This window comes from Bartonella sp. B10834G3 (assembly GCF_016102505.1).
Lineage (GTDB): Bacteria > Pseudomonadota > Alphaproteobacteria > Rhizobiales > Rhizobiaceae > Bartonella > Bartonella choladocola.
This window is the reverse complement of record NZ_JACFOM010000001.1, coordinates 461,372-922,744: the sequence shown is the minus strand read 5'-3', so window position 1 is coordinate 922,744 and position 461,373 is coordinate 461,372. Positions and strand designations below refer to the sequence as shown.

Here is a 461,373-nt window from a genome sequence, read left to right as displayed (position 1 = left end):
ATTGATAAAAATGGCGTTTCGGTCGATCGTCACTAGTATTCAGATAAAACAATATTTAAAGAATAATAACAGCTAAAAGCGACGTGTTTTTCAATCGGCATTCATCTTATAATTGCATTGTTGTTCACGTCCCGATCCCGATTGAGATATAATCCCGATCGGGGTATATATATAGCCCGGTTCGGGTAACGATACTATTCTCCGAAAAGAGAAGTATGGTCGTTTAAAAAAGTTTTTTAAAAGGCGGAATTATTCAACGAAATTTTGTAATTACTCGAACTGCAATTTCAGAAAGAAGTAATAGAAATGTTAAGTTACATTTTTTCTATTAAAGGTTTTATTCTTTCACTGGATGGACTTCTGCTTTCGTTTCTGTTTGGAGCTGTGCTCGCCTATTTTACCAATATCAGTCTGAAGACGCTTTATCGCATCCCCTATATGTTTATACTTGCCTTTGCGTTTTTGGGCTATGTTTTATTAACTTATGCAATCAATTTGCTAGTGTTCAGATTAATTGGCACATTGCCACTGGCATTTCTGGTTTTGCTTGCAGCTATCCCGCCATTTCTGTTTGGTTATATCGCCATGTACCTTTCTGTTTCCCGTGCGCGGGACGGATTCGGTAAAAAAGGCGCTGCCTGGCTCCTGGTCATACCACTTCTCAATCTCGGCTTATTCATTGTCACGTTAGATGATGATCCGGAAGACCGCGACGAAAAGCCGATAAACCGGAACCCGATTGAAACACCGGCTTTTATGAATGGTGCAACCGGTGTCATCGTCGCAACAATTATTTTCGTATTGAGTTTTACTGGCGGAATGATGTTAGTGACTTATCCGAGCATCATCCAAATTCCCGAATTACTATTCATGGGAACCCGCTAACGGACTGAAGTTTTTGGGTCAATGTACACCAAAGCGGCGAATCGTTTTATCAGTGTTTCAAAGGGCAGCTTGATAGGCCGAATATTTTATAAAGCGGACAAAAACCGATAATTGCAGTGATAAGCGGAATAAGGCCGATTAAACAAAACCAGCGCGCGCCACTATCAAGAATGAAAATAAGAGAAAGCAGAACAACACCGATAATAATACGGATAATGCGATCAACGCTACCAAGATTTTGTTTCATCCAAGGAGCCTTTCCAATTTATTTCTGTTTTGGATTTAGTCCTGCATAAGGGAAAAAACAATCCTTTAGCCGGCAATTCGGGGTCTTTCACCTTGGCACATGGGACGAAAAGCACCTGATGATCGGTATTTTTGTTGTTTTTGAGAAATCTTTTAACGACGTAACTTTCCAAATTCAGGTTAGATTTGGAGATGACAAAAGGCAATAAAAAGCTCCGGAAGATTCATTCCGGAGCTTTTGTAAAATATGGATAAAAATGCTTATTTGCGATCACGTGCAGCAAGGGTGCGAAGGCGCAGAGCATTCAATTTGATGAAGCCTGCAGCATCTTTCTGGTCATAGGCGCCGTGGTCATCTTCAAATGTAACGAGTGAACTCGAATAAAGCGATTTGTCACTCTTGCGACCTTCAATAATGACATTGCCCTTATAGAGTTTCAGCTTGACTTCCCCTTCAACATTTTCCTGCGACAGATCTATTGCAGCCTGCAACATTTTGCGTTCGGGAGAAAACCAGAAGCCGTTGTAAATCAACTCTGCATAACGCGGCATCAACTCGTCTTTCAAATGAGCTGCACCGCGATCAAGCGTGATCGATTCAATTGCGCGGTGGGCTGCAAGCAGGATTGTACCGCCCGGCGTTTCATAAACACCACGTGATTTCATACCGACAAAGCGGTTTTCAACCAGATCAACACGGCCGATACCGTTATCGTGACCATATTTATTGAGTTCGGTCAGCAAAGTTGCCGGCGACATTTGTTTGCCATTGATTGAAACGGCGTCGCCATTCTTGAAGCCGATGGTGATAATCGTCGGTTTATCAGGTGCGGTTTCAGGCGAGACAGTGCGTAAATGCACATATTCGGGAGCCGGAAGTGACGGGTCTTCCAACACTTTACCTTCTGAAGACGAGTGCAGCAAATTCGCATCAACCGAAAATGGTGCTTCACCCTGTTTATCTTTGGTCACAGGAATCTGGTGTTTTTGTGCAAAATCCAGAAGCTCTGTACGGCTCTTGAAATTCCAGTCCCGCCATGGAGCAATGATTTTTATATCAGGGTTCAAAGCATAAGCCGATAATTCAAAACGAACCTGATCGTTGCCCTTACCTGTCGCACCGTGGGCAATAGCATCGGCACCGGTTTTTTCGGCAATTTCAATCAGATGTTTTGAAATGAGCGGGCGGGCAATTGATGTTCCAAGAAGGTAGACACCTTCATAAACCGCATTGGCGCGAAACATCGGAAATACGAAATCGCGAACAAATTCTTCGCGCAAATCTTCCATAAAAATCTGTTTGGCACCGAGCATTTCGGCTTTGCGGCGTGCCGGCTCAAGCTCTTCGCCCTGCCCCAGATCGGCTGTGAAGGTGATAACTTCAGCACCGAGTTCGGTTTGCAACCATTTCAATATGATTGAAGTATCAAGGCCGCCTGAATAGGCCAGTACAACTTTTTTAACGTCTTTCCACTTTTCCATTTTTTCTGTCCGATAATTAATGGCCCCAATTGATTGACCCGATTGAATTGATATGAGCTGTTTTATCAGGAGATAGCAACCATGCAAGCAATCAAAAATTTTTTCTTACATAAAACTTATAAAAACAGATTGAAATGGTTTGATAAAACAATAAGACAAAGATGATTAACGAGAGATCATGACCATGTCTTTCTTGCCTGACGCCCATGTGTTTTTGGAATTTGCCGGTGCAGCAATCATTTTGACGCTCATTCCGGGTCCCGATATGGCGCTTTTTGTCGGCCGTGCCATATCGCAGGGAAAAGCGGCAGGCCTTGCTTGCATTGCCGGTTGTACAACCGGCATTATCATTCAGGTTTTTGCGGTCTCTGTCGGCCTATCGGCGTTGATAATAGCCTCGCCAATGGCCTTTTTTATCCTCAAAGTGGCCGGTTCCGTCTATCTCTTATGGCTTGCGCTACAAGCGCTTTTGAACCGGTCGAATTTTTTGGTCGACGGAAAAAAGCAGAAGAAGCTCAGTGTGAGACGGAATTACCTTACGGGTCTTGCGATCAATCTTCTAAATCCGAAAGTGCTTCTTTTTAATTTGACCTTTTTGCCGCAATTTGTTGATGCGCTCGACCCGCATGCGCCCGGAAAGATATTTTTTCTCGGAGCTTCTTTCATTCCCATCTCCCTTCCCTTCACGGTTTCGATGGTATTGGCTGCCGACAAATTTGCCAAAGCCTTAAAAGAAAACCCGCATTTTGTAAGAATACTTGACTTTTTAATGGCCGGAATTTTTACAGCTTTTGCTGTCCGTCTGATCGTGACCGAAGTTAAATAAATATCGACTTCATCCCGTCGGGAAAAATGGCTATAAATTTGAAAATTGCAAAAATTTGTATTCGGAAAAACGGTTAAAAACTTTATAAAGTCCGATTTTTCATAAAAGCCGGTCATCCGGATTTTCCGGTCTTGAAAGTTTCCGAAAGTTTCCGAAAATTTCTTTCAAACGAGAGGATAAAGAAATGAGTGATTTCATATTTACTCCCCCTGCAATTGTCGGCATTCCGATCAAAGGGAGCAGTAAATGTTTTCCGGTTCACAGAATTTATTGCGTTGGTCGCAATTATGCAAATCATGCGATAGAAATGGGTCATGACCCGTCAAAGGAAGCGCCGTTCTTTTTCCAGAAAAATCCCGATAATCTGGTATTTGACGGTGTTTTCCCCTATCCGCCGAAAAGTCATGATGTTGAACATGAGATAGAGCTTGTTGTTGCTCTTCAAAAAGGTGGACAAAATCTGACAACGAAAGAGGCAGACGATTGCGTATTCGGTTTTGCTGTCGGCCTTGATATGACGCGACGTGATTTGCAGGCCGAACTTAAAAAAGCGGGGCGCTCATGGGAAACCGCAAAGGCTTTTGAACATTCGGCTCCCTGTTCTCATTTGATTGAAAAATCACAAACCAAAGACATGAACGAAGGTTCGATAACCCTTTCGGTGAACGGTAAAGGTCGCCAGTCGGGCAATCTGAACGAGATGATCTGGAAAATTCCTGAAATGATTGCCTATTTGTCGCAATTATTCGTGTTGCGGGCGGGAGATATTATCATGACGGGAACGCCGGCGGGCGTGGGGCCGGTGCAAAAAGGTGATGAATTGGTAGGCCATATTGATGGACTGGATGATCTGGTGGTGAAGGTTGTCTGAGGTGATAAGGTTTTCACACGCACATCGCCACACGCACATCCCAAAAAGTGTGAAACGGTTTTTGGATAAGATGTGCGTGCACTTAAAAGCGACATCCCAAAAAGTGTGAAACGGTTTTTGGACAAGATGTGCGTGCACTTAAAAGCGACATCCCGAAAAGTGTGAAACGGTTTTTGGACAAGATGTGTGTGCACTTTAAAAGCGACATCCCAAAAAGTGTGAAACGGTTTTTGGATAAGATGTGTGTGCACTTTAAAAGCGACATCCCAAAAAGTGTGAAACGGTTTTTGGATAAGATGTGCGTGCACTTTAAAAGCGACATCCCGAAAAGTGTGAAACGGTTTTTGGACAAGATGTGTGTGCACTTTAAAAGCGACATCCCAAAAAGTGTGAAACGGTTTTTGGATAAGATGTGCGTGCACTTTAAAAGCGACATCCCAAAAAGTGTGAAACGGTTTTTGGACAAGATGTGCGTGCACTTTAAAGCGACATCCCAAAAAGTGTGAAACGGTTTTTGGATAAGATGTGTGTGCACTTTAAAAGCGACATCCCAAAAAGTGTGAAACGGTTTTTGGACAAGATGTGCGTAAATTTTTTCCCGAAACCGCTTGAAAGCCTATCAATTTCTCCACGGGATAAAACCGGTGAAAGCAATTTCAATTCCGGTTATGTGGGTAAACATGTCAATCTTTGACTTTTTCGCCAGGGTAAGCACCCCAAAGTTGATCCTGAGCTACATAGCCACGCGTATGGTTTATGTTGAGCTCGCACCATTTTCCGTCGCATTTATGAATAGTGCCAATGACACCGGGTTCAAGTTCGGCAGCAAGCGGTGCGTTTTCACTCGGTTCCTGACGCATGGGGGCAAGTTTGGATTTATCTTTTTGCCAAGGCGTTATCATGGCTGTGCGATGACCCGATAAAAGGGACTGGTAGACCCAACCTTCATCACCATCCGAGTCGCGAATTTTCCGCCATTGATCGTATTCCTGCGTGATTTCCACAGGCAATCCTTGTTTTTGATAAGAAAACACAACCGTATAATTGCGTCCGGGACCAACGCGCACATTGACCCGTGCCGGTTTGATAGAAACAAAACGCGGCAATGGTAAACCGCTAGGCCCCACATTGGCGGGAGTTTCCTGAGTGGTTTCTTCCTGTGCACAGCTTACAGCGGAAAGAGATAATGTAGAAAAGACCGTCAACGCGGAATAGACGAGCATTTTCGCGATGGTTGAAAAACGGAACTTGTCGAAACTGTCCACTGTGCATGCCTTTCTTCTCATATGTTCTTTGATTTCTTTTCTGCTATAACAGATCAGACTCAAGACAGTCTGATGATCCTATGGCACATCGGTGGTTAAAGAGGTCTCAACATTCGGGCAAAACACTGGAAATATTTCGAGGATTTCTATGCAGGGGAAAAAATTACCATTGGTCATTTTGACACGCAAACTTCCGGATCAGGTTGAAAAGCGTATGTGCGAGCTTTTTGATACAGAAGTCGTCAAACAGGATCGGCCAATGTCTCGACAAGAGCTGGTTGCTGCGGTCAAACGCGCGGATGTTCTGGTTCCGACCATTTCTGATGTTATTGACAAGGACCTTATCGATCAGGCAGGAAATAATCTTAAAATGATTGCCAATTTTGGCAACGGTGTTGATAATATCGACATTAATGCGGCGACCGGCCGCGGCATTCTTGTGACCAACACCCCGAATGTTCAAACAGAAGATACAGCCGATATGGCAATGGCGCTTATACTGGCAGTGCCACGTCGCCTTGTCGAGGGAGCCAATGTGCTGAGTGAAAACGGCGTCTGGCCGGGTTGGTCTCCTGACTGGATGTTGGGACGACGTATCTACGGAAAAAAGCTCGGCATTATTGGTCTCGGTCGTATAGGCACAGCCGTTGCACGCCGAGCCAAAGCGTTCGGTCTTTCGATCCACTATCATAATCGCTCCCGCGTGAGCGAAAAAATCGAAGAACAACTTGAAGCGACCTATTGGGCCGATCTCGATGAAATGTTGAAAACAATGGATATTGTTTCGATCAATTGCCCGCTTACCGAAATGACCTATCATCTCCTTTCGGAAGAAAGGCTCGCTTCAATGCAAGATACAGCCTATATCGTCAACACAGCCCGTGGCGAAATTATTGATGAAAATGCACTTGCGCGGCAGATTGAAAGTGGCAAACTTGCAGGTGCAGGACTTGATGTATTTGAAAAAGAACCGGCCTTCAGTCCGGCTTTGGCAAAATTGGCGCATCTGGGCAAAGTTGTGCTTTTACCGCATATGGCATCTGCAACAGTTGAAAGCCGGATCAATATGGGTGAAAAAGTTATCATCAATATCAAAGCTTTTATCGATCATCACCGTCCACCTGATCGTATCATACCCGAAAAATTGCGTAGCTGATTCTTTCACGGAAATTCTTTTGCCTTTGTCAAAAGCGGTGTGGATAGCTGTTTACAGCGCTCCAATAGCGCCGTTCTGATTGAGGAAACCGATTTCTGTCGGGCAATTTCACGTGCTTACATTGTTGGCGGTAATCCGTTTTTTAAGATGTCGGCTTTTTTGCCGTTCATTTGAAATTATCCATTGATAAAGTTTTGCAGAAAAATATCTTCAAGCAGAAGAAAAAAGAGGAAAGCGAAGCTAACAGGCGACTTTCCAAATTATTCTTGCAGCTTTTTGTCGCCTAACAGGCCAAGACTTTAACCGCGAACCAATAACAATCGATCCGAACTGTTTTTTGAAGCCGGATGATGGACTTATGAATATCAAACCCGCAGGGGTTCAAATTTCAAAGCCTGTTTGTTGCAATTTTTTTTCTTCAGAGCATTTTAAGCCGGAAAGTTCCGGAAAAAGCTCAACGTGTGGGAATAGGCGTTTTACCGCTATAGTCATAAAAACCGCGGCCGCTTTTGCGCCCCAACCAGCCGGCTTCGACATATTTTATCAATAACGGGCAAGGGCGATATTTCGTGTCGGACAATCCCTGATGCAAAACATGCATAATAGCAAGACAGACATCGAGTCCGATAAAATCGGCAAGTTCCAATGGCCCCATCGGATGATTTGCACCGAGTTTCAAAGCTGTATCAATAGCATTGACATCCCCCACGCCCTCATAAAGAGCGTAAATTGCCTCGTTAATCATCGGCACCAAGACACGATTGACGATAAAGGCCGGAAAGTCTTCAGTAACGGTAAAAGTTTTTCCGATTGAAGTGACAAAATCGCAGATTGTCGAGTAGGTCTCTTCGCTTGTTGCAATGCCGCGCACCACTTCAACAAGCTTCATTTGTGGCACCGGATTCATAAAATGCGTGCCAATGAATTTTTCCGGACGGTTTGTGGTTGCAGCAAGACGGGTGATGGAAATGGTAGAGGTATTGGTCGCAAGAATTGTTGAAGGTGAAAGGTTCTCGCACAGTCCGATAAAAATATCCCGCTTTATATTTTCATCTTCGCTGGCAGCTTCAATGATAAGATCGGCTCCCTTCAATTCATCCAGAGTCAGTCGGGTTGAAAGCCTTTTGATTGTGTCAAGGCGGCTTTGCTCATTCATTTTTCCGGCTTTGACCAGATGGGCAAGATTGAATTTTATAGTTGAAATTGCTTTTTCAACCTGTTCGGCAGAAATATCGTAAAGAAGAACCTCGAAACCGGCAGTCGCAACAGTTTGGGCAATTCCTCCACCCATTTGCCCTGCTCCGACAATAGCGACCGTCTTTATCATGCGCGTGCTCCTCCTCTAGCGATTCTTTCCCGGTACCCATAATACATCATTTTTGCCACAATCATTAGCATAACGGGCAGCGACAAACAGAAAATCCGAAAGCCGGTTGATATAGCCTAGAACATCTTTATTGACATTTTCTTGCTCGCTCAATGCGACAATGATGCGTTCGGCACGTCTTGCAACAGTGCGGGCAAGGTGTAGATAGGCTGATGCTTTGGATCCGCCGGGCAGAACAAATGATTTCAAGGGCGAGAGTTTTTCATTCAATCTGTCGATTTCATCTTCAAGCCGTTTTGTCTGGGTAGAAAGAACGCGTAAATCGCCTTTATTTTCGCTTTGTTCAGGGGTTGCAAGATCAGCTCCAAGATCGAAAAGATCATTTTGTATTTCTTCGAGCATTTTGTCGAGATCGCTTACGGTTTCAAGACGGGCAAGGCCTATTGTTGCATTGGTTTCATCTATCGAACCATAAGCGTCAACGCGTAAATCGGCTTTCGAGCGTCTGGGACCATTAACAAGACCGGTTGTACCATCATCACCGGTACGCGTGTAGATTTTATTGATTTTGACCATTTTTTAAGTTCCTTGAGAAGCCATTTTCTATTTGAAAATATAGATAGCTTTTGTCGTCCCAATGTCCATGAAACTTATGTGACGTTATCAAATGACGGGAAAACATTGAAATGCTCATTGTAATGCTTGTATAGATTGCGTTCTCAATTAAAATAATTTTATACGGTAGTCTGTGCGTTTTGCCCGTTAGGTGCGGGTTCATTAACGGGAAAGACATTGATTTGACGCTGAGACCCTTACGCTTTTGTTGGCGCATTTTATATAACGCTGTCAGCCACTATTTCCGTGATTCTGGCAGCGCTTTTGCCAGTCATATAGCTTTGTCCGGTTTGATGGCGCTGTTTCCTTTTCTGATTTTTGCAACATCGCTTGCAAGTTTTATCGGAGCACGTGCCTATACCCAGCAAAGCGTGAATGCGCTTTTGAAAATGTTGCCGGATGCTATCGCAGGCCCGATTGTCAAGGAAGTCGTCAATGTCATGACCATTCAGCGCGGTGGTCTGTTGACAATATCGGTCATCGGAACAGCCTATTTTGCCTCAAATGGTGTGGAAGCATTGCGAACAGCGCTCAATCGTGCCTATCGCGTGGTTGATAGACGCAGTCTCTTTTTCTGCCGGTTTCAAAGCCTGTTTTTTGTGATTGTCGGCACGATCGGCCTGATGGTTATCAGTTTTCTTCTGGTTCTGGCACCGCTTGTCATCAATATCCTTCAACATGATTATCCGGTGATTGCCCAATATGTCGGCACAATCCGCATCTGGCGTTATGCCATTGCGGTGGTTGTTTTGTTGATTAGCCTGCTGATTGCCCATAAATGGCTTCCTGCCGGAAAGCGGAAACTGGCCGATATTTTGCCCGGAATCGGTGTAACCATGGTGGTGTGGGTTGTGGCTTCCATGCTATTTGCACAATATCTGGCGACATTTGCCAATTATGTTTCCACTTATGCAGGGCTTGCCTCGATCATGGTGGCAATCATCTTTCTTTATATGCTGAGTGCCATTTTTATTCTCGGTGGAGAAATCAACGCAGCCATTATGTTTTATCGTAACCGCCAGCAACAGCCTGGCCAATTGGTGCGCGCGATAGAACAGAACAAGGAAAAAGAAGAAGGGCTCAAACAGCAAAACAATGACGGACAAACCGATAATAAAGTTGTTTCTTGATGGCGATGCCTGCCCTGTGAAAGCAGAAGCCTATCGTGTAGCCGAACGTTATCATATCAAAACGTTTATCGTCTCGAACAGCTTCATGAGAATACCGAACGAGGATTTTCTTGAAGCTGTTATTGTCGACAAAGGGCTCAACAAGGCAGATGACTGGATTGCAGAACAGGCCGACGAGGCCAGTATTGTTGTTACCAATGATGTGCCATTGGCCGATCGTGTGGTCAAAAAGGGTGGAGTGGCTATTTCCCCGTCCGGTCGGCTCTTTGACGCGGCCACAATAGGCGCGGCATTGGCCACCCGTAATCTCTTTGAAAATTTGCGGGAAAGTGGTGTCGTAACCGGTGGCCCGCGCCCGTTTTCCGGCCGTGACCGCTCGGCATTTCTTGGCGCGCTTGATTTGGCTGTGCAACGCAAAAAACGTCAAGGCTATGAGACCGATTTTACCAAAAACCGGCTTTGACCGGTTTCCAACCGGCAATTTCATATACTGATTATTGTGTTCGGTGCTGTTTTGGATGGAAAACCGGTAATCAGTCTTTTTTATCGGCTTCCATTGCCGCTTTCATCAGTTTTTCCGAATCGGCATTGCTCCACGGTGCCGAACCGTTATAAGAGCCGAGCAAACACCCATTTTTATCGATCAACATGGTAATGGGAAGTCCCACAGCCAAGCCCTGTTTGCGCACTTCATTAAAAACATCCATGGATTGGTCACGATAGAAAACAATATTGTCGGCTTTTATGCTTTTCAAAAAGTCTTTCACTTTTTCGTCGCTTGCTGTTTTATCAATATTGATGGCCATGACATCGAATGAATCACTGTGAATGGAACGTTTGAGATTGGCAAGTTCAGGCATTTCGGTGCGGCAGGGTACACACCAGCTTGCCCAGAGGTTGACAAGTAGGGTTTTGCCGGAAAATTCGGCCAATGTGTGATCTTTACCGGCTTCATCTTTGAAGGCGAGTTTGCGCGCATCATAAGGTTCGTCTGAAAAACGCATATTTTTGAAAAAACCGTTTGCCGATTGTTTAATCATATCAATTTTTCCGGCATTTCCGGTGCAGGGGGAAGCGGCTTCGGCATGGGCAACAGAAATCAGCGAAGGAAAAGAGTAAACTTGGTTGTCAGACCCCATCATTATCGCGTATATGCTCAGGGCACCAAGTGTAGTTTTGGCAATGATTTTCCGGAATGTTCCGGAAAATTTTGCTTTTTCTAGAATTCTTGCAACCATTTTTTCTTCCTTTCGATGGGGGCTAACATATATGAACAACAGTGGATCAAGCAACCAGATGTGGGGTGGTCGTTTTGCCTCAGGACCGGCGGCCATTATGGAAGAGATTAACGCTTCGATCGGTTTTGATAAAAAACTCTATAAAGAAGATATTAAAGGTTCGTCGGCACACGCCGCTATGTTGGCAGCTCAAGGTATTATATCGGCTGCCGATTATGACGAGATCGAAAAAGGCTTGAAAACCATTCTCGCCGAAATCGAGAGCGGCAAATTTGTCTTTTCGCGCAAACTTGAAGATATTCATATGAATATTGAAGCCCGCCTAGCCGAATTGATTGGTTCGGCTGCCGGAAGGCTTCACACGGCCCGTTCGAGAAACGATCAGGTCGCTTTGGATTTCCGGCTCTGGGTCAGGGAAGAAACCGATAAAACAATACAGTCTATCAGACATCTGATTGAAACATTGCTTGGTCGTGCCGATCAGGAAGTTGAAACACTTATGCCGGGCTTTACGCATTTGCAGGTTGCCCAGCCGATTACTCTTGGCCATCATTTAATGGCCTATGTTGAAATGTTCGGCCGCGATTTGTCGCGTATGCATGATGCACGTGAAAGGATGAACGAATCACCTTTGGGAGCAGCCGCCCTTGCCGGTACGAGCTTTCCCACCGATCGTTTCATGACTGCAAAGGCTTTGGGTTTCAGGGAGCCGACAAGAAATTCGATCGACAGTGTGTCCGACCGTGATTTTGCACTCGAATTTTTAAGTGCAACCGCCATATGCGCCACCCATCTTTCGCGCCTTGCCGAAGAGATTGTTATCTGGTCAACGGCACAATTCAACTTTATCCATTTGCCTGATTCTTTTTCGACCGGTTCATCCATTATGCCACAAAAGAAAAATCCGGATGCGGCAGAACTTGTTCGCGCAAAGACCGGACGGATCAACGGGTCACTGATTGCTTTGTTGACCATTATGAAAGGTCTGCCGCTTGCCTATTCAAAAGATATGCAGGAAGACAAAGAACAGGTTTTTGATGCCGCCCAATCGTTGGAACTATCGCTTGCTGCAATGGCAGGTATGATTGGCGATCTCGAGATCAACCGCGACGTTATGAAAAAAGCTGCCGGTTCGGGTTATTCGACTGCAACCGATCTTGCTGACTGGCTTGTTAGAAAATTGGGTCTGCCATTTCGTGAAGCGCATCATATTACCGGTCACGCGGTCGCTCTGGCAGAAAAGAAAAAATGTAATCTTTCCGATCTTACCTTGGAAGATTTGAAAACTGTTTACCCTGATATTACAGAAGATGTTTTTGATGTCTTGAGTGTTGAAAAGTCGGTTCAAAGTCGCAAAAGTTATGGTGGTACCGCCCCACAAGAAGTGCGTCGCCAAATCGACTATTGGAAAAAACGCCTTGCCAAAGCCTGAATTTGAACGCTACACAAAGAATAGATTGAATAGGAATAGATTTGAAATAGTTCGCAACGAGCATAACGCTTGCTATTTTTGAATGGGACAAGCTTTTTGGAAAGAGACGCGATCATGAAAAAAACTCTGGCCGGTTTGATGATTGTCACAATCTGTGGCGTGGCTTTGGCCGGTTGCGGGCGTAAAGGTCCGCTTGAACCGCCGCCGTCCACGATGATTGAGGACTCTAACGGCAAAATGGTTCAAAAACCGAAAGTAGAAAAACCGTTTATTCTTGATCCATTGATTAAGCAGAGGCACTAAATGCAGCTTTTTCAATATCGTAATGGCTTTCTACATGCAGAAAATGTAGCAATTGCCGATATAGCAAAAAAAATTCCAACCCCGTTTTATTGCTATTCGGCAACAGCCATTGTGAACCAGTTCGAGCAGTATCGTCATGCTTTTGCCGACACCGATGCACTTGTCGCCTTTGCACTGAAAGCCAATTCCAATCAGGCAGTTTTAAGCCTGCTTGCAAAACAAGGCGCCGGTGCAGATGTTGTATCGGGCGGAGAAATGCGACGCGCGCTCAAAGCCGGTATTCCTGCCGACAAGATAGTCTATTCTGGTGTTGGCAAAACCGTTGAAGAAATCGACTTTGCTCTTGGTCATGATATTCATTGTTTCAATGCCGAATCAGAACCGGAATTGCAGCAATTATCCGCGCGTGCTGTTGCACTGGGTAAAAAGGCACGCGTGTCTTTGCGCATCAATCCCAATGTTGATGCCAAAACACATCGAAAAATAGCAACCGGAAAGTCTGAAAACAAATTCGGCATTCCTATTGCAGTAGCACGTGACGTTTACGAACAGGCAGCAAAACTCCCCGGTCTTGATGTCCATGGAGTGGATGTTCACATCGGCAGCCAGATTTGCGATTTGCAGCCCTTTGAGGATGCTTTTTCACTCGTTGCCGATTTTGTTCATGTCCTGCGCGACGAGGGGCACGATATTCGCCATGTTGATGTCGGCGGCGGGCTTGGCATTGTTTTTCGCAATGATAATACGCCTCCACCTTCCCCTGCCGAATATGCAAATGTTGTCAAAAAACATTTTGCGCCTCTTAATGTCGAGATCATTATGGAACCGGGTCGTAATATCATCGGTAATGCGGGCATTCTGGTTACATCCATCATCTATATAAAACATGGAGCCGGAAAAAATTTCGTTATTGTCGATGCCGGGATGAATGATCTTATCCGACCGACATTATATGATGCATGGCACGACATTGTGCCTGTAAAAGAGCCAAAGCAGAGTGATAAGCCGATGATGGCCGATATTGTCGGTCCGGTTTGCGAAACGGGTGACTATATGGGGCTTGGGAGGTTTCTTCCTTCGCCAAAAGCCGGTGACCTGCTGGCGGTCTGTAGCGCAGGGGCTTATGGTGCCGTTATGGCAAGCACCTATAATACACGGCTGTTGGTACCGGAAGTGTTGGTGAGTGATAGTCGTTTTGATATTATTCGCCCGCGTATTTCATATGAAGAGCTGATAGAATTCGATCGTGTCCCTGAATGGGTAGAAAATTCCTGATGTCGAAACGGCCGGTTTTCAGGTAAAATCGGCCGAACATTCTGGCAAAGGGATTCTCCTTTGCCGGTTTCATTGTTATGATATGCAAAATCAACGCGAAGGAAAGAACATAAATTTTGCTCAATCATGAACACCCTTTCCGGTTCCGGTTATCGGCACTTGCCAGAGCAAGAGCTGCCGCTTGGTGTGTTCTGACATTCGAGTGCCTGTGGCCACGTGTCATTACATGCGTTCTCGTCTTGTTGATGTTGCTGTCACTCACATGGTTCGGCCTTTTCAACTATCTTTCCTATTGGCCACATGTGATCGTGCTTTGGGCATTGCTTTTTATAGCAATCGGTTCGCTGCTTTTTATATCCGGTTTCCATTTTCCTTCGCGACACGACATCGACCGCCGGATTGAACAGGCAAGCGGCCTGAAAAACCGGCCACTCGAAACGCTGTATGATAAGCCGGTCAATGATGACAACAATGCTTTTGCCAAAGCTCTTTGGGCCGAACATCAACGCCGTATGGCCGGTGAGCTGCAAAACCTGAAAACAGGCGTTCCCGAAACCGGTATGACTCGGTCTGACCCCCTGGCATTGCGGGCGCTGGTGGTGTTGTTCACAGTAACAGCTTTTGCCTATTCTTCAGGCACGTCAGGCGGAAGGATTGCTGATCTTTTTGATTTTTCGCGGCCGGTCAATTTGTCTAGAATGCGGGTAGATGCCTGGGTTACCCCGCCAGCCTATACCGGTAAAGCACCTCTTTATCTCACCGAAAGCAACCTTCAGGGCGCAAAAATTCCGGAAGGAAGCAAAGTGACTATCCGGTTGGTTGATGGTGGCGACGCAACATTGAAATTGCATGATAAACAAACCGGAAAGACAGAAAATATTGGCGCTCTTGAAGAGCATGATACGACCAAAACCAATAGCCGGACATTCGAGACAATTTTGCTCTCGTCGAGTGAATTGACATTAAAAACCCGCCATTATGAAAAGAACTGGAATTTTGATGTTGTGGTTGATCGTGCACCGACAATCAGACTGACCAAGGAACCGGGGCGCATTCTCAACGGATCGCTGGAACTCAATTATGCACTTGATGATGATTATGGTGTCGAGAAAGCTTACGTAGAAATCACCCCGACATCGTCTGTTAAGGAAACCGGACTTCCTCTTTATGATGCGCCTGATATAAAATTGCTGATTCCGCGTGGCGGAAAAGGGGATGCGCGTACAGTGCAAGATGTCAGTATCCATCCTTGGGCAGGTTCGGAAGTGCATATGACACTGGTTGCAGAAGATGGTGCCGGTCATCAGGGAAGAAGTGAAACCCGAACTATCACATTGCCGCAAAGAAATTTCGGCAATCCGCTTGCGCGAGCCGTGGTTGAACAACGTCGCCTGCTGGCTCTTAATACACTTTCGCGCGATCGGGTTCTTGATATGTTGTCGGCTTTAACGTTGCGGCCGGAAGAAACAATCAATAATTATACCCATTATTTGGCATTGCGTAGCATATGGACACGACTTCGTCTGGCAGAAACCGATGAAGATCTGAAAAATGTAGCCGATTTTATGTGGCAGACAGCCATCGGTATCGAGGGAGACAATGTCAATCAGGCTGAAAAAAACTTGAAAGCAGCCGAAGCGGCATTGCGTGACGCTTTGAGAAATGGCGCTTCGCCTGAAGAAATCGAACGTTTGACAGAGGCTTTGCGTCAGGCGATGAATGACTATATTGCCGCACTTGCCGAACAGCAACAAAACGATGGCCTTGGCCAAAAGCCTTCCGAAAAGGCACAAAATCTTTCACCTGATGAACTTGCCGAAAAACTGAAACAACTTGAAGATACGGCAAAATTGGGCAACCACACAGCCGCTGAACAGCTTTTGAACGAACTTGAGCAACTCATGGATAATCTTCAAGTAAGTCGTGGCGGATCGGGGGAAGAGGGAAGCCAAACAAGCGAAATGCAAAAGCAGCTTGACAAGCTTGGCGATTTGATGCGCAAGCAGCAAGAGACTTTAAACGACACCCATAAACTTGAGGACGAACGCGAGCGCGGAGAAAAGACTCCTGAAGAATATCGAAAAGATCTTGATGATTTGAAAAAACGGCAAGACGAACTCCAGCAGGAATTAAAAAAATTCGATAAGGATTTAACTGATAAAGGCTTGAAATCGGGGCAAGGCCTGAAGGATGCCGAAAATAAAATGGATAAATCCGGTCAAGCCCTTCAGCAGGGAGATGCCGGCGGCTCGGCAGACCAACAGTCAAAAGCATTGGATGCAATGCGTGATGGCGCAAGCAAGCTGATGAAAGAAATGCAGGAAGCCATGAAAAAAAATGGCAATGATGGTAAAAATGGCGATGGGCTTTCAAAAGATCCACTTGGGCGCAAACTCGGCTCGGCAGGCCATCAGACAGAAAAAAATGGTATTCCGCAAGAAAGCGATATGCAACGTGCACGCCGCATCCTCGATGAAATCCGCAAAAAATTAGGTCAATCTGCACTACCCGATAGCGAGAAAGAATATCTCGAACGATTGTTGAAGTTCGATTGATATTGATAATGACGACGTCAATATTCCGGCAGATTGTCTGTCGGCAGTTTGTTTTTTGAATGCCGGAATTGCTGCCGCTTTTACAGGCCGGAGAGTCTGAAACTTTCTTTTGCTCCATCAATAATGGAAATTGCGCCGATAACGAAAATTGGCTCGCTAATGGAAATTGCCTCTTTAGTGCAAATGGCTATATGTCATCTCGGATGTATCGTCTTCCGGCACCCGGTTATCGACATTTATCAGTATAATAAAACCCGTCTTTTGTGTTCATTATTATCAAGTGTAGTATAAGTATTTTTAAATAAATATTAGCCGGATTGTGAAAATTCGGGATTCTTTTCTCGTTTAATAAATCGGAAAAAGGTAGGCTTTTATTCTATTCAAAGCGGCCGGATTAGCGTTGTCGGAGCGCGAAAAATTTTAATTGATAATTGCATAATTATTATAACCTATTGTTATTATTGATATATAATTTTCTCTAACACTTTCTTGGACAGTCTGTTTCTATCCATTGAGTTGAAGCATTTAGCCGGTCACGCAGTTGTTACAAAAAACGAAATAAAATTAGTTTTTTTGTAAGAAATAATGATTTAGATAAATTTTATTCTTTATTCATGGAACTATATTGAATTTAACACGTTATATCGACTGTGAAAAGGAATGAGATATGAAAAAAATTATTGCAGCCTTATGTATTTCTTGTGCTTCTATCGGTTATTCGGCAGCGCAAAATGTAAATCAGAATATCGTTGATAAAGCACAAGGGGCAGCATCGGCTGTTTCTCAAACTTTGTCTGCATCTTCAACGGCTTTGGATAAAGTTAATGAATCCATGATGAAGAATATGTCGGTCAAAATGAGCGGCAATGCTGATGTCGATTTTATCAAAATGATGCTGGCCCACCATAAAGGGGCTGTCGACATGGCGGAAGTCGAATTGCAATACGGCAAGGATCCGGAAGCCAGAAAATTGGCCGAAACAATTATCTCTGCACAGCAAAAAGAAATCACTGAAATGCAGGATTGGCTCAAAAAACACGACAGCCAATAAGTTTTCCAGACATTTTATACATCTTTTTACATGAATAAGCCCGTTGCTGAAGAGGCTTAGTTTCATTGGGGTCGTCTATTCAGCTTTCTCGATCATGAAGGGTAATTATCATGGAAATTGATGACAGCGATTTTTTGTCAAGTTTTGAGACCGATGAAACAGGTTTTTTTGAGGCCGATGAAACGGGTTTGAGTTATCCTCCACGTGTGAGGGAAAGTGGAAGAGAAATCCGTCCGAGACGTGCCCGGACGGCTAATCGCGTTATTTCCACTTCTTCGCCGAACTCATTCATTGCCCATCATGATGGTACTGTTAACGGTCGACGCCGCCTGAAGTCGGCACGGGAAATTTGACTTTCAGATGATTAATCCAGACCTTCAAAAAGCAGGGTAGACAAATATCTTTCTGCAAAATCGGGAATAATGATAACGATGTTCTTTCCCTCGTTTTCCGGACGTTTGCCCACCTCGATAGCGGCAGTCAATGCTGCACCGGCCGAAATACCGACGGGAATTCCTTCCAGATGAGCAAGATCGCGTGAATTCTTGAAAGCATCATCACTTGAAACGGTAATAACTTCGTCAATTATTTCGGTGTTGAGTATCTTCGGTATAAAACCCGCGCCGATGCCTTGGATTTTATGTGGGCCAGGTTGTCCACCCGATAAAACCGGAGAATCTTTCGGTTCTACAGCAACGATTTTAAAATCGGGCTTACGTTTTTTTATCACTTCACCAATTCCGGTAATAGTGCCGCCCGTACCGAAACCGGCTACCAGAAAATCGACATTGCCATTGGTGTCGTTCCAGATTTCCTCGGCTGTGGTCTGACGGTGAATTTCCGGATTTGCCGGATTTTCAAACTGTTGGGGAATAATAGCATCGGGATTTTCGGCGGCCAGCTCTTCGGCTTTGGCTATCGCACCTTTCATTCCTTTTGCGCCTTCGGTCAATACCAGTTCGGCGCCGAGAAACTTCAGCAATTTACGTCTCTCGACAGACATGGTTTCAGGCATTGTCAAAATCAGCTTGTAACCTTTGGCAGCAGCAACAAAAGCAAGCGCAATACCGGTATTGCCGGATGTGGGTTCTATCAGCACTGTTTTGCCGGGTTTAGCTTTTCCTTGTTTTTCCAATGATTCAATCAAAGCCAAACCAATACGATCCTTGACACTTGCCAAAGGATTGAAAAATTCGAGCTTTGCCAGAAGGTTGGCTTTTACGCCTTTATTTTTGGCAAAATGGTCTATGCGGACGAGCGGCGTGTTTCCGATCGTATCCAAAACAGAATTATAAATGATGCCGCGCCCTTTTTTCTCCGAATGTTTATCCGTCATGACCGATCTCCCTGAAGATATTTAAGATGACAAATCCGCAAACCGCCGGAATGGCTGCGGCAATTCTAGATTATCAGGATAAAGCCAAAATTTAGAATGATATAGCTAAAAAATATTGTTCACATCAAAAAAATAAAATTTTTTTCTAATGCGAACATAATTTGTGAAAACGCATACCGAATAAAAAGGAAGTTCGTGCTTGCTGCAAGAACTTCCTCATACTTTCCGGTTCATGAATTGAAGCTATTAATAGCGGCTTGCCTGATCGAGTATTTCAATATCTTCATTGTTCAGATTGATTGTCACTGCTTTCACAAGACTGGAAAGCTGGTCAATCTTGGTAGCGCTGGCAATTGGTGCGGTTACTGCCGGTTTGGCGATAAGCCAGGCAAGGGCAATTTCAGCCTGTTTGGCGTTATGCTTTTCACTGATTGTATCAAGAGCGTCCAAAATCCGCATTCCGCGGGGGTTCAAATATTGTTCAACTCTTGAACCACGTTTATGACCGGCAAGATCTTCTTTCGAGCGATATTTACCGGAAAGGAATCCTGAAGCGAGACTATAATAGGTAATGACTCCGAGCCCATATTTTCGAGCAGTATCGGCAAGCGGCCCCTCGAATGTGTTGCGATCATACAAATTATATTCGGGCTGGAGAGTTTGATAAGAGGGGAGATTGTTATTTTTAGCGACAATCATTGCTTGTTCAAGCTGTTCTGCCGTTATGTTGGAACAGCCAATTGCGCGAATTTTTCCCGCTTTCAGCAATTTGCTATAAGCTTCCAGTGTTTCTTCAAAAGGGGTTTCCGGGTCAAACCAGTGCGATTGATAAAGATCAATAAATTCGACATGCAAACGACGAAGGGAATCCTCGACAGCCTGTTCGATCCAGCGCGCAGAAAGACCTTTGTGTCCGGCGCCCCCCATATCCGAGCCGACTTTGGTGAATATATAGAATTTATCCCGTTTTGAAGGATTTCGTTTCAACCAGTTGCCGATAATGGTTTCGGACTCTCCCCCTTTATTTCCTTCAACCCATGTTGAATAGGCATCGGCTGTATCAATCGCATTAAGTCCGCTTTCCGAAATCGCATCAAGCATTTTAAAGGATTGTTTTTCGTCCAGCGTCCAGCCGAAGACATTGCACCCGAAAACCAGAGGTACAATATTGAAACCGGTATTACCCAAAGCACGATATTTCATGGAGTGTCCTTTCAACGGTTCTCTGTCGGCAAGAAACGTATTGTCTATTGGCAAAAGTGATTGTTCGAGCCTAACCACTTTTCCACTCAGGGGAAAGCGTCTCACAGGGTTTTGATAATTTCATGCTTTTGTCAGATTTTAACCGTAAATTAACGAATATTTTTATTTTGAAGGAAAAGTTTGTTATTGTCATTTTTCGGACAATGCACGAATATCGAATGAATGGATTATAATTCATGGCCAGTTTGAATCGTTTTATATCAGCCAAAACATTATTTCTGCCATGTTTTCTGATGCTTACGGGATGTGCTACCCAAGCGACTGCATGGACTGAAAAAATTACGACCCAGAAGGTGGAATTGCCGACAGAATGTGCCGGTTGGCAAAAAATCAATGTAAAGACGAGAACGCGTTATTATATGATGAAAGACGACCAACGTGCACTTGTTGATATTGATGCACATAATTTGCGGGGAAAAAATCTTGGTTGTTGGGATAGGAATGTGCAGTCCGCACAACCGGTCCAGTCACAGGCGCCGGTTTCTGCAACGGCCGATATACAATGAGAGAATAAGGATCCTATTTGGATATACTGACATTCAGATCCTTTTATCAGACAGCGCTTGGTGAAAAAGTTTTTTCGACCATTACAAACAAGCTCGCCTTAAAAAATTGTGATGTCGCCGGTGAACGGGTTCTGGGACTCGGATATGTAACGCCCTATCTCGAACAATTGAAAGATCGCGCTGAAAGATGTTTTGCTTTCATGCCTGCCCATCAAGGGGCATGTGTCTGGCCATCTGCAGACAAAGTCGCAACCGCATTGGTATTTGAAGAAGATTTGCCGTTATCGGATTCCGCAGTTGACCGCATTATTTTGATTCATTCGCTGGAATTTGCTGAAAATGCACGTGAAATGCTTAGCGAAATGTGGCGTGTGCTTGCTCCGAATGGCCGTATCATTATTGTTGTACCCAACCGGCGGGGCCTCTGGGCGCGCAATGACCATACGCCTTTTGGCAGTGGCCAACCTTATAGCCGCCAACAATTGTTACAATTATTGCATGAAACCAATTTCAGCGTCGTCAAAATCGGTGAAGCACTTTATTTTTCACCTTCCGGTGGTGCTTTGGCACGCGGTTTTTCTGCGGTTTACGAGCCTCTGGCGCGGAGCTTTTTTCCTTATTTTGGCGGTATTATTGTTTGCGAGGCTCAAAAACGCTTATTTCAGGGATTGTTGGTTCATCGTCGCCAGTCACGTCGGGTATTTGTACCGGCTTTATCTCCGCAAATCACCAATCGCAAATCATTTCGTGCTGCCGATATTATACGGAATGATTCAGCCAACTGAGCCATTCGAGTGCGTCACTGCAAAATGGGTTCATTAAAACCGGATTGATTTTGTTTTCCCATATAATCCTCGACTTTTTACGCCGCTACTTTTGTGACATTCGGCAGATTAAAAGCTTGAACTTTTGAAAATCAGGGGCGGCGGCCAAAATGGTCAATAAGCAAAGCCCCGTCGATTTGATAGAAAAAGGCCGTAAACTGTTCGGGGGTGGCTTTTTCAGGGATTATTTTTTCGGGGATTATATAGAGTTCGTTGAAAAGCAAGAGAAGAAATGAACGGGGAAACAAACAGGATAATAGCAACAACTCTGTTCAGTTTTTTTTCAAATCGGTGAGATGGTTGATATTGCTTGCAAGCTCGCGCATACGCTCGCTTACATAGTCATATATATGTTGGGTAATTTCAGGAAATTCACTTATCAGCTTCAGGAATACGATACGATTTATTTTCAGTGTTTTCGTATTGCTTTGCGCTATTGCGGTGAACGGCCGATTGACTTTCGTGATTAAAGCAAGCTCGTTAAGCAGGGCATTTTTGTTGATGATGTCAATTGGCTGGTTGGGTTGGCTATTTTGCCGATAAAGATTGACCGTTCCGGAAAGAACGACATAGGCGCTTTCAGCGGGCTGTCCTTCTGTGAAAATAATCTCTCCGGTGGCAAATTCCTTTCGTTCTGCTCCAAAAATCAACAAACGCAATTGTTCAGTCGTCATTTTGCTGAAAAAATCGAATTTTTCCAATAAAGCAATGTCGTCGGTAATCGCCAACGAAAACTCCCTATTTTTATGAATTGACGATTTATTTCGGCCAATTCATTGCGTCACGTTTCGTAAGTGCCGGTTTTGGCAAATAAAGTTATATGTCTATTTTGCCAAAACGTTACGGATTTAATCTATAGCCACCGCTATCAGTTATCAATATCTGCGCATTTGCGGGATCTTTTTCGATTTTTTGCCGGAGGCGATAAACATGGGTTTCCAACGTATGCGTTGTTACACCCGAATTATATCCCCACACCTCTTCCAGAAGCGTGTCACGGCTTACAACATTGTCACCGGCACGATAGAGGAATTTGATAATGGCAGCTTCTTTTTCAGTTAGCCGTATTTTGCTTCCCTTATCGTCGATAAGCAGCTTTTGCCCCGGTTTGAAAGTGTAAGGCCCCACTTGAAATGTTGCGTCTTCGCTTTGTTCATGTTGGCGCAACTGGGCGCGAATGCGGGCAAGAAGAACTGCAAAACGGAAAGGTTTTGTTACATAATCATTAGCACCGGCTTCAAGGCCGAGAATGGTATCCGAATCGGTATCATGGCCGGTCAACATGATGATAGGTGCACGGAATCCTTCCTGACGCAATTTTTTTACCGCTTCACGCCCGTCGAGATCAGGCAGACCAATATCCATAATAATCAGGTCTACATTCTCGTTTCTGGCGGTTTCGAGACCCTTTGCAGCCGTACTTTCCTGAAGAACATTGAATTCTTCATGCATTTGTAGTTGCTCTACCAGAATAGAGCGCAGATCCTCGTCATCATCTACAATCAAAAGGGTGCGATCGGTCATTTTCAGTCCTTATAAAAAACGCTTTCACGCGTTATGTAATAATTGCAGTCAACAATCACGAAAAACTGAACGTCATGCAAGTGTCTTTCATCAGAAATTCGTTAAAAACACCAAAAATTGTTCCTTTTATCGTTGTGCGCAAGAAATGCGGTACAACAACAAAAGGGATCTTGGCAATTGGTCAATACCGTTTTCCTTGTGCATTGGGAAGAAGCGGGTTCACTGCAAGGAAGCGGGAAGGCGATGGTGCAACGCCTGTTGCTGTTATGCCGATTCTTGGCGGTTTCAGGAAAAGCGGTTTTGTCAGCCTACCACATCATCCGATGAAGCTCCACCGTATAAAACCTTCCGATGGCTGGTGCGATGAGCCATGGGACGCAAATTATAATCGTCCTGTCAGATTGCCTTACAGAAATAGCGCAGAAAAACTCTTTCGTGATGATAAGCTCTACGATATTGCACTGATACCGGATTGGAATATCCGTTGCCGGATACAAAAACGTGGTAGCGCTATTTTTTTTCATCTCGCACACCCTGAATACAAACCGACCGAGGGTTGTATAGCTGTTTCAAAACGCACAATGGAACGGATTTTACCCTTTGTTTCACGTCAAACCAGAATAATGACATTGGGCACATTAACTCGGTCAAAACCGGCCGACCTGTTTAAGAAAAAACATGCGCAGTGTTTGAGAAAAAGCATGCGCGGTAGGGAATAGGTAAGTCCTTTATTCCGTCAGGAAAAACAAAACTGTTTGTTGCGGGAATTTATGAAAGTAAAACTTCCGGATAGGTTCGCTATTTTGTTGTTCGGTTGGAAAACGACAATATGAACAGGGTGGAAACGGTTTGAGCATCTATTTGAACATACCATATACCATTTGAGCACACCAAGTGATCTATTCACGATCGGGGTTTCGTGAACTTCTACTGAATGGTGATCCCCATTGGCTTGTAACCGGAAGAATTTTATAAGGTTGTGGAATGCGATAAGCCTAAAATTCATCGGCTATCCGGCGGTCGACCATTCGGGGGGGCACCGGCATTTTAAATATTTCAACCGCTCTGTTGAAGAAATGCCAATATGTTTCCGGCATTCTTCTTCTATTTTTAAAAATTGGACGAGAATAATTGAGGAAGTCGATAACAGGCGCTTTTCAATTATCAGGAATGATCGGAAATTTTATCGAACATTGAAACAGCGCGATATAAATAATGCTCAGGTCAAACATCCAATCATTGAAACAGATGTTTTCACGTGAAACAAAATATATCACGTGAAATAAAATATAAGTGTCTCTTATAAACGGCTATGTGGACGATTGCAGACGAGCTTCCGCAATCACAACGTTTCGATGGTTACGACCATGAACGACCGGATTATGAAAGGGAGCGTCCGATTTCGAGATATTTATCCCAACGTTCTCTTTTCAATGTCTCTCCATCTTTCCCCGCCATGCCTTTCAAAGCAGCTTCGATCACTTGCCCAGTTGCATCAATGGCTTCTTTTTTATTGCGATGCGCGCCACCCAGAGGTTCGGGAATAATACCGTCGATGATTTTCAGTTTATAAAGATCCTGCGCGGTAATATGCATTGAAGTTGCGGCATCTTTTGCTCGCGTTGCATCACGCCATAATATAGAAGCAGCCCCTTCGGGAGAGATGACAGAATAGATAGCGTGTTCCAGCATATAGACCTTGTTGGCTGCGGCAATAGCAATAGCCCCGCCCGAACCACCTTCGCCAATAATGACAGAAACAACAGGGACTTTTAATCGTAACGTTTCGGCGGTTGACTGTGCGATAGCCTCTGCCTGTCCGCGTTCTTCAGCGCTTACACCCGGATAGGCACCGGCTGTATCAACCAGAGTAATGACCGGAAGCGAGAAACGGTCGGCCAGTTCCATAATTCTTACGGCCTTGCGGTATCCCTCCGGACGGGCCGAACCGAAATTATAGCGTAGCCGTGATTGGGTATCGTACCCCTTTTCCTGTCCGAGATAGGCAATCGCCTGTCCATTGAAACGGGCAAAACCCGCCTGAATGGCTTCATCCTCGCCATATTTGCGGTCACCGGCCAAGGGTGTTACGTCGGTAAAGAGTGCGGCTGAATAATCAAGAAAATGCGGCCTGTCGGGATGACGTGCAACCTGGGCCTTCTGCCAGGGAGTAAGTTTTTTATAAAGATCACGCAAGGCCGTTTGCGAGCGTTCTTCAAGACGGGATATTTCGTCGCCCATGTCGACGCTACCTTTTTCCTGGGCAATTTTTTTCAGTTCAAAGATTTGCCCTTCCAGATCAGCAACCGGCTTTTCGAAATCAAGATAATTATACATCGGCTCCAACTTTTATCGTGTTACTCGGCTTTTATCATACCATTTGACGGCTTATTTCAAGCTTTCACGCTGTCTTATAAATAATATATCATTTTCTTTACTCTGCATGAGAGCGCTCGGCAAGCGGGTGATGCTCATTTACAAGACTTTGCAGCTTTTCTTCCAGAACATGGGTATAGATTTGTGTTGTTGATATATCGGAATGGCCGAGCAACTGTTGAACAACGCGCAAATCTGCACCATGTTGCAACAAATGGCTTGCAAAAGCATGGCGAATAACGTGCGGTGAAATGTTATGGGCGCTGATTCCGGCTTCAACGGCAAGCGCTTTCAATTCGCGTGCGACAAGTTGGCGCGCGATATAGCCCTGATCGGCATGGGCAGGAAAAAGATAGGGACTGGTGCTGCCTGAGGTTTTATCACGTAATTCCAGCCATTGCCTGACGGCTTCTTTGGCTTTTTGCGAAAGTGGCACCAGCCGGTCTTTGGAACCTTTTCCGCGAACCGGCAAAAAATCCGGCGCTCCACGAACAATACGAACCGGCAGGCTCACAAGTTCGCTAATGCGCAAGCCCGTTGCATAAAGCAATTCGACAATTGCATGAAGACGCATAGCCCTTTTATGTTCAACCGGTGATACATCTTCACGTTTGGCATTTGCTTCGGCGAGATCAAGCAGGTTACTAACCTGTTTCTCGCTGATGATTTTCGGCAAATTCGCGCGCTTTTTCGGGGTATCAATGTCGCTTGAAGGATCATCATTGCGCAATCCTTCCGCATAAAGAAATTGGAAAAACTGTCGTAAAGTCGATAAACGCCGTGCTTGCGACGTTGCGGCAAAGCCGTCATGTTGCATAGACGCCAATATTTTGGCGAGCTCATCCCCGCTTGTTTCCAACAGCGTTGTTTTGAACACCGCCAGTTCTTCATTTGCCCAAAAAAGATCACGGCGATAGGCTTCAAGAGTATTTTTTGAAGCACCACGTTCGGCACTCATCATTTCAAGAAAATTGTCGATTGTTGCTGCAAGATTCATTTGTTGCCGCCATTCCTTTGTGCGGGCGAGCCGCCTTCCGACATGTCCGGCTTCTGCTCTTTCCGCTCGCCAGACTCTTGGCTGTGCCGGTTTTCGGATATTGACGAATGATCATCTTTCCCGCTGTCTGTCTGGCTACCCGCTTCATCTTTCGACAACGGTTTGCCATCGGGCATTTGCTGCATATCGGCCTCATTATTTGTCGGCAATTTCTGTTCTGTCGTTGGGGAGATAGACGCACGATCACGCAAATGCAGGTTTTCCGGTTGAATTTCGATTGTTATATCGGTGGTTACCGGTTTTACGAGATAAACAAGCCCGACCATTGCACCGTAAATCAGCGCAACCAATATGACGAGGGCGAGTAACAAACGGGTAAGAGTCGGCATGGCAAGAGAAAATTATCCAAAATCGAAAAGGTTATAAACACTATCATGCCTTATAAAGATTAACAGGGATTGACTTATTCTGCGATAAATGTCGAAACAAAATCATGAAAAGCAGATTTTCAAAAACTGGCCCGATGGCAAAAACAGCGCATCGTCTGATGTCTCATCTGGACGGGCGTTCGCTCGTCCTTGTAGGGCTTATGGGGGCAGGCAAATCAACGATCGGCAAACGTGTGGCCACTATGCTGGAGCTTCCTTTTCATGATGCCGATTACGAGATCGAGCAGGCGGCACGCATGACAATACCCGAATTGTTCGAGTCTTATGGTGAACCGGCTTTTCGTGATCTTGAGAGGCGTGTGATTTTACGGCTGTTGAAAGACGGGCCGATGGTACTTGCTACGGGCGGTGGTGCCTATATGAACGGGGAAACGCGCAGTGCTATTGCCGAAAAGGGTATTTCTATCTGGCTTCATGCGGAGCTTGATGTATTGATGGAACGGGTTTCCCACCGTCAAAACCGCCCTTTGTTAAAAAGACCTGATCCGCGTGCCTTTATGGAAAAACTTATGGCAGAACGTTACCCTGTTTATGCTTTGGCCGACATTCGCATAAACAGCCGGAAGACGCGTCGTGACGTGGTGGCACGCGATGTCGTGCGTTCGGTTGAAAGCTATCTTTCAAAATCCGGAAACAGCAATAAAGGACAGCTTAAAAATGGAAAATCAGACAGTTAAAGTAACCTTGGGGAAACGTAGTTACGATATTCTGATAGGACCCGGTCTGGTTGTCTCGGCAGGCAAGGAAATTGCCAGCCGTTTTCCGGAAAGACGCGTTGTCGTTGTGACGGATGAAAATGTTGCAGCATTGCATCTTGGCATGTTGACACAAAGTTTGCGCGATAGCGGCATTGATGTTGTACCGGTCGTGGTCAAGGCAGGCGAAAAATCGAAGTGCTTTGAAACGCTGGAAAACGTGGTAGATCAAATTCTTGATAATCATCTGGAGCGGGGCGATTTTGTTATAGCCTTCGGCGGTGGTGTGGTGGGCGATCTTGCGGGATTTGCAGCCGGAATTGTGCGCCGCGGCATGAACTTTATCCAGATTCCGACATCACTTCTCGCTCAGGTTGATTCGTCGGTGGGCGGCAAAACCGGTATTGATACGCGGCAAGGAAAGAATCTTGTCGGTGTATTTTATCAGCCAAAACTTGTCATTGCCGATACAGAGATTCTTGATACTCTGCCTGAACGCGAATTCAGAGCCGGTTATGCCGAAGTCGCCAAATATGGCTTAATCAATCAGCCCGACTTTTTTTCATGGCTGGAAAAAAACTGGCGGCAAATTTTTCTGGGAGGACATGAGCGAATCGAAGCTATAGCGCAATCCTGTCGTTCAAAAGCCGAAGTGGTCGCCCATGACGAACATGAGTCGGGCGAGCGTGCATTATTGAATCTGGGGCACACATTTGGACATGCACTGGAAACAGTCACAAATTATGATTCGGCCAGACTTGTGCATGGCGAGGGTGTCGCTATCGGCATGGTTCTTGCGCACCAGTTTTCAAATTACCTCGGCCTTTGTCCGGCCGATGTTGCAACCCGTGTTGAAACCCATTTGAGCACTGTCGGCCTTCCTGTTGCCTTGCAGGATGTTCCCGGTGGTGTGCCGGATGCTGAAACATTGATGAAAATTATTTCGCAAGACAAAAAGGTCGAACACGGTAGCCTGACTTTTATTCTCACACGCGGGTTGGGCCAATCATTCATTGCCAAAAACGTACCGCCGGAAAAAGTATTGGCATTTCTTAAACAAAAACTTGGTGAAAAATGATTGATCGAAGCAGTCATATTGGTTAATGCTTCGACTACGATGAAGTCTGCGTAGCTCAGCAGGATAGAGCACAGGATTCCTGAAATAAATTGGGCGCCTCTAAAGGAAACTTTTGAAGCGGATCTGCTCAAAGTCGGGGAACGCTTCTGGCTTTTTATAGCCATTGCCAATCCCGAACCAAGCCCTCACAAAGGGAAGGTGTAGAGACTGGACGGGCAGCACCTAAAGGCTTTTGCCAATGGTGAAGGGACAGTCCAGACCACAAACGGTCATAGTTTTGACCGGCGGCGAAAGTCGAAGTGGTATGAATCCTGGGGTCGTGGGTTCGAATCCCACCGCGGACACCATCGTATTTTCCTCGAAATGAAATGGTTATTCCAGTGGGTAAAAGCCTGCTGGACCGTAAATTGAGAGGTTTTTTAAATTCGCGAATTTTTGTTTATATCTGATCGTCGGTCAATCCCGAATTTATATCCCGTCGCCGGTTGAAGCGAAAAATGAACGGGAATCAATTTGACCCGCCAACACCGTTCATGCAGATATGGAAGAACGGCGTCGCCCTTTTGCAGCAAGCTTGCAGTTTTTTGCATTTACAGGATCGGGTTTCATTTTTGTATTTCCGTTTGCTCAAGTATTTTGGTCGCAAGAAAACTTGTGAAAGCAAATCCATAAAAATAGATCAACAAATGACGTTTGACAGGTCATTGACCCGTTCGTGCATTCTTCTTTTTAACCCTCGAACTTCGGCAGATAGAGTTATCGAAAATACCGGATGAATTATAAAGCTGTGCCAGCATCCCGTTTGATAAAAAGCATGGCTTTTTATCCGGCTTGTCTTCAAGTTTTGTTACAATGACACATAAGAGTGATAAAGTAATAATAAAATAATATTTAATTTTTTAATGGTTAAAACGATCAGTCAAAATACAGAAAACGCAGCCTATGTTAAAAATGAATAGAAATTACATAGTAATGAATGGTATCTATGATGAATCTCCTATCCGTGTTGAAACCGATAGGTTGATTATCATCTTGAATCCTGTATAACAAAAATTATGAAATACGACTCACCGGCGTTATTTACTAAAAATTAACGTTGTTACAGGAGCGGGTCTTAACGTAAACGTTCTTATGCAGCATGATAGAAAGAGCTAGGTTTTTTGCGTTTCTTGTTTCATATTGCTTAGGTTCAGGCAGGGTAGACTGATGCGTCTTTTTAAAGTTTTACGGTTTTCGATCGCGTTAATCATTGCGGTTGCGAGCGTCTTGTTTTTTACTCTTGCATCAGTTCAGGCGAAATCGAATGCTGTCGAGCTTCCGGCAATTGTGGTTGATGCCAATACCGGAAATGTCCTTTATGCAAATCGCGCGGATGAAATACGGGCACCCGCATCAATTACCAAGGTCATGACGTTATATCTCGTTTTCGATGCAATCCAAAGCGGCCGGTTGAGTTGGAATACCGAAATGCCGGTTTCCAAATATGCTGCGAGCAAACCGAGGATGAAACTGGGCTTGCCTGCCGGTTCCAGAATTTCGGTACGGGATGCAGTCAATGCCATGATTGTTCTTTCGGCCAATGATGCGGCCGTTGTTGCTGCCGAATATCTGGGCGGGAGCGAAGAAAATTTTGCGCGTGTTATGACTTTGAAAGCAAGATCTCTCGGCATGCGGAACACGACTTTCAGAAATGCCAATGGTCTACCTGCACAAGGACATGTATCGACAGCCCGCGATATTGCTTTGATGTCAATTGCCATGCGTGACCATTTCCCGCAATATTATCACCTTTTCAGTCAGCGCGAATTCAGTTATCGCGGTCAGGTTTATAAAGGCCACAACCGTGTTCTTGACAGGATTGACGGTGCAGACGGATTAAAAACCGGTTTTACCGGTCTTGCAGGTTTTACAATTACCACAACTATCGCCAAGGATGGCAAAAAACTGGTTGTTGTGGTGCTTGGCGGTACTTCAGGCCGTCAGCGTGATGATGTCGTTGTATTGCTTGCAAATGCCTATATGGGGAGTGCCAGCCGGTCGACGAAAAAACGTATTTTTGCCCAATGGAACGTAGCCCAATCGGCTTGGCGTGGACAACCACAGCCAAAGAATGTCCAACCGGATACAAACAATGCCGAGATTGTGACAGCTTCTGTTTCCCAACGTGGCAATCGCGCAACCGAACCGGCAAAAACTGTTGTAGAAACACGTTCTACTATTTCTATTCCGGTGAAAAAAACAGTCAAAGTTGAAACCAGCCCGACGACAATGGCTTATGCCGATGATAGCAAAAAGACAGTCACCGACATTCTAAAAAATGAAATGTCGGGAAATTACATTGTTCAGGTGGCCGCGTTACCCGATAAAGGTTCAGCGGAAGGCTTTTTGAAAACAATAAAAAAATCTTTGTCCGATACAAATGTTGCATCGCTCGGCCATGTCGAACCGGCAACTGTTGACGGAAAAAGGGTTTATCGCGTCAGGTTCGGTTCATTCGGAAGCGAAAGTGAAGCAAATGCAGCTTGTGGCAAAATAACAGCACAAGCCTATTCATGTTTTGTTGTTGCGAATTGAAATAGCTTTTTTTGATAGGAAAAGCTGACAACTACACCGGATAATCTTTCCGGAACGCATTCATAATCCTTTTATCGCCGTGAACGTCATTGTTTAAAACATTGGCTGAATTCTGGTAAAAAGACCGAAGCTTCGGGTAAGAACCGGAGATATTTTTATTCAACTGCCAAAATGACGGAATGTGCAAGATTGTCTTTGCCCTTATATTGTTTTGGCACTTGTCTCATGGAGAGAGTTTGAAGGGCAGTTTCTAAATAAATTGAACGTAGCCGGTTATTGTAATGATTGGAAGCCGGTAATCTATTCAGGAATTATGCCCATGCATAATCAACTTCCATCACTGCCATATTTATAAATTGCCAATCACGAAGCCAAATGCTTGCCGGATAATGGATATAGATTCATAGATTGTTTGATAAATATAGCCGGTATGGTTGCACGTTACGGCTCGACCAATTCCCCTTTCAGGAACAATGTTTCTACGCGGTGCAACGAGAATGAAACGATGAAGTTTCCCGAAAGCATTCAGAAAAAAGAAGGCTTGAACTGTTGTAAATTAAAAAAAGGCGGAATTTTACCGCCTTTAATAAAGAGCTGAACAACGGATCGACACTCTAAACCTCGACAGAGGGCTTCCTGACAGCTTTTTTTGTACAGTTATACGGGTTAAAGCGCAAACAGGCTCTAATCCGCTTTCTTGTCATTATGCTCGGCGTTTTCCGTGCTTTTCGTATTGGTTTCTTTCGGCCCACCTTTGGAAACACCGACCATGGCCGGACGTAATACGCGATCTCCGATGACATAACCGGCCTGAACAACTTGTTGTACGGTGTTGTTTGGCACATCGGTATTCGGGATTTCAAACATAGCCTGATGAAAATTCGGGTCGAATTTCTGCCCTTCAGGTTCGATTTTTTTCACGCCATTGCGCTCCAACGCTGCCATCATGGCGCGTTCTGTCATTTCGACGCCTTCTGCCAAAGCATTTAGCCCTGAATCCTTCTCGCGGGCTCCTTCGGGAATCGCCTGCAAGGCGCGGTTGAGATTATCCGAAACCTGAAGCATATCGCGTGCGAAATTGGCAACCGAATAGGACCGTGCATCGGCAACGTCACGGGCAGTGCGGCGGCGCAAATTTTCCATTTCAGCCGCGAGACGCAAAACCTGATCTTTCAGTTCGTCATTTTCTGCCTGCATGGCAGCAACCGGATCAGCCCCTTCATCGGTAACCTGATCTTCCTCGGCTTCGGCTTTCGCTTCTTCCTTGCGCTGTTTCAAGAAATCATCGGCCGCACGTTTCAATGCATCTCTGTCAGCCGGATTCTTTATGTCACGGTTATTGATATCGCTTTCGCCAGACTTCTTTTTTTCCTCAGACATAGGATTCCTACTTCTCGATAATAGTTGTTAAATTCGATATCGAAATTTTAGCGAGAAAAATCAAGAGGCAAACCGTGTAAAACGACAGTCTAAATACGTTCAGCCCCCCGCTTTTAACCGATAATTGGTAGCCGGTTGAAAAATTGTCGGGATTCAAGCTTTTAGCAGGCTTTCGACCTTTTTTCTATTGCTATTGACTGTGCAGGCTCTTAGCAGCTCGCCGGCTCCCTTATCAAGTAGCCGTTCCGCCAGAACCTTGCCCATTTCCTCAACGCCATAAGTACAAGTTGTTGCGTAATCGACAATCTGCTTCAAGCCGTCAACGCCCGTTACGGTGGCTTTCATATAAAGCATTGTGTTTTTCCACGTCGAGCAAACACCCACAGGCAAATTGCATCCGGCATTGAGATATTTCATCAATGAACGTTCGGCGTCGGTTTCGGCACGCGATTTTTTGCATTCAATTGCTTTAAGCAGTCTTAGAATATCGCGGTCGCCTTGACGGCATTCTATACCAAGAGCCCCTTGGGCAACAGCATAGGGGAATATTTGCGGATTGAGACATTCCATACTGTCTTCAAAAAGGCCAAGCCGTTTTAATCCGGCAGCCGCAAGAATTGTTGCGTCAATACCGTTTTTGTCAACCGCACGGCGCAATCTCGGCGGTACATTGCCACGAACCGGCACAATCTCGATATCCGGAAAGAACGATCTGAGCTGGGCAGCACGACGAATGGAGCCGGTGCCGATTTTATGATGATTGCTGCGAATATCATCAAATTTCAAGCCGCAAAGAACGTCACGCGGGTCTTCACGCTTGGGAACCGAAGCCAGAACAAGCCCTTCGGGCTGCACTGTCGGCAAATCTTTCAAAGAATGGACAACAACATCCACTTCCCGATTCAACAACGCCTCTTCACCACTCTTGGTGAAAACACCGACATTGCCTATATCCTGAAAACTCGTGTGCTTATCTTTGTCACCTACACAGCCAAGCAAGACAGTTTCAACTGTTAACGTAGGATCAAGCTCCCGCAAAAGCTTAGCCACACTTTCCGCTTGCACGCGCGCTAACGCACTTTTCCGTGTTCCAAGCCTTATCCGCATAACTCTAAGCCTATTCCGTATATTCCAATAATCGAACTTCACACTCTTTAGAGCGTTTCTAAGAGTATCTAACTCAACTTGCGCATAAAAGAAAGTTCTCTTCGCTTAAATTGTGATTCAGAGTGTCATTTTCAAATTTTAAGGCAATTTTTCCTTAAAATGTCAGGAAAAGAAACAAATAATTCTTTGTTTTGCGCGTTGATTATAACGTTTTTTTGAAGCGATATGTTGCGAGCCGGTGGCAAAAAATCCGGTTATCTTTGTCCATCCCAGAAAATGATTCTGTGTTTTGCGAAACCGACAATCAGATGCATGATAACACCAATAAGTGCCAGAATAACAAGAATGGCGAATTGACCGGCAATGTTGAACTGCTCGTTGAACTGCATAAGCATTTTGCCCAACCCCTTTTGAGCGCCGACAAATTCGGCAACAATCGCGCCAATCAGGGCAAAGATAATGCCAAGGCCGAGACCTGCAAATACAAACGGCAGGGAAGCAGGCAATTTTACTTTCAGCAAAATCTGTATTTCGTTGGCACCGAAAGCCTTGAGCATCTGTATTTCTTCGCGTCCTGCCGATTGTAAACCGGCAATGACATTGATGAGCATCGGGAAAAACGAGATAAGTGCGGCCATAACAATTTTTGATGTGATGCCATAGCCGAACCATTGCAGAAAGATCGGCGCGAGAGCAACCGTCGGTATCGTCTGGAAGGCAATGATATAAGGCAAAAGTGCAAGCTGGAAAACGCGAACTTGCGAAATGGCAATGCCGAGAATTGCCGCAAGCACCAAGCCGCAAATATAGCCGAGCAAAACTTCGACCATTGTAACACCGAGATTATCCCAGAAAAGGCTTGACTGCAGCAGCCGCACAAGCTGGGAAAAAATGCGGCTGGGCGGTGGCAACAGATAGTTCGGAACCTGCCACAGCCACACGGATGTTTCCCAGAAGCCGACAACAAGAATAAAAACAACAACAACAAGCAATGCTTGAAGCGTTTTTTCATTTTTAGACATTGCCAGCCTTTCTGCGGTTTTGCCGATTTCTCAATCACAGGATTTGATGGATATGCAACGGCAGTTCAACAATTCATACTAAAATTTTCAAAATGTTGTCTTATTTGGCCTAAAATTTTTCCGACTTTTTTATCTGTCAATTCCTGAAGTTCGCGCGGGCGGGGCAATTTGACATCGACAATTTCCTCGATATGACCGGGACGCGGGCTCATCACCACCACTTTGTCGGCAAGAAATACCGCTTCGGGAATGGAATGGGTAACAAAAAGCACGGTTTTTTTGCTTTCAAGCCAGATATTTTGCAATTCGCCATTCAAAACTTCGCGGGTCATTGCATCAAGCGCCCCGAATGGCTCATCCATAAGCAGGACTTTCGGGTCACGAATAAGGGCACGGCAGATTCCGGCACGCTGTCGCATTCCGCCTGAAAGCTCGGTCGGCAATTTGTTTTCAAACCCTTTAAGCCCCACTGTTTCCATCAACATCAAAGCACGGTCATAATATTGGTTTTTGTCAAGATGCATCAATTCGACCGGCAAGAGGATGTTTTGCAGGATTGTGCGCCACGGAAGCAGCGTAGGGTCCTGAAAGACAAAGCCTACTTCCGGCGAAGGGCGGGTAACGGCGATGTCATTAAGCATGACTTCGCCGGAAAAATTGTCAACAAGACCGGCAAGGATTTTAAGCAGAGTCGTTTTGCCACAACCGGATGGCCCAACGAGTGCAACAAAAGCACCTTCGGCTATTTCAAGATTGACATCTTTCAACGCATCGATCGTGCCGTCTTTTTTACTTTCATAGCATTTGTGCAATCCCTTGATGGAGATAAGGGGTTTTTTGACAGACGGCATAGACGTTTTCTCGATCTTTCAGGTAAATAACCGTGGGTTTAGACGGATTAATCCTTTTTAACAATTGCCTTGATATCGAAATTGTATATTTCCGGCATCAAGGAATTGTTCCAAACGTCTTTTACATGAAGCAGGCGTTCGGTTGAACCTGTTTGATGCGCAAAAGACAAAACTGCTTGCCAGCGTTCATCAGGAATATCAAGCCATTTTCCCCAACTTGCCGGATCCGGTTTGTCAGCCGGTGTCGAATCAGCAAGTGCTATGGCCATTGCTTCGGCTGTATTTTTGGCATCCTGTCCTGTCGGGTTATCAGCACCCCCCAGTTCCGGAAATTCTTTGAAAGCAAGTTTCAAGGCACTATCGGGATAAAGTTTGGTGTAGATCATGCCTTTATAGGCAGCGCGTGCAAAAGCCGAAAGTTCATGTGGCTTGTCATCGAATATCTTCTGGCTTGTGACCATAGTAACGCTGAAAAGGCGGTTCATTTCTTCAGGGCGTTGCAAGAGATCGAATTCGACACCGTTCTGACGCATAACGGTAAAACTGTCGGAATAACTGTCAACCGCGTCTATATCCTTCGCATTGAGCGCTGCTGCCGCACGTGCACCTGCACCAACGGGGACAATTGTAACGTCACTTTCTTTCAAGCCGGCAATTTTCAAATTCGCCCGTAAATCGGCATAAGAAGCCGAAGCCAGACTGATTACGCCCACCCGTTTTCCTTTAAGATCAGCAATGGATTTTATAGTGGAGCCTTTCGGGACACCGATAAAATAAGGCCATCTAACCGTTATTCCGGCAAATGCTTTTAAAGGCACACCTTTATCAACGGCAGCGGCAATATTGGCAGATGACGCATAGGCAATATCGGCAGAACCGGATGCAACTGCCTGAAGAGCTGCTGTGGAGCCATCCGTATAAAGCAAGGACGGATTGATATTTTCTTCCTGAAAATAGCCGAGTTGTTTGGGAATGGCATAGGTAAATGTTTCTTCCGCCGGCGTTGTTGTGCTGCGGGCGAGTGCCAGAACAAAATGCACTGGTTCGGCAAATCCGGATAGAGTGAAAAATAAAAACGCATTCAGTAGTACAACGGCATGGATGAAAACGGCTTTCATGGGATGCTCTCCTTTGTACTTTCCGTAAAACAAATGCAGCCCATAAAACAGATGTGGCTTGCGGAAAGGGGCGGACAATGACAGGGCCTATCTGGAAAGTATCCCATCTCTAGCCGATAAGTGCAATAGAAGCGGAAGTTTTAATATATTTACCGGCGTTTGATTTACATCTACTTGAGAAGTCGCGAGACAAGTTGGGCAGTATAATCGACCATCGGAACAATACGCGCATAATTCAAACGGGTTGGCCCGATAACGCCGAGAGCGCCAAGAACATGCTGGTTTGAATCGCAATAAGGCGCAACGATAAGAGAGGAGCCGGATAACGAAAACAATTTGTTTTCAGAACCGATAAAAATACGCACGCCTGAACCTTCCTCGGCAAGGTCAAGAAGCTGCATCATGCTTTCACGTGTTTCAAGATCATCAAAAAGATGGCGCAAACGTTCAATATCTTCTGCGGCTTTGACATCTTCAAGAAGGTTGCCGCGCCCACGCACAATAAGCTGGGTTTTGCGCCCCTGATCTTCACCCCCCCAAACCGCAAGCCCCTGATCGACGAGATGTTGCGACAATTCATCAAGAGCTGCCTTGGTTTCATCCTTTTGTCGTGAAATTTCAGCCTTGGCTTCGCTTAAAGTTCGTCCCTGAATATGGGCGTTCAGAAAATTGGTGGCTTCGCTTAATTGCGACAATGTTACCCCTTCGGGCAAATTGACAATACGATTTTCCACATCACCATTTTGGGTTACGAGAACTGCCATGGCGCGTGACGAATCGAGGCGCACAAATTCGATATGTTTGAGTGTTCCTTCGTTTTTCGTCGACAAAACCAGTCCGGCACCACGTGATAAACCGGATAGAATTTGGCTTGCACCGGTCAGGAATTGTTCGACCGATTGGCTATGACCGGCTTCTTCCACCTGTGTTTCTATGGCTTTGCGTTCGTCTTCCGGAAGGTCGCCAACTTCGATAAAAGCGTCGACAAAAAACCTCAAGCCCGATTGTGTCGGCATACGACCGGCAGAAATATGGGGCGAATAGATAAGGCCGAGATGTTCGAGATCGCTCATAATTGTGCGAATGGTCGCCGGAGAAAGGCTTTGTGGCAATTGTCGGGACAGATTGGCCGAACCGACCGGGTCTCCTTCGCTCAAATAGGTTTCGACAATTCGCCTGAAAATATCGCGGGATCTTTCGTCGAGACTTTTCAATTCATCCGGAATGGTGGCGTGTTTCATCATATTCCTTCAATGACAGAATTTCTTTCCTTCTATATAAGTTTTGCCAAACACGGGTCAAATGGTCTAAAGATGCTTCAAACAACGCTTCAGGGAAAGGAATATTTATGCGCCCGTCCAATCGTGCCAGCAACGAGATGCGTGCCGTTTCGTTTGAACGTCATGTGAACAAACATGCCGAAGGGTCATGTCTGGTCAAGTTCGGTGATACCCATGTGTTATGTACAGCAAGCCTTGAAGAACGTGTCCCCAACTGGATGCGCAATTCCGGCAAAGGATGGGTTACCGCCGAATATGGTATGTTGCCCCGTTCGACCGGTGAAAGAATGCGCCGCGAGGCCGCTTCTGGCAAACAGGGTGGGCGCACCATGGAGATCCAGCGTCTCATCGGCCGCTCGTTACGTTCGGTCGTTGATTTGAAAGCCTTGGGCGAAATGCAGATTACGATTGATTGTGATGTTATTCAGGCTGACGGCGGAACCCGCACAGCATCAATCACCGGCGCATGGGTTGCCCTTTATGATTGTCTTGGCTTTATGGAAACGCGCCAGATGGTCTTGCGCAATAAGGTACTGAAAGACCATGTTGCAGCAATTTCCTGCGGTATTTATCAGGGAACACCGGTGCTCGATCTCGATTATGCAGAAGATTCCAATGCCGAAACCGATGCCAATTTCGTGATGACCGGCAAAGGCGGAATTGTTGAAATACAGGGCACTGCAGAAGGCGATCCGTTCAGTGAAGAGCAGTTTTCAACATTGATGTCTCTGGCTAAAAGCGGCATTCATGATTTGATTGAATTGCAGAAGAAAGTGATAGCTTCCTGAAAGGTGATTATCGATGAGAAAGCTTGAAGGGAAAAAACTGGTTGTTGCAACGCATAATTCCGGCAAACTCAGGGAAATAGCCGATCTTATTGGCCCGTTCGGGTTTGAAACCACATCGGCAGGTGAATTGGGACTGGAAGAACCGGAAGAAACCGGCACGAAATTTGAAGAAAACGCCTATATCAAGGCTTTTTTTGCTGCCAAATCGACAGGGCTGCCGGCATTGTCGGACGATTCAGGACTTGAGGCAGACGCTCTTGACAAGGCACCCGGCGTTTATACTGCCGATTGGGCGATAGAACCTGACGGACACCGCGATTTCGACAAAGCGATGAAAAAAGTTGAAGATGCATTGGAAAAGAAAGGTGCAACAACGCCTGATAAACGGCATGGCCGTTTTGTCTCGGTGCTTTGCCTTGCCTGGCCTGATGGACATGCGGAATATTTTCGTGGTGAAATCGAAGGTACTTTGGTCTGGCCGCCGCGTGGCAAAAAGGGTTTCGGTTTTGATCCTATCTTCCAGCCGGAAGGCTATGACAAAACATTCGGTGAAATGACGGCAGAGGAAAAACATGGTTGGAAGCCGGGCGACGAACATGCTTTGTCACACCGCGCACGGGCTTTCAAACAATTTGCCGAAGCGTTACTGGAAAACTGATGGACGAACCTTTCGGTATTTACGTCCATTGGCCGTTTTGTGCCGCCAAATGTCCTTATTGCGACTTCAATTCCTATGTCCGGTTGAAAGGCGTGGATGAAGACCGTTTTGCCAAAGCTTTTGCAAGAGAGATGGCAACAGTGCGTGAATGGACAGGAGCCCATAAGGCAACGACTGTTTTTATCGGCGGTGGTACGCCATCGCTGATGTCGCCAAAAACAGTCGAATCACTGCTGAAAAGCATTGATCGCTATTGGCCGATTGTGGACAATGCCGAAATTACAATGGAGGCCAATCCTTCAAGCGTCGAGGCCGGGCGTTTTCATGGTTATCGTTCAGCCGGTGTCAACCGGCTTTCCTTGGGCGTCCAATCGTTAAACGATGACGAATTGAAGCGCTTGGGGCGCATTCATAATGTCGAACAGGCGCGTTTTGCTATTGGTCTTGCACGCGAGATTTTCCCAAGACTGTCCTTTGACCTTATTTATGCGCGCCCCAACCAGACATTGCATTCGTGGAAACATGAGCTGGAAGAAGCAATTGATCTCGCAGCCGACCATCTTTCGCTTTATCAATTGACCATTGAAGAGGGCACGGGGTTTGACAGGCTCTATAAAGCCGGAAAGCTCAAATTGCCGGAGGCGGATTTGAGTGCCGATCTTTATGATCTCACACAGGAAATAACCGAAAGTCGCGGGCTTCCTGCTTATGAAATATCCAATCATGCAGCCGCCAATGCGCAGTCGCAACACAATCTCATTTATTGGCGCTACCAGCAATATGTCGGTATTGGTCCGGGGGCGCATGGCAGGTTCCTTCCTATTTCAAATGGCGATTTTCCGGATCGGCGATTGGTAACGATCACTGAAAAAATCCCCGAACGCTGGTTGGAACTGGTTGAAAAACAAGGTCACGGTATTGTTGAAGAAGAACATTTGACAAAAAGTGAGCAGGCGGAAGAAATGGTCTTGATGGGTCTGCGCCTCACCGAAGGGCTTGATCTTGCCCGCTACGAGAAACTGGCGATTCAAGGATTGAACCAGAAAAAAGTTGCCGATCTTCAACAACAAGGTCTTGTAGAAATGGTGGGCAATAGCCGCATCCGTGCAACCGGAAAAGGCCGCATGGTGCTGAATTATATTATCAGCGAACTGGCTTGAGCTTTTTTATTCGCTTTTATTCGCGTTATTTATAGCTTGAGGGGCGTGACCGGAGCGGCTTGAAAAATTCAATATTGAATAGGGTTTAACTGGCTTTAACAGGTGATGAAAAATCCCCGATAAAGATCAAGCGAGCTGTGACGTGATGGTTATCAACCCATTTATTATGAAGTGACTATTATGAAATGACGATTATAACCCCCTGTCATATTATAAAATGTTCGCCATTTCAGGCTTCTGTCAGAGTGATACCACTCCCGCCCGATATTACTGTTTTATATGTTTTTCTTCGTTTGATAGAAATGGTGTGGCAGTTGTCTCTTGCACAATTGATAGTGTGAAAAATCCTCTCTGTTAGAAAAAGTTCTTTCAAATCAACAATATCAATTATGTCTATAAAAAGCACAAAATGAACAATAACCGCGCTTTAATTGCGCAAAATACGCATTTTTAAGCTTAATATTGGCATTTACAATTGACGAACTGCGCAAAATACGCAATTAATATCCTTGAAGAGTACGAATTGTCTCGATTTGTGGAGGCAAATTTCAGGGAGTGAATCGAAATGCAAATACCTATAAAACGCGGGATTGAAAAAGTACCTGGAGGAATGATGGTTGTTCCCCTCCTGATTGGTGCAGTGATAGCTACTTTTTTTCCTGAAGCGCCGGGGTTTTTCGGTTCATTCACCGGAGCGCTTTTTAAAGGTTCGTTGCCGATACTGGCAGTTTTTTATGTTTGTATGGGGGCAAGCATCAATTTTAAAGCAGCTCCCTACATTATTAAAAAAGGTGGAACATTATTTATCGTGAAGGTGGGCATAGCCATTCTGGTTGGTGTTATTGCCGGCAGGTTTTTAGGTGAGATGCCAATTACTTCCGGTATTTTTGCGGGCGTTTCGACCTTGGCACTGGTGGCAGCTCTGAACGATACAAATGGCGGTCTTTATATGGCACTGATGGGGCAATACGGACGCCCGCGCGATGTCGGAGCCTATACGATCATGTGTTTGGAGTCAGGACCGTTTCTAACTATGATTACATTAGGAGTGGCGGGGCTTTCTGCCTTCCCATGGCAAGCATTGGTTGGCAGCATTTTACCACTGGTTGTCGGAATGATATTGGGTAATCTCGACAAGGAAATGCGTGAATTTCTTGGTAAAGCCAGCGGTGTGATGATTCCGTTTTTTGCTTTTGCCCTTGGAGGTTCACTTGATCTTTCCAAGGTCTGGCAAGCCGGACTTCTAGGACTTGCCATGGGAGTGGGCGTGGTCATCATTACCGGAATTCCGCTGTTTTTTGCCGACAGGTTAACCGGCGGCACAGGTGTTGCCGGTGTAGCGGCTGCATCCACAGCCGGTAATGCTGCCGCCGTACCGGCAATTGTCGCTTCCGCCAATCCGGCTTATGCAGATGCAGCAATTCCGGCAACAATGCTTGTTGCGGCCTGCGTTGTGGTGACAACAGTATTAGTGCCATTCGTTACAGCCTGGGTTTCTAAAAAATACGGGAGACCGGTAGCAGAAGCCGGAGAAGAAAGCGGTTTGGAATAAGGGAGTGGCATTATGAAAAACTGGCTTATTCTGGCAGATGATCTCACCGGTGCAGCCGATTGTGCAATCGCCTTTTGCCGTCAGGGAGCAACAGCGACCGTCGGCTGGAAGAATGCCTATCCTTCGCTGACAGATCGGGCACAAATATTTTCTTATAATATTGACGGTCGGGAATTGAATGTAAGCGAGAGTGTTCGTCTCCAGCATCAAACATTGGAAAAACTCTGGTCGCCGAAAGCATTCCTGTTTTGTAAGATAGATTCGACATTACGGGGGCAACCGGGAGCTGTCATTGCTGCAACGTCCGATTTTCTGAAACAGCATACAGGGCGTGCCGTGGGCGTTCTGGCACCGGCATTTCCTGCGACAGAGCGTACCACCAGAGGCGGAAAGATTTTTGTCAACAATATCGAGCTGGAAAATACCGAGCTTTGGGCGCGTGACCATACTTATCCGACATCCGATCTAAAGCAGATTCTTCATGATGTCGGTTTGAAAGCTTTTGTTATAGATCTCGAAACCTTAAGGCAAGACGCCAATAGACTGTCTGCCTATATTGAGAATATCGAGCAGCAAAATAGAGATTTCGTTTTTATTTTTGATGCCGAAACGCCCGAAGATCTGCAACAGATTGCCAATGCTTTTTCCAAAGCGGATTCATCACATTTCTTTATAGGAAGTGCAGGTCTTGCGCACGCTTTTGCTGCAAGATGCCCTGCAAGGCCGCGCAACGCCATAATAAATGTGAAAAATGAAGGTGGCATCATGATTGTGGTGGGGTCGTTGGCCAAAGCTTCCCGCCTGAGCGCAAAGAAGCTGTTGGATACCCGTTTGCTGCGGCATTTCCCTGTTGATCCGGATGTTCTCATAGAAGGAGGAGCAGGGATTGCCGGTTTTTCGCACGACGTGGCAGAGGCTTTGCGAAAGGGCGATGATATATTGGTTGAAATTACCGTGGGTAAGAATGTTGATATGTCACTTGGATCGCGGCTTGCTCTCGATCTTGCCGGAGCACTTCAATGTGTGGGGAATGATCTCGCCGGTTTTGCCGCAACCGGTGGTGAAACTGCAACTTATTTGATGGATGCATTAGGAGTGAACGGCATTACTTTGGAAGACGAGATTGAAGCAGGTGTTTGTCTCGGTATAACGCGTGGAAAAATTGTCGTACCAATCGCCACGAAAGCGGGAGCCTTTGGTGATGAAAACAGTCTGGTGAAAATTTTCGACAGACTTTCCGACATAAGGAATAAAGGAAAACTTTGATGAATAAGCCGAAAATCGTAATTACAATGGGTGATCCTTCCGGAATCGGGCCGGAAGTTATTATGAAAGCGCTAAAACATAAAGATGTTTATGATATGTGCTCGCCTGTTGTCATTGGCGATGCATTGCGTCTGGAAGAAGCAGGTAAAATTGTTCACGCTGGCCTTGATGTCCGCTCGATAAACGATGTCGAGGAAGCAAAATGTGAATTTGGCACAGTCGATTGTCTTGATTTGAAATTGTTGAAAGCCAATCATCCATTCGGCGTTGTACTGAAAGAATCCGGCGAGGCCGCTTATCAATATATAAAAAAGGCGGCTGAAATTGTCATGGATAACAAGGCTGATGCTATTTGCACGGCTCCACTTTGCAAGGAAGCATTGCATAATGCAGGACACAACTTTCCCGGACATACAGAACTTCTGGCCCATCTCACCCATACGCCGGAAGTTTCCATGATGCTGGTCTCGCCCAAATTACGAGTCATCCATGTTACGACGCATATCGGCTTGATTGACGCAATTGCGAAGATAGAACCCGGTCTTGTCGAAAGGGTAATTTCACGTGGGCATAATGTTCTTGTCAAGCGTGGCATGAAAAATCCCAAGATTGCTGTTTGTGCAATCAACCCGCATGCCGGAGAAAATGGCCTTTTCGGTTACGGCGAGGAAGAAAAGAAAATCGTTCCTGCTGTCAAGGCTTGTCAGGCAAAAGGCTGGAATGTTGTAGGGCCACTTCCTGCCGATACATTGTTCTATCTCGCCGGTCGGGGTGATTATGATATGGTTGTTGCCATGTATCACGATCAGGGACACATACCGATAAAAGTTCTAGGGCTTGAAAGCGGCGTCAATATTACGGTTGGTCTACCGGTCATTCGTACATCTGTCGATCACGGTACAGCTTTCGATATTGCCGGAAAGGGAATTGCCGACGAGCAATCGATGGTCGAAGCATTGCGGCAGGCTGCCGAACTCGCACCACGAACGGAATAGTGTTTTTGTAGTTTTGTTTCGTGTCATCTGGTATAATAACCGGAATAGACGAACAGCAAGTTCTATTTGAAACGGATAGGACTTATGTTGCAAAATAAAGACGGAGAGTTCAGGAATATATATTCCTGAACTCAAAGTCTTTTTGTTGGAGAACAAAGCTGCTATGACCCGCAAGGAACGACTCACATGCCTCATCCACGCGATCAAGGTCGGCATTGTCAATGTCGAGGCAATGGCAGAAAAATTTGGTGTGTCTGCTTCAACAATCCGGCGTGATTTGCAACAACTTGAAAAAAACGGCCATATTCAGCGAACCTATGGCGGTGCGGTGCTCAGTCAGGCTGTGCCGGAAACGTCTTTTGTCGAGCGTATGGCACGTCATAGCGATAGCAAACATAGTATTGCCAAGAAGGCCAATGAATTGGTTTCCGACGGCGACACCATTCTACTTGACGCCGGTTCGACAGTCTGCGCGTTAGGGCTTTTATTGAAAGAGCGTAAACTTCACATTATTACAAATAACCTTATGCTGGTGCCGCTTTTTGAAGGAAAAACGAATCTGGAACTGACAATAATCGGCGGTAAATGCCGGAATACCAGTATGGGCATTTTCGGCGCTCTTGCGATCAAAAATCTTGAATCATTTACGGCAGACTATTTTTTCACGAGTGCTGACGGTGTCGTTCCGGGGTTGGGCTTATGTGAAGCAAGTCTGGAGCAGACTATTTTAAAAGAAGCAATGATGCAAAGGGCTCGTAACACAGTCGTAATGGCTGATGCTGATAAAATAAATCGGGCAGAACAGCATTGCTGGGCAAAGTGTCCTGCCAAATGGACATTGATTACCGACAAGAAAATGGACGAAGAAGAAAAAAGGTTGTTTTCTATTGCCGGTGCAACCGTTCTTGAGGCAGCCCCCCATTCGGTTTGATAGATAGCCCCCATTCGGTTTGATAGATAGCAAAGCGTTTTTCGTGCTTATTGCTCTTCTAATTCGACCAATGTGCCATCAAAATTTTGCGGGTCAATAAACAATACCGGTTTGCCACGAGCACCCGGTTTCGGGTTCCCGTCACCCAGAATTGTAATTCCCTCTTCTATTAACTGGTCACGCATTTCTAAAATGTTTTCAACTTCAAAACAAATATGATGAAGGCCGCCAGAAGGGTTCTTTTCAAGAAAATCCGCAATTTCCGAATGGTCGCCCAAAGGTGTCATAAGTTCCAGTCTGGTATTGGATAGTTCAACAAAAACAACCTTTACGCCGTATTCCGGCAATTCCTGTACAGTGGTGATATTGCCATTGACCGAGCGATAAAGTTCTGCGGCTTGTTCAAGATCCGGTACGGCGATAGCTACATGATTTAAACGACCAAAGTGACGCACAGATAAAACTCCTTACTATAATGAAACCTCGAATAACCTCTCCGGTTGCTGTGTCTTTAGCCTTCTTCCGGAGAGAAAATCGAGGTATTTGTTGTTGTAACATCTAAAATAAGTTGAAGATTGCAGCAACACTGTTTGTTTCTGAAAGTTGTCCCTGAAAGTTGTTTTTGAAAGTCATCCCCGAAAGTCATCGCTTTGCTATAGTTGTTGCCAACAAAGCGGCAGATTCCGGTTCTGCGGCTTTTGTTCGTTTTATAAGTTTTGCGGGAATAGAATTTCTTTGAAACATAGTTCTATGCAAATTGGTGTTGTTTAGCAGGAACCGGATTTTGGCAAGGTGAATGCCGGTTTTTCGAGCGAGATAGCCGGAAATAGAAATCGAGCGGGATTGCGACATTTCGTTTAAGTTGAATTCATATGGCCGGTTATGGACGAAGTGTCTGCATAATGCATATTTCCGGTCGTTTTATGTAGAGTATCTGATGTTTATTTCTCATTCGGGGCTGTTCCGGATGGACTGCGCTATGTTTTTCCCAGTAAAATAATCTATCCGTTATGACTCTCATGATTTTTAAAAAATTTTAAAGAGCAGATTTTACTGTTTTGTTGATGTTGTAGAGATAACCAATAAAGGTAAAAAAAAAGAAAAGGCGCGCTCTCCCACGCTGCCTTTTCTTTTCCTCCCACATATATCCTATTCATAAAAGACAAAGCTTTTTTTCCTCCGACAATCCAAGGCTAACACAGCGAAAAAAATAATAAAGCTTGATCGTGTGCGAATGCATAAGTTATAAAAATGCAAATTGTAAATTGCGAAATTGTGAAAAAAATGTCTATCGGAAAACTCTATATTGGAAGAAAAGTTCGTAAATTGCGGGAAGACCAGAAATTGACGCAGGCTCATTTTGCCGAGCGCATAGGTATTTCCACTTCATATCTCAATCAGATCGAAAACAATCAAAGGCCTGTATCGGCTGCGGTTCTGCTGTCTTTGGCTGAAAAATTTCATATTGATATTTCTAGTCTTTCTTCGGGTGAGGACGACCGGCTGCTTTCCGCTCTGAGCGAAACTTTAACCGATCCTCTATTCAAGAATCACCGCGCAGCTATGCAGGAATTGCGGCTTATTACACAAAATGCCCCTGGCCTTGCGCGTGCTTTGATTACTTGCCATCAGGCCTATCGTCTGGCTTCCGAACAATTGGCAAGTACAGACGGATGGTTGCAAGCGGGTGGGCTCACAGAAATTTTACCTTATGAAGAGGTGCGCGACTTTTTCCATTTTATGGATAATTATATTGATGACCTCGACCGGAGTGCGGAAGATCTTGCGGGCGAAATCGGTATCGGGGAACGCGATAATCATTCGGCCATTATCGAACGGCTTGAAAAAAAATATCAGGTCAGTGTCAACTGGGGAACTGCTGACGATGGTATGGTACGCCGTTATGATCCGGTGAGCCGTATTTTGACTTTGAATCCTTATATAGCGCCGCAACAACGCACTTTTGAATTGGCTATCCAACTTGCACGATTTGAAGCGGATCCGCTTTGTGATGAAATCATCAAAAAAGCATCTTTCAAATCGGAGGAAGCCAATGAAATATGTCGCATCGGGCTTTACAACTATTTTGCCGGTGCGCTCATTCTTCCCTATAAACCTTTTATGCGTGCAGCCAGTGCGCTTCGTCATGATATAGAATTGCTTGCCGCCCGTTTCAGCGTTTCTTTGGAACAGGTTTGTCACCGGCTTTCAACTTTGCAACGGCCAGGTCTGAAGGGTGTGCCGATTTTCTTTGCGCGCATCGACCGTGCCGGAAATATAACCAAGCGTCATAGTGCTGTGAAATTGCAATTCGGCCGTTATGGCGCGGCCTGTCCGGTATGGAATGCACATCAGGCTTTTGAAACGCCGGGCAACATCATCCGCCAACTTGCCGAAACGCCCGATGGTGTGCGCTATCTTTGTCTGGCTGTTCAGGTAGTGAAAAGAAATGGCGGTTACCATAGTCCGCATCCCCATTATGCCTTGGCATTCGGCTGTGAAATATCGAATGCGTCGCAATTTGTTTATGCCGATGGCCTTAATCTTGATAATAATGCAGCCTATGAACCGATCGGCATTTCGTGCAGGATTTGTCCACGCACGCGGTGTCCGAACAGGGCAGCACCGCCGCTAAAACATCGTTTAACGGTCAATTATAACCAGCGTGATGCCTTGCCATATACATTGGAACAAATTGGCTAGGAAAGCTGCTGCAATCCGAAGTAATCGGCCGTTTGAAAATCCGGTTGATAATGAAAAATCAATCGGACACCGGCGGAGATTCCGGCTGTCCAAATTTTCCTTGAATAGAAAACCGGATTCAAGAATTTGATAATCGAAGACGGTTTTTCACATTTCCCGGATGTCGCATTTCTTTGCTATAAGAGATGAACATATAAAAATGCGCAGACAAGAAACAGGCTGGCGTTGCATACCGGCAAATATTTTAATTTGGGCGAGAATACCACTGTTGGCCGCTATAATTTCGATAAGTTGAAAAATTGTGCGCGATTTTTCTGTTTGATAATCGGGTCTTAAGCAGACGTGTAAAATGATTGATTGTCTCATCCTACGGAATGAGATCTGCTCCGGCCTATAGACTTTAAGCCGGAGCAATCCTGTTGAAAAATCGGAAACCGGTTATTTGTCAACCAATTTCAAACGGCTGTCATCATACCGTTTTCCGGCAACTTTATCGGGGCTGACAATATTTTCAAGCCGCACGCAATCATCTTTTGTGAGTTGAATTTCGGTGGCAGCAACATTGTCTTCCAGATGGCGGATTTTTCTTGCCCCCGGTATCGGCACGATAAAATCGCCACGGCTTAGAACCCATGCCAGTGCAAGCTGTGCAACGGTGGCATTTTTCTCTTTTGCCATTTTTTCCATTTCGGTAATAATCTGCCGATTTTTTTCAAAAGCACCTTCCTGAAAACGCGGCAGCAAACGACGGAAATCGTTAGCGGCCAAGCTTTTGGTTGTAAAATCACTGGCGAAAAAACCGCGTCCCAAGGGACTATACGGGACAAAGCCAATGTTAAGCTCGCGACATGTTGCCAAAATTTCCTTTTCGGGATCGCGTGTCCAGAGCGAATATTCACTTTGGAGTGCACTGATCTGATGAACCTTTGAAGCGCGTCTTAGCGTTTCGCTGTTTGCTTCCGAAAGGCCAAGCGCACGCACTTTGCCTTCTTTGACGAGATCGGCCATGGCACCGACCGTATCTTCAATCGGCACATCCGGATCAACCCGATGCTGATAGAGAAGATCAATGACATCGACGCCCAAACGTTTGAGCGAGGCTTCGGCAACCTCACGCACATGTTCCGGTCGCCCGTCAACACCGGTGGCATCAATGTGGCCATCAGGCTGACGCTCAAGTTTAAAACCGAATTTTGTGGCAATGACCACCTGATCGCGAAATGGTTTTAGCGCTTTACCGACAAGAATTTCATTATTGAAAGGGCCATACATTTCGGCCGTATCAAAAAGGGTAACGCCAAGTTCAACCGCACGATGCAATGTTTTGATCGCCGATTGTTCATCATCGCCGCCATAAGCATGTGTAAAGCCCATGCAACCAAGTCCGATTTCCGAGACAGTCAATGCACCGATTTTGCGTTTCTTCATACTCAATTCCTTTTTGTTATCTTTATGTTTTTACCGCTGTAACGAATCTAGAAGAATTATTACTGTTTGTTTATCCTGTTTAATTTGCTAAATGTGATCGAATAATTAGAACAATAGAAAAAAGTAAAAACCATGGATCGTCAACAGCTTTCCCATTTGTTGATTTTTGAAACAGTCGTTGAAGAAGGTAGTTTTCGCGCCGCCGCAAAAAGGCTGAATATTGCACCTTCTGCCGTATCTTACGCGATTGGAAAATTGGAAGAAAGTTTGGATGTACAGCTTTTTAACCGTACGACTCGCAGTCTGGGATTAAGCCCTGCCGGAAAAGTGCTCATTCGCCAAACGGCTTCCGCTTTGGGAATGATAGAAGACGGTTTTAACGCGGCAAAAGCAACGCATGACAATGTTTCCGGTCTTTTGCGGATCAATACCGGCTATTCGGCAGCAAAATTTCTTATTTCTCCCTATCTTGGAGCATTCGCAGAAGCCTATCCCGATATTGTCCTTGATCTCGTGATTGATAACCGGTTTGTCGACATTGTAAAATCCGGTTATGACGCAGGCATACGCATTCACGAACATGTCGAAAAAGATATGATTGCTGCTAAAATTGGTGGCGATTTAAAAAGCGTTCTTGTCGCGACGCCAAAATATTTTGAAAACCATCCGGTTCCCTGCCACCCTGTCGATTTGAAAAACCATAGAGCAATTTTATATCGTTTCAACGAACAACGCACTTATGTGTGGGAATTCGAGAAAGGCCGGAAAAAATTGACGGTTACTCCTCCCGAACAGCTCGTCGTCAATAGCCATCAATTGGTTATCGACGCAGTGCTTCAGCATACCGGATTGGCTTATATATTTGAAAATTATGTGAAAGACGAGATCAGTCAGGGCAAGCTCGTAAAAGTAATGGAAGATTGGACACCGCCATTTTCGGGGTTTTACATTTATTATCCGCAACAAAAAATGCGCGCAGCTCTTCGTGCTTTTATCGATTTCTTTATTGCCAAAAACCGCTAAGAGAAACCGTTAAGTAAAAACGTTAAGTGAAACGGAAAAACCGGATAGCATTTATAGCCTTCAAGACCAAAATGATCGCCGTTTAAAATCTGTCACAGCCGCAACGTTAGCCTTATTACTCTATTTTTTCGCGGGTGCACCGCCCCTTGTTTATTCGGTTACAGAATTTTCGTTTTTTCCCGCTCGACCAATTTTTAAAGCATGACAAGCAAATTTATCTATTCAGAACCGGCGGGGTAAAAAATTCTGTCCAGTGTTAAATTGTATTGATAGAAAAATACCTCGCATTGCGATAACGTGATGGTAATTACATGTATTAACGGTTTGAGACGGAAAAATTTCTTGATATGAAAATGTCGATTCAAATCTTTCCGTAACTCCGAGGAGGGCGATTTTAATGGATGATTTAACGACCGACGCTGCCGATGTTGCTGAAAGACAGGCTGCGCTGCTTTCTGCAGCTTTGCCTTATATGCAGAAATACGAGAACAAGACAGTTGTGGTCAAATATGGCGGTCATGCTATGGGAGACCCTGAACTGGGTCGTGCTTTTGCCCGCGATATTGCGCTTCTCAAGCAATCCGGTATCAACCCGATCGTGGTTCATGGCGGCGGCCCGCAAATTGCAAAACTCCTTGGAAAAATGGGAATTGAATCGAAGTTTGAAGGTGGACTTCGTGTAACCGACGCCAAAACTGTCGAAGTCGTCGAAATGGTTCTGGCCGGTTCGATCAACAAAGAAATTGTTGCAATGATTAATGCCGAAGGCGAATGGGCTATCGGCCTTTGTGGCAAAGATGGCAATATGGTTTTTGCCGAAAAAGCCCAGAAAAAAGTGATCGATCCCGATTCCAATATTGAGCGTATTCTTGATTTGGGTTTTGTCGGCGAACCGGTGGAAGTTGATCGCACACTTCTTGATCTGCTTGCCCGCTCCGAGATGATACCGGTCATTGCGCCGGTTGCACCGGGTAGGGATGGCAACACTTACAACATCAATGCCGATGTTTTTGCCGGTGCAATTGCCGGTGCGCTAAAAGCCAAGCGTCTGTTGTTCCTGACAGATGTTCCCGGTGTTCTCGACAAAAACGGTGTTCTTTATAAAGAATTGACAGTCAAACAATGTGAAACGCTTATTCATGACGGCACTATATCGGGCGGCATGATACCGAAAGTTGAAACCTGCATACAGGCGATTGATCGTGGTGTTGAAGGCGTTGTTATTCTGAATGGCAAAACGGCCCATTCTGTTTTGCTTGAACTTTTCACCGAACGCGGCGCGGGTACGTTGATTGTGCCATGATGAACGAACAAGCGGTTTCACGGCTAAAAGCCATCAATGTCTGGGTGTTTGATCTGGATGATACGCTTTACCCGCGTAATAGCGGGCTTTGGGCACAGATCGACAAACGTATCAGTGCCTATGTCAAAAAACAGTTGGAACTTGACGATGATGAAGAGGTCAAAAAATTTCGCCAATATTTCAGGCAAACTTATGGCGGCGCTCTACGTGGAATGATCGAAGAATATTTCGTCGATGTAAAAGACTATTTGAGAGATGTTCATAATATCGACTATTCGCCGTTAAAAAAAGATCCGCAGCTTGCCGAAGATATTAAAAGTTTGCCCGGACGAAAATTCATTTTCACAAACGGTGACCGTGCTCACGCTGGCCGTGTTCTGGCACATCGTGGATTGGAAAACTGTTTTGACGGCATTTATGATGTGACATTTACCGATTTTCTGCCCAAGCCTTACCGGCAAGCCTATCACAGATTTTTAGGACATTTTTCAATCGATCCGGAAAAAACGGCAATGTTTGAAGACAATCTTGCCAATCTTTCAACCTGTAAAGAACTCGGCATGACGACAATTCTGGTTGGTCATAACGAGGATAAAGAAATTCCGGCTTTCGTCGATTTTGAAGCTGTTGAACTGGAAACTTTTCTCCATGATCTGGTAGGTCGCCTCAATGGGGCCTGCTGAATGACCGGAGACGGAACGAAGTCGATCTTTCTTCTGACGAGGCAAGAACTTGCCCTGATCGGCATTACCTTCCTTTGGGGAACGACTTTTCTTATCGTCCAGCTCGCTATGCGTTCAAGCGGGCCGCTGTTTTTCGTCGGATTCCGTTTCATTCTTGCCGGTCTGTTTGCCAGTGCCATTTTTTGGCGCAGCCTCAAAAACTTGACAATTCACGAGTTTTTCGCCGGTATCGTTATCGGTTTGCCGATATGCCTCGGCTACGGCTTACAAACAGCCGGATTAAAGACAATTGCAAGCAGTCAGTCGGCGTTTATTACCGCTGTTTATGTGCCTTTGGTCCCTTTGTTACAATGGGCGATTTTGCGCAAAAAACCGGGGCTCACGAGTTTTATCGGCATTGCTTTTGCTTTTATCGGTCTGCTTCTCGTATCCGGTCAGGGATTTCAAGGCTTGGCCTTTTCAAAAGGCGAATTTTTTACTCTTTTATCGGCATTTGCAATTGCTTCGGAAATTGTTCTTATCAGCCTTTTTGCGGGGCGGGTCGATAGTCGGCGTGTTACTGTTGTGCAGCTTTTTATTGCCGGTATTTTTTCTTTTGCTGCAATGCCGTTCAATGGCGAAACTGTTCCTTCATTTTCATGGGGTTGGGTTTTGGCCGGTTCAGGTCTGGCTGCAATGAGTGCGCTGATACAGCTTACGATGAACTGGGCACAAAAATCGGTCTCGCCGACACGCGCCACCATCATCTACACTGGCGAGCCGATATGGGCCGGCCTGATGGGGCGAATCGCAGGCGAGCGTTTAGCCCAATCGGCACTATTTGGTGCGCTGTTGATTATTATCGGCATTCTGGTTTCCGAGTTGAAACCGAAAAAGCCGGAAAATGCAGCGGCAATAGATAAAGCAGGCTGAAAGCATAAAGGCCGGTTTTTCAAAAACTACCCGTATAGTGAGAATGATCTGCTTATAATTGACTGTGTTATTTGCTCGTAGTGGATTATTTGAAATGTGTGTAGCGTCGGCATTTCAAAATTGAACCGACTCTTTTGTTGGCATTGTTTTATGAGCATTGCCGCAGCAAAATGCCCCATAATGACGGGAAGTCACAAAGTCATATTGTGTTTTATCGTTTTCCCGAAATGAAAAACAGCGACAATATTCGAGGTAAAATTCGGGCGACGATTGGAACCACTTCTGTGGAAAGAAAAAGATTTCCATGAACAAGCTTTTTAACGTTCATTTCGGCTTTGCGTTTCTTTGCGTTCCTTGCTAAATCGCATTTCATGACAATAGATCGCGACCATATACGGAATTTTTCCATCGTGGCTCATATCGACCACGGAAAATCAACTTTGGCTGACCGGCTCATCCAGATGACAGGCGGTCTTGCCCAACGTGAAATGAAAGAACAGGTGCTCGATTCCATGGATATCGAGCGCGAACGCGGCATCACCATCAAAGCGCAAACGGTGCGGCTCCATTACAAAGCAAAAAATGGTGAAACCTACATTCTGAATCTGATCGACACACCGGGTCATGTCGACTTTGCTTACGAAGTTTCACGCTCTCTAGCGGCCTGTGAAGGGTCGCTTCTGGTTGTTGACGCGTCTCAAGGTGTGGAAGCACAAACGCTTGCCAATGTCTATCAGGCAATCGACAATAATCATGAACTGGTCGTTGTCCTTAACAAGGTTGATTTGCCCGCCGCCGAACCGGAACGCGTCAAAGAACAGATAGAAGAAGTTATCGGCATAGATGCCAGTGATGCGATTGAAATTTCTGCCAAGACCGGTATGGGAGTCGATCAGGTTCTGGAAGCGATTGTTCATAAATTGCCTGCACCGCGGGAGGGCGATCGCAATAAACCGCTGAAAGCAATGCTGGTCGATAGCTGGTATGATGCCTATCTCGGTGTCATTGTTCTTGTGCGTGTTATCGACGGCGTTTTGAAAAAAGGCCAGACAATTCGCATGATGGGAACCGATGCAAAATATCCGGTCGAGCGTGTCGGTGTTTTCACTCCCAAAATGGCCGCCATTGACGAACTTGGGCCGGGCGAATTGGGTTTTATTACCGCCTCTATCAAGGAAGTGGCCGATACCCGCGTTGGCGATACAATTACCGAAGATCATCGCCCGTGCGACCATGCTTTGCCGGGCTTCAAACCTGCCCAGCCGGTGGTTTTCTGTGGCCTGTTTCCGGTTGATGCCGACGACTTTGCCGATCTTCGTGCGGCGATGGGGAAACTGCGCTTGAATGACGCAAGTTTTTCTTTTGAAATGGAAACGTCCGCAGCTTTGGGCTTCGGTTTCCGGTGCGGTTTTTTAGGGCTTTTGCATCTTGAAATCATTGAAGAAAGGCTCGAACGCGAGTTCAATCTCGACCTTATTGCTACGGCTCCTTCTGTTGTCTACCGCATTAATATGACCGATGGATCAGTCAAAGAGCTGCATAATCCGGCCGACATGCCCGACATTGTGAAGATTGCTTCCATTGAAGAGCCGTGGATACGCGCCACGATTATGTCGCCGGATGAATATCTCGGCGCAATTTTAAAACTTTGTCAGGATCGTCGCGGCGTTCAGGTTGACCTTTCCTATGTCGGCACTCGTGCGATGGTTACCTATGATTTACCGCTAAACGAGGTGGTTTTCGATTTTTATGACCGTCTGAAGTCGATCTCGAAAGGCTACGCATCCTTCGATTATCATGTAACGGACTATCGTGAAGGTGATCTCGTCAAAATGTCTATCCTTGTGAATGGAGAGCCGGTGGATGCACTTTCTGTTCTCGTGCACCGTTCTGCCGCTGAAAAACGTGGCCGGTCAATGTGTGAAAAATTGAAGGAACTCATTCCTCAACACATGTTCCAGATCCCGATACAGGCCGCCATTGGTGGCAAGATTATTGCTCGCGAGAATATCCGCGCTTTGCGTAAAGATGTGACAGCCAAATGTTATGGTGGCGATGTCAGCCGCAAGCGTAAGCTTCTCGAAAAGCAGAAAGAAGGCAAAAAGCGTATGCGCCAATTCGGTAAGGTTGAAATACCGCAAGAGGCGTTTATTCAAGCTTTGAAAATGAACGATTAATCACTTTTTTATGGAATATGACCGTAATAGCCGTTTGTGAGCATTGAACGTTAAACTGCAATGCATGGGGCTGGTTACGTTGAATATCAATTTAAGATCATTAAAAATGATCTGCGTGATTTCAGGTTGAAAAATATTCCGTCTTTTTTGAACACATCGGGTTGAACACACCGGAAATTTCGACAAAGCTGAACTTGATTTGAAAATCTGGCAAAAAAACTGCCGGAAAACTTCCGGAAAGAAAATATGCCGGAAAGAAAACATGCCGGAAAAATGCCCGAAAATGCCGGAAAAATCATTGCAATGGAAAACAATTGACAGACTAATCAACTGCCGCAGTGGAAGGACGTTTTGAATTTGCTAGTGCCAGACTATCCGCTACTATCAGACCTTGAAAAGGAACGTTTGAAAAACGGTTCTTATAAAAAACCACAAAAAGCAACTGATTCGCATTCGAGGGCAAATTAATCGATTTAATTATCAATTTTCCCCGTTTTTGGATCTCCAAACCGGTTGAATCCAAAATAATGCAATCTACACTGCACGTGGAATAAAGGCTTCAATCATAAGATGCTGCGACGAGGGTTATTTCTCGCATTTTATCGCGTTTGGGTGTTGACGCAAAATAATAAGCCGGTTAATAATTTGCCTCATAAATTTCAAAAAAGGTTTTGATATTCGGACCTTAGGGGGCTGATAACCAGTTGGGTTATGTCATTCTTATGACCATGACCCGGCGCAGCAGAGTTACACCCCCGCATACTCTGCTGCACTTATTTGCCTGTAAAAAAACAGGTGCTTGAAATGGAAAACAGGTGAAGAGGCATTATGCTTTTTCACCTGTTTTTTGTTTTGTTTGATTGCGTAGATCGGTATGATTAAATCAACAAAATTTGAACGACTTCGATCAACAATGTAACAGAAACCGGTTTTGACCGGTTTCACTGATGTTTCAGAAAAACAGATTCCGGAGAACCGGTTTTTTAATCGCGCAACAATTCGTTGACAGATGTTTTTGAGCGGGTTTTTTCGTCGACCCGTTTGACAATGACGGCGCAATAAAGATTGGGGCCAGCCTCGCCATTTGGAAGTGGTTTTCCCGGCATGGTTCCTGCAACAACAACGGAATAGGGCGGTACTTCGCCATAGAAAATTTCGCCGGTTGCGCGGTCGACAATTTTTGTCGATTTGCCGATGAAAACGCCCATACCGAGCACGGCTCCCTCACGGACAATACAACCTTCTACAACTTCCGAACGCGCACCGATAAAGCAATTGTCCTCGATGATTGTGGGACCTGCCTGCAACGGCTCCAGAACGCCGCCAATTCCGGCTCCGCCAGAAAGGTGGACGTGTTTACCCACTTGCGCGCAAGAGCCGACAGTAGCCCATGTATCGACCATTGTGCCTTCACCGACATAAGCCCCGATATTGACGAATGACGGCATCAAAACGACGCTTGGAGCAATATAGGCAGACCGTCGCACAATAGCGTTCGGAACCGCGCGGAAACCGGCATTTTCAAAATTGTCGGCGTTCCAGCCGTCGAATTTCGATGGAACTTTATCCCACCACGAAGATTGATCGGGACCACCGGAAATCAGTCCCATGGCATTGAGCCGGAAAGATAACAGAACCGCTTTTTTGAGCCATTGGTGAACTTTCCAGTTGCCGTTATTTTCACGTTCGGCGACGCGCAGTTTTCCCTTGTCGAGAAGGTCGAGCACATGGTCGACCGCCTCGCGTATTTCTCCCTTTGTCAGGATGTTGACTTTTTCGCGTTCATCAAACGCCTTTTCAATGATGGATTCCAGTTGGGACAGATTGGTCATGGCATTAGGTCTCCGTTAAGTAAGTCGAAAGCATCAGCATTTATTCTCTTCGGCCTAATGCAAGAAACAATTGTGGTCAATGAAAAGGAAGATCCTGAATGGCTAATGGCGAAAAAAACGGTTGGACACCTTTTCGGCACTCGAAAGAGGATGCCCGTAAAGTTCATGAAGTTCCCGATACGGCCCAAACGCGTTCACCAGCTTATCGCCTTGCCTATGTCGATGAAGATTTCATGATGCGGCGCGAGTTGCGTGCTGTAAGAATCGGTCTGGAACTGATGAAACCGGAAGTCGGCTTTGTCGAACATGGTATCAAATCGACCGTTGTTCTGTTTGGCGGAGCCCGTATTCCCGAACCCGGTAAAGAAGCCCGATCGGCAAAAAATCCCGAACAAAAGCAAAATCTTGAAAAAGCCTCCCGTTATTATGACGAGGCGCGCAGATTCGCACAACTTTGCTCGCTTTATTCGGCCTCTACCGGCCATCATGAATTTGTCATTATTACCGGCGGTGGTCCCGGTGTGATGGAAGCCGGTAACCGTGGCGCGGACGATGTCGGCGCTCCCAGTATCGGGCTTAATATTGTTTTACCCCATGAACAGGCACCGAATGCCTATGTAACACCTGCCCTCTGTTTTGATTTCCATTATTTTGCGATGCGCAAGATGCATTTTTTGATGCGCGCAAAGGTGATTGCTATTTTTCCGGGTGGCTTCGGCACTCTTGACGAATTGTTTGAAGCGTTAACGCTTATTCAGACGGGTCGAATGAAACGTGTTCCCATATTGATGTTCGGGCGTGAATTCTGGAAAAATGTGCTGAATGTGAAATATCTTGCCGAACAGGGAACAATTTCGCCCGATGACGCGAAATTGATAACTTACGTCGAAAGTGCCGACGAGGGTTGGGACATTATCCGCCAGTTTTACGATTTGAAATAGACCGGTTTTTCAAAACAACGATGGCAAATGAATAACAATGGCGAGCAAATCCGGTTGCATCCGGTTTTTGTTTCATCCGAAAACGTGCCATTTGCATTTTATGTGAGTGGCACAATTGGCAGGGGCGTTTGTCATCATCACGCCGATCGTGACATTTGATGAGCCTGCGCACTTTGCCGTTTTCAAAAGCGGGGCAAATGGGGGGAAAAAGGGGCAAAGGAGTAAAGGAGGGAGATTTTTTCCGCCGGATTTTCCCGCTGATTGCCCGCGATTCAAAGCAAAGCCACAATGTCAAAGCCGGTTAAAAGCTGGAAATTTTGTCCGGTTCGGCATTTCTGACGGTATTCGAGCCTAATGTTCGGTATTTTTGCCGGATGTCCCGCGAAATGTCGGAAGAAGATGAAATGGTGGAAAAAGAACAAGCCATATCCGCCGAACCGGCAAAATAAGAGCCGCATAACCGGCAAAAAAGTTCAGCAAATTTTATGTAGTTTATGCGCCTATCAAGCGGCGGCGATGATGGTTTTTGTTGGCGGGCAAAGGTGCTTGAACCGGTTTTTTTGAATGCCTCGGCGCCGGTTTTAAAGTGGAAACCGAAGCGGGATTTGTCAGGCCAAACGGAATTGGCCGGAATGGTTTTGTTGAACCATGTGAAGGTGGATTAAAAAAGGCGGGTTAAACCCGCCTCGTTTTTTTAAAAAACTGCAATTATTTTCTCGGTGTACCGTCGTCGGATTCACCTTTTTCGTCGTCCTGAATCACAGTTTTATCCAACGGCGAATCTTTCTTTTCACCCGGAACATAGCTGTCTTCGCGCGAACCATCACCATCGTGACGACCGGCTTTGCCACCGTGATCGTGATGGACATTGCCTTCCGGTGCTTTTGCCTTTTGACCTTCTACATAGCTGTCTTCAACCGAACCGTCACCTGAAGCATTACGGGCTTCGGCGGCCAATACCATTGATCCTGCTGCCAATAGGCCAGCCAAAGAGACTGCGAGAATCTTTTTCATTTTAATTTCTCCTGTTTTTGAAGCGTTGATGCTCCATGTCATCACACACTGCTTTTGTTAAAACTCTTTATTTTAGAACCATCAATAAAGAAATGTTCCAAACAGTGCTTTATTCAAGTCACGAAATTGCACGAGGACATTTGCTTTGTGACGCGGTCATAGAAACATAATCGGATTTTATTTGCAAATACAGAACGTTGTTTTTTATCTTGATAAGCTTTGAAAGCAGGATTGGACACGATTATGAACAGCTTTACCGGCTTTTTTGAAAATTTGTGAGCGCCAAAGAAACAATAGTTTTGCCGGAAAAATGCATGATAAATGCCGTTCAATTGCATGAAAAACCTTTAAAAAACCGCTTTATCAAATGAATCTTTTCAACATCTCTTGCACGTCTACAGGGGTGCCCTTATATACGCCTCAACGAGGTTCGTTATGGTTGCCGATTTTTGAGTGGCCATTACGGGCTTTTCATATGATAAGGAGCTGTCTGACAGGAATGCTCGCTAGAGGTCCCGACAGCTTGCTGAATGGAGAGTAGAAATGGCAAAAGTAATCGGTATTGACTTAGGTACGACAAACTCTTGCGTAGCCGTCATGGATGGCAAAAACGCGAAAGTTATCGAAAATTCGGAAGGTGCCCGTACCACACCTTCTATTGTAGCATTTGCAGAGGGTGGCGAACGTCTTGTTGGACAGCCGGCGAAGCGTCAGGCTGTAACCAATCCTGAAGGCACTATTTTTGCGGTCAAGCGTTTGATTGGCCGCCGGTTTGATGACCCGATGGTTACCAAGGACAAAGAACTTGTTCCTTATAAAATCGTCAAAGGGGAAAATGGTGATGCCTGGGTTGAAGTAGAAGGCAAGAAATATTCACCTTCCCAGGTTTCTGCAATGGTCTTGCAGAAAATGAAAGAAACGGCTGAGTCCTATTTGGGCGAAAAAGTCGAGCAGGCGGTTATTACAGTTCCTGCCTATTTTAATGATGCCCAGCGTCAGGCAACCAAGGATGCCGGTAAGATTGCCGGCCTTGATGTTTTGCGTATCATCAACGAGCCTACGGCTGCTGCCTTGGCTTATGGCCTTGACAAGAAAGACGGTAAGACAATTGCTGTTTATGACTTGGGCGGCGGTACATTCGATATTTCGGTTCTCGAAATCGGTGATGGCGTTTTTGAAGTTAAATCGACCAATGGTGATACATTCCTTGGTGGTGAAGACTTTGATATGCGCCTGGTCACCTATCTTGCCGAAGAATTCGAGAAAGAAAACGGCATTGATCTGAGAAAAGACAAATTGGCTTTGCAGCGTTTGAAAGAAGCGTCCGAAAAAGCCAAGATCGAGCTTTCCTCTTCGCAGCAAACGGAAATCAATTTGCCGTTCATTACTGCTGACGCAACCGGTCCTAAACACCTGACCATGAAATTGACCCGTGCAAAATTCGAGTCATTGGTTGAAGATCTGGTTCAACGCACAATCAACCCGTGTAAGGCTGCATTGAAAGATGCCGGTTTGAGCGCTGGCGATATTGATGAAGTCGTGCTCGTTGGCGGTATGACCCGTATGCCGAAGATTCAGGAAATTGTAAAAACCTTCTTTGGCAAGGATCCGCATAAAGGCGTCAACCCGGATGAAGTCGTTGCAATGGGTGCTGCTATTCAGGGTGGCGTTTTGCAAGGCGATGTCAAAGATGTTCTGTTGCTTGATGTTACACCGCTATCTTTGGGTATCGAAACATTGGGTGGCGTGTTCACACGCTTGATCGAACGCAACACAACAATTCCGACCAAGAAGTCGCAAACCTTCTCGACTGCGGAAGACAATCAGAATGCTGTAACCATTCGTGTTTTCCAGGGTGAACGTGAAATGGCGGCTGATAACAAGTTGCTTGCCCAGTTTGACCTTGTCGGTATTCCGCCCGCACCGCGTGGCGTTCCTCAAATCGAAGTTACATTCGATATTGATGCCAACGGTATTGTCAGTGTTTCGGCAAAAGATAAAGGCACAGGAAAAGAACACCAGATCCGCATTCAGGCTTCTGGCGGTTTGAGCGATGCCGATATCGACAAGATGGTCAAGGATGCCGAAGCTCATGCTGCCGATGACAAGAAACGTCGTGAAGGCGTTGAAGCCAAGAATCAGGCAGAGGCTCTTGTTCATACAACCGAGAAATCGCTTGCCGATTATGGTGACAAAGTCTCGGCTGAAGACAAGTCCGCAATTGAAGCTGCAATGGCTGATGTCAAGAAAGCTATCGAATCGGATGATGTTGATAGTCTTCCTGAGAAAACCAAGAAATTGTCCGAAGTCAGCATGAAGCTGGGCGAGGCAATGTATGCTGCTTCAAAAGCACAGGCTGAAGCCGACGCTGCACACGATGCGGCAAAAGAAGAACATAAGGACGATGATGTTGTCGATGCGGATTTTGAAGAGGTCGACGATAACGATAAGAACAATAAGAAATAATTGCTCTTATGTCTCTGTAAATTGAAAAAAAGCCCGACCTTTTAATCAAAAGGGCGGGCTTTGTTATGGAACAACCAATCCGTTCGCAATGGAAACCGGAACTATAATCTGTTTCAAAGAACCAATGACAACAGCCTGAGCGGAAACAAATATGGCAAATGTCGTCTCATCAGTGAACGGCAGAAGAACTGCAGGAATAAGTGATGAAAATTGACTATTATGAAACATTGGGCGTTTCACGGGAATGCGATGAAAAAACGCTCAAATCTGCTTTTCGTAAACTTGCCATGCGTTACCACCCCGACAGGAATCCGGGCGACAAAGAGGCGGAACAGAAATTCAAAGAAATCGGCGAAGCCTACGAGGTTTTAAAAGATCCGCAAAAGCGTGCCGCATATGACCGTTTCGGCCATGCCGCTTTTGAAAATGGTGGTGGCGGTGGTGGAAATCCGTTCGGACGCGGCGGGTTTGCTGCCGGTGGTTTTTCCGATATTTTTGAAGACTTCTTTGGCGAGATGATGGGCGGTGCACGGCGCAAACGCGCTGACGGGCGCGAACGTGGTGCCGATCTCAGCTACAATATGGAAGTCACTCTGGAAGAGGCTTATCACGGTAAAACCGCACAAATCAGAGTGCCGGGTTCTATCACCTGTGATCTTTGTTCGGGAACGGGAGCCAAGAAAGGTTCAAAACCACAACCTTGTGCAACCTGTGGCGGAACAGGAAGGGTTCGTAGCGCTCAAGGTTTCTTCTCGATTGAAAGAACCTGCCCGACATGTCAGGGGCGCGGCGAAACGATCAAGGATCCTTGCCCGAAATGTCATGGACAGGGGCGCATAGAAGAAGAGCGTACATTGACTGTCAATATTCCGGCAGGAATTGAAGATGGAACACGTATCCGTCTCGCAGGGGAAGGAGATGCCGGAAGCCATGGCGGACCGGCAGGCGATCTTTACATTTTCCTGTCTATTAAACCGCATGAATTCTTCCAGCGTGACGGAGCCGATCTTTACTGCCGTGTGCCTATTTCCATGACAACAGCCGCACTCGGAGGCGAGTTTGAAGTTTCCACACTTGATGGCATGAAAACACGTGTCAAAGTACCGGAAGGAACGCAAAATGGCCGGCAATTCCGGTTGAAAGGCAAAGGTATGCCGGTTTTGCGCCAACAGACAACCGGCGATCTTTATATTCAGGTGGCAATTGAAACGCCGCAAAAATTGAGTAAAAGGCAGCGCGAGTTGCTGGAAGAGTTCGACAAATTGTCAGTCGATGAAAATTCGCCGCAGTCACACGGATTTTTTGCCCGTATGAAAGAATTTTTTGAAGGCATTGGCGGCAATAACGCCGATAACAGCAAAAACTGACAAGTTCTCCATAGAAACGTCATGTTATGCATGGCCTTTTATGCATGACCTTTTTGGAAAAAAAGAAAGGCGGAAACATAGTCCGCCTTTTCGGGCTTGTGTTCTGTTATTTGATTATTTGTTCCGTCTTTTTGATTATGGGCGCGAGTTTCATTTCCAATAAAAACCGGATATTGAATATCGGGCAATGCCGTTATTTATTCATTGCTGTTATCGGCAAAGAAAAATTCCAGAAATTTTTCATATATTTCTGTGAGCTGTTCAAGATCTTTAATGGAAACACACTCATCGATCATATGCATGGTTTGCCCGACAAGCCCGAACTCTACAACAGGGCAATAATCTTTGATAAATCTTGCGTCGGATGTTCCGCCAGAGGTTGATAATTCCGGAGTACGGCCTGTCACAGCTTCAATTGCGGCGCTCAAACGACTGACCAGCCGTTCGTTTTTTGTCAAAAATACACCACCCGGACTTACCATCCAGTCAAGCTGGTAACTTGCCGAAGATGCATTGCCATGCTGCAATTTCACTTTAGCCAAACGGTTTTCAATTTCCTGTTTTAGCGTGTCGATATTCCAATTGTCATTATACCGGATGTTGAAACGGATCGTGCTTTGTGCCGGAATAACATTGGTTGTCGGATTGCCCGTATCAATCGCGGTAATTTCAAGATTACTTGGTTGAAAATGACTTGAACCTTCATCAAGGGGTGTATTTTTCAGGGCTTCACACAGCTTGATCGTCAAATAAAGTGGATTGGCAGCACGTTCAGGATAGGCAACATGCCCTTGCTTTCCCTGCACTGTGATAACCCCTGAAAGCGAACCGCGCCGACCCACTTTAATCATATCACCTAAATGGTTCGGGTTTGTCGGTTCGCCAACAATTGTTGCGTCCCACGTTTCGCCTTTGTCGGCTGCCCATTTCAAAAGCTTTATCGTGCCATTAATACCGGGGCCTTCTTCGTCATTTGTTATCAATAGGCTGAGCGAGCCTTCAAGCGGAGTTTTTTCCAAATAACGGGCAACCGCTGCAATAAAACAGGCAATTCCACCTTTCATATCAACGGCACCGCGGCCGTAAAGTTTATCGTCTTTTATCGCACCTTCAAATGGCGGAAAATTCCACGCTTTTTCGTCACCAACCGGTACAACATCGGTATGACCGGCAAAAGCAAGATGCGGCCCGTTCTTGCCGATACGCGCATAAAGATTTTCAATATCGGGTGTGTTTTTATCTGTAAAAATGGGTCGTTCAACAGAAAAACCAAGGCTTTTTGCCCATGTTTGAACTTGCGTTAATACACCGTTTTCATGCGGCGTAACAGATGGACAACGGATAAGTGCCTGCGCCAAAGCTACAGGATCCTTGAGTGTCATCATTGCTATTGTCCTTTGTTTCAAACAGTATCTACAATTATTATTCACCAATTTGATGATAATTAAGAAAATATATTGTTAATATTTTTATCCGGCTGCTAAAGAAATTGCGTGCCCGAATTTCGTCGATCGGGTTAAATTGGTGGGGAAATTATCAAGGGATAACTATTATGGCCGGATTGGTAGATACTCCTGACAATCATAAGGGGAATGTTGCCCTTACACCTGTCGGTAGTAAAACGAAATTGATTGTCGGAGCAGGTGTCGGCAATTTTCTCGAAATGTTCGATTTTACGGTTTATAGTTTTTTTGCCGCTATTATCGGACACGTCTTTTTCAATTCTGAAGATAAGCTGATTTCATTGCTGATATCGGTATCGGTTTTCGGCGTAGGCTTTGTCATGCGTCCATTAGGCAGTATTATTATCGGTGCCTATGCCGATCGCCATGGGCGTAAAGCCGCAATGTTACTGACAATTGTATTGATGGCCATTGGCAGTGCCTTGATAGGATTTGCACCACCTTATGAAGCAATCGGTATTTTTGCACCACTGTTGATTGTTTTGGGGCGTCTCTGTCAAGGATTTTCAGCTGGTGGAGAAGTTGGCGCGGCAACAACGCTTCTTATGGAATCGGCCGAACGTAACAAGCGCGGATTTTTCGTGAGCTGGCAGTTTTTCGGACAAGGCTTGAGTACTTTATCCGGTTCACTGCTCGCCGCCTTATTAATGGGGTGTCTTTCCACGGAAGCCATGGAAAGCTGGGGTTGGCGCGTACCGTTTATCTTTTCACTCCTTATTATTCCTGTCGGGCTTTATATCCGCGCCCATATCAAGGAAACATATAAGGCACCAACTGCTGAAGCACACACAATACATCCGTTCAAAGAGCTTATCAGCCAACATACAAAACAGACGATACTCGGTATTCTTATGGTTTTCCCGTCAACCGTCATGATGTATATTTTGGTGTTTTTTATGCCGAATTATCTGAAAACGGTCACGGAAATCGGAAACTCGCAATCGTTCCTTGTATCGAGTTATGCAAGTGTCATTGTTATCGTTGTAACTGTTTTTGCAGGCTTTTTTTGCGACCGGTTGGAGCGGCGTAAAGGCGCGGCTGTCACAGTTCTGGCGGTCACCTTTATCTCGTCCTATTTTGCATTCCACTTTGTGAAAAATATGCATGTTTTTCTTGCCTTTTACACCGTGGCAATGATTTGTATGGGGTTGATGCTAACTTTATCGGTTCTTTTCATTATAGAAGCATTCGAGAAGAGAATTCGAGCAACTGCAACGGCGGTTATTTATGCTTTCGGTGTTTCAATTTTTGGTGGTACAGCACAGATGATTGTAACATTTCTTCTTAAAATATCCGACCGCAATATTATGGCGCCATTCTGGTATCTTGGCGTTGCTATCGTCGTTGGTATGGCGGCATATCTGGCTTTCGATGAAAAGCGCCACGAGATTTAGAGAATGAGATTTAATGATAGAAAACAGGGGAATTCCGATGAGTAATGAACACCTTTCGCCAAACGCGAAAAAAATTCTTCAAACCATGGCAGCCTATGTGCCGGAAATGGAAGCTGTGCGCCACGATTTGCATGCCCATCCGGAGACAGCTTATGAAGAGCATAGAACGGCAAAAGTTATTGCCGATCTTTTGAAAAAATGGGGTTATGAAGTTACTACAGGCCTTGGCAAGACCGGTGTTGTCGGGCGCTTGAAAGTTGGCGATGGCAAAAAATCCATTGGTTTGCGTGCCGATTTTGATGCTCTGCCGATTACAGAAATGACCAATCTTGAATATTCCAGTTGTCATGAAGGCAAAATGCATGCTTGTGGTCATGACGGCCACACAACCATGTTGTTAACGGCCGCACGCTATTTTGCCGAAACGAAGAATTTCAACGGGACACTCAACCTCATTTTCCAGCCGGCAGAGGAAGGTTTTGCCGGTGCAAAAGCAATGATCGACGATGGCCTTTTTGAAAAATTCCCGTGTGATGCCGTTTTTGGTATGCACAACTGGCCGGGGTCTCCAACCGGCAAAATTTCTGTTAATACAGGGGCATTCATGCCTTCAAGCGACACTGTCAAAATCAAAGTGATTGGCAAGGGCGGACATGGTGCTGTTCCGGATAAGGCAATTGATCCGATAGCAGCAAGTGCTGCGATCATTTCAAGCCTGCAAACGATTGTCTCGCGAAATGTGCCACCGCTTGAAACAGCCGTTGTCACTGTTGGCAGCTTTCATGCAGGATTTGCCGCAAATGTTATTCCCGATAGTGCGGAAATGTTGCTCACTGTCCGTTGCTTTAGTCCGGACGTAAGGGATTTACTGCAATCGCGTATCGAAAGTCTCGCCAAGTTACAGGCGGAAAGTTTTGGTGCAACCGCTGAAGTTGATTATCAACGTTCATATCCTGTGCTCGTCAACCACGAAGCAGAGACGGCATTTGCTGTTGATGTTGCGGCAAAAGTTTTCGGGCGCGACCATGTTGATGACAATATGACGAAACCATCGGGAAGTGAAGACTTTGCCTTTATGTTGGAAAAAGTGCCAGGGTCCTATGTTGTCATCGGAAATGGAGATAGTGCACCTTTGCATAGTCCCAATTACAATTTCAACGATGAGTTGCTGCCTCTTGGTGGTTGTTATTGGGTTTCATTGGCTGAAACATATTTGAAATGACTTTTGAAGGCTACATTCCCGAAAAATGTAGGATATAGGACTTAAATCTATGAAACATATTCGCGAACACATTGAGAAAACCATTGATGAAATGGTGGCAATCCGCCACCAAATTCACGAAAACCCTGAAATGGGCTTTAACGAGCATAAAACCGGCGATAAAGTAGCGAGCCTGCTTGAAAGTTGGGGCTTTGACGTTGTGCGGGGTGTCGGTAAAACCGGCATTGTTGGCACATTGAAAGTCGGTAATGGCAAAAAGGTCATCGGTATCCGTGCCGATATGGACGCCCTTCCGATAGAAGAGGAAACGAATTTGCCTTATGCGAGTAAAAATGCAGGTGTCATGCATGCTTGCGGTCATGACGGGCATACAACCATTCTTCTGACTGCCGCCCGTTATCTTGCCGAAACCAGGAATTTTGATGGCACAGTTCGCGTTATTTTCCAGCCGGCTGAAGAAAGTCTTGGCGGCGGCAAGAAAATGATTGATGACGGATTGTTTGAAAAATTTCCATGCGACCGGATTTACGGCCTGCATAACTGGCCGGGCTTTCCTGCCGGAACATTGCGTTTCACCAAGGGGCCGATGATGGCCTCTGTCGATACCGCTTATATTACAGTTCGCGGTAAAGGTGGTCACGGGGCACGGCCGGAAACAACAATTGATCCGATTGTTGCAGCTTCGTCTATCGTTATGGCCTTGCAAACCATCGTTTCCCGTAATGTCCCACCGCTTGAGGCCGCACTTATCACTGTCGGTATGTTCAAGGGTGGCAGTGTTTCCAATGTCATCCCAGAAGAAGTCAAGATGGAGCTGACGATCCGCGCATTTTCACCGGATGTGAGAAAACTGTTACAGGAACGGATTTGTAAACTCGCCAAATCGCAGGCCGAAAGCTATGGTGCCGAAGCCATTATCAATTATGAACGTGGCTATCCTGTTACCGTGAATGATGCCGAATCGATCGATTTTGCGCTGGACGTCGCAAAACAGATTGTCGGCGACAAAAATGTCGTCGAAAATGCCGAGCCGCTAACTCCGAGTGAAGACTTTTCCTATATGCTGGAGAAAGTTCCGGGTGCTTATATCATTATGGGTAATGGCGACAGTACAGGCCTCCATACTCCCCAATACAATTTCAACGATGATGGTATTGCTGTAGGAGCAACCCTGTGGGGTGCGCTGGTTGAAAAATATCTCGCCAAAGCTTGAAAATTTAAAATTTCAAGTTGCTTTTTTGCAAACCGGATATTCAACAGATATTCGTTGCATCTAGCCGGAAAACCAACTTGTCATCTACTACTTGCCCGTCTGTTTTTTTAAAGCTGCTTACAGGAAACAGGCGGGTTTTCATTCGGAAAGACTATTTTTACGCAATTTATATGCAATTTATATGCAATCGCACCTCGCCAATTCTCTCGAATATCAACCGGCGGGAAACATCGGGTAGCGAGAAAATATATCCGGACAAAAAGAAAATTTGGTTGGTCATTTCTTGATAATCATCTTTTACACCATCCATAATAGGCAGGATTATCAACGGGGACGGGAAAGATGACTGAAAAAACAATCGAAAATTTGATTCTCTCCTATTTGCCGGAAATGACAGCTTTTCGACATACTGTTCATGAAAATCCGGAATTGTCGGGAAAGGAAACGGCAACATCGGCTCGTGTCGGAGAACTTCTCGAACAATATGGTTATAAAGTCACACGTCACGTCGGTGGGAACGGTATTGTCGCGTCATTGAAAAATGGCAATGGGCGAAAGTCCATCGGCATCAGAGCCGATATGGACGCTTTGCCGATAAGGGAAGAAACAAATCTCGAATATGCCAGCAAAAATGAAGGTGTGATGCATGCTTGTGGCCATGACGGGCATACAACGACACTTCTTACAGCCGCGCGCGCTTTAGCCGAAACAAGAAATTTTGATGGAACAGTGCATCTTATTTTTCAACCGGCCGAAGAAATCGGTGCCGGTGCAATGGCTATGATTAAAGACGGATTGTTTGAAAGATTTCCTTGTGATGCGGTTTATGGGCTACATAATTGGCCGGGATTGGAGCAAGGGAAAATCCAATTTACCAAAAATGCAATGATGGCCTCTGTCGATTCCGTAACAATTGTCGTTTATGGAAAGGGTGGTCATGGAGCCCGCCCTGAAACTGCAATCGACCCGATCATTGTAGCGTCTTCAATCGTCATGGCATTGCAAACGATTGTTTCCCGAAATATTCCGCCACTCCAATCAGCCATTATATCGACCGGCTCGATACATGGTGGTGAAGCATTCAATATCATTCCGGATAGTGTGACAATTTCACTAACGGTGCGCAGTTTCTCGGCAGATATTCAAAATCTTGTTGAAGACCGGATCAAAAAAATCGTTGAAGCGCAGGCGCAAAGTTTCGGAGCGCGCGCTTCTGTGCAATATGACCGGCTGGTTCCGGCGCTGGTCAATCATTCTGAATACAGTGATTTTGCTCTCGATGTCGCAAAACAGAGATTGGGAGCTGATAAAATCGTCCAGAATGAAATACCGACCACTGTAAGCGAGGATTTCGCCTTTATGCTACAAGCCCGACCGGGAGCATTTTTCTTTCTCGGCAATGGCGACAGTGCAAGCCTTCATAGCCCTCACTATAATTTTGACGATCGCAATCTGGTGGATGGAGCAATTTTCTGGTGTGCACTTGTGGAAGCAGTTTTAAAACAGAATTAACCAATCGGAAACCATCCTTATGCATTATCGCAAAAGTTGAATATTGGTTGAACGGAAATGATCGGAAATTGAATCCGTTCTGAATTGCAAATTTTTGAAGACGAGTTCAGGTATTTTATGAAAAAATCATGCCCCTCTTTGACTCGCCGCACTTTCCTTGTCGGAAGCGGAACAGCTTTTATCGGGGTCTTGAGTGGCTGCACAAGCAGCGGAATTTTGGGAGATGGTTATAGTAATATGACCACCGGAGCAATCCCGCGCCCCCCGATCGGAATTGATAAAGGTTTTACAACGCCCGACAAAATGTATGCGGCCGTTCATGAAGGTCCTTATACGCTTAGCGCCATACCTTATGATAAAGTTCCAAAGCAATTTCTGCGGCAGATTGTACCCAATCCGACAGGTGAACCACCCGGTACAATTGTTGTGAGCCTGAAAGATCATTTTCTTTATTTCATCCAGCCTGACGGCGATGCTTTGCGCTATGGTGTCGGTATTGGTGCAGCCGGTTTCCAATGGTCGGGGCGTGCCAATGTCCAGTTTAAACGTGAATGGCCGCGCTGGACACCGCCTGCTGAAATGATTGGTCGAAAACCCGAACTTGTCGAATATCGTAATGGTATGGAACCGGGGCCGACCAACCCGCTTGGTGCGCGCGCGCTTTATATTTATCAAAACGGGCGCGATACGGGATATAGAATCCATGGTTCACCGGAATGGTGGTCCATCGGGCAATCAATGTCATCCGGTTGTATCAGGCTGATGAATCAGGATATTATCGACCTCTACAATCGGGTTCCGGTTGGAACACCGATTGTAGTAGGTTAGTCCTCATTATATGGGAGGAGGCGTATAATGAGAAGAAAGGGGTGCCCGACTAGACAAGCGGGGGCAACTCTATCGGGCACCTTGGGGGATACCAGGTTTCGTCCTGGTGCTCACTAAACGAGTGGCCGAATATAAAGTTCCAAAAAATTTTGATTTCATTCAAAAGGGCTTGAAGAATGTTGAAAAAGACTTTCCTTATGACATTTATCCTGGCTGCTCTTTATGGCTTTGCGGCCAATGCACAAGCTTCTTCAGTGCGTAATCAAACCTATATTTGTGAACGTGGTGTGGCGTTGCAGGCGATTTTTATCAAAGATAAAGATGATTCTTATGCGGTTATTTTTGTTGATGGAAAATTGGTAGCAATGCATGAAGATGTCAAAGGGCCGGAAAGGCTTTTTATTGCTGTTGACGATCAGGATAATTATCGTTTCCATATAAAGGGGAACGACGCAAGTCTTACCTATAAAGATAACGACCAGTCAAAGGCAGAAAAAGTCGTTTTACAGTCCTGTCAGGCCGATATAGCGGAGGATTAATGGAAAAACCCGATTTTGAACGAGGTCCTTTCGGAAAGTTGCGGATGAAGGCTGGCGAGCTGTGGCAGGCTTATGTTGGCCATTCCTTTGTTAATCAATTGGCAGCGGGAACATTGGCCGAGAAATGTTTCAGAAAATTTTTGACGCAGGACTATTTGTTTCTGGTTCATTTTTCCCGCGGTTATGCGCTTCTCGCGGCAAAATCGACAAATATTGCAGATATCAGGGAAGCACTTGACGGTCTCAAATCCATTATTGAAGAAATGCCGCTTCATGTCGCTTATGCCAAAAAATGGGGAATTTCCGAACAGGAAATGAGTAGAGCAACCGAGGCATTGGAAACAATTGCCTATACGCGCTATGTTCTCGATGTCGGATATGCCGGCGACCGGCTTGATTTGATGGCCGCTCTATTGCCCTGCGTTGCCGGTTATGCCGAAGTCGGCTTGCGGCTTGCAGGTTCCAAAACCACTGTCTTTAATGGCAATCCCTATTCGGAATGGATTAAAAATTACGAAAGCGAAGAATATATCAAAGGGGTGATAGCCTTTATTGATAGTTTCAACAAGCTTGCGGAAAAATATGAAGGGGAAGTGCGTTTTCAACGTTTGAGCGAAATCTTCAACACGGCTACGCGTCTCGAAACCGAATTCTGGCAAATGGGGCTTGACGCGTAATAATTGACGATCATTCAACCGATCTATTTGAAGTCAATGGCGTGCAAGGCTTGTCCATTGCGTTTCAACCATGCTTTACATTCTTTCGTTCGCGGGCATAATTTTTCGCATAAAGCCCAGAATTTGGAACTGTGATTCATTTCAACAAGGTGGGAAGCCTCATGGGCAACGAGATAGTCGATAACTCCCAAAGGAGCCATCACAATTCGCCATGAAAATGACAAATGCCCGTCAGCAGAACACGACCCCCAACGGCTTCTGGTGTCCTTATAGCGGACGGAAACCGGCTTCCGGCCTACGGTAGCGCAATGCTTTTCGACAAGCGGAGCAATAATATGAGCGGCCTGTTTTTTAAGTGCGTCTCCAATGTGCCTTGGTAAATAACGCTCGTCACCATAGACAATTATTTTTCCACCCTTACCATTATCATCGGCAATGATGGTGACTGTGCCCCGCCCTTCCCGATGTATGATTTCATAGGGATGGCCCAGAATAGGTATAGCAGCACCGGCTTTCAACATCGGAGTATTGCGAGGCGCTGGCAAACGGGAAATGCGGCTTTCTATCCAACCTTTATAACGTTCAATGAAGCTCGTAATCTCGTTTTCCGATGTTTTCGGAGGAACAGTGACGCGAACGCCTTTTCCGCCGGCTTCTATGCGCAATGTCAGCCTTTTTGCGCGCGCAGTTTTCACGATTGTAAGCGGCAAGGAACGGTCTGACAATTGAAGTGTCAATTGCAGCTTTTCCGGTTTCAAATCAGGCGAGCGGGAGAGGCGAGAAAACATGGGCCTTATTTAGGAAATGAAAGCGTTTTTTGAAGAGATTTAATCATATTATAGGAAAATTATTATCACAACGGACTGAAACCATGTCACACCCACCGCAAACATATCGGCGGGTAGAGCCGGATTTCCTAATAAAAGGAAATCCGTTTTATTCTCTTCCGTTTTTGCCTTTTAATCAATTCGTCTAAAATGAAGAACCGGTTTTATTCTTTCCTTGTCATATCGATCAGGCATATTCAACGCGCACCGTTTGCTATCAGCATCTCCAAAGCGTTGAGGATGGCGGCAATATCTTGCGGACGGGAGAGATGGTGTTCGCCATCACGAATCAAAGTGAGTGTAACATTATCGAAAGGCAGATGTTCGACAAGTTCAAGCGTATGCTGATAAGGCACTTCATTGTCGGCCATTCCCTGAATGATATGAACCGGACAATGAATATCGATAAGGCCTTCCATAACCAGATTTTTATCACCGTCATCAAGAAAGATTTTGGTAAAAGGAACCGGTTCCGTCTCGTTTTCATAAGGGACTTCAAAAAAGCCGCGTTCTTCCAGTTCCCGATTTTGTTTGCTTGTCATTTGCGGGCGAACAAGGTCACGGGTGAAATCGGGTGCAGGGGCGAGAAGCAACAAACCGGCAAGCGGAATGTGTTTCTTTGCCAATTCCTGCGCCATGCGAAGCGCTATCCATCCACCCATTGATGAACCTGCTATAATTTGCGGGCCGCGGCAAAATTTTTCAAAAAGCGTCAGGCTTTCCTCTAACCACAAGGAAATGCTTCCCTTATAAAAATCGCCCTCCGATTCGCCAGTGCCCGAATAATCGAAGCGCAAAAACGGATAGCCGTTTTTTTCTGCAAATGCATTCAATGCAACGGCTTTCCCCCCCATCATGTGCGAGCGGTAACCCGGTAGCCACATCAAACCGGGGTGTTTTGTTCCTTCAAGGGCACGTATTGCGAGTTTTTGATGGCCGACAGTTAAAAATTCAAGATCACCATTTTGCATGAAAAACTCCTTACATCGCCGGAACGATAACAAATATTATAGATAGACTTATTTTAGCCGGAAAATCGCGAACATAAACCCTTAATGCCGCTTTAAAGCCAATATTCAATAAAAGCCTAGCATTTCGGTTGTTTTTGAACGTTAATTTGTATATGACGAAAAACAGATGAATTTATTCGACTGAAATAAAATATCCGGTGTGAAATCTTGGGTAAATCAAGTTATCACACAGGTTTTAAAGGATAAATTGTATCTGAACTGGATAATTGAAACTATTATAGGGAGAATCGACCATTCGCCGACCGTTTAAAACAACGCCAACCCCAAAAGATGGGCCGCGTTCCAATCAGGATATCCGCATTCCTCGTATACAACTTATCGATCATGAGGGGCATAATCACGGGGTCGTTCCGACGCAAGATGCTTTAGCAATGGCTGAAGAGGCAGGTCTCGATCTTGTCGAGATTGTTCCAAATGCCGAACCACCGGTTTGCAAAATCATTGATCTTGGAAAGCTGAAATATCAGAACCAGAAAAAGGCATCCGAGGCGCGCAAGAAACAGAAGACCGTGGAAATCAAAGAAATCAAGATGCGGCCGAACATTGATACCCACGATTACGGGGTAAAAATGAAGGCAATCGGAAAATTTCTTGAAGGTGGCGACAAGGTCAAAATTACCCTTCGGTTCCGTGGCCGCGAAATGGCGCACCAGGAATTGGGCATGCAGCTTCTCGAACGTGTAAAATTGGATACAGCCGGTATTTCAAAAGTTGAAGCCGAGCCAAAACTTGAGGGGCGACAGATGATGATGGTTATTGCGCCCAAATAATTTTGTGTATTTTTTAAAAAGCACCGTTGATAACGGTGCTTTTTTATTAACTTTTAGTTGCAAACCCTAATCGGCAAATGAAATAGTAAACATATCGTATTTTGTTTTTATGCTGTTCAAAGCATAGAAGTTGTGTTTCGAGTTTTATACCGCGAAGGGAAACATGTTTTTTTGAAATATAGAAAGCATGGTTATGCGGCAAGAGTAGGGATTATATGTAATGTCAGGATGGCTTAGACGTAAACCGGTGATTGGGCAAACGTCACAAAGGGAACGAAAACTCATTCCGACATTAAGTTGGCCCCATCTTGTCGCGTTAGGTGTCGGTGGAATTGTCGGGACCGGTATTTATACCCTCATCGGTATTGGTGCCGACAGAGCAGGGCCATCCGTGCTGTTATCCTTTGTCATTGCCGGTGTTGTGTGTGCATGTGCCGCTTTTGCCTATGCGGAACTTGCAACTCTTATTCCGCTAGCAGGCGGAGCCTATACCTATTCCTATGCAGCATTAGGCGAGTTGATTGCCTGGATTGTCGGGTGGAGCCTTATTCTTGAATATTCACTTGTGGTCAGCACTGTGGCCGTTGGCTGGTCGGCTTACGCAACAGGATTTTTGCACGGCATCGGCGTTCATTTGCCGTTCTGGCTTTCGGCAGGTTACAACGCAGTAGATCCGGCAACCGGTGTGCACGGGTTTGTCAATCTTCCGGCTGTGTTTATTGTTTTTGTTATTGCCGGCATGTTGATGATTGGTACCAAAGCAAGTGCGACATTGAATTTGTTCCTTGTTGTTATCAAAATAGCAGCTTTGGTACTTTTTATTATTGTCACACTTCCCCATTTCAATCTTGAAAATCTTCATCCCTTCATGCCGAACGGATTTTCCAAAGTCATGTCACCGGATGGTGTAGAACGTGGTGTGATGGCTGCGGCCGCTATTATATTTTTCGCATTTTATGGTTTTGATACAATTGCAACCGCTGCCGAGGAAACCAAACAACCGCGTCGGGATCTTTCTATCGGTATCGTCGGTTCGCTGATTGCGTGTATCATCATTTATGTTCTCGTCGGCCTTGGAGCAGTAGGTGCACTTCATTACACCAGTTTTGCGCATAGTGAAGAACCGCTTGCCCATATTTTGCGTACATTAGGCTCGAACCGCATTGCCGGTCTGATCGGCATTGCGGCTGTTATAGCATTGCCGACAGTGTTACTGGCATTCTTCTATGGCCAGACACGTATATTTTTTGTTATGGGACGCGATGGAACCCTTCCCGGTTTCCTCTCGCGCGTCAACGCAAAAACCGGAACGCCGGTTGCAACGACGCTTTTTACCGCCGTCATTATTGCCGCAATTGCCGGGCTTTTCCGACTTGATGAAATAGCTGCACTTGCCAATGCCGGAACGCTGGTTGCCTTCACTTCTGTTGGCATATGCCTGATTGTTTTACGCAAAACAGCAGCCGATGTTCCCAGAAAATTCAAAACACCTTTGGTCTTTATTGTCGGCCCGCTCAGTGCAATAGGCTGCGTTTATCTGTTTTTCAGCCTTCCATCGAAAACCCAATATTATTTTCTGTTGTGGAACCTTATTGGCATCGTACTCTATTTTTGTTACGGTTTCAGGAAAAGTAACATAGCGCATCACATTTCCGTGAATGACCGCTCTTGATGGCATTTTATGATGAACGTTTTTTTCTGAAATGCGTTTATTTATTATATTATATTCACGAGTGTTGTTCGGACAGAATGTTACATTTAGATAGTTTGCCATGCTGGAGGTATGTTTAAGTGTATAAACCAATAAGTTTCTTTTCAGCTGTTATTGCTTTATGTCTGGCGCCGATGGCTGCGGAAGCGGCTGTATACCAGAAAGTTCCGGGAACAGCGGTCTATATTAGTGTGCCCGACAGCTTTACTCTGACAACCGATTTTAGCGGTTTTATAGACAAAAAGTCCGGTGCATCTATTATCGTTGCAACAATGCCGCCAGCCAGTGACAGTGTGAAAAAGTTATTTAACGACGAAAAAACATTCATATCCGCTATGGATAATCATCATTATTCCATTACTTCACGTTCCCGCACGAAATCGCGTGATGGTAATGCTTTGCTTGTTTATCAGGGAAAGCAAACTGCCGCCAATGGTGTTTTTGATAAATGGTCTTCAATGCTTTTTGCACAGAATGCTTCTTACGTGATTACCGTACAGGCTCCTGAAACAGAACATTTCGCATTGGATGATGCGATGAAGATTTTCGCATCCGTTTCGCTTGCCCGTCATAATGATGAAGGCGATCAATTAAGCGCTCTTCCATTTACTTTTGGTGTTGAACCGCCGTTTGAATTTGTTGGCTCCATTATGAACAGTTCGGCAATGTTGACCATTCCGGCTTATACAAAAGATAGTGCTGAAAGTCCCGATATTGTGGTGACAAAGGGGCTTGAAACGGCTCAGGGTGCTCCTCTCGACAAGGTTGTCGATAATTATCTTAACTCTATCAAAGGGACCGTTAACAATGTCGCAGATCGCAAGACCTCGCACACAAAGTTCGCTGGCCACCCCGGTTTGAGGTTGCAGGCGACAGCAGAGATGAAAGGCGATCCGGTAGATCTTGTTATTTATGCGGCTGTGGGCAATGACGGGCATCCGATTTTCATGCACGCAACCGGCGAGAAGGGAACATTGGCTGCCTATAGCGATGAAATTGAAAAGACAGCCGATAGCATACAACTGAGAAACGACGAGAAGAAGTAACTCTCGACAGTGCCGGAAGTCGAAGGATAACCTTCCGTATCGCTTTTTGAGCTCCGATGAGCGGCTTTTGAGAGCCTGCCGTCGGGGCTATTTTATATTTTTTGGCAAAGCTGTATAAAATCCGGACATTTCAACCATATATCGAATCGCAATGACGGCAATTCGCAATCCGGTTCCCGTTTCAGGTCTAAGAGCTGAGTCGACATAACAACCGGTCGGACATAGGCGCTGGCCCGACATAAGAGCTTGCAGCCTATAAGGGCAGTTTTAAAAATAATGAATCGGCGGATTTTTTTAAAAAGATGTGCACAAAATCAGGTGGCGGCTTTTTGACAGGCAGGAAAAGCCACAGGCGTCCGGCATCTGTGCACTTTTGAGATAATGTACTGATCAAAATGACATAAACGCGTAATATTGCACATAACCGTCGGTTCCATTAAACTTGAAACATATGGCAGAGTGGATGGAATTCTTGCATCTCGATCTTCAACAGGATAGGAACAAGCTACCAGTAGTGCTCGTTGATGATGCTTCTACTTATCTGTTACTAGAGGCAGTCATTTAAAAAGGTTCGGCTATTTATGGCTAAAAAGAAACAGTTATCATCATTTGATAAAAGACTGATTGTTCGTTTGCTGCATGATAATTTCCGCAAACATGCATTCTGGTATATTTGCGCAATCATATCAATGCTCGTCATATCTGCTACGACCGGCGCAAGTGCCTGGATTATGCGTGATGTGGTCAATCACATCATCGAAGCGAATGATTTCAAGGTCATTGCGATGGTTTCGACCGGAGTGGCGGTTATCTTTATTATCAAAGGATTTTCCACTTTTGCGCAGACCTATTTTTTGAGTAAGGCAGGAAACAGTATCGTTGCAGAACAACAGCGCCGTATTTATTCGCGCCTTATGCAACAAGGCGTTGCTTTCTATCAGAATACGTCTTCATCCGATCTGCTTGTGCGTGTAACGCAAAATGCAAATGCTGCTCGCAACATTATCGATACGATTGTAACCACGTTTGTACGTGATCTTTTTTCGGTTATCAGCCTTCTTGCAGTGATGCTCTATCAGAATTTTCTACTCAGCATTGTCGCTTTAGCGGTTGGCCCTATCGCTTTTATCGGGGTCCGTCAGGTTTTGAAGCGCGTTCGCGGGTTAATGGAAAAGGAACTCTCTTCCATTGCTGAAATCATTAAAGTTATGCAGGAAACAACAATCGGCATTCGTGTCATTAAAGCTTTCTCGCTCGAAGAGCTGATGAAACGGCGCATGAATAAGGCGATTACCGATGTCGAAGTACGTTCAAACGGCATTGCCAAGCTGGAAGCTGCAACCAGTCCGATTATGGAAACTCTTGCCGGTATTGCAATTGCTGTTGTTATTTGTTTTTCCGGTTATATGGCGACGCAAAGAGTTGGCGTTCAAGGCGAGCTGATGTCATTTATTGTCGCACTCCTTCTGGCCTATGAACCGGCAAAGCGGGTTGCCAATGTGCGTGTCAAAATCGAATCAGGCATGATCGGTGTGCGTATGATGTTTGAAATTCTCGATCATCCGCTTACCCTTATGGAAAAAGAAAATCCGGTTGATCTTGACCGCTCGAAGGGCGATGTCCGGCTTGAACATGTCGGCTTTTCCTATGTGAAGGATCACATGGTTCTGCATGACATCACTCTTGATATTCCGGCAGGAAAGATGACGGCATTGGTCGGGCCTTCCGGATCGGGTAAATCGACAATGATTAACCTTATCATGCGCCTGTATGATCCGCAGGAAGGCCGCATTCTGATTGATGGTCAGGATATTCGTGATGCCAGTTTCAAATCATTGCGCGAATTGATGTCTTATGTCGGGCAAGATACGTTTCTTTTCCAAGGCACTGTCCGCTATAACATCGGGTTAGGGCGCGAAGGGGCGACCGAAGAAGAAATAGAGGAAGTTGCCAAGCTTGCCAATGCACATGATTTTATTATGGAACTGCCAGATGGTTACGACACCGATGTTGGTGATAATGGCGGCAATCTTTCGGGTGGTCAAAAACAGCGTATTGCTATCGCACGCGCTATGTTGCGCAATAGTGAAATTCTGATACTGGACGAGGCGACAAGTGCTCTCGACTCGGAATCCGAATCGTTAATCAAGGAAGCTTTGGCACGTTTGACCACCAACCGCACAACCATTGTCATAGCCCACAGGCTTTCGACAATTTCGCGTGCCGACAAAATTGTTGTTATGAAAAATGGCAGGATCGTCGAACAGGGAACCCAGCATCAATTGTTGAAGATTGAAGGCGGCCTTTATAAGCACCTCCATGATTTACAGTTCAAAGATCCCGATTTCGACGATATTGATCATTTAGAGGATTCATCACAAGATCAGAAAAAAATTGCCAAATAATTCGGGTTCTTTTGAAATTCCGGTTCTATTTGGCATTGTTCATCTCTATCAGATGCAAAATAATGCGATCACTGATTTGTCAGGTTGAATTGGCTTTCTTTCAAAAATACTCTAAATTGGTAGGGTAGGAGAGCAATTGGCTCCTACCCTAGCCATTTTATAGATGTTTTAAATGTTTCTCGCCAAAGGAAAACCATTATGAAAGCCGTCGGATATTTCGAGAATTTGCCGATTACTGATGATCGGTCCTTGCAGGATTTCGATTTGGAAATGCCGGAAATCGGCGATTACGACCTTCTGGTTGCGGTGAAGGCTGTTTCGGTCAATCCGATTGATGTGAAAACGCGCCAGACCGGTAAACCATTTGACGGTAACCCACGAATTTTAGGGTTTGATGCGTCCGGCATTGTGCAAAAACTTGGTAAAAATGTTACCGGTTTTCACGAGGGAGATGAAGTTTTTTATGCCGGTGCTATCAACCGGCAAGGTTCAAACAGTGAATTTCAAGCTATTGATAGCCGTCTGGTAGCGTTAAAGCCGAAAAGTCTTGATTTCAAGACAGCCGCTGCTATGCCGCTCACATCGCTTACCGCTTACGAAATGTTGTTTGACCGCATTGATATTTTGAAACCGGTTCACAATGGCAAAAATGCCCTTTTGATGATTGCCGGTGCTGGCGGAGTGGGGTCAATAGCCATTCAATTGGCTCGCCAACTCTCCGATGTTGAAATTATTGCAACCGCTTCCCGCCCGCAATCACAGGAATGGGCGTTGAAGATGGGAGCGCATCACGTCATTGACCACACAAAAGATTTTGCTCCACAACTTGAAAAGATCGGCTTCCCCAATCCGTCATTCATTTTTTCGACAGCAAATTCCGACGGTTATTTACCTCAATATGTCAATATTATCGCCCCCGAAGGACGACTTGGTCTTATTGATGGACCGAAAACATTTGATATTAACCCGCTAAAGATGAAAAGCGTTTCGGTTCATTGGGAATCAATGTTTACCCGTTCCATGTTCGTGACAGACGATATTGCGCGCCAAGGACAAATTCTGCATCATGTCGCGCAATTGATCGACGAGAAAAAGCTTGTTCCCACGCTTTCAAAGGTTTTGTCGCCAATCAATGCTGCCAATTTGAGAGAAGCCCACCGTTTGATCGAAACGCACCGCTCGGTCGGCAAACTTGTCGTTGAAGGTTTTTAATCGAATGGCGGGAAAAAACCGCCATTCAAATTTATATTCCGGATTTTATTCAACGAGCCTTCCCAGACGTACTGCCGTGTTACCTTTGCGGGCATGGCGCATTGACGGTTGAACGAGAATGCAATTGTCGTAAGGCGTTTTGATCTCTTCGTCACCATCATAGGCTATGATAGTGCCAGCTTTGCCGATCAGTTGCATGCCTTTAAAATTGTCGGAAAAACGGAAGTTATCTGTTTTGATTGTAACAGCTTCGGTAATATCAACCAGTTTCTGTTGTTGTGGAGCTGTTGGCAGGAGGTAATGTTCAACGGTTTTTCTATCAGCAATACCGGCAACCATCAAAAATCGCGCAGCAACATCGAGAGCTGCGGGGTAGGCCTGTTTTTCAAAATGTTGACCCGATTCAAATAAAATTGCAGCCTTGGGACTTTGCGGATTGCCGAAATCACCGTAATCACGCAGCCGTTTTCCTGCTTTATGGCCTTTGTCCATCACAATATATTCAGGAACACCGACTTGGCGGGCGAGATCTTCCCCTTTTTTAAGGTAACCCCCCATCATGATTGCCGGATCGGATTCATGCATAGAATGAAGATCCAGCAACAGATCAACCTGATCGACAACGGGGCGTAACGCACGCGCCCGACGCAATTCCAGACTGTCACGGGATCCATCAAGGGCTTCTTCGCTCCAGACGCGGTTCATATCTTCGTCAAGAAATCGTGTAGCATCGGGTGCATCGGGAGAAAATGCTTCATAGGCGGCAACATTGGCAAAACCCAAAGTAAGTGTACCACGTTCGGGTTTGAATTTGTCGCGCAAGAGCTTGTCAACAACCAATGCGCCGCTGATTTCGTTGCCATGGATGAGCGACATAATCATAGCGTGTTTACCGGGATGCCCCGACTTGAACTGATAAATATAATCGACCCCGCAATTACCTTGTTTCCACGCCGACAGGTCGGGGAACGGCAATTCGATCGGATATTGTTCGAGATTGGTATTCATGATTTTAACCGAAATCCTTGTTTTTATCTGTCGCTTTATGGCGACGAGCCAATAGGAGGATTGATATCAGGCTCAGAAGAACCGTGGACATGACGTAAAAGCTCGGCGACATGTTGTTATGCGTAGTCTGAATAAGCCAGGTTGCTATCAGCGGTGCAAAACCGCCGAAAATAGTGACGGACAGATTGTAACTGACTGCAAGACCGGTACTTCTCACATTGGTCGGGAAAATCTCGGCAATAAGTGCAGGTATTGCCGCAAGGCCGCACGCCAGAAGAAAACCGACAAAAGCCTGTACCGCAAAGAGTACCGCAGGTGTAGGCATTGCGTTAAGAATATAGAATAGCGGCCAGGATGTAACACCAAGAAATACGAATGAAATAGCGACGATCCGGATACGTCCGAACCGGTCGGAAATCGTGCCGACCATCGGCGAGACGATTAACAGCATAAATCCGGTAATCACTGCTCCGATGAAAGAAAAAGTTTCGGGTAAATGCAATTGTTTGATCGCATAGGTTGGCATGTAAATTTTATGTACGTAATTGAATGCTGTTGCCGCCGCTACAACTCCAATGCAAAGCAGAATATCATGCCAATTATATTTGAAGAGATCGTGTAGAGGCGTATTTTTCGGGCGATTGGATTTGACAGTCTCGAAATCGGCTGTTTCGGCAACACCGCGGCGTATATAAAAGCCGATCGGACCGATTAACAAACCAAAGGCAAAGGCAAGACGCCAACCCCATGAATTAAGCTGTTCGGGAGAAAGAAGAGCAAATAGCAGGGCACTGAAACCGGCTGCAAAAACGGTTGCCAGCCCTTGTGTCGACATCTGGAAACTGGCAAAAAATCCACGTTTGTCAATTCCGGCATGTTCTACCATAAAAGCAACAGACGAACCGAATTCCCCGCCGGTTGAAAATCCTTGTAACATACGCGCTATGATGATGATAAGCGGGGCCAGAATTCCGATGGTTTCATAAGTAGGACAAAAGGTTATCATTGCAGTGCCGATAACCATCAGCGAGATGGAAAGAGACATAGATGCTTTCCGTCCGGCTTTATCGGCATAGCTTCCCAATACGATCGAGCCGAGTGGGCGGGTGATAAATGATATACCGAATGTTCCGACAGCAATCAGCAATGATACGGCACTGTCCTTATTCGGGAAGAATAAATTCCCGATTGTAATCGCAAAATAACCATAGATCAGAATATCATAGAATTCCAATGCATTACCGGCACTTGCGGCAGCAAATTCGCGCCAGTGTTCCTTGATGCTTTGCCGGATTGACCGGTTACCTTCGCTAGCTTGATGCCCCATTTTCCCCCTCGCCGGTTTCAGGTTTTTCGAAAATTCGTCCAAGCCGAATACAGTCAAGACCGCCTTTATATTATTTAAACGGATATTTCACGCAATAAAACGTGTATATGACCGGTTTTTAACAACCAGTTTTATCAATTTCCAAACCGGAATGAGGTAAATATACTTGTGCTTATTTTAAACGGTCGTCGACATAATAAGCCCATATTTTATCAACGATCGGATGGTTTGAAAATTTTTTACGATAAAGAGCAATGTCCCCTGCGGCATAAGCCATGCAAAATTTTCAATTTCCACGATCAGCCCGCTATCTATTGCCGGTTTACATAGTTGATAGGGTAGAAAGGCCATACCAGTAACGGTAGCTTTTAGCCCGACCAAGGAACTGAAAGAGTGGGTTTCATGCACGCCATGCAGATTCGGCTTTTCATCCAAGCTTGCGATATGACGGGCGATAATCGTTTTCAAGGTTGGCGGTAAAAAACAAAAAATGGATCAGGCTGTTCTGTCATTCCGGTCAATATCGGGCTTTCCGTTTTTATCAACAACACTGACGGGGATCAGTGTTTCATGTGCAATTGTCAATCAATTGAACTTCTTCGGATTGGCGCGCAGTCTCGTATGATAACCGGAATAGGCCAATAAAAGATCTATTTCATCATTTGCAAGCAAAAGAATTGCGCTTCTATTACTTCCGGCAATGACACGGGTATGAAAAATACCGGCTTTTTCATTCATTTTTTTATAACATTGCGGAAAAAACGTTATCGATAATGCTACACTTGTCGCTATTCCCGAATCCGGTCGGGCATCATCTTTTTCGCGCGGCCACCCGTTTGAGAAGCTGGTGGATTGTTCCCGATATATCGCCGCTTCCGGCATAATGAGACCGTCGGGTGTCAATTCGACCGGTTTTTCCATTCAACGAGCCGAACTCCCACCCATTCTTCCGGAAGTGTTATGCCTCGCCCGAAAGCCGGACTGGTAATATGACGGCTTTCGGCAGCTTTGGTGAAACCACAGGTGCGGGCGGGTTCAGGAAAATCTGTGAGCCACAACACCGGTATGATAATTTTTTTTCTTTAATCCGGACGGCGATAACAAGTCGGTTGGGCGTGATGAAGCGCTATGCGTGCAATAGCTTGATCTAGGGGTTCTGTTTTCACATCCATTGATGCGCCATTGGCATGAATAAGCGTTCCGGAATCAATCATAATGGCTACATGACCTTTCCAGAAGACGAGATCGCCGCGTTTGAGGCCGTCATCCGGCGAAATATTTTTTCCGATTGTTGCCTGCTGCATATCGGTATCACGCAAGACTGTTCGTCCCGTCATCATCATCGCAAGTTGCACAAGGCCTGAACAATCAATTCCCAAACCACTTTTGCCCCCCCAAAGATAGGGTGTGTGAATGAAAGACTCTGCTATTGTTACATAATCATCTGCCACCGTGGTGACAGGCATGATATGGTTGAAAACAACAAAACCTCCATTATCAAGCCTAGCATAACGGGTGCCGCGTGTTTCGGCCTCTGCAACCACGCTGATGCGGCTTCCCATGGATAAAGGGCTAATCATGGGGCTGCGCAAGTCCGCATCACGATATTGGAAAGTGCGTGGCACGTTCACCCGATGGGTGGGTTGATTACCAATAGAACCGATTTTTGACTGCTCAACGTAACCGACATAGCCATCTTGTTGGGCTTGAACCCAGCAAAAGCCGTTTTTTTCTTCAAAGACTTTTACATTCTCGCCGAAGAGACATTCGCTTTGGCGTTCTGAGAGCGCGTCCGGAATTTTGTAAAGAGCAGCAACAGGTGCGACAATGCGCTTCAAAGAACCGGCCACAAAGCGGGATGCTTCTACTTTGCCACGCAAAGCTTCGTCGGCAAGGTCGGGACGATAAGCATGAAGACGCGGGTCAAGTTTATCCATCAAAGACCTTTCAGAATTGTATAAAGAGCACGAATCCCTTGGGCTTCACCACCAATCGGGAAGGCCGGTTTCTCCGTCGGTGTCCAGCCATAAATATCAAAATGTGCCCAGTTTGCCGCCTGATCGACGAATTTCTGTAAAAACAAAGCAGCCGTAATAGAGCCGGCAAATCCATCCGTTGTTACATTATTGAGATCGGCAATGCGGGAGGCAAGTTTTTTCTGATAAGGTTTCCAGAGTGGCAATTGCCATAACGGATCCTGAATTTCCATTGAAATGCGGGAGATTTTTTGACCGAGATTTTCATTGTTGCAATAAAAGGGCGGGATATCCGGTCCCAATGCGACACGTGCCGCACCGGTCAAGGTTGCCATGTCGAAAAGATAATCCGGTTTTTCCTCGTCGCCAAAGGCGAGCGCATCCGCCAGAATAAGTCGCCCTTCAGCATCGGTATTGCCGATTTCGACAGTCAATCCCTTTCTGCTTTTTAAAACATCTCCGGGCCGAAAAGCATTTCCGGAAATCGAATTTTCAACAGCGGGAACGATAAGTCGCAACCGGATGGGGAGTTTTGCATCCATAATAAGGCGGGCAAGCCCCATGACATTGGCAGCTCCGCCCATATCTTTTTTCATCAATAACATGCCATTTGCTGATTTTATATCGAGGCCACCACTATCGAATGCCACTCCTTTTCCCACCAATGTCACTTTTGGATGGTTCTCGTCTCCCCAGCGGAGGTCGATAATACGCGGGGCTACCGAGCCGGCACGCCCGACGGCGTGAACCATCGGGAAATTCTGTTTGAGAAGATCATCTCCCCAAATACTTGTAACAGTCGCGCCGTAAGTTCTTCCCAATTGGCGTATTGCTTCCTCGATTGTGTCGGGCTCCATGTCATTGGTCGGTGTATTGATGAGATCGCGAACAAGAAATGTTGTTTCAGTAAGACGTTTCAGTTCATCTTTATCAATATTGTCAGGAAGGGTGATTTTAAGTTTTTTATGTGTTTTTGTCTGGAGATAGCGGCGGAATTTATAACTTCCTAACCCAAGTCCCAGAAAAAGATTAAGCGGGTTTTCCGGCAAATTTTCAAAATGCCATTCACCTTCCGGCAATTGTTTGAACAAATTTCCGGTTATAAAGGCATCGCTACCGTCGCCCGCTCCGAGGTAGGCTCTGGAAGCTATCCCGTCATTATCAGGAACCACCAATATGTCACCGCTTTTGCCGGTGAAGTGATTGGCTTTTGCCCACGAGCCTGCAACAGTGTCTTCGGAAGCAAAGGAGAAATCATTTTCTGCGACCAGAATGATCGGGTGGCTGTGTTCGGATTGTTCTGTTGTAAATTCAATCGGGCAAGATGTTATCGGAGCCAATATTCGCGACATAATTCACCTATAATTTTCTAAGCGCAACATATTCCACCAGATGATCGCTACCCTTGTGCAAGATAAGATCGGCACGTGGCCGTGTTGGTAAAATATTTTCTTCAAGATTTTTCAGATTGATTGTGTTCCACAAATTTTCGGCAACCGCCATCGCTTCCTGTTCGGTCATTTTTGAATAACGATGGAAAAATGACTGGGGATTTTGGAAAGCTGTGAGCCGGAAACGGCGGAACCGCTCCATATACCAGTGGCGGATAATTTCGGTTTTTGCGTCAATATAAATAGAAAAATCGAAAAAGTCGGAAACGAATGGCACGGCTTTTCCATCACGCGGCAAATCCCTGACCTGAAGCACGTTAATACCTTCGACAATAAGAATATCCGGCCGGTCGACAACGATCTGCTCGTTTGGCAAAACATCATAGGCCGCGTGGGAGTAAAGCGGTGCTACAACGTCACCCATGCCTGCTTTGATTGCGGAAAGGAAACGTAAAAGTTTGCCGACATCATAGGAATCAGGAAAGCCTTTTCTATCCATCCTGTTTTCTGCTCGTAAAACCGCATTCGGGTAAAGAAAACCGTCTGTTGTTATCAGGTCAACCTTGGGGCTGGATGGCCAACGTTTGAGGAGTTCTTGCAAAATGCGGGCGGTGGTTGATTTACCAACCGCAACCGAACCCGCAATACCTATGATGAACGGTGTTTTAGCTGTGTCTTGTGTGCGCAAGAAACGTTTGCGTTTTTGAAACAGCATCTGGATTGCTTCGACATGGGTCGAAAGCAGGCGGGAAAGGGAAAGATAAATGCGTTGCACTTCATGAAGATCAATCGGATCACCGATGGAACGCAATCGCTTGACCTCGTCAAAGGTCAGGGTCAGTGGCGTATCGGCACGAAAGACAGACCATTCATAGGCAGTAAAAATGCTATAGGGCGAATAACGGCCGAAAACAAAATCACCGAGGTCGCCGGATTGGTGAGTAGGCTCTGGTGTATCAACCATTCTTTCGGGATGCCTTTTCCTCAAGTCCGGATTGAGCTGTGCGCCTTGCAAGTTCTTTGATAACGTCATCAAGCTTTATTCCGCGTATATGCCACATAACCAGCAAATGATAGATCAGGTCGGCGCTCTCGCTGATGAAATGTTTGTCATCTTCATCAATCGAGGCGATAACAGTTTCAACCGCTTCCTCACCCATTTTTTTGGCAGCACGTCCCATTCCCTTTTGTACGAGGCTTGCCGTATAGGAACTGCCATCGTCAACTTTTGCACGTTCGGCAATCGTATGTTCAAGGGTATGCAAACTAAAATCAGTCATTCACCTTCTCCGAATTCATCCAGACGTACCGGAATGCCGGCTTTTGCCATATAATGTTTTGCTTCACCGATACTATAGGTTCCGAAATGGAAAATTGAAGCGGCAAGCACCGCCGTTGCATGTCCGTCACGGATACCGGCAACAAGATGGTCGAGTGTTCCAACGCCGCCTGATGCAATAACAGGAATATCCACTGCATCGGCAAGGGTGCGGGTCAATGTAATATCATAGCCTTCTTTTGTCCCGTCACGGTCCATAGAGGTGAGCAGAATTTCACCGGCACCTTTTTTTTCAACAAGGCGGGCAAATTCGATAGCATCAATACCGGTCGGGTTTCTGCCGCCATGGGTAAAAATTTCCCAACGCCGGTTTTTACCGTTGCCTGCGACCTCTTTGGCATCAATGGCAACCACAATACATTGATTGCCGAATTTGTCGGCGGCTTCGGCAACAAAATCGGGGTTTTTAACAGCGGCTGTGTTTATCGACACCTTGTCGGCACCGGCAAGCAGAAGTTTGCGTATGTCGTTTACAGTGCGCACACCTCCGCCAACCGTGACAGGCATGAAACATTGGTCGGCCGTGCGGGCAACAACATCGAACAATGTTTCGCGATTGTCGCTGCTTGCTGTAATATCGAGAAAACACAATTCATCGGCACCTGCGCTGTCATAGGCTTTTGCAACTTCAACCGGATCACCGGCATCAACGAGATCTACAAAGTTGACTCCTTTGACGACACGTCCGTCTTTAACATCAAGACAAGGAATAATACGCGCTTTGAGTGTCATAATTGCCCACTCTTTCCGGCTTTTTTATTTGCCTCGTCAATCAATGCCAATGCTTCTTTCGCATCAATATGCCCGTCATAAAGAGCGCGTCCCGAAATTGCGCCGTTCAATATGGCAGCTTCGGGTGAACAAAGCCGTTTTATATCCTCCATCGAGGCAAGACCGCCGGAAGCAATAACCGGTATTGTCACAGAACGGGCAAGCTCAAGGGTTGAATTCCAGTTGATACCGGTGAGGATGCCATCGCGATCAATATCGGTATAGATAATGGCGGAAACCCCTGCGCCTTCAAAACGTTTTGCCAGTTCAAGGGCGGAAAGTTCGGACTCTTCAGCCCACCCTTCAACGGCAACTTTGCCGCCGCGGGCATCAATACCAACGGCTATTTTTCCCGGAAAAAGTTTGCAAGCTTCACGAACCAGTTGAGGATTTCTGACAGCAACAGTGCCGAGAATTACGCGGGCGAGCCCCTTTTTCAGCCAGTTTTCGATATGGGCAAGGGTTCTGATACCGCCACCAAGCTGGACAGGATTGGTTGTTGCCTCTAATATTGCATCAACGGCCGAACCGTTGACTGTAACACCTTCAAATGCACCGTTGAGATCAACAACGTGAAGCCATTTGAAACCTTCCGACTGGAAGTGGTGGGCTTGCGCGGCAGGATCGGCACTATAAACCGTTGCCTTGTTCATATCGCCGAGTTTCAGGCGGACACAAAAGCCGTCTTTAAGATCGATTGCAGGATAAAGAATCATGGTTTCCATTCCAGAAAATTGGCAATGAGTTGAAGGCCGAGACGCTGGCTTTTTTCCGGATGGAACTGCGTCCCGAACATATTGTCGCGGATAACTGCTGCTGTGACCGGCCCGCCATAATCGGTTACTGCCAATAATTCATCAGGATTTTGACAATCAAGTTGATAGGAATGGACAAAATAGGCATGAAGCCCCTGTTCACCGGTGCGGATGCCGGAAAATAGTGGGTGGCTCCGTTTCAGTTCGAGGGTGTTCCAGCCGATCTGGGGCACTTTCAAAGCATCGTCTTGAGGCTTTATCAAAGTGACATCACCTTTAATCCAGTTAAGACCGTTGGTGATTGTTTTTTCCATTCCGCAGGAAGCCATGAGCTGCATACCAACGCAAATCCCCATGAAGGGATGGCCGCCCTTCAGCACCCTTTCGTTCAAAGCTTCAACCATTCCCTGAACGGCATCAAGTCCGGTACGACAATCGGCATAGGCACCGACACCTGGCAAAACCACGCGGTCGGCTTTCATAACATCTTCTGCCCGATTGGTGAGGATAATATTTGCGTTTATGCCATGGTCATGGCTTGCGCGCTCGAAAGCTTTTGTGGCCGAGCGTAAATTGCCGGAGCCGTAGTCGATAATTGCGACTTGCATTTTATCAGCCTTTCAAAGTGCCCTTGGTCGAGGGTACAGCGTTTTTCTGGCGCGGGTCTTCCTCGATTGCAGCACGTAAAACACGGGCTACCGATTTGAATGCGGTCTCGGCTATATGGTGGCTATTCAAACCATAATGATTGACAATATGAAGCGTAATTCCGGCGTGCTGGGAAAAAGCCTGAAAAAACTCTCTGACCAATTCGGTATCGAACGAGCCGATTTTTTGTGTCGGAAATTCGACCTTGAAAATAAGAAACGGGCGCCCTGATACATCAATGGCCGCTCTCGTACAGGTTTCATCCATAGCGAGATCAAGCGAAGCATAACGGCGAATGCCGCGCCGCTCCCCCAAAGCCTGTTTGATAGCTTCACCCAATGCGATTCCGCAATCTTCCACTGTGTGATGATCGTCTATATAGGTGTCACCGACAGCCTTGATTTTCATATCGATCAATGAATGGCGGGAAAGTTGTTCCAACATATGATTGAAAAACCCTACGCCGGTATCAATTTCAAATATTCCCGTACCGTCAAGATTGACCGAAACCGAAATATCGGTTTCATTGGTTTTGCGTTTTATAGTTGCTGTGCGCGTCATGTTGTTCCCGTTCCAAGAAGCTTCAAAGGTGCTTCACCCGTTATTATTTTCAAAACCTGACGATGAGCACAAGGCTTAATGAAGCGGTATTATTTATAAGCTTTATCAGCGTCACTTTTGAAGTAAAATATGTTAAATCATTCGTGTAAAATATCCAATTGCTTTCACGTTTTTTTCATTGGCGAACCGCTTTTGTGACTTCAAACGGTTTTTACTGTCTCACCGATTTGCCAGTGACCCCATTCTTTTTCAATTTTCTCTTTATCATGACCGGCTGAAAGAAGAGCCCATAATAACAGCCTCGCTTTTAAGGGGGAAAGCCAACCGCCCATCAGCACGCCGCCTTTCATCAGATCAATTTCCGAGCCTTTATAGCCATAGGTTCTTTCACTCGTTGGCCCGCTATAGGCCCGTGTTGCTACAATAACCGGCAGAGTACCCGCATAATTTTTAATAATGTCGGCTTCCTCGAAACTGACATGGCCTGATCCGAAACCGGCAACGACAACGCCCTGATAAATGCCGCTTGAAAATACGAGTTCAAGATGATCTCCGCCTGAAGAAAGACAGGCTTCGACAAGGGCAACTTTTTTATCAAGCGTTTTCGGCAGGCTTAGCGGTTTTGGTCGTCTATCGATAGAGTGGAAGAATACCGGTTTTGCCTCGACAATCACGCCAAGCGGGCCGACTAAACCTGATTTGAATGTTTCAACTTTAAGCGAATGACTTTTTCTCACAAAATAGGCGGAATGGATTTCGTCATTCATCACCACCATAGCGCCGCGGCCCACGCTTTGTTCATCTATTGCCACGAGTAACGAGGATAAAAGATTGGCCGGCCCGTCGGCACCGGCTGCCATCGGTGCGCGCATAGCACCGGTTATAATGAGCGGCTGGGGTTTTTGCCAATAAAGTGAAAGGAGAAATGCTGATTCTTCAAGTGTATCGGTGCCTTGCGTCAGGATGACAGCTTTTGCACCTTTATCAATCTGGTTATTTGCCCAATCAAGAGCATCAAACAACACTTTGAAGGAGAGTGAACCGCTTGGTAATTTCGCCAATGTTTCGGCATCTATTGTAGCCAATCCCGAAATTCCGGGAACCGATCGGGTGAGTTGTTCTGCCGAAAGTTCAGGCTCCACACCACCGGACTCCCCGGAGACCATGGCAATTGTGCCGCCCAATGCACCTATAGCAACCCTCGGCAATGGCATTTTCTGTTTTCCTTTGAATGTTCATACCGGCCAACCCTTAGCAGGATTTCTTCACACCAACAATGAGCATTCATTGCAAGTCATCATTGAATGGGGGTTCCGGAATGACCGAAGCGTTTTTTAAAAAGTAAGAAGGTTTTTAAAATGTCTTCGTCAATATGGTTGAGTTTTAATGTGCGAGTTCCTAAATATGCACTCTATATAGCCGCTTTTCATTGCTTTTAACGAGGATGGAGCGTGTGGATAAAAGGAGTTTACTTGTGACAGAACATAAGCCCGATACAATGTATGGCACGACCATCATTACAGTGCGCAAAGGCAATAAGGTTGTCATTGCCGGCGATGGACAGGTGACATTAGGGCAGACAATCATGAAGGGTAATGCAAGAAAGGTACGCCGTATTGGCAAGAATGGATCGGTTATTGCCGGTTTTGCCGGTGCAACAGCCGATGCATTTACCTTGCTTGAACGGCTTGAAACCAAGCTTGAACAATATCCCGACCAATTGATGCGCGCCTGTGTTGAACTTGCCAAGGATTGGCGCACCGATCGTTATTTGCGTAAACTGGAAGCAATGATGCTGGTGGCCGATAAAAATGTGACGCTGGCTTTGACAGGGCTTGGCGATGTGCTTGAACCTGAAGATGGCATTATGGCAATCGGTTCGGGCGGCAACTTTGCTCTTTCGGCAGCGCGTGCACTGATCGACACCGATATGGATGCCGAAACAATTGCCCGCAAAGCCATGAAGATCGCTTCCGATATTTGCGTTTACACCAATAGCAATTTTATTGTTGAAACGCTTGATGCCGAATAATGATTGAATGTTTCCATGTCACTTCTTGTCAGTCATGCGTAAAACCTGACAAGACGTGTGAAAGAGAGAGCACTTTTAGATGAGTTCTGTATTTTCCCCCCGCGAAATAGTTTCCGAGCTTGATCGCTTTATTATCGGACAAAAAGATGCCAAGCGTGCTGTTGCTATTGCATTGCGCAACCGGTGGCGGCGGCAACAACTTCAAGGCGAGATGCGCGAAGAAGTAATGCCGAAAAATATTCTGATGATCGGGCCGACCGGTGTCGGCAAGACCGAAATTGCCCGCCGCCTTGCAAAACTGGCAGGGTCTCCTTTTGTCAAGGTTGAAGCCACCAAATTTACAGAGGTCGGCTATGTCGGCCGTGATGTCGAGCAGATTATTCGCGACCTTGTTGAAGTGGCAATCAATCTTGTCCGTGAGAAAAAACGTGAAGAGGTGAAAGCCAAAGCCCACATCAACGCTGAAGAACGTGTTCTGGATGCGCTGGTCGGCAAAACTGCAAGTCCCGCAACCCGCGACAGTTTTCGCAAAAAATTGCGTGAGGGCGAGCTTGATGACAATGAAGTTGAAATAGAGATTGCCGATAACAGCCCGAATAATGCCCCCACCTTCGATATTCCGGGTATGCCGGGCGCGCAAATGGGCATTATGAATTTGTCCGATATTTTCGGTAAAATGGGCGGACGCACGAAGACGCGGAAAACAACGGTCAAAAATGCATTCAAACCATTGATCGAAGACGAGTCCGACAAGCTTCTCGATCAGGACCAGATCGTTCAGGAAGCGCTTCGTTCCACTGAAAATGACGGTATTGTCTTTATCGACGAAATCGACAAGATCGCCGCCCGTGAAGGCGGCCTCGGTGCCGGTGTTTCGCGTGAAGGTGTGCAGCGCGATCTGTTACCTTTAATCGAGGGAACAACAGTTGCCACCAAATATGGTCAGGTTAAAACCGATCATATTCTGTTTATCGCGTCCGGTGCGTTTCACGTATCGAAACCTTCGGATCTGTTGCCGGAACTTCAGGGACGTTTGCCAATCAGGGTCGAGCTTAATGCGCTCACGCGGGAAGATTTTCGCCGCATTCTGACCGAAACGGAAGTCAGTCTTATCAAGCAATATATTGCTTTGATGGCGACCGAAAATGTGACACTCGAAATTACCGATGATGCCATTGATGCTCTCGCCGATATAGCAGTGGATTTGAACTCTACTGTGGAAAATATCGGTGCCCGCCGTCTGCAAACAGTGATGGAACGCGTTCTTGACGAAATTTCTTTCACAGCACCGGATAAATCGGGAACAACCTTCAAGGTTGATGCCGCTTATGTCAAAAAAGCAGTGGGTGACCTTGCCGCCAATGCCGATTTGTCGCGGTTTATTCTGTAGTTTCAAAACTAACAGAGTGCATATAGTCTATCAAAAACAGCCCTTCGGGGCTGTTTTATTTTGGATATAGCGGCCTTTTACGCACTACCGGCCATTTATGACAAATGAAGAAGCGAGATCATTGTCAGGCTTGCGGTCGCCAGAATGATGATGGATATGAAAGCTGTCAGGACAACCCGCGGTCCGGATTTTTTCAAAGCCTTTATATCAACGCCCAGTCCTAAAGCAGCCATTGAAATAACAGTCAGGATTTTTGCCACAAAAGCCATGGTATCGAGTGCCAATTGGGGAATAATATTACAGGAATTGGCAAGCAAAAGAATGACGAAGCCGATAATGAACCACGGCACCATTTTGCCGAATTTGAGTTTGGTGTTGGCGCCGAGGCCGTAAATGAGGCCGATCACAAATATCACCGGCCCAAGCATCAACACACGGACAAGTTTGACAAGTGTCGCTGTCTGGACACTGATAAGTGAAACAGGTGCTGCCGCAGCCAAAACTTGCGGCACAGCATAAACAGTCATACCGGCAAGAACGCCGTATTGTGTAAAGCTTAAGGCCGCTAGCGGGACAGCAAGTGGCAAGACCAGAATAACAACAATACCGAGTGCTGCTGTAAAAGCAATTGATGAAGCCACATCCGAGCCTTCTGCTTTGATGACAGGTGCAACAGCGGCAATCGCCGAATTTCCACAAATCGAATTGCCACAAGCTACAAGCAAGGCGAGACGGGGGCCAAGGCCCAAAAGTCTGCCAATTGCGTAAGTTACGGCAATCACACAGGCCACAATGACGATAATACCGACAAGCAATCCGAAACCGGCAGCGACGACCGCGCTCACACTGATACTTGCCCCCAAGAGCACAACCGCGCATTCAAGAAGAATTTTTGCCGAAAATCCCACCCCTTCAGCATATTGGGATGGAATGCCTTTGATTGTCCGGATGATTGCGCCAATCAGGATGGCAAGAACCAGACTTTCAAGCCAGGCCTCGCCGAAGATGAGTTTTTCAAGCTTTTCCAGAACAATGGCCACAGCCGAAATAACTGCGCATAATATGATGCCCGGTGCAAAACGAAAAAAAATTGCCTGAACTCGGCTTGTCATAGTGAAATATCCTTTTTTAAAATCTGCTAGCGCGGTTTAATCATGTAATCAATTTTCAAATATGTTATGAATTGTTCGATTTGATCGAACATTGGCACGGCAATGATTACATTTGAACAGATGCGGATATTTCTGGCTGTCGCCGAACGCGAGCATTTGACCGAAGCGGCCAAAGCTCTTTTGTTGACACCTTCAGCCGTTTCCAGTGCCATCCACATGATTGAAGAACATTATCAGGTGCGCCTTTTTAATCGCATTGGACGGCGTATCCAGTTGAGTGATGCGGGTTCTGTCTTCGTTGAGGATTGCCGCCACACATTGGCGCAAGTCAAACTTGCCGAAACAACTTTGCGTGAATTTAGCGGGCTTAAACGTGGAGCACTCGGTCTCTATGCGAGCCAGACAATCGCCAATTATTTTTTGCCACCGGTCATTGCAAAGTTTCGCAATTTATATCCGGCAATAACGGTCAAAATGTCGATCGGCAACACCGAACAGGTTGAAAATGCTGTTCTATCAGGCCTAACAGACATCGGTTTTGCTGAAGGAACTATCAAAAATGAAAGCCTTCATCGTCAAAAAGTGGCTGATGACGAATTGTTCATTATTGCCGCAAAAAACCATCCTCTTACAACTAAACCGTCGGTGAAGTTTCAAGATATTTCGACTTTTCCGTGGATTTTGCGTGAAAATGGCTCAGGAACACGGGCAATTTTCGAGCAGGCACTTGCAAACCATGGCTATGACTTCACCGATCTTGAGGTGATGCAGACTTTCCCGTCGAATGAAGCGGTGCTTTCGGCAGTAGCTGCGTCAAATGCTCTGACTGCCATTTCAAAACGTGCGGTTTCGGCTTTGCTTGCCGCAGGGCTTGTTGAAAGGTTGAATTTTTTATCCGTAAAACGTGATTTTTTACTGTTACTCAACCCGCAACGCTTCAAAACCAAAGCAGTTGGTGCTTTTATTGGTTTGCTTGAAAGTTGAGTGGCCAAATTTAGAAGAGCTATAATTCAAATCTACGGGGATAAAACAAAAACACATATTAAATTGCCGGATGGGAATGATGATGAAGAAAACTCTGATGATGCTTTTTTGGGGGTGTTCGTTTTTAACGCTGACAGACGCAGATGCGTCGAAACTCGATGATGTCCTCGACATCAAAACATTACGCGTTTGCACCACCGGCGACTATAAACCTTATAGTTTTTTGAAAACGGATGGTACTTACGAAGGCATCGACATTTCCATGGCGCATTCTTTGGCCAAATCTCTTGGTGTGGTGGTTGAATTTGTGCCGACAAGCTGGAAAACGCTGATGGCCGATTTTCTTGACGATAAATGTGATATTGCAATGGGTGGGATTTCCATTTCGCTTCCCCGCCAACAAAAGGTTTATATGTCTGAACCACTTGGAGTGGACGGTAAAATTCCGTTTGTCCGTTGTGAAGACGCAAGAAAATATAACACGTTAAATGCACTTAACCAAAAGAGTGTTCGCGCAATCGAGCCGGCAGGCGGAACCAATGAGGCATTTGTCAGAAAATATATGCCGAATGCCAAACTCGAACTTTTTCATGACAATACAACAATTTTTAAAAATCTTGTCGACAAAAAAGCCGATGTCATGATTACCGATGCATCCGAAGCACTTTATCAAAAACGGTATTATCCGACTTTATGCGCCGTCAATCCCGATAAGCCTTTGGAGTTTTTCGAGAAGGGCTACATGCTCCCGAAAGGCGACATCAGTTGGAAACTTTATGTCGACCAATGGCTGCATTTGATGCAGAAAAACGGCGAATATAATGCAATCTCCGCCCATTGGCTGAAAGCAGGTGATGTTGGACATCATGATAAAAAACATTCTGGAGCCAAACATGCCAACTAAATTAAGCTTATCTGGCTTAAACAGGGGTAAACTGCAAAAATAAGATACCCCGTTCATTCACCAACACGGTCTCATGTCGTCTGGCGGGTTTTTAAAAAATTTGTCAATAAATCAAGTGCGTTAGCCGTTTTTGGATGCGGCGGATGAGCGAATTTCAAATAACTCTGGAAACAAAAAACGGAAGCATTTTACGACTTCCGTTTTTGAACTTTGGTTTGGTGGCAAAAAACACTTCTGCTTTTCATGCGTATTGTTTCAGCCGATAATTTTTTTGGCAGGAAATAACAAAAATATGCGGGTTTCATTGCTTGCGCGGTCAACAACCACATTGTCGGCAACTTTGGCTCCAACACGCAAGCAATAGCGTAGCATGGGCGGAAGCGAAGAAAATACCTCATCGGGCTTGATTGCTTCTTCTGGCATAATATCCATTGTCACACCATGGGCGGCGCGCAAATGAACCCCTGATTGCGAGCGGCAAAAATGGTAGAGATAGGAAAGTTCCAATGCATGTGCGGCAGGGTAGCGGCTGTTGAATGCCAGACTTCCAATCACGTAATCGACATTCTGGAGAAGGCAGAAGCGGGAAATTGCCTGCCACAAAAGCCCTTGGGCACGATGGGCTTTCGCTTTGTCGAAACATTTAAACGGTGAAATTGTCAAAAAAACCGAGGCATTCCGGCCGCTTTCAACCTCGAAACTGTCGCCGAGGCTTGTCGCTTCAAGATTTTGATTGGCACCTAACACGTTTGTCAGTGTCATGCAGCAGCTTGCAAGAAGATTTTGCGGGTCTTCAATATCATTGACAGTCATCAACCATTGGTCGCCATCATCGGATATATGGCCTTTTGTTGACGCCGGAACTTTTGGCATAAGGTCATGTGATAATCTCCGCAAACGGGCTTCCAAAGAACCGAATGTTGCAAGTACAAGTGTATCGCTCGTATCGCAATTTTGATGATCCGGTTGTTCGAGAACTGTCCTTGCATAAGCTACCATTTCAATGCTCCTATTGAAGCGCTGTCGATCAAAAGCAATCAACAACATGTCATGTTGTCGATTTAGAACTCTCTTGTTGCATGACAATGACGGGAAAGTGATTTTTTCAAGGCAATGCACATTCCGCCCGAAATATAGTAAATAACAAGTAAATGATTATTCTTTTTTATTGTTATCAATCGCTTGCTTATAGTTTTCCGACGAAAAGAAACGGTTTTCATTCTGTCAAAAAAATGGCATCGGGCTTTATCGGGCTCGCAATGTGTCAAAAACGGATATGTCTTTCCGGTCTTTTTTGTCTTTTTGCGTTGCAAACGGATCAATAAAAAATCGAGATTGTCGCGGTTCTGCGGCTTTATAAAATGACCGGTTTAAAAGCGGAATTTTAGCTATTTTATAAAAATTTGAAAAGCGGTCAAAACTAGCCAGCCGACTTGTTGCAAGACCACTTTTTGACAATCGTATATTTTATGAAAATGGAAAAGCTCGTTCATCTGCGCGATGATTATTGAAAAACCTATTTAGTTTTTTGCTTTTCCCGTTTCCAATGGAGCAATTCGTCAACCACTATGAGGACGGCGCCGACCGTTATGAAACTGTCAGCAAGGTTGAAAATGGCAAAGGAGAAAACATCGTCGATATGGAAAGAAATGTAATCAATGACATAATGAAAACGTATGCGGTCTATCAGATTTCCGATGGCTCCACCGATCACCAGCAGGAAGCCAAATCGCGATAGTGATTTTTCCGGACCGGCGTTTTTCCATAACCAGATAACGAAGCAGATAATGCAAAATGTCAATGCGATAAGCCCCCAATCGGAGACGGATGACAACATTGAAAAAGCAATTCCGGGGTTGCGGGCATGATAAAGTGAAAGAAACGGCAAAAGGTCGATTTCTTCCCCGACTGCCAATGTATTGACCACCCAATATTTGATTAATTGGTCAAGCCCGACAGTGATGATAAGCCCCGCTATAAGTGTGATGAGGGATTTTGCCTTCATGAACGAGCCTCGCGTGGATCAAGTGTCAGGTTATGACGGCGGATTTCATAAAGCATGACACCGGTTGCCACAGCAAGATTGAGTGAATCAGCACGTCCTGCCTGCGGAATACGCGCAAGCTGATCGCAGCTATCGGCAAGATTATCCGGCAGGCCTTGTTGCTCGTTGCCCATAAAAAGAATGATAGGCCCCTTGTTATAGTCGATTGTGCGGTAATCGACGGAACCTTTTAAATGTGTACCAATGATTTGACCATGAAATCCGGTGCGCCATTTTAAAAACTCGTCGGCACTTATTTTAAAAAGCGGAAGGGCAAAAATCGACCCCATGGTTGCACGTACAGTCTCAAGCGAATAGGGGTCGGTTGTATCGCCGACAAGGATAAGTCCCTTTGCACCTACTGCATCGGCTGTGCGGATAATGGTTCCAAGATTGCCGGGATCGCGGATGCGGTCAAGTGCAACATAGACATCTTCTCCCTTTGCGTTGAAGGTAGACATGTCACGCCAGCGTTGTTCAAAAACACCAACCACCATTTGCGGATTGTCGCGCCTTGTTACCGATTCCATAACCTTCTGGTTTGCTTCGATGATGAGACCACCGGAAGCTTTTGTGCGGGCTGCCGTTTTTTCAATTAACGGGTTGCCAAGACCGGCTTTGGAAAACAGAAGTGTGCGTATTGTCCAGCCGAGATCAAGAGCATCAATAATAAGCTTCAACCCTTCGGCCATGAAAACGCCTTCACGATCGCGATTTTTTTTAAGCGACAAGGATTTCATATCCTTGATGATCGGATTGGCAAGCGAGGTAATTTCTTTAACCTGACCGTGTTGTTTTTGTGTTGTCATATTAAAAAATCCAGCGACTAAAAAGAGAAGTTGAAAGTGCCCTTTGTGCTTTTTCTTCACGCAAAATAAGTTCACCCGATTCGATGCGCCCGCCAAGGCCGGTAAATTCATCACGCATCAATTCGTGGATTGCGAAAAATGAGGCACGAATAGAATAGGCAGTCAATATCACGGCAATCGGGTTGTCGGATAAAATAGCGCGACATCCTTTGACCATTTCGGGCAAATGATCGAAAAGTTGCCACACCTCGCCATGGGGGCCGCGCCCGTAAGCCGGCGGATCAAGTAAAATAATGTCATAATGTTTGCCGCGGCGCCCTTCGCGTTCGACAAATTTCATCGCATCATCACAGATCCAGCGAATGGGGCGATCTGTCAAATGTGCAACTTCCTGATTTTCTTTGGCCCATAAGATCGCTTTTTTGGACGCGTCGACATGGGTGACTTCGGCTCCCGCTCTTGCCGCAATAAGCGAGGCAAGGCCGGTATAGCCAAAAAGGTTCAATACTTTGACGGGGCGGTTTGCTTTTTTAATAAGCTCTTCCATAAAACGCCAATGGGCATCCTGTTCGGGAAAGACACCGACATGGCGAAATGACGTAAAGCGGCCGAGAAACGGCATTCCGTCCCATGACAATGGCCATGTTTCGCCAAGGGGTTGTTTAGGAAAATTCCAGCGCCCCATGCCTTCTTCATCGGTATTTCCGGTGAAAATCGCATCGACATCCTGCCATTCTTTTTCGCTTGATGCCGGTTGCCACAAAGCTTGTCCTTCGGGGCGAATAATGCGCAAATTGCCGTAACGTTCGAGTTTGAGGCCATTACCACTGTCGATCAATGCGTAATTCTCGTTCGCACTTGTTTCCAGAATAACCGGTAATCTTTCTTCTGGCCTTTTTCCTGACGGGCGAGGTAGGAAGCGGCTTTTGATTTTTGGTGCTTCTCCGCCCCTATTTTCCGGCTGCAATTTTTGATTCTCGCGTCTCGTGTTATCCTGTTCGACGATTTTGCGATAATTGCCTGAATTATTGGCGTGCACAGCTTTCCGTCTTTCAGGCTTGTTTCCTGTCTCAAGAGCCTTTTTCGGAGCATAGGGGGCAGCACCGTTGCGCGGTGTTTTCATTCCCCTTTTCTTGTCTTTCGGGTGTTGTGCTTTCACAAGTCTTGCATTTTCCATAATTAACAGAACGTTCTTTGCTTATAAAACATCTTTTCCAAAAAGGTATATTTTTCTTGCAACATCGCAATCCTGAATGATCCGGTCAATAAACCGTTCAATCATCAAAATGGTCTTTGAATTTTTAAATGGATGACATGGGTTCACTATAATTGACATGGGCTCGCTATAATTTTGTGTTTTGAGCATAATTTTAGGTTTGGATTTTGGTTATAACGCCTCGATATGTCGATTTATGTAAAAGTTGGTCAAAACTTTGAACCAGGAAGGCGGGTGTAAAATAAAAATCTGCGCGAATGTAATCGCCTATGCTGGACGAAAAAATTAAAAGAATAATAATTTTCACATCCATTTATATCCGCGCCGAACCTCTATAGGCGCGTCGGCTTCTTTTAATGCGGAGATTCTATTTCGAGAGCGAATAATTTATGTGAAATAGTGTTCTTCAATGGTGAAGCGGAATCGAAACACGATGCTTTCCATTGTTTTGTAGTTTCAAGAATGCTTGGTAGTTTCAAAAATGCTTGGCAGATTCAAGAATGGTCGGCGATTGTCAATTCGGTCGTTGTCAAATTCGACTTTTTCGACATATCCATTTTAAGCCCTTGCAATTCGGTTTGCGTGTCTTTCAGGGCTTTGCGGAAGCGATGTTGGCTAAACCAGACTGTTATACCACCTATGATAATGCCGATTGCCAGAGCCAGAAACAGCCACACAAACAGCGGAGCGTGATAGACAAGATTGCTATCTGTTGTATCAAACGGGTTAAGGCTTAACGCGACGCTTGTCCGATTGGCAATAATAAAAGCAATCAGGATGATGCCAACCGGTATCAGTATTATCAGACTAACAATCTGTTTCAGATTCATGATTTCACTCGTTGTTCAAGCGGTCACGCAATTCCTTGCCGGTTTTAAAAAACGGTACCCATTTTTCTTCAACCGAGACCGATTCACCCGTACGCGGATTTCGGCCGGAGCGTGCAGGCCGGTTTTTAACCGAAAAAGCCCCGAATCCGCGCAACTCTACCCGTTTTCCCTCGGCCAAAGCGGTAGATATTTCATCAAATACAGAACTCACAATATTTTCAATATCCCGCTGGAAAAGATGAGGGTTACGGTTAGCAATAATCTGCACAAGTTCCGACTTAATCAAAACAGCCTCCAATTTTGATCCGCATAGTGACAATGACCCGCTAAAAAACAACGAATCATAACGATTCGCCGATTTTCAGATCCCGTGACTGGCAGGCATTTTGAATTCCTGTTCAAAAATTTTGCCAGAAGTCCTTTATCATTCACTACAAAATCCAGTTAACGCAATAGTTTATTGTCTGTCTATCGCATTTCGTCAACGTTATTTGATTAAAAAATATTTGTGTTCGGTAAAAAATTTTGAAAAAGGCAGTTTGCCACATTTAACGTTACCTTGTGGGCTTTTGACATTTGATAAAAACAGGCAGTCCAATGAAAAGTTGAATGGAAAGCAGAATTGCTCTAAATATTGAACTGGTATATGGGAACTTCGTCTAGGCGTTTGTTTTTGTAAAACTCAGGAAAAATTCAGAGGTATGATGGACGACGGTTCAGAAATATTTTCACCGAGCTTCAAATCTGATGCTGTTTTTGATGCTGCACGTCGTCATTCAGTGCGTGTCCACATATTGAAATTTTTACTGCCGGTCGTGGCTATTATTATTGCTCTGGTTTTTTCCTGGTTTACATTTTTTGCAACGCCGAGCACGAGCGATCTCGTTGTTTTGAACGGAGATCAGGGCAGTGGCGGGCAATTGACGATGACCGACCCCAAGCTTGAAGGCTATACTTCGGCCAACAAACCCTATTCGCTCAAAGCCGACAAGGCCATTCAGGATCCGCACCATCCCGGTATGATCGAACTGCAACGGATTATTGCGACACTCCCCTTGGGCGAACGTGGCGAAGCCGCTGTCAATGCGGTGGGCGCGTTCTATGACAATGTCAATGGTCGCCTGCAATTCGATAAACCTTTTGAAGTAAAAACAAATGATGGAATGGTCGCAAAGCTTGATGCTGCCGATGTCAACCTGGCGACAAGTCAATTAAGCACAGACAAGCCGGTTGATATTCGTCGTGGCGGGCAACATTTGAAAGCGAACGGTTTACAAATTCGTGATAATGGGCAAGTGTTGTTTTTTAATCGTGGTGTCAGTCTTGTCATTGACAACGCAAATGCGCAATAAAATGAGGGGCACTTGCCATTTTAAAAATGTGCGGTGTTTCGTTTATTCGAGGATTGTAAAATGAAGCCTTTAAAGCAATATTTTTCTAAGCTTGGTGCAGTGACGGCAACAGGATTGGCTTTCATGAGCCTCGGACAAATGCCTTTATGGGCTCAACAGACAAATTTCGGGGTTAATCTTTCGGGCGGGAAAGAACCGGTTGAACTCAACGCCGATAATCTGGAAATGCGTGACAAAGACGGTGTCGCAATTTTTACCGGCAATGTTTCTGTTGTGCAGGGCGACCGGATTTTGCGCACGTCCAAATTGATTGTGCATTACGCCAAAGCACCTGACGATGCCAATAAAGACAAGTCCGCAACAGCAAGCGACACTTCCGATCAGGGCAAAGGGGATGCTGCCACCAAAACAGCCGCCGCCGGTGCCGGTGGCCTTGGCTCGACGGGTGTTGAAAAAATGGAAGCATCCGGCAAAGTCTATATCAAAACAGCCACACAGGTCGCGACCGGCGATGAAGGTATTTTCGATGGCAAATCGAAATTGATGGTTTTGACAGGAAAACGCGTCATTTTGGCAGATGGTGATAATGTAGCAACCGGTTGTAAATTGACGGCCCATATGGATACAGGCAAAGCTTTTCTCGAAAGCTGTAAATCGGCGGGGCAAAATGGTCGTGTATCGATCATTATGAATCGCAACGAACAAAACGGAAAATGAGCGTTTTATGTCACAAAGTGATTCGCAAATGGCTTTTGAAGAAATAGCCTATGAAGATGGTTCGGGTAAAAGCCTCAAAGAACGCCTCAAAGGAACGTTGGTTGCTCGCGATTTGACGAAAACCTACCGCGGGCGTCAGGTTGTAAAAGGTGTATCTTTCGGTGTGCGCGCCGGAGAAATTGTCGGCATTCTGGGCCCCAACGGAGCCGGCAAAACGACTTGTTTCTACATGGTGACAGGACTTGTCGAAGTGGATGGCGGAAGCATTGAAATCGACGGTTTTGATGTCACCGATATGCCGATGTACAGGCGTTCCCGTTTGGGTATTGGTTATTTGCCGCAAGAAGCCTCTATTTTCCGTGGTCTTTCAGTGGAAGATAATATCAAAGCGGTTTTGGAAGTGGTCGAAAAAGACCGCAAAAAACGCGCGGAAGAACTTGATGCGCTGCTTGATGAATTCAAGATTGCGCATTTGCGCAAAAGCCCGTCATTGGCTCTTTCCGGAGGCGAAAGAAGGCGTTTGGAAATTGCGCGTGCGCTTGCTTCGCGTCCGAACTTCATGCTGCTCGATGAACCTTTTGCAGGTATCGACCCGATTGCGATAGCCGACATTCAACAATTGGTACGGCACTTGAAAAGCCGCGGCATCGGCGTTCTGGTGACCGACCATAATGTTCGTGAAACACTGGGGCTTGTCGATCGTGCCTATATTATCCATGATGGTCAGGTTCTCACCCATGGCCAGCCGGATGATATTGTCACCAATGCGGATGTGCGCAGGCTTTATCTCGGCGATCAATTTTCTCTCTGAGTTCTTCGTGTTTGCCTGAATTATGTTTGATGACAAGAATGGCTGAAAGCGCTTGTCATTAAAAAAATTATGGCGTGCAGCAAGGCTTGTCTTTCCTGATGGCGACAGATTTTCCAACAGGCGGGGTTTGGATAAGACATGCCAAAGCCTTCCTGAGGCTGTCGCCGGCACTATTTATTTTTTTCGGCAATTAATAGCGCAAGGTGAAAATGCACGGAACTTTTGAAAATATGTTCCAATGTGCTTTGTAATGGGCGCGCGGGGATGTTTTTGCATTATCAGCTATAAGCGGCAGGTGCTAAAAAAACACGCTAACACTGTAAAACACATAGATCGTGGTAAAGCGGCTGTCCTTTGCACATGATAAACAACCGAACAAAAACCGGTTGGTGGCGATGAACCGCTCTTTCATAATCAAATTCTGACATGTGCCTATGCTTGCACATGCTTTCCGGATGCGAGCCAAAACAGAATAGTTGTTTTTCATGCTGAAAAATCCGCATGGCAATGTTTTATTTCCGGTTACGGGGGGCAGTGTGCCAATCGAGAAAAGAAAGCGGGAAATAGCAAGCAGGAAATAAAAAACGCGAAATGGAGGAATGAAATATCAAAAAACGGCGGGTGATTATTGATAAATCAATCCGGTTTGACCGGATCGTCAAATAAAATCCGTTTGTTGGTTTTCTCTTGTCGGAAACAACGACACAACGAATTGAATGTTCATTCATTGATTTCATTTGACGAACACATCGCACATGACGAACACATCGCACACCGGTGAAAAAATATAAAAATTGTTGAAATGCACAAGCCGAAACGCAGCTTTTGATTTTTTATCATTTTTTAGTTGACAAGCAAGGATCATACCATTTTCGTTGAAGGATAGATTTTTACGAAAATTATCCGACCGAAGTTAAACATGTCGGTTCGTTTGCGTGATGTTCATTTACCGTTTCGCGCGGGGTCCATTGGGGAGGATTAAGGTTTATGGCGCTGTCACCATCGTTCGAGTTACGCCAATCGCAGTCGCTGGTGATGACACCCCAGTTGATGCAATCCATCAAACTTTTGCAGATGACTGCCGGTGAATTGGAACAATTCATCGAGGAAGCGTTGGAAAAAAATCCGTTGCTTGAACGCTTGGCAGTTGATGACAATAATGGCGGCAATTTAGATGATGTGGGCGCCAAAGAAGGCGAATTTCAAGATTTTTCCGGTGTCGCGCAAATGCCGGAAGAAAAAATTGTCGAAGACGGGCAGCCATACGAAACATTTGATCCTGAAACACTCTCCAACATGTTTGATGGCGCCGACGAGGTCGGTATTTCACAAAGCCCGACATTTGACGGGAACCAAAAAGACGGTTATTCCTCTGAATGGACGGGTGCTTCCGCGAAAGCTTTACCAATCGAAGATTTCAATTTTATCGAGTCGATTGCCGAAAAGCCGAATTTACAGGATTTTGTTGCCGAGCAGATTGCTTTTGCCTTCAAAGATAAAAATGAACACGACATTGCCTGTTATCTCGCTTGCGATCTGGATGACGCGGGATATTTTACCGGTTCAATTCAAAAAGTAGCCGAAGAATTTTCGGTAGCCGAAACATTGGTTTCAAATATTTTGAAACGCCTTCAACAATTCGACCCGCCGGGAATATTTGCAACCTCGCTTTGTGAATGTCTTTCATTGCAGCTTGAGCGACAAAATCGCATGGATCCGGCAATCGGAATTGTGCTTCAAAATCTTCCGCTTCTGGCAAGGCGGGACTTTGTAATGCTTTCCAGGCTTTCCGGTCTCGATGAAAGTGAAGTTTCGGATATTTTAAAAGAGATTCGCGGTCTCGATCCGAAACCCGGCACCGCCTATAATACATCGACAGCAGTGCCTGTCATACCGGATGTGATTATTTCAAAACGGCCGAATGGAGAATTTTTCGTCGAACTGAATCCTGCGGTTTTACCAAAGCTTGTTATTCATCGGGATTATGCTGTCAAAATAGGTAAAGACAGTGTTGACCGCAGTTTCATCAATAGCTGTGTCCAGAATGCCAATTGGTTGATAAAGGCGCTCGATCAGCGGGAAAGAACATTGATTACTGTGAGTGCCGAGATTGTTCGCCATCAGCAGGAATTTTTGCGGCGCGGCATTTCTTTTTTAAAACCCCTCACACTTGCGACAATCGCCGAAGCGGTTCACATGCACGAATCGACAATAAGTCGTGTAACAGCAAATAAATATGTGGCAACGCCGCGCGGCATTTTCGAGATGCGCAGTTTCTTTTCGGCTGCTTTGCAATCGACCGAAGGAGGCGAGCAATACGCAGCCGATGCTGTTCGCCATCGTATTCGCGAGCTGATAGACAATGAAAACGTCGATCATGTTCTTTCCGATGATACACTTGTTCAATTGCTCAAAAAAGAAAATATAGTTCTCGCCCGACGAACTGTCGCTAAATATAGAGAAGTAATGAATATATCTTCCTCGGTGTTACGCAGAAGAGAAAAAAAGGCAAAACTTGGAACAATTCCAGAATGAGTTTGTCGATTGACTTGTTGTTGATAAATGACTAGAAGCCCGCCCAGAAAATGCGGTTTTCCTGTCTTTTCAGGAAAAGGGCGTGCTTTGAGTTGCTTCCTCTCGAAGATGTCGTTAAACTGCAAAAATCACGAATTATGAACGAGGTTTATAATGAGCTTGCGCATTTCAGGAAAGCACATGGATATTGGTGAAGCTTTCCGTACGCGGATTGAAGACCGTATCAATGATGCGATTTCAAAATATTTCGCCGGCGGCGTTACCGGACATGTTACCGTTGTCAAATCGGGTTCACGTTTTTCGGCGGAATGCGTATTGCATTTAAGCTCCGGAGCAGTGTTGCAAACAACCGGTCAGGCACAAGACCCGCAAGCCGCTTTCGATGCGGCAGCAGAACGGTTGGAGACACGTCTTCGTCGTTATAAAAGGCGTTTGAAATCCCGCAGCAACAAGCAGAATGATAATGCCGCTTTTGCCGAATTTGCATACCACATTATGGAACCGGTGCCCGATGAAGACGAGGGCTTGCCGGAAGATTATGCGCCGACAATTGTTGCCGAGACATCCATGACATTGCGCGATATGTCTGTTGCCAATGCTGTTGTCGAACTTGATTTGATGGATAACCCTGTTCTGGTGTTCCGCAATGCAGCCGATGGAAAAATCAATATTGTTTATCGGCGTGCAGACGGCAATATCGGTTGGATCGACCCGTCATCCATCACCAATAAAGCTTGAATCGGGGAAAAACCTTTTCCTTAACGGTTTTACAACTACGATAAAAAGGGAATCATCCACACCCTTTCATTCTCCGGGCATGATTGTCAGCTTGAGAGAGGATTCGGGATGGAAAAAGGAAACCACATGGATCTCAGTGATTTGATAGCACCTGAAGCGGTTATTCCTGCACTTAAGGCAAATTCCAAAAAACAGGTTTTGCAAATTATGGCAGAAAAAGTCGCTTCTTTGACGGGGCTCGATGCACACACGGTGCTTGAAACGATTCTCCAGCGGGAGAAGCTTGGTTCCACCGGCGTTGGCAATGGCATTGCTATTCCACATGGCAAACTTAATAATGTCGACCGTATTATCGGGGTTTTTGCCCGTCTTGAAACACCGGTCGACTTCGAGGCACTTGATGACGAGCCGGTTGATCTTGTTTTTCTGCTTCTGGCACCTGAAAGTGCCGGTGCCGATCATTTAAAAGCACTTTCGCGCATTGCCCGCGTTTTGCGTGATAGTGATATGGTGCAAAAATTGCGCAATACACATGATGCGGCAGCCATTCATACGTTTCTCACCCAGCATCCGGCTGCGTCGAATGCTGCTTGAGATCGCGTTGATTGCTTGAGATATTCTATATGCCCGGAATCAATACCGATTGCGGGCATTTATTTTTTTGGTGAGGTAGCTTAGCTTTCAAGAGTTGACCGGCAACAAGACCACTGATAGGCTTTTATGACCGGATTTAAGTTGATATGTCCGGTAAATTTCAATGGCAGGACAAAATAATGACCTCTTTGGCCCATCAGAATGATGACCGCTTTCGCGAGCAGGGTATAGCCGCGCCGCTTACTTTTCTCATCATGTTTGTTATCTTTATTTATGGCGCCTTGTTGGTCGGTCTGCTTGGTCTGTCGAACTGGATTATCCACGCTTGGAACCTGACATTTTTCATCAATCTGGGAAAATTCGGGGTATTTCTTCTGGCTATTATCATACCGGCTTTATGGGCGGTTCTCGTAGCTATATGCGCCAGCATTCCTTATTACATTTTGCGCTCGCGCGGGTCTTATCTTATGGCGTCGAAGGTCGCAACAATCATTGTTTTTGCGATGTTTCATATTTTTGCCTTGCCGTGGATTTTGTGGCCGATGGTGCGTCGTGCTTCGCCGAAATTGCGCCGTAAGCACATTGAAAAATTGCGCCAAATGGTAAGAGACGGCAAAATGAAAGACCGGCTTGCAGAACGCCACCGGCGTTTGTTGTTTCGAGGATACCATTTTTCCTGATCCGATTTTATAGGTTGTTTAGCATCCCGGCTCTACAGAGCATGAAGAGCAAAATAATGCCTTCAATAGAAAATCAAAACTACAATTGACCCGATATAAAATATTGTCTTGGGAAGCCTTGGGAAGCGGGTGAAGGGAACATGCTTTGCGCCAGGAACGCAAGACTTGAATAAAGCCCATTAAATTAATGGATAATAATTGAAAACCGGCGATAGGAAATTTTCCGGACTTGGGAAATTGAAAAACCGGGCTTGCAAAATTTGCTACCCGGTTAACAAGACTGATGCGGTAAAATTATTTTAGCGTGGTCGAATTATTGATGTCTCAGAGCTGCCAAAGTGCGACGGTTATACCGACGCGGTGTGATGCACCAGTAAACCCCGCCGGAAACGAGCGATGCAACGAGATTGATGACAGTCTCTCCGAAAGATAGCGCCATTCCACTCAACCAGAGCGAGATGAAATAAAGAATAGCGGCAATGACGGCTGACAATAAATAATAGTGCATTTTGTAGAAATGGCGGTGTTCGCCATAAATAATCGCTGCAATAAAGACAATACCCACAATCATGAAATGCGGCGGAATATCATAAAGCGGATTATTCGGTGACAATAAATCATGTAATGTTATGTCATGTTCGAGTAACAAAACAGTCAAGCCGATTTGTACAATCATAAATGCCGCTTCGGCAAAAATACAACCGACCAAAATCCATGTAATGTGGAATGCTGTAATACTTTTCATGTCACTTCCTATTCGAGCCACCATTTTCAGTCGCCGTGTCCGGCAATCATCATGGCTTCAAGTTTTAACCGTTCCGACTTTCTTAAACGTTCCGATTGTGATTTGAGTTGCCCGCATGCAGCAAGAATATCACGTCCGCGCGGTGTTCTAATCGGTGAAGCATAGCCAGCCTGATTGATTAAATCGGCAAACCGTTCGATTTGTTCCCAATCCGAACACTGGTAATTGCTTCCCGGCCAGGGATTGAAAGGAATAAGGTTGATTTTAGCCGGTATACCTTTCAGAAGCTTGATTAACCGTTTGGCATCGTCGAGGCTGTCATTGACATCTTTGAGCATGACATATTCAAACGTTATCCGTTTTGCATTTGATAGCCCCGGATAAGCGCGGCAGGCATCAAGCAATTCCGCCAAAGGATATTTTTTATTGATGGGAACCAATATATCGCGCAACTCGTCGCGAACTGCGTGAAGCGATATGGCAAGCATAACGCCGATTTCTTCACCGGTTTTGAAAATTCCCGGAACAACGCCGGATGTTGACAATGTGATACGGCGTTTTGAAAGTGACAGCCCTTCACCATCCGAAGCAATCAACAATGCCTGTTTGACCGCTTCAAAGTTATAAAGCGGTTCGCCCATTCCCATCATGACGATGTTGGTGATTTTGCGCCCCTCTGCCGGTACAATAGCGCCATCTGGCGTGTCTTTATCAGGAAAATCGCCGAGCCGGTCGCGGGCGATCAGCAATTGTCCAAGAATTTCTTCCGCCGTGAGATTGCGAACCAGCTTTTGGGTTCCGGTGTGACAGAACGAACATGTGAGCGTACATCCCACTTGCGAGGACATGCACAAAGTACCGCGCCCCTCTTCGGGGATATAGACCATTTCAACCTCGACGGGTTTTCCGGCTCCACGGGAAGGAAAGCGCAACAACCATTTGCGAGTTCCGTCGTTGGATATTTGTTCTTCGACAATTTCCGGACGCGCGATGGAAAAATGCTTTTTCATTTTTTCCCGCATATCCTTGGAAATATTGAACATATCGTCGAAATTGGAAACACCGCGCACATAAAGCCAATGCCAAAGCTGGCTCACACGCATACGCGTCTGACGTTCCGGAACGCCTATTTCTTGTAAAGCACTAGCCATTTCAGCGCGCGACAGACCGATCAGGGATGCTTTTGTTTCATCCATTTTTGCCGGACGCAAAAGTGATGCCGCGCCAATAGGTTTAAGATCGTAGGATACGCTCATACTTTCAAATGCTCTGAATAAAGTTCTGCCATGCGCATTTAGCACAAAAGCAAACAAACGTCACCACACTTATGCTCCATAAAAAACACTGCAACATGGTATTATTATGTTGCAGTGCCTGAAATTGATGAAAAACAAAAAGTTTTATTTATTTACATTTCTGTGCAGCATTCAGGGCTGCCGTAATTCCTTTCAGGGAATAGGTGTAGCTCGTATTTGTTCCACGTTGGGAAACAGCTTTGACAGAAAGATTGGAGCCATTTTTCATAGCTGCAACAAGCTGGCTTTCGGTTGCCGGCGAAGCTGCCCATGCCGATGAATCCTTGGTAAAGAATTCAAAATTCTTGCCGTCAACAGAAACGGTAACTTTATCCTTCAAGGCATAACCCGCCATGAATTGGGGTTCATATGTAACCGGATTACCGGCACGTTTGCTGACGAGGAAATAATTGTCGCCATGGTTGACCGATTTTGGTTCCGCAGTGATCGGGGCGGAAAGCACATAACATACTGTGTTGTTTCCGGATTTATAGGAATAGGCACCCCATGCATCGAATTGGTTGATGCGTGTTGGTGTTTGTGCCGAAGCAGTTCCGGCAATAGCCATAATCATGACAGACGCAGCAACAAAAGTTTTTCCAAACATCGTATACTCAGCTCACTTTTAATTTTCTATTGGCAAAGCCATGTGGCTTCAAACCGGCGATTTTCAAAAACCGGCATATCATTCTTGCAACATGCCGACAGTTGTTACATGCAATTTTGACTAGTTTATGGTTACCAAAAGGTGAAGTTTCGCGTAAAAATATCAATTTCTGCGGAAAAACTATTTTTTTGGCGTTTCAATCGGGTTTTTTTCCAATATTTTGCGGGCTGCCTGATAATGCGCGTCGGTAATGTGGGCGCGCACTGCGGAAATCGCAATTGTAAGGACTGCAATATCATCCGTGAAGCCGATAACGGCCAACATATCGGGGATAAGATCGAAAGGCATCACAAAATAGGCGAGTGCTGCAAGAAGAATGCCGCGTACACGTGTCGGTGTTTGAGGGTCGAATGCACAATAATAACTGGCAACAACATCTTCCATAAAAGGAATGTGGCCAGCCGCTTTGCGAACTGTTTTCCAGAAAGTCGCCCGTACTTTTGCAGCGCGGCTTTTTTGCGTTTCTTCTGATTCGGGCTTCAGAATTTTATCAATTGTTTTTTTATCCATCTTAAAATCCCATAAGGAAAAATGTTCTCAAAGCACGCCCCGTTAACAATGATAGAAGTAGGAAGGACGCATAATTTTACAAGTTTCCCGTTTCAGGAATCCTTTTTACGGGATATTCAGGAATTGACTTGTCAAAAGATATTTCAAAATTGAAGAGAGGAATTTCTTTTGTAAAATTCGGCGCTTGACTCTCATTTATATTCGATTCAATAATAGAACAAAACAAGAACATTGTGTGAGTCTTTTATGCCGGATATAGCCCAATTACGCCGCCTCATTGCCCGCATTGAAGGAAAGCCTGTCGCTTTTTCTACAGATGGCAAGAGGAAGGGCAAAGAAAAGCCTGTTCTTCCTGAAGGCTATTTTAATCTCGGTCACGAAACAGCCGATTTTATGGCCGGCCCATTTCCCTCTTATGCCTTGCATGAAGTTATTTCAGGGCCAGCCGCCATGAATAGTGCAACCGGTTTTTCTCTCGGTCTTCTCAAACGTAATGAAAAGGCGAATTGCCCTTTCATCTGGCTGGAAGAAGAAAGCACAGAAATAGAATATGGCATTCCTTATCCGGTCGGTATTTCTGCTTTCGGGCTTGATCCGGCGCGATTTATTCTGGTGCGTTGTCCGAAAGCCGAAGATGTATTGAAAGCGGCTGATGATGCATTGGCAACGTCCAGAGTGGGCGGTTTGTTGTTAAGCCTTTCGGGGGCTTGTCGGGCGCTTGATTTTACAGCCACCCGACGTTTGCATCTGGCAGCAGAAAAAGCACATTCGCCGGTTGTTCTGGTGCTTGGCAAAGAAGCATTGAAAAACAGCAACGCTGCCACACGTTGGCAAATCAAATCAGCTCCTTCTGAAAGTTCGGGTGCAAAAGCACCGGGGCTAACAAATTATGATGTCACGCTTTTGCGAAATAGAACCGGATATACCGGACATTGGTTGATGCAATGGAACATCCATGACCAGATTTTTACAAACCCCCAAGAAATACGGCACACACGGCCGGCTCTATTTGGCACTCGCTTTTCCTCGCCTGCCAATAGACCGTCTGAAGACGGTTTTGCCGCCTGAAAAAGCACCGGATTTCACAAAACCTTTTGCAATTGTTGGCCGTTCTGTTCACGGACTTAGGCTTGTTTGTGTCAATGAGGCGGCTATACATGCCGGCCTTTATCCGGGGCTTTCTCTGGTTCATGCACGCAGCCTTTGTGAAAGAATAGAAACAGTCAATGAAGCGGAAGAGGCCGACAAGGACTATCTTCAATATCTCGCCCGAAATGCCGGACGGTTCACCCCTCTTGTAGCCTATAGCCTTCCCTTTGGTTTGATACTCGATGTAACAGGCTGCGATCATCTTTTCGGGGGGCCACAAAAAATGCTCGAAAAAGTGACCGCTTATTATAAGGGGCTGGGGCTTGAGACACTCTCTGCACTGACAATAACACCGGCAGCCGCACGGGCTTTTGCCCGTTTTGGTGTCAACCGTTTTGTCACAAAAGAAGATTTTGTTTTAACATTGGATCGGCTGAAATTACCGGCACTTGAAGCAAAGCCGGATGTCCAGATGGCACTTCGCCGTGCCGGATTTTATTGTTTGAAAGATATTCAGGCGGTTTCACCAAAAGCTTTGGCTGCACGCTTTGGCGAAGTTTTGCCTGCCCGCCTTGATGCGCTTTATGGAAAAAGACAGGAACCGCTTTCATTCATAAACCCGCCTCCATCCCTTTATTTGTCATTACGTTTGGAAGAGCCGTTGATTGATGTAACAATGGTTGAAAAACAGTTTTTTGTTCTGGCAAAAGAGTTTTTCAAGCGTCTGACGAAGCTCGGTCTGGGGTGTCTGATGATAAACATCATCCTTTATCGGGTTGATGGACATATTGACCGGATAGGCATTGAGACCGGTCGCCCTTTGAGCGACCCCGTACAATTCCTGTCGCTTCTTGAGGAACGGCTGAAAAGCTTGAAGACACCGCTTGATGCGGGATATGGCTATGATACTTTGGCTCTTTCGGCAAGTCGTTCCGCTCCCCTTCGCCCCCTTCAGACAGAGCTTGTCAATGACGATCTCGAACCGGCAGAAATCGGGCAACTGGTTGATCGGCTTTCAACCCGTCTGGGGGCAGATCATGTTCTGGTTGCCGGTAGCAAAGAAAGTCATATTCCCGAATATGCAGCTTTTTGGGGGGTAGCGCAGCACCATAAACCGCACACCGAAGCTTTGAAAGCTTTGGATGCACAATTGAAGGCACAAGGATTTTCTCCTCTTCATTCCAATCCGCCAGAACGGCCTATCAGGCTTTTTTGCCCGCCACAGCCTATTGATGTCATTGCCGCTTTGCCGGATGATCCGCCAGCTTCTTTTCGCTGGCGAAGGGTTATCCATAAAATCCGCCTTGCCGAAGGGCCTGAACGTATCAGTGCGGAATGGTGGAAACATTCGGGTCCCGATCGTGATTATTATCGCGTGGAAGATGAAAATGGCGAACGTTTCTGGATATTCCGTTATGGCGAATATCCGAAAACCAAGTGGTTTCTGCATGGATTATTTGCCTGAAATTTTTCAGTTTCCAGAAGTTTTAAAGGCAAGTTTACGCATTATGCGTTGGTTTTTGTTCTCTACCAGAAAGTCCGGTTTTTTGAAAAACTTGTCTTTACGTCGGGCAAAAAAATCTTTCCGCCAAGAAACGACCGGACAAAATAAGGCGTCAACATGTTTGCATTGTCTGTAAGAAGCAATTTTTCGTTTTTAAAAGGCGCTTCCCATCCCGAAGAGCTGGTGGGCGAGGCGGCACGTCTCCACTATGCCGGCATCGGCATTGCCGATGAAAACACATTGGCCGGTGTGGTTCGCGGATTTGCCATGGCACGGGAAGTTTTAAAACTTGACCCTTCATTCCGCTATCTTGTCGGTTGCCGGCTGGTGTTTTCGGATGGAACGCCGGATCTTGTTGTCTATCCACGAGACAGAAAAGCTTATGGCATGTTGTGCCGGATGTTGAGTGAAGGAAAAGCAAAATCCGGCGAAAAAGGAGCCTGCCAATTAAAGTTTGAAGATTTTTTGTTTCGTGCGCGCGGTTTCCAGATCATTGTTACAGATGGCGAAAAACTGGAAGACACGTTGAAAAATTTGCAACAGGTGGCAAAGGGGCAAGTCTTTCTGGGTTTGCCGATGAATTTTACCGGCAAGGATGCCCGCTATGGCGAATATCTGGCAACAATGGCCAAAAACTTTAACGTCGGCCTCATTGCTGCTGCCGATATTCTCTATCACAGTGAAGAAAGGCGCATTTTACAAGATATTCTGACAGCAATCCGCCTTCATAAAACAATTGACGAAGCCGGATTTGTGCTTCAAGCCAATAGCGAAAAATATCTGAAGCCGGTGAAAGAAATAGAACGGCTTTATCGGAATTTTTCCGGAGCAATCAAGACGCAACAGGATTTTGTAGCTCCCATTTCCTTTTCACTTGATGACCTTTCCTATTCCTATCCGGACGAGCCGGTTCCTGCCGGTAAAACGCCCCAATCCTATCTGGAAGAATTGACCTGGAAAGGCATGGCTGAAAGGTTTCCAAAAACAGCTTATGACAGTGTAAAACCACTTCTGGAAAAAGAATTGAAGCTTATCAAGAAGCTTCGCTATGCTCCTTATTTTCTGACTGTTTATGACATTGTCAGTTTTGCAAAATCACAAGGCATTCTTTGTCAGGGGCGCGGTTCGGCCGCTAATTCGGCAGTATGTTTCTGTTTGGGCATTACCAATGTCAATCCGCAACAGATTGATCTGTTGTTTGAACGGTTTATTTCCGAAGAACGTAACGAGCCACCCGATATTGATGTCGATTTCGAGCATGAGCGGCGCGAAGAAGTGATGCAATATATCTATCGCCGTTATGGTCGCCATAGAGCTGCAATTGTTGCAACGGTCATCTGTTATCGCAGTCGCAGTGCCATTCGTGATGTCGGCAAAGCTTTGGGCTTGAGCGAAGATATTATAGGAGCGATTGCCTCGACTGTCTGGGGCACGTCCGGTAAAAAAGTGAGCGATGAAGAGATTGCTCAAAGAGGACTCGACCCGACAAACCGGATGATTGGTCTGACGGTACGTCTTGCTCATGAATTGGTCGGCTTTCCAAGGCATTTGTCACAGCATGTCGGCGGTTTTGTTTTGACTGAGCAAAGGCTTGACGAAACCGTACCGATCGGCCCTGCTGCCATGAAAGACCGCAGCTTCATCGAGTGGGATAAAGATGACATCGACACTGTCAAATTGATGAAGGTCGATATTTTGTCTTTGGGGATGTTGACCTTGATCCGCAAAGCTTTTGATCTTTTGAAACGTCATAAAAATATCAGCCTTGGCTTGCATGATGTGCCGCGGGAAGACGAAAGCGTCTATAAAATGTTGTCGAAAGGCGATTCAATCGGAGTTTTTCAGGTTGAAAGCCGGGCACAAATGAACATGTTGCCGCGATTGAAACCGAAACAATTTTACGATCTGGTCATTGAAGTGGCTATTGTCCGCCCCGGCCCGATACAGGGCGATATGGTGCACCCCTATTTGCGCCGTCGCAACCATATGGAAAAAGTTGTTTATCCCTCACCTTCACCACAATTCGGCCCGCCTGACGAATTGCAACGTGTTCTGGGGAAAACCTTGGGCGTGCCACTTTTTCAGGAACAGGCAATGCGCATTGCCATAGAAGCCGCCAAATTTACTCCCGATGAAGCCAATCTTTTGCGTCGTGCCATGGCAACATTCCGGCGGGTTGGAACCATTCATACCATGCAGGCAAAAATGGTCGAGGGAATGGTCAGGCGAGGTTACAAGCGCGATTTTGCCGAAAATTGTTTCAAGCAGATTGAAGGTTTCGGTGAATATGGTTTTCCTGAAAGCCATGCCGCAAGCTTTGCCCACCTTGTTTATGTTTCGGCTTGGCTCAAATGTCATCATCCGGAAATTTTCGCGACTGCTCTTCTTAATTCCCAACCTATGGGATTTTATGCCCCCGCCCAGATTATTCGGGATGCCCGCAATCACGGTGTCGAGGTTTTGCCAGTCGACGTCAATCATAGCCATTATGACCATTGTCTGGAAAAAAACGGCAATGGTTTTTCTTTGCGATTGGGATTTCGCCAAATCAGCGGTTTTGCCATTGAATGGGGAAAAAGAATCGAACTTCAACAGGCCGAAGGGTCGTTTTCTTCGATTGAAGAATTGCATCGTCGGGTGGTGCTACCAAAACGCGCCTTTGAACTTCTTGCCGATGCCGATTGTTTCTTAAGTATCAATAAAGAGCGGCGCTCGGCTTTATGGGCAGTGCGCCGTTTGCCCGATCATGGAAATTTGCCATTATTTGCGGCAGCACAACAATCCGATCTCGGTGAAGAAGAGCCGCTTATCTTTACGCCGATGAAATTGAGCGAACATGTTATTACCGATTATGAAACAACGCGACTGTCGCTCAAAGCCCATCCGGTCAGTTTTTTGCGAAATGACCTTGTGAAAAAGGGTGTGCTTACCTGTCATGAGGCAATGGAAATTGCAGGTGGATCTTCTGCAACAATAGCCGGTATTGTTACAGTCCGGCAAAAGCCCGGCAGCGCCAAAGGTGTGGTCTTTTTGACAATGGAAGATGAAAGCGGCATTGCCAATATTGTTGTCTGGCCAAAAATAATGTTGCGCTTTCGCCGCGAGGTCATGGGGGGAAAACTCCTATTGATAACAGGTAAAATACAACGCGATTCTTCCGGTGTTACCCATCTTGTTGCCTCCCATATAGAAGATAGAAGTATGGACATTATCAATCTGAGCGAAATTCCCGAACATTTTGCAGCAATTGAAAGCGAACCTGTGGCCCGCCATCCCCGTCAGTTCCGTGCTCTGCCAAAATCCCGCGATTTCCATTAAAACTTTCGTCCAACCCGTCTTCGATAATGCTACTGTCTTTATATCTGCGAAATATCTGCGAAATTTTAATATTTGAGAAATTTCGCTCCTGCTTTTTGCAGGATTGAGAGAAAACCATTGTCATGACTTGAATAGGTGAAAGTCCGTTTATCGGTTAATCTTCAATTCTTCGGTTTTTCATGATGGGATATTGAAGAAAAAAATGTAAGTTTTTTATCATATTAGAAATGAATATTTTATATAAAATTTCAATTTTCTAATTATTATAATTTTAAATAAATTTGTTTTATTTATTTAAAATTTTAATTAACATATATAATTATTGTTATATTTAAGTTATTTTTCATATTGACGTTATTTTTAATTGTAATGAAATTTAATTTTTTAATAATTTTATTATAGGTTAATTATCTTTTCAGGTAAAATCGGAATACCGCAAATTTATATAAATGCGGTTACATAAATCCGGTTTGCCTCAAGCATTGTAGTGCAAATGTTTTGAATTATGGTGCAGGCAATTTTCTGTTTCTGATCGAAACATTCAAAAACTTGCACCGGCACTAAAACCACTTCTTCTCATAAATTTTATTTGTTTTCTGAAAAATTCAGGAAGATTGTTATGATGTTTTAAAACGGATGAATGTGTAGTGGCACAGACCATCATAGTCACAAATGATAGTCTTTTACTTCATCAATATTTCATGCAACATATTCAGTAATATTGGAACATTTCAGAAAATAATTCAGGCAACGGCTGCAAGTCGCTCGTTTCCCAAACGATAGGAAACTGCTTCGGCAAGATGGCGTTTGGTAAGATGCGTCTCACCGTCAAGATCGGCAATCGTACGAGCAACTTTCAGGACACGATGGTAGGCGCGCGCTGAAAGGCGCATTTTTTCGCTTATCGTTTGTAATAATATTGTTGCGGCACTATCAAGAACAGCAACTTTTTCGATCAGATTTGCAGGACAATCGCCGTTGGTGCGGATTTGGGGTATTCCCAGTTCTGCATATCTTTTACTCTGTATATCTCGTGCTTTTCTAACGCGCTCGGCGACAATGCGGCTTGGTTCGGCTTCTGCCGGTTTGATAAGTTCAAGTGCCGATAAGGCCGGCACATCAATACGCAAATCTATGCGGTCGAGTAATGGTCCGGAAATGCGTGCCTGATAATCAAGCTGGCATTTCGGGCCTTTGGCGCAAACATGCCCCGGTTCTCCTGCCATACCACAACGACAAGGGTTCATGGCAGCTACAAGCTGGATACGCGCCGGATAGCTGACATGCCGGTTGGCACGCGCAACAACGCATTCTCCGCTTTCAAGCGGCTGGCGCAAAGAATCGAGAACCTGTGGCGAAAATTCGGGAAACTCGTCGAGAAACAACACACCATTATGGGCAAGTGAAACTTCACCGGGGCGCGCTTTAATGCCACCGCCGACCATAGCGGCCATGGATGCCGAATGGTGGGGCGCACGGAAAGGCCGATGAATGGAAACAGAACCGTTCGTTGTTTCTCCGGCAATCGAGGCAATCAGCGAAACATCAAGAAGTTCACGGGCATCGAGCGGCGGTAAAATGGAAGGTAAACGCTCGGCCAACATGGATTTGCCAGCTCCGGGAGGGCCGACAAACAACAAATTATGGCGTCCGGCAGCGGCAACTTCGAGTGCACGTTTGGCGGCATTTTGCCCCTTTATGTCGGCAAGATCAGGCAAATTATTCTGAACAATATATTGGCGTGGCTGTGGCGGCGAAAGAAATTGCGAACCTTTGAAATGATTGACCAGAGCAAGCAAACTTGAAGGAGCTAAAATGTCGATGTCGGATCCTGCCCAGGCGGCTTCCGGCCCACATTTTTCGGGGCAGATCAGCCCCTTATCGGAAGCGACAGCGGTCATGGCTGCGGGCAAGACACCGCTCACCGGTGCGATAGAACCATCCAGCCCCAATTCACCCATGACAACGTATTTTTGCCCGATTTCAGGGGGTAAAAGCCCCATTCCGACCATAAGCCCGACGGCTATCGGCAGATCATAATGCGAACCTTCTTTGGGTAAATCGGCCGGTGCAAGATTGACAGTAATCCGTTTGATCGGCATGGATAAACCACAGGCATGAAGTGCTGCCTGCACGCGTTCGCGACTTTCTGCAACCGCCTTGTCGGCAAGGCCGACAATCGACATCCCCATTTTACCATTGGCAATCATAACCTGAACATCAACAGGTAAAGCGTCAATGCCGGAAAAGGCAACAGTCGTAATACGTGCAACCATTTGTCTTGTTCTCATGTGAGTTGTATCAAAATGAGACAACCATTATTTTTAGTGAAAATCAAGAACATTTCATGAACAAATAATAAATTTATAGTTGTTTTTATATCCTGTTGAAAATTGACGCTTAACACTTCCTTGACGAAAATGAAGCAAAATCATGTTTGGTTGTGTATGAATAGACAAGAACCTATGGTATCGAAGAAAAAGACATATTTAAAACATCAGGTGATGTTTGTCTGTTGCCGTCGGCAAAAACGTGGAATCGGAACTATGGGGCGCTATATTCGGTGAATAAACGGGTCAATTTCAGAGTTTTGCGATAAAGAGTTAAGTGTTTTGGTAACAACGAGTACAAAGTCGAGGTTGAAGAGGGGAAGCGCTTTTGTCGCTTTCGGAGCCTGTTTTGCACTCGCTTTTTCTTACCCGCAAGCAGCAACTGCTTTTGATCTTTTCGGTATCCATTTATGGGGAAAGAAAGACCAGACCGACAAAAATTCCGACGTTATCGGTGTTCCCAAACATTATAAAGTTAAAGTGACCAATGCTCCGAATGCACCGGAAGCGGGCGTAAAAATTGTCAAGGCAGCGTCTTCACTTGTCGAGGATGAAGATAAAGCTGCCTCCGGTTCTGCAGGACTTTTGGCCAAAGCGCGCGGTGATTACAGGAAAATTCTGGCAGCCCTTTATGCCGATGGTTATTACGGGGGAACAATCAGCATTGCTGTAAATGGCGCAGAAGCAGCCAATATTCGACCAGATACAGAATTGCCCGACCAATCCGACATTGTCATCACAATTGATACCGGACCGCAATATCATTTCGGTGTTGCAAGCGTTCATGATCTCGCGCCAAAAACCGACGACAAAAAAGACAAAGTTCCTCTTCCGGCCGATTCAGGATATGCGTCAGGGGATGTTGCAAAATCGGGTTCGGTCTTCAAGGCGGAACAGCTAGCCATCGAGGGCTGGCGCCAGCAGGGTTACGCCAAGGCTAGCGTAAAAAATCGTGATGTGGTTGCCGATCATGCCAGTCGCACTGTCGATTCCAATATCGAGGTTCTGCCCGGTCAAAAGGCACATTATGGTCCCTTGACAGTTAAAAACGTCAGCGAAAAACCGCGCATGGATTCAGCCTATGTTGCATGGATGACAGGATTAAAAGAGGGGCAGGAATATGACCCCGATGATATTGCCAAGGCCAATAAGCGGCTTGCGCGGCTTGATGTATTTCGTGCTGCCAATGTAAGGGAAGCAGACAAGATCAAGGCTGATGGCAGTTTGCCGCTCAATCTTACGGTGCAAGAACGGCCACTCCATCGTTTCGGCGTTGGCGGCAGCTATTCAACACTTGATGGCGCAGGCCTTGAAGCCTATTGGATGCACAGAGATCTGTTCGGTCATGCGGAACGCTTGCGTTTTGATGCCAAGATTAGCGGCATTGGCGGCAGTCAGGATGATTCGTATAATCCGAAAAATTTCAGTTATCTGTTAGGAACGACTTTCACCCGTCCGGGTATTATTACGCCTGACACCGATTTTGTCGCAAGCCTCAAAGGGCAACGTGAAGTTCTTGATAATTATACAACCACAGGCATTACTGGACAGCTCGGTTTAACGCAAATTTTTAGCGACGAATTATCCGGACGTCTTTATTTCAATGCCGCCCAAACCAAATCGGAAGACGATTATTTCGGCAATCGCGATTTTACAACAGTCGGATTTTTGGGAGGTTTGCTCTATGACAGCCGTGACAACAAATCCAATCCGAAACATGGTCTTTATGGCGAAGCTGTTCTGGAACCGATTTACGAAATTCATTATGGAAACTTTATCGGCAAGATGACATTGGAAGGCCGTTCCTATTTTTCACTTGATGCAAAAGATCGCTATGTCATTGCAACGCGGGCAAAGATCGGTTCGATCACCGGTCCGGAAGCGCGCGAAATCCCCTCCGATATGCTCTTCTTTGCCGGTGGCGGTGGTTCGGTACGTGGCTATGGCTACCGCAATATCGGTATCAGAACCGATACGCACGATACAATTGGTGGCCGTTCACTTGTCGAAGGGTCGGCGGAACTGCGCACAATGGTGACCGATACAATCGGTCTCGTCGGTTTTGTCGATGCCGGTGTTGTGGGGGCTGATTCCACACCGGATTTTTCCGAAAATACCAAAGTCGGTGCCGGTATTGGTGTTCGTTATATGACAGGGCTCGGACCATTGCGTTTTGATGTGGCAGCACCTCTTGATGGTGCGGTCGGTGACCCCGATCTCGGTTTTTATGTTGGCATAGGGCAGGCGTTCTGATGATGAAAAATTTTTCACTTTCAGCTTTTATGACCGCATTGTTCCTGATCTTTGCAGGCTTGACGGCAAGCTTTGCCGAGACTTCTTCACCCGCCGGTCATGATACGGCTGCGGCCGAAAAGTCGTGGGTTTTGTCATTTATTGAAAGCAAGATTTCCTCACCCAACCGGCAAATCCGTTTTGCCGATATTGAAGGGGCTTTGTCGTCGAATGCCACAATCGGCTCGATTACGATTGCCGATCGACAAGGCGTCTGGCTCAAGATCACCAATGCCAAGCTTGACTGGAATCGTTTGGCACTATTACGCGGACAAGTATCTATTAACGAATTGTCAGCCGAAAAAATTGATATTTTCAGAAAACCTTTGCCTGATACTTCGGCACCAAGCCCACAGTCCAAGGGTTTTTCTATACCGGACTTGCCAGTTGCAATAAGCATCAAATCGCTTGATGCAAAGACAGTTGCATTCGGAGAGCCACTATTCAATCTTCCTTCCGAAGTGTCGTTGCAAGGCGGTATAACCCTTGCCGATGGTGATCTCGCAGCCCGACTTGTTATGAAACGTCTGGACAAGCCCGGCAATTTCGACGTGTTGGCCGATATTTCCAACAGCACCAATAAGGCAAAAATCGATATTGAAGTCTCGGAGCCGGAAAACGGCATTGTTGCCAATCTTTTAAAAATAAAAAATCGCCCCTCTGTTGCTTTGATAGCAAAAGGCGAAGGACCGCTTGATAATTTCGAGCTTGGTCTTTCTATGAAAGCCGGTGCCGATCCGGTATTAAATGGCAAATTCAAGCTTCAGGGCACAGAAAGCGGAAAATCGATAAATGTTAACCTGTCGGGGCCAATTGTCCTTTTGATGCCGGACGAATATCGGGCATTTTTCGGGGCAAGGACAGAGCTTGAATTGGCAGCTTTGCTGAAAAAGGACGGCGGTTTTCGCCTTGACAAATTTTCGATCAATGGTGAGGGCGTTCATATAGCGGCAAATGCAGAAACATTGTCGGATGGTTTTTTGCGCCGTTTGGCGGTCAAAGCATCAGTCAAAGCGCAAACAGGTGAGGCAATTATTTTGCCTGTCGCCGGAGGCAAGACACGTGCCGATAATATAGCTCTTAATATTGATTATGGGCGCAATGAAAGCTCAATGTGGAGTGGGCAATTTATCGTCAATAATTTTGCAAACGAAAATTTCATTGCCCATGATATTACTGTTGATATGGGCGGGGATGCCGAAAATCTCGATGATGTGAATAATCGTCATGTCGGGTTGCAGATCAGCGGCGCAATCAACGGCATGGCAACGCCGAAGAGCAAGATTTCGGATGCCTTGGGAAAATTGGTCAATTTGAAAGTCGATGCCGATATTCTCGCCCGTCAGCCGGTGACTATACGCACTGTCAATCTTTCCGCTAACGGGCTCACTTTATGGCTGAAGGGGCAGGTCGAGAAGCTTCAATTCAAGGGAAATCTCGGCATTCAAGCCGATACATTGGAACCTTTGGCAATGTTAAGCGGAAAACCGCTTTCGGGGGCAGCCGATATTGAGGCAAATGGTATCATCGGCCTTGTCGGTGGTTCTTTCGATCTTGACCTTTCCGGAAAAACTGTGGCTTTGAAAACCGGCAATGAGACGCTTGATCGTTTGTTGGCTGGCGATGTAAGACTATCGGGCGGCCTCAAACGCGACGAAACCGGAATTACAACACGCCAATTTCAGCTTGGTAACAACCATATCAAACTTGAAGCCAATGGCAGCTTCTCGAGTGATGAAGCCGATATGGACTATCAGCTTGCGCTTTCCGACCTTAATCTTGTGAATTCCCGTATGCATGGAGCCGTTGAATTGCAGGGTGCTGCCCGTGGTCATAACCGTCTTGTTGCTTTAAGTCTTGGGGCGAAGATAAAAGAAGCAACTTTATCAGGCCAGAAAATGCAGGATACGGCAATTTTTGCCAATGCCGTTCTTGATAACACCTCTCCTGTCGCCACTTATTTGAGCGGTTCTGTAGACGGTACCGGCTTTTTCGGGGGCGAGAAACTCAAGCTAAGCGGAAGTTTTTCCGATAATGACCGGTTCAAAAGTCTGAATAATCTCGACATTCTCGTCGGTGAAACCCATGTGAACGGTAATCTGAAGCAAAATCTTGAAGGACTGATTGACGGCAATATCCATATCGATGCACGCGATATTTCAACATTGAGTGCGCTTTTGCTCACCGACGGTCATGGCAGTATGACGGGTGACTTTAATTTAAGCGAAAGTGAAGGAAAACAGAGCGGTCGTCTGAAAGCCCACGTCGACAAACTGGTTTTTGGTGAAAATCATGTTGAAAGCCTTGATATGAATTTGACGCTCGATGACCCGAAAGGCGCTTTCCGTGTCAATGGTTTTGTCAATGCTTCGGATATTCGTGCTGCCAATTTTGTCGTCAATACGATAAAAGCGACAGCAAAAGATATGGATGGAAAAACCGCTTTCCAGGTTTCTGCGGATGTCCAGAACAATATCAAGGCCGACCTTTCCGGTCTCTTGATCTACCCTCCAGCAAACGGGGATGAAGTGCAAAACGGTCAAGGGGATAATCGGCGGCTGACGATCGCGCTGGATTCTTTGAACGTTACGCAGGATACGGTTCATGCAAAGCTTACAAATCCGGCTTCGGTGATTTTGTTTGACGATAGTTATCGGATTTCGCCTTTGATATTGGATGTCAATGGCGGGAAATTTTCGATTAAAGGCGATGGCGGAGCAAAACTTGATTTAGAGTTGCAAATGGATCATTTGCCCGTTTCACTTGCCAATCTGGTAAAACCGGATATTCGTGCAACCGGTACTTTAACCGGTCAAGCCGATATAAAAGGAACGCCGGATACACCTGATGTTGCCTTTGATATGAAAGGCGAAGGTCTGTCTATCGGCCTTCTTAAAGACAAAAAGATCGCACCATTTGCACTTGATGCCAAAGGGAGAACCAATGGCAAATCGGTCAATGTTGATACAAGAATTTCCGGTTCCGGTCTTGATGTTGAGGCCAGTGGCAAAGTACCGCTGGATGCAGGAAATCTCGATCTTGATATAAGCTTGAAAAACTTGCCCGTTGCTCTGGCAAATGGTTTTGTTGCCAATCAGAATCTTGGTGGAACCGTCTCCGGTCACGCCCACGTCGGCGGACAGTTGAAAGCACCGACGGCAACATTCAATCTTTCAGGCCAAGGCTTGAGAGCCGATCTGTTGGCAAAAAACGGCCTTACGCCAATCAGTTTGAATGCTCAGGCGCGTTATGAAAATAATGTTCTTAATCTTGAACAATTCACTGCAAATGGTGCGCAAGGGCTTAATATGTCGGCAACTGGCCGCATTCCGGTCAAAGGCGACGGCATTGATCTTCATGTCAAGGGTGCTGCTCCCTTGGCAATTGCCAATCAATTCCTTGCCGAACGTGGAACGCAAATTTCCGGCACGGCAAATGTTGATGCGACAATCAGAGGTTCCTTCACAAAACCGGAATTGAATGGTCGTTTTGCTCTTGCAAATGGTACTTTTATTGATCCGCAAAGCAATTTGCGCCTGAACAATATTGTGGTTGATGCCGGTTTGAGTGGCGAACGTATTGTGCTCGATCGTGCCACCGCCTCATCATCTGCTGGCGGCACAATTTCTGCCAATGGTTCTATCTCGACAGATTTTTCTGCCGGAATGCCCGCCGATATGACCGTTCGCCTCAATCACACACGCTATAGCGATGGCGAAATGGTTGTTGCTACCGTTGATGGCTCTTTAACAGTGACGGGTGGGCTTTTAAATAATCCGGTGATTGGTGGTGATCTTACAATCGAAAAGGCTGAAATTACCGTTCCGGATCGTTTCGGTGGAGCAGCTCTGATTGATGTCAAACATAAACATCTTACAAAAGATATTGAAACAACGCTTGAACGCGCAAAAATTGATACCGGTAGACAGAAAGTTGCAACGACGCCCGCAAAACCTTCCGTTGTCCAGTTGAAATTGCATATCCGTGCACCGAACCAGATTTTTGTTCGCGGTATGGGGCTTGATGTCGAATTGGGTGGTGAAATCGGTTTGTTCGGTCCGGTCAATGATATTCATCCTGTCGGCGGTTTCCAGATGTTGCGGGGCCGGTTTGAAATTCTTTCACAACGCCTCACCTTCACAGAAGGAACGGTGACACTCGTTGGCAATCTCAATCCTGAAGTCAATTTTGTTGCGACCACGCAAGGAAGTGACATTACGGTGACGGTAACCGTTAGCGGTACGATCAATGCGCTCAATGTTTCCTTCACTTCGGTTCCTGTTTTGCCTCAGGACGAAGTTCTCGCCCGTTTGATTTTCAACCGTTCGATCAGCGAACTGTCACCATTCCAGATTGCCCAACTTGCGTCTGCTGCTGCTGAACTTGCCGGTGTTACCAACACGTCGCTTCTCGGTTCCTTACGGTCGACTACCGGTCTCGATGATCTTGATGTTGTGACCGATAAACAGGGGAATACCGGTGTTAAAGCCGGTCGCTATATTCGCGATAATATCTATCTCGGTGTCGAAGCCGGTTCGGGTGGCAACACTAAAGGCACAGTCAATCTGGATATTTCCAAAAACTTGAAAGCCAAAGGCGCACTTGGTGCACAAGGCGATTCAAGTGTTGGTGTTTTCTATGAAAAAGATTATTAAAACGAGGAATATTGTTTTTGCCGGAAATGGCCTTCCGGCGTTCGTTTCATCGTCACTCACAACGCGTAAGGAATCATGATGCCCCGACTTTTTGCCGCATTGGAAGTGCCGCATGATGCCGCATTGTCCTTGTCACTGTTGCGTGGCGGTTTACCTGGTGCGCGTTTCATCGAAGTCGAGGACTATCATATTACATTGCGCTTCTTCGGCGATATGAACAACGAGATGGCTGACGAACTCGTTCACGCACTTGATCACATTGAAAGAAAGTCTTTCAATTTGCGCCTCAAAGGCATTGATGTTTTCGGTTCAAAAACACCGCATTCGATTTATGCAAGTGTAGAACCATGTGAGGAACTCTTGCTTTTACAAAGCGACATTGATCGTATTGCCAAAAGACTTGGGCTCAAATCGGATAAAGGAAAATATATTCCTCACGTGACAGTTGCTCGCCTCAAACAGGTGAAGCTTGATGATTTATTGCCCTATCTTTCTTCACATGGCCATTTTGAAACGGGGTATTTTCCGGTTAACCGCTTTGTGATGATGTCTTCACATGAGTCAATTGGCGGAGGGCCTTATATTGTTGAAGAGCATTGGCAGCTCGACCGACAGCCTTCCTCTTTTGAATGAAGAAATTTTATAATTTATCGGAACCGGAACTGAATCTGAAACCGGAACGGCATTGCGGTTTATAAACACGATCGACGCGCGAATGTCGGCCTTGAGTGGCAAGTTCCTACTTTTTGTGCCTTGACAGTTTCGACATCAATTTTGAAACAAATGATGTTTTACGAAGCATTTCCTGTTCAAAGCGTTTTCTGTCGTCAACCGTCAAGATTTGATCGAGAATCTGTTTTCCAAGTTTATTCCTGTCGATCTGTTTGAATTTGTAACAGAGTTCCTGATAGGCAAAGGGGCTCAATGCATTTTTGTAATCATATCCTGTGCGGGATTTTGTCGCTTGCAATTCACGCGCAATTGTCTGCAAAATCTCGACAATTTCACCTTGTCTGTTGCTGGCATTCATAATCGAATTTTTCCGGTTGATACGATAATATATCAATCGTTCCCAGACCACAGAAAGCGTTTTCGCGTTCAATAGCGTGTTGAAATAAAACGGCATATCCTCGAAAATAAGACCTTCAGGAAAACGTGCATTTATTTTTTCGATGAGTGAGCGTTTGGTGATCTTGTTCCATGCGACAACAAATGAATCATAGGAAAAGATTTTTTCAGGCTCAATTTCCTCAAGAGAAAAGGAATGATGTGTTCCTCTGAACTTTTTGAACAATGGAAGTGCGGTCTGGTTGTCTTCCTCGGTGATATTGCCGGTTTGGTCATCAAGATAGGCTGTTTGACAATATACAATATCGCAATCGTATTTTTTTGCCGGTTCATAAAGCTTTTCATATGCATCCCGACGAATTTTATCGTCCGAATCAAGAAAAGCAATGTAATCACCGGTTGCGAGAGGGATTGCCGTGTTTCTTGCCGCACCCAAACCACCATTTTGCTTTCGGATAGCGGTAATTCTTTTATCGCGGGATGCATATTCGGCAATAATCTGACGACTTTCATCAGTACTGCCGTCGTCAACAATAATAATTTCCAAGTCTGTGAAGGATTGTGAGACAACGCTGTCAAGGCATTCACGCAGCCATGGAGCAACGTTATAAACCGGTATAATAACTGATATAGCTGGAGCCATTCTTATTTGCCGTAAAGAGGAATTGTATTAAAAAGATAAACATATTCTCTGTGGCGTGGTTTTCTCACGACAATAAGAGGCAAGCCGAAGATATAATATTTCACACCAAAACTTTTCCTTTTAACGCGATATAACCATTTGGGACAGGATGATGTCACTTGTTGGGGAATACGTCCTTGCTTCAGCTTCTCCAAATAAGTCAGGCGCCCTGTTTTCAGCCATTCCATATCTTCTTCAGTTCGCCAACTTGCTTTCCACCAATGAATACTGAAATTATTTTTTGTAAGGCAGTTATCACTGAATTTTTCGCCATAGCGGAACGGGTAAAATGTTTCTTCCGGGTATATGATTATATCCGATAATCGGGTTATTTTGGAAACGCGACGACTATCAAATGGAGAAAAGTTATAATCCCTCTTCAGGATATATGTCATTATCTCTGGTAACAGATGCCGCGGTCCTTTGAAGATCTCGTTCTTTTCGTAATAATCAAGCATAGATTTTAGAAAAGGGTGGTGTTTCATACCTCCTATAACAGCACCATTTACCTGCGTAGGTGATTGAAAGCCTATAAACAAAGATTCAGATGTCAAAGGATCAAAACTTTTTGACGCAGTGACATCGGTATCAAGATAAATGCCACCATAATCATGCAAAACTTTGAGACGCACATAATCCGAGACATAGGCCCATAATTTGCGGTCATATACGGCTTTCAACCATTGGCATTGTTCAAGTGTTGCTTTAAAATCAAACCACTTGGATTTTTCTTCTCCAATTTTGATGATCTCATAATCGGGCATGGCAAGTTTCCAGGTCTGGATACAGGCATGGACATCAGCCGGCATATCATCACCAAACCAGACGTAAAAAAGACGCTTGGGCAATTGTGATGTTTTTTTCATCATGAACCTTACTTATCGACGGAAAAAATTGATTAGTCGTTTGGCGAAGTTGGTTTTTTGACCCGATATGTCAGCAGCTATTTCCAGAAGATAGTTTTTCTCGGATTCGTTCAAGCCAACAAAGGGCGATTTTATAAATTTGCGGGCCATATCTTTTCTTCCCCATTTGATATGCTGCTCGGCAATTTTTTTCAATGTCGGGGATATATCAAGGCGATAAGGCAGTTTGGATGCGATCGCAAAAATTTTTGCCAGTACGGTCATCCGGTCATCATTGTTGGCTTTCTGTTTGGCAGGAAGAGCGCAAACCGAATTCGGATTATCGCGATTATAAAAATAATATTCATCGGGAACAAAAATCAACTTTTCGGCTCCGTTTAGCGCCTCGAAATTGAAAAGAATGTCTTCGGCAAATCCGTTATAACCTTTCTGCTCAAGAAATGAGATTTCACGGTTCATCAACGAAGAACGTCTGTAGATTTTCCCATGAACTGCGGGAAAAAATATCTGGCATAACAGTTCGTTTTTTTCAACAGGTTCAGTATAAAGAGATTGGTGATAGTCTTCTCTATAGGAACACTTGTCATGATGGACAATCGAATGATTGGTAAAAGCAATATCGGCGTTGTTTCTGTCGCTTGCAGCAACAAGGACGTCTATAAATTTTTCAGAAATCCAATCATCAGAATCCACAAAACAGAGATAATCTCCCGTTGCCAGTCTAATGCCGGTATTTCTGGTTTTTGTTATGCCTTGATTTTTTTGATGAAAAACGCAGATGCGTGAATCTTTTTTAGCATATTGGTCACAAATTTCTCCAGACCGATCCTTACTTCCGTCATCAATTACGATAATTTCCAAATTGGAAAAAGTCTGATTACAAATTGATGCAAGTGTTTTTTCAATGAAATTTTCAACATTGAAAACCGGTACTATGACAGAAACTTTTACCATTTTTCTTATTAATTCCTTAAGTGCCGCGCAAGAAGATATGCGTTATCAGAGCTGTTATCTCAAATAAGCATCATATGTAAACATATTGGCGTAAATGTAGCAAAAATTAGAGTCCATCATCTGTCATGCTATTGTCATGCTATATATTATTGCTTTATTCTGATCGCCGTGCTGGAACGCTTACGAATGATTAACATCAGTTATCGTTAAAAATACTTCTAGACAATTACGATTAAACATGCAACCTTAAGTAGTATTTTGTTAAGAACAAAATTACCCATCTCATGTCCAATCACCAGTTGATTGCTTACCAATGTGCTATGATATATAAGTCGAAGCGAATCAGGAAGGGCCAAAAATTTAGTCAATTTTTCGCATCGTCACATATAAAATAGTAAAAAATCTGTAGCCGCGAATTGCTATAATTAAACATTGCTATAATTAGGCAAAGACGAAATTAACAACCATGAATAGCAAAAAAAATATTCAAAATTCCAGTATTGGTGGCGTTATGGATGTCTCTATTATTTGTGCAACGATAGAACGTCCGGATTTGGTAGAGCGGTTTATTAATTCGGTTAGAAAATTTTATCAGGATATTCCAATTATTATTGGGGATCAAAGTCGAGATCAAAAAAAACTGGAGTCTTTTTACAAAAAAAATAAAGCCCAATGTCTTCGATTGCCCTTTGATTGTGGTGTCGCCTATGCTCGTAATGAGTGTGTAAAGGCTGTAAAAACCAAATTCATACTTTTGTGCGACGACGATTTTGTATTCACTGACGAAACAGATATCAATATTCCGCTTCAAGCGCTGAAAAAATTTCCGGAAATCGGAATTGTCACGGGTGCAGTCATTGACCATCATAAAGCGGGTAGCTCGGTATATTTTCAGAAACGTTATTATGAAAAATTCATTTATCTTGATAAAGAAAGAAAGACATTTTGCTCCGTTCCTATTTCTTATATAAAACCACACATATACGAAACGCCAGGGCATACCTTTTTTCAATGTGACATTGGCCTGAATTTTGCCGTCATGCGTAAAGATATTTTTAAAGACGGTATTGAATGGGATAGTCGCTTCAAATGTAACGGCGAACACGAAGATTTTTACTTGAATTTGAAATATAACAGTCATTGGAAGGTTGCTTACACCCCGGAATTCTATTGCAATCATGAACATTTGAGCAATTCAACTTATGTAAAGTTGCGGGATCGACAGGACGGATGGCTTGAATTCGGAAAGAAATGGGGAATAGAACAGCATCTGGAATTCGGATATGGTTTGCGTAATATGAGTTCTTATTTATCGGGTGACCGGCATAGAGAACTCATAACATCAGCAGAAAGCCTGCCAATTTACAAAGAACGATACATGCGTATATTTCCTAACGGGGATTGTGTTGCAAGTGATGTGATGAATGTCATTTCGGCTGAATATAGCGCCGATGAGCTTGTTTCTTCGATCGGAGTCTCGTACAAGGTACTCATAAAAGATTATCACAAGTTTCAAAATGCAAGATCTACGATTACGTGGAAAATTTTTAGACCGATGATGCGGCTTGAAGGAACTATACGCAAGCTATTAGGGAAAGTTACATCCACATGACTGAATTGGAAAAGAAAGCGACGATCATTATATGCACATGCAATCGTGCACGAAGTTTGAAACGTACATTGGATTCCTTTTTTTCTATTTATAGCCAACCTCTTGTCGAGGTTCTTGTTGTTGATAATAATTCGTCAGACGACACAAAGAATATATGCCTGGGTTATAAATCTCAAGGTGTGAAATATTTGTTCCAACCTGTGGTAGGGTTGTCTCACGCTCGCAATTTCGGTTTGGAACATATGGATCGCGATATCGCCATCTTTGTTGATGACGATGTAACGTTTCGAGGTGGTTGGCTTGAAAATCTTCTTCTTCCGTTCCAGCGAAATGATGTCGGAGTTGTAGGGGGAGAGCTATTGCCTGTTTGGGAAGTACCACGTCCTGATTGGCTTAGCGATCATCGGCTCGGAAATTATTCAGTATGCTTGAATTGGTCCAGTCAGACGAAAGAGATTGAAGGTGACGAGTGGCTTTGCGAGGGCAATATAGCATTTTGGAAGAGTGCTCTGGATGCAGCCGGTCGTTTTCCGGTAAATTTGGGGAGAATTGGTCCTATTCTTCTTTCGGGAGAAGGAGCAGTCGTTGATGTCATCCGTTATAACGGAATGAAAGCGGTTTTCTCCCCTGCTTCTGTCGTTGACCACCATATTTCAAAGGGGCGATTGTCGCCTAAATGGTTGGCTAAACGTATTTTCTGGCAAGGGATAACTCAAGGAGTAGTTGAGGAATATCTGAGACAGAAAATAGATTTTAACGGTATGAATCATGAATGGCGTGATTTGCGGTTGCCGACCGATATGAAAACATGGGCTTCTATATTCAATTCGTTACCGGACTCCAATTTTGAACAGCGACTGAACGAGTTATATGATTTAGGATATGCATTGCAACGCACAGGCTTTATAGACAATTAGGCTTCAAAAAAATAATTTGAAACGGTTGACGTCGGCTCGCTTTGACAATTAGCAAAACTGCATTCCTTATTTTTGTCAAAAATTTACAGCTTTTTTCTATATAAGTAGTTTTTGATATTTGTTAAAAACAGGTATCGAGAGTTAAGCTCAGACAGTGTTTCGAGAAGCCAGAGAGTAATATGTTTCTTAAATGACGGTTGTGGAAAAAATTATTCCTGAACAAAAATATATCAAATTGTTATTGTTCAAGGTGAATTTTCTGCAAATTACGGAAACTATTGAGTTAACATTTCTAGGCAAATTGCTCGGATCTCAATCCGATAAGCAGTCCAAATTTTCAAGAATATCCAATTAGCGTTTTTTGCTTTAAAAAATTATAATCCGATTAATCACGAATTTATACATGTCCTATCTGTTACACAGCTTTTGATTGAAGAACATTTTACGGGATTACGGCGCTATCTAAAAATAAACCAACTTCTATCCGAGATAACTTCTTTGGATAAGAAATTGGAACAGGATGTAATAAATCAACTCCAAAACTCGTATAAGTTTGTTGATAAAAAACTTGACCGCGTTTTAAGTAACGATATCGATAGCGAAAACGAATGCAAGCGTCAGCGTGAAAGGCTGATCGCCTTGATTACAAAAAATCACGATGCGCTGGCTGAATTGATGGATGAAATCACGGCAAAGGCAAATGTTACAGCTTTAAATTTAACAGAAGCATCCATTAAAATAGAAAGTGTTTCAGATAATGTATTTCATAATATATCAAGACTAGAGAGCATAGAAAATAATATAGATAAACTACTAAAGAATAACGAAACACATGACATAAATCAAAAACTTGATAAAATTTTCAATAAAATATCGTCTCTTGATAATGATGTAAATAAAAAAGAATATGTCATCAATGATGACAGAGTGGAGATTATAAAAAACCTTATTAAAGATGAACGTGCCCGCCATATTGTATTAAATATGGAGTTTGAAGGGGCCGATTTATCGCTTCGAATCGACGATTCGGATATTCGTGTGTTCAAGCAGATATTCGTGGATAACGAATATGACAGTTTAAATCTTCCCGAGACTGCAAAAACGATTATCGATTTGGGAGCCAATATTGGCCTCTCCGTGTTTTTTTTCATAAAGAAATTTCCGGATGCGCGCATCGTTGCGGTTGAACCCGATGCTGTCAACTTTTCGATTATGGAGAAAAATCTCGAAAAGTTTTCCAAATCTGTTTCTCTTTTGCAAGCTGCGATTTGGCCAACAGATGGCGAGGTGACACTGGTCACGGAGGATGACAATCATGCTTCACTTGGAGCCTGGGGGGTTCGCACCGAGGCATCAAACGGAAATCCTGCGCTTTCTGTTAAGGCAGTCAGTATTCCCACCATCATGAAACAATATGATATGGATTTTGTTGATATATTGAAAGTTGATATCGAAGGCGCTGAATACGAGCTTTTCGAGAAAAATTATGAAGACTGGATTGATAAAGTTGGTCTCGTTATTATTGAAACACATGATCGCTTCAAACCGAATTCGGAAGCGGTGGTGCGTAAAGCATTGAAAGGTCGCTTTGATGAACTTCCGATGAAGGGCGAAAACCTGTTTTTTAAGAAAAAGTAAAATCGGAACGATAGAATTTCCAGTATTACATCCTTTTGTTAAGTATTATTATTTGTCATGATTTTCATCGCTATTCAATTTGATAACTCGTTTATAAAAAACATGATCGTTAATTAAATATCCTGTTTCATAAATTCGATATGTAAATAAACATCATATATAATATACATTGATGATATAACTGCTATTTTAATTTACTGAACATCACGAATTAATATTATGTTATATTCTATAAACATGTAATATATTTAAAGCACTTTGAATGAATTATAAAACGTATGGGCATTTTTGACTGGAGATATAAAGCAATCTTTATATCGCGGTTGCGCTGCGTTTCGACATCTGCTAAATCACCCGAAGCTAAAAATCTTCAAGGAGTGCATAATGGCTGCCAAAGAATATATTATCAAGGATATCGGCCTTGCCGACTATGGTCGCAGAGAACTCGATATTGCCGAAACTGAAATGCCGGGTCTAATGGCCTGCCGCGAGGAATTCGGCTCCTCTCAACCGTTGCGTGGCGCCCGCATTTCCGGTTCGCTGCACATGACAATCCAGACAGCCGTTCTTATTGAAACTTTAAAAATGATCGGTGCAGATTTGCGCTGGGCTTCATGCAATATTTTTTCAACGCAGGATCATGCTGCCGCAGCAATTGCCGCAGGTGGTACACCTGTTTTTGCGGTCAAGGGCGAAACACTTGAACAATATTGGAGCTATACCGATGCTATTTTCCAATGGCCGGATGGCAAGCCTTCAAATATGATTCTTGATGATGGCGGCGACGCAACAGCTTATATCCTGACCGGTGCTCGCGCCGAAGATGGCGAGGATGTGCTTTCAAAGCCGGAATCAGAAGAAGAGGAAATCTTCTTTGCCCAAATCAAGAAACGCATGAAAGAAACGCCCGGTTTCTTCACCCGTCAACGTGATGCCATCAAAGGTGTGACCGAAGAAACAACGACAGGTGTTCATCGTCTTTACCATTTGCAGGAACAAGGACTCCTTCCGTTCCCGGCAATCAACGTTAATGACAGCGTGACAAAATCCAAATTCGACAACCGTTATGGCTGTAAAGAATCGCTGGTTGACGGTATCCGCCGTGGTACCGATGTAATGATGGCTGGCAAAGTTGCTATTGTTTGCGGCTATGGCGATGTTGGCAAAGGCTGTGCGGCATCCCTTTCTGGCGCGGGTGCACGCGTCAAAGTCACCGAAGTTGATCCGATTTGCGCCTTGCAGGCAGCTATGGACGGCTATGAGGTTGTAACACTTGAAGAAGCCGCTCCGACCGCCGACATTATCATCACGGCAACAGGAAACCGTGACATTGTTCGCCTTGAACATATGCGCGCAGTCAAGGATATGTGCATCATCGGCAATATCGGGCATTTTGATAATGAAATTCAGGTTGCGTCACTGAAAAACCTGAAATGGACAAATATCAAGCCGCAAGTCGACATGATTACATTTCCGGATGGAAAACGCATTATCCTTCTTTCGGAAGGGCGTCTGCTTAATCTTGGCAATGCAACAGGCCATCCTTCTTTTGTTATGTCGGCGTCTTTCACAAACCAGACATTGGCCCAGATCGAATTGTTCACACGTGGCGAGAATTATAAAAATCAGGTCTATGTTCTGCCGAAACATCTTGATGAGAAAGTTGCCCGTTTGCATCTTGATCGTCTTGGCGTCAAACTGACAACACTCTCGGAAGAGCAGGCAGCCTATATCGGCGTTTCGGTTGAAGGTCCGTTCAAGCCCGATCGTTATCGCTATTAAAATAGCTATTGCAGAACGTCGTTCATCTATATTGATTTTAAAGGTCGGGCAAAAATGCCCGGCCTTTGTTTTTTTGAAGATACTTCACCTGAAAAGCATAGACATGTATGGTTAAGGCTGATTCGGCTAGATATGATCGAGAAATCAACTTTGCAGGCAAAAGGTGGATATAAGAGCAAATTATTAACGGGGATTTCGCCGGCTTTGGCTGCTTTATTCTGTTTTCCGGCAATGTCTGTTGCAAGTCACGCTGCCGGTTTCGACGCACTTTCCGATTTTGGCAGTTCAAGCCTTCAAATGGTTGTTTTCGGTGGAATTATTGTCGCCGCAGTCATTATCTGCCTCGGCATTTTTATCCGGCTTTCTTCTGAAAAGCCCAATGACGAGAAAAACGACAAAACCGACTATTTGCAAGAAATTGATAATTATGAATTCTTGCTTACACATAGCGGACAATGTGCAGTTATCTGGAAAACGCCGGTTGCTCACCCGAAAATAATCGGCCATATGGTTGCACTTGATAAAGCGGGGATAAATTCTCAGGACATATTAAGGTTCGGCCAATGGCTTGATGAAAACGAACTGCGCGCTTTAGATGATGCCTTGACCCGTTTGCGGCAGGAGGCACAGCCGTTTACTCTTTATTTGACAACGAAACAAAAAACACTGGTTGAAGCAACCGGTCTTATTGCAGGAACTGCTGCGGTTTTACGTTTTCAGGATCTTTCCGGCCAACAGGAACAGCTTGCCAGGCTTGAAAAGGATGCCGCTTTTACGAAGACGATGCTTGCAATGCGTAATGTTCTTCTTGAAGCGCTCGATGAACCTGTCTGGCTCGTCAATAACGATAAAAGAATTATTTATGCCAATCGTGCATTTGAGAAGGCCAGCGGTTACGACCCCGAAAAAGCTGAGGAAGCTTCATTGTTTAATGAGGCGACACGTAAGAAACTCCTTGAAAATAAACCGCTTTTCAAAGGCCCCGCCTATGCCATTGTCGAAGGCGATCGCAGGCTCCTAGAAGTCACACAAGTGACGTCCGATGATGGTGTTGCAACCTTTGCTCATGATATCAGCGCCATGGAAGAAATGTCGGAAGAAATGAAGCGCATGGCGCGCGGACATTCCGAAACGCTTGACCAGATTTCAACGGCCGTTGCCATTTTTGGTCCCGACCAAAAATTGAAGTTTGCCAATCAGGCTTTCGCAACGCTGTGGCCGTTGGATACGGTTTTTCTGGAAAGCGAACCCAGTCATACCCTGCTTCTTGATCGTTTGCGGGAAGAAGGCATTATTGCTGAAAAGCCCGATTGGAGGGGGTGGAAGGAAGAGCTTTTTTCTGCCTATCGTTCGGGTGAGCCAAGCCAGCAGATCTGGAATTTGCCGGATGGTCGCACGCTCAGGGTTTTGGCAAGTCCTCATCCGCAAGGTGGCGTGACATGGCTTTTTGAAAATCTTACTGAAAAAATAGATCTTGAAAGGCGTTATAACAGCCTCATTGAAATGCAAGGCGAAACGCTGGACCATCTTTCCGAAGGTGTCGCTTTGTTCGGTCCGGACGGGCGTGTGCGCCTTTCCAATCCGGCATTGGCCAAATTATGGTCTTTACCCGCCGAATTGACAGTTGAAGGAACGCATATTTCAAAACTTCAGGCCGAATGCGCGAAAAAGACAACGAGCAATGCATGGGATACATTCGGTGCATTTATCACCGGTTTTAGTGAAAATCGGGATGCCATTTCGGGGCGTATGGATTTAACAAGTGGCGTTATTCTCGATTATGCGTTGGTGCCCTTGCCGAATGCACAGACCATGATGACCTTTGTCAATGTAACAGATACGGTCAATATCACCCGTGCATTGCAAGAAAAGAATGATGCATTGCGCAGTGCCGACGCATTGCGCAGCGAATTTGTTCGTCATGTGTCTTATGAATTGCGCACCCCCCTTACCAATATTATCGGCTTTTCGGATATTTTACAGAACCAGTTATTCGGACCGCTCAATTCCCGCCAGCAAGAATATCTCGAACATATCGCTTCTGAATCGGGTGCGCTTCTTGATATCGTCAATGATATTCTGGACCTTGCTAAACTTGATGCCGGCATTATGGAACTTGATATTAAAGATGTCGATATTGCCGCTTCAATGGCTTTCGCAACAGAACGCACAAAAGAGCGTCTTGGTACCCGTCCGGTACAAATTGAAGAAAAAATTGAAGATGGCCTCACGACGGTTCCGGCAGATCAGGCAAGGCTACGCCAGATTTTTGTCAATGTATTGAGCAATGCCGCCAATTTTGCTCCCGACAATAGTGTTATTACCTTTTCTGCCAAAAAGGATGGAAACGACATTGTCTTTTCTGTTCACGATGACGGAGCAGGAATTCCGGAAGAAATTCTTGATACTGTTTTCAAGCGGTTTTCATCCCATGCCCATCATGGTTCACGTGCCGGAGCAGGGCTTGGTCTTTCGATTGTCAAAAGCTTTGTCGAGCTTCATGGTGGCAGTGTCGCTATAGAAACCGGAAATGCAAAAGGAACAACCGTTTTTTGCCGTTTTCCAGCCAAACGTCGTTCACCCGCAACGTTGCTTCAATCAGAGGAAACAGAATGATTTTCAGTTTATTTCTTGAAAATGAAAAAGCAACCGAACGCTTTGGCGAGGATTTTGCACTAGCTCTTGAGAAGGGTAATCTCGTTACGCTTGAAGGAGATCTCGGAACAGGGAAAACATCGCTTTCCCGTTCTATTGTTCGCACCCTTGCAGATGATGAAGAGATGGATGTTCCAAGTCCTACCTTCACACTTGTTCAAGTTTATGATTTGCCAAAATTCAACCTCACCCATGCCGATCTTTATCGCATTAACGAACCGGAAGAAATTGACGAGCTTGGCTTTGAAGAGGCGCGAGAGGCCGGAGTTGTTCTTGTCGAATGGCCGGAAAAAGCCGAAGGAGAATTGGGAAAAGCAGATTTTGCCATTTTTCTTGAGCATCAGGGAAATGGTCGAAAAATAACGATTGAGGCGGAAGGCCGTGCTGCCGAAAGGCTCGAACGTTCGCTGGAAATAAGAGAATTTTTAAAATCCAGTCAACGGGGAAATTTCAAACGCCGCTATTTTACCGGTGATGCTTCGGCGCGTTCCTACGAGATTATTTATGGCAAGAATGGTCATGAAATTTTGATGAATGCACCTGCAATGGAAATGCCCGAACAAAATGGCCAGTCTTATGGAAAAATTGCCCATCTTGCGACATCGGTCAGCCAGTTTGTCGGCATTGACCGGCTGATTTTGAAAAATGGTTTTATAGCGCCAGAAATTTTAGCGCAAGATTTGGAAAAAGGTTTGCTCATTACCGACGATCTTGGGCGGGACGGCGTGCTTGATGAAGAACGGAAACCAATTGAAAACCGCTATATCGAATCGGGAAAATTGCTTTCTTCATTTCACCAGAAAGAGTGGCCCAAACATCAAAAATTCGATGATCTGACACTTGATATACCGGTTTATGATCGGGGTGTTTTACGGGCAGAAGTTTCCCTTCTTCTTGATTGGTATTTCCCGTACCTTACCGGAACAGAGGTAAGTAAGTCCCTAAAGCAAGAATTCTATCGGCTATGGGAGCCGCTTTTTGAAATTTTTGAAAAGGCAGAACAAAGTTTTGTTATGCGCGATTATCATTCGCCCAATATTATCTGGCGGGAGAATGAACAGGGTTTGAAAAAAATAGGTCTCATTGATTTTCAGGATGGGCAAATTGGCCCGACAGCCTATGATGTTGTATCACTCGCCCAAGATGCGCGTGTTGCTATTAGCCGCCCGCTTGAGGAGCGTATCATCAAAGCCTATTGCGATGAACGCAAAAAGGGTGCTCGTATCTTTGATGAACAACAGTTCAAACTCATCTATGCTATTGCCGGTGCGCAACGCGTTTCCAAAATTCTCGGTATTTTTGTTCGTCTTGACAAGCGTGATGGCAAGCCCGCTTATTTGAAACATTTGCCGCACTGCCGCGATTATTTGAAACGCAATCTTGAACATCCGGCTCTTTCATCATTGCGTCAATTCTATATTGCCTCGAAACTGGTTGAAGAGTGAAAAAATGAAAATAACACATGCTATGGTGCTTGCTGCGGGGCTTGGCACCCGCATGCGGCCATTGACTTTCAAAACACCGAAACCACTGGTAAAAATTGCCGGTCGAAGTCTTTTGAACCGGGCTCTTGATGCCCTTGAAAAAGCCGGTGTCGAGGAAGCGGTGGTTAATGTCCATTATCTTGCCGATTCCATCGAAAGTCATGTCGAAAGCCGTAAAAAACCGCATGTAACCATTTCGGATGAGCGTGCGGAACTTCTCGATTCGGCCGGAGGCGTGGTGAAAGCTTTGCCGCTTTTGGGAGAAAATCCGTTTTTTGTTCTTAACGCCGATACATTCTGGGTCGACCATGGCACACCAACTCTTGAAGCAATGGCAAATCGTTTTGACCCCGATAGAATGGATATGCTGCTTATGACGGTCAAACGCACGCAGGCAGCGGGGCCTGAAAAAGGTGATTTCCTGATTGGTGAAGGGCAAAAACTTGTTCGCGCACCCGCAAATGCACCTGAGGCGGTTATTTATGGTGGTGCACTTATTGTAAATCCGAAAATATTTGCATTTGCAAAAATCGAACCGCAATCGCTCAACCTCTATTTTGACGAAGCGATTGCCCGTGGTCGTCTTTATGGTTTTCTATTGGATGGCAATTGGTATACTGTCGGAACAATTGCAATGATTAGCAAGGTTGAGGAGCTGATGCGCCAAAGGGGGGAAATAGCGTGAAAGACAAGCCGAAGCTGTTTTCGATTTCGAGCGGTGCGCCGTTTTTGCCAACTTTTGTTGATGCACTTCTTTCGGGACGCCTGATTAAAGATTTCGGCAAAGGCGGCAATATCCAGAAAGCTCTGGCAGATACTCTTATTTATGTTCCGACACGGCGTGCCGCGCGTACGCTACGCTCCTGCTTTGTGGAAATGAGCAAGACACATTCAAGCTTTTTGCCGACAATTCGCCCTTTGGGCGATGTTGATGAAGATACGGCTTTTTTCCTTGATAATGGAGCGGCAGCTTTGTCGCTCAATCCGAAAATTGGCGATGTCGAGCGGCTCTTGTTATTGGCGCGCCTTATCCGTCCATGGCGCGAGAATTTGCCTGCCCATGTGCGCTCTCTCTTCGGCAGTGAAGATATTATTATACCGGCCAATACAGCCGATGCGATCTGGCTTGCCGAAGATCTCGCCCGTCTGATGGACGAGGTCGAGACAGAGTCCGCCGATTGGGCAAAACTTGAAGATATCGCCCCCGATATGGTCGCCGAATGGTGGCAGGTGACACTTGATTTTCTGGAAATTGTAACAAAAACCTGGCCTGGTATTCTTGCCGAGCGGCAGAAAATAAATCCGGCAGAATGGCGCAATCAGGCTATTCGTGCGGAAACTGAAAGGCTTTTGCGTAACAAACCGCGTGATCCTGTTATTGTGGCCGGTTCCAATGGCTCGATTCCGGCCATTGCCGATTTGCTGAAAGTGGTAAGCGGATTGGAAAATGGTGCGGTTGTTTTGCCAGGCCTCGACCTTGCCATGGATGATGCCCAATGGGCGGCGCTTGATGAAACGCATGACGACCCCTCCATTTTCGGCCATCCGCAATATAGTTTCAAAAAATTGTTCGACCGCATGAAACTGACAAGAAATGTCGTTGACGAGATCGGGGCGCCTTCGGAAAACAAGAAAAAACGCGCTGCAATTTTATCCGAAGCATTGCGACCGGCTGTGACCACCGACACATGGTCACAATTGAAACGCAATGGTTTTGATGAAATTTTTGCCGATGTCTCTTTGATCGAGGCTGCCAATGAACGTGAAGAGGCTTTGGCGGTCGCGGTTGCGCTAAGGCAGGCGATCGAAGACAAAAAGAAGACGGCCGCACTTGTGACAGGGGACAGAAATCTTGCCCGCCGTGTTGTTGCCGAACTCAAACGTTTTGGCATTGAAGCCAATGATTCCGGTGGCGTTCCTTTAAGTGAAGTTCTACCGGCAACTTTGTTGCGGCTTATTTTACAAACTTTGTTTCAACCCGGCGATCCGGTGGCTTTCCTGTCTCTTCTCAAACACCCATTGACTTCGCTTGGATATGAACGGGGGGTTTTACGAAAAATTGCCGAACGTTTCGAGCTTTTTGCATTAAGGGGGGGAACCGGAAGAATCAATATTGCAACCTGTGAGCAGTTTGTTGAAGAGCGTCTTCTCGCTCTCACAACAGATGAAAACGGGATGAACGATATTGATACCGATATGATCGAGGAAGCAAGAAATCTTGCGTCTTCTCTGGTGAAAGCTGTTCAGCCATTGGTGACATTGATGGCAGAAAGCGAACCGCTGTCGGTGAACGAGGTTGCCCGTGCCACGACTGAAGTTTTGGAAAATTTTGGTGCTAACGAGCAAGGCTCGTTTCACGCGCTTTATGCAGGAGAGGCGGGAAAAGCCATTATATCTTTGCTGCGTGATCTTGTTGCCGATCAATCCGGCCTCACGTTCGACATTTCCGAATGGCCGGCCATTCTTGAAGCTTTGATGGCTGCACGCTCGGTTAGCCCCTCTGCCGGTGGTCATCCCCGTCTTTTTATCTGGGGTGCACTGGAATCGCGTTTGCAAACGGTTGATACAATGGTCATTGGTGGCTTGAATGAAGGCTCGTGGCCGGCGACAGCTCGCAATGACCCGTTCATGTCGCGGCCGATGAAAATGACATTGACACTTGACCCTCCGGAGCGACGGATCGGTTTGGCTGCCCATGATTTTCAGATGGCTATGGGCATGGATAAAGTCATTATGAGCAGGGCATTGAGAGTTGATAATGCCCCTTCTGTGCCGTCGCGCTGGTTACAAAGACTGGAAACAGTTGTGGGCGCTAAAGCGAGCGCCGATATGCGCGCTCATGGCGGAGTTTTTGTCCACTGGGCGCGGGAACTCGATCGTCGCAAAAATGTCGATTTTATTGCGCGCCCATGCCCCACCCCGCCATTGAAACAACGTCCGAAACATTTTTCTGTTACCGAAATTGAAACATTACGCCGCGACCCTTATGCAATCTATGCCAAAAAGGTTTTGCGCCTGAAGCCGCTTGACGACCTTATCCACGATCCGTCGGTTGCCGAGCGTGGCACGCTTTATCATGCAATTGTTGCGGGCTTTTCATTGCTGAAAATTGATCCGGAAAAACCGGATGCACTGCAAAAATTTCTTGAAATTGCGCGTGCCGAATTTGACCGGATGCAGCTTCCACTTGATGTTGAAGCTATTTGGTGGCCACGTTTTGAAATTCTTGCGCCATCAATTATCGCGTGGGAAAAAGGACTTTCTCCGCGTGAGAGATGTGTCGAAATTTCGGCTCGTCCGGTTCATATTGTGCCGGAGGGTGCAACCCTTTCAGGACGTGCCGACCGCATTGATGTGATGAATGGACATTTTGCCGAAATTCTTGATTTCAAAACCGGCTCGACTCCTTCCGTGAAACAGGCTGCAACACTCATGGCACCGCAATTGGCGTTGGAAGCAGCTCTTTTGTCGCGCAATGCTTTTGTTCCGCTTAAAAATATCAAACCGTCCGAACTTGCCTATATCCGTTTGAATGCCCACGGAGAAGTAAAAGAAGAGCGCATCTCTTTATCTGCCAAAAAAACCGCAATCGAACTTTCCGAAGAAGCATGGGCAAGATTGGGTGAACTGGTGGAATATTATCAAAATCCCGCCCATGGCTATTTGTCGCGAGCAATGCCACCTTTGACCACCTATGAAGGTGATTATGACCATTTGGCGCGGGTTCTCGAATGGTCGGCCGGCTCTGATACGGCAGGTGAAGAATGACCAAACGTGAAATTCCAGAAGATGCCATTAAAAATCAGACGGCTGCTTCAAATCCGCAAAGCAGTGCGTGGGTGTCTGCCAATGCCGGTTCCGGCAAAACGCATGTTTTGACGTTTCGGGTTATCAGACTTTTATTAAATGGTACCGAGCCGGCGCGGATTTTATGCCTCACTTATACCAAAGCAGCCGCTGCTGTCATGCAAACGCGCATTTTCCAGACTCTTTCCGGCTGGACAGAGCTTGATGATGACGAATTGACAGAGGTGTTGGTCGCGCTTGAGGGCAGAAAACCCGATACAAAAAGGCTTGATGAAGCGCGCAGACTTTTTGCCCGCGCTCTTGAAACACCGGGCGGGTTAAAAATCCAGACTATCCATGCTTTTTGTGAAGGTCTCCTTCATCAATTTCCTTTGGAAGCCAATATTGCCGGCCATTTCGAGATGATGGACGACCTCAAACGTGACGAGTTTTTAAAAAATGCGCGTCGTGACCTGCTTGAGAAAGCTTATTTGCAAAAAAATAGTTCTCTTCATGACGCTTTGATGCTGGTTTTGAAAACTGTGGGCGAAAGCGGACTTTTTATGCTGTTAGACGAAGCAATCGAAAAACGGCAGGCTTTAAGTCCGTTTCTCGCTCGTGTGAGTGGACCGGATGGCAAGCATATTCTGGAAAAAGCATTACAAATATCTCCGGATGATACGGAAGAAAATCTCACTGATGAAATCCGTAAAACGGCGCTTCATTCGGAAGAGACTATTAAAGCATTCAAAAGTCTCGGCCACTCTTACAGCCAGAATTTCGTTGAAAAATTGGAGCTTGTAGAAAATGCGGATAATAGCGAGAGCATAAAATTCATCGAACTTGCCTATTTTACCAGTGGAAATCCGCGCAAAATAAGCAATCTGGCGTCAAAAAAACTTCTTGCAGCTTTGCCATGGCTCGAAGACGATTTGTTAATGCGTCAGGAAAAGCTCGTTCTCTATCTCGACAAATTGCGACGTGTACGACTGGTACCGCTCAATTTGGCTGCCTTTCAGCTCTGTTACCGGCTTTTGGCGCGTTATGAAAGTTTGAAGAAGGCAGAAGGTTTGCTTGATTTTGATGATTTGATCGAGCGGGCGCTTAATCTGTTAAAACGCGATGGTGCAGGCCAATGGGTACAATATAAACTGGATCGGGGCATTGACCATATTCTGGTTGACGAAGCACAGGATACAAGCCCTTCCCAGTGGCAGATAATCCAGCTTCTTGCACAGGAATTTTTTGTCGGGGAAGGACAAAGAGAGGTCAACCGCACTGTCTTTGCCGTTGGTGATGAAAAACAGTCGATCTATTCTTTCCAAGGGGCAGTGCCGGAAGATTTTGCAACGAATGGTCGCATTATCGAAAGAAAAGCCGAAGCCGTTGGCAAATCTTTCGGCCACATACGTTTGAATTATTCCTTCCGTTCGACAGCCGATGTTTTAAAAAGTGTTGATCGGGTATTTGAAAAACCGGAAAATTATAAAGGTCTTTCAGCCGAAAATATCAAAACCGTGCATGAGCCGGTTCGTCGCAATGACCCCGGTGAAGTGGTGATCTGGGACAATATTGCGCCAATAGATGTGGAAGAACCGGAAGATTGGCGCAAACCTGTCGACCAGCTTCATGCACCGGCTGTTCGCCTTGCCGAAGAGATAGCAACGACGATCAGCCATTGGCTTCATCATCATGAAATGCTTCCTGGTCAGGGAAGAGAAGTCAAAGCCAGTGATATTATGGTGCTGGTGAGAAAACGCGACCAGTTTGTTCCGGCTTTGGCGCGCGCATTGAAAAACCGCAATGTTCCGGTTGCCGGTGCCGACCGCTTGCGTCTGGCAAGCCATATTGCGGTGCGTGATTTAACGGCGCTTGCCCGATTTGTTCTGCAACCGCAGGACGACCTTTCTCTTGCATCTGTTTTGAAAAGCCCGCTTTTCGGACTTGATGAAGATGATCTTTATCGGATCGCTATAAACCGCGAAGGAAGCCTGTTTAATAGCCTTGAGGCCCATAGTGAAGAGAAGCCGGAATTTGCATCTGTTCTGGCTTTACTCAAAAAATATAGAAACCTTGCCGATAAAACGCCTGTCTATGAATTTTATAGTCATATATTAAGCGAAGATCAGGGGCGGGCAAAAATTCTCGCGCGATTGGGTTCGGAAGCAAGCGATGTCCTTGATGCGTTCATGGATTATACCTTATCTATCCAGAAAACCGGTTTGCCAGGGTTGCAGGCTTTTCTGGAAACAATCAAGCTTTCCGATCCGGAAATCAAACGTGAACTCGACCAGAACCGTGAAGAAGTCCGTATTATGACTGTTCATGCGGCAAAGGGGCTTGAAAGTGCCATTGTCTTTCTGGTCGATTCCGGTTCGCGTATCTGGAATGCACAACATGAACCGAAATTCATCGAGATTGACAGTCATGGCAAGAAGAGCTTTTTGTGGCAGCCCGCCAAGGAGTTCAAAACATCATTCGGTGACAATTATATCAATACGTTAAAATTGAAAGCCGAAGAAGAATATAGGCGTCTTCTTTATGTTGGTATGACACGGGCAGAAGACCGCCTTATTATTTGTGGTTATAGGGGAAAGAATGTTGTTGGCGGCACGTGGAGTGAACTTGTCAGCGAAGCGTTGATACCGGTTTCTGAAGAAATTGCCGGCCCTTCACCCGACATCAAGGCATGGCGTTATTGCGTGGATGACAAACGTGCAAGTGTCGAAACAAAAACCGCCGAAGAAGAAAGAGCGGTTCCCGCTTTTCCGCTTCCTTCCTATTTCCATAGCCGTATGGAGCCGGAAACCGATTTGCCTAAGCCGCTTACCCCTTCAGGTGCTTCACTCGATATTGACGAGAATGCACCGGCGGCAAAAAATAATGTTACGATTTCACCGGTTCTGGGAGAAAAACCGGCAAATTCTTCATTTGCTATCGAACGCGGGACAATCATTCACCGGCTTTTGCAGTATTTGCCGCAAATAAAGGAGGAAGACAGGCAAAGGTTAGCCCGTGCCTATCTTGAAAAAGCCGCACCTGAATGGAGCGAGGAACAAAGAAAGGATGCTTTTGAACAGACCTTCAAGGTTATGGATAGTGAAGCACTGCGCCCTTTGTTTACCAAAGAAGCGCGTGCCGAAGTGACTTTGATGGGAACTGTCACAATAAGGGGCAAGAAATACGTCGTTTCCGGCCAAATAGACCGCCTGAACGATGGCGATGACACAATTGTTCTGGGCGATTTCAAAACCGGTCGTGCGCCCAAACGCGAGCAGCAAATTCCTGACAGCTACATGTTGCAAATGGCACTTTACCGAACATTATTGATGAGCATTCACCCGAATAAGACCGTCAGAACATTGCTGATCTATAGTGACGGGCCGAAAGTTTTTGAACTCGACGGCAAAAAACTTGATTTCTTGATGAATAAAGAAAAAAGTAATTTATCCGCAGAATAATGGTTGAAAAAGCTTGCTCTTGACGGAATCGGTCTGGCACGCCAAATTTAGACAAATTGGAATCACAAAGGAAAGATCAATGAGCACTGTAAAAGTCGATACAAGCAATTTTGAAAATGACGTGCTAAAGTCGGCAGAACCTGTTGTTGTAGACTTCTGGGCAGAATGGTGCGGTCCATGTAAAATGATAGCGCCCTCGCTTGAAGAAATTGCTACCGAGTTACAGGGTAAGGTCAAAGTTGCAAAAATCAATATTGACGAAAATCCGGAACTTGCAACGCAATTCGGTGTCCGTTCCATACCGACATTATTATTGTTCAATAATGGGGAAATCGTCTCCAATATGGTGGGTGCTGCTCCCAAAAGCCGTTTGTCAGACTGGATCAAAGACGGTATCCGCTAATTTTTCGATATTTTATATTTTTAAACGACGCTATTCTTGAATGGCGTCGTTTTTATTTGTTCGATTTATCAATTTTCAATCCGGCGTCCGGTGCATAATTTCTCATGCATAAGCGGAAACTTTCCGGAAAACTCAAAATTCCGGAAAATAGCCGATAGAATTTATCCAGTGAGACAAAACGTAGAGAAAAACTGTTTTTTCAAAGTGTAATTGTCGGGAATAGCTATCAATAATAACACTTGAAATTCCGGTTTAACGGTTTCCCGACCTGATTGAAATTCAACTTGATATAAAACTCTGTATAGTCCGTTTTGTAAGTTTTTCTTTGATAAACAGGTGATATAAATCCGGTACCGATTTTTTAGAATTGTTGCAATCATCATGATTGGATCAAGCATATTTGATACATATTGCAAAAAAAATGTAATATTTCTCAATTTTAGAATATGTCCTACTTGCTAGATTGGCGTTATTCTGCCATGACGATAGATCTGTCCAGGGAAACGACAGACTTTTTCTGTTTAACCCAGAAAGGACGGTAACGGTCAATCTTGGGGGGGCGGTTATTCAAGGCGGCGTTTTCGATGAAATATCAATAGAAAATGGGCTTTGCATATTTTCGCGATGAACCGCGACAATCGATCAAAGGTATATTTTTATTGGGATGGGTTAATGATGAATCATATGGAAAATGGCGGTAACATTTCCTCTGAAGACGTTCAAACATTGAAGCGGAATGAAACACGAAGTGACCAGAAGATTGGTGGAATACTGCGTCATTTTCGTAAAAAAAATGGCGTAACACAAATGGAGCTGGCGGCTGTTGCAGGTATTACACCACAGCAAATTCAAAAATATGAAAAAGGATCGGATCGCATTGCCGTTTCACGGCTTATGACGCTTCTTGATTTTCTGGATATAAATTATGAAGAATTTATAAAAGAGATGCGCAATTGCAATTAACACCGATTGCCGGAATTCAAGAGCGATTCTGTGCTTATCTCGATTGAATCCGGTTTTTAGCCTGTTTTTGATATTTGAACAGGCCGGAAACCGGAGAAGAGCGTTATATAACTTGTTTATGTCACCGGATGATAATGTCTCTCATGGTACAACAATCCGGAGTACCGGATTGAAAAACAGCCGGAAAATTCCTTTTATGCAGTCTGGATGTTTCGTGTCTGATAATCTTTAATTGTATAAAACTTGATTTTTGGTGCTCGTTCCGCTTCATAATTGAGCGAAAAATTATTTTCAGCGAGAAATACCGGATCTCCATCAAGATCGGATGCAATAGCATCCCTATGTGTGGCTATGAATTTGTTAAGATCGGCTTTGTCATCAGCCGAAATCCAGCGGCATACAGTAAAGCGTGCCGGTTCAAAACCGACGGGAAGAGAATATTCCACTTTGAGACGCTCGGTCAGAACATCAATTTGTAAAGCGCCGATAACACCGACAATCGACGGCGAACCATCATCAGGCATAAAGAGTTGAACAACACCTTCTTCAGCCATTTGTTGCAGAGCTTCTTTAAGCTTCTTTGCCTTCATCGGGTCACCGAGACGGACACGGCGCAAAATTTCCGGAGCAAAATTCGGAACACCTTTGAAAAGAATGTCTTCGCCTTCTGTCAGCGTATCGCCAATTCGTAATGTTCCATGATTGGGGATTCCCACAACGTCACCGGCATAGGCTTCATCGGCAATCTGGCGGGAGCGGGCAAAGAAAAATTGCGGAGCCGATAAAGTCATGGGTTTTCCGGTACGCACGAGTTTTGCTTTCATGCCGCGGGATAGAATTCCCGAACAAACGCGCAAAAACGCAATGCGATCGCGGTGATTAGGGTCCATATTGGCTTGTATTTTGAAAACAAAACCGGTCATTTTCGGCTCTGTCGCCTCGACAATGCGAGTATCGGCAACTTGCGCACGCGGACTTGGACCATAGGCAACAAGAGCGTCGATAAGATCACGCACACCATAATTCTTCAAAGCAGAACCGAAATAGACCGGTGTCATTTGGCCTTCACGGAACGATTTCAAGTCAAATCTTTTACATGCGTCACGCGCAAGAACAACGCCTTCAACAAAAGCCGCACGATCATGTTCGGGCAGCAATAGAGCTGCTTCTTCAGGCCCGCTGACAGGGCGCGGAGTTTTTTCTTCGTCTTTCTGGCGTACAAGATTGTTATGAAGGTCAAAACTTCCTGCAAAATTTTTGCCCGATCCGATTGGCCATGTTACCGGTGCAGTATCAAGTGCAAGCTTGTCTTCTATTTCGTCCAATATCTCCAATGGGTCGAGTGCCTCCCGATCCATTTTGTTAACGAACGTCACAATCGGAATGTCGCGCATGCGACAGACTTCAAAAAGCTTCAATGTTCTGGGTTCAATACCGCGCGCTCCGTCAAGAACCATGACAGCGCTATCGACAGCCGTCAGTGTACGGTAGGTATCATCGGCAAAGTCTTCGTGCCCCGGTGTATCAAGCAGATTGAATATATGGTCTTCATATTCGAATGTCATAACCGAGGTGACAACCGAAATGCCGCGCTCGCGTTCGATTTTCATCCAGTCGGAACGGGTCTGGATACGGTCTTTCTTGGCCTTGACTTCGCCTGCAAGCTGGATGGCACCACCGAACAATAACAATTTTTCGGTCAAGGTTGTCTTACCGGCATCAGGGTGCGCGATAATAGCAAATGTGCGGCGCCGCGCGACCTCTTGTGCCTCGTTCATAACTCACTCCTGTTACTTCGTTACCTGCACGACCTGTTTGTTTTGATAATCGGCCGGTCGATAATAAAATTCGGCTTCTTTTACCTCTTTTTTTAAAAAAGAGTGAGGAATTTGTGTCCTCTATCTGAAAATTTTCAATTAATTTGCGGCAAGCTTAAAGCTTGTCTTCAAGAATTGTACCGGATTGCTTCAAAATCATCTTGAAAGGGGTGAAAAGCCCTCTTTCAAGATGATTGCCGTGTCCATCTATTCGTTGACAAGTTTTCCGGCGAGCGCGTCAGCAATCAAGGCTCGCGTTTCATCAATGCCATAAAGAGCAATGAAAGAGCCGAAACGCGGTCCCCGTTCCTGACCGATCAGAACTTCATAAAGCATTTGGAAAAATGAAACAGAAACACCTGGCCCCCCGTCAGGGCTTTTTTTGTTGTGGTCCTGATAACGCTCTGTCACGCGGCCAATGTCGAGCAGTGCATTCTGGATTGTGTGGGCATCGGCATCTGCTGGCAAGTGTGCAAGGGTTTGGTCAATTTTTTCCAAAGTTTCGCGTTCGACAGCATCCGGTGCACGGAATTTTTTAGTCGGTTTGACGAAATCATTAAAATAGCGGATGGCAAAACCGACAAGGCTGTCGAGTTCAGGCTGGTTTTCCGGTGTAGCACCCTTGGCGTAACGCGAAATAAAGCCCCATAAGACATCGGCATTCTCGGCATTGGATGCACTGACCAGATTGAGCAACATGGCAAAGGATACGGGTAAATCCACTTCCGGCGGGTTGCCGTTATGCATATGCCAGACAGGATTATTAAGCCGGTCTTTCCAACTTTGCTTCGGGTAGGCAGATAGAAAACTGTAATATTCGTCAACAGCCTTCGGTATAACATCGAAATAAAGCCGCTTGGCGGTTTTTGGCTTCTGGTACATGTAAAGGCCAAGGCTTGAAGTGGGCGCATAAGTGAGCCACTCGTCGATTGTCAGGCCATTGCCTTTCGATTTTGAAATCTTCTGTCCTTTGTCATCCAGAAATAGCTCGTAATTAAAGCCTTCCGGCGGTGTCCCGCCAAGGATACGACAAATTTTTGAAGACAAAGCCACAGAATCAATCAGATCTTTACCAGCCATTTCATAGTCGATGCCCAAAGCCGTCCAGCGCATAGCCCAATCGGCTTTCCATTGGCATTTGACCTTGCCACCGGTGATTTCGGTTTCAATTTTTTCACCGGTCTCCGGTTCGATATAGGTGATCGTGCCTTTTTTCGCGTCATGGGCGATCATCGGGACCTGCAAAACTTTTCCCGAAACAGGAGAGATCGGCAAGAATGGCGAATAGGTCGCACGCCGCTCTTCACCCAATGTCGGAATAATGACAGCCATGATCTTATCGTAATTGGCAAGCATTTTGAGGAGCGTTTCATCAAAACGTCCCGAAGTATAATAATCGGTCGCGCTGGCAAATTCGTAATTGAAGCCGAAACGGTCAAGAAAAGCGCGAAGCCGCGCATTATTGGCGGCGCCGAAAGAGGGATAATCTTTCGTAAACGGGTCGGGAACCTGCGTTAAAGGTTTACCAACATAGGTCTCCATCAATGCACGATTGGGGACATTTTCCGGCACTTTGCGCAATCCGTCCATATCGTCGGAAAAACATAACAATTTGGTTTTGACTTTGTTTTCCGTTAAAACGTGAAAAGCATGACGTACCATTGTCGTGCGCGCAACTTCACCGAAGGTACCGATATGCGGCAAACCGGACGGCCCGTAACCGGTCTCGAACATCACTGTATCAGGGTAGCCTTTTTTTTCGTAACGTTTGACAATTTTGCGTGCCTCCTCGAAAGGCCATGCTCTGGATTGGGCTGCCGCATCAATGACATCCTGATTAAGATTTTCTGCCATGAAATTGTCTGTTGACATGGGGTTTTATCCTGAATTTGAATCGTTTAAGAAAGCTCTATGGCTCAAACGGCTTTTCGTCAATCATCGGAAGAAAAAAACCGGAAAAAACCTCGAAAGAATACGATCAGGGGGAAGATTATGGAAATATTGACTGCGCAAGAAGCATTAATATACATTATGGTCACTACTTCTGCTGCTGACGCAGCGGTGAGCGACAATGAACTGAAATTGATTAGCGAAATTGTTGCGCGTCTTCCGGTATTTAGTGGATTCGACGAGGAGCGGCTTGATGCTTTGGCGGCCGAATGTTGTTCTTATCTCGGCCTTGACGATGGACTTGAAAGAATACTTGAAATGACCGGTGCGGCTCTTTCCGCCAGATTGCGTGACACAGCTTATGCCTTGGCTGTTGAAGTTGCGGCGAGCGATCTTGATGTCAGGCAGGAAGAGTTGATGTTTTTACAAATTTTGCGCGAGCATTTCGAGCTTGAAGATTTGACTGTTGCAGCGATTGAACGTTCGGCGCGTATTCGCTTCAGAAAAGCTTGAGACAGTGTTTTTGGACCGCGATGGAATGCATTCGGTCAATCGTTCAAAACTATATAAATATAAGAATTCATGTTTGAACATGACATTCTGACAGTCCAGTCAAAATCCTGTTTGTTAAAGGGCTGTCTATTGATGTGAAATGGTGGAGAATTACTTCTCGTATGGGGAGTAAATTCCGGGGTCCTGATCGTCTTCCGGATTGGTTGTTATATCCTCATCAAGGGCAGTTTGTCTGAACTGCAATTCCTGATCGTCGAGAAAGTTTTTCAAAGCAATGCTCACACGTGTGGCTGCTTCGCTATTGCTATCAATCATCGCGTCAAGAAAATCCTTTAATGAAATACCGATGAGGTCAAATCCGAGGTCTTTTTCAACGGCCCGAAGATCATAAGTATTTCGGGGAGAATATAGAATTTCTTTCAGATAGGCTGCTGCTTCCTGAATTGGCAAGCCATGCGGTTTTTCAAGGCCGAATTTTTCGGAAAGCAAATAGAGGAGCTTTTCTTCTTCATCCTCGATCTCTTCGGCACTTTTCCGGTTATCCAAAGGTTTGAAGCGATTGGCAACCTGACGTGCGCCATTTTCGGCCTGCGAAGAGGTGCTCGGCGTTACGGCATTGAATGTTTCTGCAAGAGTGTCGGAACTTGAATCACCATCAAGATTCTTTGCACGACGGTTTGTAAGCTCTGTAGCCGCCGCTACAGTGACATAAGTTTGCACAGGAATGGGTGGAATCATGGCAAATCCCTTTCCGGCATTGAAAAATAAAAGATAAACGATTGTAGGAAAGCGTGCAATTGTTTTAAATTTTAATTTTATTGGTATAATTTAAAGTTAAAAATTATAATATTTTTCATTTAAATACATATATTTAAAAGGATAGAATATTTAAAAATCATATAATGGATTTTAGGGATAGAGATATTTTTTAAACTTTTAATTGATAATATTGAATATTATTTATCGTGTTTTATGAGAGAAAATCTCTGAATTTGATAAATCTGCTGACATCATTGCGCTTTTCCCTGTTAAAATCATGGACAAAAATATTTCAACCGGTCGGACACAAAGGAAAATGTGCCCCTGCATGTTGTCGGCAAGAGTTCTGTGATAAACATGTTTTCAAGTTCCAAACGAAGAAAGTATGTTGATTTCTTGTCGGTTTCATGTGTTTGTTTGGCTAAAGGAGAATGAACATGAAGCCAATATTCATCCAGTTGCAATGTGCACCGGGTACAGCTTACGACGTTGCCGATATACTTTATGAGCGCGAGATCGTTTCGGAACTCTATTCCACAAGTGGCGAATTCGAGCTTCTGGCAAAGATCTATATCGAAGAGGGCAAGGATATCGGTAAATTCATCAATGACAACATTCTTGATATACCCGGTATCACGCGGTCTTTGACAACACTGACATTTACTGCATTCTAAATCCGGATTAAACGGAGAATGGGCAAGAAGAGCCGGAGCAGCTTATGCGGTCGGTAAAACTTCATCTTTCGCGGTTTGTGCTGGTTTTTGCGATTACTGTTCAATCAGTCGTGATGGCGCAGGCTGCTTTAATCGGCTTCAATGCTGCCGGAAAATCCTATGGCGGCATAATTTGCTCGGCATCAGGCGCTAGAAAAAGCTTGCCAACAGGACATGCGCCAATGCCGGCTTGTTGTGTCGGCGGGTGCATTCTTTCTGCGGCACTGCAAATATCCCGACCCGATGATAACTTCCTTGAAATATCGGAGCGGTCAAGCGAGCCGATTGGCATTTTATTGGCATTGTCACTTCTTGGACAATATAATTTTTGCCTATATGACGCACGCTCGCCGCCACATAGATTTTCCTGAACAGATTTTATTGGCCGTCGAGCGTTACTTTTTGGTCCACATACAAAACTTCACGTGTAGCGGTCATCCGGAATTTTTTAGTAATCGAATGTTATTCCGAATATCAGGAGTTATTTATGTCATACACTTTTCAAAAATCTTCAAATTCATTCAAGGCAGTCATTGCTTTGATAGCGGCCTCTGTTTGTTACATTTTTTTGAGTTCTTTCAATTGTGCTTTTGCCGACGCATTTAAAATCGGCAATATCGAAATTACCAATGTCTGGGCACGTGCAACTCCCAATGGTGCGAAAGTTGCCGGTGGTTTTTTCACCATTGTCAATCATGGTAAAGAAGCTGATAGGCTGGTGTCTCTATCGTCGGAATTGTCCGATAAAGCACAAATCCATTCCATGGAAATGGCTGATGGTGTCATGAAAATGCGCCATCAGGCGGATGGTGTGGTCATTCCGGCCGGTGGAACAGTCGAATTCAAACCGGGCAGCTTCCATGTTATGTTTATGGATCTCGACAAAACCTTGAACAAGGGTGACGAGTTCAAGGCAAAAATGGTTTTTGAAAAAGCCGGCACTGTCGATGTGGTCTTTACTGTTTCGGGCATTGGTGCACAAGCACCGGATTCAATGCATGCCAATCATGAAGAACATCAGCATTAAAAACTGCTTTTAGAATTAAAATTTTCACGAAAAAATAAAATGCGTGGCGGAATTTTGTCACGCATTTCTGTTGATCGAGATTTTTATTCAAGTTTTTAAAAGTAATCACGAATTTAAAGACATTACCAAGAGAAGTTTTCACGTGAAACGCTTCCATTATAGTCGGGCGGCTACCTTCATAGAGTAAGCTTCAATGATGAGATTTCCATTTTACCCGACAGGTGTAATACGTCGCAAAGTCAGATTGATACGGCCGGGAACTTTCAAAAGTGTAGAAGTTTCAGGATAAATCCGGTCAACACCATGAAACGCAAGACGCATATCGCCGCCGAATATAATAACATCACCGCTATTCAACCGTAAGGAATGGGTTTTTCCGCCTTTGACTGGCGTTCCTACACGAAAGAGACACGTATCGCCCAAAGAAATCGAGATAACAGGTGCGGCAAGTTCACCTTCATCCTTGTCCTGATGCATTCCCATGCGTGCGTCCGGCGAATAAAAGTTGATGAGGCAGGCTTCCGGCGGAGCGGAAAATCCCGATAATTTTTGCCATAACTCTAGGAGTTGTCGGGGAATTTCCGGCCATGGTTTTTGCGTTCGAGGATGTGTTTCCTGATAGCGATAGCCGCGATCTTTGTCGGTAACCCAGCCGAGTTTTCCGCAATTGGTTTGCCTGACACTCATCGGCTTTCCGGTCTTTGGCATTCTGGGAACAAATAATGGCGCTTGCCGGACGATTTCTCTCACTTCGTCAACCAGATTTTCCTGATCGGTGCGATTGAAATAGTTCGGAAAATAATCAAAGCCGTAAAAATCCATCCTTTGAAAATAAACAGACTCTGACGGCTCTTCAAGATGCTGGACATCATTCGCCATGCTCAAGCACCGAAAAGATGAAGTTCCTTCAAGACCGTATATAATGCTATGGACTTTGATGTATCAGCTTGGCTTTTCCGCTTTTTGTGAATAGTTGCAGTTGAGTGGAATTTTTTAAAAAACAGAAAAATTGCAGCGGATAAAGGCTTATATAGTGACGTTTTGTCAGGGAAATTTGACATGAGCAAATGGTGGCCAGGATCGGGTCACTCTGTCAGAGAAACAGATTTATCAATCTTTATTTTTGACAGGCAAACATTATGTCCTGCGGGGAAAACCTGTCTGGAATGGCTGTTCTTGTTTTTCAGCGATAGTTCGTCCAAACTTCATAGATGTCATCCCGAAAACCGCTTCACACTTTTCGGGATAGGTTTTGAGTGCCCGCGCATCTTGTCCGAAAACCGCTTCACACTTTTCGGGATGCGTTTTGGTTACCCGCGCATCTTGTCCGAAAACCGTTTCACACTTTTCGGGATGCGTTTTGGTTACCCGCGCATCTTGTCCGAAAACCGTTTCACACTTTTCGGGATGAGTTTTGAGTGCCCGCGCATCTTATCCGAAAACCGTTTCACACTTTTCGGGATGGGTTTTGGTTACCCGCGCATCTTATCCGAAAACCGTTTCACACTTTTCGGGATGAGTTTTAAGTGCCCGCGCATCTTGTCCGAAAACCGCTTCACACTTTTCGGGATGGGTTTTTAAGTGCCCGCGCATCTTGTCCGAAAACCGCTTCACACTTTTCGGGATGCGCGGGGTATGCGGTGTAATAAAATAATCAGGCCTGATTGAGGTCGGGGATGCGCAGCTTTTGGCCGGGGAAGATTTTTTCAGGCGATTTCAACATAGGCTTGTTTGCCTCGAAAATAATTTTGTTTTTGTCGCCATGACCTTTTCCATAAACTTCTTCAGCAATCTTCCACAAAGTGTCACCCTTTTTCACTTCATAAAAATGCGGTTCTGCCGGTTGTGAACCTGACGATTGTGTGGCAGCAGAGGCTGAAGATGTTTGTGAAGTGCCGGACTGTGTCGTTTGACTGCTTGCCGGTTTTTGGCCGTTTTCTACTTTGAGATTATCGGTATTGACCGATTCAATGCTGTGAAGGTTGCCAACGGCAAGAATGGCCTTTTCAAGTGTTGCCTGATCTTTGACAGCGCCAGTCAGAATTGCTTTGCCGTTCTCGACCGCGACTTTCACGTTCTCTGTTCCAAGATTAAGGCCATCCAAAGCTGTTTTAATGCTTTGTGCGTCAGGGGCTTGTTCCCCAAGGCCAAGTTTTTCGCCAACCGATTTTACGAAATTAAAAAGTCCCATTGCATTCTCCTTTCAAGAAAATGCGCGTCTTGCCCTTTTGAGGCGGAGCGGCACATCGTTAGAGCGGAAGCGTGTGTTCCGGCTTTCATTCAAAAGACATAGAGCAGGAATTTAGATTTCAATCCTTGGTTACTTTTGAACGAGCCTTTTTCACTTCTGAACGAATGCTTTTGGCTTTCAATCTTCGCTCGATCGAACCTTTGGTCGGTTTTGTTTTACGTCGTTTTGGCGGCGGTGGTTCAGCCGCTTTTTTGACGAGCGAAACCAGTCTTTCTCGCGCATCTTGCCGGTTTTTTTCCTGTAAACGGAAACGCGATGCTTCGATGAGAATTTCGCCGTCTTTCGTCGCCTTTTGACCCGCAAGTTTTATGAGACGAGTAAATATATCGTGGGGCAGACCGGCCCGATAGGCGAAAAAGCGTAATTGTACAGCCGTGGCAACCTTGTTGACATTTTGTCCTCCAGGTCCCGAAGCACGAATAAAGCTTTCCGCAATATCGCTTTCGCGTATGCGGATTTTCGCACTGATAAAAAGTTCACCTGTATCGCTTTTCATTTGTGCGATTATAACGTCGAAACGCCAATAAAAAAGCCCGGTAAAAGTAACCGGGCTTTCAATTGATTATTTATTTATTTTTGAACTCAGGCCTTGGGGGCTGCGTTTTTCACATCATCATCAACATGCGGAATGAATTTCTCGAAGTTTTTGATGAACATGCCCGCAAGCTTCTTGACCTGTTCGTCATAAGCGGCTTTGTCTTTCCATGTCGAACGGGGATCAAGAATTGCTGAATCAACTCCGGCAACTGCTTTCGGTACCATAAAACCAAAATTTTCATCTTTGCGGAATTCGACATTTTTAAGCGAACCGTCCAATGCAGCATTCAGCAATGCGCGGGTTGCCTTGATTGGCATACGGCTGCCAACGCCGTAAGGACCACCGGTCCAACCGGTATTGATGAGCCAGCAATCAACATGGTGTTCGGCAATTTTCTTGCGTAACAGATTGCCATAGACAGAAGGATGACGCGGCATGAATGGTGCACCAAAGCATGTCGAGAACGTTGCTTCCGGTTCGGTGACACCTTTTTCGGTCCCTGCAACCTTGGCTGTATAGCCGGACAGGAAGTGGTACATGGCTTGTGCCGGTGTGAGTTTGGCAATCGGCGGGATAACGCCAAAAGCATCGGCTGTCAGCATGATGATGTTTTTCGGCTGTCCACCCTTGCCGGTTTTACTTGCATTATCGACAAAATAGATCGGATAGGCGGCACGTGTATTTTCAGTCAGAGAACCGTCATTGAAATCCGGCTCGCGATCTTTGTCGAGAACGACGTTTTCAAGAATAGTACCGAAACGCTGGGTTGTGGAATAGATAACCGGCTCCGCTTCAGCCGATAGACGGATGACCTTGGCATAACAACCGCCTTCAAAGTTGAAGACGCCATCATTGCCCCAACCATGTTCGTCATCGCCGATCAATGTGCGGCTTGCATCGGCAGAAAGCGTTGTTTTACCGGTTCCCGAAAGCCCGAAGAAAACAGCAGTATCGCCTTTTGGCCCTTCATTGGCTGAAGAGTGCATCGGCATAACGCCTTTTTCAGGCAGAATATAGTTCAATGCGGTGAAGACCGACTTTTTCATTTCGCCGGCATAGGATGTGCCGCCAATCAGAACGATAAGCCGTGTAAGATCACAGGCAATGACTGTCTCGGAACGTGTTCCATGACGCTTCGGATCAGCACGGAAAGACGGCAGATTGATAATCGTCATCTGCGGAACATATGATTCAAGTGCTTTTTTATCCGGACGGATGAGGAGGTTACGGATGAAAACGGCGTGCCAGGCATATTCGGAGGCAACGCGTGCTCTGATCGAGTTTTCATGATCCGCACCGCCGATAAGATCTTCGACAAACAGGTCGCGTCCTTTGGCATGTTCGACAAAATCGGCAAACAACTGGTCAAAATGTTCCTGACTCATCGGTTTGTTGTTGTCCCACCAGATATTGGGTTCGGTTTCTTTTGTGCGAACGATGAACTTGTCTTTTGCTGAACGGCCGGTAAATTGGCCTGTATAGGCAACAAGCGCTCCTTCGGCTGTCAACTTCGCTTCGTTGCGACGAATTGCTTCTTCATAAAGAAAAGGCGGTTTCAAATTGTAGTAAACATTGCCCAAATCTTTAAAACCGAAGCTTTTGAGTGAAGCCTTTGGATTGAATATGCCAGTCTCTTTCATAGTACCTCCGCTATTGCCCTTAAAAGCAACAAATGGCCCACACGATTGTGAGTGTTTCCTCCTAAAATCAGAAAAAATATTAAATATCAAATATTTAATCGATTTAAAAAAATTTAATTTTTTTAAAAGATGCAGTTAATGAAACTTCACCATGTGACCCGCGTTTATCCTGACGTGACAAAGAAAGGCATTTTTCGTTATTGAATCAAAGACTTTCGTGATCTCTGCCACAATTTGTACCACATTTGTTTTGCAAAAGCGTTCAAGACACCCATATAAAGAAAACATATGTGTAAAAATAAACAGCGACGTTTCAAACATTGAATGGAATGTTGCAGCAAAAATAAAACCGCAAGAAAGAGTCGGAAAACTATGAAAGATATTGCAACCACGACACAGACAATTGCACTTGTCGATGACGATCGCAACATTCTGACATCGGTGTCGATAGCCCTCGAATCGGAGGGCTACCGCGTAGAGACCTACACGGATGGTGCTTCTGCCCTTGAAGGTTTGACAGCAAGACCCCCCAATCTTGCAATCTTCGATATCAAGATGCCCCGGATGGACGGTATGGAGCTGTTGCGGCGCTTGCGCCAGAAGTCCGATCTGCCGGTTATTTTTCTCACCTCGAAGGATGACGAGATCGACGAGCTTTTCGGCCTGAAAATGGGGGCGGACGATTTTATCACCAAGCCGTTTTCCCAACGCCTTCTCGTCGAACGTGTCAAGGCGGTTCTAAGACGTGCGGCGGCTCGCGGCGAACCGGTCAAGGCCAATACCCAGGCCGCTACTTCGATCGAACGCGGCGATCTTGTTATGGATCAGGAGCGTCATACTTGCACATGGAAAGGTGAACCGGTTATTTTGACGGTTACCGAATTCCTCATTTTGCAGGCACTTGCACAGCGCCCAGGAGTGGTTAAAAGCCGGGATTCGCTTATGGATGCTGCTTATGACGATCAGGTTTATGTCGACGATCGCACCATTGACAGCCATATCAAAAGGTTGCGTAAAAAATTCAAGCAGGTTGATAACGATTTTGAAATGATTGAAACTCTTTACGGAGTTGGCTACCGGTTTCGTGAGGTATAAAGCCGGTAATGAGATATAACGATTGTCCCGCCGATCAAAACCGGTTTATTTGGTGACTGGCGGGATCGTTACGGTTATTAACAGTCGGCAAAAGCATATGTTCCGTCATATGCCTTTGCTCTGAAAGGTGCGGGCGACCGGATGGTTTCCGAGGAAGCAACAGCGGGTAAAGACGAAAAGGCAGAACAGGTAAAGCGTTCTCACAAGACCTCCCGTTTCGGGCGCTTGCGCAGGCGTGGCCATTATCTTTTCGAGCAACTTCTCTTTTCAAGTCTGACACGTCGTATCGTTATTCTCAACCTTGCAGCACTTTGTGTGCTTGTTGTCGGCATTATGTATCTTAATCAATTCCGTGATGGGTTGATTGATGCAAAAATAGAATCCTTACGCACACAAGGGAAAATTATTGCCGGTGCCATTGCCGCTTCGGCAACGGTTGACACCAATTCTATCCTGATTGATCCGGAAAAGCTGATGGAGTTGCAGGCAGGCGAAAGTATAACGCCGAAAGCGGAATCGACAGAAAATTGGGATTTTCCGATCAATCCGGAACGTGTTGCGCCATTATTGCGCAATGTCATTTCGCCAGAGACAACGCGTGCCCGCATTTATGATAGAGATGCCAACCTGCTTCTTGATTCAATGGTGCTCTATTCGAGCGGTCAGGTTTTAAGTTATAATCTTCCTCCCATTGCAGAAGACAAACCCGGTATTCTGGAGCGGTTCAGAAATTGGCTCACCAATACGATTTATGGAAACGATATTGTTGTCGATAAAGATCAGTTGGGTGGAAATGGCGCGGTCTATCCGGAAGTTGTCAAAGCAATGAACGGAATTCTGGCAACCGCACAACGGCGCAACTCGCAAGGTGAACTGGTTGTTTCCGTTGCTGTACCGGTGCAACGCTATCATTCGGTGGTCGGTGTCTTGTTATTGTCGACAGCGGGATCCGATATTGACAATATTGTAACGGCGGAACGGCTTGCAATTTTCAAGGTTTTTGCGGTTGTTGCGGCTGTGCTTCTCGTTCTCTCGCTTTTCCTTGCATATACGATAGCAAATCCCTTGCGCAAATTGTCGGCGGCGGCTGACCGTGTCCGCCATGGCACCAACAAACGTGTTGAAATTCCGGATTTTTCCGACAGGCAAGATGAAGTCGGGCATCTGTCGACATCAATCCGCGATATGACCGACGCGCTCTACACTCGTATCGAGGCAATCGAACAATTTGCAGCCGATGTCAGCCACGAATTGAAAAATCCGCTCACGTCGCTCAGAAGTGCAGTGGAAACCTTGCCACTTGCAAAAACGCATGAGGCGCGCGAACGGTTGTTCGATATTATCCAGCAGGATGTGCGCCGTCTTGATCGTCTCATTACCGATATTTCTGATGCATCGCGGCTTGATGCGGAACTTGCACGCGAGACATCCGATAAAGTGGATATGGTTGCTTTGCTTGATAATATTGTAAGAGCATCGAGAGAAGTGCGTCGCAACAAGGTTTCGGCAACCATCGAACTCGAAATAAAGCCGCGTAATGGAGGCAAAAAATATATCGTTGCAGGCCATGATCTCCGTTTGGGGCAGGTGGTATCCAATCTGATTGAAAATGCACGTTCTTTTATTCCTCCCGAAAACGGAAAAATAAAACTTGCTATGCATGCCGAAGGTTCAAAACTGGTTTTGACGGTGGAAGATAATGGTCCGGGAATTCGTGCCGAAAAAATCGACCGGATTTTTGAACGCTTTTATACAGATCGTCCGGGTGCCGAGTCATTCGGTAAAAATTCGGGGCTTGGACTTTCGATAAGTCGCCAGATTATTGAAGCGCATAATGGGACTTTGACAGCGGAAAATATCTATTCCGACAAAGACCCTGATAAAAAACTGGGTGCACGTTTTATTATCGTCTTGCCACTCGAAAAATAATAATTCCCTTTTAAAACAAGGAACAGATTGTGTCCGAAAGCGCTGAACATCCCCTCACACTTCATGCAAATTGTCTTATCCTTGGGGAGAAAGGTGTTTTACTTACCGGAGCTTCCGCATCCGGTAAATCGGCACTTACACTGGCTTTGATTGAACGCGCCTCATGGGCGGGGCATAATGGCTGTCTTGTCAGTGATGATTATACGCGATTATTCCCGCAAGACGGAAAGCTTTACGGACAGGTGCCGGAAGAACTTGCCGGTGGCATAGAAATCAGGGGAGCCGGTCTTTATCAAATGCCTTTCCGCAGAGAAACGGCAATTGACTTCATAGTTTTATTATCAAATGATGGCGAGCGCTATCCTTCGGGTAAGACAATAACCTATTGTGGTATAGAACGCCCGCTTTATACTCTTCCGACTTTGGATCGTGCAGATGCGATCACCATTTGTCAGGCGATTGAAGCATTTTGTTTCAAAACAGCTTGGAAGAAATGAATTTAGCCAGTTAAATCATGTTGAAAAACAATATTTTTCTTGCGTGGATAAAGATTTTTCTTGGCAGGGAAGAAAACCCCTGCCACAATAAAGAACTTACTGTTGATTTCCAAGTGACAAAACAGTTGGGGCGCTGGTGACAGGAGCATTGTGAATGATCGGACTCGTGCTTGTAACGCACGGCAGATTGGCTGAAGAATTTTTACATGCGGTCGAGCATGTTGTAGGTCCTCAGGAGAAATTTGCCACCGTGTGTATTGGCCCTGATGATGATATGGATCAACGTCGAAATGATATTGTTGAAGCTGTCGCCTCGGTCGATGGTGGACAAGGTGTCATCATTCTGACTGATATGTTCGGTGGAACGCCTTCCAATCTTGCTATTTCAATCATGCAGGAAGGCAAGATTGAAGTGATTGCCGGTGTCAATTTGCCAATGCTTATCAAACTCACATCAGTGCGCCAATGTAATGATATTGAATTGATCGACGCATTGAAAGCCGCTCAGGATGCCGGAAGAAAATATATCAATGTTCCAAGCATGTTGTTATCGGACGAATAGATAAACAGTTCTGTGCGGGAAAAATGGACATTTCTTTCAAAAGACAATTGGTTATTTCTAACAAACGCGGGCTTCATGCGCGTGCATCGGCAAAGTTTGTCCAGACCGTCGATGCATTTGATGCTGTTGTGGAAGTCGAAAAAGACGGGCAGACAGTCGGCGGCAATTCGATCATGGGGTTAATGATGTTGGCTGCTTCTCAAGGCAGTCATATTGACGTTACAACCCATGGTAAGGAAGCCGTCGAAGTGCTTGATGCACTTGAAAAACTCGTGAATGACAAATTCGGCGAAGAGAGCTGAAAATTTTGGTTCAACGTTTGGAAATCGGGGCATTGATGTAAAATCCGGCGAATGGACATATCGAGGCGGTCGAAACATTTTCATCAGTTCACTTGCTTATGTAAATCGGGTCGAATGCTTATATATTTTGTTTCCTGAATTTATTTCCTGATAGATAAATACATTCACGTAAAAACATTCATTTCAAAAAAACTACTTCGACATTTCTATTCTGCTCCGGTCGTGGCTGGTTCTTTCTGAAAATTTCATTACGCCCCGATCTCCATTTTCCATGTTGGGGGGAAGAGAATTTATCTTTCAGGATGTATTCGGGGTTAATTAAACACAGTCGTGATAACGGGTGACCGTTTGGCAGATTTGCGCAGAAAATTCTCCAACTCTTGTTGGCAAGTGCCGGCAATAGAAGGGGTAAGAATTTTCGGGGTCATTATATTCGTTTGAAGCTTTGGTTACCAATCATGCGGCCTCTTGCATGAAACAGAAAAGGCGGGGAAATTGCTACCAATCAGGCGAATGTGCATTAAATGGAAATCGTTATAAGATAACTTAAAACAGCAATGCGATTTTTAAAAGGTTGACGGATGCTCCTTCATTCAATTGATGTTATCGGCACTTTTGTTTTTGCGTTGAGTGGTACCAGTGCCGGTATCCGGCGAGGTTTCGATTTTTTTGGCGTTTTTGTCGTTGCAATGGCTACCGCTTGCGGTGGCGGAATCATGCGCGATTTGTGTTTGGGGGCAACACCACCTGTCGGACTGACCGATGTCGAATATCTGCTCGCCATTATCGGTGCAGTATTGCTCGGCATTTTTTGTCAGGAACTGATTATGCGTATGGAAAAACCGACTCTCTGGCTTGATGCTTTGGGTCTCGGTTTTTTTGCCGCATTCGGTTCGGACAAAGCCTATCAGATAACCGGCAATATCCAGATAGCAATCATTCTCGGATGTGCGAGTGCTGTAGGAGGGGGGTGTGTACGCGATATTTTGACCGGTCGCACACCGATAATTTTTAGCAAGGAAATTTATGCAAGTGCCGCTATTGTCGGCTCGGCTATTGTTCTTTTAGGGTCGGCAAGGCTTATATCGCCAACCATTGCTATATGGGCAGCAATTGCGGTTTGTACCTTTATCCGCATCATATCAATGCATTATCAGATCAATCTTCCACCGATTACATTGAAAACGCCAAATCGCCCGAAATAGACCGCATGTCGTGGACAGATTCCAACTTGACGTTTGTTGACAGCCGACTTTCCGAAGTCCATCTTTTGATTGGAAAATACGAAAGGAAAATCAGTAATGGAAGAAATCCGTTCAACACGCATTGTGCTCTCGTCCCGTCCGCACGGACTCCCTGTTAAAGACAATTTTGCTTTTGAAACAGTCAAGCTTCCGGAACCGAAGAGTGGCGAAGTGTTGATAAAGGTCATTTATCTGTCACTGGATCCTTATATGCGCCAACGTATGTCGGATGAGCCTTCCTATGATAAGCCGGTTGCTATCGGTGATGTCATGATCGGTGGTACTGTGGGGGAAGTTGTCATTTCCAACCACAAAGATTTCAAGAAAGGCGACAAGGTTCTCTCGGCAAGCGGCTGGCAGAGTTACAGCATAGAAAAAGGTGAAAACTTAAAAAAACTCGACAATTTTGACGCGCCACTATCAACCGCTTTGGGTATTCTTGGTATGCCGGGTTTTACAGCCTATGCCGGAATGCGCAACATCGGTAAACCGAAAAAGGGCGAGACGGTGGTTGTTGCCGCAGCAACCGGAACTGTCGGGTCCATGGTCGGGCAACTCGCGAAAATCGCTGGTGCCAAGGCAGTCGGCATTGCCGGTGGTCCGGAAAAATGTGCTTTTGGCCGTGATGTGTTGGGTTTTGATGTCATGCTCGACCACAAAAGCAGCGATTTTGCCGAACGCCTCGCCAAGGCCTGCCCGGAAGGCATTGACGTTTACTATGAAAATGTCGGCGGAAAGGTGTGGGACGCGGTATTTCCCCTTTTAAATCCTTTTGCCCGTATACCTCTTTGTGGTTTGATCGCCCAATATAACGGCGTCAAGAATGCGAGCCACGATGTTGACCGCTTACCGGAATTGATGAGAACGATTCTTATAAAAAGTTTGCTTGTTCGCGGTTTTATCGAGCGGGAATTCGAGCAGCAAAGACCTGAATTCATTGTTCAGGCACAAGAATGGTTGAAAAAGGGTCACCTTAAATATCGTGAAGATATTACTGAAGGTTTGGAAAACGCACCGGAAGCATTTATCGGCCTTCTTCAGGGTAAAAATTTCGGCAAAGTCATCATCCGCTTATAGTGGCGCTGAAAACTTGATAATGGTGCTGTCAGATAGCACCATTATTCGGGGATTTTTCAAAATCCTTTTGAAGAGCCTTCAATAGAAACCGATCGGGAAATAACGCAGATAAAGTTCGGTGAGTTTTCCTTTGCGCTCCAGTGATTTCAAAGCATAATTCAACGCTTCGGCAAGTTGCGGATTGTTTTTTTGAACCGCAATTCTAAGGCCGCTTTGTAAAAATTGCGGAGCAATATAAGCGCCTCCAACAAATTGGCAGCAATTTTCCGATTGAGGGTCATTCAACCATTGCGAGAATGCCATACCGTCGCCGAATGCAAGATCAATGCTTTTCGCTTTCAAAGCAGCTTGCAGGCTTTCATTATTTACGAATTTTTGCCATTTAACTCCGGGAAAATAGGCAGCAAAAAGTGCTTCGTGAGCGCTCTTTTCCACGATACCGATTTTGTATTTTTTTAAGCTTTTTCCTACCGGTTCGGTAAGACTTACATTTCCGGAGCCAATAAAACGGGCAGGAAAACGCAAATAACTTTGGGTAAAAATCAGGCTTTTGGCTGTTTCAGGTGTTTCGTTCATGCCGGCGATAATGGCTTCCCCCCCATTGTTATTGATATGGGGGATAAGTTCGTCCCAAGGCACAGCCTCTACTTCGCAAACCTGTTCGAGCTTCAATTCCGTGCAAATGGCACGAAAAAGATCAATATTATATCCGGAGAGTCGCCCCGTTTTATCAACAAAATTGAACGGCGGAAAATCGACAGTTGTAAGAAATCTAAGGCGCGGAAGTGTGCCAAGATCAGGGTGATTGAGCCGTTCCTGAGCATCAAAAAAATGTGGCAAGGCCACGCTATCGGCCGCTTCCCCCGTTGTCGAAAACACAACGAGACACAAAAAACCGAACATTGCGGATAATGACTTTTTATGATGCAGCATAGTGATTATCCGCATAACATAAATATTCCGGTATCAATATGAAAAAATAGGCATTGACTGCAACAATGCCTATTCTGTTTCATTCTTCAGATGAGATTTTCACTGGCGTGGCGCAAAAAATCCGGACCGACGCCGATAATTTTTTCATCCTCCGGACCGATTGCCGAAATATTACGATCAGCATAAGGGATAGAGAGAAGAACACGGCGGATCACCGCAAGGCGTGCACGTCTTTTATCGTTGGATTTGACAATTGTCCAAGGAGCCATGGCGGAATGGGTACGTTCTATCATGCGGTCGGCAGCTTTTCCGTATTCATCCCAAAGCGTAATCCCCGCTTCATCCATTTTCGAGAACTTCCAGTGTTTTAGCGGGCTGTGGCGGCGTTCATGGAAACGTTTCAATTGCATTTCCTGCCCGATGTCGAGCCAGATTTTGAAAAATCTTATACCGTCCGAAACAATCAATTTTTCAAAGGTCGGTGCTTCGGCAAGAAATGTTTCAACCTGGGCGGGGCTGGCAAATTTCATCACCGATTCGACACCGGCGCGGTTATACCATGAACGGTCGAATGTGACGAATTCTCCATGTGTCGGAAAATGACGTACGTAACGCTGGAAATACCACTGACCACTTTCGGTTTCGTCGGGTTTTGGCAAAGCGACGTTGCGCGCAGTACGGGGGTTCATATATTGGCGGAGTGTAAAAATTGTACCGCCTTTACCGGCAGCATCACGCCCTTCAAACAGAGCAACCACCCGCTCGCCGGTTTCAAGAAGCCAGGACTGCAATTTGACAAGTTCGATTTGTAAAGCTTGCAGTGTTTCTTCATATTCCTTACGGGGCATTTTTTTGTCGTAAGGATAGTTGCCTGATGTCAAAGCATTTTTTTCAATCCATTCGGGAAGCTTCGGTTCGTTAACATCGAAGACGCGCTTTTTTCCCGCAACTGTTAATTTGATGCCCGCATCATCTTTTTCGTGTTTTGACTGGTCTGTTTTTTTCGATTTCTGAGCCACAATAATTCCCTTATTAATAGACAACCGTTTCCGAACAGAAAGTTGAAAAACAATTATTGAAACCGGTTGGAAGCCTTGTACAAAATAAAAATCCCTCTGAGCGAAATGTGCCGGGCACAAAAAAACACCCAATGGAAGGACTATAAAACTTCATATTCAAAAAAGAAAATGCCTTTTGGTCTTTTTGTTGAAAAATATAGACTGTTTTCACAGATTGCGGTTAAAGTCGCCTGAGGAGGTAAAAACTATACTGGAAATGTTATGTTATTTTCTTGGAAGAAGTGGCTGTTTTTTTCAAAATTGCTTCAAAATAATCGGCTATCGTCGATTGAATGCTATGTGGGTGAGGCGGCTATTTGAAGAAAACTATTTTTGATAAGCGTTCCGGTCAATGAACGATCGGCACCGACAGGTGAAAGATCAGCACCGACATATGATAATTTCGGGAAACCAAATTTTCGAGGCCGCCATTTTCGCTCATAAAAAGAGTTTTTCGCCTGAAAACCGGAGGCTCTTTTTTAAAAAAAATATTGTGACAGGTATTTCTGTTGAACAAACGGAAAATTTTACCGGATTTGATTTTTTTAAAACACATATGATTATCTGGCAATCTTGTAAAAACTGCCTTCTGTTGAAATCAATAATCCACTTTCGTCAGATAAAGGCCGGAAGGTGGAGCAACCATGCCGCAGCGGCTGCGATCTTTGGCATTCAATGCATCTTCAAGGTCATCTGCCGTCCAACGGCCAACGCCCACTTCCATCAAACTTCCGGCAAAAGATCGTATCTGGTTATGAAGGAATGAACGTGCGCTTGCATAAATATGGATTTCATCGCCACTGCGTTTGACATCAAGCTGATCCAGCGTTTTGATCGGACTCTTGGCCTGACATTCGCTTGAACGGAATGTGGTGAAGTCGTGAAGTCCCAGAAGCCGTTTTGCCGCCTCGTCCATTTTTTCCGCATCCAGTTTTTTAGGAAACCACCAGACCCGGTTTGCTTCAAGAACTGCGGGTGCGCGCCGGTTCAAAATGATGAAATGATAATGGCGTTTTCGGGCAGAAAAACGTGCATCGAAATCCTGACTTGCGCTTTCCGACTTTAAAATCGCGACATTTTCCTTGTTTAGCGTCAAATGTGCATTGATGGCATCCCGCACCCTGTCGGGTCTCAAATCTTTTTCAAGATCGACATGGGCAACCTGACCGGTTGCATGAACGCCCGCATCGGTGCGTCCGGCTCCAAAAACGGTTACCTTTTCTCCGGAAAAAGCAAAAACAGCCTCTTCAATGGCGGCTTGAACAGTTCTTAAGCCATCCTGTCTTTGCCACCCGCAATAATTGGTTCCATCATATTCGATTGTTAATTTGAAGCGCGCCATATCAATAAACTTGAGTGACATGAAAGCCATGCAAGAAAGTACCGGCATCCATGGCTTTTCCGCCGGATTTTTGCAAGCGTGTAATTTGTAAACGTCCCTCGCCACAATGGATTGTCAAGGTTTCAGGGTCGACATGGCCGACACCAAGAGAAGAACCATCAACAAGTTTAGCTTTTAATAACTTGACGCGTTCCTTTTTGCCGGAAAATTCCATTTCGCACCAGCTTCCCGGAAAAGGCGAAAGCCCGCATATACGTTTTTGCAGCTCTTTTGCCGGTTTTGACCAGTCAATGCGGGTTTCATCCTTGGTGATTTTTTTGGCATAAGTCGCCCCTTCCGATTTCTGGGGGGTCAATGCGAGATCACCTTGTTCCAGTTTTTCCATGGCTTCAACCATGAGAGGAGCGGCAATTTTTTCCAACTCGTCATAAAGTTCACCTGCAGTCATATCGGGGGCAATGTTGATTGATTTGGAAAGTGCGATAGGGCCGGTATCAAGGCCTTCATCCATTTTCATAATCATCATACCGGTTTTTTTATCACCGGCCATAATTGCGCGCTGGATGGGAGCAGCACCACGCCAACGTGGCAAAAGTGAAGCATGTCCGTTAAAACAGCCAAAGCGCGGCGCTTCAAGAATGGCTTTTGGCAATAAAAGTCCATAAGCCACAACAATTGCCGCATCCAGCTTGAATGACGAAAAACGTTCCTGTTCTTGCCGGTCTTTCAAACTTTTGGGAGTGAGAACCTCAATGCCGAGTTTTTCGGCAGCAGAGGCAACCGGTGTAGGGGTAAGCTCCAATCCGCGTCGGCCTGCCGGACGCGGCGGCTGACTATAGACAGCCACAATCTCGTGGCCTGCTTTATGAAGAGCTTCAAGGACAGGAACCGAAAATTCCGGCGTTCCCATAAAGGCAAGCCGCAAAGACATTACAATCGCGCTCCGCTTTGTGCCTTTTCTTTGGCCAGTTTTTTAAATTTGCGAATGACCATATCACGTTTCAATCTGGATATATGGTCGATAAACAGAACGCCGTTGAGGTGGTCAATTTCGTGCTGCAAACAGGTTGCGAGCAATCCGTCCGCCTCGATTTCATTCTCTTGACCCTCGCGATCAAGATAGCTTACGCGTACACGTTTCGGCCGTTCTACTTCCGCGTAATAATCCGGAATGGAAAGGCAGCCTTCTTCATAAACATTCGGCTCGTCGGAGCGCCACAAAATTTCCGGATTGATGAAGACTTGTGGTGCCTTGGGTTCATCTTTACCGGCAACATCAATCACCAATAAACGTAACGGTTCGCCAATCTGGATTGCTGCCAATCCGATGCCGGGCGCTTCATACATTGTTTCCAACATATCATCGGCCAATTTTTGCAATGGCTTATCGACGCGCTCGACCGGTTTGGAAACCTTGCGCAAAATAGGATCAGGGAGAATAACTAAAGGTTTTATCGACATAAAGAAGAGGTAATCAATCACATTTCATACGTCAATGTGATATTGTTGATTTTCTCAGCCTTTTGATCGCTTTGTGACCGGAAAACCGCTAATCTTGAAAAATGTTTGATTCGACTTCACAACCTTTGCTCACAATTGCAGGTTTTGCTTTTAATCTGATGGATTGCCTGCTTGTGATCCTTGCTGCCATTCTCGTTATTCTGGTTATTACAATTATTGGCGCTAACCGGCGGCGATCGGTTCTTGATACACAGGTTGCAGAACGGGCAAGAGACGCCGAAATCCACATGAACGAGCTTTTGAAAACACAAGCCGAAATGCAAGGACGCATGCAAACAATGGCCGAAATATTCGGCCGCCGTCAGGCCGAACTCAACCAGTCGATTCGTGAACAGTTGACCGGCATGAGCAATAATCTCGGCCAGACAATCAATGCCCAGACAAAATCGACACACGAAAATCTTGCCAGATTACAGGAAAGATTGGCCGTTATTGATACGGCGCAAAACAACATCCAGTCGCTTGCCGGTCAGGTTGTGCAGTTGCAGGCGATTTTGAGTAACAAACAAACCCGCGGAGCATTCGGGCAGGGCAGAATGGAAGCCATTATTTCCGATGCTTTGCCCCCCAATGCCTATGCTTTTCAAGCAACTCTTTCCAATGGCACACGGCCGGATTGTCTGGTTTTTATGCCAAATCATGCCCCGTCATTGGTTATTGACGCAAAATTTCCGCTGGAAGCGTGGAACAATATGCGCGAGGCGCCGACGCCTCAGGAAAAACAGGCTGCCGAACGCCAGTTCCAGACCGATATGGATACGCATATAAAGGCTATTTCCGGAAAATATCTTATTTCCGGAGAAACTCAGGATACAGCCTTCATGTTTGTGCCTTCGGAATCAATCTTTGCAACAATTCATGAAGATTTTGAAGGAATCGTACAAAAGGCCAATCGTGCGCATGTCATTATTGTTTCACCATCTCTTCTAATGTTATCGATTCAGGTGGTACAAGCCATTATGAAAGATGCCCGTATGCGTGAACAAGCGCATTTGATACAAAAACAGGTCGGGAGTTTGATGGAAGAGGTTGTGCGGCTCGATGATCGGGTCACCAAATTGCAAGGTCACTTTAAAAACGCTTGCAAAGATGTCGAGGATATTCTTACGACAACCGGAAAAATCAAAACTCGTGGAGACCGGATTGCACAACTCGATTTGAAAGAGCCGGATAAAACCGATATGCCATCAACAGAGCCGGCTCCGCAACTGGGGTTGGATATTCAAAAATAGCTTTATCTTTCACGGCAGGCTAGCGAGGCAAGCTGTTAGAACTCTATCGACAAAACTGCCGGAGTTTAAAAAAATCAATATAGAGAGATTTCGCCCTGTTCGGCACTGACATATCGACAATGACATATCGCCAGTGACATATCGACAGTGACGCGTATAGCGGCAATATCAAGAGGTCACATTCAAAAGTTGCGGCATAGACAGTGATTATTCTGTGCCGCAACCTTGTATTTTATTCACGAACACCGGTTCTCAGTGTTACCAACGATAGCCAACACCGACTTTACCGGAAATTTCATCACGTTTGCCGGCAACGCCTTTGACACCGGCATTGGCAACCCAGCCCTGCATTCCCTGATTTTGCTCGTATTTGCCACCGACTTCAAAGACGGCACTTGCACCGCTGAAGTCGGGCTTGTCAACGCGATAACTGTCGAGTTTGCCTTCGATCTCGCCATCAAGTTCCTGTTCCCATGCCGCACCGGCATAAAGTTTTGCCTGTTGGGTAACACTATGGTCAACTCTCGCCCCCAGATGTGTGCGGACAGAGCGGGCACTGTCGAAGCCGAGATGTTCATGAGCTTTTGATACAGTAGAGAAATCCTCTATTTCGGTCCACAACAAACGACCATTCAAAGTCAGTTTATTATCGGTCGAAATTTCAAGCTCTTTACCGCCACCGATATGGAAGCCGTAATAGTTGGAACTTTTATCATCAAAGCCGCCATTCACGATGTCACCGCTCTTGAAATCCCGTTTGACACGTCCTGCGCGTCCCGAACCGTCGATAAACCAGCCATTATCCCACGTCTGTTTGGCATAAAGGCCACCACCGGTATAACTGAAATCGCCTTTGCCATGAATTTTTTGATGGTAGGTGTCAAAATCGCCATCGCCGTGTTCGATAAAGACAGTTGCAAGAAGATTGCCTTGATCTTCATGGTAACGGATACCGCCGCCACCCATCAAATGATAACCTTCATTCTTGATATGGCTTCCGGTTTCGACTTTTTGCTTGAAACCGCTGCCTTGCAGGAAAACAACGCCTTCAACAGTCTGACCGAATTTTTTGACATCCATCGGTAGAACATAATCGTCAATCGAAGCAATCTGGTCAGCACCATAGTTTAGAGCGTTGAGTGCTGCCGCGTTGCTCTGGAAATAAGCGTTTGCTTTAGCGCGGTTAATTGTTACCGCACCATAGTCATCGGTATAAATATTACCTTTGCCATCATCTTTTCCGATAAGACTCGGACGGGGGTCATTGTTGCCTTTTCCATCGTTCGGATTGTTGCTATCAGGTTTGTTATTTTGGTTATTCGAGTTTTCGTTATTTGAACCGTTGTTGCCGGAACCGCTATCGGTGTGCTTATCGGTATCATTTTCTTTTCCGGAATTATTATCTTTACCCGAATCACTATTGTTTCCGGATTGGTCACTTAGTCCCGAATTATCCCCCTTACCCGTTTCGTCACCGGTATTTGTAGGAGATGTCGGCCCTTTCAGCGAGGCAATCAGATTTTCTCTCTGTGTGGCAATATCAAAGTTCCAATTTTTTGCACCATTTGAAACTGTCTGTTTTGTCGTTGACGAATTTCCAATAACGTCACCATCAATCAATCTGATCTGGTCACCAGGGTTCAAACGGCGTAAATCGGTGCCGGCAAGTCTGAGCGCAACCGCAGCATTATTGATTGAAACTTTGCCATCGCCTGTCATCTTCAACAAAGAATCGCCATTTTGAATGTTTTCAGGGAGATAGAAAATTAATTTAGGAGCTGAATCGTCTGGATTCGGATCTTTTGAATTTGGATCTTTTGGTTTTGAATCTAAAATCAGATCTTTGTTAATCCAAAATTTTGCAGGTTGAATAACAGCGCTGTCGTCTTCACCTTCGGTGCTTGGGTCCTCTACTTTATTTCCGATTGTCAATGACGAAATAAAATAGTCGCCATTTCCGGTGATAGTTACTTTGCGTCCCATGCCGATTTTCAGATTGCCTAATTTGACACCATCGTTATTATTGCTGGTCCAAGTTTTGGTATTAGCCAGATTGATAATCGCATCGCCTTTTGTCGCGTCAAATTCACCGGTTCTGAATAAAAGTTGTCCATCATTGCGTTCAAGATGTATCGTCGCTTCTTTGTCCGCACCTACGATAATTTTATCCGTCGTAAAACCGACATTACCCCCCCTTGCTTTTTTGATTATCGGAACCACCGGCACGGCCACTCGTCAGGCTTATAGTATTATTGATAGTAATTTTTCTATTGTCACCGGTTAGCGTCGCGTCGCCGCCGTCTCCGCCGATACCCAAAGCACCTGTTGTGTTGTCTTGATCTCGTCCTGGCTCGCCACCGTTACCGGCTTCAAGAATAATACTTTCAACTGTTATATCTTTTGTTAATTCGGCGCTGATTTTGCCGCCTTGTCCGCCTGAACCATCACGTTTTTCATCTTCAAAACCTGTTATAGAAGGGGATACTGAAACGCCTAGCGTGTCCGCCTCTTCCGAAGTCAGACCGTTTTTCCCAGATATGCTGTCAGAGCCGCCTAATCCGCCTTTGCCGCCGTTTGGTTCGGTTCCGGAACTACCGTAATTTGGAGTGTCAGGTTTAGTAGAAGCGATGAGACCACCCGCACCATTGCCACCAAGTCCCGTTAGCGACCCGCCACCACCGCCACCACCGGAAAGATAAACCGATTGTGCCATAACAGGTTGAATAGCTGTCAGGGAAAGAATGCTAATTCCCAAAGTTCCTGCGAGTGCCGTAGCCCCCAAACCATTCGTGTGAACTTTCAGATTGAAGCACTTCATGAGAAATGTCCTTAAATTGAGTAGAATTTTGGGACAATTCTCATTTTCAAGTCTAAATAAATAGTTGCAATGGGCGTCGGTGATGCTCGTTAACGGCGAGAAATCTGGAATTATAGTTAACAAACATCTTAACAATCTGTTAAGACGACCACTATATCCTCGTTAGTTAAAACAGAGGTATTTATCATGAAGCGCATAGTGTTTCTCGTGGCGCTCGTAACGGTGTTGGGTGGTTGCGCATCAAAAGTTCCCACGCACACAAGTAATGTTTGCGCCGTTTTTGACCAAAAGGACGGTTTTTTCAATAATTGGGAAAAATCGGCCAAAAAGGCAGAAAGCCGTTACGGTATACCGATGCCGATTATCATGGCAACGATGAATACCGAATCCGGCTACAAACATAATGCCCGTCCGCCGCGCAAAAAACTGTTCGGCTTTATTCCATGGAAGCGTCGGTCTTCAGCCTATGGATATTCACAAGCTCTTGACGGAACATGGGAGCATTATATCCGTGCGACGGGCAATCGTGGAGCAAAGCGCACCAATTTTGCAGATGCTGCCGATTTTATCGGCTGGTATCATAGTCAAAGTGTAAGACTTAACGGTATCAACCCTAACAATGCTTATGCACTCTATCTCAATTATTATATGGGACATAGTGCTTATGCGCGGACCGGTGGTCGGGCAAGCGGAGCTATTTTGTCGGCGGCGGAGCGGACCGACCAGATGGCACGTCGTTATGACCAGCAATTGCGCCGGTGTGGCCGTCGCTGAAACCACATCTTATATAATAAGACCGATCTTGGTAAACGGCTTTGAAAAATATATGGCGCATGATTCATCGCAATCATGCGCCTTTTGGCATAAAGGCGAGAGAAAAAGACTTCAGAGATTTATTTATATTTTTTCATTTCCAGTTTATGGCGGGCAATTGCAGCATTGCGATATTTATCAAGTTCGTTAATTAATTTATCGCGATTGGTTTCAAGCCGGAAATTGAAGCCGGAAATCATCAATTTCTTTTTCGCTTTATCATAATACGAACCGCCGCGACATTTCGTGTTTTCTTCGGGCAAAAATTTATCGTCGATCAAAAATTCCATGCCGACTGCAATATTCATCGAATTGCTTTTTGAAGAGTTGATCTGGAAATCTGTTATACCGCGCCACGGAACAGGAGTTTTGAAGACTGTGGTTTCCAAACCCTCCGGTGTCAGCACCATATAGGGTATGCGTCGGCGTATCATTGTCCGGATGAGAATGATAAATAATAAAATTGCCAAAGCTCCCAGAATGACCATTGTCATCATTTTGCCTATTTGAAAATTCTGGTAGGCGGTGCCGATCAGGGCTATTCCCAGAACAAGAAATGCAAGCGGTATGAATACACCACCTTCCCATACGGGAATTTGACCATTTGCCTCATTGATGATGGCTTTCAGGCTTTTTTCATCGTTGGGAAGTTTGACATCGCTTATAAGATGGGTTTCTTCGAGTTTTTTATCGGCCATTTTTTTCTCCCGATCTTGAAGCTGAAAATGATGCGATCATTGGTGGACGTTAAATGAAATGTTGCTTTATCATTTTATACGAGGATGAGCATAAGTTTATAAAGCGATCTGTCATTATTTACTATAATTTTATAGGCTGGAGTGATTGATTATCCGGCCGTGTCTTCCGGAATTCATCATAAACGATAGCAGGACGTATAAATTTCCGATTTAAGCACTATATAGATTTCAGACGTTTCACCTAATGACATTGTTATCTGTTTTGAAAAAATGTCATTAGGTCTACCGTGATTTATGAAGATTCATTCCGGTCAGGAAGCGCTGTTAAACAAGTTTCCGACATTACCGGTTTATAGTCTGCCTGCTTATTGTAAGCGGAGAAAATGCAATGGACAAAATTTTACTTATCTGTCAATTCTGCTTTCCGATCTGTGATTCCTTGAATGACTTATAATGCGTGAGACAATCCTATGAATTGGTTCAAAGCGGTGAAAATGTCCGATCACATTGTGCTTGTCGGCATATTATTGATGTTGTTGGGCGACTTCATGTTTGCTGCCAATGATGCCATGGGCAAGTGGCTGGTGGCAACATTTTCGGTGGGACAAGTTCTTTTATTACGCTCGATTGGCGCATTTCTGATTTTAGGGCCGATGCTTACGACCGTCTCGACGGACGATTTGTTCAAACCCAAAAAACCTTTTCTTATTTTTCTGCGTGTAATTTTCGCAACAATGGATACCGGGCTGTTTTACGCAGCCGTGGCTTATTTGCCGTTGGCAGACGTTGTTACGTTTTATATGGCAGGACCCATTTATGTGGCGGCGGTTTCGCACTTTTTCCTGAACGAGCGCATTGGATGGCGGCGTTGTCTTGCGATTTTTGTCGGTTTTATCGGGGTTATTATCGCTCTTCGTCCATCGTCAGCCATGCTTTCATGGCCATCAATTTTTGCGCTTCTCGGCAGTTTCGGTTTTTCGATGGTCATTGTTTTCAGCCGCGTGTTAAAAGATATTTCCGACACGGTGCTTGTTACCTGGCAAACAATAGGCGCTCTTATCGTCGGTCTGGTTCTGACAATCACCCAATGGAGGGAACCGACAATGTTGCAATGGGGTGCTATGGCGCTCCTCGGTATTGTTTCCTGCTGTGGCCATCTTTTAATAGCAAGGTCGTTGAAGCTTGCTCCGGCTTCCGTATTGGCTCCGTTGCAATACACACTTTTGCTTTGGGGCATTATCTTCGGGATTATGTTTTTCAACAATTATCCGGATCGCTATATTATCATCGGAGCAGCTATTATCATTGTTGCGGGGCTGTTTATTTTCCATCGCAAGCAGGTGGTCGATCATAAAATACCGAAAGAAGATATTGCCCGAATCAAACAGTGAACCACATTTATGGTTTGGCAATGAAACGGGAATTTTTCCTACATTGCCAAGAATTAATGAAAGATCGTAGAGTTGCTCGATTTTTACCGTAATTTTGCCTTTTTGTGTGGCCAGATTATTGGTTAAGCAATATGTTTAATAACAGTAATTCTATTACTTGTTCTATAAAAGGGAGTGTAAAATGAAAAAATTACTGCTTGCTTCAGTAGTTGCTTCGTCATTGCTTGCACCTGCTGTCGTTTCTTCTGCTTTGGCAGAACCGACACCACCACCTCCACATGGCCAACATAATCCTAAACCGCCCCATCATCCGAAGGGGCCAGATGATAAAGGGCCAAAAGGACCTGAAAAAGGGCCGGGGCATTTTAAAGGACCACATGCAGGCATGCATATGGCAGAAAAGCTTTCCGCTATGGAAACGGCTGTCGGCATTCGTTCAAACCAGTTGGATGCTTGGCGCAAATACACATCAAGTCTGGTTGATCTTGTAGATGTCACTCCCCCGCCGCCACCCGCACCCGACGCCAAACCGGCTCCCGATGCTGTAAAACCGATTTTTGGCGAACCGATTGCAGACAGAACACTTGATCGCGCTGAAAAAGCCAAGAAATTCAAAGCTGCCGCAGGTGAATTGCGTAAAGTTCTGGATGCTGACCAATTACAGAAACTGGAACGTTATGCTTTGCCTCATCCGGGTCCAAAAGAAGGTCCGGAAGGTCCGAAGGGGCCGGATGCACCGGAACCTCCGGCAGAGCCGCATCCTTGATAAATGGGCTAAACAGATTTTAGTCACAAAGATTGAAGAGGTCAGAAACCCCGCTCGCATGGTCGGGGTTTTTCTTTTTGCTCGTGCTCTCTCATCCTTGATTTTCCAGAAAAACGTTTATTTAAGTTCACACCTTTGTAATAATTTATTAAAACATTTCAGTTTCGGCGCGTGATGCCCTATATTTCAGTCGAAACTACGTTTTGTAACTTTCGTTGTTGAACGGATTTAGCGTTTTAGGAAGGAACGTAAATGATGAAACATCAGAAAACACTCTTGGCATCCTTGGCATTTGCAGCTACAGCGCTTTTATCTTTGCAAACACAAGCCGGTGCAACAGGTCTCGTTTCGGGCACACTCACTTGCGATAGCAAAGGCGGAATCGGGCAGTTTGTAAGCTCTTCAAAAGAGCTTAATTGCGAATTTATCCCGATTAGTGGCCATTCGATCAACGATCATTATGTCGGTCGTATTGAAAATTACGGTCTTGATCTGGGCGTAACAGGCCGCACGAAAATGACCTGGTGGGTTCTTGCAACTTCTCCCAATGCCCATTCCAATGGTTCGTTAGCAGGAAATTATGGTGGCGTCGGCTCAAGCATCAGTCTGGCAGCAGGTGCCGGCAGCCAGCTTCTCGGCTTTGGTCCAGCCAACGGACTTACGCTCCAGCCATTAAGTGTTGATGCACATGAAGGGTTGAACCTTGCTCTTGGCGTATCGAAATTGTCGCTGGCTCCTGCCTATACAGCAGAGCATGCAGTTTATCACCACAAGAAAGCAGTTGCCCATCATAAGAAGGCCAATGTTCATCACAAAAAGGCAAATGCTCATCACAAAAACCGCTGATAGAGGTGAAAGCCTTGCAAATTGCGAAGCGATAACAATATAGGTGCAACGCAGGAAAGGCTATTTCACGCTTTAGAATGTGAATTTTCTTTCATTTTTTAAAGATTTTTCAGCTTTTGATTTCGATTCGGCCGGTGAACTTCACCGGCCGTCTTTTTTTATGATCCATCCTCGCACAAGTTTTGCCGTTTAAAAGAGCATTATAAATGCTGCGAGGTAGATAAAGATGGTCAAACTTGATCTTTATGAAAATGATAATTTTGGAAACCCGATTATTTATGACGATGCGGATTCTTCCGCTATTCATCGTGAAAAGAAAGAAAACGCCGCTTGTTTAACGGCACTCGCTTTTTGCGTACCACTTTTCATGATTGCGGGACTATACGGTTTGTCCGATTTGATTGTTTTTATCAAAACCGGAGTTTTCCATCTGACAACAATGGCCGAGATGTTCATGCTTACACAAGGACCGGTCAATGAAACCGGATGGGTGAGTGAAATACTGGGTAGATTGCCAGTCGCAATCATATTTTTTCTTTTAGGTGTTTTTGTACCGTTTGCAATTCTTGAACTTTTTTTCAAATTGGAAAAATAGGAATTTTGTCAATGTGATGCTGAAGGACAGTTGGCCATAACAAAACGGGCAGATTGTTTAAGCCCCGGCATATCGGAAAACTCGATATTGAAAATGCCGTTCAAAGCATCCGGTGCATTATCTCCTCTCAGAAATGGTGCATCGACATGCCAATCTTGCAACGGATTTTTAGGAAGTTCGACCGTGTAAACCACGCGTCCATCGGATAAATTGGCTTGTAGATTGCTGATATTTACCGGCATTCCCCAGATATTCAATGTCGAGACAGTCTGCTGATATGTCTGGTAATTTTGAGCGCTGTAGCGTGTTGGTGCACTTATTTCCAAAAACATCGTTTTATGACTGTCACAATAAAGCCGTGCCGAAGTTTTTTTGTCATTGCTGGATGCAATCGCAACGAGCGCGTTATTTGTCGGGACGAGTTGCCATTGTCCGATAATGTCCGGTGAAAAATCAATATTATAGTTTTGTATTTCATCGCTTGAAAAAGCATGGGGATTGGCATTGTCCCAATTCAAAAATGCGATCAACGGGTTAAATCCCATTTCCTGGGAATAATCTGCAATATAGGCAATGTCGGCCAGTTGTTGTTGGCGCACACTGACTTCCTGACCCGAAGATGTACCAGCACCGTCAAGTGGCGGGCGATAGGTGCGCAATTCCAATTTTCCATTGCCTACATTTCGTGCCCGCCCGCCGAGAAAGGCCCAAACGCAAGCTTCACGGCAAATTCCTTCAACGCGTTCCGAGGTTGTTTTATTTTCGCTGTTTTCTTTAGCGGCATTGTTGTTATTGTTCTCGTTGTTTCCCGCATTGGCGGCACCATCCCCACTGTGGTTTTCGGCGGCTTTATCCTCAACCGGTTTTACAATCGTTTCGCCGATTGTTGTATCGAAATGATGTTTTCTGATCTCTCTTCCCAAAGCAATTGCCGCCAGAATATCCCCGCCATCGGAATGAAAGGAAACCAACACATCATCAGGGTATGAAAGAGGATCGCCAAGACCGTTATCGTCAAGAAAACGGTTAAAAAGTGCAGGCGTATCGGGAACGATGTTCCCTTCGGCACTGATCCAGCGACATGTCGGACATTGACCATCAGCAATTTTGTGAAGTGTAAAAGCCATGGGTTTTCCCGGCGGCTCGGTCATTGTATTTTGTGTCGCAGATTGATTTTCAGTTGCCTGATTATTCTCGTCCTTCTGATTATTTTCGCTCTTTTGGTCGTTCCCGTTCTTTTGGTTGTTTTCGCTGTTTATTGCTTCGGTTGTGCTTTCGGTGCGCGAGTTTGTCGGCTGGTCATTGTCGGGAACTGCCTGCCCATTGGCGAGCGAGCACAAGGGAAGACAAAAAATGAACGCAGCCACAATAGGTTTCATAAACACCACTCCGCCCGGCAATTTTAATAATCTTGATGAATAACTTGATAATTTGTACCACCGGCAGCGGTGTTCTGCAATGTGCAGCGAGGATGAGAAACACAAGCTTCATCGCCGAATAACCGGAATTATCACCAATTATGAAGTTAAACAGCCATTCATTCCCATTTCTGTGTCTTAACCGGTCAATTTGACCAATCAGTCAATTTCCCCAACCATTTGAATCAAGTCAGGCTGACGGTGGCATTTATCTGACAAGATTTGAAGATAAGGATCTAATGACGAGACGGGATTTTCTTTTTTGCCGGTTTTAAACCGATGCAAGTTTCTAACGATTTCCCGACGTGGTTACAATCTGTTTGCAGAGGCTCAAAACGTAAAATCCGAAGGCCGAACACGGCGCGAGAAGGAGCATGGACCAGTCGATAAAGTTAAAAATAATGCCGAAATTGACGCCAAGATAACTAATCGGCAAAAACAGGCTGCAAAGAGCACAAATGAAAGCTGCAAAAAATACCGAAGTGAAGTTGATTTGTTGCGAGATGAAAGCGATCGCACCGACACAGCCGGAAAACACCAAACCTGCATTGATGTAGGCAAGCGGAAGGCTTGCGGTAAAAAACGAAGCCGGTGGAAGTGAAAAGAGCAATGCGCGCCATAAAATTGTTCCCGATTGCCATACCGGCGGGGCACAGACAAAAAAGATGAAGAATACGAATATAGCAAAAAAGCTTCTGCTACCGTGTTGGAAACGCGGTGAAGGTCGAACGATTGTCTGATAGCGTTTTCCGTTAAATGGTACACCCAGCAAATATAAAAGTCCGCCGCCAATGATCGTGAGACTGATAGCCGTTATAAGATAAACTGCCAAAACATAAAATCCGGTTTCCTGCCAATCGGATTTTGTCACGAAAATACTGTCGGTAATCCAGAAAATCAAAGAAATGGCGATTGTTACAATAAAAAGCCAACGCCATGTGAGCGAGCCTTGAAGGCGTAATCTGCGCACGCCGCAAAAGACAGTAAGGCTTACGAGCATGAGTCCGGCCGTATTGATTTCGCCCGAAACCGACCCGCGTGCTCCAAGATAGCTCAAACTGTCACCCGCCATAATCCATAATGTAATGATGATATAAAGTACGGGGCCATAAATGGCATAAACAATTGCAAGTTTCACCGCATCGACAAGGCGCGGACGTTCCATTTCCTTATAGCGACGGTTAAGGCCACTCGAATTCAGGATGAGCCAGAATACTACACCGGCGAAAAACCAGGCTATCACCCAATAGAAAAATGATTCATTGGAAATGCCGATATTGGCGAGAAGTTCGGGGAAAAATGTCTTCATGGCGCGAATGGAACCGTCGAAAACAAGCGCCATGATTATCGAAGTGATTAAAGAAAAACGCAGAGAAATACTTCCCCAGCTTGCGCTTCTCAAAGCAAGGATGACAGCAATCATACAAGCGGTCATAAAACTTGGAAGATAAATTTGGTAAGGCCTGAAAAAAGCTACGGTTAATGAGAAGCCGAATGTTTTAAACCAGCCACCAAAAAGCAGGAAAAAAAACGACCATGCTGTAGGTAAAATGATAATGGCCGCAACAGCCACAAGCAAAGACTGGAGAATGCGGGCTTGCAAAAAACCGACGGAATGGAATTTTATGTCGGCTTTCTTACCAATCAAGATAAATATCCTTTTTTCTTCTTCCCGTTATCAGAGATGGCACAAGTTTTTCTACCCATTCGAGTTTTCTTTTTGGCAAGGTAACAGGAAAACGGTTTTTACGCGGTTTCCGGAGCCTCCGGTGTTCCAAATATTAGTGTGTCACTTTTGTCCCTGTCGATATGTGGGTTATTATAAATCAATAACGGGTTTCTTATAAAGTATGGGCCGGTTGGCTCAAATCAATCAACAACAGGTTTATCAAGTCTGAAACCGGTTGCAAGAATCCAGCAAACCCAGCCGACAAAGATCCATTGGATAAAGCCATAAGAAAGGTTGCGAAGAATATTTTCACTCGTCATATGCTGCATATAGGGGCGGGACATAATAATGTAGAATATTTCAACGCAAAGACTGACCAGAATTGTACGCCAGATAGCGGACGAAAGAGAAAGACCTAATCCCCGTGAAGGCGGGAGAGAACAAAATACACCACTTAAAAACACCGACGGCATATAATAGGAATATCCGGCCAAAAGTTTCGGGCAGGCATCATCACTAAAAACATCGAAAATTTCGACAAGCAAATTTGAACCGCCTACCCAAGGATGAAGAAGATAAGTTCCTACTATTGTTTGAACGGCCGGTCCCAGCACCAGAAAAATTGTAATAATGCCAAACCCACGCATAGGGTAGCTATAAAGAGTTGATTTATTACGATCTGTCATAACGTTCACAAGTCATTGCTTTGATAAATGACTTTTAAGGTCTCGTTCCGGTGTGTGCAAGCCAATAAATACAATAGGCAAGATAAGCAAACCACACCGGCAAAATTATATAAAGGAATGGTGTGAGCAACACATAGACAAGAATAGAGTCGAGCGGCAACGTAACACGTGCAAGATTAAGATAAAATGCAATCGAAATAGCACCCACCAGATAAATCGCCACGGAATAGGACAGAACAAAAACGATCGGCAGCTTTTTCAACTGGTAAAGATAGACTGCCGGAAAAATTGAAAAAACAGCGGCAAACAAAAGATTTTCAGCAAAGAACAGAGCGAACGCCACAACACCGTTGAAATTTTCCATCATCGCAAGGATGAAACGATCATTGAAAAACCGTGAATATAGAAAATAATTTGTCAAATAGCGACAAACGAATAATCCTATACCCCCGACGAGCGAAAAAATAAGAAAAGCTTTAATTGCCTGACTGCGCAAGACCGATTCCCCCCTGCTTGCATATGTGATGCTCATAAAGTACCTTTCTTATGAACATAAACGAGTAATATATTAAAAGTTGTTAACAACGATTATGCTTTCGTAATTTTTTACAATAAATCTATCAGTTAACGTCAAAACTCTTAATTTTTTTAAATTTAAACTATTTAATTAGATATTTAAAGTTAAAAAGAAATAGATAACGTAAATTTAAATATTTATTGGCAAACCGGTTATAAATATAATTCTTGAAACCTAAATTTTAAATTTTGAACGATAGCGAAAATTTTATAGTTATTGAATTTACGAGAGATAAAATGTGCCAAAAATATTCATTATTAAGTTTGAAAATATAAGGCATAAATTTTTAAAAAATATAAACATATTATTAATAATTTAAAATCGGCAGGTGAGACTGATAATGCCGTTACCGGCATTTTTATGCGCGCATTTTAAAACAAGCGGGTCTTTTAAATAATATATAATTGAAAACGTGTATCAAATACCGGATATATCGGTTTACTTGAGGTGGCAGCTTATCTTTTTAAAATTTCCTCACGAAAAGGAAAATGAAAAGAAACACGAAAAGGAAAATGAAAACGGCTGCTCACCGACCCCGAAGAGAAGGCGATTTTAACTCGTCAACGCTGTTGAATAACACCCGCGCCCGTTCGGGGAATGGCAAATACCCCTTTTATCCGGTGGCTCAGGAAAAGGGATTAGCTCCGCATAGGACAAGTATCATATCCTCATGCGAAGCATTATGATTATTGTAATGTAACGGTTTTCAATTCCTGATCGTTAGCGCCTTCAAGGGCTTTGGCGCGAACATCGGAAAGAATAATGGGTTCACCGCCGGCACCGAACAGTCCCCAAAGAGAAATTCCCGGTGTCATTGGCGGCATATTCGGAAACTTTTTGCTTAATTCATCGGTCCGGATTTTGCGCAGATAAGCGATCTCGCCTTCTCCGAGTAAGGCAAATTCTTGCATAGACAAAGATTTTTCGTTTTTCATTTTGTTCTCCTGTCGCATTACTCGTCTTCAATGGCACTGATCGTAATGCGTTTGACGCGCTTCTCGGGGGCTGGTCGTTCAAGATCTATTGAAAGTAGACCATTTTTAAGCTCTGCGGCTCCCACCTTTATACCATCCGCCAGCACAAACGCCCGCTGGAATTGACGTGAAGCAATACCCCTATGCAGATATTCAAAATCCTCATCGTCGGTTTGCCGCCCGCGGATAATCAATTGATTATCTTCTACTGTTACATCAAGGTCTTCCGGCGTAAAACCGGCAACTGCCAATGTAATTCGCAGCCGTTCGTTTGGTTCCTCACCGGACAAACGCACAATGTTATAAGGAGGATACCCCTCACCCGACTTGCTTAAACGGTCGAGTGTTTTTTCCATTGTTTCAAAGCCTAACAGCAACGGGTTGGAAAATGGTGTCATGCGTGTCATAAGGTAGCCCTCTTTGAAGCGACTATTAAACAGAAAACCCATTTTGGCATTTTCTGTCATTAGCTATTATATGGAAAGTCGAACAACGAACTTCAAGATAGGGGCTTTAAAAGGTTATGACGGGCGCAAGGGCTAGAAACCGGAAAGCGGGAACAGTAAAGGGAAGCGCCTATACGGACGAAGAAATCGAAGAAATTTTTCGCCGGTTTTCGGTTCAGCGACCAAATCCCAGAAGCGATCTTATCTATGAAAGCCCGTTCACTTTGCTTGTGGCAGTGGTTTTGTCTGCACAAGCAACAGACGCAAGTGTAAACAAGGCAACAAAGCCGCTTTTTGCTGTTGCCGATACAGCAGAAAAGATGGAGGCTCTCGGAGAAGACGGCATCGCCCGCTATATCCGCACGATCGGTCTATGGCGGGCAAAAGCCAAAAATGTCTATGCGCTTTCAAAAATATTGAACGAAAAATATGCCGGTAAAGTGCCTGATACCAGAGAAGCTCTAATGGCACTTCCAGGTGTCGGGCGTAAAACGGCAAATGTTGTCCTTAATGTTGCTTTCAACCAGCCGACAATGGCCGTCGACACCCATATTTTCCGGTTTTGTAACCGGACAGAACTGGCACCGGGAAAAACGCCCGAAGAGGTAGAAAAGAAACTTGTCAAAATAATACCCGAAAAATATATGGCTCACGCCCATCATTGGCTGATTTTACATGGTCGTTACATCTGTAAAGCCCGTAAACCGGATTGTGTGCATTGTATTATTGCCGATATTTGCAAGGCGGCCATTAAGACAAGTTCTATTCCCGCACCGCTTGTTGAAGTGAAAGGCAATGGTGCTCCGGTTCCTCTTTAACGGAAAAAGGTTAATCCTGTTTGCGGCAATCCGGATAGACAATGAAATGAAAGACAAAAATTATACTTTGTCGGAATAGCAGGATCGGCACTGTTGGAAAGTCTAGTGAAATGACAGACAGCCCTGATCGGCTATGGGGGTTAACTTTTATAAAAATGTGCGCCCGATTTTCGGCGCACAATTGTTTTTTTTGGGCTTATATAAATGGTCATGACACTTCTAACCAATAATACAGACCAGCTTTATGAAGCTCTGATAAACCGCGATCGCTCCTATGACGGGCATGTTTTTGTCTGCGTAACAACGACAGGTATTTTTTGTCGGCTGTCATGTCCGGCGCGAAAGCCCAAGCGGGAAAATGTCTTTTTCTGTGACAGCGCGGCTGCATGTCTCGAAGAAGGCTATCGGCCTTGCCAGAAATGCCACCCGCTGGAAGCAGGCGGCCACGTTGATCCGCTTTTTCGTCATTTGATGGCAAGACTTGATGAAAATCCCGATCACATATGGTCAGAAGACGATATTGTACGACTGGGATTTGACCCTTCCACTGTGCGGCGCATTTTCAAGCGACGTATAGGCATGACATTTCTGGAATTGGCACGCTTGAAAAGAGCAAGCCGTGGTGCAGCGCTGCTTTCCCACGGTCAACCGGTAATCGAAGCGCAACTTTCCGCCGGTTACGATTCGGGCAGCGGCTTTCGTGAAGCAATTCTCAAGCTCATCGGTCATCCACCAAAAGCCATACAAAACCGCACTCTTTTAAAAGCGGCATGGATTGAAACGCCGATCGGTGAAATGCTTGCCGTCAGTGACCAACATGTCTTGCATCTCTTGGAATTTTTTGACCGCAAGGGGCTGTTGACAGAGCTCAAGAAATTGCAGGCAGTCACCCGCTCGTCTATCAGTTTTGAAAGAACCAGTGTCATCGACAAGGTAGAAGCCGAATTGGGCGATTATTATCAAGGAAAAAGCTGCCATTTTGAAACACCGCTTGCCAAAGTTGCAGGTGGTTTTGCCCCCCTTGTGTGGGAGGCTTTGCGTCAAATACCGGCAGGAGAAACACGCTCTTACAGTGAATTGGCGCGTGCATTGGATAGACCGACAGCAGTGCGGGCGGTGGCACGGGCTAACGGGCAAAACCAGATTGCCATTATTATTCCCTGTCATCGGGTGATCGGGGCGGATGGTACGCTTACCGGTTATGCTGGCGGTTTATGGCGCAAAGACTGGCTTTTACGCCATGAAAAAAAGTATTTTGCATAAAAGTCTGCTTGCTATTTTTGAGGCCGTGTTTTAAGAGAACCCAGTTCAAGCCGTCCGGCAGGGCATGCCGTGACGACTTTTATGCTTGTTCGTACTTTGGTCAGTGCGAACATCAATCACAACAATGGAGAAGCAAAATGCCCAAAATGAAGACCAAATCGGCTGCCAAAAAGCGGTTCAAAATTACCGCTACAGGCAAAATCAAGGCGGCTGCCGCAGGCAAGCAGCATGGCATGATCAAACGTTCCAACCAGTTTTTGCGTGATGCACGTGGCACCATGGTTCTTGGTGCACCCGACGCCAAGAAAATCATCAAAAACTATTTGCCGAACGGCCTTTGAAAGTTAGCTCTTAAGGAGATTATGACATGGCACGCGTAAAACGCGGCGTAACTGCACACGCCAAACACAAAAAAGTTATCAAACTTGCTGAAGGTTTTTACGGACGTCGTAAAAATACAATCCGTACAGCCAAAGCTGCTGTCGACCGTTCACGGCAATACGCCTATCGCGATCGCAAAAATCGCAAGCGCAGTTTCCGCGCATTGTGGATCCAGCGTATCAATGCCGCTGTCCGTCTTGAGGGCTTGACCTATGGCCGTTTCATTGACGGTCTTGCCAAGGCAGGAATCGAGATCGACCGCAAGGTTCTTTCAGATATTGCTATTCATGAGCCTGCAACATTCTCCAAGCTTGTTGCTTCGGCAAAAAAGGCATTGGAATATTTGAAGAAAACCACACCGAATGCTTTTGAAGGCGCCGTCAAGTAAGCCGGTCGCGTTCCTTTAAAAAACAGAACATTCTTTCGGAACCCGCACTGGTTAAAACCGGTTGCGGGTTTTTGTTTTCGAGGCGTTATGAGCGAGATAAATCCTTTGATATCCAAGCCACTGAGCGATTCTGACAAGAAGCTTTTTCAATCTTGTGAGGAAAAGCGCATTGCCAGCGTCATGCGCGAGGGCAAAAAGGTCTGGGTCAAACGGCAGGGAATCGAAAAGCGCCCGTGGGGCAAGCGGCTTCATAGCGGTTTATCGTTTTTATTACCGGCAGCTTTTATGAAATCTTCGCCTTTGCGTGACGCTCTTGGCATGAATGCGCAGGAAATACGCAAAATTGAAAAATTCAGGAAGGCAGGTATCGCGGTTCCCGAAATTCTTGCTGTCGACGGACCTGCTTTAATGATTTCCGATGTCGGCCAAACGGTGCAAAAACGCCTTAATTTTTTGAAAAAGAACGACGTTGACGCACACGAAAAATTATTGGTTCAATGTGGTGAAGCTTTGGGCAAAGTACATCACGCCGGACTTGTCCACGGCAGGCCGCATCCGCGTGATATGTTTATGGCAGGAAACGAGTTGGGGTTTTTCGATTTCGAGGAAGAGCCGGAAGCAGTGATGCCAATTGCCGCAGCTCAGGCGCGTGACGCGTGGTTGTTATTTTTTCAAGTGTCGGCACAATCACTTAAAAAAAACAAAACCGATAATGCGGCTTTCGAGGCGTGGAAAAAACAGGTTTCTCCTGAAACCATGAAACAACTTGAAAAAATTGTCCGGTTTTTTTCTATTTTTATTACTCCGTTAAAGTTGGCCAGGTTTATTTATCTTGGTGGCGATGGCAAACGTATGTTAAGCGCTATGGAGTTTCTTTCTTCCAATTTGAAAAACAGACATCCACTTTAAAGAACAGGCAAAGACATGAACGATATTGATAGTCTGGAAAAAGAAATCTGTGCGGCAATCGACGCTGCACAAGACGAGCAGGCACTGGAAGCAGTGCGTGTCGGTGCACTCGGTAAAAAGGGTAGTGTTTCGGAAAAACTTAAAAGCCTTGGTGGTATGAGCGCAGAAGAGCGCCAGAAAGCCGGACCGGTGATAAACGGTTTGAAAAATCGGGTTTTAGAGCTTCTGGGTGAAAAACGCACGGCACTGAAGCGTGCAGCAACGGAGGCGCGGCTTAAAAACGAAACAGTCGATGTTACATTGCCGGTTCGCCTTTCCCCCGAAGCGCGTGGTCGTATCCATCCTATTTCGCAGGTGATTGACGAGATCACCGCAATTTACGCCGATATGGGCTTTTCTATTGCCGAAGGGCCGGATATCGAAACCGATTATTATAACTTTACCGCACTCAACTTTCCGGAAGGCCATCCCGCCCGCGAAATGCATGATACCTTCTTTTTCAATCCCGACGGGAAAGGCGAAAAGCGGCTTTTGCGCACGCATACATCGCCTGTTCAGGTTCGTACGATGGAAAAGCAAAAACCGCCAATCCGCATTATCATTCCGGGGAAAACCTATCGTATGGATTCGGACGCCACCCATTCGCCGATGTTCCATCAGGTAGAAGGGCTGGTTGTCGATAAAAAGTCGACCATTGCCAATATTATGTGGGTGCATGAAGAATTTTGTAAGGCGTTTTTTGAAGTGCCTTCGTTGAAGATGCGTTTTCGCCCGTCGTTCTTTCCATTCACTGAACCTTCTATGGAAGTCGATATTCAATGTGACCGCTCCGGTACAGAAGTAAAATTCGGCGAGGGCAATGACTGGCTCGAAATATTGGGCTGCGGCATGGTGCACCCGAATGTGTTGAAAAATGTCGGTTTCGATCCTGATGAATATCAGGGCTTTGCCTGGGGAATGGGAATCGACCGTATCGCCATGTTGAAATATGGCATGCCGGATTTGCGGGCATTTTTTGATGCCGATATACGCTGGATCCAACATTACGGTTTCCGTCCGCTTGATGTGCCGACGCTTTTTGGCGGTCTCAGCAATTCATAAACTCACACCCGCGTCTTGCGTTTTGAAAAGAGGTTTTGAACAATGAAATTTACTTTGTCCTGGTTGAAAGATCATCTGGAGACAGACGCATCGCTCGGCGAGATTTGTGACCGGCTTACCGATATAGGCCTTGAGGTTGATAGCGTCGATGACCGCAAAAGCTTTGATGTTTTTGTAATTGCCAAAGTTTTGACAGCCAAAAAACATCCCGATTCAGATCATTTACAGATTTTGACTGTCGACACGGGTCAGGATAAGCCACTTCAGGTGGTTTGTGGTGCACCGAATGCAAAGGCCGGATTGATCGGGGTTTTTGCCCCTCCGGGAGCTTATATTCCGGGGCTTGATGTCACATTGTCGGTTGGAAAAATTCGCGGTGTTGAAAGTTTCGGCATGATGTGTTCGGAACGCGAGCTTGAACTTTCAAATGAACATAACGGTATTATCGAACTCGGCTCCGATGCACCGGTCGGCAAAGCATTTGCGGCCTATTATGGTCTCAACGATCCGCTTATTGATGTCGGCCTCACACCGAACCGGCCGGATTGTACGGGTGTTTATGGCATTGCCCGTGATCTTGCAGCAAGTGGCATTGGCAAATTGAAGCCGCTTGAAGTTCCTTCTATTTCCGGAGAAGGAGAACCGTCGGTAACCGTGTCGCTCGATTTTGGTGATACAGCACCTTTGTGTCTCGGCTTTTCATGGCGGGAAATTCGTGATGTTAACAATGTCCAGTCGCCCAAATGGATGCAACGCCGTCTCACTGCTATCGGGCTGCGTCCAATCAATGCGCTTGTCGACATGACCAATTACATCACGGTCGATCTCGGCCGTCCGCTTCATGTTTTCGATGCCGACAAGGTAAAAGGAAAACTCACTGTCCGTCGTGGGCAAAAGGGAGATAAACTCCTCGCCCTTAACGGCAAAGAATATGATTTGGGGCCGGATAATTGCGTTATTGCCGATGATAATGGCGTCGAATCCATTGGTGGCATAATGGGCGGCGAAGCAACAGGATGCGATGAGAACACGAAAAATGTTATCATTGAATCCGCTTTGTGGGATCCGCGCAATGTTGCGGCAACGGGGCGCTCTCTCGGCATAGTTTCGGATGCGCGTTATCGTTTTGAACGCGGTGTCGATCCGGAATTTATGGAACCGGGACTTGCCTTTGCCACCGAAATGGCCATGAAACTTTGTGGTGGCAAGCCTTCAAAAGCCCATACAATCGGGGCAAAGAGCATTGAACAAAAAATTATCCGCTTCCCGTTTGCCGAAATCAAGCGTTTGACCGGTCTGGAATTAAGCCATGAAGCGGCAACAACCATATTGCAGCACCTCGGCTTTGTTGTGGAAGGCAAAGGTGATGTTGTCACGGTAAAAGTACCAACATGGCGACCCGATATTGATGGCAAGGCCGATCTCGTCGAAGAGGTTATGCGTATCCATGGGCTGAACAATATCAAGCCGGAACCATTGGAAAGGCCGTCTTCTGTAAGCGGGCAAATTCTCACCACAATACAGATCAGGCAGCGTTCCGCACGTCGTGCTCTGGCTTGTCGGGGCTTGATGGAAGCAATCACATGGTCTTTCATTTCGGAAAAACAGGCCAAGGCATTTGGCGGCGGCAAGCCGGAATTGAAGCTATTGAACCCGATTGCTGCCGATATGTCGGATATGCGTCCTTCACTGCTTCCGGGTTTGATTGCAGCTGCCCAGCGCAATGCCGATCGCGGTTTTCCCGATCTCGGCCTATTTGAAATCTCGGCAACCTTTGAAGGCAATACGCCCGAAACACAAAGACGTGTCGCCGGTGGTATCCGCCGTGGTACTTACAAGCTTGATGGTTCAGGCCGTTTTTGGGCCGGTTCTGCCAAACCGGTCGATGTTTTTGATGCCAAGGCCGATGCACTTTGTGTGCTTGACGCTTGCGGGCTTGATGCTTCAAAGGTGCAGATAGAGAAAGGCGCGCCGGAATGGTATCATCCGGGACGTTCGGGCGTTATCAAATTGGGACCGAAGATCATTCTTGGAACCTTTGGCGAATTTCATCCCGATACGCTTGAGGAGCTCGATGTAACAGGACCATTGTGCGGTTTTGAAGTCTATATTGACCGTATTCCCGAACCACGCAAGAAGGCAACCAAAACACGCCCGCCTTTGGTGCTGTCGCCATATCAGATGATACGGCGCGATTTCGCTTTTGTTATGGATAAATCGGTGAACGCCGCCACGGTCATTCGCGCGGCAAGCGGAGCCGATAAAAAGCTTATCCAGTCTGTCGAAGTGTTCGATGTCTTCGAGGGTGCAAGCCTTGGTGAAGACAAAAAGTCGATTGCGATCGAAGTGGCAATCCAGCCCCATGAACGTACGTTGACAGATCAGGATATTGAAGCTCTGGCAAACAAGATTATCGAGAATGTTGCAAAATCGACCGGAGCAACATTGCGCCAATAGTCTTTCCTGATCTCAAGGGTCGGGAGAAGAGTTTTATAAAAAGCTTGAGGGGCAGAGCGGATTTGCCCCTTTATTTTATTTCCGTTCTTTTTTTCCGCAAAGCAGATCTGGCAGGACGAGACCGCTATTTTTGTCTTGAATGGCCTTTCAGCTATAAAAAGTTGTCGCCAGTTTTATTTCACCAAACTATCGGGCGGATGTTTTGTTTTTTCTAAATGATTCCGGATTCTTGATGGAAACACGAAAAAAATGTAACTGCAACAATACTCCCGTTGGTGCGGATTGATTGAAGAGTTGCGGTTTTTCGACTTGTTTGACTTTCATGGCGGCACGCAAAAAAACGAAAAATCACGTGATTGATAATGATCTTTGCCGCCTCAGGAGATCGGGTGAAACTCGCCGGAAAAAGCTTGGGTTTGAAAATTAAGGGCGTATTTGCGAATTTTTTAAAAAGCGGATCGGGCATGAAATCCAGTGAAACTCCGGCTTAATTTTTACCGTATGTGACGAGGAGCATTAAGCGGGATAAAGCGTTAGCTGGCGAAAAATGAAGGTATTTTTATGCCTTTTTTAAAACCTTGCTTGTTTATCCGTTCTTTGCGACACGCGAAAGCCGTTCGATGTTCCCGTTCTTATGTTTTTGATTTCAGAAAAGCCTTGGCAAAAATCAATATCCGATAAATAGCGTATCTCCGGTATTATATTTTGTTTTTTATTTTCAATCAGAAACCGGTTTCCCGAAAACTCTCGACAGAGGGTGTTTTTTTTCGCTTTGCAGTTGACATTTGATTTCTTCCATATTCTATCCTTTAAGGAACGAAAACCATCCTTGTCGAAAGTCGATTAAATGAAAAACGAAAAACACTATGATCTTTTTGTTATAGGTGGTGGCGTCAACGGTTGTGGTGTCGCCCGCGATGCTGTTGGCCGTGGCTATTCCGTCGGTCTGGCAGAAATGAATGACCTTGCGTCGGGCACATCCAGTGCTTCTACCAAGCTTATTCACGGTGGCTTGCGATACCTTGAACAATATGCCTTCCGTCTTGTCAGAGAAGCATTGATGGAACGCGAGGTGATCTGGCATATGGCACCTCATCTTGTTCGTCCTTTGCGCTTTATATTGCCTTATAATAAAGGGTTGCGTCCTGCATGGATGCTGCGTTTGGGCTTATTCATTTACGATCATCTGGGAAGTCGTCATCAGGAGCTTTGGCGCACCAAGGTGCTTGATCTGACCAAAGACTATAGCGAATCCCTGAAACCGGGTTTTGTCAAAGGGTTCGAGTATTCCGATGCCCGCGTTGACGATGCACGTCTGGTTGTTGCCAATGCCCGTCATGCGGCAAGACTTGGTGCGGATATTATGGTGCGCACCGAAGTTGTCTCGCTTAAAGCCGATGGCAAGAAATGGAAAATCGGCCTTAAAAACAAATTGAATGGTGAAGAGTGGACAGTCTCTGCCGACTATCTTGCAAATATGGCGGGGCCATGGATCAATCACGTCTTGCAGGATGCTTTGGGCTTTAAAGGTCACCCGCCGGTTCGTCTCGTTAAAGGGTCGCACATTGTTGTTCCAAAACTTTATCAACATGACCGCGCTTTTATTTTCCAGAACAAGGATGGCCGCATTGTTTTTGCTATTCCCTATCAGGAAGATTTCACGCTGATCGGAACAACCGATTGCGATTATAAAGGCGATCCGGCGAAGGTTCACATCAGCGATGAAGAGATTGATTATATCTGTTCGGCTGCAAGCGAATATTTCACCAAGCCGGTTGTTCGCGACTCCATCGTCTGGGCGTATTCGGGTGTTCGCCCGCTTTATGACGATGGTGCTTCAAAAGCACAGGAAGCAACGCGTGACTATGTTTTGAAAGAAATGCGGGAAAATGATGGTCCGATCATGCTGAATGCATTTGGCGGCAAAATCACCACTTTCCGTAAATTGTCGGAAGACGCTCTCGTCTTTATCGAAAAAGCTTTGGGTAAGCGCAAACCTGCATGGACTGCCGAAGTCAGTCTGCCGGGTGGCGATTTCCCGCATGATTCGCTTTCCGTTATGGAAGCGAGAGTTGCCAGCATTCTTCCCGATCTCGATGCAAAAACCCATCGTCGTCTGGCAAGAAATTATGGCACCGAAGCTCTGGAAATTTTTGACAATGGCAAAAAGGACAAAGGGCAACATTTTGGCCATGGCCTTTACGAGGCCGAGGTTCAATGGATGATGCGTGAAGAATGGGCAAAGGATGTTGACGATGTCTTGTGGCGTCGCTCGAAACTTGGCCTTTATTTTGATGACAAAGAAAAAGAAGCTTTAAGACAATACCTTGAAAAACATAAAACCATCTAAAAGGTTCGCCGTCTATTGAAGTAAAGCTCGTCAGACTGCAAACCAGGGGAGAAAACATGTCTGATATGAATACTTTACGTGATGAATGCGTTGCGGAATTTACCGGCACATTTTTATTTCTGGCTATCGGAATGGGATGTGTGGCAGGATTAAAACTGGCCGGTGCCGCTTACGGACAATGGGAAATCAGCATTATTTGGGGGTTGGCTGTTGCACTTGCAGCCTATCTGACCGGAGGTGTTTCGGGAGCCCACCTCAATCCTTCGGTCACTTTTGCATTGGCTTTCTTTGCAAAATTTCCAAAACAAAAAATATTGCCTTATGTCATTTCGCAATTTCTGGGGGCATTTGTTGCTGCTGCCGTTGTCTATGGACTTTACTATAATCTCTTTACAGCAAAAACACTTGATACAGCCGGTGTTTTTACCACTTTTCCAAATCCTCACATCAGTCTCTTTCAAGCCTTTATGACCGAACTTTTCATCACTGCTGTTCTGGTCGCGGTGATTTTGGGATTAAGTGACGATGGCAACGGTTTACCTCGCGGTGCGCTGGTTGCGTTTCTTGTCGGGGTTCTGGTTGCCGTCATTGGAGGCGCTTTCGGCCCCCTGACGGGTTTTGCAATGAACGCTGCTCGTGATTTCGGCCCGCGACTCTTTGCTTATTTCGCCGGTTGGGACACGAGCGTCATGACGGGAAATAAAGATATACCCTATTTTCTCGTTCCGCTTATTGCACCGGTTATCGGGGGATGTTTAGGGGCTGCTTTCTACACAAAGTTGATCGGCGAACCTCTTGCCCGCAGACAATCAAGATAATTGGCGAGATAATTGGCAAGATAATTGGCGAGATAATTGGCAAGATAATTGGCAAGATAACGGGCAGGACAATTGGCAAGATAATTGGCCATTTTTCCATAGAACAGGGAGGCTTTCATGGCCGAAAAAAAATATATCGTTGCATTGGATCAGGGCACAACAAGTTCGCGCACATTGGTTCTTGACCATGATGCCAACATCGTCAGTGTCGCCCAACGGGAATTTACCCAGATTTACCCTCGCCCCGGCTGGGTCGAACATGACGCACGCGAGATATGGGCAACGCAAAGTTCGACTTTGACAGAAGCTCTGGCAAAATCGGGTATCAGTTCGGACGAGATTGCAGCAATCGGAATTACCAATCAGCGTGAAACAACGGTGGTTTGGGAAAAAGCCACCGGCAAACCGGTTTATAATGCCATTGTCTGGCAGTGCCGGCGTACCACCGATATTTGTGCGAGACTTAAAAAAGAAGGGCTTGAGGATTATATCAAGGAAAATACCGGTCTTGTCATCGACCCTTATTTTTCAGGAACAAAAATCGCCTGGATATTGGAAAATGTAGAAGGCGCACGAGAAAAGGCCGATAAAGGCGAACTGCTTTTTGGCACGATTGATACATGGCTTATATGGAATATGACGCAAGGGCGCGTTCACGTTACCGAATATACCAATGCCTCGCGTACCATGCTCTTCAATATCCATAAACTGGACTGGGACGAAACAATGCTGAAAGCATTGAATATTCCCCGTTCCATGCTGCCGGAAGTCAAAGCATCTTCCGAAATCTACGGACAAACCAACATTGGCGGGCGTGGGGGTACGCGTATTCCGATTGCCGGAGCTGCCGGTGACCAGCAGGCGGCATTGTTCGGTCATATCTGTGTTGAAGAGGGGCAGGCTAAAAACACCTACGGAACCGGTTGTTTTATGTTGATGAACACCGGCAAAAAAGCTGTCAAATCAACCCATGGTCTGGTCACAACATTAAGCTGCGATGCTCAAGGAAAACCGGCTTATGCTTTGGAAGGATCTATTTTTGTGGCAGGTGCTGCAATCCAGTGGCTTCGCGATGAATTGAAGTTTTTTACTGATTCCGAAGATTCAGAATATTTTGCAGAAAAAGTAGGTACGGCCAACGGAGTTTATGTCGTACCGGCATTTACCGGCCTCGGCGCGCCTTATTGGGACCCGTTTGCCCGTGGCGCGATTTTGGGACTGACGCGGGGCGTGAACCGTAATCATATTACCCGTGCAACGCTCGAATCAATTGCTTATCAAACCAAAGATGTTCTCACTGCTATGTTGGCAGATGCACAGACAGACCTGAAAACATTGCGTGTTGATGGCGGTGCTGTCGCCAACAACTTTCTTATGCAGTTCCAATCCGACATTTTGCAAAAGCCGGTCGAACGCCCGCATATATTGGAAGTGACAGCGTTCGGCTCGGCTTATCTTGCCGGTCTAGCGGTCGGCTATTGGTCGAGTCTTGATGAATTGCGCAAAGTTGCAACTGTTGAACGGGTGTTCAAACCTTCCAAAGATGTGGCAAAACAAGAAAAACGTTATGCCGGCTGGCGAAAGGCTGTCGAGCGGGCATGTTCATGGGATTCGGTTTTTGAATGAAAGCCGCAAGCAACAAACAAGGCTAGTCTAAAAAGCTTTTTAAAGAACCCGAACACATAAAAATGGAAGGCACATAGAGAGTTTATGTGCCTTTCAATTATCTATTTGGAAAAGATACTGTAAAACCGGATTGATCGGCTGTTGTCGCTTTACACGTTTACGACAAAGAAACATGAAAACTTGTAATTTCGATCAAGTAACAAATCGCTAAGCGTTTCGCGTTGCCAATTGCTGAAGATATGCCTTTCAGGATGCTCGTACTTTTATAACCTGTTTGAAGTAGCGATTTGAAAACAGTGTATTCCAGTTAAAAAGCCATGTCCTATTTCGCACCGGAGATAAAATTTCAGATAATTCCGGCAGGGATATTTTTACAAATCCTCTACAAGTTTTGAGCACTTGGGACAGTGATAGTTTTACTTCAACCTTACCTTACATTCGGAGCAGCCTTGGTTTTTCTCTGATAGCGGCTATCACTTTGATAGCGATACAAAATTTCAAACTTGAATCGGCTTCAGATTTTCCGAAAATTGTCGCTCTTAAGAATTATTGTTCTGGCAATTCGTATTGTCCGGAGTGGGTTAAAATGTTACGGCTCACGAATTAATTATAGAAAATTCGTTTTAATAAAACTTGTCGGCTAACGAGGAAATTTAGTTCCCAGAAATACTTTATATAGTGGAAAAATTATAAACACATCGAATGAAATCTTAAAAAGAAAGGCACGTAACATAATTACGTGCCTTCCAAAGTTATACAAAGTCTAAATTATCTGCAGCGTGCTTCAAATACCTTGCCGTTACGATCACGATAATGGCAGTAACGAACGTGATTCTTGGTGCGTGAATAGCCGATCAAGCCACCGGCAACAGCACCAATAGCAGCACCAGCGGCAACAGCCTTGCCACCTTTACCGAATGCAGCACCACCCAAAGCACCGAGTGCAGCACCACCAGCGCCCCATTTCGCAACTGTCTTTTCGTTCTGAGTACAAGCTACAGTTGAAAAAGCAAACATCAAAACGATGAATAAAGAACACAATTTTTTCATGGTTTAACTCCAAAACCCTCAATGTGTGTCTATATAGCACAGTCTAAATCGCACCGCTCTAAAAATAGTTAATAGTCTATTAAAAATCGTTGTTTTCATTGCAGATATGCAACAGATGCGACTATTGGAGAGCGACGAGGAGAGAAATACAAAAAAATTGGCGAACAAATTTTTCAACTATAATAATAAAAACAACCTTAAGTTTAAAAATATTTCCTTTGTGAGGAAAAAGATATTTCCTTTGTGAGGAACTTTTAAGAATGGTGTCAGGCTTTATAGCTTAACAGTGCAATGAATGGCGTCAAAATATTCATTAAGAAGAGCAGTTTGTTGAAACAACAGAACACGTGTTATTGAAACGACATAACAAGTATTATTGGAACGACCGAAATCCCGTCATTGAAACGAAATAATTCAGGATGACAGATTGCGAGCAATCTTCAGAGCTTACGCGAATAGAGAATGCAAAATAAAGGGCGCTATTTCAGCAGCGCCCGTTTTATTTGCGAATTTCAAAGAGAAAAATTCCGTCTTCAGATTTTTACATCTTTTTTGTAATTCTTTGTATTTTTGGCAAATTGCCCATGAGGACGGAAGCGCCACAAATAGGAAGGCAAAACAGCTTCCATTGCTCTGGGCTTAATGCCGACACCTTCCAATGTCCGCCCTTCAAGCTTTGCTTCTTCAGAAACAATGCAATCTTTTTTGAGCATTTTGATCTGCTCGGAGGTTGTCACTGTCGGGATCATCGGTATTTTTCCAAGGAGACCGAAAATTCCACCGATAAGGCTTCCAATTCCGAAGGGTACAGAAACCAGCGCTTTTTTACGCATGATAACTTTAAGCATTTCCTCGATAGCGTGACGATAGGTGAGTACTTCTTTGCCGCCCAGTTCATAAATCTTGCCCGTCGGAACATGTCCTTCGATAGAAGCAACAACAAAATCGGCAATATCGCCGACATAAACCGGCTGAAGCTTTGTCTCGCCACCGCCAAACATCGGCAACATCCATGTGAAGCGTGACATATCGGCGAGTTTGTTAAAGAAAGAATCTTCCTGACCGAAAATAACCGAAGGGCGCATAATAATGGCACTCTTATGGGCTTTCTGAACAGCCTGTTCGCCAAGTGCTTTGGTTTTCGGATAGGAAAGGTTGGAATTGATATCGGCATTCAAAGCCGACATGTGAATGAGAGGAATACCGGCACTTGCTGTAAGTTCGGCAACATTTTTTGCACCTTCAACCTGCACATTTTTGTAATTGTTTTTGCCTTGCGCATAAAGAAGGCCGGGTAGAAACACGGCTGCATCGGCATCAATCAGCGCACGTGCGACAGATTCACGATTGCGTACATTGGTTTTGAGCATCTGGGTTTGTCCGACTTCACCCATTTGCAGCATATAATAAGCCACTTCAGGCCGACGCACGGCAATGCGAACGCGATAGCCACGTTTTGTCAATGTCTCGACCACATGGCGACCAACGAAACCTGAACCACCAAAAACGGTAATAAGCTTGGGATGTTGGTAAAGTTCGGTACTGAGCGTCATAGGGTGCACTCCTCAAAAATCGTCAATCTCTGCCTTTGTATGGTTTAACTTGTTTTGTCCTGAACGCAAGTCTTTAGAACTATTCTCTTTAAATGTTGAACGGATTCACGGAATTTTATTGAGGCGGTGTGCCATTTTTCTTCAAAAAATCACCGGCCATATAAAGCGAACCTGCAACAAGAACAGTTCTTCGAGGTGTTGTACCTGCAATTTTTTGGAAAGCGTCTTCAATAGATGAGGTGGTTTGTGCTTTCAAACCGGCTGAACGGACAACTTTAGCCAATTCTTCAGGTGCTACACCGCTATCGCTCGACAGTACCGGCACAGTATAAACTTGGTCGACAAGCCCGTTCAGTTCTTTGAAATAGTGGAAAGAATCCTTCGTATTAATCATACCGGCCACCATCGTCACCGGTCCCGCTCCTTTTTCTTTCCAGTGCCTGATTTCTTGTGCAATGACTTTCGCACCTGCCGGATTATGCCCGCCATCGAGAAAAACTGTCATCGTTTCCGGTAAAGAATCAATCAGTTTGCCGTGGCTGATGCGCTGCATTCGTGCAGGCCAGACAATATTTTGCATAGCTTTGGCAATATGCTGATCGGTCAGTTTGAAACCGGCATGGAGAACAGCTTCAATGGCACTCGCTGCATTGCTAATTTGATGATCACCGCGAAGCGAGGGAAGCGGAAGCTCTATCAAACCGTTTTCATTTTGGAAAACCATATGCCCATGGTCATTATAGGCTTGGAAATCCTGACCATAAACAACAAACGGTGCGTGGCGTTTTTGCGCGATGGTTGTCAAAACGTCGATAGCACCATCGCTTTCCTGCTTGCCGATGACAAGCGGAACCCCTTCTTTGATAATGCCGCCTTTTTCAAAAGCGATTTTTTCAACCGTATTACCGAGTAAAGCAACATGATCGAGCGATATGGGCATAATGAGAGAAACGGCGGGCTTTTTAATGACGTTGGTTGCGTCAAAACGCCCGCCCAGCCCCACTTCAAGAATGACAGCATCAGCCGGATGTTCGGAAAAAAGCAGAAAGGCAACAGCCGTCAATAACTCGAAAACCGTAATCGGTTCATCATGATTGGCTTTTGTTACCCGTTCTATTGCGTCGGCAAGAGTGTCATTATCGACAAATTTGCCACCACCTTTTTCACCCAACCGGTAGCGCTCGTTCCAATGAACAAGATGGGGAGATGTATGGACATGAACACTATATCCGGCACTTTCAAGAAGCGCACGGCAAGTTGCTGCTGCCGACCCTTTTCCATTGGTGCCCGCAATATGGATTATCGGAGGCAATTTCAAATGCGGATTGCCAAGATTTTCCAAGAGCCGCGAGATGCGTTCGAGCGAAAGGTCAAACCCTTTCGGATAGCGCTTGAGAAGGCTATTGATAAGCGTGTCTACCCGATTTTCGGTCATTTTATTTCATTTCAAGCGGCTTTATTACCGTGATGTTTGCCCGCATGATGTTCAGGAGCCGGCAATTTCATCATCAAGCGCAAAAGCTTTGCAATGGTCGACTTCAGTTCAAGTCGTGAGACCACCATATCAACCATACCATGTTTGAGGAGATATTCGGCGCTCTGGAATCCTTCCGGCAGCTTTTCGCGAATGGTTTGCTCGATCACGCGGGGACCGGCAAAACCGATCATCGCACCGGGTTCGGCTATATGAACATCGCCCAGCATAGCATAAGAAGCGGTAACACCACCTGTCGTCGGATTGGTTAAAACAACAATATAAGGAAGCTTTGCATCCTTCATCATTTCAACCGCAACAGTGGTGCGTGGCATTTGCATGAGTGAAAGTGTGCCTTCCTGCATACGGGCGCCGCCAGAGGCCACAAACAGCACCAGAGGCCGTTTTTCCTGAATGGCTGTTTCAAATGCTTTGATAATGGCTTCACCTGCCGCCATACCGAGAGAACCACCCATAAAGGCAAAATCCTGCACAGTGGCTATAATAGGGAGGCCTTCAATAGTGCCACGTGCATTCAGAATATCGTCGTCAACACCGAGTTTCGAGCGATAATCTTTCAAACGGTCAATATAGCGCTTTTCATCGCGGAATTTCAGCGGGTCAATGACAACTTTCGGATTTTCTAAAAGTTCATAGGCGCCATCGTCGAAAAAGCTTTCCAGACGGGCTTTTGCAGGCATACGCATATGATAGCCCGAATTCGGAACGACATATTGGTTTTTTTCGAGATCTTTATGAAATACCATTTCACCGCTAGCGGGGTCTTTGACCCATAAATTTTCTGGCATCTCACGACGACCAAACATCGAGTTGATCTTCGGACGAACATAATTGGTAATCCAGTTCATCTATGTCACCTTATCCTGTTTGTTGGCAAAGCTTCAATTCAGCCTTTTCTGGCTTCCGATACACCTGCACTCAATTGCTTTACAAGGTCGCTTGCCGCTTTTGCCGCATCACCCTTCGGGTGGCCATTTTCATCAAGAGTAGAAGCAATGGCATTGACAATTGCACTTCCGACCACAACACCATCAGCAGCGCGACCGATTTTTGCTGCCTGTTCTCCGGTTTTGATACCGAAACCGACAGCAATCGGCAAAGACGTGTGTTTCTTAATATTTTCCACCGCTTTCGCTACAATATCGGTGTCGGGCAAGGCTTGACCGGTAATGCCCGTCATCGAGACATAATAGACAAAGCCGGAGGTATTTTCCAGTACTTTCGGCAGCCGTTTATCATCGGTTGTCGGCGTTGCCAGACGAATGAAATTGATACCCGCTTTGACGGCAGGCAAGCAAAGTTCATTATCCATTTCGGGTGGCAAATCAACAACAATCAAACCGTCAAGATCGGCTTTTTTGGCGTCGACCAGAAATTGATCCACCCCATGCACATAGATCGGGTTATAATATCCCATCAGCACAATCGGCGTGGTCTGGTCGGTTTTGCGGAATTCACTAACGAGTTTTAAAGTTTTATTGAGTGTCTGTCCGGCCTTCAAAGCGCGGATACCCGCCGCCTGAATCGTCGGGCCATCCGCCATCGGGTCGGAAAAGGGCATTCCAAGCTCGATAATATCGCTACCGGCTTTCGGAAGTGCTTTCATAATTTCAAGTGACGTGTCAAAATCAGGATCACCCGCCATCATATAGGTCACAAGAGCCGGACGATTGTTATTCTTGGCTTTTTGAAATGTTTCTTTGATACGTGTTGTCATAGCCGTTCTCTCAAACTCACATATTCATGCCAAGAAGTGTTCCGACTGTGTGAACATCCTTGTCACCACGGCCGGAAAGATTGACAATGATAATCTGTTCTTTATCCATCTTCGGCGCTTCCTTGATGGCTTGCGCAACCGCGTGCGAGGATTCAAGCGCCGGTATGATGCCTTCAAGGCGCGTCAAAAGCTGGAAGGCTTCCAGTGCTTCTGTATCAAGAATCGGCACATATTCAACGCGGCCTTTGTCTTTGAGCCATGAATGTTCCGGCCCCACGCCCGGATAATCAAGGCCTGCCGAAATCGAATGGCCTTCGAGAATCTGGCCATCGTCATTCTGGATAAGATAGGTACGATTGCCGTGCAAAACCCCCGGACTTCCGGCTGTCATCGAAGCGCAGTGCTCGTTGCCTTTAAGGCCACGGCCGCCGGCTTCAACGCCGATAATTCTGACAGTTTTATCGTCAAGGAAGGGATAAAACAGGCCGATCGAATTTGAACCGCCGCCAACGGCAGCAATCAGCAGATCGGGAAGGCGGCCTTCGCGCTCAAGGATTTGCTCTCTTGCTTCTTTGCCAATGACAGATTGGAAATCCCGAACCATTTCCGGATAGGGGTGCGGGCCTGCAGCCGTGCCGATAAGATAATAGGTGTCGCGGACATTGCTCACCCAATCGCGCAAAGCTTCATTCATGGCGTCTTTCAATGTGCCATTTCCGGCTTTGATCGGATTAACCTTGGCACCTAGAAGTTCCATGCGGAAAACATTGGGTTTTTGCCGCTCGACATCGGTGGCTCCCATATAGACAACACAAGGCAGGCCGAAACGCGCGCATACGGTGGCTGCTGCAACGCCGTGTTGTCCGGCACCGGTTTCGGCAATGATACGGGTTTTGCCCATGCGGCGCGCAAGCAGAATTTGTCCCAGACAATTGTTGATTTTGTGGCTGCCGGTGTGGTTCAGATCTTCCCGTTTCAAATAGATTTTTGCACCGCCAAGATGCTTGCTCAAACGCTCGGCATAATAGAGTTTTGACGGACGGCCCGCATAATTGGTGGAAAGATTTTTCAGTTCGATGTTGAAAGCCGGGTCATCCTTGGCCTCGTTATATGCTTTCTCCAATTCCAGAATAAGCGGCATCAATGTTTCGGCAACAAAACGCCCGCCATAAATACCGAACATCCCCGCTTCATCGGGGCCTGTCTTGAAGGAATTGATTTCAGCCGACTTTTCCACGTCAGTCTCCTTAATTTTCAACGGCTTTTTTGACAGAATCAAAAAAACCTTCAATCAATTTTGTGTCCTTAACACCGGGGGCACTTTCAACGCCACTTGAAACATCAAGAATGTCGGGAGAAGCAATCCTTATCGCTTCTTCCACATTTTGCGCACTCAATCCACCGGAAAGCACGGTTTGACTATCTTCGTCAAGCGACTTTAACAGCGACCAGTCAAAAGACACACCATTACCTCCCGGCAATTGTGAGCCTTTTGGAGCTTTGGCGTCAAATAAAAACATATCGGCTATACCACGATAGGCAGAAACCTGATCGAAATCCGATTGCTCACGGATAGAAAAAGCTTTGATAACGGGTAATCCATAAGTGGTTGCAAGCTGTCTCACGCGTTCGGGTGTTTCGTGGCCATGAAGCTGGAGAATATCCGGTTTGACATGAGAAACAATGTCTGAAAGCAAGCGATCATCGGCATCGACAGTAACAGCAACAAGCTTGACCGGCTTTTTGACAAGCGGGCGCAATAGTTCTGCTTCTTCAATTGAAAGATGACGCGGGCTTTTGGCAAAAAAGATAAAGCCGATATAATGCGCACCATTGTCGATGGCAGCTTTAATTGCTTCAGGTGTTTTCAACCCGCATATTTTTACAAGAGGCTTCATGATCTCTTGTTGTCACAAAAGTCGGATAAAGTCGAGAACATGTTGAAATTGTCCCTGATCTATTGTGACAAAGACTTCTTTTTTATCGACAGGCTTTTATGAAGATAGGTCATCAGTGCCGCAGCAAACAGCGGCGTCAACAAGTTCAGCACCGGCACAGAAACAAAAAGTGCAATGATAAGGCCGCCACAAAATACGTAAAGCGCATTCTGTTTATAGAATTGGCGGGCGTCAAGTTCTGTGCGATGGCGGCAGGCGGCAAATTCAAAATATTCGCGCCCGAACAGATAGCCGTTGATTGCATAAAAAGCGACGAGATTGACGCCGGGGAAGAAATAGAGAATCAAGGCAATGATATTGCCGACAATGCTCAAAGCCAGAAATTTCAGCGAGATGACAAGCGAACGGCCGAGCGACATTGCATGCCCCGCCGGATCGTCGGGATAATCTGTTTTTTCGATGATTTCTGCTGCATCATCCATAAAATAACCGCCGATCAGAGATGTGATTGGCGCAATTAACAGTGCCATTAGCAGAGCAAGCCCCACCGAAAAGACAATGACGGCAACAAATCCGAGCCAGCCTGCCCAATCGGGAAAATCAGGCATATATTGTTGCAGCCACGGCCAAACATAATAAAGGAATAATTCGCGCAAGCTGAACCATAAAATTGCCAATAAAAGCAATGTGACGCCCAATGCTTTCCAAAGCATGGAACGGAATGGCGGTGTGAACAAACGCGAAAAAGCGCGATAGGCTGCATCAAAAATCATGGGGATATAAATAGAAAGCGGTCGAAAAGAAACAAGAGGGACTTTAGCTTTCCTGCCTTTTGTGCTCTGAACTGGTAATGAGCGGAGGATAATAAAATACGGAGAATGAGATGGCACAATATGATGTTTTGACGATTGGTAATGCAATTGTCGACGTAATTGCCCGGACGGACGAAGATTTTCTGGTCAATAACGGTATCATCAAAGGGGCGATGAATTTGATTGATGCAAAACGTGCCGAACTTCTCTATTCACGTATGGGGCAAGCTATCGAAACATCGGGCGGCAGTGCGAGCAATACGGCCGCGGCACTTGCAAATCTCGGTGGAAAGGCCGCTTTTATGGGTAAAGTTGCCGCCGATCATTTGGGGCAGGTCTTTGCCCATGATCTGCGTGGACAAGGTGTTGTTTATGATACGCGGCCTCTGGAAGGTCGTGCGTCGACCGCACGTTGCATGATTTTCAACACACCCGACGGCGAACGCTCCATGAACACCTATCTTGGCGCTTGTGTCGAATTCGGACCTGAAGATGTCGAAGCAACGAAAGTTGCCAATTCCAAAGTGATTTATTTTGAAGGTTATCTGTGGGACCCGCCACGAGCAAAACAGGCTATGCGACTGGCTGCAAAAATAGCCCATGAAAACGGAAGACAGATGGCGATCACGCTTTCTGATTCTTTCTGTGTAGACCGTTATCGGGATGAATTTCTCGAACTTATTCGTACGGGCACGGTCGATATTGTCTTTTCAAACGAATCGGAACTGCTTTCACTTTATGAAACATCGTCATTCGATATGGCAATTACCGCTATTCGTAATGACGTTCGCGGCTTTGCCTGCGTCACACGCAATGCCAAAGGCTCTATCATTACATCGCGGCAAGAAACATTCACGGCCGGTATCTATCCGGTTGAACGGGTTGTCGACCAGACAGGCGCCGGCGACGTTTACGCTGCCGGTTTTCTCTACGGTTATACCAATGATATGTCGTTTATGGATAGCGCACGGCTTGGCGCACTTTGTGCCAGTGCCATTATCCAGCAAACCGGCCCGCGTGCACAATTTTCACTCAGAGATTTTGCAACACAGGCCGGACTGATTCAGGCCGGATAATAAGTATCCGGATAACAATTATATCGACTTTTATTGACCGGCACGCCGTCAGGTGATCGGAAGCGGGCTGAAGGCGCAATCAATTCGAGCTTTCGCCCGCCTCGAATTGTTTTCGGCAATTGTTCATTCCGGCAACCGATTGTGTTCGATCAGCCTTTTCTATTGGTAATCGAAAAAGGGTAGTTTTAAATCTATAAACCGCCAAAACGGATTGGCAACAAAGGTTCCGGTTCAGCCTGAAACATCCGCTTCAGGCTGGAACACATGTTGCCTTGGTGTTATCGGCTTTTGTGAACGTCTATTCCTTAAGCCGGTTGGTAATTGCATTGAACATGAGTGATGTTTCAAGGGGTTCTGCCAAAGGAGATGGTGTGGCTTTATCCCACGATGACCACTGGACAAACACCATATTCTCTTGTTGGTTGACAACCAGCATCTGCCCGAAAATTCCCATACCCCACATTGTTTCGGAATTGCTCAGGCCAAGTTTGGGTGAAACATTATTGGCAGAATCCGGCACAGCATTGTTCCACCATGCATAGCCGTAACTTCCATCCGGATGCCTTTCATTGACCGAATTTTTGGCTTTGCTCCATGTGCGGGCGTCAACAACCCAATGATCGGGCAGGATGGTTTTGCCATCAGGAACAAAACCGTTATAAAGAACAAACTGGCCGAATTTTCCCCAATCTTCCAACGTCGCATTAAAACCATGGGCGCCGCTATCGTGTTTACCTTTTACATAGCTTTGCCATACGCCATCGCTAACCATGCCATACGGTTTCCAGATTTTCTCCTCCAAATATTTCGAGATAGGCATTTTTACAGCCTTTTCCAACGTATCTCCGAGAAGCCATGCACCACCTGATGAATATGCCCAAACTTTTCCCGGTGTTGTCTTTATTCCACGTTTTTTGTTGATGACGAGATCATGAACACAAGAATAGGATTCTTCCAATGCTTCGCATTGGGTGAGTTTGGAAAAGTCGGAATTATCATCCTCATAATTTTCATCCCATTCGACACCCGACGTATGTTGCAACAGTTCCCTCAAGGTCACATTTGCCCACACCGTGCCTTTGACATCGGGGTTGTAGCGGATAATTTTATCATCGAGTGATTTGATTTTTCCTTCTTTGATCGCTACGCCAACAAGAGTGGAAACAACAGATTTTCCAACCGAACGAGAAGTCCATAGGGTTTGGGGCGTATTGCCGTGAGAGTAAAACTCCAGCACGACAACACCATTTTTTATCGCCATCAGCGCAACGACCTTGTTGCGCTCTACATATTCCTGCAAATTGTAAGAATGACCGTCAACCGTATAACTGACGCTCGACATATCGTGTATCTGGCGCGTGAGAGGACGCGGCGTCCCATGTTTGAAGACATCAGCCGGATAAGAGCGGTAGCTATTGCGAAAGCCGATAATCCGATCTCTCGAATTCCATTTTAACATGTCTTTGACATCGGGTAATGTTTCATCAATCGGTGTAGGACATTGTGTCAACTCCGGCACGCCGCACGGGGAGTTGGCATAAGTGTTTGGAATTGCACTTAATCCCGCCAATATAATGCTCAAGCCAAATAATTTTATATTCATCTATTTCAACATCCTTGATCCAATAGTCTATGAAATATTCAAGTTTTAAATACCCTAATACTCTTAAGGACTTAATGATATAATAATCGGAATTAAGTCGTTATGTGAATTTCAAATAGTAATTTATCGGCGCTGAAAGATTAAAAGGCGGTTTATTTGCCAAAAAAGGTTGCGATTTTTTTAGCAATATGTTGTGCAACTTCATCCTTGCTCATTTTCGGCCATGTTTCGACATTTTCCCGGCTCACACATGAAATCCGGTTATAGTCGCCACCCATAATACTTGTACCATCTTTGGCAATGGCAACATCATTAGCTAAAATGAAATCGGCGCCCTTTTTATCAAGTTTCTTGCGGGCATTTTCGATAAGGTCGTTGGTCTCGGCGGCAAAGCCGATAATGAGTTTCGGCCGGTTCGGGGCATGGCCGATAGTGGCAAGAATATCGGGATTTTCGACCATTTTCAATGTCGGGGCAGATTGGCCTGATTGTTTCTTGATTTTTTGCGTGGCACTTTCGGCGCTGCGCCAATCGGCAACAGCCGCAACAAATATAGCGGCATCGGCAGGCAAGGCGCGTTTTACCGCATCGAGCATTTCTATTGCCGTTTCAACATGGATTGTTTCAACACCATCCGGATCCGGAATGCTGACGGGGCCTGAAACGAGCGTTACACGGGCGCCAAAATGGTGAAGTGCGGCGGCAATTGCATGTCCCTGTTTGCCTGAAGAGCGGTTGGCAAGATAACGCACGGGATCTATCGGCTCATGGGTCGGCCCCGACGTAACAATGATATGTTTGCCGGAAAGGGGTTTTTCTCCACAATCAAGCATGGATTCGACAGCCGCAACAATCGCGAGCGGTTCACTCATACGACCGCGTCCTGCCTCACCGCGTTCAGCCATTTCGCCGATTTCCGGCCCGATCGTTCTGACACCATCCGTCATGAGAGTGCTGATATTGCGTTGTGTTGCCGGATGTTTCCACATTTCCGGATTCATCGCCGGCGCAATAAGAATCGGTGAATTGGCCGCAAGAAGAATAGCTCCCGCAAGATCATCGGCAATGCCATTTGCCATTTTTGCAATCCGGTCGGCCGTTGCAGGGGCTACAACAATCAGATCGGCTGATCGGGCGAGCCTGATATGTCCAATATCATGTTCATCCTGGCGTTGAAAAAGATCGGTAAAAACATGGCCGCCTGAAAGGCTGCCCGCAGCAAGCGGCGTTACAAATTCTGTCGCAGCTTTCGTCATCACCACAGTAACATTTGCTCCCCGCTCTTGTAATCGGCGAATGAGATCAAGCGCTTTATAAGCCGCAACTCCGCCGGTTATAATCAAAAGTATCGACTTTGATTTCAATGATTGCATTTCTCTGGCGCTCGCCGCAGATGGAAAGATTTCGGCACTATGACCGGAGATCAATAAAAGCCGTGCTTCTTCTTCCATAGAACGTTTATTTTTTGCAGCGTTGAGACGAAGTTTTTCCTTCGCTTCATCCGGTAAATTGCGAATTGTAATACTGGCCATGGAAAACCTCCCGAACAATCAAAATAAGCAATCAATGCAATCAAAATTTTATCCGGTTTATCCTTTTCAAACAATCACGACAAGTGCATCAACCGGATTTATTTTATTCCTCATTCGTTTTCATGCGTCATTGTTTTTGGGTTTATTATGTGTCGTTAATTATAATATTAAAATGATTTTCAAAATTTTATGAGTGAAGTCTTTTATCTGATATATAAAATTAGCTCTGATCTTGTCTCTTATAATGATGTAATTCAAGAATTCATCCATATGGGGAAAATATATGCGTTGTTTTGTTCCATGGTTGCTTTCATTTTTATTGATATTGATCACGTTGAATGAAGCAACATGGGCTGAAGAGCCGTCTTCGAGCGGGAGCGGTTTTGCGATTACCGATGATGGCTGGATTTTGACCAATGCACACGTTGTTAGAGGATGCCAACGGGTCGAAATCGGCAATACGGGGGAAGCAGTTGACCTTCGCATGGATTCCCATGATGATCTTGCGCTGATAAAAGCATCGGCTGGTGTGCAAACACGGCCATTGGCATTAAGGCATGATGTTATCCGGTTGGGTGAAGATATTATTGCGCTCGGATTTCCACTAAACGGGATTTTATCGGATTCGATCAAAATGACGACCGGCAATGTCAACGCCCTTTCGGGGCTTGAAAATGATGCGCGTTACTTACAAATCTCGACGCCGGTTCAACCGGGAAATTCTGGTGGTCCGGTGATCGACAGATATGGTCATGTTATCGGTATAACCACTGCTGTGTTATCGAAAAACTATGCCGATCAAAACGGATTTATTGCACAAAATGTCAACTTCGCAATCAGAGCAGGCGTTGCGGCACTGTTTATGGAAGCACAAGGTTTTAAAGTCTCTTATGCCGACGATGATAAAGGGGCACCTGTTCCATCCACTGCCGATATTACCGAAAAAACAACGCCTTCGGTTTTTAAAATTTTGTGTTACGCCGCGACGCCGACCATCGAGGCCAATCAGACATTAAAGCAGCCATTGCCTCCCTCCAATCCGCCTACCGGCGTTCAGGGCAATGTTAACCTACCACCCGTTAATCAGCCTACCGTAACGTTCATTAATCAAAATAATTACGATGCCATCGGGTTTGATTACCGTTCTGTAAAACATGTGAGTTTCGATAATTGCTTGCAAATGTGCGAAAATGACGGGCGTTGTCAGGCACTTACCTACCACAAACGTCTTCATGCCTGTATGTTGAAATATGATGTTGTTGCCCTTATTCGCAATAAAGACGCCGCTGCATCCTTTATCTCAAGCAAAAGGAATAGCGTTAAAATAACCGATTTTATGGCGATGAGTAATGTCGATATTACCGGTGGCGATTACTCTTATATAGAACAAACCGATTATTTTACCTGCTTCATAGGATGTGTTTCCGACCAGCGGTGTATTGCTTTTTCGTTCATCCCCAGAAGAAAGCAATGCTGGCTCAAAGATCGTATGGGAACGCCAAGGGCAAAAAAAGGCGTTGAACTCGGCGTAAAATGACAATTTCGGGTTAAGTGTGGACTCTGTTTTATTGATCTCGTGAAAGAGCACAATGCTGCCGCAAAAAGAGAGGCAGTTTTAAACTTTTATAGCGTCTGCCTTGTCTCACTTTAACCGCGATCAACAATATTCAGGATCAAGCGGGAGCTTGTCATGTCGAATTGCGGGAATTTCAGCTCTGTGACATTAAACGCCACCCATTATTTTGGATCAAGCGGGAGGCCGCCAGCCGCAATACGGTTTAAAGCCACATAACAAACTTGTCGGGTTGACCAGATTTTTTATCATCAAACGACAAGCTTATAAGTGATAATCACCATACAAACAGCGATCAAAACCATAGCATAGCGGCCAAAACGGTTTTGTTTTGCCTGCATCAGGGCAAATCTCTTCAGTGTATCATCATCAAGATGAAGGCCATTCTGCGCCATTTTATCAGCACCTTTCTGGATGCGTTCGACGCTTCTGACAAGCTCTGGCGTTCTGCGGGCAAAAGTAAGGAGCGATTGCGCCCCCTCGGTCAAGTCTTTTGCCATGCCGATAGGCCCCAAATTTTTTGTAATCCATTCTTTTACAACCGGTTCGGCGGCTTTCCACATATTGAAATGGGGATTAAGCGAACGGGAAACACCTTCTACAACCACCATGGTTTTTTGTAACAGCAAGAGTTCCGGCCGTGTTTGCATGTCGAAAAGTTCGGTCACTTCAAAAAGCAGGGTCAACAATTTGGCCATCGAAATTGTTTCAGCCGATTGACCGTGGATCGGTTCGCCTATGGCGCGATTGGCCTGTGCAAAGCTTTCCATATTTTGATGGGGAGGCACATAACCGGCTTCAAAGTGCACATTGGCGACACGCCGGTAATCGCGGGTAATAAAGCCATATAAAATTTCGGCAAGAAAACGTTTTTCCTGTTTGCCGAGCCTTCCGGTAATGCCCAAATCGACAGCGACAATACAACCGTCTTTATCAACAAAGAGATTTCCCGGATGCATATCCGCGTGGAAAAAACCGTCTCGCAATGTGTGTTTCAGGAAGGATTGCATGAGCGTGACGGCAAGTGCATCGAGATCGAAACCGGCGGCTTTAAGCCCGTCAATATCCGACATTTTGATGCCGTCAATCCATTCCATGGTCAGAACATCACGTCCTGTGCGCTCCCAATCGACTGCGGGAACACGAAAACCTTTATCATTTCTGGTATTTTCGGCAATTTCAGAGAGTGCCGCCGCCTCAAGGCGTAAATCCATTTCAATTTTAGTGGTTTGTGCAAGCGTGTCGACAACGCTGACCGGTTTTAACCGTCGTGTCGCCGGAACATAGCGTTCCTGCATTTCCGCAGCCAGATAAAATCCCTCAAGATCTTTTGCGAATCTTCGTCTCACGCCGGGGCGGATAACCTTGACCGCAACTTTACGCAGACTCCCGTCAGGATTGCGCACGGTTGCGGGGTGAACTTGCGCCATCGAGGCGGCTGCAATTGCCGGACCGAATTCGACAAAAAGATCATCTATCTTGCGGCCGAGTGAACCTTCGATTTGTGCCACAGCCTGTTCATGCGGAAAGGTATCGACATGATCCTGAAGGCTCGACAGGTCTTTTGCAACTTCCGATCCGACAATATCAGGGCGTGTTGCAAGAAATTGGCCAAGCTTGATATAGGATGGGCCAAGCTTGTTCATTGCCCGCGACATATTTTCGGAGCGGTTGGTTTTTTTACTTCTTTTTCTGGCAAACCAGCCGGCGAAACGATGGAAAAATGCAAGTGTAGCAGGTAATCCATCGCTTGGAAGTGCGCTTAACACACCTTCACGTGCCAGAATGAATCCGACACGCATAAGACGGAAGGATGCGGTAAGTTTCGACATTCAGACCTTCCAGCCAGAGTGCATTGCGGCAATGCCACCGGTCAGATTGCGGTAGCTGACATGTGAAAAACCGGCTGCCCGTATCATTGCAGCAAAATCTTCCTGCTTGGGAAATTTGCGGATAGATTCGATAAGATAACGATAAGATTCTTTGTCACCGGCAATCATTTGCCCAACGCGCGGTATGCCCTGGAACGACCAGATGTCGTAAAGCTTGTCAAGAATCGGCATTTGTACTTCCGAAAATTCCAGACACATAAACCGCCCGCCCGGCTTCAAAACGCGGTAAGCTTCCGACAGTGCTTTGGCAATGTGGGGAACATTACGGATACCGAATGCAATTGTATAAGCATCGAATGTATTATCTTCAAAGGGGAGTTTTTCGGCGTTCGCCTCGACAAAATCGAGATAAGGAAGGAGGCCGTTTTTCTTTGCTCTTTCGCGGCCTACTTCCAGCATGGAACTGTTGATGTCAAGAACGGTTGCATGGGCATGGCGACCGGAAGCTTCGACAATACGAAACGCAATGTCGCCTGTACCACCGGCCACATCGAGAACTTTATACCCGTCGAGATGCGAAGGGTGAAGCCATGCAACAAATGCATCTTTCCACAAACGGTGCATACCTACCGACATGACATCATTCATAATGTCATATTTTTTGGCCACAGAATGGAAAACTCCGTTGACCATCGACTGTTTTTCCGATTCGTCGACTTTCTTGAAACCGAATGTTTCTTCCATCCCGCCTTTTGCGCCGACGCGCTCTGTCTCAGCAGTCATATTTGTGACCTTTCAAATTTATTCCGACTTTTTTCTAACCTAACTTATCCGTTTAGGGAATGGGTTCTGACGAAAAAGTAGGACCAGGGGCGCTTCACCCTTTTCATTCCACATGAATGGTTTTATACGACATATAGAATGCTGTAATGAGGAGAAAAGTCTATGGGTTTAACAATTGTTTCCCACCCTCTTGTCCAACACAAATTGACAATGATGCGTCGCAAAGAAACATCGACTGCCGAGTTTCGCCAACTTGTGCGGGAAACAGCATTTTTGCTCGGCTATGAAGTCACACGTGATCTGGAGCTTGAAACCGTTCACATCGAAACGCCGATGGAAGAGATGGAAGCCCCGATGCTCAAGGGCAAGAAACTTGTTCTTGCCTCGATTTTGAGGGCAGGCGAGGGGTTGCTTTTCGGTATGCTTGATCTTTTGCCTTCTGCGCGCGTTTGTCATATCGGCCTTTATCGCGATCATAATACACTTGAAGCTGTCGAATATTATTTCAAAGCTCCCGAAGATATTTCCGAGCGTCTGGTTATTGTGGTCGATCCGATGCTTGCAACAGGAAATTCTGCTGTCAAAGCCATAGACCAATTGAAAAAACACGGTGCCAAACAGATACGGTTTGTGTGCATATTAAGTGTTGAACAGGGTATCAAACAGTTGCAAACCGCCCATCCCGATGTTGATATTTTTACGGCCTCGGTCGATCGTGCGCTTGATCCGGCATCCTACATTCTTCCCGGCTTGGGCGATGCAGGCGACCGTATGTTTGGCACAAAATAATAACGCATAAAATTATAGCAATTCAGACGGATGAGTTAAAAAAACGGCGTGTCCGGGACATGGATAGAGCGGAATAATTGCTTGTTTTATGTTCTCCAACCGGTGGCATGATTGAATTATCTTTCGCCTTTTCCGATTTTTTCTGCTTTGAAATTTTTGAGGCAAATTTATGGGGAGTGCAAAGCCAGGTGACCGACCTTCTCCTATAAAACCGGATTGGGCATTCGTCACTGGCCGTTTTGTTATCGACCATTTTGTAATTGGAGGTTTTGCGGGGCTTGAAACAAAGGCTGACAAATAAAAGTTGACCGGCCAACGTCCATTTTTCGGGCTTGTTTTTTAAGGATTTATGAAGTGTGGATGAAAGGGAGGGAAAGCGATTGGCCGTTTCCGTTCCCCTTGGTTTTAAACGCGGTTAAGGTCATGCGGTGTTTTGAACAGACAAATTTGCGCTAAAACCGGCAGATGTTTGCAATGTTCATTGATTAAAAATTGCATTTTGACGGATTGGCCGTCCGAAAAACCGGACCTTTGCAACGGAAGCGGATGTCGCTCTTGTATCGAATATAATAAAAACCATATGCATTAAACGGGTAACAGAAACTTTGACGGTTCTCGTGGCTTGGCAGATCAACAATACAAATGGAGGATTACGAGATGATATTGAAGACTGTGCGCATGATTGCACTGGCAGCAGCTACCGCGACGATTGCCCTTTCCGGTTTTGCAAGCTCTGCTTTTGCAGAACAAAATGCACGCATCAGTTGGTCGGCATTGACCACAAAACTGGAGCAAAGCGGCTATAAAATTCACGAACTTGATGAAAAGCATGAAGGCTGGAAAGCGGAAGTTATCGACAAAAACAATCAACGCCTCAAGCTTTATATAGATCGTCAGGGCAATATAACGCGCCAAAAAATCGACCATTGATTATCGTGCGTGAATAGTGTCGGATTTTGTAACCGGTATTACGGATGTGTTCCGGATACCGTTTTTTTTGACGAGATGGATCGCAATATCAATATGGCTTACTTCATAACCTTCGGGTGGAAGAGGGAGCTTTTGCACATCCGGATCGTGACCATAAAGCGCAATGACTTCACCGCTTTCATAGTGAAAAAAACTGCTGTTACGGCAATTTGCCATAAAGAAAGATTTTTGCCCCGAAGACGCAACAGGCCTTACCAGTCCGGCTTTGGTAAAATGATGCAGGGTGTTGTAGATTGTTGCCAGTGAAATATCATTACCGGCACAAACAATATCTTGATGAAGCTTGTTGGCATCTATCAGGTTTGTTTTTCTATCGAGAATATATTTCGCGACAATCAATCTTTGGCGCGTTACACGAAGTCCGCAATTTTCCAATATGTCATAAACGATGTCACGCACCGGACTTTTATTTTTCGTCTTCTCGACGATCGGTCGGATGTGTCGTGTGTAATCCAACATAAACGCTCCTTATCGCCAAAATGTCGGCTTGAAAATGAACAAATCCATTTCTCGTTTTTGCAAATAGTTTGCAGTTGCAATTATTAAGAAGGTCTGTTACGCAATAAAGAAATTGCAAATGATTTGCAATAAGAAAAAACAAGTGAGAGGATTTTTGGAAATGAAGCCTGCTTTTTTGCAACAGGTCGGTCTCAAAACATTCATAGCCGCAATCGCAGTTCTGGCTTTGAGTTTCTTTTCGATTGTGGATGGTCATGCCGCTCAAAAATTCAAGGCGGTAACGACATTTACGGTTATTGCAGATATGGCACAAAATGTTGCCGGTGACGCAGCCGAGGTTCAGTCAATAACCAAGCCGGGGGCAGAAATTCATGAATATCAGCCGACACCGCAAGATTTGATGCGGGCACAAGGAGCCAATCTCATTTTGTGGAATGGATTGAATCTGGAATTATGGTTCGAGAAATTTTTCGATAATATTCACGATGTTCCCGGTGTTGTTGTTTCAACCGGCGTCGAACCTATGAGCATCAATGAAGGGCCATATAACGGTAAACCGAATCCCCATGCATGGATGTCGCCCACATCTGCTTTGATCTATGTCGACAATATCCGCGATGCATTTGTCAAATATGATCCACAGAATGCGGAAACCTACAAGCAAAATGCAGAAATATACAAAGCCAAGATCAGAGCAACGATTGATCCGATCAAGGAAGAACTTTCAGGCTTGCCGGAAGAGCGGCGCTGGTTGGTCACAAGTGAAGGAGCCTTCAGCTATCTTGCCCGTGATTTCAATTTGAAAGAGCTTTATCTGTGGCCGATCAATGCCGATCAGCAAGGCACGCCCCAACAAGTCAAACATGTTATTGATGCCGTGAACAAATATAACATTCCGGTTGTTTTCTCGGAAAGTACAATTTCGGATGCACCGGCCAAACAGGTCGCCCGTGAAACCGGTGCCAGATATGGCGGTGTGCTCTATGTCGACTCGTTGTCCGAGGCTGACGGCGTTGTTCCCACTTACATTGATCTTCTGAAAGTCACAAGCTCCACCATTGCCAAAGGACTAGCCAAATGAACACAGTGGGGATTTCGGCGTCGCACATTACAGTGACCTACCGTAACGGCCATACAGCCCTTCGCGATTCGAGCTTTGAGACGCCGACCGGTTCTATTACGGCATTGGTCGGTATCAACGGTTCCGGCAAGTCGACGCTTTTCAAAGCCATTATGGGATTTGTGCGTTTGTCTCGCGGCAGCATTACTATTTTCAATATGCCGGTGCGCAATGCACTAAAGAAAAATCTTGTCGCTTATGTGCCGCAATCGGAAGATGTCGATTGGAATTTTCCGGTTCTTGTCGAAGATGTTGTCATGATGGGACGTTATGGCCACATGAACTTTTTGCGTCAGCCCAAAGATGTCGATTATGCCGCCGTGACAGATGCATTACAGCGGGTAAATATGCTTTCCTTTCGCAAGCGCCAGATCGGTGAATTGTCCGGTGGGCAAAAAAAGCGCGTTTTTCTTGCGCGCGCTATAGCGCAGGAAGCAAAGGTCATTTTGCTTGATGAACCGTTTACCGGAGTAGATGTCAAAACCGAAGACCAGATTATCGCATTGCTTAAAGAAATGCGCAAAAGCGGTGCGGTTATGCTGGTTTCCACACATAATCTTGGTTCTGTACCCGAATTTTGCGACCGCACCGTTTTGATAAAAGGGACGGTTCTGGGCTATGGGCCGACATCCGAAATTTTCACCGAAGAAAACCTCACCGAGACCTTTGGTGGTGCATTGCGTCACCACATGGTTAAACCTTCGGATATGACCAATGGCGCAGACGTTGTCAGCGATGATGAAAGCCCGCTTATTCTTTATCCCCGACAGAAAAAGTGACTGTGATGATGGACTGGCTTGTCGAACCGTTTTCTTATGATTTCATGATAAATGCAATGTGGGTTTCCGCATTGGTTGGTTGTGTTTGCGCATTCCTGTCGGCATTTTTGATGCTCAAAGGCTGGTCGCTGATCGGCGATGCGCTTTCCCATTCGATTGTGCCCGGTGTTGCGGGAGCCTATATGTTGGGGCTGCCTTTTTCGCTAGGTGCTTTTTTTTCGGGAGGCCTCGCCGCCACCGCCATGTTGTTTTTCAACGAGCGGACGAAATTGAAAGAAGACACCATCATAGGCCTTATTTTTTCGTCCTTTTTTGCGCTCGGATTGTTTATGAAATCATTGAGGCCGATGGCTGTCAGCATCGACACGATTGTACTCGGCAATATTCTGGCGGTGAGCCCCGTAGATATTTTCCAGCTTGCTCTGATCGGCGTTGTCTCGCTCGTTATACTTTTCATTAAATGGAAAGATATGATGGTGACTTTCTTTGACGAAAATCATGCCCGTTCAATCGGAATAAACACCAAGGGATTGAAAATTCTGTTTTTTGCGCTGCTTGCCGCTTCAACAGTTGCGGCCATGCAGACAGTGGGTGCTTTTCTGGTTATCAGTCTTGTCGTCACACCGGGTGCAACCGCTTATCTGATAACCGATCGTTTCCAGCGTTTGATTGTTCTTTCGGTTCTGATCGGCATTCTCACAAGTGTAGTCGGCGTTTATTTAAGTTATCTGATCCACGCCCAGACCGGCGGCGTGATTGTATTGTTGCAGGCACTATTATTTGCTTTGAGTTTTATCTTTGCGCCCAAACACGGTTTCATTGCGGCACGGCTGCGTGCAAGGAAAGTACAATCATGATAGATACGCTTTTGTTTCCCTTCCAATTTCCTTTCATGATCCGGGGAATGCTGATTACAATGATTGTTGGCGTGCCGATGGCAATGCTATCCTGTTTTTTGATTTTGAAAGGTTGGTCGCTTTTGGGGGATGCAATCTCGCACGCCGTTTTTCCGGGTGTCGTCGCCGGTTATATGATGACGCCGGCAGCACTATTTGTTTTGGGGCTTATCCCCTTTATCGGTGCCGAGGCAATCAACCGGTCCGATGTGACCATGGCAATGATGGCCTTCGGTGCATTTCTGGCTGGCATGGTATGTGCGGTTCTCACCGGCTTTTTGGGGGCAAATAGCCGCATCAAGCAAGACACGGTCATGGGGGTTGTGTTTTCTTCAATGTTCGGTTTGGGACTTGTTCTGGCAACCAGTATAGAAAGCGAACTTCATCTCAATCACATTCTGTTTGGCCATTTATTGGGCGTAAACCGGATTGATATTTTTGAAACTCTCTTCATCTCGGTTTTGGTGGCCGTTACCCTTGGTGCAAAATGGCGCGATTTTCTGCTTTTTACGTTTGATCCCATTCAGGCAAAAGCTGTAGGGCTCAATGAACGGTTTTTGCATTATGCTTTATTGACAATGATTTCGCTGACAATCGTTGCGGCATTGAAAGCCGTCGGGATAATATTGGCTATTTCATTGCTCATTGCGCCTGGTGCCATTGCCTATCTTGTAACAAAACGTTTCTCATTGATGATTGTTATCGCGATCGCCATTGCGGTTATAAGCAGCTTTCTCGGCGTTTATTCAAGCGCGTTTATCGGTTCTGATGCGGCATCGACAATTGTATTGATAATGACTGTTCTTTTTATCGTTGCGTTCGGCTTTATATCAATTGCAGCACATATCCGTTCATCAGCAACTTGAGTGTTGACCCCGTTTAATGATAGAAGCTGAGGCGTAATTTGTCACCGAGGCCTAAGCTCTATGAAATGCTATGTGATTAATCTTGATCGCTCTGAAGAGAGGTTAACCCATATAAGAAGCGTATTTACCAAAGAAGGCCTCGATTTTATCCGCGTCAAGGCTGTTGATGGACGTTCTTTGTCTGAAGAGCAATTCGAGGAGCTGACACGCGTTCGCAAATGGCCTAAAAAACTGGCAAGAGCGGAAGTCGGTTGTTTTCTCAGTCATCTCGAATGCTGGCGGTTGATTGCCGAAGGAGATGATCTCTATGGAGCCGTGTTCGAGGATGACATAAAACTCTCGCCCCATGCCCATTTGTTTTTGAAAAACTATGATTGGGTGCCCGAAGGGTGTGACATTGTTAAACTTGATACAGCACGAATCGTTTGTGTTTTAAAAAAATTCGACACCGAACTTGCCGACCATTACAAATTGGGACGACTTGTTAGCAAACATTATTGTTCCGGTGGTTACATCATGTCGAAAGCTTGCGCCAGACGGCTATATGACGAAATCAAACTTGTCACGGCACCGATTGATGAAATCATGTATAATCCGGAATGCGGCGTTTGCCGTTCCCTTAATATCGAGCAGATGTTTCCGGCTATCGCTATCCAGATCGGACTTTCCAGCACGATTCTTGCAGATCGAAAGAGGGTCAAATCTGTTAAACGAGTGAAGCGCCCGATCCCGCAAAGAATACGGCGTGAGTTAAATCGTTTAAAAAAACGGTACGTGAAACCCTGGTTTTTGAAAACATTTCGCGGCTTCTATTGGGGCATTGTCCCGTTTCGTTAATCGTAACTTTTTGAAAACAAAGGTTTTTTAAATGCATATCAGCTATGCATAATTGTGGGTTGTTGTTTGGGGTCTCATGCAATATCTTTCCTCTTGCTGGATTACTCCTCCTCCCAAATCCAGCAAGTTGAATGCAGCACCTCCTCCTCCCATAGCTGCATTCGGAATCAAAGGCTGCGCATCTCCTCCCGCGCGGCCTTTTTCTTTTTCTTGAAAAATATCTGGCAATCTCCAATTCTTGCCACCTGATTACAACACCCGCTATTTCATATTCATCAACCGCCTGATCGTTCACCATTTTGCCGGATGAAAATTCATCATTTTGCCGGATGAAAATTCACCATTTGGCTTAATGATAACCAAGAGCCGAAATGGCAATCTGGAACCTTCGCAACAATTTCCATCAATATCCTGATAAGGATGTTAAGGTCTAAAGGCGTTTTCTCCTAATAAAAACAAGTTTTGTTGAATCACAAATACGAGATCAGCAATAAAAAAATCCTTATGCCGAAAACAACAATTTAAATCCTGAATTGAATATGGGGAATTGTCGACTTTGAAGTTCTCAACCGGTGATTTATTTTTTCATTACTTTTTAAAGTAACTTATAGCCCGTAAACGTGCCTATAGTTCGGTGAACAGCCAATTCATACGGGATTTCTTTTCAGGTTTCTGTGATTAGTCGAGTTATTATAGAATTTCAAAAAGCCTGTTCCGTTAAAGACGTTTATCGGGAAAAACCGGCTGCGATTTCTATGCGGGTATTTTCCGGCTGGAATTTTGATGTAAAAAGTTTTTTAATCGAAATCACGGAAACTGTATAAGGTTAACATTCTGTTAATTATCACGTATTTAATTGGGCTACACGAAGCTGATTCGTTTTAACTGCCTTGATTGAAACAATCTCGATTGAAACAATGAAGAGGGGAATATGCGCGTAAAAACTATTCTGGTTGCTGCCAGCCTTTTGGCTAGTGCAACACTTGCCGGTTGTACAACCACGGGAGGCTCGTCATCGACGCTTGCGGCCTATTCTCAGGTTAATGATGGCGGATTTATTATTCCCGCAATCAAGGCAAACGAGATCAAACCGGAATTTCGCCGGCAGATTGTAGCCTATCCGACAGATGAAAAGCCGGGAACAATTATTATTGATACTGCCAACAAGCACCTTTATTACATCATGCCGGATGGCAAGGCCATGCGTTATGGCATTGGCGTGGGGCGTGACGGATTCCGTTGGACGGGGAATGCAACAATCGGACGCAAGGCGGAATGGCCAGCCTGGGTTCCGCCACAGCGTATGTTGGTACGCCAGCCGGAATTGAAAGAATTTGCCGGTGGAATGAAACCGGGCTTGCAAAACCCGCTTGGTGCGCGTGCGCTCTATCTTTATAAAGATGGCAAGGACAGCATGTTCAGGCTGCATGGCACGCCTGAATGGTGGACGATCGGTACCAATGTTTCATCCGGATGCATCCGCCTTATCAATCAGGATATTATAGATCTTTATAATCGTGCGGAAGTTGGCGCAAAGGTTATCGTAAAATAATCGGGGGTTATCGTAAAATAATCGGGGGTTATCGTAAAATAATCGGGGTTACGCTCGTTAAATAGGGAACAAAGTTTTCCCCTTTATTGAAGCGCGGATTTTTTCCGCGCTTTTTATTTTTCAATATTATTTTTCGGCTACATTATTTTTGGCTTGCTCAAGAAAGGGAAGTTCCCGACTTTTATCACTTGTCGGGTTTTTCAAGTTGATGCAACAGAAAAGACAGATAAAATCCGCTCAATTCTTTCGCTAAATGCCGGTCTCAACGGCATATTCGGGTCATTCAGTTATTCCGGTCATTCATATATTCCGCTCAAGCAATGGTCGAATTATTTTCAATCGTCAGGGGCGGCACGCTCTTTAACGGGATGGCCGCGTCAGGATATAAATCGAAATCACAATCAAAATGCAAATTGTTGCGAGCGCCAGCCATAGAACCGGCTGTGCTATCAACATAAACGAGCAAAATCCTATAGCCATCCCCCCGACGGCCAGAAATTTGATAAAAGGCGATATGACCCCGCGTTCTTCCCATTGCTTGATAGGGGGGCCGAAAATTTTATGATGATGAAGCCAATTGTGAAAACGCGGAGATGACCTTGCGAAACACCAGGATGCGACAAGCAAAAACGGCACCGTCGGCATAATGGGCAAAACAGCTCCGATAATGCCCAGAACGACCATAAGACAGCCTATAACCAGATAAACTATACGCAATGGTGCAGGAGTATTGAACTCTTTCATCGTCTGATATCTACACTTTTTAAAAACTCATAGTTGTACAATAATTTGTCCAAAAATAGGGCAAATAATTGATAATAATGGCAAAAATGCCTTTTCACAGCCATGTGAACAACACAACCATCGGTTAAGAAACCTCATTCGCTTAATCCCCCGAAACTCTAACCAGTTAGCAGGATATGTGTTTTTTGACCGATAAAAAAAGACTTCTATCGTTCCTGACAGCAATTTTTGTTGTCTGTTTTTCCAGTTTTGGTAACGCGGCGCTTAGTCATGGTCATATCAATCATGGTGGGCAATGCGGTGGTGCATCCTGGTATGCATTGCATTCCAAAACAGCTTCAGGCGAAAAGATGAATCCCTTCGCTATGACAGCCGCGCATAAGACATTACCGCTTGGAAGCAAAATCAGAGTGACCAACAAGTTCAATGGAAAATCGATTATTGTGCGTATCAATGATCGCGGCCCATTTATTACCGGTCGGATTCTGGATTTGTCCAAAGGGGCAGCCAGTCAACTCGGTTTTGTCCAAAACGGGTTAACCAATGTTTGTTATGAACGGTTAAGCTGAAAGCAATAGAGAAAAAGGGGAAGCACTGTCTTCCCCTTTTTATTTTGGCATATTATTTGCCAAAATTTTTGAGTGACCGCAAGCCGATTGCAAAACCGATCCAGCCCCATCCCTGAAAGATAAGGTCGATCGACAGAAACAGGCCGAGAACCCAAAGTGTGTTGGCAGGCCAACCGGTTGTGATAACGAGACCGGCAATAGCGGTAATAATACCGGCTGCAATAATCCACCCATGGCCTTTGAGTTCGCGGCTCTGGAAGCCGATAACAACACGGATAACACCGGCTACAACAAGCAGGAAGCCGAGCAGGAATGTAAACACGGCAGCCGCCAGAATTGGCTGGATAAGGCAGACAATGCCACCGAACGTATAAAGAATACCTGCGAGCAGCCAGTAGAAAAAACGTCCCCAGCTTTTAACGCCGAATGCATGAATGAGCTGCACAATACCACCCACCAGCATCATAAGTCCGATATAGATAGCGACAGCTTCTGTTGCGAATGGCAAAGTAAATGCTGCAACAATGCCGACAAGCAGAAGGATAATTCCAAGAACCAAAAACCACCCCCATTTCGCCGATAGCTCGCTTGCACCATCCAGGGGATTCCAATTATTTGAACTCACGACGGTTTTTCCTTTTCAAAATGACTGTTTCAGAAGAATGCGTTTTATGGCATTGCTATTTGACATGGGCAATACCATTTTCGCGTTACCGTTATCATAGAATATAAAAAGAAATAACATAGAAAAAAAGCAGGTTCATCATTATCGCGGTTATCGACCTTTATGAAGACCAATGAAAGTAAAGTAACCAATGCATGTGTTTATTGAAAATTATTGGCCGCATATCCTAGCCTTATTGTCGTTTTTTCTGGGGCTTGGTGCTGCAATCCATGCCACTATGACAAAGCAGGAGGTTCGCACCGCTATCGGGTGGGTTGGTGTCATTATGCTTTCGCCCGTTTTGGGTGCTGTCATCTATGGTATTTTCGGTATCAACCGCATTCATAACAATGTTGTTTATAAACGGCACCGGCACGCCGGCAGCAAAGGTCATGCGCGTGCCGATAAGTATGATTGTTCGGATAGTTATATTCTGAACCGGTTCGGGCGTCTTGCTGCGCCCATGAAAAAACTTGGCGATCATGTAAGCCTTGGCCGGATGACGCGCGGCAATCATTTAACAGTTCTTGATAATGGCGATGAAGCTTATAGTGCTATGTTAAGCGCAATCGGTGCGGCCAAGCGTTGTTTGATTCTCGAATGTTACATTTTTGACCGCGACGATATGGGGGAGCTTTTTGTTGAAGCTTTGTCTGCTGCTGTTCGCCGCGGTGTCGAGGTGCGTGTTCTTATTGATGCGGTCGGTGCGCGCTATTCAATCCCTTCGATTGTCCGTGATTTACGGCGTGAAAAAGTCCCCGTCGCGGTTTTTAACGGCAATATTATTATCGGTTTACGTTTGCCTTATGCCAATTTGCGCACGCACAGAAAAATTCTGGTTGTCGACGGGAGTGTTGCTTTTACTGGCGGTATGAATATCCGTGCCGGTTTTTCACAGACATTCAGCGGTGAAAAAACCGCCGACGATACCCATTTTCGCGTGGAAGGGCCGGCTGTTGCCGATATTTTTTCGGTCGCAGCCAATGATTGGGCTTTTGCCAAAGGGGAAAACCTCGACACCAAAATCTGGGCTATTCCGGCAATCAAGGAAAAATCCGATGAAGGTGTCTGCGTCCGCGTTGTACCAACCGGTCCCGACCGTTTGATCGAAACAAACCAACGCATGTTGATCGGTGCATTCTCGCTTGCAGAAAAGCATATTCGTATCATGACACCCTATCTTTTACCCGACAGGGAATTGATTAGCGCGCTGGTAACAGCCGCCCGTCGCGGTGTCGACGTTGATATTATCGTGCCGGGAAATAACAATTTGAAACTTGTCGACCGGGCCATGCGTGCCCAATTCGATCAGCTTTTGCGTGACGGGTGCCGTATATGGCGTGCAAAAGGGCCTTTCAATCATTCAAAACTCATGGAGATCGACGATCGCTGGAGCTATGTCGGTTCATCCAATCTTGACTCGCGTTCATTAAGATTGAATTTCGAGATTGATATGGAAATATTCGACGAAACACTTGCCCGCTATCTTTCTGAAAAAATACAGCATGAGCAGGAAGATGCGCGTGAAGTCAGAATGGAAGATCTTATAAATCGGCCATTTCTTTCGCGTTTGATTGACAGGGTTATCTGGCTAGGTTCGCCCTATCTTTGATATTTTTCCAAGCTGTCGATTGCGCTGTCGCGACATGGGGCTATTGTCGTTATAAAAGTTCTTTATCTACCGGAAAATCGGCCTCTATTGACGAAAACTAAGTGCCTGAAACTGATGAGCTCGATGTGTTTCGAGCCTCTCGAAACAGGGGAGTGCCGTTTAAACAATCGTTTTCCGGCTTCAACCTGTTTTTCCGGCTTTATAAACGGAATTATTCCGTAAATGTTTCTGTTTCACGTTTCGCCCGTTCCTGGAGCAGTTTGGTTGCTCCCTCAAGGTCGATTTCCGCTTTGATAGGCAAATGGTCGGAAGCAAGCCGTGCAAGCGGCGAGTTATGGATTTCTATATTGGAAACGAGTTCATGCGGATAGGCAAAAACACGGTCGAGCGCCAAAACAGGAAAGCGCGAAGGAAAACTCGGCAATGTTCCCAAGCGCAAATCAAAAAACGGAGCAAGGCTTTTGAGAGACGATGTTCTGCCCAATCTCCATTCGTTCAAATCGCCGATCATGATTGTCGGCATGATTTCACGTTTTTTCAGAATAGACAAAATAAGCTTTGCCTGTTGAATCCTTGAATGGTGCAAGAGACCGAAATGAGCGGCAACAATGCGGATAAGCCCGACTGGCATATCGAGTTCGACGATGAGCGCACCACGCGGTTCAACGCCGGGCAGTTTCAGTTGGACAATATCTTTGACTTTCCCATTGCGCATGAAAAGGGCATTGCCATGCCAACCTAATCCGCGTGGGGACATTGTATTGATTGGTACACGCTCCAAACCGGTTTCCGATTTCAGAAGTTCCGGATCAAGCAAACCTATTCTTTCACCGAAACGCTTGTCAGCTTCCTGAAAAGCCATAATATCGGGATTGAGTTCGGCAACGACATGTACAATCCGCTCCGGATCGAACACATTGTCGACACCGACACATTTATGAATATTGTATGAGCCGACGACCATATCGTAAGTGTCACGATCGGCATCTTTCGGACGGTGTCCATGACGATTGCGGACAGCCTGCAATAATCTTGTCTGGAGGGCTTTTTGACTTAATTGGCTTGGCCAATGGAACTTTTTATTTTTAAGGATGTCCATGATTTTTTCTGAAAGCAGATTTGCCCCGCTCGAAAGCTTTGATTATTATATGAAGTGACAGCTATAAAACTACAAGCTTTGTCGCTTGAAATTGAAGACTATTACCACCTATTTTTTCACCAAAATATGATAAAAGATTTAATTGCCGCGAGACAGGTTGCATAACCATTTAAAATGGGACACCAACGCCTGCAAAAAATGGAAGATAAACACCATGGTTGATATGAGCGACGATCAAGCAATTATAATCGAAGCTTTTTCACAAAACAGTTTCAAAAAACATTCCGGCCCTGTTGCCTTTAACCGTATCGAATTGAATGCGATATTACGTGTCTATGGACAAATGGTGGCTGCCGGCGAATGGCGCGATTACGCGATTGACCATCTGGATGACAAAGCGGTGTTTTCCATTTTTCGCCGAACCGCTGAAATACCGCTTTATCGTGTCGAGAAAAACCCGAAATTGGCGAACCGTCAAGGTGCTTACAGTGTCATTGCAGCAAGCGGATTGATCCTGAAACGCGGCAAGGAACTCCGCAATGTTCTGAAAGTTTTTGACAAGAAGCTCTTCAAAATTGTCTGAGCTTGTCATTGAAGGTGTTGTTGCGGAAAGCAGCACTGATGTTTGCCAATTTTTAAACAGGCGAACAAGGACTTTTTTGAAGAGACGAATAAGAATTCAAGAAAAAGAAAAATCGTTAAAAAGAAAACCCCGTCTTTAAAAAAGACGGGGTTTAAAGAACGGTTTTGTTTGAATTCTTTATGAATTGCGATTCTGTCCGAGGAATTGCAACAGGAAGACAAACATATTGATGAAATCGAGATAGAGTGTCAAAGCACCCATCACAACCTTGCGGCCACGTGTTTCGGCTTCATCACCTTCATAATACATAACTTTGATTGTCTGGGTGTCATAAGCGGTAAGACCGGCAAAAATGAGAACACCGATAATCGAGATGGCAAATTGCAGTGCATTCGACCCCAGAAAAAGATTGACAACCATGGCCAACAGAAGGCCGATCAATCCCATAAACAGGAACGACCCCATACCTGTCAGATCACGCTTTGTCGTATAACCGTAAAGCGACAGGGAACCGAAAGCGGCCGCTGAAATGAAGAATGTTTGTGTAATGCTTGCAGGTGTGTAGCGCAGAATAATGGATGAAAGCGACAATCCTACGAGTGCTGCATAAACAAAAAACAGCATACGTGCCGAACTTGTGCTTAACGACCCGATTTTGAAGCTCAAAAAGAACACTGCAATGAGCGGAGCAAACATCACAACATAAGCAAACGGTGAAGTATAGAAAGTTACACCGAATGATGTCAGATAAACGCCGTTTGGCAACATGTAAGGTGTCGGGTCACTCGATGTTGCAAGTGAAGCGATAACAAATGCTGCAATACCCGTAATAACAAGCCCGATTGCCATTGCATTGTAAACGCCAAGCATATAACTGCGCAGTCCCATGTCGATGGAAGCATCGGCCTGAGTTGCGCTTGTCGGGCGAAAGTTTCTAAAATCAGCCATATAAATAATCCTTTAGCTTGTGTTCCGGACGGTGTCGGGCAAAATGGTTCAAAAAAAGTGATTCCCCCATTCTAATCCCGGGCGCCGCTGGCGGAACCCCAGCATGCCTATCTGATATTATGGGCATTAATTTGAAAAAAAACAAGTCTCGCATCATCCGGAATAGATTACAATTCTTTTAGAAAACGTGACGGTTTTTCACTCAATATATGCCAGGTTCCGATAAGGCCGAAGCCGATGGTCAGAATAAGTGCCGTGCAAATGACGGCAATACCGGAAGTGAATGAAAAATGGATGTTGATTATTTCCATTTTGTATCGGCCAATCAAGGAACCGGCAACTGTTCCGGCAACAAATGCAAATATTGCTGTTGCCAAGCCGACAATTGCATATTCTGCAAAATAGGCTTTAAAGAGCATTTTGCGGGTTGCTCCCAAAGTTTTCAAGATAACGGCATCATGAATGCGCGACTGGTTGGTTGAAGAAAGTATGCCGATCAGGACAAGGATTGCAGCCATAATGGCTATTGTCGAGGATGCACGAATAGCTATGCCGATTTCATCAACTATTTTTCTTGCGTCATCAAGTACCTGATGAACCGGAACCACCGTAATTGAAGGAAAACGGCTGGCGATTTCACGCATTAATCCGGCTTCGTCAACCGGATGATTGCCCCCTTCTTTGAAAGTTGCGAGAAAAACATGTGGCGCACCTTTCAAGGCTTCCGGCGAAAAAATCATGACAAAATTCATGGCGAACGAGTCCCAGTCGACACGACGAAAACTGGTGATGCGGGCGGTTATTTCCCGCCCCGATATATTGACAGTTATCGTATCGCCAAGTTTTAGAAAAAGCCCTTTTGCTTCCCGATTGGAAACCGATACTTCTATGGCTTTGTTACTGTCATTTTTCCACCATTGGCCTTCGGAAAGAACGGTATTTTCGGGCATGGTTTCAGAATAGGTTATATTGCGGTCACCGCGTAAGACCCATTCACTCTCTTCTTTTACTTTTCTGTTCTTTACCGGTTCACCGTTTATTTTTGTAATACGGGCGCGCAATGTCGGCATCATCCTGAAGGTTCCGGAAGGATCATATTGTTTCAGAAAATTTGAAAAATCCTCGGCATCGCTTTTCAGAATATCCATGAAAAAGAAATCGGGCGCTTTTTCAGGAACGGAGCCGGAAAGTTCGGCTCTTAAATTATTATCGATTGTCGAAAGCGTAACAAGCAATGTCAGACCGAGGCCAAGTGCCAGAACAACCGAAGGTGTAATGGAGCGCGGGCGATAAATATTGCCGATAGCAACGCGCAAGATCGTTGAGCGCATATGGGCACATTTGCGTGCAGCAAAAGTAATGGCCGAAGCAACGCCTCTCAATACGAGGAAGACGACGATGACAGCGATGATGAAGATAAAGGCCAATCGTTTGTCAGAAGCGGTTAAAATTGCGAGAGTAGCTGTTACAAGCAATAATATTGCGGTCAACAACCATCCGGATTTGTCGGATTTTTTATCCTCTTCCCCGCCAAAAGGATGAAGGAGCGTTGTTACGGACGTAAAGCGCGAACGCGATAGAGGCAAAATGGCAAAAGCTGCTGTCGTCAACAATGCAAAGATAATTGCAAGTACCAGACTGATCGGTGAAAAATGCGCTTCTCCGAAAAAAGGTAGATATTGGCGAATGATAAGGCTTGCCGCAAAGGGAATGATCGTCGCAAAAACAAGTCCTATTATAATTCCGATCAGCGCGATGAGCATGATTTGTGAAAAATAGATTTCGATAATCAAACGCGAACGTGCACCAAGGGCTTTGAATATGGCAATAACCTTGCGTTTTTTGTCCATATAGGCGTTGACAGAATTTGCAATTCCTACGCCGCCGACAATGAGTGCTGTCAGCCCTATGAGGGTAAGAAAACTTGTAAAACGTTCAATGTTTTTTTGCAAAACCGGAGCGGCATCAACGCGACTGCGGATAGACCAACCATTATCCGAAAACTGTTTTTCATGATTGTGTTGGAGGTCGTGCAGGAAACTGTCGGAGCTATTGTCGAGCGCAATTTTATAGACAAAATTGCGCAAGCTTCCCGGAACCAGCAATCCCGTTTCACGTAAGGCATCAATCGACATGAAAAGCCGTGGGCCAAGCTGGAAACCTTCCGACAAAAGATCGGGTTCTTCGTCGAGAACAGCGCGAATTGTAAAATCACGATCGCCAATTTTAATTTTGTCGCCGATATGAAGTTGAAGCCGCTCCATGAGAAGTTTCTGGGCAACAACACCAAAACCCTGATCGTCTTTTTTGAACAGATCTTCGTTTCCCGCCGGTGGCAAGGTCTTTAACGTACCATAAAGCGGATAGAAGCTGTCGACAGCCTTTATTTCGACCAATGTGCTGTCACTTGTATCGGCGCGTCGTGCCATGGAACGCATAAGAATGCTTTCGGATACTTTGCCATTGGCTTTGAAAAATGCCAATTCCTGTTCGTTTGCTTCGCGCTGGGTCAGGCCGAAACGTATATCACCGGCAAGGATAAGCTGCCCCTGATCGTTAATTTCGCGGGAAATATTTCGCGAAACACCGTCGACACCACCAATGGCTGCAACACCCAATATAATAAGACACAGGAAAATATAAAACCCGTTCAAGCCGCTGCGCATTTCTCGCAAACAAAACCGCCAAGCGAGGCGAAGTTCCTGAAACAGGCTCATACTGCCGCTCCGCTGTCTTTTTCGATCAAACCGTTTCGTACATAAATCTGACGCCCGCATCGCGCGGCAAGGCTTCTGTCATGGGTAACAAGAACGGTTGTCAATCCATGCTCTGCGGCACGTTTGAAAATGAGATCTGCTATGGTTTTACCGGTATCGGTGTCGAGATTGCCGGTGGGTTCGTCGGCAATCAATATGCGGGGATTGGGCGAGAGTGCACGTGCAATGGCAACGCGCTGCTGCTCGCCACCTGATAATGTCGCGGGGTAATGATCGAGACGTTCGCCAAGTCCCACATGTTCAAGTTCCTGTTTTGCAATATCGAAAGCGTCGGCATTTCCCGAAAGTTCAAGCGGAACAGCGGCGTTTTCCCAAGCTGTCATATTTGGAATAAGCTGGAATGATTGAAAAACAATGCCGATATTCTGCCCGCGAAAAAGCGCTGCTTCATCTTCATTCATCTTGTCAATACGCGTATCGGCAATGAATATTTCGCCACTGTCAATTTTCTCTAGCCCTGCAAGCACCATAAGCAATGTTGACTTGCCGGAACCGGATGGGCCAACAATACCGACAGTTTCACCGCGATGTATCTCCAGTGACAGATTCTTTAAAACGTGAACGCGAGAACTACCTTCACCAAGAGTAAGATCAATATTTTTGAGTTCAACCAAAGCTCTTGCCACAAATAACTCCTGTTCTTATGTCACAAACTGATCTAGGATTATAACGATACTTCACGCCGAGGGGTAAAAAATGTTGCGGCCTTTTATTTGTGCATTCATCGGGCTTTTTCTAGGCAGCATTGCGGTTTTTCCTGCATCCGCCCAACAAGCCGGTCAAATTGACGAACCGGCGCGGGAAGACAGTGAAACACCGGTTCTCGATGATGACTTGGCCCCGCCACGCCCTTTCCAGATTGTCGGTTTCGGCGATAGCCTGATGGCAGGTTACAGGCTCCCCGTCGACAAGTCGTTTACTGCTGTCCTTGAAGCAGCATTGCAGGCGAAAAATTACAACATATCGGTAATCAATGCCGGCGTTTCAGGTGATACAACAACCGGTGGCAGAGAGCGCATCGACTGGTCGGTGCCGGATCAGACCGGCCTCGTCATTTTAGAACTCGGTGCCAATGATATGTTGCGCGGCATCGACCCCAAGGTAACCGAGGATAATCTCGATTTTATGTTGTCGCGGCTGAAAGATCGCAAAATCCCCGTCATACTGGTCGGCATGAAAAGTGCCCCCAATTATGGCAAGGACAAAGCCGGACAATTTGAAGCCATCTACCCGCGCCTTGCCGACAAATATCATACGGCTTTCTATCCTTTCTTTTTGGAAGGCGTAGCAGGGCATCAGGATTTGCAGCTTGATGACGGGAAACATCCAAACGACAAAGGCGTTACTGTTATTGTTGAAAAAATGTTGCCGATGATTGAAAAAACGTTGAACGGATTAGGAGTAAACCACCAATAAGCGGGTGGCAGTCAATTTTTGCCGATCACGTTTATTGCGACCATCCGTTCTGGAACCTTGTCGATAAAAAGTTACTAAATAAAACCAATTCCCGTTATACGGGATTTGAAAGGAAAAATCCGAATATCCTGTTATGCCGATTATCAATCTCCATAAAGAACATCCTCTTGACGATGGGCGACAATCCGAAAAAGCTTTAATGGTGCGTCATGGCGTACAAAGGCTTTTTTTGCGGCTTGGCATTCCGGTTTTAAGCGAGTTGCCACTTGCCGACGGAAGGCGCGCCGATCTCGTTGGAATAGGGCGCAAGGGTGAAGTGATTATTGTCGAGATCAAATCATCAATCGGAGATTTGAAGGCAGATCATAAATGGCAGGATTATCGCGCCCATTGTGACAGACTTTATTTCGCAAGCCACGCCGAAGTCCCAATGGAACTGTTTCCGGAAAGTTGCGGGTTTATTCTTGCTGACGGGTTTGACGGCTATATCATGCGCGACGCCCCCGAACACCGTATGTCGGCAGCAACCCGTAAATCGGTCATGTTGCGTTTTTCAAGGGTTGCAGCAAGAAGACTGACGAAAGCCGAGCTTGATGGATTTGATCTTGCTGTTGATAGCGATGAAAAATCCGATTGATTGCGCATTTGACAATAAACCGGAAAGGGCAAGCTTTTCGCGTTTTACTTTTGGCTGCCAATGAGCAATTTCGAGCAAGCGCTACTTCAGAATATGTTATTATTTAACGGCTTGCTATGTCCGGATTGTTGCTCTTGTCACTTTCGTTCGCGTCGCTTTTATTCCGGCCGGAAGAATATCATTTCACCTTGGCGCGCGTTTTGCCAGAATGCGTTGCAAGGTGCGCCGGTGCATGTTCAATCTGCGGGCAGTTTCTGAAACGTTACGATCACACATTTCATAAACGCGCTGGATGTGTTCCCAGCGTACACGATCAGCCGACATGGGGTTTTCCGGAACCGGAGCTTTTTCGCCAGCGTGGCGGGTAAGAGCACCGAATATATCGTCGGCATCGGCAGGTTTCGAGAGATAATCGATTGCACCGAGCTTTACAGCGTTAACCGCCGAAGCAATATTGCCATAGCCGGTCAATACAATCATATGGGTATCAGAACGGCATTTACGAATTTCCTCGATGACATCAAGTCCGTTGCCATCACCCAATTTGAGATCTACCACCGCATAGGCGGGTGGATTATGACGCACATTGGCGATTCCGTCCTGCACTGATTCGGCCATGGTCACACTGAAGCCACGTGCTTCCATGGCACGTGCGAGACGGTGGAGAAACGGCTTGTCATCGTCAACCAGAAGCAATGAAGTATCGGCTCCAATCGCGTCCTGATTATGTGCAGTATCAGTCATGCATTGTCCTTTATCCGGTAGGTCCAAATGTATCGTTTGGCTGTCAACATTAGCCTTGACTGCGACAAAATGTCAAATCGTCTTGGTCTTGGTCAGGCTCTTTCGACTCCATGCCAGATAAACTTCTGCACCATATTCTTTTTTCGGACTATTCCTGAAACGCAAAAGCGCACCGGATCTTTCGAGAAGTGTTTTGGCAATAAACAATCCAAGTCCCAATCCCCCGCCCTGACTGTCGGCATGGCGGCTTGTCGTATAAGGCTCGCCGATGCGATCAAGAATTGACGGGTCATAACCATGGCCATCATCAATAATAGTCAAGGCAACATATTTTTCATTCCATTTATACTGGATAATGATTTTGCTGCGCGCAAAATCGACTGCATTTTCCAAAAGATTGCCGAGACCATACAAAATACCGGGATTGCGTGGAAAAACCGGTTCGTCACCGACCGTTTCGCCCTTTTCGATAATAATGTCGATACCGAATTCACGTAAAGGTTCCGAAACTTCCTGAAGAAGCTCCAGAAGGCTCAAATGTGAAAGATGGTCTTCACCCTGGCTTGAAAGAGTCGTCAAACGTTTCAATATGTTTCTGCAACGTTCTGTCTGGCTTAAAAGAAGACTTAAATCGTCGCCGATTGCAGGATCATCCTTCAATCCGTTGTACATTTCTTTGACAACAAGCTGGATTGTTGCAAGCGGTGTTCCAAGTTCATGCGCTGCGGCGGCAGCCAGACCATCAAGTTCGGACAGGTGTTTTTCATGCTGCATGATGAGTTCCGTGGCGCTGAGCGCATCGGCCAGACTTCTGGTTTCTTCCGCCACTCTGTAACCATAGGCTGTCGTGAAGATGAGGAACGAAACAATTGCCGTCCATATACCGTCGACAAGAAGCCGTGGTGTCTCGATTGTCCGCCCCGGATACCAGGGCAAAGGTTCCGAATAGGTTGAAAGAATGCTGGCAAAAATGATAACCAGAAGATTGAGAAAAATGATATGTTTGCGCGGAAGAGACGTTGCAGATATTACGGCGGGTGCAATTAACAAAACCGAAAACGGATTTTGTAAACCGCCTGTCAAATAAAGCAAAGCCGCATATTGCAGAATATCGACGCCCAGTATTGTAGTTGCAACATTGGATGACAAGCGGTCATTGATGGAATAAAAAAAGGTCAGAAAAATATTGAGCCAGATGGATGCGGCAATCAATATTGTGCATGGAATGATGGGAAACTTAAATCCGAGATAAACAGAAACAAAAGCAATTGTAATTGTCTGGCTGAAAATCGCAAGCCAACGGATACGCACAAGTGTCGTCGAACGCAAACGACGCGAATAGGTGGAGGTGCGTTGAAAAAATTCCTTTTCCATCATTTTACCTTTGCGACGTTACCCGCTTTTTATTCAAGGAAAGTTCGACGGGCTAATCCCGTATGATGTGTTTAAAGCCGATTATTGTCCGGATTTCAACCGGTTCGAGGTTTTGCCCGTCGCGTTGGAGCCGCAGAAAGCGGGTCTTCCGGCCACGGGTGTTTCGGATAACGGCCGCGCATGTCGGCTCTTACATCAGCCCATGAACCACGCCAGAAGCCCGGCAAATCCCGCGTAATCTGTATTGGCCGGTGCGAGGGGGAAAGGAGTTCCAGAACAAGTGGTATATGCCCGTCGGCAATGGCGGGATGCCGGTCGAGTCCGAACAGTTCCTGAACACGTACCGAAAGAAGGGGAGCCTCTCCTTCATAATTGATCGCAATATCAGAGCCGGTCGGTACTGTAAAATGCGTTGGCGCTTTTTTATCTATTTCATTTTGCAGTTGATAAGGCACAAGCGAAACAAGACCGTTATAAATGCTATTGTCTCTTATTCTATCAAGCTGCGGTTCACCTGTCAGGAAGGGTAAAAGCCAGTCATCGAGCTTCTCTAAAAGTTCTTTATCCGACATATCGGGCCACGGTTCTCCAAGCCCTTGATGCAACCACTGAAGCCGTTGTCTTAAAGCAATGGTCTTTTTTGTCCACGGGAGAATGTTCAGCCCATAACGGCGGATAGCCATAATAACAGCCTGATCGGCTTTTTCACCTTTCGGCAGCGGAAGTGTTTTTTCACCAAGAACAACCGCCCCGATTTTTTGAATTTCTCGCGCACGCAAGGAATGCGATTGCGCGTCAAAAGAAATTTCTGTGCGGCCTTCTATCTTGGCGTTCAAAACAGTGCGGATTGTTTCTTCGTCGATTTTTGCGGCTGTAATGATACGCGCCTCTTCGGCTTTTCCCATCATATCGGCAACCACGAGATAATCTGTTTTGAAAAACGGCGATAATTCGTCGGCGACTACGCCTCTTCCATTGGCTGTTAAAAAGCGCCCGTTATTGCCTCTTGCTTTGCCAACACGGTCAGGCCAAGCAAAAAGCAGAAGCCGTCCCGCCTGGTCGGCGGAAAGGAGGGGTAAATTATCAATATCATCACTGCTATCAGGATATTGTTGTTTGACAAGACGCTTGACCAGTAAACGCGCTTTTTTTGCTCTGTCCGATTTGTCTATACGGAATTTTTCAATTCTGCGTTCAATATCATCGTCGTTGCCGCCAAGTCCGCGCTCTGTCAAAATAACTGCAATTTCGCTTGCCAAATGCATTTCTTCAATGGTTTTTGTTTTGATAAGCATGGCGGATAAGCGTACCGGCAAGGCGGTTTTGCGCATTTTTTCGCCTATGGCGGTGATGCGTCCATTTTCATCAATGGCATCGAGTTTTTTTAACAGTTCGCGTGCTTCATTCAATTGCGGTTTTGACGGCGGGTCAAGAAAAACAAGTTGCGATATATCGGTGATGCCAAAGGCTGCGCTATCAAGCAAAAGGCCGGAAAGATCGGCGGTCAATATTTCAGGGGTTTGATAATCGGGAAGTGAAGATGTTTGCCCTTCATGCCAAAGACGCACGGCAATGCCATGCGAAGTTCTTCCGGCGCGGCCGGCGCGCTGGTCAACGGACGCACGCGAAGCGCGAACCGTTTCCAGCCTTGTTATTCCGGTTGCAGGCTCAAAAAGCGGAACCCGCGAAAGCCCGCTATCAATAACAACGCCGACGCCCTCGATTGTCAGCGAGCTTTCGGCAATGGAGGTTGCAAGAACAATTTTACGCTTGCCCCGTTCCGCCGGTTTGATTGCCAAATCCTGTTCTTTACTATCCATTGCACCGTAAAGAGGAGCAATAATGGTATTTTTATCAACCATATCGGCAAGCAAACGTGCAGTTTTGTTTATTTCCCTTTGTCCGGGCAAAAAGGCCAGAATATTTTCCGGTTGTGACGACAACCAGTGATAGATGGTTTTTGCCATAGATTCTTCGAGATTGTCCCCGACCTTTCGGGGTTGGTAGACGATGTCGACAGGAAAGCTCCGCCCCTTTGATTCTATCAAAGGAGCCGATTGAAGAATTTTGGAAATTCTCGCCCCGTCAAGTGTTGCCGACATCACAAGAATTCTCAAATCGGGCCTTAAACCATCCTGAATATCAAGCGTCAGTGCCAAGCCGAAATCGGCATCAAGACTGCGTTCATGAAATTCGTCGAATAAAACTGCTGCTACCTCCGATAATTCGGGATCGTCAAGAACCATGCGCGAATAAACCCCCTCGGTCACCACAACAATGCGCGTGCTTTTGGAAATTTTTTTATCAAAGCGCATGATATAGCCGACAGTTTCACCGACTTTTTCTCCAAGTCGCATTGCCATTTGGCGGGCAGCCGCACGAGCCGCAAGGCGCCTCGGTTCGAGCAGAATGATTTTTTTATCCCTGCACCAATCCTGTTTTAGCAAATGGAGCGGCACAAGCGTGGTTTTTCCGGCACCCGGCGGGGCAACAAGAATGGCTTTATTATTGTTTTGAAGCGCTTGATCGAGCGCAGGAAGTGCTTCGTTAACAGGAAGATTTTGTTGGTCTTGGTTCATACAGGCTTTGTGAATAACTATTGGAACATCTTTATGGCACGCAAAAGAAATAGACTTTCGCCCGTCAAATGCCAATAAATAAACAGCCTGACAATGCAGGATTAATCAAGGGAAAATATTATGACAATAAAACGTATTGATGCCAATAAACGGATGAGTGAAGCCGTTATTTATAATGGTCTAGTTTTTCTTTCAGGGCAAGTTGGCAGCCCCGGAAAAACCACCAAAGAACAAACGGTAGAAGCACTTGCTGCAATCGATCACCTCTTGAAACAGGCAGGAACCGATAAATCGCGCATTTTATCAGCAACAATCTGGCTTGCCGATATGGTTGATTTTGACGTTATGAACGAGGTTTGGGAAGCGTGGCTTGAAAAAGATTCAGCTCCCGCACGTGCAACTTGTGAAGCGCAGCTCGCCTCTCCTCTTTATCGGGTAGAAATCATTGTAACAGCCGCTCTCTAATGTGTCGGCTCCCGAAATTTTATAACCGGCGGTTTCATCACTTCGTTAAAGAAAACTGGAAAAAACCGTCTGAAAATATTGAAACGGGTTCACCCCGTTTCAACAAATGGGCTGCGCGTATAAACGCGCAGTAGCAGGTCAAAGGGATGATTTTGTTTAATTTCGATTGTGACATTCATATCGTTTTACGTAGAGTGGCATAATTTGGAGAGTGAACAAGTCGTTTGTTCAGTTTTTGAAGTTGGATAACCGGTTAATTTTTCATTTTTTCAAAAACGTTCATATTTCGGGATACTGCCGAACGGGCTTTAAAAACCGCTTTGGTAAAGGGTTTCAACGGTCACTATCCACGGGAAAGATACTGAAAAAACTTGGTAAATAAGGGCTCATGGCGTATAAATAACGAGCTTGTCCGTCTTGATTCGTAAGGCGGTTTAACACGATGTTTTTAAAGCAGAAATGGACTGACTTATGAGTGACCAAACAACGCAGCATCACGAAGGCGATTATGATGCCGAATCCATTAAGGTTCTTAAAGGCCTTGATGCCGTGCGCAAACGTCCGGGTATGTATATTGGTGATACCGATGACGGTTCAGGTTTGCACCATATGGTCTATGAGGTCGTCGACAATGCGATTGATGAAGCGCTGGCCGGTTATGCAACCCTTATCACAGTCACACTGAATGCCGACGGCTCCTGCACTGTCACTGATAATGGACGCGGCATTCCGACAGAAATTCACCCGACAGAAGGGGTGTCGGCCGCAGAAGTCATCATGACTCAGCTTCATGCCGGCGGTAAGTTCGACCAGAATTCTTATAAAGTTTCCGGTGGTCTTCACGGGGTTGGCGTTTCGGTTGTCAACGCGCTGTCGGTCTGGTTGAAATTACGTATCAAACGTAAAGGTAAAATCCACGAAATGAGCTTCACCCATGGTGAAGCAGATGCGCCGCTTAAGGTTGTTGGCGAATGCGGTGATGAAACCGGTACTGAAGTTACATTTCTTCCAAGTACCGAAACCTTTACGATGGTCGAGTTCGATTTTGATACATTGGAGCGGCGTCTTCGTGAACTCGCTTTTCTGAATTCGGGTGTGCGCATCCGTTTGACAGATCGCAGACATGCCGATGTGCGTGAAGAGACATTGCATTATGAAGGCGGGCTTGTCGAATTTGTCAAATATATCGACCAGTCAAAAAAGCCGCTCATTGCCGAACCTATCTATATTAACGGCGAAAAAGACGGCATGAATGTCGAAGTGGCAATGTGGTGGAATGATTCCTACCATGAAAAAGTTTTGTGCTTTACCAATAACATACCTCAACGCGATGGCGGCACGCATCTCGCAGGTTTCCGTGGTGCATTGACACGTCAGGTCAACGGTTATGCGGAAACATCCGGCATTGCCAAAAAAGAAAAAGTCACTTTGACAGGGGATGATTGTCGTGAGGGTTTAACGGCAATTTTGTCGGTAAAAGTGCCAGATCCGAAATTTTCATCACAAACCAAGGACAAACTTGTTTCGTCCGAAGTGCGGCCGGTGGTTGAAAATCTTGTTAATGAAGGGCTTTCCAACTGGCTTGAAGAACATCCCGCTGAAGCAAAAATTCTGATCGGCAAAGTTGTAGAAGCAGCCGCTGCACGTGAAGCTGCACGTAAAGCACGTGAATTGACCCGCCGTAAAGGTGCTCTGGATATTTCGTCACTTCCGGGTAAACTCGCCGATTGTCAGGAACGCGATCCGGCAAAGTCGGAGATTTTTATCGTGGAAGGTGATTCCGCCGGTGGTTCGGCCAAAAGCGGAAGAGCGCGCCAAAATCAGGCTATTTTGCCTTTACGCGGCAAGATTTTGAATGTTGAACGCGCCCGTTTTGACCGGATGTTGTCTTCGGATATGATCGGTACGTTGATTACCGCACTTGGCACTTCAATCGGCAAGGACGAATTCAATCCCGATAAATTGCGTTATCACAAAATCATTATCATGACCGATGCGGATGTTGATGGAGCGCATATTCGTACTCTGTTACTGACTTTCTTTTTCCGTCAAATGCCGGAATTGATTGAACGCGGTTATGTCTATATTGCCCAGCCACCGCTTTACAAAGTAACGCGTGGCAAATCTTCCCAATATATCAAGAACGAAACGGCGTTTGAGGAATCGTTGATCGAAGCAGGGCTTGAAGGCAGTGTGCTTGAACTTGCCAATGGTGAAATGCGCGCCGGTGCGGATTTGCACCAATTGGTTGAAGATGCACGTGTGATAAGAAATATGCTTCATGGTTTAAATACCAGATATAATCGTACCGTTGTCGAGCAGGCCGCAATTGCCGGTGCGCTCAATCCGGAAGCTCTGTCGACAAAGGAAAAAGCGCAGGAAACGGCTGATCGTGTAGCCGCTCGCCTTGATATGATTGCCGAAGATATGGAACGCGGTTGGACCGGCCATGTGAATGACGACGGTGGTCTCCGTTTCGAGCGGGTTTTACGCGGTGTAAAAGATGTTGTCGTTCTTGATATGGGATTGATTGCTTCGACCGATGCCAAGCGGATCGACAATATGTCCCATCATCTTGATGAAATTTATGGAAAACTTCCGGTTTTTCGTCGTAAAGATACAACGGAAACGATTTCTGGCCCGATTGCTCTTCTTGATACCATTTTTGCCAATGGCAAAAAGGGGCTGACGATGCAGCGTTATAAAGGTCTGGGCGAGATGAATGCCGAGCAACTTTGGGAAACAACACTTGATCCCAATGCCCGTTCACTGTTGCAGGTCAAAATTGGCGATGCACAGGATGCAGACGCGGTTTTTGCCAAATTGATGGGCGATGAAGTGGAACCCCGCCGTGAATTCATTCAGGAAAACGCGCTTAACGTCTCGAATCTCGACGTTTGACGGAATTTCATTGTGCCGGATGATACAAATGTTTGCGGAAAACATCCGGCGCAGAAGCTGTGTTCGTTAAAGCCGTGTTCTTTAAATCTGTGTTCTTTAAATCCGGCACGGCTCTTTTATCCTTCCCGCTTTATTTGAACAGACCGGCCTTGTTTAAAGGCCGGTTTTTCTCAGGCTTTTAATCTCCCGAAATTTGTTTAACAAAGCCGATTTTTTTAAGACAGATTTTTCCGCGCGTGACGGGATGTGTTCTAACAATCAGTCGCCAATTCAAGATTTAAGATGTCAGGTGTTTCTGTGACGGGTTAATAAACATAGTGCAATTGTCTTGCACTATTTTGCACAAGTCCGACTATGACATTTTGAATTTATAGCCTGTCGATTTCAATTATATGCGAATGCGAATTTATATCCCGATGAGCTTTTCGCCCTTCTGTTTACCCCTGTCGCTTCCAGGCAAAAATGGCAAAGATGGATAATGCTGCCGGTTTTCAATAATAAAATTCCGGTTTTTCCGGATGAACAACACCATTCTATCCGGAGTCCCGCCGGAAGTCGGTTCGGCGAAACCGGATAAATCCAACCATGATAAAAATTGGCATTTTTTGAATCAGGATGGAAATGAACCTTCAGGAAAGGCATATCAAATCTTGAAAACAATTGCGGTTTTTCCGAATTTCGTTTCCCTTGGGGCAAAGATAATGTGTTTTCAGCGATATTGATGCCAACAATAGGAAAATTGACAGCCTATAGCAGAGAGAAACAAAATCGACGTAATAAAACAGGCTATAGGATAAAAGAGGTTAAATGGACTTTTACGACAAAATATTGGCGAACGAAAACTGTTCACCCCGATAAGCTATGAGATGTCCGGAACATTATTATATCGGGATTTTTCAAATTGTTTTAGTCGAAACGGCAAATGAAAGGCCGGTTCCCGCCAAGACAATTACCAATAACAGATAAAAGTTGCGGCAGGCAAGCGGTTTGAAATTCGCGCTAGTAAAAACACGAAGCCCATCAAATGCACTGATAACGGTGTGATTAACTCTAAACTGAAAATTATTGGCGGCCAATAAAGCTTTATCTGAAAGTTATTGGCCGCCAATGAAACATAGAGGTAAATCCTGAGAACAGGCTAAACCGGAAACGGAATGCTCTTACACCCTTACCGGCTTTGCCACGCGCTCTTCATTGCCGAAAAATTGCAAGTACCGGCGAATTTCACTTGGCTCGCCAATAGCTTTTTCAGGGTTATCCGAAAGTTTCACGGCCGGTCTGCCATTGGCATGGGTAACCTTGCAAACAAGTGAAATTGCATCAAGTTCTTTGATGTCTTTGGGAGCACAACCGACAAAATCATTGGTCAGATTTGTTCCCCAACCGAAGCTCATGCGAACACGCCCTTGAAAATGCTTGTAGGTTTCCTCGATTGTATCGACATCCAATGCATCGGAAAAAACAATAAGTTTTTCACGCGGGTCCTTGCCGTGGTCTTTCCACCACTTGATAATGCGTTCGCCCCCTTCGATCGGCGGTGCACTATCCGGACGGAAGCCTGTCCAGTCTGCCACCCATTGAGGTGCATTGCGTAAAAATGCCGCCGTACCGAAAGCGTCAGGCAGTGCAACCAGAAGATTACCGCCATAATAACGGTTCCAATCCTGCATAATCCGGTAAGGAGCTGTGCGCAATTCCTCGTCATTATTGGCAAGGGCCGCAACAACCATCGGCAGTTCATGTGCATTGGTGCCGATTGCTTCCAAATCGTTGTTCATGGCAAGAAGAACATTGGAAGTACCGGTAAATGAATTCCCGATTCCCTCTTTTAAAGCCTCGACACACCAGCGTTGCCACAAAAACGAATGGCGCCGGCGTGTACCGAAATCGGAAATACGAATATCCGGATATTTTTTAAGCCGCTCGACCTTGCTCCACATTTTCGCTTTTGCGCGCGCATAGAGAATATCGAGTGCGAACCGTCCGAGATTGCGCATTGCCGCGCGCGAACGCAATTCATTGATAATCGAGAGTGCAGGTATTTCCCACATTGTGGTGTGTGTCCACGGCCCCTCGAAATTCAAAATATATTGCCCGTCTTTACGTGTCAGCTCGTAATCAGGCAATTGGAAACCCTGAAGCCAATGGAGAAAATCCGGTGTAAAAATTTGCTTGCGGCCATAAAATGTATTACCGGCAAGCCAAATCATTTCCTTTTTGGTGAATTTCAAAGTACGGGCATGATCGAGCTGTGCCCGTAATTCCGATTCATCAATTTCATCTGCCAGCCGAACCGTTTTTGTCCGGTTAATCAGTGAAAAAGTCACATCGACATCCGAATAAAGTCCCCAAATCATCTGTAACATCAGGAACTTATAGAAATCGGTATCAAGCAGCGATCTTATAATAGGATCAAGCTTCCATGTGTGATTATATACACGTTCTGCAATATCGGTTTGCGCCATAACACTTTCAATCTGTTTGTTGACTCTACCTTACAAGAAAAGGTTACCTTGATAAAAGAACAAAGGAAAGTAAAGCCTTCGCGAGGTGCTTCAAGGAGTCTTTAGACTCCTTGAAGTCATTTATCGATCGTCAGATTGATTTCATGATGTCCTGTCTTTTTCAGACCGATGCCGTTTTCAGGTTTATCGACCGTCTTCTCATCAACGGTCAAAGCGGGCGTTTTACCGCGATTAACCTTGATAACATAGGTTGCATTATCAAATTTGACAGTCGCTTCGTAACCCGGCCAATCTTTTGGCAGACATGGTTCGAGATAAAGTTTGGAACCCTTGCGGTTAATGCCGAGAATAGTTTCTGTCGCCGCACGATAGAACCAGCCGGCCGAACCCGTATACCAGGTCCATCCGCCCTGACCGCGCCGTGGCTCGACAGAGTATATATCGGCAGAAATCACATAAGGTTCGACACGATAGACATGAGGATTTTTCCCGTGCGAAATCGGGTTAATCATCGAAAAGACCTGATAAGCCTTATCGTTCTCCTCAAGTTTGGCAAGTGCCAGAATGCTCCAGATTGCGCCATGGGTATATTGACCGCCATTTTCGCGAATACCCGCCGGATAGCCCTTGATATATCCGGGTTCAAGCTCGGTCTTGTCGAATGGTGGCCAGAACAGGCGTATAAGTTGACCTTTCTCGTCCAGCAATTGGTCAAGCATGGATTGCATGGCTTGTTTTTGGTGTTCTTCCGTTCCCATGCCGGAAATAACACTCCATGATTGGGCAATTGTATCAATCTGGCATTCATCATTGGTGTGTGAACCCAAAGGTTCTCCATTATCGAAATAACCACGACGATACCATTTTCCATCCCACCCGCTGGTTTCAAGTGCTTTGGTCAGTGTTTCGAGGTGATGCGTCCATGTCTTGACGCGCTTTTCATCCTTGCGTTCTTCGGCAATCGGAATGAAAGCTTGTAAAGCCGTGCCAAGGAACCAGCCGAGCCAGACACTTTCGCCTTTCCCTTCTATGCCGACAAGATTCATTCCGTCATTCCAGTCACCGCCCAGCATTAACGGCAAGCCGTGTTCGCCGGTACGTTTGACTGCAAGGTCAAGGGCGAGTGCGCAATGCTCGTAAAGTGTTGCGGTTTTTGGCGAAACGGCTGGCTGGAAATAGCTGTCATGCTGACCTTCCTTGAGCTTGTCGCCATCAATAAAAGCAATGTCTGTATCAAGAAACGCATGATCGCCCGTGCTATTGACATAAAGCGCAGTACCATAACCGAGCCATGCCACGTCATCGGAAATCAATGTTCTGACACCGGCGCCGCTATCGGGCAGCCACCAATGTTGTACATCGCCTTCCGGAAACTGGCGTGATGCGGCATTGATGATCTGTTCGCGGGCGAGTTCCGGCTTGAGCAGCAAGAGTGACAAAGTATCCTGCAACTGGTCGCGGAAACCGAACGCCCCGCTTGCCTGATAGAATGCAGCGCGCGCCATGATGCGGCAGGCATAGGTTTGATAGGGAAGCCAGTTGTTGACCATGAGATCGAATGAACGGTCATTTGTTTTGACCTGAAGGCCGGAAACAAAATCCGTCCATTGTTTTTTCTCTTTTTCAAGAACAGAGGTGAAAGTCTCTTTGCGTATGCTATCAAGCAATTTTTCGGCTTCAACTCTATTCCGTGCATTACCGAGATAGAAGATGATCTCTTTCTTTTCACCGGCTTTCAATTCAATATCAAAAGCAAGTGCGGAGCACGGATCACGTCCGGCTTCAACCGTGTTGGAAAGCGCCTCTCCCTGACGGATTGCTTGCGGATGTTTGACAGTACCGATCGAGCCGATGAACTCCGTTCTGTCGGCTGTGTAACTCGAAGGTGTGCTGTTAGCCGCAATGAAGCTGACTTCTTCGGACTTTTCCGTATGATAAGGATTGCGAACAAAAAGCGCACCGCGTTTTTTGTCATAATCGGGAATGATGAAGGGAGCAGCTTTTGCCCTGACTGTGCCCAATACCCATTCGACATAATCGTAAAGTCTCAGACTTCTTGAACTCTTGTCATCGTTTTTGATAACAAGACGCGAAAGCCTGATCGGGCGTTTGTTATCGACGGTATGGGTCAATTCCAGACTTATCGCTCCGTGTTTCGACGTGAATGTCGAATAGCCAAGGCCGTGGCGCGCTTCGTAAAGTGCCGTGTCATCACATTCAACAACCGATACCGGCGAGAAACGTTTTAACGAGTGGCGGTCAACGATATAGAGAGCCTCACCCGGACGATTGACAACAGGATCGTTCGCCCACGGTGTCAATTGGTAATCGCGGCTATTGCCCGACCAGGTAAAGCTCGACCCTTCTGCCGAAACGTGGAAACCGAAATGTTCGTTTGAAATAACGTTAATCCATGGATTTGGCGTTGCATTTCTTCCCGAAAGACGAATGACGTAGCTATTATCCTTGTCGAAACCGCCATAGCCATTCCAATAAGCAAGGTCTTTGCCATCAGGAAGCGGGCAGGATTTATGCTGGTCGCCAATGATACCGATAGATGTAAATTGGCCTTGTTCAAGTGGCATAACGATCTCTTCGTGTTTGCCGCTTTTGCGTTGCGCTGCTTTTCCATTGGTATGCGTCTTGGTAGATTGGGCAGCCTCGTCCTCCTTGTTGCGGTGGGAAAGGTCGGAATCAATATTTTCCATGCGCTGCATTTGTTCGGACAAGGAACCGTTTTGGGCTTGCAAAACAATACGGGCGCTTGCAAGCAAAGTTTTAAAACTCTGCTCGTTCATCTGGTCACGACGGATGGTGAAAATATGTTGGCGTCCGTCTGCTTCAGCGGTGCGGTTGCGATAACCTTCGCACATCCATTCGATCGCGCGTTGGGTATCTTGCGCATAAGAAAAAGCCCGTTCGTTCAAAATGACAACATCGACAGTCAGTCCGCGCATCCGCCAATATTCATGCGCTTTCAAAAGCCCGCGCAAGACTTCCAGATCGGCTTCATTATCAAGTCTGAGAAGGAAGATCGGAAAGTCGCCCGATATTGACATCGGCCATAAATCCGATTGTTTGCCAAGATTTTCAGCGAGCGCCTCCGAAGGCAAACGCCAAGTGCGATCGGGATAGATAAGCGAGGTCGCGTATTTCTGGTAAACGACCGATTCTTTCGGCTTGATACCAAGCTGATAAAGCGACACTTGCGAACGGGTCCAGGCGAGCGAAAACTCGCGCTCGAAGACATTCGGTTGACGGTAATATTCAACTTGTGAGGCGAGCTTTTCTTTTGAATTTGCCGCAAATGTCCAGAATATCAAAGCCGCCTTTTTGCGTGCCGGAACCCGCACACGACATCTTATTGCTGCGACAGGATCAAGCACACATCCCTCTGTGCCGGTCAATGTCGCACCACGGTCGAAAGCGGCCGGACGGCGGATAGAACGACCGCGACCGATAAAGACGCGCCGGTCGGTTTCTGCTTCTGCATCACGAATGGCACCGGATGTATCGGTGACAAAATGGGCCACATGGACTTCCGGATCTTTCGGGTCGCGTTTGCGCCGTTTGGCATAAATTGTTCCGCCCTGATCGGCAATTTCTGTTTCCACAAACATGCGTGAAAAGATAGTATGCGCCGCATCCGTTTCGGGTGTTGTCAATACCAGCTCGGCATAGGAAGTAATTTCAAGGATGCGGTCTTTCGAGGTGGTGTTGATAAGTTCGATACGTCGACCTTCACCATCACCTTCGGATGCAACAATACATTCCACGGTCGATTTTATACCATCGACGGTTTTTGTATATTCGGCCTTTTCATCGGTGAAAACGGTTGAAGCTTCTTCATCGGCAACGCGCGTTGGTTCACCCGTTGCCGACCACCAGCGGCCGGAAGCAGGGTCACGCAAAAAGATGAAAGTGCCTTGCTGGTCTTCGGCTGCATCGGGCATGAAACGGGTAACAGCAATATTGTTCCAGCGGCTATAGCCCGAACCTTTACCGGTCAACATCACCGAATAGTTCCCATTTGACAAAAGCACTGTCGAACGTGGTTTGGTGAGCGGAGTTTTGATAACGCGAACCGGTGCATCTTCAAAACCGCCGGCATCGCTGCGCATCGGATTTGCCGTTTTTGCATGAACCATTGGAATTTCGCGGGGTGCTTTTTCCTGCAACAGAAGCTGTGCTGCTTCGATCACCGGATCGCTATGAAAACGATCCCGCATGCGACCGTCGAAAATGACATTGTCAATTGCAAGAATAGACATGCCGTGGTGGTGCGCATAATAATTCTTGACGACGGCGTATTTTTCGCCTTCACGCACACGCGCCGGTGTGAAATCGACCGAGTCATGAAAACCGTATTCCCCAAGCGCACCGAGTTTGCGCAAGCGTGCAAGATTGGCAACTGCTTCGGTTGGCATATATTGGGATGCCAGAATGCTTGCATAAGGCGCAATAACAGCATTGCGCGAAAGCCCGCGTTGAAGGCCGAGACTGGGAACACCAAAGTTGGAATATTGGTAGTTCATCTGTTGGTCACGGGCATTAAAGGCTGCTTCCGAAATACCCCATGGCAATCCGCGTTCATTGGCATATTGGATTTGTCTACGAACAACAAGCCGGTTTGTCTGGTCAAGGAGTGACCCCAAAGGCTCACGCATGACAAGCGGTGGCATTAAATATTCAAACATCGAACCCGACCAGGAAAGCAGAGCACCTTTCCAGCCGACCGGAACCAGCATACGACCGAGACGGAACCAATGCTCGACCTTGACATCGCCTTTGGCAATGGCAAACAGGCTCGAAAGACGGGCTTCCGAAGCAAGCAGATCATAGCAACTTTCGTCAAGCTCGTTTTCCTGAACACGATAGCCGATTGACATCAACCGCCGTTCCTGACGTTCGAGGAAATCGAACTTCATATCGAAAGCAAACTGGCGGGCTTTCGCCGAAAGATCATTCAAAGTTTTCCGGAGAGCTTCTGTGTCATGATCGGCTGTGGCATCATGGGTATGGGCTTCGCAGGTCTCGATCAGGCATTCGGCCCACGAAACAGCATGACGTGATTCATCGCTGCCGATTTCGCCGTCAAGCTCGCTCGTAAGACGCCCTATGTCATTTGCCGCAGTTGTCAGATTTGCCGTGCGGAATGTTGCCGTTTCCGGTTCATCCATAATCGAGCGGACGGCTCTCCGGAAATTGGCGATGCGTTCTTCAATTCTTCTGCGAAGCGGGCGCAGAATGCGACGGTCATCGGGGATGAGGTTTAATGTTTCCTGCAAAATGTCATTGACATCAAGAAGGCCTGCAAGATCACCTTGTAAGAATACCGATGGTGCTTCACCCCATTCTCTCAAGGCGGCGGCCAGTGTTACAAGATGGCCGGCAAGATTGCCTGAATCAACGGTCGAAACATAACTTGGTACCAATGGCCGCAATGTATCTGTTTCATACCAGTTGAAAAAGTGGCCGCGGAATCTTTCCATCTTATCCATTGTATCGAGTGTGCGTTCAATACGCTGGATGGCATCATCAAAACTGACCCAGCCGAAATCACGTGCTGCGACTGTTGATAGCAGATAAACGCCGATATTGGTTGGAGAGGTTCTGCGTGCCAGAACCGGTACGGGATCTTCCTGATAATTGTCGGGAGGAAGAAAGTGGTTATCGGCATTGGCGAATGTTTCATAATAATGCCAGGTGCGGCGCGCAATACGGCGCAATTCATTTTTGTCGGATGGCCGGATTTCAAGTGAGTCCTGAAAGGCTGCCGAACGGCTCACAATCCACGCAATGAGCGGTGAAAAAAACCAGGCAAGGCCAAAAGGAAGAGCCACAAAAACTGCCGAATTATGAAGTGCGGCAGGTAACGCAATGGAAACGATGCCAATTAACGAAGCCGGCCACATGGTGGTGACATAATAGGAAAGCGTGTTGGGTGAAGAACGCGTTGCTGCCGACGTTTTCCATTCAAGCAGATGTTTATGTGAAACAAACATGCGATAGAGCGTGCGAATAATTGCATCAACCATATAGAATGCCGAATAGGCAAGGAAGGTCGTGCGCAGTGCTACATCTGCCGTGCTTGTCGCAATATTCGTCAACACCGACTGGAAGTGGCCGCGCAAGGAATTATCCATGCTTGTCGGCATAATATTGCGTAGAACACCAAGTGTGGGGGCAATAAACATGCCCAAAAGCAGAAATAATTGCCAGAACACAGCCGTATGAAGCGGCAATATGCACCAACCGAAAAGCGAGGCAATAATCCACATGAGCGGTGTCAGAGAACGCCGCAAATTATCCTGCATTTTCCAGCGGGTAATAAGGTTGATATTGTGACGGGTGAAAAGATAGGGCAGCAATTGCCAGTCGCCACGGATCCAGCGATGATGACGGGCAACATCGACATTATAAGCCGTCGGATAATCTTCAACCACTTCGACATCGCTCACAAAGCCGACACGTGCGTAACCGCCTTCAAGAAGGTCGTGGCTCAACACACTATTTTCACGCACTTTGTCGGCAAGCGCTATTTCAAACGCATCAATGTCATAAAGGCCTTTGCCGGTATAGGTTCCTTCGCCCAAAAGGTCCTGATAGGTATCGGAGACGGCAAAAACATAAGGGTCAATGCCGCGATTGACCGAAAAAACACGCTGCAGGAATGAAGCATCATCACCGGTGGTAAGCGAGGGTGTCACACGCGGCTGAAGAATGCCATAGCCGCTTTTAACCGTATGTGTTTTGGGATCGATAACGGGGCGGTTTAACGGATGATTGAGTTTGCCGACAAGGCGGGTGACCGCTTCGGGGGTGAGCTTGGTGTCGGAATCAAGTGTCATGACAAACCGGCAATCCATTGGCAGACGTGGGTCTGTCGGGAAGAAACTTGTGTCACGATCGCCGCGCAAAAGCAGATTCAACTCGTGCAGCTTGCCGCGTTTGCGCTCCCAGCCCATATAGCAATCTTCACTAGGATTGAACAAACGGTGGCGATGTAAAATGAAAAATAACGGCTGCCCGTCACCGCGATAATAACGGTTGAGATCGGCAATACCTTTTTGCGCATATTCGAGGAGATCGCGATCGTCTGCCGTTTCTTCCTTTTTCGAGTCGGCCCAGTCAGTCACCAAGGCAAAATAAATGGCTCCTTGCGGGTTCGAGAGATAGTGAACTTCGAGATTTCTTATCTGCTCGTCAATAGAATCGCGTGAGGTTATCATTGTCGGAACGACGACAAGTGTTTTGGCTTCCTCAGGAATACCGTCCTTATATTCATAACCGATCAGTCGCCGCGGTTCGACAGTCCAGGCAACCAGAGTATTGAAGAGCGCAAAAGCAGTATCCATTGTCGGGAAAAGTGCCAGTGCTGTGAAAGTTAGCGACAAAGCATGGCTCAAACCGGTTTCCCGCAGCAATGCATAAACTGCAATGAGAATGAGAATGGTCAGGACAGAAACCGGAACCGCAATGCTGAAAATTTTCATAGCGCGGAAGGCACGCATGAAACGCGTCGAGAACGGGCAATCATAATTGCAAGCCTGTTCAAAAGCTTCTCGTCCAGGTCCCACAAGATACCAGGCAACCGATGCTCCGGTCGCGACACCGTCTTTTTTTGCATCCTCGACCATATCGATTGCTTTTTTTGTCACTTCCAGTTCGGTTAACGGCGAGCGGCGGGCAATTTTTTCGATGATGACGCGATAGGTATTGCGTGATGGAAAATCGATTTCGCCGAAATCGCTGTTTTCGCGCAACAGAAAATCGACATGGCTGACCGTTTCAAACCAATATGTCCAATCAACGTCATCAATGGCTTTCAGGCCACGAATGATATTGCCCATTGTCACACCGCCGGTTGATTGGCGCGAATGTTCTTCGGCAGTTGCCGATTCAGGGTCGCTGCCATGACGATGTAACTGCTCTTCAAGCCAGTTCAAGGCTGTTGTTGAATCAACAGAAGCGCCACGCAAACGATAGAGAAGATGGGCAGCGAAAGTCGGGTCGGCAACAAGTGCCTCGTAAGTTGAAAAAATGCTTTGAAGTGCATTGTCATTTTCAGCCAGAGCCATTTGGTCAGCGGCCTGGTTTGCAAATCGCCGCATCCGGCGGGCTTTTTCGATGCGCATGGAAAGCCGGCGCGCGTTTTCGATGAGAACCATACGGACAGCCGAAGGCAAAGCCCATAATTCGCCAATCTGGAAATCGGCAACCTGTTGGTAGCCGTTGACCATAGCCGTTAAAGTTTTAAGCGAAAAACTGCTGTCGGTATGCGCAACATAAAGCCAGGCTAGAGCGAAAATTCTCGGCAGTTCATTTTCGCCTTTATAAGGGGGAAGCTGTTTGACAAATGCACGCGGAAAGTCACGCCGCGCCTGCTGGATGGTTTTATCAATCGTATAATGGTTATCGAGCAGCCATTGGGCAGCCGGAGTGATGGTCTCGTTATTGCGAGCGGCAGCATCGGTCGAGCGGAAGGTATGCAAAATGAGCTTGGAATTCTCGGTGAGCCGTTCTCTGAAATCGAATGGCGTATATTCCGGCAAAACAATTTTTTTACCTTCGGCCATTTCATGCGCAAGTTGCTGCAACTCGTCTTCCGATTTGAAGGTCGAGCGGATTGGAAAAGCTGTATCAGGAAGGTAGCGTATTTCCGTTTGTTGAGAAAGAAGCCATTTAATTGATGATGCAGTTTCCGCCATATTATTTGATCCTTGCCTTTAAAAAGCTCACGCGACAGAATTTAGCCTGTTTTTTAAAAGATAAACTATATCTTTTTTATTAAACTCGAATTTCGATTTTTTTGGTAAACGCCAAACACTTTATATTACACGTCGATAAAAATAGGACATAGTGTTAAAAATTGCATTAAATAGCGCTGCTATAAGGGGAAAAATTCAGCAAATCAGGGCATTTATTTAATAAAACAGTTCCCCGACATATTCGTTAAACAGCTATAAAGTTCAAGAATTTATTTATAAAGCAATCAACTAAAGCCCCGTTAGAGAAAACGGGGCTTTAAAATCCGGATGGGTCTATTTTGTCGAATTATAGGCAGCCAGAGCTGCCATTGTGACAATGTCGGAATCGCGCGCCCCCAGTGGCACAATCTGGGCCGATTTTTCGAGTCCTAAAAGAATTGGCCCGATCAGTGTTGCGCCCCCAAGTTCTTGCAACATTTTACTGGCAATCGAGGCCGAATGATAGCCCGGCATAACCAGAACATTGGCCGGTTCGCTCAAGCCCATGAATGGATATTGCTGCATCATTTTGGCGTTAAGTGCAACGTCGGCACTCATTTCACCGTCAAACTCGAAATCGACATTGCGCTCGCGAAGCAATTTGACCGCTTCCTGAATACGTTGGGCACCTTCACCCTTCATGTGACCGAAAGTAGAATATGCCAGAAGTGCAACGCGTGGCTTATAACTCATATCATGGGCAAAATTTGCCGCTTGTTCGGCAATATCGGCCAATTCTTCCGGATTCGGGTGTTCGGAAATAGCCGTGTCGGCAATAAAAACGGTGCGACCGCGGCAAATAGCCATTGAAACACCGACAACCCGTTCATCTGCCTTTACGTCGATAACGCGGCGGACATCTGCAAGTCCGGTTTCATAATTACGTGTTACGCCGGTAATCATCGCATCGGCGTCGCCCAATGCCAACATGCAAGCAGCAAAATGGTTGCGATCATTATTGATATAACGGTGGCAATCTCTCAACAACCAACCTTTTCGTTGCATTTTGCTATAGAGGTAATCTGCATAAGCATCTTTCCGATCGGACAGGCGGGCATTGGCAATTTTTATTCCGGATCTGTTAAGGTCGATACCGGCTGCCTTCGCTCTTTTCTCGATAACATCTTCATGTCCAACCAGAATGGCACTACCGAGCTTTTGATTGACGTAAGAAACGGCTGCACGCATGACCTGTTCTTCTTCACCTTCGGCAAAGACAATCCGTTTCGGATTCTGGCGTACACGGTTGTAAACGCCGCGCATTGTTGCGGCTATCGGGTCACGCCGCGCAGCCAAATCCCGCGCATAGGCTTCAAGATCGGCAATCGGCTTGCCGGCAACGCCGCTTTCCATTGCGGCTTTTGCAACAGCAGTCGGAATAGCCGACAATAAGCGCGAGTCAAACGGTACCGGAATAATATATTGCGGCCCGAATTTAAGTCTGCTGCCGCGATAGGCATCCGCCACATCATCGGGTACTTCTTCGCGGGCAAGCTGGGCTATGGCTTTGGCCGCAGCAATTGTCATTGCCTCATTGATCGTGCTGGCACGCACATCAAGTGCGCCACGGAAAATATAAGGGAAGCATAAAACATTGTTTATCTGGTTAGGGTAATCCGAACGCCCTGTTGCCATAATGGCATCGTCGCGTACTTTGGCAACTTCTTCCGGTGTAATTTCAGGGTCGGGATTGGCCATAGCAAAGATGATCGGCTTTGGTGCCATGGATTTGACCATTTCAGGTGACAAAACCCCTTTGGCCGAAACGCCGAAGAAAACATCTGCCCCCTCAAGTGCTTCCGCAAGCGTGCGTTTGTCGGTCTTGACGGCATGGGCAGCCTTCCACTGGTTCATATTTTCCTGACGGCCTTCATAAACGACGCCTTTGGTGTCGCACAATATGACATTTTCCGACTTGAAACCCATGGCTTTTATGAGTTCAATGCAGGCAATTCCGGCAGAACCGGCACCGTTGCACACAAGGCGTGTGTGCTTCATATCACGTCCGGTAAGATAAAGCGCATTGATAAGACCGGCTGTAGCAATAATGGCGGTTCCATGTTGATCGTCATGAAAAACCGGAATGTTCATCAATTCTTTCAATCGGCTTTCAATGATAAAACAGTCGGGAGCTTTGATGTCTTCAAGGTTGATGCCGCCGAAGGAAGGCCCCAGATAGCGAACCGCATTGATAAAAGCATCCACATCGGTGGTATCAACTTCCAGATCAATCGAATCAACATCGGCAAAGCGTTTGAACAATACGGCCTTGCCTTCCATCACAGGTTTGGAGGCAAGAGCACCAAGATGTCCGAGGCCTAAAATGGCTGTACCGTTTGAAATAACAGCAACAAGATTGCCTTTATCTGTGTAATCAAAGGCTAAAGCGGGATCTTTTGCGATTGCTTTTACCGGAACGGCCACGCCGGGCGAATAAGCCAAAGCCAAATCATGCTGTGTTGACATCGGTTTTGTCGGGACAATTTCCAGTTTTCCGGGGCGTCCGCGACTGTGAAAATCCAGTGCTTCCTGTTCTAAAGAACTGTAAGTTTTTGTTTTATCTGTGTTTTCTTGATTTTTTTTGCTCATTTTTCTATCATTTTCTGGTGTAGCGAATATGATCGCTGCATTCAAGCCGGTCTAAATGCGATAATAATTCAAAATTATGGATTATCTTTAAACAATAGTCCAAGTTTTTTTCTCGTTTCCAAATATATTGTTCGGGTGTTTTCGGCAATAAATTGTAAAATTGCATTGGTCGGAAAGAGTTCTGTATGAAACTGGATTTTGAATGGTACGGCGTTCAAATTGAATGTAGCTTATGGAACCTCATAGAACATAAAATGAAAGGCTGTTTGGTGGCGAGCCAAAAGGCAAGGGTAGAAAAAGTATGACAGAAGGCGCAACCGGAGAAAAGCAGAATAGCTCGCAAGAGCGTATCACGCCGATGATGGAACAATATATCGAAATAAAAGCGGCAAATAGCGATTATTTGCTGTTTTATCGCATGGGCGATTTTTACGAGCTTTTTTTTGACGACGCAATCGAAGCTTCCAAGGCATTGGGTATTGCTCTTACCAAACGTGGCAAACATCTGGGGGAAGATATACCAATGTGCGGCGTTCCGGTTCACGCCGCTGATGATTATTTGCAAAAACTTATTGCCTGCGGTTATCGCGTGGCTGTTTGCGAGCAGATGGAAGACCCCGCTGAAGCCAGAAAACGGGGTGGCAAATCGGTTGTGCGACGCAATGTTATTCGCCTTGTCACACCGGGAACTCTGACAGAAGATAAACTGCTTGATCCGGCGCGAGCCAATTATCTTATGGCGCTTTCACGCATCAAGTCGGGAAAAGATCAGGAATTTGCGATTGCATGGATTGATATTTCAACCGGAATTTTCAAAGTAAGCCGTGCCCATGCCGACCGGTTGCTTGCCGATATTATGCGCATCGACCCGCAAGAGCTGATCGTTGCCGATAGTGTTTTCCATGACGAGGCACTAAAGCCTTTATTCAACATTCTAGGTCGTATCGTTACACCACAAGCGGCAAGCCTTTTTGATAGCAATATGGCCGAACGCAATATTTGCGACTATTTCAAACTGGCAACGTTGGAAGGGCTGGGACACTATGATCGTGCAGAACTTTCGGCAATTTCTGCGGCCATCGGCTATGTTGAAAAAACACAAATCAATGAACGCCCGCCCCTCATGCGTCCTCAAAGGGAAGACGAAAATGCCTCTTTGTTTATTGATCCGGCAACCCGCAACAATCTGGAATTGACACGAACACTTTCAGGCCAGCGCGATGGCAGTTTGATGAAAGCGATTGACCGGACAGTGACGGGCGGCGGTGCAAGACTTTTGAGCGAACGCCTGATGGCACCGTTGATTGCACCGGTTGCAATCAACGAGAGGCTTGATTCGGTTGCCTATTTTCTCAATGATATGCGGCTTGCCGAAGGCTTGCAGGCTATTTTGAAAAGCGCACCGGATATGCCACGGGCACTTTCACGCCTTGTTCTTGGTCGCGGCGGCCCGCGTGATATGGCTGCAATCCAGCGTGGCTTTGCTGTTATTTGCGATGTGAAAAACCTGTTTGCGGGTCAACTTCTGCCGCAAGAATTGGGCGATGCTTTTGCAATCCTTGAAAAATTACCCGTTGATTTGCACAGCCACCTTGATCGCATTCTCGCCGATGATCTGCCCTTGTTGAAACGGGACGGGGGGTTTGTTCGCGAAAATTATAATCAGGAACTTGATGAACTGAGAACCCTAAGGGACGAATCACGCCGCTTCATTGCCGAATTGCAAAGCCGTTATGCGGAAGAAACGGGCGTTAAAGCACTTAAAATCCGCCATAACAATATTCTTGGTTATTATATCGAAGTCACCGCGCTTCAGGCACCGGCATTGACGGAAACGGATGAAGCAAAAAGCCGGTTTATCCATCGCCAGACAATGGCGAATGCCATGCGTTTTACCACAACAGAACTTGCCGATCTTGAAAGCCGCATTGCCAATGCAGCCGATCGCGCTTTGACAATCGAGCTTGAATTGTTTGACAAGCTGGTTGAAGAAATTGCAGATCAAGCCGATTTCATCCGGCAAGCTGCTATGGCACTTGCTGTTTTTGATGTTTCTGCCTCCAATGCTAGTCTTGCGGAAGAACAGGGCTATTGTCGCCCGCTTGTCGACCAGTCGCTTGATTTCGAGATTGTAGCGGGGCGCCATCCGGTGGTTGAACAGGCATTGAGAAAGCAGGCCAAAGAACCGTTTGTTGCCAATAATTGTGATCTTTCTCCTAAAAATGGTGCGAAATATGGTGCCATTTGGCTACTGACCGGCCCCAATATGGGCGGTAAATCAACATTTTTGCGTCAAAATGCCCTGATTGCCATTATGGCGCAAATGGGGTCGTTCGTTCCTGCCGGTTCTGCCCATATCGGTGTTGTCGACAGGCTTTTCAGCCGCGTTGGTGCAGCCGATGATCTTGCCCATGGAAGGTCAACCTTTATGGTTGAAATGGTGGAAACAGCAACAATCCTCAATCAGGCAGGCGAGCGTTCATTGGTTATTCTTGATGAAATCGGCCGCGGAACCTCGACATTTGACGGGCTTTCTATTGCCTGGGCAGCCATTGAATATCTTCATGAGGTCAATCATTGTCGTGCAATTTTTGCGACCCATTTTCATGAAATGACAGCACTCACCGAAAAACTTGATCGGCTTCACAATGTGACGATGAAAGTCAAAGAATGGAATGGCGATGTTGTTTTTCTGCACGAGGTGGGAAATGGCGCGGCAGACCGTTCCTATGGGGTGCAGGTGGCAAAACTTGCAGGCCTTCCGGCGGCCGTTTTGTCGCGGGCGAAAGATGTTCTCCATCAGTTGGAAAAAGGCGAAGTCGCCGGTAAAGCCACAAAATTGATAGATGATCTTCCACTTTTTTCCGTTGCTTTGGCGCGCGAAGCAGAAAACAGCCGTCAAACTTCAAAAATCGAAGAAGCCTTGAAGGCAATCAATCCGGATGAGCTTTCCCCTAAGCAAGCCTTGGAAGAACTCTATCGTTTGAAACAGCTTTCTTTGGCTGAAAATTAAAGGCAAGGTTGAAGACTTGACGCTCTCGATTGAAAAAATCGATTGGCGGGAATGCGTGTTTTTTAAAGCACTTGAAGAGCGGGCAAGGCTTGTCTTTGTTTAATAAGAACGGGATGATGTTAAACGGGAATTATATCGAATAACCATTCGGGAGTTCTCAATTCACATTGACCAATGCTGTTATTGATCGCATTGGTTTTGTATTATTCGCGCCTCTACTGACAAAAAAAGAAGGCCGGTATTTTAAACAAGCCGGTTTTCGCAAGAACTATTACAATTTTGCTTCCGCTCAAGAGAATTGAAGTTTAGTCTTTGTGATATGGCTTGAAAGCTGCACTTATTCCCATCCCGCCACCAATTCCCATTGTCGCAAGGCCGAGCGCATCGTCATCCAGATTTTTCATTTGGGAAAAAAGCCGTATCGTCAGAAAAGTGCCCGACGCGCCGAAAGGATGTCCAAGGGCGATTGCGCCACCTTCACGGTTGATTTGTTCCGCCGATATATCCAACTCGTCAATGGCGGCAAGCACTTGTGCGGCAAAGGCTTCATTGAATTCGATGACTTTGAAATCCGAACAATTGTCGAGCTTCATTCTTTGTAACAATTTTTTTGTCGAGGGAACTGGTCCCATACCGGCAAGATTGGGGTCAACACCGCTTACAGCACTATCAATAAAAATAATTCCGTATTGAATGCCCAATTGTTTGGCTTTTTCGAGAGATGTCACCAGAACCAGAGCTGCCCCGTCATTCAAAGGGCAGGAATTTCCGGCAGTGACTGTTCCATTTTGTTCAAAAACCGGTCGCAAATGAGCCAAAGTTTCCACGGTCAAACCCGATCTTGGGCAATCGTCAGCGGAAAATAGACCTTTTGCAGTTTGAAGGGGTATGATTTCATCGTCAAAACGATGGTCAGCTTGAGCTTTCAAAGCTCGTTGATGGCTTTGAAGCGCGAAATGGTCTTGCCTTTCTCTCGATATGCAAAAATGTCGGGCAATATTTTCAGCCATGTTTCCCATATCGGGGTCACCGATTCTATCCGGCGAAAAACGGGCACGGGAAAAAAATTGCGGCAATTCGCGCGGCGTTTTCGGGCGTTTTATGCGCCACGGCGCAGTTGATACGCTCTCTGCACCACCGGCGAGATAAATTTCACCCGCACCCGCTTCAACAAGTCTGCATGCCATAACAACAGCTTCAAGTCCTGAGCCGCATTGCCGGTCAAGCGTTACACCCGGAATTTCGACCGGCAGTCCGGCAGTCAAAGCGGCAAGGCGTGCGAGATTACCCCCGCCGCCCGCAGCATTGCCGATCATAACATCGTCAATTCCGGTTTTTTCGATCTTTGTGCGTTCGACGAGTGCCTGAATGAGCGGGCTTAGAAGATATTCCACGTCAACAGATGAAAGCGCACCATTTGCACGCGCTATAGGTGTTCTCGCTGCCGCTATAATAACAGGTGTTCTACTCTCTTCCATTTTTAAAGCCTTGTGACTTCGGGGGCACCCTCTTCAACCATTCTTTTGACTATCACACGCGCAATTTTTCCGCTCCACGTCATTGGCCAATGATTGATTAAATAGAAATCTTTCGGAATTTTGAATTTTTCCATTAACGGGCGGCAAAACTCGCGCAATTCATCTGCGGTTAACGGGGCATCTTTGAATGAAACAACACTGACAAGACGGTCTCCATAAACGTCATCGGCAATGCCGAAAGCAATTGCTTCACCGACATTCGGGATGGTTTTCAATGCCGTTTCTATTTCGGCAAGATAAATATTGTTGCCGCCCGATATAATCATACCGCCGGCACGCCCCATCACATAAAGTTCGCCATTTTTGTCCATCATGCCGAGGTCGCCAACAGTAGCGCCATATTGGTTACGGACAAATGATTTGCCATTGTCACCCCATAAATATCCATCCGAGATCAAATCGCTTTCGACAAAAATAGTACCGATTTTATCCGGCGCGAGTGGTAACAAATTTTCATCCCGAATTGTGACTTTGACACCGGGAAACGGTTTTCCCACCGGTGACATGGAGGTTTCATGTGAAAGCGTTCGGGGTGTCATTTTGTTGACTGCAACAAAACTTAATTCCGATGCACCATAATATTGTAAAATTTCCGCATTCGGAAAAAGCGCGCGGGCGTCGATATAATGCTGACGATCGAATTTTGAAGCTCCGGTAACAAGTTGCTTCATTTCTTTAAAAACCAACTGTTTCTCACCCGCCCGTTGTCTCAATTCGTTGAGCATGGTTGGCACGCCGACAAAACGATCGGCGGTCTTCAGAAGCTTCAATACTTCATCCACGTCGAATTTTCGGACACTTTCAAATGTCTGGCCGCTATCTAGCGTTTCAATGAGCGCATAAAGGCTCACGCCATGCGCCATGGGACCGGGAGCAACCGCTTTATGTAATTTGTCGAGGCCGAAGAACTCTCGTCCGGTCACGAGCGAGTTTCGCCAACTTTGGCGGTTTCTGATAAAAGCTTTTGGAAGTCCTGTTGTGCCGGATGTAAAACCGATAAAAAACGGCCTAAGCGGCAGATCGTCTATCTTTTTATCGGGGTTCGTTCCTTCCAGAAAACGGTCATAAGTTAATTGAGTGTCGGTATCTTTTTCAACATAAAGTGCTGGCAAATCAAGGGTGCGGGCAATTTCTGCAATGATGCAATCTTTGTTCTCGCAAATGACAATGTCGGGATTAAGCCGACGCATGATTTCTTCAATCTGGTTTGGGGGCGTGGCAACAGAAAGAACTGCAATGCAATGCGGGCTTGCCGAACCGCCGACAAAAATTTCACCAAAGCGGAAATGGTTTGGAAGTGCGAGCAGCACCAGCCGACCTTCATCCGGTAAACCGAAATGATCGGGGTGGCGTTTTTTAAATTTAAAAAGATTGCGCCTGAAAGCTTCGGCTCGTTGGTAAAGAGTTTTATAGGTGATTTCATTTCCGGCGATCGAAATCGCAATTCTGTCAGGTGTCAAACTGGCATGTTTTGCCAATACATCAATAACCGGCATTCGTTCCCCTAACGTTTCGGAAATAATTTCAGGCCGACTTCATGTTTCAAAGTCGCGGTATATTAAAAAATGACAATATATTTTTAAAAATGATTATAAAACTCTCCCGTTACAATTTACCAATCATAACGGGAGAGAAAATTTTAAAATCAGATTTGGCGAACAGCGCCTTTGGCTGCCGATGTTGTCATGGCTGCATAAGCGCGTAAAGCTTTGGAGACTTTGCGTTTGCGAACCTCTTCCGGCTTCCAGGCTTTGTCGCCTTTCTGTTCCATCTCCTTGCGACGGTTCGCCAGTGTAGCATCGTCAACATCAAGATGGATTTTGCGATTTGGTATGTCGATTTCGATTGTATCGCCTTCTTTAACAAGACCGATTGTGCCGCCTTCAGCAGCTTCCGGTGAAACATGGCCGATGGAAAGCCCCGACGAACCACCGGAAAAACGGCCATCGGTGATGAGGGCACAGGCTTTTCCCAAACCTTTCGATTTCAGATAGCTTGTCGGATAAAGCATTTCCTGCATTCCGGGGCCACCGCGCGGACCTTCATAACGGATAAGCACAATATCTCCCGGTTTGATTTTGCCGTTCAAAATAGCAACCACGGCCGAATCCTGACTTTCAAAAATCCGTGCAGGACCTTTGAATTTCAAAATCGAGTCGTCAACACCGGCGGTTTTGACAATGCACCCATCCTTGGCAAGGTTGCCGTAAAGAACGGCAAGGCCGCCATCCTTTGAATAGGCATGGTCGACATCGCGAATGACGCCTTTTTCGCGGTCAAGGTCGACTGTTTCATAACGCCGTGACTGGCTGAATGGTGTTTGGGTCGGAATGCCGCCCGGAGCAGCACGATAAAATTCATGGACTTCCGGATTATTTGTCTGTTTGACATCCCATTTGCGCAAAGCATCCTTCAATGTTGGTTCATGAACAGTTGCAACTTCGCTGTGAATAAGACCTGCATGATCAAGTTCGCCTAGAATTGCCATAACGCCACCGGCACGATGGACATCTTCCATATGCACATTGGCAACGGCAGGTGCAACTTTACAAATAACCGGAACGTGGCGTGAAAGCCGGTCGATGTCGGACATTGTAAAATCAACTTCGCCTTCTTGCGCGGCGGCTAATAGATGAAGAACCGTATTGGTTGAACCGCCCATTGAAATATCAAGCGTCATTGCATTTTCAAAAGATTTGAATGTTGCAATCGAGCGGGGAAGAACACTGTCGTCATTCTGTTCATAATAACGCTTGGCCAGTTCAACAATAAGGTGGCCGGCTTTCTCGAAAAGATGTTTGCGGTCGGCATGGGTTGCGAGCATCGAACCGTTACCGGGAAGCGATAGGCCAAGGGCTTCCGTCAGGCAGTTCATCGAATTTGCTGTAAACATGCCCGAACATGAACCGCATGTCGGGCAAGCGGCCCGCTCCATATTGGCAATCTCGGAATCGCTGTTATGGTCGTCGGCTGCTGCAACCATGGCATCAATCAGGTCGACAGCAAGCTCTTTGCCTTTCCATTTGATTTTTCCAGCTTCCATCGGGCCGCCGGAAACAAAAACCGTTGGAATATTGAGCCGTAAAGCCGCCATCAGCATTCCCGGTGTAATTTTATCGCAATTGGAAATACAGACCAGAGCATCCGCACAATGGGCATTGACCATATATTCGACCGAATCGGCAATGATCTCGCGTGAGGGAAGGGAATAGAGCATACCGTCATGCCCCATTGCGATACCGTCATCGACGGCAATTGTATTGAACTCTTTTGCAACGCCGCCCGCTTTTTCCACTTCGCGCGCCACAAGTTGTCCCAAATCTTTAAGATGTACGTGACCGGGCACAAATTGTGTAAAGGAATTGGCAATCGCAATAATCGGCTTACCAAAATCTCCGTCTTTCATTCCGGTGGCACGCCATAAGCCACGGGCACCGGCCATGTTGCGGCCATGAGTAGAAGTTCTTGAGCGATAGGGAGGCATTTTGAATTTCCTTGAATAATTCCAATGTAGCAACGGTTGTGCCGCACAGATCATATAAACGCAAGGATTTTAAGCGCATTTTGCACCAATGCTCAATCACAATTAGATTAGAATTAAAAAAAATTCGGTATTATTGCGCAATATTATTGCGCATTCTTGGGCCACTCTTCGTGGTAAACAAGGCTTTCGAGCGGTACGCGTTTACGCCATCCTTTTTGTTCGAGTTCGGGGCTGTCGTAAAAGTGGCTGACATAGCCGATACACAAATAGGCGATAATGTCTATTTCGGGGGGAATCTTTAGCAATTCCTTCAGCTCGTCATCATGATAGATCGAAACCCAGCCGACGCCGATGTTTTCAGCCCGTGCTGCAAGCCACAAATTTTCGACCGCACAAACACAACTATAGGCCGACATTTGCGGATGATGAAAACGCCCAAGGCCGGTGCGGCCATCGCGCGAGCGGTCACATGTAACAACCAGATTAAGAGGTGCTTTGACAATACCCTGTAATTTCAGGCGGTTATAAAGTTTTCGCCTTTCGTCGTTAAAAATTTTTGCTTCTTCGGCGCTCGCACGATCAAAAATTTCTTTGACTTGTGTTTTTCGTTTTTTGTCGCGGATAAGAAGGAAATTCCATGGCTGCTGGAAGCCTACCGAAGGCGCTGAATGAGCCGCTTCAAGAAGCCTTGTGATTACAGCCTCATCAAGCGGTCGGGGTAAAAATTCGTCGCGCACATCGCGCCTTTCATGGATAACTTTATAAATATCTTCCAACATAAATTCTGTGACAAACTCCTTAGTAATTCTGCCGATGGTTGAATGAAAACCGTTTTATTGGTGACTGAAGAACGCTTTCCAAAATTCCTTTTATGACCTGACAATCGTCTTATAATTGATAATGTGAAGCGATCAAGTTTATCGCCGCATGGTTGCGAGCCAATTTGAAAACATGGAATTGATCGAACATGTTTTTGTTCATGATTGAAACAGGCGAGGTGCGGAAGAAACCGGATTTTTTACCAACAGTTTCAGGCGGCCTCCCAAGGACCATCAAAAACAGTAAAGTTTTAAAAATGGCAATCCGGAACCCGCGGAATAGAAAAAGCAATGAACAAGCCGGTTGAAAATCAAAAGATAAAACAACTTTGAAGAATTGGGGCTTTATTCAAATGAGTTAACTGGCAGATAAGCTAACCGGCAAATGAATTAACTGGCAAATGAGTTAACCGGCAAATAAGCTAACCGGAAAAAAATTTAAACGGCAAAACTTCGGGATTAGAGCCAGTGGAAGCTCTCTTTTTTTTTTAAAGCCGGTTTTTCAAGAATTGGTGGAGCTAAGCGGGATCGAACCGCTGACCTCTTGCATGCCATGCAAGCGCTCTCCCAGCTGAGCTATAGCCCCATTTTATATGGGAAGGTCACGTTGTGACCTTCAGGGATCAAGACAAATTGTCTGAGCGGCTTCTTAAATTGACTGGCGCCAAAGATCAAGAGGGAAATTGCAAACTTTATAAAAGAAAACAATTTCCCTTTAATTCTCGTCAGATGTCGTCGTCTTTATGAACTTTATTACCGCCGGTGATAATACCGCTTACGTCGTCATCCTCGTCGTCTTCATCATCCGGCAAGAATGCGTCGTCATCATCGTCGCCAAGGTCGACATCCTCATCGTCGCCAATATCGGGTATATCTTCGCCACCCTTTGTTTCATCATCAGCATCTTCAAGCGAGATGAATTCAGGCTTTTCTAATGCCGTGTCAAGGTCCTCCGTCTCAGTCTCCTCTTCCTCATCCTCGCCCTTAGCGTCGGCTGTGGCGTCGAAATAGGATCTGGGGTAGGAGATCCCAGTATAAGGTGAAATAATCGGGTCACGATTAAGATCATAGAATTTCTTGCCCGTTTCCGGGTCTATTCGTTTGGTTCCAAGTTCAGGTTTTGCCATGGACCGAGCCTCTTTTGGTTGGTCGTGCTGTTTCTATTTGCCTCATGCTTATAAAAATAGACACGCGCCTTTGTTTGAAAGCACTTTAACCGGACGCGAGCATTTACGCGCCCATAAAATGCCGTTAAGATTAATCAAAAAATTCGCTCACGGTGCTTAAGCGCAAAAATATGCTTTTGTCAAAGATAAACAATAAGACCCGTGTTCAATTTCCTTGAAGCGATGTATTTTTTCATGACGTATGAAACTGCTTATGTTAGAAGCATGCTTTCCAGTATAAAAGAAGAAATACGTTTGCTATGTCTGAACCACTTCCCGCTTTGTCAAAAAAATCTGCCAATCTTTCCGGACATATCCGGATACCGGGAGATAAATCCATTTCCCACCGTTCCTTGATGTTCGGTGCTCTGGCAAGTGGTGAAACCCGCATTTCCGGTCTTTTGGAAGGTGACGATGTTATTCACACTGCCAATGCCATGCGGGCAATGGGAGCAAAAATAACCAAGGATAACGGTGTTTATGTTATCCATGGGACAGGCAACGGCTGTCTTCTTGAACCCGAACAACCGCTTGATTTCGGCAATGCCGGAACCGGAGCAAGATTGACGATGGGGCTTGTCGGTACTTATGCAATGAAGACCCGTTTTATCGGTGACGCATCTTTGTCAAAACGGCCTATGGGGCGCATCCTTGATCCATTACGGCTGATGGGTGTGCAGGTGGAAGCTTCGGAAGGTGACAGATTGCCTTTGACATTATGGGGTGCAGTCACACCCAACCCGATTACCTATCGCGTTCCTATGGCATCGGCTCAGGTGAAATCGGCCGTTTTGCTTGCCGGTCTCAATACCCCCGGTATTACCACTGTCATTGAGCCGGTCATGACACGTGACCACACCGAAAAGATGCTTGTGGGCTTTGGTGCCGACCTTGAGGTCGAGACAGATAATGACGGTGTACGCTATATCCATTTGGAAGGGCAGGGAGAATTGCACGGGCAGGTTATAACCGTTCCCGGCGATCCGTCTTCGGCAGCATTTCCGATTGTGGCAGCCTTGATTACCGAAGGCTCGGACATAACAATAGAAAATGTGTTGTTAAATCCCACCCGCACCGGATTAATCACCACGCTTTTGGAAATGGGAGCCGATATAAGCTTTGAAAACAAACGCCAGACGGGCGGGGAAGAGGTGGCCGATATTCGCGTACGTTCCTCCCGATTAAAGGGCGTAAAAGTGCCAAAAGAGCGCGCACCGTCAATGATCGATGAATACCCTGTTCTTGCAGTTGCGGCCGTTTTTGCCGAGGGAAAAACAGTTATGGAAGGGCTTGCAGAACTGAGGGTCAAAGAATCGGACCGGCTTTCAGCCGTCGCCAACGGTTTGAAAAAAAATGGTGTTGATTGTGAAGAAGGAAAAGATTTCCTGATCGTGACTGGTGACCCTTCGGCAAAAAACATTGGTGGGGGAACTGTCACAACACATCTCGACCACCGTATTGCCATGAGCTTTCTGGTTCTTGGTCTTGGAGCCGAAAAGCCTGTGACAATTGACGACAAGCGGATGATTGCAACAAGTTTTCCTGAATTTATGGGGCTGATGGCCAAATTGGGAGCGCATATCGAATGAACCCGAACAAGCCGTTTATTATTGCAATTGATGGGCCGGCCGCTTCAGGAAAGGGCACATTGGCGCGCAAACTTGCCTCCCATTATAAATTTTCCTATCTCGATACCGGTTTGACCTATCGTGCGGTTGCCGATGAGCTTTTAAAACGCCATTTGCCGCTGGATAATGAAGATATTGCCGTAAAAACCGCTTCGTTGATTGATTTCGGTTCACTTGATCGGGCGCATTTATCCGGACATGAAATCGGTGAGGTGGCATCCAAAGTGGCGGTGATGGGGCGTTTGCGAAAAACATTGGTCGACATGCAGAAAGCTTTTGCCGAACAAAGTAAAGGGGCAGTTCTTGACGGGCGTGATATTGGAACAGTTGTTTGTCCCGATGCCGATGTCAAGCTCTATATCGTTGCAGCCCCCGAAGTTCGAGCCGAGCGGCGCTATAATGAAATGATGGAGAAAGGCGAGAAAGCCGATTATAATGCTATTCTTGCCGATCTCAAACGGCGTGACGAACGCGATATGAAGCGCGCCGAAAGCCCGTTGAAACCTGCAAAAGATGCGCACTTGCTTGATACAACAAAATTGAGTATAGAAGGCGCGTTTACTGCCGCTTGTGCTATTATTGATCCGATTTTGGCAAAACGGTAGAAGAGTTTAAGAGAAATGTTATTTCCGGCCATGCGCCAAACTACCCCGCAAAGAACGGGCGGCAGGAAAATAACATCGTTTTAACACTAACCCGGCGCTCGTGCCTTAATTCATTATTATTTCAGAAGGCACTTCTTCAGGAGTTTCTATGTCACAATACAATCCCACAAAAGCGGATTTTGAAGCCCTTTTGGCTGAATCCCTCCAGACCAATGATCTCGTCGAGGGTTCGGTTGTCAAAGGCCGCATCATTGCAATTGAAAAAGATATGGCAATCATTGATGCCGGTCTTAAAGTAGAAGGCCGTGTTCCGTTAAAGGAATTCGGTGCCAAGGGTAAAGACGGTTCGCTCAAGCCCGGCGATGAAGTCGAGGTTTATGTCGAGCGTATCGAAAACGCTATGGGTGAAGCTGTTCTTTCACGCGAAAAAGCCCGCCGTGAAGAGAGCTGGGTTCGTCTGGAAGAAAAATTCAACGCCGGTGAACGCGTTGAAGGCGTTATCTTCAGTCAGGTCAAAGGTGGTTTCACGGTTGATCTTGATGGAGCAGTTGCTTTCTTGCCGCGCAGTCAGGTCGATATTCGTCCGATTCGCGATGTAACGCCGTTGATGCATAATCCGCAGCCTTTTGAAATTTTGAAAATGGACCGCCGTCGTGGCAATATTGTTGTTTCACGCCGTACAGTTCTTGAAGAAAGCCGCGCCGAACAGCGTTCTGAAATCGTACAGAACCTTGAAGAAGGTCAGGTTGTTGAAGGTGTCGTCAAGAACATCACCGATTACGGTGCATTCGTCGATCTCGGCGGCATTGATGGCCTCTTGCACGTTACCGATATGGCATGGCGCCGTGTCAACCATCCGTCTGAAATCCTGTCGATCGGTCAGACTGTAAAAGTACAGATCATCCGTATCAATCAGGATACACATCGTATTTCCTTGGGCATGAAGCAGCTTGAAAGCGACCCGTGGGAAGGCATCAGCGAGAAATATCCGGTTGGCAAGAAGATCAAGGGCACTGTTACAAACATTACCGATTATGGTGCTTTTGTCGAAATCGAGCCGGGTATCGAAGGCCTTATCCACGTTTCGGAAATGAGCTGGACAAAGAAGAATGTTCACCCCGGAAAGATTCTTTCGACATCTCAGGAAGTCGAAGTTGTTGTTCTGGAAGTGGATCCGGCAAAACGCCGTATTTCTTTGGGTCTCAAGCAGACATTTGAAAACCCGTGGACAGCTTTTGCCAACAAATTCCCTGTTGGTTCTGTTGTTGAAGGTGAAGTCAAGAACAAAACCGAATTCGGTCTCTTCATTGGTCTTGAAGGCGATGTTGACGGTATGGTTCACCTTTCCGATCTCGACTGGAACCGTCCTGGCGAGCAGGTTATCGAGGAATACAACAAGGGCGATGTTGTCAAGGCTGTTGTTCTTGATGTTGATGTCGACAAAGAACGTATTTCACTCGGTATCAAACAGCTTTCCGGCGACAAGGTCGGTGAAGCCGTTGCTTCCGGTGAATTGCGCAAAGGTGCTGTTGTGACTTGCGAAGTGACTGCAATCCACGACAATGGCATTGATGTAAAACTGGTCGACCATGATCTTGAAACAACGATCCGTCGTTCGGATCTGTCGCTTGATCGTGACGAACAACGTCCGGAACGCTTTACAGTCGGCCAGAAGGTTGATGCACGCGTTACCGCATTCGACAAAAAGACCCGCAAAATCACAGTTTCAATCAAGGCTTTGGAAATTGCCGAAGAAAAAGAAGCTGTTGCACAATATGGTTCGTCGGATGCCGGTGCTTCACTCGGTGATATTCTCGGTGCTGCATTGAAAAAGCAGGAACAGGAATAATCATTCCTCTCCTGTTGTCGCAGGTGACTGCGATGGCTTTTAAAAAATCGGGAAACCCGCCTTTCGAGGCGGGTTTTTTATATACGATAGTTTTTTCCGGTTTTTAATTGAATTGCTGTTTTTCATTCTAAAGCGGGAAAGTGCCGTTACTGAAGCTTCACCCGCGCGACAGGTAAAGCGGGCTGAATAAAGATTTCCAAAATAGCAGTATTTTTAAAAATCCATATTGGTTAAAACAACGATCAGCTTATTTTGCAGCGATAAGAATGGGGAGGTCTCTCCTGCTTTTGAAAAAAAGTCGGGCAGGTACTTCTTCTTGCCAATAATCACCTCGTATCACTCATCACTGGAGCTGGGCGCTTATAATCCGTTTTGACAAGGCGACTGCGGTTGTCCTGTCTATTCTAGAAAAGCAAGGGTGAACGGATTTTTTATGCTTTGAACAAGCAACAGAGTTCCGTTTTGCAACCAATTGGGCGGAATGTACTTTGGTCAGTTTTTTAAACCTATTTTGTTTAAAAAATTAAATAACAAAAGATGGAAGCATTCGTCGATTTGTTTATCTTTGGCAAGCCACTTTATTCTGTTGTCAATGTCGGGCGAGGGGATAGGGAAGGGACAAAAAAATTCCCGCGAATTTCGCGGGAATAATGGAATAGTCACAGATTTTTCAAGTTTTTACGAAGGATTGGATTTCTGTGCTTTTGCCTGTTCTTCTGCAATGCGCTTCTGGAACAGTCCTGCAAAGTCGATCGGGTCGATCATCAAAGGAGGGAAGCCGCCATTTCTAGTTGCGTCGGCAACGATCTGGCGCGCGAAAGGAAAGAGCAAACGCGGGCATTCAATGAAAACCAATGGCATAACATGTTCTTGAGGAATGTTTTTTACACGGAAAACACCGCCATAGACCAATTCGACGTTGAACAGCATATCCTTGCCTTCGCCAGCTTTGGCAGTGAGCGAAAGAACAACGTCATAATTGTCATCTTCCATCGGATTGGCATTGACGTTGATACCGATATTGATTTCGGGTGCTTTTTCGCGTGGTCTCAATGCCTGTGGAGCATTCGGGCTTTCAAATGAAAAATCCTTGAGATATTGCGTTAGAACCGTGAATACGGGAGCTTCGCCATTTTTATTTGCTTCGCCTTCGGCCATAATAAAAACCTTCTATTATTAGCGCCAAATTGCGCCATGAGGGGTTAGAGATAATACGGGCTAGCATGTCGCGGACATTGTTGCAATAAAAGCGAAACCGCCTTTCACTATTTTTCGCTTTATTATCAATTTAAACGCTTGTTATCGTCATCTTTACGCCATGGAGAATGTTCGGGATCGGATGAATGATAATCCTCGGCATCAAGATCAATCGTTTGCGAATGGTTATTATCGTAACTGTTTTCTCTAAAACCGGATGAAAAACTGGCGCGGACTGTCATTTTTTTCGACACCCACTTCCATAAGAGATCACGTATTTGCGGAATAAAGAGTAAAAGTCCGATAATATCGGTGACAAAACCCGGAATGATTAACAGAATAGCAGCCAGAATAAGCAACGCACCGTGAGCAAGTTCCCGGTCAGGTATGCGGCCGGCAGAAAGTTCATGCTGCATTTTGGCAAGAAGTGTAATTCCCTGAATACGCAGAAGAATAAATCCGACAAACATAGACAGAATGATGAGCGCCAATGTTGCAAGAACACCTATCTCTTTTCCAACAATGATGAAACCTGCAATCTCGATAAAAATTGCGACAAGCAAAAATAGGCCGGCAATATTGGGTGTATTACGGTAGATATTTCTCACCAATGTTGTCCTTTCCGGATTTTTTAAGGCATAATGACAGCAGCAATATAATTCCTTCTTTAAATAGGGATTAAAAAGCCATATTTGAATGATGACTTTTGCTGTTCTATATATTTAAATCTACGATTGTCATTGCATTCTTGTAGTGATACCCATTTTTCGAGTTTGGAGATCGGCCGCGCAGATGGATTTCGACATTGTATTGGTTATTGCCCTGATTATTGCTGTAGTGGTTTTTTTGCAGCTACGGAGTGTATTGGGAAAACGCACAGGTTTTGAAAGGCCGCCTTTCGACCCTTATTCGCGGCAAGCGGAAAAAGCGGAAGAGAAGGAGTCCGATAACGTTATCGCGTTACCAAAACCGGAAGCAAGAGCAGCCGACGATTTTTCCGATATTGATAAAATTGCCCCTGAAAACAGCGACCTTAACAAGGAATTGCGCGCTATCCGCAAGGAAGACCCGACATTTTCACCCAATTCGTTTCTGGATGGTGCAAGAGTGGCCTATGAAATGGTCGTAACAGCGTTTGCCAAAGGGGATAAGAAAACACTGAAATCGCTTTTATCCGACGAGGTTTATGCGGGATTTTCGGCAGCTATTGATGAGCGCGATAAAAAAGGTGAAAACGTCCAGTTCACATTTGTCGGTATTGATAAGATAGAGATAGTCAATGCCGCCTGTCAGGCGGACATTGCGCAATTGACAATAGAGGTCGCCAGCGAGATCATTTCCGCAACTTACGATGACAGCCGGAAACTTATAGATGGCGACCCCCAAACAATAGCTGAAATCAAAGACATCTGGACGTTTGCACGGAATGTCAAATCGCGCGATCCGAACTGGAAAATTATCGGCACGGAAGATGGCGAGTAATTTTCTTTAGAAACGCTAGGTTCAACCGATGACGTCGGTCGTATACTTGAAGGTTGAATGACGATGGCTCGTGACAATAATCGGGAAAAGATTGACCGGCTGAAACCTGAAGATCGCATTTTATGGGATCAAGTAAGAAGGACCGCAATTCCCTTGGCAAAGTCCGCGATTCTTTCAGTCGAAATGAAAGATATGCCTGCTTTTTTCTCGATGGAACTTATAAGACAGGCCAGATTGAAAAATGTGAAGGATGACGATAGCGATCGGCAAAAGACACTGCCGAAGCTCTTTGCCTTTGATAAACCGACCTATCGTAAAATATCGCGAGGGCGTGTTGAAATCGAGGGACGCGTCGACCTTCACGGCCTTTATCGCGATGAAGCTTACTCGCTGCTTCTCAACTTCTTGCAGTCTGCACGCCATCGCGGCTTGCGCCACGTTCTTGTCATTACCGGAAAAGGTTTGTCACATGGCAGTGAAGGCGTTTTGCGGCAAGCCGTTCCTCATTGGTTGGAAACGGCTCCATTCCGCCAGATTGTATCTTCATTTGATGATGCACCGAGAAATCATGGCGGAAAAGGTGCACTCTATGTCCGGTTGCGGCGGCAAGCAAAAATCTGATTATGCAAAAATCTGATTACGAAAATCTGATTATGTGATAAGCGGAATAGGCAATGTAACAATTTCAACAAGCCTGTTTTAAAAAATTTCCGATGATCGTAAGTCGATCGTTTTGCCTGTTTTGAAAATGAAGCATAGGAAACAAAATTTTTAAACACGTTCAATCTGTGCGGGTTACCTCTCTCATATAAGTTACCCGTTCCAGATGGCTTGTGTTGCTTTTATAGCGACCTGTTGATTTTCTATTTTTCCCGTTGTTTGGGTGCGAGTTGATCTTGTGCGTTGGCAAAGAGACCGGCATATGCGCTGTTAAAATATCGCAAAGCTCGTGAAAAGGTTTTTATCACTTTCTCGGTGACATCTTAATCAGGTAATGGAGGATGTCTTAGAAAGCGCATCAAGCAATCCTATGAGCCGACGGTGAAAATCCATTTGTAACATCAAAAAAAGCGTTAACCCCACAAATGCGGAAAAGGCCAAGCCCTTAAAACAGTTTCTCAAGATCGCCGATTTTGCTGTTTACAAACCAGCCATAATAGTTTTCTTGCGGCAATTTCGGTTTCTCGCCGCGTGCCAGTGCGCGCTTGTTTTCTTCCGCCAATGCCCGCGCCCGCGCTTCCGCACCTCCCGTATTATAGAGTGTGGCGGTCAAACCGGGGTTTTGTGAAATATCAAAGTCGGCAATCTGGCGGTAAGCATCAATCGATTGGCGGATTGTTGCTGCAATATAAGGAATAGTCTGGTCGGGATCCATAATGGTTTTATAGACTTGCCCGCCATTTTCCGCAGAAAGCTTGGGCAAACCGGAAATCCGGTTAACTCTGTCCGACATCATCAAAGCTGTAAGCGGATTGACCTGTCCCAGACCGAAAGTCTGTCCGGCAAAAAATGGTTGGAAAAATACCGCACTGAAACGGTTATCAGGGTATTTTTTCCCGTCAACTGTTTTGCCGCGAAAATCCTTATCCCAGATATTTTCACGGCAAGTCCACAATCTATAACTATCCGACAAACCGTTACATGGGGAAAATTGCTCGCGTTTGACAAAATCGGTTACGTCCTCACCATTATAGGCAAATTGCACGCCCTGATTAAGATAGGACATGCCTTTCACATAATAGGTCTGTAACCGGTCATAAACGTCGACATTATAGGTATGTTCGCCGACAATTGCACCGGCGATATGGACAGGATTGATGCCGTAATCTTTTGCAACCGCGATAATGCGCGCTCTCAGCTTGTTGTCATTCTTTAACAGATTATAGATTTTGGCATATTTTGCAGCATAACTTGTCGAAAGTTCGCGCGTGCGCTTTGCCGAGGCACCGGGAACTGGCGGTTGCACACTGTTACGGTTACCGGCAGGCACAACGGTAACAGCTCCGGCTTCAACAATCAGCGATAAAGCCAAAGGTATGATAAAACACAGCTTCTTGACGATTGTTGGCATGTGCTTACCCTATCTGAATTTTACAAATACCGAGTTCGTAAAAATACTTTTATCGTGTTGATGGCAAATTGCCAGAGACATAGAATATTTTTAACGCATGACTTGGCATATTTTTAACGTATTCCTTGTTACCGGCCACGTAAAAAATCAAAGAATGAACGTTTTTTGGTTTGTACCGGTTGGGCCTGCGCCCCGACATCGACCGCAGGGCGGGAAGCCCAATAATCGTCACCGCTTCCCGGTTCAGGCGGCGGAGCCGGATAAGGCGTTGTCGACGGTTGTTCGCTTTCCGGCAAAATATCGTTCCCTCCTGGAACCGCATTTTGCAGGTTGTAATTGCCCGGAAGTGGCAAAACCGGCAATGATTTTTCGGCAACCGTCATATAGGATTTCCATGCGCGCACGGGAAGCGAACCGCCGGAGATTGTTTTCATCGGATGGCCATCGTCATTCCCGAACCATATGCCTGTGACATAATCTGTTGTATAGCCGATAAACCAGGCATCACGAAAATCCTGACTTGTACCGGTTTTTCCGGCTGCCGGCCGGTCAATCGCGGCTTTTCGTGCTGTACCATTCTCGACAGTTTGTTCAAGCATTGCATTCATCATGCCGACAATATCCGGTTCAACAACGCGATTGGCTGTAATTTCGCCAAAATCATATATGGTTTTACCGTTTGTATCTTCTACTTTCGAGATCAGACGCAGTTGCGGCTTATAACCGCCATTGGCAAAAGGCACAAATGCGCCAGTCAATTCAAGCAGACTTACTTCCGATGTGCCAAGTGCGATAGAGGCATTGTCCGAAAGTGCCGAATGGATACCGAGACGGTGAGCCACTTCGATAACCTTGTCGGTACCGACTTCCATAATCAATTGGGCGGCAACCGAGTTCAGCGAGTGCGATAGGGCGGTGGTTAATGTAACCTCGCCCATATATTTGCCGCCGTAATTTCTTGGCGTCCAGTTGCCAATTCTGACTGGTGCGTCATTGCGGATTGAATTGGGGGTACGACCGGCTTCCAGTGCAGCAAGATAGACAAAAGGTTTGAACGTCGAACCGGGTTGTCTTTTTGCATCGGTCGCGCGGTTGAACTGGCTTTGCGCATAGTCGACACCGCCAACCATGGCACGGATTGCCCCGCTTTTATCAATGGATACAAGCGCACCCTGACTGACATTGCGTTTGTCTCCATTTTCGGAAATTTGTGTGCGGATTGCTTCCTCGGCAGCTCTTTCGAGAGTCATGTCAAGCGTGGTTTCGACGACAATATCCTTATCTGTCTCGCCGATCAGAAATGGTAATTGTTGAACAACCTGATCGGCGACATAGTTTTCCGAACCTGTCCAATAGGATTGAGGACGTGCCATCGGCTCGGCTTCTGCCATCGCTACCTCGGCGTCACTCACCATGCCTTCTTCTTTCATGGCAGCAAGAACGAGTTTGGCGCGGTCATTGGCAGCTTTGGGGTCACGAGCGGGAGAAAGGCGCGAAGGTGCTTTTAATAATCCCGCCAGAGTTGCGGCCTCCATCAAATCAACATCTTTTGCCGATTTTCCGAAATATCGTCTTGAGGCTGCCTCGACACCATAAGCACCCGAACCAAGATAAACGCGGTTCAAATACATTTCGAGAATCTGGTCCTTGGTGTATTTATGCTCAAGCCAGAGCGCAAGCAGCGCTTCCTGCACCTTTCTTTCCAATGTTCGATCGGGAGAAAGAAACAGATTCTTGGCCAATTGTTGGGTGAGCGTCGAGCCGCCCTGTTTGCTACGGCTATGGATAATATTGGTTACCATTGCGCGCGCAATGCCGATAGGGTCGACACCATAATGGTCGTAAAAACGGCGGTCTTCGATTGCCACAACGGCCTTTGGTATCCACGGGCTCATTTCTTTCAGTGAAAGCGCTTCACCACCTGTCGTTCCGCGATTGGCAATCAGAAATCCGTTACGGTCGATAATACGCACATTCGGCGGGCGTTGGGGAATGTCCCAGGTCGAGGCTTGCGGCATTCTGAGTGCGACATAACCCACATAACCGGCAACCGCAATCGCACCCCATATTGCTAAAACAAAGCACCATTTCACAAGCCGGAAAATGAAGCCGTGGCTTTTTCCGGTTTCTCTTGTTCTACCCTTTTTGGAGCGGGAACTTCGTTGCGGCGGCAATGCGCGGTCATCATCTGTCAAGCGCATTGGCACAAAGCTCCGTTTTTTTTAAATTGGGTTTTTTATTGAATATGGGCGACATGGGGCGAATTTGAAAGATTTTAAAGAAACTGCGCATTAAATCGAAAAGCCGATGAGGCATTCCGTTTTGTTAAAATAGCAGGATGATTCCGGCAATTTTAAGAGAAATGGCCTGCTCTATCCAATGATTTTATCAGCTTCAAGCACTTCCTCACTGTTATTTATGATCTTTTATGTTTTTCGCCTTCGAGAAGCAAATTATCGAGCTGCCGGAGATTTCGGCAAATTAAAAATCCGGTTTCTATATCGGAGTTTTGTCTGTCCTGGTGGTTTGATTTTCGCGGGTTATCATTTTTCTCTAAAATTGTTTTTGACGAAAAGTCCGGCACCCGATCAGCTTTTGATTTTGATTAAATACGATAAATCAGGTTCAAGGGATTGTAGCCGTTTGCATTCGAGGAATGAAATTCCATATGCCAATGAAGCTGAATAACAATGCAGCCGATTGGCTGCATTGCATTTATCAATTTTGTTTTGCCTTCAGATCGGCAACATCGTCTTGTGTTTTCCGGAATTCATCCGGATTGAAATTATAAACCGTTGAACAAAATTCGCATTTAACGGTGATTTTGCCATTTTCGACACTGGAATTTATTTCGTCCGCCGTGAAGGTATTCAAGACATTTTCTATTTTTTCACGCGAGCATGAACATTGATCCAGAATAGGTGTCGCATTGAAAACCCTGACACCATGTTCATGAAATAACCGAAACAATAATCGTTCGGCTCCCACTTGCGGGTCGGTCATTTCCGAACTTTCGACAGTGTCTACAAGCGCTTTCACTTCTCTCCAGTGATCGAGACGGGCTTGTTTATCAATCTTTTGGTCTTTTTCTTCGCCGATTGAAGACTTCGGAAGATGTTGAACAAGCACACCGCCCGCCCGCCAGCTCTCTCTTGGTTGGCCGTTTTCATCACGATCAAAAAGTGTGGCAACGCCAAGCTTGACCTCGGTCGGAATCTGTTCCGATTGTTTGAAATAGTTACGCGCTATTTCTTCAAGGCTGGAGCCGTCAAGTGCAACAATACCCTGATAGCGTTGCATATGTTCACCCTGATCGATTGTTAAAGCCAGAGTTCCTTTGCCAAGAAGTTCTTCGGGGGCATCGTGGCCGGAAGCAACAGCCTCTTCAAGTTTCTTTTCGTCAAACCTTGCATAGGCGCGCAGACTGGACGGGGTTTTAAAATCGCATACCAGAAGGTTGACCGGTCCATCAGAACTGGTCTGGACAATAAATTTCCCTTCAAATTTCAATGATGTGCCGAGTAAAACGGTCAAAACCATAGCTTCGGCCAATAACCGCGCTACCGGTTCGGGATAATGGTGGCGCGACAAAATAGTGTTGACGGCAGTTCCCAATTGTACAGCGCGGCCACGCGCATCAAGGCCGTCCACTTCAAAGGGCACAACAGCATCATCGCCAGCAAAATTGAAATCACCAAGGGTACGGCTTTTTTTACCCTGAGCCGGTTGGTCGCTTACATTCATTTCTTTCGTCAAAACCGCGTTTCCTTAAAACTATGGAGCTTGTTTATCAAAACGGTTTTGACTGTTTTAGATGAATGGAAAGAAGTTTACTCCAAGCAGAATGAAGTTTTGAACAGAGTGTTCAAACAAATACTTCATAATGCCCGGAGTTGTTAAAACAGGAGAACCGTTCGTAATGAGCTTTATAGATAGGTATTATTTCAAAGCCTGCAAGCACCATTCAAGAACAGCTTTTTGCGCATGTAAGCGGTTTTCTGCTTCGTCAAAGACAACAGAATGAGGCCCGTCAATGACAGCATCGACAACTTCTTCACCACGGTGCGCAGGAAGACAATGCATAAACAAGGCATCCGGCTTTGCCAAATTCATCAATGCTTCATTGACTTGATAGGGCTGGAAAACATTGCGCCCACGGGCACGGAATTCCTGCCCCATGGATACCCATGTGTCGGTAACAATACAGTCTGCATTTTTGGCGGCTTCTTCAGCATTATTGGTGAGAACAATGTCTGCACCATGTTGACGAGCCCAATCAACATATTTTTGTTGCGGTTCGCTGCCTTTGGGGGTCGCAATTCTCAAATTGAATTTGAACAATGCGGATGCTTCGATCAGGGAATGTAACACATTGTTCCCGTCTCCCATCCAGGCAAAAGTTTTGCCTGCAATTGGCCCACGATGTTCTTCGTAAGTCATAATGTCGGCCAGAATCTGGCAGGGGTGGGTATCATCTGTCAAAGCATTGATGACAGGCACATCGGAATGTTCGGCAAGTTCGAGCATTCTGGTATGGGCCGTCGTCCGGATCATGATGATGTCGACAAAGCGCGACAATACACGTGCTGTATCGGCAATTGTTTCGCTGTGGCCAAGCTGCATTTCCGAACCGGTAAGCATGATGGCCTCACCCCCCAATTGGTGCATTCCGACATCGAAAGACACACGGGTGCGGGTCGAGGGTTTCTCGAAAATCATGGCAAGCGTTTTGCCGATAAAGGGTTTTTCGGACTGTCCCTTTTTAAGGAGGTTTTTGACCGCCTTTGCATGTTCGATAATTTTACGAGCTGTTTCAGGTGACAGAATGGAAAGATCAGTAAAGTGGCGAATATTCTTCGTCATAATATCAAGCCTATTTTTGTTTGTGGGCATTAGAAACGAGTTGGACAGCCTTTTCAATACGGTGAAGGCCATCACGGATTTCATCTTCGGTGACAGTCAAAGGCGGTAAAAGGCGGATAACATTATTTCCGGCTCCAACACCCAGCAATTTTTCATCACGCATAGCGGCAATAACTTCAGTGTTTTTAACAACACATTTAAGCCCTGTTAAAAGCCCTACTCCACGAATTGACTCTACGACATCGGGAAACCGGTCAATAATGGATGCCAATCCCTGTTTGAACAGATTGGCCATAGCATTGACATGGTCGAGAAAGCCGTCTGCCAACATGACATCGAGCACAGCATTGGCTGCGGCCATTGCAAGAAGGTTGCCACCGAATGTCGAGCCATGGGTGCCGGGCGTCATGCCTTTTGCGGCCTCTTTGGTTGCAAGGCAGGCACCAATCGGGAAACCGCCGCCAAGACCTTTTGCAAGTGCCATAATATCGGGTTCTATGCCCGACCATTGATAGGCAAATAACTTGCCGGTACGGCCCATACCTGTTTGGACCTCGTCGACGATAAATAATAGGCCGTTTTCGTTGCAGATCTTGCGCAATAATTGCATGAATTCTTTCGGAACCGGACGCAGCCCGCTTTCACCTTGAATAGGTTCAATGAGAAGGGCAGCCGTCTTTTCGCCGATTGCAGCACGCAATGCTTTTTCATCGTCGAACGGAACTTGCACAAAACCTTGAGCTTTCGGGCCAAAACCTTCAAGATATTTTTCCTGCCCTCCGGCGGCAAGTGTCGCCAGCGTGCGGCCATGAAAAGCACCTTCAAAGGTAATAATTTCATAGCGTTCAGGATGCCCGCTCACATATTGATAGCGTCTGGCTGTTTTAATGGCGCATTCTATCGCCTCGGCACCGGAATTGCAGAAAAACACTTTATCTGCAAAACTGTTTGCACAAAGCCGTTCAGCCACTTTCTCCTGTTCGGGAGATTGAAAAAGATTTGATACATGCCAAAGCTTGTTGGCCTGTTCTTCAATGGCTTTGACAAGTTTCGGATGATTATGTCCAAGCGCATTGACCGCAATACCGGACGTAAAATCAAGATAGCGTTCGCCATTGTCCGAGATGAGCCAGGCACCGTTTCCTCGTGTGAAGCGCAAACCGATACGTGCAAAAGTATCATAAAGCGGTTGCGCATTGTTTTGGGTCATTGCCTGGTCTCCTATCCATTATAATTTATGCCGGATGCCGAAAGCCGGTTCCGGATATAGCAAGAACGATAATATCGTTGTTTTTCTGAATGAAACGTTAGGTTTTTTGAAAAACAGCGTTTTTATCCAATATAAAACATTAACAGCGCCGTGTATCATCACGACGCTGAGAAAACTGTTGTTTTTACTATCCTGCCTGTCAGGGAAAAAGTCAATTGATGCCTTTGAAAGACCACATTCAAAAAATATCTTGAAAAAATCGCAATTTGCGAACCGGATTTTCGAGATTTGTAAAAAAAGTGATTCGCAAGTTGGGGAAAACGTCTGAAAACACTATATATGACTATGGAGACTCTTGTCATGGAGTCACAGCGTATAGTAGTAGTTAGCGTAAAACTGGAACATTTCTGGTTCTGCCGGATAATTATCATAACAAGTAAGACTGTTTTGCGCTTTTTAGCGCATTGATGGATTCCGGCAATTAACGAGATGAAAAAGGAAATGGTCGTGTCACCTGCAAGTCCGGTGGCAATGATTGAAAATAAGGAACGGAGTGCCGGTATGAACTGGACAGATGAACGTGTTGAACTTTTGAAAAAGCTTTGGAGTGACGGGTTGAGTGCCAGCCAGATTGCTGCCCAGCTTGGCGGAGTTAGCAGGAATGCGGTCATCGGCAAAGTTCATCGATTGAAACTGTCGGGGCGCGGTAAAACCACAAAAACAACACCGCGTACGAAAAAACCGGCGGAAACCGTCGTTAATCCTGCTCCTCAGGCACCGCGTGCAACACGTACAACGCCGGTTCAGCCGGTTGCTGCCGCTGTCGCAGCTACTGCAAAGCCACAGCCTTCAAGCATCGGAGCCACAGCTTTGAAACTGGATTTCGTTGCCGACGCCGTTTCGGAAGTGGAAGAGAAACCATCAACCGATGTTGTTGTTCCGATGTCGCGGCATTTGAGCCTTTTGCAGTTGAGCGAAAACACTTGCAAGTGGCCGGTCGGTGACCCTTTATCGGATGATTTCTATTTCTGTGGTGCCGATGCCGGTGACTCCGGCCCCTATTGTGCTTTTCATGCAAAGCTTGCTTTCCAACCGGTGTCGGAACGCCGCCGCGTAAGAGCATAAAACATTATATCAAAGAGAATAGTATTCTAATAAAATTGAAAACCTTGGAATGTTTATTCCAAGGTTTATTTATTTATTAGAAAAAATAAACTGTATTTTCTTCAAATTTAATAATCGGTTTTATAACCTCCAGATCTCTCCAAAAGGAAGATCAAAAGTGAATAAAATTGATTCAATCGCGAGCTATGATGCTCCGCATTCTTGCAGCCGTGATTGGCTGAAAAAAGCAATAGAAATCATCGAGGCGGAAATAAACCGCTCGGCCGATACCCATCTCATCCGTTATGATTTGCCAGCGTCATGCGGGATAACGCTTTATTTGAAAGATGAATCCTGTCATCCGACGGGTAGTTTGAAACACCGTTTGGCGCGTTCGCTTTTCCTTTACTCGCTCTGCAATGGTAAAATCGGGCCGAAGACAACGATTGTCGAGGCTTCGAGCGGCTCAACGGCGGTTTCGGAAGCCTATTTTGCCAAACTGATCGGCGTTCCTTTTGTGACAGTTATTCCGAGGACGACATCTCCCCAAAAAGTCGCTGCCATAGAAGCTTATGGTGGCCGTGTCCATTTTATAGACGATCCGAAATCGGTTTATGTGACAGCACAAAACCTCGCTGATGAATTGGGGGGCTATTATATCGACCAGTTCACTTTTGCCGAACGGGCAACCGATTGGCGTGGCAACAATAATATTGCCGATTCAATTTTCTGCCAGATGGCGAAAGAACCGCATCCCGTTCCGGACTGGATTATTGCAAGTGCCGGTACCGGCGGGACATCGGCAACCTTGGGGCGATATATCCGGTATCGCAAATTTTCAACGAGACTTTGCGTGGCCGATCCGGAAGCTTCGGTTTTTCACCTTCACTATGCCGACCGGTCGATAAAGGAAATAGAGTCATGTCGATCGGTGATTGAAGGAATTGGACGCGCACGTGTCGAGCCGTCTTTTATGCCGGATGTGATAGACCGCATGATTTCGGTTCCCGATCAGGCAAGTCTTGCAGCCATGCGTGTGATAAGTCGTCTCATCGGTCGCAGTTGCGGCGGCTCTACCGGAACAAACGTTTATGCGGCCGCAGAACTCATTTCCGATATGATTAAAAATCACCAACATGGCTCACTCGTGACATTGATTTGCGATAGTGGGGAACGTTACCGTTCGACCTATCTTGACGATCAATGGTTGGAAAAAAGAGGATTTGATATTTCCGGTGATATGAAACGTCTGGAAAGGCTGTTTCTGGAAGGAAAGCCTTTTTGACAGGAAGCGCCTGAAAATTGTTACACCAAACTTCCCACTCATCTGCTTCAATAATTGTGTCGTGAAGGTTTCTCGTGATTTTTTGTGTTCAAGCCGATTATCCGGCTTGGAACTTATAAATCCGGCTTGAACATATAACTTACGAGGCCAACAAAGGATTGAGCCGGAGCACGGCACTGTCGATCTCATCGGATACATGATTTTTTCCGTTGGTTTTGCCGGATTTCGGTCTTCGCCCACCTGCCAAGACGGTTTAAATCATCTTTTGGAAGTCTATCCCGAAAAAGAAAATGGAGCGGGAGGGAGAATAGAATCCGAAAGTGCAGCTTTTGTCAGTCTATCGTGAAAGGCGCACCTGAGTGGAAGAGACAATAAAATCCGAATAGAATCCGAAAGTGCAGCTTTTGTCGGTCTATCGTGAAAGGCGCACCGGAGTGGAAGAGACAATAGAACCCGAAAAGAACCTGAAAGGCCAGCTATTTTTTCGGGCTGCGACCATGCCTTGACCGGCTTTGTCGTTGCCGGATGTGTTGTTGAAGGTTCAGTCGAAAAGCTCCGGTTTTAAAAGGTTTGAAAAGACCGGAGCAGAACAGTTTCTAGTTTCCATTATTGTTGACCGAACTGACAACAATATCATCACGCTGTTCAATGCTTACCCATTTTCCGGGGGATTGGGTCGATTGGCGCTTCAGATAAGTATATTCGGTATCTTTCCAGTTGAAGACTTCGTCATGCAGATTATCGAGTATAAAATCGCCCCGATCGGTTCGCACGGTCAGAACCGCATGGCCTTCGCCATCAGGTTTACGCACAACAGTAATAAGCAAACTTGCAAGCGGAATGCCTTTGTCACGCAGTTCTTTCTGCTTTTCCAGAACATAGTCTTCGCAATCACCGGCATTTACCGGATAAGTCCAATATTCTTCCTTGCCATAAAGTTCCATGTCTGTAGCAGGAGTAATGCGGGCGTTAACACTGTGGTTGACGTCAATCAGCATATCCCAGACATTTTGTGTCAATTTTACCGGTTGGAGTACAGTGTTGCGTATTTTACATTCACGGGGCAAACGCTCGCAAAATTCATAATGGCCGATAGGTTGTGAAGTCTGTCCGGTGACAATCATAAATTCGCTAGCAGCTTTTGCAGCAGTGGTCAGGCCGACGAGTGCCACAAACACCACCCCTAATATTCTGAACGCAAACACCATTTTTCTACTCGATTTAACCTGTCACGATAAAGATCGTTAACAAAAGGTTAAAGTCCAACTTTGGTTTCCAGTCAATGACCGGAATGCAACACTTGTTTAAGATTTAAATTATGGTTAAAAAATAAAAATTATATTTTTCAATGTGTTACCGTTTTATTATGGTTAATGCAACAAGATCGGCCAGTCGCAATGACGTGATTTGTCGATTTTCAGAAAAACCATGGGGGCACTTTGCGACATTTTTGAAAAAGCCGGAATATAACCTTATTCAAGTGCAAAAAATCACTTATATGAACTATGTTATATCTGATAGATAGAAGGCATTCGGAAATCGAGAGTATGTGAATGGGCGAATTGATAAAACGCAAAGCAACAGTAAATGATATAGATGCGTTGGTTGCTATTGAAGAGGCATGTTTTGACAGCGACAGAATTTCGCGGCGTTCCTTCCGTACTTTGATTGATCGTCCGACGGCCAGAACAATTGTTGCCGAACTTGATGGAACAATTATCGGCTATGCAATGATTTTGTTTCGTAAAGGCACGGCACTTGCGCGCCTTTACTCGCTTGCGGTCAAACCCGGCGGCAAAATAAAAGGTGTCGGCTCTCAACTATTGGATGCAGCAGAGCAGGCGGCTTTTGATGAAGGGCGCGTTTATATGCGCCTTGAAGTTCGCGAAGACAATGAACGGGCAATTCGTCTTTATGAACGCTTTCACTATCGACCGATTGGCCGTTATCTTGATTATTATGCCGATCATGCACCAGCCCTGCGTTATGAAAAGACCTTGCGCGGTGATACACCGGTTGAAACGTCTGTCCCTTATTATCAACAAACATCGGAATTTACTTGCGGTGCTGCCTGTTTGATGATGGCACTCAAATATTTCAATCCGCAATCACGCCTTGATCCTGTTTTCGAGCTTAGACTATGGCGGGGTGCGACAACGGTTTTCATGCTTTCGGGGCCGGGGGGATGCGAGCCGTTCGGGCTTGCCGTTCTTGCACATAATTATGGTCTCAAACCCACTATCATCGTGACAAGCTACGAATTTTTGTTTATCAATTCGGTGCGGGATCGCAAGAAACGCGAGATAATGGAAATTGCACAGACCGATTTTCGCGAGCAGGCTGATGCAGCCCACATTCCGGTGCGGATTGCTGCTTTTACTCTTGATGATATTCGTGCCGCGCTTGCACGCGGAGCGTTGGTGCTTGTGCTTATCAGTTTCTACCATATGTTCGGGGAAAAAATTCCCCATTGGGTATTGGTTCATGGTGATGACGGAAGTCATTTTCTTATTCATGACCCGTGGGTGGAGGAAGACGAAGGTGAAACAATTGCCGATTCTGCAAACCTGCCTTTGAATTATGAAGTATTCGATCATATTGCGCGCTTTGGAAAAGACGGTTTGCGCGCAGCCGTCATATTGGAGAAAAGCTAGTTTTCTATGACTATTTGTGTAATTCTTGCTGGACGAGTGTCTGACGTTGATAATGGTGCGACGACGCACAAAGTCATGACACATCGTGACTATTTGGCCAATCCTGCGCTATTTGCCGGTCAACGTCCCCGTATTATCAACCTGTCACGTTCTTACCGCTATCAAAGCCGCGCTTATTATTGTTCGCTGCTTGCCGAAGCGCGCGGCCATCGTGTGTTGCCCTCGGTCGAAACCATGATCGACCTGTCGGAACGACGGTTATATAAAAAATCCATTCCCGAACTTGAAGATTGTCTCAACAAAGCCCTGAAAGGAGACGGTACGCGCGCACCGGAAATCATCAGGGTATTTTTTGGTATTGCCGATAGCTCGGATGACATAAAGGGTGACCGTTTTGAAAAATTCGGCCACCTTTTGTTTGACTGGTATCGGGCTCCGGCATTGGAAGTTCACGTTATACCGGGTGAATGGGCACGCATTCACAAAATATGTTTTGCCAATTGGCAAAAGCTTGAAGGTGATAGCCGCGATGCTTTCTATAAGGCGATGGAAACTTATACGACACGGGCCTGGAAAGAAGCCCGCCACAAAGTTCCGCCGCGTTGGACATTTGCAGTTTTATGCAATCCGGAAGAAGAGTTGCCGCCGACAAACGTTGCCGATTTGAAACATTGGGCAAAAATTGCTGCCCGCCTTGGTGTGGAAGTCGAACCGATCGGCGCAAGAGACCTTGCCCGTCTTGCCAATTTTGATGCGCTTTTCATTCGCGAAACAACCAATATATCCAACCATACCTATCGTTTCGCCCGTCGCGCGGAGCAGGAAAATATGCCGGTTATCGACGACCCGATGTCGATGATCCGTTGTACAAACAAAGTCTATCTTGACGAGTTGATGCGCGCAAACGGTGTGCCGGTTCCCCCCACCGTGATGATCGGTGGCAATGATGATCTCGTCAGAGCGGCAGATACGCTCGGCTTCCCGATGGTGTTGAAAATTCCGGATTCGTCATTTTCACGCGGGGTGAAACGCGTTGGCTCGATGGAAGAATTGCGTCGCCTTGCCCATGAATGGCTTAAAGATAGCGATCTTTTACTGGCACAAAAATATTTACCGACCAAATTCGATTGGCGTGTCGGTGTATTGGGTGGCAAGCCGCTTTTTGTTTGCCAATATGAAATGGCACCCCACCATTGGCAAATCATCAAACATGATCCGAACGGTGGCGAACCGCTGGAAGGTGGTTTCAAAACCTATGCTATTCCCGATGCTCCGCCGGCAGTCGTCGAAATCGGGTTGAAGGCGGCCCGTTGTATCGGTGATGGCCTTTACGGTGTTGATATTAAAGAAACCGATGAAGGTATTGTGGTCATTGAAGTGAACGACAACCCCAATATCGAACATGGTGTCGAGGATCTGGCCGAAAAAGACGATGTCTGGATCAACCTCACACGCTGGTTTATCGAGCGCCTCGAACGTTGAACAAAAGAATGAACGTTGAACTAAAGAATGAACGTTGAACTAAAGAATGAACGCTGAACGAAAGGATGAACGTTGATTGAAAGTTCTAACGTTGTCTAAAAGCTCTAACGGCGATTAAAAGGCATAACGTTGATTTAAAGGCCTTAAAGAGAAAAACCGGCAATGGGTTGCCGGTTTTTTCATATTTCATAGAATGACGTTTTATCTCGTTACCAAGCGAAAACGGGCATTGGGCATTTCTTCAAAAACATCATTTTTGACAGAAGCATGAGTGGCCTTCATGTTTCCTTGCGTGTCACAAAAGCAAAAATGAAACCCCACAAAGGCCGATGTGATTGGATTGCTGTTCTGGCACAAACGGCGCTCCTTCCATAATAAGGGAACCATGGTAAAAAAGCTACCGGGAAGAAGAATGATCGGCCGAAGAAGTGTTGCTATCCAGTGCCTTTTCAATTTGTGGCAATGTTTCATCTTTAAAGATTTGCGGCGTTAATGGCCCGATATGTTTATAAACAATAATGCCTTCGCGGTTTAAAAGAAAAGTTTCCGGTGGTCCGTAAACACCCCAATCAATGGCTGCGCGGCCACTTTGGTCGAAGCCGACGAGCTTGAAAGGATCTCCGAAATTATCAAGAAAGCGTATGGCATTTTCCTGATTGTCTTTGTAATTGACGCCGACAAGGTCAAAGCGGTTGTCTTTCGAGATTTCGATAAGGGTGGGGTGTTCGTCACGGCAGGGCGGGCACCATGACCCCCAGAAATTGACGAGTGTGACACGTCCCTTGAAGTCTTCAGGGTTAAAGGAACCGGTTTGACCAAGAAGTGGCAAGCGGGTTGCAGGAGCCGGTTTGCCGGAAAGTGCATTGGGAACAAGATTGGCCGTGTCCGGATTGGTCGTTTCCATATGGCTGAACATGATAACAACCAGAACAACAAACAGGATGAATGGCCCGAAAAGGGCAATCATCACCGGAACACTCATTTTTCTTTTAGGCGCGTCCATGATCGTCACGATTTTATTTTGTTGGCACGGATGGCATTTGATTGTTCAAGTTTTTGCAGCCGGTTTTTTTGACGACGGCCATCAAGGAAAATATATAAAACCAGCAACAAAAGAATGGCAGCCGAGACAATATAGCTCAAGCTGACAATCTGGGTATGGTCGAACTGACCCAGAAAGATGTCGATACGATCGGAAATACCGGTTGTATTTTCAATGGTCATTTTACATTTTCCTTCTGGCGCAGACGCCGCGCAGCCATTCTTTGCATTGTTTCCACACGCCGACGGGTAATCTCGGTACGCATTCTGGCAAGATAGAGGGCAAAAAATGCCAGTGTGAAACCGATAGCCATGGTAAAGAGCGGCCATAACATGGCGCTATCTATGGCCGAGCCACCTTTGCGAAGAATGGAGGCGGGTTGATGAAGTGTGTTCCACCATTCGACGGAAAACTTGATAATCGGTATGTTGATAAAGCCGACAAGTGTCAGGATAGCGGCAGCTTTCGCACCTTTTGTCGGATCGTCAAAGGCTCGTGAAAGCGCAATAATAGCGAGATAGATCAAAAACAACACGAGCACAGACGTGAGCCTTGCATCCCATTCCCACCATGTACCCCAAGTTGGCCGCCCCCAGAGAGAGCCGGTTATAAGGGCAAGTGCGGTAAAAGTCGCACCGATCGGAGCGGCACTTTTGAGTGATACATCGGCAAGCGGATGGCGCCAGACCAGAGTTCCGAGTGCCGAAACACTCATCAAAGTGTAACAGCACATGGAAAGCCATGCAAAAGGCACATGAAGATACATGATGCGCACTGTCATGCCTTGCTGATAATCGTCTGGCGAACGCATGACCATGAAAAGGCCACAGGCGAGAACAATAACAGCAACAAGGCTGAGCCACGGCAAAATTATACCGCTCAACCCCATGAAACGCGTCGGGTTGGCTAATGATTGCAGCCAGTTTGTCTTTTTTTGTATCAATTCCATGATGTCCCTTATTATCGGGTTTTGTTTTTGTCGCAATTATCTTTCTTCATAGAGGCCAACATATGACACCAATCTGACAAAGATGTGATGTCTAGTCCGATAATGAAGCAAGTGTCAAAGCCGCAGCCAATGGGCCGAGGATCGAGAAAAACAGTGACAGTGCGATCAAAAACAATAACGGATTTATAAACGAGATCCCCGGAGCGGTGGTAGCATAAGCAGCGGATACCCCGAAAATCATAACCGGTACAGCAAGCGGCAAAACAATAACCGATATCAATACGCCGCCACGCGGTAGCGAGGTTGCAAGTGCCGCTCCGACTGCACCAATCAGGGTAATGGCAGGTGTTCCGCATAAAAGTGTGAGCATTAGACCGCCTATTGCTGTTCCATCAAGACCGAGCATCAATCCAAGCACAGGAGTAAAAAGAATGAGCGGCAGAATGGTTCCACACCAATGAGCCGAACATTTAGTAAAAACAACGAGACTCAAGCTTTTTCTATGTCGCGATAATATCAGTTGATCGAGGCTGCCATCGTCACGGTCGGTCTGGAACATGCGATCCAGTCCAAGAAGGATAGATAACAAGGCTCCGATCCACAGCATTCCGGGACCAATGCGGGATAAAATTTCCTGATCGGGGCCGATCGCAAACGGAGTTATAATGATAATTGCTGCAAAAAACAGAAGTCCTGTGAGCAAGGAGCTTCCCGGACCAAAAGCAATACGCAGATCGCGCAAGAAAAGAGCCTTCATCAGCTTTCCTCGAAATCGGGAAGATAATTATCAAGTAAGATATTATAATTTTCTTCTATGCCAAGAGGCAAATGGGTTGCGGCAATAATCATGCCCGAACGGTTTCTATGGTCTTCCATGATTTTTGCAAAGATCGAACTTGCATGTTTATCAAGCCCCGATGTCGGCTCGTCAAGGAGCCATAAAGGCTGATGGGATAATAACAATCGCGCAATGGCAACGCGTCTTTTCTGTCCGGTTGAAAGAACACCGAAGGGAAGATGTTCAATGCCGGAAAGTTCGACCTGATCGAGTGCTTCCATCGGCGACAACAATTGCGCTTCATCGAAATTTGACCAGAATTCCAGATTTTGTAAAACGCTCAGATGCGTTTTCATGGCGTTTTGACTGCCAAGATAATGACTGAGGAGAGCAACAGGAAAAATCTGCCCGTCTTCTTTTGCTTCTATGGTTCCTTCGTTCGCTTGCAGAAAACCGGCAATGATTCGCAGCAAAGTTGACTTGCCGATGCCATTCGGGCCGGTAATCGTCATCACTTCTCTATCATGGATTGTAAAGCAGAGGTGCTGAAATAAGACCTCTTCACCCCTTTTTGCGCTGAGTTCGACTGCTTTTATTTCCATGTAACCACCGGATTTTGCTTGACCTTTCTTAGGATGGATGGCGCGTTCAAACAAGTAAACACATTTTTTTTAATGGATTACGTCTGGAACAGTTCCAGAAAAGGAACTATAAAAGAATTACCATACCAGCGGTCGGTGTGGAACAATTTTTGGGCCGGTCTCCAAATCTGCTTGTTCTGGCGGTTGAGGAACGGACAGCGGAAATGACTGCACCCGCACCGTAGCTGCGATCTTGACCCGCAGTTTGTGGCGTTCGTTCCAGGAGCTAAGGCTCGCACAGATATAAGGACGAACAGTCGTGTCTCAAATAGATAGTTTTAAGTGCCGCAAAACGCTCCATGTGAATGGCAAGGACTATATTTATTACAGTCTGACAGAGGCTGAAAAAAATGGTCTTACCGGTGTTTCCCGTTTGCCATTTTCAATGAAGGTTCTCTTGGAGAATCTGTTACGTTTTGAAGACGGTCGCACGGTCAAGAAAGACGACATTTTAAATATCGCCAAATGGCTGAACGACAAAGGAAAAGCAGGCGCTGAAATCGCCTATCGCCCTTCACGCGTTTTGATGCAGGATTTTACAGGCGTTCCAGCGGTTGTCGATCTTGCTGCCATGCGTGACGCAATGGTGAAACTTGGTGAAAACCCGGAAAAAATCAATCCGTTGGTTCCGGTTGATCTGGTCATTGACCACTCGGTCATTGTTGATGATTTCGGCAATCCGCTCGCTTTCCAACACAATAAAGAACTCGAATATAAGCGTAATGGCGAACGTTATCGCTTTCTGAAATGGGGCCAACAAGCCTTCAAGAATTTTCGCGTGGTTCCTCCGGGGACAGGTATTTGCCATCAGGTCAATCTTGAATATCTTGCCCAATGTGTTTGGACAAAAGAAGAAAATGGCCACACAATAGCTTATCCCGACACTTGTGTCGGTACCGATTCCCATACCACTATGGTCAATGGTCTCGGCGTTCTCGGCTGGGGTGTAGGCGGTATTGAAGCCGAAGCTGCCATGCTTGGCCAACCGGTTTCCATGTTATTGCCGGAGGTTATCGGCTTCCGTCTGACAGGCAAACTCAAGGAAGGCATTACCGCGACCGATCTTGTTTTGACCGTAACGCAGATGTTGCGCAAAAAAGGCGTGGTTGGTAAATTTGTTGAATTCTTTGGTCCGGGTCTTGAGCATATGACTTTGGCCGATCGTGCAACAATCGGCAATATGAGCCCTGAATATGGCGCGACATGCGGCTTTTTCCCGATTGATCAGGAAACGATCCGTTACCTTAACATGACAGGTCGTAAAGAAGAGCGGATTGCACTTGTCGAAGCTTATACAAAAGCTCAGGGCATGTGGCATGATTCCCATACGGCCGATCCGGTGTTTACCGATACAATCGAACTTGATATGGGAACGGTTGTGCCCTCGATGGCCGGTCCGAAACGTCCGGAAGGGCGTTTGCCGCTTGAAGAAGTCGGTAAAAGTTTTGCCACAGCTCTTCACAACGAATATAAGAAAACAACCGGCGAAAAAACACGTTATCAGGTTGAAGGCGAGGATTTCGACATTGGCCACGGAGATGTCGCTATTGCGGCGATTACCTCTTGCACCAACACATCCAATCCGAGTGTTCTGATCGCGGCAGGTCTACTTGCCAGAAACGCGGTTGCCAAAGGCTTGAAATCCAAGCCGTGGGTTAAAACTTCGCTGGCTCCCGGCTCGCAGGTTGTTGAAGCCTATCTTGTCAATTCGGGACTGCAAAAAGACCTTGATGCTTTGGGCTTCAATCTTGTTGGCTTCGGTTGCACGACATGTATCGGCAATTCCGGTCCTCTGCCGCCGGCAATTTCAAAAACCATCAATGACAAGGGCTTGATTGTTGCGGCAGTGCTTTCGGGTAACCGTAACTTCGAGGGGCGTGTTTCGCCTGATGTTCAGGCTAACTACCTTGCTTCACCGCCACTTGTTGTTGCCCATGCTTTGGCTGGAACCATCACCAAGGATCTCACAAAAGAGCCTCTTGGAACCGGCAAGGATGGAAAACCGGTTTACCTGAAGGATATCTGGCCAACTTCGCAAGAAGTTCAGGAATTCATCGAAAAGAATGTTACCCGCAAGATTTTTGAATCGAAATATGCGGATGTCTTCAAGGGTGATGAAAACTGGCAGAAGGTTCAGGTTCCTGCAGGCGAGACTTATGCATGGGACGACAAGTCGACCTATGTTCGCAATCCTCCCTATTTTGAAAATATGCCGAAAGTACCTGCACCGCTCAAGAATATTGACGGAGCGCGTATCCTCGGACTTTTCGGGGACAAGATTACGACCGACCATATTTCACCTGCCGGTTCTATCAAGGTTGATTCTCCGGCCGGTAAATATTTGATCGAACACGGTGTAAAACCCGCCGATTTCAACCAGTATGGTACCCGTCGTGGCAACCATGAGGTGATGATGCGCGGCACATTTGCCAATATCCGTATCCGTAACTTCATGCTTGGTGAAAATGGACGCGAGGGTGGCTACACCATTCACTATCCATCCAAGGAAGAAGAATCGATCTATGATGCTGCTATGCAGTATAAGAGCGAGCATGTGCCACTCGTTGTCTTTGCCGGTATCGAATATGGTAACGGCTCATCCCGCGACTGGGCGGCCAAGGGAACCAATCTTTTGGGCGTGCGCGCGGTGATAGCTCAATCCTTCGAGCGTATTCACCGTTCCAATCTCGTTGGTATGGGAATTGTTCCGTTTGTCTTCGAGGATGGACAGAGCTGGCGCTCTTTGGGGCTGAAAGGCGATGAAGTTATCACGATTGATGGTATCAACGATCTGAAGCCGCGCCAAAAAACTGTTGCCAGAGTTCAATTCAGTGACGGCACGGTCAAGGAAGTTCCGCTTCTTTGCCGGGTCGATACGGTCGATGAACTTGATTACCTCCATAATGGCGGCATTTTGCAGTATGTTCTGCGCAATTTGGCCAAAGAAGGCTGATTGACGGTTTTAAAAATTGATAAACGGGGTGTGGAATCGCACCCCGTTTATTTTTAAATGACAATTTGAGAGAATCTCATTGACGCGAGCGGCTGAATTAAGCTATAAGCCCGCCAAGATTAAGCGGCTACTGGCCGCAGTTTGTGTTTCTAGGCTTTAAAGCCGTTCAATAAGAAGAGAGAGATAGACTTATGGCGAATACACCTTCGTCCAGAAAAGCAGTGCGTAAGATTGCAGCACGCACAGAAGTTAATAAATCACGCCGTACACGTGTTCGTACATTTGTGCGCAAATTTGATGATGCGGTTGCTGCCGGTAATAAAGCCGCCGCTGAAGTTGCTTTCAAGGCAGTCGAGCCTGAATTGATGCGTGCTGTGACCAAAGGTGTTCTGCATAAAAATGCAGCATCGCGCAAAGTGTCACGTCTTGCTAAAAAGTTGAAAACTATTTCGGCCTGATTTTAAAAACTCTGGCGGCCAAAATGGGCCGCGTGTGTTTTATTCGTTTTGACTTCAAACCGGTATCTTCTGGATGCCGGTTTTTTGGCATTTGATCTGTGTCAAGAAGAAAAAAATTAACTGTAAAAAATGCTATTTTTAGAATAAATTATCGTTAAATTTTTTGGTTTAAAAAACGTTTAAAAACAGATAATTACCTGTTTTATCCACAAGCTGTCGCAAGCCCCGTTCGCCATAGTTTTTGTCAAGTATTTTTTTTAATTTTTTTTTAAGGGGTTTTATCTCGATGAGACTATCCGGAACATTTGAAAAAAAGCTTATTGAATCAAAGTAATTACGCTTCATTGCTAAAAGACGGCACAGTCAGGATCGGGCGTTTGGGACGATTTGGCACATTTTTCACCCCTTGCAATTATGGATAGCGTTTTTGTATGTTTAACGAAGGAAAGGATAGCTTTCCTAGCTGTTTCATGAGTCTTTCGCCAAATGCGGCGAAAGGGATAGACGAGAGCCGGAAGGGAATTTCTTTTGGCTGTTGTTCTGGCAAGACTGTCCGGTTCAGGCGGCTCCGTTGCTGCTTGAATAATGATAGGACGTTCGTTCTGCCGGTGAAACAGTTGATGAGGTATCGCTTGTTTCGGAAGTTGCCTGAAATAAGACACTGCGCTGGATGGTGCGTCTTGAAGCATGTTGGCAATGTCCGATCTCGCGAACGAAAATTTGTAGGGGCTTAACAGGGTTTGTCGGATAAAGCGGAAGTGTATCGGTTCAACAAGACTGAGCGAACACGAAGTCTGTTTTGTGCGAGTTGTTTTATTTTTAATAAAGACGAAAATCGTCGGTTGGCTTGAGGGTATCGTTACCGGTCGTTTTCCTTCGGTTGTTGTCAGAGAGAATGTTGCGTAAAATGTCAAATTTGAATGGGATAGTGTCAAGTGAAACCGGAATGGGTGAAGGTGCACACCATTTGGTAACACAAGGTGAAGGTGACGAACTTTTTGATCGGGTAATGGCCCAGTTGAAAGTCCATGTTGGCAATGAAGCTTATACAAGCTGGTTCGGGCGTTTGCAGCTCGACGAGTTTAATCGAAGCCAGGTGCGCCTTTCTGTTCCGACCGCTTTTCTGCGTTCCTGGATTACCAACCATTATGCAACAATTCTAACAGAGCTTTGGCGGCAGGAATGCCCGTCGCTCTTGCGTGTCGATGTCGTCGTGCGTGGCATGAATCGTGTAGTAAAACACGCCGCACCGCGCAAGGACGAAGAAAATCATGCACACGTTCAGCAGGAAAATTCTGTACCTTCTTCTCTCCATAACCGGGCAGACCATTTTCCGGCCGAGGCGCAGCAAAGTGTTTTTGGCTCACCGCTCGATTCGCGTTACACCTTTGATACCTTTGTCGAAGGGCCATCCAATCGTGTAGCTCTCGCTGCAGCGCGGTCCATTGCGGAAAGTCATAAAAGTGCTCTGCGTTTCAATCCGCTTTTCATTCATGCCGCTGTCGGTCTGGGGAAAACTCATCTTTTACAGGCTATTGCGGCTGCAGCTTTGCAACGTCCGACGCCGGTTCGTGTCATCTATTTGACGGCAGAATATTTTATGTGGCGTTTTGCAACGGCAATTCGCGACAACAATGCATTGTCTTTCAAAGAACAATTGCGTGACATTGATCTGCTCATCATTGACGATATGCAATTTTTGCAAGGCAAGTCGATTCAACACGAGTTCTGTCATTTGCTCAATATGTTGCTGGACAGTGCAAAGCAGGTTGTCGTTGCCGCCGACAGGGCACCTGCCGAGCTTGAGTCGCTTGACGTGCGTGTTCGCTCGCGGTTGCAGGGTGGAGTTTCATTGGAAATCGAGTCGCCGGATTTTGATATGCGGCTTGAAATGTTGCGCAAGCGTTTGAAAGCTGCCCAACATGATGATCCTTCAATTGCAATTCCGGATGAAGTTTTGTCGCATATTGCCAGAACTGTTTCCGGTTCGGGGCGTGATCTCGAAGGAGCTTTTAACCAGCTTTTATTCCGCCAGTCTTTTGAACCCGATTTGTCATTGAACCGCATTGACGAATTGCTGGATCATTTGACGCGCTCCGGTGAGCCGAAGCGGATTCGCATTGAAGAAATACAACGTGTTGTCGCCCGCCATTACAATGTTTCCAAGCAGGATTTGTTGTCGAACCGGCGGACCCGCACGATTGTGAAACCGCGTCAGGTTGCAATGTATCTCGCCAAGATGATGACACCGCGCTCTTTGCCGGAAATTGGCCGGCGTTTCGGCGGGCGTGACCATACAACCGTTCTCCATGCTGTGCGCAAGATCGAGGATATGGTCGGAGCCGATCAGCAATTGGCCAAAGAACTGGAATTGCTGAAACGTTTGATCGACGAACAGTCAGCCTGATGGGTTCATTTGCAAACCGAATACCGGATGTGATAATCAGGCGAAGACTTGCATTTCAGGCAAGAATATTGCCATTCTGTTTTTAATTTGTTTTCTTGCAAGGTGATTCCTTGTCTTTAAAGGATCATTGCGTGTAATTTTACGGGCAAGAAATAGTTGAATGGCAGAATTAGTTATAGAGAGTGTCCAATATGCGCATCACAGTCGATCGTAGCCATCTGTTAAAATCTCTCGGTCGAGTACATCGTGTCGTCGAAAGACGAAATACGATTCCTATTCTGTCGAATGTCCTGATTAACGCAGTCAATTCCGGAGTTGAATTGCAGGCGACCGATCTCGATCTTGAAGTGACAGAAACGACTGCAGCCAATATCGAACAGGCAGGGTCGACAACGGTTCCGGCTCATCTTCTTTACGAAATTGTCCGTAAACTTCCCGAAGGTGGCGAGATAATGCTTTCGGTCGCAGATGACGGAAATGCCATGCTGGTTGTTTCCGGCCGGTCGAATTTCCGGTTGCAATGTTTGCCCAAGGAAGATTTTCCCGAACTCAATGCCGGTGACTTCAGCCATAGTTTTACATTGGCGGCATCCGCATTGAAGCGACTCATTGATTGCACCCAATTTGCTATTTCAACCGAAGAAACGCGCTATTATCTCAATGGTATCTATTTCCATGTGATAGATGATAAAGGGTTAAAACTGCGCACAGTTGCAACGGACGGTCACCGTCTGGCCGAAGCCGAAACCGATGCACCATCCGGTTCTGAAGGAATGCCGGGCGTTATCATTCCCCGAAAAGCTGTAGGCGAGTTGCAAAAGCTGTTGGGGGAAGAAGCCGAAAGCGAAATAAAAATAGAAGTTTCGGAAACGAAAATACGTTTCAGCATCGCTTCTGTTGTGCTCACCTCGAAATTGATCGACGGCACATTTCCTGATTATCAACGTGTTATCCCCTTGGGTAATGACAAGAAACTCACTATTAACCGTCAAAGCTTTGCTGCATCGGTCGATCGCGTTTCGACTATTTCGAGCGATCGCGGGCGAGCCGTCAAATTGACAATCGAAAATGGTCAATTAACACTCACAGTCAACAATCCTGATTCCGGCAGTGCGGAAGACCAGATCGTCGCCGATTATGAGGGCGAACCTTTGGAAATCGGTTTCAATTCAAAATATCTTCTTGATATTATGGCACAACTCAACGGTGAAAATGCGGTCTTCATGCTCGCCGATTCCGGGGCGCCGACGCTCATTCGGGATGGTGAAGATGCGAATGCACTTTATGTTTTGATGCCGATGCGTGTATAGAAACGAATGGTGGAAAAATATGGCGGACGAGCTGTAAAGGTGTTTGTCCGGCAACTGAAATTAACCAATTTTCGCAACTATCGGGGTTTTTCGGCCGATTTTTCCGATGGGCTTGTCGTCTTCACCGGTCACAATGGCGCGGGGAAAACCAATCTTCTTGAAGCACTGTCATTTCTTTCGCCCGGACGTGGTTTACGTCGGGCGGCTTATGACAACGTTGTTAGTGCCGGTTCCAAACCGGTTTTCGGTCATGAAAGAGCATCCGGCGGTGCCGACGAAACCCGTCTTCAACAATTGGAAACTGCTGTTCAAGAAAAAATAACGGCGGGAGAGGGCGCCGACTTTCTTCAAAAGGGAGCAATCGATCAGAAGGGGACTGATGGATTTGTTATTTTCGCACAATTACATTCTGCGCTTTACGGAGATGTGAATATCGGAACTGCAAGTGACATCGCATCCAGCGGGCGTAAAGTGCGGATAAACGGTGAAGGTGTAACTTCTGACCGATTGACCGAATATTGTCGTCTAAGCTGGCTCATTCCCTCGATGGATGGGCTGTTTACGGGGCCGGCAAGCGAGAGACGGCGGTTTCTCGACCGTATGGTTCTGGCAATTGACCCTGCCCATGCGCGTCGTGTGGTGGATTTTGAAAAGGCAATGCGCGCGAGAAATCGCCTTCTTGCTGATGGAAATGGTGATGAAGGTTGGTTCAATGCCTTGGAAATGCAGATGGCGGAACTCGCAATTGCAATTGCGGCGGCGCGTATGGATGTTGTGCGGCTCATCTCCGATATTGAAAATTTTGACAGCGAAAAATCGTTTCCAACGCCTGTTCTGGATATAGAGGGACTCGTGGAACGGGCACTTGCCCGTCAATCGGCGGTGGATGTCGAGGAAGAATATAGACAGCGTCTTCACGATAAACGGGAGCTTGACCGTAAAGCCGGTCGCACTCTTGAAGGCCCGCATAGAAGCGATCTGCTGATTTTCTATGGGGCAAAAAATATGCCGGCGGCACTTTGTTCGACAGGAGAACAAAAGGCATTGCTGATAGGGCTTGTTTTGGCTCATGCGCAATTAACGGCAGAAATATCGGGTATGACACCGATTCTCTTGCTCGACGAGATGGCAGCCCACCTTGACAAGAATCGTCGGGCGATCTTGTTCGATAGTCTTGATCGTCTTGGTGGACAGACATTCATGACCGGAACCGACAGGCAACTTTTTTCTGCATTGGACGGGCGCGCACAATTTTTTGAAATCTCCGACGGAAGCATTGCAGAGAGTCGGGAAATGTTGGATGACTTGGGGTGAATAGCTCGAACTAAGAGGGGCAAATGGCGATGGCAAAAAAGATTACAGTTTTAAATGGTCCGAATCTCAATTTTCTGGGTCAACGCGAACCGGCCATATACGGTCGCGAAACCTTGAATGATATAGAGGCGCTCGTTCGCGAATGTGCACGTTCGCACGGTTTCGACATCGAATTTTTACAAACCAATCATGAAGGCCAGCTCGTCAGTTTTATTCAGGATGCTATCGGGAAAAGTGATGCAATTATTATCAATCCGGCAGCTTATAGCCATACTTCGATTGCGATTCTCGATGCATTGAAAATGTTTGAAGGATTGGTTGTAGAAGTGCATCTATCAAACATCCATAAAAGGGAGGCTTACCGCCACCACTCATTTGTGTCGGAACGGGCCAATGCTGTCATCGCGGGCTGCGGAAGTGCCGGATACCGCTTCGCAGTTGAATATATCGTTCAACGCGATTTGTGAATCCGAAATCGTCGGAAAAACCGCGCAATATTGACGCAGGGGGGGACAAAACCCTTGCGAATTTTCACCTAAAGAGTAAGACGTGCCTAGATGATGCCACAATTGTCTTTGTGGCAACGTCAGTCCAGATCGGGCTTCTATGTCTTTTTGGGACAATTAATCTGTCTGATGTGGAATACCGGAAGAGCGGGAAAATGCTGCTTTTTCGTGACGAATGAATAGAAATACCCTCGTGCAATAATATGCAATGCATATAAAGAGGCAGGTAGGAATGAAGAACTTTGGTAAACTAACAGGGCTGCTGGGCGTTTTAATATCCGCTTTGCTCTTGTCAGGTTGTGAATTTGATGTTCTCAACCCGGCGGGCTATGTGGCGCGCCATGAGCTATTTTTGATTGTTACGTGCGTTATCGTGATGGCGTGTATTGTTATTCCAGTAATGATCGCCGTCGTTGCTTTCGCAATTAAATATCGTGCTACCAACACCCAAGCAGAATATCTGCCGGATTGGGGGCACTCGAAAAAAGTGGAAACCTTCATGTGGGGGATTCCGATTCTTGTTATTATTATTTTGGGAAGTTTGACAGCATATTTCACATATAAGCTCGAACCTTCAAAGCCTCTCAGCGCAGATGCTGCCGGAACACAGGAGCCGCTCCAGATCGATGCTGTAGCACTCGACTGGAAATGGCTGTTTATCTATCCGCAATATGGCGTAGCTTCGATCAACGAAATCTATGCACCGGAAAACCGTCAGGTTCTCGTTCAGTTGACTTCTGAAAATTCGGTTAACGCTTTCTGGGTTCCACGTCTTGGGACAGTTCTATATGCAATGCCGCAAATGAATGCGAAGTTGCACCTTATTGCTGACCGTAAGGGTGTATTCAACGGATCTTCAGCCAATTACAGTGGCGACGGTTTCTCTGAAATGCACTTCAAGTGGAATTCTGTGGCTCAAGCCGACTTTGACAACTGGATTGCCAAAGCGCGTGAAAGCAAAGAAACGCTTGACCGTGCAGGCTACCGCCAGCTTTCCTTCTCACCGAAAATGGGTGATGTTGCAGGTAAGCAAAAAGACGCCGAGGTTCGCTATTTCTCGCAAGTTGAAAAAGGTCTATACTACCGCATCGTGAACCGTTGCGTTGATGAAGGCACCACTTGCAACGAAGATCAGATGAAACTAGCTGCAGCGAAATCTCTGTGGGGTGAACTCTGCTCCGTATTTGATCCCGGTGTGGTTCAGAAGAAATAAAATTATCGAGGAAGGGGCCTAACCTTATGAAAAGGCAGCGTCCCCTCCAAACCGAAATTCATTTAATATGGGTTGAAAAATGTTTGGAAGACTTACAGACCCTGTAGCCGGAGCGTTTCACGCGCTAACGAATGAGCCGATTGTCCTATACACCTGCCTTGTTGTGGTTGTATTGGCAGTCGTTGTTCTTGCCGCTATCACGCTGCTCGGCTGGTGGGGAATATTGTGGCGCAATTGGATCACATCTGTTGATCACAAGCGCGTCGGCATTATGTATATTGTCCTCGCAATTGTCATGCTTGTCCGTGGCTTTGCAGACGCTATCATGATGCGTACACACCAGGCGCTCGCGCTTGGATCGGAGAATGCGGGTTATTTGCCGCCTGATCACTTTGACCAGATTTTCTCGGCACACGGCACAATCATGATTTTCTTCATGGCAACGCCGCTATTGTTCGGTATTTTGAACTATGTTCTGCCGCTACAACTCGGTGCTCGCGATGTGGCTTTTCCATTTGCCAACAACCTCGGCTTCTGGATTACATGCGCCGGTGCAATTCTCATCAACATTTCACTCGGTATCGGTAATTTCGGCCGCGGTGGCTGGTTGATGTATCCTCCTTTCTCGGAATTGTTGAATAGTCCGGATACAGGTGTTGACTATTATTTGTGGTCACTACAGCTATCCGGTATCGCGACGACAATGGGTGCGGTCAACTTTGTTGCCACCATTATCAAGTGCCGCGCTCCGGGAATGACAATGTGGAAAATGCCGGTATTCTGCTGGTGCGCATTGGTTTCAAACGTTCTTATCCTTATCATTTATCCGCCGTTGACAGTTGCTTATGCTCTGCTTGCTGGCGATCGTTATCTTGATATGAACTTCTTCACCAATACCGCCGGTGGTAACCCGATGGTCTGGATCAACTATGTATGGATTTTCGGTCACCCGGAAGTTTATGTTCTGGTTGTTCCTGCATTCGGTATCATTTCCGAAATCGTTCCGACATTCTCGTCAAAACGTCTTTTCGGCTACACCTCGATGGTTTGGGCTGTTCTCGTCATCCTGATCCTTTCGATCATTGTTTGGGGTCACCACTTCTTCACAATGGGTGGCGGTGAAGCTGTTAACACCTTCTTCGGTACAGCAACGATGATTATTGCTATTCCGACCGGTGTTAAGGTCTTCAACTGGCTCTTCACCATGTATAAAGGACGCATCCGTTTTGAACCTCCGATGTTGTGGTGCATGGGTATGATGTTCACCTTTGTTGGTGGCGGTCTTACCGGTGTTCTGCTCTCGATTGTTCCCTCTGACTGGCAGTTCCACAACTCCCTGTTCCTGGTTGCCCACTTCCACCACACAATTCTTGGTGGTGTTGTGTTCGCCTACCTCGGAGCCTTGGCGTTCTGGTTCCCGAAAGCTTTCGGTGTCAAGCCGAATCGTGCATTGGGTATTGCTTCGTTCTGGTGCTGGTTCATCGGCTTCTACGTCGCATTCTTCCCGATCTACGCAGTTGGTTTGATGGGTGCAACACGTCGTTTGCAACACTACATGGAACCAAGCTGGCAGCCATTGTTCATTACAGCTGCTGTAGGTGCGTTTATCATCCTTCTTGGTATCCTTTGCTTCGTTCTTCAGGTTTTGATCGCCATCTGGTATGGCATCAAGCATAAAGGCAAATTGCCGATTACCCAGAACGATCCATGGGGCGATGCTCGTACACTGGAATGGTCAATTTCTTGTCCTCCTCCTGCTTACAACTTCGCTACAGTCCCTGTCGTTCAAGCGGACGATGCCTATTGGGATATGAAACAACGTGGTGAGCATCGTAAAACATCAGGCTTCGAGAAGATTCACATGCCTTCCAACACGATTGCTGGCTTTATCTCCGGCATGTTGATGTTGGTGCTCGGTTTCGCTCTCGTATGGCACATCTGGTGGCTGGCTGTAATTACGTTCGTTGGCTTCATTGTAACCATTCTGCTTCATTCGCTTAATGGAAACCATGCAGGCTATTACATCTCGGCTGAGGAAGTACAGAAGACTGAAGACGAATTCAGCGCTGTTCTCAAAGCACAAGGAGTAAAAGCATGAGCGCTACAGCAGTAACAACCGCTCACGCGGAAAATCACCACGACGGCAGTTCGACAATGGTGTTCGGGTTCTGGGTTTATATCCTTTCCGACCTGATCCTGTTTGCAACTCTGTTCGCTACATTTGCAGTGTTCGCCTCCGCTTATGGCGGCGGCGCTGCCGGCAAAGACTTCATCGAGCTGCCTTATGTGCTTTGTGAAACAGCCTTGCTGCTGTTCTCGTCAATTACTTATGGCATGGCGATGGTGCAGGTTCATAAAGGTAACATCGGCGGTGTTAAAACATGGCTTGCTATTACCTTCATTCTCGGCCTTGCATTTATCGGAATGGAGTTGAATGAATTCCATAAGCTGCTTTGGGGCGTTATGGAAAACGGTGAACTGAAATCCGTTTTCTTCTTTGACCCTTCCGCTTATGCAGGTGTTGACCCTGAAACCGGTGTGCGGGTATTCGGCAAGGAAGTCCTTTCGGCTTACTGGTCGTCCTTCTTCATGCTGGTTGGCACACACGGTATTCACGTTACAACCGGTTTGATCTGGATGGCATTGATGTTTGTACATCTCGGCCGTCGCGGTCTGGATAGCGATAACAAGACACGTTTAAGCTGTCTGTCTATCTTCTGGCACTTCCTTGACATCGTCTGGGTAGGTGTCTTCACCGCCGTCTATCTTTTGGGAGCACTATAATGAGCGAACATGAAGAAGCACACGGTGTAACAACCGGTAAATACATGGTCGGTTTTATTCTGGCTGTTATTTTAACCCTCGCATCATTCATTCCTGTTATGCAAGGAATGCTTGATAACTGGGCAGTGAGCACCAAGGTTATCTACCTCATTGGTATGGCTCTCATCCAGATAGTCGTTCAGATTGTTTTCTTCCTCCACCTCAACGAAGGTCCGGATGCGAAGTGGATGGTCGGCTCAATGTGGTTCGGTGCACTCTGCGTATTCATCGTTATTGGTGGTACATGGTGGGCAATTTCCCACTTGAACTACAATATGATGGGTGGTTCGGGGCGTATTGTTCAGCCTGATATTATCGATCAGGTTCCCGGTGGTAGTCCGGTTGCACCTTCGACAGAAGCTGCACCTGAAACACCTGCTACACCTGCGCAATAATAGCAATTGTCTTGAATATAAACGAGTTTGGAAAGCCCCGCCTTCAAGCGGGGCTTTGCTTTTCTGCGGCGAATTTTCAATGCCGGAATTTTAAGGTGCCGGAATTTTAAGGTGCCGGAATTCTAAGGTGCCGGAATTTTAAGGTGCCGGAATTCTAAGGTGCCGGAATTTTATGGTGTTTGAAACATGTCGTTATCTCAAACACAGGTTTCGACACTTTTTTCGACACTTTGTTTTGCCGTTAAGCGAATGTGTTCCGGTTTCAAAATCGGTAAGTTACATACTTTCCCATCCGGTCGAGGGCATTTAAAATCGTAAAAGGATGGCGCACCGGAAACGCGAGCAGACAATATTCACAAAGCGCTTTTTCCTGGGTTGGCAACCGATGCTTTTTTCCCGGTTGGGAACCGATGCTTTTTCCCTCGGTTGGCAACCGATGCTTTTTTCGCGGTTGGCAACCGATCTGGCCAGGAGCTGTTTCCGTAACTCAAAAAACAATTTCGTTTTTGTATTTATTGACCGGTTAATTTCAATCGCTTTTATCGGGATTGAAGTGGCCTGAAATTTTTAAAAAAAATAAAAGGAAGCAACAGCGGCTGCTTCCTTTTTTTGATAACCGGTCAATCCGGTTCAACTATTTAAATGCTATTGCTCAGGCTTCTTGTACGTGTGATTCAAGGAACCAAAGGCTCTTGTCAAGTTCACGTGATGCAGCCGTAAAGATATCGGCAGTATCAGCATCACCAGCGTCATCTGCTTCGTCAATGGCTTTGCGCAAATCATTTGCAGCATCGCCGTAACGTTCAATAAGAGCCAAGAGGTGGTCGTGCACCTTGTAAATGTCGGTCGGATAAGCCTTGAGTTTCGATGCTCCTGCTACAGTCTGAACTGTACCAAGCGCTGTTCCACCCAACTGGGCGACACGCTCGGCAATAATGTCAACATGTTCATCAATGGCATCTCTGAAACCGTCCAACATTTCATGGACACCGATAAAATTTGAACCTTTGAGATTCCAGTGAGCCTGCTTGGTAATGAGTGCCAAATCAATCAGCGTTGCCAGATTTTTGTTCAACAATGCGATTGCAGTTGTTTTTGTGTTGGAAGGCATATCATTACGGGTTTTATGTGTTTTTAGCATATCGAATTAATCTCCGCTTGAACTGAATTGCGTAATTATAAAACGCACCAAACGCTAAAAAGTTCCGCTTGGAATTTCTACCATTGTCAAGCTGTCTCAACGGTAGTGCGGTGATGCATATATAGAATACTCCTTATCAATAATAATCCAATACAAAAATTCAAATTATTTTTGTATTATTTTTCATATATCGAACCGTTATGGAATAGATAAGTTTTTTTTATAAAATTATGTACCTATTTTTTGTCATTTTACTTTTTTAAAATTATTATATTTCTAAAAATAAACTCAATGATTGAAAAAACAAATCAACTTTATGTTGCAATTTTAAATATAAATATAAAAATTAAAACAAGTTATTAAATTTTATCGAATATTTTAGAGTAAAAATAAAATGGTAAAATATCCGTGAAAAAGTTTGCCTGTAATACGCCAGCGATTGTCAAGCAACAGGTTAAATATCATGAGACCCGAATTTTAAGGCTGCATCGGTATTTCGTGAAAAAGAAAAGGTGTTTTATCAACGATAATGAATCACATGCGCAATCTCCAAGATATTTTCATAGTTTTTTCAAATGATAATATTTTGCTTAACTTATCGGTTGATACGATGACGTCTGATTGGCGTGATGTAGTCTTTGCCTGACGATCTTTGATAGATTGTCGGTTAAGACTTCAAAATCGACTGATTCCACCCTATCTGTCCTTTTGTTTTCATTAACAATGATCTAATAAACATCGAATGATTATACTCGCCATAGATACAGCTTCTTCGATTTGTGCCGTCGCATTGATGGCAGATGGTTCACTTGTTGCACGGGTAAGTGACAAGATAGGAAAAGGGCATGCCGAAAAATTGATTGACCAGATTATTCTGGCTACGAAAGAAGCCGGACTTGATCTTGATAAGGTTGATCGTATTGCAGTCAATATCGGGCCGGGATCTTTCACAGGTGTGCGTATCGGTGTAGCCACGTCAAGAGGTTTGGCGCTGGCTCTTCAAAAACCGGCGATCGGCGTCAGTTCCCTTGAAGCAATAGCTTATGAAGCCCATCACCAATTTCCTGAAAAGCGCATTATCTCGCTCATTGATGCAGGGCGGGGTATGGTTTACCGGCAGGATTTTGATAAAAATTCAAAATCGCTTTCTCCTGCTAAGGTACAGGAGACAGAAGATGTGGTTGCTACACTTGACGAAGATGCCATTCTCGCAGGGCCTTTTGCCAAAACAATCGGAAATTTGGCAAAAGTGAATGATAATGCAATTTTTTCTATAGATGCGCCGGATGTTGTGAGTTTTGCAATTCTTTCGCAGTCAAAATTGCCGGAAGGCTCCCCCAAGCCGCTTTATTTGCGCGATGCAGATGCAAAGCCGCAGATGGGATTTTCCTTGCCAAGGAAAGACAAATGAGTGGTTTTTTGTTTTCAAAAACCGAATTCGTTGTTAATCCGATTGCTGTCGACGATAGCGATGTTCTACATGAAATCCATAAAAAATCGTTTTATCACGCTTGGGATGATGCGACTTTTTCCGCGTTTTTAACTGACCCGCGAATCTTCGGTTTTACAGCCGGCCCCATTGGCAAACCCGCAAAAGTTGCGGGTTTCGTTCTTTGCCGGCTTGTTGTTGATGAGGCAGAAATTTTAACAATTGCTGTGCATCCCCGTTTCAGGGCAAAAGGCATAGGACACAAACTTATGGATGCAGTTTTCAGGTATCTTTATCAACAAAGGGCTAAAGAACTTTTTCTCGAGGTTGACGAAAATAATCTCGCGGCACTTTCACTCTATAAAAGTTTCGGTTTTGGTGAAGTCGGACGCAGACCCTGCTATTATCAAACCGACAAAGGCCATAGTGATGCCTTGATAATGCGTAGAACCATTCAGCAACAAGCCGGTTAGCAAAAAGCGGATGGGTGAAGAATAGACCGGTAAAGTGTCCATCTGCAAAAAGCCCATGAATAAAAGCTTCCGGATAAAAGCCCGTGAGTAAAAAACTGACTATAAGCGCCTTGAGAATAACCCCTGAAATACCCCTCTGAAAATAACTTCTTGAGTGCGAAATCCTTAAGTAAAAAAACACACGAGTAAAAAGATTGAGATTTACCAGAAAACCGGATAAAAATGCGTTATGAGTGAAGCAAAAGAAAAAAACAGCAATATCCGCAAGGTCTATATCAAAACCTATGGCTGTCAGATGAATGTCTATGACAGCGAGCGCATGGGTGATAGTCTTGACGGCGAAGGCTATGTTGCCACACAGTCTCCCGAAGACGCCGATCTTATATTGCTCAATACCTGTCATATTCGCGAAAAAGCAGCCGAAAAGCTTTATTCGGATCTCGGGCGTTTGCGCGTTATGCGCGAAGAGCGTGATCCTTCAAGACCGTTGACAATCGGTGTTACGGGCTGTGTTGCCCAAGCCGAAGGCGACGAGATTTTACGGCGTGCCCCGACAGTCGATCTCGTTGTAGGGCCGCAAACCTATCATCGCTTGCCGGAGCTGTTGCAAAAAGTACGTGAAGGCAAAAAGGTTGTTGAAACAGAATATGCAGTTGAAGACAAATTTGCCCATCTTCCGCATCATAATCGTCAGGCGGTGAGAAAACGCGGTGTCACGGCTTTTCTGACAGTTCAGGAAGGGTGCGATAAATTCTGTACATTCTGTGTTGTGCCCTATACGCGTGGCTCCGAAGTTTCGCGGCCGGTCGAACAGATTGTCGATGAAGCAAAAGAGCTTGTCGAGGCGGGCGTAAAAGAAATCACTTTGCTTGGGCAAAACGTCAATGGCTGGCATGGCGTTTCACAAAACGGAAGTCAATGGCGATTGGGTGATCTTCTTTATCGACTTGCCGAGATAGACGGGTTGAAGCGCTTGCGCTATACGACGAGCCATCCGCGCGATATGGATGACAGTCTGATTGATGCTCATGGCAATCTTGAAATGTTGATGCCCTATTTGCATCTTCCTGTGCAATCCGGTTCCGACCGCATCCTCAAAGCCATGAACCGCCAGCATAAGGCTGAAGATTACCTGAAATTGATCGAACGTATTCGTAAAGCACGTCCCGATATTGCCTTTTCGGGAGATTTTATTGTCGGATTTCCGGGCGAAACCGACGAAGATTTTGAGGCGACAATAAAACTGGTTGAAGAAGTCGGTTATAGTTCTGCCTATTCATTCAAATATTCGCCACGTCCGGGGACACCGGGTGCGACGATGAAAGGCCATGTCGAGGAAAAGGTGAAAGATGAACGCCTGCAACGTTTACAGGCACTTATTCTTGACCAGCAACACCGGTTTCTGAAATCGAAAATTGGCAAACGGGTTAATGTGCTTATCGAAAAAGCCGGTCGTCATGATGGACAAATGGTCGGCCGTTCGCCGTGGTTGTTACCTGTTGCCGTTTTGACAAATGCAAAAATCGGCGAAATCATACCCGTCAATATTACAGAAGCTTCTTCTAACAGTCTTCTTGGCAATGCAGCAAATTGAAAACAGCAATTGCATTCATCATGTATAGAAGCATGAAAAGCATGTTTTCTTTTAGCTGGAATTTTATATATTTCTAACAGTGTCGGTTTTTTGAGGAGAAAAGGTTGAACGATTCAACCGGAAAGAAAAAAACGGTAAAAGTCGGAGAAGACGGAAAAATAAAAAAGTCCGGCAAAGACTTACATGTTCCTGTTCCAACCGGACTATCCGATACAGACCATATTGTGCTGGTCTTCGAGGATAACCGGCAGGCAAATGTTGTTTTTGGACAATTCGATGAAAATCTGGCCCGGATCGAGCAAAAATTGGGACTTGATATCCGCGCACAGGGAAATGAAGTATCAATTCGTGGCAATAAACAGGATATCGAGGTTGCCCGTCAGGCTCTGGATCAACTTTATGAACTGGCCAAGAGCGGTATGCAGCCGGGGTTGTCGGATGTGGACGGGGCTATCGCGATTGCCTCGTCGGCGGGTGATACCGGAGGTCACGAATTGGCCGGAAATGGCACGACCAACAAAGTAACGCCCGCCCATATTTCGACCCGCAAGAAAACAATTTACGCTCGCACGCCAACGCAAGACGCTTATATGCGAGCGCTGCAACGAGCCGAACTTGTTTTCGGAGTGGGGCCTGCAGGAACCGGAAAAACCTATCTTGCCGTTGCCTATGCAGCAATGTTGCTCGAACGCGGATTGGTGGAACGCATTATTCTCTCCCGCCCTGCTGTCGAGGCAGGTGAGCGGCTGGGTTTTTTACCCGGTGACATGAAGGAAAAAGTCGACCCCTATTTAAGGCCGCTTTACGATGCACTTTATGACATGATGCCGGCCGAAAAGATCGAGCGTGCAATAGCTGCCGATATAATCGAGATTGCCCCGCTTGCCTTTATGCGTGGACGTACGCTTTCGCATTCCGCAGTTATTCTTGATGAAGCGCAGAATACAACTTCAATGCAGATGAAAATGTTTTTGACACGGCTTGGTGAAGGCTCGCGTATGATCGTTACCGGCGATCCAAGCCAGATTGATTTACCTTTCGGACAAAAATCCGGTTTGACAGAGGCTATGCGCATCCTTGAACCTATTGAAGACATAAAGATCATACATTTCAGTCAAGCCGATGTTGTTCGCCATCCGTTGGTAACGGCGATCGTTACGGCTTATGACCGTGATGCGCGAACGAATTTACAAAATCATAGTCAAAAAAATGATAGAATAAAGAATTTATCCAGATGACAGTGCGTTTTGATGTAGCGATTAATGCTGAAGGTTGGCAAAACGAAGAGGCTTTGAGACGGATTGTCGATCCTCTCTTACAGGCGACATTGGTTGAACTCGGCTTCGGGAAGATTGAAAGTGAACTTAGTCTTGTCTTCACCGATGATAAGGACATTCGTGCAATAAACGGGCAATGGCGTCATATCGACAAGCCTACCAATGTTTTGTCATTTCCCGCTTTTCCGGTAAAACCGGGTCAACAACCGGGTCCCATTCTGGGTGACATCGTTCTTGCCTTTGAAACCGTCGAGCGCGAGGCACGCGAAGAAAATAAAAGTTTTGACGATCATCTCGGCCATCTTATTGTTCATGGGCTTCTTCACCTGATGGGTTACGATCATCAAACCGATGAAGAGGCTGAACAAATGGAAGGTTTGGAGATAAAAATATTATCGCAGATTGGTATTTCCAACCCTTACAGTGAATAAACAGGGAAGATGAACGTTGCTATTAACGAATCATACAGATATTGGAATAATATATTTCTTGGGTTAATATAAAAAATGAACCGATTTATTTGGAATAAAGAGATTTTTGTTAGGAACCATGACTGATAAAACGGATAATTCAATCGAGGAAGAGTCTTCCCGGTCATCAACAGGACAAAATTCTTCGCGCCAGCAAAACAACGAGAAAAAATCGCTATTTGCCAATCTTTTTTCTTTTTTGCGCTCGCGCAATAATTCGACATTGCGTGAAGATCTGACAGATGCTCTTTCCGAAGATGAAGGAGAAGCAAACAGCCTTTTCTCTCCTGAAGAGCGTCTCATGTTGAACAATATCTTGCGGCTCAGGGAAACGCGCGTGGAAGATGTGATGATACCGCGTTCCGAAATAGAAGCGCTCGATATTACAACAACGCTTGCCGAAACATTGATCGAATTTGAAAAATCCGGCCATTCCCGTATGCCGGTCTATTCTGAAAGTCTCGATGATCCGCGCGGTATGCTGCATATTCGGGATGTGTTGAATTATATCACCCATAAAGCTCAAAATGGCGAAAAAGAGGGATGTCTTGATTTTTCCAAAGTGGATTTGTCGCAACCGGTTGGTGACCTTGATCTGATACGCAGTGTGCTTTTTGTTCCCGGTTCCATGTTGGCAGGGCAACTTTTGACACGTATGCAAGCGACGCGAACCCAGATGGCGCTGATTATAGACGAATATGGTGGAACAGATGGTCTTGCTTCAATGGAAGATATTGTCGAGCTTGTTGTTGGCGATATTGAAGACGAGCATGACGATGTTGATATGTCTATTATCAAAGAGGCTGATAATAAATGGCTTGTTGACGCAAGTGCCGAGCTGGATGAGGTCGAAAAAGCATTGGGGCCGGATTTCAAAGTGGGAGAACATGGTGAGGATGTTGATACAATTGGCGGGTTGATTGTTTCGACATTGGACCGGATACCGGCAAAAGGCGAAGTTGTGGAAGCCGTTCCCGGCTATCAGTTCCGTATTCTGGAAGCCGACAAACGCCGTATCAAACGAATTAGAATTCAACCGTTGACTACGCACCAGAAGCTTGAAGGAGCCAATCTTCCATCTGAATGAATGTTATGATGCCCGTTTTTAACGGTTAAATTTCAGCTATTGACTAACGGGTTGGCGATAATTGCATGTGGTTTTCATGCTCTTCAAGTTGTTTCTATGTTTATCGCTTCAATGTCGATTATGACGAGATAGCGGGGAGGAACGATGCAAATTTTGGCAAAAGCCATTCTTTATATGAGAGGATTGCGCGGGTTCAAGCGGCAGATTCTCGGCTTTGCATCTGGTGGAATAACCGCATTTGCGCTGACGCCATTTTATCTCTTTCCTATTGCTTTTGCTACTTTTCCGGTTCTTGTCTTGCTGCTTGATGTAACAAGCGGTGAAGCGGACAGGAAAACACGTTTTAAAGCTGCTTTTTTGACCTGTTTCAGTTTCGGTTTCGGTTATTTTGTTTTCGGGCTCTGGTGGCTTGCAAGTGCTATGCTTGTAGACCCGCTGAGCTTTGCATGGGCTATTCCTTTTGCAGTTTTAGGACTTCCCTTTTATTTAGCGCTTTATTGGGGGCTGGCGGGCGGATGCGCAATTCTGTTCTGGAAAAAGGGGTTGTCGCGTCTGTTCACTTTGGCTTTTGCGCTCGGCATTGCCGAATATTTACGTGCAACTTTGTTGACCGGTTTTCCGTGGAATGCGATCGGTTACACGATTATGCCAACACCGCTTTTTATGCAGTCCGACGCGGTAGTCGGGCTCTATGGCATGAATGCATTGGCGGTGCTTCTTTATACCTTGCCAGCCACTCTCTTCGACAAAAGCGGGCGGAAAATTGCATTGACAATCGGCGTCGGTCTTTTTGCCGCTCATACAGGTTTTGGTGCTATCCGCCTTTATAATGCTCTGCCGGTCGAGAGTTATGACAAAGCAGAGAAATGGGTAAGACTCGTTCAGCCGTCAATAAAGCAGGATGAAAAACTCGATAATGAAGTGCGTTATGCAATGTTTGAAGCGCATATGAAATTGAGTGAAGAGCCGTTTTCAAGCGGAGAACACGAATTGTCTTATATCGTTTGGCCGGAAACGGCTGTGCCGTATATTCTCGATTATGTTCCTGAAGCAAAAACGCGCATTGCATCTATACTGAAACCGCATCAATGGGCGATTGTCGGCGCGGTTCGCAGCAGCGGTGCTCCCAACGACAAAAACAACAGATATTTCAATACGATTGAGACAATTGACGGGAATGGAAATATCCTTTCCTCTTCAGACAAGGTGCATCTCGTACCGTTCGGTGAATATCTGCCTTTCCAGAGTTTTTTTGACAAAATAGGGCTTCATGCGCTGGCGGTCATGGCAGGGGGGTATAGCAGCAATTCAATACGACAAACTGTAAAAATGCCTGACGGGTTTGTTTATCTGCCGATGATTTGTTACGAGGTCATTTTCCCCGATGGTATGGGTTACAAAGGCGATAAACCGCAAGCAATTTTAAATGTTACCAATGACGGCTGGTTCGGTAATACACCGGGGCCATATCAGCATTTCGATCAGGCACGATTGCGTGCAGTCGAATTGGGAATTCCGCTTATCCGTGCGGCCAATAACGGAATTTCGGCCGTTGTTGACCCCTACGGGCGAATCGTTCGATCGTTGGAGTTGAATAATATCGGTGTGCTTGATTCACCAATTCCGCCGGCTATTGTTCCGATATGGGGCAAGCAACCGAATTTTAATCAAGTTTTTATGCCATTTGTTATTATACTGATATTAAGTTTAATATTTGGTTTTGTAAAAAATGCGCGTTCGATTGACAAGTTCTAACCAATGGGATGTTATGTGGATGGAGAGTGGTTCCAGCGGGGGACCGATACTGCAACCCCTAAATAACAATAAACATCTGCATCGGTTCAAACTTGTGAAGATGGATCAGTTTTGACGCGAGAAAGTTAGATCATGTCCGCACCCAAAAAAATACCCGCCCCTACCGATGTTTATGTGGGAAGCCGCATCAGATTACGGCGCAATATGCTTGGGCTCAGTCAGGAAAAACTGGGGGAGCAACTCGGTATTACGTTCCAACAAATTCAAAAATATGAAAAAGGCACGAACCGCGTTGGAGCAAGCCGTCTTCAGGCGATTTCCGAAATTCTCGACGTTCCGGTATCCTATTTTTTTGAAGAAGCTCCCGGCGCCCGTTCATCCGAGGGTTTTCGCGAGGGTGACAATAATTTCATGGATTTCTGCTCAAGCAATGAAGGTATCCAGCTTTTGCGTGCATTTACCAATATAAAAGACCCGAAAGTTCGCCGTAAAATCATTGATTTGGCCAAAGCCCTTTCAGAAGACGAAACTTTAAATACGCTTTAGGCTGGTTTGTGATAAAAATCGGGGGGCAATTTTAATCAAAATTGCCCGTTTCATTATTGTTATTTCCCTGATGAAGGCAATTTGTTCACTCTGTGAAAAATCCGCTTTTATTGTTTTACTTCGGGTCTCACATGCCTGAACGATGTTTGAAAAAGACGTCAAATTTTATTGACAGATAAAGAATATCACATTTATTTCGCGATAGAGACCAAAACAGCATTGACGCAATTCGACAAGCTTGGCAAATAAAGCAACTGTCGTTTTTCTTTTCGGAGTATCCGGAGAGAATGTAAACGTCTTCTTTCTAGAGGGGTTTCCCGTGTCTCATCAAAATTATCTTTTTACCAGTGAATCGGTATCGGAAGGTCATCCCGACAAAGTTTGTGACCGTATTTCAGATGAAATTGTTGATATGATCTATAAGGAAGCAGCCAAATCAGGAGTTGATCCCTGGTCTGTTCGCGTTGCCTGCGAAACCTTGGCTACAACCAATCGTGTTGTTATTGCCGGCGAAGTTCGCGTGCCCGATACGCTTTTGAAAAAAGATAAAAATGGCAAGCTTGTCCACGATAAAAAGGGAAATCCGGTTATCAATCCTTCGCGCTTCCGCTCGGCAGCTCGCCGTGCTATCCGCGCTATCGGTTACGAGCAGGAAGGTTTCCATTGGAAAACCGTGAAGATAGATGTTTTGTTACATTCCCAATCGGCGGATATTGCGCAAGGTGTCGATAATGCATCCGATCGACAGGGCGAAGAAGGGGCCGGAGATCAGGGAATCATGTTCGGCTATGCTTGCCGTGAAACACCGGACTTGATGCCCGCACCTATTTATTATGCCCATAAAATCCTCGAAACATTGTCAATTGCACGCCATCTTGATGAAGGCGAGGCAAGCAAGCTCGGACCGGATGCAAAAAGTCAGGTGACTGTGCGTTATGAGAACGACAAACCGGTCGAGGTGGTTTCCATTGTTCTTTCGACACAGCATATCGACCCGACATGGGATTCCAAAAAAGTTCGTTCGGTTGTCGAACCCTATATCCGTCAGGCTCTGAGCGATATAAAAATTGCCGATAATTGTAATTGGTACATCAATCCGACAGGTAAATTTGTTATCGGTGGTCCGGATGGAGACGCAGGTCTTACCGGTCGCAAGATCATTGTTGATACTTATGGCGGTGCCGCTCCTCATGGTGGTGGTGCATTCTCCGGTAAAGATACCACAAAGGTCGACCGTTCTGCTGCCTATGCCGCGCGTTACCTTGCCAAAAATGTTGTGGCAGCAGGGCTTGCCGATCGCTGCACAATCCAGCTTTCTTACGCCATCGGTGTGGCTCAGCCCTTGTCCATTTATGTTAATCTCCACGGTACCGGCAAGGTTGATGAAGGTGCAGTCGAGGCAGCTATCCGCAAAGTTATGGATTTGTCGCCTTCGGGGATTCGCAAACATCTTGAGCTTAATAAAGCGATTTATGCCAAAACATCCGCTTATGGACATTTTGGTCGCAAGCCCGGCCGCGATGGTTCGTTCTCGTGGGAGCGGACAAATCTCGGTAAAGCACTGAAAGAGGCGATTAAGGCGTAATGGACGGCCATAAAGAACGGGCAAGTGAAGCTTTTTTTGGACGGCGTCGGGGTAAAGCCTTGCGTGCCGCCCAGATCAAGCGTGAAGAAACATTGCTTCCCCTTCTTAAACTGGATTTGAGCAAGCCTGCCCCTGAACAACTGGCCGAATTGTTTTTCAATGGTGACGCGCCCCATGTTGGCGCGGATGTACGTATTGAAATCGGTTTTGGCGGCGGTGAACACCTTGTCCATGAAATGGACAGGTTTCCACAAACGGGATTTATCGGCGTAGAACCATTTGTTAACGGCATGGCAAAATTGCTCGGCGCTTTGGAAGGCCAGAAGCAGAGATTGCAACACATCCGCCTCTATGATGACGATGCGACCGAATTGCTCGACTGGTTGCCATCATCTTCGATTGCAGGGATAGATCTGTTCTATCCTGACCCGTGGCCAAAGAAAAAGCATTGGAAACGCCGGTTCGTCAACGAAAAAAATCTCGACCGTTTTGCTCGTGTGTTGAAAAAAGGTGCACCTTTCCGCTTTGCTTCCGATATTGATACTTATGTAAATTGGACGCTTTTCCATTGTGCACACCATCCGGATTTTATCTGGTCCGCATCGACGCCGGACGATTGGAAATTGCCGTTTCAAGAGTGGCCGGGAACGCGCTATGAAGAAAAGGCGATGAAAGCTGGGCGAACACCTGCCTATCTCACATTTGTCAGAAAATAACAGCAATAGAAAATGATCGGACTGGAATGTTCTTTTCAAGAACTGTTTTCAACATTCAATAAGGTTCTACTTGAAAATAAAATTTAGCGGGTGTATATTGTAGAAAATTCTTGATCGTTTGATGAAGAGTGGGTTTTCCGAACCCGCTCTTTTTTGTTACGGGAATGGTCCTGTCAGTATTTGGAAAAGTTGGGTATGAGCGAGAGCGGACAAACAGTTGATTTGGATGAACCGCGTCTTTTCGAGGAAAAAGGCGTTGAAGCGCGAGTGGTTGCAATTGTTGCTCCGGTGCTAAAACCTCTCGGTTACAGGATTGTGCGTGTACGTCTATCCGGACTTAATGGTCTTACTTTGCAAATTATGGCCGAACGTGGCGATGGCACAATGACAATCAAGGACTGTGAAGAAGTCAGCAGTGTCGTGTCTCCCATTCTGGATGTCGAAGATATTATCGAACGCAAATATCATCTGGAAATTTCTTCGCCGGGAATTGATCGTCCATTGGTCAGAAAATCCGATTTTTCGCGTTGGCAAGGCCATATTGCAAAAATTGAAACGTCGATCATGGTGGACGGGCGCAAAAAGTTTCGCGGAACAATCAGCAATGTCGACGAGAACGGTTTTGTTCTGACGACCGATAAAGCTGCCTATGGGGAATCATTGGCGGTTCAGCTTCCGTTTACAGATATTGCAGATGCGCATCTGGTTTTAACCGACGATCTTATTCGTGATGCGCTGGCAAAAGATAAAGCATTGCGTCAACAATCCATTCCCGATGATAACCTCGGGGTAGATGACAATTCTGCCAATGATAATCATCGTGATGTGGAAAAAAATAATTCGAGCGGTAAGGACAAACGGAAACGGTCCAAACCGAAATCGGAAAAAAGATAACTTAGTCGATGCCGTAAAGCGGCACAAAAAAGGAGAGAATCAATGGCTGTGAGCGCTAATAGGCTTGAACTTCTGCAAATTGCAGATGCCGTTGCCCGCGAAAAGTCGATTGACCGTGAAATTGTCATTTCTGCAATGGCCGATGCTATCCAGAAAGCTGCCCGGTCACGTTATGGTCAGGAAACCAATATACGTGCAGACATCAATTCCAAAACCGGCGAAATCAAGTTGCAGCGTTTGTTGGAAGTTGTCGACAATGTCGAGGATGACGCAACCCAGATTTCTCTTGAAGATGCAAAAAAACGCAAACCCGATGCAGAAATCGGCGACTTTCTGTCAGATCCCCTGCCTCCGATGGAATTCGGCCGTATTGCTGCCCAGTCAGCAAAGCAGGTTATTGTCCAGAAAGTGCGCGAGGCCGAACGCGATCACCAGTATGAAGAATATAAAGATAAGGTCGGCGAGATCGTTTCCGGTACAGTCAAACGCGTAGAATATGGCAATGTCATTGTCGATCTTGGGCGTGGTGAAGCGATTGTCCGTCGTGATGAACTCATTCCGCGTGAGTCGTTCCGCTATGGCGATCGTATTCGTGCTTATGTCTATGATGTCCGGCGTGAACAACGCGGGCCGCAAATTTTCCTTTCTCGTACCCATCCGCAATTTATGGCGAAACTTTTCACCATGGAAGTGCCGGAAATTTATGACGGTATCATCGAGATCAAATCGGTTGCCCGCGATCCCGGATCACGTGCGAAGATTGCTGTTGTATCGCGCGATGGTTCGATTGATCCGGTCGGCGCATGCGTTGGTATGCGTGGTAGCCGTGTTCAGGCTGTTGTCAACGAACTTCAGGGCGAGAAAATCGATATTATTCCGTGGTCACCTGATGCTGCAACCTTTATCGTCAATTCATTGCAGCCGGCAGAAGTTGCCAAGGTTGTTCTTGACGAAGATGCAGAACGTATCGAAGTCGTTGTGCCGGATGACCAGCTCAGCCTAGCAATCGGACGGCGCGGGCAAAATGTGCGTCTGGCTTCACAATTGACCGGCTGGGATATCGATATTCTTACGGAACAGGAAGAATCGGAAAACCGCCAGAAAGAATTTGCAAAACGCAGCAAGCTTTTCATGGAAGCTCTGGATGTCGATGAAATGGTCGCTCAGGTTCTTGCTTCCGAAGGTTTTGCTTCGATTGAAGAAATTGCTTATGTCGATCCGGAAGAAATCAGCTCGATTGAAGGTTTTGATGAAGAAACCGCTTCTGAAATCCAGCAGCGCGCCAAAGACTTTATCGACAAACAGGAAGCCGAGCTTGACAAAAAACGTAAAAAACTCGGCGTTTCGGATGATTTGCGTGAGTTGCCGGGTATGACAACCGCTATGATGGTGGCTGTCGGTGAAGACGGTGTCAAAACAATCGAAGACTTTGCCGGTTATGCTGTTGACGATCTTACCGGTTGGCGCGAGCGCAAGGATGGTGAAACACAGAATTTTGCCGGTGTGTTGACACCTTTTGACATCAGCCGTGCAGATGCCGAAGCAATGGTTGTTGCCGCCCGTCTGAAAGCAGGCTGGATGACCGAAGAAGATATTCATAACGAAGATCATCAACAGGCCGATGAAGAAGCGAAAGCTGAAACACCGGACGAGACAGAAACACCGGCAGAATAGGAAAGACAGGTTGATTGATGAATGACCGTACATGCATCCTGACAAGAAAAAGTGGAGAGGCGCAAGAACTTATCCGCTTTGTTGCCGGACCGGACGGTCATTTGGTACCCGATATAAAAGCCAATTTGCCGGGGCGGGGGGCATGGATTTCCGCTTCCCGATCGGTGCTTGAAGAAGCAATCAGGCGTAAGGCTTTTACACATAGCCTGAAGGCTGATATTATTGTAGATCAGGGGATTGCCGATCTTGTTGATAAACTTTTGGTCAAGGCAGCGCTCGGCCGTCTTGCTTTGGCACGGAAAGCCGGTGCGGTTGTCACCGGTGCGACAAAAGTAGAGCAGGCAATAAGGGCGGGTGAGGCATGCCTTGTTTTGCATTCAAAGGAAGCCGCTTTTGATGGCAAACGCAAGATTGAACAGGCAATTTACTCGGTCAGGCGACCGGATAGGCAAGATATTCCGGTTGTAACTTTGTTCGATAGTGATGAAATGGGTGTGGCTTTTGGTGATAATCCTGTGGTACATGCTGCATTATTGAATATAAAGCTTGCGCAGGGATTCATTAAAACGGTGCAAAAACTTGTCGCCTACCGCGATGGTAAGCACTAGGCCGGAAAAGAAGACGGTAGAAGCCGTGAAGGAAACGGAATGACGGAAAACAATAACGACAAGAAAACAGCCAAAAAAACGCTGACCTTAAAACGTCCGGGGATTGAAACCAGCACGGTCAAGCAAAATTTCAGTCATGGGCGTACAAAGGCGGTCGTCGTCGAAACGAAGCGGCGTAAAATTACCCGTCCGGACGAGAAGGTTGAAGTCAAGCCGGTTGTGACCAAGCCGCGCGTTGCCCCGACTGTAAAACCGCGCACCGAAATGCCCCCAAAAGTTTCCTTGCAGCATCCGCACAGCAATCTTTCCTCGGCTGAAATGGAAGCCCGTATGCGTGCTCTTGAAGAGGCGCGTCTTCAAGCAGAAGAAGAACATAAACGCGAAGAAGAAGAGCATAAGCGCGCCGAAGAAGAAGCAAAACGTCGCCAATTGGAAGAGGCAAAACGCGCCAAAGAACGCGAAGAATTGTTGCGCAAGCAAGCTGAAGCAGATGCAAAAGCCCGCGCAGCCCATGAAGCGGAAAAGGACGAACCACACAAAGCCGACGTTAAAAAGCCGGAAGTCAGGAAGCCTGAGGTTCATAAAGCCAAAGAAAGTCATCGGCCTAAAACAGGTAAACAGGCTGCCAATCGCCCGATTGAACTTGACATTGCGCCCGTTACCAAACAACGCGCAGCCGCTCCTGTCACAAAACGCAATATTGTTGACGATGACGAGGACGAACATCGTTCACGTCGCGGTGGTGGCAATAAATCGGAAGTGCGTGTTCCAAAGGCCGTCAAAGGCGGAGACGAACGTCGCCGCAGCAAGCTCACGCTGAACAGCGCACTTGACGATGAAGGCAATTCGCGTGGCCGCTCGATGGCTGCAATGCGTCGGCGTCAGGAAAAATTCAAACGCTCGCAAATTCAGGAACCGCGTGAAAAAATTTCGCGCGAGGTGACAATTCCTGAAACCATTACCATTCAGGAACTCGCCCAACGTATGACCGAACGCTCTGTCGACGTTATCAAATACTTGATGAAACAGGGGCAGATGTTGAAACCCGGTGATGTGATTGATGCCGACATGGCGCAATTGATTGCCGAAGAATTCGGCCACACGGTAAAACGCGTTGCAGAATCGGATGTTGAAGAAGGTCTCTTCAATGTTCCGGATGATCCGGCAAAGCTGAAACCGCGTCCGCCTGTCGTTACCATTATGGGGCATGTTGACCACGGCAAGACATCGCTTCTTGATGCCATCCGTCATGCCAATGTTGTGGCCGGTGAAGCGGGTGGTATCACCCAGCATATCGGTGCTTATCAGGTCGAACAAAAGGGACAGAAGATCACCTTTATCGATACACCGGGACATGCGGCCTTTACAGCCATGCGCGCCCGCGGTGCGCAGGTGACCGACATTGCGGTTCTGGTGGTTGCAGCCGATGACAGTGTCATGCCGCAAACGATTGAATCCATTCACCATGCAAAAGCCGCCGGTGTGCCGATTATTGTTGCCATCAACAAGATTGATAAACCGGCTGCCGACCCGCAGAAAGTCAGAACAGAACTGCTTCAGCATGAAGTGTTCGTCGAAAGCATGGGCGGCGATACACTGGAAGTCGAGGTTTCGGCAAAAACCGGCAAGAATATCGACAAGCTTCTCGAAGCAATTCTGCTACAGGCTGAAATTCTTGACTTGAAGGCCGATCCAGATCGTACAGCCGAAGGTGTTGTTATTGAAGCGCAGCTTGATCGCGGTCGCGGTGCTGTTGCAACGGTTCTCATCCAGAAGGGAACATTGCATCCTTCCGATATTATCGTTGCCGGTAACGAGTGGGGTCGTGTTCGTGCGCTCATCAATGACCGTGGTGCCCATATCAAAGCTGCAACCCCGTCAATGCCGGTAGAAGTGCTCGGCATGCAGGGCACGCCTCAGGCGGGTGACCGTTTTGCAGTCGTCGCCAATGAAGCTCAGGCTCGCGAGATTGCCGAATATCGTCAACGTCTTGCCCGTGAAAAAGCGGTTGCACGGCAGGCAGGCTCGCGCGGTTCGCTCGAACAGATGATGAATCGTATGCAGACAAGCGGCATGAAAGAATTTCCGCTGGTCATCAAAGGGGATGTTCAGGGTTCTGTCGAAGCGATTACGTCAGCACTGGAAAAACTTGGCAATGACGAAGTGCGCGCCCATATTGTCCATGCCGCACCCGGTGGTATAACGGAAAGCGATGTATCATTGGCTGCAGCATCGAATGCTGCCATTATCGGCTTCAACGTTCGTGCGAACAGTCAGGCGCGTGACGCAGCCGAAGCCCAAGGCATCGAAATTCGCTATTACAATATCATTTATGATCTTGTTGACGATGTGAAGGCAGCAATGTCGGGCATGTTGACGCCGGAACGGCGCGAAACTTTCCTTGGCAATGCGGAGATTATCGAAGTCTTCAACATTTCCAAGGTTGGCAAAGTGGCCGGATGTCGTGTTACCGAAGGCAAGATGGAACGCGGAGAGGGTGTCCGCCTTATTCGCGACCATGTTGTTGTCCATGAAGGCAAGCTCAAGACTTTGAAACGCTTCAAAGACGAAGTTGCAGAAGTTCCTGCCGGTCAGGAATGCGGTATGGCCTTCGAGAATTACGACGATATTCGCGTTGGAGATATTATCGAAGCATTCCGAGTTGAAACAATTAAACGCTCGCTCTAAATGATCTTATGTTTGGCCATATATTAAATGATATGGCCAAACGGAACATCCCGTTGGATGGACAAAAGTCGCGCCGGTTTTCAAGTGGTTGTTGGCCGCTTAATTCGATGCGAATTGATCGTTCGGAAAAATTTCGGGATATTTATCTAAAAAATATACGCCCGAAAAATCAAAGGTATTAGCTATGAAACATGCAGGCCCCTCTCAAAGGCAATTGCGTGTCGGCGAGCAGGTTCGCCACGCCCTTGCCTCCATCTTCCAGCGCGGAGTTATTCTGGATCCCGTGCTTGACGGCGTGGTTCTCAGTGCAACAGAAGTCAAAATGTCACCGGATTTGCGCGTTGCGACCTGCTTTGTTGCACCACTTGCCGATGCTGATGGCGAAGAAGTGGTAAAAGCACTCAATCACCATGCAAGATTTATTCGCGGCGAAGCGGCAAGAGATTTGCGGCAATTAAAATATATGCCGGAGTTCCGCTTCAAACCGGATACCAGTTTTGACAATTTTGCAAAGATCGACGCTCTGTTGCATTCGCCAGAGGTAGCGCGGGATCTTCATCACGATGACGAGGAAAAGGAATAGAATTTTATGGCGCGTCAGCGGAAGAAAAAAGGCCGTCCGGTTTCGGGGTGGGTAATTCTTGATAAGCCGAAAGGCATGGGGTCGACCGAGGCTGTCTCGAAAATCAAATGGCTGTTTCAAGCCGAAAAAGCCGGACATGCCGGTACACTCGACCCGCTTGCGTCGGGTATGTTGCCGATTGCTCTGGGCGAAGCCACGAAAACTGTTCCCTATGTTGTTGACGGTACAAAGGTTTATCGTTTTACCGTTTCCTGGGGCGAAGAACACAATACCGATGATATGGAAGGTGAAGTCACAAAAACATCTACCAAGCGGCCAAACAAAGAAGAAATATTGGCGATATTGCCCAATTACACAGGCACAATTCTTCAAACCCCGCCGCAATTTTCTGCTATCAAGATTGATGGAAATCGCGCTTATGATCTGGCACGAGAAGGTGAAAAAATAGATATTCCACCGCGTGAAGTCGAAATTGACAGTCTTGAGCTTATCGAGATGACGCCGGAAGGGCATTCGGTCTTCGAGGTGGAGTGCGGTAAAGGAACTTATGTGCGCGCTCTGGCTCGCGATATGGGGAGAGAACTCGGATGCTATGGCTATATTGCCGATTTGCGTCGCATTGAAGTTTCACCTTTTGTAGAAGACGATTTTGTGAGCCTCGAAGAGCTGGAAGCTGTTGCACCCGAAAGAGGCGAGGCTGACGCCAATGGCATTTTTCCGCCGCGTGATTTTTCCGCTCTTGACGAACTTCTGATCGAAACCGGTGCGGCACTTGAATTTCTGCCGCAATATCCGTTAAGCGACGAGCAGGCCTACCGTGTACGAATGGGGAATCCTGTTTTGTTACGCGGGCGTGATGCACCTGTTGACGAGGATGAGGTTTGTGTGACCCAAAAAGGCAAATTGCTTGCGATCGGTATGATTGAAAAAGGCCAGTTCAAACCAAAGCGTGTCTTCACGGTTAGCTGATGTTCGTCGGGCAAAAAGCTTGTCTATCGAGAATATTCGGGACGGGATCGTGTGTTACTCAAGACAGAAAAGCTTGAGGTAAAAGAACAGAGTTCAGCATTTTTTAGGTTCTGCGCCGGTTGTTGTACTGACATCAGCGATCCGGATATTCGCCTGCCAAAGGTCATGTTCATAACATGATTGCGATTAGCCAATATTGTTATCAAATAAATAAAAGCCTTCACAGGCAAATATCGGCTTTATTGTCCTGAAAGCGGGTATTTCGCTCACATCTTTCATAATTGGCAAACAGTGTTTATTGTTGTTTGGAAGCGGGAAAATAAAATTTATTTTGTATAGATTCAATTTTCGTTGTTAATTTATTTTATCATGTAACATTAAAAATATATATTATATATTTAATGAAAAATAAACTATTAAAACAATAAATTTTTATAAAATTATTGATTAATTAGAGGATATTTATATAAAAATATAGATATTTCTATTGTTTATATGATCTATTTTCTTGAAAATTTTTAATTTGTGCAAGAAAAGCTCTTCATAAGAGATATAGTCTTGATAAAATAACATTGACCGCAGGTTTTTTTTCACTTCCGGCTTTTATGTTTAATGGAGATGATGGGCCGAATGTTTAACCTGTATCTGGTCGGCACCCGGTACAGTATGGCGTTCAATCATCCTGTGCACTCTCAAGCCATCGGGAATCTGGCTTAATTGGCGCAGTTTTTCCGTTACTTCGGCATCAGCCTTTGTGCGGCGGCGATTGTGTCTTAGATAATCCACCCAGGTTGGCATATGATAGGTTTCAATCCACCGGTTGGGGTGTTCGAGATCACGTAACAAGGTCCATTGTCTCGCTCCGTCACGCAATCTGATACGCCGCCTTAGCGACATTGTTTTGAGAAATTCTGCAAGATCTTCGTCTTTAATCTCGTAATCGATCATTATCATGATCGGGCCACTTCTTGCCTGAAGGTCAAGATGCAGTTCGGGTTCGCGGAATTGATCGAGCGGATCAAGATTGAGACCCGGTATTTCAAAGATTGTGAATTTGAACCCCATCAATGCGCCGATGACAAGAAATATTACACAAATATATAAAGCAACGACAGGCGAATAACTGTCGGCGAGGCTTCCCCATAGCCAGCTTCCGACCGCCATCCCCCCGAAAGAGGATGTTTGATAAAGTGCCAGAGCGCGTGAGACAACCCAGCGCGGCGTTGACAATTGCACAGAAACATTAAAGAGCGAGAGTGCCAGAACCCAGCACATACCGGCGGGAAAAAGAACAATATGGGCAATGATTGCCGAATTGCTCAAAGCAAGTAACAGACACGACAATGCGTAACCGATGAAAGAACCGGCAACAATAGCTTCCGAGGAAAAACGTTTTCTTATCTGCGAATTGATAATGCCGGCAGCTATAGCTCCTATGCCGAAAGAACCGAGCAACGTGCCGTAAATGAGAGCACCGCCGTCGAGTTTGTCATGCGCAATAACGGGCAGAAGTGCAAGAACCGAAATCGCACCCAATCCGAACATGAATGCGCGGGTCATGATGTTTAAAAGATGCGGTGACATCAAGACATAGCGCAAACCGTCCGACATTGCCTCGACAAGCCGTTCGCGTGGCAAACCATTATTGACATAGTCCGGTTTCCAGAAAAACAATGCACCAAGAAGCGGAATATAGCTGAATGCATTGAAAACAAATGCGGCTGCACCACCGAATGCGGCAACAATAGCGCCGCCGGTTGCAGGGCCGACACTGCGCATCAGATTGAAACCGACACTGTTCAATGTAACGGCAGCCGAAATATCCTCGCGCGGAACAATGTCACCAACAGTCGCTTGCCAGGGAGGATTATAAAGGGCCGAGCCACAGCCGATCAGAAAGGTGAAAGCAAGCAACAGCCACGGGGTTAAAAGACCGAGATAGGTGAGAACCGCAAGGAGAACCGAAACGGCCATCATCATCAATTGGGCGGTAATCATAATCTGGCGACGATTGAAATTATCGGCGAGTGCACCGGCCAACAGTGAAAAAATGACAACCGGTAAAGTGTTCGCCCCCTGAACAAGCCCTACCATTGAATGGGACGTGCTGATTAATGTCATGAGCCAGCCGGCACCGACTGTCTGGATGAGGCCACCCAGATTGGATACAAGCGTTGCCGCCCACAGGCTTCTGAACGCGTGACTTTTGAATGGTGCAAATGCTGAGCTTTTTTGTTGCATCGGTTCCCGTTATATGAATTTATTTGATTCAATCTAGGCGAGACCTATGAAAGCCGCAAGTCTCGATGCCAGGACTTGCTTATTTCGGGGTAAAAATCCACACACCTATTTTTGATAATATTGTCCGATTACAATTTTAAAAAAGAAAAAGATTGAATTGTCTTTTAATGTCACTTTGAAAGTTGATATTTTGAAATATATCGTCAGGTTAAGTTTTAAATTGCGAAAAATATATAAATTACAACCGGATTTATAAAGAACATTGTTATCGCGTTTAATCATTGGCTTGAATGACGTCTGTTTTTTAAAGGCGTTGAAAGAACGCTGAAGGAAAATTGGTCGAAAACCTTGGCAAATGATCGGCAGGGCTAGTAATGGCTGCGCATTTCCTATATATGAACCTGTCGTGCAGATGTTTTTGCATTTGCCGATTCATAGACCCTAGCTGGACGACATCCCGGCCGGGGCGTCTTCAATGTCCCATTTTTTTGAAAGGATGATACGATGTCGATTACTGCTGAACGTAAACAGGCTCTCATCAATGAATATGCAACCAAAGCAGGCGATACAGGTTCGCCGGAAGTACAGGTTGCTATTTTGTCAGAACGTATTGCCAATTTGACCGAGCATTTCAAATCCCACAAAAAGGATAACCATTCCCGTCGTGGCCTTTTGAAACTTGTTTCCCAACGTCGTCGTCTTCTCGATTACCTGAACGGTGTCGATGAAAAACGTTACCAGTCGTTGATTTCCAAGCTCGGCTTGCGTCGCTAAAACAATCAGGGCGGGAAATCACAAGGTTTCCCGCCTTTCAATTTCTACAACTTGAAAAAGTCGCAGAAATCGAGGAACCGTCATGGGGCAGGATTGCCAGCCGCACAGGAAAACAATCGTGTGCGTCTCGTTGTCTTGCCCATGACATGACAAAAGAACTAGGCCGTTTAAAGGGGAATATGCCTTTGACGGTTAATCAAGGACAAGAAATGTTTTTTAACACTCATAAAGTAGAGATTGACTGGGCAGGCCGCCCGCTAACTCTTGAAACAGGAAAAATTGCCCGTCAGGCTGACGGTGCAGTTATGGCAACTTATGGCGAAACAATTGTTCTCGCCACCGTGGTTTCCGAAAAAGAACCCAAGCCCGGACAGGATTTTTTCCCGCTCACAGTCAATTATCAGGAAAAGACTTATGCAGCCGGTAAAATACCGGGTGGTTATTTCAAGCGTGAAGGCCGTCCGAGCGAAGGTGAAACATTGATTTCGCGTTTGATCGACCGTCCGATCCGCCCGCTTTTTGCAGAAGGCTACAAAAACGAAACTCAGGTTATTATCACTGTTTTGCAGCATGACCTTGAAAACAATCCCGACATTTTGTCGATGATTGCCGCTTCTGCTGCTTTGACACTTTCGGGTGTTCCGTTCATGGGGCCGATTGGTGGCGCACGTGTCGGCTATATCAACGGCAAATATGTGTTGAATCCGAATATTGATGAAATGCCGGAATCAAAGCTTGATCTCGTCGTTGCCGGCACATCCGACGCGGTTTTGATGGTTGAATCGGAAGCGCAGGAACTGAGTGAAGATGTGATGCTCGGTGCTGTTGTTTTCGGTCATAACGGCTTCAAGCCGGTTATTGACGCGATTATCAAACTCGCTGAAGTTGCTGCCAAGGAACCACGTGAATTTGCTCCCGAAGATTTGAGCGCTTTGGAAAAGAAAATGCTCAAATTTGCCGAAAAAGATCTGCGTAAAGCCTATCAGATTACCGACAAGCAAGAGCGTTATGCCGCTGTTGATGCAGTCAAAGCCAAGGTCGACGCAAAGTTCATGCCTGAAGGTGAAGACGAGCCGGAATATAATGCAGAAGAAATTGCGACAGTCTTCAAGCATTTGCAGGCAAAGATTGTTCGTTGGAACATTCTCGATACAGGTAGCCGCATTGACGGTCGCGATTTGAAAACAGTCCGCCCGATCTATACGGAAGTCGGCATTTTGCCACGCACGCACGGTTCGGCATTGTTTACCCGTGGTGAAACACAGGCCGTCGTTGTTGCAACTTTGGGAACAGGTGAAGACGAGCAATATATTGATTCGCTCACAGGAATGTACAAGGAAACATTCCTTCTCCATTATAACTTCCCGCCATTCTCGGTTGGTGAAACCGGACGCATCGGCTCACCGGGGCGCCGTGAAATCGGCCATGGAAAGCTTGCATGGCGTGCAATCCATCCGATGCTTCCCTCGCAGGAAAGTTTCCCTTACACAATCCGCGCTGTTTCGGAAATTACCGAATCCAACGGGTCGTCATCCATGGCTACTGTTTGCGGTACATCCCTGGCATTGATGGATGCCGGTGTTCCGTTGCAACATCCTGTTGCCGGTATTGCTATGGGCCTCATCAAGGAAGGTGACCGTTATGCAATCCTTTCCGATATTCTTGGTGATGAAGATCATCTTGGCGATATGGATTTCAAGGTTGCCGGTACGGAAAATGGTGTCACTGCTTTGCAGATGGACATTAAAATCAACGGCATTACCGAAGACATCATGAAAGTGGCACTCGGACAGGCCAAAGAAGGCCGCATCCATATTCTGGGTGAAATGGCAAAAGCTTTGACCGGAGCACGTTCCGAATTGGGTGAATATGCTCCACGTATCGAGATGATGAATATTCCTGTCGATAAAATCCGCGATGTTATCGGTTCCGGCGGCAAGGTTATCCGCGAGATTACCGAGCAAACCGGTGCCAAGATTAATATCGAAGATGATGGCACAATCAAGATTGCATCTTCCGATGCCAAAACAATCGAAGCTGCAAAACGCTGGATCCATTCCATTGTCGACGAGCCGGAAGTTGGACAGATCTATCAGGGTACTGTTGTGAAGACAGCCGATTTTGGCGCTTTCGTCAATTTCTTCGGTCCCCGTGACGGTCTGGTACATATTTCCCAATTGGCTCCCGAACGCGTCAACAAGACGACAGATGTCGTCAAGGAAGGCCAGAAAGTTTGGGTCAAACTTATGGGATTTGATGAACGTGGCAAAGTCCGCCTGTCGATGAAGGTTGTCGATCAGGAAACAGGGCAGGAAATTCCGCGCGAAGAAGCTCCGAAGTCTGAAGAATCCGACCATGCCGAAAAACATGGAAAGCATGAAAAGGCTGAAAAGCACCACGAAGACAATGGTGAAAAGGGCGAGAGGGATGAAAAATCCGATAAGCCTGAAAAGAAACATCGTCGCAAAAAGAATGCTGATAAAGACAAAGAATAGTCTTTGAAACAACATTGAATGGAAAAAGCCGCTCCTCATGAGCGGCTTTTTTTTGGAGATGAAATCAAAGGCAGATCAAGGCAGATCAAAGGAAATCAAAGGGAATCGAAGGAAATCAAACGGGATTTGGTTTTCTTTGGATGACGAGGTTGGAATAAAAGCAATCTACCGGAAAGTCCGGTTATTTTTTTAAGAATGGTTCGTTCAAAAGCGATCATTGCATAAAGCGGTTCTTGGATCCGACATATTGTCAAAAATTCCGGACAGAAAACAAATATCTATTGCTGCAAATCTTTGCAGGTAGATCATTGTTCCGGTTTTTGTTTTCAATTTTAAAATTGCGCCTTCTTCAGCATAACGATAAAGGAACAAAGATACGGGCTTGTTAAAAAGCCGGTTTAAAAAAAGCGAGTTCAAAATGTCGGTTTTTCTGCCTTTTAACCAGAATGTTATAGAACATCCACATCCGGAAAGTTTGTGGTGCGCATTCGGTTTGACAGAAAAACCGGAAAAAGATTGGGTCAAATCACTCGAAATTATTCAACCTTGGCGGGCGGATTTTTTAACGTTTCAACAGGCTGGCTTTAAATGCTTGCCCGAATTACCCGATGAAACAAAAAAGTTTTCGGGTGGTCTCCTTGAGCTTAACAAGCATAAAAAACTGAACCAGAACCGGTTTCTCGCTCTTTTGCATGTGGTGAAAGCCGGTGGCACAATTATTGTCAGTGGCGATAAATTATCCGGTGCCCAATCCTTTTTGAAATGGGTCAATTCTATTGTTCCGGTTTTGGGGAAGCTCTCGAAAGCACATGGCATTGTTTTCTGGTTGACCGTACCGGAGGATATTCAGGAAAAAGAGCTGGAAACGCTTCAACAGCTTCCGCAAAGTTTTGAAAATGCCTTCACAACACAGGCAGGCATGTTTTCAAACGGGCGTATTGACCAAGGGTCAAAAATGTTGGTCAAACATATGGAAAGAATTGTGTTTGGTAAAACGGCCGATTTCGGTTCAGGCTGGGGCTATCTTTCCTATGAAGCGATCAAACAGGCAAAAAAGCTTACCGAGCTTGATCTTTATGAGGCCGATTATAATTCACTGGAGGCGGCGAAAACACATATAGGCAGCCTTCACGCTTCCCTTCCGGTCGATTATTTATGGCAGGATATTACAAGCGAGCCGATAGATCGGATTTATGATACAATCTTGTCGAACCCGCCATTTCACGACGGGCGTGCGGCAGATGTCTCATTGGGACAAAAATTCATAAGTGTTGCAGCGCAAAGGTTGAAACCCGGTGGTTGCTTTCTCATGGTGGCCAATCGGCAATTGCCCTATGAAACGACTTTGCAAAAATGTTTCCGGAAAGTACTGCTTCTTGAAGAGCAGAACGGCTTCAAAGTGATTGAAGCGCGCAAATGACGTTTATCAAAAGGCTATAAAGAGGCGGGTAAAGACAACACAAACGTGTTTGAATGTTTTGAGGACTATTCCGACTGATAATTGAGTGACCACAAGGAAAAAGATTATTTAACCTGCCACACGACAAAATGGCAAATAAAAACGCGTATCAAAAAACGTGAATTGCCATCATTGACGTACCATCATTGACAGATTTGAAAACGAAGCCAAAGGATATTTTCCTTTTTCGGGAGCAAATCAATAGGATAGGCAATCGTGTTCTGCCGGATTTTCGCTCCAAAACTATACTTTGATAAACGGTGAACGGTCTTGATGGAAAAGGCAGCAATCAATGCCGCTATATACGATGACAGGAGAGGCTCACCACAGTGGTGCGACAGCTTGCCTGTTCTGCTGAATTATTCTTGTCGAGTGAGGGGATTGAGCGGAACGGAAGCCTGATAAATGACTGATCCCCATGAATTGGGCAACAGTGCCAAAAGGAAATGCAGACAATCACCCCCGAAATAAAAAACGCGGCGAAAATTATTCGCCGCGTGATTCGTCACTGTCTTTGAGTTCTTCCAGTATCGGCATGGACATAATATTATAGCCACAATCAACATAATGGATGTCGCCGGTAACACCGGAAGCCAAATCGGATAACAGATAAAGTGCCGATTTGCCAATTTCATTAATATCAACCGTACGACGCAAAGGTGCATTGCGCTTCTGGTAAGAGAAAATCGCGCGCGCTGCACCAATACCATTACCGGCAAGTGTGCGAACGGGACCCGCTGAAATTGCATTGACACGGATATTCTGCGGCCCGAAATCAGCCGCCAAATAGCGCACCATCGCTTCAAGTGCGGCTTTTGCAACCCCCATAACGTTGTAATTGGGAACAACATGTTGGGATGCACCATAGGTCAATGTCAGCAATGCGCCACCGTTAGGCATTAACCGTCCGGCGCGCTGGGCAATTTCGGTAAAGGAAAATGCCGAAATAACCATTGTACGACTGAAGTTTTCGCGTGTCGTCACATCGACATAACGTCCTTTGAGCTGCGATTTATCAGAAAAACCGATCGCATGAACGACAAAATCAAGTGTACCCCATTCTTTTTCCAGCCGATTGAAAACAGCATCGACCGAAGCAATGTTTTCGACATCGCATTCAAGCAAAAGCTTGGAACCTAATTTTTCTGCCAAGGGTTGGACACGCTTTCCAAATGCATCTCCTTGATAGGTAAAAGCCAGTTCAGCCCCCGCTTTTGCGAGCTGACATGCTATTCCCCAGGCGATTGAATGGTCGTTCGCGACGCCCATTATGAGGCCGCGCTTGCCCTTCATCAAACCTTCCATCATATTCTCCGTAAGCCTGTGGCACTCTCTTAACGAAAGTGTCCGGTTTATTCGTAACGCTGGAAAACCAGCGTTGCATTGGTTCCGCCAAAGCCGAAAGTATTTGACAGGACTGTGTTCAGTTTTTGGTTATCAAGACGTTTGCGTACAATCGGCATATCCGCAAACGCCGGATCAAGCTCATCAATATGAGCACTTTCACAGATGAAATCATTCTTCATCATAAGAAGTGAGTAAATGGCTTCTTGCACACCGGCAGCTCCGAGTGAATGGCCGGTTAGCGATTTGGTTGCCGAAATCGGCGGGCACGAATCACCCGAACCGAAAATCTTGCGAATGGCCTCTATTTCCGGAGGGTCACCCACAGGAGTGGATGTGGCATGGGGATTGATATAATCAATTTTATTTTTGACAGTTGATAAAGCCATGCGCATGCAGCGCTCTGCCCCTTCACCGGAGGGGGCTACCATATCATAGCCATCCGATGTCGCACCATATCCGACAATCTCTGCATAGATCTTTGCACCGCGTGCTTTGGCCACTTCCAGTTCTTCAAGCACCAGAACGCCCGCTCCCCCTGCGATAACAAAGCCGTCACGACCCGCATCATAGGCACGTGAGGCACTTTCAGGCGTTGCGTTGCGTTTACTCGACATAGCACCCATGGCATCGAACAATACCGATAAGGTCCAATCAAGATCTTCGCACCCGCCGGCAAAAACACGATCCTGCTTGCCAAACTGGATCAGCTCATATGCATTGCCGATACAGTGATTGGATGTCGCACAGGCGGAAGAAATCGAATAATTGACGCCCTTTATCTTGAAAAAGGTAGCCAGCGTTGCCGAAGCAGTCGAACTCATGGCTTTTGGCACAGCAAAAGGACCAACGCGTTTGGGGCCTTTTTGGCGTGCAATATCGGCTGAATCGACGATTGTGCGTGTCGATGGCCCACCGGAACCCATAATAATTCCGGTTTCCGGATTTGAAACTTCGGCAGATGAGAGCCCTGCATCGGCAATTGCCTGATCCATAGCAATATGATTCCAGGCAGTACCACGTCCGTGAAAACGCATGGCGCGACGATCAACGAGTGATTCAATGTCAATATGCGGCATGCCGTAAACCTGGCTGCGGAAGCCCAGATCTGCGTATTCTTGCGAAAAACTAATACCCGATTTTGCTTCACGCAAACTATTGAGGACGGCTTCAGGGTTATTCCCGATTGATGAGACAATTCCCATACCGGTTACAACTACTCGACGCATCAGTATCTCCTTGGTATCTCATAAACAAAGGTTCGCTCCCCCTGTCTATTTGCCACCCTGTCTATTTGAAAGAATACTTACTCTTCCTTGAATAAGGCTACACGCAAATCGGCCGCCTTATAAATTATTTCACCATCGGCTTTAACAAAACCGTCAGCAATGCCGAGCACAAGCCGACCACGCATAACACGCTTGAAATCAATACCATATTCGATAAGCTTCGTCTTTGGCGTAACCATTCCGGAAAATTTCACTTCTCCTGTTGAGATGGCACGTCCCTTGCCGGGTTCACCAAGCCAACCGAGGAAAAAACCCGTGAGTTGCCATAATGCATCAAGCCCCAAACAACCGGGCATGACCGGATCGCCAATAAAATGGCAGGCGAAAAACCATAAATCCGGTGTGATGTCGAATTCGGCACGAATCAGTCCTTTGTTGTGTTCGCCACCATTTTCGCTGATTTCGGTAATACGGTTGAACATCAACATTGGCGGAGCCGGTAATTGTGCATTGCCTTTTCCGAACATTTCACCGCGTGCGCAGCTTAAAAGCTCTTCATACGTGTAGCTAGACTTTTGTTCAGCCATTGTTACTCCATCCGTCAGCACTTTATCACTCTTAGCGCCTTTTTACGACATACTCTTAGAGCATATTCAACAATGTTGAAACCGCTTTTCGACAGTTTTTGATGACAAAACACGTTCTTAATCAATTTTATTTGTGATAATTATGACCAGACGCCCGTATAAGTTGAGAAAAGCATAGCTCTAAAGGTGATGGTAACAATCAAGTATACTTGATTGCAAATGCTTTTCAGTATATACAATATCTATCGGATTGGTGGGAAACTTCAAATAACGCGGAAAAAATAGTGATTTATCATTCGCTTGGAGAATTGGAAAAACGCTTACGCGAAAAAGGCTTGCGCCCGACAAGGCAGCGCATGGCTCTGGCCGACTTGTTATTTTCCAAAGGAAACCGCCATATTGCGGCCGAAGAATTGCACGCAGAAGCAGTCAAAGCTGCTGTGCCGGTGTCACTTGCAACAGTCTATAACACTTTGCATCAATTCACCGAGGCAGGGTTGTTGCGCATCATTGCTGTAGAAGGCTCGAAAACCTGGTTCGACACCAACACATCCGATCACCATCATTTCTTCCTTGAAGGGGAAAACGAAATTGTCGATATTCCTTCAGGCCCGGAAGGCAAGCCGATTGTAGGCAATTTACCCGAACCGCCAGATGGTATGGAAATTTCCCACGTCGATCTCATTGTCAGACTGCGTCCGAAAGACGAGTGAGAAAAAATCAAGCCGGAAACAACAGCATATTTTTTCAAAAACCATCTCTGGCAAAATTATCACTGGCAAAATTATCTCTGGCTAAAACCGTCTCTGGCGAGGGTTTTTAACGAGTCTGAACGTCTGGAATATTGCTTCTTTCCTGTCTGTCAACCGTATTTGTTGACGACACGACATGATGTCTTTCAGCGATTTTTGAATGAGAGCCGATTATAGCGGTGGTGAGGCTTAGAGTTTTTCTAACCGAAAATTCCAACCGGTTTGTTTTTTTAGAAATGAAGCTATCTATTGTCATTGAATAGAAATTCATCACTTATTTTCTATTCTTCATCATTGTCATTATTGTCTTCATGATTTGATTCTATTTTTTCCCGTCTTCTTGCCCAGATTCCGGCAGTTTGCGGTTTTACGAAAAATCCGACCACTTCCGGTCTTGCAATCGCCAGATTTTTTTCGATACGTAGCACACATTCTTCTATTTTCGGTGCAGTCAGTTTGTCCTCGAATTCGAGGCTGACATTTACGACGACCTGATTGGGACCCATCTGCTGGGTGATGATTCCGTTGACCTTTTGCACATCGGGGTCGGCGGATACAATGTTGAAAATTGCCTTTTGGACTTCGGGAAGGGCAGCCTCGCCGAGAAGGAGTCCTTTGCATTCTCTGGCAAGAAAAATCGCTGTTACCGCCAGAATGACAGAAATGCCAAGCGAGGCAATGCCATCGAAAATAAAATTACCAGTCAGAATCGAAGCGGTAATGCCGGTTAGAGCAATTGCAATGCCTAAAAGTGCTGCACTGTCCTCGAAAAGAATAGAAAAAACGGTCGGGTCTTTGGAACGGTGGACAGCAGCAAGATAGCCGAGTTTACCTTTTGTGCGGCGGAAATGCCTCAAAGCCAGAAGCCATGAGGTTCCTTCAAAAAATACCGATAGCCCCAAAACAATATAGTTGACGGTTACATTATGAATTTCCGCAGGGGCGAGAACGTGCAAAACGCCTTCAAAAAACGATACACCGGCGCCTAATGCAAAGACCAGCAGGGCAACAATAAAACTCCAGAAATAAAGCTCCCGCCCGTGGCCGAAAGGGTGAACCCGATCGGGTGGAATGGAGGCACGCTTGAGACCGTGCAATAATAACAATTCATTGCCGGTGTCGACAATCGAATGCACACCTTCTGACAACATAGCCGACGAACCGGTAAATGATGCGGCAACAAATTTGGTAAGTGCGATCAGAAGATTGCCTGCGAGTGCTGCATAGATGACTACTTTGGAACCGGAATGTGATGCCATTTAGCGAATATCCGCAATTAAAGAACGACTGGGAAAACAGGTCGGCTTCTGTCCGTGTTTTTGTTGCCACAGTCCAATGGAACGGCGCGTTTTAAACCCCGCAAGACCGTCGGCTTTGCCTATATCATAACCTTGCGATTGCAATTTGTTCTGTAGATTTAAAACTTCGGACTGATAAAGCTCGTCGACTTTTTGCCAGGACTCGATAAAGCCGCGTTTTCCTTCAATCCCGTCCGCGACAGTGGCAATAAAAAGCCCATAAAGGTCGCTCATATTATAAGATTTCAACACATAGAAATTGTCGGTGACAAGAAAGGCCGGTCCAAGACGCCCCGCCGGCATAAGAAGATAAAGCGGGCGGCTTTTGTCAATTTCGGGAAGGGCGTCGGAAGACTGCGGTAAAACACCGAGCTTTTGCCATTCACTTAACATTTTTCCTTGATCGGGACCTTCAAGAAAACAGCCGACAGTTTCTGGAACTTGGACTTCATAGCCCCAACCGGCATTTGCTTTGTAACCGTTAAGCTTGAGGTAGTTTGCAATAGAAGCGAGAGTATCCGGTGTTGATGTCCAGATATTGCGATGGCCATCACCATCAAAATCGACAGCATATTTCAAATAGGATGTCGGCATGAATTGCGGTTGACCTAATGCACCCGCCCACGAACTTTTCATGGAAGCCGCATCCATGTAATGATTCTGTACAATGGTCAAAGCGGCGATAAGCTCGGTTTTGAACATGTCTTTTCGTGTGCTCATAAACGCTTTGGTTGCAAGAACTTCAAAAGCATTATAGGGGATTTTAACACTGCCAAAATTGGATTCCCGCCCCCATATGGCAAGTGTAATCGAAGCGGGAACGCCATATTGTTTTTCTATTTTTTTCAAACGCCCACGGTTTTTGGAAAATTGCGCTTTCCCGTCACCAATAAGACGGGCCAATGTTTTTGCCGAAAAATAATTGGCCGGTGCGCTGAATTCCGCCTGATGTTGGCGCCTTTGCGCTTCCGGCTTTTCTCCTGGAATCACAAGGTCGGGTAATGCGAGATTGGGCGTGACTGTAGAAAGGACTTCCGAAAATGTTCCGGCCGAAATTCCTGATTTGAGAGCCTCTTTATAAAAATCCTTGTTAAGCCAATCACTAAATTGGTTGTTGATCGCGTCACGATCAATGGCGGAGGCATTTGCCACCAAAGCGGCAAAGAGAAGGATAAATGCTGTAAAAAAACGGTAAGTTTTCAACATTCTTCAAAGACTCGTCCTTGCTCGTAACGCCGCAGCCAAAGTGCCATCGTCAAGATAATCCAGTTCTCCGCCAACCGGAACGCCATGTGCCAGACGGGTAATTTTCACCGGATAGGGATGAAGGAGGTCAGTGAGATAATGGGCTGTGGTCTGGCCTTCGATTGTTGCATTGACTGCAAGTATCACTTCTTTGACATCGCCTTCTGCCACACGGTTGACGAGACCTGCAATGTTAAGATCATCCGGCCCTATGCCATCAAGCGGCGAAAGATGCCCACCCAGAACGTGGTATTTGACCTGCATTGTACCGGCTCTCTCCAGCGCCCAAAGATCGGAGACATCTTCGACAACGATGATCGTTGATTGATCGCGCCTCGGGTCGGTGCAAATCGAACAGGGGTCGGATGTATCGACATTTCCGCAGACCGAACAAATACGAATTTTTTCAGCGGCATCCTGCATGGCAAGACCCAGAGGTTTTAACAAAACTTCCTTTTTTTTAATCAGGAAAAGCGCAGCCCTTCTTGCCGAACGTGGCCCAAGACCTGGAACACGTGCAAGAAGCTGGATGAGCTTTTCTATTTCTGGACCCGCAAGATGCTTTGACATGGACGAACTCTTTTAAAAATATATATGCAAACTTCTGGAAAATGCCAGTTATTGGATTGCCAGTTATTGAATTGCCAGTTTTTGAATTGAATGTAACGGATATACCGTCTTTTGATATGAAGATTATTTTCCCATAGTTACAACAAAAGCATGGAGTTTAAAAACCGATTGTTTTGAAATAACAATTGTTCTCGCCTCTTCATCACACGTGTTCTTTACTCCGATTCTTTTTACAATCCGGTTTGATACCGGTTGATGATCTGTTTTCATTATCACTATTTGCGAGCGGCAAAAGCCATATTTATCGCGCTCTCATTATTCAAAGTGCAAGTGTTTTATATCCCTGTAAGCGAATGCATGAAAACGGATTTATCGAGCTTTGAACAGAGCGGATAGGCATTTAGCCGAATTGTTGTTTAATGAAAAACAAAAGCCGTTGTGCTTCCACACAACGAGCTTTTTGAAATGTCTTTTGTTTCTTGTCTTCTCTACCGGTTTTAAAAGTCGGTAACCGAAGGAAACACAAATCAGAATGGCAGTTTGAAGCCGGGAGGTATTGGTAGACCGGCGGTAATTTCCTTGGTTTTTTCAGCCATTGTGTTTTCAATTTTCGCTTTGGCTTCATTATGGGCAGCCATAATCAGGTCTTCGAGAATTTCAACTTCATCGGGTTTTACCAGTGAAGGATCAATCTTGATTGCAGAAATGGTTCCCTGACCGGTCAAAGTCACACTGACCAGACCACCGCCTGATGACCCCGTTTCCTGAATATTTGCCATTTCATCCTGCATGGCCTGCATTTTTGCCTGCATTTCTTTGGCTTTTTTCATCATGCCCATCATGTCACGCATGGGGTTTATTCTCCTTGATCGTTTTCGTCGTCTTCATCAGTCATATCGTCATTATTGGTCAAATCAAGACTGTCGTCAGATCGGTTGACACGCACATCGACAATTTTTGAACCGGGGAAATATCTCAAAATTTTGGCAATATCGGGATCGGCTTCGGCATCGGATAAAAGTGCCTGATGGGCTTTTTCATCCTCTTCACGCAAAGTCAATCCGCCGCCCTCGTTGACGACAGTCACAGTCCAGCGTTCGCCTGTCCATTCTCTAAGCATTTTTGCCATGTCATGGGCAAAAAAGCGAGGCATACCTTCAGCCGGTTCAAATTCGATACGGCCTTGGCGGAACGAAACGGGACGCACAAATTCCTTGACCAGAAGTTTGAATTGCATGTCATTATGCTTGTCGGCAAGATCGACAACATCCTGCAAGGAATGAAGAATAACCCTGTTTACTGCCGGTTCGCTGTTCTCTTCCGCGGTTTCGTTATTTCTTTCGAGGGGTTGCGAAACCTGCTCGTCCGGCTCCAATGCGGCCGAAGACGTGCTCACCAATTGCATGGTTGGTGCTTTTTGCGGGGAAGGGCTTTGCAAATTCTGCTGTTCCGCCACGGCGTTATTGCGAGAGCTATTATCAATCTCTGCACGGGCAGTTTCATGAGTTCCCGTTGAATAAGCATTGTCACTGCCGGTCGAATTACCCGCCAACACATTTTTTGTTGCGGATTGTTCTTCCATGATATTTTTTCCGGAATTGGCACTGCTTTTTTCGGAATTGCCGCTCACATCGTGCGAATCATCTTTGCCTTGTGCCCCATCGGAACTTGGTGGAAGTTTGATGGCAGGCTTTCCCTCGCCAAGGGCTTTCAGCGCCTCGTCAAGTGTTGGCAAGTCGGCCGCATGGGTGAGCCGGATCAAAAGCATTTCGGCAGCATCAATCGGACTTGCAGCCGAATCAACCTCCTGAGTACCTTTAAGAAGCATTTGCCAGGTACTTGAGAGAACGCGCACAGACAGTTTTTTGGAAAAATCAAGCCCGCGTTCGCGTTCTTCTTCAATGAGCGAAATATCATTGGCAATTTCGGGCGTAAAACGCAGTCTCGTCACCAGATGGTTGAAATCGGCAAGCTCGTTCAAAATGACAAGCGGGTCGGCTCCACCGTCATATTGATCGCGAAATTCTTTTAAAGCGCCGGCAACATCGCCTTTCATAATCATTTCAAAAAGGTCGATAATGCGCGTGCGGTCGGCAAGCCCCAACATGGTACGCACAGAATCGGCATCGACTTTGCCGCCACCATGGGCAATCGCCTGGTCGAGTATTGAAAGCGCATCACGAACAGAACCTTCTCCGGCACGGGCAATCAAAGCAAGAGCACTGTCTTCGGCCTCGATTTTTTCAAGATCGGAGATTTTTCTCAAATGAGCTGCCAGCACATTTGAATCGACGCGCCGCAAATTATAGCGTTGGCAACGCGATAAGACAGTCACCGGAACTTTGCGGATTTCTGTTGTGGCAAAAATGAATTTTACATGCGGCGGCGGTTCTTCCAATGTTTTTAACAGGCCATTGAAGGCCTGCGTCGAAAGCATATGGACTTCGTCGATAATGTAGACTTTGAAACGGGCTGCAACCGGACGATAGCGCACCTGTTCAATAATTTCTCTTATATCATCAATACCGGTATGGGATGCCGCATCCATTTCGATCACGTCGACGTGCCGGCCTTCCATAATGGCCTTACAATGTTCGCCGAGTTTGTCCATATGGATTGTCGGTTTATCGATTGTGTCTGTCTTGTAATTGAGTGCACGCGCAAGGATGCGGGCTGTCGTGGTTTTTCCTACGCCACGAACGCCAGTCAACATCCATGCTTGCGGTATCCGTCCACTATCGAATGCGTTTGTAAGTGTGCGCACCATCGGCTCCTGACCGATAAGGTCGGAAAAATTTTGTGGCCGATATTTTCGGGCGAGAACGCGATAACCTGTCTCTGCCTCAGTGCTTTCCATGTGTTCTTCCAGTTTCCGAAATGTGATTTTCCTGAATGTGGACTTTGACGGCGTCTGCGTCAACCAATTGTGTTAAATATAGGATTTCAGGTGGGGATTTTCGACAGTTTAGGGAATTTTTCAAAACGCCATTGCCCGAATTTTCCGATAAACAAGACGTGACCTGAATAAGATGTGATTGGTATAATGAGTGGGAGGCTGGCACTGTGACCCGTGCCGAAGCTCGTTAGGGCTGCTTCCTTCCGGACCTGACCCGGTTGGCGAGTGGCTCGTCCACCACCAACCTCCCGGCGTTCATATCGCTAATTTGAAACAAAAAAGCAAGTCGTGAAACGAAAAACATGGAGATAAATACGTTGCAACAGCCATTTAAACTTGATCCACGTTTGGAAAAAGACAGTTTTTTCATTGTCGGGCTTGCCTTATCCGATGTCCGGCTCATGAATGATTCCCGTTGGCCGTGGCTTATTGTCGTCCCCCGCATTGCCGGAGCGGAAGAAATACATCATCTTTCCGTCGACGATGAACAGGTTCTTATTGCCGAAATGAACGAGGTTGCTGTAGCACTTGAAGCCATCACCGGATGCGATAAAGTCAACACAGCCGCTATCGGCAATATCGTACGACAACTCCATGTGCACATTATTGCCCGTAACGAAGGCGATATAAATTGGCCGAAAACGGTCTGGGGATATGGAGAACCCGTTCCCTATAGCGATGAAGCCGCTCGCAAGCTTATTCGTAAGCTGCAACTGAGGCTCGATTGAATTAAGGCTGGATTGAATATGACATCTTCTGCAATTGCATTTATCGGAAACCCTATCAACCGTCAGCTTGAAAAGCGTACGGATACAATCGTAGCCGAACAGAAAAACCATCATGCGCATTTTATTGTGCTCAACGGTTTTTCAATCGTCTATCGGAATGTTAAAGGGATGGCCGATCTCTATCTTGATGAAAAATCGTTAGAGCTGTTCAAGCCGCAATGGGAAGAAGCCTGCCTGCTTGGTTGGGAAGATGAAAATCCGGTTATTGCTTTGCCGGTTGAAGAATTTGCCGGTCAACCCCCTTCACCATTCAATCAGGTGGGGTTGAGGGAAGCTTATAGCCGCGCACTTTTCAGCCAGACGCAATCGGGCGTTCTCGCACAAGCCTATTCATTGCTCATGTGGCACAAAAATAACCGCTTTTGTTCGCGTTGCGGCAAGCCCAGCCGGATTGCGGCAGGCGGTGCAAAGCGCATCTGCACGGCTTGCGGAACCGAGCATTTTCCGCGAACAGATCCGGTTGCCATCATGCTTGTCCATTTTCGGGACAAGTGCCTTCTTGCCCGCACACCGAGCTTTGAAAAGGGGCGTTATTCCTGCCTTGCCGGTTTTGTCGAACAGGGGGAGACACTGGAAATGGCGGTGCGTCGGGAAACACGCGAGGAAATGGGAATACCGGTGGGCAAGGTGGTCTATATTGCGTCCCAACCTTGGCCGTTTCCGCATTCTTTGATGCTCGGTTGTCATGCCGAAGCGCTCGACGACAAGATTACCATCGGCTATGACGAGATGGAAGACGGGCGCTGGTTTACCCGTCAGGAAGTAGCACTCATGATGGCCGGTCGCCATGAACAAGGCCTGCATTTGCCACCCCGCGCAGCAATTGCCAATTTTTTGATAAGGGAATGGCTGGAAAAGAAGTTTATCGACTAGGATATGGCTTTTGGTGGCGGTGGTTTTTGTGAGTTTTGAAAAGCGCCGCTATATCATTTAACCGAGTACCTCAAAATTATCCGCTTGTGGTATTTCGTGTTGAACAGCTTGTCTCATCCGTTCTGAACCCGATGCTTCGACCGGACGGAAAATACAAAAGCCACATGTGTTGATCTCAAGTCTTGAGAGCGGCCATTCTCTAATCTTCATCATTATGGCCGAACATTCTCACCCGATTGTCGTCAACCCTCAAATATTATCACTTGCCATAAGCAGGATAAAAGTTCGGGTAAAAATTCATGCTTGAAACACACAAATAGCAATCGGTACATTTCTGCCGATTTCTGTGATTTAAGAGCACCGTCCGGCTAAGCCGGTGAACCTCACCCATAAATTTTCGTGTCGCGGACAGGACTAGCCGGATAGACACCGACTATTCTGACCTTGGTCGAGAAGAAGCCCAATTCTTCCAGAGCAAGGCGCACCATCGGCTGATCGGGGTGGCCTTCAATATCGGCAAAAAATTGTGTCGCATTGAATGTGCCGCCAACCTGATAGCTTTCAAGCTTGGTCATGTTGACGCCATTAGTCGCAAAACCTCCCATGGCTTTATAGAGTGCTGCCGGAACGTTGCGCACACGGAAAAGAAAACTGGTCACGACCTTTTCGCCGTTTTCGGGTTTTGGTGCGCGTTTCTCTTCCCGCGAGAGGATAACAAAACGCGTTACATTATTTTCCGAGTCTTCGACATTTTCTTCAATGATATCCAGACCGTAAAGTTTGGCTGCAAGTTTTGGTGCAAGGGCTGCCTGTGTGCGGTCACCTGCCTGTTTAATGAATTTGGCAGCGCCCGCCGTGTCGGATGAAACGACCGCCTGCCAATGATTGTCGCGGATAATTTTGCGGCATTGTCCCAGTGCATGGATGTGGCTATGAATAGATTTTATCTCTTCACGTTTGACACCGGGCAGCACCATCAATTCAAAATGGATCGGTAAAAAATATTCGCCGATGATGAAGAGTTTTGTTTGCGGCAATAAATGGTGAATATCGGCAACACGTCCGGCAAGCGTGTTTTCAATCGGAATCATGCCAAGGTCGGCTTCTCCGCTCTCGACCGCATGCAAAGCATCTTCAAATGTTGTACAGGGCAAAGGCTCCATTTCGGGAAACATATTGCGACATGCTGTGTCGGAATTGGCGCCGTAATCACCTTGGAACGCTATTTTATTGGTTTTTGTCATTTTCCCGCCCCGATCATTTCTCTTGCGTGTTCGAGATCTTCAATTGTATCAACCCCTAAAGGCACAGTTTCGATAATTTCCGCATCAATACGCATGCCTGCTTCAAGCGCACGCAATTGTTCAAGGCTTTCCCGCTTTTCAAGATAGGAAGGTTGTAACGAGACAAAACGTTGAAGTGCTTTACGTTTATAGGCATAAAGGCCGATATGGTGGTAAAGCGGCCCCTTGCCATAGGGTGCTGTAGCGCGGGTAAAATAAAGGGCGCGCAATCTGGTTTTTCCGATCGGCGAACCAACGATCTTCACCACATTCGGATTGAACTTTTCCTCTTCAACCGAAATTTCGGCCCCCAAAGTGGCAATATCCGTTTCAGGGTTTTCAAGTGGTTTCAATGCTGCGGCAATTTCATGCGGCGCAATTGTTGGCAAATCACCTTGCACATTGACAATGACATCAAAACGGTTATCCGGATCAAGAAGCGTTAATGCTTCATAGATACGGTCGGAACCCGATTGGTGGTCTGGGCGTGTCATGACAGCTTCCATTCCATGCGCCTTGACAGCATTGGCAACGTCTTCATGGTCGGTTGCAACAACCACCCTGCCGAGATTTGCCTTATTGGCGCGTTCGGCAACATGAACAATCATCGGCTTTCCGGCAATATCGGCCAGAGGTTTTCCGGGAAGTCGTGTTGAAGACATGCGGGCAGGAATAAGTATAAGAGTAGAAAAAGCCATCATCATCGTCCTGAAGATTATTATCCCAGTTTATTCTATCCGATTTATAGATGTTGCGTTGATGACGCAAAAGACTTAAATTTTCAACATCTATAAAATTTAAGCGACCGAATTTTTTATGAAGGTATCCACTGTCAACGATCTTATTGCCGCCTGTCTTCTCTGGGCTGTTTTTCTTTTTCTAATCGTTTATGGCAGTGACCTTGTTTATGACCACCAGCAACCGGCAAAAATTGTTTATTCAATCAACGGTGAAGAAGCACCGGTTACCGAAAAGGCAGAGCCGAAACAACAAATATCACTCATTGAAAGGCTTCAACAGGCGGATATTGAAAATGGCCGCAAGGTATTCGGCCAATGCGGTTTATGTCATACGCCTGCAAAAAATGGCCCTGCACGTGTCGGCCCACCTTTATATGGAATAGTGGGAAGGCCATTTGCTTCCGCTTCCGAATACACCTATTCGCGCGCTATGCGGGCAGAAAATGGCAAGACATGGGACTTTGCAACGCTTGACGCCTATCTTGCTTCCCCGCGTAAATATATTCCCGGAACGGCCATGGCTTTTAACGGTGTGAAAGACGAGAAAGACAGAGCTGATCTTATTCTTTATTTGCGTAGTCTTTCTGATGAGCCGGTTGAATTGCCACATTTAACCCCTTAAGAATAACAATCAATAAAATCTGTTTTCTATTGGCTATATTGAAATCGATTGGGGATTTGATGAAACTCGGATTGGCTTTTTGTCTCTTTTTCGCCCTTAATAGTATAGCTATCGCCGATCCCGAGTGGCGCACGAGCCTGTCTCTCGGAGTTGAACCCAAATATGGCGCCAATTTTACCCATTATGATTATGTCAATGTGAATGCGCCCAAAGGCGGCACTTTTAACGATAGTCGCACCGGCACATTCAACAGTTTCAACCCCTATATTGTTACAGGTACACCTGCAGCGGGTTTTTCTTCCCGCGGTGGCGGGGAACAATATGATACACTGATGGCACCTTCGACCGAAGAAACGTCGGTCAACTATCCCCTTATAGCCGAGGCTGCACAATATCCGGACGATTTTTCGTGGGTAAAATTCCACTTGAACAAAAAAGCCCGATGGCATGACGGTCGCCCCATTACCGCCGAGGATGTGGTGTGGAGCTTCAATGTTTTGAAAAGCAATTCGCCATTTTTCAACAATTATTATCATTCGGTCAAAAAAGCCGAAAAAACCGGTGAAAATGAAGTCACCTTTGTGTTTCAAGAAAAAGGCAATCGCGAACTCCCTTATGTGATGGGGCAAATGCCGGTTCTGCCTCAACATTGGTGGGAGGGGACCGATGAAACGGGTAAAAAAAGGGATATTACTGCACCAACTCTCGAAATACCTTTGGGGTCAGGGCCTTATGAGGTTGAAAGTTTTATAGCCGGAAAATCGATCACGTGGAAAAGGGTTAAAAATTATTGGGCAGCCGATCTTCCTGTCAATCGTGGGCGGTTCAATTTCGATAAAGAGCATTATAGCTATTTTCTTGATCCGAACGCTGCATGGGAAGCCTTCAAAAAAGGTAATCTCGTCGACTGGAATTTGGAAAACCGTATCCAGCGCTGGAACCAGAGCTATGATTTTCCAGCGGTCAAAAACGGGCAAGTTATCAGGCGCAGTTTCGCCTTTCATGGCTCGGGACGTATGCAAGGATTTTTTATCAATACGCGCCGCCCGCAATTTGCCGACCGGCGCGTGCGTCAGGCACTCAACCTCGCTTTTGACTTCGAGTCTCTCAATAAATCGTTGTTTTTTAATGATTATCATCGGATCTCAAGCTATTTTGACGGGCTTGATCTGGCGGCAAAAGGTTTGCCTCAGGGGAAGGAACTTGAAATTCTTGAAACGGTCAAAGATGAAGTGCCGGCCGAAGTCTTTACCACCCCCTTTTCCAACCCCGTTTATGACAAGCCCGATTCATCAAGGCGCTATCTGACAGAAGCCATGCGTTTGTTGAATGAAGCCGGTTGGCATCTGGAGCAGAACCGGCTTGTCAATAAAAAGGGTGAAGTTTTCACATTGGAAGTGATGCTGAGTGACATGGCATTCGAGCGTGCGACAGCACCTTTTATAGCCAATCTTCAACGTTTGGGAATCGATGCATCCATGCGCGTTGTCGACGCATCACAATATCAAAATCGCGAAGCGAATTTCGATTTCGATCTTGTCATCAAGGTTATCGGCCAAAGCGATTCACCCGGCAATGAACAATTGGAATATTGGGGCTCGAAAGCGGCTGACCGGCAGGGAAGCTATAATGTTGCGGGCATTAAAAATCCGGCTGTCGATAAACTCATCGAACGTGTCATCTATGCAAAAGATCGTGAGGAACTTGTTGCTGCAACGCGTGCTCTCGACCGGGTTTTGTTGTGGAATTATTACGTTATCCCGCAATGGTATGCCGAACATCTCAATATTGCCTATTGGGACAAATTCGGCATTCCCGAACCGCAACCGGAAGCAAGCGGCGTTGATATTCCCTCATGGTGGGTGAAAAAAGACAAAAACTAGAACTGCGGTGTACTAGAACGCCCAAGAACCGGAATTGCTGTGAAATCGGCTGTTTGTCATTTGTTTACCATAAATGTTCCAGAATAGGGGTTCAATTGAACGCACCGGTTTGATTCGCATGTTGCGGGTGTAACAAAACTCATACCGGAAAAAGGATGAAAGAAACATATGGCGGCCTATATAGCGCGGCGTTTGCTGCTGATTATACCGACATTGATCGGCATTTTAACGGTGACATTTGTCATTGTGCAATTTACTCCCGGTGGTCCTATCGAGAATATTATTGCACAATTGCAAGGGACCGGTGGCGATGCCATGGGGCGGGTTGCCGGCGGTGGTGGCGATCTTGGGCTTTCATCGGAGGTAACGTTTCAGGGTAGCGACGCGAGTGCAAAATATCGTGGTGCACGCGGCCTTGATCCGGAATTTATAGCAAAACTCGAAAAGCAATTCGGTTTTGATAAACCGCCGCTTGAACGTTATTTCACGATGTTGTGGAATTATATCCGTTTCGATTTCGGGGATTCCTATACGCAAGGGCGTTCTGTCGTCGATCTTATCAAAGGTGCCTTGCCGGTTTCGATTTCTTTAGGGCTATGGCAATTGTTGATTTCTTACGCAATTTCCATTCCTCTCGGTATACGCAAGGCCGTCAAGGACGGCTCCACATTCGATATATGGACAAGTGCCGTTATCATTATTGGCTATGCAATACCGAGTTTCCTGTTCGGTATTCTGTTAATGGTGCTTTTTGCCGGAGGGTCATTTTTCGACTGGTTTCCATTGAGCCATTTGACATCGGAAAATTTTGATGAATTGTCGCTCGGCGGCAAAATTCTGGATTATTTCCACCATCTTGCTTTGCCACTCACAGCCATGGTAATTTCGGCTTTCGCCACGACAACATTGCTGACCAAAAACTGTTTTCTGGAAGAAATCAGAAAACAATATGTAGTCACCGCACGGGCAAAAGGTTTAAGCGAACACGCGGTTCTTTACGGGCATGTCTTCCGCAACGCCATGCTGGTTGTCATTGCAAGTTTTCCGGCAGCTTTCATTGCGTCATTCTTCACCGGATCGCTGCTCATTGAAATGCTATATTCGTTAAACGGAATGGGGCTTTTAAGCTATACATCCATTGTCAATCGTGATTATCCGGTCGTGTTCGGTTCGCTCTATATTTTCTCGTTGATCGGGCTTGTTGTCAGCCTGATTTCCGATCTTACCTATATGCTTGTCGATCCGCGTATCGATTTCGAGAAGAGGGACGTTTGATGAGCGAGCAACCTTCCGGACAGACAATCGACGTGGCAAAGCCAGCAAAACCCCGCCGCAACAAAAGGCCGTTTTTGTCGCCGCTTAATGAACGGCGGTGGAGAAACTTCAAGAAAAACCGTCGCGGCTGGTGGTCGTTGTGGATTTTCCTTATTCTTTGCCTGTTTTCTTTTGGTGCCAATTTCATTGCAAATGACCGACCGATTATCGCATCCTATAAGGGCGAGCTGCTTTTTCCGGTGCTTTTCGATTATCCCGATTCCAAATTTGGCGGCGTCCTTGCAACGGTCGATTTCCGGGAAGATTATATCAAGAAAGAAATCAACGAACATGGCTGGGCAATATGGCCGCCGGTGCATTATTCCTATGATACAACAGTCGGCAACAAGCCTGTTGCGCTGGCTCCGCCATTCTGGCTCCAAAGTAAAGACGAACGGTGCAAGAATTACGCTCTTGGTGCAAAGGATCCCGAATGCACAATCGGAAACTGGAACTGGCTTGGTACAGATGACCAGACACGTGATGTTTTTGCGCGTGTGCTTTACGGCTTTCGTGTTTCCATATTGTTTACGGTTATCTTGACGGCGGTTTCTTCGATTATCGGCATTGCTGCCGGTGCAGTGCAGGGATATTTCGGTGGTTGGGTCGATCTCATTTTCCAGCGTTTCATCGAAATCTGGTCTTCGGTTCCCGCGCTTTATCTCATCATTATTATGGCGGCGGTTCTTGCCCAAGGCTTCTGGGTTCTACTGGGAATTATGTTGCTGTTCCAGTGGGTGGCGCTGGTTGGCGTCGTGCGTGCGGAATTTTTGCGGGCCAGAAATTTTGAATATGTCAATGCAGCAAGGGCGCTGGGTGTGCCGAATATCACGATCATGATACGCCATCTTCTTCCCAATGCCATGGTTGCAGCACTTACCTATTTGCCGTTTTTGTTGACAGCCGGTATCTCGACTTTGACCGCGCTTGACTATCTCGGTTTCGGTTTGCCTCCGGGGTCGGCCTCGCTTGGAGAACTCATGCGGCAGGCGGCAACCAATCTCAACGCTCCGTGGATTGGCATTACCGGCTTTGTTGCTATTGCGGTCATGTTGTCGCTTCTGGCTTTCATCGGTGAAGCCGCCCGTGATGCTTTCGATCCGAGGAAGACATTCCAATGACAGCTTTGCTCAGTGTTCGCGATCTTTCAGTGATGTTTCGTCAGGATGGCAAGGAAACACTTGCCGTCGATCACGTCTCGTTTGACATCAATTCCGGTGAAACACTCGCGCTTGTCGGCGAGTCAGGTTCGGGAAAGTCTGTAACCGCGCTTTCTATTCTGAAGCTTTTATCCTATCCGATGGCAAGCCACCCTTCAGGCGAAATCCTTTTTGACAATAAGGATTTGATGAAGCTTGATGAAAAATCTTTGCAGAAAGTTCGCGGTAAAGACATTGCAATGATTTTTCAGGAACCGATGACTTCGCTCAATCCCCTTCACACGGTCGAGCGGCAGGTAAGCGAGGTGATGAAAGTTCATGAAGGCATGTCGGATAAAGACGCTCGCCAACGCACGATCGAGCTTCTCACTCAAGTGGGAATCCGCGAGCCGGAAAAACGTTTGTCGTCATTTCCCCATCAATTATCCGGCGGTCAGCGCCAACGCGTTATGATTGCAATGGCACTTGCCAATAATCCGAAACTTCTTATCGCCGACGAGCCGACAACCGCACTTGATGTGACAGTGCAGGCGCAAATTCTCGAACTTCTTGAAAAGCTCAAGCAAGAGCGTTCGATGTCGATGCTCTTTATTACCCATAATCTCGGAATTGTGAGGAAATTTGCCGACCGTGTTTGTGTGATGACCGGCGGAAAAATTGTTGAAACAGGAAAAACCGCCGACATATTCAGTCATCCGCAACATGACTATACCAAAAAACTGCTTGCCGCAGAGCCGAAAGGAAACCCGCCGAAAGCCGATAAAAATGCTCCTGTTGTTATGGAAGGGGAAAAGGTCAGAGTCTGGTTTCCGGTTAAAAAAGGTTTTTTCCGCCGCACGGTCGATTACATCAAGGCGGTTAATGATATTGACGTGACCATACGTGAAGGACAGACATTGGGCGTTGTTGGCGAATCCGGTTCGGGAAAAACCACACTGGGTCTCGCGCTCACCCGTATGATTTCTTCACAAGGCCATATCCGTTTTAACGGGAAAGATATTGAACATTTTTCCTTCAAACAGATGCGACCTTTGCGCCGTCATATCCAGATTGTTTTTCAGGATCCGTTCGGCTCGCTGTCGCCAAGAATGTCGGTCGGTGAAATTATCGCCGAGGGGCTGCTCATTCACGAGAAAAACCTGAATTACGAAGAACGCGATGAGCGAGTTGTGCGCGCTTTAGAAGAAGTCGATCTTGATCCTGAAACGCGCAATCGCTATCCGCACGAATTTTCCGGTGGTCAACGCCAACGTATTGCAATTGCCCGCGCCATGGTTCTCAATCCGCGTTTTGTGATGCTCGATGAACCGACATCGGCTCTTGATATGAGCGTTCAGGCACAAGTGGTCGATTTGTTGCGCACTCTTCAACAAAAGCACAATCTCGCCTATCTCTTTATCAGCCATGATCTGAAAGTTGTCAAAGCATTGGCCAATGATCTTATTGTCATGAGAAATGGTCAAATGGTTGAACATGGACCGGCAGAAGAAGTGTTTTCATCACCGAAAACCGAATATACCAGAGCTTTGATGAATGCCGCTTTCGATTTAAGCGTCGATAAGAATGACATTGCCGACGCTTGATATTTATCAAGCTTGAATGCATGCGAGCAAAGCAAAAATTCAATTTCTGCTTATAAAAACTGAAGTGCAGTTTAAAAACTGAAGGGCAGTTTTTTGTTGTGCATTTTTAAGTCATTCAGCTATTTGATCGGCCAGTTTTGCGATTGGCCAAGTTTTTTGATTGGTCAAGTTTTTTGGTTAACCAGTTTTTAGGTCGTCCAGCTTTTTGCTTGGAAAAGTTTTTTGGCCGGTCGAGTTTCTGCTTTCACATATTTTGAAATTTCCTTGTATTTTCTTTGAGTGAAATAAAAATTGTGGCAATAAAACATCAGCAGAAACGCCGAGGCGATAGTGCATTACTTGGCTGGAATAGCTTCAGGAAATAACAATTATCAAAACTATTTTTGTTGAACAATTCGCATAAGAGAGGATTTACGGGGTTCAAAACCGGCAATCTTTGGAGGGGTTTTGCAGAAGTTTTGAAAGAGCATCAGAGCCTGTGAGCGAAATAAAGTTTATAGTCTTGAAAAGTTTTTGATCCGCTCAATGTCTTTTAGCTGTGAGATTTTCAGGAGAAAGACATTATGACAAAAGCACATAAAAATGGGCATAAGTCACCCGAACATAAAAACAAACCAGAAAACAGGCATGAGCGCCGTCACGAGACCATGCCGGATGGCACTGCCTATAAAACCAATGAAACGCTTCTCGATGCGGGTAATCTTGAAGATTATAATGGCCCATTATCGGATTCCGACAGTCCATTATTGGAAAAGAACATTGCATCCGATGATTTGTCGACCGACAAACAGAAATAGTCCTTTCAGATTAATTGGTCCCGACATTCAAAATCGTTCGACTTTATTAGAAAGACGGGGGCAAAAAATACGTGCTTCGAGAGGCATTGTTTTAAAAGAACAAACCGCGTTTTATTTTTGTGTCGACGTTCTTTTTTTATAGCGGATTGTCTCGAAACGGGCTGATAACCCGTCGTAAAGGAGCAGCCTTCCGACAAGCGGTTCACCGCAACCGGTGATGATTTTTATGGCTTCCATGGCTTCTAACGAACCGATAACACCGGGAAGAGCACCGATCACGCCGGCTTCTGCACATGTCGGTATAACACCTTTGGGTGGCGGGGTCGGAAAGAGATCGCGATAGGAGGGATGTTCTCCGCCAAGATAAGGCATGAGTACCGTTAAAGAGCCGTCAAAACGCCCGATTGCACCGCTGACAAGCGGTTTTTTCAAATTTTCGCAACTATCGGCGAGAAGATAACGGGTGGTAAAATTATCCGAACCATCAATGACAAGATCGAATTTGCCGATAATTTCGGCAGCATTTTCTTCCGTCAGTCTTAAGGGATAAAGGTCGAGTTTGACATGCGGGTTGATCGCTTCGAGCGTTTCGGCAGCACTTTCAGTCTTTTTTTCGCCGATTGCCGAAGTTTTGTGGATAACCTGCCGTTGCAGGTTTGAAAGCGAAACCACATCATCGTCAATAATGCCGAGAGTGCCGACACCGGCGGCCGCAAGATAGGTTAAAACCGGCGCTCCAAGCCCGCCCGCACCGACAACCAGCACTTTCGCAGCTTTAAGTTTCTGTTGACCGGCACCACCGATTTCCGGCAAAAGAATGTGGCGTGCATAGCGCTCTATTTCTTCCTTGTTTAATTTTTCATCTGGTGCTTGCGTCATGTCTTAACCCTTGTCATATTTTATTCCTATCTAGTGACTCATGGTACGATTGACCAGCCCGCTTTGATTACCCGCTTTGATTATATGAGGCAAATCTTATGAAAATAGCTATCCAGATGGATCATATCTCGACCATCCATATTAAGGGAGATACAACATTTGCTCTGGTATTGGAGGCGCAAAGGCGGGGACACGAACTGTTCCATTATACACCCGACCGGCTTTCCATGTTGAATGGAGAGGTGACTGCCCGTATCGAAGCGTTGAAAGTGCGGGATGAGGAAAACAATTATTACGAATTGGGTGAGGCAAAGCGCACACCGCTTCAACAAATGGATGTTGTTTTGCTCAGGCAGGATCCACCATTCGATATGAATTATATTACGACCACGCATATTCTTGAACGGATAATGGATAAGACTTTGGTCGTGAATGATCCGAATTGGGTGCGCAATAGTCCTGAAAAACTCTTTGTTACTGAATTTCCCGATTTGATGCCGGAGACGCTCATCACCCGTGATGTTGAAGAGGTCAATGATTTTCGCTCCGAATTCGGCGATATTATTATCAAACCACTTTATGGAAATGGCGGGGCAGGGGTTTTCCTGTTGAAAAAGGACGACAAGAATCTCGGCTCGCTCCTTGAAATGTTCAACAAACTTTATCCGGAAGCTTTTGTCGTGCAACGTTATCTGAAAGATGTGAGTGCCGGTGACAAGCGCATCATATTGATTGACGGTGTGGCGGTGGGAGCCATCAATCGCGTTGCCGCCTCGACCGATGCCCGTTCCAATATGCATATTGGTGGCAGAGCAGAGAAAACGGAATTAACCCGCCGCGACCTTGAAATTTGCGAACGGATTGGCCCGTCATTGAAAAAACGCGGTCTTCTTCTCGTCGGAATCGATGTCATTGGCGATTATATGACAGAAATCAACGTCACTTCGCCAACCGGTATCCGCGAACTGAAACGTTTTGGTGGTGCCGATGCTGCAAAAATTTTCTGGAATCATGTGGAAAACAAAATAAAAGGTTGAAAAAGCCAATATAAAGATAGTCAAAAATCGCTTTAGACTGTATGAGGTATTCGTCAGAATACTGTAACAAGCATTATGAGAGAAATAACAATCCATTGTTAGTCTTGTTAAAAAAAGCTGCCGGTAGTCCATGGGTGCGTGGATGAGCAGATTGCTTCCAACAGTTGCGGGCCTGATACTGGTTACCGCCTGTTCTTGCAGCACCGCTAATGCGCGCGATTATATTCAAGTGTCCGGCTCATCGACAGTTTTGCCCTATGCCAAAATAGTTGCAGAAACATTCGGTGAAATTTTTACCAATTATCGTACACCTGTTATAGAATCAGGTGGTTCGGGTGCGGGTATCAAAGAATTTTGCCGCGGTATCAGCGAAAATACCATAGATATTGCCAATGCTTCCCGACCGATGAAAAAAACCGAATTGAAAGCCTGTTTTGATGCCGGTGTCACGGAAGTCGAAGAAGTTCGCATCGGCTATGACGGGATTGTTTTTGCAAGCGATATTCACGGGCCAAATCTCGATTTGACGCCTGTCGATATTTATAAGGCATTGGCATCAAAAATCGTTGTTGACGGGAAGCTTGTTGAAAATAAATATAAAAAATGGAGCGAGATTGACCCGAAATTGCCCGATTGGGAGATCAACGCATATATCCCCGGCGAAAAACATGGCACAAGAGAAGTTTTCGAGGAAAAATTGATGACTGAAGGCTGCAAACAAAGTGGCGCGGCCGAAAGCATGAAAACTCTTTCGATGGATGACAAGGCGGTCACCGCCGCTTGTATAAGCATTCGCAAGGATGGAAGGGCTATCGATATTGATGGCGATTATTCGGAAACTCTTGCCCGTGTTATGTCGAATAAAACAGGGATCGGGGTTTTCGGACTGGCATTTTATGAAAATAATGCCGACAAGCTGAAAGTTGCGACCGTTAATGGTGTTACCCCGAATGTTGACACGATTTCGAGCGGAAAGTATCTGGTTTCCCGTCCGCTGTTTTTCTATGTCAAGAAAGCCCATTTGGGGGTCATTCCGGGTATGAGAGACTATGTCGAATTTTTCTTGTCTGACCAGATGATCGGGCCGGATGGTCCGCTTGCAGATTATGGCCTTATTCCCGCGCCTGATAGCGAACGGGAAGCGCAAAGGGCCGCATTCGAGAGTGGAACCGTCATGTCAATTGACAAATGAAGTGAGCAAACGCGGGAAATTCCCGCGTTATTTTTGAAATAAAACCGGAAAATGGAATGTCCATATCACTATTAATCTTGGTTATTTTTGCTCTTGGCATAGCCGGGTTTGTCATTTCGGGAAAGCGTGCCGCTTCAATCGAGAAACAAGGCAAAAAATTGCATTCGCGGCCATATTATTTTGGCTGGTGGACATTTTTGTTGACCGTCGTTCCTGCTTTTCTCGTTCTTATATTGTGGGAATTGGGAAGTGCTGTCTATCTTGAAGAACGTGCTTCGACCGGATTGACCGAAATTATAAAAAGCGGAGAGACGTTAAATCACAGTTTGGCATTAAGCACGGTTGACAGCCTTACCCGCGCTTTTTCAGCCGCCAAAACCGACATTGCAGATCTTGATCTTAATCATCCGGCTTCCCCGCTCACTTATAAGGCATTAAGCGATGATATGGCGAAAAAAGGCATCATGCTGCCGAGTGAGGGAGCAGACAGCCTTATTCCGGTTGCCATAGAATGGTATAAAGGGGCGACGAAATCCCATTTCTATTGTTTGATTGTCACATTGGTTATTGCAATCGTCGGCCTGTTTTGCGGGATTTTTGGTGTAGGCGAGAAAAAACGCGCCCGCAACAAAGTCGAGAAGATGGTGTTTGCCGGTCTCGTTATTGCCTCTATCGTGGCTATTCTTGCAACCATCGGCATTTTCTTTTCGATGCTGTTCCAAACGATCAGTTTTTTCAAAGTTGTGCCGTTGTCGAATTTCTTTTTCGGTACTGTTTGGGATCCGCGTTTCAGCGCAAGCGGTTCGGCTGGTGCTGTCGGGCAATTCGGTTTGCTGCCGCTTCTGGCCGGTACACTTTATATCGCATTGGTTTCAATGATTTTTGCGGTTCCGGTCGGGCTTTTTGCGGCCATATACATGTCGGAATATGCGTCCCGCCGTGTGCGTGCAATTATCAAACCGTTATTGGAGGTTCTCGCCGGTATTCCGACAATTGTTTACGGGTTTTTCGCTCTGGTTACTGTCGGGCCGTTTTTACGTGATCTTTCAATTGCCATTGCTGGCGGACAAGGTTTCATTATGTCGCAAAGCATTTTGACTGCCGGTCTTGTCATGGGAATTATGTTGATACCTTTTGTATCCTCGCTTTCCGACGATATTATATCGGCAGTCCCGCAGGCTTTGCGTGATGGTTCATACGGGCTTGGAGCCACACAGTCTGAAACCATTAAAAAGGTTGTTCTTCCGGCAGCATTGCCGGGGATTGTGGGTGCAGTGTTGCTGACCGCGTCACGGGCTATAGGCGAGACGATGATTGTCGTTCTTGCAGCCGGTGTTGCTGCAAATCTGACCCTTAATCCGTTCGAGGCCATGACAACGATGACAGTAAAAATTGTCAATCAGCTCACCGGCGACCTTGAATTCAATTCGCCGCAGACATTGGTTGCATTTGCCCTCGGTATGACACTCTTTGTACTGACACTTTTGATGAATGTTTTTGCGCTTTATATTGTGCGTAAATATAGGGAACAATATGAATGAGTAACGTTGTTCAAACGCCAAGACGCGACATCGGTTTAAAGCGCCGTTATCGGGCGGAACGGCGTTTCCGCGCCTATGGGCTTTTAGCAATCGGGGTCGGGCTTCTATTTCTCGTTATTCTTTTGTGGTCGATTATCGCTCAAGGTTTGAGTGCCTTTCAGCAGACAACGATGACCTTGCCGGTCTATTTCGATGAACACATCATTGACCCGAAAGGCGAGCGGCTCACAAATCCCAAAGTTCTCATTACCGCAAATTATCCGCTTCTCGTGCGCAATACTCTGGCAGACAAGCTCGGCGTCGACAAGAATAACCATGGCGCAATGCGGGAACTCAACCGTATGATCTCAGGTGGTGTGCGTGTTGAAATACGTAAGCTTCTTGTCGAACATCCCGATTATATCGGCCGAACCCGAACGATTGATGTGTTAGCCGCCGCCGATATAGATTCAGCATTCAAAGGACAAATCGACCTTTCTGTTCCCGAACAAAATCGTAAAGTTACCGATCGCCAGATCGGGTGGATGGAAAAACTCGCTTCCGATGGCACGCTCTATAAAGCTTTCAATAAAGGGCTTTTTACATTCGGTGCTTCGAGCCGTCCGGAAACGTCAGGGCTTGGCGTTGCCATTATCGGTTCGGCTTATATGATGGCAATCGTGTTGATATTGTCTTTGCCAATCGGGGTCGCAACTGCGATTTATCTTGAAGAATTTGCCCGCCGCAGCAGGTTCAATGATATCATAGAGGTCAACATCAATAATCTTGCGGCTGTACCGTCTATTGTTTTCGGTTTGTTGGGACTTTCCATCTTTATCAATTTCCTGCATCTGCCGCGCGCCTCCTCAATTGTCGGCGGGCTGGTATTAACGCTCATGACGCTGCCAACCATCATTATTGCAACGCGTGCTGCTTTGCGGGCGGTTCCGCCTTCAATACGCGATGCAGCGTTGGGACTTGGAGCATCAAAAACGCAAACCGTTTTTGGTCATGTTTTGCCGCTTGCTTTGCCTGGAATTCTTACCGGTACAATTCTCGGTCTTGCAAGGGCTCTGGGAGAAACAGCGCCACTTTTATTAATCGGCATGGTTGCCTTTGTTGCAAATTATCCGGCAACTCCGATGGAACCTGCAACAGCCTTGCCGGTACAAATTTACATGTGGGCAAATGAACCGGAACGTGCCTTTAATGAACGCACATTCGGAGCGATCATTATTTTGATGGCGTTTCTCGCTATCATGAATATAGCCGCAGTATTGCTGCGCCGTAAGTTTGAACGGCGCTGGTAGAATAAAAGTTGAACATATTGATTTAGCGAGCCTGTTTTGGCTCAAGACGAAATAGGATTAGGTCGATAATGAAAATCAAGATGCGTGGTCAGGATGTCAAAGTGTTTTATGGCGCCAAAGAAGCTTTGCATGGTGTCAGCCTTGATATTCCCGAACATCAGGTTATGGCACTGATTGGCCCGTCCGGTTGCGGGAAGTCAACGTTTCTGCGCTGTCTCAATCGTATGAATGATACAATTGACGGGGCAAAAGTCACCGGCCTTATCACTCTTGACGGGCAGGATATTTATGATCCCGACATCGACGTTGTCGAATTGCGAGCCCGTGTTGGTATGGTCTTTCAAAAGCCCAATCCTTTTCCGAAGTCCATATACGAGAATGTCGCCTATGGGCCGCGTATTCATGGACTTGCCAAATCACGCAAGGAACTTGATACGATTGTTGAACAAAGCCTTGTCAAGGCCGGTTTGTTCGATGAGGTAAAAGACCGTTTGAACGATGCCGGAACCGGTCTATCCGGCGGCCAACAGCAACGCTTGTGCATTGCACGCGCCATTGCGGTCAGTCCGGAAGTTATCTTGATGGATGAACCCTGTTCCGCACTCGACCCGATTGCGACGGCCCGCATTGAAGAATTGATTGATGATTTGCGCGAGAATTTTACAATTGTTATCGTCACCCATTCAATGCAGCAGGCTGCACGCGTTTCGCAATATACGGCGATGTTCCATTTAGGAGATCTCGTTGAAGTGGGCGAAACCGAGATGATGTTCACATCGCCAAAAGAGCAACGTACACAAGATTATATTACCGGTCGTTTCGGTTAAATTCAGGGAGCACGCTTATGCCGATAAATCATACCGTCCGTTCATTCGATGAGGAATTGGGCTACCTTGAAGCAAAAATTGCGAAAATGGGAACTTTCGCCAGCGAGATGATCGAAGAAGCAGTCAATGCTGTCGTGAATAATGATCTGAACTTGGCTAAAAAGGTCATTTCCGATGATATGTTTCTTGATGAAACCGAACGCGAAATCGACGAAAAGTCGGTGGCGATTATTGCAAAACGCCAGCCAATGGCGGTGGATTTGCGTGAAATTATCGGTGCTATGCGCATTGCTGCCGATCTGGAACGCGTTGGCGATATGGGGAAAAACATTGCAAAAAGGGCGGCTGCTATTGTCGAAAGCCGGCAACCGGCAAGCTTGTATCATGGCCTGCAATCATTCGCGACATTGACGCTCAACCAGCTCAAGGAAGTGTTGGACGCTTATGCCAGCCGCTCGCTTGAACGGATTGATGCCGTGCGTAACCGGGATGAAGAGATTGACGCTATGTATACGTCGCTGTTTCGCGAGCTTCTCACTTATATGATGGAAGACCCGCGCAATATTACCGCTTGCACGCATTTATTATTTTGCGCCAAAAATATCGAGCGTATCGGCGATCACGCAACCAATATTGCAGAGACATTGCACTATATCATGACCGGCACTTATTTGAGCACGGATCGCCCGCGTGATGATATGACTTATAAAGTCGGAGCAGATGGAAAAGCCTCGAAATAGTGGCAGGCATAACGGGCATTTCGTCATAGAAACGTAGCTTTTTCGCGTTTTCAAAAATATCGATATTCCAAGGTGATGAATTCTTCGCCTTTTGGATGATGAATCCGTTAGCCTTATGTAAACACGCCATATTTCCAGCGGCATGAAATAATCCTGATCGAATTATGGATTTTCGTTATTCGGATTATGTTTTTCATTTTGAAATTGACAATCGGAACACTTTGTTCCCTGTTGGTACTTTCCTCGTTGAAAATTGGCTGACCAATGCCCGCAGCTACGAAGCGCACAGATGTCATGAAGATTGATCTTCACGATTTTTCCTTTCGCAAGACCGGCGTGAACAGAGCGGGCAAACAAAGTTTCCTCGACGACATTGGCTCATAAAGCCAACCGAAAAGGGTTAAGAGAAGAATGGTTACCTGCGAAAAACAGAGGGCACAGAAAACGATAAACAGGGTTGCCATAAGACGTTGAAAATTCGGCTCGGGACAAAAGTGTAAATTGAAAAAGCACGAATGAACCACGCGCAAATCGGCTATCAGACAAGTTCATGAAGGTTGAAAAAAACGAAAACAAAGGGCTGGGGAGAGCTTGTGAAATCCTGCTCAAAAGCGGGAAAAAGTGTTCACCGACGGGTGGCGCGGCCCGATTTTGCGACAAAATCCGTTTTATAGGCACAATTTGTCGTTTTAGCGTTAACAATTAGTGAACAGCTACAATGACATAGAAGCAGAAGAATAAGTCAGAATAGGCGATTGATCTTCCGCGGGCTGTCAGAACTCTAATATTTTACTTAATAAAAACAATGAGTTAATTTTATGTTCCGTATTCATTCCGGCGGTTTTGAATTTGCAGCATGAACCGGCATGATCGGGCGTGAAAAGCGCGCGGAAAAACGCGGTTAATTATTTTTAAAAGGTTTAAAGCGATAGTCTTTTACAAGGATTTCGGTTCAATAAACCGGTTCGCAATGGAGGCGCAAAAAGCATTGCCTTCATTTGGCCTTTTTTTGCCTTTGTTTTTACGGGTGAGAGAGAAAACGAAACTTAAGAATGGTATTTGATAAGATGAAAAAACTCCGTTGGGCAAGTACCGCTGCAATTTTGCTTGCACCGTTCATCGTTACAGGCTGTGCATCGACCCATTTCGGTTTCGGGCATAAAAATAATAAACAGACTTCTTTTCCCCTGACAGAGCGCACTTGCCTGATGCGGGCAATGTATTTTGAATCGAACCGTTCAAGCCGTGATGGTATGATTGCTGTAGGAACAGTGGTTATGAACCGTGTGAATTCGACAGCTTATCCAAAGACAATTTGCGGCGTTGTAGGCCAGCCCAACCAATTCGCTCCCGGTGTTTTGACAAAACCGATGACAGAGCCTGCTGCAATGGCGAGAGCGGGTGAAGCGGCCGATGCAGTGTTACGCGGCGAAAGGGCGAAAAAGAGCAAGAATGCCATGTTCTTTCACACCGCCGGTTTGACATTCCCTTATAAAAATATCCATTATGTTCAGGTTGCTGGCGGTAACGCATTTTATGAAAAGCGTGGGCGTGATGGCGAATTGCAAGTCCCGACCAATGACGCACCTTATGATGTCGCTTTTGCCTTTGCGCAGGAAAAGAACGGCAATGCACCGCAGTTCACAACGCCGGGGCGGGGTGCACAACCGGCAGCGCCGAAAGCGGTTTCAGAACCGGCACCTGCACTTCCGGTCAAGACAGCTCCGACAAGCGAGCCGGTGATGATTGCCCAAGCTCAACCTGTACCGGTTGAAGCCAAGCCGTTTTCATCACAGAAGAGCGTCGCTACTCATCAAACCAGTACGGTTGTAGCCGATGCAAAACCGGCCGTTTCCCATACAAAGCCGGTTGAAAAGGCTCAAGAACCTTATTTGCCATTCCAGACGGCTCCAACGCCTGCGCCAAAACAGGTTATGGTTGCCGATGCAAATTACAATTATGCTCCCAAACCTGCCGCCCGTTCGGTTGACCATACACAGACAGGTTCGACAACAGTTGGCTATCCCGCACCATCAAAAGAGAAAATTGACGAAATTGGTGCTCTGTTGCAAAAACAGAATAAAAACAAACGGTTTTGATAAATTGTCTGTTTGATAAATTGTCTGTTTGATAAATTGTCTGGAATAGTCTGATTGAAGGCACATTTTGCAAGCAACCTCATGTAACAAGCCCGCAATGAATTGCGGGCTTTTTTCATGATTTTTCGGCTTCACACAATTTTTGCCGGTTTGTTTTCTAACCATTGCTGCGGTTTTTAATCAGCATATGTTCAAAACGCTTGCATTCACCAGTGAATTTTTAAGAATATTTTTCAATGAAAAAATAAAACAACAATATTCAACTTACCGTTTTTATAGAATTTCTTAAATTTAAAAATAATAAAACAAACCAAATAAAAACAGATGATGAATATTGTTTTGTAATATTTAATTTGAATTTAACGTGTTGATCTGTTTTTTATTTTAAAAAATAATACCGGAAAATGTTTAAGAAAAACCCGCCACGCAAATGTGCGGCGGGTTCTATTTTACACGGTTCCAACGCTTCTGATATTCAAAACACGCGGGAACCGGAAAATCTTAGCTTTTTATGCCTAATCTTTCAAAGTATAGGCAATGACATAGTCTCCCCGTTTCGGATTTTGACGCGCACCACCTGCGGTAATGACAATATATTGTTTGCCGGTTTTTGGCGAAATATAGGTCATAGGGCCGCCCTGGCTGCCGACGGGCAAACGTGACTTCCAGATTTCTTTGCCTGTGCGGCTATCAAACGCACGCAAATAGAAATCCTGCGTTCCGGCAAAGAACACAAGGCCGGATTGTGTCGCTAAAGAGGGGCCAAGTGTCGGCATTCCGATAGGAACGGGCACGCCGAGTGCGATATTGAGCGGCCCCGTATCCCTGACAGTGCCAACCGGAACCTGCCAGACAATTTTGCGGGTTTTGAGATCAATTGCCGACATTGTGCCAAAAGGTGGCTTTTGGCAGGGTACGCCAAGCGGCGAAAGAAAGCGCATGCGCATAGCGCCGAAGGGTGTTCCGGCCATGGGGACAATGCCCATTTCAATGCCGGACGCACTTTCGGGAATATCTTTGCACTCGACAAGATAATTGGCAAGGCCGAGCCTCATATCATTGACGAAAACATAGTTCAATGTCGGATCGATCGAGACAGATCCCCAATTCATGCCGCCGAGTGAACCCGGCATTTGTAATGAATAATCAAGCCCCGGAGGGGTGAACACACCCTGATGACGCATTTTGGCAAATTCGATCCGGCATAGAAGCTTGTCGAATGGTGTCGTGCCCCACATATCGGCTTCCTTTAAAGTCGCATTGCCGAATGACGGCATCCCGATAGAGAAGCGCTGTGTTGGCGAATAACGTTCACCGGCAACATCACCCTGCGGTACCGGTTTTTCTTCAACATCCGCAATCGGTTCGCCGGTTTCACGGTTAAGCAGGAAGACCTCCCCCTGTTTGGTGACCTGAACAAGTGCCGGTACGATGTTTCCATCATCATCGGGTGCGTCAAGCAGGACAGGTTGTGCGGGCGTATCAAAATCCCAAATGTCATGATGGACAAATTGGTAATGCCAACGCACCTCGCCGGTTTTCACATCGACAGCCACAACGGAAGAGGAGTATTTGTCATCTTCGGCTGTGCGATAGCCGGCCCAGAAATCGGGTGTCGAATTGCCTGTCGGTAAATAGACAAGTCCGAGTTTTTCGTCATATGACATTGCCGCCCAGACATTCGGTGTTCCACGCGTATAGGTTTGCCCTTCCGGCGGAAGTCCATGAATATCGGGGTTACCGGGATCCCAAGCCCAGACGAGATGGCCATCTTTCACATCATAGGCTCTGACAACCCCTGGTGGTTCATCGGTCGAGAAATTGTCAGCCACGCGCCCGCCGACAATAACAACATCACCGGCAACAAGTGGTGTCGATGTTTGCTGGTAATAACCGGGTTTGACTTCCCCCATGCCGACTTTAAGGTCGACAGTGCCTTTATCCCCGAACTCTTCGCAAGGCTTTCCGGTTGCCGCATCAAGTGCAATGAGTCTTGCGTCTCCCGTTGGCAAAAACAGACGTGCCTGACAAGCCGTATCAGCTTTCACACCTTTGACCGGTTGCGTTTCATGATAACCCAAGCCGCGGCAACGTTGCCAGTTCGGTCCCGTTCCGTGAGGGTCGAACATCCAGTTCTGTTTACCGCTATCAACGTCGAATGAAAGCACCTTGCCATAGGCTGTACAAACATAAAGATTGGTGCCGATCTGGAGCGGGGTATTCTGGTCTTCTGCCCCTGAACCGTTACTTTGTGGAATGTCACCGGTATGGGCAATCCAGGCCACATCAAGTTTTTTGATATTGGCAGGCGTTATCTGGTCAAGGGCGGCAAAGCGGCTGCCATGATCGTCATTGCCCCAGCTTTTCCAGTCTTTTTGTTCATTAGCCGGTTGCACCGGTAATGCAGGCTTGGCTTTTTCTGCCGTATGGATAACATTTTTCGGTATAAACGAACTGGCAATTGTTGCCGCCATACCGATAAAGACCAAGCCGGCCAAAACAAGAGATGCGGAGCCTGCGATTTTCCCCTGTTTTTTTGCCATTGGTCTATAGGCAAGCAACACCAGAAAAAAAGCCACAGACAAAGCAAAGAGGTTGGAAAATTGCTGCCAGTAATCAAGCCCCGCTTCATGATAAGACCATAATGCGCTCATCACATAGATAAAAGCGAAGATCCATACACTGAAACGGTTAAGCCGGATCATGAACAAGCCCGACAGAAGCAACAGGATGCCGAGTGCTAAATAGTACCATGTCCGGCTGCCGAGATAAATGAGATACCCGCCAAGAAGAGTGAAATAAAGCCCCGCCGCTAATACCAGCAAGCTTAACAGAATAACCAGAAAAACGGTCATTCTCGAAGGGCCATTTTTGAACCTTATCATTTGAACTTCCCACTGATTGGAAATAAATTCGGGGTTTTTCAGATTTTTATTTTTGCAAATCTTTTGCATAAAGTTGAAACAGCGTCAATTCGGCACCCGTTCATATGAGTGTGATGAATGACACGTTTTTAATATAAAAATATAATAATATGTTATAGATCAAGTGGTTTTATTTAATTATTATTTAAAATTAAAATAATTTTAAAAATATGTTCGGATAAATGAATTACATATATCAAAAATATAAATTTATAATCATTCAAAATAACGCCATAAAATTTTTTGTTTTTGAAAAATTCAATGGATTATATTTATTTAAATTGATCATAAATTCAAAATATAAGAGGAGAACAAAAATACTCTATAAACAGAAAATACTTTATAAAGGCTAGGGAAACAGCCAAAGAGCTGGAGCGGGTAGCGGGAATCGAACCCGCGCGTTCAGCTTGGGAAGCTGACAGGCTACCATTACATCATACCCGCAAAATGCGTGACACACGGATGCAATCTTTAATGCTTTTTGTCAAGCACCCTCTCATCAAAGTGGTTTAAAATGTTTTGACAGTTTCAAGCCCTGTGCCTGATAATTCGAGCCGAGATCACGCCCGTAGAGGGATTTCGGATGCCTCAACATATGTTCATAAACGAGATGGCCGACGATTTGTCCGTGTTCGAGGATGAAGGGAACTTCATGGCTGCGCACTTCAAGAACGGCGCGCGAGCCTTTGCCACCCGCTTCATTATTGCCGAAACCGGGGTCGAAGAAACCGGCATAGTGAACACGGAATTCGCCAATCAACGGGTCAAACGGTGTCATTTCGGCAGCAAAGAGCGGCGGTACGTGAACCGCCTCACGCGAGACGAGAATATAGAACTCGTCCGGATCAAGGATAAGCGAATGGGAACCCCGATCATAAATCGGCTCCCAAAAATCGAGCACATCGGCTACACCACGTTTATCCACGTCGATAACGCCGGTATGATGTTTGCCGCGATAGCCGACGAGTCCGTTTGAATTTCCCGTAAGATCAATCGAAAGTCCGACACCGCTTGCGGTAATATTGGGGTGGTCATCGGAAACCAGCATTTCTTTTTTGTGAAGAGCCAAGAGTTCGCTTTCATTCAACCCGCTCTTTCCTTTACGGAAACGGATTTGCGACAATCTTGAGCCGGTGCGGACAATAACGGGAAATGTACGCGGGCTTATTTCGAGGTAAAGTTGCCCATGATAACCACTGGTGACCTTATCAAATTCTTGTGCGTAATCGGTTATAATACGGGTAAAAATATCGAGCCGTCCGGTTGAACTTTTCGGATTGGCAGAGGCACTCAATTCGTCAGAAAGTGCGAGTGTCTCGATAAGCGGTACAATATAGACACACCCCGTTTCAAGCACCGCACCATTTTCGAGATCGAATTCATGAAGCTTGAATTGTTCAAGTTTATCAATCACTTGTTTTTCAGGGCCAGGCAGAAAAGAAGCACGGACACGATAGGCTTTTTTGCCCAATCGCAAATCGAGACTGGCCGGTTGTATCTGATCTTTGTCTAACGGGCGATCCGATTTCAAAATATTGTTTTCAAATAAACCCTGAATATCGCTATCTGCCAGAATGCCGCTTGAGCGTGCCATGATGACTACCTTTTCCTGTTTTCCATTCTCTCTTTAACCTGTTCACGGATTGACGCAAGCGGTTGAAGGGCATATGGAAGATTTATCCCGTGGTGATTTGGGCCGGCCGGCTTGCAGCCACGCTTGGGGTTATGGAATATAAACGCGTTCGGATGACAACGTAAAGTCTTCGGTGCCAATTCCATTCACCCCCTTGAAATGCTAAAAGGCCGTAAGATCAAGCGGACTTTTGGCATCTTGTTTTTCAATCTTTACCATGACGGCAAAGGTTTTTTGATGAAAGCAGGTGACTTATGACACTTAATCCGCATCGTAAATACCGTACCGCTACAGAAATGGTTCATGCGGGGGCTCAACGCTCTCCTTATGGAGAAGTCTGTGAAGCGATTTATTTAACCCAGGGCTTTACCTATCCGAGTGCCGAAGCAGCCGAAAGGCGTTTTGACGGAGAGGATCCGGGCTTTGTCTATTCACGTTATGCCAATCCGACCACAGATATGTTTGAAAAACGTATGTGTGCTTTGGAAGGGGCTGAAAGTGCGCGCGCACTCGCTTCGGGAATGGCCGCTGTCTCGACAGCTATTTTATGTTTTGTGAAAGCGGGCGACCATTTTGTTGCAGCCCGTTCCATGTTCGGTTCCTGCCGTTATATCATTGAAAAGGTTTTGCCCCGTTATGGCGTCGAGGTTTCAATCATTGACGGGCGTAAAATCGAAAATTGGGAAAAGGCAATTCGCCCCAATACACGCGGGATATTTTTTGAAACACCTGCCAATCCGACTTTGGAAATGGTCGACATTAAAGCGGTTTCGGAACTTGCCCATAAAGTTGGCGCAACTGTGATTGTCGATAATGTGTTCGCCACGCCGCTTTATCAAAAGCCGCTCGAACTTGGTGCTGATGTCGTTGTCTATTCAACCACCAAGCATATTGACGGGCATGGACGTTGTCTCGGTGGAATGATTTTATCGAGTGAAGAATGGATGACAGAAAATTTGCAGGACTTCTTCCGCCATACGGGACCCGGCATGAGCCCCTATGTCGCATGGCTTATGTTGAAAAGTCTTGAAACGCTCCCGCTTCGTGTCGAGGAAATGACACGCTCGGCAGCAAAACTTGCCGATTTTATCAGCGGGCATAAAGCGGTCGCAAAATGCATTTATCCGGGGCGTGACGACCACCCGCAAAGAGATATTGTAAAAAAACAGATGACCGGCGGTTCGACAATGATTGCCTTTGAATTGAAGGGTGGCAAAAAGGCTGCTTTTTCATTCTGTAATCATCTGACAATACCGCTTATTTCCAATAATCTTGGAGATACACGTTCGATCATGACCCATCCGGCAACCACAACGCACCAGAGCATCGGCCCCGAAGCACGCGCCGAACTTGGTATCAGTGATGGTTTGTTGCGTTTTTCGGTTGGTCTCGAAGATGTTGACGATTTGTTGGAAGATGTCGAACAGGCATTGAACGCTACACTCTGATAAATCCATTTTCCGGATTGTTCAAAATATGAGCGCGAGCTTTTTAAAAAGCTTGCGCTTTTTTAAATGGATTTATCTATTCAAGGGGGGGATAATGCCGGAGCGAGAATGTGCTTTCGCTATACGCGGGTTTGTAAATCGGTTATAATGACTTTATGACAATACATCATCTCAGTGAAACCGTAATTAACCAGATTGCAGCGGGCGAAGTGATCGAGCGTCCGGCAAGTGTGGTCAAAGAACTCGTCGAAAATGCTATTGATGCCGGTGCGACACGGATAGAAATTGTAACGGCAGGTGGCGGAAAAAGCCTGATCCGCGTGTCGGATAACGGGTGCGGTATTGCGGAGGACGAACTTGAACTGGCAATATCGCGTCATTGCACCTCCAAACTCGACGATAATGTTCACGACATCCATTCACTCGGATTTCGTGGTGAAGCTTTGCCGTCAATCGGGTCGGTTTCAAAGTTGAAACTGGTGTCACGTAGAGCTTCTTCTGAACATGCGGCTGAAATCGTTGTCAATGCCGGACATGTTGATGGGCCGCGTCCCGCAGCAGGTAACGCGGGAACAATTGTCGAAGTGCGTGATCTTTTTTATGTCACACCGGCAAGACTCAAATTCATGAAAACAGACCGTGCCGAAACCAATGCGATAACCGATATTGTCAAACGGATTGCCATTGCATTTCCGAATGTCCGTTTTTCACTTTCCGGTACAGATCGCTCGATGCTTGATTATCCCGCGACCGGTACAGGAGAAGAGGCACAATTACAGCGCATCACCCAAATTATGGGAAAAGATTTTGCCCCCAACGTTATTACTCTTGACGCGGTAAGAGAAGGGGTGGAGCTTAAAGGCTTTGCGGGCATACCGTCATTCAATCGGGGTAACAGTCTCCATCAGTTTGCTTATGTGAACGGCCGACCTGTGCGCGATAAATTGATATTGGGCGCTATTCGCGGGGCTTATGCCGATGCGATGGCGCGCGACCGCTATGCGGTATGTGTGCTTTTCATCAATCTTCCTTCATCCGATGTCGATGTCAATGTCCATCCGGCAAAGGCGGATGTGCGTTTTCGCGATCAGAGTTTAGTGCGCGGGCTTATTGTTGGTGGCATTCGCGAAGCTTTAAGCCATGCCGGCATTCACCCCGCAACGACAGGGGCGGACGCAATGCTCAAAAGTTTCCGCCCTGATGGCATACCACTATCATCATCTGTTCCGCCGCGTCCGACTTTTTATAATAATAGAGCTTTTTCCTATAATTCTTTTTCAAGAGCGCCTGTTCCACCGGCCGCACAAATGGTCAACAAGCCGCTTTATACAACACCTTCCTCAAGCTTTAACGAAGACTATGGAAATGTGTTGGGCGAACTCGATCAACCGACGACCGATAGCCGTCCGGCAATGGAAATTCCAACTGTCGAGGAACAGCGTTTTCCCCTTGGTGCTGCACGCGCCCAAATTCATAAAAACTATATTATCGCCCAAACTGAAGACAGCCTTATTATTGTCGATCAACATGCAGCACATGAGAGGCTGGTTTACGAGGCTTTGAAACAGGCACTCTATTCCAAGCCTTTGCCATCCCAAATGTTGCTTATTCCGGAGATCGTGGAATTACCGGAAGAAGATACAACCCGGCTTTTGGCACATGCAGAGACATTGCAAAAATTCGGGTTGAAAATCGAAGCATTCGGCCCCGGCGCCGTCGCGGTTCGCGAAACACCGGCCATGCTTGGCGAGGTGGATGTCAAAGGCCTTATTGCCGATTTGGCCGATGAAGCCGCCGATTATGATACAACAAACGGGTTGAAAGCGATGCTCGATTATGTTGCGGCAACCATGGCCTGTCACGGCTCGGTGCGTTCCGGCCGCTTGTTGCGTGCGGAAGAGATGAATGCGCTTTTACGCCAGATGGAAGCAACTCCGGGTTCCGGAACTTGTAATCACGGACGCCCGACTTATGTCGAGTTGAAACTTACCGATATTGAAAGATTGTTCGGCCGCCGTTGATTGTTTTGATGTCGAAACGCTGCGGGTGTCTGTTCGTAACCGTCACTTAAGAACCGACGGTTCTGGATGAAAAAACCGGTTTGCAGCTTTGTCTGCCAATTTTATGTGCCCGAACAGGGTTTATGATGCGCCCGAAATTATGCGCCCGAACTTATGCAACCGGAATTATGTGGCCGAATTAAATCGGGAACGCTTCGGATGATCGGGGTCTCGTGTTTATTTCTAAAAAACAGCTTCGCCTTTCCGTTTACCGTGAAGTCATTTGTTGAAATTTACCGATGTGGTTCTCTTCTCTTAATAAAAACCGTCCGGCTTCCGGTTTTGACAGTTCGTGCCGGATGAGTGCTGAAAGCTTGAATGAGAAAAATCCTGAACGAAAACCTCGTCGATGAGATAATGCATAGAAGAGATAAAAAGTGAACCTCTCAAAATGACCGAAAGGTTTGAACACCTATCAATAGTTTCGTGAGCGAAGGATTTAAGGCTTTTATAGTTTTACCCGACGCTTTATAATGATCGCCAATGAGCAATCTGAAAGGTTTAGAATAATGATGTTTCCCGGTGGTGAACGCGAGGCGCAACTCCATTACCTGAGTGGCGATTATGAAGTTTTAACACACGGAACTTATGTTTTATGTGCAATTACAGGCGAGAAAATTCCGTTGGACGAACTGAGATACTGGAGTGCGCCCCGTCAGGAAGCTTATGCAAGTTGCGAAATTTCCTATCGCCGTGAACTTGAATGCGATCCCCGTTTACGTAAGCTTTTAGGCACAACACTTAAAAAATAAATGTTATTGCCGGTTTATGCATTCGGTTTAAATAAAAGCGCCAGTTCTGGGCGCTTTTTGTTTTTTACTCTTCAAAAGTGCGGTTTTTGAACGCTTCGAGTGTTTCGTTTATCCGTTGTTTACAAAAATCCGCATCATCAAATTGAACCTCGACATCGAACACAACAAGATTTTCAAGCTTTTTGTCCTGCCCGTCGGTTTTTAAACGGGCAAAATCCTTTGCGGTGGTAGCAATGGAAAGATGTTCTGTCCTTGCCGTGCCGGTAATGTCATCAAGATCGAAATCTGTATAAAAATGATGGTCGGCATAAATTCGCGTTTGTTCAACTTTGCCTTCCAATTCGCCAATCGAACGGAAAAATTTTTGCGGATTTCCTATGCCTGCAAAGGCCAGAAATTTTTTGCCCGAAACAGTATCGCTGGCAGAGGGCATAAGATGGGCAAAGTTCAACGGTTTTGCTGCACGGGCTGCCATATGGATAACTTCGTTACCTTTGTTCCCATTGCCGATCATCAGCACACCGTCGGTATAGGCAAGTTGGGTTACAAGCGGTGCACGGAGTGGCCCCGCCGGAAACACTGCATTGTTCCCCAAGCCCCGCAGGCCATCCACAACCATCAAAGCATAGTCAATGAAGAGACGGCGACTTTGGAAGCCGTCATCCATCAAAATAAAATTGCAGCCCTGCTGTTTTAAAAGTTTTGCTGCTTCCAACCGGTCGGTGGCTACGGCAACAGGTGCATGTCGGGCAAGAAGCAATGGTTCGTCACCGACTTCGCGCGCTTTATCCATTTGCGCGTCAACCAGATGGGCACTGCGAATTTCACCACCATAACCACGCGAAACAATGCCCGGATTAAGACCAAGTTTTTTGGCTGCTTCCGCAAGGCTGATAACAACGGGCGTTTTTCCTGTTCCACCAAGCGTAAAATTGCCGACACACAAAACCGGAAGATCAATCACCGGAACATTTTCCCGTTCCATTCTACGGCGGGCAAAAAAACCGTAAATCCATGAAACCGGAAGTAAAAGCCAACGCATGACTTTCTGTTCATTCCACCAGAAGTCCGGCGCTTCACCAACCATGATTGGTATCCTGATGATGAAGCTTGGCCTGCATAATCAAAGGATCAATAAACGGGCGTAACACTTTTAATGTGCGTTCCAGTGCTCCGCTCATATTGGTGGCCGTGTCATAGGCCGCCTCGATCATTTCATAGCGTAACGGTTCATGTGTCAAAAGTGTATTGAGCTGGACAGCCAATTGCGTGGCATCTTCAACGACTCTCGCCGCATTATTGGCAAAAAATACATCGAATGTGTCTTTGAAATTTTCCACATGCGGGCCTGTCAGGATAGCTGATCCGAGAAGCGCCGGTTCAAGCGGATTGTGCCCTCCGGTTTCCGTTAAAGATTTGCCGATAAAGGATACTTTTGCAAGTTGCAAAAACACTCCCATTTCACCAATCGTATCAACGAGTATAATATCGGTATCCTCATCAGGCATCCGTTTTTCACTGTGTCGAATAACGTGAAGGGACTTCTTTTCAAGTTCTTCCATGATCGCGTCAGCCCGTTCGGGATGACGGGGCACAATGATTGTCAAAAGATTGGGTAGCCGTGTTTTTAGAGCGATATGAACTTCGGCAGCAATATTTTCTTCACCCTCATGGGTAGAAATCGCCGCCCAAACCAGCCGGTTATGCAGACTTTCCCGATATTGCATTAACAGATTTTTGTCCGCTTCCGGTGCAATATCCGCTTTCAGATTTCCTGAAACCGCGACTGTTTTGACGCCGAGCGCATGATATTGTTCGGCATCACTTTCGCTTTGACCAATGGCAGCGTCAATCTGCCTGAAAATATGCGAAGCGAGAGCCGGCCGTTTTTGCCATGAATGGAATGAACGAGCGGACATATGTGCGTTCACCATAACTTGCGGGATATGACGGCGCGCAAGCCCGTTGATTCGTAAGGGCCAGATTTCGGATTCGCAAACAAGTGCCAGATCGGGTTTCCAATGGTCAAGAAATCTTCTGATTGCCGGTTTGACATCAAGTGGTGCAAACTGGTGGATAACCCGGCTGCCAAAACGGTTTTCAATGAGACTTGCAGATGTAACAGTGCCGGTTGTCAAAAGAACATTGATATGAAGCTGCAAAATACGTTCGATCAGAGGAACCAGTGCCAGCGTTTCCCCGACACTTGCCGCATGAAGCCAGATAAGCGGCCCTTCAGGGCGCTTTTTATTGGTACGCCCCATACGTTCGCGTTTGCGGTGCGGGTCTTCCTTGCCGCGTGCGGCTCTTATCGAAAGATAGAACGGAACGAGTGGACTAATCAGGCCGCCTGCCATGCGATAAAGATATAGCGCTGTGCGAGCCTTGAATTCCTTCATAGTGCTCCCCCCTATTTTCTTTCTTTGAGGCGTTTTTCTGCCTCGTCGGTCAGACGGTTCATTATATCAGAAAGTTCGATGCGTTTTTGTTCCATAAGGTCTTCATCTGCATCTTCCGGCACATAGAACGCATCTCCCATAAGAAATATAGAATGTCCAAAAGGGAGCGGAATTACGGTTTTGTCCCATGTTTTTTCGAGAATTTTCACGTGTGAAAAAGAATATATATAGGGAATAATGGGGCGACCGGAAATTTTTGCCAGTAAAATAATGCCTTTTCCGGCTTCCCGCGCTTTTCCATGGGCAATATCGGCAATCATTGCCGCCGTTTTACCTTCTTGCAACGCACGTTTCAATGTAAGCAGTGCCCGTGCACCGCCTTTGTCGGTATTCTGGTGCTTGCTCCGTCCGCCCGAACCGCGCACTGTTTCGAGTCCCAGTTTTTCGCCGACTCTTGCATTGATTTCGGCATCGGCAGAGCGGGAAAACATGGCAATGATATGTTCTTTTTTAGGGCGCAAGAACGGCCCCATAATATGGCGCCCGTGCCAGAAAGTGATGATAAAAGGATTGTAGGCATCATGGGCTTTTTGCGGGTCATCAGAACCTTTAAGCCGTGGATTGGTCCAATAAACCAGCCGCAAATAATTGGCCATCAGTGACACGACAATCGCTTTGGTGACGCGTGCATTCATCAAAGGATAGCGAATTTTGCGCCATAAGCGGTTTAAAATGCCCGATTTTTTCTTCTTTTTTTGCTCAGTCATTCAATTGTCGAACCGATCACTTTTAACACGGACGGTCGCAACCCTCTTGTTGGAAGACAAACACAGCCTGCAAAGGCGTTTCGAGAGCGCCTTTGCCTTATACGAGTGCATTGTCATACTCTCCTGTCAATATCAAGAGAAGCCAACCGAATGCACTACCGAGAATATAAAAATGCTTCAAAAAGCGTTAAAATTATAGTGTTTCGTTTCAAAACTGGCAAATAGCTATTTGCTGTCGGAATGTTCAGGATCCAGCAAGCGGTGAAGGTGAACAATGAAATAACGTTGCAATGCATTATCGACGCTCGATTGGGCTTTTGCCCGCCATGCGGCCTCGGCCGACTTATAATCAGGAAAAATTCCTACAATATCTAGTTTATCGAGATCACGAAATTCATTGCTATCAAGGTTTTTTAATTCTCCACCAAAGACCAGATGCAATAATTGTTTCGGTTCACCTGTCGTGCTCATATATACCTCCTTATTGCCTTACCCGTATCCGGATTCCGGAAGGATTACCTCAATCGGGTTTTTCGGACAATATCTACCATGTTATCAAGTCGACCTTTAATACATGCAATCAAAAAATCGTGTTCATAGGGCGGATTTCCGTAAACGGGAGGCACATTATTAAAGTCCTGTATCAAACCGCCACATTCCTGCAAAATAAGATCAGCCGCAGCAATATCCCAATCATGGCTTTCGGGCTTTATCAGGACGATGTCTATTTTGCCTTCGGCAGCAAGTGCAATACGATAGGCAAGAGAGGGGAGATAATGTGCGAAATCGACCTTGGATTTGAAGGTTTCCGGTAACTTTGCTTCAAATTTTCCGGTCGCCGAAACAACGAGTTTTCCCTCATGCCCTTCAAGAAGCGGAAGTTTATTTCCATTGAGGCTGGCACCTTTGCCCCGTTCCGCCTTATAGACAGAACGGGTTGCAGGGCAATCAAGAACGCCGACTTGCGAAATTCCCTCTTCGATCACTGCCACCGATATACACCAATGATGGGAGCCGGAAAGAAAGCCGCGTGTTCCGTCAATCGGATCGACCACGAAATATCTTTGATAGTGCCTGTCCGGACGTTCGTCTTTGGTTTCTTCGGAAATCCAGCCATAATCGGGGCGGGCGGCCAATAAGAGTTCTTTGAGAACTTTATCGGCAGCAAAATCGGCTTCGCTTACCGGTGAATTTCCGGGTTTGATCCAGACTTTCGGATCCCGACCGAAATAGCTGAACGCTGTTTCTCCTGCTTGTCGAGCAGCATTGCTGATAAGCTCCAGATCTTCGGAATTGATCGTATTATTTGCCTGCAAGGGTCATTCCTTCAATCAACAGAGTGGGGGCTGCCGTGCCATAGCGGCGGTCAATGTCGCTTGCCGGTGTCAGATGTGACAACATATCAATGAGATTGGAACCGAGAGTGACTTCACTTACCGGATAGGCAAGTTCACCATTTTCAATCCAGAACCCCGATGCACCACGGCTATATTGACCGGTCACAAGATCAACGCCATGGCCGAAGAGTTCGGTTACGTAAAAACCGGTTTTGATTGCCTTCATCATGTCTTCAGGTGTCTGATTTCCCGGTTCAATTGCAAAATTGGTGCTTGCCGGTTGCACAGAAGAAGCCGAGCGTACCCCGTGCCCATTGGTTTGAAGGTGAAGTTCACGTGCGACAGATGATGATAAAAACCAGTGTTCGAGAACGCCATTCTCGATAATATTCAAGGCCATCCCTTCCACACCTTCCCCGTCAAAGGGGCGGGAAGCATTTCCGCGCTTTTTCAAAGGCTGATCGGTTATGGTAATTGTCGGCTTCATAATTTGTTCGCCCATGCGATTTTGCAACAGGCTGGTTTTACGTGCAACAGCAGCACCATTCACCATTGAAGCAATGTGTCCGGCAATGCCGCGTGCCATTCTCGGCTCGAAAATAACATTGACAGTTCCGGTTTTCGGCTTTTGCGCATTCAATCGTCTCACCGCACGCTCGCCGGCATTTTTCCCGATTTTTGTTGTTTTGTCGAGATCTTCATGGTGAAGAGCTGTCGTGTAATCATAATCACGTTCCATTGCCGTTCCTTCACCGGCAAGTGCGCTGCATGAATAGGAAAAACGGCTTGATTGATAGCTACCGCAAAATCCGTCGCTGGTGACAAGAACCAGTCCGCCGCTACCATAGGCAGATGTTGCACCACCGGAATTTGTAACACCCTTGACCGATAGGGAAGCATTTTCGATTTCGAGAGCTTCTTCTGTCAGACGTTCGCTATCCGGAACAAATGGATCATAAAGATCAAGATCTTTCGGATTTTTAACAAGGAGAGAGCGATCAGCCAAACCTTCAAAAGGATTTTCAGGCGAAACTTTAGCCATGGCAACCGCACGTTCTGCGAGGCTTGCCGGATCTGCCGAAAGATTGGCCGAAATGCTTGCAACTTTTTTGCCGACAAACACGCGCAATGAAAAGTCGTCATTTTCGGAAGCTTCGGTTGCTTCTACTTTTCCAAGCCTTACCGATACACTAACCGAACGCGAGCGAATGATGACCGCATCAGCACTGTCGGCTCCGGCTTTGCGCGCAGCCTCTACAAGGGCAGACGCTTTATCAATTTGGCTGTTGTGAACCATAGAAGATTCCTCTTAATCATTTCGCTCAAGATTTATAAAAACTTGTGCAATAAAACTCAATTCTTTTCATAAAATATATATGAAGAAGTCTGTCGAGCCTATTTCAAGTGACAAAAATTGGAAAACGTTTTGAACAAACCCGTTTTTTCAACAAACAGGCATTAACCTTCTAGAGGGGCGGCGATTTTTTTCAAAAAGCCCGCCGGTATTATTTAAAAATTCCGGTTTTGAACGGTTTTGAACGGTTTTGAACGGTTTTGCCGGTCGAAAGAAGGAAGCTTCTTCCATAAGCCGGAAGATAGAGCCTCTGACCGGTACAAGACCTTATGCGAGAAGATATTTTGAAAATGGTGTCAAAGGCAGTGATGAATGATAGGCGTTTTGACCGGAAAATATATTGCGGTTTTAGGGATTCGATGTCGATTTTAAAAAACCGGCATCGAACAATTCATTTTAACCTTTGGATGGCCCGATAACCAATAAAGCAGGTTCCGGACGAAGCAGCTTTTCAGCAATTGCTTTGACTTGTTCACGCGTTACAGCATTGATGAGCGCCTGACGTTTTTCAATATAATCTATCGGCAGATTTTCATCCTGCAGGCCGACAAGTGTTGCGGCAATGTCAGAAGATGATCCCATATTCTGCACAGCATAGGAACCGATGACATAGCTCTTGGCATCTTCAAGTTCCTGTTCACTCACCCCGTCGTCGGCCATTTTTTTGACTTCATTGCGAATGGTAGCGAGCGTTTTTTGTGCTTCGCTTGAACGTGTGCCGGTTGACACAGCCAAGGCGGACGAATGTTCATAAAGCATGAGTGAAGAACCGACCGTGTAGGCAAGGCCGCGTTTTTCACGGACTTCCGAGAACAGACGCGATGTAAGCCCCGGCCCACCCAGAATATAATTCATGAGATAAGCAGCAAAAAATTGAGGATCATTACGTTTGACACCGGGGTAAACAAGCATCAGGGATGTTTGCGGCAAATCATAATTGACATTGGCCATACCGCCGAGATTGAGCTTGGCTTCTTCTATTTTTTGAAGGTCTGCTTTTTCCGGCAGAGCGCCGAATATTTTGTCGATTATTGTTGCCGCTTCTTCCGCCTTCACCGGCCCGACAATGCCGATATGGATATTGTCGCGGGCAAACATGGCACGATGTGCTTTAAGAAGATCGTCACGACTTATAGTGCCTAATGTCTCCGGTGTTCCTTCTCCCTTTTTTGAATAAGGATGTTTGCCATAAATCAATGTTAAAAGACGGTTTTGAGCAATGGTTTTCGGGTCTTTTTCGGAAGCTTTAAGCTCGGCAACCAGTTGTTCGCGGATACGCTCGATCGCTTCGTCATCAAAGCGCGGCTTTTGAACAGCAAGAGCCAGCAAATTGATAGCTTCGTTTCTTTTATCGGCGAGCATTTTCATGTTTCCGCGCATCCGGTCGCGATTAACCGAAAATGCCATTTCAGCACCGAGATCATCAAGACGCCCCTGAAATGCTTGTGAGTCGAGATCACCGGCACCTTCATCAAAAAGGCCTGTCATCAGGTTTGCCAAACCTTCTTTGCCTTCAGGATCCTGCGTTGTTCCCCCGCCAATAGAAAATTGTATGGAAACAACCGGTACAGTATTGTCTTCCACAAGCCAGCCGTGAAGGCCTTTTTTGGACGTTACATTTTCGATGTTCAACGCACCGGCAACGGATACGCCCAATCCGAGGCTTAAAAATAGTGAAAAAGCAAGGATCGAGGCACGATGGAAAATATGCGGTTTCTTGTTCATGGCGACCCTCATTTGCTTTTCTTTTGTTGGTTTACGTCGTGTGGCAGGGCTTCGTGAACGGGCGGCAACAAATAGCTGGTTACGCTTTTGTCCGTATCGAGATAACGGTTGGCAACGGCTTTGATATCGTCCGTCGTCACTTCCTTCAGCCGCTCCGGCCAATGGGTAACATCATCAATATTCATGCCGACGGAAAGGGAACTTCCGTATATTTGTGCGAGACCGGCCGGACTATCGAGAGAGAATATCATATTCTTGATAAAACGATTGCGCGCCTGATCGAGCTCGGTTTTAGTGACGCCATTCTTGCGAATATCTGCAATTTCATCGGCAATTTGTTGTTGGACATCATCGAGGCTTGCCTCTCCGCGAGGCATTCCATAGAGGTAAAACAAACCGTCATCAACAGCATTGCCGCTATAATTGGCACCGACAGATGCTGCCGACCCGTTTTTGACAACCAGCTTCTGGTAAAGCCGTCCCCGTGGTGCGCCTCCTAAAATTTCACCAAGCAAATCAAGTGCTTCGGCTTCATTTTTGACTTTTGTATTATGATAGGAGGGAACCACCCACATTTTCTGGAAACTTGGTTCACTCACCCGCGGGTCATGCATTGTCACAGTGCGAAGTGTTCTTTTTTCCGGTTCTTGCGGGCGGATACGCGGGCCGATTTCAGAACGAACCGGCAATTTTCCGTAAATGTCGGAAGCCATTTCGCGCACTTTTTCTGCTGTAACATCGCCCGATATAATAAGCGTTGCATTATTCGGGGTGTAATATTTATTGTAAAAATCAATCGCATCATCCCGTGTCAACTTTTCCATTTCCTGTTTCCACCCGATAACAGGATTATGGTAGGGGCTGTTCATGAATAATGTTGCCCGCGTTTCTTCGGCAAGTATGGCATCAGGGCTGTTGTCGGTGCGCATCCGCCGTTCTTCGATAATAACATTTCTTTCAGGCGCGATCACATCATCCGTTAAAACCAGATTTTCCATCCGGTCTGCTTCAAACTTCATAATTGTTTCGAGATAATCGGAAGCAACGCTTTGATAGTAACCGGTATAGTCATAGGACGTGAATGCATTTTCTTCACCACCGATTCTGGCAATGAATTTGGAAAATTCACCGTCTTTATGGGTGGCAGTGCCTTTAAACATCAAATGTTCGAGAAAATGGGCAATACCGGTATGTCCCTTCGGCTCGTCGGCCGAACCGACATGATACCAGATCATCTGTGTAACAACCGGCGCGCGATGATTTTCGATCACAACAACTTGAAGTCCATTTTTCAAGGTAAAACTTTGCGTTGGACCGGATTTTGTAATTTCAGGAAGATCAGTTTTGTCTGAAGCTGTCATTTGTTGCTCCGTCGGATTTTTCCCGCTGGTCTCTTCGGCATAAAGGGGAAAAAGCGCGCTTGTAGACAAAAGAACGCCGAACGTCGCTTTTAAAACCGTTTTTCTCATCAATTCAGGCACAGGCAAAACCTCTCTCGGCTGTTTCATCACAATTGTAACATATAGATATAAATAATTGTGCCACCATAATGACGCTCATCGTCAAGCTTAAAAATTTCCGGTAAACGAATTGTGGCCTCTTTGGTCTCTTCAAGCACAAAAAGCGCACCATTTTTAACCCAATGGCCTTCAACAGCGGCAGAAAAAGCTTGTTCGCCGAGGCCTCGACCATAAGGCGGGTCGGCAAACACAATGTCGAATGGCTGCATCGTTCCGATCTGCCCCAAACGGGTTGCATCGCGGCGTAACAGGCGGGTAACACCCTGTAACCCGAAGGCTTCGATATTTTTATGGATTAATCCGCGCCCTTCAACCGATTGCTCGACAAAAGTGCAGGTTTCCGCACCACGCGAAAGTGCTTCAATGCCGAGCGCACCGGTTCCCGAAAACAGATCAAGCACGCGCTTGCCATTCCAGAAATTATCTTGACGCGATCCCAGAATATTGAACAGGCTTTCACGCGTGCGGTCGGTTGTCGGGCGGATTGCCTGACCGGTAGGCGTTGCAAGATGGCGTCCGGAAAATTTACCGCCGACGACCCGCACTCGCTCCTCCATCCGGTCGACCGGAACGTTGGCTGCCGGTACGCCCGTTTCCTTTTGTGCCGCCCTTACGATCTAAAAATTTGCCGGTTTTTGCAGGCTTACCGGCAAAGGCTTTTTTCCCGCCGCGGTCATTTTTGGAGGAAAATGGTCTTTCCGACCGATTTCCGGAAAAATGTGCCGATTTTCTTTGTTCTACCCCATCGGAATTTTCCGATTTGTAATGGCGGCGCGGAAAGCCGAAACCACCTTCGCTACTCTTTGAAGAACTGTGATATTTTCTTTCAGGGCGATCAAATTTTCTTTCCGGCCGATCAAAGTCCTGATTTTTAGAAAATTTCCGTTCCGTAAGATATTTTCTTGGTGGTCTTCCGGCAGCCGGGGAAGATTTATGGCGAAAGGATTTCTTTTCACCTGCAAATTCGTGATTGTGCCCGTGATCGGGGCTATCGTTTTCCGATCGTCTATAAGTTCCGGTTTTCGGATAATCGCTGTTGTTCCGATAGCCTGTCGGGCCTTCATAGTCTTCTGACGAGCGCTCTTTACGGAATTTCTGTTTGAAATCGGGTTTGCGGGCCGATTTATCGAAATGTTTTTCACGGCGGTCAAAATGTGTGTCGCTCTCGCTTTGCGAAGCACGATGCGGATGACGGCGAGCGGCTCTCTCTTCAAAGCCGTTATCATTTCTTTCCTGTTCATCTCTCGTCCGCCAGAATTTCTTATGCGCGGTTTGAGGGCGGGCGCCGGGAGCCATCCAGACATTGGAACTGCGCAATCGCTGAGGTTCGGCTTCGGGCTTTTTCTCGAACGCTTTTTTAAAGGGTGCAGATTTACTGCCGAATTTATCGTTCCGTTTATTAAAACCGTCAGGTCTTGTTGAAAGCTGGTCGCGGCCACGTTCGGCAAAATCGGCTTTTTTCCAACGTTTGTAAAAACGGGGGGCTTCCGGTGTTGAAGAAATCCAGCCGTCATCCGAAACAGCCGGTTTTTCGCGCGGCTTTTGTTCACCAACGACAGGGGCATTGGAAAACGGTTTCAAAATCGGCAAATCGAAATCGGCATTGGCCTCTTCGATAAGGCGTTCGCCCAACTGGTCGCGCAATGTGCGGCCTTTCAGTTCGCGCACAGCACCTTCTTCAAGGTCGGCAAGCTGGAAGGGACCGAAAGAGATGCGGATAAGACGTGTGACGGTCAGTCCCAGAGCACCCAGAATATTCTTGACCTCGCGGTTTTTACCTTCTCGTAAAGCCACTGTCAGCCAGACATTCGTTCCTTGTTCGCGTTCAAGGGTTGCTTCTACCGCACCATAAAAAATACCGTCTATGGCAATACCGTCTTTCAATGTGTCAAGATCGGCTTGCGTGACTTTGCCATGTGCACGAACACGATATTTGCGCACCCAACCGGTTGACGGTAATTCAAGAACACGGGCAAGCCCTCCGTCATTTGTGAGAAGCAGCAAGCCTTCTGTGTTGATATCGAGCCGGCCAACCGAAAGAACGCGCGGCATTCCCTCCGGCAAGCTGTCAAATACCGTAGGACGACCTTCCGGATCACGGTTGGTTGTTACCAGTCCGGCGCGTTTGTGGTAAAGCCAGACGCGGGTGCGCTCAATGGGGGGCAAGGGTTTGCCATCAACGGTAATCGCATCTGTGCGTTTGACATTGAATGCAGGCGTATCAAGCACTTTACCGTTAACCGCAATACGCCCTGCTGCAATCATGGTTTCAGCGTCACGCCGTGATGCAATTCCGGCGCGTGCCAATCTTTTGGCAATACGTTCGCTGCCATCGCTTTCTTCGGTGGTCTTTTCCCTTGACTGTTTGGGGGCTTTCTTTCCACGCGGGTCGAAATTATTTCTTGTATCCCCCCGGTCATTTTGCGGTTTCTTATTGCCGCGATCATATGTCATCTCACATTATCCTTTAGAAGCACCGGGGCGCATTGTTCATTTTTAACCGCTCTAGCTTATTTTTTTCTGATATGGAATCTCTTTCATCAGGTGTTTTCTGCTAAACTGTCATAAATGACATAAATGGTCGATAAAATCCAATTGTTCCGGAGCTTCAGGCGACTGAAAGGCAAAAATGACAAAAACGCCAATGGAAATAGCTTTTGATGAAGCCTTGATTGCAAATACCAACGACGAAGTGCCGGTCGGTGCTGTTATTACCAAAGCGGGTAAAATCATCGCCAAGGCTTCCAACCTGACGCATAGGAATTTCGATCCGACAGGTCATGCGGAGATACGGGTTATTCGTATGGCGTGCGAGGCGCTTCAAAGCGAGCGATTGATAGATTGCGATCTTTATGTGACATTGGAGCCCTGTACAATGTGCGCGGCCGCCATATCTTTTGCACGTATAAGGCGACTTTATTTTGCCGCAGGCGACGAAAAAGGCGGCGCGGTTGAACATGGTGTGCGCTTTTATCATCAGGCAACTTGTCATCATCGGCCGGAGGTTTATTCCGGTTTGGGTGAAAGACGGGCATCCCTGTTGCTCAAGAATTTTTTTGCAGGAAAAAGGGAAGAATGATGAAAACAGTAAAATTCCCGAACGGTTCGTTCGTGCCCGCTTTAGGACAGGGAACATGGGGTATGGGCGAGGGAATAGCTCCCGTCGAAGCGGAAGCCGATTCTTTGCGTGCCGGTCTTGATCTGGGATTGAAACTTATTGACACGGCCGAAATGTATGGAAATGGTGGATCCGAAAGGGTGGTTGGTGAAGCTCTTGTCGGGCGACGTGACGATGCCTTTGTTGTTTCAAAGGTTTTGCCAAGTCATGCTTCACGAAAAGGGACGATTGCTGCGTGCGAACGCAGCCTTAAAAATTTAAAAATCGAAAAAATAGACCTTTATCTTCTTCATTGGCAAAGCAGTATTCCTTTGAGCGAAACGGTGGAAGCTTTTGAACAACTTGTCGAACAAGGAAAAATCGGTTCCTGGGGTGTTAGCAATTTCGATACCGCACTCATGCAAAAACTCGAAGCTGTTTCGCTGAAAGGTCACATTGCAACGGATCAGATACTTTATAATCTGTCGCGTCGCGGGCCTGAATTCGACCTTATACCGTGGTGTGAAAAACGTGATATTCCGGTTATGGCCTATGCGCCGATCGAACAGGGACGCATCATGAAAAACCGTGATCTGATCGCGCTTGCGGCAGAACTCGATATTGCCCCGTCTGTTCTTGCTCTGGCTTGGGTAATCCGCAATCCGCTGATGATTGCTATCCCGAAAACCTCGTCAATTAAACATTTGCGTGAAAACGTCAAAGCGCTTGATCTCGCACTCGACCGCAATGTTTTAGAGCGACTTGATAAAATATTTTTGCCACCATCACAGAAACAACCCCTTGAGGTTATCTGAGAAACGTAAAAAACTCTTTTTGAAAGCCGAATGTTTGAAACAAGCGGATGGAGAGCGTTCAGAAAGACTGGACAACAGGAATGGCTGTTTTTTTGGCCTCTTGAAGCGAAGAAGAAGGGAAAAATCGCGAAGTTGATGAGAGAAACACTTATTTTAGAAAGTCCAACCTGTTCCTGAACACTTTGTTTGCTTGCCGGTTGGTTTGCTTGCTGGCCGGTTTGCTTGCTGGCCGGTTTGCTTGCCGGTTGGTTTGCTTGCTGCCGGTTTGCTTGATAGTCGGTTTGGAAGCTCCAAAAGAAATCCACATTGATTGAAGATTGACTTAACGGGCATTTGAAACAAGTGAATGAATTGAACAAAGAACGCTATTTTTACCAGGTGTTTCCCGAATAAAAATGAACGACGAGACCTTCGCCCAAGGCGAGTTTGGAGGTTGCCCGAATAGCCGCATTTATCGAGACAAACAGGCCATGATATGCACCCATTGCTATAGCCGTTTGATAGGGCGAAAAGTTTCAATCCGGAAGCGACTTTATTATTGCGTATACGTTTGGAGCTTTTTCACATTGTCAATGCAACAGTCGATGTAACAGTCAATATAACCGTCGATCTAACATGTAACGGGTGAGGTCAATGTAAAATGCGTTGAAAGGGGCAATGGAACATGTAACGGGAGGCTAAGACAGTATAAAAAACGGAATGACTTGGCTGAAGCTACAGCCAGCGAACGGACAGTCTTCATACCTTTCAAGCAAAATCAAACTCGTGCCCTATCGGGAAAACCGGTGTGTTTTCACAAAAGAATAAACTGTTCAAGAACAGGGGGCATTGCCTTGATATTTAGAAAGGCCACCAGCTCTTTTTGCCAGAAGTTTCCTTCATGGCTTTCTTTCTCTCGCGTTCTTTCTTCGCTTCGTCTTCACCTTTATCCCCGACCGGTGCCGATGCCGCCGGTTGGCGATAGCTTAACGGAGGTTCACTCAGATATTTGCGTGTAGTGGATGAACCGCCTTCATTTTCTTTTTTGCGGCGTAAATATTCGGCACGCTGTTCCTTGTCATTATTCACCTGCTCGTTACGGTGGATGCCATTCAACCAATCACTCGAACCGGTCGATTTCGTTTCTTTGCCGCTATCGGGAACGATAGGTGAGACATAGTTCGGGTTATTCTGGTTGGCCGTTGCTTCATCGCGCAATCTCTGGCGCTTCTGTTCCGGCGATTCCGGCCAATCAGGCGTACCCGTCTGGGCAACATTGGTTTGTGGTTGGGGAAGAACGCCTTTTGTACCGGGAGCAGGGCGAACCAGTTCCGGACGGGGCTTTGTGTCAACCTGATTCCGGTTATTATTCGATCTGATTGATGCAATATTTGAAAAATCGTCGATCAACTGTTTTCCGGTCGATTTGTCCGTTCCATAGGTCGGGCTGGAAACACCGCACCCCGTCAGCATAAGACCGGCCGTAACCATACCCGTTACAATAATTGCTACTTCGCGTTTTTTCACTGCTAATCCGTCTTCCCGGCTGTGCCGCCAAAAATTGCTTTTACTATTCCACCCTCAGGCAGATCACGACCATTCTTTTGTGCCACTTGTCGGCACTTATAAACCAAACCCTTATCATGAGATGTACCTTCACGGCAATCCCTATGAAAGCGGATGTTAAGAAGAAGTCTTATGACTTGTTTAACACCGGCAAAGTAACAGTCTCTGCCGGTGTTTTCTATATTTAATCAGATCTTTCCCAGAGCATGAAGTTCATGCAAAGCGGCAGCATCGCGCGCCGATACATCCGGATAATCGGGATCACTTCCGACATCTTGTGTGTAACGCCAGGAGCGTGCACATTTCGTCCCTTCGGCTTTATGAAATTCCACAGCAACACCCTTGACATCATCAAGCCTGAAAGCGTCTTTCGGGGCTTCTGCATTGGTAATGACAATATCGCTGGTTATAGAAATTTCAGCCATATCCATACCCTCTACCGCTTCCAGCAAGTCGAGATCCGAAATATAGACAACAGGGGCTGCTTCCAGAGAAGAGCCGATATGTTTTTCTGCCCGTTCAAGTTCCAGTGCGCCTGTGACAACTTTACGAACCTGACGGATTTTGCGCCAACGTTCATTCAGTTCATTGTCACACCAGCTATCGGGTGTCTTGCGGAATTGCTCGAAGTGAACCGATTTGCTTTCCGGATGACGTTCAAGCCAGGCTTCTTCCATTGTGAATGGCAGCATCGGCGCAAGCCATGTGACCATGCGTTCAAAAATTTCACGTACAACATGGATGGCGGATTTGCGTTTTATAGAAGAAGGCGCATCGCAATAAAGCGAATCTTTGCGAATATCGAAATAGAAGGCCGAGAGGTCAACGATCGAAAAATCAAGCAAGGCGCGGGTAATGCGTTTGAAATCAAACCCGTCATATGCATCATTAACGAGCCTGTCCAACTCGTAAAGGCGATGCAGCATGAACTTTTCAAGATCGGGCATGGCTTCATAAGCGATATTTTCGCCTTCGTCATAGGCGAGTGTGCCAAGCATCCAGCGGATAACATTGCGGATTTTCCGATAGGAATCGACATTGGTCTGGATGATATTTCTTCCCAGACGCTGGTCTTCCCAATAGTCGGTTGTCATAACCCAAAGGCGCAAAATGTCGGCACCCGAACTATTGATGACATCTTGAGGTGCTACGGTGTTACCCAATGATTTCGACATTTTCTTGCCTTGTTCATCAAGCGTAAACCCGTGGGTTAGAACGGTATTATAAGGAGCTCTTCCGCGCGTTCCGCAGCTTTCAAGCATTGACGAGTGGAACCAGCCGCGGTGTTGATCCGAGCCTTCAAGATAAAGATCGGCAGGCCATTTCAAATCGGGGCGGTCTTCAAGAGTAAACACATGCGTACACCCCGAATCGAACCAGACATCGAGAATGTCATGAACCGGTTGCCAATCCTCTTTTGCATGTTCACCCAGAAAACGTTCTCTCGCACCTTCCTTGAACCATGCGTCGGCACCTTCTTTTTCAAAAGCCTCGACAATACGCTTGTTAACCGCTTCGTCTTTGAGAATTTCGCCATTTTCTTTAACGAAAATTGCAATGGGAACACCCCATGCACGTTGACGCGATAATACCCAGTCAGGGCGATCTTCCATCATTGCGCCGATACGGTTCTGTCCTGCCGGCGGAACGAAACGTGTATCGTGAACAGCTTTGAGGGCACGCTCGCGCAAGGTTGTACCGTCGGCCAGTTTCTTGTCCATATAGACAAACCATTGCGGTGTGTTGCGGAAGATAACAGGTTTTTTCGACCGCCAGCTATGCGGGTAAGAGTGTTTGATACGCCCGCGGGCAAACAACATATCTTTTTCAATCAACAGGGCGATAACGGTTTTATTGGCGTCGCCATATTTACCATTATCATCAATGACGCGAGAAGCACCGCCTTCGCGATCGGGGCCGAAACCGGGAGCGTCTTTGGTATAATATCCGGCATCATCAACCGGAAAGGGGATGGATGAATCAATGCCGAGCGCTTCAATTTTTCCTTTATTGGCAATCCACGCTTCAAAGTCTTCGCGCCCATGGCTTGGTGCTGTATGAACAAAACCGGTACCGGAATCGGCCGTTACATGGTCCCCGTCAAGCAGCGGAACCTTGAAGGCGTAATCATTGGCAAAACCTTTGAGCGGATGCGAAAGCAGCATCGTATCAAGCTCGGAAGGATTCAAAGAGCGAAGCTTTCTGAAAGTCAGTTTTGCTTTTTTTGCACTTTCTTCAGCCAATGCCTCGGCAAAGATCAGTTTTTCACCGGGCTTCGGGCCATAATCATTTTCGGCATCCACAACCTGATAAAGCCCATAAGGAATACGCGAAGAATAGGCAACAGCACGGTTACCCGGAATTGTCCACGGTGTGGTTGTCCAGATAACAACAAAAGCCCCTGATAAATCATCGGCCTTGGCTTTCAGAACCGGAAATTTGACCCAGATTGTATCGGATTCAACATCGTGATATTCGACCTCCGCTTCTGCCAAAGCGGTTCTTTCGACAACCGACCACATAACGGGTTTGGAACCGCGATAAAGCTGGTCCGACATGGCAAATTTCATCAACTCACCGGCAATACGTGCCTCTGCATGAAAAGCCATCGTCGTATAAGGATTTTTGAAATCACCGATAATGCCAAGCCGTTTGAATTCTTCCGACTGGATCTTAACCCAATGTTTGGCAAATTCCCGACATTCCTGACGGAATTCGTTAATCGGAACATCGTCTTTATTCTTGCCCTTTGCCCGATATTTTTCTTCGATCTTCCATTCGATAGGGAGCCCATGGCAATCCCAACCGGGTACATAATTGGCATTATAACCGCGCATCTGGAAAGAACGAACGATTGTATCTTTCAGAATTTTATTCAAAGCGTGCCCGATATGGATGTCTCCATTGGCATAGGGGGGGCCATCGTGCAACACGTAAAGCGGGCGATCAACCGCCTGTTTGCGTAGTGCATTATAGAGATCCATGTCTTCCCAGCGTTTGACAATTTCCGGTTCTTTTTGCGGCAGTCCCGCACGCATAGGAAAGTCTGTTTTAGGCAGATAAAGGGTTTTTGAATAATCCATGGCTTGGTCTTTATTTGACATATCGAAAATTCCCGTAGAACGTCACAGCTTTGAAATTACATTCTCCCGATCTTTCAAACCGTTGCATTTTTCAGGCAAGGGTGAAGATCGGGCTAATAATTCGCAACGTCCATAGGTCAGGATAACAATGACTCATGATGCATGGCTTTATCATGAGATGAAACAGAAAGAAAACTGAAAAATGGACAAAAAGAAAAGGCCCCGTAAAATACGGAGCCTTTCCAAAACAAAGTTCGTTTAAATTAGAACTTGTAAGCAACACCAACGCGGAAATCGTTGGTCTTGTAGTCAACATTGTACTTGACGTTGTTCTTGCTGTAGTCTTCGTCACCGAAGTCGGTGTAACGATATTCAGCACGAAGGATGATGTGGTCTGTCATAGCATAGTCGAAACCAGCGCCGATTGTCCAACCGACGAGTGTGTCGCTATCGCTAGCCGAGTAACCAGGAATTACCTTGCCGTTAGAATCTTTTACACGGAAGTGCGAATCAACCTTGGCGTAAGCAACACCACCGGCGATGTAAGGCATCCAGCGGTCAACTGCATAACCGACACGAGCACGTGTAGAACCGGCCCACTGTTCTTTCAACTTGCCATTGAGGCTGAAAGCATTGTTGTTGTAAGAACGTTTGTCGTTCTCGTCCATGTCGCCCCATACCCAATCGGTATCAGCGCCGATAACGATGTTGTTGCCGAGGTCATAGTTATAACCGGCATAGATGCCACCGATGAAGCCTGACGGATCGGGTGAGAAACCCTGTCTACGACCCCAGTCACCTTTGTCATCTTTGTATTTGCCTTTAAGGTCTGTATCAGACCAGGAACCACCGATCTGGGCACCAGCATAGAAACCGGTCCAAGAGAAAGCAGGAGCTGCAACAACAGGAGCTGGCTCCTGATTTGCTACAACGTCAGCAGCTTGAGCTGCAGAAGCTGCTGTGAGAGCAGCTGCGGAAGCAGCGATAAGATATCTAATTTTCATTTTTATTCTCCAATGCAATAAAATGCCGTCTGAACCTATATAGTTTATCCGGATAAGAATTGCTGTAGCACGAAAGACACACCTCACAAAAACTGAATAAAAAACCTCAATAAAATGTGAAAGTGCTTGAAAAAACGGGGAAATTTAATGCAATCCATTTCGGCAAAATGATCTAAAACCCGTTTGATCGGGATCAAAAATCGTCAAAATGCTATGATTCGCAAATTCTCCGTTCTTTTCAAAACAGATAATTCATATGCCTGATATACTTTACGTAAAAGACACGCATTCACGATATATCAGCTTCTCTGAAAATTGAAAAGTTTAATTGAACGAGATAAAAAAAGCCCCACAGTTTTCTGCGGGGCTTTTTTTGAATTCTTCAGAAAAGAATTAGAACTTGTAGGCAACGCCAACGCGTACATCGTTGGTCTTGTAATCTACATTATATTTGAAGTCCTTGTTGCCGTAGTCTTGGTCACCGAAGTCGGTGTAACGATATTCAGCACGAAGGATGATGTGGTCGGTCATGGCATAATCAACGCCGGCACCCAAAGTGTAGCCTGTCAAAGTATCGCTATCACTGACCTTGCTGTTACGAGCACCCGAGAACTTGGCGTCCGAGTCGATCTTGGCATAAGCAACACCGCCAGCAAAATAAGGCATCCAGCGATCCATTGCGTAGCCGATGCGAGCACGGGTAGAACCGGCCCATTTTTCTTTGATCTTGCCGCTAAGCTTGTATTCGCCCGCTTGATCTTTGAGGTAGGTCTTGCTGTCGCTTTCGTCCATATCGCCCCATACCCAGTCGGTATCGGCGCCAATTACGATATTGTTTCCAAGGTCATAGTTGTAACCGGCATAAAGACCACCGATGAAACCTGACGGATCCGGCGAGAATGATTTACCGAAGCCTGCATAGTCCTTTACGTCGCTACGGCCTCTGATCTTCTGGTCTGTATCAGACCATGAACCACCGATTTGACCACCAGCATAGAAGCCGGTCCAGGAGAAAGCAGGAGCGGCAACAACCGGAGCCGGTTCCTGATTCATGACAACGTCAGCAGCCTGTGCGCTGGAAGCAGCGGTTAAAGCCAAAGCCGAAGCAGCAACGAGATATTTTATTTTCATTTGTTAACTCCACGCGAAATGTATTGCGATTGAGGTCAATATAGTTTGCGGGGGTATAAAGTCTGTAGCAAAAATACCACAACAAGTGGAATGCGCATTTTTTTGAGCCTTGAAGCCTATAAGCTCTTCATTATGGTAAACAAACGATAAAAAAACGCCGGAAAACCGGCGTTTTGTAATTTAAAAACAGCAATTGGCGAATCAGCTATGCGCAAAAATATCGACTTCGGGAAAGCCGATAAGGTCAAGTTCCGACCTTGACGGCAGAAACTCGAAACAAGATTTTGCCACACTTGCCCGACCATCGCGGATCAGCCTTGCTTCAAGAATCGCTTTTAACCGGTGAAGATAAAGAACATCGGTTGCCGCATATTCGACTTGCGCCGACGACAGCTCGTCTGCCCCCCAATCCGATGATTGTTGCTGCTTTGAAATATTGATTTCAAGAAGTTCGGCGACAAGATCTTTCAAACCGTGCCGGTCGGTATAGGTACGGGTCAGTTTCGAGGCAATTTTTGTGCAGAAAACCGGTCTCGGCATAACGCCGAACGTCAAAGCCAATACGGCAAGATCGAAACGGCCAAAATGGAATATCTTGGTAATATCCGGATCTCTGAGGATTTTTACAAGATTGGGGGCAGTCTTTTGCCCCTTTGCAATCTGGATAACATCGGCAGTGCCATCACCCGGCGAAATCTGGACAACGCAGAGCCGGTCACGATGCGGGTGCAGTCCGAGAGTTTCAGTGTCAATGGCAACTTCCTTGACATTATAGTTTTTCAGGTCAGGCAAGTCGCCTTTGTGAACGCGTATTTTAGCCATTCTTATTGTCCTATTTATTTCCCAGGGCTGTTAAAATTCTGGCCCAGGAACGTTGTCCCTTATGGAATGATTTGAGATTGTATTTTTCATTAGGGGAATGGATGCGGTCATCGTCCAGACCGAAACCGACAAGCAATGATTCCATGCCGAGGAAAGATTGAAAATCACCGACAATCGGAATAGAGCCGCCCATGGCTGCAAGAATAGCCGGTTTGTTCCATTCTTCGGTCAAAGCTTTCTTGGCGAGCTGTACAAGCGCCGAATCATAGGCAAGGTTGATTGCCGGAGAAGCACCGTGGTCTTTGAATTCAACCGAACAGTCGGCCGGAATTTTGGAGCGGACATAATCACGGAATGATTTTCTGATTTTTGCCGGATCCTGTCTATGAACAAGTCTGAAGGAAATTTTTGCACTGGCTTTTGCAGCAATCACTGTTTTGAAGCCTTCTCCTTCGTAGCCGCCGCTAATGCCATTGACTTCGGCAGTCGGTCTTGCCCATGTCATTTCAAGAACAGTGCGCCCCTTTTCGCCTGCCGGTATCGACAAGCCCACAGGCCCTAAAAATTCCTTGGGTCCACGGTTAAGTGCATTCCACGATTTCAAAACAGCTTCCGGTGTTTCCTCAACTCCATCATAGAAACCTTCAAGGGTTACATGGCCGTTTTCATCGTGGAGGCCGGCAATAATCTTTGCAAGAATTTGAATCGGATTTGCCGCTGCACCACCAAAATGACCGGAATGGAGATCGCGATCGGCACCATGAATAATAATTTCTTCTCCGACCATGCCTCTTAGCGCTATAGAGATGGAAGGCGTGTCGGCATCCCACATAGTTGTGTCGCAGACAAGTGCATAATCGGCCTTCAATTCGTCTTTGTGGGCATGCAAAAATGGTTGTAGCGAGGGAGAGCCTGATTCCTCTTCCCCCTCGAACAGGATGGTAACGGCAACCGGAAGGCTACCGGTTTCATTTTTAAAAGCGCGACATGCTTCGACAAAGGTCATAAGCTGTCCCTTGTCATCGCCGGCACCGCGCGCGGCAATGACCTTTTCACCATTGAGCTCTTTTATTTTCGGATCGAAAGGATCATCTTCCCAAAGGTTGAGCGGGTCAACCGGCTGCACATCATAATGGCCATAAAACAAAACGTGGGGTGCATCTTTTGTCGGTCCCGGATGATGGGCAACAACCATAGGATTTCCTGTGGTATCGCGACGCGAGGCTTCAAAACCGATCGATTTCAAATCATTGACCAGCCAATCGGCAGCTTTGCGACAATCTTCCCGATATTTCGGGTCGGTCGAAATAGAGGGAATGCGTAATAGCTCGAAGAGATGTTGCAGACTATTATCGAGATTTAAATCGAGACGGGATAAAACTTTATCAAGCATGGAATGCACCTGCGGTTCGTTGATTGAAAAACAACTTTAAGCCTCTCGAACCGATTTGCAAGCTGTTGACAATCAATTTTGGTTCGTTCGTCCTTATGACATCCGTCTATAATGTTTCAGCTTTTCGTATTTCCGGAACATTTTCCAGTCTTATCCCGACATTACCTTTGACAATGCGTGCAATAAAAACTCGAACGACCGGATTGGACAATTCGTTTTATCGCCTTTCCGCATTCGGGGCATGGTTCCCCTTCACGACCATAAACCGAAAACCGGTGTTGGAAATAGCCAAGCGAACCATCGGTATGAACGTAATCGCGCAAGGAAGAGCCACCCGCTTCAATTGCCTCGGCTATGACATCACGGATATTTTGTGCAAGCAATTCCGATTTTTTTCGCGCCGTTGCAGATTTTGCCCCTAATGTCGATGATTTGCGTTTGGGAGAAAGGTGACTTCGCCACAAAGCTTCGCAAACATAAATATTACCAAGTCCGGCAATGATGGTTTGATCGAGAAGTGCTGCTTTAAGAGGGGCTTTCCTATTTCGTAATTTTTCGTTGAGATAAGCTCCGGAAAGACCGTTTCCCGTAGGTTCGGGGCCTAAATGGGCTAATAATTTATGGTGTTCCAGCTCTGCGGTTTTTGTCAAAAGTATAAAACCGAAACGGCGCGGGTCATTATAAATAGCATGTAACGATTGGCCATCCGGTGTTTCTATCATCATTTCAAGATGGTCATGGGCCGCGAGTTTATTTTTTTCGTGATAATAGGAACCAAGCGTCGTATTTTCAATTCGCCACGAACCGGACATGCCCAAATGGCTGATAATGGTTTCATCACTATCAAGATGGATGAGGAGATATTTTGCCCGCCGTCCGAGGCCGATAATTTCACGACCGGTAAGGCGGGACTGAAAATTTTCAGGAAAAGGAAAACGCAAATCCGCACGATTTTGTTTAACGTTTATTATTTTCGCATGGGTGAAGCTTGGTTCAAGACCACGTCTTACAGTTTCAACTTCGGGAAGTTCGGGCATATTCGGCTGCTTTGCTTATCGTCGGGGATTTGTTTCAACCGTTCCAGTTCCGGCTTTAAAGAATTGTCGTTATCAAAATAATCTTCGGAAACGCTGTTTTTAAGGTCAAAAAAATTTTTCTTATGAAAAAAATGATGTTTTTAAATGACAGAAGGTCATATTTTTTTGAACAGAAATAAAAAATTTTGAAATTGCCCGCTCGTGAAGTTTTATGGGACTTTGAACTGTCATCAGAAAGCCGGATAATTTGATTGTTTGATCCTGTTTCAATTTTCTGGAAGACCGGTTGAAAAATTAACGGAATTTTAACGATGTTCTGTTAATGTCAGATGACAATTAAATGTTATCTACTTGAAAAAGCACGATAACACACCTAAATTAGGTTCAATAGAGCGGTGATTGACCACGGATGTACTGGCAGTCAACGCATAACGGAAGGTCGGGTTTTTCCCCGGCCTTTTTGTTGTTTTTAGCCCTGTTCAAAGACAGGCGTCGAATTTTTAGCAAAAGTCGAATTTTTAGCAAAAAAAGAAATCCGTATTTTTCAAAGCGGGCTTTGTTGAAAAAATGGGCTTAATTAAGCCCATTCACCTTTTCTGAAGACCGGAACTTTTTTCCCGTCAGCGGTGATGCCGTCAATATTGATTTCTCCCGACCCGATCATCCAGTCGATATGAATGAGACTTTTATTGCCACCCTGCTTTTCGATTTGTTCTTTTGAAAGCGCTGCGCCTTTCAAAAAACACTTTGAATAACATTGTCCAAGGGCGATATGGCAAGCGGCATTTTCATCAAACAATGTATTATAGAACAACAGGCCGCTTGCAGAAATCGGCGATGAGTTGGGAACGAGTGCAACTTCACCCAAATGGCGGGCTCCTTCATCGGTATCGAGTATCTGTTGCAATACTTTTTCGCCCTTTGAAGCATGAGCTTCAACAATGCGCCCTTTTTCAAAACGCACTTTGATGTTGTCAATCAGTGTTCCTTGATAGGATAGGGGCTTTGTCGAACTTACATAACCTTCAACCCGATGGGCGTGAGGAGTGGTAAACACCTCTTCGGTCGGGATGTTCGGGTTGCAGATAACGCCATTTTTTGCCTTTGAAGCGCCACCTTGCCATTCGTGCCCGTCAGCCAAACCGATTGTGAGGTCTGTTCCGGGGCCACTATAATGAAGGGCGGAAAAGCGTTGGTCATTCAACCATTTTGAATGTTTTTTCAAATTGGCGTTATGATCTTTCCATGCACCGATTGCATCCGGCTTATCGACACGGGAAGCAGCAAATATCGCGTCGGCAAGTTTTTTGGTCGCCTCGATGATTGGTAAATCGGGAAAAACCACGGCCGCCCAAGAGGGATTGGGATAGGAAACAATATTCCAGTTAATGTCAAAACCGGCAATTTTTTCGAGTGCTGGTTGATAGGCAAGAGATGTAGCCTTATTGACGCGTGATACTTTGGCGGGATCTTCGTTAGAAAGAAGTGACGGATTGTCACCCGCAATAGCAAGTCGTGCCGCACCGTTTGCATAGGCTCTTGCCATGCCTTCATAAAGCCAGCTTGCGGCTTTATCGAAATTTTTGTCATCGGCATGTTTGAAACGGTCGAGTGTCATCTCTTCATCGCTGAAAATAGGGGTGACAACACCCGCACCGGCTTTATAAGCATGATGGGCGATGCGGCGCACAAGCGGAAGTGCCGCGAGCGGGCTTGTGAGAACGAGATCCTGACCTTTCTGCAGGTTGAGACCGACCTTGACAGCAACTTCGGCAAGCCGGTCAAGTTTTTGGGGATCGATAACAGATTGGTCTTCATTCATTGCGGGTGTTTCCTTTTACAATATAAATCGCGAAACGACGTGTTTTCGGGCAAATGATAATAGTTTTACCCGCGATGTCAAAGCCGCTTTGAAAACAGCAAGACTTGAAAAAACGGGGAAATTGGAACAATCGCCTATCATGACTTTTAAATCATGAGTGGTATTTGAATTTTTCGATAGACAGCACGGTTCCATTCATTAATATCTTTTGTTGAAAAATATTTTAATAAAACCAGAGGGAGAATAAAGTGAAACAGGATATATTGGTACTAAGCCCGCTAGGCGACCGCCAAATGGAAGACCTCGACAAGCGTTACCATTTGTTACGCGCGGATTTGGCCAAGGATAGTGCCGGTTTTATCGAAAAAAATGCAAAAGATTGCCGTGCAGTTATCAGTACCGGCAATATTGTTTTTGATAACAGGTTGATTTCAAAACTGCCACATGTCGGGCTTGTCGCCTGTGTGACGGCGGGGTTCGATCAGGTCAACCTCAAAGACCTGAAAGATCATAAAATCCGTTTAACCAATACGCCGGATGTATTGACCGATGACGTTGCCGATGTCGCGCTGATGTTGATGCTCGCCGCCCGTCGCAGGCTTGTTTTTGGCGATCATTATGTGCGCTCCGGCGAGTGGGCAAAGAAAGGCCCGATGGCTCTTACAGAAACAACGGCCGGAAAACGCGCCGGTGTCGTCGGTCTCGGACGCATTGGACATGCAATAGCCAAACGGTTTGAAAGTTGCGGGCTGACAATCGGTTATTACGGTCGCCACAAAAAACCGGATATTGCTTACGAGTTTTTCCCCTCGCTTGTGGAACTTGCCAAATGGTCGGATATTCTGGTTGTTGCAGTAACCGGCGGCAAGGAAACGGAAAAATTGATTTCCAAAGAAGTTATTGCGGCACTTGGAAACCGCGGTTCTCTTATCAATATTTCTCGCGGTACGGTTATTGATGAAGACGCCATGATTAAAGCCTTGCAAAATAAAGAATTGGAAACGGCCGGTCTTGATGTCTATCTTAACGAGCCGAATATCAATCCGGCATTTTATACGCTTGAAAATGTGGTTCTCTACCCCCATCACGGCAGTGGTACTGTTGAAACGCGTGACAGAATGTCCGATCTTGTGGTGGAAAATGTCGACGCGTTTTTTGCCGATAAAACTTTGCCTTCAGAAGTGGCACTCTGACGCTTTGATAGCGGTTAAAAATGAAAAACAGTTTGTCGCCGGATAAGTTGAAAACGCTTTTTATAAGCGCATTTTATCCAGTGATCGAGAAAAAGAAATCTTGATAAACGAGAGATAAGCACTGTAGTCCGTTACAGTGCTTATTTTATTTGATGGAAAGATTGATTGCACAAGTTTTTGTCAGTTGGAAGCCGGTCGAAGGGCGTTTGGAACTCTCCGGCTTGAAGCAGATAAATAACGTAAAATCCGGTTTGATAGTCTGCTCTACACATTCTAAAAATGCTTTAAAAAAATAATGGCCCGTGCGTTCAACCGTCGACAATTCATGGCTCTCGACCATCATTGAAAGCCACCGGTTTACGAAGTTGAGGCGGCGAGCACAATTTCTGTTACGATAATTCTGTTACGATAATAAGGTGTGCTATAACGATAATAAGTCGGGCGGCCATTGCTTCCGGTTTTTCACTGTGTTTTCAGTTTTACCGGAATGGCTCTCTAAGCTTCTATGTTGAAGGTGATAATCAGCCGCCAAGTTCCGACATGTGGCGGCTTAATCCGCAAATACCATCTTTTTCGATCGAAAATTCATGCCCCTTCGGCTTGCTGTCGATTGCTTTCAGGATAAGTTCGGTGAGTTTTTCATCACTTTCCGAGCTTCTGATGGCTTCACGCAATTCGACCATGCCGGATTGCCCCATGCAAGGGTAAAGTTTGCCGGTCGAACCGATGCGCACACGATTGCAAGAAGCACAGAAATCACAAGAAAGCGGGGTAATAAACCCAAGTCTTCCACCCGTTTCCTTGACTGTTACGTAACGGGCAGGGCCGCCTGAACAATGGGCATCCGGAACCAATGTCCAGCGTTGTTCAAGACTTTTGCGCAAAGCACCGAGTGAAAGGAAGGTTTCATAACGGTCGTGACCGGTATAGCCCATCGGCATTTCTTCAATGACGGTGAGATCCATACCGCGCCCATGGGCAAAACGGATGAGATCGTCAACTTCACCGAGAAAGCCGCCACGCATGGCCACGGCATTCAATTTAACTTTCAATCCGGCTTTTTGTGCCGCATCAATACCGGCAAGCACATGGGCAATATCACCGCGACGGGTCAATTGGTGATAGCGGACAGAGTCAAGTGTATCGAGAGAAACGTTGACACGTTTGACACCATTTTGAACAAGTGCCTCGGCATAACGGGCAAGCAATGTTCCATTGGTTGTCAATGTCAATTCTTCAAGGCCATGTCCGAGATGCTTACCCAGCATTTCAAACAAGACCATAATGTTGCGCCGAACCAATGGTTCTCCACCGGTAAGACGGATTTTGGTGACACCAAGATCAATCATCCGGCTGGCAACGCGGTAGAGTTCTTCGATTGTCAGAAGCTCTTTTTTGGGCAAAAACACCATTTCTTCCGCCATGCAGTAAACACAGCGTAAATCACAACGATCGGTTACAGAAAGTCGCAGATAGCTGATCTTTCTGCCAAAAGGATCAACCAACTTTGATTCTGGTGTTTTTTGCACTCTCTAAACTCCTTACTGGACAAGAGGTCCCTCACCGGATTTTAAATCAATACCCGTGATATGGGATTTTCCGGCCAAAATTGCTATATATTGTTGAACAGCTTTTGACCAGCTTGACGCCTCCAGCCAGGCAGCGATTTTTTCTTTTACCAATTCCAGCGGAAGAATTTTTCCGGGAATAATTTGGTTTATTTCTACAATATGATAACCATAACGGCTCTCGATTGGTTGCATCAATAGCCCTGGTTTTTTTGCTTTTTTCAAAGCATTTTCAAATTCCGGTACAGTCGAGCCACGCGTTATCTGACCAAGATTACCACCTTCTGCCGCTGAAGGGCACGAAGAAAAATCTTTCGCAATTGTGGCAAAGTCTTGCGGATTTTTTTTCACCTGTTCCAAAATGGCATAAGCTTTCTCGCGTGCTTGATCGAAAGCCTTTTTGTCTTTCGGATTGGCGCTAACGAGAATGTGTCTGACCTGCCAGATCGTTTCAGTTGAAAAGCGTGACGGGTCACGATCATAGAACGCTTTGCAATCTTCTTCACTTGCTTCAGGTGTTTTTATTTCACTTTCAAGAAGGGCAGAGATTGCAGCATCAAGCTTTGTCTGGCGGGCATTATCTTGCGCCCCACTATCTTCTCCCGCATTATCTTCCCCCGCACTCTCTTCCCGTGGGCTGTCTTCATTATCGGGAACAAGATTTTTATCTTTTGCTTCCTGCCACAAAAGTTCACGGATAACCAATGAACGCGCGGCTTCAAGAAGCGCTTCACCCGGCGTTCGAGCCGGATGATTTTGTGCTTCTTGCAGAATGTCAACTTCGGGAATGACAACGCCATTGACGCTGACTTCTTTAAATAGTGGCTTTGCTTTCGGCGGAATTCTGGTGTCGATTTCCTGCTTGGTGGGGGAAGGGGGAACCACTATTTTTCTTAATCCCGAATGTTCGATTTTAACCCTTGTTGCCATAAAATTATTCCCTTATCCGAAGTTTTACTCCGTTACCTCTCTACGGATGTGAACGGGCAGGCGTTCTTTTTTGCGAACAACCTGATAGCCCGGACGCCAGATATAACGCACCGGCGCACTCAGCATATGAACGAGACGTGTAAACGGGAACAAAAGCAAAATGGTAAGACCGAGGAAAAGGTGCAATTTGAATACGAAAGCCACATCGGTGATATAGCTCGAAGCTGCAAGGTTGAAGGTGAATATTCCCTGTGCCCAATCCATCAGCTTGACCATTTCATGCCCGTCGAGATGCTGCATCGAAAAAGGTATGGTTGCAAGGCCGAGGAAAAGCTGTACCCACAACAGAAGAATAATCAATGTATCTGTTGTGCTTGACGTTGCCCTGACACGCGGGTCGAACAAACGCCGGTGGGCAAGCATTGTTGCGCCGATAATGGCCATGGCTCCGGCAATGCCACCGGCTGTCATGGCAACAATCTGTTTGAAACTATGGCTGACACCTAGAGCATCCCAAACGGCAATCGGCGTGAGAAGCCCGACAAAATGGCCTAAAAAGATAAACAACACACCGACATGGAAAAGAACAGAACCCCACATCAATTGTTTACGACGCAACAACTGGCTGGAACTTGCACGCCATGTATAAGGCTCGCGGTCATAACGGATAATCGAGCCAAGTGCCAGAACAGTCAAAGCAATATAGGGATAGACCCCGAATATGAGTGTATGGAAAAAGTGCAACATTGTCTCTCTATCCTTAAATTTGCGTTGAAGCATCGCGGTGCTGGGCACGGATGCGACGTTGTAACCGGTCAGGCCCACAATCATTTTCACCCTGATTGCCACCGAAAGTAATGGCTTCTTCTTCCCAGATGCGGTCGAGAGCCTCAAGGTCATTCGGGTCATCTTCTTTACGGTTGACGATTTCGGCCGTTAGTGCCTCGTCGGCTCGTTCGCCAGACAGGCTTTCAAGAGCAACAAAAGCTGCGGCATAAACGGAACCGCGTTTTTGCAATCTCTGCCGGATAGCCGAAATGATATGCAAGGTTTCGCCAAGAAGATGGCGGGCTTCCTCGTCACTTCTTGTTGATAAAAATTCCAGAAACATCGGCAGATAATCCGGCATTTCGTGAACGTCGATTTCAAAACCGGCCTCGTCATACATGCCCTTGAGGTCGACCATTGCCTGTCCACGATCGCGGTTTTCACCGTAAACATGTTCAAAAAGATGGAGCGACAAAGACCGCGTTCTGTCAAAAAGCAAAACGTAGTCTTCCTGTACTTCATAAATGTCACGATCGGAAATTGCCGAGACCAGACTTTTCAGGCCGACAATTTCTGACGCATCAAGATCGGAAAGTTGATCGAGCGTTGCTCTGATGAGATTGCCCGATTGCTGCAATTCTTCATCCGGATAGCTTAAAAGTAAGGAAATGATTTTGAGATCGGAATTCATTACGCGCTCTCCTTCAATAAGTCTGTCGGTGTTGTGACGACTTTCTTACCCTTTGAGCCGAAAAGATCACCCTTTGAATTGCCGCCCGAACATCCGTTGCCGAATGAAAAGCCGCAAGACCCGCGCAGATCGTAGGCATCTTCACTCACTTCACGGTGGGATGTGGGAATGACAAAACGGTCTTCATAATTGGCTATCGCCATGACCCGATACATGTGTTCGATCATTTCAGGTGTCATGCCGACTTTTTCCGCATATTCCGGACGATATTCACCATCGACAGATTTCGCACGCATATAAGCACGCATGGCAAGCATACGTTCAAGTGCCGAAACAACCGGTGCTTCTTTACCGGCAGTCAACAAATTGGCAAGGTAACGCACGGGTATGCGCAACGAGCGGACATTGGGAATGAAATCGTCCATTGCAAGCTTGCCGGCTTCGGCTGCCGATTGCAGCGGCGAAAGCGGCGGAATATACCAGACCATCGGCAAAGTGCGATATTCAGGATGAAGCGGAAAGGCTACTTTCCATTTCATTGCCATTTGATAGACAGGCGAATGTTGGGCGGCTTCAATCCACTCGTCACTGACACCGTCTTTACGTGCCTGTTCGATAACAGCAGGGTCATTCGGATCAAGGAAAATCTTCAATTGTTCCTCATAAAGATCCTGTTCGCCTTCTGTAGCAGCAGCATCGGAAATCTTGTCGGCATCATAAAGCATCACACCAAGATAACGAATACGACCGACACAAGTTTCCGAACAAACAGTCGGCATGCCGCTTTCAATGCGCGGATAGCAGAAAATGCATTTTTCCGATTTGCCGGAAGACCAGTTGAAATAGATCTTCTTATAGGGGCAGCCTGAAACACACATACGCCAACCGCGGCATTTTTCCTGATCGATGAGAACAATACCGTCATCCTCGCGCTTATAAATCGCTCCCGATGGGCAAACGGCTACGCAGGCAGGATTAAGGCAATGTTCGCAAAGACGCGGCAAATACATCATGAATGTATTTTCAAATTCGCCGTAAATTTCTTTTTCGACATTGGCAAAATTGTAATCTTCGGAACGCTTGGAAAATTCGCCACCAAGCACATCTTCCCAATTCGGGCCCCATTTGATTTTTTCCATTCGCTCGCCGGTAATCTTCGAGCGCGGACGGGCAACCGGCATGGTTTTTGACTCTTTTGCCGTTTGCAAATGCTCATAGTCGAAATCGAACGGTTCGTAATAATCGTCAATCTCCGGCAGATCGGGATTGGCAAAAATTTTGGAAAGAACGCGCCATTTTGCGCCCATGCGCGGACGTATCTTGCCATTCGATTTTCTTATCCAGCCGCCATTCCAGCGTTTCTGGTTTTCCCAATCTTTGGGAAAACCGATGCCGGGTTTGGTCTCGACATTGTTGAACCAGGCATATTCAACGCCTTCACGGTTCGTCCAGACATTTTTGCAGGTGACAGAGCAGGTATGGCAACCGATACATTTATCGAGGTTCAGAACCATACCTATTTGCGCGCGAACCTTCATTCTGCGGCCTCCTTCATTGCTGAATTTTCTTCACCATCCATCCAATCGACATGGTCAAGTTTGCGCACCACCACAAACTCGTCACGATTGGCGCCGACAGTGCCGTAATAATTGAAACCGTATGATTGCTGGACATAGCCGCCGATCATATGGGTCGGCTTGGTAATAACGCGGGTCACCGAGTTATGGATCCCTCCGCGTTGTTTGGTTAAAGGCGAGCCCGGAACATTCACGATTTTTTCCTGGGCATGATACATGAAGACCGTTCCGTCTTTCATGCGCTGTGAAACGATGACACGGGCAACAAGCGAACCATTGGCATTGAAAGCTTCCACCCAGTCATTATCGACAATACCGGCCTTTTGAGCGTCATTTTCCGAAATCCAGACAACCGGTCCGCCTCTGTTCAAAGTCAACATCAACAGATTGTCGGAATAGGTCGAATGGATACCCCATTTCTGGTGCGGGGTTATGAAGTTCAAAATCAGATGCGGCTTGTCACCAGCCTTGGCTTCGATTGCTGTTGTCACCGTTTTGGTGTCGATCGGCGGGCGATAAACGCAGAAACCTTCACCAAAGGCACGCATCCACAAATGATCCTGATAAAGTTGCTGACGACCGGTGATGGTGCGCCACGGGATCAATTCGTGAACATTGGTATAGCCGGCATTATAGCAGACTTTTTCTGATTCAAGACCCGACCACGTGGGTGACGAAATGATTTTACGCGGTTGGGCAACAATGTCGCGATAACGGATCTTCTCGTCTTCCTTGGGCAATGCGAGATGCGTATGGTCGCGTCCCGTATGTTCACCCAAAGCTTCCCATGCCTTGACAGCAACTTCACCATTGGTTTCAGGTGCAAGGGTCAAAATGACTTCGGTTGCATCAATATCGGTTGCAATGCTCGGCATGCCTTTTGTCGCACCTTCATCTTCAACAACGCCATTGATACGGCCGACGAGATCGACTTCTTCTTCGGTTTTCCAGTTGATACCTTTGCCACCATTGCCGACCTTTTTCATCAACGGCCCAAGGGCGGTAAAACGCTTGTAGATATTCGGATAGTCGCGTTCAACCACCGCAATGGCCGGCATTGTTTTGCCGGGAACGGGTTCGATTTCGCCCTTTTTCCAATCCTTGACATCGAATGGCTGACCAAGCTCGCCCGCAGTATCGTGCTGGCTCGGAGACAAAACGACATCTTTTTCAACACCCAGCACTTCTTTCGATACTTCGGAGAATTTCTCGGCAAGGCCTTTGAAAATATCCCAGTCGCATCTTGCTTCCCAAGCCGGATCAACCGCGCTTGAAAGCGGGTGGATGAAGGGGTGCATGTCCGACGTGTTAAGGTCATTCTTTTCGTACCATGTTGCAGTCGGCAACACGATATCGGAATAGACGCATGTTGTAGACATACGGAAATCGAGTGTGACGAGAAGATCGAGTTTGCCTTCCGGCGCTTCGTCGTGCCAGACGGCTTCTTTGGTCTCGACCCGTCCCTGATCTCCCAGATCCTTGCCCAACACGCCATTGGCCGTGCCGAGGAAGTGTTTGAGGAAATATTCGTGCCCTTTACCTGATGAACCGAGAATGTTCGAGCGCCAGACAAACATGTTGCGTGGCCAGTTTAACGGATCATCCGGATCTTCGCACGACATTTGAAGGCTGCCCGATTTTAGACCGTCGACGATATAATCCTTCGGGTCTTTACCAGCAGCTTCCGCTTCTCTAGCAAGGTTGATCGGATTTGCTTTCAATTGGGGTGCCGACGGCAGCCATCCCATGCGCTCGGCACGGATATTATAGTCGATCAATGCACCATCCCACGGCCCTTCAGGAGCAGTCGGCGACAACAATTCGCTGACTTTCACAGTTTCATAGCGCCATTGATCGGTATGGGCATAGAAAAACGACGTACCGTTCATCTGGCGTGGCGGGCGCGACCAGTCAAGACCGAAAGCAAGCGGAGCCCAGCCGGTTTGCGGGCGCAATTTTTCCTGTCCCACATAGTGGCTCCAGCCACCGCCGGATTGGCCGATACAACCGCACATAACAAGCATATTGATAATGCCGCGATAGTTCATATCCATATGGTACCAGTGGTTGATACCGGCACCGAGAATAACCATCGAGCGACCTTTGGTCTTTTCGGCATTGCGGGCAAATTCCCGCGCAACGGTTATGATTTTGTCGCGCGAAACGCCCGTAATCTTTTCTGCCCATGCGGGAGTATAAGGGATATTGTCATCATAGGAGGTTGCACAGTTTTTGTCTTTGAAGCCACGTTCCAAGCCGTAATTGGCAACGAACAGGTCAAAAACGGTGGCGACAACAACTTCGCCTTCCGGCAATTTCAATTTGCGGGCAGGCACTTTGCGTGTGAGAATGCTCTCATGATCGGTGCCGTCATCGAAACTGTGTTCGCGACTTGCAAAATAGGGGAAATCGACATCGGCAACGGTGTCATGCTCGCCTTCAAGCATGAAGCTCATTTCCAATGTGACATCACGGCCCTTGCCATCTTTTGATTCAAGGTTCCATTTGCCTTTTTCGCCCCAACGGAAGCCGGATGAGCCGAGTGGTGCAACATAATTACCGCTTTTCATATCAACGGCAACAGTTTTCCATTCGGGATTATTGGTTTCACCGAGCTTGTCGGCAAAGTCGGAGGCACGCAGCAACCGGTCAGGAATGAAGTGGCCATTTTTGCTAACCAGTCTGACGAGCATCGGCATATCTGTGTAGCGCTGGCAATAATCTTCAAAATATTCAGCCTGACGCTCCAGATGGAATTCGCGCAAAATAACGTGGCCAAGCGCCATGGCAAGTGCAGCGTCGGTTCCTTGCTTGGGATGAAGCCAGAGATCGGCAAACTTGCTTGCTTCCGAATAATCGGGTGAAACAACAACCGATTTTGTGCCTTTATAGCGGGCTTCCGAATAAAAATGCGCGTCCGGTGTGCGGGTTTGCGGCACGTTAGAGCCCCAAAGCATAAGGAAACCGGCATTATACCAGTCGGCAGATTCAGGCACATCTGTCTGTTCACCCCATGTCATGGGTGAAGCAGGCGGCAAATCGCAATACCAGTCATAGAAAGACATGCATACACCGCCCAGAAGTGACAGGTAACGCGAACCGGAAGCATAGGAGACCATGGACATTGCCGGAATCGGCGAAAAGCCGATAATCCGGTCGGGACCATATTTCTTGATCGTGTAGGAATTGGCAGCAGCGATAATCTCGTTGACTTCGTCCCATGTAGAGCGAACAAAGCCGCCAAGCCCGCGTACCTTCTGGTATTCAGCCCGCTTTTCAGGATTTTCCTGAATTGCAGCCCATGCACCGACCGGTGTTTTTACCACGCGTTCCTTGCGCCACAATTTGATGAGACGCGAGCGGATCAGCGGATATTTTACACGGTTTGCCGAATACATATACCAGCTATAGCTTGCGCCCCGTGGACAGCCACGTGGTTCATGGTTGGGGAGATCGGGGCGGGTACGCGGATAATCGGTCTGCTGGGTTTCCCAAGTGACAATACCACCCTTGACGTAGATTTTCCACGAGCACGAGCCGGTGCAATTGACACCGTGCGTGGAGCGCACGATTTTGTCATATTGCCAGCGTTTGCGATAAGCGTCTTCCCATGAGCGGTTTTCATCGGTTGTTACACCATGTCCATGAGAAAACGGTTGTTTTTTTCGTGCCAGAAAATTCAGGCGGTCGAGTAGTAGACTCATCAATGGTCTCCTTAACTTGCAGCGTTATTTTTGTGTCCGACGACCTTCGACATGGAGGATTGCACCGTTACGGATGTAACAGAACCATGTGATGGCGAGGCAAATAACGTAAAAAATCATAAATCCCCAAAGTGCGGCTTGCGGGCCACCCGTTGCATCTTTGGATAGTGCAAAACTTACGGGTATAAGAAAGAAGGCATAGGCAGCAATGGCGGCAGTAAAGCCGGTGATTGCAGCCGATTCACGGTCGCTTTGATGGCGTTTTTGTTCTTCCGTGGCATTCGGCATGGTTTTGTCGATAACACGGCTCATAATAACCGGTATCATCTGGAAGGTTGAAGCATTGCCAACACCGGTTGCAAAGAACAAAACCATGAACGCAGCAAAGAAACCGGGGAAAGCAATGGCGCTGCCGGGATTTGCAACAAAATAGAGTGCGGCACCCAGAGCAAGCATCATCAGGATGAATGCCCAGAAGGTTACACGTCCACCGCCGATTTTGTCGCTTACGCCACCAAATCCCGCACGTGCAAGTGCCGAAATCAGTGGTCCCAAGAATACATAGTGCAACACGTTTACATCCGGAAAAGTCAACCGCATCAAAAGTGGGAATGCAGCAGAAAAACCGATAAACGAACCAAAAGTTCCCATGTAAAGAACGCACATCAACCAGTTGTCTTTGCGTTTGAAAATAATAGCCTGATCGGCAAATGAAGCCTTGGCATCGGCAATGTCGTTCATTCCGAACCAGCAGCATATGGCTGATAAAGCAATGAAGGGTACGAAAACAAAAGCACCATTCTGTAACCAGAGCTCGGAAGTGGAACCGTCCGCTTGCGTCACTGTGAGCGGGTGGCCGCCCAACCAGCCGAAGGCATTGGTAGCAATAACGAGCGGTACAACAAATTGCACTACCGACACACCGAGATTGCCCAAACCGGCATTAAGGCCGCTCGCTTTACCTTTTTCGGATTTAGGGTAGAAAAACGAGATGTTCGACATGGAGGAGGAAAAGTTTCCGCCACCGAAGCCGCACAACAGTGCGAGAAGCGCCATGATCCAATAAGGCGTGTTGACGTCCTGCACAGCAAAACCGATTCCGAGTGCCGGTATCAACAAAGAGGCGGTTGTGAGCGCCGTCCAGCGGCGGCCACCGAATATCGGCACCATGAAGGAATAGAAAATACGCAGTGTTGCACCTGAAAGCCCCGGCAAAGCGGTAAGCCAGAACAATTGTGTCGAACTGAATTTGAAACCGGCACGCGGCAATTCGGCCACAACCACCGACCAAACCTGCCAGACGGCAAAAGCCAGAAGCAGAGCCGGAATAGACAACCAGAGATTCTTGTTGGCAATTTTGCGCCCGTAATTGTTCCAGAAGCTGTTATCTTCGGGATTCCATTCGGTTAATACATAACCTTTATTAATTTGATTGGACATGCGAATTACTCCTGAAATTCAGGCGTTTTTTGCCCGAGCTCTACCAATTTGCGGTGGTCCATCAGAAGGATTGAGACATGCATCCAGATGAGTGCCGCGAGTGAAATGACAAATAAAATCATGAAGCAGGTTGAATAGACGCCGGTGATGTCGAGGACTTCACCGAAGAGAATTGGCAGGATAAAACCGCCAAGTCCGCCCATCATACCGACGAGGCCACCAACGGCACCGACGCTTTTCGGGTAATAAACCGGAATATGCTTATAAACAGCCGCTTTCCCTAGAGCCATGAAGAAGCCGAGTATGGCAACGATCAGAGCAAAACCGACAAGGCTGATGGCAAATGTAAAGGTGAATGGACCTTTGGCCGTTTCAACCGTGTATTGTGTCGGTGGGTAGGAGAGGATGAAACATGTAATTGTACACATTGTCAGTGTCCAATACATGACACGGCGTGCACCGAATTTATCAGAAAGATAACCGCCATAGGCACGGAAGAGTGACGCGGGTATCGAATAGAGTGCTGCGATAACACCGGCAAGCCATAGATCAATCGAATAAACATCCTGCAAATAGTGCGGCAACCATGTTGCCAAAGCGATATATCCACCGAATACGAAGAAGTAATAGAAGGAAAAACGCCATACTTGCAGTTTCTTTAAAGGTGCCAGTTCAAGCAAAGCGCTTTGCGGTTTTGTGCCTGAACGGCGTTGTTCGACAAGCACAGGATCATCGGACGTAAAGAGCCAGAAGATCACCGCCGTGATAACGAGCACCAGTGCCCAGATATAGGCCACACCTTCCCAGCTACCCCACCAGCTCATCACCCATGGAGCGCCGAGTTTTGTGACGGCTGCACCAACATTGCCTGCACCGAAAATGCCCAGTGCGAGACCCTGTCTTTTGGCGCTGAACCAGCGCGAAACATAGGCAACGCCGACAGAAAATGTGCCACCGGCAATGCCAATTCCAAGAGCTGCCACCAACATCCACGTGTAGGTGTGGGCAAATGTGAGAAGAAACGTCGATAAAGCGGAGGCCAGCATTGACAATACAAAAATAATGCGTCCACCGATCTGTTCAGTCCAGATGCCAAGTGGAATACGCACGAGTGAGCCGGTGAGAACCGGCGTGGCTATCAGAAGTCCGAGTTCCGACTGGCTCAAGCCCAACTTTTTCTGTATCGCAATGCCGATAATCGAAAAAATTGTCCATACCGCAAAACAAACGGTAAAGGCTAAAGAGCTCAGCCAAAGTGCCTCTGAAGAGCCTTTGATTGGAGTATCAGTTTGTTCCATTTTTTAGCACCAGATAAATTCTTTCTTTTTGTTGAGGGCGTATGTAGTAATGAGTGAAATAGCGCACCTTGATCAAAATCAAATGAGTTTTATTTAAAATAAAAGAAAAGCTTAATTTAAAATAATGATGATTGTGGCTTGAAATATTTCTCTGCTGCACTTGATATTTGTTAAGGCAAAAACAAAAAATGCTAATTAGAGGAACAATATGAGATCAGAAGATCGATTAAAAATTCAAAATCTTGATATTTTTTCACAGGCAAGCGAAAAAACCTTCCACTCTTTAACGGGGCCGGGTTTTTTTCAACGATTTCCGCCAGGAGTGGTTCTGGTGAGCGAAAACAACATGCAGGATTTTCTCTATATATTGGTCGATGGTCAGGTCGAAATGTATGCGACCAGCCATGGGCGGGTAACAATTCTTGATATTCTCCAGCCGGTCAGTCTCTTCATTCTCGCAGCTATTTTGAATGATGATGTGTGTTTGCAATCTGCCAGAACATTGACCGAAGCCGAGGTGCTGATGATTCCGGCAGCGCGGTTCAGAGAAGCAATTGATACTGATACCGCATTTATGCATGCGGTGGTGCGCGAATTGTCGCGTCGGTACCGCACGACCATCAAGGAGTTGAAGAACCAGAAATTGAGAAATGGCAGTGAAAGATTGGCAAACTGGATTTTGGCTGAAGCCGATTATCATGTGGATGCCAATTATATTGAAATTCCGTTCGAGAAGAAGCTGCTTGCGTTCAAACTCGGTATGACACCGGAAAATCTTTCACGTGCATTCGCAACTGTTGCAAAACACGGTGTCAATGTTGATGGTTCACGCATTGTCTTCACAGACAGGCAAAAGCTTATCAATTTTGCCCATCCGGATAAACTCATCGACAAACGCGAGCCTCTTTGATTATTAATAAACGAACGATACAGAACCGGTTTCAGAATGGCTGCCCGAATTTCAAGCGCCAAACGTGAATGCGTTCGAGCTTGAAGTCATTCGAGCTTGAAATTATTCAGAACTGAAATCATTATCGATAAGGAATTGTTCTTGTGCGGTTTATTCGTCGGATCTTTCGTTTCGTTTCATTTTTATTTCTTGTTATCATGATTATTGTGCTTGTCATTGATGCAGCCCATTCGGTCGGAGCTTCAACGATCACATTTACTTCAATCGCGTCGACAGCCTCGTTCATTCTATCGCTAGGCACGTCGACCGTGGAGAATCCGGTTTTGAATTTTTTCCCTGTCTATCTGTCGCCGGTCGCCGAATTTGTAAGTCGCTGTCCGACATGGATCGTTTTTGGTATTTTAGCGTTGGTATCTTATATGATCGGTTATGATGGTGAAGCCTTACCGGATGCCGGAAACTTTGGGGATGAAAATGTTTGATATTTTGTCATTTTCGGAAAAACTCGATATGCCGAAAAAAGAAGATGCACTTGTCGGCAGGAGTGAACCGATTGCAACCGCAAAAACACACTATGTCAATGGTCACAATCTGAAAGGTCCATACCCTGAAAATATGCATCATATTATTGTGGCGATGGGCTGTTTCTGGGGTGTCGAGCGACTGTTCTGGAAAATGACGGGCGTTTACGTGACAGCCGCAGGTTATACAGGCGGCTTTACACCAAACCCGACTTATGAAGAAGTTTGCACAGGTAAAACCGGACATACAGAGGCAGTACTTGTCGTCTATGACCCGAAGATCCTTCATCTCGACGAGATATTGAAAACCTTTTGGGAACAACATGATCCCACGCAAGGAATGCGGCAGGGAAACGATATAGGCAATAATTATCGTTCTGGTCTCTATCTGGCAAATGACGAAGATCTCAAAATTGCCCAAAAAAGCAAAGCACAATTTGAAAAGGCACTGCAATCAAAGGGATTGGGGCCAATCACAACGGAAATCGCGCTGGAAGGGCCGTTCTATTTTGCCGAAGATTATCACCAGCAATATCTTGCCAAAAACCCGAATGGCTATTGTGGATTGAAGGGAACCGGTGTGACCTGTCCTATTTCATGAAGGTGACCGTCGGTAGTTAAAAGCAAGTTTCAAAGTTTTATTAAAAATCTGCCGTCCATTACAATTTTGGACGGCATTCTTGTTGCAATTTGTTTCTCACTTTCAAAAAGTCCTTACGACGATTTGGCATTTTGCAGAAAATAACTTTATTACACCTTTGGATAGTGCGGAAAATATCAGCGGAGAAAATTTCAAAGCGGGATGTATCTCCTGATTGGTCGTAGTTGACCAAATAATGCGTGTCATTTTTCCAAGCAAAATTATCTAAAAATTCGTGGTTCAACCATGCCAATCACAGGGAAAATAGCGTCGATTTCAGATGGGATTCAGCCGAAAACAAAAAATTGAATTCAAAGGATTCAATAATTTTTGCATATATTATTTGCGCTTTTTATAGGCTGACAGTTATTGAATTTTGACGGACTAAAAATGCGGAATACAGTTGACGGTATATTATTTCTTATCTGGAACTCGTTCACATTCCTGCTCGGGACGCATGTCGTAGAAGCGTTGTGGCACGATAACGTCATACTCGCGCTTGTCGGCCTAATCTTTTTCCCCGGAGGTGTCTGTCGCGGATTTATGCTTTGGGTTGGCTGGCTTTCGGCAATATTTTAAGATGTTTGAAAAATATTTTCACGTGCACCGATTGGTCATCAGCAAATAAGGCTAAACAAAATTTTCAAACCCGTTATTGGCGACGAAAAAGTTGGTGAGGGTCATTATTTCTAATAAATGTTGATTATCAATATTGTCTAACAGAGTTTCGGCTTCAACACCTTTGGAACAAGGCTTAACCCATGTTTCACCAATGCGGTGGTCGGGTAACAGGAATGTCGGGCTGGCTTTGTTCTTCAAGCTCCAGAAAGCGTTTGGTCAGAGCTTTCAATTTTTTATCCATAAGGTCGATTGTTTTCCATTGTTCGGCAAGAACACCGGAAAGCTCCTCGACGAGCCGCTCCTGTTCGGCAAGTTTTATTTCCACTTCGGTAAGACGATCTGTTTCAATCACAATGTGTGATCCTTATTTCTGATATAGCGTTCGCCGGGTTGTAAAAGAACCTTATTGTTGAAGGCAAGACCCAGCTCGAGACTGTGGGCAATCTGGGTTGCTTTTTTCATGAACAATTCGGCATCTTCCTTCACGCAAAGTTCTTCAACGGTTTTTTTGAAAATGTCGAGCCATTGGTCGAAATGCGCAGAATCAATCGGTAAAACGACATGCTTTGGCATAGGGCGCCCGTTATAACGGTTGGTATGCAGCATAACCGATGACCAGAAGGCGAACATGTTTTGTAAATGTGGCTCCCAATCTCGAATATGTTCTTCAAAGATGGGACCAAGTAAATGATCCTTTCTCACCCGCCCATAAAATGTACGGACCACGGATTCGATAAGTGTTTCATCTACTGCAATCGGTTCTTGTGCCATAAATTTCAATCCGCTGCTTTTATTTTCATACCGTAAATATCAATTCCATGGCCTTCGCCAAAAAGATCAGTCGTCAAATAAAGCTTGGCCGCACTCGTTCCTTCAGCCGGTATTGTGACCTCGAACAGAAGGTCGGTTCTATTCAAGGGAACTTCAAAACGGCGTCTGCCGCAATCCGCATTACTTCCGAGATCGCAGGTAATGCTCATCTGGCTAGGCGTTGAACTATCACTCTTTGCATTGATGTCGAGCATGGCTTTTTTGCCGCGTAAGCCGGACAGTACTCCCGCACCGATTTCTATAACGACGACATCTTGCTCGCTATTTGCGGAAATATGCGTATAAGGCACACCGTCATCATCCTTTATGGACACAGATGTGCTTCCATATGTTGTGATTGCTGTTGCATCACCGGGGTTGAAAAATTTTATCCAACCGTCATCCTTGCTTGCTTCCTGACGAAAAGGAACAACTGTTTTTACCTGTTGGCTTTGCGTCAGAGCTTGCGCGCGATGTTCGATAATTGCGCGTCCGGAAAGACTATTGAAAAACGACCAGGCGGTGAAGCCGATTATCATGACAATCGCAAGAATTGACGGTGCAACAATCAAAAGAATTTTTGAACGTCGGCGCGCCGATGCGCGGTGTGGAGTGGTGTTTATAAGATTGGTTGCACCATTGACTTCTATTTCTATCTGTTCTTCGGGACCTTCGGCTGCAAGTTTATGATTCTCCTCAGCGGGATCGTCTGTATTGGAAGTCGTATAGCCGTTTTCAATGTGTTGGATAAGTTGCATCAACGCATCCCGACGATTGGTTCGGCTTTCATCATTCAGCCTGTGATTAGCCAATAGAGCACGTTCATGTGCATTCCAGGCTGATTCATACACACGCCGTCTTTGGGCAACATTGCTCGCATCAATTTTTAATAATGCGTTGCGGATGGCTTGCTCGGCATTGGCCAAAGAACAATTCTCCTTATAATCGAAAATCCGTTCGATAGAATAAGCAAGAGCGGAAAGATTGGCAAACCAAATCGCAAATCAAATTTATGGCCAAGTTTTCAAAGAAACCGTTTTTTTGATATAGTAATATCGAGAACCAACGAAAAACACTGAAAGACCGAATTGCCCGCTTGCTTTCGTTTGATCTTTTAGTTATCACCCGATACCGGTTCTTTTGTAGTTAAAAGAATCTGTGCCGCATTAGCTCAGTTGGTAGAGCACGTCATTCGTAATGATGGGGTCGCTGGTTCGATTCCGGCATGCGGCACCAATAGATTAAAAATATTCGTTATTTTACAAATAGTTAGAGATTTTAAATCTTTTTTAGTCCACCTTTTAGCCCACCTTGTGATATCCGCTAGGTGACTTTTGCGTGCTGGTTATTGTGAAAATTCTACTAACAGGTTTTCAAGGCGTTCGTATATCATAACCCTTAGCGTTGCCCTCACAGGCCAAGGTCGGCGTTGTCTGGCTGTCTGGCGCAATTCATTTAACGGTATGTGGTCGAAGGCATCAAGTACTTGTCCGCCTCTTTCTAGCCAGTCTGGCCGTTGTTCAAAAACATCTGCAACAGCTCCGATCGTTTCGCTCCAAAGTTCATCTCTGTTATTCTTTGTTTCTCGAATGCACCTCAAAACAAATACAAGAAATCCGTCGCCATGCTTATTCCTGATTTCGTGCATAGTGCCACGTGCATGAGATTGCGCGGCCATGCGTCTACGGTATACGGGGATTAGCTTAATTCCCAAACCATCGCATAGGACATCCAGCTTTCCCTTGCCCATGTTTCTAAAACTCTATTGTTTGAAGTGATAACTTAATTAGCCTCTAAAAGGCTTATGTGTTCTGATTACTTGTTTTTAACATAATGGGGAATCAGTGCCAACAATCAGGTGGCAAAAGATTGTTTACATCTGTGGAAAAGTCGCTTGGCCTTTTTCTGAACGTTTACAGGTAGATAGACAGTTTTGCTTTTTATAGGAGTGTAAAGAAATAAGTTTTGAAATGGCATGAGAACTAGTTCTCTTTTGCCAATCTTTAGCTTGTAAAAGATAACTACTTAATACAGGCATTTTTAGAGAGTGCGCCTATCCGTTTTATTTTACAAAAACAGGATAGGGCTAGTTATTTGCACTCATCCAAATATTGCATCGAAAGCCTCAGTTGTCAGTTCGCCAGACCGTCCTTGCTTACCTTTGACCTTGCTATTTTCTGATGAATAACAATGCTCAAGCCATGCATCATCCAACGCGCGAATGATTTTGACATGGTGAGGCTGTAACGGACAACCGGTTAAGATACTGAAAGCGTGTATCTCCGTATAACTTATAGGATTTGGTCCCGACATGTGATAGGTGCGGGTTGCTGAAAGCTTCGTAAAGATATTCCAAAGCAATACTCCTGCTTCAGGAACATGGAGAATTGTCTCGTTTTCTAAACGGTTTTTGAGTGCTTTTACAAGTAAAGCTTCTAAACGGTGATTATCCATCATATTGAACTCTCACAGAAACGAAATTTAGCCGTCCGGAACGGATATCCATCATTGATAGAAAAGCTACTGTTAAGTGCTCTCATACGAAGCTCCATCCGGTCAAAACAAACGTTTGCACCAATTGAGATATATTTGGGAAGTTTCGGTTCGATCTCTATTCGATAGCCGGTAGTGTTGAATTCTGCTGAAATGACTTGTCCGAGTGCTCGACGATCATTGTACTGGAAGGTGATATAATCGCCGGAGGATAGCCGGAGAGCAGAGTTTACACCTGTGACCGTGACAATGTTCCCATTTTCGATCTTTGCAAGCCTACCGACAGTTTTAGCGACTTGTGGGTTATCTTTATTTAATCGAGGGCAGATATAAACAGGATGCCGAACGATTAGAGACTCCATACCGCCTCTCAAGCTCGCCCAAATCATTCTAATTTCATTAACTGTCGGTAAATCTAAATCTTCTGACAGTCCGACATCGTCAAAACAATCAACTTCTACATCGACCGTCCATCGAGGATCCGCATATTCAACCGTATTGATGATCCTGCCGCTTGGCGATTGCGAAATATAACGCTGCAAGGTAAAATCAAATGCTCGATATTGTATGTTATAAGGTAATTTTCTAAACGCCATCTTTTTGTCCTACATTCTGTTTTTGGTTTGTGCTTCGTTAATAGTTTGTCCGATCAGGTTCGGTAGGTTTTTATGATATTCGCGAATGTTTTGTTGAGATACCTGTTGCGCTATTTCACGAACGTGAACATCAAACATGTCGGACGGTGCAACATGTACCGATAGATTTACCCGTTGAGCAGGTTCTGATAATCTCGGCTTCGTTTGAGTTTCTTGTCTTCCTGTAAATATTTGTACCGGCACTTTGCCGCCATTAGGCAGCGGAATGACTGCCTCCTGTCCATGAACTATCCCGATAGGTTCGCCTCTCATTCCTCCCGTGTTAGCAGTTCCGGAAGCAAATCCTTTGCCTCCAAAAAGACCTCCAAAAAGACTTGAAAACAGGTTGCTACCGCTATTTGACGCTGTGTTGGTGGTACGCAATTTGAACACATTATCAATCGCTGTGCTAATGGCGGAATCTGCGAAACGTTGCCCAAGGCGTAAAAATGCATCACCCAAAGCATCTACAAACTTCTTATTGTTGATAAGTCCATCTGTGAGAGTTCTCGAGAAATCCTTTGCAATGTCTTTGGTTTCCTCGATGCTTTTTTTGAGCTTTTCCTGCGTTGCTATAACTTGGTTTTTTGACGCTACCGATTTTGCGAGAGATTCAGATTCTCTTTCAATCTCTGCCGTAAGTTCTGGAGTAAGTGTCAGATGTTCACGCTTCGCCGCATTAAGCAATTTTTGTTTAGCTTGAGCTTTTTCAACGGCATAACCATTATCATCAACCAACGGGTTTAACTGAGCAAGTGCATCGCGTTCGGCATTTAACGAAGCTGTTTGTTCTTGGATAGAACGAATCTCTTGCTGATAGTCATTAAGTTTTTTCTTAGAACCTTTACCGTCTTTGCTACCGATAACGGGATAATCCTTAACTGATACGGGGTCTTGCTTGGTCGCGCTCGGTTTGCCCTGTCCGCGTGATGATAGAACGGTCGTACCTTCTTCGCGCAACGCATCCTTTACACCGTTCGGATACTTGTTTTTATACCATTGCTGAATTGCATCTTCCGCCCCTTCTGTGAAGGATTTCCCGCTTTCTTCACCTTGACGCTTCCATTCGGTCTTACCCTCTTGGCCTCCCGCTTGCGCTTTTTGGGCCGCTGCCCGTGTTTTAGGGGTTTGCAAATTAAAAAACCAAGATGGAAGATTATTGTTTACGGCATCTGTAATGCCAGAAGAGTCCAGCGCATCACCTATAGAAAATGGTCTGTTATTATTGGAAAACTCGGTCGCCTTTTCGCTAAACTTGAGGAACCATTCAACACTTTCTTTCAAGACCATGATGACTTGGTTTACCTCTTTGACAAGGTTATTCATGTCTACATTGTCAACAGTCGTTGATAGTTCTTGCAACGCCTTGCCGAACGTGTCCGTCGCTTCTGCGGACTTATTAAAACGACCTACAGCTTTGACCATCGAATTGTAAAGATTGGTCATTGCTTGCGAAACTGTTGTGCTTGTTCCTGCAAGGTTTTGGGTTATCTGTCCCGCGCCAACTTCAATGCCTCTGAAAAACGCCTGATTGGAAAGCTTGCCATCAAGAACCAATTGCCGCAACTTTGAAACAGATCCGCCCGCCTCTTTGATGCCATTGGCTGCTGCTCTGAGGATTGTCGGGGCACCGTCTACAATGGAATTGAATTCTTCTGCTTGAATGCGGCTACTACCTAGAGCTTGTGATAGCTGCAATAGTGCTCCAGATGCTTCTTGTGCGCTGGTTCCGCCAGCTCTCAATAATTGAGAAATGGTGTCGGTAAAATGAATTATTCCTTGAGTGTCAGTGCCTAACTCTTTTTGATTAAATGATAGACGTGAATAAAGCTGAACAAGACTGGCAATAGGCGTTGAATTGCGTTGTGCGGCCGCATAAAGTCCATCAAATACGTCAGTCAGTTGTTTGCCTGTCAATCCAGTCGACTTCAAGGCATTCTCAATGCTCGTATATTGGTCGGCAAGAGATGTCGCATTGCGCAATGTGAAAGCACCGGCTAACCCAATGAACAATCCTTTAAAACTCTGCGAGAAAGTCTGTTCAGCACTTGCATAAGTTTTGCTTAACAGACCAATCTTCGATGATGTGCTTGCTAATGCTCTATTAATCCGTGTAGTTGCTCGTTCGGCATCCTTTGCCATATTATCGGTTGCAGACTTACTTTCTTTCTTCATTAAGCGGTAAGTGCCCGTTGCACTATCTGCCGCGCGCTTCAGTTGCTTTTCCATGTCTCCCAATCGGACGACAACAGAATAGAGAAGCTGTTCATTGTTTTGGCTCGTTTCTGACATCTTTCACCTCATGCCACATACATTTCAGGTTCAAACCATTCTTCGCTCGTGATGAAATGTGCTTCACCCATTGAACAACGGCCGACAGCCATTGCAGTAGCAACAGCTCCGTCAATCTTGTTTCCCGATTTCGCTTTGTGCATCATGCGATTTCCGGCTTTGTCTGTTTCTATTTGGATGTTTTCAAAATTCCATCGGAGGACTGGATGCCCGCCATGTTTGAACGTACGGGCTAGGATGGAACGTTCGAGTTCCTTGACCGCTGGTGCCATTGAAACCCAACCTTGACGGAATTCAACGGCGGGTATTCCATCCTCGTTCAAGTTTGCCATCATTGAACGACCGTATGTCGGATCAAAGGCAACTTCTTTGACGTTAAACCGTGCACATAGTTCGCGGATATGGTTTTCTACCGCTCGTAAGTCTACCGTATTGCCTTCGGTAGGGATGATAAAACCGTCTTCTGCCCAAGCGATATAATCCACTCCATGTAGTTCTCCCCTAGCTCTCAGATTGTCTTTAGGACAGAAAAACCATGGATAAACAGAATATCCGGTATCTCTATTGCCGAAACAAGCAACGACTGCTGTCAGGTCTTCATTCTTCGAGAGGTCTACACCTAGCCAACATGGTACTTGCTTGGCTTCCATGTCTTCAAGATCGACTTCTCCGCACCCTTCATCATAAATGGACATTTCGACGAATGGGCTAGTCGATTTATCTAACCATTTGTTGAGATTGTATTGTAAGAAACTGTCGCGTTCAGAAGGTGAATATTCCGCCTTTTTCGCTTTATCTCTGAAGCCGTTCAGATCAGGGAAACCGTATTTTAGACCGGGATTGACACCATACCAGACTTTTTCATCATGCCAATCATCACCGTCTTCCGCCATAAAAATGACGGGCAGTGTTGCTGGATCCTCTATCTCTCCTTTTTGTACTTTGATGGCATATTCAACTTGTTGCCATGCAAGGTTTTCTTGCCCTCTGCCTGATGTGCTTGCAATAACCATCAGCGTTTCAGGTATCTTAACGAGTGCGCTATCCAGAGCTTCCCACTGTTTCCGGCCTGCACTGCCTTCCCATGCGTGTAATTCATCCGCTATGACGATTTTCGGGGTTTTACCATGAAGCACTTTGCCATCAGCAGCGACAGCAACATAACGTGTTTTATGTTTGGGATATGATATTCTTGAGACGTAATCCCGTACTGACATATGACTGAATAAACGATGATCGAATTCGACGATTAACCTAACTTCATCAAATAATTCTCGCGCCTGTTCATGTGCGGATGCCGCCGAGATGATGAGATCACCTGCTTGCTTTTCCGGTCCGCATAAATGCAAAAGAGTTATACCTGCTGCAAGGCTGGTTTTCCGGTTTCCACGCGGTAATAACAGCACGACGCGCCGGACAATTCGCCGGCCGTCTTTATCCCTAGGGCCATAGATGCGCTTGATGATCTGTTCTTGCCACGGGAATAATTGGAACGGATGTACAACGTCCGGATTTTTGGGGTGCTTCAGACGGCGCAACCATTCCACAGCCCTTTGACCATGTCCAAAATTGTCCTCGATTTCTTCGGGATTATCAATCCAAGAGGGTATCATCATCAGTTGCACCTACAGAAGCTCTCGAACGCGATACTGGTGTCAATCCCAATTCAGCCGCTAGTAATCTAGCGCGGGTCATAGCGTCAGCTTGAATACCTACGGCCGGATTGCGCTTTGGCATGCCGTCACGAAAAATAATCGCTCCTTGATCTTGGATGTTGCGTTCCATTTCCCTGACTAAGCCAGTTGCAATACAGTAGTTCTCTAACCCTCCAATATCGGCTTCTGTTAGGATTTTCCTTTCATTGAGTATCGGCATCACACGCTTCCATTCGGCCGCTGCATCCTTCGATAGCCAGCGCGGTGGCTGAAGACGCGAGACGATGGCCTTGTTATCATTCTTCATATTTTTGGGTTTTCTACCTCTCATTAGGATTTCTCCAGACACCGGATTTCTAAGCCTTCGCGCCGTCCGATTTCCGATGTTTCTTTGATGTTAAATGTGCGCCCGTTAAATTCGATAAGACACGAGTTGTTGACGCCGTTAATGAAGCGGGTTCTAAAGATCATAATTGTCTCGTCAGACGCCCCATAGGCGCGAATGAATTCCTCGGTGCTTTGTTGCACTATCTCAGCGCGCAACGTAGCTAGCGGTACTTTCTCGGTTATTGGATTGCCAAAATCGTCTATTCCAGACTGGTCAATTTTGACGATTCTAATAACGTGCGTTAGCTTGCCCGCTTTCATGGTTGTTCCTCCACGATCAGGCTTTCAATGGTGAGTATGCCATGGCTATGTTCACCATCCGGATCACGCAAAAAGCGAGTAGTTGCCACATACCAATCAACACAGTGATAACCGGTGTCTAATTCTGGTTTTCCGTTCCTTATCGCCTGTCGAATTGCTCCGGAAATGGCTTTTGTACCGGTTAAACCAGTTTCGGTTTTCCAGATGTCTACAGTCGAATAAATGCGCCAATTACACCGTTTTATATTGCTGCTATCATCGACAATCTGATCGCTACCTAACAGTATCAACGGATCGACTTTTGGCTGTTGGTTGCGATCCAGAATGTTCTTAAAAGGCACAAGAGAGAGAACCTCCGGCGTCGTTGTAAGACGTTTATAGATAGCCTTTTGAATTGCTAGCTCGAGCATCATTTAGTCCCCTCTACTGCCTTTTTGATTGTCCGTTTCAGTCTGCCCTTAATCCGCTTTTGAAGCTCTCTAGCACTCGGCCAAAAAAAAGGCTGTGCGGGCATTTTGCTTGTTCCGTACTCGACCAAATGAGGATAACGAACATCACTATTCCCCACGGTTACAATCGCCTCTAATTCCTCAGCAGTCGCACTTCCACCAGGCTGAGAATAGGGCGGGGTTGTTTCATTAGGCTTTGTTACTGTTATGCTGTCGGCTAAACGTCCTGTGCGCTTTGGTGCCTTGTCCTTCATGCTGTTGGCTAATTCATTTGCCGACTTGATTAAAGCAGGCTCGCATTGTTGGCGAACGGCCTTCGGTATAGCCTGCATACGGGCGCGGAATTTATCCCATGAAGCTTGATCATTATCTGTCATGTCAAAATGTCCAATCGCGAAAACTGCGGATAATGTCATCACACCCATGAGGAATAGATGAAATGACGCCCCCGACGGCTTCCCTCTGTTCGTACCACCAAGCGGCAATTTGGCAGACAGCTTCCTGCAATGCCGGAGGAATAGGATCGTTACCGTTGTTGCCGTAACGCTCTTCAATTTTGTAGCCTAAAAGGCTCTCGACATAATTTTGTGCGGCTTGCATTTTTAATGTCAGCAAATCGTCATCAATATCCCCGATGTCATCGGTAAAATTGAGCTGATCTTTAACTTGTTTGAGCGTCAAAATAGACATTTGAAAAAAAATCCTATTTTTTAAAAATAACGAGGCTGTGCCCGACCGCCGGTTCCCAAGAGAGGCAAAAAGTTTGAACACTGCCCCCCTTGGAAGTTGCCATGCATCTATTACGCTTCATTGGAATCTGCGGCATCGACAACGACGATGTTAGAATTGATGCCAAGCGTGGCCTTTAGCTTGACGATGTTATTTGCTTCGCCAGCCTCTTCACTTGCGCTCATAACCTTAGCAATGAATAGCCGCTCTGATGGTGTTCCATCTACTGGAGCGTCATGGAAGACGATACGAAATGCATAATCGTAAATTGTTCTTTCTGCTGCTCTAATTGCTTTCTGGCCTGCATCCGAATAATCGACACCTATAATGATTTCCATGTTGCCAGCGTTGCGTAGTCCTTTGTACTTTTGAACACGCATGTTACCAATGACACCAAACGTCACTTCTTCTGATGTGTCACCCAATGAACCGATATTCTCTAGTCCATTGATTTCGGTCCATGTTTGAGATGCAAAGTCTGACAGAACAAAGTCTGAGTTCTTGTTTTTAATGGCTGTACCAATGAACAGTTTTGTGCCTGCTGTGGTAAATATCGACATGTTAGTGGTTCCTTTCTTCGCGCTGCTTGACGCTTGAATGACAATGAGTGCATAGGGCTTGCCAGTTGTTTCGGTCGGAAAACAAAGTCTTGTCACCCTTATGCGGTTTGATGTGATCTACTACGGTTGCAGGTGCTCCACACCGGACGCAAAACCGATGTTCTTTCAGATAAGCTGCGCGCCATCTTTCCCACGTCCTTGAATAGCCACGCCTTGATGAATTAGGACGTTTCAAGTCATGCCTTGCTTTGCGTTCTGCATCGCTTTTACGTTCACAGGGACAACGGACGCCATAAGCGACACGATACCCGCAATTACAAATTCTTGGTGCTGCATAAGGCATGAGAAAGACTCCTAAAGATTGCTCGTGAGACGATGAGGAAAAGGTAGAAAAAGCCAGTGCCTCATCGTCTCTTTTACGGAATGAGCGGTCCCGCAATCTACCACTGGCTTATCTCGTTACTTTGATGATGTGAGTGTGAGTTTACGAATGCGATCGGGATGCGTTACGTCGGCACCGACACGACGACGCGCATGAAAACGAACGATGCCTTTCGTTGCTTGGGTATATGGATCGGAAAAGATTTCAAATCCTACGCGGTCCATAATGCGATAGCCGGACAAGTCACCAAAAATAATAGGTGTCTTGCCTGCTGCTGGGTCTGGCATATCGACAGCTTCAACAACTGGTCGCCCCAACAAAGTTGCAGGCTGCCCATCTTTGAGGCTTTCCTGCCAAATATAATCCCCATTCGCATTCTTGAGCTTGCGTACGGTTGCGATGGTATTGCGGTTCATAACGAACACGCCTTTTTGGGAATAGAACGTCGGCAACGAGTAAATGAGGTCAATGAGCGTATCGCCATCAATAGCGGCGGCATTGGTAGTCTTGATCTGGGGAGATGTAAGTAAGCCCATTGGCTGCTTAACGCCTGAGCCTAATATAAACGACTCCGCTTCGGTGATAGCAAAGCTTTCGGCTAAATCGCTTTTGAGTTCGTCTTCCAGATTGTAAGCATTATCTTCCATCAATTGACGGGAAATGTCGGCAAAAGTAGCCAGCTCGAACGGCTTGATAGCGACCTGTTCATATTTCAGGCTCGTTTCTGAACGTTCTTCTATCTCTTCTACCCATTTAGCTTTAGTGCTTTCCAACCGACGCGGCCAACGCATTTCCGCACTCGCCATCGTTTTGACGTTGGCATATTGGCGAATTGGTGACATTTCACGCAACAGCTTGATGATCTCATCACCAAATTCCGGCGGGGCCAAATAACCAGCCTGTGCGCTGTCTCCAACCGTCAAAGCTTTTTTCTCAAGATCGCTTAAGCCTTCTTTGCCATGGCGCAAATATGTTCCAAAAGCTTTCTTTTCCAATAGTGTTTCTTCATCCGGCACGTCATTATATTTGCCGTTGCCTGCGCGCTGCATCTTTGCCTCAAGTTCATCTACGCGTTTGCTAATTTTGCTCATATCAATCTGTTTGATGATGCCGGCTAATTCATTGATTTTCTTTTCCAAGCCTGCATCAATCTTCGTTTCTGTCTCAGTTGCTTTAGTGTCCAAGATATTTTCCTTTCTGGCATCCAGTGCTTTTGCTGATGTGATCCTCGCCCCCGGATGAGCCGGAACGGCAACGATAGATATTTCTTTGAGTGACAAATCCGAGATAATCCGGCCGCCGCCTTTGCGGGTGTCCGCATGTTTTATGATGAAACCTATAGAAAGGCCGGTGACAGCCTTTTCTCGAATAAGTGCACGTACTTCGCGGGCGCGCTGTATCTCATTGACCAGAAGACGCCCTTTAACTTTCAGGCCGTTGTCTGTTGCTTCAACAGTATCCCAAACGCCGATAGCTTCCCCTTGATTGTGCGTGTCCAACATAGGAAGCGGGCAACTTGTCTCTGAGAAAGCTTGTTTCGTGATCTCATCGCCATAGCTATCAGGAGAATTGAATAGCCATGCCAGCCCTTCGATTTCGCCTATCTCGGATACAGTGAACGCCGCTTTTGTTTCTAAGTGCTCGATCATTTTTCACCTCGATAAGCTGTGCGGTCAGCAGCAAAGGCATCAACCTGAACCTGTAACCAGTGAACACTCTTGAGAATGCGGATAATATTTTCAGAATTGCAGGGGACAGCCTGACCAGCTTCTGAAAGGTTCCAGTCTAAAACCAGAGAAGCGAGAGATGATAAGCGGGCCTTTTCGCGATTTTCGGCCGATATGTTTCCATCCTCATCACTGAGTTCACTGAGATCATCGACAAGCTTTAGGCGCGCTCTACGCGCAATCTGTGAATCTGGACCAGCAACGCGAAACTTGATGCCGGTTGTTTGACCTGTCACAGGATCCATGACATCGTATTCATGCCCTTTTTCCTGATCGGCCAAATTGTTATAGATTTCGGTCAAATCCATCATTGATCTTCTTTCTCGTCATCAGCCTCTGAAGGTTTTTCGGTATTTTCCAAAAAACCATCCGGCTTAGTTGCAATGTTCGGATTGATGAATTCGTTACCGCCTTCGTATGGTGCGAGATTTTCGCGGGCGCGACATTCATTCGGGTTCATAACTCTGCTACTGATAAGCGTTGCATAGGACGCGGCACGACTTGCAAGGTCGGTCTTCAGAAGATCGTTGGTCTCGAATTCGACGTAATAATTTTCACGCTCATCTTCGGTGAAGAGTTTCAGCTTGAGTTCACCTTGCCACGCCTTTAGCCAACGCGAGAGAGTGAACGTCAAAAAGTTTTCTCTTAATTCAACAGCATTGCCCCATGTTGCCCGTCCAAGCTCGTAAAGCATTGGCGGGGGGACGCGGAAAATACGGGCTATTTCCGTAATTGCATGACGCCACGTTTCGAGAAATTGGGCGTCAACGCTTGTGAATGTAAATGGTTTGAATTCGACGCCATCATAAAGGATTGCGGTTTTTCCGTTTTCTCCTTCGCTTTCGTGGGTCTCTCTCCATGCTTTGCGCGTTTGTTTGACAGCGTCTTCTCCCATGCCTTTGGGAAACATCAGAGCACCGCTAGGGCGCGCTCCACGGCCAAACAGATAACCGGCATGTTTTTCTAATGCCAAAGCCACGCCTATAGCGTTCTTACAGTCGTTGACCGGACTCACACCTTTAAGACCGTCTAGTGAGGCGGTTTTGATGTGAATGATATTTTCTCTTTTGATAGTACGTCCGGTGCTTTTGCCCGTACCTTGAAGGTAAATCGGTTCCCCAAAATCATCAGTTTCTATACTGATAGAAGCGGGGTTTAACCGGATTAGATTTTGCGGCTTATTTCCATTAACCCGAATGATTTCGGCATAACCATTGCCATAGAGCAGGCAATCACGCTGTAGTTGTTCACGTAAGTCTTGAGCCGTTGTCCAACTATTCGGAAAGTCCAACACCTTGGCAACAGGGTGATCTATCACTCGGTCGCGTTGGTCTCCATTTTTCTTAAATACATGTAAGGGAAGTTGCCCGACTGGTTCGGCTATGGCTTCAATTGCGGCGCGGACTGGTGTGCATCGCATAGCATTAGCCGGCGTAACCGATATTCCGGAGATTGACTTGCTCGATTGAAATAATTCAACCAGCCAATCTTCTGGAGCGGTAATCTGTGACTTTTGCTCGATAGCTTGCGTCTTAATGGAAAAGGGCCATATTTTCATGGCCCCTTTATAGCATTAGCAAATTATCTATCTTACTGGTTTTACAGGGTTTTATAAGGTTTGTTCCGGTTTTGTGCTGAAATACAAATCCAGTTCATTCCTTTTTGCGCAATAACGCCGCCCGACTTTTGAAACTGGAGAGCCGTCAAGATGTGCAAGTGTATTGGTTACAAAGTCTGCTGATGTTCCAATATATCGCCCGATTGCTTCAGCCGTCCATATGATTTCAGATTGCCTCTTATTGTTTTGATGCAAGGTCAGATCATCAAATTTTTGAGGCGTTAATGGTTTAGGCATGTCCGGCAACTCCATTTCTTATTAGATCGGCTTTCAAGCCTTCATCTGCAATACGACTGCCGAGATGTTCTTTCAGGGTAATGGCGTCCTTTTTATTTAAACCGCTTTTGATCCATTCTTCTTGAAGTCCATCCAGTATTTCTTCAATGATGTTCAATGCGGTTTGTATGTCAGCACCGTCATAAAGAACGCGCCTGACAAGACCAGCCAAGCCCTGCGCCATCTCGGTGATCATTGCATCGGGATCAAGTTCATGTTGTTTCTTTTTCATGGTGTTTGTCCTTAATACTTTAACTTGCCTATATTGTTCTCAAATAAAACATTCGTCTTAAAGGGGAGAAGAGGGTGTATGTTTCTTATAGGTAGTCATTTTTGACTAGTCTGGAATTTATAGATTGCTGCACCTGATGAGCTGCTGGCTTTTTTTATCCTTTTCACTATGCCACGGTTTAGAAGCTCTTTCCTTGCAGCGGATAATCGTTTTTGTGTCCATCCACCTTTGGGCATAGTTGGTGCCATGGCGTCAGCAATGTAAAATTCACGTCCCCAATGAAAACGCTTTAGAAGGTTATAGAGAAGAAAAGCGTCTGGGGCTTCCATCATAAGGCCATCAATCATACTGTGGTCTATGATGACTTTATGCCCTGTTGCAAAATAGTTCTTGTCTTCTAATTGATGCTGAAAAGCACTATTGACCAGTTTCGTCACTTCATCATCCGGCAATGGTGGACAAAATTCCGATTGATTATATTTTGCAGCGATACTCATCAATTCATCAAGTGATTGGCAACTTGGTACGGCTCTCATACAATGACGCCATAAAAGATCATTTCTTTGTCCTTCGCCAATTTTTAGTGTTGCTTTTTGTTTTTCTTCTTTCAGAACGATGTCGGGCATCACCCCGACGCTCCGCATTTTTGGCAGATCATGCAAATCGTCAAGTGATCCTGCAATGATTTGATAATTGCCTTTTATCCCCTTGGAAGGCGGTGCGACCACGTATCCGTCTCCCAATATGTCAACTGGCCTCAAGTTGTTTGGTCTGATTCGCCGCCCTTCGCCATTGTTGCGATACCAAGCTTGAAAATGTCCTGATCCGCTTCGTACGATGAAAGGTGTCTTCCCGTATTTGTCTAATTCTTCAGCCAGTATCCGTTCATCGGATGTATCCACATCCAAAACGGTTAGTCTGTTCTTTTTACAAGCAATCCCAAATGCCTGAATGTCGGGAAATTTTAAGGCAAGTTGTTCGCTACCTGTTTTCCCAACATTCAAATAGCGTTTTACGGCCGGTCTTTTGGCACTTTGTGTTATCCATACCGGAAAAGTCGCTATTCCGATTTCGGCGTAACGGGGTTGCCAATCGGCAAAAATCCCCGTCATTAATGCGCCTGCCTTTCCGCTGTCATGCCTACAGGAGGCGATAACCGTGCCTCTGCCCAAGCGTCCAAGTCCTCAAGTCGGTATAGAGGAATACGTCCGGCATATTGCATGATAGGGCCACCACCTTTACAGGCATATGAGTTCAACGTGGATAGGGTGATCTCGATCCCGTATCTTTCGGCAAGATACAGGGGAACGTCTTTGCGACGCAAACGAGGACGATAAATCATGCTGCTTCTCCCCGTGGTCTGTATTGTATGCCGTGCTCTTCGCAAAACTCTGCGCGTTCAAGATTGGCAATCACTTTAGCCATTTCAATGTTGGCAACGGTTAGGTCACCGTCAACAATGTAATAAGGCAAAAGGACTGTTGCCCTTATGTTAATGTCGTTTCGCGTCATAGGTGTTCGGGCTTCAATCTTTTTGATGACATTGTACCAAAAGATATCAATGTAATTGAGCAATTCCCCAAGAAGTGCTCCTGCGTCATTCAGCTTACTGTCATCAGCCCAATAACGTGGGGTATCTAATTCAGCCCCCAAATGATCTGTTATCGCTTTCAATGCTATGTGCATGTTGCGCAAGTCACTGATCGAAAGCTCGTCAAGGTTCTGGTCCGTATACGAGAAGGCATGAACTTTATTAGTGTCGGTCATAGCACTGCCCCCTCCATAATCCCCAAGTCGATTGCTTCATTCCCGCCATCAATCCTGAACATGAGGCCAATACGTTCCAGCCAATTCGTAGCCATATTAGCGTCAGACAAAATAGCATCTGGTTTTATTGTTTTTGGCCGGCGTTCCTGTTGTATCACAGCAGGTTCACTATGTGTTCCTATTGTACCATTTGGTATTTTTGTGTTACCTTTCATCTAAACAATCTCCGTCTGTAATCTGGGGTTGTTGAACACAGCGTGGAGAGGTAGCCGCCTCTACCACGCTTTTTTGTTTACATATATCAATGGGTGCAAGTTGCACTCATTGATTACTAATGATTAACATTGATTAACTATGAGTGCAAGTTGCCTCTTGATTTTTTTTGTTGCAAGTTGCACTCATATCAAATGAAAAAGAAAAAAGACAAATTTCCTAGCCAAACAGCCGAACGCTTTCAGATAAGGTTACCTGATGGATTGCGTGATCGTATCAAAACCTACGCTGAAAAGCATGGTCGTTCAATGAACACGGAAATAGTGAGAATCTTAGAACGCGAATTTCCGGAGCCGATATACTATGAACAGCGACTTTCTGAACTGTTGACTATAATAAAATCTGCTTCATGTGATGATGATATTCATAAGTTCGTGGAGGAAGTTGAAGCGACAATTGGTGAAATTGATTCTGGGCGCATCATAGGGATATCACAAAAAGCAAAAAAACATCTTCATGATACTTTAGTAAAGCTCAGAGAAGATGAATACAAAAACGACGCTATTGACTATCAAAGTCAATTTGATGAAGAAGAATTAAACCTGATTAACCAAGGTTATAACCCATTTAAAATAGTTACTAATGAAGAAGTTTCTAAGATGAAGGAGCGGCAAGCACCTAGAAAAAAGTCGAAATCCGATGATGAGAAGACCTGAAGCCACCGAACGCAACGGCCATTATGAAATAGGTTCTATTTGTGTGTATTTATTGATGGTGGTTTAGATGCTCCCTCTTTGCCACATAGCGCCCTCTACAACACGTATGCCGCTGTTTCTTAGTACTACTTCCGGTGCACGGAAAAACCTACTAGAGCATCGGTTATTTCAGTATTAATAAAAAGCGCCGGTCGACATGACTAGCGCTCTATCTATTAATAACTTAAACTATTTTACTGTATGGTTTCGTCAAGTTTCCATCTTGGTGAGACATTTCCGTGTTCGTGATATGCTATTCCTCCCATCATAGCATAATCTATCATGGCTTCCCTCACTTCACGGTCGGCCTTAAACTTTCGGTTCAATGCCAATATAGCTGACCGAACACTATCCGTCAGATTTGCCCGTGGACCAATCTCGAAGGCAAGGAAAACCCCGATCTGTGGATTTCCCCCCATGAGATACCAATTTATATCACCAGCTTCTATCTCATTGACAAGGTGATCTATTTCCAGCGGCAATAAGCCCTGTTCCTGATTATCATTCATTCTTTGTTTTCCTATTCATAGTTTGTGCCGCACGGGATCGGGTGTTTCATTATCTTGCTTGGTTCGATAATACGCAAAGTGCCGCGGACGTGCGAATTGGTGCATCTATGTTTAAGATTGCTAACCATGATGAACACTTCATCATTATTTGCCGTTTCGCCTAAATAATTTGCAGCTTGGCCGAGTATGGTTTGGTGGTCCGTTGTATGTCTCTTATGCCGCTTGTGAATCTCGGCTTTGGCTCGCCTTCTCGATTACTGACTTAATGTCGGATTGTGTCCAGCGAGAGAGAGAACCGATCTTGATGGCTTTTGGAACAGTACCATCGGCAACACGTCTCCAAAACGTGGGGATGCTGACATGCAGCATCTTCGCACAGTCTTTAACGGTCAAAAGCGTTTCATTGTTATCCATCGTCATACCTATTCGTAGCGTTAATACGAGACTGACAATGATGATATTTGATGGATATGAAAAGCACTCAGAGACGCGCTCTGATATGCGGTTAAACGGATTTTCTTTGAAGTTTTATGCTCCAGCTTCACCGTCTTTTAATATGTTGGATATAGTAGGACATTTTATCCATCATTAACCTGTGCATAAATAGTCATAACGCGTTGGCAGTATCCTTGAACGCAACAACTGCTCCGGTCATTCCAGTGACATGTTGTGCCCATCGCTCCATCAAAGCACGACGTTGATCTATAAAATCAGTACGTCTGTAGGCGCGTTCGACGGTACCACCCACAACATGGCCTAAAATTGTTTCAGCAACATCATGGGGTGCATTCGTTGCTTCTGCCAGCCAATCCCTTAAACTTGATCTAAAGCCGTGCGGGCGGGCTTCCAAACCAGCCCGTTCCATAAGCTTGGACATAGTCATATCAGAAATAACCCCATGCCTGACACCAGCAAATAAAAAGCCATCCCTTGATATACGCCGCGCCTCATCAATTACTTTTAAAGCTTCTTTGGATAATGGCACCCGAAAATCATTGGTCGCATCTTTGCGTCCTTTCATGGCCTCGGCTGGTATCGTCCACACATCACCATCAATTTGATCTTCATGGATATGCCTTAAGGGATTAGAACGCACACCGGTCAGAATTAAAAGCTTCAAAGCTAAATGCGTTGCGCTCCCATCATTAAGGCTTGCGTAGAAGGCAGGCACATCTCGCCAATTCATTGCAGGTATGTTCCGAGGCTTATGTCTTGTCTTTCCCAATAACGCACGGGCTTTCATTGTGGCTTGCAAATCTACATCAAGCCCTAAAGCCGCAGCGTGTTTCAAACAGATATTTAAGCGGTTAAGTGCTTTTCGCGCTGTATCGGCTTTATCGTGCCAGATAGGGGCTAATGTGTCCCGTATATCCGTTTGATCTATATCAGACACCGGAACATTGCCAAGCTTTGGCAGGACATGGAGTTCAAGCGGCGTAAACCAGCGTCCCGCCTTGCCATCGCCTTTCAATTCGGCCTTGCGCGCTTCAAATGCATCAAGGGCAATTTCTCTCAGTACATGAAGGTTTCGCGCGGCGTCATGCTTCTGCTTGTCTCTTAGTTTGATAGGGTCTTGATTTGCCCTAACAGCCTTGCGCCACTGCTCTGCGGCCTGTCTTGCCTCTTTCAATGAAACATCTTGGATGGAACCAAGGCCCATCTCGCGCCGCCTTCCATGTATAGTAAAGCGCAAAACCCATTTGCCGTTTTCAAAACCTTTTTTTACCAACCATAGACCAGCACCATCGTTGTACTTGCCAGTATCAAGGTTTGAAACTTCTTTACTCGTGAGACGGTTCATCAAGCCCACAGTCATGATCTCCTAACGTCATGTTTCCAGTCCACCCGCCAGTCCACCTTTTGGACTGCGCTATAGTGATTAGGAATGAGTTACCATGACCACGAACGAAACACGTACATCAAATAAAGTCAATTACTTTGATATAAGATGAAAAAAGATGATTTATGATGAAATATCAATATGCTGCCGGCATGCGGCACCAATAAAATTTTCATAAGCATGTATTTTTATTGAATTTTTTTTATTTTCAATTTTTAAGATATTGATATTTTAGCCAAAAATGTAACACAAAATGTAACATATTTACAAAATACAACGGTAAAAATATAATAAAAACAATATTATATAAAAAATTATGCCGCCGGCATGCTGCACCAAAAATCGCAAATAAAACAACATATTAATTCTTATCCTGAATGGAGCGCGTCATAATAGAGCGCACTACGATTTTCCAGACGGATTCACACGTTTTTTAACACGGAAAAAGCGAACGAAAAATTCCTGTAGATCAAAAAGAAAATTCTTCCGGAGATGAAAATCGGCACAAATAAAAAAGCTCGGAAATCATTCAGGAAAGCTCACTTTTACGGGGTGTCCGAGGATTGGCAAATATCCCCACAGCCACAGCAAAAAAGCCACCGACCATAATGTTGCAGCCACAGCATAATGGGAGTTAATGAACGCGAATGCACTGCTTGTTTCAGGAAGAACCCGCGACGCCGCCGCAAATATAATAAATGCGATAGCCGCTTTCGATTGCCATGGTACGGCTATCAATTTTCGTCCTGAATGACGTAAACCGGCGATCGTGAATACACCCAGAACACCAAGTCCGAGTGTTACGATAGTCAATATATGTAATCCTGCATAAATTGATATGCTTTCGTTGAAACCGGAAAGACCGATAAGAAAAAAGCCCACACCCGCGCTGGTGTTTGCAAGCGCGAGACATAACACTTCAGCCTTGAAAGCAGCCTTACCGATAAACCATTCCGCTGTTCTGTCCATAAAACCTGCACTGGCAGCGAAAGCCAGATAATATTGCATTTGTGAAGATGGCAGGAAAAGCATTGAAAGAGCATATAAGACTGTTAAAAATGGCGACAGATTGCGTCTGCCCGGATGCGGGCGATAAGGGCTTGTTTCGCCTGAAGGATCCAATGAGAGATTTGTAACGACGGTGTTGATGCGCGAAATCGCCAAAGAGAACAAAACAACAAAAACAGAAATGATCGCCCATAAAAGACGAGACGAGAGTTCTGTTTCTTCCTGCCACCATGAAATTTTCAAAGTTGTTTCGAGTATGAAAAGGATGAGGAGCCATAACAGGAACGAAATGCTTTTCCATTTTTTTTTCAAAATAATTGGCAAGCCGACATAAGCGATCAACAAGGCTAAAAAGGCGCAATCAAATAGACTGCCCGTTATCATCAGGTAATCCGAACCGAAAAAACCGACAATGCGTCCGGGAAGCCATAATAAAAATAACCGGAAAAGTCTCATGCCATTTAACGGCTTGGTTTCTGTCCATTCGGCAACGGCCGAACACAGAAAGCCTGCAAGGGCAGCAGAGTAAAAGCCGAAAATCATTTCATGCGCATGCCATTGCTGGGGGAAGATATATCGTGTACCGGGATAGTCGAGTTGATAGACAATCACCCAGATAAACGGCATCAATACGGCATAACAGGCCGATACCGGAAAGAAAAGGAAAACGCCCTCTATAAAAAAGGGACTATGAGCAATCACTGCTCTGATCTTTTTGCCAAGCCCCATCGCGCTAATCCTTGTTCCTATAAAGAAGGTCGTAAAAATCCCGATCTTTGGCAAATTCTTCGCTCATATCGAATATTTCGCGTTCGCTCCTCTTTCCCGGTTCACCTTCAACATGTCTTTCAGCGACAATTGTTGCCGGATCGCCACCAACCAGTAACAGACGGTGAGCAATGCGCAATGCTTCGTGAAGATCATGGGTAACAAATAACGACGAAAAACCTTGGCCTTTTGCCTCTTCAATAACAATATCCTGAAGATTTCGCCGTAAGCCAATGTCAACTGCCGAAAACGGCTCGTCAAAAAAGATAATATCGGGATTGACAGCAAGAGCACGCGCGACTGCTGCGCGCTGGCGCATACCACCGGATAATGCGGCCGGATATTTTTCAAGATCTGTTATTTTTAAACCGACTTTTCTTGCGCAGTCCGACACGAGGTCATTTGTTTCGTCTCTCCGGCGTGAATGATTCAAACCATAGGCAATATTTTCATATGTCGTTTTCCAGGGTAACAATCTCGGTTCCTGAAAAACGATTGCCTGTTGCCGGAAACTTTTCTTGATCTCTCCTTTGTTAGGCGTCAACAGGCCTGCCGCTATCTGCAATATTGTCGTTTTTCCTGCTCCGGAAGCACCCAGAACAACCAATGTTTCATGGTCGTCGACGTGAATATTGACGTTTTCAAGAATACGTCTTCCGAGATAAGAAAACGCAATATCCTGCATTTCAATTCTCATCTTTTAACGCCCCAAGGGTCGGATGCATGCCGCCAGCTTTCAAAAAATTCCCGTATCGGATGAATAATGCCGAATTCGGTTACCAAAGCAAAACACACAATAATCAAAATGATCGCAGTAACTTCGGGTACATCGAAGGTACTACGTGCCTCGAAAAGTAAGCCTCCCAAGCCCCCCGAATAACTTAAAAGTTCGGCCATGACCGCAACTTTCCATGCACTTCCTGCCGAAAGCGACAAGGCGGGAAATATGAAAGATACCATTTGCGGAAACGTGATTGTACGAAATCGTTTCAATATGCCGATGTTGAAAGCACGCGCCATATCGTCGAGCGAACGGTCACGCGTGGCAATTGCTTCCACGCTATTGATAAAAATAAGCGGAAAGGACGCAACTGCAATCGTCATCACAACAGACCCGCCGCCGTTTTCAAACCATATGAGTGCAAGGACAATCCAGCCTATCGGTGGAACCCCTAATAGAATGATAATGATCGGACGCATCAGCCGGATCGCAGCAAATGAATAACCGCATAATACACCGCTTAGAATTCCGATTGAACCGGCTATCGCAAAGCCCATGAAGGAACGCTCGGCCGTTATTTTTGCCATTGCTATGAATTTGTCCGTTTGGACAAGCAAGATCATTGCTTGCAAAGTTTGTTGCGGAGAGGGGAGCACATAACTGCCATAAAGCTCATGCGCCAACTGCCAGACAGCGAAAAAACAGAAGCAACCGGCAAGCCCTGCAAAACCTCCCCAGAAATAGTTTCCAAGCGAAACAAGATGAGAAATGAGTCTGGTAGAGCGCATCAGGCATAAAATCCGTCGTCAGGTAGTTTTCCGCCTAGAATTGCGGAGTTTTGTTCGATGAGAACATTAAAAAATGTTTCAAGCGATGGTTTGACTTCTCTGGCATTATGGACAACAAGATGACTGAAAGCCACGGATGCGGCAATCAATCGTGGAGGGAAATCAAGCAAATCGCCAACCTGTTCGGCGGCTTTTTCGGGATCGGCCTTAATTCGTTCGAGCGCACTTGCCAAACATGCATTGAGTGCTGCTATTTTTTTTGTTCCTGCGTCCCCTTCAAAACCTTTGCCGGTAACAAGACCGGCTTGCGGAATGGCATCCGTCTTTGAAACTTTTTCCCAAAGTTTTTGAATATCAAGCGCACGAACAATTTTTTTAGGCGATGCAGCGCTCATAGAAATCACTGTGGATGCTGCAGGTTCGACAATGACTGCAGCATCAACACGCCCGATCATAAGAAGCGGCATGGCTTCGGGGAGGCTTCCCGTATATTGTATGTCGATTGCATCCGGCTTGATGTCATATGCTTTTAAAATTGCTTGCATAATGTAGTCGGGCATATCGTTTTTGAACGGTACAGCAAGTTTTTTCCCGACAAGATCCTGAAGTGTTTTGATATTGGATGCTTCCGGTGCGACGATGTAAAGAAGCCCGTCTGTCAGAATATTTGCCAATCTCACGTCAAGACCCTTATTATATAAATTCGCGCCGCTATAGCTTGGCAAAATAGCCATATTGACAGAACCGGAGCTTAAGCCTGCTCTGATCTGGTCGGGATTGTTCCAAACCTTGAATTGGCATCCGGGTAGCAAATCTTCCAACATGCCGGTTTTTACTGCATAAGCCGCGACGATAGAAGGACCCGCCGGAGGCCCCCATATTACCGGTTTTTTGTCTTCGGCAGCGGCAATAGCAGGAAATGCACAAATAGCGGGGAGAAGTGAAGCACCAATTAAAAAATGACGGCGTGTTTGAGTAAGCATCATCTACCTCTGGTAAAAATCATTCATTAACAATGGTCATATGAATTGGTCATGGGTGTTTGATTATGGCATAGAATTTAAGATGAGTTTATTCCTCAATTTTAAAAAATCAAAATGCTGCTTTCATTTCAGGCGAAAAAATATTTCCTGACAAGGCGAAATGTCGCTTTACTATAGCGCACTTCCTGAAATGATTATTATTAAAATGCTTTGTTGTTAGATTATTATCATGTAATGTTAAATTATATATTCGTTGTTTTTAGAATATATTGAATTGGAAAAATATTTTTAAAACAATATATGAGCGCTACGATCTTTCCGTCTGATTTTATATTTTGCTTCCATGTTGATTCTGGTTTTATAGATTGAGAATCTGTGAAAATTCGTCATTTATAGATAAAATACGACACATTGCGGTTGACAGTAAGTATTGCGGGAAAAATCATAACAAGTATATTCAAAACGTTGTATCGGTTATCTTACGTGCTAAATGGTGCCGGAAAAACAACATTTACGCGCACGATTATGGGAATTCTTCCGTTATCCAAAGGGCAAATATGGATTGATGGAAAAGATATGACGAACCAGCCGACCCATATGCGGGCGAGGATTGGCGTGGGCTATATGCCGGAAGATCGCCGTTTGATTCCTGAATTCAGCGTCGAAGAAAATATTCTTTTGCCTTTCGATGCCACTGGACAGAAACAACAGCCTGAACGCTTGAAATGGATATATGAACTCATGCCCGAAATTGCCCGTTTTGCAAACCGTAAGGCAATTACTCTTTCTGGAGGGCAACAAAAACTTGTTGCATCGGGACGTGCATTAATTATCGGGCGTTCATTATTATTGTTGGACGAACCTTTCGAGGGGGTTGCTCCGGCTTTGGCTCAACGATTGATTGAAGTGATTGCAGCCTTACGAACGGAAGGTTTGACAATTTTACTTTCCGAGGCCGATCATGTGCATTCCAGGAGCCTCCTTGATGATGTTTATGTTATCGAGCGTGGAAAAGTTGAAAAAAATATCAAACAATAAAAACGTTCAATAAAAACGTTGAAACTTAAATGACAAAAATCGTTCATTTTCCCGATTTTCAATCTGTTTTCATCGTATAGTTCGTAAAAAGATAAAAACAATTAGAAATCGTTATATTCAATCATTGTTCATTTGAATGGATATCAAAACGATGAATTTCAATTCAGGTCGGGCGTTGGATTGATATGCATGCACAGAACATCTGTTCTCATCTATTATGCTATCGGTTGTCACGTCGTCCCTTTAAAACCGGTTATAGATTTATCACCGGAGATAAAATAAATGATTGTTCGGCTTTGACCGTGGAAGGTCAATTAGAAAAACGAAATTGCATCAGTCAATCAATTTGTTGCTGTGACTTCTTTGTCAAAACAATAGTCCCGCTCGACTTTCGCAATGCGGATGATGTAACGGGAATAAAATATTTCCTTCCCTAATTTTTGAGCCAATTTGTGATCTACATTTGCTTTCCAGGCCTTCATACTGGCTTCGTCTTTCCAGAACGAGTTGGTAATCCCGAAGCCATCAGCACCGCGAACACTTTCAGCACCAAGACAACCCGGTTGCTGCAAGGCCAGTTTTTCCATGGCTATGGACATTTCCCCATAGCCATTGTCTCCCTCAGTCCTTTGTGACGAAAAGGCTACAATGTAATAGGGGGGTGGGGGTGTTATTGAAAAAGCTTTTGTCATTGCAATAAAGGTTCCGAATATAATTCCAATTCGAGCAGATTAGCTTAATTCACGTTTTATAACAGCGTTTTTAACGTTATCAGACAAATTCTTTTAGCGATCTTGCCATTGCCGAATGATAAAGTAAAAAGAACGTATAAATACTTGCGCTAATTATTTCACAACAATAGCTTTGTTCAATTTTTCAATGACAATAGTAAAAATAAAAACTAGTAAATTTTTTACTTTTTTATAGGAAAACTGAAAATACATAAAATAAAATTTAAAATTAAACAAACTCGATAAAATTGGAAAAAACAAATATATTTCTTTTTTAATACTATTTAATAGGGGTTAAAACTACATTTTTCGTGATATTTTCGCTGAAAAAATAATGAAATAACCGGTTATCTTATGCAACAAGAGTAAGCGAATGCATGCGGTTTTAAATAAGAAAAACCCGATAGGCGCAGATCAATTTTGAAGGTATTATGAATACGGTATTATAAATTTTATTATATAATATTACGAAATATCATTCGTCTCTATAAAAATCAAACAGTATAATTATAAAATAATATGGTTTTAAAATGAATATAATAAAATAAAATGGATAAAATAAAAGTTTTTCACCCATTTTTTAAATTTCTGTTATCATATCGGTGCATGGTTACGCTAAAGAAGAGCGGATATATTCCATGGACGTATTCAATCGTGAAGCGATGTTTTTATCATTTTGTACGTTCGGGGAAAATATTTCATGTGAAATATCACCTTTATATCCACGTTTCCGAAGCTCTTTAAGTTGCTGGATGTTGCTCATAATATCTTGAGGGTCGACAACGGTCCGGTCTTCATTGCGAATTGCATCAATAGGCAGGTTTTTATCGTCAACACCCGAAATATGGACAATTGCGGTCATATCGACAAAGTAATCCGGATCCTGTGCCAGAAAATGATGGAATGTGTCGTGAACCAGCCGGAAGACATCATTTCCGCCGACATCCGATATGGCTTGGAGTGCAGTTTTTTTGCGGCGCAGAGATGATTGTGTAAAACCTAGCGGCTCGATATATCCCATCACATTATGATCGTGAAATATTTTTGCCAATGCGTCGAGTGAATGTCGTAAACCGGCCGCTTTTTCTTCGCTACTTCTCTTGTCATCCGGCTCGACCGACGGGCAGCAAACCACGCCTTTAGCCCCCAATTGTTGTGCTGCGGCAGCAATTGTTATCGCTTTATTCTTTAATTCGTCGTTCCAAATATCCATCGGGTATAAGGCATTGACTGTTAAAACTTTGATGTTTGCGGATTGACAGGTTTTTGCAACCTGACCGATGTCTTTTGTGTTTTGTATTTCGCTACCGGCTATATCATTTCTAAGCTCGATATTGTCGATACCAAGGCTATGACATAAATCAAGATAATGACCGAGCGATAAATGCGGTGCTGTTATCCGGTTCAAGGCAAATTTCGGTAAAGTCGGCTGGTTGCTTTCGGCGAGGGATTGTTTGATGTAAAATGGATTGGCAATGGCCATGAGGCCGATAGATTTCAGGATCTGTCTTCTATTCATTTTAGGTCCCTCCGTCAAAGGTGACTGTTTCGCAAGATTGCATCTTTCCGGCGTTTTACATTTTCATGAAGAGATATTCCGAGCCCCGGTTTTTCAGGAGCATGAATGCTTCCGTTTTCAATCGGCGGCAGGCCGGAAACGAGTTCGGGATACCACGATGCCAGACTTGCTCTGACCACTTCTTGATAAATGGCTGTGGAAGCATGGAGCGCCAGATGAAGACCGGCAACCAGTGTAACCGGACCGGTACAATCATGCGGCGCAAAGGGTTTGCCATAGATTTCGGCAAGATAGGCTATTTTGCGCCCTTCGGTCAGGCCGCCGCACCATGCGAGATCAGCCATCACAATATCGGTGGCATTCGCCGACAGCATTTTTTGGAAACTTGCCGCTCCGCCGAGTGTTTCACTACCGCAGACCGGAACGCGCACCCGTTGCCGCAGATCTGCCAGCGCTTTGAAATTGTCCATTTTATTAATCGGGTCTTCAACCCAGAAGATATTGTAATCTTCCAAAGCGCGACAAATCCGCTCGGCTGCATATGAGCTCCACAAACTATGAAGTTCACACATGACTTCTATGCGATCACCGACCGCTTGCCGAATTTTTCTGAAAGGTTCCAATCCTTGCTTCAGTTCGGGCAAAGTGATGGTATTGCCACCTGTCACAGCAAAAATATCAAAAGGCCAAATTTTCATTGCACTATAACCTTCCGATAACAAGCTTTCTGCGAGCGCACCGGCATCTTTTGTAAAAGCTATCTGGTCGTCGGATGGACCGGCAGGAATTTCATTGCCACTTACCAAACGTCGGTTTACACCGCGCGAATTGAAGTCATAGCCGGCACAGGTATTATAAACGCGTATTTCGTTCCTGCTTTTTCCGCCTATCGCTTCATAAACCGGTATGCCGTGACGCTTGCCTGCAATATCCCATAGAGCAATATCGACAGCACTGGCCGCACGGATTTCAGCACCACTGCTGTTAAATCCGAGATAATAGCCCATCAACAAACGTGAAATTTCTTCTATATTTCTGGAATCTTTTCCAAGTATCTGGGGAGCAACGTGTTCATGAATCAGGGCTTCGACACTTTCAGCATTGCGGAAACTTTCTCCAAGACCGACAATGCCTTCATCGGTTGTGATTTCTACCCATATAAGTTTCGGGCGGTCGGCAATCCGGATTGTTTGAATGGACTGAATTTTGGACATAATAACTCTCCCATTGCAGCATGTTGAAACTTATAATCGAAAAAAGTCAATAATTATTTGTAAAAATGTGTTATATTATACAAATAATTTTTAAAAAAAGTTGTTATTACAATATGTTAAAAACAGGTATTTTACTAATTTATACAAATTAATGTTTGAAGCGCAATCGCTTCGTCCGTTGGTGTGAAAAAACAGAATTGAAGGAAGATGTAAATGAAAATTGAACTTAATGGTAAGCGGGCTATCGTAACCGGATCGACAAAAGGCATCGGTCTGGCCATCGCCAAAGGATTGGCGCTATCGGGCGCAGATGTCATCATTAATGGACGCAGTCGCGAAAGTGTCGAACATGCATCTGAAGAGTTGAAAAAAGCGACTGGAAAAGCTGTCCAGTCTTTTGTGGGCGATCTCTCTTTGGCGCAGGATTGCACAAAATTGACAGAGACTTTTCCGTCTGTCGATATATTGGTAAATAATCTTGGAATATTCGGCGAACGCGATTTTTATGACACAGGAGACGACGTTTGGGAGCAGTTTTTTGAAACCAATATTATGTCGGGTGTTCGCTTATCGCGCAATTTAACCCCGTCCATGATTAAAAAAGGATGGGGCAGGGTCATTTTTATTTCTTCGGAATCGGCCTTCAATATACCTTCGGAAATGATTCATTATGGTGTGACAAAAACGGCGCTTTTGGCTTTATCGCGCGGTTTGGCAAAAAGACTGGCAGGAACCGGCGTGACGGTGAATGCGGTTCTGCCAGGGCCAACATTATCAGATGGTATGATTGAACAGTTGCAGGATGACATCAAGAAGAACGGTAAAACACTGGATCAGGCAGCCCGTGATTACGTTATGCGCATGCGTCCAAGTTCAATTCTTCAACGTCCCACGACAACAGACGAGGTCGCCAATATGGTCGTCTATATCGCTTCGCAACAGGCCTCAGGAACGACAGGTGCATCTATACGTGTCGACGGCGGTGTGATTGACTCAATTTGATGTTCTATCATTGGAGCCATAATTAACTGCCAGTGCATGACTCAATGTTGACAGTTTACCGCATTGCCGGAGTTCAATATTTGAAATCGGCAAGGGGGTGAAATCATTGAAACCGGTAAGCAGGGTTAAATCATTGAAATCGGCAAAAGGGGTTAAATCAATGAAACCGGCAAAACGGAGTTGCCGGTTTCAATACAAAAATCAATAGTTTAAAACTCGATATATTCAGGCGCGGCAGGCTTTGACAAGTCCGGCTGTTTCGCGAGCAAGCAGCCAGGTATCGGCACCAACTGCAACAAAATCGGCACCTTCTGCAAAAAACTCGTGTGCAAGGGGAGCACCATATCCGAGCACACCGGCACCCTTTCCGTTGCTTTTAATGGTTCCCAATGCCTCTTTGATGACGCGTCTTACTTCAGGTGCATTCGCGTTACCCGTATATCCCATTGATGCTGAAAGATCACCGGGGCCAATGAAAATCGCATCAATGCCCTTAACGGCTGCGATTGCCGGAATATTGGCAATAGCCTGAGGTGTTTCAGCCTGCACAATAACGCAGATTTCTTCTTCGAGACGTTCGCGATATTGGCTATCTCTGCCATAGTCGGAAGCGCGGATAACTCCGGAAATGCCGCGTATACCGTGTGGCGGATACCTTGTCCATGAGACAACCGCTTTAGCCTGTTCGGGTGTATCGATCATGGGAAACATAATGGTTTTAACACCTATATCGAGAAGGCGTTTGGCATATGTCTGTGTGCTTTCGGGCGGGCGGACAATGACTGCGGTTGCATGTTCGGCCGCTCTTAGCTGATCGGCAACGCCTGCCACCTCATTGGGGGCATGTTCCATGTCGACCAGTACCCAGTCGGCTCCCGAACGGGCGCAAATTTCGGCAGATGCGGGTGAACACAGTGAAACCCATAATCCTATGAGCTTCTTTTTGTGCAAATTTGCTTTAAAACTATTTCCCGACTGCGTCATCATTATACCCCCTCGCGTTGCATTTTTCTTCCATCAACTTGCTCGGCTCTTGCATCACAAACTTCCTTGCGGTGGCTTATTTCCGGAACCCCGACATCCCAGAACGAGTCGCCGGGTGTCCATTTGTCAGCAGCAACCGGAACATGAATAAGACAACTTTTATCCTGTTTGCGTGCCCAGTCCAAAGCATCTTCGAGCTCGCTATAACTGTCAACCCGTCTTGTAGCAGCTCCCATAGCGGCAGCATGGGCAGCAAAGTCGACACCAAAGGGTTGCTTTACCTTACTTTCGGCGATCATGTTATTATAAGGAACATTACCTTTTCCCACCTGTAGGCGGCGGATAACTGCAAAACCTTCATTGTCGCAGACGATAACAATAATCTTGTGCCCTGTGAGGACGGAAGAATAGATATCCGAATTGGCCATCAGGTAAGAGCCGTCGCCAAGCATGACATAGACTTCACCTTTATTACGTGCCATCGCTGTTCCCCAACCCGCGCCGATTTCATAGCCCATCGTCGAGGAGCCCATCTCGCTGTCGAAGCCGTAACGTCCCTTGACATGCCAGCCTTTCAAGAGTTCGCCGACAATTCCGCCTGCGGATGAAACGACGGTGTCAAATTCATCCGATTGGGCATTAACGGCACCGACAACTTGTGCGTAAGTGAGGATTTCACCATTGTCAGGTTTTTGAAACTGCTCGACTTTTTCATACCATTTTCGAGTGGCATCCTGTCCTCGTTTCAGCCAGTCTTTATCAGCTTTCCAGGAGCCGAGCTTTTCCGAAATATCGGCTAGTGCTTCTTTAGCATCGCCGACGACGCCTTGTGCCTGATGTTTGACACTGTCAAAGCGCGTTGTATTGATTGAAACAAATTTCGCGTCGCGTGGAAAACACGTCCACGAGCCGGTGATGTAGTCTTGCAAACGTGTTCCAATGGCAATAATGCAGTCGGCATTTGCTGCCATCATATTTCCGGCATCGGAACCGGATACGCCGATCATTCCCATCAGATTTTGATGACCATGTATCAATGTTCCTTTGCCGGCGATTGTTTCTACAACCGGCAAATTGTATTTTTCGGCGAAGCTTTGCAAGTCCTGTTCGGCTTTTGAATAACGCACACCCCCGCCGGCAATGACAAGCGGACGTTCAGCTTTTTTAAGAGTTTCAACAGCCTGTTCTATGGATTTTTTGTCGGCGCGCAGGCGGTCTATGTGATGTATTTTTTTGGCAAAAAATGCTTCCGGATAGTCATAAGCCATTTCCTGAACATCCTGACATAATCCGATAAATGCCGGTCCGGCGGTGGCCGGATCAAGCATGGTTGATACAGCATGAGGCAGTGAAGAAATAATCTGGGATGGATAGGTTATGCGATCCCAATAACGTGTGAACGGTTTAAAACCGTCACTCACAGTTGCTGTTGCATCCTGAAAATTTTCGGTTTGTTGTAAAACCGGATCGGGTCGACGGGTTGCAAAAACATCGCCCGATAACAAAAGAACCGGCAATCTGTTCGAGTAGGCGGCAGCGGCTGCGGTCATCATATTCGACGAGCCAGGTCCAATCGACGAAAGCGCGATCATAATCTGGCGGCGGCGGTGCTCTTTTGCGTAAGCAATGGCGGCCATTGCCATCGACTGTTCATTCTGTCCACGCCAAACCGGAAGTCTGTCGCGATAGGGTTCCAGGGCCTCGCCAAGGCATGTCACATTGCCATGACCGAATATAGCAAAAATACCGGGAAATAGCGGCTTTTCAACGCCATCGTCGTCAATGAACTGATTGATAAGGTAGCGAACCAATGCTTGCGCCATTGTCAGGCGTATCGTTTTTTGAGTCATGTTTTCCTCCCGGTCATGGGTTGATGTTTATTTTTTGAGTATGAGATTTTGAACTGTTCTTCCGCCGTCTGCGTAAAGTGATTGTCCGGTCACGTAACTTGAAGCATCATCGAGCAGAAAAGCGATGGAGCTTGCAATCTCTTCGGGGTTACCGACACGGCCTAATGGCGTTCGGGAAAGGACTGAATCGAGTGCATCGGGACTTTCTTTAACGAGAGCGTCGAGAAGTGCCGTTCGTATTGTTCCGGGAGCCATCGCGTTCACGCGAATGCCATATGGAGCAAGCTCGACTGACATAACACGGGTCATTTGTGCAACCGCTCCCTTTGATGTCGCATAAGCCGTGTGGGTCGCGGTAGCAATGATCGCATTGACTGACGAAAGCAACACGACAGCATATGTACTATTGTCCTGACGCGGATGCTCTTTCCACAGACGCGCGCAGATCTGGGTAAATCTGAAAGAACCCAATACATTAATATCAAGAATGTTTTTGAATTCGTCGTCATTTAATGAAAAGAAATCATGGTGCCGATCAACGCCTGCGCTGGTTACAAGACCGTCCGGTATTCCGAATTTTTCAACGGCTTGCCCGATGATTGTTTCGATTTGTTTCCGGTTGGTTACATCGCAGGTTTCAAACGTTATGCGATCAAACTCCGCTTCCGATTGTGAAAAAGAGGCTTTTTGCAGATCAATAGCGAGAATTCTTGCACCACGTTTGGCGAGATATTTCGCGGTCGCTAGTCCAATGCCGCCGGCACCACCTGTAATAATATAGAATTTTCCGTCGAATGACATCATAAAGTCCTTAAGGTTTTGAAAAGCCGTAGAGGCGCATTGCATTTGAATAAAATAACTTTTCTGCCGCTTCCGGTGTGTCGGTAAGCCTCATTGTCAATTCAATGAGGGCCAAATCGTCGGGGGGCGGCTGTAAATTGGGATGCGGCCAATTGGATGCCCAAACCACCCGATCCGGTATATGGGAAACGAGCGTGCGCGCCAGAACCGTTACATCTTCATAATCGGGAGCGCCGGTTTTCGACGTTTCATAAAAGCCGGAAATCTTGACCCATCTGTTTTCGTTTTCGAGAAGGCGCAGAAGTGTTTGGAATTCATCCGAATGAACTTTAACGGGGGGGATAAATTTGCCTACGTGATCGATGACGAGCGGACAGGCAATTTGTGAAATGATGTCCCGATATTGCGGCAGTTTTCTTCCGTCCATTTGCAAATGAAGCTGCCAGCCTATATCCGCCAGACGTTTTGATAATTCTACCAGTTCACTCCATTGCAATAACGGGTCAAACAGCATAAAGGCTCTTAAACCGCGAACGCCTTTCTTATCGAGATCCTGCCATAATTTTTTAGGCGCATCGGCTTTTGTAACCGCAATAGCGCAAGCGCGCTTCAATCCAAGCGCTTCAACGCCGTGAAGCATCACCGAATTATCGGTGCCATAGAGCATTGATTGCACAACAGCTACTTTTTCAATATTCAGTTCCGCCATTTTTTGTTGATAGGAATTAACGTCGGCGACGGGAACTTTAAATGGCGTTGTCGCCGTGTTAGCGACAGTATTATAAAAGTGCATATGTGCATCAAAAAGACGAGGTGGTAAGAATTTGTTATTATCAAGCATCAAATTTACTGGGAGTTGATGCCATTATCGAACATCTGTATTCCCGCTCCCCATTATGGTTTTACTGACAGTTTCACCTGAACTATATAAAAGCCTATCTATAGTTTTAGTCAATATTAATTTTAAAAAAGAAAGGGCTGTTTTTTTAACATAATGATTTTACTTATTAAAAATAGTTGTAAAAAATTAAAAATTACAAATTATTACTAATTTAGGAGATGGTTTTATGACGACGCCGCTCATTGATGGTGCTCTTGATAAATTAAGAACTTTGTTGCGTGATCCTGCTATCAAGGTTGGTGACAGATTGCCGCCGGAGACATATTTGTCGCGCCAGATACAGGTTTCACGCCCTGTTTTGCGTAAGGCGCTCGATATATTGAAGGCCGAAGGCGTACTTGAATCCCGTCGCGGGTCGGGAACGTATCTGCGTGAAAAAGCAACAGAAGAAACGGCCTTTATCGACCCGCCGACGACGATTGCCGATCTCGTTAAATGTTTACAATTCAGAATGATTATCGAGGGGGGAGCCGCCCGACAAGCAGCACTTGTTCGCAGCGACGAGGATGTCGACAAAATACACGCGGCCATGGAGCTTTATGCAAAGTCCGGTGTTGACGGTGAAGAACAGATGGATCGCGATATTGAATTTCATCGTCTGATTGTCGCAGCCGCACACAACCATTATCTCGATTTTACATTCAATATGTTGAAGCCGCATATTCTGGTCGCTATGCGTCTGGGACGCCAAATGCGCACCGTTGCTTTCGATTGGAGACATGCTGAAAGAGTGGCAAAAGAACATGCCGGTATATTTACAGCTATCAAAGACAACGCGCCGGATGAGGCGGAAGCGGCTGTATTGAAACATTTGTCGGCAGGCATAGAACGATTGATAGGGAAATAAATAATTAGTAAAAATTAGTAAATAATAATAGTTAAGATATTGAAAAATATAAGAAAAATATATTAATATTGTTCAATATTGACATTTATGGAAACTGAACATATCATTCGTCACTGGGTGGAGATCCTTTGACGCAAATAACTTTCAGATGTTTCTGACCGGCCAAATGAAAAGTGCCGTTTTAGAATGGAGCTGCAAAAAGAGGTCTCTGGTGCTTTACAAATCGGGAGGAAAATATGGAAGCACTGCTTATTGGCCTGGTGCCTGCTCTTGGATGGGGGCTGCAAGTCCTCTCTATGCAAAAAGTCGGTGGTATTACCCAAAATAAATTGATGGGTGTTGTCACTGCCACACTTATATTTGCAATTGTCGTCTGGATATTCGGGGAGCCGATCATTTGGTCCCCCACATTGATTGCAGCAGCCCTGATTAATGGTATTTGCTGGACAGTCGCGCAATTTTTACAGGTTCGCGCTTTCGAGCTCATAGGCGTATCGAAAGCTTATCCGATTGTGACAGGACTGACATTGGCCTGTAATACTCTGCTTGGCGTCCTTTTCTTCAAAGATTGGATTGCTTCCTGGCAGTTTATGTGCGGTGTTCCCGCTCTTCTGCTTTTGATTGTCGGCGTTTGGCTTACCACATTCACCGAGAAAAAAGAAGAAGTCCACGGCAATGCCAAGCTTGGCATGATATTTGTCTTGCTATCGTCTCTGACATATATCGCCTATGCCTCTATCGGAAAGTTTTTTACAGTCGATGGCTGGCAGATGGTCGTTCCACAATCAATTGTGATGTTTGTCGCTACATTAATCTTATGTGTTTTGACCATGGGGAAATCGGTTGGTGACAAGGATACCGGTGTTTTCGGTAAAAAGACATTTGCCAATTTACTTTCCGGCCTTTTCTTCGCAATAGCCAATTTTACACTTTTGATTTCTATCCAGATGAATGGATTGGCTGTCGGTTGGACGCTGTCTCAAATGGCTGTGGTTGTTGCAACATTGGGTGCACTTCTGTTTTTGAAGGAAAAAAAGACACGCAAAGAGCTGATCTATGTTTTGTCCGGCGTCGGCTGTGTTGTCATTGGCGGTTTGATGGTCGGCGCGACCAAAATGTAAGCGTTAAATTTTCGTCATCATGGTTGAAGGATTAGAAAAATGAAAGCTCGATTGGCAGCATGCCCTATCGCATGGACAAATGACGATCTTCCCGAATTGGGCGGAGATACTCCGGTTGAACAATGTCTGGAAGAAAGCCGCAAAGCTGGCTACAGCGGAACAGAAATGGGCGGCAAATTCCCGCGCGAAACAAATGTTCTTCGTCAATTATTGGCAAACAATGATCTGGCATTGGCCGCAAGCTGGTATTCCGGCACTTTGCTTGATAACAATTTGGAAGCGGAAAAAAAGCAAGCCTTGCCTTTAATGAAGTTGCTACGTGATCTTGATGTAAAGACAATGGTTTATGGTGAAGTTGCCCGCAGCATACAAGGTCAACGTCATGTTCCGTTAAACAAGCGTCCGCAATTGAACGACGATGAAATTCTCGGCTATGCGCAGAAGATGAACGATTTTGCCGATTGGTGTCTCACAGAAGATATTCAACTTGCCTATCACCACCATCTTGGCGCGGTGATTGAAAGGGAACATGATATTGATCGCTTTCTTGCAGCAACCAAAAAGAGCGTTGGCTTGTTGTTTGACACCGGACATCTCGTTATGGCGGGCGTTGATCCGCTATCTATACTGAAAAAATACGGCAAACGTGTCGTCCATGTCCATTGCAAGGATGTTCGTGAAAATATCATGAATGGAATTGATCGGGATCGTTCCTCCTTTCTGGATTGCGTTCTGGAAGGCGTCTTTACCGTGCCCGGTGACGGTATGATCGATTTCCAGAAAATTTGTGACGAACTGGCTGCACAACATTATCAAGGCTGGTTCGTTGTTGAAGCCGAACAGGATCCTGAAAAAGCCCCCCCGCTGCAATATGCTACCATGGGTTATAACTATCTGAAAAAATGCTTGGATAATTCGGGCTATATTATAGAGTAATTTAGAATAGATCTAAATTACGAGACAAGTTCTATTGACTTAAAAATACGGAAATCGAGAAATACATTGATATTGAAAGCCTAGACTGATGAGACGCCGTGAATTTATTACAATGTTAACGGGATTTATGGTGGCGGGAACATTTGTCCAGAAAGGTTGTGCGACAATTATAAACAGCACAATGCCCTGGAAGGCCGATGCAACGCCTACGTCGTTTTATCCTGTTATTGATGAACATAAACTTGTTTTTTTCACACAATCCGAAGCCGATGTGATGGGTGCAATTGCCGATTGTTTTATTCCGTCGGATGAATTGGGTATTGGCGGGAAAGAAGCCGGTTGTGTAACCTTTATCGACAATCAATTGGCCGGTGCATTCGGCAAGGGAACAAAACAATATCTGGTTGGCCCGTTTTTGAAAGGCACGCCTGAACAAGGCCCGCAATATTCATTTTCTCCGGCTGAACGCTATAAAATCGGTTTGGCTGCACTTGATACATATTGCAAAAATACGGATGGCAAGAGCTTTGATAAACTATCGAACGAACGTCAGATAGCCATATTGGAGGCTATGGAAGAAGGAACTTTGCCTTTACCCGACAATGTTCATCCTAAAGCTCTTTTTGAACTCATGCTGCAAAACGTCCGTGAAGGCTATCTTTCGGATCCGATATATGGGGGTAACAAAGGAATGGCAAGCTGGAAGATGCTGGGCTTTCCGGGTGCCCGGTACGATTTCCGTTTTGCAATGGATCGCAAAGGCGAAAATCTCGGCATCGAGCCTATCAGTCTCGTTATGCGTAGCAATCATAAACAAGGAATCTGATTATGACAAATCGTCGTCCTAAAGCCGATGTTGTCATCGTCGGTCTTGGTTGGGCAGGGTCTTTGATTGCCGAAGAACTGACCCGCGCTGGTCTTGATGTTGTTGCAATCGAACGGGGGCCATGGTTGGAAACCTCGACCGACCATCCGCCTGCGGTCGATGCGGATGAATTACGTTGGGATACACGTCGTGACCTGATTTTACCGCCGGCCATAGAAACCATCACGGTGCGTAATGATCGCACACAAACAGCCTTGCCGGTGCGTGACTGGAGCACTTTCGACATGGGCTATAATGTCGGTGGTGCAGGCGCCCATTGGGCAGGAATGGCATGGCGTTTTACGGCCTATGATTTCAAGCCGATGACAACGATTGCCGAGCGTTACGGTAAAGAAAAACTGGTTGATGGCCTTATCGTACAGGATTGGGGTGTCAGCTACGAAGATCTGGAGCCGTTTTACGATCGTTATGAAAAAATTGCCGGTATTTCCGGCAAAGCCGGTAATCTTCAGGGTAAAATTATTGAAGGCGGCAATCCGTTTGAAGAACCGCGGCAAAACGAATATCCGTTGCCACCTTTGAAAACAACACGGTTGACGGATATTTTTACCGAAGCAACGGCAAATATGGGCTATCATCCGTTCATGGTACCGGCAGCCCAGACATCTGCTGCCTATACCAATCCGTTCAACATCCATATGGCGCCATGTACCTATTGTGGTTATTGCCTCTATTATGGTTGCGGAAACTGGTCAAAGGGAACGCCGAACAATTGTGTTATTCCGGCCTTGATGCAACGCAAGAATTTTACAGTTATTGCAGATTCAACCGTTCTTAAAGCCAATCTTGCACCCGACGGCAAAACTGCGACAGGTGTGAGCTATATTGATAAACATACCGGTGAAGAATGGGAACAACCTGCCGATATTGTAGTGTTCAGCGCATTCCAGTTGCATAATGTGCGCCTGTTGCTGCTTTCAAAAATTGGCAAGCCTTATGATCCGGTATCCGGAGAAGGTACGGTCGGTCGCGCTTATTGTTTCCAGACAGTTTCCGGCGCAAGCATTTTCTTCAAGAACGAATATCTCAACCAGTTCGCCGGTTCGGGTGCCTTGTCTGCCCAGATTGACGATTTCAATGGCGATTGTTTTGATCATTCAAATCTCGATTTTATTGGTGGCGCGGGCATTCTGGTTGTTACCAGAGGTTCCCGCCCCATCGGAAATACAGACTTTCTCCCGCCCGGTACTCCGCGTTGGGGAAGAGAGTGGAAAAAAGCCTATAAACATGCGTTTCAGAACGCGACTGTCGTTTTCGGGCAGGGTACAAGCTATTCCCACAAGGATTACTACCTTGATCTCGACCCCACTTATAAAGACGGCCATGGACAACCATTGTTGAGAATGACCTTCAATTATAATGAAAATGATCGCCGTTCTGCCCGATTTATTGAGCAAAAAAGTGTCGAAATCGGTTATGCCATGAAAGCCGAACATGTTGTCGGTACAAATTCTGCACGAGCAAATTTCACCGGCTATGACACAGCGAGCGATCACACAATTGGTGGCGCAGTGATGGGTGAAGATCCCAGAACGAGCGTTTTGAACCGCTATCAACAAAGCTGGGATGTGCATAACGTATTCGTATCGGGAGCGTCGTCATTTCCCAATAATGCCGGCTATAATCCTACCGCAACAGTCGGTGCACTGGCACTGTGGACTGCACGCGCAATTATAGAAAAATATATACCGGCTCCCGGTCCGTTGGTACGTGTTTGAGGAGGGGGATGATGAAGAGATTTTTTAAAATTATCCTTGGCCTCGTTGTTCTGGGTGTTATCGTGGTCGTTGGCGGAATTGTAACAATGCCGTCGCGCAATTACGATAGTTCGCAATTTGCTAGTAAAGGCTCTGACCGGAAAGATGATAGCGAGCTGAAGGCAAGTATTTTACGCGGGCAATATGTTGCCTTGACTGCCGATTGTGTTGCCTGTCACCAAACCAAAGATCATAAGGCTGATCTTTCTGGCGGTTTCGGGGTAGAAACGCCCTTCGGTATGCTTTATGCCAGCAATATTACGCCGGATAAAGAAACCGGTATAGGAAATTGGACAGAAGCACAATTTGCCGATGCTGTGCGCAATGGCAAGGGGCCGAATGGCCCGCTTTATCCGGCAATGCCTTATACATCCTATGTCAAGATGAGCGATCAGGATATTCATGATTTGTGGAACTATCTGCAAACTGTAACTCCTGTTCATAATGAGGTTGTCGAAAACCGGTTATCATTTCCCTTCAATATCCGTTTTCTGATGCTTGGTTGGAAACGGCTGTTCTTTGATGCCTCGGATATAAAGGTTGCGAAAGACCAATCACCGGAATGGAACCGCGGTCGTTATCTCGTTCAGGGAGCTGCACATTGTTCCATGTGCCATACGCCACGTAATGCTTTTGGTGCCGAAATCAATTCCCGTCGTTACACCGGAGCGACATTACAAAACTGGTATGCACCGTCACTAACCGGTTCCAAAGACGAAGGGTTGGGCAATTGGGATGAAACTTCGTTGGTTCAATATTTGAAAACCGGCAGCAACCATGTAACTGTTGCATCCGGCCCGATGGCAGAGGCCGTCAAGGCATCCTTCCAGTATTTCACCGACGACGATTTGAAAGCCATGGCGATTTATATCAAATCATTGCCGGATCACGGTGCAGTGAAACTGCAAGCTTTATCGGCCGATAACCCGCAAATGGTCAATGGCAAACGCATCTTTAACGACAATTGCACTGCCTGTCATGTATCCAATGGAACAGGTGTCGCCGATATGATTCCGGCTTTCAAAGGCAATAACGGGATTAAAGGTGGAAGTAGTGAAAGCTTGACACGAGTTCTGCTGGTCGGTTCGCAAGGAGCGATCACACGGTTTAATCCGACGGGTGCGTCAATGCCGGGTTTTGCATGGAAATTTACAAACCGGCAGGCTGCCGATGTGTTGACCTATATCCGTAATGAGTGGGGCAATGCGGCACCTGCGGTTTCGCCTGACGAAGTTGCCAAAATGCGTGAAACGTTGAAAGCAAGAAAACCGTTAGGGGAATGATACTCGACAGGTCGCGCTTTGAGCCAAGGTTGCTCTCGATATCGGTAAAACTTTAAAAAATCCGGGGTATTCTTCGTAATACCCCGGATTGTTCAAACTTATTTCATAGTCGGCATCGAGAATTCGGGGCCGCTGCGAATACCTGAGGGCCAACGCGACGTGACCGTCTTGGTGCGTGTGAAGAAGCGGAACGCATCCGGTCCATGTTGGTTCAAATCACCAAAAATGGAAGCTTTCCAACCACCGAAAGTATAATAGGCAACCGGTGTCGGTATCGGCACATTGACGCCGACCATGCCAACTTCTACGCGACTGACAAAATCCCGCGCTGCATCACCGTCACGCGTGAAAATAGTCACGCCATTGCCGAATAAATGTGTGGTTGGCAAAGCGAGAGCTTCTTCATAATTCTTGGCACGAATAACGCCAAGAACCGGCCCGAAGATTTCTTCTTTATATATCTGCATTTCATTGGTGACATTATCAAACAGGCAGGGGCCGACATAAAAGCCGTTTTCATAGCCCGGAAGTTTGAAGTTGCGCCCGTCGACGACCAGTTTTGCACCTTCTTTGACACCGATATCGACATAATTGAGGATACGCTGTTGGGCTTCTTTCGTTACAACCGGACCATAATCGGCTGAAGGATCGAGCGAAGTGCCAACCTTCAAGGCTTTGACACGGGGAATAAGCTTTTCCATTAACCGGTTGGCTGTATCTTCTCCGATGGGGACTGCGACCGATATCGCCATGCAACGTTCACCGGCAGAACCATAACCGGCTCCGATCAATGCATCTACAACCTGATCGAGATCGGCGTCCGGCATAATCAACATGTGATTTTTGGCGCCGCCCAGAGCTTGTACCCGTTTGCCATTTGCGGCCGCCCGTTCGTAAATATATCGGGCTATAGGCGTCGAGCCTACAAAACTTACAGCTTTAATATCGGGATTATCCAGAATTGCGTTAACTGCGTCTTTGTCGCCGTTAACAACATTGAAAATTCCGGCAGGGCCACCGGCTTCGATAAACAATTCTGCCAATCTGAGCGGCACACCCGGATCGCGTTCGGACGGTTTGAGAATGAAAGCGTTGCCGCAAGCAATTGCCGGTCCGGCCATCCAAAGCGGAATCATAGCCGGAAAATTGAAAGGGGTAATACCGGCGACGACGCCCAAAGGTTGGCGGATCGAATAAGTGTCAATGCCGGGGCCGGCACCTTCAGTAAATTCTCCCTTTGTCAAATGGGGCACACCAAGGCTTAATTCCACAACTTCCAGACCGCGCTGTATATCTCCGGCAGCATCGGAAACTGTTTTGCCATGCTCTTTGGCGAGAAGTTCCGAAAGCGGTTTCATTTCCTCCTCGACAAGTGTTAAAAACTTGCGCAACACACGCGATCGGCGTTGCGGGTTGACAGCCGCCCAGGCAGGTTGTGCCGCTGCTGCAATCTTCACCACTTCGTCGATTTCAGCTTTCGTTGCCAAATCGACTTTGGCTTGAACCGAACCATCCATAGGCAGAAAAACGTCCGACTGGCGCCCGCTTTTACCTTTGACAGATTTACCGTTTATAAAATGACCATATTCTTGCATTACTTCCTCCAATGAAGTTATGACTCCATTGTTACGTGTTATTATACAAAAACAATGGTGGATAATTCTTATCTGTTGTGCAAAATTATGTATTATGAACTGGGATGATCTAAAAATATTTTTGGCGGTCGCACGGAAAGGGCAACTTCTTTCCGCGGCAAAACTTTTGTCTGTTAATCATACAACAGTTGCCCGCAGGCTCACGGCGTTGGAAGATGAACTCAAAACGCAATTGGTAGTAAGACGTACCACCGGTTGTGACCTGACGGCTTCCGGCGAAGAATTGCTGGTGCGTGCCGAAAAGATAGAAGCCGAATTGTTACTTGCGCAAGAACAGCTTGGCGGCAAAAATATCAATCTTGCCGGTCATGTACGTATTGCAGCGCCTGATGGTTTCGGGGTTTCTTTTCTTGCTCCCCGTTTAAATGATATTTTATTGCGTTATCCCGATCTTGTCTTGCAATTGGTGCCTATGCCACGATCCTTTTCTTTATCGCAGCGCGAGGCCGACATCGCCATAACAGTTGAAAGACCAAGACACGGGCGGCTTATTGCCCGCAAACTTGTCGATTATCGGCTGGGTCTCTATGCCCATCGTAATTATATCAAGGAATATGGTCTTCCTGAACGCATTGAAGAACTTAAGGCGCACCATCTCATAAGCTATGTTGAAGATTTGGTGGCTTCCCAGGCACTTGCCTATAATGACGAAATCAGTCGTGATTTTACATCCAATTTCCAGATTTCGAGCACATTGGGGCAATTGGAAGCAGCCAGAAGTGGTGCCGGTATTGCGGTGTTACACTCCTATATAGCGCAAAATTATAATGATTTGATACCCGTGTTGCCAGACCACAAAATCGAGCGTGCCTATTGGCTATCCTACCACGAGTCTGCACGCAATATTCGTCGGGTGAGCGAGGTTGCATCAATGATTGCGGTCATTGTGCAAAAAAACCGTTCTCTTTTCGAGTAATAACAATTTCATCTTGGTAGTTTCTTCCACAGTCGATGTGCAAAAAACAATATTGAATGTGATCTATTTACCGGTTCAATATAAAATAATAATAATAAAAGGGAACATATACAGATGGGCATTCGTAAACTTCTGGTTGCCAATCGTTCAGAGATTGCAATTCGCGTTTTTCGCGCAGCCAACGAGCTGAATATCAAGACGGTTGCTGTTTTTGCCGAACAGGACAAGCTTGCACTGCATCGCTTCAAAGCGGATGAAAGTTATCTGATTGGCAGGGGAGCCCATCTCGACCACGAAATGGGACCGATTGAAAGCTATCTATCAATTGACGAAATCATCCGTGTCGCCAAATTGTCGGGAGCCGATGCAATCCATCCGGGTTACGGGCTTTTGTCGGAAAGTCCCGAATTTGCCGATGCATGTGCTGCAAACGGAATTATTTTTATCGGCCCGACGAGTGAGACGATGCGCCGTCTGGGCAACAAGGTTGCGGCACGCAATCTTGCTGTCGAAATCGGCGTTCCGGTTGTTCCTGCTACCGATCCGCTACCGGATGATCTCGACGAGATAAAGAGTCTCGCCGAGAAAATAGGCTATCCGTTAATGCTGAAAGCTTCCTGGGGCGGGGGCGGTCGCGGCATGCGAACCATACGCAAAGCCGACGATTTGGCGAAAGAAGTGTTGGAAGCAAAACGCGAGGCCAAGGCGGCTTTCGGCAAGGATGAAGTTTATCTTGAAAAATTGGTTGAACATGCCCGTCATGTTGAGGTGCAAATTCTTGGAGATACTCACGGCAATGCAGTGCACTTGTTCGAGCGGGATTGTTCGATCCAACGCCGTAACCAGAAAGTAGTGGAACGCGCGCCCGCGCCCTATTTGAATGACGATGAACGCAGCGAGCTTGCTTCCTATGGTTTGAAGATTGCAAACGCGACAAAATATATCGGTGCCGGCACTGTCGAATTCTTGATGGATGTCGATAGCGGCAAATTCTACTTTATCGAAGTTAATCCCCGTATTCAGGTTGAACACACGGTCACGGAAGAAATAACCGGTATTGACGTGGTCAAAGCGCAAATCCGTATTGCCGAAGGCGCTGCTATCGGTACACCACAATCGGGTATTCCGAAGCAGGAAGACATTCGCATACGTGGTCATGCGCTTCAGTGCCGCATTACCACCGAAGATCCGGAACAGAATTTTATTCCCGATTATGGTCGGATTACGGCCTATCGTGGTGCAACAGGTTTCGGAATCCGTCTTGATGGTGGCACTGCCTATTCAGGGGCGGTGATTACCCGCTTTTATGACCCGTTGCTTGAAAAGGTTACAGCATGGGCTCCCACGACAGATGAAGTTATTGCCCGTATGCATAGAGCACTTCGCGAATTCCGGATTCGGGGTGTTGCTACCAATCTGACTTTTTTGGAAGCAATCATCAACCACCCGAAATTTGCTGCCAATGACTATACTACCCGATTTATTGATACCACGCCGGAATTGTTTAATTTTGTAAAACGACAGGATAGAGCAACAAAGCTGCTGACCTATATTGCCGATGTCACGGTAAATGGTCATCCCGAAGTAAAAGGGCGTTCAAAGCCGTCCGAACATTTGGCTTGTCCTGTCGTACCCGTCACCGATAACCAGAATATCAGAAGCGGCACCAAGAACCGGCTAGACGAGTTGGGAGCGCAGAAATTTGCCGAATGGATACGCAAACAGGATCGTGTACTTGTTACCGATACGACAATGCGGGACGGGCATCAATCATTACTGGCAACGCGTATGCGTACCCATGATATTGTCACGATTGCCGGAACATATGCAAAAGCTCTGCCCGATCTCTTCTCGGTTGAATGCTGGGGTGGGGCCACTTTCGATGTTGCAATGCGCTTCCTGACCGAAGACCCGTGGGAACGTTTGCAAAAAATACGTGAATCCATTCCCAACATTTTGACACAGATGTTGTTACGGGGTGCCAATGGCGTTGGCTATAAGAGCTATCCTGATAATGTCGTCAAATATTTCATCCGTCAGGCTGCCAAAAACGGCATTGATATTTTTCGCGTTTTTGACAGTCTCAATTGGGTGGAAAACATGCGCGTGTCGATGGACAGCGTGCTTGAGGAAGGAAAACTTTGCGAGGCCGCCATTTGTTATACAGGCGATATTCTGGATAGTGCCCGTCCGAAATATGATTTGAAGTATTATTTGAAACTTGCACGTGAAGTAGAAAATGCTGGCGCCCACATCATAGCCATTAAAGATATGGCAGGTTTGATGAAGCCGCGTGCAGCACGTGTTTTGTTTAAAGCATTGCGTGAATCTACCGATCTGCCAATCCACTTTCATACCCATGACACATCCGGCATCGCAGCGGCATCTGTACTGGCTGCTGTGGAAAGCGGTGTCGATATTGTTGATGCCGCGATGGATGCGTTTTCCGGAAATACGTCTCAACCCTGTCTCGGATCAATCGTCGAAGCATTGAAAGGAACCGACCGTGATACCGGATTGGATAGCAAATGGATACGCCGCATTTCGTTCTATTGGGAAGCGGTACGTCAACAATATGCGGCTTTTGAAAGTGATTTGAAAGGCCCTGCCTCTGAAGTATATTTGCACGAAATGCCGGGCGGGCAATTTACCAATCTCAAAGAGCAGGCACGTTCACTGGGATTGGAAAGCCGTTGGCATGAAGTGGCGCAGGCCTATGCCGATGTCAACCGGATGTTCGGCGATATTGTCAAAGTGACCCCTTCTTCCAAGGTTGTTGGCGATATGGCCTTGATGATGGTGAGCCAAAATCTGTCGGTTGCAGATGTCGAAAATCCGGATAAAGACATCGCGTTTCCGGATTCGGTTGTCTCGATGATGAAAGGTGATCTGGGACAACCGGAAGGCGGGTGGCCGGTTGCTTTACAGAAAAAGATACTCAAAGACATAAAACCTTTTACAGTTCGGCCCGGTTCTTTGCTTAAAGCCGCAAATCTTGAACAAGAAAGAAAGATCGCAACCGAAAAAGCAGGACGTGATATTGACGATGCGGAATTTGCGTCTTTTTTGATGTATCCAAAAGTCTTCACGGATTATGTGGTGGCCAAAAATCTCTATGGTCCGGTAAGCTCGCTTCCGACGCCGGTTTATTTTTATGGCCTGCCTTTGGAAAATGAAATACTGGTCGAAATCGAAAACGGCAAATCGTTAATCATCCATTATCTGGGGCGTAGCGAACCGGATGAAAAAGGTATGGTTACGTTATTCTTCGAGTTGAACGGCCAACCACGCCGCATCCATGTGCATTATCGTGCTCATGGTTCGTCCAACAATATTCGTCCTAAAGCGGAAGCCGGAAACGCTTTCCAGATCGGTTCTCCGATGCCGGGTATGATCTCTTCCGTTGCGGTTCATGTCGGCGATAAAGTGAAGACAGGCGATGTTTTGGTGTCAATCGAGGCCATGAAGATGGAAACAGTCCTTCATGCCGATAAAAATGCTACGATAAAAGAAGTTCTGGTCAAACAGGGCGACCAGATTGATGCCAAGGATCTGCTTGTCGTTTTGGAATAAATATTAACTGTTATTTTCTTAACAATCCCGTTCCGGCGTGGCAGTATTATTCTCGTTTGCTTGCGCCGGAGCCGGTTACAAGTCGGATAAAGTCGTCTCGGCTTTCCGGTTCGGTTCCATTCTTTATCAATGATAAAGACAGTCAAGCGACGAACCGTTTTCCTCGCTTTTACAATTGCATCTGTAAAATTTTTAATGCGAGCCTTTGCGCTCGCATATCTATGTTCCGCACAATGTCAACGCATTATACCCTTGCATTCGGAAGAAATGTCCAAGCAGAGGAAAAGCTTTAGACACCAGTAACGAGGAGTGGGTCTGTCGCGAATAGATACACTATATGCATGTCCAATCAGAACCGGTTATACGGCACTGTATTTGGATACAGGAATATCTTTAACTTTGCAGTTTTGTTTGGAACAAACAACGCAGTCAAGTTCGGTTGGTGTATGACATTGACTGATCTACGGCACAATTCCGGCAGATTTTATATAAAGAACTCTTCTTCCTATTTTTACCTCGAATATTCGTCGGATGACGAAGTGGGATGCGCGGAAAATATGAAGGAATAATGTGTACGGAACTAGAGGTGTTGTCGGATTAACTCTCGTTCGTCTCTAAAAGTGAAGAGTGGGGACATTTTATGCAAGCATCATATGTACCACTCATGAAGAGCGCCGTTCGTTTTTCCTCGTAAGTTTGTCGGCTGATAAGATACCTTTCGTGATGAAAATAATACAAAAGCGGTGCTTCTATATCGACAAAATCCTCTATACTTATGAGGATTTTAAACTTTTGAAACGCTCCTTATTGTTGTCGGACGGATAGGCAAGAATTCTTACATCAATTATTTAATCAACGCTCTGTATTTTGCGATAAGCTATTCCCAGATCATTAAGACAGCATGATAAGTGCGGAGCTTATCTGTAACAAAATTCATCGGGAAGCCTTGATTTTTCCGCGATTTCCCAATGAATTACTTGGCAGATTTCTTATGACATTTTTTTTAAAACGTAATATTCAAGAATTTTACCATTATGATGGACTGCTCTCCATAAATCGTGTTTTTCACCATTTGTTTTGACGAAGACATTCATCAATCTCCCTTCGCCAATTCGTGCATTTATGTCTTCGTTTTATTGGTATAGAGCTTGTTATTATTTTGCCAAAGCGTGCAAACCGATAACAAACCGTTTCGGGTTAAATATCAATGCGGCGATCACACTGGACACCTTCAACTTGACGAAAGATGGGTAAAAATCGCCCGTAATATATGATGGCTAAACTGATAAATTCGTTTGAAGGTTTAAATTATTTGAATGGATTTGCTTTACGAATAACGCAAAATTATTCCGTCATTGTTGAAACATAAATTCAATCTGATAATGCCTTTGGATGCATTCCTGAATATGTTAATGTCGTTCTGGATCAAGGCGACACTTTTTATGGGATGATCCCGACGCATGATGACCGTTCGTTTATAGAATTCGGGCTAGAATGGGAGCAATCAGGGATTCAATAAACATCTAATCTTGCTTTTATTGTTTTA

The 461,373-nt window shown here is 46.0% G+C and carries 384 protein-coding genes, 3 tRNA genes, 1 other RNA gene, 7 pseudogenes and 1 riboswitch (1 of these 396 running past the window's edge); of the genes and pseudogenes, 195 read left to right on the top strand and 200 right to left on the bottom strand.

Features of this window, described 5'->3' with window-relative positions:
* Both H3S94_RS03995 and H3S94_RS03990 read left to right on the top strand, forming a co-directional pair.
* Window positions 1-36, top strand: the 3' end of a protein-coding gene (locus tag H3S94_RS03995) for a hypothetical protein (RefSeq protein ID WP_188318054.1). Its footprint begins 117 nt before the window's first position; only the last 36 of its 153 coding nucleotides appear in the window; its start codon lies off the left edge, out of view; it ends in the stop codon at window positions 34-36.
* Window positions 37-306: 270 nt separating this feature from the next.
* Window positions 307-885: a hypothetical protein gene (locus H3S94_RS03990; RefSeq protein ID WP_198240337.1), complete on the top strand. Its 579-nt coding sequence runs from the start codon at window positions 307-309 to the stop codon at window positions 883-885.
* 49 nt (window positions 886-934) lie between these two features.
* Here the strand turns inward: H3S94_RS03990 and H3S94_RS03985 are convergent, their stop codons facing one another.
* On the bottom strand, window positions 935-1,132 hold the full coding sequence (locus H3S94_RS03985) for a DUF2892 domain-containing protein (protein WP_198240336.1): 198 nt from the start codon (window positions 1,130-1,132) through the stop codon (window positions 935-937).
* Window positions 1,133-1,392: 260 nt separating this feature from the next.
* The gene (locus tag H3S94_RS03980) at window positions 1,393-2,613 is read right to left on the bottom strand and encodes an argininosuccinate synthase (protein WP_077990216.1); all 1,221 of its coding nucleotides are present in this window, start codon (window positions 2,611-2,613) and stop codon (window positions 1,393-1,395) included.
* A gap of 184 nt (window positions 2,614-2,797) precedes the next feature.
* On the opposite strand from H3S94_RS03980, the gene H3S94_RS03975 reads away from it, so the two are divergent.
* Together H3S94_RS03975 and H3S94_RS03970 are read left to right on the top strand one after the other, a co-directional pair.
* On the top strand, window positions 2,798-3,439 hold the full coding sequence (locus H3S94_RS03975; protein ID WP_198230864.1) for a LysE family translocator: 642 nt from the start codon (window positions 2,798-2,800) through the stop codon (window positions 3,437-3,439).
* Window positions 3,440-3,623: 184 nt separating this feature from the next.
* Complete coding sequence (locus H3S94_RS03970; protein WP_198240335.1) at window positions 3,624-4,310, top strand: fumarylacetoacetate hydrolase family protein; 687 nt, start codon at window positions 3,624-3,626, stop codon at window positions 4,308-4,310.
* A 683-nt stretch (window positions 4,311-4,993) separates the two neighbouring features.
* Here H3S94_RS03970 and H3S94_RS03965 read toward each other — a convergent pair.
* On the bottom strand, window positions 4,994-5,575 hold the full coding sequence (locus tag H3S94_RS03965) for an SH3 domain-containing protein (RefSeq protein ID WP_369805690.1): 582 nt from the start codon (window positions 5,573-5,575) through the stop codon (window positions 4,994-4,996).
* A 148-nt stretch (window positions 5,576-5,723) separates the two neighbouring features.
* Between H3S94_RS03965 and H3S94_RS03960 the strand changes: the two genes are divergently transcribed.
* On the top strand, window positions 5,724-6,731 hold the full coding sequence (locus H3S94_RS03960) for a D-glycerate dehydrogenase (protein WP_198240334.1): 1,008 nt from the start codon (window positions 5,724-5,726) through the stop codon (window positions 6,729-6,731).
* Between the two features lie 454 nt (window positions 6,732-7,185).
* On the opposite strand, the gene H3S94_RS03955 is transcribed toward H3S94_RS03960, so the two are convergent.
* Entirely contained in the window at window positions 7,186-8,058 is an 873-nt protein-coding gene (locus tag H3S94_RS03955) for a 3-hydroxybutyryl-CoA dehydrogenase (protein ID WP_077990220.1), read from the bottom strand.
* A 15-nt stretch (window positions 8,059-8,073) separates the two neighbouring features.
* The gene (locus tag H3S94_RS03950; RefSeq protein ID WP_198240333.1) at window positions 8,074-8,634 is read right to left on the bottom strand and encodes a cob(I)yrinic acid a,c-diamide adenosyltransferase; all 561 of its coding nucleotides are present in this window, start codon (window positions 8,632-8,634) and stop codon (window positions 8,074-8,076) included.
* 221 nt (window positions 8,635-8,855) lie between these two features.
* Here H3S94_RS03950 and H3S94_RS03945 point away from each other — a divergent pair, with 221 nt between their 5' ends.
* Window positions 8,856-9,803: a YihY/virulence factor BrkB family protein gene (locus H3S94_RS03945; RefSeq protein WP_198240332.1), complete on the top strand. Its 948-nt coding sequence runs from the start codon at window positions 8,856-8,858 to the stop codon at window positions 9,801-9,803.
* Complete coding sequence (locus H3S94_RS03940) at window positions 9,769-10,266, top strand: YaiI/YqxD family protein (protein ID WP_198240331.1); 498 nt, start codon at window positions 9,769-9,771, stop codon at window positions 10,264-10,266. The genes H3S94_RS03945 and H3S94_RS03940 overlap by 35 nt, the downstream gene beginning before the upstream one ends.
* A gap of 70 nt (window positions 10,267-10,336) precedes the next feature.
* Here H3S94_RS03940 and H3S94_RS03935 read toward each other — a convergent pair whose 3' ends face one another.
* On the bottom strand, window positions 10,337-11,041 hold the full coding sequence (locus H3S94_RS03935) for a TlpA disulfide reductase family protein (protein WP_198240330.1): 705 nt from the start codon (window positions 11,039-11,041) through the stop codon (window positions 10,337-10,339).
* 31 nt (window positions 11,042-11,072) lie between these two features.
* Here H3S94_RS03935 and argH point away from each other — a divergent pair, with 31 nt between their 5' ends.
* The 6 genes from argH to H3S94_RS03905 all read left to right on the top strand — a co-directional run bounded on the left by argH (window position 11,073) and on the right by H3S94_RS03905 (window position 18,010).
* Entirely contained in the window at window positions 11,073-12,473 is a 1,401-nt protein-coding gene (argH, locus tag H3S94_RS03930; protein WP_077990226.1) for an argininosuccinate lyase, read from the top strand.
* A 114-nt stretch (window positions 12,474-12,587) separates the two neighbouring features.
* Window positions 12,588-12,776 carry a lipoprotein gene (locus tag H3S94_RS03925; RefSeq protein ID WP_077990227.1) on the top strand — a complete coding sequence of 63 codons (189 nt, stop codon included), beginning with the start codon at window positions 12,588-12,590 and terminating at the stop codon, window positions 12,774-12,776.
* A complete protein-coding gene (lysA, locus tag H3S94_RS03920) occupies window positions 12,777-14,051 on the top strand; it encodes a diaminopimelate decarboxylase (RefSeq protein WP_198240329.1) in 1,275 nt (424 codons plus the stop codon). It abuts the gene before it with no gap.
* A 116-nt stretch (window positions 14,052-14,167) separates the two neighbouring features.
* Window positions 14,168-16,606: a TIGR02302 family protein gene (locus tag H3S94_RS03915; RefSeq protein ID WP_198240328.1), complete on the top strand. Its 2,439-nt coding sequence runs from the start codon at window positions 14,168-14,170 to the stop codon at window positions 16,604-16,606.
* Between the two features lie 667 nt (window positions 16,607-17,273).
* Window positions 17,274-17,657 (top strand): DUF305 domain-containing protein, encoded by a 384-nt coding sequence (locus tag H3S94_RS03910; protein WP_077990232.1) that lies wholly within the window; start codon window positions 17,274-17,276, stop codon window positions 17,655-17,657.
* 110 nt (window positions 17,658-17,767) lie between these two features.
* Window positions 17,768-18,010: a hypothetical protein gene (locus H3S94_RS03905; RefSeq protein WP_198240327.1), complete on the top strand. Its 243-nt coding sequence runs from the start codon at window positions 17,768-17,770 to the stop codon at window positions 18,008-18,010.
* An 11-nt stretch (window positions 18,011-18,021) separates the two neighbouring features.
* Here H3S94_RS03905 and cysK read toward each other — a convergent pair whose 3' ends face one another.
* Window positions 18,022-18,993 (bottom strand): cysteine synthase A, encoded by a 972-nt coding sequence (gene cysK / locus H3S94_RS03900; RefSeq protein WP_077990236.1) that lies wholly within the window; start codon window positions 18,991-18,993, stop codon window positions 18,022-18,024.
* Between the two features lie 246 nt (window positions 18,994-19,239).
* Window positions 19,240-20,196, bottom strand: coding sequence for an aldo/keto reductase (locus H3S94_RS03895; RefSeq protein WP_198240490.1), 957 nt, complete (start codon window positions 20,194-20,196; stop codon window positions 19,240-19,242).
* Between the two features lie 236 nt (window positions 20,197-20,432).
* On the opposite strand from H3S94_RS03895, the gene H3S94_RS03890 reads away from it, so the two are divergent.
* Both H3S94_RS03890 and H3S94_RS03885 read left to right on the top strand, forming a co-directional pair.
* Window positions 20,433-20,762, top strand: coding sequence for a hypothetical protein (locus H3S94_RS03890; RefSeq protein WP_246786400.1), 330 nt, complete (start codon window positions 20,433-20,435; stop codon window positions 20,760-20,762).
* A 17-nt stretch (window positions 20,763-20,779) separates the two neighbouring features.
* Window positions 20,780-21,547 (top strand): class I SAM-dependent methyltransferase, encoded by a 768-nt coding sequence (locus H3S94_RS03885; RefSeq protein ID WP_198240326.1) that lies wholly within the window; start codon window positions 20,780-20,782, stop codon window positions 21,545-21,547.
* Between the two features lie 311 nt (window positions 21,548-21,858).
* On the opposite strand, the gene H3S94_RS03880 is transcribed toward H3S94_RS03885, so the two are convergent.
* Window positions 21,859-22,314, bottom strand: a complete 456-nt coding sequence (locus tag H3S94_RS03880; RefSeq protein ID WP_198230413.1) for a Crp/Fnr family transcriptional regulator — start codon at window positions 22,312-22,314, stop codon at window positions 21,859-21,861.
* 112 nt (window positions 22,315-22,426) lie between these two features.
* Window positions 22,427-23,110 carry a response regulator transcription factor gene (locus H3S94_RS03875; protein WP_077990245.1) on the bottom strand — a complete coding sequence of 228 codons (684 nt, stop codon included), beginning with the start codon at window positions 23,108-23,110 and terminating at the stop codon, window positions 22,427-22,429.
* 74 nt (window positions 23,111-23,184) lie between these two features.
* Between H3S94_RS03875 and H3S94_RS03870 the strand changes: the two genes are divergently transcribed.
* Entirely contained in the window at window positions 23,185-23,829 is a 645-nt protein-coding gene (locus H3S94_RS03870; protein ID WP_198240325.1) for a L,D-transpeptidase, read from the top strand.
* A 661-nt stretch (window positions 23,830-24,490) separates the two neighbouring features.
* Here H3S94_RS03870 and H3S94_RS03865 read toward each other — a convergent pair.
* The 3 genes from H3S94_RS03865 to H3S94_RS03855 all read right to left on the bottom strand — a co-directional run bounded on the left by H3S94_RS03865 (window position 24,491) and on the right by H3S94_RS03855 (window position 26,872).
* Window positions 24,491-25,447 (bottom strand): acetyl-CoA carboxylase carboxyltransferase subunit alpha, encoded by a 957-nt coding sequence (locus H3S94_RS03865; RefSeq protein WP_077990247.1) that lies wholly within the window; start codon window positions 25,445-25,447, stop codon window positions 24,491-24,493.
* Window positions 25,448-25,544: 97 nt separating this feature from the next.
* Window positions 25,545-26,483: a site-specific tyrosine recombinase XerD gene (locus tag H3S94_RS03860; RefSeq protein ID WP_198240324.1), complete on the bottom strand. Its 939-nt coding sequence runs from the start codon at window positions 26,481-26,483 to the stop codon at window positions 25,545-25,547.
* On the bottom strand, window positions 26,480-26,872 hold the full coding sequence (locus H3S94_RS03855; RefSeq protein WP_198240504.1) for a hypothetical protein: 393 nt from the start codon (window positions 26,870-26,872) through the stop codon (window positions 26,480-26,482). Before H3S94_RS03855 ends, H3S94_RS03860 begins: the two co-directional genes overlap by 4 nt.
* Window positions 26,873-27,006: 134 nt before the next feature.
* Between H3S94_RS03855 and H3S94_RS03850 the strand changes: the two genes are divergently transcribed.
* The 3 genes from H3S94_RS03850 to H3S94_RS03840 all read left to right on the top strand — a co-directional run bounded on the left by H3S94_RS03850 (window position 27,007) and on the right by H3S94_RS03840 (window position 31,279).
* Window positions 27,007-27,609 carry a shikimate kinase gene (locus H3S94_RS03850; RefSeq protein ID WP_077994367.1) on the top strand — a complete coding sequence of 201 codons (603 nt, stop codon included), beginning with the start codon at window positions 27,007-27,009 and terminating at the stop codon, window positions 27,607-27,609.
* Window positions 27,590-28,705 carry a 3-dehydroquinate synthase gene (gene aroB / locus H3S94_RS03845; protein WP_198240323.1) on the top strand — a complete coding sequence of 372 codons (1,116 nt, stop codon included), beginning with the start codon at window positions 27,590-27,592 and terminating at the stop codon, window positions 28,703-28,705. Before H3S94_RS03850 ends, aroB begins: the two co-directional genes overlap by 20 nt.
* 1,206 nt (window positions 28,706-29,911) lie before the next feature.
* A complete protein-coding gene (locus H3S94_RS03840; protein WP_077990253.1) occupies window positions 29,912-31,279 on the top strand; it encodes a serine hydrolase in 1,368 nt (455 codons plus the stop codon).
* A 684-nt stretch (window positions 31,280-31,963) separates the two neighbouring features.
* Here the strand turns inward: H3S94_RS03840 and grpE are convergent.
* The 6 genes from grpE to hrcA form a co-directional block, all read right to left on the bottom strand.
* Window positions 31,964-32,659, bottom strand: a complete 696-nt coding sequence (gene grpE, locus H3S94_RS03835) for a nucleotide exchange factor GrpE (protein WP_198240322.1) — start codon at window positions 32,657-32,659, stop codon at window positions 31,964-31,966.
* Between the two features lie 153 nt (window positions 32,660-32,812).
* Window positions 32,813-33,766, bottom strand: coding sequence for a hydroxymethylbilane synthase (gene hemC / locus H3S94_RS03830; RefSeq protein WP_077990257.1), 954 nt, complete (start codon window positions 33,764-33,766; stop codon window positions 32,813-32,815).
* A gap of 254 nt (window positions 33,767-34,020) precedes the next feature.
* The gene (locus tag H3S94_RS03825; protein WP_198240321.1) at window positions 34,021-34,788 is read right to left on the bottom strand and encodes an ABC transporter permease; all 768 of its coding nucleotides are present in this window, start codon (window positions 34,786-34,788) and stop codon (window positions 34,021-34,023) included.
* Window positions 34,789-34,853: 65 nt separating this feature from the next.
* A complete protein-coding gene (locus H3S94_RS03820; protein ID WP_198240320.1) occupies window positions 34,854-35,639 on the bottom strand; it encodes an ABC transporter ATP-binding protein in 786 nt (261 codons plus the stop codon).
* A 47-nt stretch (window positions 35,640-35,686) separates the two neighbouring features.
* Complete coding sequence (locus H3S94_RS03815) at window positions 35,687-36,757, bottom strand: ABC transporter substrate-binding protein (RefSeq protein ID WP_198230420.1); 1,071 nt, start codon at window positions 36,755-36,757, stop codon at window positions 35,687-35,689.
* 170 nt (window positions 36,758-36,927) lie between these two features.
* Window positions 36,928-37,998 (bottom strand): heat-inducible transcriptional repressor HrcA, encoded by a 1,071-nt coding sequence (hrcA, locus tag H3S94_RS03810; protein WP_198240489.1) that lies wholly within the window; start codon window positions 37,996-37,998, stop codon window positions 36,928-36,930.
* Between the two features lie 107 nt (window positions 37,999-38,105).
* Between hrcA and rph the strand changes: the two genes are divergently transcribed.
* From rph to H3S94_RS03775, 7 genes are all read left to right on the top strand, one after another.
* The gene (gene rph, locus H3S94_RS03805; RefSeq protein WP_077990265.1) at window positions 38,106-38,825 is read left to right on the top strand and encodes a ribonuclease PH; all 720 of its coding nucleotides are present in this window, start codon (window positions 38,106-38,108) and stop codon (window positions 38,823-38,825) included.
* Window positions 38,826-38,838: 13 nt separating this feature from the next.
* Window positions 38,839-39,483, top strand: coding sequence for an RdgB/HAM1 family non-canonical purine NTP pyrophosphatase (gene rdgB / locus H3S94_RS03800; protein ID WP_198230421.1), 645 nt, complete (start codon window positions 38,839-38,841; stop codon window positions 39,481-39,483).
* A complete protein-coding gene (gene hemW / locus H3S94_RS03795; RefSeq protein WP_198240319.1) occupies window positions 39,483-40,643 on the top strand; it encodes a radical SAM family heme chaperone HemW in 1,161 nt (386 codons plus the stop codon). Before rdgB ends, hemW begins: the two co-directional genes overlap by 1 nt.
* 565 nt (window positions 40,644-41,208) lie before the next feature.
* Window positions 41,209-42,195 (top strand): 2-keto-3-deoxygluconate permease, encoded by a 987-nt coding sequence (locus H3S94_RS03790; protein ID WP_210327963.1) that lies wholly within the window; start codon window positions 41,209-41,211, stop codon window positions 42,193-42,195.
* Window positions 42,196-42,207: 12 nt separating this feature from the next.
* Complete coding sequence (locus H3S94_RS03785; protein WP_198240318.1) at window positions 42,208-43,461, top strand: four-carbon acid sugar kinase family protein; 1,254 nt, start codon at window positions 42,208-42,210, stop codon at window positions 43,459-43,461.
* A complete protein-coding gene (pdxA, locus tag H3S94_RS03780) occupies window positions 43,461-44,456 on the top strand; it encodes a 4-hydroxythreonine-4-phosphate dehydrogenase PdxA (RefSeq protein WP_077990273.1) in 996 nt (331 codons plus the stop codon). The genes H3S94_RS03785 and pdxA overlap by 1 nt, the downstream gene beginning before the upstream one ends.
* 163 nt (window positions 44,457-44,619) lie before the next feature.
* Window positions 44,620-45,387: a DeoR/GlpR family DNA-binding transcription regulator gene (locus tag H3S94_RS03775; protein ID WP_198240317.1), complete on the top strand. Its 768-nt coding sequence runs from the start codon at window positions 44,620-44,622 to the stop codon at window positions 45,385-45,387.
* Between the two features lie 47 nt (window positions 45,388-45,434).
* Here the strand turns inward: H3S94_RS03775 and mce are convergent, their stop codons facing one another.
* A complete protein-coding gene (gene mce, locus H3S94_RS03770; RefSeq protein WP_077990275.1) occupies window positions 45,435-45,842 on the bottom strand; it encodes a methylmalonyl-CoA epimerase in 408 nt (135 codons plus the stop codon).
* Between the two features lie 829 nt (window positions 45,843-46,671).
* Between mce and H3S94_RS03765 the strand changes: the two genes are divergently transcribed.
* Window positions 46,672-48,090 (top strand): short-chain fatty acyl-CoA regulator family protein, encoded by a 1,419-nt coding sequence (locus H3S94_RS03765; RefSeq protein ID WP_198240487.1) that lies wholly within the window; start codon window positions 46,672-46,674, stop codon window positions 48,088-48,090.
* A gap of 438 nt (window positions 48,091-48,528) precedes the next feature.
* Here the strand turns inward: H3S94_RS03765 and H3S94_RS03760 are convergent, their stop codons facing one another.
* On the bottom strand, window positions 48,529-49,518 hold the full coding sequence (locus tag H3S94_RS03760; protein ID WP_198240316.1) for an aldo/keto reductase: 990 nt from the start codon (window positions 49,516-49,518) through the stop codon (window positions 48,529-48,531).
* 132 nt (window positions 49,519-49,650) lie between these two features.
* On the opposite strand from H3S94_RS03760, the gene H3S94_RS03755 reads away from it, so the two are divergent.
* The 5 genes from H3S94_RS03755 to lepA all read left to right on the top strand — a co-directional run bounded on the left by H3S94_RS03755 (window position 49,651) and on the right by lepA (window position 55,616).
* A complete protein-coding gene (locus H3S94_RS03755) occupies window positions 49,651-50,541 on the top strand; it encodes a LysR family transcriptional regulator (RefSeq protein WP_198240315.1) in 891 nt (296 codons plus the stop codon).
* A gap of 397 nt (window positions 50,542-50,938) precedes the next feature.
* Window positions 50,939-51,844: an acetylglutamate kinase gene (gene argB, locus H3S94_RS03750; RefSeq protein ID WP_077990283.1), complete on the top strand. Its 906-nt coding sequence runs from the start codon at window positions 50,939-50,941 to the stop codon at window positions 51,842-51,844.
* Entirely contained in the window at window positions 51,841-52,527 is a 687-nt protein-coding gene (locus H3S94_RS03745) for a pyrimidine 5'-nucleotidase (protein WP_198230428.1), read from the top strand. The genes argB and H3S94_RS03745 overlap by 4 nt, the downstream gene beginning before the upstream one ends.
* Entirely contained in the window at window positions 52,528-53,439 is a 912-nt protein-coding gene (locus tag H3S94_RS03740) for a DMT family transporter (protein WP_198240314.1), read from the top strand. It abuts the gene before it with no gap.
* 371 nt (window positions 53,440-53,810) lie between these two features.
* Complete coding sequence (lepA, locus tag H3S94_RS03735; protein ID WP_198240313.1) at window positions 53,811-55,616, top strand: translation elongation factor 4; 1,806 nt, start codon at window positions 53,811-53,813, stop codon at window positions 55,614-55,616.
* 983 nt (window positions 55,617-56,599) lie between these two features.
* Here lepA and dapD read toward each other — a convergent pair.
* Window positions 56,600-57,448, bottom strand: a complete 849-nt coding sequence (gene dapD, locus H3S94_RS03730; RefSeq protein WP_077990289.1) for a 2,3,4,5-tetrahydropyridine-2,6-dicarboxylate N-succinyltransferase — start codon at window positions 57,446-57,448, stop codon at window positions 56,600-56,602.
* A 98-nt stretch (window positions 57,449-57,546) separates the two neighbouring features.
* Between dapD and H3S94_RS03725 the strand changes: the two genes are divergently transcribed.
* A complete protein-coding gene (locus H3S94_RS03725; RefSeq protein WP_077990290.1) occupies window positions 57,547-58,389 on the top strand; it encodes an LOG family protein in 843 nt (280 codons plus the stop codon).
* 708 nt (window positions 58,390-59,097) lie between these two features.
* Here H3S94_RS03725 and H3S94_RS03720 read toward each other — a convergent pair.
* On the bottom strand, window positions 59,098-59,403 hold the full coding sequence (locus tag H3S94_RS03720) for a hypothetical protein (protein ID WP_077990292.1): 306 nt from the start codon (window positions 59,401-59,403) through the stop codon (window positions 59,098-59,100).
* Between the two features lie 543 nt (window positions 59,404-59,946).
* Between H3S94_RS03720 and dnaK the strand changes: the two genes are divergently transcribed.
* Together dnaK and dnaJ are read left to right on the top strand one after the other, a co-directional pair.
* Complete coding sequence (gene dnaK, locus H3S94_RS03715) at window positions 59,947-61,869, top strand: molecular chaperone DnaK (protein ID WP_198230430.1); 1,923 nt, start codon at window positions 59,947-59,949, stop codon at window positions 61,867-61,869.
* A 203-nt stretch (window positions 61,870-62,072) separates the two neighbouring features.
* Window positions 62,073-63,236, top strand: a complete 1,164-nt coding sequence (gene dnaJ, locus H3S94_RS03710) for a molecular chaperone DnaJ (RefSeq protein WP_077990294.1) — start codon at window positions 62,073-62,075, stop codon at window positions 63,234-63,236.
* A gap of 197 nt (window positions 63,237-63,433) precedes the next feature.
* Here the strand turns inward: dnaJ and dapE are convergent, their stop codons facing one another.
* Window positions 63,434-64,621, bottom strand: a complete 1,188-nt coding sequence (gene dapE / locus H3S94_RS03705; protein ID WP_077990295.1) for a succinyl-diaminopimelate desuccinylase — start codon at window positions 64,619-64,621, stop codon at window positions 63,434-63,436.
* A 167-nt stretch (window positions 64,622-64,788) separates the two neighbouring features.
* Here dapE and H3S94_RS03700 point away from each other — a divergent pair, with 167 nt between their 5' ends.
* From H3S94_RS03700 to tenA, 7 genes are all read left to right on the top strand, one after another.
* Window positions 64,789-66,093 carry an MFS transporter gene (locus H3S94_RS03700; protein WP_198240312.1) on the top strand — a complete coding sequence of 435 codons (1,305 nt, stop codon included), beginning with the start codon at window positions 64,789-64,791 and terminating at the stop codon, window positions 66,091-66,093.
* 37 nt (window positions 66,094-66,130) lie between these two features.
* Complete coding sequence (locus H3S94_RS03695) at window positions 66,131-67,315, top strand: M20 aminoacylase family protein (protein WP_198240311.1); 1,185 nt, start codon at window positions 66,131-66,133, stop codon at window positions 67,313-67,315.
* Window positions 67,316-67,364: 49 nt separating this feature from the next.
* Window positions 67,365-68,528: a M20 aminoacylase family protein gene (locus H3S94_RS03690; RefSeq protein ID WP_198240310.1), complete on the top strand. Its 1,164-nt coding sequence runs from the start codon at window positions 67,365-67,367 to the stop codon at window positions 68,526-68,528.
* 342 nt (window positions 68,529-68,870) lie between these two features.
* Complete coding sequence (locus H3S94_RS03685; RefSeq protein ID WP_198240309.1) at window positions 68,871-70,040, top strand: M20 aminoacylase family protein; 1,170 nt, start codon at window positions 68,871-68,873, stop codon at window positions 70,038-70,040.
* Between the two features lie 117 nt (window positions 70,041-70,157).
* Complete coding sequence (locus tag H3S94_RS03680; protein ID WP_198240308.1) at window positions 70,158-70,868, top strand: L,D-transpeptidase; 711 nt, start codon at window positions 70,158-70,160, stop codon at window positions 70,866-70,868.
* Window positions 70,869-71,044: 176 nt separating this feature from the next.
* Complete coding sequence (locus H3S94_RS03675; protein WP_198230435.1) at window positions 71,045-71,407, top strand: MliC family protein; 363 nt, start codon at window positions 71,045-71,047, stop codon at window positions 71,405-71,407.
* Complete coding sequence (tenA, locus tag H3S94_RS03670) at window positions 71,407-72,084, top strand: thiaminase II (protein ID WP_198230436.1); 678 nt, start codon at window positions 71,407-71,409, stop codon at window positions 72,082-72,084. Before H3S94_RS03675 ends, tenA begins: the two co-directional genes overlap by 1 nt.
* A gap of 23 nt (window positions 72,085-72,107) precedes the next feature.
* Here tenA and H3S94_RS03665 read toward each other — a convergent pair whose 3' ends face one another.
* Window positions 72,108-72,872, bottom strand: a complete 765-nt coding sequence (locus tag H3S94_RS03665) for a M48 family metallopeptidase (protein ID WP_198240307.1) — start codon at window positions 72,870-72,872, stop codon at window positions 72,108-72,110.
* Between the two features lie 236 nt (window positions 72,873-73,108).
* Complete coding sequence (locus H3S94_RS03660) at window positions 73,109-73,882, bottom strand: carboxylesterase (protein ID WP_198240306.1); 774 nt, start codon at window positions 73,880-73,882, stop codon at window positions 73,109-73,111.
* Between the two features lie 293 nt (window positions 73,883-74,175).
* On the opposite strand from H3S94_RS03660, the gene infC reads away from it, so the two are divergent.
* From infC to H3S94_RS03635, 5 genes are all read left to right on the top strand, one after another.
* Window positions 74,176-74,712 (top strand): translation initiation factor IF-3, encoded by a 537-nt coding sequence (gene infC / locus H3S94_RS03655; RefSeq protein WP_077990314.1) that lies wholly within the window; start codon window positions 74,176-74,178, stop codon window positions 74,710-74,712.
* Between the two features lie 220 nt (window positions 74,713-74,932).
* Window positions 74,933-76,384, top strand: a complete 1,452-nt coding sequence (locus tag H3S94_RS03650; protein ID WP_198240305.1) for an amino acid permease — start codon at window positions 74,933-74,935, stop codon at window positions 76,382-76,384.
* A gap of 119 nt (window positions 76,385-76,503) precedes the next feature.
* Entirely contained in the window at window positions 76,504-77,469 is a 966-nt protein-coding gene (locus tag H3S94_RS03645; protein WP_077990317.1) for a hypothetical protein, read from the top strand.
* 581 nt (window positions 77,470-78,050) lie between these two features.
* The gene (locus tag H3S94_RS03640) at window positions 78,051-79,874 is read left to right on the top strand and encodes an ABC transporter ATP-binding protein (protein ID WP_198240304.1); all 1,824 of its coding nucleotides are present in this window, start codon (window positions 78,051-78,053) and stop codon (window positions 79,872-79,874) included.
* Between the two features lie 198 nt (window positions 79,875-80,072).
* Window positions 80,073-81,086, top strand: coding sequence for a zinc-binding alcohol dehydrogenase family protein (locus H3S94_RS03635; RefSeq protein WP_198240303.1), 1,014 nt, complete (start codon window positions 80,073-80,075; stop codon window positions 81,084-81,086).
* A gap of 45 nt (window positions 81,087-81,131) precedes the next feature.
* Here the strand turns inward: H3S94_RS03635 and H3S94_RS03630 are convergent, their stop codons facing one another.
* From H3S94_RS03630 to H3S94_RS03570, 13 genes are all read right to left on the bottom strand, one after another.
* Window positions 81,132-82,094 (bottom strand): succinylglutamate desuccinylase/aspartoacylase family protein, encoded by a 963-nt coding sequence (locus tag H3S94_RS03630; RefSeq protein WP_198240302.1) that lies wholly within the window; start codon window positions 82,092-82,094, stop codon window positions 81,132-81,134.
* A 4-nt stretch (window positions 82,095-82,098) separates the two neighbouring features.
* Window positions 82,099-83,421: an MFS transporter gene (locus H3S94_RS03625; protein ID WP_198240301.1), complete on the bottom strand. Its 1,323-nt coding sequence runs from the start codon at window positions 83,419-83,421 to the stop codon at window positions 82,099-82,101.
* Between the two features lie 585 nt (window positions 83,422-84,006).
* Window positions 84,007-84,342 carry a hypothetical protein gene (locus tag H3S94_RS03620; protein ID WP_198240300.1) on the bottom strand — a complete coding sequence of 112 codons (336 nt, stop codon included), beginning with the start codon at window positions 84,340-84,342 and terminating at the stop codon, window positions 84,007-84,009.
* Window positions 84,321-84,482: a LysR family transcriptional regulator gene (locus H3S94_RS12085; protein WP_198240299.1), complete on the bottom strand. Its 162-nt coding sequence runs from the start codon at window positions 84,480-84,482 to the stop codon at window positions 84,321-84,323. The genes H3S94_RS03620 and H3S94_RS12085 overlap by 22 nt, the downstream gene beginning before the upstream one ends.
* Before the next feature lie 21 nt (window positions 84,483-84,503).
* Entirely contained in the window at window positions 84,504-85,358 is an 855-nt protein-coding gene (locus H3S94_RS03610; protein ID WP_198240298.1) for an NlpC/P60 family protein, read from the bottom strand.
* Window positions 85,358-86,749, bottom strand: a complete 1,392-nt coding sequence (locus H3S94_RS03605; protein ID WP_198240297.1) for a M17 family metallopeptidase — start codon at window positions 86,747-86,749, stop codon at window positions 85,358-85,360. Before H3S94_RS03605 ends, H3S94_RS03610 begins: the two co-directional genes overlap by 1 nt.
* Window positions 86,750-86,756: 7 nt before the next feature.
* A complete protein-coding gene (coaA, locus tag H3S94_RS03600) occupies window positions 86,757-87,752 on the bottom strand; it encodes a type I pantothenate kinase (protein ID WP_077990327.1) in 996 nt (331 codons plus the stop codon).
* Window positions 87,745-88,068, bottom strand: a complete 324-nt coding sequence (locus H3S94_RS03595) for a phosphoribosyl-ATP diphosphatase (RefSeq protein ID WP_198230444.1) — start codon at window positions 88,066-88,068, stop codon at window positions 87,745-87,747. Before H3S94_RS03595 ends, coaA begins: the two co-directional genes overlap by 8 nt.
* Window positions 88,065-88,859 carry an imidazole glycerol phosphate synthase subunit HisF gene (gene hisF, locus H3S94_RS03590; RefSeq protein WP_198240296.1) on the bottom strand — a complete coding sequence of 265 codons (795 nt, stop codon included), beginning with the start codon at window positions 88,857-88,859 and terminating at the stop codon, window positions 88,065-88,067. Before hisF ends, H3S94_RS03595 begins: the two co-directional genes overlap by 4 nt.
* Window positions 88,856-89,614 (bottom strand): 1-(5-phosphoribosyl)-5-[(5-phosphoribosylamino)methylideneamino]imidazole-4-carboxamide isomerase, encoded by a 759-nt coding sequence (gene hisA, locus H3S94_RS03585; RefSeq protein ID WP_198240295.1) that lies wholly within the window; start codon window positions 89,612-89,614, stop codon window positions 88,856-88,858. The genes hisF and hisA overlap by 4 nt, the downstream gene beginning before the upstream one ends.
* Window positions 89,611-90,261, bottom strand: coding sequence for an imidazole glycerol phosphate synthase subunit HisH (hisH, locus tag H3S94_RS03580; RefSeq protein WP_198240294.1), 651 nt, complete (start codon window positions 90,259-90,261; stop codon window positions 89,611-89,613). Before hisH ends, hisA begins: the two co-directional genes overlap by 4 nt.
* A 4-nt stretch (window positions 90,262-90,265) precedes the next feature.
* Window positions 90,266-90,862, bottom strand: a complete 597-nt coding sequence (gene hisB / locus H3S94_RS03575) for an imidazoleglycerol-phosphate dehydratase HisB (RefSeq protein WP_077990336.1) — start codon at window positions 90,860-90,862, stop codon at window positions 90,266-90,268.
* A gap of 200 nt (window positions 90,863-91,062) precedes the next feature.
* On the bottom strand, window positions 91,063-92,070 hold the full coding sequence (locus H3S94_RS03570) for an asparaginase (protein ID WP_198240486.1): 1,008 nt from the start codon (window positions 92,068-92,070) through the stop codon (window positions 91,063-91,065).
* 266 nt (window positions 92,071-92,336) lie between these two features.
* Between H3S94_RS03570 and hslV the strand changes: the two genes are divergently transcribed.
* The gene (gene hslV, locus H3S94_RS03565) at window positions 92,337-92,894 is read left to right on the top strand and encodes an ATP-dependent protease subunit HslV (protein ID WP_075869579.1); all 558 of its coding nucleotides are present in this window, start codon (window positions 92,337-92,339) and stop codon (window positions 92,892-92,894) included.
* Between the two features lie 79 nt (window positions 92,895-92,973).
* A complete protein-coding gene (gene hslU, locus H3S94_RS03560) occupies window positions 92,974-94,284 on the top strand; it encodes an ATP-dependent protease ATPase subunit HslU (RefSeq protein WP_077990338.1) in 1,311 nt (436 codons plus the stop codon).
* Between the two features lie 95 nt (window positions 94,285-94,379).
* Here the strand turns inward: hslU and H3S94_RS03555 are convergent, their stop codons facing one another.
* A complete protein-coding gene (locus H3S94_RS03555; protein WP_198240293.1) occupies window positions 94,380-95,396 on the bottom strand; it encodes a YeiH family protein in 1,017 nt (338 codons plus the stop codon).
* Between the two features lie 102 nt (window positions 95,397-95,498).
* On the opposite strand from H3S94_RS03555, the gene H3S94_RS03550 reads away from it, so the two are divergent.
* Together H3S94_RS03550 and H3S94_RS03545 are read left to right on the top strand one after the other, a co-directional pair.
* Complete coding sequence (locus H3S94_RS03550; protein ID WP_198240292.1) at window positions 95,499-96,380, top strand: LysR substrate-binding domain-containing protein; 882 nt, start codon at window positions 95,499-95,501, stop codon at window positions 96,378-96,380.
* Window positions 96,381-96,456: 76 nt separating this feature from the next.
* Complete coding sequence (locus H3S94_RS03545; RefSeq protein WP_246786399.1) at window positions 96,457-97,284, top strand: transporter substrate-binding domain-containing protein; 828 nt, start codon at window positions 96,457-96,459, stop codon at window positions 97,282-97,284.
* Between the two features lie 255 nt (window positions 97,285-97,539).
* Here the strand turns inward: H3S94_RS03545 and H3S94_RS03540 are convergent, their stop codons facing one another.
* From H3S94_RS03540 to H3S94_RS03515, 6 genes are all read right to left on the bottom strand, one after another.
* Complete coding sequence (locus H3S94_RS03540; RefSeq protein ID WP_198240291.1) at window positions 97,540-98,283, bottom strand: hypothetical protein; 744 nt, start codon at window positions 98,281-98,283, stop codon at window positions 97,540-97,542.
* 517 nt (window positions 98,284-98,800) lie between these two features.
* The gene (lspA, locus tag H3S94_RS03535; protein ID WP_198240290.1) at window positions 98,801-99,289 is read right to left on the bottom strand and encodes a signal peptidase II; all 489 of its coding nucleotides are present in this window, start codon (window positions 99,287-99,289) and stop codon (window positions 98,801-98,803) included.
* On the bottom strand, window positions 99,286-100,137 hold the full coding sequence (locus H3S94_RS03530; RefSeq protein ID WP_198230452.1) for an RNA methyltransferase: 852 nt from the start codon (window positions 100,135-100,137) through the stop codon (window positions 99,286-99,288). The genes lspA and H3S94_RS03530 overlap by 4 nt, the downstream gene beginning before the upstream one ends.
* Before the next feature lies 1 nt (window position 100,138).
* A complete protein-coding gene (locus tag H3S94_RS03525) occupies window positions 100,139-101,260 on the bottom strand; it encodes an RsmD family RNA methyltransferase (RefSeq protein ID WP_198240484.1) in 1,122 nt (373 codons plus the stop codon).
* Between the two features lie 587 nt (window positions 101,261-101,847).
* Window positions 101,848-102,183, bottom strand: coding sequence for a lipopolysaccharide assembly protein LapA domain-containing protein (locus tag H3S94_RS03520; RefSeq protein ID WP_077990350.1), 336 nt, complete (start codon window positions 102,181-102,183; stop codon window positions 101,848-101,850).
* Window positions 102,184-102,187: 4 nt separating this feature from the next.
* Window positions 102,188-102,469 carry an integration host factor subunit beta gene (locus H3S94_RS03515; RefSeq protein ID WP_077994377.1) on the bottom strand — a complete coding sequence of 94 codons (282 nt, stop codon included), beginning with the start codon at window positions 102,467-102,469 and terminating at the stop codon, window positions 102,188-102,190.
* A 415-nt stretch (window positions 102,470-102,884) separates the two neighbouring features.
* Between H3S94_RS03515 and lptC the strand changes: the two genes are divergently transcribed.
* The 7 genes from lptC to H3S94_RS03480 all read left to right on the top strand — a co-directional run bounded on the left by lptC (window position 102,885) and on the right by H3S94_RS03480 (window position 109,610).
* Window positions 102,885-103,535 (top strand): LPS export ABC transporter periplasmic protein LptC, encoded by a 651-nt coding sequence (gene lptC / locus H3S94_RS03510; protein ID WP_246786397.1) that lies wholly within the window; start codon window positions 102,885-102,887, stop codon window positions 103,533-103,535.
* A 60-nt stretch (window positions 103,536-103,595) separates the two neighbouring features.
* Complete coding sequence (locus tag H3S94_RS03505; RefSeq protein WP_077990351.1) at window positions 103,596-104,252, top strand: LptA/OstA family protein; 657 nt, start codon at window positions 103,596-103,598, stop codon at window positions 104,250-104,252.
* Between the two features lie 28 nt (window positions 104,253-104,280).
* Window positions 104,281-105,063 carry an LPS export ABC transporter ATP-binding protein gene (gene lptB / locus H3S94_RS03500; RefSeq protein WP_149866712.1) on the top strand — a complete coding sequence of 261 codons (783 nt, stop codon included), beginning with the start codon at window positions 104,281-104,283 and terminating at the stop codon, window positions 105,061-105,063.
* Between the two features lie 987 nt (window positions 105,064-106,050).
* The gene (gene rpoN / locus H3S94_RS03495; protein ID WP_198240289.1) at window positions 106,051-107,598 is read left to right on the top strand and encodes an RNA polymerase factor sigma-54; all 1,548 of its coding nucleotides are present in this window, start codon (window positions 106,051-106,053) and stop codon (window positions 107,596-107,598) included.
* 153 nt (window positions 107,599-107,751) lie between these two features.
* Window positions 107,752-108,336, top strand: a complete 585-nt coding sequence (gene hpf, locus H3S94_RS03490; RefSeq protein WP_077990357.1) for a ribosome hibernation-promoting factor, HPF/YfiA family — start codon at window positions 107,752-107,754, stop codon at window positions 108,334-108,336.
* A gap of 126 nt (window positions 108,337-108,462) precedes the next feature.
* Entirely contained in the window at window positions 108,463-108,930 is a 468-nt protein-coding gene (gene ptsN / locus H3S94_RS03485; protein WP_077994380.1) for a PTS IIA-like nitrogen regulatory protein PtsN, read from the top strand.
* 146 nt (window positions 108,931-109,076) lie between these two features.
* Window positions 109,077-109,610, top strand: coding sequence for a hypothetical protein (locus H3S94_RS03480; protein ID WP_198240288.1), 534 nt, complete (start codon window positions 109,077-109,079; stop codon window positions 109,608-109,610).
* A gap of 313 nt (window positions 109,611-109,923) precedes the next feature.
* Here the strand turns inward: H3S94_RS03480 and H3S94_RS03475 are convergent, their stop codons facing one another.
* The 4 genes from H3S94_RS03475 to H3S94_RS03460 form a co-directional block, all read right to left on the bottom strand.
* Window positions 109,924-110,355: a hypothetical protein gene (locus H3S94_RS03475; protein WP_077990359.1), complete on the bottom strand. Its 432-nt coding sequence runs from the start codon at window positions 110,353-110,355 to the stop codon at window positions 109,924-109,926.
* 26 nt (window positions 110,356-110,381) lie between these two features.
* Entirely contained in the window at window positions 110,382-111,611 is a 1,230-nt protein-coding gene (rlmN, locus tag H3S94_RS03470) for a 23S rRNA (adenine(2503)-C(2))-methyltransferase RlmN (protein ID WP_077994381.1), read from the bottom strand.
* Window positions 111,612-111,759: 148 nt separating this feature from the next.
* Window positions 111,760-112,257 (bottom strand): invasion associated locus B family protein, encoded by a 498-nt coding sequence (locus tag H3S94_RS03465; protein ID WP_077990360.1) that lies wholly within the window; start codon window positions 112,255-112,257, stop codon window positions 111,760-111,762.
* A gap of 180 nt (window positions 112,258-112,437) precedes the next feature.
* Window positions 112,438-112,827 carry a YkvA family protein gene (locus H3S94_RS03460; RefSeq protein WP_077990362.1) on the bottom strand — a complete coding sequence of 130 codons (390 nt, stop codon included), beginning with the start codon at window positions 112,825-112,827 and terminating at the stop codon, window positions 112,438-112,440.
* A gap of 246 nt (window positions 112,828-113,073) precedes the next feature.
* Here H3S94_RS03460 and H3S94_RS03455 point away from each other — a divergent pair, with 246 nt between their 5' ends.
* The 3 genes from H3S94_RS03455 (at window position 113,074) to H3S94_RS03445 (ending at window position 118,738) form a co-directional block, all read left to right on the top strand.
* The gene (locus tag H3S94_RS03455) at window positions 113,074-113,895 is read left to right on the top strand and encodes an ImuA family protein (protein WP_198240287.1); all 822 of its coding nucleotides are present in this window, start codon (window positions 113,074-113,076) and stop codon (window positions 113,893-113,895) included.
* Window positions 113,783-115,381 (top strand): DNA polymerase Y family protein, encoded by a 1,599-nt coding sequence (locus H3S94_RS03450; protein WP_198240286.1) that lies wholly within the window; start codon window positions 113,783-113,785, stop codon window positions 115,379-115,381. Before H3S94_RS03455 ends, H3S94_RS03450 begins: the two co-directional genes overlap by 113 nt.
* A gap of 156 nt (window positions 115,382-115,537) precedes the next feature.
* On the top strand, window positions 115,538-118,738 hold the full coding sequence (locus H3S94_RS03445) for an error-prone DNA polymerase (RefSeq protein ID WP_198240285.1): 3,201 nt from the start codon (window positions 115,538-115,540) through the stop codon (window positions 118,736-118,738).
* A gap of 743 nt (window positions 118,739-119,481) precedes the next feature.
* Here H3S94_RS03445 and H3S94_RS03440 read toward each other — a convergent pair.
* The gene (locus H3S94_RS03440) at window positions 119,482-121,014 is read right to left on the bottom strand and encodes a YifB family Mg chelatase-like AAA ATPase (RefSeq protein WP_198240284.1); all 1,533 of its coding nucleotides are present in this window, start codon (window positions 121,012-121,014) and stop codon (window positions 119,482-119,484) included.
* A gap of 363 nt (window positions 121,015-121,377) precedes the next feature.
* Between H3S94_RS03440 and H3S94_RS03435 the strand changes: the two genes are divergently transcribed.
* The 3 genes from H3S94_RS03435 to thpR all read left to right on the top strand — a co-directional run bounded on the left by H3S94_RS03435 (window position 121,378) and on the right by thpR (window position 128,648).
* Complete coding sequence (locus tag H3S94_RS03435; RefSeq protein ID WP_198240483.1) at window positions 121,378-123,321, top strand: autotransporter assembly complex family protein; 1,944 nt, start codon at window positions 121,378-121,380, stop codon at window positions 123,319-123,321.
* Complete coding sequence (locus H3S94_RS03430; RefSeq protein WP_198240283.1) at window positions 123,321-128,015, top strand: translocation/assembly module TamB domain-containing protein; 4,695 nt, start codon at window positions 123,321-123,323, stop codon at window positions 128,013-128,015. The genes H3S94_RS03435 and H3S94_RS03430 overlap by 1 nt, the downstream gene beginning before the upstream one ends.
* A 78-nt stretch (window positions 128,016-128,093) precedes the next feature.
* Entirely contained in the window at window positions 128,094-128,648 is a 555-nt protein-coding gene (gene thpR / locus H3S94_RS03425) for an RNA 2',3'-cyclic phosphodiesterase (protein ID WP_198240482.1), read from the top strand.
* Window positions 128,649-128,754: 106 nt separating this feature from the next.
* On the opposite strand, the gene H3S94_RS03420 is transcribed toward thpR, so the two are convergent.
* Genes H3S94_RS03420 through H3S94_RS03410 form a run of 3 tightly spaced genes read right to left on the bottom strand, consistent with a single transcriptional unit; the run spans window position 128,755 to window position 131,585 of the window.
* Complete coding sequence (locus H3S94_RS03420; RefSeq protein ID WP_198240282.1) at window positions 128,755-129,726, bottom strand: glycosyltransferase; 972 nt, start codon at window positions 129,724-129,726, stop codon at window positions 128,755-128,757.
* Between the two features lie 2 nt (window positions 129,727-129,728).
* The gene (locus H3S94_RS03415; protein ID WP_255520156.1) at window positions 129,729-130,631 is read right to left on the bottom strand and encodes a glycosyltransferase; all 903 of its coding nucleotides are present in this window, start codon (window positions 130,629-130,631) and stop codon (window positions 129,729-129,731) included.
* Between the two features lie 12 nt (window positions 130,632-130,643).
* A complete protein-coding gene (locus H3S94_RS03410) occupies window positions 130,644-131,585 on the bottom strand; it encodes a glycosyltransferase family 2 protein (RefSeq protein ID WP_198240280.1) in 942 nt (313 codons plus the stop codon).
* Between the two features lie 466 nt (window positions 131,586-132,051).
* Here H3S94_RS03410 and H3S94_RS03405 point away from each other — a divergent pair, with 466 nt between their 5' ends.
* The 11 genes from H3S94_RS03405 to H3S94_RS03355 all read left to right on the top strand — a co-directional run bounded on the left by H3S94_RS03405 (window position 132,052) and on the right by H3S94_RS03355 (window position 150,286).
* Window positions 132,052-133,197 (top strand): glycosyltransferase, encoded by a 1,146-nt coding sequence (locus tag H3S94_RS03405; protein WP_198240279.1) that lies wholly within the window; start codon window positions 132,052-132,054, stop codon window positions 133,195-133,197.
* Window positions 133,194-134,114 carry a glycosyltransferase family 2 protein gene (locus H3S94_RS03400; protein WP_198240278.1) on the top strand — a complete coding sequence of 307 codons (921 nt, stop codon included), beginning with the start codon at window positions 133,194-133,196 and terminating at the stop codon, window positions 134,112-134,114. The genes H3S94_RS03405 and H3S94_RS03400 overlap by 4 nt, the downstream gene beginning before the upstream one ends.
* Before the next feature lie 510 nt (window positions 134,115-134,624).
* Window positions 134,625-135,752, top strand: a complete 1,128-nt coding sequence (locus tag H3S94_RS03395) for an FkbM family methyltransferase (RefSeq protein ID WP_198240277.1) — start codon at window positions 134,625-134,627, stop codon at window positions 135,750-135,752.
* Between the two features lie 384 nt (window positions 135,753-136,136).
* Window positions 136,137-137,534: an adenosylhomocysteinase gene (gene ahcY / locus H3S94_RS03390; RefSeq protein WP_210327962.1), complete on the top strand. Its 1,398-nt coding sequence runs from the start codon at window positions 136,137-136,139 to the stop codon at window positions 137,532-137,534.
* 132 nt (window positions 137,535-137,666) lie between these two features.
* Window positions 137,667-140,150: an ATP-binding protein gene (locus H3S94_RS03385; protein WP_198240276.1), complete on the top strand. Its 2,484-nt coding sequence runs from the start codon at window positions 137,667-137,669 to the stop codon at window positions 140,148-140,150.
* A complete protein-coding gene (gene tsaE, locus H3S94_RS03380; RefSeq protein WP_198240275.1) occupies window positions 140,147-141,634 on the top strand; it encodes a tRNA (adenosine(37)-N6)-threonylcarbamoyltransferase complex ATPase subunit type 1 TsaE in 1,488 nt (495 codons plus the stop codon). Before H3S94_RS03385 ends, tsaE begins: the two co-directional genes overlap by 4 nt.
* Window positions 141,635-141,638: 4 nt before the next feature.
* On the top strand, window positions 141,639-142,358 hold the full coding sequence (locus tag H3S94_RS03375; protein WP_198240274.1) for a nucleotidyltransferase family protein: 720 nt from the start codon (window positions 141,639-141,641) through the stop codon (window positions 142,356-142,358).
* Window positions 142,355-145,441: a double-strand break repair protein AddB gene (addB, locus tag H3S94_RS03370; protein ID WP_198240273.1), complete on the top strand. Its 3,087-nt coding sequence runs from the start codon at window positions 142,355-142,357 to the stop codon at window positions 145,439-145,441. The genes H3S94_RS03375 and addB overlap by 4 nt, the downstream gene beginning before the upstream one ends.
* A complete protein-coding gene (addA, locus tag H3S94_RS03365; RefSeq protein ID WP_198240272.1) occupies window positions 145,438-148,920 on the top strand; it encodes a double-strand break repair helicase AddA in 3,483 nt (1,160 codons plus the stop codon). The genes addB and addA overlap by 4 nt, the downstream gene beginning before the upstream one ends.
* 79 nt (window positions 148,921-148,999) lie before the next feature.
* Window positions 149,000-149,323 carry a thioredoxin gene (gene trxA / locus H3S94_RS03360; RefSeq protein ID WP_077990394.1) on the top strand — a complete coding sequence of 108 codons (324 nt, stop codon included), beginning with the start codon at window positions 149,000-149,002 and terminating at the stop codon, window positions 149,321-149,323.
* A gap of 672 nt (window positions 149,324-149,995) precedes the next feature.
* Window positions 149,996-150,286 carry a helix-turn-helix domain-containing protein gene (locus H3S94_RS03355; protein WP_188318057.1) on the top strand — a complete coding sequence of 97 codons (291 nt, stop codon included), beginning with the start codon at window positions 149,996-149,998 and terminating at the stop codon, window positions 150,284-150,286.
* A gap of 194 nt (window positions 150,287-150,480) precedes the next feature.
* Here H3S94_RS03355 and H3S94_RS03350 read toward each other — a convergent pair whose 3' ends face one another.
* A complete protein-coding gene (locus tag H3S94_RS03350) occupies window positions 150,481-152,064 on the bottom strand; it encodes a peptide chain release factor 3 (RefSeq protein ID WP_198230464.1) in 1,584 nt (527 codons plus the stop codon).
* A 246-nt stretch (window positions 152,065-152,310) separates the two neighbouring features.
* On the bottom strand, window positions 152,311-153,975 hold the full coding sequence (locus H3S94_RS03345; protein WP_198240271.1) for a lysine--tRNA ligase: 1,665 nt from the start codon (window positions 153,973-153,975) through the stop codon (window positions 152,311-152,313).
* A gap of 120 nt (window positions 153,976-154,095) precedes the next feature.
* On the opposite strand from H3S94_RS03345, the gene H3S94_RS03340 reads away from it, so the two are divergent.
* Window positions 154,096-154,506, top strand: coding sequence for a tellurite resistance TerB family protein (locus H3S94_RS03340; protein WP_246786396.1), 411 nt, complete (start codon window positions 154,096-154,098; stop codon window positions 154,504-154,506).
* Between the two features lie 150 nt (window positions 154,507-154,656).
* Here the strand turns inward: H3S94_RS03340 and H3S94_RS03335 are convergent, their stop codons facing one another.
* Window positions 154,657-155,244 carry a hypothetical protein gene (locus H3S94_RS03335; RefSeq protein ID WP_198240269.1) on the bottom strand — a complete coding sequence of 196 codons (588 nt, stop codon included), beginning with the start codon at window positions 155,242-155,244 and terminating at the stop codon, window positions 154,657-154,659.
* 458 nt (window positions 155,245-155,702) lie between these two features.
* Here H3S94_RS03335 and H3S94_RS03330 point away from each other — a divergent pair, with 458 nt between their 5' ends.
* The 3 genes from H3S94_RS03330 (at window position 155,703) to H3S94_RS03320 (ending at window position 157,005) form a co-directional block, all read left to right on the top strand.
* Window positions 155,703-155,939 carry an Lrp/AsnC ligand binding domain-containing protein gene (locus H3S94_RS03330; RefSeq protein ID WP_075869935.1) on the top strand — a complete coding sequence of 79 codons (237 nt, stop codon included), beginning with the start codon at window positions 155,703-155,705 and terminating at the stop codon, window positions 155,937-155,939.
* A gap of 44 nt (window positions 155,940-155,983) precedes the next feature.
* Window positions 155,984-156,349, top strand: a complete 366-nt coding sequence (locus H3S94_RS03325; RefSeq protein WP_198240268.1) for a hypothetical protein — start codon at window positions 155,984-155,986, stop codon at window positions 156,347-156,349.
* A gap of 116 nt (window positions 156,350-156,465) precedes the next feature.
* On the top strand, window positions 156,466-157,005 hold the full coding sequence (locus tag H3S94_RS03320; protein WP_198240267.1) for a copper chaperone PCu(A)C: 540 nt from the start codon (window positions 156,466-156,468) through the stop codon (window positions 157,003-157,005).
* A gap of 210 nt (window positions 157,006-157,215) precedes the next feature.
* Here the strand turns inward: H3S94_RS03320 and H3S94_RS03315 are convergent, their stop codons facing one another.
* From H3S94_RS03315 to H3S94_RS03300, 4 genes are all read right to left on the bottom strand, one after another.
* Window positions 157,216-157,827, bottom strand: a complete 612-nt coding sequence (locus tag H3S94_RS03315) for an alpha-ketoglutarate-dependent dioxygenase AlkB (RefSeq protein ID WP_198240481.1) — start codon at window positions 157,825-157,827, stop codon at window positions 157,216-157,218.
* 832 nt (window positions 157,828-158,659) lie between these two features.
* A complete protein-coding gene (locus tag H3S94_RS03310; RefSeq protein ID WP_198240266.1) occupies window positions 158,660-159,196 on the bottom strand; it encodes a LysM and BON domain-containing protein in 537 nt (178 codons plus the stop codon).
* A gap of 118 nt (window positions 159,197-159,314) precedes the next feature.
* Window positions 159,315-159,752 (bottom strand): alternative ribosome rescue aminoacyl-tRNA hydrolase ArfB, encoded by a 438-nt coding sequence (gene arfB, locus H3S94_RS03305; RefSeq protein ID WP_198230471.1) that lies wholly within the window; start codon window positions 159,750-159,752, stop codon window positions 159,315-159,317.
* Window positions 159,753-159,838: 86 nt separating this feature from the next.
* Window positions 159,839-161,434: a phosphoenolpyruvate carboxykinase gene (locus H3S94_RS03300; protein ID WP_198240265.1), complete on the bottom strand. Its 1,596-nt coding sequence runs from the start codon at window positions 161,432-161,434 to the stop codon at window positions 159,839-159,841.
* 372 nt (window positions 161,435-161,806) lie between these two features.
* Between H3S94_RS03300 and H3S94_RS03295 the strand changes: the two genes are divergently transcribed.
* From H3S94_RS03295 to H3S94_RS03265, 7 genes are all read left to right on the top strand, one after another.
* Entirely contained in the window at window positions 161,807-162,529 is a 723-nt protein-coding gene (locus H3S94_RS03295; RefSeq protein WP_077990411.1) for a response regulator transcription factor, read from the top strand.
* A gap of 141 nt (window positions 162,530-162,670) precedes the next feature.
* Window positions 162,671-164,458 (top strand): sensor histidine kinase, encoded by a 1,788-nt coding sequence (locus H3S94_RS03290; protein WP_198230472.1) that lies wholly within the window; start codon window positions 162,671-162,673, stop codon window positions 164,456-164,458.
* Between the two features lie 29 nt (window positions 164,459-164,487).
* Entirely contained in the window at window positions 164,488-164,955 is a 468-nt protein-coding gene (locus tag H3S94_RS03285; RefSeq protein ID WP_198240264.1) for an HPr kinase/phosphatase C-terminal domain-containing protein, read from the top strand.
* Window positions 164,956-165,109: 154 nt separating this feature from the next.
* Window positions 165,110-165,517 carry a PTS sugar transporter subunit IIA gene (locus H3S94_RS03280; RefSeq protein WP_077990414.1) on the top strand — a complete coding sequence of 136 codons (408 nt, stop codon included), beginning with the start codon at window positions 165,110-165,112 and terminating at the stop codon, window positions 165,515-165,517.
* Between the two features lie 23 nt (window positions 165,518-165,540).
* Window positions 165,541-165,819 carry an HPr family phosphocarrier protein gene (locus H3S94_RS03275; protein ID WP_077990415.1) on the top strand — a complete coding sequence of 93 codons (279 nt, stop codon included), beginning with the start codon at window positions 165,541-165,543 and terminating at the stop codon, window positions 165,817-165,819.
* 581 nt (window positions 165,820-166,400) lie between these two features.
* Window positions 166,401-167,024 (top strand): trimeric intracellular cation channel family protein, encoded by a 624-nt coding sequence (locus H3S94_RS03270; protein ID WP_198230474.1) that lies wholly within the window; start codon window positions 166,401-166,403, stop codon window positions 167,022-167,024.
* A gap of 96 nt (window positions 167,025-167,120) precedes the next feature.
* The gene (locus tag H3S94_RS03265) at window positions 167,121-168,140 is read left to right on the top strand and encodes an NADP-dependent oxidoreductase (protein WP_198240263.1); all 1,020 of its coding nucleotides are present in this window, start codon (window positions 167,121-167,123) and stop codon (window positions 168,138-168,140) included.
* 78 nt (window positions 168,141-168,218) lie between these two features.
* Here the strand turns inward: H3S94_RS03265 and H3S94_RS03260 are convergent, their stop codons facing one another.
* From H3S94_RS03260 to def, 5 genes are all read right to left on the bottom strand, one after another.
* Window positions 168,219-169,088, bottom strand: coding sequence for a transporter substrate-binding domain-containing protein (locus H3S94_RS03260; RefSeq protein ID WP_198230476.1), 870 nt, complete (start codon window positions 169,086-169,088; stop codon window positions 168,219-168,221).
* A gap of 71 nt (window positions 169,089-169,159) precedes the next feature.
* Window positions 169,160-170,092: a polyphosphate kinase 2 gene (ppk2, locus tag H3S94_RS03255; protein ID WP_077990424.1), complete on the bottom strand. Its 933-nt coding sequence runs from the start codon at window positions 170,090-170,092 to the stop codon at window positions 169,160-169,162.
* Between the two features lie 637 nt (window positions 170,093-170,729).
* Window positions 170,730-171,473 (bottom strand): tRNA pseudouridine(38-40) synthase TruA, encoded by a 744-nt coding sequence (truA, locus tag H3S94_RS03250; protein ID WP_198240480.1) that lies wholly within the window; start codon window positions 171,471-171,473, stop codon window positions 170,730-170,732.
* Between the two features lies 1 nt (window position 171,474).
* The gene (fmt, locus tag H3S94_RS03245; RefSeq protein WP_198240262.1) at window positions 171,475-172,404 is read right to left on the bottom strand and encodes a methionyl-tRNA formyltransferase; all 930 of its coding nucleotides are present in this window, start codon (window positions 172,402-172,404) and stop codon (window positions 171,475-171,477) included.
* Window positions 172,404-172,934 (bottom strand): peptide deformylase, encoded by a 531-nt coding sequence (def, locus tag H3S94_RS03240; RefSeq protein WP_077990428.1) that lies wholly within the window; start codon window positions 172,932-172,934, stop codon window positions 172,404-172,406. Before def ends, fmt begins: the two co-directional genes overlap by 1 nt.
* A gap of 101 nt (window positions 172,935-173,035) precedes the next feature.
* Between def and H3S94_RS03235 the strand changes: the two genes are divergently transcribed.
* Window positions 173,036-174,226 carry a DNA recombination protein RmuC gene (locus H3S94_RS03235; RefSeq protein ID WP_198240261.1) on the top strand — a complete coding sequence of 397 codons (1,191 nt, stop codon included), beginning with the start codon at window positions 173,036-173,038 and terminating at the stop codon, window positions 174,224-174,226.
* A 258-nt stretch (window positions 174,227-174,484) separates the two neighbouring features.
* Here the strand turns inward: H3S94_RS03235 and H3S94_RS12080 are convergent, their stop codons facing one another.
* Window positions 174,485-176,446, bottom strand: coding sequence for an autotransporter outer membrane beta-barrel domain-containing protein (locus H3S94_RS12080; protein WP_198240260.1), 1,962 nt, complete (start codon window positions 176,444-176,446; stop codon window positions 174,485-174,487).
* Window positions 176,412-177,044 (bottom strand): hypothetical protein, encoded by a 633-nt coding sequence (locus tag H3S94_RS03225; protein WP_198240259.1) that lies wholly within the window; start codon window positions 177,042-177,044, stop codon window positions 176,412-176,414. Before H3S94_RS03225 ends, H3S94_RS12080 begins: the two co-directional genes overlap by 35 nt.
* Window positions 177,045-177,230: 186 nt before the next feature.
* Here H3S94_RS03225 and H3S94_RS03220 point away from each other — a divergent pair, with 186 nt between their 5' ends.
* Window positions 177,231-177,818: a hypothetical protein gene (locus tag H3S94_RS03220; RefSeq protein ID WP_077990434.1), complete on the top strand. Its 588-nt coding sequence runs from the start codon at window positions 177,231-177,233 to the stop codon at window positions 177,816-177,818.
* Between the two features lie 119 nt (window positions 177,819-177,937).
* Here H3S94_RS03220 and H3S94_RS03215 read toward each other — a convergent pair whose 3' ends face one another.
* Window positions 177,938-178,555, bottom strand: a complete 618-nt coding sequence (locus H3S94_RS03215) for a hypothetical protein (RefSeq protein WP_198240258.1) — start codon at window positions 178,553-178,555, stop codon at window positions 177,938-177,940.
* Window positions 178,556-179,025: 470 nt separating this feature from the next.
* On the opposite strand from H3S94_RS03215, the gene H3S94_RS03210 reads away from it, so the two are divergent.
* The 4 genes from H3S94_RS03210 to H3S94_RS03195 all read left to right on the top strand — a co-directional run bounded on the left by H3S94_RS03210 (window position 179,026) and on the right by H3S94_RS03195 (window position 182,153).
* Window positions 179,026-179,946 (top strand): DMT family transporter, encoded by a 921-nt coding sequence (locus H3S94_RS03210; protein WP_198240257.1) that lies wholly within the window; start codon window positions 179,026-179,028, stop codon window positions 179,944-179,946.
* A 181-nt stretch (window positions 179,947-180,127) separates the two neighbouring features.
* A complete protein-coding gene (locus H3S94_RS03205; protein WP_198240256.1) occupies window positions 180,128-180,712 on the top strand; it encodes a hypothetical protein in 585 nt (194 codons plus the stop codon).
* Between the two features lie 252 nt (window positions 180,713-180,964).
* Window positions 180,965-181,558, top strand: coding sequence for a DUF992 domain-containing protein (locus H3S94_RS03200; RefSeq protein ID WP_246786395.1), 594 nt, complete (start codon window positions 180,965-180,967; stop codon window positions 181,556-181,558).
* A gap of 226 nt (window positions 181,559-181,784) precedes the next feature.
* Window positions 181,785-182,153, top strand: coding sequence for a hypothetical protein (locus tag H3S94_RS03195; RefSeq protein ID WP_198230482.1), 369 nt, complete (start codon window positions 181,785-181,787; stop codon window positions 182,151-182,153).
* Between the two features lie 8 nt (window positions 182,154-182,161).
* Here the strand turns inward: H3S94_RS03195 and H3S94_RS03190 are convergent, their stop codons facing one another.
* From H3S94_RS03190 to H3S94_RS03165, 6 genes are all read right to left on the bottom strand, one after another.
* Window positions 182,162-183,532: a hypothetical protein gene (locus H3S94_RS03190; protein ID WP_198240255.1), complete on the bottom strand. Its 1,371-nt coding sequence runs from the start codon at window positions 183,530-183,532 to the stop codon at window positions 182,162-182,164.
* A gap of 328 nt (window positions 183,533-183,860) precedes the next feature.
* Window positions 183,861-185,219 (bottom strand): hypothetical protein, encoded by a 1,359-nt coding sequence (locus tag H3S94_RS03185; RefSeq protein ID WP_198240254.1) that lies wholly within the window; start codon window positions 185,217-185,219, stop codon window positions 183,861-183,863.
* Between the two features lie 221 nt (window positions 185,220-185,440).
* The gene (locus H3S94_RS03180) at window positions 185,441-185,926 is read right to left on the bottom strand and encodes a hypothetical protein (RefSeq protein WP_077990446.1); all 486 of its coding nucleotides are present in this window, start codon (window positions 185,924-185,926) and stop codon (window positions 185,441-185,443) included.
* A gap of 34 nt (window positions 185,927-185,960) precedes the next feature.
* Window positions 185,961-186,458, bottom strand: coding sequence for a hypothetical protein (locus H3S94_RS03175; RefSeq protein WP_198240253.1), 498 nt, complete (start codon window positions 186,456-186,458; stop codon window positions 185,961-185,963).
* Between the two features lie 731 nt (window positions 186,459-187,189).
* Complete coding sequence (locus H3S94_RS03170; RefSeq protein WP_077990449.1) at window positions 187,190-187,438, bottom strand: DUF1150 family protein; 249 nt, start codon at window positions 187,436-187,438, stop codon at window positions 187,190-187,192.
* 17 nt (window positions 187,439-187,455) lie between these two features.
* On the bottom strand, window positions 187,456-187,884 hold the full coding sequence (locus H3S94_RS03165) for an Hsp20 family protein (protein WP_077994386.1): 429 nt from the start codon (window positions 187,882-187,884) through the stop codon (window positions 187,456-187,458).
* Between the two features lie 116 nt (window positions 187,885-188,000).
* Between H3S94_RS03165 and nth the strand changes: the two genes are divergently transcribed.
* From nth to H3S94_RS03120, 9 genes are all read left to right on the top strand, one after another.
* Entirely contained in the window at window positions 188,001-188,741 is a 741-nt protein-coding gene (nth, locus tag H3S94_RS03160; RefSeq protein WP_198240252.1) for an endonuclease III, read from the top strand.
* A gap of 210 nt (window positions 188,742-188,951) precedes the next feature.
* Entirely contained in the window at window positions 188,952-190,004 is a 1,053-nt protein-coding gene (locus tag H3S94_RS03155) for a trifunctional transcriptional activator/DNA repair protein Ada/methylated-DNA--[protein]-cysteine S-methyltransferase (protein WP_198240478.1), read from the top strand.
* Between the two features lie 137 nt (window positions 190,005-190,141).
* Window positions 190,142-190,345, top strand: coding sequence for a 50S ribosomal protein L35 (rpmI, locus tag H3S94_RS03150; protein WP_075869939.1), 204 nt, complete (start codon window positions 190,142-190,144; stop codon window positions 190,343-190,345).
* A gap of 26 nt (window positions 190,346-190,371) precedes the next feature.
* Window positions 190,372-190,773: a 50S ribosomal protein L20 gene (gene rplT / locus H3S94_RS03145; protein WP_075869652.1), complete on the top strand. Its 402-nt coding sequence runs from the start codon at window positions 190,372-190,374 to the stop codon at window positions 190,771-190,773.
* Window positions 190,774-190,860: 87 nt separating this feature from the next.
* Window positions 190,861-191,682 carry a serine/threonine protein phosphatase gene (locus H3S94_RS03140; protein WP_198240251.1) on the top strand — a complete coding sequence of 274 codons (822 nt, stop codon included), beginning with the start codon at window positions 190,861-190,863 and terminating at the stop codon, window positions 191,680-191,682.
* A 15-nt stretch (window positions 191,683-191,697) separates the two neighbouring features.
* Complete coding sequence (gene pheS, locus H3S94_RS03135; RefSeq protein ID WP_198230488.1) at window positions 191,698-192,783, top strand: phenylalanine--tRNA ligase subunit alpha; 1,086 nt, start codon at window positions 191,698-191,700, stop codon at window positions 192,781-192,783.
* A 42-nt stretch (window positions 192,784-192,825) separates the two neighbouring features.
* Window positions 192,826-195,240, top strand: coding sequence for a phenylalanine--tRNA ligase subunit beta (pheT, locus tag H3S94_RS03130; protein WP_198230489.1), 2,415 nt, complete (start codon window positions 192,826-192,828; stop codon window positions 195,238-195,240).
* Window positions 195,241-196,087: 847 nt separating this feature from the next.
* On the top strand, window positions 196,088-197,590 hold the full coding sequence (glpD, locus tag H3S94_RS03125; RefSeq protein WP_077990456.1) for a glycerol-3-phosphate dehydrogenase: 1,503 nt from the start codon (window positions 196,088-196,090) through the stop codon (window positions 197,588-197,590).
* 56 nt (window positions 197,591-197,646) lie between these two features.
* Window positions 197,647-198,408 (top strand): MIP/aquaporin family protein, encoded by a 762-nt coding sequence (locus tag H3S94_RS03120; protein ID WP_198230490.1) that lies wholly within the window; start codon window positions 197,647-197,649, stop codon window positions 198,406-198,408.
* On the opposite strand, the gene H3S94_RS03115 is transcribed toward H3S94_RS03120, so the two are convergent.
* On the bottom strand, window positions 198,360-198,500 hold the full coding sequence (locus H3S94_RS03115) for a hypothetical protein (RefSeq protein ID WP_198240250.1): 141 nt from the start codon (window positions 198,498-198,500) through the stop codon (window positions 198,360-198,362). The genes H3S94_RS03120 and H3S94_RS03115 overlap by 49 nt on opposite strands.
* Before the next feature lie 25 nt (window positions 198,501-198,525).
* Between H3S94_RS03115 and glpK the strand changes: the two genes are divergently transcribed.
* Window positions 198,526-200,034 (top strand): glycerol kinase GlpK, encoded by a 1,509-nt coding sequence (gene glpK / locus H3S94_RS03110; RefSeq protein WP_077990458.1) that lies wholly within the window; start codon window positions 198,526-198,528, stop codon window positions 200,032-200,034.
* A 768-nt stretch (window positions 200,035-200,802) separates the two neighbouring features.
* Here glpK and H3S94_RS03105 read toward each other — a convergent pair.
* The 8 genes from H3S94_RS03105 to H3S94_RS03070 form a co-directional block, all read right to left on the bottom strand.
* Window positions 200,803-201,084: a hypothetical protein gene (locus H3S94_RS03105; RefSeq protein ID WP_077990459.1), complete on the bottom strand. Its 282-nt coding sequence runs from the start codon at window positions 201,082-201,084 to the stop codon at window positions 200,803-200,805.
* A gap of 533 nt (window positions 201,085-201,617) precedes the next feature.
* Entirely contained in the window at window positions 201,618-202,637 is a 1,020-nt protein-coding gene (locus H3S94_RS03100; RefSeq protein WP_198240249.1) for a complex I NDUFA9 subunit family protein, read from the bottom strand.
* 115 nt (window positions 202,638-202,752) lie between these two features.
* On the bottom strand, window positions 202,753-204,072 hold the full coding sequence (locus H3S94_RS03095) for a folylpolyglutamate synthase/dihydrofolate synthase family protein (protein ID WP_198240248.1): 1,320 nt from the start codon (window positions 204,070-204,072) through the stop codon (window positions 202,753-202,755).
* An 11-nt stretch (window positions 204,073-204,083) separates the two neighbouring features.
* On the bottom strand, window positions 204,084-204,980 hold the full coding sequence (accD, locus tag H3S94_RS03090) for an acetyl-CoA carboxylase, carboxyltransferase subunit beta (RefSeq protein ID WP_077990462.1): 897 nt from the start codon (window positions 204,978-204,980) through the stop codon (window positions 204,084-204,086).
* A 38-nt stretch (window positions 204,981-205,018) separates the two neighbouring features.
* Window positions 205,019-205,849: a tryptophan synthase subunit alpha gene (gene trpA / locus H3S94_RS03085; RefSeq protein WP_198240247.1), complete on the bottom strand. Its 831-nt coding sequence runs from the start codon at window positions 205,847-205,849 to the stop codon at window positions 205,019-205,021.
* A 16-nt stretch (window positions 205,850-205,865) separates the two neighbouring features.
* A complete protein-coding gene (gene trpB, locus H3S94_RS03080; protein ID WP_077994388.1) occupies window positions 205,866-207,032 on the bottom strand; it encodes a tryptophan synthase subunit beta in 1,167 nt (388 codons plus the stop codon).
* A gap of 64 nt (window positions 207,033-207,096) precedes the next feature.
* Complete coding sequence (locus H3S94_RS03075; RefSeq protein WP_198240246.1) at window positions 207,097-207,747, bottom strand: phosphoribosylanthranilate isomerase; 651 nt, start codon at window positions 207,745-207,747, stop codon at window positions 207,097-207,099.
* A gap of 59 nt (window positions 207,748-207,806) precedes the next feature.
* The gene (locus H3S94_RS03070; protein WP_198230496.1) at window positions 207,807-208,520 is read right to left on the bottom strand and encodes a sulfate transporter family protein; all 714 of its coding nucleotides are present in this window, start codon (window positions 208,518-208,520) and stop codon (window positions 207,807-207,809) included.
* A 110-nt stretch (window positions 208,521-208,630) separates the two neighbouring features.
* On the opposite strand from H3S94_RS03070, the gene H3S94_RS03065 reads away from it, so the two are divergent.
* The gene (locus H3S94_RS03065) at window positions 208,631-209,635 is read left to right on the top strand and encodes an adenosine kinase (protein ID WP_077990468.1); all 1,005 of its coding nucleotides are present in this window, start codon (window positions 208,631-208,633) and stop codon (window positions 209,633-209,635) included.
* Between the two features lie 298 nt (window positions 209,636-209,933).
* Here the strand turns inward: H3S94_RS03065 and H3S94_RS03060 are convergent, their stop codons facing one another.
* Window positions 209,934-211,238, bottom strand: a complete 1,305-nt coding sequence (locus H3S94_RS03060) for a serine hydrolase (RefSeq protein WP_198240245.1) — start codon at window positions 211,236-211,238, stop codon at window positions 209,934-209,936.
* Between the two features lie 152 nt (window positions 211,239-211,390).
* Window positions 211,391-212,770, bottom strand: a complete 1,380-nt coding sequence (gene coaBC / locus H3S94_RS03055; RefSeq protein WP_198240244.1) for a bifunctional phosphopantothenoylcysteine decarboxylase/phosphopantothenate--cysteine ligase CoaBC — start codon at window positions 212,768-212,770, stop codon at window positions 211,391-211,393.
* 283 nt (window positions 212,771-213,053) lie between these two features.
* Here coaBC and H3S94_RS03050 point away from each other — a divergent pair, with 283 nt between their 5' ends.
* Complete coding sequence (locus H3S94_RS03050; RefSeq protein WP_198240243.1) at window positions 213,054-214,307, top strand: trypsin-like peptidase domain-containing protein; 1,254 nt, start codon at window positions 213,054-213,056, stop codon at window positions 214,305-214,307.
* Window positions 214,308-214,594: 287 nt separating this feature from the next.
* Here the strand turns inward: H3S94_RS03050 and ubiB are convergent, their stop codons facing one another.
* Window positions 214,595-216,175 carry a 2-polyprenylphenol 6-hydroxylase gene (gene ubiB, locus H3S94_RS03045; RefSeq protein WP_198240242.1) on the bottom strand — a complete coding sequence of 527 codons (1,581 nt, stop codon included), beginning with the start codon at window positions 216,173-216,175 and terminating at the stop codon, window positions 214,595-214,597.
* Window positions 216,176-216,958: a bifunctional demethylmenaquinone methyltransferase/2-methoxy-6-polyprenyl-1,4-benzoquinol methylase UbiE gene (gene ubiE, locus H3S94_RS03040; protein WP_198240241.1), complete on the bottom strand. Its 783-nt coding sequence runs from the start codon at window positions 216,956-216,958 to the stop codon at window positions 216,176-216,178.
* 162 nt (window positions 216,959-217,120) lie between these two features.
* Here ubiE and upp point away from each other — a divergent pair, with 162 nt between their 5' ends.
* A complete protein-coding gene (upp, locus tag H3S94_RS03035; protein ID WP_198230501.1) occupies window positions 217,121-217,747 on the top strand; it encodes a uracil phosphoribosyltransferase in 627 nt (208 codons plus the stop codon).
* Between the two features lie 657 nt (window positions 217,748-218,404).
* Window positions 218,405-218,677, top strand: a complete 273-nt coding sequence (locus H3S94_RS03030; RefSeq protein WP_077990480.1) for a PepSY domain-containing protein — start codon at window positions 218,405-218,407, stop codon at window positions 218,675-218,677.
* Here H3S94_RS03030 and H3S94_RS03025 read toward each other — a convergent pair whose 3' ends face one another.
* Window positions 218,678-219,196, bottom strand: a complete 519-nt coding sequence (locus tag H3S94_RS03025; protein WP_198240240.1) for a Fur family transcriptional regulator — start codon at window positions 219,194-219,196, stop codon at window positions 218,678-218,680.
* A gap of 160 nt (window positions 219,197-219,356) precedes the next feature.
* Here H3S94_RS03025 and H3S94_RS03020 point away from each other — a divergent pair, with 160 nt between their 5' ends.
* The 6 genes from H3S94_RS03020 (at window position 219,357) to H3S94_RS02995 (ending at window position 225,246) form a co-directional block, all read left to right on the top strand.
* Window positions 219,357-220,277 (top strand): metal ABC transporter substrate-binding protein, encoded by a 921-nt coding sequence (locus H3S94_RS03020; protein ID WP_198230503.1) that lies wholly within the window; start codon window positions 219,357-219,359, stop codon window positions 220,275-220,277.
* Entirely contained in the window at window positions 220,274-221,095 is an 822-nt protein-coding gene (locus H3S94_RS03015) for a manganese/iron ABC transporter ATP-binding protein (RefSeq protein ID WP_077990483.1), read from the top strand. The genes H3S94_RS03020 and H3S94_RS03015 overlap by 4 nt, the downstream gene beginning before the upstream one ends.
* A 5-nt stretch (window positions 221,096-221,100) precedes the next feature.
* The gene (locus H3S94_RS03010) at window positions 221,101-221,952 is read left to right on the top strand and encodes a metal ABC transporter permease (protein ID WP_304504620.1); all 852 of its coding nucleotides are present in this window, start codon (window positions 221,101-221,103) and stop codon (window positions 221,950-221,952) included.
* The gene (locus tag H3S94_RS03005; protein ID WP_077990487.1) at window positions 221,949-222,857 is read left to right on the top strand and encodes a metal ABC transporter permease; all 909 of its coding nucleotides are present in this window, start codon (window positions 221,949-221,951) and stop codon (window positions 222,855-222,857) included. Before H3S94_RS03010 ends, H3S94_RS03005 begins: the two co-directional genes overlap by 4 nt.
* Before the next feature lie 60 nt (window positions 222,858-222,917).
* Window positions 222,918-223,694: a glycosyltransferase family 25 protein gene (locus tag H3S94_RS03000; RefSeq protein ID WP_198240239.1), complete on the top strand. Its 777-nt coding sequence runs from the start codon at window positions 222,918-222,920 to the stop codon at window positions 223,692-223,694.
* Window positions 223,695-224,625: 931 nt separating this feature from the next.
* Window positions 224,626-225,246, top strand: a complete 621-nt coding sequence (locus tag H3S94_RS02995) for a L,D-transpeptidase (protein ID WP_077990492.1) — start codon at window positions 224,626-224,628, stop codon at window positions 225,244-225,246.
* A 360-nt stretch (window positions 225,247-225,606) separates the two neighbouring features.
* Here the strand turns inward: H3S94_RS02995 and H3S94_RS02990 are convergent, their stop codons facing one another.
* Window positions 225,607-225,990 (bottom strand): YbaN family protein, encoded by a 384-nt coding sequence (locus tag H3S94_RS02990; protein ID WP_077990493.1) that lies wholly within the window; start codon window positions 225,988-225,990, stop codon window positions 225,607-225,609.
* Window positions 225,991-226,166: 176 nt separating this feature from the next.
* Here H3S94_RS02990 and H3S94_RS02985 point away from each other — a divergent pair, with 176 nt between their 5' ends.
* Complete coding sequence (locus H3S94_RS02985) at window positions 226,167-226,559, top strand: septal ring lytic transglycosylase RlpA family protein (RefSeq protein ID WP_198240238.1); 393 nt, start codon at window positions 226,167-226,169, stop codon at window positions 226,557-226,559.
* Window positions 226,560-226,611: 52 nt separating this feature from the next.
* On the opposite strand, the gene H3S94_RS02980 is transcribed toward H3S94_RS02985, so the two are convergent.
* The gene (locus H3S94_RS02980) at window positions 226,612-227,184 is read right to left on the bottom strand and encodes an HdeD family acid-resistance protein (RefSeq protein WP_077990497.1); all 573 of its coding nucleotides are present in this window, start codon (window positions 227,182-227,184) and stop codon (window positions 226,612-226,614) included.
* A 190-nt stretch (window positions 227,185-227,374) separates the two neighbouring features.
* Here H3S94_RS02980 and H3S94_RS02975 point away from each other — a divergent pair, with 190 nt between their 5' ends.
* Window positions 227,375-228,835 (top strand): phospholipase D-like domain-containing protein, encoded by a 1,461-nt coding sequence (locus H3S94_RS02975; RefSeq protein ID WP_198240237.1) that lies wholly within the window; start codon window positions 227,375-227,377, stop codon window positions 228,833-228,835.
* A 211-nt stretch (window positions 228,836-229,046) separates the two neighbouring features.
* On the opposite strand, the gene H3S94_RS02970 is transcribed toward H3S94_RS02975, so the two are convergent.
* Entirely contained in the window at window positions 229,047-229,934 is an 888-nt protein-coding gene (locus H3S94_RS02970; protein ID WP_198240236.1) for an endonuclease/exonuclease/phosphatase family protein, read from the bottom strand.
* Window positions 229,935-230,226: 292 nt separating this feature from the next.
* On the opposite strand from H3S94_RS02970, the pseudogene H3S94_RS02965 reads away from it, so the two are divergent.
* Window positions 230,227-230,517 (top strand): annotated as a pseudogene (locus H3S94_RS02965) (DUF2794 domain-containing protein); the annotation flags it as partial.
* A gap of 177 nt (window positions 230,518-230,694) precedes the next feature.
* On the opposite strand, the gene H3S94_RS02960 reads toward H3S94_RS02965, so the two are convergent.
* The 3 genes from H3S94_RS02960 to H3S94_RS02950 all read right to left on the bottom strand — a co-directional run bounded on the left by H3S94_RS02960 (window position 230,695) and on the right by H3S94_RS02950 (window position 234,868).
* Complete coding sequence (locus tag H3S94_RS02960) at window positions 230,695-231,465, bottom strand: Bax inhibitor-1/YccA family protein (RefSeq protein WP_198240235.1); 771 nt, start codon at window positions 231,463-231,465, stop codon at window positions 230,695-230,697.
* Between the two features lie 167 nt (window positions 231,466-231,632).
* Window positions 231,633-234,182: an ABC transporter permease gene (locus H3S94_RS02955; RefSeq protein WP_198240234.1), complete on the bottom strand. Its 2,550-nt coding sequence runs from the start codon at window positions 234,180-234,182 to the stop codon at window positions 231,633-231,635.
* The gene (locus H3S94_RS02950) at window positions 234,179-234,868 is read right to left on the bottom strand and encodes an ABC transporter ATP-binding protein (RefSeq protein ID WP_077990504.1); all 690 of its coding nucleotides are present in this window, start codon (window positions 234,866-234,868) and stop codon (window positions 234,179-234,181) included. The genes H3S94_RS02955 and H3S94_RS02950 overlap by 4 nt, the downstream gene beginning before the upstream one ends.
* 70 nt (window positions 234,869-234,938) lie before the next feature.
* On the opposite strand from H3S94_RS02950, the gene H3S94_RS02945 reads away from it, so the two are divergent.
* Both H3S94_RS02945 and H3S94_RS02940 read left to right on the top strand, forming a co-directional pair.
* Window positions 234,939-235,658, top strand: coding sequence for an arylesterase (locus H3S94_RS02945; RefSeq protein ID WP_077990505.1), 720 nt, complete (start codon window positions 234,939-234,941; stop codon window positions 235,656-235,658).
* Between the two features lie 133 nt (window positions 235,659-235,791).
* Entirely contained in the window at window positions 235,792-236,295 is a 504-nt protein-coding gene (locus H3S94_RS02940; protein ID WP_077990507.1) for an MmcB family DNA repair protein, read from the top strand.
* A gap of 183 nt (window positions 236,296-236,478) precedes the next feature.
* On the opposite strand, the gene H3S94_RS02935 is transcribed toward H3S94_RS02940, so the two are convergent.
* The 3 genes from H3S94_RS02935 to hrpB form a co-directional block, all read right to left on the bottom strand.
* Window positions 236,479-237,039 carry an ActR/PrrA/RegA family redox response regulator transcription factor gene (locus H3S94_RS02935; protein WP_077990508.1) on the bottom strand — a complete coding sequence of 187 codons (561 nt, stop codon included), beginning with the start codon at window positions 237,037-237,039 and terminating at the stop codon, window positions 236,479-236,481.
* A 72-nt stretch (window positions 237,040-237,111) separates the two neighbouring features.
* Window positions 237,112-238,413, bottom strand: coding sequence for an ActS/PrrB/RegB family redox-sensitive histidine kinase (locus H3S94_RS02930; RefSeq protein ID WP_077990510.1), 1,302 nt, complete (start codon window positions 238,411-238,413; stop codon window positions 237,112-237,114).
* 95 nt (window positions 238,414-238,508) lie between these two features.
* A complete protein-coding gene (gene hrpB, locus H3S94_RS02925; protein ID WP_198240233.1) occupies window positions 238,509-240,992 on the bottom strand; it encodes an ATP-dependent helicase HrpB in 2,484 nt (827 codons plus the stop codon).
* A 120-nt stretch (window positions 240,993-241,112) separates the two neighbouring features.
* Between hrpB and H3S94_RS02920 the strand changes: the two genes are divergently transcribed.
* Together H3S94_RS02920 and gyrB are read left to right on the top strand one after the other, a co-directional pair.
* On the top strand, window positions 241,113-241,457 hold the full coding sequence (locus H3S94_RS02920; protein ID WP_198240232.1) for a RidA family protein: 345 nt from the start codon (window positions 241,113-241,115) through the stop codon (window positions 241,455-241,457).
* 471 nt (window positions 241,458-241,928) lie between these two features.
* Complete coding sequence (gene gyrB, locus H3S94_RS02915) at window positions 241,929-244,358, top strand: DNA topoisomerase (ATP-hydrolyzing) subunit B (protein ID WP_077990516.1); 2,430 nt, start codon at window positions 241,929-241,931, stop codon at window positions 244,356-244,358.
* 1,160 nt (window positions 244,359-245,518) lie between these two features.
* Here the strand turns inward: gyrB and pncB are convergent.
* The 4 genes and pseudogenes from pncB to H3S94_RS02900 form a co-directional block, all read right to left on the bottom strand.
* Window positions 245,519-246,823 carry a nicotinate phosphoribosyltransferase gene (pncB, locus tag H3S94_RS02910; protein WP_077990519.1) on the bottom strand — a complete coding sequence of 435 codons (1,305 nt, stop codon included), beginning with the start codon at window positions 246,821-246,823 and terminating at the stop codon, window positions 245,519-245,521.
* 116 nt (window positions 246,824-246,939) lie between these two features.
* Window positions 246,940-255,534, bottom strand: coding sequence for a GH36-type glycosyl hydrolase domain-containing protein (locus H3S94_RS02905; protein WP_198240231.1), 8,595 nt, complete (start codon window positions 255,532-255,534; stop codon window positions 246,940-246,942).
* A gap of 299 nt (window positions 255,535-255,833) precedes the next feature.
* Window positions 255,834-255,911: a hypothetical protein gene (locus H3S94_RS12075; protein ID WP_369805704.1), complete on the bottom strand. Its 78-nt coding sequence runs from the start codon at window positions 255,909-255,911 to the stop codon at window positions 255,834-255,836.
* A pseudogene (locus H3S94_RS02900) lies at window positions 255,898-258,162 on the bottom strand (NADP-dependent malic enzyme); the annotation flags it as partial. The gene H3S94_RS12075 and the pseudogene H3S94_RS02900, both read right to left, overlap by 14 nt.
* A 301-nt stretch (window positions 258,163-258,463) precedes the next feature.
* On the opposite strand from H3S94_RS02900, the gene mutS reads away from it, so the two are divergent.
* On the top strand, window positions 258,464-261,175 hold the full coding sequence (mutS, locus tag H3S94_RS02895) for a DNA mismatch repair protein MutS (protein ID WP_198240229.1): 2,712 nt from the start codon (window positions 258,464-258,466) through the stop codon (window positions 261,173-261,175).
* Window positions 261,176-261,480: 305 nt separating this feature from the next.
* Here mutS and H3S94_RS02890 read toward each other — a convergent pair whose 3' ends face one another.
* The 6 genes from H3S94_RS02890 to H3S94_RS02865 all read right to left on the bottom strand — a co-directional run bounded on the left by H3S94_RS02890 (window position 261,481) and on the right by H3S94_RS02865 (window position 268,142).
* Window positions 261,481-262,653 (bottom strand): thiolase family protein, encoded by a 1,173-nt coding sequence (locus tag H3S94_RS02890; RefSeq protein ID WP_198240228.1) that lies wholly within the window; start codon window positions 262,651-262,653, stop codon window positions 261,481-261,483.
* A gap of 2 nt (window positions 262,654-262,655) precedes the next feature.
* The gene (locus tag H3S94_RS02885; protein WP_198240227.1) at window positions 262,656-264,209 is read right to left on the bottom strand and encodes an AMP-binding protein; all 1,554 of its coding nucleotides are present in this window, start codon (window positions 264,207-264,209) and stop codon (window positions 262,656-262,658) included.
* Window positions 264,210-264,358: 149 nt separating this feature from the next.
* Window positions 264,359-266,197, bottom strand: coding sequence for a dihydroxy-acid dehydratase (gene ilvD, locus H3S94_RS02880; protein ID WP_198240226.1), 1,839 nt, complete (start codon window positions 266,195-266,197; stop codon window positions 264,359-264,361).
* A gap of 143 nt (window positions 266,198-266,340) precedes the next feature.
* Window positions 266,341-266,976, bottom strand: coding sequence for a 5,6-dimethylbenzimidazole synthase (gene bluB / locus H3S94_RS02875; RefSeq protein WP_198240225.1), 636 nt, complete (start codon window positions 266,974-266,976; stop codon window positions 266,341-266,343).
* A gap of 549 nt (window positions 266,977-267,525) precedes the next feature.
* Window positions 267,526-267,601, bottom strand: a tRNA-Ala gene (locus H3S94_RS02870).
* Window positions 267,602-267,740: 139 nt separating this feature from the next.
* Window positions 267,741-268,142, bottom strand: a complete 402-nt coding sequence (locus H3S94_RS02865; RefSeq protein ID WP_077990535.1) for a TIGR02300 family protein — start codon at window positions 268,140-268,142, stop codon at window positions 267,741-267,743.
* A 299-nt stretch (window positions 268,143-268,441) separates the two neighbouring features.
* Between H3S94_RS02865 and aroA the strand changes: the two genes are divergently transcribed.
* The 3 genes from aroA to rpsA all read left to right on the top strand — a co-directional run bounded on the left by aroA (window position 268,442) and on the right by rpsA (window position 272,263).
* Window positions 268,442-269,770: a 3-phosphoshikimate 1-carboxyvinyltransferase gene (gene aroA, locus H3S94_RS02860; protein ID WP_198240224.1), complete on the top strand. Its 1,329-nt coding sequence runs from the start codon at window positions 268,442-268,444 to the stop codon at window positions 269,768-269,770.
* Window positions 269,767-270,414: a (d)CMP kinase gene (gene cmk / locus H3S94_RS02855; RefSeq protein ID WP_198240223.1), complete on the top strand. Its 648-nt coding sequence runs from the start codon at window positions 269,767-269,769 to the stop codon at window positions 270,412-270,414. Before aroA ends, cmk begins: the two co-directional genes overlap by 4 nt.
* Window positions 270,415-270,562: 148 nt before the next feature.
* The gene (rpsA, locus tag H3S94_RS02850; protein WP_077990540.1) at window positions 270,563-272,263 is read left to right on the top strand and encodes a 30S ribosomal protein S1; all 1,701 of its coding nucleotides are present in this window, start codon (window positions 270,563-270,565) and stop codon (window positions 272,261-272,263) included.
* A 678-nt stretch (window positions 272,264-272,941) separates the two neighbouring features.
* Here rpsA and secB read toward each other — a convergent pair.
* Together secB and H3S94_RS02840 are read right to left on the bottom strand one after the other, a co-directional pair.
* The gene (secB, locus tag H3S94_RS02845) at window positions 272,942-273,421 is read right to left on the bottom strand and encodes a protein-export chaperone SecB (RefSeq protein ID WP_077990542.1); all 480 of its coding nucleotides are present in this window, start codon (window positions 273,419-273,421) and stop codon (window positions 272,942-272,944) included.
* A gap of 125 nt (window positions 273,422-273,546) precedes the next feature.
* Complete coding sequence (locus H3S94_RS02840; RefSeq protein ID WP_077990544.1) at window positions 273,547-274,068, bottom strand: FxsA family protein; 522 nt, start codon at window positions 274,066-274,068, stop codon at window positions 273,547-273,549.
* Window positions 274,069-274,252: 184 nt separating this feature from the next.
* Here H3S94_RS02840 and H3S94_RS02835 point away from each other — a divergent pair, with 184 nt between their 5' ends.
* A complete protein-coding gene (locus H3S94_RS02835) occupies window positions 274,253-274,942 on the top strand; it encodes a Tim44/TimA family putative adaptor protein (RefSeq protein ID WP_198240222.1) in 690 nt (229 codons plus the stop codon).
* 63 nt (window positions 274,943-275,005) lie between these two features.
* Window positions 275,006-275,563 (top strand): Smr/MutS family protein, encoded by a 558-nt coding sequence (locus H3S94_RS02830; RefSeq protein WP_198240221.1) that lies wholly within the window; start codon window positions 275,006-275,008, stop codon window positions 275,561-275,563.
* A 484-nt stretch (window positions 275,564-276,047) separates the two neighbouring features.
* Here the strand turns inward: H3S94_RS02830 and H3S94_RS02825 are convergent, their stop codons facing one another.
* The 5 genes from H3S94_RS02825 to H3S94_RS02805 all read right to left on the bottom strand — a co-directional run bounded on the left by H3S94_RS02825 (window position 276,048) and on the right by H3S94_RS02805 (window position 283,086).
* Window positions 276,048-277,013 (bottom strand): DUF1402 family protein, encoded by a 966-nt coding sequence (locus H3S94_RS02825; protein ID WP_198240220.1) that lies wholly within the window; start codon window positions 277,011-277,013, stop codon window positions 276,048-276,050.
* 128 nt (window positions 277,014-277,141) lie between these two features.
* Entirely contained in the window at window positions 277,142-279,214 is a 2,073-nt protein-coding gene (locus tag H3S94_RS02820; RefSeq protein ID WP_198240219.1) for a transglycosylase domain-containing protein, read from the bottom strand.
* A gap of 517 nt (window positions 279,215-279,731) precedes the next feature.
* Window positions 279,732-280,757, bottom strand: coding sequence for an Hsp33 family molecular chaperone (locus H3S94_RS02815; RefSeq protein ID WP_077994394.1), 1,026 nt, complete (start codon window positions 280,755-280,757; stop codon window positions 279,732-279,734).
* A gap of 195 nt (window positions 280,758-280,952) precedes the next feature.
* On the bottom strand, window positions 280,953-281,876 hold the full coding sequence (gene argF, locus H3S94_RS02810) for an ornithine carbamoyltransferase (RefSeq protein WP_077994395.1): 924 nt from the start codon (window positions 281,874-281,876) through the stop codon (window positions 280,953-280,955).
* Between the two features lie 10 nt (window positions 281,877-281,886).
* On the bottom strand, window positions 281,887-283,086 hold the full coding sequence (locus H3S94_RS02805; RefSeq protein WP_198240218.1) for an aspartate aminotransferase family protein: 1,200 nt from the start codon (window positions 283,084-283,086) through the stop codon (window positions 281,887-281,889).
* A 561-nt stretch (window positions 283,087-283,647) separates the two neighbouring features.
* On the opposite strand from H3S94_RS02805, the gene H3S94_RS02800 reads away from it, so the two are divergent.
* Both H3S94_RS02800 and H3S94_RS02795 read left to right on the top strand, forming a co-directional pair.
* The gene (locus tag H3S94_RS02800; protein WP_077994396.1) at window positions 283,648-284,211 is read left to right on the top strand and encodes a GcrA family cell cycle regulator; all 564 of its coding nucleotides are present in this window, start codon (window positions 283,648-283,650) and stop codon (window positions 284,209-284,211) included.
* A 157-nt stretch (window positions 284,212-284,368) separates the two neighbouring features.
* Window positions 284,369-285,475, top strand: coding sequence for a PLP-dependent cysteine synthase family protein (locus H3S94_RS02795; RefSeq protein WP_369805687.1), 1,107 nt, complete (start codon window positions 284,369-284,371; stop codon window positions 285,473-285,475).
* A gap of 596 nt (window positions 285,476-286,071) precedes the next feature.
* Here the strand turns inward: H3S94_RS02795 and H3S94_RS02790 are convergent.
* Entirely contained in the window at window positions 286,072-286,683 is a 612-nt protein-coding gene (locus H3S94_RS02790) for a transglutaminase-like cysteine peptidase (RefSeq protein WP_198240216.1), read from the bottom strand.
* A 345-nt stretch (window positions 286,684-287,028) separates the two neighbouring features.
* Between H3S94_RS02790 and H3S94_RS02785 the strand changes: the two genes are divergently transcribed.
* Window positions 287,029-288,129, top strand: coding sequence for a GNAT family N-acetyltransferase/peptidase C39 family protein (locus tag H3S94_RS02785; RefSeq protein ID WP_198240215.1), 1,101 nt, complete (start codon window positions 287,029-287,031; stop codon window positions 288,127-288,129).
* A 6-nt stretch (window positions 288,130-288,135) separates the two neighbouring features.
* The gene (locus H3S94_RS02780; protein WP_077990567.1) at window positions 288,136-289,611 is read left to right on the top strand and encodes a RimK family protein; all 1,476 of its coding nucleotides are present in this window, start codon (window positions 288,136-288,138) and stop codon (window positions 289,609-289,611) included.
* 397 nt (window positions 289,612-290,008) lie between these two features.
* Here the strand turns inward: H3S94_RS02780 and H3S94_RS02775 are convergent, their stop codons facing one another.
* The 5 genes from H3S94_RS02775 to ccmA all read right to left on the bottom strand — a co-directional run bounded on the left by H3S94_RS02775 (window position 290,009) and on the right by ccmA (window position 292,982).
* Window positions 290,009-290,614 carry a DsbE family thiol:disulfide interchange protein gene (locus tag H3S94_RS02775; protein WP_077990571.1) on the bottom strand — a complete coding sequence of 202 codons (606 nt, stop codon included), beginning with the start codon at window positions 290,612-290,614 and terminating at the stop codon, window positions 290,009-290,011.
* A 5-nt stretch (window positions 290,615-290,619) separates the two neighbouring features.
* Window positions 290,620-290,835 carry a heme exporter protein CcmD gene (gene ccmD, locus H3S94_RS02770; protein WP_198240214.1) on the bottom strand — a complete coding sequence of 72 codons (216 nt, stop codon included), beginning with the start codon at window positions 290,833-290,835 and terminating at the stop codon, window positions 290,620-290,622.
* Window positions 290,832-291,602: a heme ABC transporter permease gene (locus H3S94_RS02765; RefSeq protein ID WP_198240213.1), complete on the bottom strand. Its 771-nt coding sequence runs from the start codon at window positions 291,600-291,602 to the stop codon at window positions 290,832-290,834. The genes ccmD and H3S94_RS02765 overlap by 4 nt, the downstream gene beginning before the upstream one ends.
* A 91-nt stretch (window positions 291,603-291,693) precedes the next feature.
* On the bottom strand, window positions 291,694-292,359 hold the full coding sequence (gene ccmB / locus H3S94_RS02760) for a heme exporter protein CcmB (RefSeq protein ID WP_077990576.1): 666 nt from the start codon (window positions 292,357-292,359) through the stop codon (window positions 291,694-291,696).
* Window positions 292,359-292,982 carry a heme ABC exporter ATP-binding protein CcmA gene (gene ccmA / locus H3S94_RS02755; protein ID WP_198240212.1) on the bottom strand — a complete coding sequence of 208 codons (624 nt, stop codon included), beginning with the start codon at window positions 292,980-292,982 and terminating at the stop codon, window positions 292,359-292,361. The genes ccmB and ccmA overlap by 1 nt, the downstream gene beginning before the upstream one ends.
* 298 nt (window positions 292,983-293,280) lie before the next feature.
* Here ccmA and acnA point away from each other — a divergent pair, with 298 nt between their 5' ends.
* The 10 genes from acnA (at window position 293,281) to cyoD (ending at window position 306,400) form a co-directional block, all read left to right on the top strand.
* The gene (gene acnA, locus H3S94_RS02750; protein ID WP_198240211.1) at window positions 293,281-295,974 is read left to right on the top strand and encodes an aconitate hydratase AcnA; all 2,694 of its coding nucleotides are present in this window, start codon (window positions 293,281-293,283) and stop codon (window positions 295,972-295,974) included.
* A 191-nt stretch (window positions 295,975-296,165) separates the two neighbouring features.
* Window positions 296,166-296,432: a 30S ribosomal protein S20 gene (gene rpsT / locus H3S94_RS02745; protein ID WP_077990583.1), complete on the top strand. Its 267-nt coding sequence runs from the start codon at window positions 296,166-296,168 to the stop codon at window positions 296,430-296,432.
* Window positions 296,433-297,378: 946 nt separating this feature from the next.
* Entirely contained in the window at window positions 297,379-298,839 is a 1,461-nt protein-coding gene (gene dnaA / locus H3S94_RS02740; RefSeq protein WP_369805686.1) for a chromosomal replication initiator protein DnaA, read from the top strand.
* Window positions 298,840-299,030: 191 nt separating this feature from the next.
* Window positions 299,031-300,149 carry a DNA polymerase III subunit beta gene (gene dnaN / locus H3S94_RS02735; RefSeq protein WP_198240210.1) on the top strand — a complete coding sequence of 373 codons (1,119 nt, stop codon included), beginning with the start codon at window positions 299,031-299,033 and terminating at the stop codon, window positions 300,147-300,149.
* 6 nt (window positions 300,150-300,155) lie between these two features.
* Entirely contained in the window at window positions 300,156-301,463 is a 1,308-nt protein-coding gene (recF, locus tag H3S94_RS02730) for a DNA replication/repair protein RecF (protein ID WP_198240209.1), read from the top strand.
* A gap of 29 nt (window positions 301,464-301,492) precedes the next feature.
* On the top strand, window positions 301,493-301,930 hold the full coding sequence (aroQ, locus tag H3S94_RS02725; protein ID WP_198240208.1) for a type II 3-dehydroquinate dehydratase: 438 nt from the start codon (window positions 301,493-301,495) through the stop codon (window positions 301,928-301,930).
* 271 nt (window positions 301,931-302,201) lie between these two features.
* Window positions 302,202-303,182 (top strand): ubiquinol oxidase subunit II, encoded by a 981-nt coding sequence (cyoA, locus tag H3S94_RS02720; RefSeq protein WP_077990602.1) that lies wholly within the window; start codon window positions 302,202-302,204, stop codon window positions 303,180-303,182.
* 79 nt (window positions 303,183-303,261) lie between these two features.
* Window positions 303,262-305,280 (top strand): cytochrome o ubiquinol oxidase subunit I, encoded by a 2,019-nt coding sequence (gene cyoB, locus H3S94_RS02715; RefSeq protein WP_077990604.1) that lies wholly within the window; start codon window positions 303,262-303,264, stop codon window positions 305,278-305,280.
* Window positions 305,277-305,966 carry a cytochrome (ubi)quinol oxidase subunit III gene (locus H3S94_RS02710; protein WP_077990608.1) on the top strand — a complete coding sequence of 230 codons (690 nt, stop codon included), beginning with the start codon at window positions 305,277-305,279 and terminating at the stop codon, window positions 305,964-305,966. The genes cyoB and H3S94_RS02710 overlap by 4 nt, the downstream gene beginning before the upstream one ends.
* The gene (gene cyoD / locus H3S94_RS02705) at window positions 305,966-306,400 is read left to right on the top strand and encodes a cytochrome o ubiquinol oxidase subunit IV (RefSeq protein ID WP_077990611.1); all 435 of its coding nucleotides are present in this window, start codon (window positions 305,966-305,968) and stop codon (window positions 306,398-306,400) included. The genes H3S94_RS02710 and cyoD overlap by 1 nt, the downstream gene beginning before the upstream one ends.
* Before the next feature lie 652 nt (window positions 306,401-307,052).
* Here the strand turns inward: cyoD and dps are convergent.
* Window positions 307,053-307,541 (bottom strand): DNA starvation/stationary phase protection protein Dps, encoded by a 489-nt coding sequence (gene dps / locus H3S94_RS02700; RefSeq protein WP_077990620.1) that lies wholly within the window; start codon window positions 307,539-307,541, stop codon window positions 307,053-307,055.
* Between the two features lie 742 nt (window positions 307,542-308,283).
* Between dps and tsaB the strand changes: the two genes are divergently transcribed.
* The 16 genes and pseudogenes from tsaB (at window position 308,284) to truB (ending at window position 325,889) form a co-directional block, all read left to right on the top strand.
* The gene (gene tsaB, locus H3S94_RS02695) at window positions 308,284-308,952 is read left to right on the top strand and encodes a tRNA (adenosine(37)-N6)-threonylcarbamoyltransferase complex dimerization subunit type 1 TsaB (protein ID WP_198240207.1); all 669 of its coding nucleotides are present in this window, start codon (window positions 308,284-308,286) and stop codon (window positions 308,950-308,952) included.
* The gene (rimI, locus tag H3S94_RS02690) at window positions 308,949-309,443 is read left to right on the top strand and encodes a ribosomal protein S18-alanine N-acetyltransferase (RefSeq protein ID WP_198240206.1); all 495 of its coding nucleotides are present in this window, start codon (window positions 308,949-308,951) and stop codon (window positions 309,441-309,443) included. The genes tsaB and rimI overlap by 4 nt, the downstream gene beginning before the upstream one ends.
* Window positions 309,444-309,672: 229 nt before the next feature.
* The gene (gene miaB, locus H3S94_RS02685; RefSeq protein WP_198240205.1) at window positions 309,673-311,037 is read left to right on the top strand and encodes a tRNA (N6-isopentenyl adenosine(37)-C2)-methylthiotransferase MiaB; all 1,365 of its coding nucleotides are present in this window, start codon (window positions 309,673-309,675) and stop codon (window positions 311,035-311,037) included.
* 158 nt (window positions 311,038-311,195) lie between these two features.
* Entirely contained in the window at window positions 311,196-312,275 is a 1,080-nt protein-coding gene (locus H3S94_RS02680) for a PhoH family protein (RefSeq protein ID WP_198240476.1), read from the top strand.
* Window positions 312,272-312,745: an rRNA maturation RNase YbeY gene (ybeY, locus tag H3S94_RS02675; RefSeq protein ID WP_198240204.1), complete on the top strand. Its 474-nt coding sequence runs from the start codon at window positions 312,272-312,274 to the stop codon at window positions 312,743-312,745. The genes H3S94_RS02680 and ybeY overlap by 4 nt, the downstream gene beginning before the upstream one ends.
* A 118-nt stretch (window positions 312,746-312,863) precedes the next feature.
* Window positions 312,864-313,871, top strand: coding sequence for a hemolysin family protein (locus tag H3S94_RS02670; RefSeq protein ID WP_198240203.1), 1,008 nt, complete (start codon window positions 312,864-312,866; stop codon window positions 313,869-313,871).
* A gap of 144 nt (window positions 313,872-314,015) precedes the next feature.
* The gene (gene lnt / locus H3S94_RS02665) at window positions 314,016-315,626 is read left to right on the top strand and encodes an apolipoprotein N-acyltransferase (protein ID WP_198240202.1); all 1,611 of its coding nucleotides are present in this window, start codon (window positions 314,016-314,018) and stop codon (window positions 315,624-315,626) included.
* 132 nt (window positions 315,627-315,758) lie between these two features.
* Entirely contained in the window at window positions 315,759-316,172 is a 414-nt protein-coding gene (locus H3S94_RS02660) for a helix-turn-helix domain-containing protein (RefSeq protein ID WP_077990636.1), read from the top strand.
* 319 nt (window positions 316,173-316,491) lie between these two features.
* Window positions 316,492-317,757 (top strand): methionine adenosyltransferase, encoded by a 1,266-nt coding sequence (metK, locus tag H3S94_RS02655; RefSeq protein ID WP_077990637.1) that lies wholly within the window; start codon window positions 316,492-316,494, stop codon window positions 317,755-317,757.
* Window positions 317,757-318,473 (top strand): tRNA (guanosine(46)-N(7))-methyltransferase TrmB, encoded by a 717-nt coding sequence (locus H3S94_RS02650; protein WP_198240201.1) that lies wholly within the window; start codon window positions 317,757-317,759, stop codon window positions 318,471-318,473. The genes metK and H3S94_RS02650 overlap by 1 nt, the downstream gene beginning before the upstream one ends.
* A gap of 195 nt (window positions 318,474-318,668) precedes the next feature.
* Window positions 318,669-319,283 (top strand): annotated as a pseudogene (rimP, locus tag H3S94_RS02645) (ribosome maturation factor RimP); the annotation flags it as partial.
* A gap of 126 nt (window positions 319,284-319,409) precedes the next feature.
* Window positions 319,410-321,041 carry a transcription termination factor NusA gene (nusA, locus tag H3S94_RS02640; RefSeq protein WP_198240199.1) on the top strand — a complete coding sequence of 544 codons (1,632 nt, stop codon included), beginning with the start codon at window positions 319,410-319,412 and terminating at the stop codon, window positions 321,039-321,041.
* A gap of 17 nt (window positions 321,042-321,058) precedes the next feature.
* Window positions 321,059-321,692: pseudogene (locus tag H3S94_RS02635) on the top strand (RNA-binding protein).
* A complete protein-coding gene (gene infB / locus H3S94_RS02630; protein ID WP_077990644.1) occupies window positions 321,689-324,337 on the top strand; it encodes a translation initiation factor IF-2 in 2,649 nt (882 codons plus the stop codon). The pseudogene H3S94_RS02635 and the gene infB overlap by 4 nt, the downstream one beginning before the upstream one ends.
* Before the next feature lie 184 nt (window positions 324,338-324,521).
* Window positions 324,522-324,920 carry a 30S ribosome-binding factor RbfA gene (gene rbfA / locus H3S94_RS02625; protein ID WP_077990645.1) on the top strand — a complete coding sequence of 133 codons (399 nt, stop codon included), beginning with the start codon at window positions 324,522-324,524 and terminating at the stop codon, window positions 324,918-324,920.
* 6 nt (window positions 324,921-324,926) lie between these two features.
* Window positions 324,927-325,889, top strand: coding sequence for a tRNA pseudouridine(55) synthase TruB (gene truB / locus H3S94_RS02620; RefSeq protein WP_077990647.1), 963 nt, complete (start codon window positions 324,927-324,929; stop codon window positions 325,887-325,889).
* Between the two features lie 609 nt (window positions 325,890-326,498).
* Here the strand turns inward: truB and H3S94_RS02615 are convergent.
* Window positions 326,499-328,130 (bottom strand): MFS transporter, encoded by a 1,632-nt coding sequence (locus tag H3S94_RS02615; RefSeq protein WP_198240198.1) that lies wholly within the window; start codon window positions 328,128-328,130, stop codon window positions 326,499-326,501.
* 504 nt (window positions 328,131-328,634) lie between these two features.
* Between H3S94_RS02615 and rpsO the strand changes: the two genes are divergently transcribed.
* The 3 genes and pseudogenes from rpsO (at window position 328,635) to H3S94_RS02600 (ending at window position 332,819) form a co-directional block, all read left to right on the top strand.
* On the top strand, window positions 328,635-328,904 hold the full coding sequence (gene rpsO / locus H3S94_RS02610; RefSeq protein WP_077990649.1) for a 30S ribosomal protein S15: 270 nt from the start codon (window positions 328,635-328,637) through the stop codon (window positions 328,902-328,904).
* A gap of 209 nt (window positions 328,905-329,113) precedes the next feature.
* Window positions 329,114-331,249 (top strand): annotated as a pseudogene (gene pnp / locus H3S94_RS02605) (polyribonucleotide nucleotidyltransferase); the annotation flags it as partial.
* Between the two features lie 568 nt (window positions 331,250-331,817).
* Window positions 331,818-332,819, top strand: a complete 1,002-nt coding sequence (locus tag H3S94_RS02600) for a class I SAM-dependent methyltransferase (RefSeq protein WP_198240196.1) — start codon at window positions 331,818-331,820, stop codon at window positions 332,817-332,819.
* 525 nt (window positions 332,820-333,344) lie between these two features.
* Here the strand turns inward: H3S94_RS02600 and fabI are convergent.
* The 3 genes from fabI to fabA all read right to left on the bottom strand — a co-directional run bounded on the left by fabI (window position 333,345) and on the right by fabA (window position 336,018).
* Window positions 333,345-334,163: an enoyl-ACP reductase FabI gene (gene fabI, locus H3S94_RS02595; protein ID WP_198240475.1), complete on the bottom strand. Its 819-nt coding sequence runs from the start codon at window positions 334,161-334,163 to the stop codon at window positions 333,345-333,347.
* Between the two features lie 47 nt (window positions 334,164-334,210).
* Complete coding sequence (gene fabB, locus H3S94_RS02590) at window positions 334,211-335,431, bottom strand: beta-ketoacyl-ACP synthase I (RefSeq protein WP_077990654.1); 1,221 nt, start codon at window positions 335,429-335,431, stop codon at window positions 334,211-334,213.
* 77 nt (window positions 335,432-335,508) lie between these two features.
* Complete coding sequence (fabA, locus tag H3S94_RS02585) at window positions 335,509-336,018, bottom strand: 3-hydroxyacyl-[acyl-carrier-protein] dehydratase FabA (protein WP_077990655.1); 510 nt, start codon at window positions 336,016-336,018, stop codon at window positions 335,509-335,511.
* Between the two features lie 284 nt (window positions 336,019-336,302).
* On the opposite strand from fabA, the gene irrA reads away from it, so the two are divergent.
* Window positions 336,303-336,731 carry an iron response transcriptional regulator IrrA gene (irrA, locus tag H3S94_RS02580; protein WP_149866625.1) on the top strand — a complete coding sequence of 143 codons (429 nt, stop codon included), beginning with the start codon at window positions 336,303-336,305 and terminating at the stop codon, window positions 336,729-336,731.
* A gap of 320 nt (window positions 336,732-337,051) precedes the next feature.
* Here irrA and H3S94_RS02575 read toward each other — a convergent pair whose 3' ends face one another.
* The 6 genes from H3S94_RS02575 to ffs form a co-directional block, all read right to left on the bottom strand.
* On the bottom strand, window positions 337,052-338,029 hold the full coding sequence (locus tag H3S94_RS02575; RefSeq protein WP_077990656.1) for a cation diffusion facilitator family transporter: 978 nt from the start codon (window positions 338,027-338,029) through the stop codon (window positions 337,052-337,054).
* Window positions 338,030-339,274: a lytic murein transglycosylase gene (locus H3S94_RS02570; protein ID WP_198240195.1), complete on the bottom strand. Its 1,245-nt coding sequence runs from the start codon at window positions 339,272-339,274 to the stop codon at window positions 338,030-338,032.
* Between the two features lie 3 nt (window positions 339,275-339,277).
* Window positions 339,278-339,883: a recombination mediator RecR gene (gene recR / locus H3S94_RS02565; RefSeq protein WP_198240194.1), complete on the bottom strand. Its 606-nt coding sequence runs from the start codon at window positions 339,881-339,883 to the stop codon at window positions 339,278-339,280.
* Window positions 339,884-340,410: 527 nt separating this feature from the next.
* Complete coding sequence (locus H3S94_RS02560; RefSeq protein WP_198240193.1) at window positions 340,411-340,734, bottom strand: YbaB/EbfC family nucleoid-associated protein; 324 nt, start codon at window positions 340,732-340,734, stop codon at window positions 340,411-340,413.
* A gap of 5 nt (window positions 340,735-340,739) precedes the next feature.
* Entirely contained in the window at window positions 340,740-342,752 is a 2,013-nt protein-coding gene (locus H3S94_RS02555; RefSeq protein ID WP_255520154.1) for a DNA polymerase III subunit gamma/tau, read from the bottom strand.
* Window positions 342,753-342,930: 178 nt separating this feature from the next.
* An RNA gene (ffs, locus tag H3S94_RS02550) (signal recognition particle sRNA small type) lies at window positions 342,931-343,028 on the bottom strand.
* A gap of 53 nt (window positions 343,029-343,081) precedes the next feature.
* Here ffs and H3S94_RS02545 point away from each other — a divergent pair.
* Entirely contained in the window at window positions 343,082-343,507 is a 426-nt protein-coding gene (locus H3S94_RS02545) for an HIT family protein (RefSeq protein ID WP_188318060.1), read from the top strand.
* An 18-nt stretch (window positions 343,508-343,525) separates the two neighbouring features.
* A complete protein-coding gene (gene nudC / locus H3S94_RS02540; protein ID WP_198230550.1) occupies window positions 343,526-344,440 on the top strand; it encodes an NAD(+) diphosphatase in 915 nt (304 codons plus the stop codon).
* A 383-nt stretch (window positions 344,441-344,823) separates the two neighbouring features.
* Here nudC and H3S94_RS02535 read toward each other — a convergent pair whose 3' ends face one another.
* Together H3S94_RS02535 and H3S94_RS02530 are read right to left on the bottom strand one after the other, a co-directional pair.
* Window positions 344,824-345,684 carry a prephenate dehydratase gene (locus H3S94_RS02535; protein ID WP_198230551.1) on the bottom strand — a complete coding sequence of 287 codons (861 nt, stop codon included), beginning with the start codon at window positions 345,682-345,684 and terminating at the stop codon, window positions 344,824-344,826.
* The gene (locus H3S94_RS02530) at window positions 345,681-346,421 is read right to left on the bottom strand and encodes a 3-deoxy-manno-octulosonate cytidylyltransferase (RefSeq protein WP_198240474.1); all 741 of its coding nucleotides are present in this window, start codon (window positions 346,419-346,421) and stop codon (window positions 345,681-345,683) included. Before H3S94_RS02530 ends, H3S94_RS02535 begins: the two co-directional genes overlap by 4 nt.
* Window positions 346,422-346,539: 118 nt before the next feature.
* On the opposite strand from H3S94_RS02530, the gene H3S94_RS02525 reads away from it, so the two are divergent.
* The 6 genes from H3S94_RS02525 (at window position 346,540) to H3S94_RS02500 (ending at window position 353,822) form a co-directional block, all read left to right on the top strand.
* Window positions 346,540-347,085 (top strand): cytochrome c family protein, encoded by a 546-nt coding sequence (locus H3S94_RS02525; protein ID WP_198240191.1) that lies wholly within the window; start codon window positions 346,540-346,542, stop codon window positions 347,083-347,085.
* Window positions 347,086-347,144: 59 nt separating this feature from the next.
* Window positions 347,145-348,968, top strand: coding sequence for an extracellular solute-binding protein (locus tag H3S94_RS02520; protein ID WP_198240190.1), 1,824 nt, complete (start codon window positions 347,145-347,147; stop codon window positions 348,966-348,968).
* Between the two features lie 168 nt (window positions 348,969-349,136).
* Complete coding sequence (locus H3S94_RS02515; protein WP_075869757.1) at window positions 349,137-350,243, top strand: microcin C ABC transporter permease YejB; 1,107 nt, start codon at window positions 349,137-349,139, stop codon at window positions 350,241-350,243.
* Window positions 350,243-351,403: an ABC transporter permease gene (locus H3S94_RS02510; protein WP_077990670.1), complete on the top strand. Its 1,161-nt coding sequence runs from the start codon at window positions 350,243-350,245 to the stop codon at window positions 351,401-351,403. Before H3S94_RS02515 ends, H3S94_RS02510 begins: the two co-directional genes overlap by 1 nt.
* The gene (locus H3S94_RS02505; RefSeq protein ID WP_198240189.1) at window positions 351,400-353,025 is read left to right on the top strand and encodes an ABC transporter ATP-binding protein; all 1,626 of its coding nucleotides are present in this window, start codon (window positions 351,400-351,402) and stop codon (window positions 353,023-353,025) included. Before H3S94_RS02510 ends, H3S94_RS02505 begins: the two co-directional genes overlap by 4 nt.
* Window positions 353,026-353,588: 563 nt before the next feature.
* Complete coding sequence (locus tag H3S94_RS02500; protein ID WP_198240188.1) at window positions 353,589-353,822, top strand: hypothetical protein; 234 nt, start codon at window positions 353,589-353,591, stop codon at window positions 353,820-353,822.
* 111 nt (window positions 353,823-353,933) lie between these two features.
* Here the strand turns inward: H3S94_RS02500 and H3S94_RS02495 are convergent, their stop codons facing one another.
* On the bottom strand, window positions 353,934-354,701 hold the full coding sequence (locus H3S94_RS02495; RefSeq protein WP_198230556.1) for a molybdopterin-synthase adenylyltransferase MoeB: 768 nt from the start codon (window positions 354,699-354,701) through the stop codon (window positions 353,934-353,936).
* A 98-nt stretch (window positions 354,702-354,799) separates the two neighbouring features.
* Here H3S94_RS02495 and gshB point away from each other — a divergent pair, with 98 nt between their 5' ends.
* The 7 genes and pseudogenes from gshB to H3S94_RS02460 all read left to right on the top strand — a co-directional run.
* Window positions 354,800-355,738, top strand: coding sequence for a glutathione synthase (gshB, locus tag H3S94_RS02490; RefSeq protein WP_198240187.1), 939 nt, complete (start codon window positions 354,800-354,802; stop codon window positions 355,736-355,738).
* Window positions 355,739-355,880: 142 nt separating this feature from the next.
* Complete coding sequence (locus tag H3S94_RS02485; RefSeq protein WP_198230558.1) at window positions 355,881-356,930, top strand: substrate-binding domain-containing protein; 1,050 nt, start codon at window positions 355,881-355,883, stop codon at window positions 356,928-356,930.
* 56 nt (window positions 356,931-356,986) lie between these two features.
* Window positions 356,987-358,471 (top strand): phosphate ABC transporter permease subunit PstC, encoded by a 1,485-nt coding sequence (pstC, locus tag H3S94_RS02480; protein WP_198240186.1) that lies wholly within the window; start codon window positions 356,987-356,989, stop codon window positions 358,469-358,471.
* The gene (pstA, locus tag H3S94_RS02475) at window positions 358,468-359,760 is read left to right on the top strand and encodes a phosphate ABC transporter permease PstA (protein ID WP_198240185.1); all 1,293 of its coding nucleotides are present in this window, start codon (window positions 358,468-358,470) and stop codon (window positions 359,758-359,760) included. Before pstC ends, pstA begins: the two co-directional genes overlap by 4 nt.
* A 68-nt stretch (window positions 359,761-359,828) precedes the next feature.
* Complete coding sequence (pstB, locus tag H3S94_RS02470; protein WP_149867540.1) at window positions 359,829-360,587, top strand: phosphate ABC transporter ATP-binding protein PstB; 759 nt, start codon at window positions 359,829-359,831, stop codon at window positions 360,585-360,587.
* A gap of 17 nt (window positions 360,588-360,604) precedes the next feature.
* A complete protein-coding gene (gene phoU / locus H3S94_RS02465) occupies window positions 360,605-361,327 on the top strand; it encodes a phosphate signaling complex protein PhoU (RefSeq protein WP_198230560.1) in 723 nt (240 codons plus the stop codon).
* 1,067 nt (window positions 361,328-362,394) lie between these two features.
* Window positions 362,395-363,162: pseudogene (locus H3S94_RS02460) on the top strand (cell wall hydrolase); the annotation flags it as partial.
* 779 nt (window positions 363,163-363,941) lie between these two features.
* Here H3S94_RS02460 and H3S94_RS02455 read toward each other — a convergent pair.
* The 3 genes from H3S94_RS02455 to H3S94_RS02445 form a co-directional block, all read right to left on the bottom strand.
* Complete coding sequence (locus H3S94_RS02455) at window positions 363,942-366,311, bottom strand: membrane-bound PQQ-dependent dehydrogenase, glucose/quinate/shikimate family (RefSeq protein WP_198240183.1); 2,370 nt, start codon at window positions 366,309-366,311, stop codon at window positions 363,942-363,944.
* Window positions 366,312-366,720: 409 nt separating this feature from the next.
* Window positions 366,721-366,794, bottom strand: a tRNA-Gly gene (locus tag H3S94_RS02450).
* Window positions 366,795-366,849: 55 nt separating this feature from the next.
* Window positions 366,850-367,944, bottom strand: a complete 1,095-nt coding sequence (locus H3S94_RS02445) for a 2'-deoxycytidine 5'-triphosphate deaminase (RefSeq protein WP_077990703.1) — start codon at window positions 367,942-367,944, stop codon at window positions 366,850-366,852.
* 79 nt (window positions 367,945-368,023) lie between these two features.
* Window positions 368,024-368,089: riboswitch (SAM riboswitch) on the top strand.
* Window positions 368,090-368,237: 148 nt separating this feature from the next.
* On the opposite strand from H3S94_RS02445, the gene H3S94_RS02440 reads away from it, so the two are divergent.
* The 3 genes from H3S94_RS02440 (at window position 368,238) to H3S94_RS02430 (ending at window position 372,243) form a co-directional block, all read left to right on the top strand.
* Entirely contained in the window at window positions 368,238-369,431 is a 1,194-nt protein-coding gene (locus tag H3S94_RS02440; RefSeq protein WP_077990704.1) for an O-succinylhomoserine sulfhydrylase, read from the top strand.
* Between the two features lie 155 nt (window positions 369,432-369,586).
* Window positions 369,587-371,452, top strand: a complete 1,866-nt coding sequence (gene mutL / locus H3S94_RS02435; RefSeq protein ID WP_198240182.1) for a DNA mismatch repair endonuclease MutL — start codon at window positions 369,587-369,589, stop codon at window positions 371,450-371,452.
* A gap of 551 nt (window positions 371,453-372,003) precedes the next feature.
* The gene (locus tag H3S94_RS02430) at window positions 372,004-372,243 is read left to right on the top strand and encodes a DUF2093 domain-containing protein (protein WP_075869960.1); all 240 of its coding nucleotides are present in this window, start codon (window positions 372,004-372,006) and stop codon (window positions 372,241-372,243) included.
* Window positions 372,244-372,307: 64 nt separating this feature from the next.
* Here the strand turns inward: H3S94_RS02430 and lpxK are convergent, their stop codons facing one another.
* From lpxK to H3S94_RS02380, 10 genes are all read right to left on the bottom strand, one after another.
* Entirely contained in the window at window positions 372,308-373,330 is a 1,023-nt protein-coding gene (gene lpxK / locus H3S94_RS02425) for a tetraacyldisaccharide 4'-kinase (protein WP_198240181.1), read from the bottom strand.
* On the bottom strand, window positions 373,320-374,642 hold the full coding sequence (gene waaA, locus H3S94_RS02420; protein WP_077990709.1) for a lipid IV(A) 3-deoxy-D-manno-octulosonic acid transferase: 1,323 nt from the start codon (window positions 374,640-374,642) through the stop codon (window positions 373,320-373,322). The genes lpxK and waaA overlap by 11 nt, the downstream gene beginning before the upstream one ends.
* A gap of 11 nt (window positions 374,643-374,653) precedes the next feature.
* Complete coding sequence (locus H3S94_RS02415; RefSeq protein ID WP_077990714.1) at window positions 374,654-375,409, bottom strand: lysophospholipid acyltransferase family protein; 756 nt, start codon at window positions 375,407-375,409, stop codon at window positions 374,654-374,656.
* Between the two features lie 225 nt (window positions 375,410-375,634).
* Window positions 375,635-375,880 (bottom strand): DUF4170 domain-containing protein, encoded by a 246-nt coding sequence (locus H3S94_RS02410; protein WP_077990715.1) that lies wholly within the window; start codon window positions 375,878-375,880, stop codon window positions 375,635-375,637.
* A gap of 44 nt (window positions 375,881-375,924) precedes the next feature.
* Window positions 375,925-376,725, bottom strand: coding sequence for a 3'(2'),5'-bisphosphate nucleotidase CysQ (locus H3S94_RS02405; protein ID WP_198240180.1), 801 nt, complete (start codon window positions 376,723-376,725; stop codon window positions 375,925-375,927).
* Window positions 376,712-378,043, bottom strand: coding sequence for a TldD/PmbA family protein (locus H3S94_RS02400; RefSeq protein ID WP_077990720.1), 1,332 nt, complete (start codon window positions 378,041-378,043; stop codon window positions 376,712-376,714). Before H3S94_RS02400 ends, H3S94_RS02405 begins: the two co-directional genes overlap by 14 nt.
* A gap of 453 nt (window positions 378,044-378,496) precedes the next feature.
* Window positions 378,497-379,825 carry a pitrilysin family protein gene (locus tag H3S94_RS02395; protein WP_198240179.1) on the bottom strand — a complete coding sequence of 443 codons (1,329 nt, stop codon included), beginning with the start codon at window positions 379,823-379,825 and terminating at the stop codon, window positions 378,497-378,499.
* A gap of 8 nt (window positions 379,826-379,833) precedes the next feature.
* Complete coding sequence (locus tag H3S94_RS02390; RefSeq protein ID WP_225868134.1) at window positions 379,834-381,186, bottom strand: pitrilysin family protein; 1,353 nt, start codon at window positions 381,184-381,186, stop codon at window positions 379,834-379,836.
* A 146-nt stretch (window positions 381,187-381,332) separates the two neighbouring features.
* On the bottom strand, window positions 381,333-381,890 hold the full coding sequence (gene rsmD / locus H3S94_RS02385; RefSeq protein ID WP_369805685.1) for a 16S rRNA (guanine(966)-N(2))-methyltransferase RsmD: 558 nt from the start codon (window positions 381,888-381,890) through the stop codon (window positions 381,333-381,335).
* Entirely contained in the window at window positions 381,871-383,799 is a 1,929-nt protein-coding gene (locus tag H3S94_RS02380) for a pseudouridine synthase (protein ID WP_198240177.1), read from the bottom strand. The genes rsmD and H3S94_RS02380 overlap by 20 nt, the downstream gene beginning before the upstream one ends.
* Window positions 383,800-383,974: 175 nt before the next feature.
* On the opposite strand from H3S94_RS02380, the gene H3S94_RS02375 reads away from it, so the two are divergent.
* Entirely contained in the window at window positions 383,975-384,424 is a 450-nt protein-coding gene (locus tag H3S94_RS02375; RefSeq protein ID WP_198230572.1) for a nucleoside deaminase, read from the top strand.
* Window positions 384,424-385,257 (top strand): aldo/keto reductase, encoded by an 834-nt coding sequence (locus tag H3S94_RS02370; protein WP_198240473.1) that lies wholly within the window; start codon window positions 384,424-384,426, stop codon window positions 385,255-385,257. The genes H3S94_RS02375 and H3S94_RS02370 overlap by 1 nt, the downstream gene beginning before the upstream one ends.
* 840 nt (window positions 385,258-386,097) lie before the next feature.
* Here H3S94_RS02370 and H3S94_RS02365 read toward each other — a convergent pair.
* The 8 genes from H3S94_RS02365 to H3S94_RS02330 form a co-directional block, all read right to left on the bottom strand.
* Window positions 386,098-386,727 carry a hypothetical protein gene (locus H3S94_RS02365; protein WP_077994415.1) on the bottom strand — a complete coding sequence of 210 codons (630 nt, stop codon included), beginning with the start codon at window positions 386,725-386,727 and terminating at the stop codon, window positions 386,098-386,100.
* Window positions 386,728-386,990: 263 nt separating this feature from the next.
* Window positions 386,991-389,906, bottom strand: a complete 2,916-nt coding sequence (gene ileS, locus H3S94_RS02360) for an isoleucine--tRNA ligase (RefSeq protein ID WP_198240176.1) — start codon at window positions 389,904-389,906, stop codon at window positions 386,991-386,993.
* A gap of 242 nt (window positions 389,907-390,148) precedes the next feature.
* Window positions 390,149-390,889, bottom strand: a complete 741-nt coding sequence (locus H3S94_RS02355; RefSeq protein WP_198230575.1) for an outer membrane protein — start codon at window positions 390,887-390,889, stop codon at window positions 390,149-390,151.
* 393 nt (window positions 390,890-391,282) lie between these two features.
* On the bottom strand, window positions 391,283-392,020 hold the full coding sequence (locus H3S94_RS02350; RefSeq protein WP_198240175.1) for an outer membrane protein: 738 nt from the start codon (window positions 392,018-392,020) through the stop codon (window positions 391,283-391,285).
* Between the two features lie 201 nt (window positions 392,021-392,221).
* The gene (locus H3S94_RS02345; protein ID WP_198240174.1) at window positions 392,222-392,842 is read right to left on the bottom strand and encodes a ribonuclease D; all 621 of its coding nucleotides are present in this window, start codon (window positions 392,840-392,842) and stop codon (window positions 392,222-392,224) included.
* Window positions 392,843-392,852: 10 nt separating this feature from the next.
* Window positions 392,853-394,235 carry a dipeptidase gene (locus H3S94_RS02340; RefSeq protein WP_198240173.1) on the bottom strand — a complete coding sequence of 461 codons (1,383 nt, stop codon included), beginning with the start codon at window positions 394,233-394,235 and terminating at the stop codon, window positions 392,853-392,855.
* Window positions 394,236-394,396: 161 nt separating this feature from the next.
* Window positions 394,397-395,272, bottom strand: a complete 876-nt coding sequence (gene mutM, locus H3S94_RS02335) for a bifunctional DNA-formamidopyrimidine glycosylase/DNA-(apurinic or apyrimidinic site) lyase (protein WP_198240172.1) — start codon at window positions 395,270-395,272, stop codon at window positions 394,397-394,399.
* Between the two features lie 577 nt (window positions 395,273-395,849).
* Window positions 395,850-397,094: an aminopeptidase gene (locus H3S94_RS02330; protein WP_198240171.1), complete on the bottom strand. Its 1,245-nt coding sequence runs from the start codon at window positions 397,092-397,094 to the stop codon at window positions 395,850-395,852.
* Between the two features lie 248 nt (window positions 397,095-397,342).
* On the opposite strand from H3S94_RS02330, the gene H3S94_RS02325 reads away from it, so the two are divergent.
* Complete coding sequence (locus H3S94_RS02325; RefSeq protein WP_198240170.1) at window positions 397,343-398,287, top strand: 2-hydroxyacid dehydrogenase; 945 nt, start codon at window positions 397,343-397,345, stop codon at window positions 398,285-398,287.
* 521 nt (window positions 398,288-398,808) lie between these two features.
* Here H3S94_RS02325 and moaA read toward each other — a convergent pair.
* From moaA to H3S94_RS12050, 7 genes and pseudogenes are all read right to left on the bottom strand, one after another.
* Window positions 398,809-399,816, bottom strand: coding sequence for a GTP 3',8-cyclase MoaA (gene moaA, locus H3S94_RS02320; RefSeq protein ID WP_198240169.1), 1,008 nt, complete (start codon window positions 399,814-399,816; stop codon window positions 398,809-398,811).
* Between the two features lie 12 nt (window positions 399,817-399,828).
* Complete coding sequence (locus H3S94_RS02315; protein WP_210327957.1) at window positions 399,829-400,785, bottom strand: peptidylprolyl isomerase; 957 nt, start codon at window positions 400,783-400,785, stop codon at window positions 399,829-399,831.
* A gap of 24 nt (window positions 400,786-400,809) precedes the next feature.
* Window positions 400,810-401,532, bottom strand: coding sequence for a respiratory nitrate reductase subunit gamma (narI, locus tag H3S94_RS02310; protein WP_077990743.1), 723 nt, complete (start codon window positions 401,530-401,532; stop codon window positions 400,810-400,812).
* A gap of 13 nt (window positions 401,533-401,545) precedes the next feature.
* On the bottom strand, window positions 401,546-402,244 hold the full coding sequence (narJ, locus tag H3S94_RS02305; protein WP_198240168.1) for a nitrate reductase molybdenum cofactor assembly chaperone: 699 nt from the start codon (window positions 402,242-402,244) through the stop codon (window positions 401,546-401,548).
* The gene (gene narH / locus H3S94_RS02300; RefSeq protein ID WP_198240167.1) at window positions 402,244-403,782 is read right to left on the bottom strand and encodes a nitrate reductase subunit beta; all 1,539 of its coding nucleotides are present in this window, start codon (window positions 403,780-403,782) and stop codon (window positions 402,244-402,246) included. The genes narJ and narH overlap by 1 nt, the downstream gene beginning before the upstream one ends.
* Window positions 403,779-407,525 carry a nitrate reductase subunit alpha gene (locus H3S94_RS02295; RefSeq protein ID WP_198240166.1) on the bottom strand — a complete coding sequence of 1,249 codons (3,747 nt, stop codon included), beginning with the start codon at window positions 407,523-407,525 and terminating at the stop codon, window positions 403,779-403,781. The genes narH and H3S94_RS02295 overlap by 4 nt, the downstream gene beginning before the upstream one ends.
* A 24-nt stretch (window positions 407,526-407,549) precedes the next feature.
* A pseudogene (locus H3S94_RS12050) lies at window positions 407,550-410,263 on the bottom strand (nitrate/nitrite transporter).
* Between the two features lie 208 nt (window positions 410,264-410,471).
* Between H3S94_RS12050 and H3S94_RS02280 the strand changes: the two are divergent.
* The 3 genes from H3S94_RS02280 (at window position 410,472) to msrA (ending at window position 412,295) form a co-directional block, all read left to right on the top strand.
* Window positions 410,472-411,173, top strand: coding sequence for a cyclic nucleotide-binding domain-containing protein (locus tag H3S94_RS02280; RefSeq protein ID WP_198240164.1), 702 nt, complete (start codon window positions 410,472-410,474; stop codon window positions 411,171-411,173).
* A gap of 143 nt (window positions 411,174-411,316) precedes the next feature.
* On the top strand, window positions 411,317-411,655 hold the full coding sequence (locus tag H3S94_RS02275; RefSeq protein ID WP_198240163.1) for a hypothetical protein: 339 nt from the start codon (window positions 411,317-411,319) through the stop codon (window positions 411,653-411,655).
* The gene (gene msrA / locus H3S94_RS02270; RefSeq protein WP_198240162.1) at window positions 411,642-412,295 is read left to right on the top strand and encodes a peptide-methionine (S)-S-oxide reductase MsrA; all 654 of its coding nucleotides are present in this window, start codon (window positions 411,642-411,644) and stop codon (window positions 412,293-412,295) included. The genes H3S94_RS02275 and msrA overlap by 14 nt, the downstream gene beginning before the upstream one ends.
* Window positions 412,296-413,100: 805 nt before the next feature.
* Here msrA and H3S94_RS02265 read toward each other — a convergent pair.
* The 3 genes from H3S94_RS02265 to H3S94_RS02255 are packed head-to-tail and all read right to left on the bottom strand — an operon-like array spanning window position 413,101 to window position 414,691.
* Window positions 413,101-413,304, bottom strand: coding sequence for a SlyX family protein (locus tag H3S94_RS02265; protein WP_369805703.1), 204 nt, complete (start codon window positions 413,302-413,304; stop codon window positions 413,101-413,103).
* On the bottom strand, window positions 413,304-413,726 hold the full coding sequence (locus tag H3S94_RS02260; protein ID WP_077990759.1) for a group III truncated hemoglobin: 423 nt from the start codon (window positions 413,724-413,726) through the stop codon (window positions 413,304-413,306). Before H3S94_RS02260 ends, H3S94_RS02265 begins: the two co-directional genes overlap by 1 nt.
* 5 nt (window positions 413,727-413,731) lie before the next feature.
* Complete coding sequence (locus H3S94_RS02255; RefSeq protein ID WP_198240160.1) at window positions 413,732-414,691, bottom strand: hypothetical protein; 960 nt, start codon at window positions 414,689-414,691, stop codon at window positions 413,732-413,734.
* Window positions 414,692-414,925: 234 nt separating this feature from the next.
* Between H3S94_RS02255 and H3S94_RS02250 the strand changes: the two genes are divergently transcribed.
* Window positions 414,926-415,001: transfer RNA gene (locus H3S94_RS02250), tRNA-Thr, on the top strand.
* A 109-nt stretch (window positions 415,002-415,110) separates the two neighbouring features.
* On the opposite strand, the gene H3S94_RS02245 is transcribed toward H3S94_RS02250, so the two are convergent.
* The 19 genes from H3S94_RS02245 to H3S94_RS02155 all read right to left on the bottom strand — a co-directional run bounded on the left by H3S94_RS02245 (window position 415,111) and on the right by H3S94_RS02155 (window position 429,228).
* Window positions 415,111-415,443, bottom strand: coding sequence for a hypothetical protein (locus tag H3S94_RS02245; protein ID WP_246786392.1), 333 nt, complete (start codon window positions 415,441-415,443; stop codon window positions 415,111-415,113).
* A 422-nt stretch (window positions 415,444-415,865) separates the two neighbouring features.
* Complete coding sequence (locus tag H3S94_RS02240; RefSeq protein WP_198240158.1) at window positions 415,866-416,222, bottom strand: hypothetical protein; 357 nt, start codon at window positions 416,220-416,222, stop codon at window positions 415,866-415,868.
* Window positions 416,219-416,854, bottom strand: coding sequence for a hypothetical protein (locus tag H3S94_RS02235; protein ID WP_198240157.1), 636 nt, complete (start codon window positions 416,852-416,854; stop codon window positions 416,219-416,221). Before H3S94_RS02235 ends, H3S94_RS02240 begins: the two co-directional genes overlap by 4 nt.
* Before the next feature lie 9 nt (window positions 416,855-416,863).
* Complete coding sequence (locus H3S94_RS02230; protein ID WP_198240156.1) at window positions 416,864-419,185, bottom strand: tape measure protein; 2,322 nt, start codon at window positions 419,183-419,185, stop codon at window positions 416,864-416,866.
* An 8-nt stretch (window positions 419,186-419,193) separates the two neighbouring features.
* Window positions 419,194-420,801 (bottom strand): terminase large subunit, encoded by a 1,608-nt coding sequence (locus H3S94_RS02225; RefSeq protein WP_198240155.1) that lies wholly within the window; start codon window positions 420,799-420,801, stop codon window positions 419,194-419,196.
* The gene (locus tag H3S94_RS02220; protein WP_198240154.1) at window positions 420,779-421,171 is read right to left on the bottom strand and encodes a phage terminase small subunit P27 family; all 393 of its coding nucleotides are present in this window, start codon (window positions 421,169-421,171) and stop codon (window positions 420,779-420,781) included. The genes H3S94_RS02225 and H3S94_RS02220 overlap by 23 nt, the downstream gene beginning before the upstream one ends.
* On the bottom strand, window positions 421,171-421,488 hold the full coding sequence (locus tag H3S94_RS02215; RefSeq protein ID WP_198240153.1) for a phage head closure protein: 318 nt from the start codon (window positions 421,486-421,488) through the stop codon (window positions 421,171-421,173). Before H3S94_RS02215 ends, H3S94_RS02220 begins: the two co-directional genes overlap by 1 nt.
* Window positions 421,485-421,901: a DUF3168 domain-containing protein gene (locus H3S94_RS02210; protein WP_198240152.1), complete on the bottom strand. Its 417-nt coding sequence runs from the start codon at window positions 421,899-421,901 to the stop codon at window positions 421,485-421,487. The genes H3S94_RS02215 and H3S94_RS02210 overlap by 4 nt, the downstream gene beginning before the upstream one ends.
* The gene (locus H3S94_RS02205; protein ID WP_198240151.1) at window positions 421,898-422,314 is read right to left on the bottom strand and encodes an HK97-gp10 family putative phage morphogenesis protein; all 417 of its coding nucleotides are present in this window, start codon (window positions 422,312-422,314) and stop codon (window positions 421,898-421,900) included. The genes H3S94_RS02210 and H3S94_RS02205 overlap by 4 nt, the downstream gene beginning before the upstream one ends.
* A 1-nt stretch (window position 422,315) precedes the next feature.
* Entirely contained in the window at window positions 422,316-422,627 is a 312-nt protein-coding gene (locus tag H3S94_RS02200) for a head-tail connector protein (RefSeq protein WP_198240150.1), read from the bottom strand.
* A gap of 110 nt (window positions 422,628-422,737) precedes the next feature.
* A complete protein-coding gene (locus tag H3S94_RS02195) occupies window positions 422,738-423,226 on the bottom strand; it encodes a hypothetical protein (protein WP_198240149.1) in 489 nt (162 codons plus the stop codon).
* A 1-nt stretch (window position 423,227) separates the two neighbouring features.
* Complete coding sequence (locus H3S94_RS02190; RefSeq protein WP_198240148.1) at window positions 423,228-423,569, bottom strand: HNH endonuclease; 342 nt, start codon at window positions 423,567-423,569, stop codon at window positions 423,228-423,230.
* Between the two features lie 116 nt (window positions 423,570-423,685).
* Entirely contained in the window at window positions 423,686-425,257 is a 1,572-nt protein-coding gene (locus H3S94_RS02185) for a phage major capsid protein (RefSeq protein WP_198240147.1), read from the bottom strand.
* Complete coding sequence (locus tag H3S94_RS02180; RefSeq protein ID WP_198240146.1) at window positions 425,254-425,646, bottom strand: hypothetical protein; 393 nt, start codon at window positions 425,644-425,646, stop codon at window positions 425,254-425,256. Before H3S94_RS02180 ends, H3S94_RS02185 begins: the two co-directional genes overlap by 4 nt.
* Window positions 425,643-426,893, bottom strand: a complete 1,251-nt coding sequence (locus tag H3S94_RS02175; protein ID WP_198240145.1) for a phage portal protein — start codon at window positions 426,891-426,893, stop codon at window positions 425,643-425,645. The genes H3S94_RS02180 and H3S94_RS02175 overlap by 4 nt, the downstream gene beginning before the upstream one ends.
* A gap of 289 nt (window positions 426,894-427,182) precedes the next feature.
* Window positions 427,183-427,461, bottom strand: coding sequence for a hypothetical protein (locus tag H3S94_RS02170; protein ID WP_198240144.1), 279 nt, complete (start codon window positions 427,459-427,461; stop codon window positions 427,183-427,185).
* Window positions 427,462-427,556: 95 nt separating this feature from the next.
* Window positions 427,557-428,573: a bifunctional DNA primase/polymerase gene (locus tag H3S94_RS02165; RefSeq protein WP_198240143.1), complete on the bottom strand. Its 1,017-nt coding sequence runs from the start codon at window positions 428,571-428,573 to the stop codon at window positions 427,557-427,559.
* On the bottom strand, window positions 428,573-428,803 hold the full coding sequence (locus H3S94_RS02160; protein WP_198240142.1) for a hypothetical protein: 231 nt from the start codon (window positions 428,801-428,803) through the stop codon (window positions 428,573-428,575). The genes H3S94_RS02165 and H3S94_RS02160 overlap by 1 nt, the downstream gene beginning before the upstream one ends.
* Window positions 428,800-429,228: a hypothetical protein gene (locus H3S94_RS02155; protein WP_198240141.1), complete on the bottom strand. Its 429-nt coding sequence runs from the start codon at window positions 429,226-429,228 to the stop codon at window positions 428,800-428,802. Before H3S94_RS02155 ends, H3S94_RS02160 begins: the two co-directional genes overlap by 4 nt.
* Before the next feature lie 407 nt (window positions 429,229-429,635).
* On the opposite strand from H3S94_RS02155, the gene H3S94_RS02150 reads away from it, so the two are divergent.
* Window positions 429,636-430,157, top strand: coding sequence for an Arc family DNA-binding protein (locus tag H3S94_RS02150; protein WP_198240140.1), 522 nt, complete (start codon window positions 429,636-429,638; stop codon window positions 430,155-430,157).
* A gap of 233 nt (window positions 430,158-430,390) precedes the next feature.
* On the opposite strand, the gene H3S94_RS02145 is transcribed toward H3S94_RS02150, so the two are convergent.
* From H3S94_RS02145 to H3S94_RS02120, 7 genes are all read right to left on the bottom strand, one after another.
* Window positions 430,391-430,705 carry a hypothetical protein gene (locus H3S94_RS02145; RefSeq protein ID WP_198240139.1) on the bottom strand — a complete coding sequence of 105 codons (315 nt, stop codon included), beginning with the start codon at window positions 430,703-430,705 and terminating at the stop codon, window positions 430,391-430,393.
* Between the two features lie 213 nt (window positions 430,706-430,918).
* A complete protein-coding gene (locus tag H3S94_RS11865; protein ID WP_198241193.1) occupies window positions 430,919-431,119 on the bottom strand; it encodes an AlpA family transcriptional regulator in 201 nt (66 codons plus the stop codon).
* Window positions 431,120-431,312: 193 nt separating this feature from the next.
* A complete protein-coding gene (locus H3S94_RS02140; RefSeq protein WP_198240471.1) occupies window positions 431,313-432,515 on the bottom strand; it encodes a site-specific integrase in 1,203 nt (400 codons plus the stop codon).
* A gap of 555 nt (window positions 432,516-433,070) precedes the next feature.
* Window positions 433,071-434,282, bottom strand: a complete 1,212-nt coding sequence (locus H3S94_RS02135; RefSeq protein WP_077990764.1) for an NnrS family protein — start codon at window positions 434,280-434,282, stop codon at window positions 433,071-433,073.
* Window positions 434,283-434,286: 4 nt separating this feature from the next.
* On the bottom strand, window positions 434,287-435,018 hold the full coding sequence (locus H3S94_RS02130) for an ABC transporter ATP-binding protein (RefSeq protein WP_198240138.1): 732 nt from the start codon (window positions 435,016-435,018) through the stop codon (window positions 434,287-434,289).
* Complete coding sequence (locus H3S94_RS02125) at window positions 435,015-435,830, bottom strand: ABC transporter permease (protein ID WP_198230587.1); 816 nt, start codon at window positions 435,828-435,830, stop codon at window positions 435,015-435,017. The genes H3S94_RS02130 and H3S94_RS02125 overlap by 4 nt, the downstream gene beginning before the upstream one ends.
* On the bottom strand, window positions 435,830-436,816 hold the full coding sequence (locus H3S94_RS02120) for an ABC transporter substrate-binding protein (RefSeq protein ID WP_077990769.1): 987 nt from the start codon (window positions 436,814-436,816) through the stop codon (window positions 435,830-435,832). The genes H3S94_RS02125 and H3S94_RS02120 overlap by 1 nt, the downstream gene beginning before the upstream one ends.
* A gap of 480 nt (window positions 436,817-437,296) precedes the next feature.
* Between H3S94_RS02120 and H3S94_RS02115 the strand changes: the two genes are divergently transcribed.
* On the top strand, window positions 437,297-437,851 hold the full coding sequence (locus tag H3S94_RS02115) for an ATP-binding cassette domain-containing protein (RefSeq protein ID WP_198240137.1): 555 nt from the start codon (window positions 437,297-437,299) through the stop codon (window positions 437,849-437,851).
* A 341-nt stretch (window positions 437,852-438,192) separates the two neighbouring features.
* Here the strand turns inward: H3S94_RS02115 and H3S94_RS02110 are convergent, their stop codons facing one another.
* The 3 genes from H3S94_RS02110 to H3S94_RS02100 form a co-directional block, all read right to left on the bottom strand.
* Window positions 438,193-438,543, bottom strand: coding sequence for an antibiotic biosynthesis monooxygenase (locus H3S94_RS02110; RefSeq protein WP_198240136.1), 351 nt, complete (start codon window positions 438,541-438,543; stop codon window positions 438,193-438,195).
* A 649-nt stretch (window positions 438,544-439,192) separates the two neighbouring features.
* Window positions 439,193-440,101 carry a TIM barrel protein gene (locus tag H3S94_RS02105; protein WP_198240135.1) on the bottom strand — a complete coding sequence of 303 codons (909 nt, stop codon included), beginning with the start codon at window positions 440,099-440,101 and terminating at the stop codon, window positions 439,193-439,195.
* Between the two features lie 14 nt (window positions 440,102-440,115).
* Window positions 440,116-441,315, bottom strand: coding sequence for a mandelate racemase/muconate lactonizing enzyme family protein (locus tag H3S94_RS02100; RefSeq protein WP_198240134.1), 1,200 nt, complete (start codon window positions 441,313-441,315; stop codon window positions 440,116-440,118).
* A 213-nt stretch (window positions 441,316-441,528) separates the two neighbouring features.
* Here H3S94_RS02100 and H3S94_RS02095 point away from each other — a divergent pair, with 213 nt between their 5' ends.
* Window positions 441,529-442,317: an SDR family NAD(P)-dependent oxidoreductase gene (locus tag H3S94_RS02095; RefSeq protein WP_077990775.1), complete on the top strand. Its 789-nt coding sequence runs from the start codon at window positions 441,529-441,531 to the stop codon at window positions 442,315-442,317.
* 225 nt (window positions 442,318-442,542) lie between these two features.
* Here H3S94_RS02095 and H3S94_RS02090 read toward each other — a convergent pair whose 3' ends face one another.
* From H3S94_RS02090 to H3S94_RS02075, 4 genes are read right to left on the bottom strand one after another with little or no spacing between them, the layout of a single operon-like run.
* Window positions 442,543-443,304, bottom strand: coding sequence for an HpcH/HpaI aldolase/citrate lyase family protein (locus H3S94_RS02090; RefSeq protein WP_246786391.1), 762 nt, complete (start codon window positions 443,302-443,304; stop codon window positions 442,543-442,545).
* Window positions 443,304-445,151, bottom strand: coding sequence for a 3D-(3,5/4)-trihydroxycyclohexane-1,2-dione acylhydrolase (decyclizing) (gene iolD, locus H3S94_RS02085; RefSeq protein ID WP_198240133.1), 1,848 nt, complete (start codon window positions 445,149-445,151; stop codon window positions 443,304-443,306). Before iolD ends, H3S94_RS02090 begins: the two co-directional genes overlap by 1 nt.
* A gap of 27 nt (window positions 445,152-445,178) precedes the next feature.
* Window positions 445,179-445,955, bottom strand: coding sequence for an SDR family NAD(P)-dependent oxidoreductase (locus H3S94_RS02080; RefSeq protein WP_198240132.1), 777 nt, complete (start codon window positions 445,953-445,955; stop codon window positions 445,179-445,181).
* 7 nt (window positions 445,956-445,962) lie between these two features.
* Window positions 445,963-446,793, bottom strand: a complete 831-nt coding sequence (locus H3S94_RS02075) for an amidohydrolase (protein ID WP_198240131.1) — start codon at window positions 446,791-446,793, stop codon at window positions 445,963-445,965.
* Window positions 446,794-447,019: 226 nt separating this feature from the next.
* Between H3S94_RS02075 and H3S94_RS02070 the strand changes: the two genes are divergently transcribed.
* The 6 genes from H3S94_RS02070 to H3S94_RS02045 all read left to right on the top strand — a co-directional run bounded on the left by H3S94_RS02070 (window position 447,020) and on the right by H3S94_RS02045 (window position 453,683).
* Window positions 447,020-447,700, top strand: coding sequence for a FadR/GntR family transcriptional regulator (locus H3S94_RS02070; protein ID WP_198230606.1), 681 nt, complete (start codon window positions 447,020-447,022; stop codon window positions 447,698-447,700).
* A 236-nt stretch (window positions 447,701-447,936) separates the two neighbouring features.
* Window positions 447,937-448,821 carry a GRP family sugar transporter gene (locus tag H3S94_RS02065; RefSeq protein ID WP_077990785.1) on the top strand — a complete coding sequence of 295 codons (885 nt, stop codon included), beginning with the start codon at window positions 447,937-447,939 and terminating at the stop codon, window positions 448,819-448,821.
* A 39-nt stretch (window positions 448,822-448,860) separates the two neighbouring features.
* Complete coding sequence (gene iolE, locus H3S94_RS02060; protein WP_198230608.1) at window positions 448,861-449,757, top strand: myo-inosose-2 dehydratase; 897 nt, start codon at window positions 448,861-448,863, stop codon at window positions 449,755-449,757.
* An 88-nt stretch (window positions 449,758-449,845) separates the two neighbouring features.
* Complete coding sequence (locus tag H3S94_RS02055) at window positions 449,846-450,583, top strand: gluconate 2-dehydrogenase subunit 3 family protein (RefSeq protein ID WP_198230609.1); 738 nt, start codon at window positions 449,846-449,848, stop codon at window positions 450,581-450,583.
* 2 nt (window positions 450,584-450,585) lie between these two features.
* Window positions 450,586-452,361, top strand: coding sequence for a GMC family oxidoreductase (locus H3S94_RS02050; RefSeq protein ID WP_198230610.1), 1,776 nt, complete (start codon window positions 450,586-450,588; stop codon window positions 452,359-452,361).
* An 8-nt stretch (window positions 452,362-452,369) separates the two neighbouring features.
* A complete protein-coding gene (locus H3S94_RS02045; RefSeq protein ID WP_198240130.1) occupies window positions 452,370-453,683 on the top strand; it encodes a cytochrome c in 1,314 nt (437 codons plus the stop codon).
* A 98-nt stretch (window positions 453,684-453,781) separates the two neighbouring features.
* Here H3S94_RS02045 and H3S94_RS02040 read toward each other — a convergent pair whose 3' ends face one another.
* Window positions 453,782-455,278 carry a CoA-acylating methylmalonate-semialdehyde dehydrogenase gene (locus tag H3S94_RS02040; RefSeq protein WP_198240129.1) on the bottom strand — a complete coding sequence of 499 codons (1,497 nt, stop codon included), beginning with the start codon at window positions 455,276-455,278 and terminating at the stop codon, window positions 453,782-453,784.
* A 94-nt stretch (window positions 455,279-455,372) separates the two neighbouring features.
* Between H3S94_RS02040 and H3S94_RS02035 the strand changes: the two genes are divergently transcribed.
* Complete coding sequence (locus H3S94_RS02035; protein ID WP_077990795.1) at window positions 455,373-456,254, top strand: LysR family transcriptional regulator; 882 nt, start codon at window positions 455,373-455,375, stop codon at window positions 456,252-456,254.
* 114 nt (window positions 456,255-456,368) lie between these two features.
* Window positions 456,369-459,827 (top strand): pyruvate carboxylase, encoded by a 3,459-nt coding sequence (gene pyc / locus H3S94_RS02030; protein ID WP_198240128.1) that lies wholly within the window; start codon window positions 456,369-456,371, stop codon window positions 459,825-459,827.
* Window positions 459,828-461,373: the final 1,546 nt, after the last annotated feature.

What these genes read in the sequence shown, in the direction of transcription:
- H3S94_RS03990 (WP_198240337.1), top strand. Translation starts at nt 307, where the DNA reads ATGTTAAGTTACATTTTTTCTATTAAAGGTTTTATTCTTTCACTGGAT.
- H3S94_RS03985 (WP_198240336.1), bottom strand. Translation starts at nt 1,132, where the DNA reads ATGAAACAAAATCTTGGTAGCGTTGATCGCATTATCCGTATTATTATC.
- H3S94_RS03980 (WP_077990216.1), bottom strand. Translation starts at nt 2,613, where the DNA reads ATGGAAAAGTGGAAAGACGTTAAAAAAGTTGTACTGGCCTATTCAGGC.
- H3S94_RS03975 (WP_198230864.1), top strand. Translation starts at nt 2,798, where the DNA reads ATGTCTTTCTTGCCTGACGCCCATGTGTTTTTGGAATTTGCCGGTGCA.
- H3S94_RS03970 (WP_198240335.1), top strand. Translation starts at nt 3,624, where the DNA reads ATGAGTGATTTCATATTTACTCCCCCTGCAATTGTCGGCATTCCGATC.
- H3S94_RS03960 (WP_198240334.1), top strand. Translation starts at nt 5,724, where the DNA reads ATGCAGGGGAAAAAATTACCATTGGTCATTTTGACACGCAAACTTCCG.
- H3S94_RS03955 (WP_077990220.1), bottom strand. Translation starts at nt 8,058, where the DNA reads ATGATAAAGACGGTCGCTATTGTCGGAGCAGGGCAAATGGGTGGAGGA.
- H3S94_RS03950 (WP_198240333.1), bottom strand. Translation starts at nt 8,634, where the DNA reads ATGGTCAAAATCAATAAAATCTACACGCGTACCGGTGATGATGGTACA.
- H3S94_RS03940 (WP_198240331.1), top strand. Translation starts at nt 9,769, where the DNA reads ATGACGGACAAACCGATAATAAAGTTGTTTCTTGATGGCGATGCCTGC.
- H3S94_RS03935 (WP_198240330.1), bottom strand. Translation starts at nt 11,041, where the DNA reads ATGGTTGCAAGAATTCTAGAAAAAGCAAAATTTTCCGGAACATTCCGG.
- argH (WP_077990226.1), top strand. Translation starts at nt 11,073, where the DNA reads ATGAACAACAGTGGATCAAGCAACCAGATGTGGGGTGGTCGTTTTGCC.
- H3S94_RS03925 (WP_077990227.1), top strand. Translation starts at nt 12,588, where the DNA reads ATGAAAAAAACTCTGGCCGGTTTGATGATTGTCACAATCTGTGGCGTG.
- lysA (WP_198240329.1), top strand. Translation starts at nt 12,777, where the DNA reads ATGCAGCTTTTTCAATATCGTAATGGCTTTCTACATGCAGAAAATGTA.
- H3S94_RS03910 (WP_077990232.1), top strand. Translation starts at nt 17,274, where the DNA reads ATGAAAAAAATTATTGCAGCCTTATGTATTTCTTGTGCTTCTATCGGT.
- H3S94_RS03905 (WP_198240327.1), top strand. Translation starts at nt 17,768, where the DNA reads ATGGAAATTGATGACAGCGATTTTTTGTCAAGTTTTGAGACCGATGAA.
- cysK (WP_077990236.1), bottom strand. Translation starts at nt 18,993, where the DNA reads ATGACGGATAAACATTCGGAGAAAAAAGGGCGCGGCATCATTTATAAT.
- H3S94_RS03895 (WP_198240490.1), bottom strand. Translation starts at nt 20,196, where the DNA reads ATGAAATATCGTGCTTTGGGTAATACCGGTTTCAATATTGTACCTCTG.
- H3S94_RS03890 (WP_246786400.1), top strand. Translation starts at nt 20,433, where the DNA reads ATGGCCAGTTTGAATCGTTTTATATCAGCCAAAACATTATTTCTGCCA.
- H3S94_RS03875 (WP_077990245.1), bottom strand. Translation starts at nt 23,110, where the DNA reads ATGACCGATCGCACCCTTTTGATTGTAGATGATGACGAGGATCTGCGC.
- H3S94_RS03870 (WP_198240325.1), top strand. Translation starts at nt 23,185, where the DNA reads ATGCAAGTGTCTTTCATCAGAAATTCGTTAAAAACACCAAAAATTGTT.
- H3S94_RS03865 (WP_077990247.1), bottom strand. Translation starts at nt 25,447, where the DNA reads ATGTATAATTATCTTGATTTCGAAAAGCCGGTTGCTGATCTGGAAGGG.
- H3S94_RS03860 (WP_198240324.1), bottom strand. Translation starts at nt 26,483, where the DNA reads ATGAATCTTGCAGCAACAATCGACAATTTTCTTGAAATGATGAGTGCC.
- H3S94_RS03855 (WP_198240504.1), bottom strand. Translation starts at nt 26,872, where the DNA reads ATGCCGACTCTTACCCGTTTGTTACTCGCCCTCGTCATATTGGTTGCG.
- H3S94_RS03850 (WP_077994367.1), top strand. Translation starts at nt 27,007, where the DNA reads ATGGCAAAAACAGCGCATCGTCTGATGTCTCATCTGGACGGGCGTTCG.
- aroB (WP_198240323.1), top strand. Translation starts at nt 27,590, where the DNA reads ATGGAAAATCAGACAGTTAAAGTAACCTTGGGGAAACGTAGTTACGAT.
- H3S94_RS03840 (WP_077990253.1), top strand. Translation starts at nt 29,912, where the DNA reads ATGCGTCTTTTTAAAGTTTTACGGTTTTCGATCGCGTTAATCATTGCG.
- grpE (WP_198240322.1), bottom strand. Translation starts at nt 32,659, where the DNA reads ATGTCTGAGGAAAAAAAGAAGTCTGGCGAAAGCGATATCAATAACCGT.
- hemC (WP_077990257.1), bottom strand. Translation starts at nt 33,766, where the DNA reads ATGCGGATAAGGCTTGGAACACGGAAAAGTGCGTTAGCGCGCGTGCAA.
- H3S94_RS03825 (WP_198240321.1), bottom strand. Translation starts at nt 34,788, where the DNA reads ATGTCTAAAAATGAAAAAACGCTTCAAGCATTGCTTGTTGTTGTTGTT.
- H3S94_RS03820 (WP_198240320.1), bottom strand. Translation starts at nt 35,639, where the DNA reads ATGCCGTCTGTCAAAAAACCCCTTATCTCCATCAAGGGATTGCACAAA.
- H3S94_RS03815 (WP_198230420.1), bottom strand. Translation starts at nt 36,757, where the DNA reads ATGAAAGCCGTTTTCATCCATGCCGTTGTACTACTGAATGCGTTTTTA.
- hrcA (WP_198240489.1), bottom strand. Translation starts at nt 37,998, where the DNA reads ATGAAACACGCCACCATTCCGGATGAATTGAAAAGTCTCGACGAAAGA.
- rph (WP_077990265.1), top strand. Translation starts at nt 38,106, where the DNA reads ATGCGCCCGTCCAATCGTGCCAGCAACGAGATGCGTGCCGTTTCGTTT.
- rdgB (WP_198230421.1), top strand. Translation starts at nt 38,839, where the DNA reads ATGAGAAAGCTTGAAGGGAAAAAACTGGTTGTTGCAACGCATAATTCC.
- hemW (WP_198240319.1), top strand. Translation starts at nt 39,483, where the DNA reads ATGGACGAACCTTTCGGTATTTACGTCCATTGGCCGTTTTGTGCCGCC.
- H3S94_RS03790 (WP_210327963.1), top strand. Translation starts at nt 41,209, where the DNA reads ATGCAAATACCTATAAAACGCGGGATTGAAAAAGTACCTGGAGGAATG.
- H3S94_RS03785 (WP_198240318.1), top strand. Translation starts at nt 42,208, where the DNA reads ATGAAAAACTGGCTTATTCTGGCAGATGATCTCACCGGTGCAGCCGAT.
- pdxA (WP_077990273.1), top strand. Translation starts at nt 43,461, where the DNA reads ATGAATAAGCCGAAAATCGTAATTACAATGGGTGATCCTTCCGGAATC.
- H3S94_RS03775 (WP_198240317.1), top strand. Translation starts at nt 44,620, where the DNA reads ATGACCCGCAAGGAACGACTCACATGCCTCATCCACGCGATCAAGGTC.
- H3S94_RS03765 (WP_198240487.1), top strand. Translation starts at nt 46,672, where the DNA reads ATGTCTATCGGAAAACTCTATATTGGAAGAAAAGTTCGTAAATTGCGG.
- H3S94_RS03760 (WP_198240316.1), bottom strand. Translation starts at nt 49,518, where the DNA reads ATGAAGAAACGCAAAATCGGTGCATTGACTGTCTCGGAAATCGGACTT.
- H3S94_RS03755 (WP_198240315.1), top strand. Translation starts at nt 49,651, where the DNA reads ATGGATCGTCAACAGCTTTCCCATTTGTTGATTTTTGAAACAGTCGTT.
- argB (WP_077990283.1), top strand. Translation starts at nt 50,939, where the DNA reads ATGGATGATTTAACGACCGACGCTGCCGATGTTGCTGAAAGACAGGCT.
- H3S94_RS03745 (WP_198230428.1), top strand. Translation starts at nt 51,841, where the DNA reads ATGATGAACGAACAAGCGGTTTCACGGCTAAAAGCCATCAATGTCTGG.
- H3S94_RS03740 (WP_198240314.1), top strand. Translation starts at nt 52,528, where the DNA reads ATGACCGGAGACGGAACGAAGTCGATCTTTCTTCTGACGAGGCAAGAA.
- lepA (WP_198240313.1), top strand. Translation starts at nt 53,811, where the DNA reads ATGACAATAGATCGCGACCATATACGGAATTTTTCCATCGTGGCTCAT.
- dapD (WP_077990289.1), bottom strand. Translation starts at nt 57,448, where the DNA reads ATGACCAATCTGTCCCAACTGGAATCCATCATTGAAAAGGCGTTTGAT.
- H3S94_RS03725 (WP_077990290.1), top strand. Translation starts at nt 57,547, where the DNA reads ATGGCTAATGGCGAAAAAAACGGTTGGACACCTTTTCGGCACTCGAAA.
- H3S94_RS03720 (WP_077990292.1), bottom strand. Translation starts at nt 59,403, where the DNA reads ATGAAAAAGATTCTCGCAGTCTCTTTGGCTGGCCTATTGGCAGCAGGA.
- dnaK (WP_198230430.1), top strand. Translation starts at nt 59,947, where the DNA reads ATGGCAAAAGTAATCGGTATTGACTTAGGTACGACAAACTCTTGCGTA.
- dnaJ (WP_077990294.1), top strand. Translation starts at nt 62,073, where the DNA reads ATGAAAATTGACTATTATGAAACATTGGGCGTTTCACGGGAATGCGAT.
- dapE (WP_077990295.1), bottom strand. Translation starts at nt 64,621, where the DNA reads ATGATGACACTCAAGGATCCTGTAGCTTTGGCGCAGGCACTTATCCGT.
- H3S94_RS03700 (WP_198240312.1), top strand. Translation starts at nt 64,789, where the DNA reads ATGGCCGGATTGGTAGATACTCCTGACAATCATAAGGGGAATGTTGCC.
- H3S94_RS03695 (WP_198240311.1), top strand. Translation starts at nt 66,131, where the DNA reads ATGAGTAATGAACACCTTTCGCCAAACGCGAAAAAAATTCTTCAAACC.
- H3S94_RS03690 (WP_198240310.1), top strand. Translation starts at nt 67,365, where the DNA reads ATGAAACATATTCGCGAACACATTGAGAAAACCATTGATGAAATGGTG.
- H3S94_RS03685 (WP_198240309.1), top strand. Translation starts at nt 68,871, where the DNA reads ATGACTGAAAAAACAATCGAAAATTTGATTCTCTCCTATTTGCCGGAA.
- H3S94_RS03680 (WP_198240308.1), top strand. Translation starts at nt 70,158, where the DNA reads ATGAAAAAATCATGCCCCTCTTTGACTCGCCGCACTTTCCTTGTCGGA.
- H3S94_RS03675 (WP_198230435.1), top strand. Translation starts at nt 71,045, where the DNA reads ATGTTGAAAAAGACTTTCCTTATGACATTTATCCTGGCTGCTCTTTAT.
- tenA (WP_198230436.1), top strand. Translation starts at nt 71,407, where the DNA reads ATGGAAAAACCCGATTTTGAACGAGGTCCTTTCGGAAAGTTGCGGATG.
- H3S94_RS03665 (WP_198240307.1), bottom strand. Translation starts at nt 72,872, where the DNA reads ATGTTTTCTCGCCTCTCCCGCTCGCCTGATTTGAAACCGGAAAAGCTG.
- H3S94_RS03660 (WP_198240306.1), bottom strand. Translation starts at nt 73,882, where the DNA reads ATGCAAAATGGTGATCTTGAATTTTTAACTGTCGGCCATCAAAAACTC.
- H3S94_RS03650 (WP_198240305.1), top strand. Translation starts at nt 74,933, where the DNA reads ATGTCAGGATGGCTTAGACGTAAACCGGTGATTGGGCAAACGTCACAA.
- H3S94_RS03640 (WP_198240304.1), top strand. Translation starts at nt 78,051, where the DNA reads ATGGCTAAAAAGAAACAGTTATCATCATTTGATAAAAGACTGATTGTT.
- H3S94_RS03635 (WP_198240303.1), top strand. Translation starts at nt 80,073, where the DNA reads ATGAAAGCCGTCGGATATTTCGAGAATTTGCCGATTACTGATGATCGG.
- H3S94_RS03630 (WP_198240302.1), bottom strand. Translation starts at nt 82,094, where the DNA reads ATGAATACCAATCTCGAACAATATCCGATCGAATTGCCGTTCCCCGAC.
- H3S94_RS03625 (WP_198240301.1), bottom strand. Translation starts at nt 83,421, where the DNA reads ATGGGGCATCAAGCTAGCGAAGGTAACCGGTCAATCCGGCAAAGCATC.
- H3S94_RS03620 (WP_198240300.1), bottom strand. Translation starts at nt 84,342, where the DNA reads ATGGAAAAACCGGTCGAATTGACACCCGACGGTCTCATTATGCCGGAA.
- H3S94_RS03610 (WP_198240298.1), bottom strand. Translation starts at nt 85,358, where the DNA reads ATGGATAAACTTGACCCGCGTCTTCATGCTTATCGTCCCGACCTTGCC.
- H3S94_RS03605 (WP_198240297.1), bottom strand. Translation starts at nt 86,749, where the DNA reads ATGTCGCGAATATTGGCTCCGATAACATCTTGCCCGATTGAATTTACA.
- coaA (WP_077990327.1), bottom strand. Translation starts at nt 87,752, where the DNA reads ATGGTTGATACACCAGAGCCTACTCACCAATCCGGCGACCTCGGTGAT.
- H3S94_RS03595 (WP_198230444.1), bottom strand. Translation starts at nt 88,068, where the DNA reads ATGACTGATTTTAGTTTGCATACCCTTGAACATACGATTGCCGAACGT.
- hisF (WP_198240296.1), bottom strand. Translation starts at nt 88,859, where the DNA reads ATGACACTCAAAGCGCGTATTATTCCTTGTCTTGATGTTAAAGACGGA.
- hisA (WP_198240295.1), bottom strand. Translation starts at nt 89,614, where the DNA reads ATGATTCTTTATCCTGCAATCGATCTTAAAGACGGCTTTTGTGTCCGC.
- hisH (WP_198240294.1), bottom strand. Translation starts at nt 90,261, where the DNA reads ATGCAAGTCGCAATTATCGACTACGGCTCCGGCAATTTACGCTCGGCC.
- hisB (WP_077990336.1), bottom strand. Translation starts at nt 90,862, where the DNA reads ATGACGCGCACAGCAACTATAAAACGCAAAACCAATGAAACCGATATT.
- hslU (WP_077990338.1), top strand. Translation starts at nt 92,974, where the DNA reads ATGAGTTCTGTATTTTCCCCCCGCGAAATAGTTTCCGAGCTTGATCGC.
- H3S94_RS03555 (WP_198240293.1), bottom strand. Translation starts at nt 95,396, where the DNA reads ATGACAAGCCGAGTTCAGGCAATTTTTTTTCGTTTTGCACCGGGCATC.
- H3S94_RS03550 (WP_198240292.1), top strand. Translation starts at nt 95,499, where the DNA reads ATGATTACATTTGAACAGATGCGGATATTTCTGGCTGTCGCCGAACGC.
- H3S94_RS03545 (WP_246786399.1), top strand. Translation starts at nt 96,457, where the DNA reads ATGATGATGAAGAAAACTCTGATGATGCTTTTTTGGGGGTGTTCGTTT.
- H3S94_RS03540 (WP_198240291.1), bottom strand. Translation starts at nt 98,283, where the DNA reads ATGGTAGCTTATGCAAGGACAGTTCTCGAACAACCGGATCATCAAAAT.
- lspA (WP_198240290.1), bottom strand. Translation starts at nt 99,289, where the DNA reads ATGAAGGCAAAATCCCTCATCACACTTATAGCGGGGCTTATCATCACT.
- H3S94_RS03530 (WP_198230452.1), bottom strand. Translation starts at nt 100,137, where the DNA reads ATGACAACACAAAAACAACACGGTCAGGTTAAAGAAATTACCTCGCTT.
- H3S94_RS03525 (WP_198240484.1), bottom strand. Translation starts at nt 101,260, where the DNA reads ATGAAAACACCGCGCAACGGTGCTGCCCCCTATGCTCCGAAAAAGGCT.
- H3S94_RS03520 (WP_077990350.1), bottom strand. Translation starts at nt 102,183, where the DNA reads ATGAATCTGAAACAGATTGTTAGTCTGATAATACTGATACCGGTTGGC.
- lptC (WP_246786397.1), top strand. Translation starts at nt 102,885, where the DNA reads ATGATGGACGACGGTTCAGAAATATTTTCACCGAGCTTCAAATCTGAT.
- H3S94_RS03505 (WP_077990351.1), top strand. Translation starts at nt 103,596, where the DNA reads ATGAAGCCTTTAAAGCAATATTTTTCTAAGCTTGGTGCAGTGACGGCA.
- lptB (WP_149866712.1), top strand. Translation starts at nt 104,281, where the DNA reads ATGGCTTTTGAAGAAATAGCCTATGAAGATGGTTCGGGTAAAAGCCTC.
- rpoN (WP_198240289.1), top strand. Translation starts at nt 106,051, where the DNA reads ATGGCGCTGTCACCATCGTTCGAGTTACGCCAATCGCAGTCGCTGGTG.
- hpf (WP_077990357.1), top strand. Translation starts at nt 107,752, where the DNA reads ATGAGCTTGCGCATTTCAGGAAAGCACATGGATATTGGTGAAGCTTTC.
- ptsN (WP_077994380.1), top strand. Translation starts at nt 108,463, where the DNA reads ATGGATCTCAGTGATTTGATAGCACCTGAAGCGGTTATTCCTGCACTT.
- H3S94_RS03480 (WP_198240288.1), top strand. Translation starts at nt 109,077, where the DNA reads ATGTCCGGTAAATTTCAATGGCAGGACAAAATAATGACCTCTTTGGCC.
- H3S94_RS03475 (WP_077990359.1), bottom strand. Translation starts at nt 110,355, where the DNA reads ATGAAAAGTATTACAGCATTCCACATTACATGGATTTTGGTCGGTTGT.
- rlmN (WP_077994381.1), bottom strand. Translation starts at nt 111,611, where the DNA reads ATGAGCGTATCCTACGATCTTAAACCTATTGGCGCGGCATCACTTTTG.
- H3S94_RS03465 (WP_077990360.1), bottom strand. Translation starts at nt 112,257, where the DNA reads ATGTTTGGAAAAACTTTTGTTGCTGCGTCTGTCATGATTATGGCTATT.
- H3S94_RS03460 (WP_077990362.1), bottom strand. Translation starts at nt 112,827, where the DNA reads ATGGATAAAAAAACAATTGATAAAATTCTGAAGCCCGAATCAGAAGAA.
- H3S94_RS03455 (WP_198240287.1), top strand. Translation starts at nt 113,074, where the DNA reads ATGCCGGATATAGCCCAATTACGCCGCCTCATTGCCCGCATTGAAGGA.
- H3S94_RS03450 (WP_198240286.1), top strand. Translation starts at nt 113,783, where the DNA reads ATGACCAGATTTTTACAAACCCCCAAGAAATACGGCACACACGGCCGG.
- H3S94_RS03445 (WP_198240285.1), top strand. Translation starts at nt 115,538, where the DNA reads ATGTTTGCATTGTCTGTAAGAAGCAATTTTTCGTTTTTAAAAGGCGCT.
- H3S94_RS03440 (WP_198240284.1), bottom strand. Translation starts at nt 121,014, where the DNA reads ATGGTTGCACGTATTACGACTGTTGCCTTTTCCGGCATTGACGCTTTA.
- H3S94_RS03430 (WP_198240283.1), top strand. Translation starts at nt 123,321, where the DNA reads ATGATGAAAAATTTTTCACTTTCAGCTTTTATGACCGCATTGTTCCTG.
- thpR (WP_198240482.1), top strand. Translation starts at nt 128,094, where the DNA reads ATGCCCCGACTTTTTGCCGCATTGGAAGTGCCGCATGATGCCGCATTG.
- H3S94_RS03420 (WP_198240282.1), bottom strand. Translation starts at nt 129,726, where the DNA reads ATGGCTCCAGCTATATCAGTTATTATACCGGTTTATAACGTTGCTCCA.
- H3S94_RS03415 (WP_255520156.1), bottom strand. Translation starts at nt 130,631, where the DNA reads ATGAAAAAAACATCACAATTGCCCAAGCGTCTTTTTTACGTCTGGTTT.
- H3S94_RS03410 (WP_198240280.1), bottom strand. Translation starts at nt 131,585, where the DNA reads ATGGTAAAAGTTTCTGTCATAGTACCGGTTTTCAATGTTGAAAATTTC.
- H3S94_RS03405 (WP_198240279.1), top strand. Translation starts at nt 132,052, where the DNA reads ATGAATAGCAAAAAAAATATTCAAAATTCCAGTATTGGTGGCGTTATG.
- H3S94_RS03400 (WP_198240278.1), top strand. Translation starts at nt 133,194, where the DNA reads ATGACTGAATTGGAAAAGAAAGCGACGATCATTATATGCACATGCAAT.
- ahcY (WP_210327962.1), top strand. Translation starts at nt 136,137, where the DNA reads ATGGCTGCCAAAGAATATATTATCAAGGATATCGGCCTTGCCGACTAT.
- H3S94_RS03385 (WP_198240276.1), top strand. Translation starts at nt 137,667, where the DNA reads ATGATCGAGAAATCAACTTTGCAGGCAAAAGGTGGATATAAGAGCAAA.
- tsaE (WP_198240275.1), top strand. Translation starts at nt 140,147, where the DNA reads ATGATTTTCAGTTTATTTCTTGAAAATGAAAAAGCAACCGAACGCTTT.
- H3S94_RS03375 (WP_198240274.1), top strand. Translation starts at nt 141,639, where the DNA reads ATGAAAATAACACATGCTATGGTGCTTGCTGCGGGGCTTGGCACCCGC.
- addA (WP_198240272.1), top strand. Translation starts at nt 145,438, where the DNA reads ATGACCAAACGTGAAATTCCAGAAGATGCCATTAAAAATCAGACGGCT.
- trxA (WP_077990394.1), top strand. Translation starts at nt 149,000, where the DNA reads ATGAGCACTGTAAAAGTCGATACAAGCAATTTTGAAAATGACGTGCTA.
- H3S94_RS03355 (WP_188318057.1), top strand. Translation starts at nt 149,996, where the DNA reads ATGATGAATCATATGGAAAATGGCGGTAACATTTCCTCTGAAGACGTT.
- H3S94_RS03350 (WP_198230464.1), bottom strand. Translation starts at nt 152,064, where the DNA reads ATGAACGAGGCACAAGAGGTCGCGCGGCGCCGCACATTTGCTATTATC.
- H3S94_RS03345 (WP_198240271.1), bottom strand. Translation starts at nt 153,975, where the DNA reads ATGTCAACAGACAATTTCATGGCAGAAAATCTTAATCAGGATGTCATT.
- H3S94_RS03340 (WP_246786396.1), top strand. Translation starts at nt 154,096, where the DNA reads ATGGAAATATTGACTGCGCAAGAAGCATTAATATACATTATGGTCACT.
- H3S94_RS03335 (WP_198240269.1), bottom strand. Translation starts at nt 155,244, where the DNA reads ATGATTCCACCCATTCCTGTGCAAACTTATGTCACTGTAGCGGCGGCT.
- H3S94_RS03330 (WP_075869935.1), top strand. Translation starts at nt 155,703, where the DNA reads ATGAAGCCAATATTCATCCAGTTGCAATGTGCACCGGGTACAGCTTAC.
- H3S94_RS03325 (WP_198240268.1), top strand. Translation starts at nt 155,984, where the DNA reads ATGCGGTCGGTAAAACTTCATCTTTCGCGGTTTGTGCTGGTTTTTGCG.
- H3S94_RS03320 (WP_198240267.1), top strand. Translation starts at nt 156,466, where the DNA reads ATGTCATACACTTTTCAAAAATCTTCAAATTCATTCAAGGCAGTCATT.
- H3S94_RS03315 (WP_198240481.1), bottom strand. Translation starts at nt 157,827, where the DNA reads ATGGATTTTTACGGCTTTGATTATTTTCCGAACTATTTCAATCGCACC.
- H3S94_RS03310 (WP_198240266.1), bottom strand. Translation starts at nt 159,196, where the DNA reads ATGGGACTTTTTAATTTCGTAAAATCGGTTGGCGAAAAACTTGGCCTT.
- arfB (WP_198230471.1), bottom strand. Translation starts at nt 159,752, where the DNA reads ATGAAAAGCGATACAGGTGAACTTTTTATCAGTGCGAAAATCCGCATA.
- H3S94_RS03300 (WP_198240265.1), bottom strand. Translation starts at nt 161,434, where the DNA reads ATGAAAGAGACTGGCATATTCAATCCAAAGGCTTCACTCAAAAGCTTC.
- H3S94_RS03295 (WP_077990411.1), top strand. Translation starts at nt 161,807, where the DNA reads ATGAAAGATATTGCAACCACGACACAGACAATTGCACTTGTCGATGAC.
- H3S94_RS03290 (WP_198230472.1), top strand. Translation starts at nt 162,671, where the DNA reads ATGGTTTCCGAGGAAGCAACAGCGGGTAAAGACGAAAAGGCAGAACAG.
- H3S94_RS03280 (WP_077990414.1), top strand. Translation starts at nt 165,110, where the DNA reads ATGATCGGACTCGTGCTTGTAACGCACGGCAGATTGGCTGAAGAATTT.
- H3S94_RS03275 (WP_077990415.1), top strand. Translation starts at nt 165,541, where the DNA reads ATGGACATTTCTTTCAAAAGACAATTGGTTATTTCTAACAAACGCGGG.
- H3S94_RS03270 (WP_198230474.1), top strand. Translation starts at nt 166,401, where the DNA reads ATGCTCCTTCATTCAATTGATGTTATCGGCACTTTTGTTTTTGCGTTG.
- H3S94_RS03265 (WP_198240263.1), top strand. Translation starts at nt 167,121, where the DNA reads ATGGAAGAAATCCGTTCAACACGCATTGTGCTCTCGTCCCGTCCGCAC.
- H3S94_RS03260 (WP_198230476.1), bottom strand. Translation starts at nt 169,088, where the DNA reads ATGCGGATAATCACTATGCTGCATCATAAAAAGTCATTATCCGCAATG.
- truA (WP_198240480.1), bottom strand. Translation starts at nt 171,473, where the DNA reads ATGGCGCGCTTCAAATTAACAATCGAATATGATGGAACCAATTATTGC.
- fmt (WP_198240262.1), bottom strand. Translation starts at nt 172,404, where the DNA reads ATGTCTTTGCGGCTTGCCTTTATGGGAACGCCGGAATTTTCGGTTCCT.
- def (WP_077990428.1), bottom strand. Translation starts at nt 172,934, where the DNA reads ATGTCGATAAAACCTTTAGTTATTCTCCCTGATCCTATTTTGCGCAAG.
- H3S94_RS03235 (WP_198240261.1), top strand. Translation starts at nt 173,036, where the DNA reads ATGTTTGATTCGACTTCACAACCTTTGCTCACAATTGCAGGTTTTGCT.
- H3S94_RS03225 (WP_198240259.1), bottom strand. Translation starts at nt 177,044, where the DNA reads ATGAAGTGCTTCAATCTGAAAGTTCACACGAATGGTTTGGGGGCTACG.
- H3S94_RS03220 (WP_077990434.1), top strand. Translation starts at nt 177,231, where the DNA reads ATGAAGCGCATAGTGTTTCTCGTGGCGCTCGTAACGGTGTTGGGTGGT.
- H3S94_RS03215 (WP_198240258.1), bottom strand. Translation starts at nt 178,555, where the DNA reads ATGGCCGATAAAAAACTCGAAGAAACCCATCTTATAAGCGATGTCAAA.
- H3S94_RS03210 (WP_198240257.1), top strand. Translation starts at nt 179,026, where the DNA reads ATGAATTGGTTCAAAGCGGTGAAAATGTCCGATCACATTGTGCTTGTC.
- H3S94_RS03205 (WP_198240256.1), top strand. Translation starts at nt 180,128, where the DNA reads ATGAAAAAATTACTGCTTGCTTCAGTAGTTGCTTCGTCATTGCTTGCA.
- H3S94_RS03200 (WP_246786395.1), top strand. Translation starts at nt 180,965, where the DNA reads ATGATGAAACATCAGAAAACACTCTTGGCATCCTTGGCATTTGCAGCT.
- H3S94_RS03195 (WP_198230482.1), top strand. Translation starts at nt 181,785, where the DNA reads ATGGTCAAACTTGATCTTTATGAAAATGATAATTTTGGAAACCCGATT.
- H3S94_RS03190 (WP_198240255.1), bottom strand. Translation starts at nt 183,532, where the DNA reads ATGAAACCTATTGTGGCTGCGTTCATTTTTTGTCTTCCCTTGTGCTCG.
- H3S94_RS03180 (WP_077990446.1), bottom strand. Translation starts at nt 185,926, where the DNA reads ATGACAGATCGTAATAAATCAACTCTTTATAGCTACCCTATGCGTGGG.
- H3S94_RS03175 (WP_198240253.1), bottom strand. Translation starts at nt 186,458, where the DNA reads ATGAGCATCACATATGCAAGCAGGGGGGAATCGGTCTTGCGCAGTCAG.
- H3S94_RS03170 (WP_077990449.1), bottom strand. Translation starts at nt 187,438, where the DNA reads ATGAAAAACGAAAAATCTTTGTCTATGCAAGAATTTGCCTTACTCGGA.
- H3S94_RS03165 (WP_077994386.1), bottom strand. Translation starts at nt 187,884, where the DNA reads ATGACACGCATGACACCATTTTCCAACCCGTTGCTGTTAGGCTTTGAA.
- nth (WP_198240252.1), top strand. Translation starts at nt 188,001, where the DNA reads ATGACGGGCGCAAGGGCTAGAAACCGGAAAGCGGGAACAGTAAAGGGA.
- H3S94_RS03155 (WP_198240478.1), top strand. Translation starts at nt 188,952, where the DNA reads ATGACACTTCTAACCAATAATACAGACCAGCTTTATGAAGCTCTGATA.
- rpmI (WP_075869939.1), top strand. Translation starts at nt 190,142, where the DNA reads ATGCCCAAAATGAAGACCAAATCGGCTGCCAAAAAGCGGTTCAAAATT.
- rplT (WP_075869652.1), top strand. Translation starts at nt 190,372, where the DNA reads ATGGCACGCGTAAAACGCGGCGTAACTGCACACGCCAAACACAAAAAA.
- H3S94_RS03140 (WP_198240251.1), top strand. Translation starts at nt 190,861, where the DNA reads ATGAGCGAGATAAATCCTTTGATATCCAAGCCACTGAGCGATTCTGAC.
- pheS (WP_198230488.1), top strand. Translation starts at nt 191,698, where the DNA reads ATGAACGATATTGATAGTCTGGAAAAAGAAATCTGTGCGGCAATCGAC.
- pheT (WP_198230489.1), top strand. Translation starts at nt 192,826, where the DNA reads ATGAAATTTACTTTGTCCTGGTTGAAAGATCATCTGGAGACAGACGCA.
- glpD (WP_077990456.1), top strand. Translation starts at nt 196,088, where the DNA reads ATGAAAAACGAAAAACACTATGATCTTTTTGTTATAGGTGGTGGCGTC.
- H3S94_RS03120 (WP_198230490.1), top strand. Translation starts at nt 197,647, where the DNA reads ATGTCTGATATGAATACTTTACGTGATGAATGCGTTGCGGAATTTACC.
- H3S94_RS03115 (WP_198240250.1), bottom strand. Translation starts at nt 198,500, where the DNA reads ATGGCCAATTATCTTGCCAATTGTCCTGCCCGTTATCTTGCCAATTAT.
- glpK (WP_077990458.1), top strand. Translation starts at nt 198,526, where the DNA reads ATGGCCGAAAAAAAATATATCGTTGCATTGGATCAGGGCACAACAAGT.
- H3S94_RS03105 (WP_077990459.1), bottom strand. Translation starts at nt 201,084, where the DNA reads ATGAAAAAATTGTGTTCTTTATTCATCGTTTTGATGTTTGCTTTTTCA.
- H3S94_RS03100 (WP_198240249.1), bottom strand. Translation starts at nt 202,637, where the DNA reads ATGACGCTCAGTACCGAACTTTACCAACATCCCAAGCTTATTACCGTT.
- H3S94_RS03095 (WP_198240248.1), bottom strand. Translation starts at nt 204,072, where the DNA reads ATGACCGAAAATCGGGTAGACACGCTTATCAATAGCCTTCTCAAGCGC.
- accD (WP_077990462.1), bottom strand. Translation starts at nt 204,980, where the DNA reads ATGAACTGGATTACCAATTATGTTCGTCCGAAGATCAACTCGATGTTT.
- trpA (WP_198240247.1), bottom strand. Translation starts at nt 205,849, where the DNA reads ATGACAACACGTATCAAAGAAACATTTCAAAAAGCCAAGAATAACAAT.
- trpB (WP_077994388.1), bottom strand. Translation starts at nt 207,032, where the DNA reads ATGTTCGGTATTTATGGCGGGCGTTTTGTTGCCGAAACATTGATGCCG.
- H3S94_RS03075 (WP_198240246.1), bottom strand. Translation starts at nt 207,747, where the DNA reads ATGAAGCCTCTTGTAAAAATATGCGGGTTGAAAACACCTGAAGCAATT.
- H3S94_RS03070 (WP_198230496.1), bottom strand. Translation starts at nt 208,520, where the DNA reads ATGATTTTTGATGCAGCCTATCGCGCTTTTTCGCGTTTGTTCACACCG.
- H3S94_RS03065 (WP_077990468.1), top strand. Translation starts at nt 208,631, where the DNA reads ATGGCACAATATGATGTTTTGACGATTGGTAATGCAATTGTCGACGTA.
- H3S94_RS03060 (WP_198240245.1), bottom strand. Translation starts at nt 211,238, where the DNA reads ATGAATATAAAATTATTTGGCTTGAGCATTATATTGGCGGGATTAAGT.
- coaBC (WP_198240244.1), bottom strand. Translation starts at nt 212,770, where the DNA reads ATGGCCAGTATTACAATTCGCAATTTACCGGATGAAGCGAAGGAAAAA.
- H3S94_RS03050 (WP_198240243.1), top strand. Translation starts at nt 213,054, where the DNA reads ATGCGTTGTTTTGTTCCATGGTTGCTTTCATTTTTATTGATATTGATC.
- ubiB (WP_198240242.1), bottom strand. Translation starts at nt 216,175, where the DNA reads ATGTCGAAACTTACCGCATCCTTCCGTCTTATGCGTGTCGGATTCATT.
- ubiE (WP_198240241.1), bottom strand. Translation starts at nt 216,958, where the DNA reads ATGACTGCTGAGACAGAGCGCGTCGGCGCAAAAGGCGGGATGGAAGAA.
- upp (WP_198230501.1), top strand. Translation starts at nt 217,121, where the DNA reads ATGGGTTTAACAATTGTTTCCCACCCTCTTGTCCAACACAAATTGACA.
- H3S94_RS03030 (WP_077990480.1), top strand. Translation starts at nt 218,405, where the DNA reads ATGATATTGAAGACTGTGCGCATGATTGCACTGGCAGCAGCTACCGCG.
- H3S94_RS03025 (WP_198240240.1), bottom strand. Translation starts at nt 219,196, where the DNA reads ATGTTGGATTACACACGACACATCCGACCGATCGTCGAGAAGACGAAA.
- H3S94_RS03020 (WP_198230503.1), top strand. Translation starts at nt 219,357, where the DNA reads ATGAAGCCTGCTTTTTTGCAACAGGTCGGTCTCAAAACATTCATAGCC.
- H3S94_RS03015 (WP_077990483.1), top strand. Translation starts at nt 220,274, where the DNA reads ATGAACACAGTGGGGATTTCGGCGTCGCACATTACAGTGACCTACCGT.
- H3S94_RS03010 (WP_304504620.1), top strand. Translation starts at nt 221,101, where the DNA reads ATGATGGACTGGCTTGTCGAACCGTTTTCTTATGATTTCATGATAAAT.
- H3S94_RS03005 (WP_077990487.1), top strand. Translation starts at nt 221,949, where the DNA reads ATGATAGATACGCTTTTGTTTCCCTTCCAATTTCCTTTCATGATCCGG.
- H3S94_RS03000 (WP_198240239.1), top strand. Translation starts at nt 222,918, where the DNA reads ATGAAATGCTATGTGATTAATCTTGATCGCTCTGAAGAGAGGTTAACC.
- H3S94_RS02995 (WP_077990492.1), top strand. Translation starts at nt 224,626, where the DNA reads ATGCGCGTAAAAACTATTCTGGTTGCTGCCAGCCTTTTGGCTAGTGCA.
- H3S94_RS02990 (WP_077990493.1), bottom strand. Translation starts at nt 225,990, where the DNA reads ATGAAAGAGTTCAATACTCCTGCACCATTGCGTATAGTTTATCTGGTT.
- H3S94_RS02985 (WP_198240238.1), top strand. Translation starts at nt 226,167, where the DNA reads ATGTGTTTTTTGACCGATAAAAAAAGACTTCTATCGTTCCTGACAGCA.
- H3S94_RS02975 (WP_198240237.1), top strand. Translation starts at nt 227,375, where the DNA reads ATGCATGTGTTTATTGAAAATTATTGGCCGCATATCCTAGCCTTATTG.
- H3S94_RS02970 (WP_198240236.1), bottom strand. Translation starts at nt 229,934, where the DNA reads ATGGACATCCTTAAAAATAAAAAGTTCCATTGGCCAAGCCAATTAAGT.
- H3S94_RS02960 (WP_198240235.1), bottom strand. Translation starts at nt 231,465, where the DNA reads ATGGCTGATTTTAGAAACTTTCGCCCGACAAGCGCAACTCAGGCCGAT.
- H3S94_RS02955 (WP_198240234.1), bottom strand. Translation starts at nt 234,182, where the DNA reads ATGAGCCTGTTTCAGGAACTTCGCCTCGCTTGGCGGTTTTGTTTGCGA.
- H3S94_RS02945 (WP_077990505.1), top strand. Translation starts at nt 234,939, where the DNA reads ATGTTGCGGCCTTTTATTTGTGCATTCATCGGGCTTTTTCTAGGCAGC.
- H3S94_RS02940 (WP_077990507.1), top strand. Translation starts at nt 235,792, where the DNA reads ATGCCGATTATCAATCTCCATAAAGAACATCCTCTTGACGATGGGCGA.
- H3S94_RS02935 (WP_077990508.1), bottom strand. Translation starts at nt 237,039, where the DNA reads ATGACTGATACTGCACATAATCAGGACGCGATTGGAGCCGATACTTCA.
- H3S94_RS02930 (WP_077990510.1), bottom strand. Translation starts at nt 238,413, where the DNA reads ATGGAAAAGGAATTTTTTCAACGCACCTCCACCTATTCGCGTCGTTTG.
- hrpB (WP_198240233.1), bottom strand. Translation starts at nt 240,992, where the DNA reads ATGAACCAAGACCAACAAAATCTTCCTGTTAACGAAGCACTTCCTGCG.
- H3S94_RS02920 (WP_198240232.1), top strand. Translation starts at nt 241,113, where the DNA reads ATGACAATAAAACGTATTGATGCCAATAAACGGATGAGTGAAGCCGTT.
- gyrB (WP_077990516.1), top strand. Translation starts at nt 241,929, where the DNA reads ATGAGTGACCAAACAACGCAGCATCACGAAGGCGATTATGATGCCGAA.
- pncB (WP_077990519.1), bottom strand. Translation starts at nt 246,823, where the DNA reads ATGGCGCAAACCGATATTGCAGAACGTGTATATAATCACACATGGAAG.
- H3S94_RS02905 (WP_198240231.1), bottom strand. Translation starts at nt 255,534, where the DNA reads ATGGCGGAAACTGCATCATCAATTAAATGGCTTCTTTCTCAACAAACG.
- mutS (WP_198240229.1), top strand. Translation starts at nt 258,464, where the DNA reads ATGACAGAAGGCGCAACCGGAGAAAAGCAGAATAGCTCGCAAGAGCGT.
- H3S94_RS02890 (WP_198240228.1), bottom strand. Translation starts at nt 262,653, where the DNA reads ATGGAAGAGAGTAGAACACCTGTTATTATAGCGGCAGCGAGAACACCT.
- H3S94_RS02885 (WP_198240227.1), bottom strand. Translation starts at nt 264,209, where the DNA reads ATGCCGGTTATTGATGTATTGGCAAAACATGCCAGTTTGACACCTGAC.
- ilvD (WP_198240226.1), bottom strand. Translation starts at nt 266,197, where the DNA reads ATGCCTCCCTATCGCTCAAGAACTTCTACTCATGGCCGCAACATGGCC.
- bluB (WP_198240225.1), bottom strand. Translation starts at nt 266,976, where the DNA reads ATGTTGGAAGATATTTATAAAGTTATCCATGAAAGGCGCGATGTGCGC.
- H3S94_RS02865 (WP_077990535.1), bottom strand. Translation starts at nt 268,142, where the DNA reads ATGGCAAAACCTGAACTTGGAACCAAACGAATAGACCCGGAAACGGGC.
- aroA (WP_198240224.1), top strand. Translation starts at nt 268,442, where the DNA reads ATGTCTGAACCACTTCCCGCTTTGTCAAAAAAATCTGCCAATCTTTCC.
- cmk (WP_198240223.1), top strand. Translation starts at nt 269,767, where the DNA reads ATGAACCCGAACAAGCCGTTTATTATTGCAATTGATGGGCCGGCCGCT.
- rpsA (WP_077990540.1), top strand. Translation starts at nt 270,563, where the DNA reads ATGTCACAATACAATCCCACAAAAGCGGATTTTGAAGCCCTTTTGGCT.
- secB (WP_077990542.1), bottom strand. Translation starts at nt 273,421, where the DNA reads ATGGCCGAAGGCGAAGCAAATAAAAATGGCGAAGCTCCCGTATTCACG.
- H3S94_RS02835 (WP_198240222.1), top strand. Translation starts at nt 274,253, where the DNA reads ATGGATTTCGACATTGTATTGGTTATTGCCCTGATTATTGCTGTAGTG.
- H3S94_RS02830 (WP_198240221.1), top strand. Translation starts at nt 275,006, where the DNA reads ATGGCTCGTGACAATAATCGGGAAAAGATTGACCGGCTGAAACCTGAA.
- H3S94_RS02825 (WP_198240220.1), bottom strand. Translation starts at nt 277,013, where the DNA reads ATGCCAACAATCGTCAAGAAGCTGTGTTTTATCATACCTTTGGCTTTA.
- H3S94_RS02820 (WP_198240219.1), bottom strand. Translation starts at nt 279,214, where the DNA reads ATGCGCTTGACAGATGATGACCGCGCATTGCCGCCGCAACGAAGTTCC.
- H3S94_RS02815 (WP_077994394.1), bottom strand. Translation starts at nt 280,757, where the DNA reads ATGAATGTAAGCGACCAACCGGCTCAGGGTAAAAAAAGCCGTACCCTT.
- argF (WP_077994395.1), bottom strand. Translation starts at nt 281,876, where the DNA reads ATGACGAAGAATATTCGCCACTTTACTGATCTTTCCATTCTGTCACCT.
- H3S94_RS02805 (WP_198240218.1), bottom strand. Translation starts at nt 283,086, where the DNA reads ATGACCCAAAACAATGCGCAACCGCTTTATGATACTTTTGCACGTATC.
- H3S94_RS02800 (WP_077994396.1), top strand. Translation starts at nt 283,648, where the DNA reads ATGAACTGGACAGATGAACGTGTTGAACTTTTGAAAAAGCTTTGGAGT.
- H3S94_RS02790 (WP_198240216.1), bottom strand. Translation starts at nt 286,683, where the DNA reads ATGGTGTTTGCGTTCAGAATATTAGGGGTGGTGTTTGTGGCACTCGTC.
- H3S94_RS02785 (WP_198240215.1), top strand. Translation starts at nt 287,029, where the DNA reads ATGGGCGAATTGATAAAACGCAAAGCAACAGTAAATGATATAGATGCG.
- H3S94_RS02780 (WP_077990567.1), top strand. Translation starts at nt 288,136, where the DNA reads ATGACTATTTGTGTAATTCTTGCTGGACGAGTGTCTGACGTTGATAAT.
- H3S94_RS02775 (WP_077990571.1), bottom strand. Translation starts at nt 290,614, where the DNA reads ATGGACGCGCCTAAAAGAAAAATGAGTGTTCCGGTGATGATTGCCCTT.
- ccmD (WP_198240214.1), bottom strand. Translation starts at nt 290,835, where the DNA reads ATGACCATTGAAAATACAACCGGTATTTCCGATCGTATCGACATCTTT.
- H3S94_RS02765 (WP_198240213.1), bottom strand. Translation starts at nt 291,602, where the DNA reads ATGGAATTGATACAAAAAAAGACAAACTGGCTGCAATCATTAGCCAAC.
- ccmB (WP_077990576.1), bottom strand. Translation starts at nt 292,359, where the DNA reads ATGAAGGCTCTTTTCTTGCGCGATCTGCGTATTGCTTTTGGTCCGGGA.
- ccmA (WP_198240212.1), bottom strand. Translation starts at nt 292,982, where the DNA reads ATGGAAATAAAAGCAGTCGAACTCAGCGCAAAAAGGGGTGAAGAGGTC.
- rpsT (WP_077990583.1), top strand. Translation starts at nt 296,166, where the DNA reads ATGGCGAATACACCTTCGTCCAGAAAAGCAGTGCGTAAGATTGCAGCA.
- dnaA (WP_369805686.1), top strand. Translation starts at nt 297,379, where the DNA reads ATGGGTGAAGGTGCACACCATTTGGTAACACAAGGTGAAGGTGACGAA.
- dnaN (WP_198240210.1), top strand. Translation starts at nt 299,031, where the DNA reads ATGCGCATCACAGTCGATCGTAGCCATCTGTTAAAATCTCTCGGTCGA.
- recF (WP_198240209.1), top strand. Translation starts at nt 300,156, where the DNA reads ATGGTGGAAAAATATGGCGGACGAGCTGTAAAGGTGTTTGTCCGGCAA.
- aroQ (WP_198240208.1), top strand. Translation starts at nt 301,493, where the DNA reads ATGGCAAAAAAGATTACAGTTTTAAATGGTCCGAATCTCAATTTTCTG.
- cyoA (WP_077990602.1), top strand. Translation starts at nt 302,202, where the DNA reads ATGAAGAACTTTGGTAAACTAACAGGGCTGCTGGGCGTTTTAATATCC.
- cyoB (WP_077990604.1), top strand. Translation starts at nt 303,262, where the DNA reads ATGTTTGGAAGACTTACAGACCCTGTAGCCGGAGCGTTTCACGCGCTA.
- H3S94_RS02710 (WP_077990608.1), top strand. Translation starts at nt 305,277, where the DNA reads ATGAGCGCTACAGCAGTAACAACCGCTCACGCGGAAAATCACCACGAC.
- cyoD (WP_077990611.1), top strand. Translation starts at nt 305,966, where the DNA reads ATGAGCGAACATGAAGAAGCACACGGTGTAACAACCGGTAAATACATG.
- dps (WP_077990620.1), bottom strand. Translation starts at nt 307,541, where the DNA reads ATGCTAAAAACACATAAAACCCGTAATGATATGCCTTCCAACACAAAA.
- tsaB (WP_198240207.1), top strand. Translation starts at nt 308,284, where the DNA reads ATGATTATACTCGCCATAGATACAGCTTCTTCGATTTGTGCCGTCGCA.
- rimI (WP_198240206.1), top strand. Translation starts at nt 308,949, where the DNA reads ATGAGTGGTTTTTTGTTTTCAAAAACCGAATTCGTTGTTAATCCGATT.
- miaB (WP_198240205.1), top strand. Translation starts at nt 309,673, where the DNA reads ATGAGTGAAGCAAAAGAAAAAAACAGCAATATCCGCAAGGTCTATATC.
- ybeY (WP_198240204.1), top strand. Translation starts at nt 312,272, where the DNA reads ATGACAGTGCGTTTTGATGTAGCGATTAATGCTGAAGGTTGGCAAAAC.
- H3S94_RS02670 (WP_198240203.1), top strand. Translation starts at nt 312,864, where the DNA reads ATGACTGATAAAACGGATAATTCAATCGAGGAAGAGTCTTCCCGGTCA.
- lnt (WP_198240202.1), top strand. Translation starts at nt 314,016, where the DNA reads ATGCAAATTTTGGCAAAAGCCATTCTTTATATGAGAGGATTGCGCGGG.
- H3S94_RS02660 (WP_077990636.1), top strand. Translation starts at nt 315,759, where the DNA reads ATGTCCGCACCCAAAAAAATACCCGCCCCTACCGATGTTTATGTGGGA.
- H3S94_RS02650 (WP_198240201.1), top strand. Translation starts at nt 317,757, where the DNA reads ATGGACGGCCATAAAGAACGGGCAAGTGAAGCTTTTTTTGGACGGCGT.
- nusA (WP_198240199.1), top strand. Translation starts at nt 319,410, where the DNA reads ATGGCTGTGAGCGCTAATAGGCTTGAACTTCTGCAAATTGCAGATGCC.
- infB (WP_077990644.1), top strand. Translation starts at nt 321,689, where the DNA reads ATGACGGAAAACAATAACGACAAGAAAACAGCCAAAAAAACGCTGACC.
- rbfA (WP_077990645.1), top strand. Translation starts at nt 324,522, where the DNA reads ATGAAACATGCAGGCCCCTCTCAAAGGCAATTGCGTGTCGGCGAGCAG.
- truB (WP_077990647.1), top strand. Translation starts at nt 324,927, where the DNA reads ATGGCGCGTCAGCGGAAGAAAAAAGGCCGTCCGGTTTCGGGGTGGGTA.
- H3S94_RS02615 (WP_198240198.1), bottom strand. Translation starts at nt 328,130, where the DNA reads ATGCAACAAAAAAGCTCAGCATTTGCACCATTCAAAAGTCACGCGTTC.
- rpsO (WP_077990649.1), top strand. Translation starts at nt 328,635, where the DNA reads ATGTCGATTACTGCTGAACGTAAACAGGCTCTCATCAATGAATATGCA.
- H3S94_RS02600 (WP_198240196.1), top strand. Translation starts at nt 331,818, where the DNA reads ATGTCGGTTTTTCTGCCTTTTAACCAGAATGTTATAGAACATCCACAT.
- fabI (WP_198240475.1), bottom strand. Translation starts at nt 334,163, where the DNA reads ATGGAAGGTTTGATGAAGGGCAAGCGCGGCCTCATAATGGGCGTCGCG.
- fabB (WP_077990654.1), bottom strand. Translation starts at nt 335,431, where the DNA reads ATGCGTCGAGTAGTTGTAACCGGTATGGGAATTGTCTCATCAATCGGG.
- fabA (WP_077990655.1), bottom strand. Translation starts at nt 336,018, where the DNA reads ATGGCTGAACAAAAGTCTAGCTACACGTATGAAGAGCTTTTAAGCTGC.
- H3S94_RS02575 (WP_077990656.1), bottom strand. Translation starts at nt 338,029, where the DNA reads ATGGCATCACATTCCGGTTCCAAAGTAGTCATCTATGCAGCACTCGCA.
- H3S94_RS02570 (WP_198240195.1), bottom strand. Translation starts at nt 339,274, where the DNA reads ATGTTGAAAACTTACCGTTTTTTTACAGCATTTATCCTTCTCTTTGCC.
- recR (WP_198240194.1), bottom strand. Translation starts at nt 339,883, where the DNA reads ATGTCAAAGCATCTTGCGGGTCCAGAAATAGAAAAGCTCATCCAGCTT.
- H3S94_RS02560 (WP_198240193.1), bottom strand. Translation starts at nt 340,734, where the DNA reads ATGCGTGACATGATGGGCATGATGAAAAAAGCCAAAGAAATGCAGGCA.
- H3S94_RS02545 (WP_188318060.1), top strand. Translation starts at nt 343,082, where the DNA reads ATGGAGATAAATACGTTGCAACAGCCATTTAAACTTGATCCACGTTTG.
- nudC (WP_198230550.1), top strand. Translation starts at nt 343,526, where the DNA reads ATGACATCTTCTGCAATTGCATTTATCGGAAACCCTATCAACCGTCAG.
- H3S94_RS02535 (WP_198230551.1), bottom strand. Translation starts at nt 345,684, where the DNA reads ATGACAAAAACCAATAAAATAGCGTTCCAAGGTGATTACGGCGCCAAT.
- H3S94_RS02530 (WP_198240474.1), bottom strand. Translation starts at nt 346,421, where the DNA reads ATGGCTTTTTCTACTCTTATACTTATTCCTGCCCGCATGTCTTCAACA.
- H3S94_RS02525 (WP_198240191.1), top strand. Translation starts at nt 346,540, where the DNA reads ATGAAGGTATCCACTGTCAACGATCTTATTGCCGCCTGTCTTCTCTGG.
- H3S94_RS02520 (WP_198240190.1), top strand. Translation starts at nt 347,145, where the DNA reads ATGAAACTCGGATTGGCTTTTTGTCTCTTTTTCGCCCTTAATAGTATA.
- H3S94_RS02515 (WP_075869757.1), top strand. Translation starts at nt 349,137, where the DNA reads ATGGCGGCCTATATAGCGCGGCGTTTGCTGCTGATTATACCGACATTG.
- H3S94_RS02510 (WP_077990670.1), top strand. Translation starts at nt 350,243, where the DNA reads ATGAGCGAGCAACCTTCCGGACAGACAATCGACGTGGCAAAGCCAGCA.
- H3S94_RS02505 (WP_198240189.1), top strand. Translation starts at nt 351,400, where the DNA reads ATGACAGCTTTGCTCAGTGTTCGCGATCTTTCAGTGATGTTTCGTCAG.
- H3S94_RS02500 (WP_198240188.1), top strand. Translation starts at nt 353,589, where the DNA reads ATGACAAAAGCACATAAAAATGGGCATAAGTCACCCGAACATAAAAAC.
- H3S94_RS02495 (WP_198230556.1), bottom strand. Translation starts at nt 354,701, where the DNA reads ATGACGCAAGCACCAGATGAAAAATTAAACAAGGAAGAAATAGAGCGC.
- gshB (WP_198240187.1), top strand. Translation starts at nt 354,800, where the DNA reads ATGAAAATAGCTATCCAGATGGATCATATCTCGACCATCCATATTAAG.
- H3S94_RS02485 (WP_198230558.1), top strand. Translation starts at nt 355,881, where the DNA reads ATGAGCAGATTGCTTCCAACAGTTGCGGGCCTGATACTGGTTACCGCC.
- pstC (WP_198240186.1), top strand. Translation starts at nt 356,987, where the DNA reads ATGTCCATATCACTATTAATCTTGGTTATTTTTGCTCTTGGCATAGCC.
- pstA (WP_198240185.1), top strand. Translation starts at nt 358,468, where the DNA reads ATGAGTAACGTTGTTCAAACGCCAAGACGCGACATCGGTTTAAAGCGC.
- pstB (WP_149867540.1), top strand. Translation starts at nt 359,829, where the DNA reads ATGAAAATCAAGATGCGTGGTCAGGATGTCAAAGTGTTTTATGGCGCC.
- phoU (WP_198230560.1), top strand. Translation starts at nt 360,605, where the DNA reads ATGCCGATAAATCATACCGTCCGTTCATTCGATGAGGAATTGGGCTAC.
- H3S94_RS02455 (WP_198240183.1), bottom strand. Translation starts at nt 366,311, where the DNA reads ATGATAAGGTTCAAAAATGGCCCTTCGAGAATGACCGTTTTTCTGGTT.
- H3S94_RS02445 (WP_077990703.1), bottom strand. Translation starts at nt 367,944, where the DNA reads ATGGCACGCTCAAGCGGCATTCTGGCAGATAGCGATATTCAGGGTTTA.
- H3S94_RS02440 (WP_077990704.1), top strand. Translation starts at nt 368,238, where the DNA reads ATGACACTTAATCCGCATCGTAAATACCGTACCGCTACAGAAATGGTT.
- mutL (WP_198240182.1), top strand. Translation starts at nt 369,587, where the DNA reads ATGACAATACATCATCTCAGTGAAACCGTAATTAACCAGATTGCAGCG.
- H3S94_RS02430 (WP_075869960.1), top strand. Translation starts at nt 372,004, where the DNA reads ATGTTTCCCGGTGGTGAACGCGAGGCGCAACTCCATTACCTGAGTGGC.
- lpxK (WP_198240181.1), bottom strand. Translation starts at nt 373,330, where the DNA reads ATGGTTGGTGAAGCGCCGGACTTCTGGTGGAATGAACAGAAAGTCATG.
- waaA (WP_077990709.1), bottom strand. Translation starts at nt 374,642, where the DNA reads ATGAAGGAATTCAAGGCTCGCACAGCGCTATATCTTTATCGCATGGCA.
- H3S94_RS02415 (WP_077990714.1), bottom strand. Translation starts at nt 375,409, where the DNA reads ATGACTGAGCAAAAAAAGAAGAAAAAATCGGGCATTTTAAACCGCTTA.
- H3S94_RS02410 (WP_077990715.1), bottom strand. Translation starts at nt 375,880, where the DNA reads ATGAGCACGACAGGTGAACCGAAACAATTATTGCATCTGGTCTTTGGT.
- H3S94_RS02400 (WP_077990720.1), bottom strand. Translation starts at nt 378,043, where the DNA reads ATGGTTCACAACAGCCAAATTGATAAAGCGTCTGCCCTTGTAGAGGCT.
- H3S94_RS02395 (WP_198240179.1), bottom strand. Translation starts at nt 379,825, where the DNA reads ATGAACAAGAAACCGCATATTTTCCATCGTGCCTCGATCCTTGCTTTT.
- H3S94_RS02390 (WP_225868134.1), bottom strand. Translation starts at nt 381,186, where the DNA reads ATGACAGCTTCAGACAAAACTGATCTTCCTGAAATTACAAAATCCGGT.
- H3S94_RS02380 (WP_198240177.1), bottom strand. Translation starts at nt 383,799, where the DNA reads ATGACATATGATCGCGGCAATAAGAAACCGCAAAATGACCGGGGGGAT.
- H3S94_RS02375 (WP_198230572.1), top strand. Translation starts at nt 383,975, where the DNA reads ATGACAAAAACGCCAATGGAAATAGCTTTTGATGAAGCCTTGATTGCA.
- H3S94_RS02370 (WP_198240473.1), top strand. Translation starts at nt 384,424, where the DNA reads ATGAAAACAGTAAAATTCCCGAACGGTTCGTTCGTGCCCGCTTTAGGA.
- H3S94_RS02365 (WP_077994415.1), bottom strand. Translation starts at nt 386,727, where the DNA reads ATGGTTACGGCCGGTCTTATGCTGACGGGGTGCGGTGTTTCCAGCCCG.
- ileS (WP_198240176.1), bottom strand. Translation starts at nt 389,906, where the DNA reads ATGTCAAATAAAGACCAAGCCATGGATTATTCAAAAACCCTTTATCTG.
- H3S94_RS02355 (WP_198230575.1), bottom strand. Translation starts at nt 390,889, where the DNA reads ATGAAAATTAGATATCTTATCGCTGCTTCCGCAGCTGCTCTCACAGCA.
- H3S94_RS02350 (WP_198240175.1), bottom strand. Translation starts at nt 392,020, where the DNA reads ATGAAAATAAAATATCTCGTTGCTGCTTCGGCTTTGGCTTTAACCGCT.
- H3S94_RS02345 (WP_198240174.1), bottom strand. Translation starts at nt 392,842, where the DNA reads ATGGCTAAAATACGCGTTCACAAAGGCGACTTGCCTGACCTGAAAAAC.
- H3S94_RS02340 (WP_198240173.1), bottom strand. Translation starts at nt 394,235, where the DNA reads ATGCTTGATAAAGTTTTATCCCGTCTCGATTTAAATCTCGATAATAGT.
- mutM (WP_198240172.1), bottom strand. Translation starts at nt 395,272, where the DNA reads ATGCCCGAACTTCCCGAAGTTGAAACTGTAAGACGTGGTCTTGAACCA.
- H3S94_RS02330 (WP_198240171.1), bottom strand. Translation starts at nt 397,094, where the DNA reads ATGAATGAAGACCAATCTGTTATCGATCCCCAAAAACTTGACCGGCTT.
- H3S94_RS02315 (WP_210327957.1), bottom strand. Translation starts at nt 400,785, where the DNA reads ATGGCAACAAGGGTTAAAATCGAACATTCGGGATTAAGAAAAATAGTG.
- narI (WP_077990743.1), bottom strand. Translation starts at nt 401,532, where the DNA reads ATGTTGCACTTTTTCCATACACTCATATTCGGGGTCTATCCCTATATT.
- narJ (WP_198240168.1), bottom strand. Translation starts at nt 402,244, where the DNA reads ATGAATTCCGATCTCAAAATCATTTCCTTACTTTTAAGCTATCCGGAT.
- narH (WP_198240167.1), bottom strand. Translation starts at nt 403,782, where the DNA reads ATGAAGGTTCGCGCGCAAATAGGTATGGTTCTGAACCTCGATAAATGT.
- H3S94_RS02295 (WP_198240166.1), bottom strand. Translation starts at nt 407,525, where the DNA reads ATGAGTCTACTACTCGACCGCCTGAATTTTCTGGCACGAAAAAAACAA.
- H3S94_RS02280 (WP_198240164.1), top strand. Translation starts at nt 410,472, where the DNA reads ATGAGATCAGAAGATCGATTAAAAATTCAAAATCTTGATATTTTTTCA.
- msrA (WP_198240162.1), top strand. Translation starts at nt 411,642, where the DNA reads ATGAAAATGTTTGATATTTTGTCATTTTCGGAAAAACTCGATATGCCG.
- H3S94_RS02260 (WP_077990759.1), bottom strand. Translation starts at nt 413,726, where the DNA reads ATGGCACAAGAACCGATTGCAGTAGATGAAACACTTATCGAATCCGTG.
- H3S94_RS02245 (WP_246786392.1), bottom strand. Translation starts at nt 415,443, where the DNA reads ATGGCCGCGCAATCTCATGCACGTGGCACTATGCACGAAATCAGGAAT.
- H3S94_RS02240 (WP_198240158.1), bottom strand. Translation starts at nt 416,222, where the DNA reads ATGATGGATAATCACCGTTTAGAAGCTTTACTTGTAAAAGCACTCAAA.
- H3S94_RS02235 (WP_198240157.1), bottom strand. Translation starts at nt 416,854, where the DNA reads ATGGCGTTTAGAAAATTACCTTATAACATACAATATCGAGCATTTGAT.
- H3S94_RS02230 (WP_198240156.1), bottom strand. Translation starts at nt 419,185, where the DNA reads ATGTCAGAAACGAGCCAAAACAATGAACAGCTTCTCTATTCTGTTGTC.
- H3S94_RS02225 (WP_198240155.1), bottom strand. Translation starts at nt 420,801, where the DNA reads ATGATGATACCCTCTTGGATTGATAATCCCGAAGAAATCGAGGACAAT.
- H3S94_RS02220 (WP_198240154.1), bottom strand. Translation starts at nt 421,171, where the DNA reads ATGAGAGGTAGAAAACCCAAAAATATGAAGAATGATAACAAGGCCATC.
- H3S94_RS02215 (WP_198240153.1), bottom strand. Translation starts at nt 421,488, where the DNA reads ATGAAAGCGGGCAAGCTAACGCACGTTATTAGAATCGTCAAAATTGAC.
- H3S94_RS02210 (WP_198240152.1), bottom strand. Translation starts at nt 421,901, where the DNA reads ATGATGCTCGAGCTAGCAATTCAAAAGGCTATCTATAAACGTCTTACA.
- H3S94_RS02205 (WP_198240151.1), bottom strand. Translation starts at nt 422,314, where the DNA reads ATGACAGATAATGATCAAGCTTCATGGGATAAATTCCGCGCCCGTATG.
- H3S94_RS02200 (WP_198240150.1), bottom strand. Translation starts at nt 422,627, where the DNA reads ATGTCTATTTTGACGCTCAAACAAGTTAAAGATCAGCTCAATTTTACC.
- H3S94_RS02195 (WP_198240149.1), bottom strand. Translation starts at nt 423,226, where the DNA reads ATGTCGATATTTACCACAGCAGGCACAAAACTGTTCATTGGTACAGCC.
- H3S94_RS02190 (WP_198240148.1), bottom strand. Translation starts at nt 423,569, where the DNA reads ATGCCTTATGCAGCACCAAGAATTTGTAATTGCGGGTATCGTGTCGCT.
- H3S94_RS02185 (WP_198240147.1), bottom strand. Translation starts at nt 425,257, where the DNA reads ATGATCGAGCACTTAGAAACAAAAGCGGCGTTCACTGTATCCGAGATA.
- H3S94_RS02180 (WP_198240146.1), bottom strand. Translation starts at nt 425,646, where the DNA reads ATGATGGATTTGACCGAAATCTATAACAATTTGGCCGATCAGGAAAAA.
- H3S94_RS02175 (WP_198240145.1), bottom strand. Translation starts at nt 426,893, where the DNA reads ATGAAAATATGGCCCTTTTCCATTAAGACGCAAGCTATCGAGCAAAAG.
- H3S94_RS02170 (WP_198240144.1), bottom strand. Translation starts at nt 427,461, where the DNA reads ATGAAAAAGAAACAACATGAACTTGATCCCGATGCAATGATCACCGAG.
- H3S94_RS02165 (WP_198240143.1), bottom strand. Translation starts at nt 428,573, where the DNA reads ATGACGGGGATTTTTGCCGATTGGCAACCCCGTTACGCCGAAATCGGA.
- H3S94_RS02160 (WP_198240142.1), bottom strand. Translation starts at nt 428,803, where the DNA reads ATGATTTATCGTCCTCGTTTGCGTCGCAAAGACGTTCCCCTGTATCTT.
- H3S94_RS02155 (WP_198240141.1), bottom strand. Translation starts at nt 429,228, where the DNA reads ATGACCGACACTAATAAAGTTCATGCCTTCTCGTATACGGACCAGAAC.
- H3S94_RS02150 (WP_198240140.1), top strand. Translation starts at nt 429,636, where the DNA reads ATGAAAAAGAAAAAAGACAAATTTCCTAGCCAAACAGCCGAACGCTTT.
- H3S94_RS02145 (WP_198240139.1), bottom strand. Translation starts at nt 430,705, where the DNA reads ATGAATGATAATCAGGAACAGGGCTTATTGCCGCTGGAAATAGATCAC.
- H3S94_RS11865 (WP_198241193.1), bottom strand. Translation starts at nt 431,119, where the DNA reads ATGGATAACAATGAAACGCTTTTGACCGTTAAAGACTGTGCGAAGATG.
- H3S94_RS02135 (WP_077990764.1), bottom strand. Translation starts at nt 434,282, where the DNA reads ATGGGGCTTGGCAAAAAGATCAGAGCAGTGATTGCTCATAGTCCCTTT.
- H3S94_RS02130 (WP_198240138.1), bottom strand. Translation starts at nt 435,018, where the DNA reads ATGAGAATTGAAATGCAGGATATTGCGTTTTCTTATCTCGGAAGACGT.
- H3S94_RS02125 (WP_198230587.1), bottom strand. Translation starts at nt 435,830, where the DNA reads ATGCGCTCTACCAGACTCATTTCTCATCTTGTTTCGCTTGGAAACTAT.
- H3S94_RS02120 (WP_077990769.1), bottom strand. Translation starts at nt 436,816, where the DNA reads ATGATGCTTACTCAAACACGCCGTCATTTTTTAATTGGTGCTTCACTT.
- H3S94_RS02110 (WP_198240136.1), bottom strand. Translation starts at nt 438,543, where the DNA reads ATGACAAAAGCTTTTTCAATAACACCCCCACCCCCCTATTACATTGTA.
- H3S94_RS02105 (WP_198240135.1), bottom strand. Translation starts at nt 440,101, where the DNA reads ATGAATAGAAGACAGATCCTGAAATCTATCGGCCTCATGGCCATTGCC.
- H3S94_RS02100 (WP_198240134.1), bottom strand. Translation starts at nt 441,315, where the DNA reads ATGTCCAAAATTCAGTCCATTCAAACAATCCGGATTGCCGACCGCCCG.
- H3S94_RS02095 (WP_077990775.1), top strand. Translation starts at nt 441,529, where the DNA reads ATGAAAATTGAACTTAATGGTAAGCGGGCTATCGTAACCGGATCGACA.
- H3S94_RS02090 (WP_246786391.1), bottom strand. Translation starts at nt 443,304, where the DNA reads ATGATGACGCAGTCGGGAAATAGTTTTAAAGCAAATTTGCACAAAAAG.
- iolD (WP_198240133.1), bottom strand. Translation starts at nt 445,151, where the DNA reads ATGACTCAAAAAACGATACGCCTGACAATGGCGCAAGCATTGGTTCGC.
- H3S94_RS02080 (WP_198240132.1), bottom strand. Translation starts at nt 445,955, where the DNA reads ATGATGTCATTCGACGGAAAATTCTATATTATTACAGGTGGTGCCGGC.
- H3S94_RS02075 (WP_198240131.1), bottom strand. Translation starts at nt 446,793, where the DNA reads ATGCTTGATAATAACAAATTCTTACCACCTCGTCTTTTTGATGCACAT.
- H3S94_RS02070 (WP_198230606.1), top strand. Translation starts at nt 447,020, where the DNA reads ATGACGACGCCGCTCATTGATGGTGCTCTTGATAAATTAAGAACTTTG.
- H3S94_RS02065 (WP_077990785.1), top strand. Translation starts at nt 447,937, where the DNA reads ATGGAAGCACTGCTTATTGGCCTGGTGCCTGCTCTTGGATGGGGGCTG.
- iolE (WP_198230608.1), top strand. Translation starts at nt 448,861, where the DNA reads ATGAAAGCTCGATTGGCAGCATGCCCTATCGCATGGACAAATGACGAT.
- H3S94_RS02055 (WP_198230609.1), top strand. Translation starts at nt 449,846, where the DNA reads ATGAGACGCCGTGAATTTATTACAATGTTAACGGGATTTATGGTGGCG.
- H3S94_RS02050 (WP_198230610.1), top strand. Translation starts at nt 450,586, where the DNA reads ATGACAAATCGTCGTCCTAAAGCCGATGTTGTCATCGTCGGTCTTGGT.
- H3S94_RS02045 (WP_198240130.1), top strand. Translation starts at nt 452,370, where the DNA reads ATGATGAAGAGATTTTTTAAAATTATCCTTGGCCTCGTTGTTCTGGGT.
- H3S94_RS02040 (WP_198240129.1), bottom strand. Translation starts at nt 455,278, where the DNA reads ATGCAAGAATATGGTCATTTTATAAACGGTAAATCTGTCAAAGGTAAA.
- H3S94_RS02035 (WP_077990795.1), top strand. Translation starts at nt 455,373, where the DNA reads ATGAACTGGGATGATCTAAAAATATTTTTGGCGGTCGCACGGAAAGGG.
- pyc (WP_198240128.1), top strand. Translation starts at nt 456,369, where the DNA reads ATGGGCATTCGTAAACTTCTGGTTGCCAATCGTTCAGAGATTGCAATT.